Annotated in this window: 336 protein-coding genes, 7 tRNA genes and 1 pseudogene (1 of these 344 only partly in view); 234 read left to right on the forward strand and 110 right to left on the reverse strand. The window is 35.4% G+C overall.

Annotated features, from left to right (window positions below; all coding sequences use genetic code 11):
* Positions 1–102: the end of an ATP-dependent Clp protease ATP-binding subunit ClpX gene (gene clpX, locus FA048_RS14945; protein WP_136842542.1), read on the forward strand. It extends 1137 nt beyond the left edge of the window; the window shows 102 of its 1239 coding nt (coding positions 1138–1239); its start codon lies off the left edge, out of view; the stop codon is at positions 100–102.
* Between the two features lie 115 nt (positions 103–217).
* Positions 218–1081 (forward strand): AMP nucleosidase, encoded by an 864-nt coding sequence (locus FA048_RS14950; protein ID WP_205943503.1) that lies wholly within the window; start codon positions 218–220, stop codon positions 1079–1081.
* 264 nt (positions 1082–1345) lie between these two features.
* On the opposite strand, the gene FA048_RS14955 is transcribed toward FA048_RS14950, so the two are convergent.
* The 8 genes from FA048_RS14955 to FA048_RS14990 form a co-directional block, all read right to left on the reverse strand.
* Entirely contained in the window at positions 1346–1885 is a 540-nt protein-coding gene (locus tag FA048_RS14955) for a nucleotidyltransferase family protein (RefSeq protein ID WP_136842544.1), read from the reverse strand.
* Positions 1886–1941: 56 nt separating this feature from the next.
* Positions 1942–2295, reverse strand: a complete 354-nt coding sequence (locus FA048_RS14960) for a hypothetical protein (protein WP_136842546.1) — start codon at positions 2293–2295, stop codon at positions 1942–1944.
* 36 nt (positions 2296–2331) lie between these two features.
* Positions 2332–2832 (reverse strand): MepB family protein, encoded by a 501-nt coding sequence (locus FA048_RS14965; RefSeq protein ID WP_136842549.1) that lies wholly within the window; start codon positions 2830–2832, stop codon positions 2332–2334.
* Positions 2819–3172: a DHCW motif cupin fold protein gene (locus tag FA048_RS14970; protein ID WP_136842550.1), complete on the reverse strand. Its 354-nt coding sequence runs from the start codon at positions 3170–3172 to the stop codon at positions 2819–2821. The genes FA048_RS14965 and FA048_RS14970 overlap by 14 nt, the downstream gene beginning before the upstream one ends.
* A gap of 22 nt (positions 3173–3194) precedes the next feature.
* Positions 3195–3692 (reverse strand): SixA phosphatase family protein, encoded by a 498-nt coding sequence (locus FA048_RS14975; RefSeq protein ID WP_136842552.1) that lies wholly within the window; start codon positions 3690–3692, stop codon positions 3195–3197.
* Positions 3652–4716, reverse strand: coding sequence for a glycosyltransferase family 9 protein (locus tag FA048_RS14980; RefSeq protein ID WP_136842554.1), 1065 nt, complete (start codon positions 4714–4716; stop codon positions 3652–3654). The genes FA048_RS14975 and FA048_RS14980 overlap by 41 nt, the downstream gene beginning before the upstream one ends.
* Positions 4716–5321, reverse strand: coding sequence for a DUF4254 domain-containing protein (locus FA048_RS14985; RefSeq protein WP_136842556.1), 606 nt, complete (start codon positions 5319–5321; stop codon positions 4716–4718). The genes FA048_RS14980 and FA048_RS14985 overlap by 1 nt, the downstream gene beginning before the upstream one ends.
* A 106-nt stretch (positions 5322–5427) precedes the next feature.
* Positions 5428–7107 (reverse strand): DNA polymerase/3'-5' exonuclease PolX, encoded by a 1680-nt coding sequence (locus tag FA048_RS14990; protein WP_136842559.1) that lies wholly within the window; start codon positions 7105–7107, stop codon positions 5428–5430.
* 80 nt (positions 7108–7187) lie between these two features.
* On the opposite strand from FA048_RS14990, the gene FA048_RS14995 reads away from it, so the two are divergent.
* Positions 7188–7799, forward strand: coding sequence for a hypothetical protein (locus tag FA048_RS14995; RefSeq protein WP_136842561.1), 612 nt, complete (start codon positions 7188–7190; stop codon positions 7797–7799).
* Here FA048_RS14995 and sppA read toward each other — a convergent pair whose 3' ends face one another.
* Positions 7800–9569: a signal peptide peptidase SppA gene (gene sppA, locus FA048_RS15000; RefSeq protein ID WP_136842563.1), complete on the reverse strand. Its 1770-nt coding sequence runs from the start codon at positions 9567–9569 to the stop codon at positions 7800–7802.
* A gap of 128 nt (positions 9570–9697) precedes the next feature.
* Between sppA and folK the strand changes: the two genes are divergently transcribed.
* Both folK and FA048_RS15010 read left to right on the forward strand, forming a co-directional pair.
* Positions 9698–10192 carry a 2-amino-4-hydroxy-6-hydroxymethyldihydropteridine diphosphokinase gene (gene folK, locus FA048_RS15005; protein WP_136842565.1) on the forward strand — a complete coding sequence of 165 codons (495 nt, stop codon included), beginning with the start codon at positions 9698–9700 and terminating at the stop codon, positions 10190–10192.
* Between the two features lie 17 nt (positions 10193–10209).
* Positions 10210–10587, forward strand: coding sequence for an Hpt domain-containing protein (locus FA048_RS15010; protein ID WP_136842568.1), 378 nt, complete (start codon positions 10210–10212; stop codon positions 10585–10587).
* A 72-nt stretch (positions 10588–10659) separates the two neighbouring features.
* Here the strand turns inward: FA048_RS15010 and pssA are convergent, their stop codons facing one another.
* Both pssA and rho read right to left on the reverse strand, forming a co-directional pair.
* Complete coding sequence (pssA, locus tag FA048_RS15015) at positions 10660–11340, reverse strand: CDP-diacylglycerol--serine O-phosphatidyltransferase (RefSeq protein ID WP_136842570.1); 681 nt, start codon at positions 11338–11340, stop codon at positions 10660–10662.
* A gap of 77 nt (positions 11341–11417) precedes the next feature.
* Positions 11418–13226, reverse strand: a complete 1809-nt coding sequence (rho, locus tag FA048_RS15020; RefSeq protein ID WP_205943504.1) for a transcription termination factor Rho — start codon at positions 13224–13226, stop codon at positions 11418–11420.
* Between the two features lie 269 nt (positions 13227–13495).
* Between rho and pyrF the strand changes: the two genes are divergently transcribed.
* From pyrF to FA048_RS15045, 4 genes are all read left to right on the forward strand, one after another.
* On the forward strand, positions 13496–14326 hold the full coding sequence (gene pyrF / locus FA048_RS15030) for an orotidine-5'-phosphate decarboxylase (protein WP_136842572.1): 831 nt from the start codon (positions 13496–13498) through the stop codon (positions 14324–14326).
* On the forward strand, positions 14323–15228 hold the full coding sequence (locus FA048_RS15035) for a DMT family transporter (RefSeq protein WP_136842574.1): 906 nt from the start codon (positions 14323–14325) through the stop codon (positions 15226–15228). The genes pyrF and FA048_RS15035 overlap by 4 nt, the downstream gene beginning before the upstream one ends.
* Positions 15229–15517: 289 nt before the next feature.
* Entirely contained in the window at positions 15518–16798 is a 1281-nt protein-coding gene (locus tag FA048_RS15040; protein WP_136842576.1) for a DUF2851 family protein, read from the forward strand.
* A 4-nt stretch (positions 16799–16802) separates the two neighbouring features.
* Entirely contained in the window at positions 16803–17024 is a 222-nt protein-coding gene (locus tag FA048_RS15045; RefSeq protein ID WP_136842578.1) for a PspC domain-containing protein, read from the forward strand.
* Positions 17025–17083: 59 nt separating this feature from the next.
* Here the strand turns inward: FA048_RS15045 and FA048_RS15050 are convergent, their stop codons facing one another.
* Complete coding sequence (locus tag FA048_RS15050; protein ID WP_136842580.1) at positions 17084–17740, reverse strand: ankyrin repeat domain-containing protein; 657 nt, start codon at positions 17738–17740, stop codon at positions 17084–17086.
* A 460-nt stretch (positions 17741–18200) separates the two neighbouring features.
* On the opposite strand from FA048_RS15050, the gene FA048_RS15055 reads away from it, so the two are divergent.
* The 3 genes from FA048_RS15055 to FA048_RS15065 all read left to right on the forward strand — a co-directional run bounded on the left by FA048_RS15055 (position 18201) and on the right by FA048_RS15065 (position 22390).
* Entirely contained in the window at positions 18201–20771 is a 2571-nt protein-coding gene (locus FA048_RS15055; RefSeq protein ID WP_136842582.1) for an FtsK/SpoIIIE family DNA translocase, read from the forward strand.
* Between the two features lie 56 nt (positions 20772–20827).
* Positions 20828–21478, forward strand: a complete 651-nt coding sequence (locus FA048_RS15060) for a LolA family protein (RefSeq protein ID WP_136842584.1) — start codon at positions 20828–20830, stop codon at positions 21476–21478.
* Between the two features lie 147 nt (positions 21479–21625).
* Positions 21626–22390 (forward strand): MBL fold metallo-hydrolase, encoded by a 765-nt coding sequence (locus FA048_RS15065; RefSeq protein ID WP_136842587.1) that lies wholly within the window; start codon positions 21626–21628, stop codon positions 22388–22390.
* 301 nt (positions 22391–22691) lie between these two features.
* Here the strand turns inward: FA048_RS15065 and FA048_RS15070 are convergent, their stop codons facing one another.
* On the reverse strand, positions 22692–23069 hold the full coding sequence (locus FA048_RS15070; RefSeq protein ID WP_225872555.1) for a hypothetical protein: 378 nt from the start codon (positions 23067–23069) through the stop codon (positions 22692–22694).
* Between the two features lie 500 nt (positions 23070–23569).
* Here FA048_RS15070 and FA048_RS15075 point away from each other — a divergent pair, with 500 nt between their 5' ends.
* From FA048_RS15075 to FA048_RS15105, 7 genes are all read left to right on the forward strand, one after another.
* A complete protein-coding gene (locus FA048_RS15075; protein WP_136842589.1) occupies positions 23570–24430 on the forward strand; it encodes an AraC family transcriptional regulator in 861 nt (286 codons plus the stop codon).
* Between the two features lie 193 nt (positions 24431–24623).
* On the forward strand, positions 24624–25184 hold the full coding sequence (locus FA048_RS15080; RefSeq protein WP_169306883.1) for a nuclear transport factor 2 family protein: 561 nt from the start codon (positions 24624–24626) through the stop codon (positions 25182–25184).
* Positions 25185–25435: 251 nt separating this feature from the next.
* A complete protein-coding gene (locus tag FA048_RS15085) occupies positions 25436–26599 on the forward strand; it encodes an NADH-dependent flavin oxidoreductase (protein WP_136842595.1) in 1164 nt (387 codons plus the stop codon).
* A gap of 500 nt (positions 26600–27099) precedes the next feature.
* Positions 27100–27831: a class I SAM-dependent methyltransferase gene (locus FA048_RS15090; RefSeq protein WP_136842597.1), complete on the forward strand. Its 732-nt coding sequence runs from the start codon at positions 27100–27102 to the stop codon at positions 27829–27831.
* 71 nt (positions 27832–27902) lie between these two features.
* Complete coding sequence (locus tag FA048_RS15095; protein WP_136842599.1) at positions 27903–30098, forward strand: hypothetical protein; 2196 nt, start codon at positions 27903–27905, stop codon at positions 30096–30098.
* A 15-nt stretch (positions 30099–30113) separates the two neighbouring features.
* The gene (locus FA048_RS15100; RefSeq protein WP_136842601.1) at positions 30114–31412 is read left to right on the forward strand and encodes a hypothetical protein; all 1299 of its coding nucleotides are present in this window, start codon (positions 30114–30116) and stop codon (positions 31410–31412) included.
* A 28-nt stretch (positions 31413–31440) separates the two neighbouring features.
* Positions 31441–32004: a hypothetical protein gene (locus FA048_RS15105; protein WP_136842604.1), complete on the forward strand. Its 564-nt coding sequence runs from the start codon at positions 31441–31443 to the stop codon at positions 32002–32004.
* A 163-nt stretch (positions 32005–32167) separates the two neighbouring features.
* Here the strand turns inward: FA048_RS15105 and FA048_RS20125 are convergent, their stop codons facing one another.
* On the reverse strand, positions 32168–32383 hold the full coding sequence (locus FA048_RS20125) for a DUF932 domain-containing protein (RefSeq protein ID WP_136843202.1): 216 nt from the start codon (positions 32381–32383) through the stop codon (positions 32168–32170).
* A gap of 129 nt (positions 32384–32512) precedes the next feature.
* Between FA048_RS20125 and FA048_RS15115 the strand changes: the two genes are divergently transcribed.
* Positions 32513–32722 carry a hypothetical protein gene (locus FA048_RS15115; protein WP_136842606.1) on the forward strand — a complete coding sequence of 70 codons (210 nt, stop codon included), beginning with the start codon at positions 32513–32515 and terminating at the stop codon, positions 32720–32722.
* Positions 32723–32951: 229 nt separating this feature from the next.
* On the opposite strand, the gene FA048_RS15120 is transcribed toward FA048_RS15115, so the two are convergent.
* Positions 32952–33035, reverse strand: a tRNA-Leu gene (locus tag FA048_RS15120).
* A gap of 110 nt (positions 33036–33145) precedes the next feature.
* Entirely contained in the window at positions 33146–34123 is a 978-nt protein-coding gene (locus FA048_RS15125; protein WP_136842608.1) for a GlxA family transcriptional regulator, read from the reverse strand.
* Positions 34124–34255: 132 nt separating this feature from the next.
* On the opposite strand from FA048_RS15125, the gene FA048_RS15130 reads away from it, so the two are divergent.
* The 16 genes from FA048_RS15130 (at position 34256) to FA048_RS15205 (ending at position 48673) form a co-directional block, all read left to right on the forward strand.
* Positions 34256–34681 carry an SRPBCC family protein gene (locus FA048_RS15130; protein WP_136842610.1) on the forward strand — a complete coding sequence of 142 codons (426 nt, stop codon included), beginning with the start codon at positions 34256–34258 and terminating at the stop codon, positions 34679–34681.
* 18 nt (positions 34682–34699) lie between these two features.
* Positions 34700–35074: a DoxX family protein gene (locus tag FA048_RS15135; protein ID WP_136842612.1), complete on the forward strand. Its 375-nt coding sequence runs from the start codon at positions 34700–34702 to the stop codon at positions 35072–35074.
* Positions 35075–35109: 35 nt separating this feature from the next.
* Positions 35110–35556 carry an SRPBCC family protein gene (locus tag FA048_RS15140; RefSeq protein WP_136842614.1) on the forward strand — a complete coding sequence of 149 codons (447 nt, stop codon included), beginning with the start codon at positions 35110–35112 and terminating at the stop codon, positions 35554–35556.
* Between the two features lie 10 nt (positions 35557–35566).
* Complete coding sequence (locus tag FA048_RS15145; protein WP_136842616.1) at positions 35567–36046, forward strand: VOC family protein; 480 nt, start codon at positions 35567–35569, stop codon at positions 36044–36046.
* Between the two features lie 391 nt (positions 36047–36437).
* The gene (locus tag FA048_RS15150) at positions 36438–37064 is read left to right on the forward strand and encodes an RNA polymerase sigma-70 factor (RefSeq protein ID WP_136842618.1); all 627 of its coding nucleotides are present in this window, start codon (positions 36438–36440) and stop codon (positions 37062–37064) included.
* A gap of 51 nt (positions 37065–37115) precedes the next feature.
* Positions 37116–38150, forward strand: a complete 1035-nt coding sequence (locus tag FA048_RS15155) for a FecR family protein (protein ID WP_136842621.1) — start codon at positions 37116–37118, stop codon at positions 38148–38150.
* 77 nt (positions 38151–38227) lie between these two features.
* Positions 38228–40786 (forward strand): outer membrane beta-barrel protein, encoded by a 2559-nt coding sequence (locus FA048_RS15160; RefSeq protein WP_169306884.1) that lies wholly within the window; start codon positions 38228–38230, stop codon positions 40784–40786.
* 50 nt (positions 40787–40836) lie between these two features.
* The gene (locus FA048_RS15165; protein ID WP_136842625.1) at positions 40837–41568 is read left to right on the forward strand and encodes a DeoR/GlpR family DNA-binding transcription regulator; all 732 of its coding nucleotides are present in this window, start codon (positions 40837–40839) and stop codon (positions 41566–41568) included.
* A 164-nt stretch (positions 41569–41732) separates the two neighbouring features.
* Positions 41733–42476 (forward strand): AAA family ATPase, encoded by a 744-nt coding sequence (locus tag FA048_RS15170; protein ID WP_136842627.1) that lies wholly within the window; start codon positions 41733–41735, stop codon positions 42474–42476.
* Positions 42477–42977: 501 nt separating this feature from the next.
* Positions 42978–43793, forward strand: coding sequence for a TerC family protein (locus FA048_RS15175; RefSeq protein ID WP_136842628.1), 816 nt, complete (start codon positions 42978–42980; stop codon positions 43791–43793).
* A gap of 90 nt (positions 43794–43883) precedes the next feature.
* On the forward strand, positions 43884–44579 hold the full coding sequence (locus FA048_RS15180) for an HAD family hydrolase (RefSeq protein WP_136842630.1): 696 nt from the start codon (positions 43884–43886) through the stop codon (positions 44577–44579).
* Positions 44576–45412: a phosphoribosyltransferase family protein gene (locus tag FA048_RS15185; RefSeq protein WP_136842632.1), complete on the forward strand. Its 837-nt coding sequence runs from the start codon at positions 44576–44578 to the stop codon at positions 45410–45412. Before FA048_RS15180 ends, FA048_RS15185 begins: the two co-directional genes overlap by 4 nt.
* A 1-nt stretch (position 45413) precedes the next feature.
* On the forward strand, positions 45414–45968 hold the full coding sequence (locus tag FA048_RS15190) for a TerD family protein (protein WP_136842635.1): 555 nt from the start codon (positions 45414–45416) through the stop codon (positions 45966–45968).
* A gap of 3 nt (positions 45969–45971) precedes the next feature.
* Entirely contained in the window at positions 45972–46586 is a 615-nt protein-coding gene (locus FA048_RS15195) for a TerD family protein (protein ID WP_136842637.1), read from the forward strand.
* A gap of 20 nt (positions 46587–46606) precedes the next feature.
* Positions 46607–47704: a toxic anion resistance protein gene (locus tag FA048_RS15200; protein ID WP_136842639.1), complete on the forward strand. Its 1098-nt coding sequence runs from the start codon at positions 46607–46609 to the stop codon at positions 47702–47704.
* Between the two features lie 6 nt (positions 47705–47710).
* Complete coding sequence (locus tag FA048_RS15205) at positions 47711–48673, forward strand: hypothetical protein (protein ID WP_136842641.1); 963 nt, start codon at positions 47711–47713, stop codon at positions 48671–48673.
* A gap of 24 nt (positions 48674–48697) precedes the next feature.
* On the opposite strand, the gene FA048_RS15210 is transcribed toward FA048_RS15205, so the two are convergent.
* Positions 48698–48985, reverse strand: a complete 288-nt coding sequence (locus FA048_RS15210; protein WP_136842643.1) for a hypothetical protein — start codon at positions 48983–48985, stop codon at positions 48698–48700.
* A gap of 224 nt (positions 48986–49209) precedes the next feature.
* Positions 49210–50178, reverse strand: a complete 969-nt coding sequence (locus FA048_RS15215) for a GlxA family transcriptional regulator (RefSeq protein ID WP_136842645.1) — start codon at positions 50176–50178, stop codon at positions 49210–49212.
* A 126-nt stretch (positions 50179–50304) separates the two neighbouring features.
* Here FA048_RS15215 and FA048_RS15220 point away from each other — a divergent pair, with 126 nt between their 5' ends.
* The 11 genes from FA048_RS15220 to FA048_RS15270 all read left to right on the forward strand — a co-directional run bounded on the left by FA048_RS15220 (position 50305) and on the right by FA048_RS15270 (position 61068).
* Positions 50305–50799 carry a DinB family protein gene (locus tag FA048_RS15220; RefSeq protein WP_136842646.1) on the forward strand — a complete coding sequence of 165 codons (495 nt, stop codon included), beginning with the start codon at positions 50305–50307 and terminating at the stop codon, positions 50797–50799.
* A 2-nt stretch (positions 50800–50801) separates the two neighbouring features.
* On the forward strand, positions 50802–51317 hold the full coding sequence (locus tag FA048_RS15225; RefSeq protein ID WP_136842648.1) for a DinB family protein: 516 nt from the start codon (positions 50802–50804) through the stop codon (positions 51315–51317).
* 61 nt (positions 51318–51378) lie between these two features.
* Positions 51379–51912: an SRPBCC family protein gene (locus FA048_RS15230; protein ID WP_136842651.1), complete on the forward strand. Its 534-nt coding sequence runs from the start codon at positions 51379–51381 to the stop codon at positions 51910–51912.
* Positions 51913–51937: 25 nt separating this feature from the next.
* Positions 51938–52399: a VOC family protein gene (locus FA048_RS15235; protein ID WP_317130525.1), complete on the forward strand. Its 462-nt coding sequence runs from the start codon at positions 51938–51940 to the stop codon at positions 52397–52399.
* 105 nt (positions 52400–52504) lie between these two features.
* Positions 52505–52759: a hypothetical protein gene (locus tag FA048_RS15240; protein WP_136842654.1), complete on the forward strand. Its 255-nt coding sequence runs from the start codon at positions 52505–52507 to the stop codon at positions 52757–52759.
* Positions 52760–52860: 101 nt separating this feature from the next.
* Positions 52861–53295 carry a DUF2147 domain-containing protein gene (locus FA048_RS15245; RefSeq protein WP_136842657.1) on the forward strand — a complete coding sequence of 145 codons (435 nt, stop codon included), beginning with the start codon at positions 52861–52863 and terminating at the stop codon, positions 53293–53295.
* 43 nt (positions 53296–53338) lie between these two features.
* Positions 53339–54355: a WD40/YVTN/BNR-like repeat-containing protein gene (locus FA048_RS15250; RefSeq protein ID WP_169306885.1), complete on the forward strand. Its 1017-nt coding sequence runs from the start codon at positions 53339–53341 to the stop codon at positions 54353–54355.
* 296 nt (positions 54356–54651) lie between these two features.
* Positions 54652–55236, forward strand: a complete 585-nt coding sequence (locus FA048_RS15255; RefSeq protein ID WP_136842659.1) for a TetR/AcrR family transcriptional regulator — start codon at positions 54652–54654, stop codon at positions 55234–55236.
* Positions 55237–55271: 35 nt separating this feature from the next.
* Entirely contained in the window at positions 55272–56456 is a 1185-nt protein-coding gene (locus FA048_RS15260; protein WP_136842661.1) for an efflux RND transporter periplasmic adaptor subunit, read from the forward strand.
* 23 nt (positions 56457–56479) lie between these two features.
* Positions 56480–59653: an efflux RND transporter permease subunit gene (locus tag FA048_RS15265; RefSeq protein ID WP_136842663.1), complete on the forward strand. Its 3174-nt coding sequence runs from the start codon at positions 56480–56482 to the stop codon at positions 59651–59653.
* Positions 59654–59664: 11 nt separating this feature from the next.
* A complete protein-coding gene (locus FA048_RS15270) occupies positions 59665–61068 on the forward strand; it encodes an efflux transporter outer membrane subunit (protein WP_136842666.1) in 1404 nt (467 codons plus the stop codon).
* 67 nt (positions 61069–61135) lie between these two features.
* Here FA048_RS15270 and FA048_RS15275 read toward each other — a convergent pair whose 3' ends face one another.
* Together FA048_RS15275 and FA048_RS15280 are read right to left on the reverse strand one after the other, a co-directional pair.
* Complete coding sequence (locus tag FA048_RS15275; protein WP_136842668.1) at positions 61136–61864, reverse strand: LytR/AlgR family response regulator transcription factor; 729 nt, start codon at positions 61862–61864, stop codon at positions 61136–61138.
* Positions 61861–63360: a sensor histidine kinase gene (locus FA048_RS15280; RefSeq protein ID WP_136842670.1), complete on the reverse strand. Its 1500-nt coding sequence runs from the start codon at positions 63358–63360 to the stop codon at positions 61861–61863. Before FA048_RS15280 ends, FA048_RS15275 begins: the two co-directional genes overlap by 4 nt.
* Positions 63361–63679: 319 nt before the next feature.
* Between FA048_RS15280 and FA048_RS15285 the strand changes: the two genes are divergently transcribed.
* Together FA048_RS15285 and FA048_RS15290 are read left to right on the forward strand one after the other, a co-directional pair.
* The gene (locus FA048_RS15285; RefSeq protein ID WP_136842672.1) at positions 63680–64582 is read left to right on the forward strand and encodes an ABC transporter ATP-binding protein; all 903 of its coding nucleotides are present in this window, start codon (positions 63680–63682) and stop codon (positions 64580–64582) included.
* Between the two features lie 5 nt (positions 64583–64587).
* Positions 64588–68097 carry an ABC transporter permease/M1 family aminopeptidase gene (locus FA048_RS15290; RefSeq protein ID WP_169306886.1) on the forward strand — a complete coding sequence of 1170 codons (3510 nt, stop codon included), beginning with the start codon at positions 64588–64590 and terminating at the stop codon, positions 68095–68097.
* A 354-nt stretch (positions 68098–68451) separates the two neighbouring features.
* Here the strand turns inward: FA048_RS15290 and FA048_RS15295 are convergent, their stop codons facing one another.
* Both FA048_RS15295 and FA048_RS20025 read right to left on the reverse strand, forming a co-directional pair.
* Positions 68452–70566: a glycoside hydrolase family 97 protein gene (locus tag FA048_RS15295; RefSeq protein ID WP_136842677.1), complete on the reverse strand. Its 2115-nt coding sequence runs from the start codon at positions 70564–70566 to the stop codon at positions 68452–68454.
* 179 nt (positions 70567–70745) lie between these two features.
* Positions 70746–70874: a hypothetical protein gene (locus FA048_RS20025; RefSeq protein WP_262709723.1), complete on the reverse strand. Its 129-nt coding sequence runs from the start codon at positions 70872–70874 to the stop codon at positions 70746–70748.
* Between the two features lie 243 nt (positions 70875–71117).
* On the opposite strand from FA048_RS20025, the gene FA048_RS15300 reads away from it, so the two are divergent.
* Both FA048_RS15300 and FA048_RS15305 read left to right on the forward strand, forming a co-directional pair.
* Complete coding sequence (locus FA048_RS15300) at positions 71118–71846, forward strand: hypothetical protein (protein ID WP_136842678.1); 729 nt, start codon at positions 71118–71120, stop codon at positions 71844–71846.
* A 122-nt stretch (positions 71847–71968) separates the two neighbouring features.
* Positions 71969–72706 (forward strand): hypothetical protein, encoded by a 738-nt coding sequence (locus tag FA048_RS15305; protein ID WP_136842680.1) that lies wholly within the window; start codon positions 71969–71971, stop codon positions 72704–72706.
* 816 nt (positions 72707–73522) lie between these two features.
* Here the strand turns inward: FA048_RS15305 and FA048_RS15310 are convergent.
* The 4 genes from FA048_RS15310 to FA048_RS15325 all read right to left on the reverse strand — a co-directional run bounded on the left by FA048_RS15310 (position 73523) and on the right by FA048_RS15325 (position 74757).
* On the reverse strand, positions 73523–73777 hold the full coding sequence (locus FA048_RS15310) for a GIY-YIG nuclease family protein (protein ID WP_136842682.1): 255 nt from the start codon (positions 73775–73777) through the stop codon (positions 73523–73525).
* Positions 73778–73856: 79 nt separating this feature from the next.
* A tRNA-Leu gene (locus tag FA048_RS15315) sits at positions 73857–73941 on the reverse strand.
* A gap of 125 nt (positions 73942–74066) precedes the next feature.
* Positions 74067–74139: transfer RNA gene (locus FA048_RS15320), tRNA-Gly, on the reverse strand.
* A 126-nt stretch (positions 74140–74265) separates the two neighbouring features.
* Positions 74266–74757, reverse strand: coding sequence for a regulatory protein RecX (locus FA048_RS15325; protein ID WP_136842684.1), 492 nt, complete (start codon positions 74755–74757; stop codon positions 74266–74268).
* 57 nt (positions 74758–74814) lie between these two features.
* Here FA048_RS15325 and FA048_RS15330 point away from each other — a divergent pair, with 57 nt between their 5' ends.
* The 3 genes from FA048_RS15330 to FA048_RS15340 are packed head-to-tail and all read left to right on the forward strand — an operon-like array spanning position 74815 to position 79486.
* The gene (locus tag FA048_RS15330) at positions 74815–77274 is read left to right on the forward strand and encodes a bifunctional UDP-N-acetylmuramoyl-tripeptide:D-alanyl-D-alanine ligase/alanine racemase (protein WP_136842686.1); all 2460 of its coding nucleotides are present in this window, start codon (positions 74815–74817) and stop codon (positions 77272–77274) included.
* Between the two features lie 11 nt (positions 77275–77285).
* A complete protein-coding gene (locus FA048_RS15335) occupies positions 77286–78857 on the forward strand; it encodes a glycoside hydrolase (RefSeq protein ID WP_136842689.1) in 1572 nt (523 codons plus the stop codon).
* A gap of 38 nt (positions 78858–78895) precedes the next feature.
* Complete coding sequence (locus FA048_RS15340) at positions 78896–79486, forward strand: DUF502 domain-containing protein (protein WP_136842691.1); 591 nt, start codon at positions 78896–78898, stop codon at positions 79484–79486.
* Between the two features lie 2 nt (positions 79487–79488).
* Here FA048_RS15340 and FA048_RS15345 read toward each other — a convergent pair whose 3' ends face one another.
* The 3 genes from FA048_RS15345 to FA048_RS15355 all read right to left on the reverse strand — a co-directional run bounded on the left by FA048_RS15345 (position 79489) and on the right by FA048_RS15355 (position 82437).
* Positions 79489–79983, reverse strand: coding sequence for a hypothetical protein (locus FA048_RS15345; RefSeq protein ID WP_136842693.1), 495 nt, complete (start codon positions 79981–79983; stop codon positions 79489–79491).
* Between the two features lie 130 nt (positions 79984–80113).
* Positions 80114–80821: an LOG family protein gene (locus tag FA048_RS15350; protein WP_136842695.1), complete on the reverse strand. Its 708-nt coding sequence runs from the start codon at positions 80819–80821 to the stop codon at positions 80114–80116.
* A 107-nt stretch (positions 80822–80928) separates the two neighbouring features.
* Entirely contained in the window at positions 80929–82437 is a 1509-nt protein-coding gene (locus FA048_RS15355) for a sodium:solute symporter (protein WP_136842698.1), read from the reverse strand.
* Between the two features lie 214 nt (positions 82438–82651).
* Here FA048_RS15355 and recR point away from each other — a divergent pair, with 214 nt between their 5' ends.
* From recR to trpA, 8 genes are all read left to right on the forward strand, one after another.
* On the forward strand, positions 82652–83266 hold the full coding sequence (gene recR / locus FA048_RS15360; RefSeq protein WP_136842700.1) for a recombination mediator RecR: 615 nt from the start codon (positions 82652–82654) through the stop codon (positions 83264–83266).
* A 2-nt stretch (positions 83267–83268) separates the two neighbouring features.
* Entirely contained in the window at positions 83269–84036 is a 768-nt protein-coding gene (locus FA048_RS15365; protein ID WP_136842702.1) for a PI-PLC domain-containing protein, read from the forward strand.
* The gene (locus FA048_RS15370) at positions 84037–84852 is read left to right on the forward strand and encodes an SDR family oxidoreductase (RefSeq protein ID WP_136842704.1); all 816 of its coding nucleotides are present in this window, start codon (positions 84037–84039) and stop codon (positions 84850–84852) included.
* A 77-nt stretch (positions 84853–84929) separates the two neighbouring features.
* Entirely contained in the window at positions 84930–85751 is an 822-nt protein-coding gene (locus tag FA048_RS15375; RefSeq protein ID WP_225872556.1) for an alpha/beta hydrolase, read from the forward strand.
* Between the two features lie 307 nt (positions 85752–86058).
* A complete protein-coding gene (gene trpD, locus FA048_RS15380; RefSeq protein WP_136842708.1) occupies positions 86059–87048 on the forward strand; it encodes an anthranilate phosphoribosyltransferase in 990 nt (329 codons plus the stop codon).
* Positions 87049–87167: 119 nt separating this feature from the next.
* Positions 87168–87794: a phosphoribosylanthranilate isomerase gene (locus FA048_RS15385; RefSeq protein ID WP_205943505.1), complete on the forward strand. Its 627-nt coding sequence runs from the start codon at positions 87168–87170 to the stop codon at positions 87792–87794.
* Between the two features lie 107 nt (positions 87795–87901).
* Positions 87902–89083, forward strand: a complete 1182-nt coding sequence (gene trpB / locus FA048_RS15390) for a tryptophan synthase subunit beta (RefSeq protein WP_205943506.1) — start codon at positions 87902–87904, stop codon at positions 89081–89083.
* A 76-nt stretch (positions 89084–89159) separates the two neighbouring features.
* Entirely contained in the window at positions 89160–89933 is a 774-nt protein-coding gene (gene trpA, locus FA048_RS15395; RefSeq protein WP_136842714.1) for a tryptophan synthase subunit alpha, read from the forward strand.
* A gap of 166 nt (positions 89934–90099) precedes the next feature.
* Here the strand turns inward: trpA and FA048_RS15400 are convergent, their stop codons facing one another.
* From FA048_RS15400 to FA048_RS15420, 5 genes are all read right to left on the reverse strand, one after another.
* Entirely contained in the window at positions 90100–90483 is a 384-nt protein-coding gene (locus tag FA048_RS15400) for a nuclear transport factor 2 family protein (protein WP_136842716.1), read from the reverse strand.
* A gap of 21 nt (positions 90484–90504) precedes the next feature.
* Complete coding sequence (nhaA, locus tag FA048_RS15405; RefSeq protein ID WP_136842718.1) at positions 90505–91692, reverse strand: Na+/H+ antiporter NhaA; 1188 nt, start codon at positions 91690–91692, stop codon at positions 90505–90507.
* 342 nt (positions 91693–92034) lie between these two features.
* Complete coding sequence (locus FA048_RS15410; RefSeq protein WP_225872557.1) at positions 92035–92955, reverse strand: PorP/SprF family type IX secretion system membrane protein; 921 nt, start codon at positions 92953–92955, stop codon at positions 92035–92037.
* Between the two features lie 16 nt (positions 92956–92971).
* Positions 92972–97948 (reverse strand): T9SS type B sorting domain-containing protein, encoded by a 4977-nt coding sequence (locus FA048_RS15415; RefSeq protein WP_136842720.1) that lies wholly within the window; start codon positions 97946–97948, stop codon positions 92972–92974.
* A 170-nt stretch (positions 97949–98118) separates the two neighbouring features.
* Complete coding sequence (locus FA048_RS15420) at positions 98119–98739, reverse strand: L-threonylcarbamoyladenylate synthase (RefSeq protein ID WP_136842723.1); 621 nt, start codon at positions 98737–98739, stop codon at positions 98119–98121.
* A 137-nt stretch (positions 98740–98876) separates the two neighbouring features.
* Here FA048_RS15420 and FA048_RS15425 point away from each other — a divergent pair, with 137 nt between their 5' ends.
* Positions 98877–100514 carry an FMN-binding glutamate synthase family protein gene (locus FA048_RS15425; RefSeq protein ID WP_136842725.1) on the forward strand — a complete coding sequence of 546 codons (1638 nt, stop codon included), beginning with the start codon at positions 98877–98879 and terminating at the stop codon, positions 100512–100514.
* Positions 100515–101057: 543 nt separating this feature from the next.
* On the opposite strand, the gene asnS is transcribed toward FA048_RS15425, so the two are convergent.
* Entirely contained in the window at positions 101058–102494 is a 1437-nt protein-coding gene (gene asnS, locus FA048_RS15430; RefSeq protein WP_136842727.1) for an asparagine--tRNA ligase, read from the reverse strand.
* Positions 102495–102986: 492 nt separating this feature from the next.
* On the opposite strand from asnS, the gene FA048_RS15435 reads away from it, so the two are divergent.
* Complete coding sequence (locus tag FA048_RS15435) at positions 102987–103985, forward strand: sensor histidine kinase (protein ID WP_225872558.1); 999 nt, start codon at positions 102987–102989, stop codon at positions 103983–103985.
* Here FA048_RS15435 and FA048_RS15440 read toward each other — a convergent pair.
* The 6 genes from FA048_RS15440 to FA048_RS15465 all read right to left on the reverse strand — a co-directional run bounded on the left by FA048_RS15440 (position 103963) and on the right by FA048_RS15465 (position 110737).
* On the reverse strand, positions 103963–105162 hold the full coding sequence (locus tag FA048_RS15440; RefSeq protein ID WP_136842729.1) for a GAF domain-containing sensor histidine kinase: 1200 nt from the start codon (positions 105160–105162) through the stop codon (positions 103963–103965). The genes FA048_RS15435 and FA048_RS15440 overlap by 23 nt on opposite strands.
* A 665-nt stretch (positions 105163–105827) precedes the next feature.
* Positions 105828–107018, reverse strand: coding sequence for an ADP-forming succinate--CoA ligase subunit beta (sucC, locus tag FA048_RS15445; protein ID WP_136842731.1), 1191 nt, complete (start codon positions 107016–107018; stop codon positions 105828–105830).
* A gap of 311 nt (positions 107019–107329) precedes the next feature.
* Positions 107330–107878: a hypothetical protein gene (locus tag FA048_RS15450; protein WP_136842733.1), complete on the reverse strand. Its 549-nt coding sequence runs from the start codon at positions 107876–107878 to the stop codon at positions 107330–107332.
* Between the two features lie 197 nt (positions 107879–108075).
* On the reverse strand, positions 108076–109728 hold the full coding sequence (locus FA048_RS15455; RefSeq protein ID WP_136842735.1) for a DUF4153 domain-containing protein: 1653 nt from the start codon (positions 109726–109728) through the stop codon (positions 108076–108078).
* Between the two features lie 80 nt (positions 109729–109808).
* The gene (locus FA048_RS15460; RefSeq protein ID WP_136842737.1) at positions 109809–110105 is read right to left on the reverse strand and encodes a winged helix-turn-helix domain-containing protein; all 297 of its coding nucleotides are present in this window, start codon (positions 110103–110105) and stop codon (positions 109809–109811) included.
* On the reverse strand, positions 110105–110737 hold the full coding sequence (locus tag FA048_RS15465; RefSeq protein ID WP_136842740.1) for a hypothetical protein: 633 nt from the start codon (positions 110735–110737) through the stop codon (positions 110105–110107). The genes FA048_RS15460 and FA048_RS15465 overlap by 1 nt, the downstream gene beginning before the upstream one ends.
* A 165-nt stretch (positions 110738–110902) precedes the next feature.
* On the opposite strand from FA048_RS15465, the gene FA048_RS15470 reads away from it, so the two are divergent.
* The 5 genes from FA048_RS15470 (at position 110903) to FA048_RS15490 (ending at position 114714) form a co-directional block, all read left to right on the forward strand.
* Positions 110903–111553 (forward strand): ABC transporter ATP-binding protein, encoded by a 651-nt coding sequence (locus FA048_RS15470; RefSeq protein ID WP_136842742.1) that lies wholly within the window; start codon positions 110903–110905, stop codon positions 111551–111553.
* Positions 111554–111591: 38 nt separating this feature from the next.
* Complete coding sequence (locus FA048_RS15475; RefSeq protein ID WP_136842745.1) at positions 111592–112074, forward strand: hypothetical protein; 483 nt, start codon at positions 111592–111594, stop codon at positions 112072–112074.
* The gene (locus tag FA048_RS15480; protein ID WP_136842747.1) at positions 112075–112677 is read left to right on the forward strand and encodes an HAD family hydrolase; all 603 of its coding nucleotides are present in this window, start codon (positions 112075–112077) and stop codon (positions 112675–112677) included.
* A gap of 38 nt (positions 112678–112715) precedes the next feature.
* Positions 112716–114311, forward strand: a complete 1596-nt coding sequence (locus tag FA048_RS15485) for a S41 family peptidase (RefSeq protein ID WP_169306887.1) — start codon at positions 112716–112718, stop codon at positions 114309–114311.
* A 136-nt stretch (positions 114312–114447) separates the two neighbouring features.
* Positions 114448–114714 (forward strand): hypothetical protein, encoded by a 267-nt coding sequence (locus tag FA048_RS15490; RefSeq protein WP_136842751.1) that lies wholly within the window; start codon positions 114448–114450, stop codon positions 114712–114714.
* A gap of 50 nt (positions 114715–114764) precedes the next feature.
* On the opposite strand, the gene FA048_RS15495 is transcribed toward FA048_RS15490, so the two are convergent.
* Entirely contained in the window at positions 114765–115712 is a 948-nt protein-coding gene (locus tag FA048_RS15495) for a M28 family peptidase (RefSeq protein ID WP_136842753.1), read from the reverse strand.
* Positions 115713–115855: 143 nt separating this feature from the next.
* Here FA048_RS15495 and FA048_RS15500 point away from each other — a divergent pair, with 143 nt between their 5' ends.
* Entirely contained in the window at positions 115856–116839 is a 984-nt protein-coding gene (locus FA048_RS15500) for a potassium channel beta subunit family protein (protein WP_136842755.1), read from the forward strand.
* A 69-nt stretch (positions 116840–116908) separates the two neighbouring features.
* On the opposite strand, the gene FA048_RS15505 is transcribed toward FA048_RS15500, so the two are convergent.
* From FA048_RS15505 to FA048_RS15515, 3 genes are all read right to left on the reverse strand, one after another.
* On the reverse strand, positions 116909–117694 hold the full coding sequence (locus FA048_RS15505) for a PhzF family phenazine biosynthesis protein (RefSeq protein ID WP_136843212.1): 786 nt from the start codon (positions 117692–117694) through the stop codon (positions 116909–116911).
* A gap of 201 nt (positions 117695–117895) precedes the next feature.
* Positions 117896–119344: a glyceraldehyde-3-phosphate dehydrogenase gene (locus tag FA048_RS15510; protein WP_136842757.1), complete on the reverse strand. Its 1449-nt coding sequence runs from the start codon at positions 119342–119344 to the stop codon at positions 117896–117898.
* Positions 119345–119483: 139 nt separating this feature from the next.
* The gene (locus FA048_RS15515) at positions 119484–120344 is read right to left on the reverse strand and encodes a sigma-70 family RNA polymerase sigma factor (protein ID WP_136842759.1); all 861 of its coding nucleotides are present in this window, start codon (positions 120342–120344) and stop codon (positions 119484–119486) included.
* 288 nt (positions 120345–120632) lie between these two features.
* Between FA048_RS15515 and FA048_RS15520 the strand changes: the two genes are divergently transcribed.
* The gene (locus FA048_RS15520) at positions 120633–121244 is read left to right on the forward strand and encodes a hypothetical protein (protein ID WP_136842761.1); all 612 of its coding nucleotides are present in this window, start codon (positions 120633–120635) and stop codon (positions 121242–121244) included.
* 49 nt (positions 121245–121293) lie between these two features.
* The gene (locus FA048_RS15525) at positions 121294–121506 is read left to right on the forward strand and encodes a helix-turn-helix domain-containing protein (RefSeq protein WP_136842763.1); all 213 of its coding nucleotides are present in this window, start codon (positions 121294–121296) and stop codon (positions 121504–121506) included.
* On the opposite strand, the gene FA048_RS15530 is transcribed toward FA048_RS15525, so the two are convergent.
* The 5 genes from FA048_RS15530 to lpdA all read right to left on the reverse strand — a co-directional run bounded on the left by FA048_RS15530 (position 121503) and on the right by lpdA (position 126073).
* A complete protein-coding gene (locus tag FA048_RS15530) occupies positions 121503–122057 on the reverse strand; it encodes a GNAT family N-acetyltransferase (RefSeq protein WP_136842765.1) in 555 nt (184 codons plus the stop codon). The genes FA048_RS15525 and FA048_RS15530 overlap by 4 nt on opposite strands.
* Positions 122057–122647 carry a hypothetical protein gene (locus tag FA048_RS15535; RefSeq protein ID WP_136842767.1) on the reverse strand — a complete coding sequence of 197 codons (591 nt, stop codon included), beginning with the start codon at positions 122645–122647 and terminating at the stop codon, positions 122057–122059. Before FA048_RS15535 ends, FA048_RS15530 begins: the two co-directional genes overlap by 1 nt.
* Positions 122625–123428: a metallophosphoesterase family protein gene (locus tag FA048_RS15540; protein ID WP_136842769.1), complete on the reverse strand. Its 804-nt coding sequence runs from the start codon at positions 123426–123428 to the stop codon at positions 122625–122627. The genes FA048_RS15535 and FA048_RS15540 overlap by 23 nt, the downstream gene beginning before the upstream one ends.
* A 300-nt stretch (positions 123429–123728) precedes the next feature.
* The gene (locus FA048_RS15545) at positions 123729–124571 is read right to left on the reverse strand and encodes an MBL fold metallo-hydrolase (protein ID WP_136842771.1); all 843 of its coding nucleotides are present in this window, start codon (positions 124569–124571) and stop codon (positions 123729–123731) included.
* A 113-nt stretch (positions 124572–124684) separates the two neighbouring features.
* Positions 124685–126073 carry a dihydrolipoyl dehydrogenase gene (lpdA, locus tag FA048_RS15550; protein ID WP_136842773.1) on the reverse strand — a complete coding sequence of 463 codons (1389 nt, stop codon included), beginning with the start codon at positions 126071–126073 and terminating at the stop codon, positions 124685–124687.
* A 482-nt stretch (positions 126074–126555) separates the two neighbouring features.
* Between lpdA and FA048_RS15555 the strand changes: the two genes are divergently transcribed.
* The 3 genes from FA048_RS15555 (at position 126556) to FA048_RS15565 (ending at position 132605) form a co-directional block, all read left to right on the forward strand.
* The gene (locus FA048_RS15555; protein ID WP_136842776.1) at positions 126556–129879 is read left to right on the forward strand and encodes a TonB-dependent receptor; all 3324 of its coding nucleotides are present in this window, start codon (positions 126556–126558) and stop codon (positions 129877–129879) included.
* A 189-nt stretch (positions 129880–130068) separates the two neighbouring features.
* On the forward strand, positions 130069–131388 hold the full coding sequence (locus tag FA048_RS15560; protein ID WP_136842778.1) for a M57 family metalloprotease: 1320 nt from the start codon (positions 130069–130071) through the stop codon (positions 131386–131388).
* A gap of 365 nt (positions 131389–131753) precedes the next feature.
* Positions 131754–132605: a dienelactone hydrolase family protein gene (locus FA048_RS15565; RefSeq protein WP_136842780.1), complete on the forward strand. Its 852-nt coding sequence runs from the start codon at positions 131754–131756 to the stop codon at positions 132603–132605.
* 133 nt (positions 132606–132738) lie between these two features.
* On the opposite strand, the gene FA048_RS15570 is transcribed toward FA048_RS15565, so the two are convergent.
* The 3 genes from FA048_RS15570 to FA048_RS15580 all read right to left on the reverse strand — a co-directional run bounded on the left by FA048_RS15570 (position 132739) and on the right by FA048_RS15580 (position 137585).
* A complete protein-coding gene (locus tag FA048_RS15570; RefSeq protein ID WP_136842782.1) occupies positions 132739–133671 on the reverse strand; it encodes an NAD(P)-dependent oxidoreductase in 933 nt (310 codons plus the stop codon).
* 148 nt (positions 133672–133819) lie between these two features.
* Entirely contained in the window at positions 133820–135001 is a 1182-nt protein-coding gene (locus FA048_RS15575) for an AIR synthase related protein (RefSeq protein ID WP_136842783.1), read from the reverse strand.
* A 400-nt stretch (positions 135002–135401) separates the two neighbouring features.
* A complete protein-coding gene (locus tag FA048_RS15580) occupies positions 135402–137585 on the reverse strand; it encodes a glutamine synthetase III family protein (RefSeq protein WP_136842785.1) in 2184 nt (727 codons plus the stop codon).
* A gap of 230 nt (positions 137586–137815) precedes the next feature.
* On the opposite strand from FA048_RS15580, the gene FA048_RS15585 reads away from it, so the two are divergent.
* Positions 137816–138664: an energy transducer TonB gene (locus FA048_RS15585; RefSeq protein WP_136842787.1), complete on the forward strand. Its 849-nt coding sequence runs from the start codon at positions 137816–137818 to the stop codon at positions 138662–138664.
* Positions 138665–138728: 64 nt separating this feature from the next.
* Here the strand turns inward: FA048_RS15585 and asnB are convergent, their stop codons facing one another.
* Together asnB and purL are read right to left on the reverse strand one after the other, a co-directional pair.
* The gene (gene asnB, locus FA048_RS15590) at positions 138729–140576 is read right to left on the reverse strand and encodes an asparagine synthase (glutamine-hydrolyzing) (protein WP_136842789.1); all 1848 of its coding nucleotides are present in this window, start codon (positions 140574–140576) and stop codon (positions 138729–138731) included.
* Between the two features lie 235 nt (positions 140577–140811).
* Positions 140812–144471: a phosphoribosylformylglycinamidine synthase gene (gene purL, locus FA048_RS15595; RefSeq protein WP_136842791.1), complete on the reverse strand. Its 3660-nt coding sequence runs from the start codon at positions 144469–144471 to the stop codon at positions 140812–140814.
* A gap of 158 nt (positions 144472–144629) precedes the next feature.
* On the opposite strand from purL, the gene gloA2 reads away from it, so the two are divergent.
* The 6 genes from gloA2 (at position 144630) to FA048_RS15625 (ending at position 149984) form a co-directional block, all read left to right on the forward strand.
* Positions 144630–145013: an SMU1112c/YaeR family gloxylase I-like metalloprotein gene (gloA2, locus tag FA048_RS15600; RefSeq protein WP_205943507.1), complete on the forward strand. Its 384-nt coding sequence runs from the start codon at positions 144630–144632 to the stop codon at positions 145011–145013.
* Positions 145014–145126: 113 nt separating this feature from the next.
* Positions 145127–145828 (forward strand): tRNA1(Val) (adenine(37)-N6)-methyltransferase, encoded by a 702-nt coding sequence (locus FA048_RS15605; RefSeq protein ID WP_136842797.1) that lies wholly within the window; start codon positions 145127–145129, stop codon positions 145826–145828.
* A gap of 56 nt (positions 145829–145884) precedes the next feature.
* On the forward strand, positions 145885–147696 hold the full coding sequence (locus tag FA048_RS15610) for a serine hydrolase (RefSeq protein ID WP_136842799.1): 1812 nt from the start codon (positions 145885–145887) through the stop codon (positions 147694–147696).
* A gap of 4 nt (positions 147697–147700) precedes the next feature.
* Positions 147701–148192 carry a metallophosphoesterase family protein gene (locus tag FA048_RS15615; RefSeq protein WP_136842802.1) on the forward strand — a complete coding sequence of 164 codons (492 nt, stop codon included), beginning with the start codon at positions 147701–147703 and terminating at the stop codon, positions 148190–148192.
* Between the two features lie 23 nt (positions 148193–148215).
* Entirely contained in the window at positions 148216–149292 is a 1077-nt protein-coding gene (gene fbp, locus FA048_RS15620; RefSeq protein ID WP_136842804.1) for a class 1 fructose-bisphosphatase, read from the forward strand.
* A 107-nt stretch (positions 149293–149399) separates the two neighbouring features.
* Positions 149400–149984, forward strand: a complete 585-nt coding sequence (locus tag FA048_RS15625) for a hypothetical protein (RefSeq protein ID WP_136842807.1) — start codon at positions 149400–149402, stop codon at positions 149982–149984.
* Positions 149985–150128: 144 nt separating this feature from the next.
* On the opposite strand, the gene rnhA is transcribed toward FA048_RS15625, so the two are convergent.
* Positions 150129–150602 (reverse strand): ribonuclease HI, encoded by a 474-nt coding sequence (rnhA, locus tag FA048_RS15630; protein WP_136842809.1) that lies wholly within the window; start codon positions 150600–150602, stop codon positions 150129–150131.
* Positions 150603–150778: 176 nt separating this feature from the next.
* Here rnhA and FA048_RS15635 point away from each other — a divergent pair.
* From FA048_RS15635 to FA048_RS15675, 9 genes are all read left to right on the forward strand, one after another.
* Positions 150779–150852, forward strand: a tRNA-His gene (locus tag FA048_RS15635).
* A gap of 368 nt (positions 150853–151220) precedes the next feature.
* Positions 151221–151823 carry an RNA polymerase sigma factor gene (locus tag FA048_RS15640; RefSeq protein ID WP_136842812.1) on the forward strand — a complete coding sequence of 201 codons (603 nt, stop codon included), beginning with the start codon at positions 151221–151223 and terminating at the stop codon, positions 151821–151823.
* Positions 151824–151957: 134 nt separating this feature from the next.
* Positions 151958–153130: a FecR family protein gene (locus FA048_RS15645; RefSeq protein WP_136842814.1), complete on the forward strand. Its 1173-nt coding sequence runs from the start codon at positions 151958–151960 to the stop codon at positions 153128–153130.
* A 193-nt stretch (positions 153131–153323) separates the two neighbouring features.
* Entirely contained in the window at positions 153324–156710 is a 3387-nt protein-coding gene (locus FA048_RS15650) for a SusC/RagA family TonB-linked outer membrane protein (RefSeq protein ID WP_169306889.1), read from the forward strand.
* A 16-nt stretch (positions 156711–156726) separates the two neighbouring features.
* The gene (locus FA048_RS15655) at positions 156727–158145 is read left to right on the forward strand and encodes a RagB/SusD family nutrient uptake outer membrane protein (protein WP_136842817.1); all 1419 of its coding nucleotides are present in this window, start codon (positions 156727–156729) and stop codon (positions 158143–158145) included.
* A gap of 17 nt (positions 158146–158162) precedes the next feature.
* On the forward strand, positions 158163–158957 hold the full coding sequence (locus FA048_RS15660; RefSeq protein WP_136842819.1) for a DUF4843 domain-containing protein: 795 nt from the start codon (positions 158163–158165) through the stop codon (positions 158955–158957).
* 69 nt (positions 158958–159026) lie between these two features.
* Positions 159027–160478 (forward strand): PKD-like family lipoprotein, encoded by a 1452-nt coding sequence (locus FA048_RS15665; protein ID WP_169306890.1) that lies wholly within the window; start codon positions 159027–159029, stop codon positions 160476–160478.
* Between the two features lie 3 nt (positions 160479–160481).
* Positions 160482–161675 carry a TlpA disulfide reductase family protein gene (locus FA048_RS15670; RefSeq protein ID WP_136842823.1) on the forward strand — a complete coding sequence of 398 codons (1194 nt, stop codon included), beginning with the start codon at positions 160482–160484 and terminating at the stop codon, positions 161673–161675.
* A 216-nt stretch (positions 161676–161891) separates the two neighbouring features.
* A complete protein-coding gene (locus tag FA048_RS15675) occupies positions 161892–163010 on the forward strand; it encodes a Gfo/Idh/MocA family protein (protein WP_136842825.1) in 1119 nt (372 codons plus the stop codon).
* 171 nt (positions 163011–163181) lie between these two features.
* On the opposite strand, the gene FA048_RS15680 is transcribed toward FA048_RS15675, so the two are convergent.
* Positions 163182–163679, reverse strand: a complete 498-nt coding sequence (locus FA048_RS15680; protein WP_136842827.1) for a hypothetical protein — start codon at positions 163677–163679, stop codon at positions 163182–163184.
* Positions 163680–164071: 392 nt separating this feature from the next.
* Here FA048_RS15680 and FA048_RS15685 point away from each other — a divergent pair, with 392 nt between their 5' ends.
* The 4 genes from FA048_RS15685 to FA048_RS15700 all read left to right on the forward strand — a co-directional run bounded on the left by FA048_RS15685 (position 164072) and on the right by FA048_RS15700 (position 168633).
* A complete protein-coding gene (locus FA048_RS15685) occupies positions 164072–165553 on the forward strand; it encodes a serine hydrolase domain-containing protein (RefSeq protein WP_136842831.1) in 1482 nt (493 codons plus the stop codon).
* A gap of 142 nt (positions 165554–165695) precedes the next feature.
* Positions 165696–167318, forward strand: coding sequence for a glycoside hydrolase family 43 protein (locus FA048_RS15690; RefSeq protein ID WP_205943508.1), 1623 nt, complete (start codon positions 165696–165698; stop codon positions 167316–167318).
* Positions 167319–167805: 487 nt separating this feature from the next.
* On the forward strand, positions 167806–168318 hold the full coding sequence (locus tag FA048_RS15695) for a hypothetical protein (RefSeq protein ID WP_136842833.1): 513 nt from the start codon (positions 167806–167808) through the stop codon (positions 168316–168318).
* Positions 168319–168402: 84 nt separating this feature from the next.
* A complete protein-coding gene (locus FA048_RS15700; RefSeq protein WP_136842835.1) occupies positions 168403–168633 on the forward strand; it encodes a hypothetical protein in 231 nt (76 codons plus the stop codon).
* Between the two features lie 188 nt (positions 168634–168821).
* Here FA048_RS15700 and FA048_RS15705 read toward each other — a convergent pair whose 3' ends face one another.
* On the reverse strand, positions 168822–169655 hold the full coding sequence (locus FA048_RS15705; RefSeq protein WP_136842837.1) for an XAC2610-related protein: 834 nt from the start codon (positions 169653–169655) through the stop codon (positions 168822–168824).
* A gap of 114 nt (positions 169656–169769) precedes the next feature.
* On the opposite strand from FA048_RS15705, the gene FA048_RS15710 reads away from it, so the two are divergent.
* From FA048_RS15710 to FA048_RS15770, 13 genes are all read left to right on the forward strand, one after another.
* Positions 169770–170147, forward strand: a complete 378-nt coding sequence (locus FA048_RS15710) for a hypothetical protein (protein WP_136842840.1) — start codon at positions 169770–169772, stop codon at positions 170145–170147.
* A 226-nt stretch (positions 170148–170373) separates the two neighbouring features.
* Positions 170374–170928 (forward strand): hypothetical protein, encoded by a 555-nt coding sequence (locus FA048_RS15715; RefSeq protein WP_136842842.1) that lies wholly within the window; start codon positions 170374–170376, stop codon positions 170926–170928.
* A 199-nt stretch (positions 170929–171127) separates the two neighbouring features.
* Positions 171128–171769: a hypothetical protein gene (locus FA048_RS15720; protein ID WP_136842844.1), complete on the forward strand. Its 642-nt coding sequence runs from the start codon at positions 171128–171130 to the stop codon at positions 171767–171769.
* On the forward strand, positions 171769–172599 hold the full coding sequence (locus FA048_RS15725) for a VanW family protein (protein WP_136842846.1): 831 nt from the start codon (positions 171769–171771) through the stop codon (positions 172597–172599). The genes FA048_RS15720 and FA048_RS15725 overlap by 1 nt, the downstream gene beginning before the upstream one ends.
* Positions 172600–172795: 196 nt before the next feature.
* Positions 172796–173377 (forward strand): RNA polymerase sigma factor, encoded by a 582-nt coding sequence (locus tag FA048_RS15730; RefSeq protein WP_136842848.1) that lies wholly within the window; start codon positions 172796–172798, stop codon positions 173375–173377.
* Positions 173378–173589: 212 nt separating this feature from the next.
* On the forward strand, positions 173590–174828 hold the full coding sequence (locus tag FA048_RS15735) for a FecR family protein (RefSeq protein ID WP_225872559.1): 1239 nt from the start codon (positions 173590–173592) through the stop codon (positions 174826–174828).
* A gap of 120 nt (positions 174829–174948) precedes the next feature.
* The gene (locus FA048_RS15740; protein ID WP_136842850.1) at positions 174949–178383 is read left to right on the forward strand and encodes a TonB-dependent receptor; all 3435 of its coding nucleotides are present in this window, start codon (positions 174949–174951) and stop codon (positions 178381–178383) included.
* 22 nt (positions 178384–178405) lie between these two features.
* Complete coding sequence (locus FA048_RS15745; RefSeq protein WP_136842852.1) at positions 178406–179197, forward strand: hypothetical protein; 792 nt, start codon at positions 178406–178408, stop codon at positions 179195–179197.
* Positions 179198–179215: 18 nt separating this feature from the next.
* Positions 179216–179965 (forward strand): hypothetical protein, encoded by a 750-nt coding sequence (locus tag FA048_RS15750; protein ID WP_136842854.1) that lies wholly within the window; start codon positions 179216–179218, stop codon positions 179963–179965.
* 556 nt (positions 179966–180521) lie between these two features.
* Positions 180522–183167 (forward strand): hybrid sensor histidine kinase/response regulator, encoded by a 2646-nt coding sequence (locus tag FA048_RS15755; protein WP_136842855.1) that lies wholly within the window; start codon positions 180522–180524, stop codon positions 183165–183167.
* Positions 183168–183421: 254 nt separating this feature from the next.
* Complete coding sequence (locus FA048_RS15760; RefSeq protein ID WP_136842857.1) at positions 183422–184336, forward strand: helix-turn-helix domain-containing protein; 915 nt, start codon at positions 183422–183424, stop codon at positions 184334–184336.
* A 79-nt stretch (positions 184337–184415) separates the two neighbouring features.
* Positions 184416–185315 carry an alpha/beta hydrolase gene (locus tag FA048_RS15765; protein ID WP_136842859.1) on the forward strand — a complete coding sequence of 300 codons (900 nt, stop codon included), beginning with the start codon at positions 184416–184418 and terminating at the stop codon, positions 185313–185315.
* Positions 185316–185565: 250 nt separating this feature from the next.
* Entirely contained in the window at positions 185566–186648 is a 1083-nt protein-coding gene (locus FA048_RS15770; protein WP_136842861.1) for a serine protease family protein, read from the forward strand.
* 21 nt (positions 186649–186669) lie between these two features.
* Here FA048_RS15770 and FA048_RS15775 read toward each other — a convergent pair whose 3' ends face one another.
* The 3 genes from FA048_RS15775 to FA048_RS15785 all read right to left on the reverse strand — a co-directional run bounded on the left by FA048_RS15775 (position 186670) and on the right by FA048_RS15785 (position 188943).
* Positions 186670–187554 carry a helix-turn-helix transcriptional regulator gene (locus FA048_RS15775; RefSeq protein ID WP_136842863.1) on the reverse strand — a complete coding sequence of 295 codons (885 nt, stop codon included), beginning with the start codon at positions 187552–187554 and terminating at the stop codon, positions 186670–186672.
* Between the two features lie 6 nt (positions 187555–187560).
* Positions 187561–187935 carry a VOC family protein gene (locus FA048_RS15780; RefSeq protein ID WP_169306891.1) on the reverse strand — a complete coding sequence of 125 codons (375 nt, stop codon included), beginning with the start codon at positions 187933–187935 and terminating at the stop codon, positions 187561–187563.
* A gap of 198 nt (positions 187936–188133) precedes the next feature.
* Positions 188134–188943: a helix-turn-helix domain-containing protein gene (locus FA048_RS15785; RefSeq protein ID WP_136842867.1), complete on the reverse strand. Its 810-nt coding sequence runs from the start codon at positions 188941–188943 to the stop codon at positions 188134–188136.
* A gap of 367 nt (positions 188944–189310) precedes the next feature.
* Between FA048_RS15785 and FA048_RS15790 the strand changes: the two genes are divergently transcribed.
* Genes FA048_RS15790 through FA048_RS15800 form a run of 3 tightly spaced genes read left to right on the forward strand, consistent with a single transcriptional unit; the run spans position 189311 to position 195185 of the window.
* Positions 189311–192439: a SusC/RagA family TonB-linked outer membrane protein gene (locus FA048_RS15790; RefSeq protein WP_136842869.1), complete on the forward strand. Its 3129-nt coding sequence runs from the start codon at positions 189311–189313 to the stop codon at positions 192437–192439.
* Positions 192440–192451: 12 nt separating this feature from the next.
* Positions 192452–194134: a SusD/RagB family nutrient-binding outer membrane lipoprotein gene (locus tag FA048_RS15795; protein WP_169306892.1), complete on the forward strand. Its 1683-nt coding sequence runs from the start codon at positions 192452–192454 to the stop codon at positions 194132–194134.
* A 13-nt stretch (positions 194135–194147) separates the two neighbouring features.
* On the forward strand, positions 194148–195185 hold the full coding sequence (locus FA048_RS15800) for a DUF1735 domain-containing protein (RefSeq protein WP_136842873.1): 1038 nt from the start codon (positions 194148–194150) through the stop codon (positions 195183–195185).
* Positions 195186–195446: 261 nt separating this feature from the next.
* On the opposite strand, the gene FA048_RS15805 is transcribed toward FA048_RS15800, so the two are convergent.
* A complete protein-coding gene (locus FA048_RS15805) occupies positions 195447–196853 on the reverse strand; it encodes an alkaline phosphatase (RefSeq protein WP_136842875.1) in 1407 nt (468 codons plus the stop codon).
* Between the two features lie 1393 nt (positions 196854–198246).
* Complete coding sequence (locus FA048_RS15810; protein ID WP_136842877.1) at positions 198247–198798, reverse strand: dihydrofolate reductase family protein; 552 nt, start codon at positions 198796–198798, stop codon at positions 198247–198249.
* Positions 198799–199040: 242 nt separating this feature from the next.
* On the opposite strand from FA048_RS15810, the gene FA048_RS15815 reads away from it, so the two are divergent.
* From FA048_RS15815 to FA048_RS15825, 3 genes are all read left to right on the forward strand, one after another.
* Positions 199041–199310 carry a hypothetical protein gene (locus tag FA048_RS15815; RefSeq protein WP_205943509.1) on the forward strand — a complete coding sequence of 90 codons (270 nt, stop codon included), beginning with the start codon at positions 199041–199043 and terminating at the stop codon, positions 199308–199310.
* Between the two features lie 958 nt (positions 199311–200268).
* The gene (locus FA048_RS15820; protein ID WP_136842881.1) at positions 200269–200616 is read left to right on the forward strand and encodes a VOC family protein; all 348 of its coding nucleotides are present in this window, start codon (positions 200269–200271) and stop codon (positions 200614–200616) included.
* Positions 200617–200763: 147 nt separating this feature from the next.
* On the forward strand, positions 200764–201285 hold the full coding sequence (locus FA048_RS15825) for a GNAT family N-acetyltransferase (RefSeq protein WP_136842883.1): 522 nt from the start codon (positions 200764–200766) through the stop codon (positions 201283–201285).
* A gap of 121 nt (positions 201286–201406) precedes the next feature.
* Here FA048_RS15825 and FA048_RS15830 read toward each other — a convergent pair whose 3' ends face one another.
* Both FA048_RS15830 and FA048_RS20030 read right to left on the reverse strand, forming a co-directional pair.
* Positions 201407–202054 carry a hypothetical protein gene (locus FA048_RS15830; protein WP_136842885.1) on the reverse strand — a complete coding sequence of 216 codons (648 nt, stop codon included), beginning with the start codon at positions 202052–202054 and terminating at the stop codon, positions 201407–201409.
* A 364-nt stretch (positions 202055–202418) separates the two neighbouring features.
* Positions 202419–202553, reverse strand: coding sequence for a hypothetical protein (locus FA048_RS20030; RefSeq protein ID WP_262709724.1), 135 nt, complete (start codon positions 202551–202553; stop codon positions 202419–202421).
* Between FA048_RS20030 and FA048_RS20130 the strand changes: the two genes are divergently transcribed.
* The 5 genes from FA048_RS20130 (at position 202516) to FA048_RS15850 (ending at position 206717) form a co-directional block, all read left to right on the forward strand.
* On the forward strand, positions 202516–202659 hold the full coding sequence (locus tag FA048_RS20130) for a DUF5763 domain-containing protein (protein WP_225872568.1): 144 nt from the start codon (positions 202516–202518) through the stop codon (positions 202657–202659). The two genes, FA048_RS20030 and FA048_RS20130, sit on opposite strands and share 38 nt — an antisense overlap.
* Positions 202660–203084: 425 nt before the next feature.
* The gene (locus tag FA048_RS15835; protein ID WP_136842887.1) at positions 203085–203708 is read left to right on the forward strand and encodes a hypothetical protein; all 624 of its coding nucleotides are present in this window, start codon (positions 203085–203087) and stop codon (positions 203706–203708) included.
* A 185-nt stretch (positions 203709–203893) separates the two neighbouring features.
* Positions 203894–204454 carry a TIR domain-containing protein gene (locus FA048_RS15840; protein WP_136842889.1) on the forward strand — a complete coding sequence of 187 codons (561 nt, stop codon included), beginning with the start codon at positions 203894–203896 and terminating at the stop codon, positions 204452–204454.
* Positions 204455–204462: 8 nt separating this feature from the next.
* Positions 204463–205305, forward strand: a complete 843-nt coding sequence (locus tag FA048_RS15845) for a macro domain-containing protein (RefSeq protein WP_136842891.1) — start codon at positions 204463–204465, stop codon at positions 205303–205305.
* 98 nt (positions 205306–205403) lie between these two features.
* Entirely contained in the window at positions 205404–206717 is a 1314-nt protein-coding gene (locus FA048_RS15850) for a hypothetical protein (RefSeq protein WP_136842893.1), read from the forward strand.
* A gap of 91 nt (positions 206718–206808) precedes the next feature.
* On the opposite strand, the gene FA048_RS20135 is transcribed toward FA048_RS15850, so the two are convergent.
* Entirely contained in the window at positions 206809–207060 is a 252-nt protein-coding gene (locus tag FA048_RS20135) for a JAB domain-containing protein (RefSeq protein ID WP_225872560.1), read from the reverse strand.
* Positions 207053–208063 (reverse strand): LacI family DNA-binding transcriptional regulator, encoded by a 1011-nt coding sequence (locus tag FA048_RS15860; protein WP_136842895.1) that lies wholly within the window; start codon positions 208061–208063, stop codon positions 207053–207055. Before FA048_RS15860 ends, FA048_RS20135 begins: the two co-directional genes overlap by 8 nt.
* Positions 208064–208207: 144 nt before the next feature.
* Here FA048_RS15860 and FA048_RS15865 point away from each other — a divergent pair, with 144 nt between their 5' ends.
* The 4 genes from FA048_RS15865 (at position 208208) to FA048_RS15880 (ending at position 216115) form a co-directional block, all read left to right on the forward strand.
* Positions 208208–209098: an inositol oxygenase family protein gene (locus FA048_RS15865; protein ID WP_136842897.1), complete on the forward strand. Its 891-nt coding sequence runs from the start codon at positions 208208–208210 to the stop codon at positions 209096–209098.
* A gap of 118 nt (positions 209099–209216) precedes the next feature.
* Positions 209217–212231: a SusC/RagA family TonB-linked outer membrane protein gene (locus tag FA048_RS15870; RefSeq protein ID WP_136842900.1), complete on the forward strand. Its 3015-nt coding sequence runs from the start codon at positions 209217–209219 to the stop codon at positions 212229–212231.
* Between the two features lie 96 nt (positions 212232–212327).
* Positions 212328–214013: a RagB/SusD family nutrient uptake outer membrane protein gene (locus FA048_RS15875; RefSeq protein ID WP_136842902.1), complete on the forward strand. Its 1686-nt coding sequence runs from the start codon at positions 212328–212330 to the stop codon at positions 214011–214013.
* Between the two features lie 473 nt (positions 214014–214486).
* Entirely contained in the window at positions 214487–216115 is a 1629-nt protein-coding gene (locus FA048_RS15880; protein ID WP_136842905.1) for a sodium:solute symporter family transporter, read from the forward strand.
* 49 nt (positions 216116–216164) lie between these two features.
* Here FA048_RS15880 and FA048_RS15885 read toward each other — a convergent pair whose 3' ends face one another.
* Positions 216165–216914 (reverse strand): DeoR/GlpR family DNA-binding transcription regulator, encoded by a 750-nt coding sequence (locus FA048_RS15885; protein ID WP_136842908.1) that lies wholly within the window; start codon positions 216912–216914, stop codon positions 216165–216167.
* 426 nt (positions 216915–217340) lie between these two features.
* Here FA048_RS15885 and FA048_RS15890 point away from each other — a divergent pair, with 426 nt between their 5' ends.
* From FA048_RS15890 to FA048_RS15945, 12 genes are read left to right on the forward strand one after another with little or no spacing between them, the layout of a single operon-like run.
* Positions 217341–220451, forward strand: coding sequence for a SusC/RagA family TonB-linked outer membrane protein (locus FA048_RS15890; protein WP_225872561.1), 3111 nt, complete (start codon positions 217341–217343; stop codon positions 220449–220451).
* Between the two features lie 8 nt (positions 220452–220459).
* Positions 220460–222265, forward strand: coding sequence for a RagB/SusD family nutrient uptake outer membrane protein (locus FA048_RS15895; RefSeq protein ID WP_136842910.1), 1806 nt, complete (start codon positions 220460–220462; stop codon positions 222263–222265).
* A gap of 27 nt (positions 222266–222292) precedes the next feature.
* Complete coding sequence (locus tag FA048_RS15900; protein ID WP_136842912.1) at positions 222293–223492, forward strand: BT_3987 domain-containing protein; 1200 nt, start codon at positions 222293–222295, stop codon at positions 223490–223492.
* 1 nt (position 223493) lies between these two features.
* The gene (locus FA048_RS15905; RefSeq protein WP_136842914.1) at positions 223494–224588 is read left to right on the forward strand and encodes a family 43 glycosylhydrolase; all 1095 of its coding nucleotides are present in this window, start codon (positions 223494–223496) and stop codon (positions 224586–224588) included.
* Positions 224589–224626: 38 nt separating this feature from the next.
* Positions 224627–225445, forward strand: coding sequence for an N-acetylmuramic acid 6-phosphate etherase (locus FA048_RS15910; protein ID WP_136842916.1), 819 nt, complete (start codon positions 224627–224629; stop codon positions 225443–225445).
* A gap of 18 nt (positions 225446–225463) precedes the next feature.
* Complete coding sequence (locus FA048_RS15915; RefSeq protein WP_136842918.1) at positions 225464–227302, forward strand: beta-N-acetylhexosaminidase; 1839 nt, start codon at positions 225464–225466, stop codon at positions 227300–227302.
* Positions 227303–227348: 46 nt separating this feature from the next.
* Entirely contained in the window at positions 227349–229076 is a 1728-nt protein-coding gene (locus FA048_RS15920) for a hypothetical protein (RefSeq protein WP_136842920.1), read from the forward strand.
* A 6-nt stretch (positions 229077–229082) separates the two neighbouring features.
* Positions 229083–230351, forward strand: a complete 1269-nt coding sequence (locus tag FA048_RS15925; RefSeq protein ID WP_136842923.1) for a sugar MFS transporter — start codon at positions 229083–229085, stop codon at positions 230349–230351.
* Between the two features lie 3 nt (positions 230352–230354).
* Positions 230355–231215 (forward strand): N-acetylglucosamine kinase, encoded by an 861-nt coding sequence (locus tag FA048_RS15930; protein ID WP_136842925.1) that lies wholly within the window; start codon positions 230355–230357, stop codon positions 231213–231215.
* A 20-nt stretch (positions 231216–231235) separates the two neighbouring features.
* A complete protein-coding gene (locus FA048_RS15935) occupies positions 231236–233476 on the forward strand; it encodes an alpha-N-acetylglucosaminidase (RefSeq protein ID WP_225872562.1) in 2241 nt (746 codons plus the stop codon).
* A gap of 16 nt (positions 233477–233492) precedes the next feature.
* Positions 233493–234569 carry a glycoside hydrolase family 43 protein gene (locus FA048_RS15940; protein WP_136842927.1) on the forward strand — a complete coding sequence of 359 codons (1077 nt, stop codon included), beginning with the start codon at positions 233493–233495 and terminating at the stop codon, positions 234567–234569.
* A gap of 32 nt (positions 234570–234601) precedes the next feature.
* A complete protein-coding gene (locus FA048_RS15945) occupies positions 234602–235696 on the forward strand; it encodes a cellulase family glycosylhydrolase (RefSeq protein WP_205943510.1) in 1095 nt (364 codons plus the stop codon).
* Positions 235697–235703: 7 nt separating this feature from the next.
* On the opposite strand, the gene FA048_RS15950 is transcribed toward FA048_RS15945, so the two are convergent.
* Positions 235704–236078, reverse strand: coding sequence for a response regulator transcription factor (locus tag FA048_RS15950; protein ID WP_136842930.1), 375 nt, complete (start codon positions 236076–236078; stop codon positions 235704–235706).
* A 213-nt stretch (positions 236079–236291) separates the two neighbouring features.
* On the opposite strand from FA048_RS15950, the gene FA048_RS15955 reads away from it, so the two are divergent.
* From FA048_RS15955 to FA048_RS15960, 3 genes are all read left to right on the forward strand, one after another.
* Positions 236292–236699, forward strand: coding sequence for a hypothetical protein (locus tag FA048_RS15955; RefSeq protein ID WP_136842932.1), 408 nt, complete (start codon positions 236292–236294; stop codon positions 236697–236699).
* A 414-nt stretch (positions 236700–237113) separates the two neighbouring features.
* Entirely contained in the window at positions 237114–237284 is a 171-nt protein-coding gene (locus FA048_RS19765) for a hypothetical protein (RefSeq protein WP_169306895.1), read from the forward strand.
* A gap of 134 nt (positions 237285–237418) precedes the next feature.
* A complete protein-coding gene (locus tag FA048_RS15960; protein ID WP_136842934.1) occupies positions 237419–239392 on the forward strand; it encodes a sensor histidine kinase in 1974 nt (657 codons plus the stop codon).
* A 19-nt stretch (positions 239393–239411) separates the two neighbouring features.
* On the opposite strand, the gene FA048_RS15965 is transcribed toward FA048_RS15960, so the two are convergent.
* Together FA048_RS15965 and FA048_RS15970 are read right to left on the reverse strand one after the other, a co-directional pair.
* A complete protein-coding gene (locus tag FA048_RS15965; RefSeq protein ID WP_136842936.1) occupies positions 239412–240311 on the reverse strand; it encodes a helix-turn-helix domain-containing protein in 900 nt (299 codons plus the stop codon).
* Between the two features lie 17 nt (positions 240312–240328).
* Positions 240329–241174 (reverse strand): SDR family oxidoreductase, encoded by an 846-nt coding sequence (locus FA048_RS15970; protein WP_136842938.1) that lies wholly within the window; start codon positions 241172–241174, stop codon positions 240329–240331.
* A 216-nt stretch (positions 241175–241390) separates the two neighbouring features.
* On the opposite strand from FA048_RS15970, the gene FA048_RS15975 reads away from it, so the two are divergent.
* A complete protein-coding gene (locus tag FA048_RS15975; RefSeq protein ID WP_136842940.1) occupies positions 241391–241963 on the forward strand; it encodes a hypothetical protein in 573 nt (190 codons plus the stop codon).
* Between the two features lie 307 nt (positions 241964–242270).
* Positions 242271–245336 (forward strand): beta-L-arabinofuranosidase domain-containing protein, encoded by a 3066-nt coding sequence (locus FA048_RS15980; RefSeq protein ID WP_136842942.1) that lies wholly within the window; start codon positions 242271–242273, stop codon positions 245334–245336.
* Between the two features lie 60 nt (positions 245337–245396).
* On the opposite strand, the gene FA048_RS15985 is transcribed toward FA048_RS15980, so the two are convergent.
* The gene (locus FA048_RS15985; RefSeq protein ID WP_136842944.1) at positions 245397–245762 is read right to left on the reverse strand and encodes a DUF2200 domain-containing protein; all 366 of its coding nucleotides are present in this window, start codon (positions 245760–245762) and stop codon (positions 245397–245399) included.
* Positions 245763–245946: 184 nt separating this feature from the next.
* On the opposite strand from FA048_RS15985, the gene FA048_RS15990 reads away from it, so the two are divergent.
* A complete protein-coding gene (locus tag FA048_RS15990; protein WP_136842946.1) occupies positions 245947–246279 on the forward strand; it encodes a Dabb family protein in 333 nt (110 codons plus the stop codon).
* A 79-nt stretch (positions 246280–246358) separates the two neighbouring features.
* The gene (locus FA048_RS15995; RefSeq protein ID WP_136842948.1) at positions 246359–246655 is read left to right on the forward strand and encodes a hypothetical protein; all 297 of its coding nucleotides are present in this window, start codon (positions 246359–246361) and stop codon (positions 246653–246655) included.
* Positions 246656–246742: 87 nt separating this feature from the next.
* On the opposite strand, the gene FA048_RS16000 is transcribed toward FA048_RS15995, so the two are convergent.
* A complete protein-coding gene (locus FA048_RS16000; RefSeq protein WP_136842951.1) occupies positions 246743–247885 on the reverse strand; it encodes a hybrid sensor histidine kinase/response regulator in 1143 nt (380 codons plus the stop codon).
* A gap of 536 nt (positions 247886–248421) precedes the next feature.
* Here FA048_RS16000 and FA048_RS16005 point away from each other — a divergent pair.
* From FA048_RS16005 to FA048_RS16020, 4 genes are all read left to right on the forward strand, one after another.
* Positions 248422–248916 carry a YfiR family protein gene (locus tag FA048_RS16005; RefSeq protein ID WP_169306897.1) on the forward strand — a complete coding sequence of 165 codons (495 nt, stop codon included), beginning with the start codon at positions 248422–248424 and terminating at the stop codon, positions 248914–248916.
* A gap of 39 nt (positions 248917–248955) precedes the next feature.
* Positions 248956–250725 carry an ATP-binding protein gene (locus tag FA048_RS16010; protein WP_169306898.1) on the forward strand — a complete coding sequence of 590 codons (1770 nt, stop codon included), beginning with the start codon at positions 248956–248958 and terminating at the stop codon, positions 250723–250725.
* Between the two features lie 109 nt (positions 250726–250834).
* Entirely contained in the window at positions 250835–251266 is a 432-nt protein-coding gene (locus tag FA048_RS16015; RefSeq protein ID WP_136842957.1) for a response regulator, read from the forward strand.
* Between the two features lie 2 nt (positions 251267–251268).
* Positions 251269–253020 carry a PAS domain S-box protein gene (locus FA048_RS16020; protein WP_136842960.1) on the forward strand — a complete coding sequence of 584 codons (1752 nt, stop codon included), beginning with the start codon at positions 251269–251271 and terminating at the stop codon, positions 253018–253020.
* A 69-nt stretch (positions 253021–253089) separates the two neighbouring features.
* Here the strand turns inward: FA048_RS16020 and FA048_RS16025 are convergent, their stop codons facing one another.
* Together FA048_RS16025 and FA048_RS16030 are read right to left on the reverse strand one after the other, a co-directional pair.
* The gene (locus tag FA048_RS16025) at positions 253090–253704 is read right to left on the reverse strand and encodes a YceI family protein (RefSeq protein WP_136842961.1); all 615 of its coding nucleotides are present in this window, start codon (positions 253702–253704) and stop codon (positions 253090–253092) included.
* Between the two features lie 325 nt (positions 253705–254029).
* Positions 254030–255088 carry a response regulator gene (locus tag FA048_RS16030; protein WP_225872563.1) on the reverse strand — a complete coding sequence of 353 codons (1059 nt, stop codon included), beginning with the start codon at positions 255086–255088 and terminating at the stop codon, positions 254030–254032.
* 345 nt (positions 255089–255433) lie between these two features.
* Here FA048_RS16030 and FA048_RS16035 point away from each other — a divergent pair, with 345 nt between their 5' ends.
* Together FA048_RS16035 and FA048_RS16040 are read left to right on the forward strand one after the other, a co-directional pair.
* A complete protein-coding gene (locus tag FA048_RS16035) occupies positions 255434–255907 on the forward strand; it encodes a low affinity iron permease family protein (RefSeq protein WP_136842963.1) in 474 nt (157 codons plus the stop codon).
* Positions 255904–256173, forward strand: a complete 270-nt coding sequence (locus FA048_RS16040) for a SemiSWEET family sugar transporter (RefSeq protein ID WP_225872564.1) — start codon at positions 255904–255906, stop codon at positions 256171–256173. Before FA048_RS16035 ends, FA048_RS16040 begins: the two co-directional genes overlap by 4 nt.
* Before the next feature lie 248 nt (positions 256174–256421).
* Here the strand turns inward: FA048_RS16040 and FA048_RS16045 are convergent, their stop codons facing one another.
* From FA048_RS16045 to FA048_RS16080, 8 genes are all read right to left on the reverse strand, one after another.
* The gene (locus FA048_RS16045; RefSeq protein ID WP_136842965.1) at positions 256422–256727 is read right to left on the reverse strand and encodes a hypothetical protein; all 306 of its coding nucleotides are present in this window, start codon (positions 256725–256727) and stop codon (positions 256422–256424) included.
* 104 nt (positions 256728–256831) lie between these two features.
* Positions 256832–257314: a 4'-phosphopantetheinyl transferase family protein gene (locus FA048_RS16050; RefSeq protein ID WP_136842967.1), complete on the reverse strand. Its 483-nt coding sequence runs from the start codon at positions 257312–257314 to the stop codon at positions 256832–256834.
* Positions 257311–257565: an acyl carrier protein gene (locus FA048_RS16055; protein WP_205943511.1), complete on the reverse strand. Its 255-nt coding sequence runs from the start codon at positions 257563–257565 to the stop codon at positions 257311–257313. The genes FA048_RS16050 and FA048_RS16055 overlap by 4 nt, the downstream gene beginning before the upstream one ends.
* Positions 257562–258839, reverse strand: a complete 1278-nt coding sequence (locus FA048_RS16060; protein WP_136842972.1) for a beta-ketoacyl-[acyl-carrier-protein] synthase family protein — start codon at positions 258837–258839, stop codon at positions 257562–257564. Before FA048_RS16060 ends, FA048_RS16055 begins: the two co-directional genes overlap by 4 nt.
* Positions 258829–259275, reverse strand: a complete 447-nt coding sequence (locus tag FA048_RS16065) for a 3-hydroxyacyl-ACP dehydratase FabZ family protein (RefSeq protein ID WP_136842975.1) — start codon at positions 259273–259275, stop codon at positions 258829–258831. The genes FA048_RS16060 and FA048_RS16065 overlap by 11 nt, the downstream gene beginning before the upstream one ends.
* Positions 259275–260327: a type III polyketide synthase gene (locus tag FA048_RS16070; protein WP_136842978.1), complete on the reverse strand. Its 1053-nt coding sequence runs from the start codon at positions 260325–260327 to the stop codon at positions 259275–259277. Before FA048_RS16070 ends, FA048_RS16065 begins: the two co-directional genes overlap by 1 nt.
* Positions 260324–261037: a methyltransferase domain-containing protein gene (locus tag FA048_RS16075; RefSeq protein WP_136842980.1), complete on the reverse strand. Its 714-nt coding sequence runs from the start codon at positions 261035–261037 to the stop codon at positions 260324–260326. The genes FA048_RS16070 and FA048_RS16075 overlap by 4 nt, the downstream gene beginning before the upstream one ends.
* Before the next feature lie 5 nt (positions 261038–261042).
* Positions 261043–262167, reverse strand: coding sequence for an NAD(P)/FAD-dependent oxidoreductase (locus FA048_RS16080; protein WP_136842982.1), 1125 nt, complete (start codon positions 262165–262167; stop codon positions 261043–261045).
* A 220-nt stretch (positions 262168–262387) separates the two neighbouring features.
* Here FA048_RS16080 and FA048_RS16085 point away from each other — a divergent pair, with 220 nt between their 5' ends.
* The 8 genes and pseudogenes from FA048_RS16085 to FA048_RS16115 all read left to right on the forward strand — a co-directional run bounded on the left by FA048_RS16085 (position 262388) and on the right by FA048_RS16115 (position 267505).
* Positions 262388–262813, forward strand: a complete 426-nt coding sequence (locus tag FA048_RS16085) for a nuclear transport factor 2 family protein (protein ID WP_136842984.1) — start codon at positions 262388–262390, stop codon at positions 262811–262813.
* Between the two features lie 300 nt (positions 262814–263113).
* Positions 263114–264862, forward strand: a complete 1749-nt coding sequence (kaiC, locus tag FA048_RS16090) for a circadian clock protein KaiC (protein WP_136842986.1) — start codon at positions 263114–263116, stop codon at positions 264860–264862.
* Positions 264863–264864: 2 nt separating this feature from the next.
* Entirely contained in the window at positions 264865–265146 is a 282-nt protein-coding gene (gene kaiB, locus FA048_RS16095) for a circadian clock protein KaiB (protein ID WP_205943512.1), read from the forward strand.
* A gap of 1 nt (position 265147) precedes the next feature.
* Positions 265148–265462 (forward strand): circadian clock KaiB family protein, encoded by a 315-nt coding sequence (locus tag FA048_RS16100; RefSeq protein ID WP_136842990.1) that lies wholly within the window; start codon positions 265148–265150, stop codon positions 265460–265462.
* A gap of 11 nt (positions 265463–265473) precedes the next feature.
* Positions 265474–266529 (forward strand): PAS domain-containing protein, encoded by a 1056-nt coding sequence (locus FA048_RS16105; protein WP_136842992.1) that lies wholly within the window; start codon positions 265474–265476, stop codon positions 266527–266529.
* 12 nt (positions 266530–266541) lie between these two features.
* A pseudogene (locus FA048_RS20140) lies at positions 266542–266718 on the forward strand (histidine kinase dimerization/phospho-acceptor domain-containing protein); the annotation flags it as partial.
* An 18-nt stretch (positions 266719–266736) separates the two neighbouring features.
* A complete protein-coding gene (locus FA048_RS16110) occupies positions 266737–267207 on the forward strand; it encodes a sensor histidine kinase (protein ID WP_394347495.1) in 471 nt (156 codons plus the stop codon).
* A 67-nt stretch (positions 267208–267274) separates the two neighbouring features.
* Positions 267275–267505, forward strand: coding sequence for a hypothetical protein (locus FA048_RS16115; RefSeq protein ID WP_136842996.1), 231 nt, complete (start codon positions 267275–267277; stop codon positions 267503–267505).
* 3 nt (positions 267506–267508) lie between these two features.
* Here FA048_RS16115 and FA048_RS16120 read toward each other — a convergent pair whose 3' ends face one another.
* On the reverse strand, positions 267509–268525 hold the full coding sequence (locus tag FA048_RS16120) for a LacI family DNA-binding transcriptional regulator (protein ID WP_136842998.1): 1017 nt from the start codon (positions 268523–268525) through the stop codon (positions 267509–267511).
* 228 nt (positions 268526–268753) lie between these two features.
* Between FA048_RS16120 and FA048_RS16125 the strand changes: the two genes are divergently transcribed.
* The 24 genes from FA048_RS16125 (at position 268754) to FA048_RS16240 (ending at position 302108) form a co-directional block, all read left to right on the forward strand.
* Positions 268754–271990 (forward strand): SusC/RagA family TonB-linked outer membrane protein, encoded by a 3237-nt coding sequence (locus FA048_RS16125; RefSeq protein ID WP_136843000.1) that lies wholly within the window; start codon positions 268754–268756, stop codon positions 271988–271990.
* Between the two features lie 10 nt (positions 271991–272000).
* Positions 272001–273845 carry a RagB/SusD family nutrient uptake outer membrane protein gene (locus FA048_RS16130; protein WP_136843002.1) on the forward strand — a complete coding sequence of 615 codons (1845 nt, stop codon included), beginning with the start codon at positions 272001–272003 and terminating at the stop codon, positions 273843–273845.
* A gap of 16 nt (positions 273846–273861) precedes the next feature.
* Positions 273862–275523, forward strand: coding sequence for a DUF4957 domain-containing protein (locus tag FA048_RS16135; protein ID WP_136843004.1), 1662 nt, complete (start codon positions 273862–273864; stop codon positions 275521–275523).
* 106 nt (positions 275524–275629) lie between these two features.
* A complete protein-coding gene (locus FA048_RS16140; protein ID WP_225872565.1) occupies positions 275630–276325 on the forward strand; it encodes a rhamnogalacturonan acetylesterase in 696 nt (231 codons plus the stop codon).
* Between the two features lie 44 nt (positions 276326–276369).
* Positions 276370–277143 (forward strand): rhamnogalacturonan acetylesterase, encoded by a 774-nt coding sequence (locus FA048_RS16145; RefSeq protein WP_136843009.1) that lies wholly within the window; start codon positions 276370–276372, stop codon positions 277141–277143.
* 1 nt (position 277144) lies between these two features.
* The gene (locus FA048_RS16150) at positions 277145–278137 is read left to right on the forward strand and encodes a pectinesterase family protein (protein ID WP_136843012.1); all 993 of its coding nucleotides are present in this window, start codon (positions 277145–277147) and stop codon (positions 278135–278137) included.
* Between the two features lie 141 nt (positions 278138–278278).
* Entirely contained in the window at positions 278279–279229 is a 951-nt protein-coding gene (locus FA048_RS16155; protein WP_136843015.1) for a pectinesterase family protein, read from the forward strand.
* A gap of 100 nt (positions 279230–279329) precedes the next feature.
* Positions 279330–280946 (forward strand): glycoside hydrolase family 43 protein, encoded by a 1617-nt coding sequence (locus FA048_RS16160; RefSeq protein WP_136843018.1) that lies wholly within the window; start codon positions 279330–279332, stop codon positions 280944–280946.
* Between the two features lie 235 nt (positions 280947–281181).
* A complete protein-coding gene (locus FA048_RS16165) occupies positions 281182–282852 on the forward strand; it encodes a glycoside hydrolase family 28 protein (protein ID WP_136843020.1) in 1671 nt (556 codons plus the stop codon).
* Between the two features lies 1 nt (position 282853).
* On the forward strand, positions 282854–284779 hold the full coding sequence (locus tag FA048_RS16170; protein ID WP_136843024.1) for a glycoside hydrolase family 88 protein: 1926 nt from the start codon (positions 282854–282856) through the stop codon (positions 284777–284779).
* A gap of 99 nt (positions 284780–284878) precedes the next feature.
* A complete protein-coding gene (gene pelA / locus FA048_RS16175; RefSeq protein WP_136843026.1) occupies positions 284879–285916 on the forward strand; it encodes a pectate lyase in 1038 nt (345 codons plus the stop codon).
* A gap of 213 nt (positions 285917–286129) precedes the next feature.
* Positions 286130–287635 (forward strand): tagaturonate reductase, encoded by a 1506-nt coding sequence (locus FA048_RS16180; RefSeq protein WP_136843027.1) that lies wholly within the window; start codon positions 286130–286132, stop codon positions 287633–287635.
* Between the two features lie 33 nt (positions 287636–287668).
* On the forward strand, positions 287669–289312 hold the full coding sequence (locus FA048_RS16185) for a UxaA family hydrolase (protein ID WP_136843029.1): 1644 nt from the start codon (positions 287669–287671) through the stop codon (positions 289310–289312).
* 171 nt (positions 289313–289483) lie between these two features.
* A complete protein-coding gene (gene kduI, locus FA048_RS16190) occupies positions 289484–290314 on the forward strand; it encodes a 5-dehydro-4-deoxy-D-glucuronate isomerase (RefSeq protein ID WP_136843031.1) in 831 nt (276 codons plus the stop codon).
* Positions 290315–290371: 57 nt separating this feature from the next.
* A complete protein-coding gene (locus FA048_RS16195; RefSeq protein ID WP_136843033.1) occupies positions 290372–291187 on the forward strand; it encodes an SDR family oxidoreductase in 816 nt (271 codons plus the stop codon).
* 142 nt (positions 291188–291329) lie between these two features.
* Positions 291330–292730: a glucuronate isomerase gene (gene uxaC / locus FA048_RS16200; protein ID WP_136843035.1), complete on the forward strand. Its 1401-nt coding sequence runs from the start codon at positions 291330–291332 to the stop codon at positions 292728–292730.
* Positions 292731–292732: 2 nt separating this feature from the next.
* Positions 292733–293749, forward strand: a complete 1017-nt coding sequence (locus FA048_RS16205) for a sugar kinase (protein ID WP_136843037.1) — start codon at positions 292733–292735, stop codon at positions 293747–293749.
* Positions 293742–294407, forward strand: coding sequence for a bifunctional 4-hydroxy-2-oxoglutarate aldolase/2-dehydro-3-deoxy-phosphogluconate aldolase (locus FA048_RS16210; RefSeq protein ID WP_136843039.1), 666 nt, complete (start codon positions 293742–293744; stop codon positions 294405–294407). The genes FA048_RS16205 and FA048_RS16210 overlap by 8 nt, the downstream gene beginning before the upstream one ends.
* Positions 294408–294482: 75 nt before the next feature.
* On the forward strand, positions 294483–296057 hold the full coding sequence (locus tag FA048_RS16215) for an MFS transporter (RefSeq protein WP_136843041.1): 1575 nt from the start codon (positions 294483–294485) through the stop codon (positions 296055–296057).
* 3 nt (positions 296058–296060) lie between these two features.
* A complete protein-coding gene (locus FA048_RS16220) occupies positions 296061–297686 on the forward strand; it encodes an NADP-dependent glyceraldehyde-3-phosphate dehydrogenase (protein ID WP_136843044.1) in 1626 nt (541 codons plus the stop codon).
* Positions 297687–297952: 266 nt separating this feature from the next.
* Positions 297953–298522, forward strand: coding sequence for a UbiX family flavin prenyltransferase (locus tag FA048_RS16225; protein ID WP_136843046.1), 570 nt, complete (start codon positions 297953–297955; stop codon positions 298520–298522).
* Between the two features lie 95 nt (positions 298523–298617).
* Entirely contained in the window at positions 298618–299937 is a 1320-nt protein-coding gene (gene mtaB, locus FA048_RS16230) for a tRNA (N(6)-L-threonylcarbamoyladenosine(37)-C(2))-methylthiotransferase MtaB (RefSeq protein ID WP_136843048.1), read from the forward strand.
* A 226-nt stretch (positions 299938–300163) separates the two neighbouring features.
* Positions 300164–301318: a prolipoprotein diacylglyceryl transferase gene (locus FA048_RS16235; RefSeq protein ID WP_136843050.1), complete on the forward strand. Its 1155-nt coding sequence runs from the start codon at positions 300164–300166 to the stop codon at positions 301316–301318.
* Position 301319: 1 nt separating this feature from the next.
* Positions 301320–302108, forward strand: coding sequence for an inositol monophosphatase family protein (locus FA048_RS16240; RefSeq protein ID WP_136843052.1), 789 nt, complete (start codon positions 301320–301322; stop codon positions 302106–302108).
* A gap of 35 nt (positions 302109–302143) precedes the next feature.
* Here FA048_RS16240 and FA048_RS16245 read toward each other — a convergent pair whose 3' ends face one another.
* From FA048_RS16245 to FA048_RS16260, 4 genes are all read right to left on the reverse strand, one after another.
* The gene (locus FA048_RS16245) at positions 302144–303409 is read right to left on the reverse strand and encodes an Hsp70 family protein (RefSeq protein ID WP_136843054.1); all 1266 of its coding nucleotides are present in this window, start codon (positions 303407–303409) and stop codon (positions 302144–302146) included.
* Positions 303410–303590: 181 nt separating this feature from the next.
* On the reverse strand, positions 303591–304142 hold the full coding sequence (locus tag FA048_RS16250; RefSeq protein ID WP_136843056.1) for a NifU family protein: 552 nt from the start codon (positions 304140–304142) through the stop codon (positions 303591–303593).
* 135 nt (positions 304143–304277) lie between these two features.
* The gene (gene purB, locus FA048_RS16255; RefSeq protein ID WP_136843057.1) at positions 304278–305624 is read right to left on the reverse strand and encodes an adenylosuccinate lyase; all 1347 of its coding nucleotides are present in this window, start codon (positions 305622–305624) and stop codon (positions 304278–304280) included.
* A 135-nt stretch (positions 305625–305759) separates the two neighbouring features.
* Positions 305760–305951, reverse strand: coding sequence for a hypothetical protein (locus FA048_RS16260; protein ID WP_136843060.1), 192 nt, complete (start codon positions 305949–305951; stop codon positions 305760–305762).
* 649 nt (positions 305952–306600) lie between these two features.
* On the opposite strand from FA048_RS16260, the gene FA048_RS16270 reads away from it, so the two are divergent.
* From FA048_RS16270 to FA048_RS16290, 5 genes are all read left to right on the forward strand, one after another.
* A complete protein-coding gene (locus FA048_RS16270; protein ID WP_136843062.1) occupies positions 306601–307167 on the forward strand; it encodes an RNA polymerase sigma factor in 567 nt (188 codons plus the stop codon).
* Between the two features lies 1 nt (position 307168).
* On the forward strand, positions 307169–308260 hold the full coding sequence (locus FA048_RS16275; RefSeq protein WP_136843064.1) for a S1C family serine protease: 1092 nt from the start codon (positions 307169–307171) through the stop codon (positions 308258–308260).
* 75 nt (positions 308261–308335) lie between these two features.
* Positions 308336–309259, forward strand: a complete 924-nt coding sequence (locus FA048_RS16280) for a DUF72 domain-containing protein (RefSeq protein ID WP_136843066.1) — start codon at positions 308336–308338, stop codon at positions 309257–309259.
* 55 nt (positions 309260–309314) lie between these two features.
* Positions 309315–309950, forward strand: a complete 636-nt coding sequence (locus tag FA048_RS16285) for a peroxiredoxin (RefSeq protein ID WP_136843068.1) — start codon at positions 309315–309317, stop codon at positions 309948–309950.
* A gap of 89 nt (positions 309951–310039) precedes the next feature.
* The gene (locus FA048_RS16290; protein ID WP_136843070.1) at positions 310040–310237 is read left to right on the forward strand and encodes a cold-shock protein; all 198 of its coding nucleotides are present in this window, start codon (positions 310040–310042) and stop codon (positions 310235–310237) included.
* Positions 310238–310283: 46 nt separating this feature from the next.
* On the opposite strand, the gene FA048_RS16295 is transcribed toward FA048_RS16290, so the two are convergent.
* From FA048_RS16295 to FA048_RS16320, 6 genes are all read right to left on the reverse strand, one after another.
* Positions 310284–313295, reverse strand: a complete 3012-nt coding sequence (locus FA048_RS16295) for a glycosyltransferase family 117 protein (protein ID WP_136843072.1) — start codon at positions 313293–313295, stop codon at positions 310284–310286.
* 87 nt (positions 313296–313382) lie between these two features.
* Positions 313383–314561 carry a THUMP-like domain-containing protein gene (locus tag FA048_RS16300; protein WP_136843074.1) on the reverse strand — a complete coding sequence of 393 codons (1179 nt, stop codon included), beginning with the start codon at positions 314559–314561 and terminating at the stop codon, positions 313383–313385.
* Positions 314562–314667: 106 nt separating this feature from the next.
* Positions 314668–315939, reverse strand: coding sequence for an aspartate kinase (locus FA048_RS16305; protein ID WP_136843076.1), 1272 nt, complete (start codon positions 315937–315939; stop codon positions 314668–314670).
* Positions 315939–316745: a DUF3298 and DUF4163 domain-containing protein gene (locus FA048_RS16310; RefSeq protein WP_136843078.1), complete on the reverse strand. Its 807-nt coding sequence runs from the start codon at positions 316743–316745 to the stop codon at positions 315939–315941. The genes FA048_RS16305 and FA048_RS16310 overlap by 1 nt, the downstream gene beginning before the upstream one ends.
* The gene (locus FA048_RS16315) at positions 316742–317212 is read right to left on the reverse strand and encodes a GNAT family N-acetyltransferase (protein WP_136843080.1); all 471 of its coding nucleotides are present in this window, start codon (positions 317210–317212) and stop codon (positions 316742–316744) included. Before FA048_RS16315 ends, FA048_RS16310 begins: the two co-directional genes overlap by 4 nt.
* A gap of 163 nt (positions 317213–317375) precedes the next feature.
* Positions 317376–318071 carry a YggS family pyridoxal phosphate-dependent enzyme gene (locus FA048_RS16320; protein WP_136843082.1) on the reverse strand — a complete coding sequence of 232 codons (696 nt, stop codon included), beginning with the start codon at positions 318069–318071 and terminating at the stop codon, positions 317376–317378.
* A gap of 72 nt (positions 318072–318143) precedes the next feature.
* Here FA048_RS16320 and FA048_RS16325 point away from each other — a divergent pair, with 72 nt between their 5' ends.
* The 5 genes from FA048_RS16325 to FA048_RS16345 all read left to right on the forward strand — a co-directional run bounded on the left by FA048_RS16325 (position 318144) and on the right by FA048_RS16345 (position 323886).
* Complete coding sequence (locus FA048_RS16325) at positions 318144–318737, forward strand: DUF4296 domain-containing protein (RefSeq protein WP_136843084.1); 594 nt, start codon at positions 318144–318146, stop codon at positions 318735–318737.
* 4 nt (positions 318738–318741) lie between these two features.
* Positions 318742–321111: an endonuclease MutS2 gene (locus tag FA048_RS16330; RefSeq protein WP_136843086.1), complete on the forward strand. Its 2370-nt coding sequence runs from the start codon at positions 318742–318744 to the stop codon at positions 321109–321111.
* A 43-nt stretch (positions 321112–321154) separates the two neighbouring features.
* Positions 321155–322240, forward strand: coding sequence for a PQQ-dependent sugar dehydrogenase (locus tag FA048_RS16335; RefSeq protein ID WP_136843088.1), 1086 nt, complete (start codon positions 321155–321157; stop codon positions 322238–322240).
* Positions 322241–322395: 155 nt separating this feature from the next.
* Positions 322396–323100, forward strand: coding sequence for a CoA transferase subunit A (locus FA048_RS16340; protein ID WP_136843089.1), 705 nt, complete (start codon positions 322396–322398; stop codon positions 323098–323100).
* Between the two features lie 126 nt (positions 323101–323226).
* Complete coding sequence (locus tag FA048_RS16345) at positions 323227–323886, forward strand: 3-oxoacid CoA-transferase subunit B (RefSeq protein WP_136843091.1); 660 nt, start codon at positions 323227–323229, stop codon at positions 323884–323886.
* 135 nt (positions 323887–324021) lie between these two features.
* On the opposite strand, the gene FA048_RS16350 is transcribed toward FA048_RS16345, so the two are convergent.
* Together FA048_RS16350 and FA048_RS16355 are read right to left on the reverse strand one after the other, a co-directional pair.
* Positions 324022–324660: a uridine kinase family protein gene (locus FA048_RS16350; protein ID WP_136843093.1), complete on the reverse strand. Its 639-nt coding sequence runs from the start codon at positions 324658–324660 to the stop codon at positions 324022–324024.
* Positions 324647–325981 (reverse strand): LysM peptidoglycan-binding domain-containing protein, encoded by a 1335-nt coding sequence (locus FA048_RS16355; protein ID WP_136843095.1) that lies wholly within the window; start codon positions 325979–325981, stop codon positions 324647–324649. The genes FA048_RS16350 and FA048_RS16355 overlap by 14 nt, the downstream gene beginning before the upstream one ends.
* A gap of 172 nt (positions 325982–326153) precedes the next feature.
* On the opposite strand from FA048_RS16355, the gene FA048_RS16360 reads away from it, so the two are divergent.
* Both FA048_RS16360 and FA048_RS16365 read left to right on the forward strand, forming a co-directional pair.
* Positions 326154–326633: a Dps family protein gene (locus FA048_RS16360; RefSeq protein WP_136843097.1), complete on the forward strand. Its 480-nt coding sequence runs from the start codon at positions 326154–326156 to the stop codon at positions 326631–326633.
* A 100-nt stretch (positions 326634–326733) separates the two neighbouring features.
* Positions 326734–328569 (forward strand): UbiD family decarboxylase, encoded by a 1836-nt coding sequence (locus FA048_RS16365; protein WP_136843099.1) that lies wholly within the window; start codon positions 326734–326736, stop codon positions 328567–328569.
* A 54-nt stretch (positions 328570–328623) separates the two neighbouring features.
* Here the strand turns inward: FA048_RS16365 and FA048_RS16370 are convergent, their stop codons facing one another.
* Together FA048_RS16370 and FA048_RS16375 are read right to left on the reverse strand one after the other, a co-directional pair.
* Positions 328624–330135 (reverse strand): OmpP1/FadL family transporter, encoded by a 1512-nt coding sequence (locus tag FA048_RS16370; protein ID WP_136843101.1) that lies wholly within the window; start codon positions 330133–330135, stop codon positions 328624–328626.
* 20 nt (positions 330136–330155) lie between these two features.
* A complete protein-coding gene (locus FA048_RS16375) occupies positions 330156–331064 on the reverse strand; it encodes a hypothetical protein (protein ID WP_136843103.1) in 909 nt (302 codons plus the stop codon).
* Positions 331065–331169: 105 nt separating this feature from the next.
* On the opposite strand from FA048_RS16375, the gene proS reads away from it, so the two are divergent.
* From proS to FA048_RS16400, 5 genes are all read left to right on the forward strand, one after another.
* On the forward strand, positions 331170–332642 hold the full coding sequence (proS, locus tag FA048_RS16380; protein ID WP_136843105.1) for a proline--tRNA ligase: 1473 nt from the start codon (positions 331170–331172) through the stop codon (positions 332640–332642).
* A gap of 92 nt (positions 332643–332734) precedes the next feature.
* Positions 332735–333430 (forward strand): hypothetical protein, encoded by a 696-nt coding sequence (locus tag FA048_RS16385; RefSeq protein ID WP_136843107.1) that lies wholly within the window; start codon positions 332735–332737, stop codon positions 333428–333430.
* Positions 333431–333511: 81 nt separating this feature from the next.
* On the forward strand, positions 333512–334651 hold the full coding sequence (locus FA048_RS16390; RefSeq protein ID WP_136843109.1) for a cystathionine gamma-synthase: 1140 nt from the start codon (positions 333512–333514) through the stop codon (positions 334649–334651).
* A gap of 48 nt (positions 334652–334699) precedes the next feature.
* Complete coding sequence (locus tag FA048_RS16395) at positions 334700–335563, forward strand: TIGR02757 family protein (RefSeq protein ID WP_136843111.1); 864 nt, start codon at positions 334700–334702, stop codon at positions 335561–335563.
* An 89-nt stretch (positions 335564–335652) separates the two neighbouring features.
* Positions 335653–336168 carry a YdeI/OmpD-associated family protein gene (locus FA048_RS16400; protein WP_136843112.1) on the forward strand — a complete coding sequence of 172 codons (516 nt, stop codon included), beginning with the start codon at positions 335653–335655 and terminating at the stop codon, positions 336166–336168.
* On the opposite strand, the gene FA048_RS16405 is transcribed toward FA048_RS16400, so the two are convergent.
* From FA048_RS16405 to FA048_RS16440, 8 genes are all read right to left on the reverse strand, one after another.
* Positions 336165–336914 (reverse strand): polyprenol monophosphomannose synthase, encoded by a 750-nt coding sequence (locus FA048_RS16405; RefSeq protein WP_136843114.1) that lies wholly within the window; start codon positions 336912–336914, stop codon positions 336165–336167. The two genes, FA048_RS16400 and FA048_RS16405, sit on opposite strands and share 4 nt — an antisense overlap.
* Positions 336915–337030: 116 nt before the next feature.
* The gene (locus FA048_RS16410; RefSeq protein ID WP_136843116.1) at positions 337031–338620 is read right to left on the reverse strand and encodes a peptide MFS transporter; all 1590 of its coding nucleotides are present in this window, start codon (positions 338618–338620) and stop codon (positions 337031–337033) included.
* Between the two features lie 68 nt (positions 338621–338688).
* On the reverse strand, positions 338689–340350 hold the full coding sequence (locus FA048_RS16415) for a peptide MFS transporter (RefSeq protein WP_136843118.1): 1662 nt from the start codon (positions 340348–340350) through the stop codon (positions 338689–338691).
* A gap of 68 nt (positions 340351–340418) precedes the next feature.
* Positions 340419–341309, reverse strand: coding sequence for a hypothetical protein (locus tag FA048_RS16420; RefSeq protein WP_136843120.1), 891 nt, complete (start codon positions 341307–341309; stop codon positions 340419–340421).
* A gap of 56 nt (positions 341310–341365) precedes the next feature.
* Complete coding sequence (locus tag FA048_RS16425) at positions 341366–342544, reverse strand: acetyl-CoA C-acyltransferase (protein ID WP_136843122.1); 1179 nt, start codon at positions 342542–342544, stop codon at positions 341366–341368.
* Positions 342545–342747: 203 nt separating this feature from the next.
* On the reverse strand, positions 342748–342918 hold the full coding sequence (locus FA048_RS16430) for an Arc family DNA binding domain-containing protein (protein ID WP_136843124.1): 171 nt from the start codon (positions 342916–342918) through the stop codon (positions 342748–342750).
* Positions 342902–343438 (reverse strand): hypothetical protein, encoded by a 537-nt coding sequence (locus FA048_RS16435; RefSeq protein WP_136843126.1) that lies wholly within the window; start codon positions 343436–343438, stop codon positions 342902–342904. The genes FA048_RS16430 and FA048_RS16435 overlap by 17 nt, the downstream gene beginning before the upstream one ends.
* A complete protein-coding gene (locus FA048_RS16440; RefSeq protein ID WP_136843128.1) occupies positions 343438–344295 on the reverse strand; it encodes an SPFH domain-containing protein in 858 nt (285 codons plus the stop codon). Before FA048_RS16440 ends, FA048_RS16435 begins: the two co-directional genes overlap by 1 nt.
* A 129-nt stretch (positions 344296–344424) precedes the next feature.
* Between FA048_RS16440 and FA048_RS16445 the strand changes: the two genes are divergently transcribed.
* From FA048_RS16445 to FA048_RS19770, 16 genes are all read left to right on the forward strand, one after another.
* On the forward strand, positions 344425–346503 hold the full coding sequence (locus FA048_RS16445; protein ID WP_394347494.1) for an HD family phosphohydrolase: 2079 nt from the start codon (positions 344425–344427) through the stop codon (positions 346501–346503).
* A 65-nt stretch (positions 346504–346568) separates the two neighbouring features.
* A tRNA-Ser gene (locus tag FA048_RS16450) sits at positions 346569–346655 on the forward strand.
* A 91-nt stretch (positions 346656–346746) separates the two neighbouring features.
* Positions 346747–346820: transfer RNA gene (locus FA048_RS16455), tRNA-Pro, on the forward strand.
* Between the two features lie 49 nt (positions 346821–346869).
* Positions 346870–346943: transfer RNA gene (locus tag FA048_RS16460), tRNA-Pro, on the forward strand.
* Positions 346944–347776: 833 nt separating this feature from the next.
* Positions 347777–349882, forward strand: coding sequence for an anthrax toxin-like adenylyl cyclase domain-containing protein (locus FA048_RS16465; RefSeq protein WP_136843130.1), 2106 nt, complete (start codon positions 347777–347779; stop codon positions 349880–349882).
* Between the two features lie 5 nt (positions 349883–349887).
* A complete protein-coding gene (locus FA048_RS16470) occupies positions 349888–354768 on the forward strand; it encodes a DUF6603 domain-containing protein (protein ID WP_136843132.1) in 4881 nt (1626 codons plus the stop codon).
* 17 nt (positions 354769–354785) lie between these two features.
* Positions 354786–356093 (forward strand): hypothetical protein, encoded by a 1308-nt coding sequence (locus tag FA048_RS16475; protein WP_136843134.1) that lies wholly within the window; start codon positions 354786–354788, stop codon positions 356091–356093.
* A 14-nt stretch (positions 356094–356107) separates the two neighbouring features.
* The gene (locus FA048_RS16480; RefSeq protein WP_136843137.1) at positions 356108–356968 is read left to right on the forward strand and encodes a hypothetical protein; all 861 of its coding nucleotides are present in this window, start codon (positions 356108–356110) and stop codon (positions 356966–356968) included.
* Positions 356965–360456, forward strand: coding sequence for a hypothetical protein (locus tag FA048_RS16485; RefSeq protein WP_136843139.1), 3492 nt, complete (start codon positions 356965–356967; stop codon positions 360454–360456). The genes FA048_RS16480 and FA048_RS16485 overlap by 4 nt, the downstream gene beginning before the upstream one ends.
* On the forward strand, positions 360456–362168 hold the full coding sequence (locus FA048_RS16490; RefSeq protein ID WP_136843141.1) for a Kelch repeat-containing protein: 1713 nt from the start codon (positions 360456–360458) through the stop codon (positions 362166–362168). Before FA048_RS16485 ends, FA048_RS16490 begins: the two co-directional genes overlap by 1 nt.
* A 2-nt stretch (positions 362169–362170) precedes the next feature.
* Complete coding sequence (locus FA048_RS16495) at positions 362171–364030, forward strand: hypothetical protein (protein WP_136843143.1); 1860 nt, start codon at positions 362171–362173, stop codon at positions 364028–364030.
* 114 nt (positions 364031–364144) lie between these two features.
* Positions 364145–365680: a tail fiber domain-containing protein gene (locus tag FA048_RS16500; RefSeq protein WP_136843145.1), complete on the forward strand. Its 1536-nt coding sequence runs from the start codon at positions 364145–364147 to the stop codon at positions 365678–365680.
* A gap of 21 nt (positions 365681–365701) precedes the next feature.
* Positions 365702–367321 (forward strand): tail fiber domain-containing protein, encoded by a 1620-nt coding sequence (locus FA048_RS16505; RefSeq protein WP_136843147.1) that lies wholly within the window; start codon positions 365702–365704, stop codon positions 367319–367321.
* A gap of 19 nt (positions 367322–367340) precedes the next feature.
* Positions 367341–368963 (forward strand): tail fiber domain-containing protein, encoded by a 1623-nt coding sequence (locus FA048_RS16510; protein WP_136843149.1) that lies wholly within the window; start codon positions 367341–367343, stop codon positions 368961–368963.
* A gap of 6 nt (positions 368964–368969) precedes the next feature.
* Positions 368970–370544: a tail fiber domain-containing protein gene (locus FA048_RS16515; RefSeq protein WP_136843151.1), complete on the forward strand. Its 1575-nt coding sequence runs from the start codon at positions 368970–368972 to the stop codon at positions 370542–370544.
* 76 nt (positions 370545–370620) lie between these two features.
* Entirely contained in the window at positions 370621–370758 is a 138-nt protein-coding gene (locus FA048_RS19770; RefSeq protein WP_169306900.1) for a hypothetical protein, read from the forward strand.
* Positions 370759–370948: 190 nt separating this feature from the next.
* Here the strand turns inward: FA048_RS19770 and FA048_RS16520 are convergent, their stop codons facing one another.
* From FA048_RS16520 to FA048_RS16530, 3 genes are all read right to left on the reverse strand, one after another.
* On the reverse strand, positions 370949–371317 hold the full coding sequence (locus FA048_RS16520) for a hypothetical protein (RefSeq protein WP_169306901.1): 369 nt from the start codon (positions 371315–371317) through the stop codon (positions 370949–370951).
* A 129-nt stretch (positions 371318–371446) separates the two neighbouring features.
* On the reverse strand, positions 371447–371743 hold the full coding sequence (locus FA048_RS16525) for a hypothetical protein (protein ID WP_136843155.1): 297 nt from the start codon (positions 371741–371743) through the stop codon (positions 371447–371449).
* A 91-nt stretch (positions 371744–371834) separates the two neighbouring features.
* Complete coding sequence (locus FA048_RS16530) at positions 371835–372029, reverse strand: DUF4369 domain-containing protein (protein WP_136843157.1); 195 nt, start codon at positions 372027–372029, stop codon at positions 371835–371837.
* A gap of 138 nt (positions 372030–372167) precedes the next feature.
* On the opposite strand from FA048_RS16530, the gene FA048_RS16535 reads away from it, so the two are divergent.
* Positions 372168–372638 (forward strand): pyrophosphohydrolase domain-containing protein, encoded by a 471-nt coding sequence (locus FA048_RS16535; RefSeq protein WP_136843159.1) that lies wholly within the window; start codon positions 372168–372170, stop codon positions 372636–372638.
* Positions 372639–372673: 35 nt separating this feature from the next.
* Positions 372674–373132 (forward strand): MaoC family dehydratase, encoded by a 459-nt coding sequence (locus FA048_RS16540; RefSeq protein ID WP_136843162.1) that lies wholly within the window; start codon positions 372674–372676, stop codon positions 373130–373132.
* 12 nt (positions 373133–373144) lie between these two features.
* On the opposite strand, the gene FA048_RS16545 is transcribed toward FA048_RS16540, so the two are convergent.
* The gene (locus FA048_RS16545) at positions 373145–374320 is read right to left on the reverse strand and encodes a chondroitinase-B domain-containing protein (protein ID WP_136843163.1); all 1176 of its coding nucleotides are present in this window, start codon (positions 374318–374320) and stop codon (positions 373145–373147) included.
* A 160-nt stretch (positions 374321–374480) separates the two neighbouring features.
* On the opposite strand from FA048_RS16545, the gene FA048_RS16550 reads away from it, so the two are divergent.
* The 19 genes from FA048_RS16550 to FA048_RS16640 all read left to right on the forward strand — a co-directional run bounded on the left by FA048_RS16550 (position 374481) and on the right by FA048_RS16640 (position 409842).
* Positions 374481–376403: a 7TM diverse intracellular signaling domain-containing protein gene (locus FA048_RS16550; protein ID WP_136843165.1), complete on the forward strand. Its 1923-nt coding sequence runs from the start codon at positions 374481–374483 to the stop codon at positions 376401–376403.
* Positions 376404–377252: 849 nt separating this feature from the next.
* Positions 377253–380447 carry a SusC/RagA family TonB-linked outer membrane protein gene (locus FA048_RS16555; protein WP_136843167.1) on the forward strand — a complete coding sequence of 1065 codons (3195 nt, stop codon included), beginning with the start codon at positions 377253–377255 and terminating at the stop codon, positions 380445–380447.
* A 1-nt stretch (position 380448) separates the two neighbouring features.
* Positions 380449–382203 carry a RagB/SusD family nutrient uptake outer membrane protein gene (locus FA048_RS16560; RefSeq protein WP_205943513.1) on the forward strand — a complete coding sequence of 585 codons (1755 nt, stop codon included), beginning with the start codon at positions 380449–380451 and terminating at the stop codon, positions 382201–382203.
* Between the two features lie 35 nt (positions 382204–382238).
* Entirely contained in the window at positions 382239–385313 is a 3075-nt protein-coding gene (locus FA048_RS16565) for a SusC/RagA family TonB-linked outer membrane protein (protein ID WP_136843170.1), read from the forward strand.
* 11 nt (positions 385314–385324) lie between these two features.
* The gene (locus FA048_RS16570) at positions 385325–387091 is read left to right on the forward strand and encodes a RagB/SusD family nutrient uptake outer membrane protein (protein WP_205943514.1); all 1767 of its coding nucleotides are present in this window, start codon (positions 385325–385327) and stop codon (positions 387089–387091) included.
* A 102-nt stretch (positions 387092–387193) separates the two neighbouring features.
* On the forward strand, positions 387194–389104 hold the full coding sequence (locus FA048_RS16575) for a glycoside hydrolase family 2 protein (RefSeq protein ID WP_225872566.1): 1911 nt from the start codon (positions 387194–387196) through the stop codon (positions 389102–389104).
* 1 nt (position 389105) lies between these two features.
* A complete protein-coding gene (locus FA048_RS16580; RefSeq protein ID WP_136843172.1) occupies positions 389106–390527 on the forward strand; it encodes an agarase in 1422 nt (473 codons plus the stop codon).
* 14 nt (positions 390528–390541) lie between these two features.
* Positions 390542–391618, forward strand: coding sequence for an endo-1,4-beta-xylanase (locus FA048_RS16585; RefSeq protein ID WP_136843174.1), 1077 nt, complete (start codon positions 390542–390544; stop codon positions 391616–391618).
* 22 nt (positions 391619–391640) lie between these two features.
* Complete coding sequence (locus FA048_RS16590; RefSeq protein ID WP_136843176.1) at positions 391641–393881, forward strand: glycoside hydrolase family 3 N-terminal domain-containing protein; 2241 nt, start codon at positions 391641–391643, stop codon at positions 393879–393881.
* Positions 393882–393897: 16 nt separating this feature from the next.
* Complete coding sequence (locus FA048_RS16595; RefSeq protein WP_136843178.1) at positions 393898–396564, forward strand: glycoside hydrolase family 2 TIM barrel-domain containing protein; 2667 nt, start codon at positions 393898–393900, stop codon at positions 396562–396564.
* A gap of 10 nt (positions 396565–396574) precedes the next feature.
* A complete protein-coding gene (locus tag FA048_RS16600) occupies positions 396575–397339 on the forward strand; it encodes a ThuA domain-containing protein (RefSeq protein ID WP_136843180.1) in 765 nt (254 codons plus the stop codon).
* Positions 397340–397342: 3 nt separating this feature from the next.
* Entirely contained in the window at positions 397343–398518 is a 1176-nt protein-coding gene (locus FA048_RS16605; RefSeq protein WP_136843183.1) for a DUF5009 domain-containing protein, read from the forward strand.
* A gap of 64 nt (positions 398519–398582) precedes the next feature.
* Positions 398583–399719: a glycoside hydrolase family 18 protein gene (locus FA048_RS16610; RefSeq protein ID WP_225872567.1), complete on the forward strand. Its 1137-nt coding sequence runs from the start codon at positions 398583–398585 to the stop codon at positions 399717–399719.
* Between the two features lie 15 nt (positions 399720–399734).
* Positions 399735–402197, forward strand: coding sequence for a glycoside hydrolase family 2 protein (locus FA048_RS16615; protein WP_136843185.1), 2463 nt, complete (start codon positions 399735–399737; stop codon positions 402195–402197).
* Between the two features lie 2 nt (positions 402198–402199).
* The gene (locus FA048_RS16620; RefSeq protein ID WP_136843187.1) at positions 402200–403360 is read left to right on the forward strand and encodes an alginate lyase family protein; all 1161 of its coding nucleotides are present in this window, start codon (positions 402200–402202) and stop codon (positions 403358–403360) included.
* 1 nt (position 403361) lies between these two features.
* Positions 403362–404879, forward strand: coding sequence for a hypothetical protein (locus FA048_RS16625; RefSeq protein WP_136843188.1), 1518 nt, complete (start codon positions 403362–403364; stop codon positions 404877–404879).
* Positions 404876–406057, forward strand: coding sequence for a glycoside hydrolase family 88 protein (locus FA048_RS16630; protein WP_136843190.1), 1182 nt, complete (start codon positions 404876–404878; stop codon positions 406055–406057). Before FA048_RS16625 ends, FA048_RS16630 begins: the two co-directional genes overlap by 4 nt.
* A gap of 372 nt (positions 406058–406429) precedes the next feature.
* Positions 406430–407605 (forward strand): mannonate dehydratase, encoded by a 1176-nt coding sequence (gene uxuA / locus FA048_RS16635; protein ID WP_136843192.1) that lies wholly within the window; start codon positions 406430–406432, stop codon positions 407603–407605.
* Between the two features lie 203 nt (positions 407606–407808).
* Positions 407809–409842 (forward strand): caspase family protein, encoded by a 2034-nt coding sequence (locus tag FA048_RS16640; protein WP_136843194.1) that lies wholly within the window; start codon positions 407809–407811, stop codon positions 409840–409842.
* Positions 409843–411158: the final 1316 nt, after the last annotated feature.

Consider the following 411158-nt stretch of genomic DNA (forward strand, 5'->3'; position numbering starts at 1 on the left):
GACACACCATCAGATCAGACAATTAAGGAATTGCATATCACCCTAGATTATGCCATTGAGAAATTTGAAAAGGCAGACTTTAAGAAGTTAAAAGCAGCATAAAAAAATCCTTCCCGAAACCGGGAGGGATTTTTTTTAATACTTTAAATTAGAGCATGGACCATAGACTATGGACTATCGACTAAAATTAATACATTTATAAAAAGGAGTACAAAATATGAACGAAGAAAAAGAAGTAAAACAGGACGCAAAAATTGTAGCGAAAGCTAAAAAAGTAAAAGAAGTAGAAACTCCAGTAAAATCAGGCTTAAAATCTAAAGAAGATATTGTTAAAAATTGGTTGCCACGTTATACGGGTAGACCGTTAGAAGATTTTGGTAAATATATATTATTAACCAATTTTAGTAAATACCTAAGCATGTTTTCTGAATGGAATGATAATGCTCCAATTATGGGTTTAGATAAGCCAATGCAAAGTGTTACTGCAAATGGCATAACTATTATCAATTTTGGTATGGGCAGCCCTATGGCAGCAACAATGATGGATTTATTAACCGCAATTGCGCCAAAAGCAGTTTTGTTTTTAGGTAAATGTGGAGGCTTAAAAAAGAAGAACCAATTGGGTGACTTAATTTTGCCAATTGCAGCAATTAGGGGAGAAGGAACCTCAAATGATTATTTACCAGCCGAAGTTCCTGCATTGCCATCATTTGCTTTACAGAAAGCGATTTCAACAACCATTAGAGATCATTCTAGAGATTATTGGACAGGAACATGCTATACTACTAACCGCAGGGTTTGGGAGCATGACAAAGAATTTAAAAAATACCTAAAAACTTTACGTGCTATGGCTGTTGATATGGAAACTGCAACCATTTTTACCACAGGTTTTGCTAATAAAATTCCAACAGGAGCATTGTTATTAGTATCAGATCAACCAATGATACCTGAAGGTGTAAAAACAGCTGAAAGCGATAGTTCAGTAACTACAAATTATGTAGATAGCCACCTTAAAATAGGAATTGACTCTTTAAAGCAGTTAATTAATGGTGGTGCAACAGTAAAACACTTAAGGTTTTAGTAGTACTGTCATCCAGAGCGAGAGTAAAGTTCTTGAAGAGAAATTTAGAAATGAGTTTCTCTTTTTTGTTTTGAAAAGCAAAGGCAGTAAATATTTGGAAATTCCAGTCCTTTTTTTCGCTTTACTTCACCCAATAAAAATTGGGCTCGTGCTCGCTTCAATAAGGTTTATTGAACTTAAGATTGTAAAACTATTTAGGTTTTGGATGCAAAGGGACTCAACTTACAGATTATTGGTTTTTATCCAGATTTAAAAATTCTTTCTTTAATAGAATGTTAATTTATTCCACTTATCCTTCCATTTTTTATCTTCAATTCTATGGCGGTAAGTGTTCAAATTGAAATTGGGAGTAGGTTTAACTATTAAATTAAATAAATCATCTAATCCATAAGGAGCAATATATTGAAGTTGCCCTTCCTTATTTAATCTAACCCCAACTGCAGTAGCAGTTTCTGGCCAAAATGAAATTGCATGGTTACAATCATTATATGGCATATGGCCATTTCTTATGTGCATTAATGCCTGGTTTTTTACTGACCAATTAATGGTAAAATCTACCAATTTTAGCTTTTCTTCAATTATCAAATCCTCTTGTTTGTGTAATTTATTGCTATCAAAATAAATAACGTCTACATCATTAAGTGTCGTTCGTTCTATTTGATGTTTAACATCCCAAATTTTATTTCTTACAAACCCAGCACCTATCCAGCAATCATCTAATTCTAAATTCTTAACAGTATTTAAAATAGTCATCATCCACTTATCTGAAATTATAATCTCATTAAATTCCTTGCTAAAATTCATTATTATTAATTGTAATTAATTATCGGTTGTGAAACATCAGTGGCAGTATTATATTTTTATAGGATAGATTTCCCAATTCTCGGATCATTCTTTTTGATGAGTTCACACGCTTTAATCACATTTTCTTCAAAGTCTTCATCAGTCGATGATAATAATTGCCATTTAGTTTCATCAATCTTTCCCATAATTCCAGTTATTGATTTTAAAATAGGGAAGTCTTGTATTAAACTTTGATGGTGGTTTTTATTGGTAGCAATCCATACACCATTGTTTTCTGGGTTTTTATCCCTTTTTCTAAGGATGAGGACAAGTTTATCACCTACATATATAGCAAACATTCCAAACATTGGTTTTATCCTAATTTGAATTGGAAATAATTGATCTATCACAAAGTTGAATGGAATTTCCATATACCAAGGTAAAAAATAAAGATCAGCTTCATGAGTTTAAGCTAAACTCATCAACTGATTTATTCGATTGATATCAATTAAATGAGCAGAGGCATCAATAAAATAATTGAGCTGCCATAGCTGTGTTTTTTTTGCTTGTTTATTAGTGGTAATATCCCAAGATGGATAAACTCTAATCCCCCTTTTACCTTGTTTTTTAGGATTAGATACTATCCCTTTCTCCAATAAAATAGATTTAGGAAAAATAAATTGGCCAAATAAATCTCCATTTCTAGTGCTGATAATTATTAAATCAAAATCATCATTAACATGAAATGGTGTTGTTTCACCATTTTCATCTCTTTTCCAAATGGTAACAAACTGACCGGTTTTTGTGGGTGTAATTTTTGCCGTTCTATGTAGTACTGATTTGCTATTTAATTGAAATGTACAAGCATCATATTCGGCACTTTCTTCTTCTATTTTTAACTCAGAGAAGTTGAAGCCGCATTTATCATAAATTAAGTTTTTTGCAATAGCTAAGTTATTGATGTTCATTGTACTTTAAAAAATCCCCGTCAATAATTAACAATTTTACCCCATTTTTAGAAATAGAACGATGAGAACTCAAATCATCCGAAACGATGTAGCTCATCCCTTTAGTTAAAGAAAATGCTTCTCCATTTTTCAACTCACTCACAAATTCTCCTTCTAAGCAATAAACAATATGACCTTTTTGGCACCAATGATCAGCTAAATATCCTGCAGCATAGGTTACCAGCCTAATTCTAAGACCATCAAATTGGAGTGTTTGCCAAAACGAAGTTCCGGTTTCTCCTTTGTGTTCTGTTTTCTCAATTTTGCTCCAATCTATAGTTTGGAAAGGGATGTTAGACATATTATTTTAAGATTTTGTATAGCTAGTCTTCTCCACTTTTTGGATAATCGAATAATAAAACCTTTGCTGTGCCTTCACTAGCCATCGCCCAATCATCAAACGGAAATTTTAAAAGGACTACACTACAAGTTGGCATATTATTTAGATATCCACCAAAATAATTCACCAAGTCTGTTAAACCTGGATTATGGCCAAAAAGTGCAATCCTATCAAATTTATTATCTAGCTGATTAACAACTTCCAATAAAGATCTTACACTAGCCTCATAAATACTAGGCTCTTGTTGAATGTCAGCTAAGGGCATTTGCCAAGTGTCAGCAAAAAATTTTGCAGTGGTTAATGCTCTTAAAGCCGGACTACTCACTATCAGTTCTGGTACAATTTTTTGCTTAACTAACCTATGTGCCATTTCTGGAGCATTTGATTTTCCTCGGTTGTTTAGCGGTCTATCAAAATCACTTAATTCTGTGTTTTTCCAATCAGATTTTGCGTGTCTGATGATGATTAATTCTTTTGCCATTTACAATTTCAATTATCTTTTGTACTATAATACCTGGGTCTATACCATCTATACAAGATTGAACGCCGCAAATGCAAGGTTTGTTTCCATAAATGGAGTTTGGTCTACTAGGATGTTCAATTTGTAAGCAATCTCCGTAATTTTGTCCATAACCCAAAAAGCCAGCATAAGGGTGAGTAGGTCCCCAGATAGATACTACTCTAATACCCATTAATGAAGCCATATGCATTCCTGAAGAATCCATGCTTAGCATCAAGTCTAAATTTGAAATGATGTTGAGTTCTTCTGTTAAAGTGAATTTGCCAATTACATTTTTAACATGTATAAACTTGGAAGCCCAGTTATCTGCGTTATTTTTTTCATCATTTCCACCACCAAAGATTAAAATCTGAAAACCTAAGTCATTAAGTTTATCAATCACCCTCTCCATTTTTTCCAATGGATATACTTTATAAATATGTTGAGCGAATGGAGAAATACCTATTGTTATAGCCTCATTATCTTTGAATAATTCTCTAGCATTTTGAGGGATATCCTTTTGTACGCTTTGAAGTTTGTGACTTAATTTTAAATTAAAGTTCAGCGCTCTAAAAACAATTGCATACCGCTCTACAGTTAATGTTAGTTGTTTTAAAACCTTATTTTTAGGCCTTGTTAAGGCTCTTTTTTCAGCTCTGCCTTTATCAATTCGCTTAACTTTTACACCAGCTATGCGAAAGAACATTGAAAGAATTCTACTTCTTAAGTTGTCATGCAAATCTGCTATAGTTATAGGCTGATATTTTTTTAGCTCTTTATATAAGGAATATAAACCTTTAACCCCTTTATGGAGGGTTTTAGGATGTATGGCATGAAAAATTAGGTTATTGATATCTTTAAAAAAAGGTTCGAATGCTTGCCTGCTCACCATTACCAATTCTACATCTGGATTTTGTAATGAAAACTCTTTCAATACAGAGGCCACCATTGCAACATCGCCCATTGCAGAAAAGCGCAAAACAATTATTTTACCTTTTGCAGGCATTATTTTGTAGTGTTATATAGCACTGGATTTAAGCTTGGATCATTATACATTTTCATTTGTTTGTATACTTTCATGTATTTTTTTCCAGCCTCTATATCTGCTAAAAGTTCATCAATACTTAAAGATAGGTCATCACGCTGCGCTAAGAGTACATTTAACTTTGTTAAACATTGTAAGCGATGTTCTTCAGAAGCGGTTTCCCGTTCTGCTTCTTCTTGCATGTGGTATATTTTTAACGCTAAAATAGATAAGCGGTCTATCGCCCAAGCTGGACTTTCTGTATTTATTTTTGCATCAGCATTTGCTTGAATATGCTTATAAATATCTAAAAAGTAACTATCCACAAACTCAACCATATCAGTACGTACTTGGTTTTGTGTGTCGATGCGTCTTTTCCATTTCAAGCCTTCAACAGGATCTATTGTAGGGTTTCTAACAACATCCTCCATATGCCATTGGGCAGTATCTATCCAATTCTTTAGGTATAATAGATGCGTTAGACTATCCTTTTCATAAGGATTATTAACTGGCTGGTCTATATTATCAAACTGATGATAGTCTGTAATGGCTTGATTAAAAATTTTGTTGGCAAGTTCGCTTATCATGTAGCAAAGTTATATATAATTTGTTTTGTTGCCGCTGATTTGCAGATTTCATTGTTTAAGCTCAGCTTAATTAATAATTGTAAAATATTAATTTGCGGATCTATGGCTATCCTTTTTTAGCAACGAAATAGTTCATTATCTCACTCAAAGAAAAAGCATTTAAACATTTTTCTGCAATTAGACCACCTTTTCGGGCAACCATTGTGCCAAAACGCATGTCATGAAAACCTTCTTTTCGATGTGCATCTGGATTAATTGACAATAACACTCCTTTTTCTAATGCATAACGATGCCAACGCCAATCTAAATCTAAACGGAGTGGATTTGCATTAATTTCTATAACAACATGGTTTGCTGCGCAGGCATCAATTACTTTTTTGTAATCGATATCATAACCTTTGCGGCTCAATAATAACCTTCCGGTAGGATGACCTAGAATAGTTGTATATGGATTTTCAATAGCTTTAATTAATCTTGATGTGGCTTTTTCTTCATCCATTTTTAAATTGCTATGAACAGATGCCACTACAAAATCAAATGTTTTTAAAATCTCATCACTATAATCTAAAGAACCATCATATAAAATGTCGCTCTCAATTCCTTTAAAAATTTTAAATGGAGCAAGTTTTGCATTCAGTTCATCAATCTGTAAATGTTGAGCATATACCCTTTGTTCATTTAAACCTTTTGCATAAAATGCTGATTTTGAATGGTCGCAAATACCTAAATACTCAAGATTTAAGTTGTCTTTGCAATATAAAGCCATTTCCTCTAATGTATGCACACCATCACTCCAGTCAGAGTGGTTGTGTAAACTTCCTTTTAAGTCTTCAAAAGTGATAAGGTTAGGTAATTGATGCTTCGAGGCTAGTTCAATTTCATTTAAACCTTCACGCAATTCTGGTGCAGTAAAATCTAGTCCAGCTTTGCTGTAAATTTCTTCTTCTGAAATAAATGGGCCATTTCCAGCTAAGTTTAAAACTTCGTCAACATGTTTTTTACTTCCTGTCTGTTTAAAGTAATTAATGTAAAAATCAGTTTTAGGAACTACAAAAAGCCTAACATGTAAACCACTTTCGGTATGGGCGGCAAAAGTATTTTCATCAATATCCTTAAATTCAAGATCAATAAATGTTGAAATCTGATGAATTGTACTTTCCATTTGATCCGTTCCAATTATAAAAACTGCTTCTTCTACAATCTCATTCAAACGTCTAAAATCTCCAGCAACACCTAATAATGAGTGATCATCAACTTTGTTTAGCCAAAGTGACAAATCTGTATAAAGTTGGTTTATGGTTCCCTCCACATGGGCATAAAGAAACTTACCGTTTGCAGCCATTTTAAACTCAATAACCTTTTTAATTTCTTCTTGAGTTTTAAGGCCAAAGCCTTTGGCTTCTATTAATCGGTTTTCGTTACAGGCATAATAGAGTTCACCAACATTTTCTATTTGTAATTCATGCCAAATGGTAGCGATTTTTTTGGGCCCTATACCTTTTATGCTAAGCATTTCTACAATCCCTGGGGGGGTTCTTAATAAAATATCTTCTAGCTCCAAGATGGTTCCAGTTTCTAAAAGTTCGGTAATTTTAGCAGCAATACTTTTACCAATGCCATCAATTTTATCTATTTCTTCTTTTGGTTTTTGAGCAATAGGAAACGGAAGTTTATCTATTTTAAATGCAGCATTTGCAACAGATTTAATTTTAAAAGGATTTTCTTCATGCAGCTCCATTAACTGTGATAACAAGCGTAGCGTGCGTGATATTGGTTTATTTTCCATTAGTGTAAAATTATAAAATTATAGCATTACGAAAAGATAAAATTACAAACACAAAATGCCTTTTATCTTGTTTTCTAATAATGAAATTCAAGTATCTCCTAATTCCGCTTATTGCAATACTTTTTTCTTGCAATTCAGATTCTAACTCGATTAAATTAAATGCCGATAGTTTAAAAACGGATGATATTAAGGAGAAATTTTTAATTATACCAGGTAAATCAATCGGTAAAATCTACTTAGGACAGAATGTTACTGAATTAGATTCGCTTCTAGGAAAGCCTGATTTTAGTGATGCAGCAATGGGAAAAGCATGGAGCATTTGGTATCGTGGAGACACTTCCAAATTTAAGAAAAGAGAAATTGCCATTTATTCATCTTATGCTGATAGTACGATGAAGTGGAAAGATGTGAAACAAATTAGAGTAAACTCCAATAAGATAACAACAGTTACAGGTTTAAATAATGGAAATTTGCTATCTAGCTTTACTGCAAAATACAGCGATTTTAAAAAAGTATCTACCTACGTAAACAATAACCTCGGAGACACAATTTTGCTATATGATTCAAAATCAAATGGTATTGCAGTAGAATTTATAAGAGACATTAGTAGGGCAATTATTATACATAAAAAAGGTGAGCAGGTTAATGAAACCTATCTCACCCTTCATCCCGAATGGAAAATTATAAAGTAATTATTTTATCTTAATCTCATAATCCATTCTTGCTTGTATGCCAGAATTGGTTATTGCTTTTTGCATTTGTTTATAAATCAAATAGTTTTCGCCAAGCTCTTTTTTAGTATAGTAAACACTAATGTTATCTTTTGCATTTGATAGGAAAGCTTTAAATGGATCTATTTTTTCTGGATATTCTACAACTTGATAACCAGATAATTTTGCTTTTTTAGCAGCCGATTTTATGGCATCATTGAAGCTTCCAATACGATCTGCAAGTCCATTTTTAACAGCATCTGTTCCAATCCAAACATGGCCACCACCAATGCTGTCAACTTGTGCCTTTGTTTTCTTACGGCCATCTGCAACACGGCCAATAAATGTATCGTAAATTTGGTTGATATCATTTTGTATAATGAAGCGTTCGCCTGCTGTAAGAGGCCTATTAACGCTCATAATATCTGCATACTGTCCGGTTTTAACACCATCAAAAGTAATTCCTAGTTTGTTATTTAAAAGGTTTTGAAAGTTTGGAATAATACCGAATACACCAATTGAACCCGTAATGGTGTTTGGTTGAACAAAAATACTATCTGCAGCGCAACCAATATAATAGCCGCCAGATGCAGCTACATCTCCAAAAGAAGCAATAACAGGTTTTGCCTTTTTACTTAATATAATCTCCCTCCAAATAACATCAGATGCCAAAGCACTACCGCCACCAGAATTTACACGGAGAACAATTGCCTTAACGTCATCATCTAACCTTGCTTTTCTAATTGCTCTAGAAATACGTTCAGAACCAATTTGCTGATCTGACCCTTCACCACCTACAATATCGCCATTGGCATAAATTACGGCCACTTTATCACTACTCGTAGAAGTTTCTTTAGGTAAATTGGCAATATAATCGTTAATACTCACAGTATTTACTGTGCTTTTTTTGCTTTTACCTGTAATGTTTCTTAATTCATCTAAAACTTCGTCTTTATATTTTAAAGCATCTACCATTTTATACGCTAAAGCATCTTTTGGTTGCTGAATTTTATAACCATCAGCTATCATAAATAAGCTATCGGTACTAATTTTTCTTGTTTCTGAAATCTCTTTTAAAAATGTGTTATATAAGCCACCTACATAAGCAGTAATCTGTTTTCTATTATAGTCGCTCATTTTAGTATTGATGAATGGCTCTACAGCACTTTTGTAATTACCTACACGGATGATTTGTGCTTCAATGCCTAATTTATCCAATGCACCTTTAAAGAAAGTTAGTTCAGAACTAAAACCTTTAAATTCTAAAGCCCCTTGGGGGTTTAAATAAACTTTATTTGCGGCAGAAGCTAAGTAGTAAGCTCCTTGTGTATAAACTTCACTATAAGCAATTACAGGTTTTTTACTTTTCTTAAAATCGATAATCGCATTTCTAACCTCTAGCATTGTAGCCATACCAGCATTAGGAGAGCTTACATTAATGTAAACACATTCAATTTTATCATCTGTTTGAGCCTCTTTTAAAGCCTTAATTAAATCATTAAAACCGATGCTTTTTTCTTCTCCACCACCAATAATAGGTAGTCCTGCAAAAGAATTTTCTGGAGTACGTTCTGTAATTACTTGATCTAAGTCTAAATATAATACAGAGTTAGACTTAACAGCAACTGCTTTTTCTTCTCCTACAGAAGAAACAAGGCCAGCAATTATAGCCGCAAAAATGATAGCGATAACAAATGTAGAAATTACAATTCCTACTACAGTAGCTAAAACATATTTAAAAAATTCTTTCATGTGCTAGGTAAATATTTAATTTGTAAAGATATAAAACGGAATGGCATCTTATAGTAAATTTACGACGCCAAAGTTATTTTTATAAGCTTTATTTTTCTGTACAAAAAACTATAAATTAATCAATTAATATGGGTTTAGACCTCAAGAGAACGTATTTGTTACTAGGTAGTAATTTAGGGGAGCGTGAGCAATATTTAGCCAATGCATTAAAGGCAATTGAAGCGAATATTGGGATAGTTTTTGCTAAATCTGCTGTTTATGAAACTGAGGCATGGGGTAGGACAGATCAACCAGGATTTTTAAATTTAGCAATTGGTGTAGAAACCATCTTAACCCCATTTGAGCTATTAACTGGGGTATTAGAAATTGAAAAATCACTTGGCCGTGTAAGGCACGAAAAATGGGGCTCGAGATTGATAGATATTGATATTATATTTTATGAGCATGAAATAATCAATGAAGGTGAGGAACTCCAAATTCCACATCCGGAAATGCAAAACAGAAAATTTGTGTTGCAACCTTTGGCAGAAATTGCTCCAAACTTAATTCATCCAATCATCAAGAAATCTGTGTCAGAAATATTAGCAACTTTATCTGATTCTTTATCGGTAGCAAAAAGATAATTTCTTAGCTTTGGTTAATGATCGATGAAAAAAAAAATAATGAACCACTAGACTTAACTTATTTAAGCGATATGTCTGGTGACAGTGCCGAGTTTATGATAGAAATGTTAGATGCTTTTCAAAAACAAACACCAATATATATGGATGATTTGGAGAATGCCATTATAGCAGAGAATTGGAAAGCAACCTCAGAATTTGCACATAAAATGAAACCAACATTTTACTATGTGGGTAGAGAAGATGTTAGAGATCACATGCAAGAAATTGAGCGTAATGCTAGAGAACTGAAAAATATTGAAGAAATTCCTGCTGCCTTTGCTGAAGCAAAAAGTTTTGTTACTATTTTATATAGACAATTAGATGAGGCCAGAGCCCTTTTACAGCAAAAACTTTAAGCCTAAAGGAAATTTTTCACCGTTTATGCATTTTCACTTCTCTTACAACTGAACTTTAGGTAGTGTGGCCCCTTAGCGTTTTGGGGTTCTAAAATGAAGTATTGATAAACCAATATAGAATACCAAAATAAAAGGTATTGCAACAAACTTTAAAAATCCAATAAGAATTAAGGAAGCGATTAGAAATATAAACTTAAACTTATTATTTGCCCAACTCGTATCACTAAGCTTAAACGAGAAAATTTTAATCTCACTTACCAATAAATAACTTGTAATAGCAATAATTGCGATTAAAGCTATCGACGAGCCAATTATTTCAGGGTAATCCTTAGCAATAAAAGGTAAAGAGACAATAAACAGTGTGTTCATCGGTGTATTTAGTCCAATAAAATCTTCAGTTTGCCTCTCATCAATGTTAAATTTAGCTAAACGTAAAGCAGAAAATACGGTGATAATGAATGCCAAATAAGGTAGATACTCAGAACTGTAATCGCTAACTTTTAAAAGCTGATACATGACAACACCTGGCAAAAAGCCAAAACTTACCATGTCAGCCAATGAATCTAGTTGTTTACCAATTTCAGATTTTACATTGAGCAATCTGGCAACCATGCCGTCAAAAAAATCGAAAATTCCTGATAATAAAACCAAATAAGCGGCTATTTCTAGCTCACCTTTAAAAGCAAAAACTACTCCAATACAACCCGAAAATAGGTTAGCACAGGTTATAGCGTTAGGGATGTGTTTCTTCATTTGAGTTGTAAGTTATACGTTATGAGTTTTAAGTGGCAAGCAAGACATATAACTTACCACTTAAAACGTAAAACTTTCTATCCGTTCATTCCCATCAAAAATTCTTCATTGGTTTTAGTGCCTTTAATTTGGGCTTGTACCAATTCCATTGCTTCTTGAGAGTTCATGTCTGCCAAGTGGTTACGCAATACCCAAATGCGTTGTAGGTTTTCTCTATCTAACAATAAATCATCTCTACGTGTGCTCGAAGCTGTAATATCAATAGCAGGGAAGATACGTTTGTTAGATAATTTACGATCTAACTGTAGCTCCATGTTACCAGTACCTTTAAATTCTTCGAAGATCACCTCATCCATCTTAGAACCTGTATCTGTTAATGCGGTTGCTAAAATTGTTAATGAACCACCTTTTTCAATGTTACGTGCAGCACCAAAGAAACGTTTTGGTTTGTGTAATGCATTTGCATCAACACCACCAGATAATATTTTACCAGAAGCAGGTGCAGTTGTGTTGTAAGCTCTTGCTAAACGAGTAATTGAATCTAAAAGGATAACTACATCATGACCACATTCTACCAAACGTTTAGATTTCTCTAAAACTATGTTTGCAATTTTTACATGGCGTTCTGCTGGTTCATCAAAAGTAGAGGCAATAACTTCTGCTCTTACGCTACGAGCCATATCAGTAACCTCTTCCGGACGCTCATCAATTAATAAAATAATCAAATAAACTTCTGGATGGTTTTTAGCAATGGCGTTAGCAACTTCTTTTAATAAATTAGTTTTACCAGTTTTTGGTTGCGCAACAATTAAACCACGTTGACCTTTACCGATTGGGGTAAATAGATCCATGATACGGGTTGAGTAATTGCTGCTATCTGTAAATAAGTTTAATTTTTCTGTAGGGAAAAGAGGAGTTAAGTAGTCAAATGGAACGCGATCACGTACATCTGCAGGAATACGGCCATTAATGCTTACTACTTTTACCAATGGGAAATATTTTTCTCCTTCTTTTGGCGGACGAATACTTCCGTTAACCGTATCACCTGTTTTTAAGCCAAATAATTTAATTTGCGATTGTGATACATAAATATCATCTGGTGACGAAAGATAATTGTAATCGGCAGAACGTAAAAATCCATATCCATCAGGCATGATTTCTAAAACACCTTCATTGGTAATGGTATTATCAAAATCTAAGTTAGAGTAACTTGTTTCGTTTTGTTTATGATTTCCGCCGTTTTGGTTTGGATTGTTTTGGTTTTTTTGAGGACGATTGTTATTGTCTTCTCTTGGTGCTCTTTCTTCTCTAGCTGGCTTTTCTTCACCAACTGCCACTTCCTTTGGTTCTTTAACAGGTCTCGCCTCTCTTGGCAACCTGTCTTTTTTGTTTTGATTAGGGTTAGGCTGAACAGGTTTATTTGCTTGATTTTGCAATTTTTCAGCAATGGTTTCTAGCCTTTCAGGATCGTCTACAAAATCTGGAGGTAAAGTAACAACTGGAGGTTCAATTTCTTCAACTTCAGGTTGAGGTTCAAATTGAGTTTCAGGTTCTGACCTACGAGTTTGAGGCTCATCAAATAAAGTTACTCGCTCACGCTCTGGTTGTTGTGGCTGGGTATTTTTATCATCTTTAGAGATACGAGCCCTTTTTTTAGCAAGAGGCTTATCACTACTCTCTTTAACCAACTTTGGTTTAGCCTCTTTTACAGGAGTAGCAGTTTTTGGTGCAACTTCTGGAGTACTGCTTTTGTTGGTTTGTTGTTGTAGTATTTGTTCAATCAGGTCGGTTTTGCGCAAGTCATCTGCGTTCGTAACACCTTCATTTTTTGCTAACTCACGTAATTCTGCAGTAAGCTTTTCAGTTAATTCTGTTTTATTAAACATTTATATGTGTTTGTCGAGAAATTTTAATTTGAGTTTATCAGAAAATATAACGGAAAAATGCTTTTAAAAACATTCTATAAATAATTTTTGTTGAAATTTTTCTGGGATATTCAGATAAACATTCGGGAATTATGGCACAATTGTATGTATTTGAAAATTAATAAGCAACTAAAAATGAAAATTGTTTAAAAAAAAATCATTTTGTGCAAACATTAGCAATCAAAAAATCATCAAAATTTGGCATCTTTGTGCACCATTCCCCCATTAAAATGAACAAAGAACAACTTTTTGAGCAGATACAAAATAAAAAATCTTTTTTGTGCATCGGTCTTGATCCAGTACTAAATAAAATTCCAAAACACCTGTTAAAATATAACGATCCAATTTTAGAGTTTAATAAGCAGTTGATCGATGCTACTCACGATCTTTGCGTTGCTTACAAACCTAACACCGCATTTTACGAGAGCAGGGGAGTTAAAGGATGGGAAACTTTAGTTGAAACTTGGAAACACTTTCCTAAGGATGTTTTTACTATTGCCGATGCAAAACGTGGAGATATAGGGAACACCTCTGCAATGTATGCTGAAGCCTTTTTTAATGAAGAAAGTGCTGCAATGAGTTTCGATTCAATCACGATTGCACCTTATATGGGCGAGGATTCTGTTTCTCCGTTTCTAAATCATCCAAATAAATGGGTTATTCTTTTAGCTTTAACGTCAAATTCAGGTAGTCAAGATTTTCAGGTTAAACAGAGTGACGACCAGAAATTATACGAACAGGTAATTACAACTTCACAAAAATGGGCAACTAGCGACCAAATGATGTATGTTGTTGGTGCTACAAAAGCAGAGGAGTTTCAGCATATCCGCCAGTTGGCACCAGAACATTTTTTATTGGTTCCAGGGGTTGGTGCACAGGGTGGAAGCTTAAGGGCAGTTTGTCAATATGGTTTAAATTCGCAATGCGGATTATTGGTTAACGCTGCTAGAAGCATTATATATGCGAGTGATGGTTTAGATTTTGCCGAAAAGGCAAGAGAAGAAGCTTTGTTATTGCAACAAGAAATGGAGCAGATTTTGAAAGCCGCAAATCTATTATGAACTCCAAAACAAATTTTAAACTAATTGGAGCCTTACTTGCGGTTGCCATTGTTTGGGGAACAACTTATTTAGGTATCCGTGTTGCCGTTCATACCATACCGCCTTGGTTTGTTACTGCAATGCGTCAAACTATTGCGTCATTAATTTTACTGGTTTTCTTGCTAAAACAAAACCAATTGAAATGGATTGGCTGGCCAGCTTTAAGAAGACAAATTTTACTGTCTTCATTAATGATTATCATAGCTAATGGTCTTACAACTGTAGCAGAGCAAAGTATTCCAAGTGGATTAACATCTTTACTAAATGCTTTAAATCCGATAGTGGTCTTTATTGGTTGTGTTATTATCGGCCTTCAAAAACTAACTTTAAAAGGCGTTGTGGGTGTTGTTGTAGGCTTTTTAGGAGTTGCCTTTATATTTAGAGATGGCCTAAGCGACTTGCTCGACCCAAATTATAAAACAGGAATAATGTTTTTAGCGATAGCAATAACTGGTTGGGCAATTGGAACCATTTATACCAAAAAATATACGCAACAAACCTCAAATATATTTCTTGACTTATTTTACCAATTTGTGTTTTCTGCGGTTGTACAATTGATTTTTGCATTTGTATTTTCAGAAAAAATTGATCCAAGTAGTTGGAGTTTGGAAAGCCTTTTAGCTGTAGTTTATTTAGGGGTCTTTGGCTCTATAATTGGTTATTTCTGCTATAATTATGCGCTAAAAAAGGTATCAGCAACTAAAGTTTCCATACTTTCTTATTTCAATACCATCATTGCTATATTTTTAGGCTGGCTAATTTTAGATGAGGTTATTACTTACGATTTATTAATTGCTACTGCTTTAATTATTTTAGGGGTTTTTATTACAAACTACAAGGGAAAGCAAAAAGAGTTAGCTTAACTCAGATTGTTCGTCACGCTGAATTTATTTGGCTGTCATTTTTCCATAAGTATATAGTGAAGCAAATAAATTTATTGAAGTTGTTATTTGGTTCTCATACCCAACTTGATTGGGTATCGTAATGCGTTTGAAAGGGAAATTGAGCCTTAAGATTCCCGCTTTTACGGGAATGACGGCAAAAATGCATAGTCTTAAGGGACATATATTTCCTTGTAATTTAATTTTTATAACCGTAGGTTAAATTTTCAGCAATCCTTAAATTCTTCTATTTTATTGCATAATTTCAGCTATGAACTTTACTGAAGAATTTTTGCATTTCATTTGGCAATTTCGATTGTATGGTGCTCAAACATTGCGAACCACAGCAGGAGAAATTATTCAGGTATTGCACCAGGGTACTGTAAATAGAGATGCAGGTCCAGATTTTAGTAAGGCAAAATTAATTATTGGAGATACGACTTGGGTTGGAAATGTAGAGATTCATATTAAATCATCAGATTGGCTTTTGCACCATCATCAACAAGATAGCGCTTATGAAAATGTAATTCTTCATGTAGTTTATGAAGATGATACTTCAATTTATAGAAGAGATGGAACGGTAATTCCGGTATTAATATTAAAAGGCCTTTTCCCTTTACACTTATTAGATAATTATGAACAGCTGATTACCTCGGTGAATAATTTTCCATGCGAAAAGCAAATCCACTTAGTTGACGAATTTTTAATCAATAGCTTTTTGTCACGGGTTTTAGTAGAAAGATTAGCGCAAAAATCTAATGAAATTTATGATAAATTAAAAGAATTAAAGGGAGACTGGGATGAAACCTTTTATCATTTTATAGCTCGTAACTTTGGCTTTAAGGTAAATGCAATTCCTATGGAGATGCTTGCCCAGTCTTTGCCACAACAATTATTTGCCAAACACAAAGATAATCCATTGCAAATAGAAGCCTTAATTTTTGGACAAGCAGGTTTTTTAAATCAAAGTTTTGTGGATGAATATCCAAATCAATTGAAGAGAGAATATAAATTTCTACAAAAGAAATACGGCTTAAAATCAATAGATATCTCACTGTGGAAATTTATGCGAATGCGCCCACAGAATTTTCCTACTTTAAGATTAGCACAATTTGCAGCGCTAATCGTTAATTCTAATCATCTGTTTTCTAAAATTTTAGTGATGAGAGATTATCGAAACTCTCAAATACTGTTCGAGAATTTACCGGTAAATCCATTTTGGGAAACCCATTACCATTTTAATAAAGAGGCAGAAAATGTCAGTTTACAATTGGGTAAATCATCTATTCAAAATGTATTAATTAATACACTAAGTTTATTTTTATTCGCCTATGGAAAAGCATTAGACCAGCATAATTATGTAACAAGAAGTTTTTATTTGCTAGAGAATATATCAAGTGAAAACAATGCAATTATAAAACAATACGAGGATGCAGGCGTTCTTGTAAAAAATGCCTTTAACTCACAAGCATTATTGCAATTGAAAAAGAAGTATTGCAATGAAAAAAAATGCTTAACTTGTGGTATTGGTATTAAGCTATTAAAACAATAAAAAGATGTTTCAACGTATTGTTACCTTTTTCGAACAGCAAAGCTTTGGGGTTTCTACCTACTTAGCTAACAAGTTTAATATGAGTACAAACAAAGTCCGTTTGTTCTTTATTTACTCTTCTTTTTTAGCTGTTGGTTTTCCAATTCTGTTTTACCTTTTAGCTGCCGTAGTTTTAGACATCAGAAACTATGTGAAAAAAGTAAGGCTAAGGGTTTGGGATATTTGAGTTTAAAGTTGTAGGTTATAAGTTATAAGTGAAATCTCAAAAAACTTAAAACTTATCACTCAATCTTCAGGCATTAAAATCTCTGCAATTTCATTAAACCCCTTATCTGCAGCTAAGTCGGCTGGTAATTTACCACCTTCCATTCTTAAAGTTACCTCAGCACCGTGTTCTAATAATAAAATAATCAATTCTATATTGCCCAATTGAGCTGCAGAATGCAATGGTGCAACACCAGATTTTTGGCAAACATTAGGGTAAGCACCTGCATCTAATAACATTTTTGTAATGTTAAAGTTGTTGGCCGCGACAGCAGAGTGAATAGGAAAAACATTATATCCATTTTTACTGGCCACATTTACCTCAGCACCTTTAAGTACTAAAAAGCGAGCAATATCTTCGTGAGCAAAATAACAAGCCAATCCCAATGGTGTAAAACCATCTATAGAAAATGAATTAATGGTAGCAGGATTTTTAAAAATAAGCAAGGTAACATCATCAAACTTTCCAACGGCACAAGCATCGAATAAACTTAGTTCTGGTACAAATTCTGCAATTGCCTTAGCAATCTCTAACTTTTTATAATAACAGGCTAATAATACCGGAGAAATTTGATGCGAAGTAGTTTGACTAGCCAATTGTGGTTTTTGCGTAAGTAAGGCAACAACTTCCTCTAGTTGATCATTTTCAATAAGTGTTTCGAGATGCGTAATATCCATTTTAAAGGTTATTTTAAACTAACAGCTTAAATTAACAAAAATAAATTGAGAATTTTAAATGTTGACGATAGATTTAGCGGTTTTAAGCATTAAGGAATTAAGTAAAATGAAGGCTGTTCCGTATAATTGTTGTCATTCCGACTTTGGAGGAATCTATAAAAAGAGAATTAACTCAAAAGATTCTTCGCTACGCTGAATGACAAAAACTCTAATCGTTATAAAAGAAAAAATCCTGCTCAATATTATTAAGCAGGATTAACCTAAAACAAAACTATCTAAACAAAATTATTTATTCAGCTTTTAAGTAAGACTATCATTTATTAAGAAAGTTTAATCGCCATTAACTAAATGTTAAAAAACCCTTTTGGCAATTCGAAATAATTTCTTTAAATCGTATTCGTTTTATACATCACAAACAACTATATGTTTTATATTTGTTGATTAATAACATTTTCGAAAGATGCCGGTAAAGGGGAATTCATTCAAATCAAACTCATTTAAGCAAGAAGCTGAACCAACGAGAGCTGGCCAGAAGCAAACTACAACTAAAGCACCCCGGGCTAAGATAGATCTTTTACCCACTTTCGATTTACAAAATGGACGATTATTTAAAATAATTGGGCTTTTCTTTGTTATTATTTCTATTTATTTTTTAGTTGCCTTTACTTCCTATTTATTTACTTGGCAAGAAGACCAAAGTTATGTAATTGATGCAAATGGTGGCTGGAGCAATCTTTTTAAAGGAATTGAAGAATTAAAAAATAATGGTGTAGATGCGCCAGAGATTCAGAACTGGTTAGGTAAAATCGGTGCATTATTATCCCATCAGTTTATTTACGAGTGGTTTGGCATTGCCTCATTTTTATTTGTATTTGTATTCTTTGTAATTGGATATCGTTTACTTTTTAAAGTTAGAATATTTGGAGTTGAGAAAGTTTTAGGCTATAGCTTGTTCTTTTTACTTTTCTTGTCTTTAACATTTGGTTTTGCACATTCTTTCTTTTCAGATACTCCCCATTTTTTAGAGGGCGAAATAGGCTATTGGAGTAATAAATTATTAATTGCTCAAATTGGACAAGCGGGTGTAGGTGGGTTAATTATTTTCTTAGGACTAACGGTTTTAATTATTGCTTACAATATCGATTTTAAAATCCCACAGCGTGAAAAGGAAGTTTATCTAGATAATGAAGTTGCAGATTATGTAAGTGACATAAGAGAGGAAGTTGCGAAAAATAAGGAAAGTGAAGAGCCTTCTGGTCCGGTAGAATTTAGTATTAATGATAGATTTAAAAACGAACCTAAAAAAGAACAAAACATTGTTTTAACACCAAACCGCTTTGAAAACAAAGAGGAAAGTGTAGAAGATGTTATTGCTGGCCCTTTGGGTACAAATGTAATACTAACACCTACCGTTACCGCTGCAGCAACTCCATTAGAAGTAGCTCCAGAACCAGCCTTTACCATAGAAAAAAGTGAGGATGAAGTAAAAGCAAATGGCTTAGTAGAACAGTTTGGTAATTACGATGAAAAATTAGACTTATCTGGCTATCAATACCCGAATTTAGATTTATTAGAGAATTATGGTTCTAATAAAATTTCAGTTAATGCTGAAGAATTAGAAGCCAATAAAAATAAAATTGTAGAGACCTTAAATCACTACAACATAGAAATTGATAAGATTAAGGCTACCATTGGTCCAACAGTTACTTTATACGAGATTATTCCAGCACCTGGTGTAAGAATTTCTAAGATTAAAAACTTAGAAGATGATATTGCTTTAAGCTTAGCCGCTTTAGGTATTCGTATCATTGCACCAATGCCTGGTAAAGGAACAATTGGTATTGAGGTACCTAATCAACATCCAGAAATGGTGTCAATGAGAAGTATTTTGAATACAGAGAAATGGGCTACAAATACAATGGATTTACCTATTGCTTTGGGTAAAACGATTAGCAATGAAGTGTTTATTGCAGATTTGGCTAAAATGCCCCATTTATTGGTAGCAGGAGCAACTGGTCAGGGTAAATCTGTTGGTATCAATGCTATTTTGGTTTCCTTGCTTTATAAAAAACATCCAGCGCAACTGAAATTTGTATTGGTAGATCCCAAGAAAGTAGAGTTAACTTTATTTAATAGAATTGAACGTCATTTCTTAGCCAAATTACCTGGAGAAGCTGATGCCATTATCACAGATACCAAAAAAGTAGTAAATACATTAAACTCGTTGTGTATAGAAATGGATCAACGTTATGATTTGTTAAAGGATGCACAAGTAAGAAATTTAAAGGAATACAACGATAAATTTATCAAGCGTAAGCTGAACCCAAATAATGGTCACCGTTTTTTACCATTCATTGTTTTGGTAGTAGATGAGTTTGCCGATTTAATGATGACAGCAGGTAAAGAGGTGGAAGCACCAATTGCTCGTTTAGCACAATTAGCTCGTGCTATTGGTATTCACTTAGTTTTGGCGACACAACGCCCTTCTGTAAATATTATTACAGGTACAATTAAAGCGAATTTCCCGGCAAGGTTAGCTTTTAGGGTTTTATCTAAAATAGATTCGAGAACTATTTTAGACAGTGGTGGTGCAGATCAATTAATTGGTAGGGGAGATATGCTTTTATCTACAGGTAGCGACTTAATAAGGCTACAGTGTGCTTTTGTTGATACACCTGAAGTTGACCGTATTTCTGAATTTATTGGTAGCCAACGTGGTTATCCAGATGCTTACCAACTACCAGAATATATAGATGAAAATGCAGAATCTACCAAAGGTGATTTCGATCCTGATGATAGAGATCCTTTATTTGAAGATGCAGCACAGCTGATTGTAACACATCAACAAGGTTCTACATCCTTAATTCAACGTAAAATGAAATTGGGTTACAATAGGGCAGGTAGAATCATCGATCAATTAGAAGCTGCAGGAGTTGTTGGTCCGTTTGAAGGGAGCAAGGCTAGAGAAGTTTTATTGCCAGATCAATACGCTTTGGAACAGTTCTTGAATAACCTTAATAACAAAAAATAGATGTACGCTCTACTAACCTGAAATTGAAGCGTTGTTAGTAGATAAATTTAAAAAACATGAAAAAGATAATAGTAACATTATTTGTTCTAGGAACATTCGGATTTGTGGCATCGGCACAAACAGATGCAAAAGCTAAAGCAATTTTGGCAGAGGTAAGTAAAAAGTATCGTACTTACAATATTGTAAAAACAGACTTTACATTTACTTTAAACAATGCACAAGCTAAAGTTAAAGAAACCCAACAAGGTACTTTATACGTTAAAGCTAACGCGAATAAGTATAAAGTTGCAATGACCAATCAAGATTTAATTAGTGATGGTAAGGTACAGTGGACTTATCTTAAAAACGATAAAGAAGTACAAATCTCGAACGTAGACAATAGCAGCGATGCAATTAATCCGGCAAAGATTTTTACCATTTACGAAAAAGGATTTAAGTATATCTATACTGGTGAAAGTAAAGTTGGTGCAAAAACATATCAAATGATTGATTTGTCTCCGACAGATGCTAAGAAAACAATTTTTAAAGTTCGTTTAAGTATAGATAAAGCTACTAAGCAGATTGCTAATGTGGTTATCTTCGAGAAAAATGGAAATACTTATACTTATAACGTTAAAACATTTACCCCTAATGCTAAAGTTCCAGAAACAACTTTTGCTTTTGATGCCAAAAAATACCCTGGTGTTGAAGTGGTAGATTTAAGATAATTAATTAATCTCGATAATTATTGAGATACACGTTAAAAGGTTTGGGCAATTGCTCAAACCTTTTTTGTTTTAAGTGTTTTTTGAGTATTATTGCTCATAGTTCATTTGTCATGCTGAGCTTGTCGAAGCATCTTATAAAAACAAAGTTTGAAAATCACATTTTTAGGTACAGGTACTTCACAAGGCATTCCGGTAATTGGATGTAGCTGCGCTGTATGCCAATCTTCTGATAGTAGAGATAAAAGATTAAGGGTTTCGGTTTTAATTGAAATAGAAGGCACTACAATTGTAATTGATAGTGGTCCTGATTTTAGATACCAGATGCTTAGAGAAAAGGTAATGGATTTAGATGCTATTTTATATACGCATGAACATAAAGACCATGTTGCGGGCTTAGATGACATTAGGCCTTTCAATTACATCCTTAAAAAGCACATTGATATTTATGCAACACCAAGGGTGCAAGAAGCGCTAAAAAGAGAATTCTCTTATATTTTTTCGGATATTAAATACCATGGACTACCATTAATTAACTTATTTACTGTTGATGAAAGTCCTTTTGAGGTAAAAGGGAATTTAGTTATACCGATTGATGTGATGCATTATAAATTGCCGGTTAAAGGTTATCGGATTAATGATTTTACTTATGTTACCGATGCAAAAACAATTTCTGATGAATCATTAGCTAAAATTAAAGGAAGCAAGGTGTTGGTGATTAATGCTTTACAGAAAGAAGATCACATCTCTCACTTTACTTTAGATGAAGCCATAGCTTTTGCTAATAAAGCCGGAGCAGAAACTACCTATTTTACACACATGAGCCATAATTTAGGCCTACATGTTGATATTGAAAAAGAATTGCCTCCTCATATCAAATTGGCTTATGATCGTTTATCTTTTACTATAGCGTAATGCGTTGAGCTATTAAAAAAAACGCTTAAAATCATTCGATTGAACAATCTAACCGAAAAATTAATCAGTCTGGAGCGTTAGATGTGACCGGCTGTTGGGGAAATCCTTACGCTCAGCAAGTGAACGTAATCATTTAATTTAAAGTGACTCTGTTTCGCAGGAAAGAACAAAGGCTGGAATTAGACCTATAAAAAAGCGGGAAAAACCATTGGCCCTTCCCGCTCATCTAAATTAACGCTCTCGAATATTAAACACATTCTTTAGCAAAATGTTTTATCCGAAAAATAATATATTGATAGACCTAGCTCGCCTTTAGAATCAGAAATGCAATCAAGTGCTCTTCGAGCAGTTCGGCATTATAGGTTCCTTCGGATGTATGGTCCGAAAGCTCAAGGCTATCATCACTAACGATAATCGTGTAAGCATTGCCCTCGATGACTTCAGGAAAGCTGATATTTACAAAATCGGATACATGTGCAAATTCGACCGCCAGGTTGCTTCCAAGCCGCTCATTAACATACGAAGGAAACTCAGTCTTTAAAATATCGGTCAATTGCGTTGCGTCCAAGGGTTGGACATTGTTAATAGTAATCATATGTTTTCCCATAAGCTTCCAATAATGGTGCCCCGATTGAATGGCAACCACATTGCGCCAGGGAGCGATAATTCTTAGTGCCAATCAAATAGTGTCCGATTTCGACAACAATCAGCCATAAGATAATTAGGGTTTATTAAACTAACCTGCCAAAAACCATGAAAAGGAAATTTTTTTCAGTGCTTAAGCCTAGCGTAGTTGAAGTTAAATTCGTCCGATAAGCATTGAAACTAAAAAAACTTCCCATATAGGAAGTTTTTTTAAATCTATGATAAAAGTTAACGAATTTTAAGTCTTCTAAGGCCGTAGATACCTTTAGAAGATTAGCTTAGCACAAAAAAATTGGCAATATGCCTGTAAGTACCCTTGCATTTAAAAGCATATAATTTGAGAGGGAAAAATATATCTAAACAATTATTATCTCAATAAATAAGTTCGGCATGGACTATTTAGAATAAATATTTGACCTTAAAAGAACATCTACACGTTTAAAAGAGTTATACCTTTGTTTTAATCGATGCTATATAATTACGAATCAAGTACCGTCGATTGTTTAATGTCGTATTACATCAAAAAATAAGTAAATGAAAAAAATGATTAAAGTTCCAACTTCTTTAATTGGTTGTGATGCGCCGCAAAATGCTTTGATGTTGGATGGTTGCTCTGTAATTGAACAGTGCATACACAGTACGGAAGTTAAAGGAACAATGTACCTCGAACAGCATTTACTCCTCATCGTCCTAGAAGGTTCAGTAATTCTTACTTATGGAAAACAGGAATATAAGCTTTGTAAGAACGATATGATTTTACTTAAGAAAGCCACTGCTGTAAAATATCATAAATTCGGAAATCCTGAAAATGATAATATTTATGACAGTTTAATGTTCAGCATAAAAGATGATCTCCTGAAATCATTCTTATCTACCTCAGAAATTAAAATATCAAAACCTGAAGGAGAGATAAAAACAGGCGTTTATCCCATGAACGAATGTCTGGTTGCATTTGCTCAATCTTTAAAGCCATATTTTTTTGATGATTCTGTGGTTCATCCTGGACAGCTTCGTATAAAAATCATGGAATTATTGTATGATGTTGCGGAATGCAATCGAAATATGTTTTTACAGATCCTTCAGCTACATGAGCCTGTAAGGACTGATATCCGCAACGTGGTTGAACAACATTATGCATCTCCGGTATCGGTTTCAGAATTGGCATACCTCTCTGGCAGAAGTTTGTCAAGTTTTAAAAGAGATTTTCAAAATATCTACAATATTGCACCTGCAACATGGATAAGAGAAAAGAGATTAGAAAAAGCAAAAGAAATGCTGGAAACAACTATAATGTCTGTTTCTGATGTATGTTACTCCTTAGGATTTGAAAATGTATCCCACTTTTCAAGAATATACAAGGAATTTCACGGACAGGCACCAAGTGTCTCTCGTTAATAGGTAATCTAATAGCATCTTTCATCGTTCCTTTAAGCCATCAAAAAAGGACTAATTAGACAAAATCTTTGAGCTAATTAGAAAAGCCATCGAATTCTCGTCATTGTACCTTTGTTATAGAAAAGAGTTAATAATTCTGTCATTAATAAGCAGTGTATTAGTCTCATTAATAACAAATTAAAACAAGATGATTATGCAAAACAATCACGGCCAAAAAGGCGCTATCTCTCACTCTGCAGACGTAAAAATTAATGGATTACGAGAAAGTAGTAGAAATATAGCAAAAAAAGTGTTTCCCTCAGTACAAACGGTATTATTACTATCAGCCTTAACTTTTGGAAGCTTATTAATTTCATGTCAAAATAGTAATAATCAAAATAATAAAAAAGAAGTTATGCAAAACAATCAAGAACAAAAAGATGGCATCCTGAAAGCAATAGATTTATATGTTGAAGCAGGAAGAAAAGGCGACGGTAATATTGCAAAACCAGCATTTGCGTCAACTGCAACAATGTCATGGTCAGAAAATGGAGAATTGAAGAGTGTTCCTATCCAAGTACTAATCGATGGATTTTCGGCTTTAGAGCCAATGGAAGCGAGTTATAAACTCACTACTTTGGATGTAGAAGGTGATGCTGCAATAGTGAGAATTGAATCGCAATTTGGATCCGACAAATATGCCGATATGTTTACTTTGGTAAAAGATGGTAGCGATTGGAAAATCATTAGTAAAATTTATCAGGTAACAAAATAGAAATTTGGCTCAGCACCAAATATCAAAATACAAAACACCCACTATAGCAATTGTCCAAGTTGAAATGGGGGATGATGCTACAGATGAAGATTCCACCTATTTCCATTCATTGATCAAAATTAATGGAGAACGGAAAGTTGTTGCTGAACTTTTTCATCTGTACACTAAATAATCAAAAATCATTAGGTTGAAGTTTTTACTAGGAGCATAATATTGCTTCTAGTAGAGCTTTGCGTTTAAAAAACTTATAAATGAATAAATACAATAAGCTATTTACTCCCTTATCATTTGATAATGGGATTAGTTTAAAAAACAGAATTGTAATGTCGCCTATGACCACTTGGGCATCAAATGACGATTTTACTATATCAGATGAAGAAATCGAATATTATAAAAAAAGAGTAAATGGTGTAGGATTGGTTATCACAGGATGTACACATGTTACTGCAAATGGTATCGGTTTTACACATGAATTTGCAGGATACGATGATAAGTTTCTTCCAAGTCTTAAGAAGCTGGCAAATGCAACTAAAAGTGGTGGGGCGCCAGCAATATTACAGCTATTTCATGCAGGCAATAAAGCAATTCCAGGTCTTATTCCTAATGGCGAAGTGGTAAGTTCAAGCGCTGTTTTGAGTGGAACCATACTACTATCCGATAAAGAAAATCTTCCAAAAGAATTAAGCGAAAATGAAATTTTAGAAATGATCAAAGCATTTGGAGAAACTACGAGAAGAGCGATTGAAGCTGGTTTTGATGGAGTTGAAATTCATGGAGCCCATGGATTTTTGCTTCAAAATTTTATATCTCCCTTTTTTAATAAAAGAAATGATCAGTGGGGAGGTTCTCTTGAAAATCGCTTAAGACTTAGCCTCGAAATCGTAAAAGAGGTGAAAAAAGTAGTCTCTGAATATGCTAATACTCCATTTCTTATAGGCTATAGAATCTCACCTGAAGAAATGCCGCAACAAACCTATGGACTTCCAGACACGTTCACGCTAATAGACAAGTTGATTGCTGAGAAGATTGATTATTTACACTTTTCTTTGTTTGATGCTGTCAATCAAAAACCAATTGACTTACAACATTCAGAAGAGCCTATATCAGTTGTACTAAACAATTATGTTAACAACAGAGTTCCTGTTCTTGTTGCTGGAGGAATTACAACGCCACAGATGGCTAATCAGGTTTTAGAGTATGGTGTTTCTATGGTGGCAATAGGGAAAACTTTGATAATTAATCCTGATTGGGTAGAATTAATTCAAAATGGAGAAGAAGAAAAAATCACTTCAATTCTTAAACTTGATACAGTAGAAGACAAAAAAATTCCAGCGAAATTAATGACGATATTTGAAACACTAAAAGGCTGGTTACCAATGGAAGGCGAAGAGAACAGGATAGCCAAAGGTGCTTAGATTGCGATAAAAAATAGGTTAGACCAATGAAAATAGCATATATAATTTATAACGGAGCGCTTAAATATTCATCAGACTGCTGAGCGTTCAAAGCTAATCTTCTAATCCCCCTTTACCAGACTGAACCATTAGCAGGAATACTTTGAACAAGGCTGGAATAGCTTAGAACAGTGATTTTAAATAAAAAAACCGGACTTTTAAGAGTTCAAAGTCCGGTTGTACCGATCAGCAGGAATACTTTGAACATTTAAATCGCTTTTTATTGCTTATTGAGCCTATTATCGAAGATTTGGAGAGAAAAGGTTTCATATAAAATGCATGTTAAAATTTAACCGATTTTGATAAGGTATACCTTGACCAGATTATAATAGAACAAAAAATTTGCACATTTAATAGGACCCAGTTTTGTACTTTTTACTGGTAGGAATAGGTAGAAAAACATGGCGAAAATTGGATTCAGCACCAAGAATTTGTAATTTGATATTCGAAACTTAGACATTATGGATGTTCAGATGCGCCTATATTGGGAGTCTTATTCAGAAGACTTTACAACCGATGATTTAATTCGGACATTACATAATCCACTGAGGGATTATGAAAGCGATTTTGTCGATGGTGCTATTGTCGATATCGGTTGCGGCCAAACCACTTTTCTTTTTGAATATATCAATTCAGGCAGAAAGTTGATTGGTATCGATAATGACCAATATCAACTTGACTCTCTAAAAAACAGGATAAATAGTCTGGCCCACGAGGGTGTAAATATTGAATTGTACAACCTAACTTTGTTACGCAATAGTTTACCAAAAGAAACCTACTCGGTAGTTTTTCTGGCAAACATATTACACTTTTTCAATCTACAACAGTGCAATAAAATACTAGGCCAAGTGAAGGAAAATTTGGCAATAGGGTCATTCGTTTATGTTTGGACACATTCCGATAAATATTATATGAATAATCCGGGCAACTCTGAGAACAATGAGTACTTTAAGCATTATTTTACATTGGCCGACCTAGATAGTCTATTTATCCCATTAGGTTTTAAAAGACTTATGCATTCAGAAAAAGAACGTCTTTTTTCTGAAAAAGAAATGCAAACGCAAAAGAAGTGGCTAGAAAAGTACCTTGACCATCTCGAAATATTTGATAAGCAAGAACGGGCATCTATTATTAAAGAAAATTGGAAAAATAATCCAGAGGCGGATATAATGTGCATTTATAAGTTACCGTAATTTATAAGTTGATCAGTAGAAGTTTTTTTTGAATTCTAACTATCAAGAGGAGTAGATAAAACTCAACGAATATGGGAAATGACGAAAGTATTAAGAATGTTGACTTACAAAACGATTTGTCTAATGTGTGGCCGAAAAAAATTGAGGAACATTGGATAACATTAGAAAATGAGATACCCAAATTCAACACCTTTCAACTTTTAGCGAACATAACACATTACAATCATTTACATAAGGTTGATGATTATACAGATATTAGAGAGGATCGAATGCTTGTCATCCCCGAAATTGTTTCGTTATTCGCACTAAGAAGCAATTTCGTTAGAGATCGTCAATTAGACGAAAAAGATTATTTACAAGCTCTAAGAAATATTCAAGATGCTGCTACGGGCTATTTGATGCTGACAAGGGTAATTCAATTACATGAGAATAACAAAACATCACAGACTACATTAACTAAGATCACCAACAAATTGATGGAGGATGAAATGCTGGTTAGAAACCCAGGACATCCGGAGCATCACAAATTATTTGTTGGCAAACTTTATTCCTCCTTGTCGGATGATTTAAAAAAACACTTTGGATTTGATATTCAAGATAGCCTGATATTGAGGGACAAAATTGTACAACTTGTGAACGAGCGGTACATTAAAAAAGTGGAAGTTGCTAAGCTGCAGAAGGAGACCTTACGAGATGAAATAGTAAAATTTCGGAACACTAAACAGAGGAATGCAGAATCTACGCTTCTTAACGATCAAATATTATATTTCTCTTCTTTGAAATCCAAACAGCTCAACAAGGCACTAGACTATCACTTGCTAAATAAAATAACATACCAGCTAGAAGATATACATGTGTTTTCTCCAGAGGAACTTGCTGATTACTGTAATCTCACTATTGAGGTTACGAGCTCTTTTTTAGAACAATTTTCTGTTACATTCCCAACAGAAGGAATAAGTCAAATAGTAGCACCTGATAGTATTCTAAGAAGGAGACCTATTCTTCAGAATGAAGACAAATTTATGGTCGCATCCTTGTCATTATTGGGATGGTGTGTAGAACCTACTTTTGAAAACTATATTAACTCAATGCCTAAATTGGCTGCTAAGTACAAAGATAAGAAGCATGATTTTTTACTCGATGAGGGTATGTCAATGTTTTCTGGGTTGCTGGCTTCAGCGATAATACATCCAAAAAATTTATACTATACAACCGAAAATGGAGATGTTTGCGAAACTGATGGACTTATCACATACGACAGAACACTATTCATTATTGAAGCGAAGGGTCATCGTCTCAGTCAAAAAGCAAAAAATGGAAACTATGAGAGGACTGAGAAGCATCTTAAACAGTTAATCAGAGATTCTACTGAACAGGGCATTAGAACAAAGAAATTTATTGAAACATCTAGTATTGCAACTTTCCGGACATCAAACGGAGAAATTACCACAATAGATTCTAATGATTATGACGAATATATCATCGTGAGCTTGACTTTAGAGCCAATAGGACATCTTACACCCTTAGTAAAAGTTGGAAATGATCTTGGATATTTTGAGAAAGATGTATTTCCCTGGATCATTAGCATTTACGATTTAATAGTAATTAGAGATTTTATATCTCATCCAATACTTCTACTTCACTATTTGAAGCGGAGAAAAAGTTTTTTACTTCATGAAAGTATTCACATTTACGAGGAAACAGATATGCTTGCATATTTTTTATCTAATGGTCTTTATTTTGATAATACAATAAGCAAGATGGAAAAAGTAGGTTCAAATTGGCTAAGTTTCGAAAATAATACGGATATTTTTAATGACTATTACATGTATACTTTCGGCAAAAGTTCAAAGTTAAGGACTAAGCCAAAATTCTACCTACCTGATGAATTCATGGATTTGATCATGGCAATAGACTGCTCAAAAATTCAACATAAAAATATTATGCTGCTGGAAGCCTTGTCAATATCTCCATCGGCTTCAAGAACGCTAATGGATTATATCCGTAAAGTTCGAGAACAGTATTACAAAGATGGACAGATACATGATTGCAGTATTTTGACTAATGACGGCAAGCTTGGGATTACTTATATGGCTGGACCTGATCGTGGCGAATTGGATATGTCAATTTACACCTATTGTCGTTACAAATATGATAATATGAAACCCAATACTTGGATTGGTTTTGGTGATGTTTCACCTAGTGTGACTGGCTATAACATTATGTGTGCTATCATAATTAAAGATGAATTACCAAAACCTTATTGAAATAATTGAGAATATATGGCATTGAATATTATTATAGACAAATCTACTTTTCAGTCACTCTCATACAATGAGTTGTTAAGATTGACTTATTATTACAAACACAATATCACTCCAATATTGGTCATGGAAATTCTAGGCGACCTTAAAAAAGAAGCCAAAGATGGCAATCCACCATCTCAAAATAGAGTTATCGACTTCGCTACAAAACTTTTCCCTAGTAGTACAATTGTTAATGAGCCCTATTTCAATGCCATTACCTCAGAATTGAGTTTGGATAGGCCAATAGAAATGGATGGTCGACCTATGGTAAACATTGGTAAAGCAGTTCAAACCAAAGATGGGGCTAAAGGCTGGGTTGTTGGACAAACGCCAGAAGAAAATGCTGTTTACCAATGGCGAGATGGAAAATTTACCGAGGCAGACTTGGCGCTGTCCGAACTTTGGAGAAATACAACTACTCAAGAAGATATCCTGATCAATCTTAAAAAGCAACTTCAAGAAGTTGGCGAGAAAATCAAACTAAAAAATTTTGAGGAATTGGCCAATTATGTCCAAGATAGTATTGATGACCCTAAAAACCAGCAGTTATTGTTAATGGATTTATGTCGATCCTCAAAGATAAATGTGTTTACATCTATGAGACTTCTAAAATATTGGCAATCTAAAGGGCGACCCCTTATAAAAAACATCTTTCCTTACGCTTATCATATACTGAAAGTAAATACATTGTTCCACGTAGGACTTAAATGCGGCTTGATCAGCACTAGGCCTACAAATAAGGTTGATCTCGAGTATCTTTATTACCTTCCATTTTGCAATATTTTTACATCTAACGACCATTTGCATGTTAACTTGGCTCCATTGCTTTTAAGGGAGGATCAAGTATTTATAAAAGGTGTTGATTTGAAAGCTGATTTATCTACCATCAATGAAAAATTAGAAAAGTTAGGCGAAGAAGAAAAGGGAAAATACAAAAAAGCTCCTCCCATTGAGCCTAATTCCTTTACATTTAACATGTATAATAAGTTTTTTGACTATCCCGACGGTTTCCAATGGAGAATTCCATCCAAACCTTTACCAAAAGAAGAGCTTATTAGAAAAATGGAGGAATTTATCTCTGCGGCGGATGGGAAACCTATTGACCTGAAACATGGTGATGACGGTGAGTTTGTTGTTCGTAAATCCTACATAAGTAAAAAAGATCCTTGTATGTGCGGGAGTGGCAAATTAGTTATTGAATGTTGCATGACTGAACAACAATTCGATGATGCTGCTAGACAACAAGCAACAAAACGAACCGACAACGCCAATTAATAAATGATTTGGGATAATTTACAATAAAATGGAGAGAGTTTTAGAATTGAAATCAGTATTGCTTGACAATTACACTATAAATGAAGTAGAAAGATTTTTGTCATATCAACTGACTGTACAAGAGCGAAATTTAATTCTAGAGACGTTGGAAGCTGCTTTAATTAATGTCCCAAATAAAGCATTCGCTTGTACTCAAATTTCTGCTGCCTGGGCAGCAATGATCCAAGATCATTCAAGAATTCCAGTTGCAGTTGTATGTGGAGACTTGGCATATCGTGACACAAAATTATTTGTATGCCACTCACCTATACCAATTTTAACAACAGATGAAATCTTTATCCAAGAGTGGGATGGCCATTGTTGGTTAGAACTTGGTGGGATGATTGCGGATGCCTCAATCTTTAGAACAATCTATCAAGGACGGGTTTCTAAAACAATTAAGAATCAGATTATAGAGCAATTTGGAGAAGGCAAAGGCGCATTAATTGCCACTCCCGAGCAAATGTCAATCAATAATTTCACATATTCACCAAAATATACTTTGAATGATATTCAGATAAATGGAATTTTAAGGGGATTATTACAAGGTTAATCCACTTTATGCCCGCAAGGGCCGCCCGAAATTTTGGGCATAGCAAAGCACTAAGAACAACCTGCTCTTAGTGCCTAATTTGCATATTAAGACGCTTAATTCAGTACATTTACACCAATCCTCGCAAAATCATTGCACAAATCAAACGTAGCCTGTGCCCTACCTAGCGCACCACCCGACATGATTGAATTGAATTTGCTTCATCGGTCTTGTAGTTCTTCACGTTCTGAAAATAGCCCGTCACACTGTTGTACGTTCCGAACAAAGTGCCTTTGGTGGTTTCCATCTGCTGTGTCGGACTGCTTTCTGAATACTTTAAAACCTTATCCACTACATTATTGAATACACTAGAAAATTCATCTATTTCGCCCTCGATGATGTTTTCTAATGTTTCATTGTTGGTGCCATTGCATTTATTGTGCTTTAAAAGTGTTCAATTAACTTAAACTAAATATTTAACTAACACTATATCTCTAACTTCATTTATCATTAAAGCCAGGCTATTCAAATGAATCCTCCAAAAAGAAGAGCCAAAAGAATCCCAAATCACCCAGGAAATGAGGATATGATTGTTCATGAGGACGAGAAGCCTTTCTTAAATCTGGTCGCTCGACTTGCCGTGGAAGTCTTTTTTAAAGATGTGCTTGATATAGAAGAAGAGCAAATTACAACTACTAAAAATCGTCCGTCGACAAGTCGAAATAAAAATGTATTTTAGTAGGGACAAGCAGACGCTGTTTGAACAACTGAATATCAAGTAGTTACGCGTAAGACACTTAATATCAACAATTTACAAACTCAATTCTAGAACATTACAATATAAATAAATTTCTGATTATCAACTAATTACAAATATTATATTTTCGTGTTCAAAGATAAAATTTCATAAAAAAACGAATGCAAATACCTGATAATTAGATAGTTACATTCGTAAATTTTACATCCGGTACCCAAGAGGAGATTCGAACTCCCACACCCATACAGGCGCCAGCCCCTCAAGCTGGTGCGTCTACCAATTCCGCCACCTAGGTTTATGCTGCAAATATAAGGTTATGATTGAAATATAAAAGGTCAATGAGTTTAAATCAAACCAAATAATATTTTAAATTTTTGTATTCCCTAAACTTCATTTCATTAGGCATTATGCTTCATATGCTACCTTTGCAAACTTATTTCTGTACTCAATTGGGGTAAGTCCGGTAATCTTTTTAAAGATATCTCTAAAGGCTTTCGTATCCGTATAGCCAACATCGAACATTATTTCTGATATATTCTTTCTTGATGCCTCAAAGAATTTTTTGGCAGCCTCTATTCTTACTCTTTGTATATACTCTATAGATGTATTGTTGGTCGCCTCTTTAAATCTTCTTTCAAATGTTCTACGGCCCGTATTAATTAAATTTGCTAAACTTTCTATCGTTATTTTATCTTCATAATGTTTTTCAATATGATCCTGTACTTTCTGAATTTCTACATCAGCATGGTTTCTTTGACCTTTAAATATGGCAAATTGAGATTGGCTCTCTCTTCCAATATCTAAAGCAAAATATTTTGAAATCATTACGGCCGTTTCCCTATCAGCATACTTTTCAATTAGGTATAATATTAAATTCCATAAACTACTTGCACCGCCACTACTGTAAATATTATCGTGTTCTGTTATGATAGCTCCATCTTCTACTTCTACCTCAGGATACCTTTCCTTAAAGTCGCTAATATGAGCCCAATGTGTAGAGCATTTTTTACCATTAAGTAAACCTGTCTCTGCTAAAAGAAAGGCACCAATACATAAGCTGGCAAGACTTGAGCCGTTTTCATATAGTTTTTTAAAGTAGGGTATTGCTGCTGCATTGGCCTGTATTCCTTTGCTGGTATCGCCAAATGTTGGGGGTATAATCAATAAGTCTGTTTCAGTAACATCTTTCAGCAATCTATCGGTCTTAATGGTATATTCTCCATTGTTAGCCGGCACATACTCGTTTAAACCCACATACTCTACCTTAAAAATTGGTTTTTTACCAAAGGTGGTTAGAAACTCATTAGCAGTATGAAAGCTTCTATAAGGGGGTGTAACTGCTTCAATTACCCCATACTCAGGAACAAAAACTGAAATCCGCATATCAATTAAAGATTAAACTACTAAGCTAAAGATAGTTTGTCATAATTTACCCCTAAAGTTGTCATTTTCACAACAGACCTGATTTTATAGTCATCTATATCTTTGGATAACAAAACTTTAAAACAAATAACAATGGAACAAGCAACAAAAATTACGGTAGAAACAACAACACATGTTCCCGTAGCAAAAGTATGGAAAGCATGGAATACCCCAAGTGATATTATCCAATGGAATAGTGCAGACCCAAATTGGCATACTCCCAGTAGTGAAAACAATTTAACAGTGGGCGGAAAATTTAAACATAGAATGGAAGCTAAGGATGGCAGCTTTGGTTTCGACTTTGAAGGCACTTATGATAAAGTAGATTTACATAAGGAAATTACGTACACCATGGGTGATGGAAGAACAGCCACTACTTTGTTTGAAGAACAAAATGGCAAAACCAATATAGTTACCACATTTGATGCTGAAACACAGAACGATCCTGAATTTCAGAAACAAGGGTGGCAAGCTATCCTGAACAATTTTGTGAAATATATCGAATCAACCAATTCATAAACCCTTACTGATTTAATTATGAAAAAGAATAAAATAATCTTTTGGGTGTCAACTGTCATCATACTGCTTTGGGAAGGTTTAATGCCACTGGGTACCATGCTATTTGCACCAGAATATATAACTGTAGGAACCAGACCTCTCGGCTATCCAGATTATTTTGCCTATGCACTTGTAATTTGTAAGGTACTTGGTGTTTTTGCTATTTCTTACCCTAAAACGCCAAGTAAGCTAAAAGAATGGGCCTATTCAGGACTCACATTTAATTTAATCTTTGCCTTCATCAGCCATGCCTGTGTAGATAAAAACATAGGGTTTATGCTAATGCCTTTAGTGGTATTGGCTATCCTTGCCGTTTCTTATATTTATAAAAATAGAGTTCAGCAGAACAGCTAAAAACAAGATTAATCAACAAGTTAAATTCAATTAAAATGGCAAATACAGTTTCATTACATCGAGTAATTAAAGCAAATCCCGAAAAGGTATTTCGGGCATTTGCAGACCCTATAGCTCATTCAACTTGGCTACCACCTTATGGTTTTATATGTACGATAGAGGAAATGGATTTTAGGGTAGGGGGTAGTTTTAAAATGACTTTTATAAATTTTAGCACAGGAAATAAACATTCTTTTGGTGGTACATACCTTGAAATAAAACCCAATGAATTTATTAAGTATAGCGATAGATTTGACGATCCTAATTTACCAGGTGAAATCACTACAACCGTATGGTTAAATAAGGTTTTGTGTGGCACTGAACTTAAAGTGCTACAAGAAGGAATTCCTGAAGCAATACCAGCAGAAATGTGTTATCTAGGTTGGCAGGAATGTTTAGAGAAATTGATAAAACTTGTAGAACCTGATATTCCAGATGCTTAATTTATAAGAGATGATTGAGCATAATCATGATAAATTAATAAGTGCAATTTTCATCACATTTTCTGGAAATTGTAAAAAAGCACTCAGTTTTTACCAAACTTGTTTTGGGGGGCAATTACAGTTTGAAACCTTTGAAAAAGAGTTACAGGGTTACGAGGAAATACCTGTGATTAGTGGATCTCTAATTTCTGACAGGATAATTATTCATGGTTCAGACTTGGTGCACAATGAAGGAAGAAAAATCGGCAACTATATTTCTATTTTTTTACACTGTAAAAATACTGACGATAGACAAGAGCTTATTGAAGCTATCATGCACAATCCACTCGCAAACAGCAATGAATTTGCTCATGATAGCTTCAAAGCTGTTTATACTAATGAAAAACTAGAATTTGATAAAAAGAGTTTTTTTGCAAATAATGAGAATGAACAAAAATTAATTGAAGTAACTGATGCTTTTGATGTGAGGTGGGTATTGGGCATTCAGTAAGCTAATTAATGTAAGTTAAATGGTGCAACTCAATATCCAGAAGCTTTAATGATACTGTGTCTCAAAAGATAGGCGTGAAGAAGTTGTATAATTATTAATAGTGATTTTATAGTTCAATATTAAGCAGTACAAGAAAAACTTTTCTTTAGGAAGTTTTTTTAGTTTATTTTATGTGGAGAAAATTTCCGTACAATTCCCATAAACTCATCAGAACTTATTGAGACTTTGTTATAGACGATAGCTATCTCAACATCCGAACAGCTAACTTAAGCTATAGGTAGATGCAGTATTTAATATAATACTCCTAAATTTTATCCCAGAATAAGTATATATTCAAACTTTGGTGTCCTACCAGTGACACCAAAAACTTGGTTTACAAAAGTCGAAGTTGATGCCAGAAGAAAAAAGCAAGATCGTACAATTGTTCAGCGAAATCCAACATGGGAACAAAGCCGCGTTCGATGAACTTTTTGCCCTTTACTACGATAAACTTCTAGCCTTTGCAATACAATATATTAAACAAACCGAAAGTGCTGAAGAGATTACCTCTGAACTTTTTGTCCGAATATGGCTCAAACGAGATGGGCTGTCAAAGGTGCTCAACCCAGAAGTTTACCTTTATGTAGCTGTCAAAAACGCCTGCCTCAATCTGATCAGGTCCGATAAAAAAAGATACCTATTATTTGTAGAACAACCAAGCGGGCAACCATTTGAGCAGGTAGCAGATCACTACAGCACAGGAATAGAGGATAGGGAACTGGTAAAGTTACTTGACTTTGCAGTGGCCTCCCTTCCTGAGCAGCGTAAACTCATATTTAGGCTAGTTAAGGAGCAAGGGCTAAAAAATAGCACGGTTGCCCAAATACTAGGTATTTCCGTTAGGACTGTCGAAAACCAGCTGTATAAGGCGGTAAAGACGCTTGCTGATTCTATCAGCGGGTATCTGGGTTATCATCCGCAAACAAAAATATCCAGAAAGCAGACTTCTTCAAATTTGCTTATGCTATTTTTTTTATGAGGAAGTAAGTAGTTTTCCAAATCACCGTGTCCTTAGTATATAAGTCCCTAAATGATGAAAAGAGAAAAATTCCTAGAACTGCTGACCAGAAAACTCTCTGGAGAGATCTCTGATGAAGATAGCGAGCTGTTGGATAAGGTAATCGAGGGTAATGAAGAATATAGACTATTATCCATTGAGCTTGGTCGGTATTTCAATGGGAAGGAAAACCTCGGGTCTAGTGCCGGTAAGCTTGGCCGTACTTGGGAAACGATTACTGCTGCCAAAAACGAAGGTCTTGATGGAAGATTTGATTATTCAGCACCAAAACAAAATTCATTCTTTACTACGGCATTGTTTAAGATTGCTGCGATGTTGGTGCTGGTTATTGGTGCTGGTTTATTGGGCTACCATTTGCTAGAGCGAAGTCCTGAAGGAGATTTAGATAAGATAGCAGCAAGTGACCAAAAGGTCTTCAAGATACTTGATGACGGAACCAAGATCTGGTTGAACAAGAGAACTACCATTAGCTATAATAAGGATTTTGGAAAGCATAGACGTGAAATAACCCTAGAGGGTGAAGCTTATTTTGATGTAGCTAAAAACAGGAAAACCCCATTGTTCATTCATGCGGGAAATATAGATATCGAGGTAAAGGGCACGGCCTTTAATGTAAATGCCTATAAAGAAAATCCAGATATACAGGTTGCCTTAGTGAGGGGCCTGATCCAGGTGAGTGACAGGTTGGATGATAAAAATAGCGTGCAGCTGCATCCCAATGAGAAATTAATCTTTTCTAAATTAACCAGAGGAGACCAGCACGGCTTTCGGGTGCTCCCATTAACTCCGAACCTACTATTAACAGATACCAAATGGACTGTGGATACATTGGTGTTTCATAAGGAAAAACTCAAAGACCTTGCTCTTCGGATGGAGAAAAAGTATGGTCTTAAGATAGAAATCCAGGGCGAACACTTAAGGGAAAAGCGATTTAGTGGAACATTTACAGATGAGACCATACAACAGGCGTTGAGAGCACTCAAACTTTCCTATCCATTAACCTATACCATTGGCGATAAACTAGTGGTGATAAAAGACTGGAGATGAGGAAATTTGTGATGCTAGTACTGTTAATCTCTATCCATACTGTGCTTTTTGGGCAGGATCGAAAGTTGACATTAAACATGAACAAGCAGCCCATCAATGCTTTGTTCAAGCACATTAAAGATCAATGTAGGTACAATTTTATCTATAGCGATGAAGTGATCTCTGACACGATGCGGATATCTATTGACGTAACCAATATGCCCGTTAAGCAGGTGCTGGCAAAAGTATTGCCTGGAAACAACCTTATCTATCAGATGATATCAGATAGACTGATTGCCGTTGGGCGTAGTAGACCGGTGGTAATTACAGATGATCAGACATTAAATAAAACGATCAGTGGGATTATAGTTGACCAAAAGGGAAAAGGAATTCCCTTCGCTTCAGTCGGCCTTTTTGAATCAGGTGTACTATTAGCTGGTGTTGTAAGTGCAGAGAATGGTTATTACCAGTTTTCGCATCAATTTATCCCGAAGCGGCAGTATGCGCTAAAAATTTCTTCAGTTGGCTATCAATCTTTTGAACTAGGTTTTATATATCCAGACACAGGAATTATTACACGCATTGTAATCAGTGAAGATAGGCAAACTCTTAAAACGGTAAATGTTACTAGTGACAGGCCGTTGGTAGAAAGAAAAACGGATCGATACGTTATCAATGTAGATGGAAGTGTGCTGGGAATTGGCAACAATGGGTTAGAAGTACTTCAGAAATCTCCCGGAATATGGGTTGGTAACGATGGTTCCATCAAAATCAGAGGAAACCAATCGGTAATGGTAATGATCAATGATGTGGTGCAAAGGATGTCTGAAAGTGACCTTGCCGAATACCTGCGTACACTAAGATCGGAAGATATCAGCAAGATAGAGATCATTTCCAGTCCGCCATCAGAATTCGAAGCCGCAGGTTCAGGGGGCATTATTCATATCGTGCTTAAAAAATCGCGGAAAGATGGATTAGTCGGTTCATTGTCGGGCCAATATAGGCAACAGGAAAAGCGACCTGCCTACGGGGTGGGGGTAACGCTGAACTACAAGCTTAAAAGCCTATATCTTTCTGGAAGCATATCTGCAGGAAAGGATGAAAGTGACTATATAGCCAGTACCAAGATCAGTTATCCCAACCAGGATTTTTATTCCAGTACCACTAACAGGTACAATAACAACGGAAGATTAATGTACAGGATTGGGGCTGCTTATGATATTAGTGAAAATCAGGCCATTGGTATCCAGGCCATACAGACCAATAATAAAATGAACCAGTATTTTGATACTGACATCTTGTTTTCGGGCGCCCAATCCTTAACAGGAGATGCGAGATCCGAATGGTTCAGAAGACCCTCACTTAACGGAACAACATTAAATTATTCATTAAAAACCGATAGTTTAGGTTCGGGCCTAAAAGTGATTGCCGATTATGTAAATAGTAAACGGACAGAGCTAAACAATTTCCGCTCTGTATATACCCTGTCCCAAAAAAACTCAGACTACCGCAACAGTACGCCCAATAGTACCAATCTTTATAGCCTGCAGACTGATTATACCAAGGTATTTAAAAATACGGTTTCTTTTAAGACGGGGCTTAAGTTTGCTGCCACCAAAAGAGATAATGAGGTTGTTAATGAAAATTTTATCAATGGAAGCTGGCAATTGAACCCCAAGCTGAGTAATCGCTTTTTATATCGGGAAAATCTATCGATGGCCTACGCATCTTTAGAAAAAACATGGGGCAAACTAAGTGCGAAGGTTGGCTTAAGGGCTGAACATACTGATATGGACGGAAATTCGATCACTGGGAATGAACAGTTCAAAAGGGACTATCTTGGGTTTTTCCCTTCGGCTTTTATCTCCCAAAAACTTAACGAGCAAAGTGGGAGCGCGGTTTATTTGAACTATTCAAGAAGATTGCAACGGCCATCTTTCGCAGACCTTAATCCATATAGGTTGCAGTTTGATGATTATCTTACCCAGCTAGGAAACTCCGGTCTTACACCAGAATATACGCATAAGCTTGAACTTGGAGCAATTTTCTGGAAGGGATTTTCGGCTGACCTTTATTTTGCCCTTACGAATGATAAGATTGCTCAATTGGCGAATCCGGTAGCAGGAAATGTCATCGAATATCAACGAAGGAATTTTAATAGCAGTAATGAATATGGCTTCTCTTTTAATGCTCCGATAAAGATCATGAAAGGGTGGACCACAAACAATTCACTGGCAGGGTATAACCTCAGTTACGACTTGGATGGCTACCAGATTAGGCAAACTACATTTTATGCTAGGTCTCAGCACCAGATTGAGTTAAAAGGGGTGGTAGATTTGGATGCTGCGATAGATTACCGCTCTCCGCATGTGAGTGCGAATACTAAGATAGCCTATCAGCTTTATACAGACCTTGGAATGTCTAAAAGGTTTTTAGATAAGAGCCTGATGCTGCGTTTTTATGTATCAGACCTATTTAACACTGCAAGAGAAAAGGATCTGACGGAATTTTCGGGCACTAGGATAGATTTTTACCAGAAAAGGCCTACGCGGAATTTCAGCTTGTCGGTAAGTTATAATTTTAGCTCAGGCAAAAAGTTCAGTAATAAAAAAATCGAGCAGAGCAATGAAGACGAAAAACGCAGGATTGGAAATTAATCCTGCCCTTGGACTTGGAGGTTCAATAATGTATATAAAGCAATAACTATATGCTGAAGAAAGAACGCCACAATTTTATACTTAGCTATCTAGAGCTTAACGGAACGGTAATGGCATCAGCCCTTTGCGTATCTCTAAGCGCATCCCATGATACCATTAGGCGGGATCTGAGGGAACTTTCTGAAGATGGCAAGTTGATGAAAGTTCATGGTGGCGCAGTACTAATTAGAAGTGAAACTCAGCAATTACCCTCTACTGTAGCAAGTATTATTGCAGCAAAAACAGCCCCCTTACTTTGTAGTGATAGTTTTATTCTCACCTGTGGTGGCGAGGCGGTTATGGAAATGTACAGGTTTATTCCATCGTACTTTAATGCCACTCTTTTAACCGCAAGTATCCATACAGCAGCTAGGTATTGCGAACATCCAACTATGGAGGTTGTACAACTGGGCGATCGTATAGTCAAGACATCCAAGATTGCAGCAGGTGGTGAGGCTACAGCAAAGATCCGTCAGATTAGGGCAGATATGTGCATTCTCGATTCAACGGGCATCGACCCCCTTCGTGGCCTCACTGAAAGTAATTGGCAGATTGCCCAGGTTAAAAAAGCTATGGCTGAAAGCTCAGCAATCACCATTTGCTTGGCAGCGTCTTCAACAATAGGAAAAATAGCTGCCATGCAGGTATGTGCCCCTCAGAACCTGGCCTATCTGATCACAGAACTTGATCCTAGGGACACTATACTGGATGCCTATAGGGCAAGAGGAATCATTGTACTCTAGGTAAAGTTTGATCATTCTTTTGGTAGGGTTCATTAAAGAATTCATAAATGATTTGAAGACCAGTTCTCCAATTTAGCATGGGTTTCTTTGTGCCATGCAACCTGCTCATTTGGATAAGATTTTTTAGTTTCCAATTGATATCTTTATCGAATTAAGCATAAGATATGATTTCAAGTGGCGAGCTTCAGGAAATTCAGTTTCAGAGGGCAAATATTGTTTCTGATAAATATCCATTTAGCCTTCCTTTTTTAAAGGATTTAAATAAGCTGAAAATACATCCTCAAGTAACTTTCTTTGTTGGGGAAAATGGAATGGGTAAGTCTACATTAATAGAAGCAATTGCAGTAGCCTCTGGGTTTAATGCTGAGGGTGGAACAAAAAATTTCAATTTCAATACAAGACCATCACATTCAGATCTCCATCAGTACATTCGAACATCTAGGGGTACAAGACGTCATACAGATGGATTTTTCTTAAGAAGTGAAAGCTTCTTTAACCTAGCTACAGAGATTGAGCAATTAGATGAATCTGAAGGCGGTGATTTAATTATTAATTCATACGGGGGTAAATCTTTGCATGAGCAATCTCATGGTGAATCTTTTTGGGCCTTGTTTATGAACAGATTTCGAGGAAATGGATTTTATATTCTTGATGAACCTGAAGCTGCGCTTTCACCAACCAGACAGATGGCAATGCTCTGCAAAATGCATGAGTTGATAGATTCTGGCTCGCAGTTTATTATCGCTACACACTCTCCAATACTTATTGCCTATCCTGGGTCAATTGTTTATGAGTTTAGTCAAGATGGTATAGCCATCAAAAACTATAAAGAAACCGAGCTTTTTAGGTCATATGCTAATTTTATTCAAGACAGTGATAACCATGTGCGTTATTTACTGAGTGAATGATGAATTATTCATTCATCCCATATTTCTTTAAAATTCTCAATCAAATTGTATAAGTCTTAAAAAGTACAAACAGTTTCTATGTTAAAGAAACTTCCTTATCCTATTACTTCATTTTCTTCCTGAAACTGCTTCATCTCTGCTTCGTAAAGTAGCCGTAAAAGTTTAACTCTTAAAATGGCCTTAAGACGGGGTTAGTTCGGACTTGGTTCGGACCTGTGACAATTGTACCCGACTAAAGTGCGACTTTAATGTGAATTAAATTTAACGAGACAGATACGCTGTTAATATTCTTTTATTATCTTAGTATTAATCATCCCATAATCTTAAAAAATTATGGCAACATTCAACAACGGAATCAATGGTGGTCACTCCAGAAGTATTTTAATTAAGAAGTTTTACTATCTTTTATTGTAACGAAGTATCTTTTTTTTGTTCTAAATGACTAAACTGAATAAAAAAATATTTTCTTTGCTAAAATTTATATAAACTATTAATCAATCTATGGACTTATTGCACACCATTTTGGGTGATGACCCACAAGCAGGTATCTTAATTATTTTAAACCTTATCGTAATAGAAAGTCTTTTGTCGGTTGATAACGCTGCTGTTCTTGCTACAATGGTGATGGATTTGCCTAAACACCAAAGAGACAAGGCCCTAAAATATGGAATTATTGGTGCTTATGTTTTTAGAGGTATTTGTCTACTCTTAGCGGCTTGGTTAGTTACGATATGGTGGTTAAAACCTCTCGGTGGAATTTATTTACTGTATTTAGCATTTGATTATTTCAAAAAACGGAATGCGAAAAATAATAATGAAGAAGAAGTAGTTGATAAAAATAAAAGTTGGATTTATAGATCTACTGTAGGATTAATGGGCACTTTCTGGGCTACTGTGGCTTTAGTAGAAGTTATGGATCTTGCATTCTCAATAGATAATGTTTTTGCAGCTGTGGCTTTTACAGATAACATTTACCTTATTTACATTGGTGTTTTTATAGGTATTTTAGCAATGCGTTTTGTAGCCCAAGCCTTTGTGAAACTTATGGAAAAGTTTTCATTTTTAGAAACCGTTGCCTTTATTGTAATTGCTGTGCTCGGATTAAAATTAACTTCATCGATATTCACCCATTTTTATCCAACATCGCCAATTTCCGAAATAATTGAAGGAGAAAAAACGGATCTTTTTGTTTCTATCTTTACAGTTGTAATTTTTATTTTGCCAGTTATAACTTCAATATTATTTAACTACCCAAAGAAAAAAATACACGATACTATTATTGCTGATGAAGCCGAAGAAGTAGTTGATAAATTTTAGTTTATGCCATGATGTATATGAAATATTTCTAATTAATTCTTTCAGTTGTAAATAAAATTAATACTACATATTAGGATAATAACTAACTAAATGGCTTTTTATAAACACTATTCATTCGATCTTTGGTTAACATTGATTAAATCAAATCCAAAATTTAAGCAAGAACGAACGCTTTATTTTTATGAGCATTTTAATCTTCAAAATAAAAGTATTAATGAAGTTGCCACTATTTTTAGACAGGTAGATTTAATGATAAATGCTATTAATGAAAAGACAGGTAAAAATGTTGATGCTGATGAAATGTATTTAATGGTAATTAGTCTTATCAATGATTATCAGTTTCCATTACAAGAGGTTAATTTAGAAATTCTTTACCAACAAATGGAAGAACTGTTGCTAGCTAATATGCCAATATTATATTGTGAGGATTCTATAGACGTGTTATCAACATTAAAGAATCAAAATAAAAGCTCCATAAATATTTTAAGCAATACTGGTTTTATTAAAGGTAAAACATTGAGAAAAGTATTAGCCCATTTAAATATTGATCAGTATATTGACTTTCAATTGTACTCTGATGAAGTACGTATGTCTAAACCGAATAATAATTTTTTTCAGCTGATGCTAGATTCAATTGATAAGAATATACATCCAGAATTAAAGCTAAATGAAGTTATTCATGTTGGCGATAACCCTTTGGCAGATGTAGGTGGTGCAGAAGCAGTCGGAATTAAAAGTATGCTAATTAACTCTAACCATCTATCCATTTCACACTTGCTTTCATGATCCCATATACATATTCACTGCATAAAATAGACAATTCAACTAATTTTGGGTTTGATCCAAACGCTTATAGTCGTTTTAAGTTTGGAGATGATTTGGCCGCTAGACTATTCGGGACTTCCTTAGCCGATGGTTTTATTAAATACTACTTGTCAGAAAATATCATCAATGAACAGATTGTGGTAATTTCTAGCCCTTATAGTTTTATTCCAACGGCTACTTTTGCTATGAAAAACCATTTTGTAAGCCAATTAAATCGTTGGCTTGTAGAGCATGGACATCATTCTATTGAGGAAACAAAAGTGCACCGGACCATTACTTATAAGGAAGATTATGGCGAGCTTAGTGCAGAAGAGCGAATGAACTTGATAGGGAATGATTCATTCCACATTGATAAAGACTTTTTAAAGGGAAAAACATTACTATTTCTAGATGATATAAGAATTACAGGAAGTCATGAAAGGATGATCCTTAAAATGGCCAAGGAATACGGATTAGACAATGAAATTTACATGTTGTATTTTGCAGAACTCATCAATAAGAATATTCACCCGAGCATTGAGAACTTTTTGAACTATCATGAAGTAAAATCTATTTTTGATTTGGAGGAAATTATTGATAATGGTCATTTTTGCTTCAATACACGAATAGTAAAATACATCTTAAATACTGATTCAAATAGTTTTGTAATCTTTTTAGAGCGTAGAAATAATGAATTCATAAATAAACTTTACGATTTATCTTTAGGTAATAACTATCATACCATTGAAGCATACGTAGAAAACTTATATTTGATAAAAAATTATATTAAAAACAATAATTATAAATTAATTTAAAATGGCTATTAATTTACAAAAGGGACAAAGAGAAAATATCGACGCTCCAAAATTCACTATAGGTTTGGGATGGGATACGAATAGTTCTTCTACAGGTACAGCTTTCGATTTAGATGCTTCTATTTTCATTTTAAACGATCAAAAGAAATTAGTTTCAGATGAAAATTTTATATTCTACAACAACTTAATTTCTCCTGATGGGGCTGTTGAACATACTGGTGATAATTTAACTGGTGATGGTGATGGCGATGATGAGCAGATCAAGGTAGATCTAACTAAAGCAGACAGCAAAGTAAACGAAATCTGTGTGGTGGTTACCATCCATGATGCCGAAAATAGAAGACAAAACTTTGGTCAAGTAAGAAATTCTTTTGTGCGCATTTTTGATGCAGTAACAAATGAAGTAATTCTTAAGTATGAGTTAGAAGAAGACTTTTCTATTGAAACAGCTGTCGAGTTCGGAAGAATCTACAAACGTGATGGAAAATGGAAATTTGAAGCAGTAGGCATGGGTATGAAAGGCGGCTTACAAGATTATTTAAACAAATATCAATAAAATATGGCAATCAATCTTCAAAAAGGACAACGCATTAGTCTAGAAAAAAGCAATGGCAGTAAACTACAAAATATTTGTGTAGGTATTAACTGGGGCGCAATAGAAAAAAAGGGCTTATTCGGTTTTAGTAAATCTAAGGAAGCAGTAGATTTAGACGCTAGTTGTGCCTTATATACTGAAACAAAGCAGCTATCGGAAGTTATTTATTTCGGCAACCTAAAATCTAAAAATGGATCAGTAGCACACAGTGGTGATGATTTAACTGGAGATATGGGTGGAGATGATGGTTTGGACAATGAAATTATTACTCTTGATTTTTCTAAGCTTGATGCAAGTGTAAACTATGTTGCTTTTGTATTAAACAGTTTTAGAGGACATGATTTTGGCACTATCCCTTTTGCTTCTATACGTATTTATGAAGGAACTAATAAACGTGTAAATGAAGTTTTTGCAACTTATGATATCGCAAATGGATCTAATTTTGCTGGTCATGTTTCTATGGTAATGGGTGTTTTTTACAAGAAAAATGACGAATGGAAATTCAATGCTATTGGAGAACCAACAAAAGATAAAAAACTAGAAGATACTGTTAAAACTGTAACTCAACACTATTTATAACCAAATCGGTCACACTCAATATGGAAACTAACGCTACCGTTACACCAACTCTTACTCCTGTGAAATTGGATAAGGATGGTAACATCAATCTCGAAAATTTATCAACTGAAGAATCAGCAAAATACAAGGAAATTGGTAAATCTTTAGAGGTTTCTGATGTAAACTCCATTTTAAATTATGGAAGTGAAGCTCAGAATTCTATGGAGAAATACAGTAATGATTTTTTATCATCTGTAAGAACTTATAATAGTGGAGAGGTTGGTGGATTGATTAATGAACTTTTAACAGAGCTTAATTATATTGATGTATCTGAACTAGAACAGGGTTTTTTTAAAAGAATAATCTCTAGAATTCCATTATTGAATAAGTTAATTGTTGATGCCAAAAAACTTTTTCAAAAGTATGATGTGGTTGTTAATAATATTGATAAGATTACCAATAAGATAAAAGCTGGTCGGTTAAACTCCATTAAAGACAATAGCGCACTTCAAACTATGTTTGATAGCAATGTGAATTATATCCATCAGATGGAAGAATTAATTATTTCTGGTCAGATAAAATATAATGAGTTTCAGCTTAAATTGGCAGAAATGGAAGGAAGGCCAGCAGATTATCAAGATTATGAAATTGCAGATTTAAGAGATTTCACAAGCCGGTTAGATAAAAGATTGGCTGATATGAAAATTGTTCGTTTCATTATGTTACAATCTTTAGCACAAATTAGGGTAGTGCAAAACAACAATACCTCTATAGCAGAAAAAGCACAATCTATAGTTTCTACTACAATTCCGGTATGGAAAAACCAATTAACTATTGCAGTTGCGCTACAACGACAAAAAGCTAATGTAGAAATGCAGAAAAAGATTTCTGATACTACAAATACCATTCTTCAGAAAAATGCAGAGATGTTAAAACAAAATAGTATCGATGTGGCCAAGGAAAATGAAAAAACAGTGGTTTCTTTAGAAACTTTGAAATTAACTACATCTTCATTAATTGAAACACTAAATGAAGTGAAACAAATTCATGAAGCTGGGGCACAAAGCAGAAAAGTACTTGATGGAGAATTGAAAACTTTAGAAGCTGAGCTGAAAAAGAATGTGACCAGGACGAGTTAAAAACCCATGGATGAATACCGATTAAATATCATTAAAAAATCAAATGCAGAAATCAACCGTTTACAGTTGCTTTCTGCATTTTTTGATGATGAGGTGATCTATAAAATATATTTAAGAAGCCAGGTAATCCATCAACTTTTTGTAAACAATGAAGAACTAGAAATCGAAAAACTAGATCTTTTTCACCTACAGTTTACGGGCAGCGTAATCGAATTGCTTAAGAAAATTAAAAAAGGTAATGAGAAAAATTTCTCTCTTATTTATGATGAGATAGATTTGAATGAAGAACTGATTGACAGAATGTCTGGTTCGGTAATCAATAGCAAAAATTTTAATCTAGATAAAAAAAGACAATCCTTAAAAATCAACCTTTCTTTAAGAAACCTCTTCAATGTCTTTTCAGATTTAAACTCCGATTTCCCTTTTGCTAAAAATATAAATGCTTTTAGTGCAAAGTATGCGAAAGATTTCTATTTCGACCTAGCTACAAATCAACTGGCAACTTTAATCAATTACCAAAACAAGCAAGTTTATAATAATACTTATGCAACAATTGAAAGAAAGTTGATGGGTAAATTATGTAAATATGATTTTAGAACCGAATTTTATTCAGGCTTTAAATCTGGTGAATTAGTAATTGAAATTTATAAATTTTTAGACCGAGAGGACTATTTCCTATTTTTCCCAAGCAGAAATTTATTTCTTTTTTGTGATTTGAATTTGATGAAAGAAGTTGATATGTCTAATAACAGTTCAGAAAAAGAAAGAATTGTACAAGAACTACAATATAAAAATGACAGGTTAAAAAGTAATGCTGCGGTTTTAAAAACTGCAATAGCTCAAGAAATAATTGACTTACTGGAGGACAGTTATCAAAAAATTTCTGATATCAATTTTTTAAACCATTTGAATAATTTCGATGTACAATCTAACATTCTAAAAACAATGTTAAAGACAGATCTTTTTTAGTCGAATAAGCTGGAAGCTGAAAATCTAATTTTTTAATGATTTGTTATCAGAAAAGAAAACATCTAGTGTACCTATAAAATGGCTAACATGATTAATTTCTCTAACTTGATATTCATGTTGACTTAAATTAAATTTTTCAATGAAAACGCCACTTTTGGTATTGAATTTTAAATATCCTTCTTCAAAAAAGCGTTCTTCAATTGCATAAGAAGAATCTAAAAAATTTAATTTTAACGAAATAACCTGTTGCTGGTCTTTACTAATCTTCAACCAAACAAAATCATTCAATAAATTTGGTTCCTCCTTCTTCACCTCCAACAAAAAATGATCAGAATTTTCTAAGATATTTTTACACTTAAACAAGCTTGATAGGTGTAAATCAGATTTGGATGAAGGGCGTAAGTATAACATTTGATTGAACTAATTCGAAAGGTAAAACACAACAATATGCCTTTTGTTTTAAGATTAACATTAAATAGCATTCCTAAAAGAAGTTAAATAGGTTAATTAATTAAGGCGATAAGTTGTGTGGTAATTTACCTCACCTGAAATTTCTCCCTATACTGTGAAGGTGTCATTCCAACGCTCTTTTTAAAGATTTTTCTAAAAGCTTTAGGGTCGCTATAGCCAGAATGAAAAATTATCTCGCTCATTTGTTGAGCAGTTCTTTCCAATAGTTTTTTAGCGGCCTCAATGCGCGTTTGTTGCAAATATTCAATTGGAGTAATACCTGTAATCTGTTTAAATCGTCTCACAATGTTTCGTCTGCTGGATGGGATATCTTTAATCAGTTCCTCAATTGTAGCAGTATCATGGTAGTTACTTTCAATTTTTTCTTGTGCTATAGCTACTAAATCATCATTGTGGTTTCTAGAAGGTTGAAAAGTGCTAAAATAAGATTGTCTGTCTCTATCCATATCAATAGCAAAAACTTTAGCAGTTTTAATGGCCATTTCTTTTCCGCAAAACTCTTGTATCAAATGCAGTAATAAATGGAATGAAGATGTAGCGCCGCCACTTGTATATAGTCTGCCATCTTGTGTAACTGTTTTATCTGCTTTTAGTTTTACTTCGGGGAAAGCAATTGCAAAGCCACTGCTTGCATCAACATGTGTTGTGGCAATTTTTCCATTTAATAAACCACTAGCACCCAATAAAAAAGCACCAGTACAAAATGTGCCAATACTTGCACCTTGGTTATATTGTTTAATAAGATGAGGTATACAAGCCGAATTTGTTTGTATGGTTTGAGGCATATTTTCGGTAGTAAAAGCTGGAAGTAATATCAAATCCATTACTTCTGGAGTATTTATAGCAAGTAATGGATAGCCAAATGCCTCGTTATTTTTTGCTGCTTCTTCTGGCGATGCTAAAAGTTTAATTAGAAAGGGTTTTTCTTCATTGTTGGCTAAATGAAATTTATTTACAGTTTCAAAAACTTCTAATATAGCAGCAACACTTAATAATTTATAGTTTTTACTTAATAAAACAGCTATTTTTTTCATGTTAAAAACAGTTAGTTTTTAAAGATATAATTATTTGTCTTAAATGCCCCCTAATGTTGACTTTTATAGCAAGCAAGTTACATGCTAAGTTGTTTTAACTTAGTGTAACCAAAAATTAAAAAAAATATGGAAACGAAACCGGTAAGTAACAGAATGTATGCACTCTTAATATTGTTTGACATGCACACCAATTATTATTGCAATGCAATAGATGGTATTAGTGATGATGATGCTCAACAACGACTAAATACAAAGGCAAATCACATAGCTTGGCTTGCTGGAAGTTTGGTGCAAGAAAGATATGAACTGGCTAATATTTTCGGATTAACCTTAAAAGCAGAGGCAGATGACCTTTTTAAAGACCATAAAGGTATTCAGGATACAGCCAAATATCCTTCGTTGGCAGCATATGAGAAAGATTGGAAAAAGATCACACCAATCTTACGAGAGAAACTTGTAAATGCTACAGAAGAACAATTAGACAAGGTTTTAGAATATCCTGGAATGAGTTTTCCGGTATTTGAGATGGTTTCCTTTGATATTTATCGCGAAGCAAACTGCATTGGTCAAATTGCACTATGGCGTAGATTACTTGGATATGATGCAATTAAATACATGTAAATATGATCAATAAAGAAGAAGTTAAAAACGATTTTATCAAGGTGTTTTCTGCTTTCGAAAACTCAATTCATCTATTTGATGATCAGAATTTTAATACTGTTCCTTTTGCTGAGAGTTGGACACCTGGGCAAGTTGTAAGACATGTTGTTTTAGCTAGCGATGGATTTGAACATATTTTAAAAGGAGAGGTAAAAGATACCGAAAGGCCCTTTGATGAATTGAAGCCAAGAGTTAAAGCAGATTTTTTAAATTTTGGAATTAAGATGAAATCTCCAGATTTTATTTTACCCAAAATGAAAGACTATGATAAAGAACAGTTAACTACCAAAATAAGGAGCATAAAAGAAGCAATAGTTCATGAAATTGATGCGCTAGATTTAACAAAAACTTGCTTAGGTTTTGAAATACCAGGTTATGGTTTTTTTACAAGATATGAAGCTATTTATTTTGTGATTTATCATACACAAAGACATAATCATCAGCTAAATGAAATCTATAGATTTCTAAAAATAGCTTAAATCACCATTAGAAAACTAATTAATTACCAAATCGGCTCACCTTAATATTAACACATTTAAAATGACAGTACTTTTAACCATCCTTCTGGTATTTGCAATTCTTATTGCATTTCTATTATTTCTAGCGCTAATTACAAAAAAAGAATATGCTATTGAACGTGAAATTGTAATCAATAAATCCACCCAAGTAGTTTTTGATTATGTGAAATTGATAAAAAATCAAGAAAAGTATAATGTATGGGTAATGAAAGATCCTAATGTGAAAATTGATTACATGGGTATTGATGGTACTAAGGGTTTTGTAAGTGCTTGGGAAGGAAATAAACAAGCAGGAAAAGGTGAGCAAGAAATTAAGGAAATTAACAATGGGAAAGGTTTAAATATTGAAATCAGATTTGAAAAACCATTTGAAAACATAGGACAGACTTACTTTACTACAACCCCTGTTTCAGAAAATGAAACTAGTCTTAAATGGCAGATGATTGGAAAAAATAAATTCCCACTTAATCTGATGAATTTAATAATTGATGGATTATTAGGTAAAGACATGCAAAAAAGCTTAGTAAATGTAAAAGGAATCCTAGAAACTATTTAGTAATATCAATCAAAAAATAAAAATTATGTTAGTAAATCCGTATTTAAACTTTAATGGTAATACCGAAGAAGTTTTCAATTTTTACAAATCAGTTTTTGGTGGTGAGTTTATTGTCTTACAACGCTTTAAAGACATTCCAAGTGGGGAGAATAATAGTGAAGGATGCGTGGATGAAGTGCCAGAATCAGAAAGCAATAAAATTATGCATATCGCTTTAAACATTGGTTCTACCATGTTAATGGGAACAGATGTGCCATCAAATATGGAGCAAGTTAAAACAGGAACAAATTTATCGCTTTGCATAAGTACAGACAGTAGAGAAGATTCTGATAGAATTTTTAAAGGTTTAAGTGAAGGAGGGAAAGTGCAAATGCCTTTGCAGGATATGTTTTGGGGAGATTATTATGGCATGTTAACTGATAAATATGGAACGCAATGGATGATCAGTTATAATGCTGAATATGATGGTAAAAACAATAAATCTTAAAGCGGCTAAAAGGAAAACACAAAATCTTGTAACGATTTAACCTATTAACCATCTAAATAATGAACTTATCTAGCGGTTAATAGGCTTATTTAAACAATAAATAATATGGTCGAAGTTTTTAAAACAGATGTAAAAAACTGCGAAGATGCAAAAGCGCTAATTGTACAGATACAAGAAAATTTTGATGGTTATATTGCAAATTTCGATTTAGAGGATTGTGACCTTATTTTAAGGGTCGAATACCTGACAGGTTCGGTAATGGCTGAACCGATTATCTCACTGCTAAAGCAAAATGGATTTCATGCCGAAATTTTGGTTGATGATTTTCAACCTGTAGTTACTCCATTTATCAATAAGTAATTTTTTATTATAGAATAATGTCATTTTCTATTCATCTTAGGAATGAAATTTCTTTTTAGAAACGTAATTGTTAACTTTAGAAAACACATTAACCTATTGATATGTTAAAGAAATTAGTTTCCTTGTTTTTATTTATTGCGTTTACATCAACAGCGTTTGCACAAAAAAAAGATGATATTTTAGGAAAATGGCTTAATTCTACAGGCGAAGGCCAAATAGAAGTTTTTAAAAAAGGCGATAAATTCTATGGTAAATTAAGCTGGATTAAAGAGCCAAATGATGAAAAAGGAAAACCTAAAACTGACGTTAAGAACCCAAATGCTGGCTTAAGAGCTAAACCAATTATAGGTTTAGAGATTGTTAGAGATTTTGTTTTTGAGGATGGCAAATATGTTGATGGTAAAGTTTATGACCCTAAAACTGGTAAAATATATAGTGGTAACATAACCCTGGTAGGATTAAATCAATTGAACATGAGAGGCTATATCGGTATTTCGCTAATTGGTAGAACAGAGATTTGGAAGAGGGTAAAATAAACTTTCTTACGCCATGCTATTTACTAAAATAATATCCCCAACTATGAAAAAAAGCATCATCCTATCGCTACTACTTTTTCCAATCATCAGCTTTGCACAAAATTTTACACTAAAGCAATTAGCTACTGGTAAAAATATAAGTATGCGTGGTTTATCGGTTCTTTCAGACTCTGTTGCCTGGGTTAGTGGTAATAATGGGTATGTGGGTAAAACATTAGATGGAGGTAAAACATGGGAATGGATGCAACCCAAAGGTTACGAAAAACTAGATTTTAGAGACATTGAAGCATTTGATAAGCTAAAAGCAATTATAGTAAATGCAGGTTCGCCAGCTTATATTTTAACCACAAATGATGGGGGTAAGAACTGGTCGCAGGTATATAAAAATACCGATTCAGCAATATTTTTAGATGGAATGGCATTTTGGAATAATCAGGAAGGGATAATTTTTGGTGATCCTATTCATAATAAAATGCAACTTCTAAAAACATCAGATGGTGGCTTGAGTTGGCAAGATATTTCTTCAAAATTAAAGCAAGAGCTTAAAGTTGGAGAAGCTGGTTTTGCTGCAAGTGGAACAACCATAAGAACAGCTCCAGAGGGTAAAGTTTGGGTAGCAAGCGGAGGTTCTACATCAAATATTTATTATTCGAGTAATTATGGCAATAAATGGAAAGTTTATCCTTGCCCAATTATACAAGGAGAAAGTAGCACTGGTCCATTTTCTATAGCTTTTTATGATGCTAAAAATGGAATTGTTGTTGGTGGTAATTATTTAAAGGATAAAGAAAGTACCAACAATGTTTTAGTGACTAAAAATGGTGGCAAAACTTGGGAAAAACCATTGAAACCAGTATTGGGTTATCGCTCTGCGGTAGAATACTTTAGCGATAAAATTTGTTTTGCAACAGGTTCTTCAGGAACCGATTATTCGTTAGATGGAGGCAACACCTGGTCTAATATTTCAACGCAAAATTTTAATGCTTTACAAAAGGCAAAAAAAGGTAATCTTGTTTTACTCACAGGAAATAAAGGTAACATCTATCAATTAATTTGGTAGATTTTCTCTTTCGTTATCGCAAAAAAATAAATTTCTTGATTTGCAAGTCGGCTTGAAATATTTCTTGTACTTCTATTACTAGCTCATCATACCTAACTCGATTGGTTATTGTAATGCAAATCACAATTTCTATCGCTTTAAGATTCCCGCCTACGCGGGAATGACGTTGTGTGCCCACAAGTATGATCCTTTATCAACTTATTGTCATAAATCAGCTACATTTTCGATAGAATCTTTTTCAATTCAAACATATCTCTACTTTTGTCGTTTAACAAAAATGTTAAACATAATTGTAAATGGGGCAGAGAGATACAGGTACAGAACAGTTAATTAAAGATACGGCAAAACGCATCTTTTTTTCTGAGGGAAAATTACATGCAACAACTCAAGATATTGCCGATGCGGCAGGAGTAAATAGAACATTGCTAAACTATTATTTTAGATCTAGGGATATATTATTTGAACAAGTAGCAACCGAAGCAAGGGCAGAAATGTCGGCAGTAATGGATACTGTTTTTTCTGCAAAATTAGAATTTAAAGAAAAATTAGAACAATTGATCACCGTATTTATGGATCAGGCGATGAAATTCCCTTATCGAGAAATGTATGTGGTAACTGAATTAAATAGAGGTGATAAAGTTGTTCCGGAAGAAAAGAAAATAAGGGTGAAAGCTTTTTTAAAGGAAATAAGTGCAGAGATGGAAAAGGGAAAGATCAAGAAGATGGATCCTCGTCAGTTTTGCATGAATTTATTCGCCCTGATGGCTTATCCACTAATTACCAATTGTCTTAACAAATCAATATATAATGTTAACGATGCAGAGTATTTGAAATTAATGAAAGATAGAAAAAAACTAATCTTCGAAATGATATACCAATAATTAGCTATTAAACACAAAAGTAACCCCAACATAAAATGAAAACAACAATCCAATTATCCCTAATTTTATTTCTTGGAGCCCTACTAGCTTCTTGCGGTGGCAAGGATGAAAAGGCTGCACAAGCAGCTGCAATGGCAGCAATGCCACAACCATATCCGGTTTTTGCAGTAAGTACACAAGCTACCACACTTGATTCAGATTATCCTGCAGTTATACAAGGGATACAGAATGTAGATATTAGGCCAAAAGTTGATGGCTATATTGAAAGAATTCTTGTTGATGAAGGTGCGGTTGTTAAAAAAGGTCAATTGTTGTTTACAATTAATGCACCTCAATATGAGCAACAGGTTAGAACTGCTAGTGCTGCTATTAGTAGCGCAGAAGCTGATGTAAATGCAGCTCAATTACAAGTAAATAAAACTAAACCTCTTGTAGATAAAGATATCATTAGTAAATATGAATTAGAATCTGCTCAATTAACTTTACAGAGTAGAAGGGCGGCATTAGCACAGGCAAAAGCAGCTTTAGTTAATGCAAAAGTTAATTTAGGCTATACCAGAATTACAAGTCCAGTTGATGGAGTTGTAGGTAGTTTGCCTTTTAAAGCAGGAAGTTTGGTGAGTGGCACCAGTGCATTACCTTTAACTACAATTTCAAATACGGCTAAAGTTTATGCTTATTTCTCTTTAAATGAAAAACAGCTATTAGATTTTTCGAATACTTACAAGGGAAAAAATTTAGCTGAACAAATGAGAAACATTCCTGCTGTTAGTTTAATATTAGCCGATGGAAATGTATATGCTCAAAATGGGAAAATAGAATCAATTAACGGACAAATCAATACAAGTACTGGATCTGCAAGTTTGCGAGCAACCTTTCCTAATGCAAATTCTATATTAAAAAATGGTGCAAGTGCAATGGTTCGTATACCTCAACACATTAATGATGTAATCTTAATTCCTCAAAAATCTACTACAGATCTACAGGGAAAGAAATTTGTTTACGTTTTAGGAGATTCTGCTAAAGTGATGACTACACCAATTGAAGTAATGAGAGTTACGAAAGGGAAATTTTATGTAGTTACACAAGGGCTTAAGGCTGGCGATAAAGTGGTTCTAGAAGGTTTCCAATCTTTAAAAGATAAAACCAAAATTAAACCTCAAGAGTTAAACGCTGATTCAGTTTATGCTGAAATTAAAGTAAGCAATCGTAAATCGTAATTCTAAAATTGTAAATCAATTATATGTTTAAGAAATTTATAGATAGACCAGTTTTATCAACTGTAATATCAATTATCATAGTAATACTTGGTATACTGGGGCTTATTACATTGCCAGTTTCTCAGTATCCAGAAATAGCTCCGCCAACGGTACAGGTATCTGCCTCTTACCAAGGTGCAAATGCCGATGTGGTGATGAACAGTGTGGTTATACCGCTCGAAGAACAAATTAATGGGGTAGAAGACATGACTTATATGACTTCTAGCGCTAATAATGATGGATCTGCAACAATTACCGTAAATTTTAAATTAGGTACAAATGCAGATTTAGCGGCTGTAAATGTGCAAAACAGAGTGGCAAGGGCAAGTAGTTTATTACCAGCAGAAGTTACACGTTCTGGGGTAGTTACAGCTAAAAGACAAGCAAGTAATGTTTTAATTTTTGTTATCCATAGTGATAATCCTAGTTACGACCAAAAGTTTTTGCAGAACTATGCTAATATCAACATCATTCCACAAATAAAAAGGATTACTGGGGTTGGTGATGCAAGTTCATTCGGACAAATGGATTATAGCATGAGGATCTGGCTTAAGCCAGATGTAATGGCTACCTATGGCTTAATTCCAACCGATGTAAATGCAGCATTAGCAGAACAAAATGTAGAAGCTGCTCCTGGTCAGTTTGGTGAACAAGGAGATCAATCTTTTCAGTATACCATAAAATATACAGGAAGGCTAAAAAGCGAGGATGATTTTAGCAATATTATTATCAAAGCAGATGCAAACGGACAAATGCTCCGTTTAAAAGATATTGCCCGTATAGAACTGGGTGCATTAAGTTATGCAAGTACCTCAAAATATAATGGAAATTCTAGTATAGGTATTGCCATTAACCAAACCGCTGGTTCTAACGCAAAAGAAGTAATTGAAAACTCAATTAAAACCCTAGAAGAAGCTTCAAAATCCTTCCCTAAAGGAATTCATTATACCCCTTTAGTGAATGTGAATGATTTTTTAGATGCCTCTATTGAAAAAGTAATACATACATTAATAGAAGCCTTCATTTTGGTATTTATTGTAGTATTTATATTCCTTCAAGATTTTCGTTCTACATTAATCCCAGCAATTTCAGTTCCCGTAGCAATTATTGGTACATTTTTCTTCCTTAGCCTTTTTGGTTTTACCATTAACTTGTTAACCTTATTTGCATTGGTACTAGCTATCGGTATTGTGGTAGATGATGCTATTGTGGTCGTCGAGGCGGTACACGCCAAGTTAGATCATGGTTATAAATCGGCCAAAAAAGCAACAGTAGATGCGATGGAGGATATTACGGGAGCAATAATTTCTATTACTTTGGTTATGGCTGCAGTTTTTATTCCGGTAAGTTTTATCCAGGGTTCTTCAGGGGTGTTTTATAAACAGTTTGGTTTAACGTTGGCTATCGCAATTATTCTATCAGCCATTAATGCATTAACGTTAAGTCCGGCCTTATGTGCATTATTATTAAAACCTCATAAAGAAGATCATGAAAAGCCGAAGAATTTTTTACAACGTTTTTATGTAGGTTTTAACACCTCATTTGATTTAATGACCAACCGTTATAAGAAATCGGTTTCGTTCTTATCTCATAAAAAATGGGTTGCTGGGCTGGGTATTTTAATATTTACAGGTATTTTAATCTGGACGATGAATACCACCCCAAAAGGTTTTGTGCCAAATGAAGATTTGGGTGTAATTATGTCTGATATCTCCTTACCAGCAGGAACTTCGCAAGAAGAAACCAATGTAATTATTACCAAAATAGATAAAATTGTAAGGGATATTCCGGAAGTTAATAGCGCCTTAAGAATTGTAGGAAGAAGTATGATAAGTGGCTCGGGTAGTTCTTATGGTATGGTAATTTCTCGTTTAAAACCATGGAATGAACGAGAAAGAGATGTTAAAGCTATTATTGGAGAGTTATTTGCTAAAACTGCAGGTATTAAAGGAGCTAAAATTATTTTCTTTGCACCACCTACTATTCAAGGTTTTGGTACAAGTGGAGGTTTTGAATTCCAATTGCAAGACAAAACTGGAGGTGATATTAATACTTTTAATCAAGTAGGAAATGCTTTTTTGGCTGCACTATCAAAACGTCCAGAAATTCAATATGCATCAACCTCATTTAATCCTAATTTTCCTCAATATCAAATAGATGTAAATGTGGCTAAAATTAAACAAGCTGGTTTAACAGTTACTGATGTTTTAAGTGTATTACAAGGTTATTATGGTGGAGTTTATGCTTCTAACTTTAATAAATTTGGCAAGCAGTTTAGGGTAATGTATCAGGCAGATGCACAATATCGTGCTAACCAAGAAGGTTTAAATAGCATATTTGTTCGTAATGCTAAGGGAGTTATGGCTCCAGTAAGCGAATTTATTAACCTAGAAAAAGTTTATGGTCCGCAAGCAATCTCGCGTTTTAACTTATATACTTCTATAGCCGTAACTGGTGCACCAAAACCAGGTTTTAGTTCTGGTGATGCTTTAAAAGCAGTGCAAGAAGAAGCTGCATTACATTTACCAGCAGGCTATGGCTATGAATTCTCAGGTTTATCACGTGAAGAAATGGCAGGCGGTAATCAGACTATTTTTATCTTTTTACTCTGTGTAATTTTTGTTTATTTCTTACTTGCTGCACAGTATGAAAGTTATATTTTGCCATTAGCAGTGTTAATCTCTTTACCGATCGGATTAGCTGGTGTTTTTATTTTCGACAAAATATTTGGAGTTGATAATAACATTTATACACAAATCACTTTGATTATGCTCGTTGGTTTGCTGGCTAAGAATGCAATTTTAATTGTAGAATTTGCTATAGATAGAAGGAAAAAGGGGATGACGATTGTTAATGCCGCAATAGAGGGTGCAACAGCTCGTTTACGTCCTATTTTAATGACTTCATTTGCATTTATATTGGGCTTATTGCCATTAATGCTTTCAACAGGAGTTGGTGCTGCGGGAAATAAATCCATTGGTACAGGTGCTGTAGGAGGAATGTTTATTGGTACAATTTTCGGAATTTTTGTAATTCCTGCGCTGTTTATCATTTTTCAAACCTTACAAGAGAAAATAAGTAATAAATCTCCTTTTGATGAACGTGTAGATTTAGAACCAACATTAGAATTTCCGGAAGTTGATAACCGCGAACATTAATAATTAAACACATGAAATTAATATATAAACATTCACTTTTTATAATCGGCTTTGCTGTATTAACTTTAAGTGCTTGCGTAACTCAAAAATACGAACGCCCAAAGGTTACAGCTGAGAATTTATACCGTGATCAGCAAACAACAGATAGTACAACAATTGCAGATTTACCCTGGAAAAATTTGTTCACAGATGCCAAGTTGCAAACTATAATACAACAGGGCTTAAATGAAAATTTAGATTTAAAACAGGCAATTGAGCGTATTAAAATTGCACAAGCAACTTTACAACAAAGCAAATCGGCATTATTGCCGAGCTTACAAGGCGATTTATCGGTAACGGATGCAAAACAATCTAAGGCAGCATTAAACTTTCCTGCCGGTGTAAATATTAATCTCGAAACACAAACGTATAGAGCACAATTGAGCACAAGTTGGGAGGCTGATATTTGGGGAAAATTAAGCAGTGCAAAACGTTCTGCTTATGCAAGTTTGCTACAAACTGATGCTGCAAAAAGAGCAGTTCAAACCCAGTTAATCGCTAACATTGCGAATACTTATTACAATCTATTGGCCTTAGATAAGCAGTTGGCAATTACTTTGCAAACCATAAAAAGCAGAACCAATAATGTAGAAACCATGAAAGCCCTAAAAGAAGGGGCTAAAGTTAATGGAGCTGCTGTGGTACAAAGTGAAGCAAATTTATATGCTGCAGAAGTTACCATACCTGATTTGAAAAGAAGCATTAGAGAAACTGAAAATGCCTTAAACATTTTATTAGCTAGAACACCAGGAAGTATTCTTCGTTCTGATTTAGACAGTCAATCTGCCTATAGCAATTTACAAACTGGAGTTTCTGCTCAATTATTGCAAAATAGACCAGACGTACAAGCTGCTGAATTTAGTTTTAGAGCTGCTTTTGAAAATACAAATGTAGCTAAAACCTATTTTTATCCTGCTTTAACATTAACGGCGAGTGGTGGTCTATCTTCTCTGCAATTGAAAGATTTCTTTAGCAATTCTGTATTTTATAACCTAGTTGGGGGTCTAACCCAACCAATTTTTGCGAAAGGACAAAATAAAGCTCGTTTAACAACTGCACAAGCACAACAGCAACAGGCATTTTACACTTTTCAACAAACGCTTTTAACCAGTGGTCAAGAAGTTTCTAATGCTTTATACGCTTACCAAACTGCAACAGAAAAAGAAACTACAAGAGCTAAACAAATTGCTTCTTTAACCAAAGCAGTTGATTTTACGCAAGAATTATTACGTTACAGTTCTGCCACAAATTATACTGATGTGTTAACATCTGAGCAAAGCTTACTAGCGGCTCAATTAAGCAGCGTAAGCGATAAATTACAAAAATTACAAGCTGTAGTTAATTTATATCGTGCCTTAGGTGGTGGTTGGAAGTAATCTTTTAAGGATTTAAGTTTGATTGATGCAATTAGGCCCTTATTCGAAAGAATAAGGGCTTAGTTGTTTACTCTTCAATGTCTAGCAACTGCTTGATAAAAGGCCTGTAATTTTTTCCAATTGGTACTTGCTGACCATTTTTTAGGAAAATCATATTACCTTCTATATAGCGCAGATATTTTTTATTTAAGATAAAAGATTTATGAACTCGGATAAATAAAGCATTAGAAAGTTGTTCCTCAAAACTGCTCAATGTTCTAGGTGTAAGTAAAAAGCTATTGTCTTGCCAAACTTTTACGTAATTACCCAAACTTTCTAAAAAGTATATTTCGTTTACATTGATTAAAATATGCTTTTTATCAGCTTTGATGGTAATTTGCTCTTCTTCAACAATCAGGTTTTGCAATCCATTTGTAGGTTTTTCATTTGGATTTTTCAAATTGTGAATTTCTAATGCCCTATTCACCGCTTTTAGAAATCTATCGAACCTAAAAGGCTTTAATAAATAATCACAAACAGCTAAATCAAAGCTTTCTAGCGCATATTCCTCAAAGGCTGAGGTAATAATTACAATCGGTTTATGTTGCAGGGTTCTTAAAAAATCTAAGCCACTTAACTTCGGCATCCTAATGTCTAAAAAGATCAGGTCAATTTCATGGTTGCTCAAAAAATCAAGAGCCTCTGTTGCACGATAGCAATGACCAATATTTATTAAAAAGGGTACATCTTTAATGTATTCTACTATTACATCATGTGCTAAAGGTTCGTCATCAATAATTAAACAGCGTAGGCTCATGCTAATTCGAGGTTTAATTCTCCTTTAAAAATATTGTTAACCGAAGTGAACTTCAAAGTATGTTTATTGGGATATAACAAATCTAATCTTTTCTTTAAATTATCTATTCCGATGCCTTTGGTTTCACTAATTTCTTCAGCATCAAAAGAATTCTCGCAGCTAAAGTAAAGTTCTTTATCATTACTAATGATTGATAAATTTAAATAGGCAGAGTCCTCAGCTAGCTCAATTCCATGTTTAAAAGCATTTTCTATAAATACAATCAATAAAAGAGGAGCAATATTTACATTTGGATTGGTAATTTGTTGCTCAAACTTAAAACTTAAAGGTTTTTTTAAACGGATTTGTTGCAGCTGAATGTAATCTTCTAAATATTTTAGTTCTTGAGTTAATGGAACGGTTTTTTCTTGCCCCTTGTAAATGGTGTAACGCATCAACTCTGATAATTGCAGGATACTTTCTGAGGTTTTTTCAGATTTCTGTAAACTCAATGCATAAAGATTATTCAGCGTATTGAAAAAGAAATGTGGATTGAGTTGTTGTTTCAATAAGTCTAATTCGCTTTGTGATTTTTCTTTTTCTAAAGATAAGATCTGATTGTTTTGTTTGCCCCATTGTAAGGCCAAAACAATAGGTAAACTGATTAGCATAATGGCTATTGCGCCTACTGCATTTTCTGTGTCGAAAGGGTTTTCTCCAAAAATATCTCTCCCAAACACATTATTAATGGGCAATGAGATTAAGAACTGAGCCAGTAATGGATATAAAATTGCTATAGTAGTGGCAAGACTTAAAAGGTAAATTAAAAGCCCCTTTTCCTTTAATATTTTAGAAACCAAAAAACGATTATTAATCAAAAAAAGTAAGTATCCACATAAATACATCACTAGAAATTGGATGAAAAACCCTATAAACAACCCGAAATTTTCTCCCAATTTTTCAGGGCTCAGTTCAAAACCTATCAATAAATTGTCTTTTTTATCGTATGCTGGATTGTTTAAACTAGAAACCGCCATAACGGAGATGGTAATTGAAAGCAGTACAATTGTAATGAGAACGGAGTTTTCTAACCCGATCTTTTTGATCCATTTAATATGCTGAACTTTTTTTCGATAATAATGATTAGCACCAAGCAATATTTCTAACAAGAAAGCACATATTGCTGCAGAAATAAATATAAAAGAGTCAAAATTGCCCAATTCAAAATAAGCACAAACAAATGTGAATACTGGTAATAAGAGTAAAAAGCAAAGTAGCCAATAAAGTAAGTATTTGTCTTTACTTAATTTGGTTTTCAACTGTACTTTATAAAATGAAAAAACAAGGACTGGCAATAAACAAATAGCTATTGAAACGATTGATGAGATATAAACAGTCCAAATTTGACCACCAATTTCTAATACATTGTAAATTGAAAACCAGAGTATTAAACCAATGGTAATCAAGAAATCTTGATGTTTGAATAAAAAATTTAGATTGATTTTTTTGCTTAACATAATTTAAATAAATAAAACAGAATCAATTATTATCCGGAGTGTGTTGAAAGATTTGCACATGGGGTCTTCGACAAGCTCAGACTGACATATAATAATTTGTAACTCTATTAAACAAGCTCTAAAAGAACAACAAATTATCTACAACCAAAAATCTTAATGATGAAAGTAGAGTTTTTAGTGATGAAAGGCATAGAATAGCGTTTTGCGCATTAGGTAATGCATATTATGATCTTTCGTCACTAGTTTGTACCCTTTCGTCACATTAATTTATTCAGCTAAAAGAACTGAACTATTATTGCCCCATCTTATTTAAAATGATATGGGAAGACTTAAAATACAAAACCTTAGTAAGTGTTATCAAAATGGTGTAAAAGCACTAGATAATGTTTCTTTAACAATATCGAATGGGATGTTTGGCTTGCTTGGTCCAAACGGTGCAGGTAAATCTTCATTGATGCGTACGCTTGCCACTTTACAATTACCAGATAGTGGAAGTGTGGAATTTGATGGAAATGATATCATTAAAAATCCACAAGAAATGCGCACCCAATTGGGGTATTTACCTCAAGATTTTGGTGTTTACCCTAAAATATCAGCAACTGAATTATTGAATCACATTGCCATTTTAAAGGGACTACAAAATAAAGATGAACGTAAAGAACAGGTGAGTTCTTTATTGCAACAAACTAATCTATATGAAGTTAGAAAGAGATCGGTAAGCACATTTTCTGGCGGAATGAGGCAACGATTTGGAATTGCACAAGCTTTATTGGGCAATCCACAATTAATTATTGTTGATGAACCTACAGCAGGATTAGACCCAAAAGAGCGAAATCGTTTTCATGATTTGCTTAATGAAATAGGTGAACAAAGAGTAGTGATGCTTTCTACACATATTGTTGAAGATGTAAATGACCTTTGTCCAGAAATGGCTGTATTGGCAAATGGTAAACTTATTCTGCAAGGCAGACCATCGGATTTAACGGAAAAATTAAATGGAAAAATTTGGTGTAAAGAAATACAGAAATCCAACCTAGCTAAATATTCCTCAGTATATCATGTAATTTCTACCCGCATAGTTGCAGGTAAAACTCAACTATTTATATTGGCAGATGTTAATCCTGAGGAAGGATTTAAGCCATTTTACCCTAGCTTAGAAGAAGTCTATTTCTCTGCTTTATTTGGCGAACAAAATAGACAAAAGGAGGGAGTGTCATGCTAGGCGCTATGTTTAAGTTTGAACTTAGGTATCATTTCACCCAGCTTTCTTTTATAATCGCTGCTACCTTATTTCTAATTTTGGGTTGCTTTTCTGCAGTTAATGGTGGTTTCGGTGGGAGTGAGGTTCATAGAGATTCCCCATATGTAATTACCAATATTATAGCACTGTTCTCTTTGTTAACCATTTTTGCCGGTACACTATGCTGTGCTAATGTAGTATTAAGAGATACCATTTATAAAATGGATTCGGTATTGTATACCACTTCAATTACCAAGAAAGCTTATTTTTTTGTAAGATTTTTAGGTTTATTGCTCACTGTTTTTACTTTATTGGTTTGTGCCATTCTAGGCATATATATTGGAACTTTATTTGTTGATGGCAGTGAACTAGGAACATTCAATCTCCTTAATTATCTACATCCATTGTTAGTTTTTGGTTTACCTAACGTATTGTTTGCTTGTAGTTTAATTTTTTGCACAGCTGTGTTAACCAAAAATGTAAGAGCAATTTATGTTGCTGGGGTATCACTTTATATTTTATACATGGCGGCTTCCATTCTTGGTAATTCGCCACTATTGGCAACCTCGGTAAAAGTTAACGACCCAGGTATTTTACCATTTTTAATTGACCCATTTGGTTTGGCTTCTTTTTTTAGTGAAACACGCAGCTGGACGGATTTACAAAGAAACCAACACCTTTTTCCAGTTAAAGGTATATTTTTATTTAATCGTTTACTTTGGTTGGGATTTAGTGCGCTAATTATCACCATAAGTTATAGATTTTTCAATTTTAGGCTACAGAGTCAAAGTCAACAGAAACAGAAAAAACAAGCTAAAATTTCAGCTAAGCTTATTCCGTTTAGGCATTTTAATGTTTTTCCAAAAGGATTGGCTTATGCTTTCTCTTCGTTTAAATCTCAGTTTAAATTAGAAGTTATTTCCTTATTTAAACATATTCCTTTTATGGTAATGATGTTGTTATGGATATTCATTTTTGCCATAGAACTAAAAGATACTATTCTTTACGGTGCATATGGGATTAAGTTTTATCCTACAACAGGTGCAATTATAGAAGAAATGAGAGCTATGAAATTCGCATTGATCTTGCTTGTTTTTTATGCTGCGGAGTTAATTAACAGAGAACGAACGTCAAATATTCAATCTTTAATTTACAGTACACCAGTTAACACCACAGTTTTATGGGGAGCAAAGTGTTTAACATTAGCTGTACTGGTAATTTCATTAGTGAGCGCAAATATTTTAATAGGTATTAGCCTGCAAATATTTAATGGTTATTTTGAGATTGAAATAGCTAAATATCTTTCACTTTATTATTACAGTGCATTTGCACTGTTGTTATTTATTGTACTTATTGTTTTTATCCAAAATTTAGTCACTAACAAATACTTAGGGATGCTGTTAAGTATGGTTGTTGTTTTTGCATGCGCTTTCTCAACTAGACTAGGTATAGAACATTTTTTATTAAGATTTGCATCGGTGCCAGATCTTCAATTTTCATACTTTAATGGTTTTGGGCACTATGCAAAAGCTTTTAATTGGTATATGTTGTACTGGTCTGGCTTTGCGGTTGTACTTTCTGTTTTAACAATAGGAATGTGGCAAGGCAGTTTACAGTTAACGTTTTTAGATCGTTTAAAATCATTACCAAGGTCTGTTTATAAACTAAAGTTTATTGCATTAGTTGGGGTTGTAATTTGGATATCATGTGCTGCATTTATCTATCAACAAACTAATGTAATTGGTAATTATAAAAGCAAGCAAGAAGCATTAGATTGGAATATTAACTATGAAAAGAAGTATAAAGCATTTGATAAACTGCCCCAGCCTATTATAAAATCTATTAAAACTACAGTTGATTTGTTTACAGATGAAAACAGGTATGAAGTAAAAGGAACTTATCAATTGAAGAATGAAACCAATAAGCCAATTGCTAAATTATGGGTCACCTTACATCAAGCGGTTAATAGTTTCGAAATTAGAATTCCAAATGCTACAGCACATCCAATAGATAAGACTTTTAATCAACAGTTTATTGATTTAAAGACACCACTAAAACCTGTTGAAGAGCTGAAAATGGATTTCTCTCTGAGCGTAATTAGATCTGGTTTTGTACCATTTGATACTGAAAACTCGGTTGTATCTAATGGAGCATATATTGAATTAGAGAAATTTGTTCCACATTTTGGTTATAATCCAAACTTAGAAATTGATGATAATAAATTGAGGAAAAAAGAGGGTTTGCCTTCGTATCAAATTTCAAAAGAAATAGATTTAAAATACCATTTAATTGATTTAGAAACCACTATTTCTACAGCATCAGATCAGCAAGTTGTTACTGTTGGAACGTTGCAAAAATCATGGAAAGCGAATGATAGAAGCTATTTCAAATATAAAACTACAGTCCCCATCAATTTTATGTTTGCTTTGAGTTCTGCAAAATATCAACTCAAAAAGGAAAATTATAAAGGTTTAACCTTAAGTGTTTATTATCAGTTAGGTCATGAATACAATGTTAAAACTATGTTTAAGGCTATAAAGGATGCTTTAGATTATGGGAATACCAATTTTAGTGCTTATCCATTAAAACAGTTTACGCTTGCAGAAATACCTCATTATAAAGGTGCAGCAACTGCTTATCCTGGCGTAGTATTTAATGCAGAAAGAATTAATTACCTCACTGATTTCAGAGATGAACATAAGGTAAATCAGAGTTATGCAATTACTACTCATGAAATAGCACACCAATGGTGGGCAAATAGTTTAGCTCCGGCTGATGCAATGGGTTATGCTATGCTTACTGAATCATTAGCCAAATACACAGAGGCTATGCTTTTAGAAAAGAATTTTGGTAAAATGTACCTGAGTGATTATTTAAAAGACGACAATAACCTTTATTTTGCTTATCGCAATCCCAATGAAAAAGAGCTGCCTTTGGCAAAAACTTATGGGCAAAATCATGTTCATTACCAAAAAGGTGGATTAGTGATGTATGGGGTTAAAGAGGCCTTAGGAGAAGAGGTAGTGAATGGAGCATTAAGTAAACTAATAGCAACCCATGCAAATCCACACCAAAGAGCAGTTACACAGGATTTAATAGGAACCATACTTAATCTGGCACCAGAGAAGGATAAAAAGTTTATAGATGAAAGTTTTAATGAAGTTGTAGATTATGACCTTAAGCTTAAAGTTTTAGCATGTAAACGTTTAGTGAATGGAAAATTTAGTATCGATTTACAAATCAATGGGGGTAAGCATAAACAAGGTGATAAAACATTGCTTACACCAGATATGGACATTGATATTGCCTTTTTTAGTAAAGCGCAATTAGAATTGAATAGATATGCTAAACCAACTTACTTTCAAAAACATCGAATTAATAAATTGCAAACTAAACTGAATATAGTTGTAGATCAAAAACCAAAAACCATTGCACTTGATCCTTATGCTTATTTATTAGATGCGAATTTGAAAGATAATATGCAGGAGTTGAAATGATGTGTTGTTACTTTGTCATCATGACTTGTCAAATACTTACTAGGGCGTTTTGACAGGCTCAACGTGACATTATTAATTATAAGTTGTCATCCTGAGCTTGTCGAAGGATAGTTGTTAAAGGCGTTTCGACAGGCTCAACGTGACAATGTGGTATGATGTACTACTAAGAAATATAGATATAATATATCCTTTATAAGATTTGTCATCCTGAGCTTGTCGAAGGACTTTTAATACTTACTAAGTCGTTTCGACAGGCTCAACGTCACAAGGTGATTTGATCGTCCTTGCTGCTTTTACTTTTTTAAAAACAAAAAGGAGATTGCTTCGTTCCTCGCAATGCCGATGAGCATAAAACTATTTATTTTCTATAAAACTAATTGCATAACCTCCGCCAGGTGCACAGAATGTTGACAATTTGGTTTTATTAGTTACCACTACTTTCCGAATGTTATAAGCTTGAGGATTTGTTTTATAATGTGCATCTTTTGCATCAGCATAAATAGTTGCTGTGTATTTTTTGCTCGTTTCTAAAAAATCAAGCACAATGTTAGAGTTGCGTTGGGTTTCTCCATTTACACTTCCTAAAAACCATTTACCTGTGCCTTTTGCTTTACGAGCAACTGTAACATATTGACCAGGCTCAGCTTCGATATATTTACTATCATCCCAATCAATCGCTACATCTTTAATAAACTGAAATGCATCAGCAAATCTGTTATAGTTTTCTGGCAAATCTGCTGCCATTTGCAAAGGACTATACATGGTTAAATACAAAGCCAATTGATTAGCTAAAGTGCTATTCACATGAGAATTATTGCCAGGGTTAAGCTTACTAATATCCATTTCGAAAATACCTGGAGTATAATCCATTGGTCCGCCTTGCAAACGAGTGAAAGGTAAGATAGTAACATGATTAGCTTTAGACCCGCCAAATGCCTGATATTCTGTTCCTCTAGCAGATTCGTTTCCAATTAAGTTAGGGTAAGTACGGGCAATACCTGTTGGCCTAACAGCTTCGTGGGCATTAACCATAATTTTATATTTAACAGCCTCTTCCAATGCGTATTGATAATGGTTAACAATCCATTGACTATAATGATTTTCACCTCTTGGCAAAATATTACCCACATAACCACTTTTAACAGCATCATAACCATTTGCCTTCATAAATTTATAGGCAGTATCTAAATGACGTTCATAATTTCTTACAGAAGAAGAAGTTTCATGATGCATAATCATTTTGATGCCTTTAGCTTTCGCATAATCTCTAATATCTTGTACATTGAAATCTGGATAGGGAGTTACAAAATCAAAAACATAATCTTTGGAGTTGCCATACCAATCTTCCCAACCAATATTCCAACCTTCTACCAATACAGCATCAAAACCATTCTGAGCTGCAAAATCAATGTATTTTTTTACGTTTGCTGTATTAGCTCCGTGTTTGCCATTTGGTTTTGCTTTGGTATAATCAGTTATACCTAACTCTACAGAAGGATAATCATCTGTATAAGCCCAAGAACTTTTTCCGGTAATCATTTCCCACCATACACCAACGTATTTTACAGGTTTAATCCATGAGGTATCTTTAATTTTATTTGGCTCATTTAAGTTGTAAGTCATTTTGGATGCTAAAATCTCACGGGCATCGTCGCTTACCATAATGGTTCGCCAAGGGGTAGTGCTTGGTGCTTGCATGTAACCTTTATCACCTTTCATATCTGGTGTTAACCAAGATTCGAAAATCATATTTTTATCATCCAAGTTCAAGTGCATAGCCGGATAATTGATCAGAGCAGCTTCATGTAAATTGATGTACAAACCATTGTCAGTTTTCATCATTAAAGAGGTTTGCACTCCTGTTGGAGAAAAAGAAGTTTGGGATAAATTAGCGGTGATTGCCTTTGCATTTAAACCTCTGATCTCTGATAATTTAGAAGTTGTAAAGTCATATTCTTGCGTGTCATAGTCGCCAGCAATCCAATAGGCCGTATGATCTCCAGCCATAGTGAACTGAGTTTTCTCTTCTTTAATTACAAAATAGGTTAGGTTTTTTTGTGCAGGGAATTCATATCTAAATCCTAAACCTTCGTCAAACAGTCTGAAACGAATAATTACTTGTCTGTTTGTTGTTGCTTGACTTAAAGTAACCGCCAATTCATTGTAATGGTTACGTATTGTTTTTACCTCTCCCCAAACTGGTGTCCAGTTTTCATCAAAAGATGCTGTTTTAGTATCTATAATGCTAAAATTATTCAATAAAGAGTTTTTATCATTTTTTAACTCCAAACCAAGCTTGCTGCTTTTAATTACCTCTTTGTTTTTATAAGCTAATTTATAATTGGGAGTGCCATCGTTTGATAAAGAAAATGTCATTGTTAAATTGCCATTTGGCGATTTAAGTTGTTGAGCATTAACAATATTTGAAAGGAATAGCGATAGAAATGCAATGATGAAAATTTTCTTCATGGAATGATTGGTTAGAATTTGAACTTATAGGTAAATCAAAAATACAGAAAAGGGAAGCTGTTTAGGGAAGGAAAATTTAAAAGTATGCCTGCTATTAGACATACTTTTATGTTATAATATCGATGTTAACATCGATAAGTTGGATTCTGTAGTTTGATTAAGGCACAAAGGCCTTAAATTTAGTGTTTTTTATCGCTAGTATCTGTTTTTCTAAAAAATGTAAAAGAAAATGCAGTGATTAAAATAACAACACAAACTGAAGCTAATATTAATAAGGTTTGTAAGCCTTCTGGTGATTGAGGTCCCATAGTTTTGAATTTTGATAAAGTTAGAAAAATTATTTTTTGTTTACTAAAGAGAATTAAGAATTGTACACCAATAAGGTTCGAACCATTGCGTAAATTACGAGTAAAACATTAACTAAAATAAATTATATTTGATAATCAACAACGCCTGCGAAGCTCAAAACCAAGTCATAGCTCTTAGTTTACTGAATGTGAAGAGCTATTTGACTATTAAAGTTTCACCTGAATATAAGTTAGAATTACCTAATGGATCATGTAGCACATAGTAAACTCACAGACACTTGGGATAGGTACAACCAAGTAAGAATAGCTGGTGATAAACGTACAGCTAATAAAATTTTAGTAGATTATATTGCCTTATTAAAACAACAGGACGAACAAGAAATCAAAATATTTGTTGACCACATCTGTAGCCTGACTTTAGAGATTGACGACAAGATAATTGCTAATAACGGAACAGAAGTGTCTGACAGAGATACAAGAATTCAACACCCGCTTTTTAAAGAGATTATTCTGCCAGTACTTAAAAAACAATATCAAAAAGGAAGTCCGAAACATATAAAATGGATCGGACAACTTGAGCAGTTTTTCTATTCAGACAATACAACCACAAATACTTTTTTAAAAGAATTGAACATTTCAGAATACTTTGAGGCAAGATATTTTTTTGAAAAATCATTTGCTCTTGATAATAGTCAAAAGACACTTTCATTATTGCTGAATAGGATTGCTAAGGATATAAATTATTACGTCCACGAGCTTCCAACAGTCGTTCTTGCAGAACCTGAATTTTTAGAAAAAGAGTTAGAAATTTTCCGACTATACTTGCAACAATTTGACAACAAGAATATTTGGGAAGTTTCTTTGAGTGAATGGGAATTAATTGCAAAGCATTGGAAGCTTCATGTTGCAGCTAAGGATGAATATGGTGACTTCGAAGATTATTTGAAAGCGAATGGAATTAAATTTTTCTGAAGATACAGATGAAGATTTATTCTCCAGGGGATAAGAATTTTGTGAAACATTAATAAAGTATGAGATACCTTTTGTTAATCTGCGTATATCTTTTTTCACTAGGCTGTACGGTAAAGAAAGACATGGAAAGCAAAATTACCATTGTAGAATTCAATTCACATGGTCAAGCTTTCTCTTTAGATACTAAGTCAATTTATAATATTGGGAATTCATTTGAAATAATTTTCCAACAAGACTGTAAGCTATATATTGTGCCACAAATTGAGCAATATACTAAACCAGCCTTTGATGTTAATGGAAAAATAATTGATGTGAAAATAGTTAAAATAGATACATCATATATGGTATTTGCTACAAAAGATAACAATAATATCGGATTGCAATATACTCTAAATAAATTCCGAACAGAAAAGGGTATTTCCTTTCCAGTTGACTCTCTTTTAAATGATTTGCTGATAGGGCCTAATAACTTGAAATATTTTGATTATGAATTAGGAAGACCTGCAACAGTTGTGAGAAAAAATAAAATTAGGATTGAAAAATATCCAATTACTAAAATTTCTCCTGCAGATTCAGATACCATCTGTAGGTATTATGACAAAAGTCTTATGGAAATTGACTTCTCATTTTCAAAAAAATTGGATGCAAAGACTAATAGCAAATTGTATAAAAAAAGTTTTATTTGTAATGCCATTCCCAAAGGAGTATTATATCCTGATATAGAGGTGCCCAGAAGAGAATTATACAATGAAATTATTAGAGTTAAAGAAAAAAACCTTGATGTATATAAAGAGATTTTTTTGAAGTTTAAAAAAGATGCTACTGCATTAAAGATTTATAATTTTACGCAGTTTTTTTAAATTATTACAATTTTTATAAGAATAAAGATTAATTCAAACTAAGTGCCCCTTGTTAATATCAGGAGCATTTAGTTTGGATTTTTTTAGAACAATTACCTTCATAGGTTGCGGAGAGGATATGTTAGTAAAGATTCGCAAGAATAATTTAGGTAAATGGGAAGTAAGATCTGACAGCAGTCGCAACACCCTTTCTATTTCTTGGACGCAAAATACTTATACTATTAATACAAATTATAATATTATTAAAGTAGATTTATATGGAACTAGAAACTAGAACATTATTATTGAGAGTATCGGCACTATCTATAAACAGGGTGTACATTACAGAATGAATATCGATAATTTAACAGGAACAGCAGTATCGCTAGCGAAAATAAAAGATTAAAATATGGATTTATTTGTGCCTGAGATTGGCGTTGCGATATGGCAAATAGTATGCTATATATTATTAATTATTGTTTTTTATTTAATAGGCAAGTATATGTTGAGAAAGAAAAGAAGGGATTGATAGCTCATATTTTTAGCCTTAGAATCCAAAATTCATAATTATGGCCTTTACATTAGGGTTGGTGTTATCACCAATCCACTCAATATCTAGTTGATACCTTACCCAATTTATGTTGTTTTCTTTTAGGAATTCAAATGGTAAGGTTATAACACAGACCATACTAACAAATATGTGCCGAGAGGAGATTCGGATGCATAAAAAAGCCATCAGAAATGATGGCTTTTTTATTTCGATTTGTTTTGTACTCGGAGCCCCGTTGTGCGAGGCACGCCTGTTAAGTGCATCCCAGACCTTAGATCGGGACGTGTCTAGGATCCATCTAAATTTCTGATTAAATTCTGGACGTAGGTTCTGCTTTTCTTGGATTTAATTTCCAATTCACGGCGATTAGCCTGAATTTTTGTTTCGAATTGTTCGATGTGTACAACTTTCCACGGGCCTTTGTTTTTTGTAGCAGCAACCATTCCATTGTTATGTCTAAATAATCGCTTTGAGATATCTTCTGTGTGGCCGATATAAAACCTGCCACTTTTCTCTGATTGAAGAATATAAGTTATATACATGAGTTAATGATTTAATAACTCAATAGGGATAAAAATAAAAAACCTTCCAAGTGGAAGGTTTTTATTCGATTTTGTTTTGTACTCGGAGCGGGAATCGAACCCGCACGCCTGTTGAGGGCACAGGATTTTAAGTCCTGCGTGTCTACCAGTTCCACCATCCGAGCATAGATTTGAAAAACTTTGTTGATGGCATCCCGATTTAATCGGGACGTATCTACCAGCTTCTTAACCTGAGCTTAAAAGCATAAAGCTTTTAAAATTAAATGCCTCCTGGTAGGAAGGCATTTAGAGCGAAAGACGAGATTCGAACTCGCGACCCCGACCTTGGCAAGGTCGTGCTCTACCAACTGAGCTACTTTCGCATTGGTAACATCATCCGATGTTTTCCCTTTTACAGTAGAAAATTTTTAAAGACCCTCTTTCCGTTTGGGAATGCAAATATAAACAGATTTATATTCCTGTCAAGAAATATTTTATAATAATTTTCACTATACAGTTAAGTTATTGGCTTTCAGTACATCAAAAATTAAATCATTTTCAAAACCTTTGCTTTGGAGGTACGTAATGAGCTTAAATTTCCTTTTTATGGGCTCGTTCTCACTCAAAACTTTCAATTTTTTCTCGGCAGTTGCCAATAAATTGGCCAAATATTTATCACCATCAATACTATTTAGTGCTTTTTGAATGAGTTTATCTGGAACTTTTTTAAGTTTTAAGCCCTGTTTAATTTTTATTTTACCCCATTTTTTGATGTTAACCTTGCCAGAAACATAAGCCATGGCAAACCTTTCTTCATTTAAAAAGTTGGTCACAATCAATTCTGTAATCACTTCCTCTACCTCATTTTGATGTAAGCCATATTCATATAACTTATCTCTAGTCTCTTGTTGAGAGCGCTCTTGGTAAGCACACCAGCTTTCTGCTTTGAGTAAAGCAGTTTTTTTATCTAAAATGAGTGGCTTATCTTTATGGCTATTCATAATTAATTGCTGAAATTCGTAAAAAATAACAGCAATCAAGCATTTATCTTTTAATTGATGACCAAAGAACTATATTCGATCTCACACATTGCCAAAATATTAAAAGCGCAATCTTTTTTACCTCATCCCGATAATGTAATTAGAAAGCTTTTAACTGATAGTAGAACGGTAATTGATCCAGAAGGCTCTTTGTTTTTTGCGGTTAAGGCGCAGCGTGATGGTCATTCTTTTATACACCATGCCTACCAAAATGGTATCCGGAATTTTGTTGTTTCTGATTTAGGCTATGCCGAAAAGTATGCTGATGCCAACTTTTTATTGGTAAATAATGTGTTGCAGGCCTTACAAGACTTGGCAGCTTACAATAGAAATGCAAATGATTTAAAAGTAATTGGCATTACTGGTAGTAATGGTAAAACAATTGTTAAAGAGTGGCTTTATCAATTATTAGCAGCAGATTTTAATATTGTTCGTAGCCCAAAGAGTTTTAATTCGCAAATCGGTGTACCACTATCTGTTTGGCAAATTTTGCCAGAACATACATTGGCTATATTTGAAGCCGGTATTTCTAGGAAAGAAGAAATGGGTAGTTTGGCAGAAGTTATTCAGCCAACAATAGGTATTTTAACAAATATTGGCGAGGCACATGCAGAAGGTTTTGAGAATAAAGAAGAGAAACTAGCCGAAAAACTAAAGCTTTTTAAACAGACAGAATTGTTTATTTATGCCCCAGAATATGTTGCTGGAATAAATATTTCGGACTTACCCGGAGAAAAGAAATTCTCTTGGAGTATGACTTTGCCGGCTGATTTGAAAATTTCTTTTATCGAACCTATTGAAGGTAGAAGTTACATCAGGGCAATTTATCAGGAAAAAGAAATAGAGTGTTTAATTCCGTTTATTGACAAAGCTGCGGTTGAGAATGGGATTATTTGTTGGGCTACTTTATTGGCACTTGGGTATTCGCCCGAAGAAGCTGATTTGCGTTTAGAAAAATTGACGCAAGTAAGTATGCGTTTAGAATTGATTAACGGAATAGAGAATTGCTCCATTATTGATGATTCTTACAGTGCAGATATTTCTTCCCTGGCCATTGCCTTAGATTTTTTAAATTCTCAAAATCAGCACCCTAAAAAGACATTAATCTTGTCAGATATTTATGAAACTGGTAAAAAGAATGAAGTTTTATATGCAGAAATTGCAGCTTTATTAGCTCAGAAAAACTTAAATAGATTAATTGGTATTGGCCCAAATATTTCAGCATTTGCCGATCTATTTAGTATGGAAGCTTCTTTTTATGAAAGTACCCAATCATTTGTAGAAAATTTACCAGCCATTCATTTCAGTAATGAAACGATTTTAGTTAAAGGTGCTCGCCGTTTTGAATTTGAAAAAATTAGCAAATTATTAACGCTGAAAATTCATGATACTGTTTTAGAGATTAATTTAAATGCTTTGGCAGCTAACTTACAATTTTATCGTTCTAAGTTAAAAGCTGGCGTAAAAGTGATGGCTATGGTTAAAGCTTTTTCTTATGGAAGTGGAAGTTTTGAAATTGCCAACTTGTTACAATACCACAAAGTGGATTATTTGGCCGTTGCTTATGCAGATGAAGGCATCGCCCTGCGTAAAGCTGGAATAAGTTTGCCAATTATGGTAATGAGTCCGGAACCCTCAGCTTTTGAAGCAATGGTTAAACATCAATTAGAGCCAGAAATTTATAACAGTAATATTCTAAAAAGCTTCCTTAACTTTTTACCCGCTTACGAAAAGAATTTTCCGATTCATTTAAAATTAGATACTGGCATGCATAGGTTAGGTTTTGAGCGAACTGACTTGCCAGCATTATTAAAAATACTAAAAGATAACAATCAGTTAAAAGTAGTTTCAATTTTTACACATTTAGTGGCAAGCGCTGATACAGAACACGATGAATTTACAACACATCAGCTCAATGAATTTGCCTATTTATATAAGGAGCTGGAGCACCAATTAGGGTATCAGCCAATGAGGCATGCTTTAAACACCTCTGGGGTTACAAGATGGCAAAATGCCCAAATGGATATGGTTCGGGTAGGTATTGGCTTATATGGCTTTGATAGTGCATTAGATCACAACAAAGGATTACAAACCGTAGCTGTTTTAAAAACAACTGTAACACAGGTGAAAGAATTGAAAGCTGGAGAAACTGTGGGATACAGCAGAAAAGGGATAATGTCAAACGGTGGAAAAATTGCTACTGTAAAAATTGGTTATGCAGATGGTTACAATCGTACTTTCGGTAATGGAGTAGGAAAAATGTTGATACACGGCAAATTAGTACCCACAATTGGTTCTATATGTATGGATATGTGTATGTTGGATATAACGGGGATGCATGTTAAAACAGGGGATGAAGTTATCGTATTTAATGAACAGCATACAATTGTAGATTTGGCGGAACAGATTGGCACCATCCCTTATGAAATTTTAACTAATGTTTCTCAAAGAGTGAAAAGAGTTTATTTTTACGAATAAATTAAATTTCAATGTATAGGGCCATTATTTTAGTTGTGTTGTTAAATCTATATTGCACTAATATAAAAGCGCAACAAAGTAATCCTGTTGTAAAGCTTAAATTAGATTTAACAAAAAGCGCCCAGGTAATTGAGAACTTTGGATCATCAGGCTGCTGGTATTCCGAAAGCGTGGGTAACTTTTGGCCAAGTGATAAAAAGAATAAAATTGCAGAATTGCTTTTCAGCCAAAAAATTAATGACAATGGGAGCTTGGCAGGTATTGGTTTATCGGCTTGGCGTTTTAACGTTGGAGCAGGTACACTTGAACAAGGTAACAACAGTGGTATTAAGGATTTCAATAGAAGAACAGATTCCTTTTTAAATCCAGATGGGACTTATGATTGGAACAAGCAAGTAGGCCAACGTTTTTTTCTTCAAAAAGCAAAAGATTACGATGTAGGAACACTAATTGCCTTTTCTAATTCGCCACCAGTACAATTTACTAAAAACGGTTTAGGCTTTAAAACAGAAAAAGACTTTACAACTAATCTTAGGGATGATAGCTATGAAGATTATGCTAAGTTTTTAACAAATGTGATGAAGCACTTTGATCAGCAAAAAATTCATTTCAACTACATATCTCCTGTAAATGAACCGCAATGGGATTGGTCTAGAAAACCTGGAGAAGCAGACCAAGAAGGAACACCTTGGACAAATAAAGAAATTTTTGAAGTTGCCAAAACCTTAAATAACGCACTTGAAAAAGAAAAGCTAACCGGCAAGATTTTAGTGCCGGAAGCTGCTATGCTCAATTATCTGTATGCTGGATCAGGAAAAGCAACACGCCAAATCCAAAGTTTTTTTGATGTGAAAAGTGCGTTATACATTGGTAATTTATCCCATGTCCCAAAAATTATTGCTGGCCATAGCTATTTTACAGAATCAAATAATAAAGTGCTTTTAGAAACAAGAAAGCAATTAGCTGATACCATAAAAAAATACAAACTAAACTTTTGGCAATCTGAATATTCTATGCTGGCGGATGGCTTTAGAGAAGGTCAACAGGGAGATAGAAGCCCTATGGATTGTGCGTTGTTTTTGGCAAAAGTTATACATTCTGATTTAACTGTAGGCAATGCAACTGCTTGGCAATTTTGGAATGCCTACGAGCCTGGAAGCGCAAAGCGAAATACAAGGTATTACTTAATTGCGCTACAGCCCAAACCCGATTTTAAAAATGGCGAATTTACTGTTACTAAAAATTTGTGGGCTTTAGGACATTACAGTAGGTTTGTTAGGCCAGGAATGAGAAGGGTTTTAACAGAAACTATTGCTGAAAAAGAAAGTGAGGCACAAAAAGATCTACTTGTTTCTGCTTTTAAGAACGAAAATAATCAATTAGTGTTAGTTGTAATTAATTATGGGAAGATTGATATTGATGTGGAACTAGCAATTAAGAATGCAAAAAGAAATTATACTACAACCACTACTTATACAACCAGTGCAGAAGAAAAGGTTGATATGAGATTACAAAGCAAAAAGAAATCATCAGATGTGATGAAAATTCAGGCAAGATCTATTCAAACTATCTTGGTAGATTAAACCAAACAACTCCATAATATTTTCGCTATTTTTGCACTATGAATAGGATAGGAAGAGCGCTTTTAAATTACTTGATCAAAGGATTATTAATTGTAGTGCCAATTGCCCTAAGCATTTTTATTGTAGTTGGGGCAGTAACAACTGTTGATAGTTGGTTAAATATCAATAATATTTTTGGTGTAAACCCTTTAACTGGCGAGAATAGAAATATACCTGGTTTAGGTTTAGGCTTGGTTATCACCATCATTTTATTAGCTGGGATTTTTGTAACTAACTTCGTTACGGAGCCAATGTACAATTGGTTTCAACGGATCATTAATAAGCTACCCTTACTCAACTTTATTTTTTCTTCTATAAAAGATTTAACAGAAGCTTTTGTTGGCGATGAGAAGAAATTTAATAATCCTGTGCTGGTAGAAGTTGAGGGTGGGATGAAACGTATCGGGTTTTTAACGCAAAATGACTTATCTAAGCTTGACTTGCCAGGAGATGTAATTGTATATTTTCCGTTTTCATATTCTTTTGCCGGGCAGGTTTATGTGGTAAGCAAAGACAAGATCAAGCCATTAAAAATGAGTGCGGCTGATGCAATGAAACTTGTGGTTAGTGGTGGTGTTAGTCATTTTTAAGCTTAGAAACTTCTAGTAATTATTGGTACTAATACTATAAAAAGAATAAAAGCTATCAATATCCTTGTAAAAAATTCTTTAATAAATATCCCTGCTAATAGCATTACTTCATCATCGGTATTGGTAATAATAAACCCGCTTGATGAACTGGCCTGATATGAAATTTGTTTTTCTTTAGAGTCGGTAATGGCCCATCTAGAATACCAATTATTAATAAAACTCCAAGTATACTGCTCTCCAGATTTCATTTCTAGCATAGCCTTGGTATGCCAAATATCATAAGTAATAGTACCAATTACCTCATTTTTATTGTTCAATATTTTTGAAGTAGGGTTTAAGAAATTTTCAGTCTTAAAAAGATAAGAATTTTGTAAGCCCATTCCTCTTGCTTCATTTTTAAGTGAAGCAAAAAATAAACTACCCTTTATATTCCCATTAGAAAATAGCTGATAATTGCTATCAAAAATGCCTTTGTTCCAAGTTAAATGATTTTCCATAGGATTGGATATTTAATAACTTATAGACTAATAAGGTGTGATTTAGTTACAGTTACAATTTTGTTAATCCTAATTTTTGGTCAAAAAAATAGCCAACTTTAGGTTGGCTATACTATTGTGTGATCCGCAATTAAAAATTCGGTTTCAATACATATTTATTGTAGAATCTAAAGATATGTTCTGCGGCCTCTTCTGCAGTATCAACCAATCTAAATAGATTTAAATCTTCAGCATGTATGTTATGTTCTTTTTCTAACATGTGGCTTTTAATCCAATCTACTAAACCGCCCCAATAATCCTTGCCTACCAATACAATAGGGAAACGTGCAATTTTACCTGTTTGAATTAAAGTAATTGCCTCAAATAATTCATCCATTGTGCCCATTCCGCCAGGCAACACCACAAACCCTTGCGAATATTTCATAAACATTACTTTTCTAATAAAAAAGTAATCGAATTCTAACAGTTTATTGTGGTCAATGTATTTGTTATGGAATTGTTCAAAAGGTAAATCGATATTTAAACCTACAGACTTACCACCATTCATGTGGGCTCCTTTGTTACCGGCTTCCATAATACCTGGGCCACCACCTGTAATTACACCGTAGCCACGATCTGTTAGTAAACGACCACATTCTACCGCAATTTGATAATATGGATTAGTTTCTGCAGTACGAGCAGAACCAAAAATACTTACACATGGACCAATTTTAGCCAACTTCTCAAATCCGTCTACAAATTCTGCCATAATTTTAAAAATCTGCCAGCTATCTGTAACTTTTATTTCTTGCCAATCTTTATTTGCAAAAGCACTTCTTATCTTTTCTTCACTTGTCATTTTCTTAGCTATTTATCATTAGTTCAATGGTCTCATTGGTTCATTAGGCGTAATGATGGATTATCAGTGCGCCCTACACAAATTAACGAATGAAAAATTGAACTGTTTTAAAACTTAGTTTGTTGATCTGTTTTCTTACTGATCAGTAATAAGCCTACAAAGGTAATCAATCCGTTCACTAATATCAGTTCAACACTGAAAACATATCCACCAAGTAACTCTTTAGAGTTTGAAGCAACTAGATAACATAGTATTGGAGCTATAATACAAACGATTGGGACTAACTTGTCGTGTAACCCTCTTTTTTTAACGAATAATCCAAATGAATAAAGACCTAATAATGGGCCATATGTATAAGAAGCTATTTGAAAAATTAAACTAACAACAGAAGAGCTATTTACCGCGTTTATAACCAATATCACTAAAAACATCAAAATAGAAAAGCCAATATGTACCATGTGTCTTTTTTTAACTGCGTCTTTCTTTTCTAGATTTTCTTTTTTATTCATGCCTAAAAAATCTACGCAAAATGATGTTGTTAATGCTGTTAAAGCACTATCAGTTGTTGCAAATGTGGCTGCAGTTAAACCTAGCATAAACACTATTGCCGGTATAGTAGTTAAGTGATTTAAGGCTATTTCTGGGAACAAAAAGTCGGTACGAGGCTTATTTGTAATGTGGTCTAAAGGAATATCTATTCCATTTTTTGTAGCAAAAACATACAATAAAGCACCTACACTTAAAAAGAAAATATTTAAAATAACAAATATCCCTGTAAACGTAAACATGTTCTTTTTCGCTTCGCCAATAGTTTTCATGCTTAGGTTTTTTTGCATCAAATCTTGATCTAAGCCCGTCATGGCAATAGTTACAAAAATACCTCCAATGAATTGTTTACTGAGGTAAAATTTATTTGCTAAGAAATCATCCAAAAAGAAAATTTTAGAATAACTGCTATTCTTTATAGTCTCAAAAGCTTGTGGTATATTTAAATCTAAGCTGCTACAAACAAAATAAATAGTTAAAAACACAGATAACACTAAGAAAAACGTTTGTAAAGTATCGGTTATAATGATAGTTTTTAAACCTCCTTTAAAAGTGTAAGACCAAATTAGGCCTAACGAAATTAAAACAGTTGCCCAAAATGGAACACCATAACTGTCGAATATAAATCGTTGTAATACAATTACTACAAGATATAGCCTGGTAGCTGAACCCAAAGTACGACTCAATAAGAATATAGATGCGGCAGTTTTATAGCTATAATGACCAAGTCTTTGCTCTATATAACCATAAATGGATGTTAAATTCATTCTGTAGTACAGCGGTAGTAGTACAGTAGCGATAATAATAAAGCCAACAGCATTTCCTAAAACAAATTGAAAATACTGAAATTGATTCCCACTCGGCGCTCCAACTTCTCCTGGAACAGAAATAAAAGTTACTCCAGATAAGGCAGTTCCAATCATTCCAAACGCAACTAAATACCATTTGGAATTTTTATTGGCAATAAAAAAAGTTGAGTTATCAGAAGATTTTCTTGATGTCGCAAAAGCGATAATGATTAAAAGGGCAAAATAGCCAATTAAAAAACACAGTAGTATGGTTGGACTCATAATTTATATTTAGCTGTTAAATGTAAGAATTTACAATTTCAAATCAATTGCTAGGTTAAAAATAAATAAAGGTTGATAGTTTACGGTCAATAGTTAATGGTTTTGGTGTGCAATGAGCAAAACGATATTTTTAATGCATCTTGGCTATCAACTATTAACTATAATCCATTAACCATCTGCAAAAATACCATACTTTTTTTATTAAATTTGTAAGATGAATTTTTCTTCTAAACTGCTCGAAGATGCTGTAAATGAATTTTCTAAACTACCTGGTGTAGGGCAAAAAACTGCCTTGCGTTTGGTATTGCATTTATTAAATAAAGAGCAGGAAGAAGTTTCGCATTTTGGCAATACCTTAATTAGGCTAAAAGAAGAAATTAAGCATTGTAATATTTGTCATAACATCTCAGACAGTAATACTTGTAGCATTTGTTCTGCTGTTAAAAGAGAAAAGGAAACAATTTGTGTGGTAGAAGATACACGTGATGTAATGGCGATCGAAAATACCAATCAGTTTTTTGGGGTTTACCATGTATTGGGAGGTTTAATTTCACCAATGGATGGTATTGGCCCATCAGATTTATACATTGATAGTTTAGTACAACGCGTAGCTACAACGCCAGTAAAAGAAATCATTTTGGCTTTAAGTGCCAATATGGAAGGAGATACTACGCTATTTTATTTGCATAAACGCTTAAAAGATTTTCAAATTCCAATTACAACCATTGCCAGAGGTATTGCCTTTGGCGGCGAATTAGAATATGCTGATGAAATTACTTTAGGTCGTTCTATTATTACTAGGGTCCCATACGAAGGTTCATTTAAATAATTATGAGAAATCTTATACTTTTAATATTATTATTCATTGTTTCTCCGAAACTCAACGTTGCACAAACAAAAATTCATTCGCATAACGATTACGAACAGAAGAGACCTTTTTTAGAAGCTTATGAATTTAAAGTAGACCAACTAGAGGCAGATGTTTTTTTGGTTGGTGATTCATTAATTGTTGCCCATACTAAAAAACAGATTAATTCTGCCAATACATTAAATAAAATCTATTTAGATCCAATAGCAGTATTTTTTAAGCAATATAAAAATAGGGTTAGCATAGAGAAAAAGTATACTTTTAATTTAATGATTGATGTGAAAGAGAACTGGAACTTAGTGTTTCCGGTACTAAAAAAAGAGATTGAGAAATATGGTGAGGTATTTAATAGCAGCAAGAGTAAATATGCCATAAAAATTGTAATTAGTGGCAATAGACCTGTAGATTCACTATATCACACTTTTCCTAGTTGGGTTTATTTTGATGGCTTACCGAATATCAGCTATGCGCCGGAAGATTTTAAACGAGTAACTATGATTAGCGATAATTTTGCCAATTATTCTAAATGGAAAGGGGTAGGCGAAATACCTGTAGCTGATAAAGAAAAATTACTATCTGCGGTAAAGCAAGCAAATGCCCAACACAGATATTTTCGTTTTTGGGGTGCTCCAGACACTAAAGATAGTTGGAAACAATTAAACGAACTAGGCAGAGTAATTATAAATACGGATAAAATTAGTGAGAGTAAAACTTACTTCAATAATAAATAAATGAGTTTTAAAGATAAAGTAATCGTCATTACTGGTGCCTCTTCTGGTATTGGTAAAGCATTGGCAGAAGAATTAGCTAAACGCGGAGCGCATGTAGTATTAGGTGCTCGCCAATACGTAACACTTTGTGAAATTACAGCATCATTAGAAACAAAATATGGTATTAAAGCGCTAGCCGTTCAAGCTGATGTGAGTAAGGAAGAAGATTGCGCACAGTTAATTAAACAGGCACTAAGCACATTTGGTAAAATAGATGTTTTGATAAATAATGCAGGGCTTTCTATGCGTGCTTTATTTAATGATGTTGATTTAGCTGTATTAAAAAACCTAATGGATGTGAATTTCTGGGGTACAGTTTATTGTACAAAATATGCATTGCCAGAAATTTTAAAAACCAAAGGTAGCATAGTTGGAATATCTTCCATTGCAGGTTATAGAGGTTTACCAGGTAGAACGGGTTATTCCTCATCAAAATTTGCGATGAATGGATTTCTAGAATCCTTAAGGACAGAAATGCTTAAAACCGGAGTACATGTGATGGTTGCTTGTCCAGGTTTTACCACCTCAAATATTCGTGTGGCTGCTTTATCAAAAGATGGCGCTGCACATGGCGAAACGAGTATGGAAGAAGGTAAAATGATGACATCTGAAGCAGTTGCCGAAATAATTAGTGATGGCATTGCAAATAGAAAAAGAACACTAATTATGACTGGGCAAGGTAAACTTGCAGTTTGGATGAATAAATTATTTCCAAAATTTACCGACAAAAAAGTCTTTGAGTTGTTCGCTAAAGAAAAAAATCCGCTAATAAAATAGAACCAAGATTTGAACCTAGCCTATTCATTGCTCTTTGTTCTTTCATCAAAAAAAACATGCATCTAAGAACAATAGTTATGATTTTCGCTTTCCTTGGTCAGATTTTTACTGGCTCTGCCCAAATACGTGTAGCAAAAAATATCAATTATGCTGGTAATACTAATGAAGCTAACACATTAAATATTTATCAAAAAAAAGGAGATACTCAAAATCAAGATGTTATTGTTTTTATTCACGGAGGTTCATGGAGCAGTGGAAAAAAAGAGACTTATTGGTGGCTGGGAAGAAATCTGGCGAAAAATAATATTGTCACAGCGGTAATTAATTATCCTTTGGCACCAAGTGTAACCTATAAAGAAATGGCTGCCGCTGGTGCACAAGCAGTTAAATGGTTGCAAGATAGTATTGCAACTTATGGCGGAAACCCTAAACGGATCTTTGTAATGGGTCACTCTGCTGGAGGGCATTTGGCAGAATTAATCAATTCAGACCCTCAATATTTTAAAGAATTAGGCATCGCTAATCCAATAAAAGGTGTCATTTTAAATGATGCATTTGGCTTAGATATGGAAGAGTATTTAACCAAAGCCGAAAAAGATAGCTATTATACAGATTTCATTAGAACTTTTAGTAGTGAATCAAAAACATGGCAGATTGCTTCACCTTTATTTTATGTGAAAAATATCAGCAATCCACATTTACTGTTTTATGGGACTAAAACTTATCCAGCTATACAAATACAAACTGAGTACATGTATAAAATATTACAAGCTCAAAAAGTACCAGTAAAGCTAGAAGTTATTGAAGGTAAAAAACATGTTGGTATGATCAGTCAAATGATTTGGGGAAGAAATAGACTCTATCAAAGTATCTTTAAATTTCTAAGAGAGATTAATTAATCATTTCTAAATCTTACATTTTAAAACTGTTTATTTAGATGGAATCATGAATGGGTATTGTCATTTTAGCTCTTAAATACTTTGTATTTTGTATTAAAAATGACAGAATTTAAAAATATTTTAAGAAAGATTTTGCAAATAGTAAAAACTATTCCATATTTGTCACAGAATGATACAAGTAAACGTAAATAAAAATTGGTGGTGGCATAACGCAACAGCGTGATGTAATCCTATTTATACGTTTATTTTTTTATAAAAATATTTTGAGGGTTGCTTGTAAAAAGGCAACCTTTTTTGTTTTAAACCCATGAAGAAAATACTAAACCATTTATTTGAGAATAAAACCTTTAGCAGAGCTGAGGCACAGAAAATATTAACTTCTATTGCTTTGGGCGAGTTTAATAGTTCGCAAATTGCAGCTTTTATTACTGCATATGGAATGCGGAATATTACAGTTGATGAGTTACAAGGTTTCCGAGACGCCATGTTAGATTTATGTTTAAAAATAGATCTTTCTAACTATGAATTGGTTGATCTTTGTGGTACTGGTGGAGATGGAAAGGACACCTTTAATATTTCAACATTAGCCTCTTTTGTAGTGGCAGGTGCGGGTCATAAGGTAGCAAAACATGGTAATTATGGAGTTTCTTCTGGTTGCGGTTCATCTAATGTAATGGAATATTTAGGTTACACTTTCACCAACGACGAAGACAAGTTGAAACGTAGTTTAGACCAAGCAGGAATATGCTTTTTACATGCCCCATTGTTTAACCCAGCGATGAAAACGGTTGCGCCAATAAGAAAAGAGCTGGGTGTTAAAACCTTCTTTAACATGTTAGGTCCAATGGTAAATCCGGCACAACCTAAAAACCAAATTGTGGGAGTGTTTAGTTTAGAATTAGCTCGATTGTACGCTTATCTATATCAACAAACTGATAAAAATTATATCATAATCCATGCAGTTGATGGTTTTGATGAAGTATCAATGACTTGTGATTTTAAAACCTTTAGTAAAAAGGGAGAAGCATTAAATAAGATTTCTGATTTAGGTTTTGAAGAAATTAGTGAGGCAGCTATTCAGGGAGGTGATACTGTAGAATCATCTGCGGCTATTTTTACGGATATTTTAAATGGAACTGGTACAGATGCACAAATAAATGTGGTATTATGCAACGCAGCTCTAGCCATTCAAACAATTAAACAAGATGCAACATTTGCCGATTGTTACTATGAAGCTGAACAATCTCTAGTGACTAAAAAAGCTTTAGAGAGTTTTAAAAAATTAATAACTGTTTAATAAAATCGTCATGCTGAACTTGTTTCAGTATCTGGCTAGTAGGAAATTAAACATTAAGAAACAGGAGACCTTAATTACCTTAACTTCTTAATGTTTATAATATGAATGTTAAAAATAAGATGAAGTTGAAAATCAAAGTATGTGGAATGAAACAAGCGAGTAACATCGCCGCTGTGGCAGAATTGCAACCTGATTACTTAGGTTTTATATTCTATCATAAATCGCCACGTTTAATAAGTGATGTTTCAGCCGAGTTGATTAAATATGTGCCACCAACAATTAAAACAACAGGTGTTTTTGTAGATGAGGAGCTAGAAATAGTAAAACAAAATATTATTAAGTACAATTTAAAAGCAGTGCAATTACATGGCCAAGAAAGTGTAGCTTATTGTACAGCATTACGATCTAGCGGTGCAGAAATAATTAAAGCTTTTGGTGTAAATGAAGATTTTAATTTTGCACAATTAGCAGCATATTTAAACTCAGTTGATTATTTTCTGTTCGATACACAAACTCCTGCACATGGAGGTTCTGGTAAAGTATTCGACTGGAATTTACTACAGAATTACGCGCTAGATAAACCTTACTTTTTAAGTGGGGGAATTGATTTAACACATACGACAACAATAAAAAATATAAATGATGCGAGACTTTATGCCTTAGATGTAAACAGCAAATTTGAGCTAGAACCAGGACTAAAGGATGTAGAAAAGTTAAGAGAATTTTTTAAGGAGATGAAAAAATAAATCGTCATATAGAACGAGGTACGAGGAGGTATCTGTTGTAAAAAAGCATAGAACCAACAGATTTCTCGTCGCTGCTCACTCGAAATGACGGTTATAACAATAAAATTATGAGCTATTTTGTAAACGAGAGAGGTTATTACGGAGATTTTGGAGGAGCGTACATCCCTGAAATGCTATACCCAAATGTAGAAGAGTTAAGGCAACAATACTTAAACATCATTCATGATGAAAGCTTTCAGCATGAATTTAAAGCTTTATTGAAAGATTATGTTGGTCGCCCTTCGCCGTTGTATTTGGCGAAACGTTTATCGCAAAAGTATGGCGCAAATATTTTCTTAAAACGAGAAGATTTAAACCATACCGGAGCACATAAAATTAACAATACCATTGGTCAGATTTTATTGGCAGAACGATTAGGAAAAAAACGCATCATTGCCGAAACAGGTGCTGGTCAGCATGGTGTAGCAACAGCAACTGTATGTGCTTTACGAGGTTTAGAATGTGTGGTTTACATGGGTGAGGTAGATATTAAGCGTCAGGCACCAAACGTAGCCCGTATGAAAATGTTGGGAGCAAAAGTTGTTCCTGCAACTTCAGGTAGTAAAACCTTAAAGGATGCTACCAATGAGGCAATGAGAGATTGGATTAACAACCCTATTGATACCCATTACATTATTGGTTCTGTAGTTGGCCCACATCCTTATCCAGATATGGTTTCTATTTTTCAGTCTGTAATTTCTGAAGAGACTAAGAAACAACTATTAGAACAAACAGGTAAAGACCAACCAGATTATGTAATGGCCTGTGTAGGTGGTGGAAGTAACGCTGCAGGTATGTTCTATCATTTTATAGATGATGAAAATGTTAAGCTAATAGCCGTTGAAGCTGCTGGTAAAGGTGTAAATTCTGGTTTTTCTGCAGCAACAACTCTGCTAGGTAAAGAAGGTGTTTTACATGGTAGTAGAAGTATTTTAATGCAAACTCCAGATGGACAAGTAGTAGAACCTCATTCGGTTTCTGCAGGACTAGATTATCCTGGTATTGGGCCACAACACGCACATTTATTTAAAACAGGTCGTGGAAAATATGTATCTATTACAGATGATGAATCATTGAATGCAGGTTTATTGTTAACCCAATTAGAAGGAATCATTCCGGCAATTGAAAGTGCGCATGCCCTAGCTTACCTCGAATACATGGATCTAAAAGCCGACGAAAACGTGGTAGTTTGTTTATCCGGTAGGGGAGACAAAGACATGGAAACTTATATGAAACACTTTAATTTATAACCCCTAAATCCCCTAAAGGGGACTTTTGAGGCCGATTTTTTAACTATTTAATAAAGCCCCTTTAGGGGTATGGGCTATGAACAGATTACAACAACTCTTCAAAAATAAAAAGAAAAATATTTTATCTATCTATTATACAGCGGGTTATCCGAACCTGAACGATACCTTACAAATTGCTGAGGCCCTAGAAAAGTCTGGTGCAGATTTTTTAGAAATAGGTTTTCCATATTCAGATCCTGTTGCTGATGGACCAACAATTCAAGCCAGTAGTAAACAATCCTTAGATCAGGGGATGACATTACAAGTGTTGTTTGACCAATTGAAGGATTTGCGTAAAACAGTTACCATTCCAATCTTATTGATGGGTTATGTTAATCCAGTTTTGCAATATGGTGTAGAAAATTTCTGTAAAGCTTGTGCAGAGACGGGAATAGATGGTTGTATCATTCCAGATTTACCAATGTATGAATACGAAGAAATGTATCACACTTGTTTTGAGGAACATGGTGTAAGTAACATCTTTTTGGTAACACCCCAAACTTCCGAAGAACGCATTCGTAAAATAGATGGTTTAAGTAATGCTTTTATTTATTTGTTGTCTTCTGCTGCAACTACCGGAAAGAATTTGGATGTTTCTGCTGATGCTAGAGCTTATTTTTCGCGTATTAAAGCAATGGAATTAAATAATCCCTTAATGATTGGATTTGGTATTTCAGATAAGAAGACATTCGATTCTGCAAATGAATATGCCAGTGGTGCTATTATTGGTAGTGCGTTTGTAAAAGTTTTAGCCGCTAATGGTGATATAGAAGAAAATATAAAAGGCTTTATGAAGGAGTTTATGGGTTAGTTTATTGGTTTAATAGTTATTACTTGTTTACACGTTATTGCGAGGAGGATGATATCAAAGCTCCATAGACCAATTATTGCATAGGGCATAGATTTATTTTCACTTGCCATGTAGAGAAAGCATTTTAATTAGAATATAAAAAATTGCTAGCAGAATTTGAATTCAACTAGCTCATGTCAACCAACTTAGTAATTAAGCCATCATGAAACTGAAAAACAGATTTCCCTTTCAATTCTATTTGATCTCCATCTTTTAACCCATTTGGCAACGCTATGGCTACAATTCCAGTATAATGAATGTCAACCTCTACATGATTGTCTCCGTAAAAAATTGAAGTAATTTCTTGATGCCTTACTTTAAATATTGCAGCAGCTTGCTCAGCTTGGGTTCTAAATGCAGAAAGCCCATTTAAAGTAAGATTGGGTTCGCCCTTATCAATATTAATAAACTCAATGTCTGGATGTAAGTATGCACACATCCCTTCAAAATCAAAACTGTTGTAAGCAGAGATGTAGTTTTTAATGATTTCTTCTTTGTTATGCGGTGTCATTTGAAATAAATTAATCTAAAATTAGTTATTGGCTTGAGATTTTGGTTTTACTTTTAAAGATTTAAGATAGATAAAGCCTAAAATACCTGCCATAATAGAGGTACATAAAATAGCAAATTTAGCTTCTACCACATATTCTGCATTACTAAAAGAAAGTAGTGATATAAAAATTGACATAGTAAAACCGATACCCGCCAACATCCCTACACCAATAATGTGTTTCCAGTTGGCGCCAGAAGGAAGTTTAGCAAGTTTTATTTTAACTGCAAACCAAGAAAATAAAGTAACTCCGATGGTCTTGCCAAAGAATAAACCAGCTATAATTCCAAATCCTAATGGAGAAACTAAACCATCTATCATCTGTTTTTGAAAAGTAATATTGGTATTGGCCAAGGCAAAAATCGGCATGATCAAAAAGTTAACAGGAACAGTTAAAAAATGCTCTAATTTTTCCAGAGGCGATTCTATAGCCGTTTCATTTGTTGGAATAGTAAAGGCTAATAAAACCCCAGCTATGGTTGCATGTATCCCAGAATGATGTACAAAATACCACAAAAATAGGCCAGGAATTAAATAAAACCACAGAGATTTAACCTTGAAATAATTAAAGGCCAATAAGAGCACAAAAATTCCTCCAGCCATTAAAAGGTAATTCCAGTGTATTTGTGCGGTATAGAAAATGGCGATTACCAAAATTGCCCCTAAATCATCAGCAATTGCCAAAGCAGCTAAAAAGATCTTTAAAGATGCCGGTACATTTTTGCCTAACATGGCAATGATAGCTAAAGCAAAAGCAATATCTGTTGCCATAGGGATTCCCCAGCCAGAAGCAGTTTGTTCTCCCTTGTTAAAGAAAAAATAAATCAATGCAGGAACAACCATGCCCCCCAATGCAGCTAAAACTGGTAACGAAGCTTTTTTAACTGAAGACAATTCTCCTTCAATTAATTCTCGTTTAATTTCTAAGCCAACTAAAAGGAAAAATATAGCCATTAAGCCATCATTTATCCAAGCAGATATGCTATACTTGATTTCAACTGAACCTAAATTAAACCCTAAATTTTGAGCTAAAAAATTTGTAAAACCTGTAGCGGCTTCAGAATTGGCAATAATTAAAGAGATAATTACACAAATCAATAGGATAATTCCACCTACTTTTCCAGAATGGAAAAACTTTTTAAATAGAGATAAATTAATCTTTTTTGCCATTGCTAAAAATAAGCATTTTGTTATGTTGACGAAGAAGAATTTCTCTTTTGTTTCAGTTAACAAAATTCACACCCACTATCTGTGTCCCACTTTGAGAGGGATTTTAATAATTTTCAATCGCTCAATGCTATGTAGCTTCCTATCTGAATCCGGTATGTCCCCCTCTGAAGAGTTTATCCCGATTCATCGGGAGGGAAGGGGGAGGAACTTACGTCAAATGAATAGTTTAATTTGAGATTTGAAAGATTCCACCCGCCAGCAGGGACACATAAAACCATCTTAATAAAAAAAAGTCACTCCAATAATGAAGTGACTTTAAAATCTAATTCTTTAATAAGATGATTATTTAAATAGCGTAGCTTTTAAACTAACTTCGAACGTTCCATTAGCAGAGCCTTGTAATGCTGAAGTTTCAGTAGTATAGTAACCCATAAAAGACAATGAATTTTTGTAATTGATCCCAGCTCCAAAAGAAGCACTGTTAGAGCTATGATACATGCCCATAATAAAAACCTTGTTTGCAAAAGTTAGATTTGCGCCTGCATCAAAAATGTTATCGTAACCCTTAATGCCACGAAAAGCAACTTTTGGCTCAATTAACATGGTATTTGTACCAGTGCCAGTATTAATTTTATAGCTTACTGCTGCATAAAACTGAGCACGATCAACATTATTGTCATCTTCCTGTTTAATAAAACTCCTAATATTTGGAATTGCACCTTCAATATTTAAGGTATTACTTGTATAGGCTACTCCAAAATCTCCATCAAAAAGCGAACCTTTATTGTTAAACTGACTAATGCTTGGATCAGTAATATCACCATTTATACTGCTATAATCTACACGTTCATCCATAATACCAACAGAGGCCCCAAAATTTAATTTTTGATTTTTATCGTTCAATGGCAAATGATAAGCATATGTTAACATTGCTTTTGTGCGTTGTAATGAACCTGCTTTCTCATTATAAACATTGATACCTAAACCAACTTTATTCATTTTATAATCGGCTGTGATATTTTGTGTACTTGGTGCACCAGGGATATTACTCCATTGCTTGCGGTAATTCAAATTTATATTTAAACCATCATCAAATCCTGCATAAGCTGGATTAGCTTGATATTGGTTAAAAAAATATTGAGAACTTAAAGGGTTTAATTGTGCTTTCACTTTGTTTGTAGAAAAGGAAAGAATAGTGGTTGTTAGCAATAATAACCAAATCGTACTGCTAAGCATTTGATATTTTTTATAATTAATCGTCATGATCTGTAATACAATTTTAGTTTCTAATTAATGTGATAAAACCTTTAAATTGAGAAATATTAGTCCCAAAATCTAAGATGTAATAATAAGTGTCTGAAACAAGTGGACTTCCATTTAAAGTGCCATCCCATTCATTTGCATAGCCTTTTTTGGTGTAAACCGTTCTTCCAGATCTATCAAAAATCTTAAGTGTATTATTAGGATAATAATCGATGTTTTCAATTACAAATTTGTCATTCTTACCATCACCATTAGGTGTTAAAATGTTCAATGGTTTTATTTTATAATCGTCTTCTACCTGTATAGTAATAGATTGACTGTTAGTACAACCAGAGGCATTGGTAACAGTTACAACATAGTTTGTAGTTTGTTTTGGTCTAACAGTAAGCGTTGCTGTACCTTGGCCTGCAACCACATCTGTACTAGGAGACCAATTATAGGCTACGCCACCAGACGCAGAGAGTATTACATTTGTTCCTTTCGAAATTAAGGCAATGCTGTTGCTTATAAGGGTGATTGTTGGTAAAGCATTTATGGTTACTGTTGCTGATCCTGCTATCGTTTGGCTTGTGTTTGCATCTGAAATACTTACCAAATTATAAACAAATGAGCCTATAACATTTGTTGGTGCTGCAACGCTTACAGGAGTATTTAATGCATTAACAACAACTGTTTTATTTGCACCCCCATTAATGTTGTATGTAAAAGTGAAAGGTGCAGTACCAACTGTAGCTGTAAAAGTGATATTTGGTGTCACTGAGTTTATACAAACTGCAGTTGTTCCACCTATAATACCAACAGGTTTTGGTATAATTTTAAAAATAGCTGGTGTAAAATTAATTTGATAATTGCTATTGATAGCTAAAGTTCCTTGACCAATGGTGTAATCGCCAGGAGTTTCTCCTGCAGTACGAGCAATATTTCCCGTAAATACATCACTACCCAATAAAGCTGGTGTAGATGTATAAGTTAAAACCGGATCAACTGCTCCTTGAATTTTTGTTTTAGCAGCTGCACTAACTGCAATTTGCTTTGGTGCAATAGTTAAAACTTGTGTTTTTGGAGTTGCCGCATTATAAAATGCATTACCATCTTGGTTAGCAGTAATAGTTACAGTTCCAGCTTTTAAAATATGAATATCATTATTACTGATTGTTGCAATATTAGTATCACTGCTAGTATAAGTTAAATTAATTTCAGTATTATCACTTGTTGCACCTATAGGAAAGTCAGGGTCTCCATAAGTAACTGTTTTAGTTGGTGCTAATGAAATTGTCTGATTTTTCTTCACATAAGTATCATCTCTGGTGTACCAAATAGGAGAAGTGATAATTCGGCTACCATCGCTTTCTACAAGATCAGCATAATAGTAACCTGTTGCTAAATTAGCCAAGCCAGCATGAGTATAAGTTAATGTGCCTGTTGTACTGCTTGTAATTTCTACAGGATTAACACCACTTCCTGGAGTTCCATACATCAATTTAATGCTAGTAACTGGGCTAGTAGTTTTTGATGTAATTGATATTTCTGGTCCAGCTGCATTGGTAAATATACTTCCAACTGGCTGTTTATTAATAGTATAGATTATTTTAGCAGCAGAGTCTTGTGAGGCATAGAAACGCATCTTTTTAATCGCGTCTAATAAATCATTTTCCGTTAGGGCAGGGGCTAAAACTACAAGTCTAGCTCTAGTGTGTCTGCCAAACGTGAAGTTGTGGTTGTCATGGTCAATTGAGGCACCCAGATGATATCCTTTTCCAAGCATTCTGTTATAATAGCTTAAATAACTCATTGAGCTTGCTGGATCTGAATAAGTAACATTTGTAGAAAATGCAGGGCCGCTTTCTAATGCAGTACCAACTATAGCACTGTCAGCACCTAAATCATAAGTAGCAGAAATATTGTTATAATCTGTTGTGTTAGGGTGAGCTAAGGTTGCTATAGCATTTAATCCATGACGGTTAATGATCCTGAATAAACCCGTTGTACCAGTATAAACACTCTTAGGTACATAGATTTGGTTTTCACCCGGTTCCCATCCAATTAATGAATCGATACCGTAAACAATAACATGACCACCACCACTAATCACACCCCACTCCATACCGTGTAAAGCCACAAAACTAGAGGTTGTTGCATTTTTAGCTGCAATAATTCCAGGCTGCCAGTTTGCAAGAGACATGCCAGCTTGTGTGTGGTTATGTTCAGATAAACCTAAAAAATCCAGATTCATTGAGTTCTTAGCAAACGCATAATCATCTTCAGGTTTCTTAGTCAGGTCGTCTTTATTTCCATCAGAATAACTACTATGACTGTGTAGGTTTCCAAAGTAAAAATTAAGTTTATTAACGTCTAAAATTCCAGTTTTAAAATTTCCTGTTAGTGGATTTGTAGTAAGATAAAGTGGGCCACCGCTACAAGCACTGTTTAAGGAGTAAATAAAGAAGTAGTATGTTGTGTTTTGTGATAATCCATTTCTTATAAATGTATTACCAGTACCTCTTTTTACCACTGTTCCACCACCAATTTGATCTCCAACATTATAAACTGTTTGGTTAAGTGGAGATGCACTTAATGTATTTGTTGTACTCATTACCACAAGGTATTCATCAGCTGTACTAGCTGTAAAAGCTCCTTGAACAAAATTGTAATTTGAAGCCGTAACATTAAAGTTCGTTGGCTGAGCGGTTGGTGCAGCACAAGGTAATAATGCTTTAGTAGTTTGATTAGCAGTTAATACATTTGTTGTTAAATATTTTGGACCGCCAGTACATGATAAATTATTTAATGGAAAAATGAAATAGTAGTATTTTGTTGAGCTAGTTAAATTGTTGTCTGTAAAAGTGTTATTTACAATTTTATTAGCTACAATACCTCCGCCAAAAGAAGATCCAATTACATAAGATGTTCCATCAACAGGGGCTGAAGATAAGGTGCTATTTAAACTACGGATAATTAAATATTCGTTAGCATCTGTAGATTTAGTGAAAGTTCCAGTAATGCTTCCAGTGGTAACATTACTAAACACTAAACTAGTTGCTGAAACAGTTGGGCTAGCACACACTGGTAAATTTGGAGGGAAATGCACACCTAATTGATCAACATCATCACCATCAATAGCATTTTGAACAACAGCTAGCGTTACTCTTTCCCAATCATCCACAACAAAAGTAGGACTTGGTGCTGTTACACTAATGCTTCGTACATAAGAAACATCCTTTGCGTTTACGCCTGTTCCAAATGCATCTATAATGTTTCCGTTAGCATCTAATAAAGCAATCCCATCATTTCCATTAAAATTGATAACTGAGTTGCTGTTTTGCACCGCACTAGTCGCTGTTAAATAAGGTACTTCGTTTCCATTTCCACTATTTCCAAAAATTACAGTAGCTCTTGCAGGTATGGTAACTGTTAGGTTAAATGTTTGAGAAGGTGCTCCAGTTATATTTATATTCCCAGCATCGCCAGATATATTATACAAAGCAAGTTTTAACTGTAAAGAAGCTGTATTTATTGGTGCATTACTTAAATTGGTAAGTTCAATCCATTTGTTAACCGAAGCACCTTCATAATATTGACTAATAATAATAGGCGCACTAATTAAAGGTACGTTGGCTGTAGTAGCAGTTAATGTGGTAATAGTGGTTTGTAAGTTCGGAACATTATCTTCAGCTACAATATAAATATTATAAGCTGTTGCACCTGTTAAACCAGTAATGTTTGCAGTTGCATCTGTATTGGCCGCATTAGTTAAAGCGCCAGATTTAAAAGCTGCAACCCCGTTTCCATCTTGCCCAGCTTTAACTTGTGCTGTAGTTGTTGGTGCGGTTGCGCCAGTTGCAGGAATAATTACATAATATGATTTCCCGGCCTCTGTTATATTGGTAACTAAATCTAATGAGTTAATAGCAACGTTATTTACTTTTGGGAAAGTTGCTGTATTTATTGGTGGAGTTACATCACCAGCAACACCTGTTCCGGTTAAAGCAACATTTACCGAAGTAGCTCCAGTACTTGCATTTAAAATATTAGTGCTTGATGCCCCCACTGCAGTAGGAGTATAACGCACATAAACTGTTGGTGATGCACTGGCTTCGGCAACTGTGTAATTAATTGCACCACCAAAAGTTGAATTATCTTTTGATACCGCAAAAGGGGAAGCTACTGTAACATCAACACCTGCTGTTAAATTTGTACCTGTGATTGTATATGTCTGTGAAGTAGAGCTTACCCCAACAGTTTGATTGTTGAATGCCAATGATGTAGGGTTGGCAACAAGTGTTGGAGTACTTGCACCACCTCCTTTAAAGGTAATACTAAAATTATCTATGGCATAAATTCCATCATTTCCAGTATCATCTTTATCAGTCCATCTGATATATATAGTACTGCCATTAGTTAATGAAATTGATGAAATGCTTCCAGATATTGTGGTTTGGTTAATAGCTAAATTGCCATCTACACCTGTACTCACGATAGTTGAGGTCAGCTTTTCTACTAAATCCATAGCTGTTAATGGCGTCCATGTTGCAGTTGCATCCCCAATGCTTGTCGCATTTAAGCTGTATTCAAATGGTAAGGTTTCTACTATCGCATTACTTCCACTTCTCCATTGCTCCATTACACCGCTTAAATCAATAGCCGTTACGGTAGAACCGGTATTGTTGGTGTAAGCGGCTCCGAATCTAGGGACTAATGATCCAGAAGCTAAACTGCCAATTGCTCGATCGGTAGCTGTGGGTGTACCTGTATTGTAGGCAGCGCCAGCATTTGCAGAAGTTACATAAACTACAAGTGGAATTGTTGCGCCCACTGTTGTTGCATTTGAACCAGCTGCCTTAACTGCAAACCAGCCAGAAACTGGTGTAGTTGCTGTAGGAGCCATTCCGTCAAAGTTTTCTGTTTTAGCAGTATTTAACGCCGTGATAGAAATCTGTGAATAAGATTGAAATGAAATGGCAAGAAGAAATAAGAGGAGTAAAAGTTTTCTCATATACAATTTGTTTGAACAAACAAATGTATGCCTAAAACAGAACGTTAGTATTAACTTCTTGTTAAATAATTTCCATTGTGGAAAAATAAATTAACTAATATTACGTTGTAACCGATTCGAAATGAAGAGATAAATCAGCAATTATTGCAAAAGGAGATTTCTACAAGCTCTTATAAGAAGTCCTCAATAATGCCCTTTCCTTCACGAATAACCTCAAAATCTCCAGAAGTACAGTCTACAACTGTTGATGGTTCATTGTCTCCGTAACCGCCATCAATTACAATATCAACTAACTCTTGGTATTTCTCTTCAATTAATTCCGGATCAGTAGAATATTCTATTAACTCATCATCATCTTTTATTGATGTCGATAAAATTGGATTTCCTAATGCTTCAACAATTGATCTTGCTATATCATTATCTGGGACACGTATACCTACTGTTTTTTTGTTGGAGCTTAATAGTTTTGGAACGTTATTGTTGGCGTTAAAAATAAAGGTAAAAGGACCAGGTAATGCTTTTTTCAAAACTCTAAAAACAGTAGTGTCTATAGGTTTAATGAAATCAGAAATATGCCTTAAATCTGAACAAATGAAAGAAAAATTTGCTTTTTCTGGTTTAATACCTCGAATACGACAAATTCTTTCAATCGCTTTTTGATTAGTAATGTCACAACCTAAGCCATAAACAGTGTCTGTTGGATAAATAATGATGCCACCTTTTTTTAAAACCTCCACAACTTGTTCAATGGCTTTGGAGTTTGGGTTTTCGGGATAAATCTTAATCAGCATACTCAAAAATAACAAAATACAACTCTAGTTGTTTAATTTCATTAGATTATAATTACAATTAATAGCTGTCATTAATCGCATATAGATAGGCTTTTGCTTATTTTTGGGTTACTTAAATCCATTTTAAATAAATTGATATGAGAAAAGCATTCGTAGCTATAGCAGCATTTCTAGTTGCTTTAACAATTATGTTGGGTTTATACCATCCATTTTTATGGTGGACATTTATATTTACTGGCCCGTTTGTAATATTGGGTATATATGATTTATACCAACCTAAACATAGTATAGTAAGAAATTACCCGGTTTTTGGGCGCTTACGTTACTTTATGGAAGAGCTTAGACCAAAAGTTTATCAATATTTTGTAGAGAGTGATACCAATGGTAAGCCCTTTAGCCGTCTAAATAGATCGTTAATTTACCAAAGAGCTAAAAAAGAAAATGATACTATTCCGTTTGGTACACAGCTAGATGTTTACGAAAATGGTTACGAATGGTTAAGCCATAGCATTGCTGCAATTAGTCACCATGAATTAGATCCGAACCCTCGTGTAATGATAGGAGGGCCAGATTGTAAACAACCTTATTCTGCTAGTATATACAATATATCTGCAATGAGTTTTGGTTCATTAAGTCAGAATGCAATTTTAGCCTTAAACGGTGGGGCCAAAATGGGCGGCTTTGCACACAATACTGGCGAGGGTGGTATTAGCGATTACCATAATGGACCTGGGGGCGATTTAATTTGGCAAATTGGAACTGGGTATTTCGGTTGTCGTAATCATGATGGTACCTTTAATTACGATGCTTTTGCAGAGCGTTCACAGACCGAAAATGTAAAAATGATTGAGATAAAATTATCTCAAGGTGCAAAACCTGGTCATGGCGGGATGTTGCCAGCAAAAAAAGTAACTCCAGAAGTTGCTAGAATTCGTTTAGTAAAAGAAGGTTTTGATGTAAATTCTCCACCCGCACATTCTGCTTTTTCTACACCATTAGAAATGATCAACTTTGTAAAGAGGTTAAGAGAACTATCCGGTGGTAAACCAGTAGGCTTTAAATTGTGCATAGGTAGAAGAAGTGAATTTTTTGCCATTTGTAAAGCAATGGTAGAAACTGGTATTTATGTAGATTTTATTACAGTGGATGGGGGTGAAGGTGGAACAGGGGCAGCACCACAAGAGTTTTCTAATGCAGTTGGTATGCCATTGAGAGAAGGTGTAGCATTTGTATATGATATCTTAAGCGGTTTTGGGTTAAAAAAACACATTAAAATTATTGCATCTGGTAAGGTGTCATCAGGATTTGATTTAGTGAAAAATATAGCGCTTGGTGCAGATTTATGTAATTCGGCAAGGGGAATGATGTTTGCATTGGGATGTATCCAAGCATTAGAATGTAACAGCAATACCTGTCCAACAGGTGTAGCTACACAAGATGCAAGTTTAATGAAAGGTTTGGTGGTAGAAGATAAAACGGTGCGTGTGTTTAACTTCCATCGTTTAACCGTTCAAAGTGCGGTAGAGTTGTTGGGCGCTGCGGGTTTACGTCATACCTACCAATTAACTAGGGCCTACATCAACAGAAGAATTGGGCAGAACGTGATGCAGTCTTACATGGAAACTTTCCCATACATTCCAGAAGGAAGTTTGGTTCAAACACCGTATCCCTCACAACACGAATTGGGAATGGCATTAAGTACTTCGGCTAGTTTTGCGCCAACAGATTATAAAGTTTCTGCAGTTGATTATCAAGCTGCAAGTTCTAATAATTAGGTGTCAATATTTTGTCATCCTGAGCCTGTCGAAGGGCTTTAATTGTTATAGTCTTCGGCAAGCTCAGACTGACATATCTACCAATAAGAAGTCACTCATATGTTTATTGTTTGAAAAGCTAATAACTGCAATTATTAAAGTAAATCCCGCTATCCATTACAATCTTTTTAAATTGTCCTTCGACTACGCTCAGGATGACAATTTAAAAAGTATTTTCATTCCTATCGGGTTTAAAAAGTAGGGATTGTGCTACTATTTAGGTTTGCACCTAGCAGATGCCAAGAACTATCAACTTTGTTAATTAAACCTGATTGAAGCGATAGCTCTTGAGCTGAAAGCGAAAAGACTAAAGCTGAAAGCAGGGCTGAATTTGCGATAGAAAGCTGATTTTCATTTTCAAAAAGATCTTAACAAAAAATAATGTAGTTGCATCAGCTTATTGAATTAGAACAATAAAAAAGTCGCTTAACATTTCTGCTAAGCGACTTTTTCTAAGCAACTGTATCTTCCCGACTTTCGGACTTCCTGTCTTTTCCGACTCTTTTAAAACTCAGCGCTTTTAGGGAACCTTGGGAAAGCGATTACATCTCTAATGTTGGTCATTCCGGTTACAAATAAAACTAAACGCTCAAAGCCTAAACCGAAACCAGCATGTGGTGCAGAACCAAAACGACGAGTATCTAAATACCACCACATCTCTTCCTTTGGAATGTCCATTTCTTCCATGCGTTGTGTTAGTTTATCTAAACGTTCTTCACGTTGTGAACCACCAATCATTTCACCAATGCCAGGAAATAATATGTCCATTGCAGCAACCGTTTTATTGTCATCGTTCATGCGCATATAAAACGATTTGATGTCTTTAGGGTAATCCGTTAAAATAACAGGCTTTTTAAAGTGTTTTTCTACCAAATAACGCTCGTGTTCAGACTGTAAATCAGCTCCCCATTCGTCAATTAAGTATTTAAACTGCTTTTTCTGATTAGGTTTAGAGTGTTTTAAAATCTGTATCGCTTCTGTATAGGTTAATCTTTCAAATTCATTGTCTAAACAGAAATTCAATTTATCAATCAAAGATAATTCACTTCTTTCTTGCTGCGGTTTAGATTTTTCTTCTTCCAACAAACGATCGTTTAGAAATGCAATTTCGTCTTTGCAATTGGTTAATGCATAACTTATTACATACTTCATCATATCTTCAGCCAATTCCATGTTGTTTTCTAAATCAGCAAAAGCAACTTCAGGTTCAATCATCCAGAACTCGGCTAAATGACGAGTGGTATTTGAATTTTCAGCTCTAAAGGTTGGTCCGAAGGTGTAAATCTGACCAAAAGCCATTGCAGCTAATTCACCTTCAAGCTGCCCAGAAACAGTCAAGTTGGTTGCTTTTCCGAAAAAATCTTCAGAAAAATCTACCTTTCCATCATCAGTACGAGGTGTTTTATCAAAATCTAAAGTGGTTACTTTAAACATTTCACCAGCACCTTCTGCATCACTTGCCGTAATAACAGGTGTGTGCATATAAACAAAACCACGTTCATTATAAAATTGGTGGATAGCAAATGCTAGTGCATGACGAACTTTAAATACTGCATTAAATGTGTTGGTGCGAAAACGCAGGTGTGCTTTTTCTCTTAAAAATTCTAAGCTATGTTTTTTAGGTTGCAATGGATATTCATCAGCATTACTATCTCCAAGAATCTCGATAGATTTTGCCTTAACATCAACTTTTTGACCTTTACCTAATGATTCTACCAAAGTACCTTCAACAGCAATCGCTGCTCCAGTAGTAATTCTTTTTAATAATTCTTCAGGTGTATTTGTGAAATCTACTACAATTTGAATATTGCCCATACAAGAGCCATCATTCAATGCTATAAATTGGTTATTGCGAAAGGTACGAACCCAACCCATTACTTTAACTTCTGTATCAAATGCTGTAGAATCCAGCAGGTCTTTAATTTTTTCTCTCTTTATCATTGCGCTATAGCTCTATAAGGGCGTCAAAAATAAGGATTTAAACCTAAAATATCCTATTTGTTTAGAGTAAGTTTTTTAAAATTCGTATTTTCTTTATGGTTTAATATCGTTAAGTTTGTTTACCCTAAAACCCTATTGTTGATTGTGTTAGTTCTCGGAAAACAACTGAACGGTAAAAGACTGGTCGGTGCTCCCAAATTATTTTCTTTAGAAGAAAGAATATTTAATACTTTTTGTATTATCGCTTTTATAACCATGTGCTTTGAGGTGCCATTTAATTTGCTTATTGGATTAATGGTTCCTGCTGGTCTTTGTTTTTTTGGAGTAATCGTATCTGGAGTTTTATATTATTTTTCTCGTTTTAAAAGAAAATCCTCGTTATGTATTAAATTATTTGCCATAGTATGTAACCTATCTTTTGCGGTTAATTATTTTTTTAACTCTGGTATCTTTGGACCTAATTTGTTATTGTTTTCGTTAGCTTTTTTACTCGTGATTGCGATAATCCCAAAGGAAGAATTTAAAATATGGATACCAATTAACATTATTTTGGTTATATCCATTTTAATTGTAGAATATTTCAATCCTCAGCTCACAACAATTGCATATAATGGAGAGTTAAGCAAAGCATTGGATTTTGCTGTTACCTATTTAGTGGTGGTTGTCATCACTTATTTTGCAATAAGTTATATTCGAAAAAATTATGATGATGAGCATTCATCTGTAATGGATAAAAATATTGCAATTAAACAGCAAAACGAAAGAATTTTAGCGCAAAAGGAGGAATTAGAAAAACTGAACTCAGAAAAAGATAAACTCTTTTCAATTGTTGCCCATGATATCAGGATGCCCCTAAATTCTATTCAGGGATACTTGGAGGTTTTAGCAGAAACTGATTTAGAACCAGCTGAGAGCCAAATGTTAAAGAAACAATTGCTTCAAATAACCAAAGACACTTCTAATATGTTAACAAATGTGCTTTCATGGTCTAAAACCCAGATGGAAGGCTCATATACAGATTTAAAACCATTACCTGTCTCAACATCTTTAGTAAATGGTTTGAGTATTGAGAAAATTATAGCTGAAAAAAAAGGAGTGCAACTGTTCGTCAGTTCTGAAGATGATTTGGTGATAATGGCAGATCACAATATGTTTCAGTTGATAATTAGAAACTTAGTGAATAATGCTATTAAGTTTACTCCAGTAGGGGGTGAGGTAAAGGTGCTAGCTTCTAAAATAAATGATGATTGTATTATTAAGGTTGAGGATGATGGCTTGGGTATAGATCCTAAGCAGCAAGCCAAATTGTTTAAGTTAAAAGCAACTTCAACTTTTGGTACAAATAATGAAAGAGGAATTGGACTTGGGTTGTTGCTTTGTAAAGAATTTACAGATTTACAAGGGGGCAAAATATGGTTCGAAAGTAATCCTGGCAAAGGTTCTACTTTTTACCTTTCATTTACACTAACTAATGAATTGGTAGTGCAATAAAAAAAGAAGTGCCTTTGTTTTTTCCTTCGCTCTCTGCCCAAACCTTTCCGTGATGCAACTCTATAAGCATTTTAACTATAGATAAGCCCAGTCCATTAGAATGCTCTTTGCCTGTAGGGATGGCACTTAACCTCGCGAATTTTGTAAACAGCTTGCTTTTATCTTCTTCTAATAATCCTTGCCCTTGATCCTTAAATTCTATAATAATCTGCCCATCTACGGCACTTACATAAATAGAAACCTCTGTGTTTGGATTAGAATATTTCAGCGCATTGCTAAGTAGGTTTTCAAAAGCTTCTTGTATTCTAATCGCATCAACTAAAATTATAGCATTGCAATCACAAGTAATAGTAATGGTTTGTTGTTTCTGATAGGCAATAAGCTCAAAGTTTCTTTTCGCAGTTTCAAGAATACTAACAATATCAACTTCTTCGGCGCTTAACCTAAAACTAGCATTTTCGCTTTGAGATAGATCTAATAAGTTATTTAAGCTATTTAAAACGCTAGTTGCTGATCTTTTAATTCTATCTGCAAAATCTGCCACTATCTTAGGATCATCTGCCTTCTTTTTAATAAGTTCTGCAGAAAGAGAGATTGTTGTGTTTGGGTTTTTTAGGTCATGCACAATCCTGTTCATCATATCCGTTTGCGTGCGCATTGCTTTACGTGTTGCCAATCTTAGCTCTAACTCGTCCATTACAATGGCAGATAAAGTTTCAAGCATTTTAAGTTGTTGTGCCGTAACTTCTCTGGGTTCAATATCTAATACGCAAACAGTGCCAAGTTGTAGGCCTTCTGTTGTTTTTAATGGTGCGCCGGCATAAAATCTAACTCCATTATCCATTAATACAAAAGGATTGTTTGCTAATTCCGGAACTTCAAGTATATTTTCAAATAGCGTTACATCACTATTTAAAATGGCAATTGAACAAAAACTATCTTTTCTGTCTATCTCAATTGCTTTTAAAGGGCTTAAGTTAGTTTTAAAGAATACCCGTTTCTCGTCTACAAAAGTTACTTGAGCAATAGGAGTATTAAATATTTGCGCAGCTAATACTGCTATCTTATTAAATGTATCCTCTTCAGGGGTATCTAAAATATCATAAGCATGGAGTTTCCTAATTCGCTCTGCGTCATTGTCTGGAATTAGTGTTGCTGGAATTTTAAAATTATTCATTGATTAAGGATGTTTGAAAATCAAATATAGCTTAATCAAATGGATTTTTATTTTGAACTAATTTTGAGTAAAAATTAAGTTTTCATCAATAAAAGCTGTTATTTATAATTTTTAATCTTAAAATTTAGGTGTTTTGTTTATTTGTTTAAGTAAACACTGGATTTTTTACTTGTTTTTTCTGTGTTTTATTATTTTTTATTAAAAATATAACATTTTAATACCTTTAAAATTGATAAAAAACTATAATATTTTGAATTTTAACTTAAATAAATGGTTTTTTAGTTAAAAAAAATAAAAAATATTTCATTTTCGTATAGAATATATTAAAAATATACTTATATTTGTTCTGTTCATACAAAAAAGTACATTTATATTTGGTTTGATTAAAGCTCTGGTTGGATGGCCAGAGCTTTTTCATTTAACTTAAAGCAATTTAAAAACTCTCCAATTAGGAGTGTAGACATAAAACTTAAAAAAGAACTAACAACCAACCTAAACTATAGTAAAAGACCAGCTCGATTTTTCGGCTGGTCTTTTCAATTAAGGAAGAACGAAATATCAAGTATATTCCAATTAATGTTAAATAAAAAAAGACCAGTTCGAATACGACTGGTCTTTTTTAATGATATATCTTTCCGACTAGCGGATTATGAATTTCTTGAATATTATGCTAATACTTTAGTCACTAAATCAGCAGCTTCTTTTAAAGCAATTGCAGAGTAAACTTTCAAGCCTGAATCGTCAATTAGTTTTTTAGCTTCAACAGCATTGGTTCCTTGTAAGCGGCAAATGATTGGAACTGGAACATTACCAATTTCTTTATAAGCATCAATTACACCTTGTGCAACTCTATCGCAACGTACAATACCACCAAAAATGTTAATGAAGATTGCTTTTACATTAGGATCCTTTAAAATAATATTAAAGCCAGCTTTAACAGTAGTTGCATTTGCAGTTCCACCAACGTCTAAGAAGTTAGCAGGCTCGCCGCCAGCAATTTTAATAATATCCATTGTAGCCATTGCTAAACCAGCACCGTTAACCATACAGCCAACATTTCCATCTAATTTAACATAATTCAAGTTACTTTCACTAGCTTCAACGTCAGTTGGATCTTCTTCCAGCTTGTCACGCAATGCTGCATAATCTGGGTGACGGAACAATGCGTTTTCATCTAAATCAACCTTAGCATCAACAGCTATAATTTTATCGTCACTAGTTTTTAAAACTGGATTGATTTCAAACATGGCAGAATCGGTAGAATCATAAGCTTTATAAAGAGCAGTAATGAATTTAACCATTTCTTTATGGGCACCACCAGTTAAACCTAGGTTAAAAGCAATTTTACGAGCTTGGAAACCTTGTAGACCAACTTTAGGATCAATCTCTTCTTTAAAAATTAAATGAGGAGTATGTTCTGCAACTTCTTCAATGTCCATACCACCTTCAGTACTATACATGATAATGTTAGTTCCGTTAGCACGGTTTAACAAAACAGAGACATAAAATTCTTTAGTTTCAGAAGCACCTGGATAATAAACATCTTGAGCAACTAAAATTTTGTTAACTTTTTTGCCTTCTGGGCCAGTTTGTGGTGTAACCAATTGCATTCCCAAAATATCGGTAGCTCTTTGTTTAACCTCATCTAAGTTTTTAGCTAGCTTAACGCCTCCGCCTTTTCCTCTACCACCCGCATGAATTTGTGCTTTAATCACAACCCAGTCAGAGTTATAGTCAGTTTTCATTTTCTTAGCTGCTTCTACAGCCTGATCTACAGTTTCAGCAACAATGCCTTCTTGTACGGCAACGCCAAAACTCTTTAAAATTTGTTTACCTTGATATTCGTGGATATTCATTTGCTCAAAAATTTGCTCAAATCTACAATTTCAAAAGCTTTATACAAAGCTTAAATCCATTAAAAATGAAAGTATTTTATATATTAAGTAAACACACAAAATTTCAACTTAAAATTTAACAGTCTTTATTAGAAAAGCATGGGCAGAAGTCCATTTTAAAGGTAGCCCCGTCTTTCGCTTTACTCGCCTCGTGCCTCAGTTTCGTGCTCGCTACAACCGGGTTTAGAAATAAAGGTTTGTGTAAAATAGGAGTGGTTGCATAGCGGTAAAGGGTGTTACTAACCTAAGTAATGGGTATTGTAAAACAAGAGTTAAAAATTAACCACATTAATAATTACCGTTTTCTTATCATTTAAGAAGCTAATAGAATAATGAGAAAGTTCTCTGCCTGTGACCTTTCTTGTGAAGGTATGTTTAATTAACTTCTCGTGTTCACCTGCAACCTCTGTGAATTCTGCTGAGCCAACTAATTCTCCTAGTATGTTAACTTGCTTATCCTTAACTAAATTATTGTATAAGTTTAAATAATCTGACTGTGATAACTTAATCATTGATACAGAAATGTAATCTCCTTGAAAATCTGGGTATGATGCAGATTTTCTGACAATTATTGCAGATTTTGGGGCCTCTTTTAGTGTTACCACTTTAAATTCTTGATAAAAGAATTCGTCTGCTGGATAAGTTGCACTATAAAGTGTATGGATTGTAAATAATGGAGCTATTATCAAGCAAATTATGCCAATATATTTGTATTTAGTTTTTCTAATTAATCTGAAAATAAAATATGCAATTAATGTTGGTATAGAAAGCAACGCTGAAATAAAAATGATGACAAGAATTAAAAACAATAAATTTTCCATGTGTTATATTATTTATTTTGTGATTAAATATTTATTCATTTTTTAACTCCACAACCTTAAATAGTTGCAATGCCTTTGTTAAATAAACGGGATAGGAGTGAAAATCCTTTTGACCAAGTCCCCTTTAGGGGATTTAGGGGTGAAAGATTGAAACGAATAGCCCGACTGCAGCTAATCGTTTCACTGTCCTTGCTTTTCTAATCTTTCATATTAGGTATAAAATATTTCCTCGTTTGCCAATCTCTATAATTCCAAGAAAGCCAAGATGTTTGTGCGTACTGCTCATTAAATCTTTCAATTCTCCCATTTAGGTCATCATCAAAATTTTTAAGTTGCCTTTTCTTATTTTCGATATTTAGCTGAACAGTATCTATAGGTGTTTCCAGCTGAGCTACTGCAGCTGTATCTGCAACAACTTCTTCGTAATCATACCCTCTTGTTGCATAGCTAGATTGGTGTACATATTTTTTAAGCAATGCTCTGTTTTTATCTAACAGAGGTAATGTTTTATCAGACATATCTAACAGATGATCTAAATCTAAGACGATGTTATTTCTATTGTTGATGTTGTAGTTAACTATAAAAACATCCCAGTTTACAAAGCCAAAAACCAGTAAAAGTAGATACCAAACTAATCCATTTATCTTGCACAAGTAAAAGAATGTTTTTTGTTTTGCAACTTTAATATATACTGTTAGCAAACCGATGGTACATAGCAATAAAAATATGATTACGCCTATGCGTTTATAGGTTAAGCCGTGCATATCTATATAATTATAATCTCTTAAAAATACCGAAGAAACTAAAAATGCATTTTGTATAATCCAGATATAGGCTAATAATCGAATTGTTTTATTCTTGCTAAAAAAGTTGATGTTTCCACTAAAGAAATATAAAATAACCATCATTGCCATTACAATACTAAAAATTAGGGCATTTGTACCTTCATGTAGTTCGGCAGAATAATTAGTGTTTGCTGAGCCTAACCAAAGCGTAGAAATATCTATTCCATTTAAGAATAGCAGCAACAGATTTAAAGCGGTAAAAGAAATAATTCCGATAATATTTTCCGTTTTAAGCCCCATTTTTTTATTGACTAAACTACCAGAGAAAATACCTTTAAGTTCGCTACCAAATGATGGGAGCATCTTATTTCTTCGTTTGCGAATTAATTTTTCTGTTAAGGTTAACTCAGCATTTTGCAAACTTTTATTCTTAAAGCTGATCAAAATTCCAGCGGTAAATAATATCCCTAAAATTATATGCAGAAAACGAGCAATGCTTAAGTCGCCGAAAAAGAAGGTGAATATGTCAAATATAAAATTGCCAATGCTTGTTGTAAACATTTCTAAGTAATTCGAGAATACGGGATTTGCAATGCTATACACTATGCTAAATAAGACAATTACTATGATTGGTATAATAATGTATTTTATCTTTTTTAATAGTGGTTCAATAGAAAAATTTCCAATTTTAATAGTCGCTAATCTTTTAATTAGGTTAACTGGCGATGATACAATTTGTAGAAATGCAGCAAGTAATGCTGTAAATACACTTCTTATTAATTGCGCATGAGCAAAACCTACAAATACAACCAAAGAAATATAATAGGTAATTACGGTTAGTGCAGATTGATTGTAAACAACTAATAAAGCGGCTAATAAATGTGAAAAACCATAGAGGAACAGTTTTTTGCTCTTCTCAATTTCTCCATTAACTAAAAACATAATGATAATAAATACGGAATAGAGCAGAAGGTTCAGCGCTAATTGCTCCAGCCAAAAAAGATAATTGAAAAGTAAGCCTCCTATTAAAGTGGCTATAATTTGTAGGTCTATCTGTTTTTTCATTTTTTAATTTGATTTAAGTTATTTTTTGTGTTTATATTTTTAAAAGCACTTTGTATTTCAAAGTAAATGAGTAAAAAAAATTAAATTCCTTTTATCATTTTTTCTAAAGCATCTAAATGTGCTTTAAACGAAAGTTTCCCTAAGTCGGTAATGATATATGTTGTATTTGTTTTTTTACCAATAAACGCTTTTTGAACTTTTAAATATTCTGCCTGTTCTAATGTATTTAAGTGCGAGGCTAAATTACCATCCGTTAACTCTAGCAATTGTTTTAGCTCATTAAAACTTACACTGTCATTTACAATTAAAATGGACATTACCCCAAGTCTTATTCGACTATCGAATATCTTGTTAAGAGCTTCTATAGGATTGTTCATTATTTAGCCCTTTCATATTTAAAGTACATGATCAATCCATAAAATACATGGAGTATACCAAACCCAAATGCCCAGAAATATAATCCGTAGCCAATATAAAACATGGCTATCAAACCTAAAATCACCTCACAAATTCCAAGAAAACGAATGTCTGAATAGGTGTACTTACTGGCATTAATTAAGGCCAAGCCATAAAATAATAAGCAAGAGGGTGCTATTAAACCAAATGAGTTTGGGTGATTAACTAATAGGAATATGATGAAAAAACCACCAGCTGCAAGCGGAATAGCTAGGTTAACCAATAAATTTTTTGCTGTTTTATCCCAAAATCGAATATTTTTCTTTTTGCTTTGTCTTAAGGTAAAAAGAAAGCCACCTGCTATTGCAATTAAAAGAACGCAGATGCCAAGTTTAAACAAATTTGCTTCAATTTCTACATCAGCATCAACGCCATAACCATATTCACCTTTAATGTATTTCTTTAATTCTCCATGAGCTATATAAGCGCCAATCAAAGCTGTTAAGCCAGCGAAAATGCCAGACAAACCACTTAAGGAAATAAATCTTGATGAGCGATCCATCATATTTCTAATGTCGCTCAATGCATTCAGTTGTTCTTCTTGATTACCCATGTTTAAAAGCACTTTGTTTTTCAAAGTTAGTTAAGAAAGTTAAATATGCAAATATTTTTTAAAAATATTGTACAATTGTTAGATTACTCCTTGTCTTTGCCCTATTGTAGAAACAATTTAACAATTTAGCAATGTTGCAATTTAACAATTGCGTAACTTTACAAAATGCTAAGAGCCATAGGAATAAAGAAAGCTTACGGAAGTTTACCTATTTTAAAAGGAGTAGATTTTGAGGTTGCAAAAGGAGAGATAGTGAGTATTATAGGTGCTTCTGGTGCCGGTAAAAGTACATTACTGCATATTCTAGGGAGTTTAGATAAGCCAGATCAAGGAACGGTAGAATTAAAAGGGGTTAAGTTAAATAATCTTTCTGGTGACTTGTTAAGCATTTTTAGAAATAAAAACATCGGATTTATCTTTCAATTTCATCATTTATTACCTGAATTTACTGCATTAGAAAACATTTGTATTCCGGCTTTTATTGCAAATACTAATAAAAAAGAAGCTGAAAAAAGAGCTTATGAATTATTAGATTTATTCGGATTAAGAGATAGGGCAGAACATAAGCCAAATGAACTTTCTGGAGGTGAACAACAAAGAGTTGCAGTTGCAAGAGCACTTATTAATAATCCAGCCATTGTGTTGGCTGATGAACCTTCTGGAAATTTGGATTCTTCAAATGCTAAGGCTTTACACGAATTATTTATTCACTTACGGGATAACTTTCAGCAAACTTTTGTAATCGTTACCCATAATGAAGATCTAGCTAAAATTAGTGATAGGGTAGTAACCATGAAAGACGGTTTGGTAGTTTAGAAGCATAAAATAATCAAATCAATTATTCAAATTATAAATTGAAGATATTAATAACAGGTGGCACATCTGCTACCGCACTTAAATTGTTAAAAGCGTTTAAAGACCATCAAGTAATCTTAGCCGATTATGGCGATGTTCCATCCTTTTCTTCATCAGCATATACCCTAATTAGTTTAGGTGTAAGAAATGACGACACTTTAGCACACACTTTATTAAATAATTGCCTTGATCAATCTGTTGACGCGATTTTACCGATTCAAAATTTTGAGATAGAAGCTGTAGTAAAATCTGAGGTGTTGTTTAATGAATTTAACATTGATCTTTTGCTGCCTAAACGTGAATATTTGGATGACTATTTTAAACTAAATAGCGAGATATCAATTGATTTTGTGGTTTTTGAGCATGGAGAAGTCACTTTTAGCACAGGCGAGAATGAATTAATCATTGCTCAAGGCAGAGAGAGAAACCTTAGTGGGGCATATTACTTCAATTCTACAGAATTGAGTTTAATTACAATTTAAATGACTATTGAAGAATATATTAAAGATAAAGATGCTTTTATTTTAGGTTTTGACAATGTATTATATCCCGAAAAGGATTATCTGCTACAGGTTTATTATTTGTTTGCTGAGTTTATAACCTATACAGAACTAATGGATTCTGCTCAAATTATTGCTTTTATGCAAAATGAATTTACTTTAAATGGAAGTGAAAATATTTTTGAGAAAACTGCGGCTAAATTTAACATTCCGTTAAAATATAAAGACAACTTCTTATTGCTCCACCAAAATGCCCGTTTACCTCTTAAGTTGTTGCTTTATCAGCAAATGCTAGGTCTTTTGCAAGAATTGGTTGTAGAAAGAAAAGAAATTTACCTATTAATAGATGGAGATCCGGCAGAACAACTCAATAAAATAAAACAAATGGAGTGGCATGGGCTGGAAAAATACCTTAAAGTCTATTTTTCTGCTGAGTTTGGTTCAAGTAAAAAAAGCATCGAATTCATTATAAAAGAACATAACTTAAACATTAAGAAAAGTTTGTTGGTAGGTGTAAGTGATAAGGATCAAGAAAGTGCGGTAGTTACTGGGATAGAATATTTTACAGTAACAAAACTATTGTAGAATTTTTTCCGTTAATTAGTATTCTTTAATCTATGAAAATGAAATTTAGAAAAATATTAATGCTTTCAGCAATTGTAATTGGTACAATTACAAGCTGTAAAAAAACTAAAGTGGTACCTGATGTTGTTACACCACCACCAGTTACACCACCAACCACAACCACTGCAACAAGAGCAGAACTGACAAAAGATTCTATTTTTTTGTATGCAAAGGAACTTTATTTATGGAATGATAAATTGCCAACATACGAAGTCTTTAATCCTAGAAAATTTACAACCTACCCAGCCAGTTTAGATAACTATGAGGAAGAATTGTTTGAAATTACTAAATACTCAAATCCTTATGAGTATAAACCGGGCAGTACATCCTCTAAATTTTCATATATCGCAGATAAGGCTGATGAAAACCCGAAGGCTATTGTAAAATCTGCATCAGTTGATCTAGATGGCAATGGAAATGATTTTGGGATTAGATTTGGGTTTTATGGTACAACTGCAAATTATACCATTTATGTCACAGCTGTTTACGAAAATTCTCCAGCAGAAAAAGCAGGCTTTGTTCGGGGAGATAAAATTACAAAAATGAATGGTGCAACTTTTGGAGTTAATTTTGATGCACAGTATAGTGCAATTCTAACAGCTTTGAATGGAACTACGATTAAGTTGGAGGGTATAAAAAGTAATGGAAATAATTTTGACCTCACGCTAGCAAAAACTGTATTTGCAAGCAAGCCAATTTATAAATCAAGAGTGATAGATGCAGGTGCAAAAAAGATCGGATATTTAGCTTATGCTAGATTTTCTTCTATGACAAATTCTCAGGCAGGTTTTGATGCTGCATTTGCTTCATTTTCTACAGCTGGTGTTACAGATCTAATTATAGATTTAAGATACAATGGTGGTGGATATATTGAAACCGCAGAATATTTGATTAATTTAATTGCACCTAATAGTGTTTCTGGTACTGTTATGTTTTCTGAGCATTACAATACCACTATGCAAAATAATCAAGCAACCATCCTTAAAAATCAACCATTATTGGATAGAAATGACAAGGTTCAATATGCTAATGGAAAGATAGTAACATATTATGATTATATAGCTAATCCATATTCTGTTGCTAATAACACTTCAAGATTTGCTAAAAAAGGACCTTTAAATAATTTAACAAATGTTGTATTTATCGTTTCTGGTAATACTGCATCTGCAAGCGAACTGGTAATCAATAGTTTAAAGCCGCACATGAATGTGAAATTAGTTGGCCTTACTACTTATGGAAAACCTGTTGGTTTCTTCCCAATTACATTAGAAAACAAGTATGATGTTTACTACTCAATGTTTGAAACGAAAAATTCATTGGGGCAAGGTGGGTATTATGATGGATTTGTTCCTGATTATTCCCTTTCAGAAGTGCCAGCAAATACGATTATGTATGATTTTGGAAATGTGAATGATAATTATTTGAAAAAAGCAATTGATGTAATAGCTCCAGGGATAGTAGTTACTAGTCAGGCTAAAACAATGTCAGCAAGAGAAAAAAGCCTTGCTGTCCAGTCTTCAAGCGTTATCAATTCTGACCTTAGTGATAGGGAATTCAAAGGAATGGTTGAAAATCGACATAAAAGGAAAAACTAAATGAATAAATAAAAAGACCGCTTATTGTGGTCTTTTTTTATATCTACTTTTTTACATTTAATTAAGAAAAAACAGATTGGCATTTTTGTTGCATTAACATAAAGTGATTAACTTGTTTAAACAAAATAAGAATACCATGACTGCAGAACTAATAGAAAAAGAAGCGATAGATGTTACAAAAATAATACCTGCCGATACCAAACTTTCAGAAGAATTAATTAATAGGTTGGCATCTGCCCCGCGTTTAGGGAATGAATTTAAAGCTAAAGCAACAATAGAGTTTAATACTACCGAAGGACCCAAAAGAGTATATACAACGGTTTGGTCTGTAACAGAGAAATACATTCAACTCAAAAACAATATCCACATTCCAATTAAATGTGTAATAGACATAGAGTTCTAATAAGAAAGCCCGATTTATTCATTTAAATCGGGCTTTCTTATTTAGATAGTTTATTGCTTTTTCATTTGCAATTTCTCTCTAAAAATTGATTGTATATCTCTTTGTTTATCAATATTCACAATTACTTCTTGAATGGCATTTGCCGCATCAATAAAAAAGGTTTTGTTAATGTTTTGATATTCATCTGTTGCTTTATGGTAATCTTTATGATCTTCTACTCCGAAGTAGATAAAAGGAATATTCTTTGCATTAAAAGCTCCTTGATCACTTTGGTTTGTCCAATCATCTTGGCCTAATTTAGGATCATCATGACCTAACAAGAGCTTTAAATTTCCATTAGTAGTTATTAAGTAGGACTTTAATTCTGGATATTTAAATGTTCCTGCTGCATATAATTCCTGTTTATCATTGTGGCTGATCATATCCATATTAACGTTCAACTTGATTTTTTCTAATGCTACTGGTGGATTAGCTACAAATGCTTTTGCACCTTGTAATCCCATTTCTTCACCATCAAAAATGGCAAATATTAAAGTGTTGTTTGGTTTATTTTGTGAAAAGTACTTCGCAAATTGTAATAACCCTGCAACGCCTGATGCATTGTCATCTGCACCATTATAGATTTCGTTTTTAATGATACCAATGTGATCGTAGTGAGCAGAAATCACAATTACATTTTCACTTTTTCCTGGAACATAGGCAATTAAATTTTTCCCTTGAATTGCAGCAGCACCATTTCTTCCTTTGATTTCAAATGTTTGCTCATAACTTGTTTGTCCAGGATAAGGTTTTAAGCCTATTTCCTTTAACCTACCTGTTAAATAGGTTCTAGCCATTTCTGCGCCTTTGGTTCCAGTTTTACGACCTTCGTAAATATCAGACGCTAATACCTCTACATCTTTAAGTAATTGATCTCCGACTTGGGTGTTATTTTGAGTTGTTTTAACTGTGCCACAGCTGATTAACAATGCTAATGGAAACAGGAATAATCTTTTCATCAATATGTGATTTTTATGTACAAAATAAAGGTAAAGATATTGTCTGACAAAAAGAGCGTTCGCGTTTTGTAAAAACTTAATGCATTGGCTCAATGTTATATTTTAAATCTTAATTTGGGTTATAATTTATAAATAATACAAGAATGGAATATAGACGTTTAGGAAAATCTGGATTGCAGTTGAGCGCACTTTCATTTGGAAGCTGGTTAACTTTCGGCAACCAGATAAGCGATAAAGTTGCTGATGAATTAATGGGGATAGCTTATGATGCTGGAGTTAATTTCTTTGATAATGCAGAAGGCTATGCAGAAGGTAAATCGGAAACTGTAATGGGTAAAATTTTAAAAGCTCAAAAATGGGATAGAGACACTTTTGTGGTATCAAGTAAAGTATTTTTTGGAGCACAAAATAAAGGCCCAAATCAAATGGGTTTATCACGTAAGCACATAGTTGAGGCTTGTAACGCCGCACTTAAACGTTTGCAAGTAGATTATTTAGATCTTTATTTTTGCCATAGACCAGATAAAAATACCCCCATTGAGGAAACTGTTTGGGCAATGAATACCTTACTTCAACAAGGTAAAATTTTATATTGGGGAACATCAGAGTGGAGTGCTTCAGAAATTATGGAAGCAATAAGTGTAGCTAAACAATATAACTTGATTGGCCCTACAATGGAACAACCTCAATACAATTTGATAGAACGAAATAAATTAGAAAACGAATATTTGCATTTGTTTAAAACGCATGGTCTTGGGACTACAATTTGGTCGCCATTAGCATCAGGTTTACTGTCAGGGAAATATACATCAGGTAATACCAAAAATACCCGTCTTGAACTTAAGGGAATGGACTGGTTAAAAGATAGGGTAATGGCAGAAGAGAAAATGAAAAAGGTTATTGAACTTCAGAAACTAGCAGATAAAATGAATATACCATTGGCTAAATTATCGTTGGCTTGGTGTTTGAAAAATCCAAATGTAAGTACAGTAATTTTAGGAGCATCAAAGGTTGATCAATTGAAAGAAAACCTTACAGTTTTAGCGATCGTGCCTTTGCTTACTGACAAAGTAATGGCTGATATTGATAAAATAATGGGTACCAAACCAGAGTTGTCAGCTTTTTAAATATTGTCATTCTGGGCCAGCGAGGAATCTATTAATGAGATTCCTCGTTGTTCAGAATGATATTATAGATTAAATATAAATCTCTCCTATTAAATAGGTTACAGCTTTTCCAGACATTAAAACTCTATCTCCCTTTAGTTCGCACCATAATTCTCCTCTGCGTGCCGAAACCTGAAAAGCATGTAAATTATTCTTGCCTAATTTTTCTGCCCAATAGGGGATAAGGTTACAATGGGCAGAACCAGTAACAGGATCTTCGTTTATACCTGCCGCTGGAATAAAAAATCTAGAAACAAAATCACTTTTATCTCCTTTTGCAGTAACGATAACGCCCATCATATCTATTTTTGCTAAAGCTGCAAAATCAGGCTTTAATGCTAAAACATCTGCCTCTGTTTCATAAACAAGCATGTGGTCTCTTGAACTTAAAATTTCTATAGGCATTTTTCCGCCTATGGCTTCAATTAGACCTTGTGGTATGGCACAACTAATAGCTGGCCTAGACGGGAAATCTAAAGTATATAAATCACCATTTCTTGTTACTGATAAAGTGCCAGCTTTTAAAGTGTGAAAATGAATCACATCTTTATCATAATTTAATGCTGTGAAAAGAATATGTGCGGTTGCTAAAGTGGCATGGCCACATAAATCGATCTCCAGTTCTGGTGTAAACCATCTTAATTCAAAATGATCACCTTGGGGAATAAAAAAAGCAGTTTCGGCTAAATTATTTTCTACAGCAATTTTTTGCATTTGTGGTGCAGACAACCATTCTTTTAAGGGTACTATGGCTGCAGGATTGCCGCCAAAAAGTTGGTCAGTAAAAGCATCGACTTGATAAATAGGGAGTTTCATAATGTATAATTTATTCAAATCTACAAGTTTTTACTAAAATAAGGTCATTTCAACAGCGTGAAGCGACAAAAAATCTCTTTATTGCTTTTATAGATTCAGGTCAAAATAAAATGTCATACTGAGCCTGTCGAAGGAATTTTAGTTTTGACGATTTATCAAACGTTATCTTCAACAAGCTCAGGCTAACAGCTATATCAAGCATTAATAATAAGTTAACCTTACTACACCAGCTAATTTTTTCGCTAGGCGTATTACTTGTCTCGTGTAACCATATTCATTGTCATACCAAGCATACAATACAATTGATTGGTTATCATTTGCAATGATTGTAGCAGGCCCATCAATAATTGCAGCATGGCTATTACCTATTAAATCGCTACTTACCAATTCATTAGATATAGAATATTCTAATTGCTCAGATAAATCGCCAAACAAAGAAGCTTGTTTTAAAATAGCAGCTACCTCATCTTTTGAAGTGATTTTGGATAACGATAAATTTAAAATTGCTAAAGAAACATTTGGAGTTGGTACACGAACTGCATTTCCAGTTAATTTTCCGCCTAAATGTGGGATAACTTTAGCCACAGCTTTATCTGCACCAGTTTCTGTAATTACCAAATTTAAAGCTGCAGAACGGCCTCTACGGTATTTTTTATGGTAGTTATCTAATAAATTCTGGTCATTGGTATAAGAGTGAACAGTTTCTATATGACCTTTTTCTATTCCAAAAGCGGTATCAATTATTTTTAAAACCGGAACTATGGCATTTGTAGTACAAGATGCATTAGAAAATATAGTTTCTGTTTCATAGTCGAAATCTGCATCGTTTATACCAGTAACTATATTAGGGATATCGCCTTTGGCAGGAGCAGTTAGTAAAACTTTGCTAATGCCCTTTGCTTTTAAATGTCTACCTAAACCTTCTCTATCACGAAAAGCTCCAGTATTGTCAATTAATAATGCATCTTCAATTCCATAAGCAGTATAATCTGCATCTTCTGGGTTTTTGGCAACGATTAAATAAATGGTTTGCCCATTTATGATTAAAGCTTTGTTTTCAAAATCTTCTATAATCGTGCCGTTAAATGGTCCATGGATAGAATCTGTTCTTAAAAGTTCAGCTCTTTTAATTAATTCTTCATCGCTGTAGGTACGAGATACAATAGCTCTTAATCTAAGTTGTTCGCCTTTTCCGGCCTGTACTATTAATTCTCTAGCAGCAATTCTTCCAATTCTCCCAAAACCAAATAGAACCACATCTTTAGGCTTTAAGCTAATTTTGTCTTTGCCGATGTGCATACTCAACTTACTAACAACGAAGTTGTGCATTGTAGAATGTGTATTGCTCTCGTCAAGCCATTCAGCAGCCAGACGGCCAACGTCAATGCGTGAAGGGGCCAAGTTACATTTGGCAATTGTAGCTGCAAGTTCTAATGTTTCATAAATAGAAATATCCTTTCCACTTACTTCTTTAGCATATTGGTGATAAGCCAATATTTCACTACTGCCAACATCGAATAGGGGTTTACGAAAAAGGACAAGTTCAATAGATCGGTCAAACCATAGTTTGCCTACAACACTGATCAGCTCAAGGGCTTTTTTTTCCTTTTCAATCCAGTTTTGAAACTCTGATTGATATTTGTTTAACATACAAGAAAATTAATTTGATTAGAATTGGCACAAAAGTAAAAAAGATCGGGCGAGTACCCAATCTTTTCTAGTTTATTTTGAAGTAAATATATGTGTTACAAGGTGTTTAAAACACACTAAGTAGCTATTTATTTAATGATTATCCTAAGTAAGATTTTAGGATTTTACTACGTGATGTATGACGTAAACGTTGCAATGCTTTGTCTTTAATCTGACGAACACGCTCACGAGTTAAGTTAAATTTCTCGCCAATTTCTTCTAATGAAAGTGGGTGATTTGTACTTAAACCGAAGAATAACACTATGATTTCACGTTCGCGTTCAGTTAAAGTAGACAATGAACGTCTAATTTCTTCAGAAAGAGATTCGTTAATTAAGTTGCTATCTGTATTAGGTTCGTGATTTTCAAGTACATCTAATAATGTATTTTCTTCACCCTGTACAAATGGAGCATCCATAGATACGTGACGACCAGAGTTACTTAACGTGTCAGATATTTTATCAACAGTTGTTTCTAAAATGTCTGCCAACTCTTCTGGAGACGGCTCACGCTCATATTCTTGCTCTAATTTAGAGAAGGCTTTGCTGATTTTACTTAATGAACCTACTTGGTTAAGAGGTAAACGTACAATACGACTTTGTTCTGCAATTGCTTGCAAAATTGACTGACGAATCCACCAAACGGCGTAAGAAATGAATTTAAAACCTTTAGTTTCATCAAAACGTTTAGCAGCTTTAATTAAACCTAAGTTACCTTCGTTAATTAAATCGCCTAATGTTAAACCTTGATTTTGATATTGTTTAGCCACTGATACAACAAAACGTAAGTTGGTTTTGGTTAAACGCTCTAATGCTGCTTGATCACCTTCACGAATTTTACGAGCTAATATTACTTCTTCTTCTGCGGTAATTAAATCTACTTTTCCAATCTCGTGTAAGTATTTGTCTAATGATTGACTTTCGCGGTTGGTGATGGATTGGGTTATTTTGAGTTGTCTCATTTATATTTTTTGGTCCTCTTAAAAAAATCGATGCTGCAAAAGTATGAAAAAATGTACAGTTTCGAATTGTAAATCGCTGAAAATGTAAGGGTTTATGTCACATTTTTTAACAAATACTTAATAACAAAAATCATTCCAAATTTTATTTGGCACAACTTGTCATGTTTAGTTGATTTAGGGCATATATTTATTGTAAATCAATAAATAAGTTTTGATTATTAATATATTTTGTTTTATGTTTGCTATGTAAATTATTTTATTTGCTTGTAAATACTTATAGATTAAAATATGAGAAATGCTCCCTCTTTAAAACAAATTAAACGAATACCATATTTATTTTTAGCATTTATTTTGAGTATTGTGATTTTAATTGTCTGTGCTTGCATCGGCTCAATCAATCAAACTGAAATATTAAATGTAAACACTAAAAACTTAAAAGCGAAAACTTATCGTAACATTGAAATTGAGGAAAACGAATTCCAAACCGGTACTGAGGGAAGGTTATATTGGAAAGTGAAGAACATAAAAGAAGCCTTTTTAGTTATTGCTGCTGATAGAGATGGCACAACCAATATTTATGATTTATTTTATTTGCTGATTTTGGATATTGCTTTATTCGTAATGATGTTTAAGATGAAAGAAGATACTGTTTTTTCGGACCAAGTAGGTATGGGCCTTAAGGCAATAGCGTTTGCAGTTATATTATACCCAGGAATTATTTTGATAGCCTATCGTTTTTCAAGTGTATGTATAGAAGAACTTACAGCTGGAAAATTTACCGCACAGTTTAGGAGTTTAAACATTCCGAAATATTTAATTATTGGATATCTGATTTTTTTTATGATTCCATTCGTCAAAAAAGGAAAAAGTTTACAGCAAGAACAAGAGTTAACGATTTAAAACTTCACTTTTGTCTTAATTCTCATATCTCACTACCCAATACTGACAAATGCCAATTATAGTAAATCTTGATGTAATGCTAGCTAAACGCAAAATGTCACTAACTCAACTTAGTGAGCGGGTGGGGATTACCATGTCTAATTTATCCATTTTAAAAACTGGTAAGGCTAAAGCGGTTAGATTAGAAACGCTAGAGGCAATTTGTAGAGTTTTAGAATGCCAGCCTGGAGATATATTAGAATTTAGGGTATTCGCGATTTAATTGATGTGATAAACTAAATGTTCGTGAGTGTTTCCTAATAAATTTCTAGAACCCACTTTAGTGAACCCTATTTTTTCGTAAAGTCTTTTCGCATCTGGATTTGATACCAGTAAGCCCACTTTTTTAAACCCTAAATCTTTGGCATAATTAATAATTTCAAGAATTAAGTTTTTGCCAATTCCCTTCCCTTGATGCCTTGGGTCTACTGCCACAGTATCAATATAAAACTCGCCACTTTCACTTTCTAGTTCCATTTCAAAGCCGCCTTTATGAAAATTCTTGCAGATGTAGTCGAAAAAAGGTTTACGTAGTCTTTCGATCTCACCTCCATCGTAAGCATTTATAGCGCCAACCACTTTTTGATCTTGTTCGTCAACAAAAATATTGCTAAGACTATATTGATTTCCGGTTTGGGTAACAAATCTTTTAAGCAGCGCAGTTGCGATTACCTTATCTTTGGTTGCGACGAATTTGTATGGTAAATCGCCCATGGCTAACATTATCAATTCTACAATGGCATCCGCATCATGTACTGTTGCTTTCCTTACCATTAAAAGTGCATTTTTACTCCATAGCCTAATCTAAATATTCTATAAAATGGAGTACTTGTTCTATTTTGAAACCAACTTAAGGCATAAAGATCATTTGTATTTGCCTCTGCATATAAGCTTAGGGCTTTAATTTTTGCATCAGGCCTACTTAAAACTTTTACTTCTGTACTAGCGCCTAAATGGACCCGTAATGCTGATGACCAAAAATAATATCCTTCCCTATATTTTGGTTTTTCAAACTTAAAATCAAAGTTTTGGCCTAAAGTATAGGATGGAAAAAATACAGGGTTAAATGGCTCAATAATAAATTTATCCCCAATAGGTATTTTAAAAGGTCTATAATGAAATTTTACAGCAATTATAGTTAATTCGCCACCTAAATCTTCTGGTACATAACCAACATGTAAACTAAGTCCTGCCTTTTCGTTAAATAGATCATAACCTGCCCCTACACTTAAAAATCCAATACTTCCAGCATATTGTAAATTGACTTGGTCGGGTTCGAGCTTTTTCCAAAATTTGCTTTGAGCAAAGGTTGTGTTGCTTAATAATAAAGCGAATAGGACACTAAAAGTTAATTTCTTGAGCATTAATTTGTCCATTAGTAATTTCTATGATAGTATAAGCACGCTTAACAATTGCATTTGTAACAATAAAAGGCACACCAGTATTTCCATTTTGATAATAAGTGGCAAGTTTGGCATGTCTGTGAGAATGCAGTGAGGCAATTAATCCTGGTGTTTGATTAAATAAAGTTTGATAGGGCTGTCTCAAGTCTGGATCAAAATCATCATCAATAGGCGGTACATGAGAAACTGCCACTAGACTTGTAATTCCATTGCCTAGGGTAAGATTGCTTTTTAACCAACCGACATTGGGGGTAGATTTATCAAAATTGTATTCCCTGCCATTTGTATCATGGCAAACAAATTTTACAGGTCCGAAGTTGAAGGTGAAATTCAAGGCGCCAAACATTCGCTCGTAAACTGCTCTTCCATTTGCCACTAAATCATGATTGCCAATTACGCTGATAAAAGGGACATCTAGTCTTTTATAAATATCATATATTCCTTCAAATTCGGCTAGGAGACCAAAATCAGAAATATCTCCATCCAAGATCACAAAGTCGATGTCATTTCTTGCATTCACTTCATCAACAAATAATGCTGTTTCTGCATAACTCCGTTGTGTATCTCCAGAGAAAGCAATTCTTATTGTATTTGATGCAGTTTTTTGGTTTAGTAATGCAATTTGCGTTGCATTTACATTAGAAGGTGACTTTCTATTAAAAACCTGATTTGGGCTGTATTCATCAGAGTTACAACCAAAGCCTAGCAAAATGATTATGGTATATAGTATAATTTTTTTCATTGATAATTTTAAACAAAAATAGGGCTAAAAAGTTTAGTGAATGTTTTCAGTATGTCTTTTTAGCGATAGCAGCTTTAATTATTATAGCTTGAAAATTGATGGGCTACCAATCGTGATGCAGTCAAAAAAACCTACCCTTTAACGTCGGTATAGGCTCGGTATACCGTCGGTTCATCGTCGATATGGGCTTTTCGACGGTCGATCGACACAGGTTTGACGGTGAAGCGACGGTGAAAAAGCAATGTTTTTATGCATATTTGAAAATATAGCGATACACACAAGATGTTACTCTGTCATATTTTACAATATATCAGCTAATTTGAAAGTATCCTTCAATCTAATTCCTTTATCTGTTTGCTGTAGGGTACAACATTCGTTAACTGGATCATGTTCTAGGTAAAGAATGTAATCGTTAGCTGCAGCTTCTTCTAAAAACTCTTTTTTCTCTTTTAGAGTTTGTAAGGGAAACATATCATAAGCCATTACATAAGGTAGGGGGATGTGACCAACAGAAGGTAATAGATCTGCCATATAAACAATGGTTTTATCTTTGTATTGTAATTGAGGTAACATCATGGCATCGGTATGCCCAAACGCAAGGCGGATTTTTATGCCTTCATGAAAAACAACTCCATTTTGAGAAGGAATAAACCTCAGTTGACCGCTTTCTTGTATCGGAACAATGTTTTCTTTTAAGAACGATGCTTTCTCTCTGGCATTAGGATTTATGGCCCAGTCCCAATGTTGTTGATTTGTCCAATATATTGCATTTTTAAACGCAGGGCGAAGTTTATCGCCATACCTTTCAATAGATCCCCCGCAATGGTCGAAATGTAAGTGAGTTAGAAATACATCTGTTATGTCATCTCGGTTAAATCCAGCAGCAGCTAAAGATTTGTCTAGCGTATCATCTCCGTGCAAAAAGTAATGTCCTAAAAATTTCTCATCTTGCTTGTTGCCGATACCGTTATCTACCAAAATTAAACGGCTGCCATCTTCAATTAATAAACACCGCATTGCCCAGGTACACATGTTATTAGCATCTGCAGGATTACTTTTTTGCCAAATAGATTTTGGTACAACGCCAAACATGGCGCCTCCGTCTAGTTTAAATAAGCCTGTGTTAATAGTATAGAGTTTCATAAGGATTTACAATTTACGATTTACAATTTACGATTTTATAGTTAGACTATAAAAAAATTGGTTAACTGCTCATCACAATTAACCAACTTTACAATTTCAACAATTAACCTTTTTTACAAATGTATCACCTCGCCGTAAGCATCAGCAGCAGCTTCCATAATCGCCTCACTCATGGTTGGGTGAGGGTGTACAGATTTAATCATTTCATGACCAGTTGTTTCTAATTTACGAGCTACAACAATTTCTGCAATCATTTCAGTTACGTTAGCACCTATCATGTGGGCACCTAATAATTCTCCGTATTTAGCATCGAAAATTAATTTCACAAAACCATCTTTAGCTCCAGCAGCACTTGCTTTTCCTGAAGCTGAGAATGGGAATTTTCCGATTTTCAATTCATATCCAGCTGCTTTAGCTGCTTTTTCTGTATAACCAACTGATGCAATTTCTGGAGAGCAATAAGTACATCCAGGAATGTTGTTGTAATCTAATGGTTCAACATGTTGACCAGCAATTTTTTCTACACAAATGATTCCTTCTGCAGATGCTACGTGAGCTAAAGATTGACCGCCAACAACATCGCCAATTGCATAAAAACCTTTTACGCTGGTATTGTAAAATTCATCAACAACAATTTTGCCTTTTTCAGTTTTTATTCCAGTTTCTTCTAAACCAATATTTTCTATGTTTGCAACAACACCAGCAGCCGAAAGTACAATATCGCACTCAATAGTCTGCATGCCAGTAGCTGTTTTTACTTGAACTTTACATCCAGCACCGCTCGTATCAACAGATTCTACGCTAGCAGAAGTCATGATATCGATGCCAGTTTTCTTTAAGCTACGTAACAATTGTTTAGAAACATCTTCATCCTCTACAGGAACAACATTTTCCATAAACTCAACTATGGTAACTTTAGTTCCCATTGTAGCATAGAAATAAGCGAATTCTACACCAATTGCTCCAGAACCTACAACAACCATAGATTTTGGTTGTTCAGGTAAAACCATAGCTTGGCGATAACCGATTACTTTTTTACCATCTTGTTTTAAGTTAGGTAACTCTCTAGAGCGAGCACCTGTAGCGATTACTATATTTTTTGCACCTAATTCTTGCTTAGTTCCATCAGTGGCTAAAATTTCTACCTTGTTACCTGCTTTTACTTTAGCAGTGCCCATGATTACGTCAATTTTATTCTTTTTCATTAAAAATTGAACGCCTTTGCTCATACCATCAGCAACACCACGACTACGTTTAACTACAGCAGCAAAATCTGCAGATGCCTCAGGAGCATTAATACCATAATCTGCTGCATGATTAATGTATTCGAAAACTTGTGCACTTTTTAATAGGGCTTTAGTAGGGATACATCCCCAATTCAGGCAAATGCCACCTAAAGATTCGCGTTCTATAATTGCAGTTTTTAAACCCAATTGAGAAGCTCTTATTGCAGTTACATATCCACCAGGACCGCTGCCTATTACAATTAAATCGTAGTTCATCTATTTGTTTTTTGTTTTTTCAGTAGTTTACATTGCTTTTCTTGTCATCAAGCTGCCATAGGCGGTTTAATTGTTAGCTGGAGCCTTAGATGATAAAGCTATTATAACTCGATGAGTATAATAATTAGCTTAACCATGTCGGGTTCATATCTTTTAGAAAAGGAAAATTAGCTTAATTACGATGTCAAAATTAAAAAAAATGTTGGTTAAAATAAGTTTAATGATTGCACATCATCTAGTTTTGACAAAAAGACTTTATTTAACTGTTGCGTTGAAGTTAATACGATTAAAAGCCATAATACAACAAGATGTTGATAAACTGATAGTTAGATAAATAACCCTTATGTTAAATGTTGATAAGTTTCGATATAATTAATAATTATTTAACATTGGAAATTCACATCACACTAAAATAAATATTTACATTTGCAGCGATATTTTAACATATCTTAACAAAACAAAACAAATTAATTAAAATGAGTATGAATAAATCTTTACTATTAAAAATTGTAGTAATTGTTCTTGCCTTTGTTGGATTTATCTCTGCAGCTAATGCACAGATCACTACATCGTCATTAACAGGTACCATCAGAGACTCGAAAGAGACCATGCCTGGTGCTAGTGTTAAAGCTACACACACGCCAACCGGAACGGTTTATGGCGTTATTACAAACGCTGATGGGCGTTACACAATCGGCAACATGCGTGTTGGTGGTCCTTACACTATCGAAGTGAGTTTTGTAGGTTATAAACCACAAAAATTTGAAGATGTAACCTTAAAATTAGGTGAACCTTTTGTATTGAATGTAACTTTAGCTGACAATAGCTCTACTTTAGCTACAGTTAATATTACTAGCTCGGCCCCTAACTCAATCATGAACTCTAATAAGAGTGGTGCAAACACAGTGGTTAGCAGACAACAAATTCAAGCTTTGCCTACTATTTCTCGTAGTGTAAATGACATTACTCGTTTAACTCCACAAGCGAATGGTACAAGTGTTGGTGGTGGTAACTATCGTTCTAACAACTTCACAGTAGATGGTGCGAACTACAACAATCAATTTGGTATTGGTGCAAATATTCCTGCAAATGGTTCGCCGATTTCTATCGATGCATTGGAGCAGATCTCTATCAACATAACACCTTATGATGTTCGTCAAACAGGTTTTACCGGTGCTGCAGTAAATGCAGTAACTCGTTCAGGTACCAACAAATTCTTTGGAAATATTTTTTACACCATGCGTGGTGATGACCAACAAGGTCGTAAAATTGGAGATGTTACACTTCAAAATTTACAAAAACTAGATGAGAAAAACTACGGTGCTAGTTTAGGTGGTCCAATCATTAAGGATAAATTATTCTTTTTTGTAAATGCTGAATTCAAATTAACCAAATCACCTGGTTCTAACAGAATTGCTTCTACAGCTTCACTTCCATTTGTTGGTTCTCCTAGTTTCGTTGCGCGTGCTAGTGATGTATTTCTAAATCAAGTTAAATCCTATCTGATAAGTACTTACGGCTATGATCCTGGAACCTACCAAAATTATGAGAATGTAAGTAATAACGATAAATTATTCGCTCGTTTAGACTGGAACATTTCAAAAGACCATCGCTTTAGTATCCGTTACAATCAGGTAGAAAGCCAAAATCCTAGCCCAGCAAGTACTTCAACTTCAGGCTCTTCTATTGGTACAGCTCCATTTACTTATTTAAATACAAGATCGGGTACAAATAAAGAAGCTGGTCTTCCTTTTTCTAACTCAAATTATTATCAAGCCCAAAATTTATACTCTGCAACTGCAGAGTTGAACTCTTCTTTTGGTAGTAAATTCACGAACACTTTACGTGCAGCTTACTCACACCAAAATGACCCTCGTACTTCTGATAGTTCACCATTTCCAATGGTTGATATTATGGATGGTACAGGTGGTACTACTAGCCTTGGTAATGTATTAACTACTTTTGGTTACGAAGCCTTTACATATGGTAATTTAAGAGATGTAACTACTTATACGTATAGTGATGATTTCGGTATGGCTTTAGGCAAGCATAATATTACTTTAGGTTTACAAGCAGAATTTAGTACCACTAAAAATGGTTTCCAACGTTTTGGTACAGGTTTTTATACTTTTAGAACATGGGCTGATTTTGTAAATGGTGCTAGACCAGCTCAATATACTGTAACTTATCCTTTAACTCCAGACGGATCACAGGCATTTCCTAGTTTTAAATTCGCTCAATACTCAGCTTATATCCAAGATGAGTTTACAGTTTCAGACCGTTTAAAATTAACTGCTGGTTTAAGAGCTGAAAGAGCTTCTTATCCAGGTGTTGATGAAATCAGAACACATCCATTGGTTGCTGCTTTAACATTTGCTAAAGGGGAAAAAGTTAATACAGGTACACTGCCTAAAAATAGAATTTTATATTCTCCACGTTTTGGTTTCAACTGGGATGTAAATGGAGATCGTTCTTTACAGGTGAGAGGTGGTACAGGTATATTTACAGGTAGGGTTCCATTTGTATGGTTGGTAGCTCAATCTGGTGATGCTGGTTTATTGCAGTATACTCAAACATATTCTGGAGCAAACACACCATTCTTTAAACCAAGTATCGCACCTAACTTAACTACTCCTGCACCTCCTGCTGGAACTTCGATTCCAAATCCGATCAGTGCAATGTCTCCAGATTTAAGATTTCCTCAGACTTGGAAATCAAGCTTAGCTGTTGATGCTAAATTGCCATGGGGTATTATTGGTACAATTGAAGGTGTATATGGTAAAGATTTATATGCTGCAGTTGCAAAGAATGTGAATTTAATTGATCCAAATATTGTGGTTACTGGTTACGCAGATACTAGACCATTTTATCCATCAGCTAGTGCTGCCAAATACATTAACCCATCTTTTAATACAATTGTAATGAGTAATGCAAAAGGTGGTTACAATTGGATGATAACTGGCCAATTAAGTAAACAATTTAATCAAGGTTTAGGCTTGATGGTTGCTTATACCAAATCAGATCAGCGTAACTACGGTGATGGAGCAGGTGATCAGTTATTAAACTTATGGTCAATACCTCCAACTTCAAACAATCCGAATATACCTTCATTAAGCTATTCGCAGAATTTAAATCCTGATCGCGTTATTGCTTCTGTATCTTACAGAAAAGAATATTTCAAAAACTTGGCAACTTCAATCTCGTTGTTCTATGAAGGCTCTCAACAAGGTAGATTCTCGTATGTTTATTCTGGAGATTTTAACCGTGACGGACAATCAGGTAACGATTTATTGTATGTGCCAAAGGATGCATCTGAGATTACATTTAGTGGTAACGTAGTTATTCCTGCTACTTCATCTTCTCCTGCTGTAACTTATACACCACAACAGCAAAGTGATTTATTCTTTGCATACGTTGAGCAAGACGACTATTTAAAAACACGTAAAGGTCAATATGCTGAACGTAATGGTGCTAAATCTCCATGGAGAAATCAAGTAGATTTTAGATTGACCCAAGAGATTTTCAAAAATGTTGGTGCTACTAAAAATACAATTCAGTTTACAATGGATATCTTTAATGTAGGTAACATGTTGAATAAAGATTGGGGTGCATTTAATTTTGTGAATAGCTCACAAATTTTAGTTCCTCAAAATGTTACTGGGACTACTCCAATTAGCGCTACAACCAAACCAACATTCAGATTGGCTACTGCTAATGGTGATATATTGAGAGAAACTTTTGGGACTACTCAAACTATCTCATCTACATTCTACATGCAGTTTGGATTACGTTATAACTTTAATTAATAAATAATTAGTATACAGTTTTAAATCCTCCTAGGCTACTAGGGGGATTTTTTTTGCATTATTGTTAATATAGAAAATAACCCTATCTGTCCTGAAAATGTACCTGTTCGTCCTTAAAATTTATATTTAATAAAAAATTTAAGGAATTTAATAATAGATAAGAAATAATCAATTTAAACTTAACCTATTATGAGAATTAGAAGCGCAATAAATTTAAAATCAAGAAAATGGTTTATGAAATTAGAATTAAAAATTATTAAGAGATCATATGCTCTGGTAATTATTCTAGGGCTATTTTTAACTATTTATTCAGGTTGTAAAAAGTCTGATCAATTCCAACAACCATCGATTGACAATGAAACGTTAATAAAATCTAAGCTTATAGCAGCAGGATTTGATCTTTCGCAAGGGTTTAGTAAATATGGTGATAAATATATTGTTGAAAATGATATTTTGTTATCTGTAGAAGAAATAAATAATTTAAGTAAGGAACAAAACGTAATTGATTTATTTAAGAGTGGTATTAATGAAAAATTGAACAATAATGTCACGGGATCCAAAGATAAAACAAGTCATTATGTTGGTAATAATTTACTGAGTATAAGTTCAAGCATAAGAACTATATATATTTATATGCCAACTTCTTTTGGTACTTATATACAAAATTCTTTGGATAGTGCTATTAATAGGTATAATGCGTTAGATTTAGGTTTAGTTTTTAGTAGAACAACGAGCTCAAGTTCTGCAGATATATCAATTAATGCAACTTACATTGATCCTTATGTTGACCCTGATAATGCTTACTTGATGTTAGCTGGTTTCCCTTCTGGTGGTAATCCATATAACCAAATTTCAATTAATACTTATTTTTATAATAGCTCATATAATAGAAATGATGCAATTACAAGCTTAGCACATGAAATGGGGCATACTATAGGATTTAGACATACTGATTATATGAATAGGGCATTTAGTTGCGGGGTTGTAAAATCTAATAATAATGAAGGGTCAGGGTCTGGGGCTAACCATGTAATAGGGACTCCAGGTGTTCCAGACATATACACCCCCGGTTCTTTTAATTCATGGATGCTTGCCTGTTCAAATGGTTCCGATAGGCCTTTCACAGAAGCTGATATAGTTTCATTAAAGGAGGTGTATGGCTATAGAAAGAATATTTATGTAAAACCAGTATATACATTTATAAGCGATGAATCAGGTTCTTCGGGTTATAATGATCATGAGAAGACAACTTGGAATACGAATGTGGAATTTTATCAAGATGCAGCCTTGACAATACCTTATACTACGGCTAATTATCTTATGCTTAGCGTGTGGTATGGTCCTCAGAACGCTTATTTAGAGAGTAGGATTTTAATACCAAATGGTGTCACTTCATATAATTTGGGTGATTATACAATCGATCTATATTACACTTATGGGACTTTAACAGCAGATGATAGTACAGGAAACCGATTAAAAAATGGAGGGGGCTATTATGGTCCATATTGATTCTTTACATTAATAATGAAACTGTATCAAAAATAAAATCGATTCTGGAAAACAGAATTAGATTTATAATCTTAATACAGTGATGTATTAAAATGCGAAAGAGCGACGATTTTATTTTAAAGCTGTCGCTCTTTCTGTCATTTACTTTTTAGACGATTTAAATTATAAAAGATTAAACTGCTTAGGTTTGTGGAGAAACGAACTAAGGTGTAAATCTGTAGTATGTGTCCACCTGTAAAGCTGGAAAGTCATTTTTAAACAGTTCCTTAGTGTAAAATTTAATTTTAGGATTTTTTGCAATAGTGATTTTTGAGTTACCTGTTTTTACACTTATATTTATAAATTAAATTATTATCTCCTAAATTATGGATCAGAAAATTATAAACCTTTACGAATCCTATACCCATAGCCAATTGAGCAGGAAAGAGTTCATGAAAAAATTGGCCATACTAACAGGTAGCACAGCTATGGCTTTAACGGTTTTACCCATGTTAGAGAATAATTATGTTGCAGCTGCAATTTTAAATTATGATGATGTGGAGACAGAAACCATTACTTATCCAGGTGTGGAAGGTGATATGAAAGCATTTTTAGCCAAACCAAAAGGCAAGAAAAACTTTGGCTGTGTTTTAGTGATTCATGAAAATAGGGGCCTAAATCCTCATATTATTGAAGTAACTAAAAGAGTAGCTGCTGAGGGATTTTTAGCATTAGGAGTTGATGCGCTATCTCCATTAGGCGGTACACCAACTGATGAAGATAAAGGTAGAGAATTGATAGGTAAATTAGATCCTGAAAAAAACCTGCAAAACTATTTAAAAGGTTTAGCCTTTTTAAGAAGCCATAAAGATGGAAATGGCAAAACTGCCTGTGTTGGCTTTTGTTGGGGAGGGGCAATGGCAAATAAATTAGCTGTTAATGATCCTAAATTAAATGCTGCTGTTGCTTATTATGGTGCACAGGCAAAAGCTGAAGATGTACCTAAAATTAAAGCAAGCTTAATGCTACATTATGGTGGCTTAGATGAGCGAATTAATGCAGGTATCCAAGTTTATGAGGCAGCTTTAAAAGAAAGTAAAATTGATTACAAATTATTTATTTACGATGGCGTTAACCATGCCTTTAACAATGATACTTCGCCAACAAGATATAATGAAACTGCTGCAAAACTAGCGTGGAAAAGAACAATTGATTTATTTAAAGCTAAATTAAGTTAGTGTTTTTCATTCCGGGTTTCAGGGACTCTATTTAATGGATTCTTCGCTTCGCTCTGAATGACAAACTAGCTTTGAAATTATCGTTAATTGAGAAGCAACTAAGATTTAAAATGTTGTTAATCGAATACCCAGTTTAATAACCTCTCTTAAGCGCTATCAAATCTTCTGGTTGTTGACCACTTTGAAATTTATTTACATTTTTTATAAAATGATTTACTTTTCCTTGAACTTCATTTTCATCACCTCCGCCAGAATGTTGGGTTAATATGACTTGGTCCATATCCCATAATTTGCTATGGCTAGGCAAGGGTTCTATTTCGGTTACATCTAATATAGCCCCAGCAATTTTGCCACTGGTTAATGCACTTATTAGCGCACCTTCGTCTGTTGTATTCCCTCTTCCCACATTGGCATATATACTGCCCTTTTTCATAGCATTTATAAATGTTTCATTTACATAGTTCTCTGCCGAACCTGGTAGCGTATTTATTACTGCATCTGTTTGAGGCAAAATTTTTAACAAATCATTAAAGCTATGGATAGTTGCATTCGGATTTTTGCGAGCAACAAGTGTAATGGTACAACCAAAGCCGTTTAACATTTCTTTAGCGGCCAAAGCTATAGCTCCAGCACCTAGAATCACTATTTTTTTATCGGATATGGATTGTATTTCTTGTCTAATTTTGCCGCCAATCCATTTTTTTTCCACTTGTAATCTTATCAAGGTATGTATCCCTCTATAAAATGCAATTACACCACCTACAATAGTCTCAGCGCACCTTTGAGCATAAAATGTACCCATATTTGCCACAGGTATATTTAAATCGATGGTTTGATATTGGTCAAAACCTGCAGAGTCTAATTGCCAAAATTTTAATTGAGGAAGAGGATTAGATAAGTGTTTTATGGGTAAGTTTCCTAAGATGACATCTGCTTCAAGCAAGATTTCTATTAATGCATCTTCAGTTAAATCGTTCTTAAAAAAGAACTCATTGTTTTGCTTAATCCCATTCTTAAGTTGATCTCTTTCTGCTTTACCAAGTGTGGTGAATACCAGTATTTTCATATCATGCAATTTACCTTTTTATCAAATAACCTGCATTTATGATTTTCTTTTGGAAGCTGATAGATAAAAAAAATCACATGTCAGTCTGAACCTGTCAAAGACCAAGTGATTTTTTGAATGAAATAAAATAATTCCTGAATAAAATCAGTTATTGATAAACGAACGTTCCAAATTCGCTATTGATAGTAACTTGTTTTTGAGTTCCAGTTTCTACATGGCCAATAATTTGTGCATCAATATTAAAGCTTTTAGAAATAGCAATAATTTCTTCAGCAATAGCAGATGGCACATATAATTCCATTCTATGGCCCATATTAAACACCTTATACATTTCTTCCCAAGTTGTACCAGACTGTTCTTGTATCAATGCAAATAAAGGCGGAACTGGGAATAAGTTGTTTTTAATTACATGAACATCATTATTAATGAAATGCAAAACTTTAGTTTGCGCACCACCACTACAATGAACTAAGCCATGAATATCTTTTCTATATTGATCTAAGATCTTTTTGATCACAGGTGCATAGGTACGGGTAGGAGAAAGGACAAGTTTACCTGCTGTTATACTTGTATTTTCATCAATTTTAACTTCATCTGTAAGTTTTTTACCACCAGAAAACACCAAGTCTAAAGGTACAGCTGGGTCAAAGCTTTCAGGATAAGAATGAGCAACTGATTTTTCGAAAACATCATGCCTTGCAGAGGTTAATCCATTAGAGCCCATGCCGCCATTGTATTCGGTTTCATATGTGGCTTGCCCATAAGAAGCCAGGCCAACAATTACATCGCCTGCCTGTATGGTATGGTTGCTAATAACTTCCTCTCTTTTAAGGCGACAAGTAACAGTAGAATCTACAATAATAGTTCTTACTAAATCGCCAACATCTGCAGTTTCACCACCAGTACTAAAAATAGAAATACCAAGTTCTCTTAGTTCAGCTAAAATTTCTTCTGTTCCGTTAATAATTGCAGCGATAACTTCGCCAGGTATTAAATTTTTATTGCGACCAATAGTTGAGGATAACAAGATGTTTTCAGTAGCACCAACACAAATCAAATCATCTAAATTCATGATGATTGCATCTTGTGCAATACCTTTCCAAACAGAAATATCTCCAGTTTCTTTCCAATAGGTATAAGCTAATGAAGATTTGGTGCCAGCACCATCAGCATGCATAATATTGCAGTAGTTTTCATCATTGCCTAAAATATCCGGAATGATTTTACAAAATGCCTGTGGGAAGATGCCTTTATCAATATTTTTAATTGCAGCATGCACATCTTCTTTTGATGCAGAAACGCCACGTTGGTTATACCTGTTATCGCTCATATTGTTGCAAAGATAGCTTTTTAAGCTGAAAGACTAAAGCTGAAAAACTAAAGATTAGATGACAGCAGAAGATTATTTCAGAACATTTGAAAAGCAAATGCAGTAACATTTTTTAAGATTAGTCGGGCTTTTTATTTCAAGTCCGCGGCTCTTTCGATAGCTTCCTATCGTATGGACACAAATCTGAAAATCTGACGTCATTCCCGTGCAAACGGAATCCCGAAGGGCTAATCGTAAAACGTTATGTATGTCTATTCGGCCTTCTATAGCATTAAGATTGCCAGTCGAGCTGGCAATGACGCCATAAACAAAGTCAAATAAAGATGTGAGTCCGTTTAATTTAAATAAAAAAGGCCTCCAAATTATTTGGAGGCCTCAACCTTATGGCAAAATGAAAAGCCTATTTTAAAAAGAGTAATTCACGGAATTTTGGTAATGGCCAAACGCTATCATCAACAATTTGCTCTAATTTATCAACGTGATAACGAATGGTGTCAAAGTAAACTTTAACTTTTTCGTCATAACTAATTGCTTTATCACGACTGTCTTCAATTGCATTTGTTTTTTTGCGTTCTTCTAACATCGCATCGATATTAGTTTTAACAATGCCAATATGCTCAGAAAGTGTATTGATAATTGCCAATGGAGTTGCAATTGCTTCTTTGCTTAAGCCTAAGTCTTTTAAACCTTTTGCATTCTCAATCAAAATGTTTTGATAAGCAATTGCAGCTGGTAAAATTTGGCTATTGGTCACGTCGCCCATTACACGAGCTTCGATTTGTAATTTTCTGAAGAAACTTTCTAATAAAATCTCATGACGAGCGTGTAACTCACGTTTGCTGAAGATATTAGTTTTAGTAAATAATTCAGTTGATTTATCGCTTACATAAGCATCTAAAGCTTTTGGAGTAGTTTTGATGTTTGATAAACCACGTTTAGCAGCTTCATCAGCCCACTCTTGGCTATAACCATTTCCTTCAAAACGGATATCTTTAGATTCTTTAATGTATCTTTTGATAACTGTTAATAAAGCAACATCTTTTTTATCGCCTTTTTTAATCAATTTATCTACGTCTACTTTAAATTTAGTTAACTGATCTGCAACGATTGCGTTTAAAACAGTCATTGGAGCAGAAGAGTTAGCAGAAGAACCTACCGCTCTTAATTCGAATTTGTTACCAGTAAAGGCAAAAGGAGAAGTACGGTTACGATCTGTATTGTCTAAAGTGATTTGAGGGATTTTAGGAATACCTAACCACAAACCATTATCTTCTTTAGTTTTTTTGCTGATACGAGAATGCTCGATTTCATCTAAAATCTCATCTAATTGTTGACCTAAGAAGATAGAGATAATTGCTGGTGGAGCTTCGTTAGCACCTAAACGGTGATCGTTGCTTACTGAAGTAATACTTGCTCTTAATAAATCTGCATGCTCATAAACAGCTTTAACTGTATTTACGAAGAATGTTAAGAACATTAAGTTGTTTTTAGGCGTTTTTCCAGGAGCTAATAGGTTTTTACCAGTGTCTGTAATTAACGACCAGTTGTTGTGCTTACCAGAACCATTAATGCCTGCGTACGGTTTTTCGTGTAATAATACTTTGAAGTTATGACGACGAGCAACTTTTTCCATTAAATCCATCAATAATTGATTGTGATCAATAGCTAAGTTGATTTCTTCGTAAATAGGCGCACACTCAAATTGAGAAGGAGCTACCTCGTTGTGACGAGTTTTTAAAGGAATACCTAATTTTAAAGCTTCGTTTTCGAAATCTACCATATAAGCAAATACACGCTCAGGAATAGAACCGAAATAGTGATCTTCTAATTGTTGTCCTTTAGCAGACATGTGTCCGAATAAAGTACGACCAGTCATTACTAAATCTGGACGAGCATTAAATAATGCAAGATCTACCAAGAAATATTCTTGCTCAATACCCAATGAGGCATTTACTTTAGTGATGCTTTTATCGAAATATTGACAAACATCTACTGCAGCTTTATCCATTGCAGCTAATGCTTTTAATAAAGGTGCTTTATAGTCTAAAGATTCTCCTGTATATGAAATAAATACAGTTGGGATACAAAGTGTTTTACCAGCTTTGCTTTCCATGATAAATGCTGGAGAAGAAGGGTCCCAAGCTGTGTAACCACGAGCTTCGAAAGTATTACGGATACCACCGTTAGGGAAACTAGAAGCATCTGGTTCTTGTTGAACTAACGCACTTCCAGCAAATCTTTCAATTGCTCCGTCGCCACTAGGCTCAAAAAACGAATCATGTTTTTCTGCAGTAGAACCAGTTAAAGGTTGAAACCAGTGCGTATAGTGAGTAGCACCTTTAGCCATTGCCCAAGTTTTCATAGCTGATGCGATTTGGTTAGCATCGTCAGCATTAATTAATTCACCTTGGCCTATAGTAGAGATTAATTTTTCGTAAACTTCTTTAGACAAGAAGTCTCTCATCTTTTTCTTATCAAAAACATTCGAACCGTAAAAATCAGAAATTTTTGATGAGGGTGCCTGAACTTCTGGAGAAATTCTATTTTGCGCCTCTTTTAGAGCAATTGTTCTTAGACTTTTCATTGATTTGTTTAAATTTTATTCAAAAATAGAAATTTTTATCAAATTTTTCAATGAAAATTCAAATTTTTAGTAAGTTTTTAATGTTTTTTCTTAAAAATGGCGTAAAAATGGTAAAAATGTTCAAAAATTTAAAAATGTGTAAAAAATCAATATTTACTCTTTTAAAATATTTTTGAAATTCTTTATGGAATTGTGAAACAACTAACATCATAGTTAAAAAAACTAAAGCTATGTTTAACAACTCATCAAGTTTATACAACAGCGAGTGGCTTGCTCTTGTATTCAGTAACAGAAACAAAAACTACGGTGCTTATGTGCTAAGAACCGAATCTTCGAACATTATGGTAAGGGCTTTATTAATTGTAGTGCCGGTGTTCGTAATGCTATTTGTTGGGCCTATGATTTATGCACAGCTCAAACCTGCAACGGATACGGCTATTCAGGTTACCATAGATACTCAAGATCCAAACATTATTCATGATATGGAAAAAATTGAGCCGAAGAAAGAAGAAGCAAAAAAAGAATTGCCTAAAGCGAAACCAATTATAGAGCAGGCAAAGTCAATTAATATGAGCGCTAACCTTGTAGTTACAGATAAGCCAGTAGCTGTAGAACCACCAACTACGGCTGAAGTTGAAACTGCTGTTATTGCTAGTGTAACAACTGAAGGAGTAGAAGGTAAAGGTAATTCGCAACCCACTGAATCGACTACAGGTGGTGGAGGCGGTAACGGAACTGCAGAAGTTGCTGACAATATTATATATACTGTAGATGGCTTAGAAAAATTTCCAGAGTTTCCAGGTGGAATGGCGGCCTGGTCTAAGTTTATACAGAAAAATCTTCGTTATCCATATATGGCTCAAGAAACTGGAGTACAGGGTAAAGTATACATCAGTTTTGTTGTAGAAAAAGATGGTTCTGTATCTAATGTTTCATTAATGAGAGGTATTGGTGCAGGCTGTGACGAGGAAGCGATTAGGGTAATTAAAAAATCTCCAAAGTGGATACCTGGTATACAAAATAAATCTTCGGTAAGGGTACGTTATAATATGCCTATCAATTATACAATATCCCAATAGAAAGAAAATAAGTTAGGGTTAAGGGGAAGCGGTGAACAAATTGTTCATCGCTTTTTTTAATGGGTTAGTCTTGAGAAAACCATTTCTCATACCACATTTGGAATTGTAGTATTAGCCAAACTTTTTGAGCATTATAAGTGCTGCTGTTGCTATAAAAAGCAGCTTTTATTTTTTGTACTTCACTAACATTTAATAGGTTATGTTCTTTAAGCCTTGCTGGAGCTAGGTAAGTTTCAACCAATGGTTTAAATGATGTTTTTAACCATGATGCAAGTGGGATCACAAATCCTTTTTTTGGATCATGCATTAAGCTTTCGGGAATATATTTGTAGGTAATTTTTTTTAGCAAATACTTCTGCTGCCCATTTTTTAGAAATAACTCAGGATCTAGGGTTGATAAATAATCAATTAAATCTGTTTTTAGCAGAGCGTCTCTATTTTCTACACCATAATACCTAAAACACTTATCGTTTCTAACTAAAATATTATTAGGCAAATAATGATGTAGGTCGTAAATTAATAGGTCTTTTATGCTACTGGCTTGCTTTTTTGGTTTTTTTTCGAAATTATAATCACTATTTAAAAGTACATTGATTTGATTTGTAGTGAAACAGGCATTTATAGCTAGGTATTTATTTAGTAAACTATCTGCCTCAATTGCCTCTTTCATTTGAGGTTGGGTGTATTTCAAGAAACCGAGAATAGTTTGCTTAATGATTTTTGGAAGGTTTGTATTTAATAGGCCATTTAGCTTTAAGGCTTTTGCATAAGTTCTGTAGCCTCCAAACATCTCATCTCCACCTTCAGAGCCTAATAATACCTTAACCTCAGCACGAACTTCATTGGCAATAAAAGCTAGTGGAATAGCACTGCTATCGCCAATAGGTTCATCAAAAATAGAAGAGAGGTTTTTTACAATGGTAAGTGCCTTTTCTTTATCTAAATAAAACTCCTTATGATTTGTTTTTAAATACGCGGCTATGTTTTTTGCCCTTGATGCTTCATCAAGTTTACTGTCTTTAAAACCTATGGTATAAGTTTTTATTCTTTTGCTCTGGTTTTTTTGAAGAATAGCTGCAACGGTAGAGCTGTCATAACCACCACTTAACAAAACTGCTATTGGTACTTTGCCCACATTTCTTTTTAGAATTGATTCTGTTAAAAGTTCTTCAATTCTTGCCAAAACCTGCTCTTCAGTTTCTGTACTATTATTATCAGGTTTTAATTTGAATTTTACGAGTGGACTATCGTAACTATTGCCACTATGTAAATCTATTGTAGTTAAATTTCCTTTTTTAAACCTGTAAATATCTTTGTAAATGGTTTCTTCTTCTATGAAATAACCGTACCTGAAAAAGGTAGACATTGCATTTTTATTAATACTTTTATGAACAGGGGGCAAAGCCAATAATGCCCTAATTTCTGAGGAATAGGCATAAAAACCTTTTTGTTTAATATAATAAAGTGGTTTGGCGCCTAAATCATCTCTCGCTATCAATAACAAGCTCAGTTTTCTATCTACTAATGCAAATGAGTAGGAGCCATCTAATAATTCAAAGGCTTTGTTTCCCCATTTTTTATAACACTCTAAAACAACTTCAGTATCTGATAGGGTAGAAAATATAACCCCATATTTAATTAAGCTTTCCCTAAGCTCTAGGTAATTATAAATTGTTCCATTTATGGTAATGGTATAATTGCCACAGTTTGAGGTTAATGGTTGTGCGGCTTTTTCACTTAAATCTATTGTTGGTTGCCTTGCATTTGCTAAACCTAGTGTATAATGGTCTTTTTGGTCAAAAATAATCCCTGTTCCGTAATCACCTAGATGTGTTAATGTAGCAGATGCATTTTTAAGGTCAGTTTCACTAATGCTATGGTTGTGATCAATAAATCCAGTTATTCCACACATAAGGATGTTCGCTTGTTACAGGCTTGGTTTTGGATGAGCTATTTGGTTATTAAAATCTATAAACAATATATTGTTTGGAGTAGATCCTATATTTTCAAACATACAAATATTTACCTAAAATACTGTACTATGGTGTTGTGCGAAATGATTTTTTATGGAAATAATTTAGGCTTACTTGCTAAATATGATTAAATAAAAAAAGCCATCTTTTCAAGATGGCTTTTTTTCAGATTGACTATTTGTTTTCAATCCATTTTCTTGCGTTTACAAATGCTTCCATCCAAGGAGAAACTTCGTCTTTTCTTCCTTTTGGATAATTTGCCCAATGCCATTGAAATAATGAACGTTCAATATGTGGCATCATTACCAAATGGCGACCTGTGTGGTCACACATCATTGCGGTATTATAATCTGAACCATTTGGAGCGGCAGGATAAGTTTCGTAAGCATATTTTGCTACAATATCATACTGATCTTCTGCATAAGGTAAGCTAAATCTTCCTTCGCCGTGTGATACCCAAACACCTAAAGTGCTACCCGCTAAGGTTGATAGCATCACCGAATTGTTTTTAGCTATAGTTAAAGAAGTAAAAATACTTTCGTGCTTGCCACTTTTGTTATGTAGCATTTTCGGCTTTTCTGCATGGTCTTTGTTAATTAAGCCAAGCTCTACAAAAAGCTGACAGCCATTACATACACCAACAGACAGTGTATCTTCTCTACTAAAGAAGTTTTCTAAGGCTAAACGTGCCTTATCGTTGTACATAAATGCACCTGCCCAACCTTTTGCCGAACCTAAAACATCAGAATTAGAGAAGCCACCGACAGCGCCAATAAATTTAATATCTGCTAATGTTTCTCTGCCCGAAATTAAATCTGTCATGTGCACATCTTTCACATCAAAACCAGCTAAGTACATTGCATTAGCCAACTCACGTTCAGAATTACTTCCTTTTTCGCGAATAATTGCCGCTTTTGGTCTTGGTTTAGTATAATCAATTATTGGTTTTTTACCATCAAATTGAGCTGGGAAGCTATACTTTAAAACATGGTTTTTGTAATTGCTGTAACGTTCTTTAGCTAAACCATTTCCTGTTTGTTTGTTATCTAATAAGTAAGAAGTTTTAAACCAAACATCACGTAAATGGTCAATGTCAAAACTGAAATTATCATCAGCATTTTTAACTGCTAATGTAGCTGCTGAAGTAACCTTCCCAATTTTATGGAAGTTGATATGATTTGCTGAAAGGATAGTTTCTACGCTTGAATCAGCTTGAAAAACGATACCGATATTTTCTGAAAATAATAATTTGATACTATCTGCTTCACCCAAAGCAGATAAATCTAATTCGGCACCTAAATCACGGTCTGCAAAACATAATTCTAATAAGGTAGTGATTAAGCCACCGCTACCAATATCATGACCTGCTTGAATTTTTTCGTCCTTAATTAATTGTTGTAGGGTGTTAAAAGCAGTTTTAAATTGACCCGCATCCTTCACATCAGGAGTTATATTTCCGATTCTATTTAAGATTTGGGCAAATGATGAACCACCTAATTGATAAGCGTCATTAGAAAGATTAATATAATAAATTGAACCACCTTCTTTTTGTAAAACCGGTTCAACTACCTTCGTAATATCATCGCAATTAGCACCTGCCGAAATAATTACGGTTCCAGGAGCAATAACATCACCATCTTTGTATTTCTGTTTCATAGAAAGTGAATCTTTTCCAGTTGGAATATTGATTCCCAATTCAATAGCAAAATCAGAACAAGCTTTTACCGCTTCATATAATCTTGCGTCTTCACCTTCGTTTTTACAGGCCCACATCCAGTTGGCAGAAAGCGAAACAGATTTTAATCCTTCTTTTAACGGAGCCCAAACCAAGTTTGAAAGTGATTCGGCAATGGCTATTCTACTCCCGGCACCGGCATCTATTAAAGCAGATAGGGGAGCATGGCCAACTGAAGTGGCAATACCCTCTTTGCCTTGAAAATCTAATGCCATTACCCCACAATTGTTTAAAGGTAGTTGTAATGGTCCAGCACATTGTTGTTTTGCAACCCTGCCTCCAACACATCTATCAACTTTGTTGGTTAACCAATCTTTACTGGCAACGGCTTCTAATTGTAAAACCTGTTCTAAATAAGTATTAAGTTGTGTTTTGTCATAATCAATAGACTGGTATTTCCTATCTATTTTTTGATCATCCATTACCACCTTAGGAGAACTGCCAAACATGTCTGCAAGTTCTAAATCCATTGGTTTTACGCCAGTAGTAGCAGATTCGAAAGTAAAACGATGATTGCCTGTTACTTTTCCAACGGTATACATTGGAGAGCGCTCACGATCAGCAATTTTTTGTAATGTTTCAATATGTTCATTGCCAATAACTAGTCCCATTCTTTCTTGAGATTCGTTACCGATAATTTCTTTAGCAGAAAGTGTTGGATCACCCACTGGAAGCTTATCTAAATTAATCTTTCCGCCTGTTTCTTCTACTAATTCAGAAAGACAGTTTAAGTGGCCGCCTGCACCATGATCGTGGATTGAAATAATAGTATTATGGTCGCTTTCTACCATACCACGAACTGCATTTGCCGCACGTTTTTGCATTTCTGGATTTGAACGTTGAATGGCATTTAATTCAATTCCTGTTCCATGTTCGCCAGTATCTGCAGAAGAAACTGCAGCACCACCCATTCCAATTCTATAATTTTCGCCACCAAGAATAACAATGTTATCTCCTTCTTGGGGTTTTTTCTTTTGTGCCTGACTAGCCTTACCATATCCAACACCACCTGCCAACATAATTACTTTATCGTAACCTAATTTACGTGAATGCTCTACATGTTCGAAAGTTAAAACAGATCCAGTAATTAGGGGTTGTCCGAATTTATTACCAAAATCCGTAGCACCGTTAGATGCTTTGATTAAAATATCCATTGGTGTTTGGTACAACCACTTTCTTTCTTCTACACCTTTTTCCCAAGGGCGATTGTCTTCCAAACGAGATAAAGCCGTCATATAAACAGCTGTTCCGGCTAAAGGTAATGAACCTTGTCCGCCAGCTAAACGATCTCTAATTTCGCCTCCAGAACCAGTAGCTGCACCGTTAAAAGGTTCAACAGTAGTAGGGAAGTTGTGTGTTTCTGCTTTTAAAGAAATTACAGATTCAAAATCACTTGTGGTATAATAATCAGGTTCATCTGCACGCTTTGGGGCAAATTGCTGTACAACTGGACCTTTAATAAATGCCACATTGTCTTTATAAGCAGATACAATGTCGTTAGGGTTTGCTTCTGAAGTTTTACGGATTAATTTGAACAATGAAGAAGGTTGTTCTACACCATCAATTACAAATTTGCCATTAAAAATTTTATGTCTACAGTGTTCGGAGTTAACTTGAGAAAAGCCAAAAACCTCAGAGTCTGTTAAAGCTCTACCTAGTTTTTTAGCTAATGAATTTAAATATTCTACTTCTTCATCACTTAAAGATAAGCCTTCTTGCTTATTGTAAGCGGCAATGTCGGTAATTTCAAGAATTGGCTCTGGCTTAATGTTAATGGTAAAAACATCTTGACCAATGTTTTCATATTTTTGAGAAAGCATAGGGTCGTAGCCAGAAAAATCTTCAGCTACCTTTTCAAATTCTTCAATTCTGATGATAGCTTGGATGTCCATGTTTTGGGTAATTTCTACCGCATTGGTACTCCAAGGTGTAATCATAGCTGCTCTAGGGCCAACAAAAAAACCGCTTAATGTAGTCTCAGTTTGTAATCTGGCACCGCCGAATAACCATTCTAATTTTGTAATGTTTGCAGTGGATAAGGATTTTTCTGTTTGTAAAACAAAAACTGCATTGGATTGGCTTAAGAAGAAGTGAATCATGCCCGCAAATTTAAGGTTAAAATTTTAAAAATGGGAGATTAATGCTAATATTATTACATGATTTTGGTTTTTTTAGCCGCAGATTTGCAGATTAGGTTTAGCCTGTTTGTTCTGCGTATCAGCGCCTATTAATCGTATAGTTTTTATTACTTTTGGGCATGTTAAATCGCATCCATCATATAGCTATAATTTGTACTAATTATTCAGTTTCTAAAGATTTTTATGTTAACAAACTTGGTTTTAAAATTCTAGCTGAGGTTTATAGAGAAGAGAGAAAATCTTACAAGTTAGATTTGGCTATAAACGGAGTGTATCAGATTGAATTGTTCTCCTTTGAAAACCCAGCTCAGCGCCCATCTAGACCAGAAGCTGCTGGTTTAAGGCACTTGGCTTTCGAAGTTGATGATGTTGAAAGTGTAATTGAAGAATTAAATGCAAAAGGAATTGAGACAGAGCCTATTCGCATTGATGAATTTACTGGTAAGCGATTTACTTTTTTTACTGATCCAGATGGTTTGCCCTTGGAGCTTTATCAAAGTTAATTCGTACTGTCATTCCGAATTGGAGGAATCTATTAAGAGGAGTTCGATTAAATAGATTCTTCGCTTCGCTCTGAATGACAAAACAAATAGAAATAAAGATTGGAAATTTCCTAATGAGTATATTCAAATTCAAACAATTCGAAGTAGATCAAACTGATTGTGCCATGAAGATCAATACCGATGGGGTATTGTTGGCAGCAATTGCAGAAAGCATTGATCCAAAACAAATTTTAGATATTGGAACAGGTACTGGAGTTATCGCCTTAATGCTTGCCCAACGTTTTCCTGAAGCACTAATTGAAGCTGTTGAAATTGATGAACAAGCATCGGCAACTGCAAAAAGAAACTTTCAATCTTCTGTTTTTAGTAATCGATTAATCGTTAACCATACAGCAATAGAACAATACAATAATGCTAAGCAATTTGACTTAATCATCTCGAACCCTCCGTTTTTTGTGAACGATTTAAGAAATTCTGAAGAAAAGAAAGGCATCGCTAGGCATACCAATGAAGTCTTTTTTCAAGATTTAATTACTAAAGTGGCATCGCTTTTAAATACTAATGGAAGCTTTTGGTTTATTTTGCCAGTAAAACAAGCTGAACTCTTAATAGAAAAAGCTAAAGACTTTAGGTTTTCAGCTGCAAAAATAATTCAATTACATTCTGATGTTTCAAAACCTGTGTTTAGGTATATTGTTAACTTAGCTAAGAGTAAAGTTGACACAAAAATTGAACACTTTTACATTTACGAAAGTGAGAAAGTTTATACCCAAGCCTATAAAAAGCTATTAAAAGACTTCTTTTTGGGATATTGATTTGCTAGCTGCACGATATTTAGTAGTTTAGAGAAGTTAATATAAACATCCCAAAAATGAAATTTCCTTTACTCTGTCTGCTAAGTTTTTCGATATCAATCGCATCATTTGCACAAGCTAAAAAAGCTGAAACAACCGACCAACTCGCTGGCCTCGATTCGCTGCTAAATAAGGTGTTAAATGATCAACATGCTGCTGGTTTTGCAGTTGCGGTAGTAAAAGGCAATGAGGTAATTTATAGCAAAGGTTTTGGCTATCGCGATGTAGAACATAAAAAACCCGTTACGCCGAACACGCTTTTTGCTATTGGTTCAAGTACCAAAGCATTTACAGCTTCTTTACTCGGCTTGTTAGAAAAGAATGGTAAACTGAAATTAGACGATAAAGCCACTAATCATCTGCCAGCATTGCGTTTTAATAACGATGAAATGAATAATCAAATTACTATACGTGATTTAATGGCGCATAGAACCGGGCTTACCAGGTACGATTATTCGTGGGTATTGTTCAATACTGCTAACAGAGATAGCATTATTTCTCGAGTTAAATATATGGCCCCTAGTGCGGGAGTTCGCCAAAAATGGTTCTATAATAATTTTATGTATTTGGCACAGGGGATGATTGTAGAAAAGATAAGTGGTAAAACTTGGGAACAAAACATTAAAGAAAAGTTTTTTGATCCACTAGAAATGACCCGTTCAAATACTGATCTCAAAGCTTTTCAAAATGACAGCGATGCAGCTTTGCCCTATGTAACTGTACAAGATAGTGTGATTAAAAAGATAGATTATTACAATATCAATGGCATGGGGCCTGCAGGGAGCATAAACAGCAGTGTAAATGACATGGCTAATTGGTTAAAGGTGTGGGTTAGTGGTGGATATTATAATAAAAAAGAAATTTTACCTAGTAGCTATGTTGCAGAAGCTGCAAGTGCTCAAATGGTAATGAGCGGTGGCTTGCCAAATCAACATAAGGATGTTTTTTTCTCTAATTATGGCTTAGGATGGATGCTTAGTTCTTACCGTGGACATTATTTAGTGGAGCATGGTGGTAATATCAATGGTTTTTCTGCTAATGTTGCGTTTTTTCCAACAGATGGAATTGGGATTGTAGTGTTAACTAACCAGAACGTTTCGCAAGTGCCAGATGTGGTGACTAACTCAATTGCCGATAGAATTTTAAAGTTAAAACCCATCGATTGGAATGGTGAAGCAAGCGCTCGGGCAAAAACAGCGAGTATAAATGAAAAACAAATAAAAAAGAATACCAAGAAGGAGTTGATTTTAAATACTAACCCTTCACATCCCTTAAATAATTATACAGGATCGTTTGAGAATCCAGCCTATGGTTTAGTTAAATTAACGGTAGAAAAGAACGTGGTTTATGCCGTTGCAGGTGATAATAAGTTACTACTTAAACACCTGCATTATGATGTTTTCGAGCCACGCTCAGTAGATAAAAATGGGGTTGTTGATACTACATCAAATAAAATGCTATTTAATTTTGTGAGTAATAATGAAGGTAAAATCAGTGGTTTAACCATTCAGCTCGACACAGATAGAGAGCCAGTTTTATTTAATTTTAAGCCAGAGGTTAAAAAATTAAACCTAAAGGAGCTAGAAGATCTAACGGGAGAATATTCTTTAGGGCAGGTTATAGTTAAAGTTTCTCTAAAAGGAAATACTTTGTTCGTATTTGTTCCTGGTCAGCCAGAATATGAAACCGAAAATGTTAATGGAGATACGTTTAACTTAAAAACCTTAAATGGGTATAGTGTTAAATTTGAGCTTGTACCCAATAAAAAAGCACCTTCTTTAACATTTATTCAGCCCAACGGTACCTTTAAAGCTTTAAGAAAAAATTAACTGCGTGAAAAAAATAGGTTTACTTTCAGATACTCATGGTTACTTAGATGATGCTGTGTTCAAATATTTTGATGACTGTGATGAAATTTGGCATGCAGGAGATTTTGGGGCAGGGGTTGCAGAGCCCTTGGCAAAGTTTAAACCCTTGCGTGGCGTGTATGGCAACATAGATGGAAAAGAGATCAGGGCTGCATACCCAGAACATTTAAAATTTAACTGCGAAAATGTAGCGGTTTGGATGACCCATATTGGTGGTTATCCAAATCATTACGCCCCTCAAGTAAAAGCAGAGATTTACACTAAGCCACCAATGCTATTTATAAGTGGTCACTCACATATTTTAAAAGTAATTTACGACGATAAAATTAAATGCTTGCACATTAACCCCGGTGCTGCGGGAAAACATGGTTGGCATAAAGTAAGAACTTTGATTCGTTTTTGCATTTCAGAAGAAAAAATACATACCTTAGAGGCCATAGAATTAGGGAATAGATAACGTATAAAATACACTAAGTACATATGGCTGGAATAAAAACACTGGGTCAATTCATTATTGAGAAACAATTAGATTTTCCTTATGCTAAGGGCGAACTTTCAAGGCTTTTGAGAGACATTGGCATTGCTTCTAAAATTGTAAACCGTGAAGTAAATAAAGCAGGCTTAGTTGATATTTTGGGAGATGCTGGCACCACAAACATACAAGGAGAAGAGCAGAAAAAGCTTGATATGTATGCAAATGAACAATTTATTGCTGCTTTAACCAGTGGTGGCGAATGTTGTATTGTGGCAACTGAAGAAGAAGATGAGTTTGTACCCATTGATTCCCCAGTTTCTAAAAACGCGAAATATATTGTGTGTATAGATCCCTTAGACGGTTCATCCAATATTGATGTAAATGTAGCTGTTGGTACTATTTTCTCTATTTACAGACGTAAATCTGTAGATGGTGATGCCACATTAGCCGATGTTTTACAAAAAGGTACAGACCAGGTTGCTGCCGGATATGTGATTTATGGCTCATCAACCATGTTGGTATATACTACTGGAAAAGGAGTGAATGGCTTTACCTTAGATCCATCTATAGGTGAATTTTGTCTCTCTCATCCTAATATGAAAATACCTGAAGATGGCATTATCTATTCTATTAACGAAGGTAATTACGTACATTTTCCTGATGGGGTTAAAAAGTATCTAAAATATGCACAAGTAGAGGATTTAGCTACAAGAAGGCCTTATACTTCGAGATATATTGGCTCAATGGTAGCAGATATTCACCGAAATTTAATTAAAGGCGGAATTTATATCTACCCTACAACTGCGGCTTCACCTAATGGTAAATTAAGGCTTTTGTATGAGTGTAATCCAATGGCATTTATTATTGAACAAGCTGGCGGAGTGGCTTCTGATGGTTTCAATAGGATTTTAGATATCGAACCCATAGAGTTACATCAACGTACTTCCATCTTTATTGGCTCCCCTAAAATGGTTAAAATGGCCGAAAACCTAATGGCAGAATTCTCTCCAGTTCTTCATACCATTAAATTAAATACTGATGAGAAGTTAGAAGAGCTTGGTATAGTAGGGGGGATAGATTAGACCAGTTTACTTATCAATTTTCAATTAACTTTTACAACTTAGTTTGTTCACCTAAGTAACTAGGAAAACGGATTGGATGCCTTATCTTTGCAAAAAAAAATAATTGGATGAAAAAAACAGAAGAATTTCCAGCTTTAGCCTATGTTGTTACGACTTTAACGAAAGCAATAGCAGATTCGAAAGTAGAGCAAGGATCAGCAAATGAATATACAATTAAGGATGGAAATGATGAGATACATCTAAAACAAGCATCAAGTCTCAATGATAATTCAATATTGATCACAGATAAAAGGAACATTATTTTCAGTGAAGACTTATTAGAAACCTTAAAGCACATTCACAATAGTGTAAAAGGAGATGATATCCTAAAAGCTTCTTTAAAAAACACAACTATTATCATCAACGGATTGGATATTGAGACTGAATTGGTATTTCAAGCAGTTAAAGATTTTTTAGATCAATTAAGTAATAGCTACCAATTTATGCAAACTGTTGAAAGTAGTGTCACTAAAATTGGCACAGGGTTTAAGTTTGGTAAACATATTTTTAGGTTAAACATTACGAATGAACCACAGAAAGTTATAATAGAACCAAGATTTGTTGAATCTTTTGATGCCACTATCCAAAAAACTATTTCTGAAGATATGATTAAAGTTCAGCTGGCTGTAAATAAGATGTTTAAAGTAAATTAAACATCAGTAATGCATTTAAGTCAAAGTCTTATGTCGTAAGCAATTATGATATAAGACTTTGTCTTTTAAGGCTAATGGATGAATGTTTTAGCCCCATTTTAACAATGAAGAATAGCTACCCGTTTGATTGTTATTAGATCAGTTTTATAGCAGGTTGTTCTGTTTCTTTTCAGCTTCAAAAAAAGTATCGATAGCCAATTGACTTTTATTTTGCGAGGCGGCTACAGCCAACCTGTCGCATCTTTCATTTTCTGGATGGTCATTGTGTCCTTTGATCCATACAAATTTAATTTGATGGAGTTTATGTTGAGCAAGATATTGTATCCATAGGTCTTTGTTCTTTTTGTCTTTAAAAGCCTTTTTAACCCATCCAAATACCCATCCTTTTTCTACAGAATCTACAACATATTTAGAATCTGAGTAAATGGTAACCTGTTGTCCGGGATTTTTTAAGGCTTTTAATCCTTCAATTACAGCCAATAATTCCATTCGGTTATTGGTAGTTAACCTAAAACCACCACTCAATTCTTTTTCGTGGATGCCAGAACGTAAAATAACACCATAACCGCCTGGCCCTGGGTTACCGCTTGCTGCGCCATCTGTATAAATTTGTATCATAAACTAAGCAAAGCTAGCTTTTTACATCGTAATTTGAGCTTGGAAGGTTAAAATCAATAAAAATTTAAAATTCAATCTATTGGTTTTTAATCAATTAAAATATTGTGTGTTGAAATTTTTAAAAAAATTTGATTAGCTTATTAAAAGTCGTACTTTTGTAACTCTGAAAAAACACGGTGGTTGTAGCTCAGTTGGTTAGAGTATTGGTTTGTGGTGCCGAGGGTCGTGGGTTCGAGCCCCATCAGCCACCCCTAGTTTTAAAGCAGTTCTGAAAAGAGCTGCTTTTTTTGTTTACAGCGTTTATTTTTAATTAATTATACATGAAAACTTCTACTTAAAGATGGTTCGGTATTTTGAAGTAAAAAATATTTATTTTTTCAAAAGTGCGTTTTTAAGCAGTTGAAGACTATTTTTCTGGTTCGAGCCCTCGACATTTAGTTCGCCTATAAGCTGTTTTTATGCTAAGTTTAAGTTTTTTAAATATGTTAGTAATGATAAAATCAAATGTCAAAAAAATAATTTGCTTGGATTAAGATTATTCCATTGCCCCTACATCATCTATAATTAGTAAATTGGCCTCCTTTTTTGTATTTTTGAAGGAATTAGGATTGTAAGAAAATGACAGTGAATCCTCTTTTGGATGAAGTAGAAATCCTGGTTAAAATAGCGGGAGGGGATCAGCGTGCCTTTACCATTCTATTTAAGCATTACCAGCGTTTTGTGTTCAGTTTTAGTAAAAAGATCACTCATTCAGAAGAAAGTGCGGATGAGGTCGTACAGGACATCTTTCTGAAGATCTGGCTGGCACGGGAAAATTTACCGCAGGTGAAGAATTTTGGCGCTTACCTGAATCGAATAGTGCGTAACCATTCGCTGAATGTGGTGCGCCAACATTTGCAACAGACGAAGTCAGCCGGAGAGTTTAGTAAGACCTTTTCCGAAGCCGATGAATCGACCATCTTGCAGCTTAATTACAATGAGACCAACAACCTGTTGAACCAGGCCATAGCGGAACTGTCCCCACAACAGCGAATGGTGTACCGGTTATGCCATCAGCAGGGGCTGAAATACGATGAGGCTGCCGCCCAGATGAATATCTCTTCCCAAACGGTTAATGCTTATATGAAAGATGCGCTAAAGAAAATCCGCATCTACTTTAAAAAGCATGCAGTTGTTTATCCGCTTTTAATCCTGAGCCTCTTCGATAAGCATCACTTTTAGGCCAGGTATAAAAATTATTGTTCTGATTTAAAATGAGTTGTGATTAATTTTGTTCCTCACTACCCTATAAGCTGAGACAGCAGGTGTCAATATTATTAAATGGTTAATTTATTATTAACCAAAGGATATTGACTATGGAAAATAATATCAGACTTCAGTTATTGATCAGCAAATACTTGGATAGGTCTCTTTCGGGGGCGGAAAAGAATGAACTACTAGGCTACTTTGATGACCCTGTATTTCTAGTGGAGATTGAGGAGCGCTTTGGAATGGAATATGAACAGGAACTTGGCGCGGATGAAATAAACGATATTCGTCAGATGCAACTGTTGCAGTACGTATTCCAATATGAGACGCCAGATCAAGAAGAACAAATCCGGAAAGTTAAGCTGTGGCCACAAATTGGCATCGCAGCTGCGGTTGCCACAATCATTATATCGGTAGGTATATGGTTCTACAAAAATCAGAATAGTGTTGCTACCGATCAGCTTGCCTGGGTGAATGACGTTGCCCCTGGTAAAAATGGTGCAACCCTGACCTTGGCAAACGGTCAAAAGATCCTGATCAAGGATGCCTTAACAGGAAATATTGCTACGCAATCCGGAGTAAAAATATCAAAGACAGCCGATGGGCAGATCATTTATGAGATTATAGAAGGCAACAATGGTGAAATAACATACAACACCCTGACTACTACTCGTGGGGAACAGACACAGGTGCGTTTACCTGATGGAACACTCGTGTTTCTAAATGCCGGGTCTTCACTTAAATACCCTACAAGTTTTGCGAAAATCGGTAGAAGGCAGGTTTTTTTAACGGGAGAAGGGTATTTTGAAGTGGCGAAGGATAAAGTCCATCCTTTCATTGTAAAAACCGACCAACAGGAAGTGGAAGTTTTGGGTACCCATTTTAATATCAGCAGTTACGACGATGAGCCTGCAACTAGAACAACCTTAGCGGAAGGTTCCGTAAATATCATTGCAAATGGCATTAACAAGACCCTAAAGTCAGGTGAGCAAGCGGTTTTGGTAAATAATAATTTAAGTGTAATTAATATCAATCCTGAAGATGTTGTTGCTTGGAAAAATGGCCTCTTTGTTTTCAATGATGAAAGCCTGGAAAGTATCATGCGTAAGGTGTCAAGATGGTACGATGTAGAAGTTTATTATCAGGACAAGCTCCCCGCTACCTCGTATCTTGCGTCATTATCGCGCTCAAAAAATCTATCAACCTTAATCAACATACTTGAAAAATCAGGAGACGTTCACTTCAAAATACAGGGAAGGAGGGTTGTCGTGATGAAATAGACCTCTACTTTCAAAATGACAATCAAAAGAAGCCGGTTTTCGACAGCCATCGAAAACCGGTAAACATTGGATTGTCCCATTAAATAATGTGCAAACAAGATTCAACAAAACCCAACTAAACAAATGTATGAAATTTTACTATCTATATAGGCCGAAATACGGTAGCTATATAAACAACCAATTATTGCGTATTATGAAATTAACCGTACTCATAATTTCCTTATTCTTACTTCAGGTAAGTGCCGCTACCAATGCACAAACCATTACCCTGAATGAAAAAGCTGCATCTCTTGAAAAGATTCTTAAAGCAATCAGGGATCAGACAGGATATGATTTCATTGGCAATACCAAACTCATCAGATCGGCCGACCCTGTTACCATTCGTGTAAACAAAGCCTCTATCAACGAAGTACTGAGAATATGCTTTGGAAATCAACAGCTTACTTATATTGTTAAGGATAAAACAATCATTTTAAAGAGTATTGTGCAAAGTACAGAAATTGTTGCACAGCGCACTTCGGTAATAAATGGAACTGTAGTTTCAGATGATGGTGAGATTCCTTTAGCCAATGCCACTATTCTGGCTGTAGGTACCGATATCAAAGCTTATACAGATCAGAATGGAAAATTTTCCATCACCGTGCCTGAATCGGTTAAGATATTGAGAGTCACTTATATTGGGTACGACCCCAAGGATTATAAAATAGACATAAAGTCTAAACAGGTCGTTATACGACTTATGCTTCAAAATAATTCTCTAGATGAGGTTGTGGTAAGGACTGGGATATACAAAAGACCAGTAGAGAACTTCACCGGTTCAGCAAAAACAATTACGGCTGAAGAGTTAAAAAGAGTTGCTCCCAGCAATATCCTTGCTGCCATAGGTATACTCGATCCTGCCTTTAGACTTCCAGAAGACATTAATCTGGGTGCAGATCCTAACAGGTTGCCCGACATAGAGCTTAGGGGACAAAATAATTTTCCTGTTCAGGCCGATGCTTCTGGTGCTACCAGTAGTGCTTCGTTACGAAATGTATATGGAGATAAGCCAAACGCACCGTTATTTGTACTCGATGGTTTTCAGGTAAATCTGCAAAGGATCTTTGATCTGGATATGAACAGGGTTGAACGGATCACGATCTTGAAGGATGCCGCGGCAACTTCTATCTATGGTTCAAGAGCGAGTAATGGTGTAGTGGTTATAGATACACGCCAGCCTAAAGAAGGCTCGGTGAGGATTTCTTACAGAGGTGGTATTACTGTAACCGCACCTGATCTGAGTAGTTATGACCTGTTAAATGCTTCTGAAAAGCTGGCGTTTGAAAAGGAAGTTGGTTTTTATAAGGACAGCGGTACATGGCCGTATCTGCAGACCGTAAGGGATGCAGAATATAATGAGCGATTGAAAGCGGTGACTAGCGGAGTAGATACCTACTGGTTGTCTCAACCCCTGCAGACTGGCTACGGAAACAATCACTCACTTTATCTGGAAGGAGGTGATCAGGTAGTGAGATATGGTATCAACCTAAGCAACCAGAATGATGTGGCGGTTATGAAAGGTTCGGGCCGAGACCGTATGAACGGAGGTGTAACACTTACCTATCGCAATTCAAAACTTTTATTTTCAAACGATTTGAGCATCAACAATGTAAAAGCTACAAATAGTCCATATGGCAGTTTTGGTGATTATACCAAACTGAATCAATACTGGTCGCCCTATGATGAAAATGGACAATTTGCTAGATTCCTTGGTGAGCCAAGAAGAAACAGTACAGGCGTACTTTATGCGAACTATGGAAATCCGCTTTACAATGCAGTATTGCCGAGCAAGGATTTCAACGAACAGCTGGGCTTTACTAACAACTTCAGATTTGAATGGTCGGTATTGAACTGGTTACGCATCATGGGTGGTGTTGGTTATACCCACAACAATACCTCTTCAGATTATTATTTATCAGCCAGAAATACCTCATTTGAATCATTACCCATCACCGAACGGGGGAGATACAACAAAGGGACGGGCAAAACTGACCTGATAGATGCAAACCTAGGCTTTGACATCCGCAAAACCTGGAAGAAAAATCTGATATTCGTGACCGGTAGTATGAATGCTAATCAGGGTAAAGAACAGACTTTCAATACCTCAGTAATTGGCTTTCCAAATGAAAAAGTGGCTGAACTGATCTTTGCCAGTAAGTACGATCCTACTACAACAAAACCGTCGGGAACCCAAGGAATCAGCCGCCTGATCAGTGGAAGAATGAATGCCAACTATGCCTACGATAACAAATACCTGTTTGATTTCTCCGTCAGCCTTGATGCTTCTTCACAGTTTGGCAAGGACAGAAGTGTGGCACCTTTCTGGTCAGCAGGTTTAGGCTGGAACGTCCACAGGGAGAAATTTATGGAAACTGTCAAGTTTGTTAGTTTCCTTAAGATCCGTGGTTCTGTGGGTACTACCGGCGACCAGAACTTTCCTCCTTACATGGCTTTGAGTACTTACAACTATTATTCTGACCAGTTTTACCTGAACCAATTGAGCGCATACCTTGTTGGATATGGAAATTCGACATTGGGCTGGCAAAAAAGCTTAAAACGTGGTGCCGGGGTTGATGCAACTTTATGGAACAACAGGATCAGTTTATCTGGAGACTTCTATTACAACACCACTAACGACCTGATTCTTGATATTACTACTCCTCCTTCTTTGGGCATCAGCAGCTATAAAGAAAATGCGGGTGCATTGCGGAATATCGGATGGCAGGGTAATGTAAACGTAAACATCATTCAAAGACCTAAAGATACCTTCTACTGGAGAGCGGGGCTATCGGTTTACGGAAATACAAATACCATCACCAAAATCTCAAACTCTCTGAAAAAACTGAATGATGCTGCCAACGCAATTGATCAGAACATAAATGATCCCAACAGGAAAAAACCTAAGAATTATTACCAGGAAGGGCAGTCGCTGACATCCTTATATGTGGTAAGGAGTCTTGGTATTGATCCGGCAAACGGACAGGAGATCTATCTTGACAGAAACGGCAATTCGACCTATGTTTGGAGTTCCAATGATAAAGTTCCAGTAGGCGATACTAGGGCGAGAGTTTCGGGTACATTGAGCACGGGAGTTGATTATAAAGGTTTCGGATTTAACATTTACATGTCCTACCGTCTGGGTGCAGATCTGTACAACCAGACTTTGGTAGATCGTATAGAAAATGCAGACATCACTTTTAACGTCGATCGAAGAGTATCAAGCGACAGGTGGAAAAAACCTGGTGACCATAAGTTCTTTAAAGGCATCATCGGTAGTGCAGATGGTAAGGCTGTAGTAGAAAGCACACTTGCAACCTCCAGATTTGTGCAAAAGGAATACATGCTGGAAGCTTCAAGGGTATCATTTACTTACCAGTTCCCAGAAAGTCTGAAATGGCTGAAACAGGCACGCCTTTCCAACACAAGGCTTGAACTATATATTGCCAATCCTTTCCAGATTTCTACCATTAAAAGAGAGCGTGGACTGGATTATCCGTTCGCACACAGTTTCACGTTCAACATATCCACAAGTATATTCTAACTAAAACTATAGCTTTATGAAAAAGCCTTTATATATTTTATTGATTTGCCTTCTAACAGCAGGACTCACTTCCTGCAAGAAATGGCTTGATGTGAAGCCGGGAACCCAGGTATTGCAGGACGAGATGTTCAGTACTGAAGCCGGTTTCAACCAGGCAATGTTGGGTTCTTATCTACAGATGGGTACAGGACTTTATGCGGATAACCTAACCATGACTACAATTAGTGCGATGGGTCAGAATTATCAAACCACCTCTACCGGACATCCCCTGTTGGAACACGCCAAATACAACTACGCGGCACCCGCTGTAAAATCTGCCATCGCGACAATATGGAGCAATATGTATAAAGCCATTGGCGGTGTAAACAATATCCTTGATCATGTTGATCAGGTTAAAGGTGTATTCTTGGGCAAACATTACAACCTAGTAAAAGGAGAAGCACTTGGGTTAAGGGCGTATATGCATTTCGATCTGCTTCGCATGTTTGGTCCTATGCCGGCAAATGGCGGCTTGGTAAATGCAATTCCCTACATCAAGACCTTTGGCAAACAAGTAACTCCACTGAGCAATACTACTCAGGTGATAGAACTTTGCCTAAAAGACCTTGATGAGGCCGAGCAACTCCTTTCCGTATATCAGAATATCATACACAACTCAGGAGAGGGTGTAGATGAATTTACAAACTATACGCGCAACCACTTTAACTATTGGGCAGTAAAGGCATTGAAAGCGCGTATTTACTTATATGCCGGTAATAAGGTAAAAGCACTTCAGTATGCTAAGGAGGTCATCAATTCAGGGAAGTTTCCTTTTGTAGATCGTAGTACCTTTAACCTGACGGCCAACCAAGACCGCACCTTTTCTACCGAACATGTCTTTGCCTTAAACTTACCTTTAACGAAGGCGCTTGTTGACGTACGATTCCGCCTGGACGGAAATACAACTTTCCAGGCACAAACTTTTTACCTGACCAGTGCGACCATGAATACCTTGTTTGATGTGGCTACAGGAGGATCTACCGATTACCGCTACCTCTATAACATCAAAACCTCTAATGGATATTCCTACAGCAGCAAGTTCTGGCAAGACGGTATCACCAACCTGCAGCTCAGCAATCAGATACCATTAATCAGACTTTCAGAAATGTATTACATCGCTGCTGAGGCGACGCCAGACCTTACTGAAGCGAGAACATTAATTAATGAAGTCAGGGTAAAACGTGGGTTAGCAGTGCTGACTTCTACATTTGACGAGAACATCAGGATGCAGGAAATTGCTAAAGAGTACATTAAAGAATTTTACGCAGAAGGACAATTGTTCTTCTACTACAAACGTTTGGGAACACTTCCTGTTCCGAGATCAGCAGTGACCATGACCGCTCAAACCTACGTGTTTCCTCTGCCTGACACTGAAATTGAATTTGGTAACAGATAAACCTTAAAGCAAAAAAAATGAAAACTATATTTCACAATCATAGAATCAAATTCCTCTCACTCATTGCCCTGCTCATTATGGCTACCTGCAAAAAGGATGAACTCAAGTATGAAGATAAACCGGGGATTTATATTGACAAAGAAAAATTTGTTGGGGTGAGAGATAGCACCAGTTATTCATTTGCAGAAAAGGCAAACACCCTGATGCTGGATACCATTTACATTCCTGTAAAGATTTCAGGTAATATGTCGACAGTAGATCGAGCCGTACCGTTGAAAGCGGACGAGAGCCTAACTACAGCCATTTCCGGTACGCACTACCAGGTACTAGAAACTAAAATAAAAGCAAACGAGATCATCGCAAGGGTGCCTATTCTCATCAAAAGAACTACTGACCTCAAAACGAAACAGGTAAGGCTATTTCTAAAAATTGAAACCAGCGCAGAGTTCCCACTTAAAATCATCAATACCAAAACAAATAGTACGTTCAATGGAGAACCATCAAATACCTATACACCTGGCTATCTGATCAAGTTTAGCGATCAGCTATTAAAACCGGATACCTGGGATGCTTCAGGAAGTTGGTTTAAGTTTTTTTTCGGGGTGTATAGTGCTGTGAAATACAAATTTGTAATTGATGTAACCGGCAGAACAGTTTGGGGCCCGAGAGCCCGGGATGGTGCTGAAGCGCCTACCTCCACACAGATGTACATCTATTACGCCAAACTTGTTTCAGCGCTTTATGAATATGAAAAATTAAATGGCCCAATGATAGATGAAACTGGTAACCAAGTGACATTTCCTAAACTTTAACAGATGAAAAAGAATATATTATCATTACTATACGGCTTTGCACTCATTTCCCTCCTCACTGTGGGATGTATGAAAGACAAAGGCAATTATGATTTAAAGATAATCAATGAAATTGAGGTTGGAGCATTGAGCACCACCGCCAATATAGATATCTTGCTGAATGACACACTTCGTATCACGCCCACGGTGACCCAAAACAATGTTACCAATGGTAAGTATACCTATAGCTGGTATATATTCAGCGATGCTTTTGGGCCTAAAATTGAGCTTTCTGATAAGAAAGACCTGAAAGTTGCTATTAATGCGCCACTGGGTGGCTACACACTGATGTATGTGGTAAAAGATATTAATACTAATATTACCTCGACAGTTCAAACCCACCTTAACATAATATCGCGGTTTGGAAGCGGCATTGTTGTTCTGGAAGAAAAGGCTCAGGGTGGGGATATCAGTCACATCGGTTTAGATGGCCAGATTTACAGAAACCTTTACACTACGGGTAACCAAGGTAACTATATTCCAAAACCGATAGGCGAACTGGTTGGTTTCTATCATAAACGCGGAGAACAGATACAAAAACCTTACAACCTGTTTATATCTGCACCTGAGAGAAGTACCATTCAGTTAGATGCCGAAAATTACCAACAAGCCGGGCTTTTTTCTGCGATGCTCGCAATACCTCCGGCAGCGCCAGTTCACTTGTCTGCTATACAGGGGTATTGGAGTGGAAATTCAATTTTTGCAGCGGTTAACGGCAAGATACATTTTGGGACGCAGGATGTCGCTGTCCCATTGTTCGAAGGTTCCCTGATTGGCGATTATGAGGTAGCGCCCTTTATCATTACTGCTACAAGTGCCGGCCGCCAAAATACACCAGCTATTACTACAAACTTCATCTGCTATGATCAAAAAAACCGTCGTTTTTTATGGTTTTCTGGTTTCGCGACAGGACAACTAAATACCTACGCAACAGACATGTCCAGCCCTGGTGCCTTTAACCCTAATAATGTTGGCAAAACCTGTGTTTATGCCTGCTATTCGAATGAGTATGCATACTACAATTGGTTGATGAAGGATGATGCTGGCAAAATGTATTTTTACCAAATTTATCCAATCTCCACCCAAAAAGCAGCGGCCGCCTATGCTGAAATTCCTGCTTCAGCAGGAATGAATAATGCAGCAATTTTTGCTGGCTCTACTGAACTTCCTCATATTTACTATGTATCTGGGAACAACATCATGCTTTACGACTACAAATCAAACACAGCCAAATTGGTATATACCCCATCAGCAGGGGAACAAATTACCGACTTAAAATTTTCGGTGAGTAGGGTAGCCGAGTTCAATACTTTTTACCGGATCATTAGAACCACAGGAAAAATTTACATCGCAACCTACAATGGCACTGAAGGGAAAGTTCAAGAATTTGATGTTTCAGCCACTGGAGATTTAGGAAGCCCAGTAAAAAAATATGGTGGCTTTGGTAAAATCACAAGTATGTTCTATAAAGAAAAAAGATAACTTATGAAAAACAGAAATATGCTGTCCATTGCACTTGTGCTTGCTCCTCTATTAGGGGCAGCACAGGCAGGCAATCCTTTTACAATAATGGGAAAGGTTGCCGATTACCAGCGTGTGGTAGACAATACTATCTACCTTAAATTTAAACAAAACGGCAAAGAAACTAAAGACAGCGTGAAATTGATAAATGGCACCTATACTTTTAAAGGCAAGGTCTCCTATCCCGTTAAAGCAGTTATTCAACTGAAAGTTGCAGATAGCGTAGAAAAATATCATGCAAGTACCCGCACTCTGAAAGATTATGCTCATGACTTCTACATCGATAAAGGACAGCTCATGGCACATGCTCCTGAGAAATTAAACAGTACTGTGATTAAAGGTTCTAAAGCGGATGATGACAGACAGGAACTGAAAGCCAAGCTGGACCCATATTATGCTGCAAGCAACAAGATTTACAAAGAAGAGGGGTCTGCGGCCTATAAAAGCAAGGATAGTGTAGCAATAGCAAACTATACGAAGAAGAGTTATAGAATCCAGGACCAGATAGATTCTGTGAAAAAAGCATATTTGTTTAGTCACGTACAATCAGGAACCGTATTGGATTTACTTCAGGAATATACCAGAACAATATTGGAACCCTCCGAAATCCAGCCTTTTTTTAATAAAATACAGCCTTCCATAAAAGCTTCAGCGGAAGGCCAGGCCTATTCAAAGCGCATTGAGCAATCCAAGGTAACAGCCCTTGGCGCAGCAGCACCAGATTTTATATTAAAAGACAAGAATGGAAAGGAAATCAGCCTCTCCTCCATGAAAGGGAAATTAATACTTCTGGATTTCTGGGGAAGCTGGTGTGGTCCCTGCAGGGATACTCACCCTCATTTGAAAAAATTATATGCAGCGTATAAGTCTAAAGGATTCGAAATTTTTGGAGTTTCCAATGAACTGAGCAATAACCAGGAAGAAAATTATAACAAATGGGTTAAAGCAATGGATGAAGACAAAATGGAGTGGGTAAATGTGCTGAACGATAAAAGCAAAGGTGATAAAGCTAACGGTGTACTGAGCAAGTATAGCGTAACTGCATTTCCTACAAAAATTCTGATCGACAAAGATGGCAGAATCATTAGGCGCCTTGTAGGGAGCGGAGTGAAAAGCCAGGAAGAGCTCGTGAAATTATTGCAGGATAAACTACATTAGTAATATTAATCAAAAAGGCTGTATTGGTTAATGAGGTTGCAATTTATAACTTGATACAATAGTTTGTTCAAAATATTATTTCTTCATAACATTCTAAAAACCGCCTATTTCAATCAATTCGTCCATAAAAGGCTTGCTTCCTTTGGAGTTACTTAACCAAAACAATATTTCCCATCTAGGGTTTATCATGAGGGCATATTAGCGCCGGCAAAGCTTATGAAGATTTACAGATTGGGTATTATCGGTTATGGGGGCTTCGGCAGGTTCCTTCACCAGTGGTGGGGAAAGCTCGAGAATATCCAAGTCATGGCAATCGCGGATTCCAAGGCGGAATGTGACGAGGTGGACGGCTGCAGGATCTACCGCCACTGGGAGGAACTGCTCTTGGACGCGGACATCGATATCGTAAGCATCGTGACCCCGCCTTCGGTACATGCCGAGATCGCAGTGGCAGCCATGAGGGCGGGAAAGCATGTGATGCTGGAAAAACCTGTTGCCGTTTCCCTTGTGCAGGTCCGGGATATTCTGCATGCCAAAAGGGAGACAGGAATGTCGATCATGGTCAACCACATGCTGCGCTATACCCCGGTAATGAAGGAAATGGTGGCCATTGCAAAAAGTGGCTGCCTTGGAGAGCTAAGGCATGCCCAGGTTGCCAACTATGCGCAGGACGGATCCCTTCCGGTAGACCACTGGTTTTGGAACAGGGATCTTTCGGGGGGGATACTTGTTGAGCATGGGGTGCATTTTTTCGATCTTATCAATTCGCTGACCACTCAGGGGTCTGACGTCATATCCGGGGAATCCAGTTGGCGCAACTCTCAGCAGCAGGACAGGGTATCGGCAACGGTCGGCTATGACAGGGGGCTCATCGCCCAGCACTACCATGCATTTTCGGGGCCTGGTTTCTTTGAACAGACCACCATCAGGCTGGCCTTTGACCTGGCAAGGATAGAAATCCGGGGCTGGATCCCGATGTCGGGAACGGTCAGTGCGCTGACCTGCGAAAAAAGCAGGGATGCGCTGGCCAGGCTTCCCGGATGGAAGGCTGGGGACTCGGGTCCCATACCGGGCGGCAGAGACACCTTCTCAGGGGAACTGAACGGACAGGAGTTACAGGTGTCGGTATACGTATCTGGCATACAATATTTCCCAGACCAGGACGTGACGGGCAGCTTTTCGACCCCAGGCACTAAGGCGGAAATATATGGAGGCTGCGTGCAGGAGATTCTTGGAGAGCTGATCAGTTGTATCGAAGATCCGGGCTACCGGCCAAGGGTTAGTATCGAGGATGCGGTGGCAGCCCTGGAGACTGCACTAGCCGCATCTGGCTAGATTTTTTACAAGGCCTGTTTTTGGGTCTGCCCGATCTGCAGGTAACCTATTGTTACACATTCTTTAGGGAACGTATAAGGAATATCCCGGTCAATGCCATTCGCATTAGGGGCAGATCTCTGTTTATTGAGTGATCTGTTAGTCTCATCCAAGATTGTAGATTAATTTTATCTATTGGACTGAAAAGGCAAACATGAAGTCCTTTGTTCCGAAAAAATATTCACCATTTGCTAAGTTCCTTACGGTTAGATGATAATATCCATCTTTGATTTTGCTCACTTCGTAGGCAATTTTTTCAACTGAATTTGTTGTACTGGTCGACTTTGCGATTGTGGTGATGAATACTCTTTGATTACCCCGAACTGTAAATTTTGCCAAATCAAAAACCGAAGTTGGATCTGTGTTTGGACTTACCTTAACGATAAATTTTAGCTCTTTTTGGGCTTCAATCTTTACGGGAGAGGATATGCCATTTAATACAAATCCTCCTTCGGCTTTGAAAAGTCCTTTTGCCTTTGCCATGGTATTGTACTGAGATTTCTCAAGCTCAATCAGTTTGCCTGATTTATTGTCGTAATACGCAGGTTTCTCGTTAAACTCTGGTAAAGTCTGGGCCCTTGTGACCAAAACGCTAAATAGTAAGAATAAAAAGCTGAACAAATTTTTCATATCATGCTTTAAAAATATGGAAATTAAAAACAATTACAGGACCGCTTGCAGATACGCCGGTTGACGGATTAGCAACTAATTCTTGGGTTTTTCATCTATTAACCTGGTACAATTAAGGTTTGGTTCAACTTAGATGACCCTATTGTCGGTTCGTTGGTGCAAACCTAATGCTATACTGATTGCCGTAATATGCGAATATCACTTTTTTCTGATCTTAGCGTTCAACAAAAAACAGTTCTGAAAAGAGCTGCTTTTTTTGTTTAAGGGCTTTATTTGCAGTCAAAGCCATTATTTACAAAGTTTACATTTTTATTTACAACTTTTTACACTGTACCAATCGGCATAAGGTATAAGTTTGCTCCGATCAATATCAAACCTTTTAAAATGTTTTAATGATGAAATACCTATACACTTTGTTCCTCATTTTCCTTTGTCAAGGATTATTCATAAAACTTTATGCTCAGGAAAAGAAATATGCTCATGAAATAGAACTAAAAATAAAAGCAGTAGAAAATAACCTTGGCCTTCAAGTCCGCATTGAAGGTGAGCCTAACCATACCCTGAAGGGAAGAATGAATTTTTATCATGTAAATGGTGTCAGTATTGCAATGATTAAAGACTATAAAATAGAATGGGCAAGAAGTTATGGCTGGGCTGATAGTGTTGAGCAACGTCGTGTTACCATGGGCACCTTATTTCAGGCAGGCTCAATCAGTAAATCCTTGAATGGTGTTGGTGTTTTAAAAATGGTGCAGGATAAGAGACTAAATCTCTATACTGATGTTAATGATTATTTAACAACATGGAAATTTCCATATGATTCATTAGCTAAAAGCAAGAAAATAACCCTTGCAAACCTGCTTAGCCATACAGCAGGTTTAAGTGTGCATGGTTTTCCTGGATATGAAAAAGGAGACACCATTCCTATGCTGGTGCAAATACTTAATGGCGAAAGACCCGCTAATACAGCTGCTGTCCGTTCTGCATTTGAACCTGGATTGAAATATCAATACTCAGGTGGAGGAACTACAATTTCTCAACTGATAGTACAAGACATTACCAAAAAACCTTATGATGAATTCATGTGGGAAAATGTATTAAAACCCATGGGTATGAAAAATAGTTTTTATACCCAGCCTCCGCCAGGAGATAAACAAAAACTTTTGGCATCTGGATATTATAATGATGGAAAAGCTGTAAAGGGGAAATATCATATTTATCCAGAACAAGCTGCTGCAGGATTATGGACGAACCCAACAGATCTGGCTTATTATATCATAGAAACGCAGTTGGCATTACAGGGGAAATCTAACAAAGTGCTTTCACAAGAAATGACCAAACTAAGGCTTACACCGTATGTTCACAATTCTGCAGCTTTGGGTGTATTCATTATTAAAAGAGGTGAGCAAACTTACTTCCAGCACACTGGGGCTGATGAAGGATTTGTTAGTCAATATTATGGCAGTATGGAAGGTGGTAATGGCGTAGTTGTGATGGTAAATAGTGATAATGGAGCTATTACAGAAGAAATAATAAATAGTGTTGCAACCGTTTATGGATGGAAAGGTTTTTACAATCCACTACAAAGGCCAAAGATCATTACTGTTCCACAAAATATCTTAGAAAACTATGTGGGTGAATATAAACGTAAGGCCGATGATAAATTTTACATCAAAATTAGCCTAGTGAATGGGCGGTTTTTTTATTCAGAGCCGGGTTGGGACGGATTTGAATTGTATGCCGGTGCTGAAAATGATTTCTTTTCGAGAGAATTCCCTGTTGGTATTACATTTATAAAGGATGCAGTGGGTAAAGTTATTGAATTGGAATATCATCGCGGTTCTAGGAATGAAAAATTTAAAAAAACTAAGTAGTTAAGTTCGTCTACTAATTAAGGCTCCAATTTCATAACTAATAAAATACAGCATAGGGCAGGATGCAAATCAAATATTAATTTTAGATATTAGTATGCTAACCAAATAAATTGTCTTATCAGATTGAGCATCACTGCTAAATATGGAAAGAATACAAGTATTTTTAATGAAATTTATATATCTACTATGTTTATTATTCTTTCTAAGTGAAAATTGCTCAGCTCAAAACAAAATCAAATGGGGCGACTGGCACAAGTGGGGAGATCAAAATGATGGGACTTATCAAAATCCAATACTTCCTGCTGATTATAGTGATTTAGACTGTATAAGGGTTGGTAATGATTATTATGCCGTATCATCTACATTCCAATATTCGCCGGGATTTGTGATCTTAAAGTCTAAAGATCTTGTGAATTGGAAAATCATTAGCCATGCGGTAAAAGATATTTCAAAAATTTCACCAGAAATGAATTGGGATAAAATGAATGCTTATGGCAGAGGGATCTGGGCAGGTGCTATTCGATATCATAACCATAAATTTTGGATATACTTTGGTGATCCAGATCACGGTTATTTCATGACAACTGCACTTAAAGCTGAAGGACCATGGGAACCTGTTCATCAAATTTTGGATGCAAAAGGGTGGGATGATGGATGCCCTTTTTGGGATACTGATGGGCAGGGTTATTTCATTGGAACTAATTTCTCAGACAACTATAAAATTCACTTGTTTAAAATGACCGCTGATGGAAAAACTTTAATCAAAGATTCAGACAGGGTTATTTATCAATCTAAAGGAAGTGAAGCGAATAAGCTCTTTAAAATTAAGGATACTTACTATCACTTCTTCTCCGAGGTTAAAGCAGGCGGTAGGGTAGTGATGATGGAGCGAGCTAAAAACATATATGGCCCTTACGAAGGACCAAAGCAGTTGAGTTATGCTCAAAAAGAATATCATGAACCTAACCAAGGTGGCATCGTTCAAACTCAAAAAGGAGATTGGTATTTTTTAACTCATCACGGCTCTTCGGGGGACTGGGCAGGAAGGGTGATGAGTTTATTGCCAATTGAATGGATTGAGGGCTGGCCAATTTTGGGAAAGCCCGATTTAGATAAAATTGGGTCAATGGTTTGGAGTGGTCGTAAACCTATTCAGGGACAAAAGAAAGTAATTCCTCAAACTAGCGATGATTTTAGCGCAAAAGCATTAGCAGCGCAATGGGAATGGAATTACCAGCCCAGAGCAGAAAAGTGGAACTTAAATGAGAGGAGAGGTTGGTTGAGGCTAAAAGCTTTTAAGCCCATTGAAAAAAATAATCTATTAAAAGCAGGAAATACAATTACACAACGCTCATTTAGGTCAGCATTTAACGAAGTAATTATTAAAATGGATTTAAGAGGGATGACGAAAGGCCAAAAGTCTGGTTTAACACATTTTGGTTCTCCAAATTATGCATCAATAAGTGTGGTGTTTGATGGCAGCGCAAGAAGAATAGCGTATGATGTTAGAGGCAATACTGTTTTAGGTGATTCAATTTCATCACATCAATTATGGCTAAGATCTACTTGGGGATTAGATGGCTTAAGCCAGTTTTATTATAGCAATGATGGTGTAAAGTATATTTCATTTGGAAAGCCATATCAACTTATGTGGGGCGCATATCGCGGCGATAGAATTGGTATTTACACGTATAACAATGAGGCTGATGAGGGTTATTTAGACGTAGATTATTTTAGTTACCGATTAAATAAATCACAAAAATAAATTAAATGAAATTATCGAGAATTTCTGTAGTAGAAAGAACTCCCCAATTTTAAAAGTGGTTAGAATAACGTACCGTTACTGACCCAGAGTTTAGATAGGTTCATTTCGCAAGATTTGAACCTTTTTTATTTACATAGTTGTCTGGTTGGTAATCACACCAACAGAATGTGAATTTTGTCATTCAGAGCAAAGCGAAGGAACAATTTATCATTCTAATCTTAGCAGGAATTTCTAATTAAAGTGTTGCGAATCTAACTAAGCACAAGTCACACTTCGTTTAAGACTTGCGTTAGGTGGGTTTTTACCTTAGCATATGTCCAAACTCGATTTTAGATTGTTCAGTTTAAAGGGAGGACTTCATAGTTTAAGATCAAATTTATTGACTGTAATATTATAACTTTATATCTTAATAAAAGTTTTTCCCGTTTTCTGTGTATGATGATGATAGTTTTAAAAATGAAATGACAATTAAGAAAAGTACCTAAATATGAAAACATCTATTCGATTAGCCAACTCTACTATTTTGATCTTGGGGAGAATGGCAAAAATATGTTTTTTCATGGTTCTACTAGTAAGTTGTAAAAACAATGAGCCGGCATTTGTTGTGATGGGGGATAAAATGGTTACAAAGGATGTAAAGGTAAATATTGGGATGCTTAAAGATGATGGTACAACGATGACCACTATGTACTATAACGGTAAAAGCTACCAGATCAAGAACCATGGTACGCTTCGCTATGCAATTTATGTGTCCTATAAAGACAGTCTGTTCTATAGGTGTGAAATGGACAATCTGCACGGGGAGTTGAAAGGTGAATCGATAAACGAAATAATTGTTAAAAAAAGTGAAGATGGTGCAATTTTGGCATCTTACAGGGGCCTGAAAGAAAGTTCTGATACGGCTGGCATAGCTTTAAGGCCTTGGAACAATTTTGTTGCCGAGCTACTTCTTCCATCTGTTGAAAAAGTGAATTTTACAGCTTTTTATGAGACCAGATAATATGGTAAATATGAAAAAGAATAGTGCCTTAGAACATTTTCATATCCTCAGCATTTTTGAGACTCAACTTGCGTTAGAGGAATTATGAAGCTAGCTTACTTTATTTTTTTTGGAATTTTTATTGGATTTGCCTTTGCACTGATTGATACAATAGTAGGGAATGCGGAAATATCCGCTATCGAGGCGGGGGATAGTGATTTGCTGAAAAACTTAAGCGTGTCAAAATTGGCCATCTATTCGGCTATTGGCGCTATCACAGGGGCTGCTTTTTATGCCGTCGTTACAAAAGCAGTCAAAAAGAAAACAAAAACATAGTATTGCCACAAACATTACGTTCATTGGTTTTATTATTTAGCTGGTTAGCCACAATTATTTTCATTACAATTGCCCGCTGATGTTTGTTATCGTATTTCAGATCAGGCTGAAAAAGGAAATCGATATTCTTTAATGCATGCATTATTGAACAACCTGCGGCATATTACTTGCCCTTTAGGCTCGTAGATTTATTTGGTTGATGCTTTTGCCGAACTTACCCATATCAAGTTGTTGTTATGGGAAAACTTGTAAACATCTTTCCACCAGGTTGCCGCTCCCCTGCAGGCAGTAATGAACAGCTTATTTTTTTTATCCAATGTTACATCACAAAAACCCGTACATTTCGCTTTAGGAGCATTTGGTTCTGCAAGGATCTGGAATTGCTTTGATGTCCGGTTATAAAGATAAATGCTGTAGGTTCTGTATACACCCATGCCCCCGTCTGGGATGGAAAATGCAACGTCGTCATAACCATCGAAATTGTAATCGGCAATGGTGCCCTTTCTCTGGGGATCGGGGTGGTCAAAGCTCGGAAGTTGGCTGGTTTTTGTGCTGCCGTCTGGATAGCTGAAGATGAGCAGATTGTCTGTAGTGTAACGAAAGGAGATCAGTACGCCATGTAGAAGGTACTTGCCAATTCGTTCATAACCCTGTTGATCTGGTGCGTGCTCCAGCTTAAATCGTTTTCCATCCCTGTTCCTTTTATACCATATGCCTGATACTTTTTCCGACTCCTGGGTCAGGCCATATGTTCCGGTCACTTTCCCGCCAACAACCTCTTCCCACAAGTAGGTTACCTTTGATTGTCCTGTTTTATCTTGTACGGTCCGGCTTTTTAGCTGTAATGGTATGATGCCCTGCTGGCCACGATATTGAACAACTGCCCCCTTGCCTTCGGTACCAAAGTAAATTTCCAGTTGGAAAGGCTTGGCCTCACCAGTGGATCTAAGGGAAAAGGGTTGGGCAACTGCCTGGGAAAATAACAATACCAGCACGATCATAGGTGGCAACTTCTTAAGCATAGTTTCTAGTTTTAGTATCCTTTGGCATTTATTGTGCCGTTTATTTCCTCAAACAATTTATCTTAAGGAAAGGTTCCTTAAATAAAGATAAATTTGGCTATAAAGAATATCCCTATGAAATACCTGATGATAATTATAATATGTTTCCTCATTGCTTTGGCTGTCGATGTCATGGGGGTATTTATTTTGCAGTCCCTAGATCAGATTGGTACGGCTGATACAGATATGAAGAACCTGCCCTACGGTATTGCCATAGGCTTCAACCTTTTGCTGGCTTTGGGCACTTTACCCATATTCCTGAATCTAAGGCCTTGGTTCAAAGATAATTTGATACGGAGCGCATTGAGTTTTTTTCTGCTTCCGCTTGTCATCATGATATATCTCGCCTTTTCGCTGGAAGAGGAAGCATTAGTCGGAGTAGGATTCTGCACCCCTTATTTTATTGCGCTATTGGTGCTTTTTATACGTTTTCGCAATCAAACATTTGTTTAATTGAGCTGTTATTAAAAAAGCGTTATGTACAGGTTCAAAAATCTATTCATATCAATGGCAATACTAAGTTTCCTATACAGCTGCCAAAGATGGCTTGGTCATTTGTGATCTTCCCGGCGGCAGGCCTATATTTGAAAATACGGACGGGACTTTTCTGCCCCTTACGGTGACCGAGGTTAAGGGCGAGTGAACGGATATATACTAATCGATATTATAGAAAGGACCTATGAATAAACAGGGTAAAAGAATGAATAGAGTTAGCGCAGAAGCGTTTGGTACACGCCTAATCATTTTAGCCTTGGGGTTATTCTCAGGGTGTACAAATAGCAATAGTGACCCGCAGGTTCTTAAGAACGATACGGTTGTAGCCATTAGAGATTCAGGGCTACGGCAAGTTGCAGATTCGCAGTCCATCAAAAAAAAGCACAGATATGTTCCTCCCCAAATCAATCAGGAGGCCATTCAGAGAGCTGTAATCTCTAAGCACGACAGTAGTTTTCATGTGTACAACAACATCATGACAGATTATCGGATCATAGGTTATGAAGCCCCCGATACCACTTCAAGGAAGATGGTGTTGTTTTCCATTTTTACTTCCGATGTAAAGGACAATCCGTTTCACTGCCCCTATGGATCTTATTATTATACGGGGTACCCGGTTGAGCTGGTCATCAAATATACCGGGGAGCAGGAATCCTTTATTAAAGCTCATATAAGTGGGGAATCGAAGAAACCTGCAACGGTTTATTTCGAAAAGAAATGGGTGGAGTTTGATGAATGATATGCTGCGATGAAGAGATCAAAGTTGTGGTCAGTTATATGGTGGAGCTTTTGTCCAGAAGTGCTGGAATAAGAATTCGTCCATTGCAATTGATCTTCAAAATTTAGATGTTATATTTAAACAAATTAGCTTATTGAGCTAAAAAAAAGCAAGAATACTTTGTGTCGAAATTTTAAACAAGCCCTATCCCATTAAAAACATGCAAAAATTAATCATTTCTTTATTGTTGCTCATTTCTATTTTTGCCTGTACCGATACAAAAAAAAGAAGCAATGCCAATAACGCTGATCAAGTCGCAGCCGGAGAAAGCAGGTCAGTAATGACCGCTCCGAAAGTTAGGTTGGATAAAGGCACAAAGAAGATTTACGAGGATGGCCCAAATGGTTCCAATGAAAACAGCGGTGACAGCATTGCTTTTGGAAAATACGCTGTAGAAATTGATCGGGTGAAAGAAAAGGCGCAGCTTGATTTTAATAGCAATCCAGATGCCATTCATTTTAAAAGTCGTATCACCGACGGCTATAAAACTAGTGACATCAATTTCGCAGGCCATTATATCGCGATAGCTTTCGGCTGTGGCGGAGGCTGTATAATGGGCTTTATCGTTAATGCAAAAGATGGAAAAATCTATTACGCCCCGTTGGGAGAAGAAAATATGTGCGTTTGGACTGTAGAGATGAACACCTATAAACCAGGAAGCAGGTTGTATATTTCATCTGTTTGTAAGGATCAGTCTGATAGTAAGGATGTTTTTTATAAAGCCTATGTCTGGAATGAAAAAGAAAAAGTCTTTAAAAAAGAAGACAGTAGGAACTTTATAGCAGTTAAAGCAAACCACTAATGCCAACCTTGAAAAAACGAAAATTATTAAGCCAGCGGCACCCGATACTTTATTTCGTTGCAGTTTGGGCGAGGCGTCTCAAACGGATGGCCGAGTGGCATCTAGACGATAAGAAATATGCGGCCAAAAGAACTACAGATAAACTTTCAAACCGGATAAAAAAGCATCAGTCAGTTCTGCTCAAAAAACTTGGGGAAAACAACGAACAGCTTCAGCTTAACAAAGTGACAAACCTCAAGATTGCAGTTAGCAATCTTGATGGAATTCTGATACGGCCTGGTGAAACCTTTTCATTCTGCAGGCTTGTGGGGCTTCCTACCAAAAGAAAAGGTTACCTTCTCGGTATGGAGCTTTCCTTTGGCGAGGCAAGGGCTGGGATTGGCGGGGGAATTTGCCAGATTTCAAACCTAATTCACTGGTTGGTTATCCATAGCAAGCTTACGGTCTGCGAACGTTATCACCATTCTTTTGACCCTTTTCCCGATGATGGCCGGATTTTGCCCTTCGGTAGCGGTGCGACTGTTTTTTACAATTACAGAGATTACCAGTTCACAAACAATACAGAACACATTTTTCAGATCAACCTCTGGTTTTCCGACAAATGCCTTGAGGGAGAGCTTCGTGTCAATGCAGAGCTTGACTACGCCTATCATGTAAAAGAGAAAGAGCATCAGTTCCTGAAAATCAATGGACAATTCTACCGAAGAAACGAAATTTGGCGCGACAAGATCCTCAAGTTTGAAAGCGGAAAAGTTGTGGCGACGGAATTGCTAACTAGAAATTTTGCAAGGGTAACTTATAAGCCTGAATTTTATATAGAAGAATGTTGATCGCTCGGAAATAAAAGTAAACGAAATAGCTTAAGTGTAAGTTGGAAAAGGGATACGAGACTATCTTACAACAGCAAAAGATAATAGAAAACCTCAAGAATTAAGTCGTCACATTTCTAAAGAATTTCTTAACAAAAAGATAATCTATGAGCCCTTTCCCTTTGGCTAATTTTGTCCTGTTCTTATCCTCAGCGCAATGGCGAAAAAAGAGATCAGTGTTTTTATCCAGCAATGGCTGGCGGGTGATGAGCCGTCATTTGGAGAAATCCTGGAATTCTATTATCCCCGGCTCTTGGCATCGTCGCTTCGAATGGTTCCCATCAGGGAGGATGCAGAGGAACTGGTGATGAACGCTATGCTAAAGATCTGGCAGTACAGGCATCGAATGTCAGAGGTACGCCAGTTCGACAATTATCTTTTTGGGATATTGAGGCAACAGGTCGTTACGCTATCACGAAAAAGGGTAATGTTGATACAGAACATTGAAGAATTGCCCCTTGCCGATCTCGGTACAGTGGCGCATCCCGAGTTTGCCCTTGCTGAAGTACTTTCTAGGTACCGGGCAGCATTAGATAAACTTAGCCCAAAACAACGGGAAGTATTCCTGGCCCTGCGTGAGCATGACCAGAGCCGCAAAGAGACCGCTGAACGCACAGGTATGTCCATCCATACGGTCAACAGCCATATGAATACCGCTCTCAAAATACTTCGCCAAGAGATGAAGGAATACCCAGAAGCATTGGTGGGCATACTGGTCGGCAGTTCCTTTTTCCAATAACAACATCTACAGCAAATACCAACGATCTTTTCACCCGATAGGATGCCTTTGCCTTGTTGCCAAGGCTTTATGGACACTTCCAAATAAACGGCATGAATTTTTTGATGTTACCCCAGTGTTAATGAAATCCATATAGTATTAACAAATCATTAATTCGCACTTTACCACTCATTATAAAGTTTGTTTTCAGCATTCTTTATAGTGAGGGCAGTATGCCCGGTGAAAAAATGGATATGGACCGACCATCAGAAAACACCCTGATCAGATATTTTAGGGGACAATGCTTGCCGCACGAGATCGAACTGATAGAACTTTACCTGTCAATGGACATAGACCATGTGCATGTAGCTGACAGCATCAAAACTGCTTGGCTCAATGGCCAGAAAAATTCCCACTTGCACATAAGCGATGCAGACGTAGAAGATTTTAGTAAACGATTCTATGCCCTTCAGGCAAAGCTTAATCAGCTCCCTCCTTTAAAAGACCAGCAGCCTGTCAGCAGATCGGTACTTCGATTTCCTGTCTGGATGAAAGTAGCAGCAGCCGTATTGATCCTAGCCGGTACCACACTACTACTTTACCATTACCACTACCAAACTAAAGGGAGCGAACTAGCCCAAAATGTCGAAGATGTTCTTCCGGGGGGCAATAAGGCGATGTTGACGTTGGCCGATGGTTCAGTAGTCTCTCTATCGGACGAGCCTAATGGTAAACTCGCGCTCCAAGATGGACTTGAGGTAGCGAAAACTAAAGAAGGTGAAATTACATACAGCTCAGCTAAAAAAAACTCAGGATCATCTTATGCCATCAACACTATTGCTACCCCAAGAGGTGGTCAATACCGGGTAATCCTGCCAGATGGCACCAAAGCATGGCTCAACGCCGCATCCACGCTTAGCTATCCGCTCAGGTTCCAGAAAGAAGGAAGAAAAGTGAAAATGACGGGCGAAGTCTACTTCGAAGTGGCTAAGGCCATCAATTCCGGTACTGGCAGACGCATCCCTTTTTTGGTTGAGACCAGTAAGCAACGGGTGCAGGTACTGGGCACGCATTTTAATGTGAAGGCCTATCCGGACGAGCCCGATGTAAGGACTACATTGCTGGAGGGAAGCGTAAAGATAGTTTCAGGCAACGGCCAAGCAGCGCTCCTGCACCCAGGCCAGCTTGCTGTGCTGACCGGGCACATCGAGGTAGCTTCAGCTGATATCGATCGGGAACTGGCCTGGAAGAACGGGGACTTCATATTCAGGGGCGAGACACTGGAAAGTGCCCTGCGCCAAGTGGCAAGATGGTACAATGTAGAAGTAGAATGTCCAGAAAAACTTGGCAGGCTGCGTTTCAACGGAATGATTTCCCGTAAACAGCCCCTCTCCACAATTGTGGATATGATACAATTAACAAAACTGGCAAAAGTGACAATCAAAGGAAGGAGGCTCATCGTGACGGACTGATACCATACCGCATGAGGCCAAAAAAAACCAAGGGTGGTGGAACACCCCTGGCCGTAAGTTAAACCTCGTCAAATACCTTGTAGCAACAATAGCATCAACTCATTTAACATTAACAAAAATATGAATTTTTATCAATGCATGCGTGTTATGAAAATCACCATGATATTATTAACCTGTGTACTGGTACAGGTGAGTGCGGCCAGTTATGCCCAGCTCGTTTCCATAAACAGGCAAAATACCACTATACATACCATACTGGAAGAGATCAGAAAACAGACAAAATATGATTTCTTTTACGATACCAACCTTTTCAATAAGGAAAAGCAGGTCAGTATTTACGTAAAGGATGCTTCAATAGAAGAGGTGCTCAACACCTGCCTTAAGGGCAAACCTTACCAATATGTGATTAAAAAAAATATGGTCGTGATCACTGCGACAGATAAGCCTACAAAAACGCCAATAGCTAATCAGTTGCCACAGCAACAGCTCGGACGTATAGCCGGCAAAGTCATCGATGAGCGTGGTGAACCTCTTCCCGGTGCTGGAATAAAGGTGTTGCAAACAGATAAATTGCTGCAGAGCAACGCCGATGGTAGTTATAACCTAAGCATTGCCGAAGGAATATATACGCTGGAAGTTAGCTATATCTCCTTCCAAACTAAGCGTGTAACCGATGTAATCGTAAAGGCTGGACAATTGACTGCACTCGATATCGTATTAAATGCTGCAACCAATAAATTAAGCCAGGTGGTAGTAACCGGAACATTCAAGAACGAAAGTATCAATGCGCTCTATGTCCGCCAAAAGAACGATGCAGCTATTTCCAATGGCATTAGCCGGGAACAGATGGCCGCATTGCCCGACAAGAACATTGGGGAAACACTCAAGCGGATCTCTGGGGTAAGCACAACCGATAACCGTAGGGTAGTGGTACGTGGCATTGCCGAACGCTATAATGTAGCCATGATGGACGGTGCCACCTTGCCCAGCACCGATGTACAGACGCGTGATTTTGAGTTTGATATCATTCCCAGTAACCTGGTAGATAATGTTATTGTCTCCAAAACTGCTACGCCAGATATGGGCTTTGGATTTGGTGGCGGGCTGGTCCAGGTGAATACGATGGCCATTCCCAGCCAGGATTTCATTTCATTCAGCATAGGGAGCAAATATATCAATGGAAGCACTGGGAAGGATTTTTTGGGCTACGGGCGTGGTAAGAGCGATTACTTGGGCTTTGACGATGGCAAGAGGGATCATTTTCCAAAGGATCTTCTTTATATAACCTCGGGCAACTATAATCCTACCAATCCATCTGGTACCATACCCGCTCCAGGGAATGAAAAGGTTACTCCCGAGATGATCACTGCACAGAATAAGAAGATTGGAGGATTGGAACGATTGGGTACACGGATTTATCAAACAGCTCCTGGCCAAAACTACCAGTTCAGCCTGGGTAGAAGCTACGGACTGAAAAACAGCCGTTTCGGGTTTGTAGGTTCGCTGAGTTATCGTAACGAGCAGGCCATTGATGATATTGCAAGTTTCGAGCGCGGTGCATTTAATAAGCTCAATAATAATACCTACGATCCCATCACCAATGAGGAATTAAAGAAAACTGCCGCTACGCAATATAATTTTACCACCAGTCTTGGTGCATTGGTCAACCTTGGCTGGAGCACTAAGAACCACAAGGTTACGCTGCGTAATTTTTATTCAAGGGCATTTGCCAATCAGTTCTTCCGCATTTCCGGCTGGGGCGAGGATCTGGGCTTTGGTGATAATCCAGCGGTCAGAGAATATGACCGGCCGAAATTTATCGATCTCTTGCAGAACAAGATCAGTGGCGAGCATACCGTTGGCAAGCTGAGGCTTGACTGGGGCGTTGCCCGCAATCGGGTTAACAATCATGAGCAGGATGCGGTAGATGCCAATCTTTCACATACGACTTCCTTAAATGGCACCAGCTATAATTACATACCTGGTGGAACTGCTGGTGGTACTACTAATCCAGGCCCGCTAAGTCGTTCTTCCTATAAATACGTTGAAACGAATTGGATGGCCGATGCTGCACTGAGTTACAAGTTCAATATCCGCAAGTCGGTACAGACATTCAAAACGGGTTACCAGTATATGGATAAAAAGGGTGGGTTTGACTGGAGCGTGCTGCCTATTGGGACGGCAAGTAGCTTTGATAATGGATATAAACCGGTTCAGCAATGGGACATTGATTTTAAAGACCCCCTGCATGATATCTACTATTTCCCTGCACAATTCAACAATAATAGTTATGTAGGTAAAAACAATAACCAGGCCCTTTATGGGATGATGGATAACCATGTTGGTAGCTGGCTCCGACTGGTATGGGGAATGAGGGCAGAATATTATAAATACGAAAAGGTATTGGATGGAGCTTCAGATAAGGTTTCACAGGCCGACCTTGACAATGCGGATAAGGTCCGTTATGTAGACCCAGAAACAGGCAACCTGGTTCATCGTACCTATGACGCCAGTGCCGAGGAAAAGAAATGGCTGTACATGCCTTCTGCAAATCTTACCCTTACCCCGTTCGCTAATTTCAACGTGCGTGCTTCGTATGCCAAGTCGGCAGTTAGACCTGCTCTCATCGAGAATTCGAGCTTCTCGCGTTTCAACTATCTGTACGGCCGCATCCAGCGAAATACGGGTGTGATCTCTACCATTATTTCCCATTATGATCTGAGGATGGAATGGTATCCCTCTGCTGGCGAAGTCCTCTCTGCGGGCTACTTCAAAAAACGCTTCAACAATCCCGTAGAGATGTATCTTGACATCACTAATACCAGTGGTGCTATCGACCTGCTTACGGCCAATTCCGACTATGCCAACGTTCACGGATGGGAGCTGGACCTGCGTAAGAACCTTGGGTTTATCAACAAGGGCTGGAAATTTTTAGCTAATATGTACTTCAGTGGTAACCTTACCCTTCAAAATTCAGAAGTACAGGCAAGTGCCTTTCGCTATACATCAATGGGGGCATCAGATGATGTAGACGGCAAGTCTTATCAGTATCGTAGCAAAACTTACCTCAGGGAAAAACGGCCACTATATGGCCAGGTTCCGGTACTGTATAATGCAGCACTACAATATGCAGGGGAGCGGTTGAGTGCCAATGTCGCCTTTAACCACTCTGGCTATAAAGTTTTCACCGTGGGTATGCTGCCTCAATATTCGGAAATGGAAAGGCCACGGAACCAGTTGGATGCACAGTTGGGCTTCAAGTTCCTGAAAAGCAAAAAATTGGAAACCAGGCTAAACATGTCAAACCTGCTCAACAGTCCTTACCGTTTTTTTATCAATGGCAAGGAAACCTATAAAATAAAGCCCGGTGGTGATAACATGACCATGAAAGAATGGTCTGACGTATACGAATGGAAGTACGGATTTTCGGATAAATATGAAGAAGGCTATTTTGAAACATCCGAGGATGGAATTGTTAGGCGTATAGGAGATACGAATTCCCTCGTCCGTAAAATTGGCACATCGTTCAGCTTAAGCCTTACTTACAATCTTTAATTTCTTTTTAAACCTTAAAAATATGAAAATTAATAAAATATATCTAGGCTGCCTAAGTATGATGTTGCTTGCATTGGCGTCCTGTAAAAAAGGGGATCAGAATTTCTTCTACAAGGGAGACCTGTTACCCATTACCCTTACGGGATTTAATGGAAGTAGTGAAGAACTCAACGTGAAAGTGGATACTTTTAAATTCGCTGTTCCGCTACAGCCCAATTCTAGTTTTGTACAAAGCAACTCCTACGAATTTAGAGGAACTGAAGATCGGGTCAAACTCCTTGTTAGCGAAAAAAAGACCGGAAAAGTTGTAATGGAGAGAGAACTTAAAAAGGAAGATGGCCCAGTGAAAATAAATTTTCTTTATATGGACGGCAAAGCTATTGCAATGCCGGCTAAGCCAGCTATCGAAGACGGTAAGATCAGCCTTATCTATATGTTCCAGCCCACAGTTACCAAATACACCGAGCCAGTCGATTTTGTAGTGGGAAAATATTATGTAACGCCTCAGGTTTTCGAGGAAATTGTTAGGGCCAAAAACGTAAAGCCGAACGAGTTCAGCACACCTGTCACGTTACCCACATTTTCTGTTGCCAGACAGGATTACAATGGGGTAATGACTTCCGTTTCGTTCGTGGTCCGCATCTGTAAGGCTGGTACGAATACGCTTTATACCGATGGCACAACATATACATGGAATGCGCTGTCTTCTACCGCACCAAAGCCTGCCGCATCCGTTGCATCATCTAAACTGTATATATTCAGCGAACTTCCATCTGGGAATAGTATGAGATTTGCTACCCGTTTAGAACAATAAAACCAAACCATGAAACAAATGATCATCAACATCAAAAAAATGAGTTTCCTTATGCTATTGCTCTCAGGGCTTTTAGCCTGCAATAAGGAAGAAGGGCTAACTAAGGCAGTCAGCATCCGGATTGCCGGTTATAACATCGGAAACAGTGAATTGGAAGTTTCGATAGACGAGGTGGCGTACGATAAGTTCAGAACCCCGGCGAACCGGAGGCTCGAATTTGCAAAAGTCTATACCTATCCTTCGGGCAAAAGCCAGGCATCCCTAAGAATAAAGGATGTCTCCAATGGAAAGGAAGTATTTCAGCAGCAGCTGCAATTTAGTAGTAGCGATATGGATCTTTTTTTTCCATATGTTATCATTAATGGAAGTTCATTAGAGATAAAGCCTCCCGTACCTGACCCATCTACCAACAAGCTGGCCTTCTATATCCACTATCCGCAAAGCAGTGATGCGATAGATATTTTTTTTAAAAACGATGCGGGACAGATTTCCTACCTCGCTAAGAACGTAATGCCCTCCAAATGGACATATGTAGACTATATGACCGCCAAAGAATTTAAGGACCAAACTAAGATCTCCAATTTATATTTTACCAAAACGGGTACAACTACCCAATGGGCATTTCAGAATAGCGAACAGATGAGCAAAAGCCCATCAGGATCGCTACTTCTCCCAAATTTCGAAGAGAAGGGCCTCTCCCGTACCTTCTTTGTAACCCCTGGAACCAATCAGTTAGAAGTGGTTAACTTATTCAAAAGGCCCAACTAGGATAAACGAATATTAAAAAAGATAAAATTTCGGAAAGTTTAAAAGGCAGCCTGCAAAGGCTGCCTTTTTTTGCTAATACTTTATCAGATAAAATGAGAATAAAAAAAGCAGCATTACCCTAAATTATTTCGTCAATCTTTGAAATTCAAAAGCACGCAGCTCCAGTAGGCAGGATCCAATCTTAGTGGAGAATATTGCATTTACATGTCTGGAAATATTGCCAATGACCTATCGAATAGCTATCTAATATGCGTTCTGCCAAAAATTAGCCAGTGGTGCGGAGATCGGCCTAAAATCAATTACAGGGGCTATTGGTATGCTGCAATGTTGTATCGTTTACTTTAACCATTAGAGCCGTAGCTGTTGAGCTGGAATATACGAAACTTAATATTCCCTTAACAATACATACAGCAACCCTTGCGTAATATTGCACGTGCGTTTTTTTGATCTTTTGAAATCTTTCAGGTCTAGGCTTCTTTTAAGCTTTTTCTGTTTTATACTCGTAATCCTTGGTTGGGCCGCAGTCTATTTAAACATCAGTGGCCACCAAAGGCAAGTGCAGCTATTTGTTGCCCGGCTTGCCGCTGTTCAGGTCCGCTATCTGGAAAGCTCTGGACATTTGCAGCAGTTTATGCTGAAAGGCTTTCATGAGCCAGGCTTTTACGCTACGGGAAAACAGAGGGACATCGATCTTTTTCTGGGCTTGCAAAGCCAGATTAGTAAAGAATTGGTGTTGTTAAAAGGTTTAGGTAGGCAACGCCAGATCAATGTAACCCATTCGCTAGACAGTCTTTTAGAGGTCAACGCTCAGGCGATTGCTCTGGGAAGGGAACTGAAGACGCTTTATTACAAACGCGGTTTCCAGGACCAAGCGCTTGAGGGCGAAATGCGCAGCTACGCACATTTTTTAGAAGATTCAACCGCTATTAGTAAGATAGACCTACTGCAGCTCAGGCGCCATGAAAAAGATTATATGCTCCGAGGTAATTTGGCGTTTGCGGAGTCCTTTTCCATGCAGATGAACCGCACCCTGAAGACAGTAGCAGCTGGCAGCATAGGCTATCGGGCGTTGATCAATTATCGGAACTGCTTTAATCGCCTGGTCTCGATTTCCGAAGTTCTTGGTGTTCAAAAAGATACTGGTGTACTGCCTGAGACCCTATCCAATATCAAGCGGTTCGGGATGGTCTATGCACAGTTACTCCATGTAGCAGATAAGGAGATCACCGAGGCTGAGGACAATTTTAATTTCATGGTGCTGCTTTCGACCGGTATTTCGCTGCTGCTAACATTGTTATTGAGCTGGTTCCTTTCTAAGTACCTCACCAGGGACATCAAAGAGCTGAATTCCCGCATGTCGGGCTTCATCCAGTCGGGTTTTAAAGACCTGCCAAAGTTAGAGGCCGATAAAAAATTCATTCCCAATAGCAGGGAAATCGATCAGCTGAACCGGGATTTCTCCCTGTTAAAGGTGCTGTTAAGGGATTACCTTTCTAAAATAAATGACCACAACGAGCAACTGCAAGTACAGTCAGAGGAGCTGCAGGAATTGAACGAGGAGTTGCAGGTGCAGTCCGAGGAACTCAGGCTGCAGTCCGAAGAGCTGCTGAAACAACAGCAACAGGAATATGCTGCAAGGCAAGAGGCCGAGCAGGCCAACCAGGCGAAAAGTGTTTTCCTGGCAACCATGAGCCACGAGATCCGCACCCCTATGAACGGGGTGTTGGGTATGGCGACGCTTTTGCATGAGACACCTTTGAATACCGAACAGGCCGAGTATGTGGAGACGATTCGCAACAGCGGGGAAACACTGATGAGTGTGATTAACGATGTTTTGGATTTTTCTAAGATTGAGTCCGGTAAATTGGAACTTGATCCGCATGATTTCGATCTGCGCTATTGTATAGAAGAAGTAATGGATCTGTTTGCAGGAAAAGCTGCCCTGAATGGTATTGACCTGATATACCAGATTGCAAATGATGTTCCCATGCACCTGCTGGCAGATAGCACGCGGTTAAAGCAGGTGCTGATCAATTTAATTGGCAACGCACTTAAATTCACGCATCAGGGTGAGATTTTTTTGAATGTAAGCGTAAACCATGATTACCGCAACAGTCATTTGATGGAACTGGCCTTTGAAGTGACCGATACAGGGATCGGGATACCGGAGGAGAAACTAAATGGACTGTTCAATGCTTTTACGCAGGTCGATTCTTCTACGACACGCAAGTATGGGGGAACCGGGCTGGGATTGGCTATCAGTGCTAGGCTGGTTGAGCTGATGGGCGGAAGCATCGTTGTGAAAAGTACTTTGGGCAAGGGTGCCTGCTTTTATTTCAGCATGCACGCTGCCATTAGTGAACAGCAGATTCGTCATCAGGCGCATTGCATGATGACAGGATTGGGTCAGAAGCGGGTGCTGGTAGTCGATGACAATCTAACGAACAGAAAAATCCTGCAAGTGCAGCTCGAGCAGTGGAAACTTTTGCCTGTGATGGCTGCTTCTGCCGGGGAGGCTCTTGTTTTATTAGCGCAAAGAGGCTTTGATCTGGTTATCACAGATATGCAGATGCCTGAGATGGATGGCGTGCAGCTGGCAACGAGGGTCAGGGAGATGAATGCATTGTTACCCTGCATTCTGCTGAGCTCTGTTGGTGATGAAACTAGGAGTAGGTATCCGCATCTTTTTACTGCTGTACTAACAAAACCGGTTAAACAGCAACAGTTATGCAAGGTAGTTCAGATGGCTCTTCAGCAGGTTTCTGAAGTGCTGCAGACCGAGCCTAATAAAACCGCTTTGCTCGACCCTGGATTTGCAACCGAGCACCCGTTGCGCATTCTTGTGGCCGAGGACAATCAAATCAATCAGAAATTGATCATCAGAATATTGAACAAACTTGGTTATGGACCAATGGTTGCCCAAAATGGGGTTGAGGTGCTTTCAATGATGGAAAGCGATACATTTGACCTCATTTTAATGGATGTGCAGATGCCGGAAATGGACGGGCTGGAAGCGACCAGAATCATCCGTTTAACGCCTATCCATCAACCTGTTATAATTGCTATGACTGCTAATGCGATGCTGGAAGACAAGGAGATGTGCCTAGCAGCAGGGATGGATGATTATTTATCGAAGCCGTTGCATATTGAACTTCTGCTCGGCGCACTTTCTGCAATACGGGTACACCCGGGTTTGTATTAAGGCTGGCACTTGCATGCAGAAGAGGACTTGTAAACACTTGGCCGAACGTTATAAACAACTAATACCCAATGTTGATATAAGATTATTTCATGAAAATATTGGCCACTGGCCTCAAGTTGAAACCACAACATACATTTAATACTTACAATCAATTTTTAAAAAGAATACAGACTTGAGTTTAGTATAGATAACTTAACTTTATTTTGTAATTGAAGATTGCTATCTTGTTATCATCTTAAGAATAATTAAAATCTATGTATTTCACTTCCTTACCAGATCATTCACAGGTTAATTTTGATGAGGAAATGCACTTCAGTCGTTTCAAAAAACACAACATCATTTTTAATACGGTGAGCGATTACAGTTATTGTGATGATCATGTGGGTTGCCTTTCTTTTAAAACCATTTTAAGTGGTGAGGAATGGTATGTTGTGAACAACAGAAGAATTGCGGTTAGACCTGGTCAGTTTCTGATTCTAAATGATGAACAAAATTATTCATGTAGTATTGATCAAGAGAAAGTAAAGGGCTTTTCTGTGTTTTTTAAGAAAGAATTTGCCACAGAGGTATTTAGGGATGAAATGAGCAATGAAGAAACGATACTCGACAATCCTTTCAATGTCGCCGAAAAATCACCAGAGTTTTTCCAAACCTTAAAATACATTACACCTGATTTACAATTGCAATTAACAACACTCATTTCTGCACTTGAAAATGACGACTTTCATGCAATGACAGATGAAAAATTGGTTTTCTTATTGGAGCACTTAATTCGTTCGCACCAATCAGATACAAAACGCATTGATCGAGTTGCTGCGATTAAGTTAAGTTCAAAAATAGAAATTTATAAACGCTTGTGCATAGCCAAAGATTTACTACACTCTACATTTATGGATAGTTTGGATTTGCATACGCTGAGTATTACAGCCTGTTTGTCAGTCCCCCAACTCATTAGGCAATTTAAATCTGTTTTTCAGGTTACACCCCATCAATACCTTATAGCGCTTAGACTAAAGCGAGCTGTGGAACTACTGAAATTTAGCCATAAACCAATTAATGAGATTACTTGGGAGTGTGGATTTGAAAATGTGAGCGCTTTTTGCAGAGCTTTTAAAACTGCTTATGGTGCTCAGCCTTTGAACTATAGAAAAACCAGCTCTTTAAATTGAGAATTTCTGCACATGTTTAAAAATAGTCGTTTGCTAATTTTGGCCAATTGTTTTACAGGCCATCTTAAATCGAAGCAAATTGAAACACCTATTTATACTGTGGTTACTTATTTTTAGTAGCCAAATTAACTATGCCCAAGATCAAATTATTCCACTATACGAGAAAACTATTCCCAATTCAAAAAAGACACCTTTAAATTATGTAGAGGAAACCGATAGCAATGGACTAACCAGAAATGTAAGCATCCCAACGATGGCCGCTTATTTTCCTGCAAAAAATATTGCAAATGGTACAGCAGTAATCATTTTTGCAGGTGGAGGCTATTTTGTTCTGGCTCAAACTACCTGCGTTGAAATTGCCAAAGCCTTCAATAAAGCGGGTGTTACTGCCTTTGTTCTTAAATATCGCTTACCCAATGATGTAATCATGATAGATAAGAGCATTGGTCCTTTACAAGATGCACAAAGGGCTATTCAATTGGTTCGTGAACGAGCCATAGAATGGAATATCAATCCTGCAAAAATAGGTATGGTAGGACTTTCTGCTGGGGGTCATTTGGTATCAACTGAAGGTACACAGCTTGATCGGATAGTAATTGATAACAAAGCAAATATTTCTCTTCGACCTAATTTTATGGTATTACTTTACCCAGTGATTATTTATGATCCTGCTATTCCAAGAACTCGCGAAAATCTAATTGGTAAAACACCTGATGCAAAAGCTCTTTATTTATATGGAACTGAAAATCATGTGAGTTCAAATACACCGCCAACATTTCTGGTTCATGCGCTAGATGATGATGTGATCCCTGTAAAAAATAGCTTGCTATTTTTTAATGCGTTGCTTAAGGCTAAGGTAAAAGCAGAGATGCACATTGTACAAGATGGTGGACATGGATTTGGTTTGTACGATCCTGAAAACAAGGATAAATGGTTTACATGGTGCATAGATTGGATGAAAAAAAATGGTTTTTATTAGTTATGATATTGCCTCTGTTGATTTCATTTGAAATAATCTTTTAATTTTTACGATCAAGAAATTATGTTGGAGATGACCAGAAAGGTAAATGAGTTACTTCAATGCAAAAGCAAAGATGCCCACAGAGTTTCTGCTTGGTTATCACACCAACCGAAGGTGAGCTGAGCTGCAGTGTCGGTTTTTTACTATTTACAAAAAAAACGTTAAACTATTTTTGAAGTATAAAAAAAACACGCCTAAAATATTTAGAATGAAAACCACTTTTCCTTGGGCTCTTTTTCACGATAGCAGTACTGGCCTAAAAGTAGATACCTTACTTAGGCTCTGCAATTATGCAAAAGCATTACTTTGGGTATCAGTACTTACTTTTGCAATGGCATACCTGTCTTGTAAAAATGACCGCCCCAATATTATAAAAGATGAGCTTAAGGTACCCAGGATGGAAGATGTGCTAAATGGCAATAATCCAGCCCTTGTTACCCTGGTTAACAAAGTAAGAGGTAGTGTGGGGAGAAGAGGTCCGGGCTCAAAAACAATTTGGAGCAGGAAAAATGTACATGGCCTAGGTCTGTACATCAGCGCTAATCACGTCTATGGCCTAGGCTGGAGCTCCAGAAATGCTCAGGTGTTTGATTTACATGCTGAAAATATGGGTATTTTTGAGACGTCTCAAATACCTCCTGTGAATGGAGATCTTGCTTTAGGTAAAACCTTAATCGCTGATTTTCCGCTTATGCATTTTGATATCTCTGCAAGTGCAACCAATACGAGCTTATTACCATCGCAAGACTTTTACTTAGGTATTATAGATAATCAACGGGTAGAGCAGGGGCCGCTGAGCAAACATCCAGAAATGGTTAAAACTAATGTGCCCCTGCAAATGCATGACCCCGTTAACCGTACGAATGCTAGTCAAACCTGGGCTGTAGCTATTGCTGGTGAACAGGCTGTGGGGGTTGGGTATCCTCAGGATAGAAGCAACTATCCAAATGGAGCGGTTGCCTATGGAAAAATACTATCTGATACAGAAGCCGCAAATGTAATGTTGGCTTTAAAAGCTGCTGGAGATATAGAGGGAACTGTTGCTTATGATCCAAACGTAGAATTTATCCTTGAAGCTCAGGGAATTGCAGGTATGAGCGGAGGCGGTGTATTCAATTCAGAAGGGCAGCTATTGGGTATCATGGTAAGGGCTAGCGACCAGCAGAAAGCGCCTAAAATAATAAGAGTGGTAAAAATGAGCTACATCCGATTTAAGATGTTGGAACTTTATAACCAATTGCCTCAAACCCCTAAAGACAAAGTAGAGCGATTTATTAGTGGTGAATTATAGTACCAGCGGGGAGTAGTCAGCCTAATTTTTTTCATAATAGTTGGCTTTTCTAAATTTGGCAGGGGTACAATTAAAGTAAGATCTGTATAACCTGATAAATGAACTAGCACACTCAAATCCTACTGCAGGTACAATTTCATTGATGGGGAATGCGGTATTCTTGATTAGGTAATTGGCTCTTTTCAATCTTATTTTAGTTAGGAACTGATGAGGCGTTTCTTCGAAAGCCTGCTTAAAAGTCCGCAATAAATGGTTTACAGATAAAAAGCTATTTTCTGCTATTTCTTTTAGTCCAATCTGCTGATTATAATTGCAGTAGATAAAATCCTTAGCTAAGTTTAGTCTTTTGATAACTTCTTCCCTAGTATGTTGTTTTAGCGACTCTAAACGTTCTTCTGCCAAGAGCACATCATGATTAAAAATTTCTAAATAGTTGATATAAGTATGATGTAGGTATTCTTCCAATAAATGGTCATCATCTACTCTGTTTTTTACAAATCTCCTAATGTGATGAAGGTTGAAAAGAAGATTGCTTTTTAGTGGCAACAGTGTTTCTGGAAAATGGAAATCCGGGGTGTGATCATCAACTGGATGCTCTAAAAGATAGTTAGTGGAATTTTGCAAAGTTCTATTGATATCATGTATGAACTTTGGATCAAAGGAAATTGATAGCGACTGTACATAATCTTGAGAATGGATCTTACTTTCGAAATCAGTACCCTTGTTGATCATCAAAAAACAATCGGGATGAACCATAAGCTCCTTTTTGTTCATTATATAATTTTGAACGCCCGAAAAAACAAATTTAAGGGTAAGGTCATGATTCTGATACCCTACATGGCTATATTTTTTTGTTTCTTGATAAAGACTGTTGTTGTTGTTAAGACGTTTGAAATAGGTTTCCATTTTGCTTTAAATTTGTGGATCATTGTATGCTCGCTCCTCTATCACAACAATCTTATTTCCTGCAGGATCGTAGAAATAAAAGCTCATCCCAAGAGTAGAGTATAATGGGGTTGACAATTGTCTGAACCCATTATCCTTGAGCCTGCAGTATTCTAAAATGCAATCATTGGTATTTAGAATCAAAGTACTTCGGTCGGGGTTTTCTTCTTCGTTCCAGATCAGGATCAAGCTTATTTCCTGCTGTTCTTTTTTTTTCAATATCCACCACTGTTCATAATCGCCAAACATCACATTTTTAAATACTGTAAAATCCAAATGTTGGGTATAAAAGGAAATGGACTCTTTTTTATCATCAATATACAGGGATGCGTATCTAATCATTTTACTCATTATCAAATTCAGGCCAGTACCTAACAATCATGTTTAGGTGGTTGAGACTTTCCTAAGTTGATGTATCGGCTACTATTTACTTCCTTTGTCAAAACTAGGTTAGAGGATCTAAACGAAATAGTAAAAAACCGACATAATTGCGAAATTTTACGCTAGTATATTAGCTACAATCAGATGGCAAACCTTGGGTTAAATTTTGGTAATGAACGCTGAACTTTCTGAAAGCATGAAATTGTTCTTTTGGAACTGGACGGGGGTAATATTTGTAAAGGTTTTAAAATCTTTGATGAAATGAGATTGATCTGTATAGTTAAGGATATGGCCTACAGTTGCAGAATTGCTATAAGAGGGGTCTTTAAGAAGTGATAATGTTTTTTCGAAACGAACCAGGCGTTGGAAGGTTTTTGGAGATATTCCCATAGCGCTTTTGAATAACCTTTCCAATGTTCGTTCGGTAATCTTGTACTTCTTTTGTAGTTTAAATAGATCCGTTTGTTCAGCAAGTTCATTTTCGAGTACAATCTGGATAAGGTTGGTATTTACAAATAACTTGTGACTGAGCTGTTCTTCTATGAACCTGCACATAATTTCAATCCGCTGCACATGAGATTTTGCGTCTGAGAGTTTACGGATAAGATCTGCGTAGCCCAAATCATGTAGATCTATTATTTTATTGACCATCAACTCGTCAGCCGTCTTGAATATCTCAGTGAGTGCAAATGAATTGAAACTCACACCAAAATGAGAAAAAGCTGCCTGGATAGACATTGATGATGGGGATGTTTCAATTCCACAAACGTAGGCCTTGGGAACATATTTATCCTCACTGTTTTTTAGCCCATATCCATCATCTACCTGAAATACTAGTCTAGGGTATCTATCGGCATAATTATCAAAATAGATTATTTTTTCAGATTGGTGATCTAACAGGTCACAACTCCAGTAATACCTAACAAATTTCTTTAAATGGGTTGGTGGTTGATAGAAAATGATGTTCATCTATTAGGCAGTTTTAGACAAATGTTATTAGCTAGGTTTTTGTACACATAGTTGATGGCTAATAGCCGAATCTCTTGATTTAAAATTACGTCTAGTAAAGTAAAAATTTCACCATAGTAAAAATACACAAGGAAAAAATTCAACATACCAACAGTTTGATTGGTGTTCCCAGTATCAAATATCAAAAGAAGCTAAAAGTCTTCATAAAAGGATGAGATCTGTTAAAAAGGTGATTTTCGCATATTTCTAAAAACCCATACCGCCTAGATTTATAATTCACTAAACTAAACTTAACATGGAAAGAGCCCCACCCGAGAGATTATTTTTTTTATTAAACAAACAATTTTATTCATTCAATCATAACTATATGAAAATAAAAATACCAATTATAATATTATTTTTGATTACTGGTTTAGCCTTTGGGTCAAATGCACAAGAGCGTACAGTTACTGGTACTGTAAAAGCAAGTGAAGACGGATTGCCAATCCCAGGCGTATCTATAAAGGTAAAAGAAGCTTCTGCAGTTGGCACTACAACAGGAGTTGATGGCAAGTTTGCCTTAAAAGTTCCAGCTACGGCTAAAACTTTACAAATTTCTTATTTAGGATATACTACTAAAGAAGTTGCTATAACTGATGCAGCTATTAATGTGTCTTTAGATTTAGATTCTAAAGTTTTAGATCAAGTTGTAATCACAGCTGGTGGTGTTTCAATTAAACGTCGTGAGCAAGGTAACCAATCTACTACTATTAAAGCCCAAGAATTAACACAAGCTAAAGCATTTAACGTTGCCAGTGCCCTTACAGGTAAAGTGGCAGGTTTACAGGTTAATGCTGTAAGTTCTGGTGTTAACCCTACCATTAGATTGGTTTTACGTGGTAACCGTTCGTTATTGGGTAATAACCAGGCATTGGTTGTTGTAGACAACGTAATTGTTCCCAACTCTGTTTTAGGCAACTTAAACCCAGAAGATATTGAGGATATCCAAGTATTGAACGGTGCAGGTGCAGCTTCACTTTATGGTTCTGATGCTTCTAACGGTGCGTTAATTATTACTACCAAAACTGGTAAACGTGGTGTAACTGCTATTAATGTAAGTAATACTACTACTGTAGAGCAGGTTAGTTTCTTGCCAGAATTACAGGAAGAATATGGGTCAGGTACTGGACCAGATGATATTCCTACATATACTGAATATGAAAACCAACAGTATGGACCAAGATTTGATGGTTCGATGAGAATTATTGGTAAACCATTGGCTGATGGCTCAATCCAAACTGTGCCTTATGCTTGGAACGATTCAGAAGGTAAGCAGAATTTTTGGGATACAGGTATTTCTAACCAAACAGATTTCAGTATCTCATCAGGTGACGACAAAGGGTCTTACTATTTGTCTAGCCAGTATTTTGATCAAAAAAGCACTGTTCCAGGTGACAAATACAACCGTTTTACTATCAGGGTAAATGGTAAAAAAGACTTGGGTAATAATGTTGTTTTCCAATTCAATACCAACTATGTACAAAATAGATTTAACACCAGTACTGCAGGCGGGGCAGCTTTTACCAACGTATTAATGTCTCCAGGTCAAATTCCATTGACCCGTTACAGCGATTGGGAAAACGATAAATTTGCTAATCCAAATGGTTACTATAATGAATATTTTGCTAACCCTTATTTCAGTTTAGCTAATAATCGTGGTTTAACTAGAAATGATTATTTAACAGGTTTAGCTTCCATTAAATGGAACCCAATTAAATCCTTATCTCTATTATTTAGAACAAGTATCAACACGCGTAACTTCTCAAACAAGTCTTATACCAACAAATTTACTTATTCTGCCTACAGAAGAGGGATTAGTGGCGCTAACGTTGGTGATGTATTAGGTGCTGTAAATGATGGTTCTGGTTATACTACACAGATCAGTCCAGAGTTTCAGGCACAATACATCGAGCGTTTATCTAAAGATATTTCATTGAATGCCATTTTAGGCGCAAGCATGAGAAGCAATACTGCTAAAACTGTAAACGTAAGTGCTACAAATTTAATCCAGGCTGATCTTTTTAACATTGGAAACAGTTTATTAAACCCTGGGGCTGGTGAAAACAATTCTACAGAGCGTCAACAAGGTGTTTATGGAGATGTACGTTTAGGTTTCAAAGATTATTTATACCTGCACGTTTCTGGTAGAAATGATTGGCGTTCGGTACTGGCTCCAGAAAACAGATCATTCTTCTATCCTGCAGCAGATATTTCATTTATTGCTTCTGATGCAATTCCATTCATCAAGAACATTAAAGCCATCAACTCTTTAAAATTAAGAGGGGGTATCTCTAGGGTAGGTAACGTAAATATTGGTGCTTATTCATTAGTATCTACATTTGGTCAACAATTTGGATTTCCTTTTTCTGGAGCTCCTGGTTTTGGTTTAGGAAATAGAATTATTGCCGCTTCGTTAAAGCCAGAATTAACTGATCAGATTGAGGGTGGTGTAGATTTTGAATTGTATAATTCAAGAATAACCGGTGCTGTAACTTATTATAGCTCAAAAACAACTGATCAAACCGTTCCGGTTGGCTTACCAAGTGCAACTGGTTTTACTTCATTCTTAACTAATACAGGTGAAGTAACTGGTAAAGGCTGGGAAACTTCCCTAAGAGTTATAGCTGTACAGAACAAAACTACAGGTTTAGAAGTAAGTGTTGGTGCAAACTATACCTATAACAATAATAAAGTTATTTCAATCAGTGATGATTTGCCTCAATTGAACATAGTAACTAGTGGTAATGCAATTATTAGCGCTGTACCGGGTAAAAATTTCCCTTTTATCAAAGGTACAACTTACCAGAAAGATCCTCAAGGAAGGATTATTGTAGATAGAATTACAGGATTTCCTTCGGTAACAACCACAAACTCTGATCTTGGTAACACAGATGCTAAACACCGTTTAGGTTTAGATGCTGCTATGTCTTACAAAGGATTTAGATTAGCAGGCTTATTTGAATACAGAGGTAGCTTTGTGATGTACAACGCTGGTTCTGTCGCTTTTGATTTTTCTGGAGCAGGGATAAGAAACACCTACTTTAACCGTGAGCGTTTTGTAGTACCCAACTCTTCTTATTTTGATCCAGTTACTAATACTTATGTAGCTAACACAAATATTACTACTAGAACGGGTGGTGTAGATTTCTGGACTAACGGTCCTTCTCAAACTGCAGTTGTATCCAACTACCTGCACTCGGCTGCATTCTGGAAATTACGTGAGCTTTCTTTGAGTTATGACTTACCTCAATCAGCGTTAGGAAACATCAAATATATTAAAGGTGCTCGTATTAGTGTTCAGGGTAGAAATTTATTTATCTGGACTCCTAAAACTAATATTTATACGGATCCTGAATATAGTGCCGCTGGTGCAGACAGCAATGGGATTGGTATTACCAATATCAACCAAACTCCTCCAGCTAGATTTTACGGCGCTACTCTTACATTAACTTTATAATTGAAGATGAAAATGAAAAAGATATTAAATTGTATATTAATTTGTGCTGTAGTGATGGGCATCTCATCTTGCAAGAAGTTTTTGGATGTAAATGACAATCCAAATAATGCAACAGAATCAAATGCAGATTTAGTTTTACCACAAGCCATCGTTGCAACAGCGGCACATACAAGTGGTTTCAACCAAAGTATGAACGTTCCCGGTGGGTTTTTTGCAGGTGTTGCAGGCGTTGGTGGGTATGGTGCTACGTATACTTGGGCATATACTACCAATAGTTTTACCGCAATGTGGACGAACACTTATGATAACGCAAACGATTATCAATATGTAATTACTACAAATGCAGGCGATCCTCAATTGGTATTTACTACCTCTATTGCTAGGATCATGAAAGCCTTTGCCTTTGCTCGTTTGGTAGATCAATATAATGATGTGCCGTATAGCGATGCTTTAAAAGGTGTTGGTTCTTTAGCTCCAAAATATGACAAGGCAGAGGACATCTATAAAGATTTGATCAAAGAACTGACTGAATCTATTGCTGCCATTAGTACAGGACAGGCTGCTCCAGTGAGTGCAGGTGTTAAAGCTGTAGCAACTCCAATAGATCCTTTATTTAAAGGTAGTGGTGCTTTCGCAACCGGTTTTTCTGGCATGGACAAATGGAAACGATTTGCCAATACTGTTAGGTTACGTTTACTGGTTAAAATGGCTGGCGTACCAGCTTTAAATAGCTATGCAACACCATTGTTTGCAACTACTGCTTCGGTAGGTTATATCCAAGAAGATGCTTTATGTAATCCGGGTTATACTAAAGAAGCGGGCAGACAAAGTCCACAATGGAATAACTATGGTGCTAGTGTTTCTGATTTAGCAACCATTACTCAAAATGTTCCAACTAAATGGATTTTATCATTTTACAATGGTGTAAAATTAAACGACCAAGTAAGAGGTAGAGTTAGTTTTAGAAGTTTCCCCAATACAAATGTAAATCAATTAGGGGATGAAACTTCAGCTTCTGTAGCGGCTGTTGCTCCACCTTATAATGCATGGTATTCTGCTGCAACTTGGGCAGATGCTGCTGCAGGAAATGCTTATGGCATTGCAAAGGGGCCTAGTCAAGGGCAGCCAATATTTATGTTTTCTGAACTTAACTTTTTAATTGCCGAATGTCAGGTAAGAGGGTATTTGCCTGTTGGAGATGGAGGAGCTTCGGCTTTTAAAGCGGGAATTACTGCATCATTTGATTATTTGTATAGAAATCAAAATGGCATACTTAACCCTACTAAAGTTGCTCCAAGTGCATCATGCCCAACATGTTCAACAATAGCTACCGATGTTGATGCTTACATTACTTCGAATGCAGGTGCTGCAAAACCTTACTTGGTTAATTATGCTTTAGCACTTACAACAAATGAGAAAATTGAGGCCATAAGTACACAAAAGTATATTGCACTGGCAAACATAATGAACGATGAAGCCTTCAATGAATATAAGCGTACAGGATATCCTGCTGTTATTACCAATGGCCCAGCACCTGCAACTGATACTTTTGCTTCAAAACAATCGGTAGCAACAAGCCCAGATAAAATTATTACAAGATTCTTGTATCCTCAAGAAGAATATAACTTAAATGCAGGTAATGCTAAACCTGGCATCAGCTTATATACTTCTAAAATATTCTGGGACGTAAATTAATTTTAAAGAAATTATGAGAAAATATATTTATAAATCAATTGGGCTTGTATTAGCCATTACCACTTTTTCATCTTGTTTAAAAGATGATAGTTTGGTACTAGATCCTGATAAAGGGGTTAACGTTATTGAGTTTGTTAATCCAACAGATATAGCTGTACATGGTAGCACAACTGCTCTTTATACATTAGCATATGAAATTTTGCCAACAGCAACTGTACAAACTATAGCTGTAAGTTATTCTGGCCCAGAAAAAGTTGCTCCTCAGGATATTGAAGTTAACTTTGGGTTAGGTACTCAATCGGTTATTGATCAGTACAATACTGAGCAAGGAAAAACGGGTGCAGTTGGTACAGCAAATGCTCCATATAGCTTTTTGCCAAGTAATGTATATACATTAAGTGCCACAAAAGTTGTTATTCCTAAGGGGCAAAGCAAAGCTTCTTTTACTATTGCATTTAAAACTAATTTATTGGTGGTAGGTGTTCCTTACGCACTTCCTTTAAAAATTACTAGTGTTTCTTATGGAACAATTAGCGGTAACTTTAGTAATATCTTATTAAATGTAGTTCCTAAAAATAAATATGATGGTGTATATAATGTTAAAGGAACAATGGTTGATGTAACTAATCCTGCATTTTCTCATTATACTGTTGGTTTAGGAAGTACTGTATACCAAATGCAATTAAGAACAGTTACTGCAACAAGCTGTGTAGTTTACGACCCTAAATATTTTAATGGTGGAGGTTATTTTGTGCCTTTTTATACGGGTTCTGCAACAAGTTCATTTGGCTCATTTTGTCCTATCATAGAATTCGGTAGCGATGGTAAAGTTGTAGGCGTAACCAACCATTATGGCGTTGATGTATCATCCAATGTTCGTAATGCGGTTTTAGTTCCAGATGCTGCTGGTAATCAGTATACTGCTGCAACTAAGACGATGAAGATTAAATATGCATTAACACAAAAAGCAGGAATAAACCCACCGCTAGCAGCACCTTTTTATAGAGCTGTTTTTGATGAAACCTGGGTCTTTAATGGTCAAAGACCATAAAAGGAATATTTTGTAAATAAAAAGGGGTTGTATTTACAACCCCTTTTTATTTTAGTGAAATTATTATTTATGTAGCTTATTAGCTAAACCCATTAACCGATTTTTTTCCCAAAAAAAAGTAGTCGGGTACCTAATCCGACTACCAATTAACTATTAACTAACTAAATTAGAATTTATGAAAAAATTCTTTTGATTAGTAAACTCAAATCTAACTGGATCTTTTAAGAGGGAATATGCAAAAATCACTTTTTTCAATGCGTATTAGATCTTAGTTCCTGTTGCATTTAACATCAAGTTGTGCAGTTCTGTATTGCGAACAAAGGGTTTCATTAAGCTACTACCCGGACCATAGGCTGCCAGTTCCACATAATCTGCCGAATGCTCCATAGATGCCCATCCAATAGCGGTATATTTTTCTTGTAACTGTCCGAATAATTCAAATGGTAATTTCCGATTGTTATAAATGCCACCACCATCTAATTTTTCATAATGAACCAGTAAACTTTTAGCTTCATCATTGGTAATTGTATAACCCTGTGCTGCGGCTATCATATCTATCAAAGAGCTTGCGCTGAAACCTGGCTTAATCGAATTTAGAATCCAATCATTGCTATGTTTGAAATTTTGTAACAAATCAAATTTTTTGTTGCTGTCTGTATCACCAAAAAGCCCAGGATTACCATTGCCGTGGTCTGTTGTAATAATTACTAGTGTATTTTTATCAGCTTCAGCAAATGCAATTGCTTTTTCAATAGCTAGGTCAAAAGCGATCTGATCGTAAAGTAGTCCTGGTGCATCATTTGAATGTGCAGCCCAATCTACTTTTCCACCTTCAACTTGTAATACAAAGCCATTAGCATTGTCTTTCATCAGCTCAATGGCCTTAACTGTCATCTCTGCCAAGGTTGGTACGCGATCTTGAAGTGCAGGATCATTTGCATGGTCAACAGTAAAAGGAAGTGCATCATCATCAAATGCCCCAAGAATTGGTTTTTTATTATTTAGCTTAAGCATTTCTGCTTTAGTACGCACAATTTGATAACCTGCCTCTTCAAATTTGGCATATACGTTAGCTTTATCTTTTCTTTTCGAAGGATTGAAATATTGATTGCCACCACCCATCATTACATCAAACTGCAATGGTAAATATTGAAGGGCTATTTCGCTTTGGTCTCCACGAGAATTATTGGTAATACAGAAGCCAGCTGGCGTAGCATGGGTAATTGGAACTGTGGTAACGCAACCTACTTTTTTACCAGCATTTTTAAATTTCTGTAAAATAGGGGTATTGAAACTACCATCAGCATTGGCATTAATCTTACCGTTATTTACCCTTACACCACCTCCCCAAGCAGAACTTGAAGCTGCTGAGTCGGTTACTAGGGCATCTGCAGAAGCGGTATCCATAAAAGATCTTACTACTTTGTTTTCCCTGTACAAGGAAATCCATTTGCTTTCACGGCCTTCTTTTCTTTCTAAAAGTAAGTTTGCCATATTCAAGGTGCCCGTGCTCATGCCATCGCTTACCATGAAAATAATGTTTTTGGCACTGCCCCATGCTTTTTCTTCTGTTGGAGAAAGTATAGCTGCAGCCGAACTTAAAGGGCTAAATAAGGAAGTACCTAATACTGCCAATGTACCGTTCTTGAAAAAATCTCTTCTGATCATGGTTCCAAAATTAGCTTAGCGATATGAAGTGCATGTTAATTATAATCGTAGTTCATGTTAAATTTTGTCTAATTTTTTTGCTCCCTGCTTCTTGAACTCTGCTTATCCCCCTCTGGAGAGTTTGTCCCGATTCATCGGGAGGGTTGGGGGAGGAACATTTTGTCATTCTGAGCTTCGCGAAGAATCTACTCAATTAATTTCCCTGCTTTAAATATGCCTCCCTCCAGCCTTGCCTCGGCTCACCGCCGCCGATTGGCTCTTACCTTTCCCTTGATGGAAAGGTAACCAAAGATCAAGGCTGTAAATGCCTCGTCGGATTAGTACGTCAATTGTTTTTATACCGCAAGCTGAGCCGTTCGGCGAAAAGCCTCCACTTCTCCACCTTGCTGATCTTTCGCTAGAGAGAAAAACATTGCTTTAAACAATTAACTACTACTCCTTTCTATGCATTTAAGGCCAATCCTCGTTCTTAGGAAAGGCACGGAAAGGCTAAGGGGTATATATCTCTAGCGCACCCAGCTTGTCATTCCGACTTCGGAGGAATCTATGAATCGAATCCATTTTTCACACTTGTCATCATTGCGAGTCTCTATTCTCAGGGCTTGGTAATCTTTTACACTTGCTTTTCTTGAACTATGCTGTCCCCCTCTGGAGGGGGTTGGGGGAGGAATGGATCTGATTCCTCCCTACAGCCTTGCCTCGGTTCACCGCCACCGAAGGGCTCTTTCTTTTTCCTTGATGAAAAAGAAACAAAAAATCAAGGCTGGGAATGCCATGTCGGAATAATACGTCAATTGTTTTTGGATCGCAAAATGAGCCATTCCGGTGAAGAACCTCCAGTTTTTCGGATGTTGTAGTTTTGTTTTTGCCCTCAAGATTGCTTCACAATTCTCCATTTTGCTGATCTATCGCTCGAGGAAGTTAACTCTTTAAACAATTAACTATTCTTCCTTTCCTTGCATTCAAGGCCATCCTCTTGCTTGGGAAAGAGTTGTGGGGTTTATGAGGGGTTGCAAGATATATAATACACCAAGTTTGTCATTCCGACTTCGGAGGAATCTATGAGCCGAATCCATTTTAGCGTTTTTTAAACACCCTGCTTCTTGAACTATGCTGTCCCCCTCTGGAGGGGGTTGGGGGAGGAATGAGATTCATTAAACACCCTGCTTCTTGAACTATACTGTCCCCCTCTGGAGAGTTTATCCCGATTCATCGGGAGGGTAAGGGGGAGGAACTGTTATTAATAGATTCCACCCCCTTTGATTCCCCCGCCAGCGGGGGACACTGGGTGCATACCTATCAAGCGTTAAAATATTTGCCTTAGCTATGCGCCTCTCTATAGCCTCTTGAAGATTTATCATTCTGAGCTTCGCGAAGAATCTATTTAATCAATTTACACCTTCAAATAATGCAAGCCTACACATCCCGATTTAAAAATCTTAGCATCAACCAGCTTTAGGTTTATATTTTCTTTAAGCACAACATCTTCTAACAAACGTTTCCCTTCTCCGGCAATGATTGGATGAACCACAAAATAATATTCATCAATTAACCCCAGCGCCATTAATTGTGAACGCAAGCTTACCCCACCAATCGAAATCTTTTTGCCGGGTTCTTGTTTCAGTTTCAATAGCTCTGTCTCTAAATCATTGCGGATAATCCTTGTATTTCCATCAGCGCTCGCTAATGTTTTTGAAAAAACAACCTTGTCGATAGCATTGTGTCTTTCTGCAAATTCATTTACTGCTTTTGTGCCCGACTGTGCTTTTTCTACATCTGGCCAATAAGGTATCATCAATTCGTATGTTTTACGACCATAAACAATCAAGTCAACATCATCCATTTGGTGGGTAAAATAGTCATAAAGCTCCTCATCAGGCGTAGAATTGGTATGGTCACAATTGCCATCAATACTGATATTCATCCCGTAAATTACATTTCTCATAGCTTGTTTTTATTTGCTAAGCAATAATCAAATATAAAATACTATAGCTATTACCGTAAGGCTAATCTGCGACAAAAAAAGAGGCGTTCAAGACAAATTGTTTGGATGAGCAATTTAGTACGTTTGACCACAAGCTTGAACTAACAAAATATTAATCATCAAAACTTTTTCAACAGTTTAGTACTTATTATAATAGTTGTAGGGCTAGCCTCAAAAATGTTTTGATCATTAAAATTTAAGTGATGTTAAAAATCTTAGGTATAAATCTGTTAGTGTTTGCGATTTACGGCTTGCTCATCATCCTAAATACCTCTATGTCAAATATGGGATTTAGTATAGCAATAGGTATGGGCTTATGTATCTTTATACAAGTTATGCTAAACGTGGTTGCAGCTATTGTATTTTTAATTATGGGTAGGCGAGAGTTGGTTAAGTCCTTTTTTATTAGTGCAGCTGTGTTGGTGCCAGTAGGTTTCTTTACTTGGCTAATCTTACTTAGCATTTATGGTTAGTTCAATAATTTTAGGCGATCTGTGTAAGGTGGAGGAATTAGATTTCCATATCCCATGCTCAAGGCTTGCCTCGGTTCGTCGCCACCGAGGGGCTCCTTCTTTTCTCTTGATAGAAAAGAAGCAAAAGATCAAGGCTGCACCAGCTTCGCTAAAAATCAAAGATCAAAACCTAAAATAAAAGAACTCGCTGCGCTCAAACAGCTTTTATTTCTTACGGTTGCTCTCATTGATTTTTAACGCGAATCCGCTGAGGCCATTATCGTACATGGTAAAGGGTTATGGGATTTTGAGGGGTTGCAAAGTTCATATACGCTAATACACCAAGTTTGTCATTCCGACTTCGGAGGAATCTATAAGCCGAATCCATTTTCAAACTTGTCGTCATTGTGAGAGCCTGCTCCGATTTATCGGAGGTCGGTTCTTCACCGCCCGAAGCAATCTCCTTTTTAGCGTTTTTAAACACCCTGCTTTTCTTGAACTATGCTATCCCCCTCTGGAGGGGGTTGGGGGAGGAATGAGCCGAATCCATTTTCAAACTTGCCGTCATTGCAATTTTTTTTCACAGGACGAAGCAATCTCCTTTTTAGCGTTTTTTAAACACCCTGCTTTTCTTGAACTATTGAGGAAGAAGCACATCTCGAAATAGGAGTTTCCTTTACTGACTTTTTAGAACGCTTAGCAAATGGAAAAGAATGGTTTAACTAACAAAAACGCCAGCTGCTAAGATGGGTTTTGCAATTGGAAAATCTTAACTATACATCAACTACGCATTATCTATGCTTTAGGTATACTTCAGGTATGCATATGCTATGCTTCAGGAATATTCCTTTAATAGATATTTGGGAATCGGTATTTATGAATGCATTTTGAATATTTGCCATCTGAAAAACTTGTGTATATTTAAATGTTACCTGCAAGCGAAGCGTATACTCTACAAACTTAAAAGTAATAGTAACAAATGGACATTCGATTATTAGTTTTAAGGACAGGCGACACCAAACGACTTGCAGACTTTTATAGCTTGTTCGGACTGACTTTTGACTATCACAAACACGGAAATTCACCATTTCATTATTCAGCAGCAATCGGACAGTCAGTTTTGGAAATTTATCCATTGACAAAAAGCCAAGCCGAAGCTGACAAAAATCTGCGGTTAGGTTTTAGCATAGACAACTTTGACCAAATGGTTGTGGCTTTAAAAGAATTACAAATTCCGTTTTCATTAGAGCCAACACAAACTGACTTTGGCTTTATGGCAATTATTTCTGACCCAGACGAACGAAAAATTGAACTTTATAAAAAATGAATGCAATAGGGGTGTGTAAAAAAGAAGACTAGCGCATATGTCTTGTGCAAAAATTGGCTTTAATTTTGGCACAAACGGGATCTTGGGACCATAGTAAACATTGTAAGGTAAAAGCTAATTACTTATTTTTGCTACTCAATCAATCAAATGAAAATAACCCAAGCTAACCTTGCCGACGTTAAGGAACTGGACAAACTGGTGAACTCTGCCTACCGGGGCGAGGACTCAAAAAAGGGCTGGACAACAGAGGCAGAAATACTTGATGGCATTCGGATAGATGAGGAGGCATTGGAGCTAATGATAGCCAAGCCAGCAATAACGATCTTAAAGATCACCGATGAGAACGATAAGATCTTAGGTACGGTTTGTTTGGAGGTAGAATTAAACGAGTTGCACCTTGGTATGTTTGCCGTATCACCCCTTTCCCAAGGCAATGGTATAGGTAAGTCGCTTTTAATTGCAGCTGAGCAGCATGCCCTCGAAAATAATTGCGCTAGGATTGTCATTTCTGTGATCAGCACCCGAGTTGAACTGATCAACTGGTACAGCCGCCATGGCTATGTGCCCACTGGAGGTTCCATTGCATTTGATGAGATAGAGGGCAGGTTCGGCGACCCAAAGGTATCGGCCATTAGCCTTATCGAGATGGAAAAGGTGATTAATACCTAATAGGATAAAATGTTTGCTGAACTTTTTGTTTAAGCTATTGGTTAACTGTTTTGTGTCTCGTCCTGAAATTGGTTTTAATTTTAGGTACAAACGACACGCTTGCGCCAGCAGGGGGAAGAGATTAATCAAACTTCATATTGTTGACTAAAAAAGACTTTGCTTGTTCGCGTGTGTAGTTTTTTAGAAATGCGTTATGTGCCTTATCTCCATTTTTCTGAATCTTTACATCCGCCTCCTCTATTAATAATTGCAATAACTCTATTAGCGATTTAAGGTCACGCACTCTCGGACTCGCTAATTTCCTTGCAATAATTATATTTTCCGTATCGCCATCCAACATATGCCCAGTTTTGGAGACCTTTATGAAAACCATTGCTTGTTCATTTACTGTGTCATCTCGATGCGCAATATAAGAATGTCTTAAATGCATTAAATGATCATGTACTTCTTGGTACTTCTTATCATACTTCTCAAATAGGGATTTCTCAAGTTTTGACATTCCTGCCTTGTTGTCCGTAAAACATTTTCCGTAGGTGATGATAATTGATTGCCAAAGTGCAAATTCTATTATGTCGTTGGGATTATGCGATTCCTTTAAAGAGATTAGCTGTTCAGTAACTTGTGTAACAAAAGATAAATCTTCCCTAATAAGCATGAATGACTTTAGTTTCTTAGTTAATTGTTCAGGCATAACATATAATATGCTATTAGGATATTTATCCTTTAACATCTTATAAATATCTGCTGTAGCTTTCTCTTTTTCTGTCATAATAGTAAACCTATTTGTAATTATTCACTTCCTTGAACAAATTAATTGATTGTATTCGATTTGCATAAAAAAGCTATCAAATAAAATGTTCATTCTTTTTACATCTCAAAACCCAAAAAGCCTGTTCCCTCATTGCAAACAGTATTTCTCATAAAAACACAATAACAACTAAAAGTTTTAATTGCTGTAAACCAATAAATTATAACTAAATTTAAACTTAACTATTTCAATTAATAGTTAACAAATTAACCCTCACAACCAAATATTTATTGAAAACGCTCCTCCTCTTTATCATTAGTAGCTTGCTATTGTTTACTGTTCCACCACGCAAAACTGTACCCTTTCGCGGACCAGTAGCTACCTGTTATGGCAAAACACCATGTAATGCCTGCTCCAACTGTTCGGGTTGTAAATATTGCAACAATGGCGGAAGCTGTGGAATTTGTGCCAAACCAAAAACAATAACTACCAACAACTTAACATCAAATACAACCACCAATAAAACCAATGTTTATGTTGGGCAATGTAAAGCGCTCACCAAAAAAGGGGCGAGGTGTAAAAGAAGTGCTAGCAGTAACGGTTATTGTTGGCAACATGGGAAGTAGCCTAGAATTAGGGGGATTACAAATCCCAATTATAGGAGGATCAAGGTGTAAAAGAAGCGCTAGCGGCAATGGCTATTGTTGGCAACATGGGAAGTACTAGAATTAGGGGGATTACAAATCCCAATTATAGGAGGATAAAGGTGTAAAAGAAGCGCTAGCAGTTATGGTTATAGTTGGCAGCATGGGAAATATTGATACCTGTTAAAAAATCAATGGTTACGGGAAACCATAAAAGTTTGAAAAAGATAAATGGTAGTTTGGCATATTCAAATTAAGATGCAATAAGTAATTAATAAACAGATTTAAACGGTTATACTCGTTATAAATAACTAAACTCGGATAAGTTGCACCAAGCCGTGAGTTGGCGGTAATTTTAAATACACGAACACTAACAAATAGACAAGAATATGGATTGGACCAAAATAATGACTGAGATAGGAATAGTCGGAATAATTTCAGGACTAATAGTTTGGTTAATTAAACAACTGGGACAGATGTTTATTGACAAAAATATTTCTTTGTATAAACAAGAACTCCAAAACAAATCTGACCAATATAAATCTGAATTGAATCAAGTATTTGAAAAGTATAAATCAGAGCTCGCATTTCACTCACAAAAAGCTTTTAAACTTCACGACAGACGACTTGAAAAAATTGATGAATTATATTCATTGCTATCCGACTTTTATAATGATATGTTCACATTAACAACTTGGAAAATTGTGACAGGAATGAAAGATGAAGAAGTTAAAAAACAAGAGTATGACAACACAATGAAAGCGGGAGAAAGTGGTAATAAATTTTTAATTTATTACGACAAAAACAAACTTTATTTTAATTCAGAAACTTGTAAATTAATTGACGAAATAATTCAACTGTTAAAGGGAAGCCATTCTGACTTCTCTTTTAAGTATATTTTCGGGCAAGTTTCACCCCAAATGGAGATCGAAAATATTAAACAAGCGACTGAAAAAATTAGAAATAAGGTTCCAGAAGTAAAGACGAAACTTGAAAACAATTTTAGAGAAATAATCGGAGTTGAAAACTAAAAAACTACCGCCAACATCGGTTTGGCAAAATGGCGGGTTCAGTGCTAAATTCAACAGCAGTTCTTCGATTTGTGCAAACCTGAACATTTATGCTTCGATTTCCGCCACTTCGCCAAGCTGCAAACCGTTATTGGCAATGGCATCAACAAAACCTAAATTTAATAACCAATTATGAAAAATAAATTATGAGTAAAATTTACAATTATTGTGCGTTCTATGTTGCTGAACCATTCAATGAATCTTCTTTAGGTGCACATGCCACCAAAGATTTTTGTTACTACGGTATGTTAAAGGCTTGGAAAGGTCTTGACAGTGCTTTTCCATTTAATAATTCACATGATACAACCTATAATGTGCGTGATAGTAGCGATTGGGAATTAACTCTAAAACCAAGACTTAGGGAGCGCCTAAAAAACTCTGATAATATTGTATTTTTTTTGAGTGATTCAACTATCAGCTCAAAAGCATTAGTTGAAGAAATTGATTATGGTTTAAACACTTTGGGTTTACCAGTTATAGTAATTTATCCGGATTTGAAAACAAAGGATGAATTATTAACTGAATCAAAAATTGGGTTTAATAATAAAGTAAAAGCCTTGTGGGACAAGTTATCAATCTTCAAAAATTCAAAATCAAAGGTTCCTATCTTGCATGTTCCAATGAATAAAGAATTGATAAAAAATGCTTTACAAAATTCGGATTTTAGAAAGGGATCGAATAAGAAAGCCAGTGATTATCATTATTAATTATATCTATGAAAGTCAAATTGTTTGAAAAGAATATTAGGAATAGATTTTGGAAAATATTTTCAATAATATCAGGCATCATCTCATTTGCATTTTTATTTATAGATATACCAACAAATATTAAAGAATATCTAGCATATATTGGTGTTTTAGTGCTTATTATCCTAGTGGTTATTTATTTTTTAATCTGGCTTTATGCTAATACCTTACGGAACATTGATGTTGATATTGATGGTAGTAATGTAAATATTAAATGTGGTGATATTTTCGAACAAGATGGATTAAAGGTTATAACTTTCAACGAGTATTTCGATACTATTGTGGATGATAAAATAATTTCAAATTCATCTTTGAATGGAATTTTTATAAAAAAATTCTTTCAGAACAACGTGAACGATTTAGATGAATTTATTAGGAGCAATTCTGTTAATGAAGATATAACTGAACTTGATGTCGTGCGCCATCTTGGAGGCAAAAATGTTAAATATAAATTAAGTACGTCACTTGTTTATGAAACCTTTGTTCTCACCGCATTTACAAGATTTGACAATCAAAACAGAGCAGTTTTGACAATGCCAGAGTATATTGAATTTTTAATCAATTTTTGGGATCGAATTAATAGGGTGTACGCTCAGAGGACAGTTTCAGTTCCAGTTTTTGGTTCAGGGATTACAAGAATTAAAGAACATAAAAACATCAGCGACGAGGAATTGCTAAAAATTATGCTTTGGACTTTTAAATTAAGCGAAATGAAATTTAAACATCCAGCTAGATTGTCTATTATTATCCATGAAGATAAAATTGGTCAAATTGACTTATTTAATTTAAAATCAATCGAGCTTAGTATTTAATTTGTTTAAAACATTAAGGCCTTGTTAAAAAGGGTTAGATAAGCAGCTAAAACCGAAAAAACTTATAAAAGATATTATTATACATAACCAGCTCTCAAATGAAACCAGCATCAATAATAACTATTGAAAATTTATTGTTCGATACCTCAGATTTAACAAAAACCTTAAAGGAACGTGGTTATACTTTAGATCAACAATTGGGGAGTGAAAGTGAATACACACTTAAGGGACTAATCGAGGGTATAAAAAGTATACTTTCAGATATTAACTTTTTAGTAAATCATCAAAATCTCTTTATAAGGTTGTCGACTAGCGTAGAAAGAAGTGCCATTTCTACTAATCTTCAAAATTTAAAAACTTACCTAGATGCTTCAAATTTCAATTCAGTGATTGGATATTTAGAAGCAATAAAAGTCATTATTAGACAATATAATTTACGGGTAAACAAAGAATATTTTTCAGAATTTCATAAACAATATGACATCTTAAAAATCAGAAATTCTGAGATGGAAGAACTTATAAATGATATCAAGGCTAAAACAGATTTGGCAGAGGCTTTAAAAAATGACATTGACGAATCAAAAAAATCATTTGATGAAAGTTTAGAACAATATGAAAAAAATATAATAGTTTTTGATACAAAAATAACGGAAATAGAGAAAACAATTACTGCTGCAGATGCCACACTAGAAAATATAGAGGAAATTGAAGGGAAATCTCTTACGAGTGTTAATTTAATTGAGAGTCATAAAACAACGATATTGGATTTCCTAAATAAAATTACAATTAGGGAAAAAGAACTAGAAAAACAGAATTTGTTGTCAAAAGATTTCGAAGCAACTATAAAAATATATAGAGATGAGCAAAGCAAAATAATTAAAGAATCCCAAAACCTTATTGAATCTGCAAAAAAGGCTTTGGAATATAAAACTGCTGAAGGAATGAGCGCTGCTTTTCAAGAAAAGCATACTAAAGCCGTAGATGGGAATGTTTTGTCTTGGTGGGCAAGTGGAGCAATTTGTTTTGTTGTTGCAGCATTGGTTATCGGAATTTGTTTTCTTGTTGTTAAAGAACACGATTTATATTCTCTCATTGGTAGAATAAGTTTAATGTCGCTCTGTGTTATTGCCGCAACTTTTTGTGCAACTCAATACAATAAACAAAAAAACTTAATTGAAGATTACGCTTACAAAACTGTTCTGAGCAAATCTTTCATTGCTTTTGCAGAAGAGCTAAAGAAACACGATGAAGCAGATTATGGATCAATGGTTCAAAATATATTAAAGGAGATTTTGCAAGATCCATTAAGGCAACGTGAAAAGACAAGAGAATTAAATCTTTCAAGCATTAATTCAAAAGATTTAGAATCACTGGCAAATGCAATCTCTAAAATAACAGGTGGAGGAAAATAATTATTTCAAATAAATAAAATTAATAGTTGTTTTTCAATCCCCCTCTAGCACAGCCAATTCTAGCCAGAGGGGGAAAAGAATAACCTCAATATTAGTTTAACAGCTCCTCATTTATAAAACTATAATAACTGCCTGCGTGGCAAAGTAAGTAATCAATAATATTTACCTCCGCCTTTTCGCAAGCAGCAAACAAGCTCACTACCAAAAGACGATCGAAACTATCAAACCTTGTTTTTTTACTATCACGACATTGTGCCAAAACAACGTTTGTAGCATTGCAGGCTATGGCTAAACCTACAATTTGCTGCTTACACAAAAACAGATCGGTAGGAGACTTACCCACTCGAATCCCTCACCACCAACGCACTCTGTATCATAAAATCTTCCTTCACTAAACTAAAGTTTCTATTTTCTAAAGCTTTAAATAGGAGGGTTGCCGCCATTTTGCCCATTTCGAAAGCAGGTTGGGTAATGGTAGTGAGCGAAGGATTAAGGATAGTGGCTATTTCTAGGTTAGAGAAACAAACAATTTTAAGCTCTTCAGGTACTTTCATTTCTAAATCTTTACAGGCAGTGTAAATAGGAGTAGTTAATTTTTCTACCGAGGCTATAATGCCATTGGGTTTGTTTTTTTGTTGCAGTAGTTTTTTAATTAGTAGGTAATTTTGTTCAGCGTCATTGCTGCAGTCAATGATGTATTTTTGGTCAGCTTTAATGTCATGATCTTCCAAGGCTTTGAGGTAGCCTTCTAGTCTTTTATTGCTGATGGACAGACTTTTTGAAATGCTTAAAAAAGCAATGCGATCAGCTTTTTGTTGGATGAGGTGTGTGGTAGCTTTATAAGCACTTTCAAAATCATCAGTCGTAATTTTTGCGGTTTCTACCTCATCGCAGGCACGGTCAAAAAACACAAGGGGTAAACCATTAGCAATTAAATCGTTGATATGGTCGCATTGTGTAGTTTCTGTAGAAACCGATAAGAGCACGCCATCCACTCTTCCGCCTTGAAATTCCTTTAAAATGGTTCTTTCATTTTCAAAACTCTCATGCGTTAAACAAATCAATACATGGTAACCTTTTGTTTTGGCTACCGATTCGATGCCGTTAATGGCTAGTGAAAAAAAGCTATCGGCTACTTCGGGAATCACCACGCCAATGTTCTTGCTTTTTCTGCCCCTTAAACTGCTGGCATAAGGGTTGGGCACATAGTTGAGCCTAGCTGCTGTTTCCAGTACACGGTTTTTGGTTTCTTCGCTTATTTCGTAACTGTCATTTAAAGCCTTTGAAACGGTAGAAACTGAAAGATTCAGCTCAAGCGCAAGGTCTTTAATGTTGATATGCTTCATTTAACGAGTTTGGTGTTACAACTTACAAAATTTCTTGGTCATTTTAAGCAATTACGAAAACGGTTTCGTAAATAAATGGCCATCATTATGCTATAACTAAACTAAAAAAACTTCAAATTAGAGATAACCAAATGTAAATAAGTTATGGATGCAGCTCCAAACAATTTCAGCGCTAAAGAAGTGAATCCCTTAGCCAATCTTGATGAATGGGATGATGATTTATTGCAACGCTACCCTGATCCGGATAGCATTGCCACTGCAAAAAAAACAGAAGAGTACCGTACTTATGATGAGCATACCAAAGATCATGTACGCGAATTTTACCGCATTAACCACACCTACCAAACCTATGCATTTGTACAAGAAAAGCGAAATAACTATTTAAAGTTTGATAAAAAAGAAATGCCCATTTGGGATGCCTTTCAATTTTTAAATCAGCTGGTTGATGATTCGGATCCTGATACAGATTTAGATCAGTTTCAGCACCTGCTGCAAACTTCTGAAGCCATCCGCAGAGATGGCCACCCAGATTGGATGGTGTTAGTGGGGCTCATGCACGACATGGGCAAGGTGCTTTGTTTGTTCGATGAGCCACAATGGGCAGTTGTAGGAGATACTTTTCCGGTAGGCTGTGCATTTTCAGACAAAATTGTGTATTCAGAATTCTTTAAAAACAATCCAGATTTTTCTAATCCGGCTTACAATACCCAATTAGGCATTTATGAGAAAGGTTGTGGCCTGCGCAATGTAACTATGTCTTGGGGCCATGATGAATATGTTTACCACATGCTAAAAGGCCGCATTCCAGAAGGGGGGCTGTACATGCTCAGGTACCATTCTTTTTATTCGTGGCACCGTGAAGGTGAGTATGATTACCTGTTAGATGACCATGACAGGGAAATGCTAAAATGGGTAGAATTGTTTAACCCTTACGATCTGTATTCTAAAAACCCGGAAGTACCAGATTGGAATAAGTTAAAACCCTATTATGAAGCGCTGGTTGCCAAATATCTGCCAGCAACACTTAAGTTTTAATTAACCAAAAGTTAATATTGATAGTACATTATAGATGGCGTTGAAGTATAAATTTGCACCATCTAAAACCTTTTATGTATACAATTTATTCTCAAACATTAAACCCAAACAAAACTACATGAGCAAAATTTACTTTTATTATTTAAAGCGCTGTTTAAAGTTATTTGCTGCGGCGCTACTGATCAGCTGTTGCTTTTTCTCTCCAGAAAAGGCATTTGCAATAAACAGCACAGCGAGTATCATCAAATTAAAAACCATTACCGGAACTGTTTTGGATGCCCAAGATGGAAACCCCTTGCCAGGCGCAGGTATTATGGTTAAAGGCAGTACTCAAAGTACAACTACCGATGGAAATGGAGCTTACACTATAACCGTTCCAGACGACAATGCCATTTTAGTAATTAAGTATGTGGGTTACGTAACCCAAGAGATTTTGGTAGGTAACAGAACCAAAATTGATGTTTCGCTAAAAGCAAACGCTACAGATTTATCTCAAGTTGTGGTGGTAGGTTACGGAACGCAGAACAAAAAAGATGTAACTGGTGCTGTAAAATCTTTAAAAAGTGAAGATTTTAACAAAGGGATCATCAATTCTCCGCAGCAATTGCTACAAGGAAAAGTTTCTGGTGTAAACGTAACGTCTGCTAGTGGCGAACCCGGATCTGTTACAGGTGTGATTATAAGAGGATCTGGTGGTGTAAGATCAGGAAGTAGTCCGCTGTATGTAATTGATGGTTTACCTTTAGATAACTCTAACACAGGAAGTGGCGATCCACTTACTTTTATCAATCCACAGGATATCGAATCAATTGATGTATTGAAGGATGCATCAGCGACTGCAATTTACGGATCTCGTGGTGCGAATGGGGTAATTATAGTTACTACCAAAAGAGGTAAAGCAGGTACATCAACATTGAATGTTGCCACAAGCTTAGGTGTTTCAACATTAGCCAGGGCATTGCCACTTTTAACAGCAGATGAATTTCGTGTAGAGGTGCCAAAAACTGGTGCTACTTTAGATGACAAAGGAGGGAATACCGATTGGCAAAAAGAGGCCATGAGAACTGCCTTAACACAGAATTACAACATAAATTTAGGGGGAGGCGCTGATAAACTGGCGTATTTCGCTTCTATCGGTGCCCAAAAACAAGAAGGTATTATCAAGAAAAACGATTTGAACAGGTATTCTGGAAGATTTAATGTAACTCAGAAATTCTTAGAAGATCGATTAATCTTAGACATGAACCTGAATGTGGCGAATACCAAGCAAACACGTCCACCAATTAGCACTATTTTAGCAAACATTGTAACTAATAATCCCACCTATCCTGCTAGCGATGCTAATGGTAATCCAATTGCTAGCCTAATTGCTCCCAATCCAGCCTTTTATTTTGATCTTGAAAAAGAAACCACGATTACGAATCGCTTAATCGGCAACGTTTCTCCCTCTTTGAGGATCATAAAGGGTCTTGTTTATAAGGCAAATTTAGGTATTGATAATTCAACAGCTACACGTGACTGGCTGAACATGCCAAACCCTATCACAACTCGTGAGAGTAGATTAGAAACTTTCAACAACATCAACAAGAATACATTGATAGAAAATTACCTCACCTACAACTGGGCTAATACTAAGCATAACGTTTCTGCCTTGGCTGGACATTCTTATCAAAGAATTTTCGTGCAACAAAGAAATACAAGTATCAATAGATTTTTAGCAGGAGGAATTGATCCTATTTATAACCCAGGTGTTGGACAAGATTTAACATTGGCCAATAACAGGCCAGGTGGCTTTGCTTTCATCAACGAATTACAATCGTTCTTCGGTAGGGTAACTTATCAATTTAATAATAAATACTTATTTACAGCTAATTTCAGGGCTGATGGGTCATCTAAGTTTGGTGCGAATAACAAGTATGGTTATTTCCCTTCTTTCTCGGCTGGATGGAAAATTTCTGAAGAAGAATTCATGAAGAACTCGATATTTAGCAATTTGAAATTAAGAGCAGGATATGGTGTAACGGGTAATCAGGAAATTCCACCTAAAATTACACAAGCGCTATTTAGTTCATTAGCAGCTTCTGGTTATCCACTTTATCCTACGGGTGCTTATCCGGCAGGTACCACTTATACAAGATTGGCTAATCCGGATATTCAGTGGGAAACTTCAAAACAAACAGATATAGGTCTTGATTTCGGCTTGTTCAAAGGAGCGTTGACTGGTACAATTGATGTATTTAGAAAAGTATCAGATAACATTTTATTACAAGTAATTCCTGCAGACCCGATTCAACCAGCTACAGAAGTTTGGGGCAATGTTAAGGACATGACGGTAACCAACAAGGGTATAGAATTCGAATTAGACTACAGACATCAAGCAGACAATGGTTTTACTTACAATATTGGCGGTAACATTACCTATTCTAAAAACAAAGTAGAAAACTCACCATATACAGTAATCTCTGCAGGGTCTGTAGGCGGAGCTGGTCTTACCGGACAAACAATTAATGGTTATGTCAACAATCAACCAATCGGAACGTTCTTTATGAGAGAGTACCTTGGCATTGATGCCAAAGGTTTAAGTATTTATCGTGACCTAGATGGCGATAATTTGAGTACTGACAAGGATAGGATTTCTGCAGGATCTGCACTGCCAACTACGGTTTATAGCTTCTACGCTAGTGCTGCCTATAAAGGCTTTGACTTAAGTGTTAATTTTAATGGTGTTGCAGGGAATAAAGTTTATGATTACACACATAATCAGAGTTTCTCTAAATTGAATTTATCAAGAAATGCCAATACAACGAGAGAGGCTATCGCAGATGCAGCAGAATCAATCAACAATAATAATTTCGTTAGCACAAGGTATCTTAAAAGTGGTGCTTTCTTAAGGTTAAACAACGTTGCCTTAGGTTATAGTTTAAACACCAAGGATTTAGGAATTAATAAATGGTTCTCTAGTATTCGTTTATCGGTTACTGCACAGAATCTTTTTGTGATCACTGATTATCCTGGTTACGATCCCGAAGTAAATATAGATAGGTCAATTGGTGGCGTATCGTCTTACGGCATTGATTACCTAAGTTATCCGAAAGCGAAATCTTTCATTTTTGGTCTTAACTTCTCATTTTAATAATTACAGACATGACACCATCATGATTTTACCAACAATACAGTAAAAAACTAAATCATGATAGCTTCATTACCTTTAAAAATAAATCACAAAACGATGAAAACGAAAATATTAATGGTGTTACTGGCTTTCCTAAGCTTAACAGTAACCTATAGTTGTTCAAAACTAGAAGAAAATGTACTTGATGAAGCTTCGGTTGTAGGCCTTACAGACAAACAACAAGCAGAAGGAATTATTGCCCCTGTGTATGCAAAATTAGAAGATGTCTTTCTTCATACCAATTATTTTGCCTTGCAAGAAATCTCAACTGATGAAGCAATTTTACCTTATCGTGGAGGTACTGATTGGGGTGACAATGGAATTTATTTGCAACTTCACCAACATGCAAACATTAGTTCTGATGCGAACGTGAGAAATACCTGGAATAATATTGTAACTGGAATTTCGAGAAGTGTGACTGCAATTAATTCTTTGCCTACCAATCCAGATCCTAGTGCTAAATTGTTTTTGGCCGAAGCTAGAGGTATGAGAGCTTATTACAATTTATTGATGTTAGATCTTTTCGGATTGGTCTTTGTTAAGGAGGATGCGAGTGAAACTTCAAAAATTTTAAGAGGGGAAGCTGCTATTGGTTATATTAAATCTGAATTGTTAGCTATTGAGCCTGTATTAGATAATACAACAGGTCCAGGTAGAATTACCAAAGCTGCTGTATGGGGTTTATTGGCACGTTTGCACATGAATGCAGCAGTTTATAGAGATGTTTATGCTACATCATTTAACTTCAAAACTGAAGATATGGATGCTGCCATAGATTATTGTAATAAAATCATTAGTTCTGGTAGCTACAATTTAGCTGCCGATTATTTCTCTCTTTTTAATGATAATAACCATAACAATAAGGAAATCATATTTGCAGTAGATCAACGTGCAGACTTAAATGGTCATAACCGTATGGCCTATTTCTCTATTTCTGGTGACCAATTTCCATTGCCAGCTTATACTGGCTCAAATGGAACTGACGGGCCATCTATTACGTCAGATTTTTACCGCACTTGGGTAAACGCTTATGCGCCAGTTGATCCAGCAGCTGTTGATCCACGTTTTTACAAACAAAACTTGCCACAGGTTACAAGTTGCGTTGATGCAGCTGCTTTCAATATGAATCGCGGTATACTTAGGGGCCCACAATATGGATTGAAAAGAGTTACAACTAATGGTGTTGTTTCTTTTGTTAAGTGTCCTGATGGAAAAATGCAGGTAGATAAATTATTCTATGATACACGTAGCAGACCCACTTTACCAGTTGATTTTACAGAGCAGGTAGATTTTACAATTGCCGGAAGTAATTACAATACCGGATACCGAGTGCTTAAATATGAGTTCAGTAAAACCTCTGTAAGTGGAAGAAACTTTGGTGAGCATGATATTATCATCTTGCGTTTAGCAGACATCTATTTAATGCGTGCTGAAGCAAAATTGAGAAAGGGTGATGCAACAGCATTGGCTGATGTGAATACCGTAAGAGCTGCAAGAACAGCTTCTACACCTGCGCCAGCACTTCCAGCTATTACACTTGATTTGTTGTTCCGCGAAAGAGGATTTGAGTTCTATTGGGAGATGGTTAGACGTACTGACATGATCCGTTTTGGAAAATATGAAGGTACATGGACAGAAAAAACAAATACTGATGTAAGAAAAAGACTTTTTCCTATTCCTCAAACAGCAATGGATGGAGCTTCTAACTTGCCTGGCTATTTAGTACAGAATGCAAGTTATTAAGGATATATGATTATAAAGAGGCCGTCTGAAAGGACGGCCTTTTTATGTGATTAGTTGTTGATTTATGAGACACTAACTAAGGGGTTAAATAACCACCCCCAACCCCCGCCAGCGGGGGACACAGGGAGCATACCTGTATGTTGGAAATACTAAAGTGCTATATGGCGAATTGTAGGTAGGCGACTTTACTGTCCCCCTCATTGAGGGGGTAAGGGGGAGGAAAGCACATACGACATCTAATTATTGGTTGGTGAGCCACCCACCAAGGATGAGCAATCCTACCACGTAAGCAAAGCGACATAACCAATCGCTTTAAGATTGCTTCGTTCCTCGCAATGACGACCCAGCTATAAAAAGGTAATAACGTAAGTTATTATAAAACAATAGCTCAATAATGTAATGAACTACTATGATGGAATTTCCATCATACAAAATTTGTACATTTAATAACTAACCAAAAAACTAACCAAATAATGAACCATTTACAAACGGCAGACTATATTGTCTTTTTTATCTATTTTATTGCCATCTCATCCTATGGCTATTACATTTATCACAAAAAGAAGTCAAAAGATATAAGCTCCAAAGACTTTTTCCTGGCGGAAGGATCGCTTACCTGGTGGGCAATTGGTGCCTCCCTAATCGCCTCCAACATTTCTGCAGAACATTTTATCGGTATGTCTGGCTCGGGTTTCGCTCTAGGCCTGGCCATTGCTTCATATGAATGGATGGCAGCGGCTACACTGATTATTGTGGCTGTTTTTATTATACCGGTATATCTTAAAAATAAGATTTTTACCATGCCCCAGTTTCTCGCCAAGCGATATAATGATAAGGTGAGTACAGTAATGGCGGTTTTTTGGTTATTGGTTTATGTATTTGTAAACCTTACCTCTATTATATATTTGGGTGCATTGGCCATTTCCTCTATCTCTAACATTAGTTTCGAATGGTGCATTGTAGGCCTGAGTATTTTCTCTATGATTGTAACCCTAGGGGGGATGAAGGTAATCGGTTATACAGATGTAATCCAAGTGCTGGTATTGATTATTGGCGGTCTGGTTACCACCTATCTGGCACTTTCCCTGCTTTCTAATGAGTATGGTTTTGGCAATGATATTTTTGCAGGCCTCTCTGTGCTCCGCAAGGAAGCGCCGACCCACTTCCACATGATCTTTAATTCGTCTGATAAATATTATGACAAATTACCGGGTCTATCTATACTTATAGGCGGTATGCTCATAAACAACCTGGCTTATTGGGGCTGCAACCAGTACATTGTACAACGTGCCCTGGGTGCCGATCTGAATACAGCTCGTAAAGGGATTTTATTTGCCGCATTTTTAAAGTTGCTTGTGCCGGTTATCGCCGTGCTGCCAGGTATTGTTATGTTTGTACTACACAATAAAGGTTTGTTCCAGACAGAGATGGCAAGTGATGGGGTAATTAAGCCAGACCATGCGTATCCTACCTTAATGAACCTATTGCCTCCTGGACTAAAGGGAGTTGCCTTTGCTGCACTTACCGCTGCCATAGTGGCTTCATTGGCAGGTAAGGCAAACAGTATCTCAACAATTTTTTCGTTAGATATTTATAAGAAATTCTTTAACAAAGATGCCTCAGACCGCAAAATGGTTAAGGTTGGCCGTTGGGCGGTTGCCATTTCAATGACCATAGCTGCCATTGTAACCCCTGCACTAAAATCATTAGATCAGGCCTATCAGTTTATCCAGGAATATGTAGGCTTTATTTCGCCAGGGGTACTAGCTATTTTCTTGTTGGGCTTCTTTTGGAAACGTACAACGGCTGCCGCTGCAATGGTAGGTGCATTGATTACCATTCCGCTCTCTACGGTGCTAAAGTTTTTACCGGTGTGGACAAATGGTGCCTTCCCAGATTTGCCATTTTTTAATAGAATGGAAATAGACTTTGTGGTAATTGTGTTGTTAATGGTTGGTATTAGTTTAATGAAACCACAGACCTTAACAAATGAACAGGCCATTGAGGTTGATACGTCTATGTTTAAAATCAGTACTAGTTTTGCCATTGGCGCTATCATCATTATGGGTATCCTGACCGCTTTATATACCATTTTTTGGTAAATAGTAGTTTTCGGGCACCCTTAATTGACTTTAGCTCGAGTGGCTGACTTTAAAGCAGGATTAAGTTGTCATTTCTGTAATTGGTCAGGAGAGGGCTATCAGGTGGTAATTCTGTAATGAGGTAGTTGATTTGGTTTGGGCCACAAATTCTTATTCTTTGTGCGCTGTTTAGTTTTTCGGAAATACTTAATACTGCCGTTTTTTTTGAAGAACGGATGATGGCCTTTTTAACCTGAACAATGTCCCAATCCATATCGGTAAGTCCTTCTTCTGAAGAAAAAGCATTTGCGCCTAACAGACAAAGGTCTACTTTAATATCTACCAGTTGATTAATTACACTGGCGCCAACATGAAGATTTGCATTTTTATTCAATTTGCCACCAATAGTAATTACTTCAAGGTTACTATGGTCTGATAAAGTGATTGATACTTGTGGGCTAATAGTGAAAAATGTAACTCGCAAATTTTCAGGGATCATCCTGGCTAGTTCAAGTATGGTTGTTCCGCCTTCAGTAAGGATAACCATTTCATTTTTGATAAGCTTTAATGTTTTTTCCGCTATTTTCTTTTTCTCGTTTAACGCATAAACTTCATTCTGTGCATTAAATGGCGAAACAAACGACTTGCTAGCGGCTCCGCCATGCACTTTTAGAAGCATTCCTGTTTCAGCAAGTTCTTTAAGGTCACGCCTTACCGTGTCATCCGAAATGTTTAATAAAGTACTTAAATCAGTAGATAAAACCTTGTTGTGCAGGTTTATTTCTCTCATGATCAATTTATGTCTTTCTTCTTTTCGCATGTTTCTGAGTCGATAATTAGATTGTAAGAATATTCAAATATAAGGATTGGTTTATTGTTTTGCGGTTTTAAGGTCTGCATAATAAATTTGCTAGCTTAAAATTAGTTTTTTTGCACTTTATTTGCAACCCTAACTACAAATGATAGTAATCGATGCATTTTTAATGCGGTTTTTTATATTCTATTTTTTATAGCCAAGCTTTGCTTGAATTTGGAATTAATTTACTTCAAATACTTCATATATGAGCATTTTAAGCGAAAAAGTATATTTTTTGTTAAAAAAATTTGGATGCTATTTTATTGCGTTTATATTTGTATTATAAAACGCATAAAAAACGCAAATAACCAATGCGTAGCAATTTGTGGGATTTAAAAGACTTTAATTGCATGTTTGCGTTTTTACTAAGTAACCTATTCAACAAACTATATGTACAGAATTCTACAACTAATGTTTTTGCTGTTGTTTATAACAGAGGCAAGAGCAGGTGACCATCCCTCTTATTCAGATATAGGGGGGAAATCAACAATGGCATACCGAACTGAAAGCATGTTTTTTCAGGAGCCGAATCGGGGAATAGTAAATGGTAAAGTTGTTGACGAAAAAAATTACCCAATGCCGGGTGTCTCGGTAAAGGTTAAGGGGAGTCAGCTTGGCACAATCACTAATTCCAATGGAGAATTTTCTTTGACAACCAAAAGTGAAACAGACTCCATTCAGTTTTTCTTCATCGGTTACAAATCTCAAATGATCAGTGCTAATGTAAAAGACTTTATTACTATTCAGCTTTTGCCAGATGATGAAAAGAAATTGAATGAGGTGGCAATTATCGGGTACGGAACTCAAAAGAAAATATCTGTTACCGCCTCATTATCTACAATTTCTGTTAAGGAGTTGGAGCGTGTTTCTACACCTTCATTAACAAATGCCATTGCCGGTAAGCTGCCAGGGATTATTACCAGACAGGCAAGTGGTGAGCCAGGTGGCGATGCGGCCCAAGTATATATTAGAGGCTTGTCTACTTTTGGTAGTAATGGTCCTTTGGTGCTTATTGATGGGGTAGAGCGGGACATGAATGTAATCAATGCGCAAGAAATTGAAAGTTTCACCATTTTGAAAGATGCTTCTGCAACTGCAATTTATGGAGTTCGGGGTGCCAATGGCGTTATACTGATCAATACTAAACGGGGCGAATTGGGTAAACCTTCGGTAACCTACCGATCTGAAGTAGCTACTTTAAGGGCTCTGCGACTGCCAGAATATATCAATGGCGGTCAATACGCATCGTTAATGAATGAAGCATTGGTGAATGCAAAGCAGTCTCCAAGATGGAGCGACCAAGAAATAAAGAAATTTTATGATGGCTCTGATCCATATCTATACCCAAATTCAAATTGGACTGAAGCGGTTTTGAAGGAAAATACCTGGCAAACCATCCAAAATCTAAGTGTAACAGGTGGTACAGAGATCATTAAATATTATACAAACGTAGGATTTACCTTACAAGATGGATTGTATAAACAAGATGAGACAAACAAGTTTAATACCAATGCCAATATCAAACGTTACAATTTCAGGAGTAACATTGATCTCAACCTGTCTAAGAGTTTGACAATGAATTTGAGCTTAGGTGGAATTATCCAAAATGGGAATTATCCCGGATTTGGTGTAGGAGATATATTTCAATCTTTAAAGGTTGTATCGCCTATCGCGTTTCCCGTAACCAACCCTGATGGCAGCCCTGGTGGCGCACAAACCTATATCGGCTGGAATCCATGGGGAAGGTCTACTCAATCTGGTTACCTCACACAAGATCGAAGTACTTTGCAGGGAACTTTTGGCGCAACTTGGGATCTTTCTTCTTTTATTACAAAAGGTTTATCGCTTAGGGCATTGTTTTCTTATGATCGCATTGCACAAACAAACAACGGGAGAGCTAAACAATTTGAAGTTAAAAGATATTTGGGCAAGGACCCTGTTTCTGGTGAGGATTTATACAGCACTTCCTTTAGAGAGGAGCAGCCTTTGGCCTATTCATACTCCAATGCTGCTGACAGGGCTATTTACAATGAAATGCAATTGAATTACAGCCGTAGTTTCGGACGTCATGATGTTTCTTCGATGTTGTTATTTAACCAACGTGATTATGTAAGTCTTACTGCAAGTTCTTCAATCCTGAATATTCCTTATCGCAGACAGGGCCTTGCCGGACGGACAACTTATGGTTTCGACAATCGTTATTTCGCTGAAATTAATTTTGGCTATAACGGTTCTGAGAATTTTCCAGCGGGAAAAAGATATGGTTTCTTTCCATCATTTTCAGCGGGCTGGGTAGTATCTAACGAACATTTTTGGAAAGTGCCTGCAATTTCTACTTTAAAATTCAGGGCGTCTCATGGCAGAGTGGGTAATGACCAAATTAGCCAGCGATTTTTATTCCTAAGCACCATTAAAACACAAGGCCAATCGTATGCCTTTGGGCCTGGTCAGGAAGTGCTGCATGGGATGGAGGAAAATGCGATTGGGAATGAAAATGTAACCTGGGAAACTGCGCAGAAAAGTAACATTGGGATGGACCTAGGTTTCTTTAACAATCAGTTAACCCTTCAGGTGGATGTTTTTAGTGAGAAACGCCAAGATATTCTACTTCAAAGAAATACGGTTCCTGCTGTAGCTGGATTCTTTCCTTGGTCAATTCCTTATGCCAATTTAGGCAAGGTTAATAATAAAGGTATTGATGCTTTACTAGAAGTTAAACATACTACACCAGGAGGTTTATTTTATGCTTTTAGAGGGAATTTTACCTTCGCCAGAAATAAGGTAATAGAAAATGATGAACCAGCTAAAAAATATCCTTACCTAACCGGAAAAGGTTTGAGATTAGGTCAGTCTTTTGCATTCGTGGCCGACGGATTTTTTCAGAGCGAGGAAGAAATAGCAACAAGTCCAGCACAAACCTTCTCCAAAGTTCGTGTTGGTGATGTGAAATATAAAGACATCAACGGCGATGGTGTTATCGACTCATTTGACCAAATTCCGGTAGGATATCCAAGATTGCCCGAAATGTCATTTGGATTTGGTGGTACCATATCTTTTAAAGGTTTCGACGCAAGTGTTTATTTCACGGGGGCGGCCCGTACCAGTGTTTTCTTGAGTGGTTTTTCAATGTGGCCATTTTATGATGGGCTAGGAGTTAATAATGTTTTAACTGAATATTATGATAACAGATGGACACCCTCAAATCCAAATGCCCGCTATCCAGCAATAGATGTTGGTAATAATCCTAATAACTACGTAAACTCAACGCTGTGGATGCGTAACGGGAATTACCTGAGGTTAAGAAATGCTGAAATTGGTTACACTTTGCCAAAAAGAGTAACAAATAGAATTGGCATTAGTAATCTCCGAGTTTTTGTTAATGGAGTTAACCTAGTTACCTGGGACTATATTAAGATCATCGATCCTGAATCGAATGATGGTACTGGTGGTTATCCTTTGCAACGATCTCTGAATGCTGGTTTACAGATTAATTTTAAATAGAACTGAACATGAAAAAACTAAAATATATCATCTGCAGCCTAATGGTAATGCAATTAGTTTTAATTAGTGCCTGCCAAAAAGATTTTTTGGATAAAGGTCCTGATGAAGATATTACTATAGAAGAGGCATTTAAACAGCGTAAATATGCCGAGGCTTTTTTGGTTGATATTTATGCTGGTCTCCCTAATGAAATTTATTTTACAGATCTGGCTGATGTAAACCCGTTCATTATTGCCTCAGACGAAATGAATATTCCATGGCCTGAGAAATTTCCTAAACTGATGAACAAAGGTGCATGGAACTCTTTTAATGTAGCTGGGCAGATTTACAAGAACATGTACGAGGGGATCAGAAAGTCTAATATCTTTTTAGAACATATCAACATTACCCCTTTATCTACTGAATTTACACAAACCACAAAAGACCGTTGGATTGGTGAGGCTGTCTTTCTTCGTGCATTTTATCACTTTCAATTAATGAGAATTTATGGACCTGTACCTATTATGGATTACAGTGCAGATGTGGCAGATGATTTTACCAAGATTCGTCGTAAGCCTTTAGATATCTGTGTGAAATTTGTTGTAGATGAATGCAATAAGGCAATTACACTCTTGCCTATGAATGTAGTGGAAAGCCGTGATTTGGGAAGACCAACTGCAGCTGCGGCATTGGCACTTAAAGCGAGAGTGCTGCTCTATAATGCCAGTCCTTTATGGAACGGAAACCCCGACTACAAATCGTTTGCCGACAATGAGGGAAGCAAATTATTCTCCCAACAATATGACGAAAGCAAGTGGACACTTGCAGCGCAAGCAGCTCAAGAGTGCATAACCAAATGCGAAGCTGCAGGTTATCACCTGTTTAGGAATTATGCAGATCCTGTTAAAAATTACCAGCAATTATTTATCGAGAACAATAATCCCGAAGTGTTATTTGCTAGAAACTCGGGTAGGGATGCCTGGATGGAGAAATGTGCTTTCCCTGGTAGTTTGGGAGGTTGGAATGGTTGGAACCCTACACAAGGACAGATAGATGCATATGAGATGGATAATGGTATGGCCCCAATTACAGGTTACAACACTGATGACTCACCTATTGTAAATCCAGCATCAGGTTATCAAGAAGCGGGTTATGCTGTTGGTAATGAGCCAACTGGCAGATGGCTTGACGGTACCAGAAATATGTATGTTCGTCGTGACCCACGCTTTTATGCAACTATTAATTTTAACGGTGCATTTTTTATAGACAGAAGAGTGCAGTTTTGGCAAACAGGAGCAGATGGTAGGGGTAATGCTGGTCGCGATTACAATACTACAGGTTATCTACTTAAAAAATTTATAGACCCTGGGGTAAGCCTCACCCAACAACGCTACTCACTTAAAACATGGATATTTTTCCGCCTTGGCGAAATGTACCTGAATTATGCAGAGGCATTAAATGAAGCTCAAGGTCCAGTAAACGGCGTTTATACTGCGATAAATGCAATTCGCAATAGGGCAGGTATGCCATCATTACCCACTTCTTTAACTAAAGAGACTATGCGTGCACGCATTAGAAATGAACGCAGGGTTGAATTGGCCTTTGAAACCCATCGATATTTCGATTGCCACAGATGGAAGATTGCGGAGCAGACTGATAAAGCGAGGGTTTACGGTATGAATATTTCTGCCGGTACTAACCTTAAAGACGATAATTTCTATCATCGTACCTTAATTGAAACTAGGATTTTTCAAGCTCCGAAACATTATTTGTTTCCCATTCCACAGGATGAGATAGATAAAAACGCAAGTATGGTGCAAAACCCTGGATGGTAATTGAATTATAATATTAAAAAACAAATCATGAAAAAGATATTACAGATTTCGTCCTTGATTTTCTGTGTCTTGTTGGCAGGATGCAGTAAAAAGGTTGATGTTGATTTAAACATTCAGGGTGCTGAGAATTATTCAAAGCTTTATATGCCCCAGGCTGTTGCTAATCCAATAGTCAATAGCATTAGTATTACCCCCTCAGTATATACGCTAAAATATAGTGCCTACCTTGGCGGGAGCTTAGACAATAACAACAATATCAATGTAAAATTCGGGGTTATTGAAGCATTGGTGAATGAATTTAACTTAAAAAATGGGACTAGCTATAAACCAATGCCTGCTGGCAGTTATACACTGGTAAATCCAGAAGCAAGAATAAATGAGGGAAGCAAGAGCACGGGTATTTTAAGTCTAACCATTAAAACCCAGGGTTTTATCCAACCATTCCAATCTTATTTACTCCCGGTTAGCATTACAGCTGCAGATGCCAAGGTGAACTCAGACCTAAGCACCACTTATTTCCTCATCACGGGCTCTTACGCCCCAGGAGAAGTGCCTCGCGAGAAAGCTTATGCTTTCGGGGCTAATGCGGGTGCCATGTTCTTCGATTTTAATGGGGATATCATCGGTAGAAGTCCCAATGGACCCCTGATGCTTTACCCTGCTAACACCAATGGAACATTTAGTACACCACGTCAAATTGGAGCAGGCTGGAATATATTTAATACTATTTTTTACTATGGAGGTAACCGTCTAATCGGAAGGTTTGCTGCTGGTGGAGGCGATATTGCCCAGTACATGATAGATAAGAATGGCAATTTCGGAGCGAGCAAGACCATTGGCTTTGGCTGGGGAATTTTTACAAAAATCATTCCCTATAAAGGTTTATTGCTTGGAATTGATGGCGCAGGAAGTATGGCGATGTATCCATTAGATGCTGCTGGTAATTTTGATTTCGGTAGAATCAAAACTATTGGTAGTGGATGGGGAGCTTTCACCCAAGTTATACCCTATGAAAACTCCTTACTTGCCATTGAGGCTAATGGTGATATGTATCAATTTCCCTTAGCGGATGATGGTACGTTTGGGAACAAGCTCAAAGTTGGTAGTGGCTGGGACATGTATACTTTAGTGTTTTCGGCAGGCAAAGATCTACTTGCCCTAGATGCTGCAGGTGATCTTTGGAGATATAAATTTAACCCAATTGGCTTTTGGCCATTAAAAAAATAAGATGACAATTAAGCAATTTCAAACTTTATGGAAAGGTGCGATACGCTACGCCTTGCTATTCCTCTTGTTCACGGCTTGTAGTAAAAGCAATGCACCCGGCAATAAGGAGGAAGAGAAACCATTGCCAACTCAGCCAACACAGTTTAACAACCCAGTTTTTGAACCTGTATTAGCCGATCCTGCTATCATTAAAGCAGCAGATGGATGGTTCTACGGATACGGAACAGAAGACAATTGGGGAGATGGACAGGGCAATAGGTTAGTTCCAGTGATTAGGTCTTTGGACTTGGTTAAATGGACTGTAGTGGGCAATGCATTTACCATAAAGCCGCAATGGAAAACAGATGGAGGTATTTGGGCTCCAGATGTAGTGCTTGTTAATAACAAGTATTACCTATATTATTCCTATTCTGTTTGGGGCGATACCAATCCTGGAATAGGAGTAGCGGTAGCAGGTAATCCTGCTGGACCATTTGTTGATAAGGGAAAGCTTTTTCTCAGTAATGAGGTAGGTGTGCCCAACACTATTGACCCTTTTTACTTCGCCGAAGATGATAAGAAATATCTCTTCTTTGGTAGCTACAGCACCGCTTTAAATCAGGGGACTTATGTTGTGGAATTAGGGGAAGATGGCTTTTTGGTAAAGAATTTAGCCAGCAAAGTGAAAATCGCAGCGGGTGATTTTGAGGCAGTCATGATTCACAAAAGAAACAATTATTATTATTTCTTCGGCTCAAAGGGAAGCTGCTGCAATGGTTCTGCTAGTACCTATCAGGTAAGAGTGGCGAGGTCTACCTCACTGCTTGGACCATATCTTGATAAGGATGGCCGCAACATTACGGAGAGAGGTAACGGAACCTTACTCATTGCTGGTAACGATAAATATGCTGGTCCAGGACATAACTCAAGAATTATGACAGACAAGAACGGAACCGATTGGCTTTTGTATCATGCTATTCTTAAATCAAATCCAATAGTTCCGGGTGGTGCTAGTCGCCGCACACTAATGCTCGATAAAATTAACTGGATTGGCGACTGGCCAGTTATCGAAAATGAAATTCCAGGCGATATGCTTAGAAAAGCACCTGAATTTTAAATCCCAATAAATATACTTTGACAATTAAAATAACACATATGACACGAATTACAGAACAACCATCCTTGTACGATCATTTAGAAACCAAGTCGGTAGAAGAATTAACAAGGTACATTAATCAAGAAGATGCTAAAGTGGCCAAAGTTATAGAAGGAGAGCTTCCAAGTATAAATAAGCTGATTTCAGCTATAGTTGATAAATTGAATGCTGGTGGAAGAATGTTTTACCTCGGCGCAGGTAGCGGTGGCCGTTTATCAGTATTGGATGTAATTGAACTTCCAACCACCTATGGTTTGCCTAATGGTATCTATAATGCTATTCTTGCAGGTGGAATAGAGCGAATGGCAGATGCGCTTGAAGAAAAAGAAGATGAGTTAGAAGAAGGTTGGAATGCCTTAGTAGATGCGGGAGTAAATACTGGCGATATCGTAGTTGGTATTTCAGCCAGTGGAACTACACCATTTGTGCTGGAAGGCCTAAAAAGATGTAGGTCATTAAATGTCACCACTGGATGTATTGTGAGTAATCCATCATCACCGATCGCCGACCAGGCAGATTATCCAGTTGAAGTGGTTACAGGGCCGGAGTTTATTACAGGAAGTACAAGAATGAAATGCGGAACAGCCCAGAAAATGTTGTTCGATATGATATCAACTACGGTAATGACCAGAATTGGACGAATTGAAGGGAATAATATGGTAAATGTTAAACTCATCAATGATAAAATCTTAGATCGTGGGGTTAAAATGCTCATGCAAAAAGCGGAGATTAAAAATTATGAAGAGGCAAAATCTATCCTACTAGCTCATGGAACCGTGAAAGAGGCAATGGAAAATATAATGAAAAAGCATATTTAATTTACTCAAACAACTATTTTGAAATATATACTGATCTGTTTTCTACTTTGCTCGGTTAGGGCATTGTCTCAGACTACGGCTGCCGATTTGGGAATTATTCCGTCACCTGCGAACGTAACCTTAAAGAAGGGTAATTTTGTAATTGGAGCGAAGACACAGCTTGTTTACGCAGACGATAAATCGAAAAAGACAGCCATTATTTTGCGGGATTACCTTTTGAAAATGTACGGATTGAAATTGGCTGTACTAAATGAGGTTAAAAATAAGCAAGCAACTGTGATTGCTTTCATTTACCAAGGTAAATCCGCAAAAGAGGCTTATCGATTAAATTCTGGAAGTTCACGTTTACAAATATCAGGAGACGAGGCTGGGTTGTTTTATGGGTTACAAACCCTGATGCAGTTAATTAAAAAAGAAGGATATAAGTTAGAGGTGCCTTGTGTAGAAATTAATGATAAGCCAAGATATGCCTATCGGGGTATTATGCAAGATGTTGGTTATCATATTTATCCAGTATCATTCATTAAAAGCCAGATAGAAATGCTGGCCAAATATAAAATGAATGTTTATCACTGGCACCTTACCGAAGATCATGGGTGGCGTATTGAAATTAAAAAGTATCCTAAACTCACGTCTATTGGTGCCTATAGGGCGAGTACACAAATCAGTCATTATGCAGATTCACTTGGTGGACAAGACCATATCCCTTATGGAGGCTTTTACACCCAAGAAGAAATTAAAGAAGTTGTTGCCTTTGCCGCAGAAAGGCAGGTAACAGTAATTCCGGAAATTGAATTGCCAGGTCATTCTGTTGCCGCACTAGCTGCCTATCCCGAGTTGGCCTGTGGAGATAATCCTGGGCCATTTAAAGTAGCTGAGAACTGGGGGATATTTGAGGATGTTTATTGCGCAGGAAAGGAAAACACATTTAAGTTTTTAGAAGATGTTCTTACCGAGGTAATGGCACTGTTTCCTTCGCCCTACATCCACATTGGTGGAGATGAATGTCCGAAAAAACGTTGGGAAGGATGTAAATATTGCCAAAAGCGGATTAAAGATCAAAATCTTAAAAACGAAGATGAACTGCAGAGCTACTTTGTAAAAAGGATCGAAAAATTTGTGAACTCCAAAGGCCGAAAAATTATTGGTTGGGATGAGATACTAGAAGGTGGCCTCGCACCCAATGCAACTGTAATGGCCTGGCGTAATATAGATGAGGGGATCAAAGCTGCACAACAGAACCATGATGTGGTCATGTCGCCCATGTCGCATGTTTACTTTGACTTTATTCAGGGCAAAAGAGCGCTAGAGCCATTGGCTATTGCCTGGGGTTATAATAGTTTGGAAAGGGTATATGCTTATGATCCAACTCCAAAAGTATTATCACAAGCACAACAAAAACATATTATTGGTGTAGAAGCAGCCATTTGGACAGAACATATGGATACTTACCGCAAGGTAGAATATATGCTTTATCCACGCCTAATGGCATTGGCAGAGATTGCCTGGACTAATCCTGAACAAAAGGACTCTGTGAGTTTTTTTGAATATCGCTTACCGAAACACCTACTTGAGTTGGATAAAACAGATAAAATATACCGAGTGCCAGGCCCTATTGGTGTTGCTGATACTACTTTAAAAGGTTCATCATTTAAAATCAAACTTAAACCACCAGTAGAAGGAGCCAAAATTTACTATAATTTCGAAGGGCAAGATGCAAGAGAAACCGATTACCTGTATGAAAAGCCAATTGATATTATACTTCACCCCGGTGAAAAAAGAGAGCTGAAATCTGTAGTGATAACTCCGTCCGGGAAACGAAGTGTAACTACAACTACTTTATTTATTCATCCATAAATAATAGCCATTGCCCATGAAATTTCAATGCCAGCTTCTTATAATCATGCTATATTTTGTCGGTCTTTTCACTAGTCCGATCAAAGCGCAGCAAGTCTATCTTTCTGCGACAGCGAAAGCAAGTATCGAACCGAAGGCCTATCCATTTTCCGTTGCCCTGGCAGGGTATGGCTATCCCAGAGGAGGGCGTTTTAGCCTAGATTGGATAAAGACAAATATGAAGGTAGAAAAGGTATTTCCACCAGCACGGAAGCAACACTTGAAATGGAAAAAATGGATTGGTAATGCCATTGCCTTTACCATATTTAAGAAAATAATTTATACAGCTGATCGAAATGGAACAATTATTTACACTGCCTTAGAGGACAGGGCGCCTGTATGGAAAAAGCTCCCGGCAGTGCAAGGGATAACCAGTCTTAGCGCTTATAAGGGGAGATTGTTTGCACTTACCTCCGATGATGAACTGTTACAGCTGGAATTGGGTGGTAAAAACAGAACTTGGGTCAGAATTGCACGATTTAACGGCTTAACGTACGACATCCATCTGAAGGCCATTACTACCTTGGATGGAAAATTGTATGGGCTGGACCAAAATAACGTTGTTTTTGAAGGTCACCATAAAACTGAGGGCAATCTTTCTGTAAGCGCTGTAGCTATCTCGGCAGCAAAAGAAACGGTGCTTCTGGTAGGTGCAGATGTCTGCGGATTTAACAATGATTTCATTGCCGAAGTTAAAGGAGAAATCCTTAAAAAACACCACATCTTACCATCAGCCATATTGATCAATGCTTCACATACCCATTTTGCACCCTCAACTCAAGACTGGACTACATGGGGCGCTCATCAGCTACCTGATTCTGTTTACTTAAATCAAGTTGTTAAACCCGCCTTGATAAACGTAATCCACACCGCTATCAAAAACAGAAAGCCTTCAATACTGTCATTTGGTAGGGCAAAAACAACCATTGGCAAGAACCGTAGTCTAGAAGGCACGGCAGCTTCTTATGATGATGATGTAGATGTGCTCACAATTGAGCGTAAAAAAGACCATAAAAAAACGGCTATCTTCTTAACAGGTTGCCATCCCGTATTTAAAAATGAAGGGATCGGGGGCTATACCCTTAGTGCCAATTATCCTGGTATTACCAGAAATATTTTGGAAAAAGAAGCTGGTATAACAGATGCCCTATTCATGCAGGGCTGCGGGGGCGATATCAATCCTGTGAGTGTAGACTATAAAAAAACGGGTAATGAGCTGGCTACAGTTGTAAAAGGTATTCTAAATGCACCTATGCAACAGTTAACGGGTAACATTACCTTTTACCTAGACTCCCTTAACTTCCCGGTAAAAAAATGGAGTGACGAACGTATCCAAGCTTTTAAAACAGTGAATGATAACGGCAAGGGCGATGTGGAGGCCGAAAAAGATGTGCGCTGGGCAGACCTGATGCTTGGGCTCAGTAAAAACAATAAAGTACCAGTAAATATGCCGGTCTACATCCAAACCATTAATATTGGTAACTGGAAACTAGTAGGCCTTTCTAGAGAGGCCGTTACAGATTATAGTATAGGAATTAAACAATTATGGCCCGGAGAACTGGTCAGCGTAGCAGGATATTGCAATGATGTATCCAGTTATCTGCCTACATCCAAACACATACAATCGGCTACCTATGAAGGGCTAGGCTCTTTTTTCTGGTATGGACAGCCATCGGTATTTCCCTTAGATGTTTATGAAAAGATAATCTCAACAATTAAAACTAAAAATCATTAAATCATTATGTCTAACAAAGCGGTGTTAAATCCCCTGATCATCATAGGGATATTATTTTTTATTTTTGGTTTTGTAACTTGGCTCAGCGCAGTACTTATCCCTTATCTGCAGTTGGCCTGTGAACTCAACAATTTTCAATCTTACCTAGTCGCATTCGCATTTTATATCTCTTATTTTTTAATGGGGATTCCGTCGGGGTGGCTATTAAAGTTAACAGGATTTAAAAACGGTTTGTCTATTGGCCTTTTCTTGGTTGCAATTGGCTCCCTATTGTTTATTCCAGCTGCCCTAAACAGATATTATCCTCTGTTTTTATTGGGCTTATTTGTACAGGGAGCAGGACTTACCGTTTTGCAGACCGCGTCCAATCCTTATGTAACCATACTTGGTCCAAAAGAAAGTGCAGCAAGGAGGATAAGTTTTATGGGAATCTGCAATGGTATTGCCGGTGCCCTAGCACCTATTATCTTAGGTGCAGTAATTTTAACTGATGCAGATGCTGTTAAAAAAAAGCTGAGTGTACTGGATCCAGCTCAAAAGATAGTAGAGTTAAATGCACTGGCCGCCAAAGTGATTGTGCCTTATCTTGTAATTACAGTGGTGCTGGTTGCATTGGCTATTGCTATTCGTTTTTCTGCTCTCCCTGAAGTTAATGAAGAAGAAATAGATGAGGAAGGCGAACTTACCGAACAACATGTTAGAACTTCCATTTTGCAATTCCCTCATCTGTTACTTGGCGTACTGATGCTCTTTTTATACACAGGTGTGGAAGTAATTGCAGGAAATAGCATTATTGGTTATGGGTCATTTCAGGGAATTCCACTCACGGTTTCAAAATTCTTTACTTCCTTTACTTTGATCAGCATGCTTGTAGGCTACCTCATCGGTATTGTTTGCATCCCAAAGTTTTTCAGTCAGGAAACTGCACTTAAAATTTCAGCCATGCTCGGTGTACTGTTTGCAACTGCAGCAATTTTTACAAGTGGTGTAGTGTCTGTAGTATTTGTAGCCTTGCTAGGTTTAGCCAATTCATTGATGTGGCCTTCTATTTGGCCATTGGCAATTGCTGGATTAGGAAAATTTACCAAAATAGGCTCTTCCTTACTGGTAATGGCCATTTCGGGTGCAGCATTACTTCCACTATTGTATGGTTACATCACCGATCAAACGAATCCTCAACAGGCGTATTGGATTGTAATTCCCTGTTACATGGCAATAGGATACTATGCGGTATCTGGACATAAGCTTGGTAAACAAAAACAAATAAATAACTGATCTATGATTTTAATTGCAGATAGCGGCTCAACTAAAACAGATTGGTGCCTTCTTGATTTAGATGGAAAAAGAAATTATTTCGTAACTGAAGGCTATAATCCTCATTTTGCGAGTGCAGAATACATTATCAAGTCCATAACACACAACCTTCTTCCTAAAATCAACAAACAGGAAGTTTATGAAATCCATTTTTATGGTGCTGGCTGTGAAGACGATAAGGTTATGGTGATGGAAGAAATTCTTAGGTCGGTATTTATCAATTGCGAACAGATTAAGACAGAAGTAGATCTTCTTGCTGCGGCAAGGGGCTTGCTTGGAAATGAACCCGGTTTTGCGGCAATCCTAGGTACTGGCACCAATACTTGCATCTATGATGGGAAAAAAATAATTAATAATATCGATTCATTGGGTTTTATTTTAGGAGATGAGGGAAGTGGTGCTGCAATCGGAAAAAAGATTTTAAGTGATTATTTGCGTAATAAGATGCCATCATCCGTTAAAAAGGCATTTGATGGTATTTATGGACTTAGCCCGACTGCCATTATACACCAAATTTATGGAGCACCAATGGCAAACCGATTCTGTGCAAGTTTCACCAAATTTTTAAATCATCCAGAAGTTGACAGCGATTATGTTTACCAATTGGTGAAAATGTCGTTTACCGAGTTCTTTCAACAATTAGTGTCCTGCTATCCCGCTTACAACAGCTATGCTTTTAATTGCATCGGCTCGGTGAGCTTTCATTTTAAACCCATTTTGGAAGAAGTACTCTACGAGTTCCAGATGCAACTAGGCAAGATTTTGCCCTCACTCATTGCTGAGCTTGTTAGTTATCATACACATCCTGAAAATAGTTATACCTAAAAACACATCAAAGAAAATATATGAAACATACACAGAAACTAAGGCATTATTGTTTAGGATTGGTAATGCTGTTGATGGCAACCCATGTTGTTGCGAACCAACCAGATCAAAATTCAACAACTAGTTTGAATAAAGAAGCGAGTTATGCTTTAATCAAACGCATCCTTCCGAAATTTCATGATCGTTTTTTAATCGAGTACATAGTGAAAGAAAATGATAAAGATGTTTTTGAATTAGAAAGTAAAAATGGAAAAATTATTTTAAGGGGAAATCATGGCATTTCAGTCGCCAGTGCATTAAATTATTACCTGAAAAATTATGCACATTGTGATATCAGTTGGAATGGAAATAACCTGAATTTACTAAAGGAACTACCGGTAGTTCCCTCAAAGATGCATCAAACTACGCCTTACAAGTATAGGCATTATTTTAACTACTGTACTTTCAATTATACTGCTGCTTGGTGGGACTGGGAACGATGGCAACAAGAAATAGATTTTATGGCTTTGAATGGAATCAATATGCCATTGGCAATGACTGGCCAGAATGCCCTTTGGTACCGTGTGTATAAAAACATGGGCTTTACCGATAAAGATATGGATGCCTTTTTCTCTGGACCGGCTTATTTCATGTGGTTTTGGGCCGGAAACTTGGATGGTTGGGGTGGACCCTTGCCAAAGTCTTGGATGAAAAGCCATGAAGAGCTGCAGAAAAAGATTTTGGCACGTGAACGTGAACTGGGGATGACACCAATTCTTCCAGCTTTTACCGGTCATGTACCTCCTGCATTTAAAGACCGTTTCCCACAAGCAAAACTGCAAAAAACGAATTGGGAAGGAAGGTTTGCAGACACCTATATTTTAGATCCAAAAGATCCAATGTTCCAAGAAATAGGGATTAAGTTTATTGAAGAACAAACAAAGACCTTTGGAACAGATCATTTGTATGGTGCCGATACTTTTAATGAGATGTATCCTCCAAGTAAAGACCCTGCTTATCTGGCCGAATCTAGCAATGCCGTATATAAATCAATGGCTACAGCAGATCCTAAGGCGGTGTGGGTGATGCAAGGGTGGACTTTCTGGGATAAAAGAGATTTCTGGAAGCCTGAACAACTGAAAAGCTATTTGAATGCAGTGCCAACAGATAAACTAATCGTTTTAGACTTATGGAGCGAAGTACAGCCCATTTGGGACAAGACCGATGCTTATTATGGCAAACAATGGATCTGGTGTATGCTACATAATTTCGGGGGCAAAATCAACATGTTTGGCGACATGGATAAAGTATCGATAGCACCTTCAGCAACTTTTCACAATCCTAAAGCAGGTAACATGATTGGAATAGGGGTTGTTCCAGAAGGTATTGAACAAAATCCGGCCATATATGCGTTAATGTTGGATCATGTTTGGAGAGATCAGGTTATTGATGCTGATGACTGGGTTAAAGATTACGTACTGCGTCGATATGGAAAAAAAGATGTTAATGTAGAAAAGGCATGGAATATATTACATTATACAGTATACAGTGCCGATGGTGGACATGAAAGTATTGTAACCGGTAGGCCAACTTTTAAAAAGAGTACCGATTGGACCGATACGGAAATGCCATATAAATTAATAGATTTGGTTCCAGCCTGGGATCATCTAATTAAAGCATCGCCAAATTTTAAAGATGTGGATGGATTTCAGTATGATCTGGTTGATTTAAGCCGTCAAATTATGGCTGATTATGCCAGTATTTTACAACAAGACATTGCCATGGCACACCAAAATAAAAACATGAAGGCATTCCAGTTGAAAAGCAACCAGTTTTTGGAACTGATCAAAGATATGGATAAACTGTTAGCTACCAGAAAAGATTTCTTGTTGGGCAAGTGGTTAAATGATGCTAAAAGATGGGGTACAAATGATGCCGAGAAAGCACTATATGAGAAAAATGCACGAAACTTAATTACCTTGTGGGGAGATAAAGATGCCTCATTGCATGAATATGCGAACAAGCAATGGTCGGGTTTGCTGAATGGTTTTTACTTACCTAGATGGCAGCAGTTTTTTAAAGAGGTAAAAACTAAAATGAGCAGTAACCAGAAATTTAATGAGAACGCTTTTAAGGAAAAGATTAAGGTGTGGGAATGGAACTGGGTTAATGGAAAAGAACTGTATAGTGAAACGCCAAAAGGAGATCCTATAACTGTTTCAAAAATGATGTACCAGAAATATGCGACGGCCATTAAAATAGCATCCAAAAAACAAAAATAGAATTGAACATTACCAAATGAAAATAATCCAACATGTAGCAAAAAAAACGACCAAACGCCTCCTATGGTGCTTGGTCTTCTTTACCATCTATGGTTCCGGTACCGCTCAGGTAAAAACCAAGCCTGCAACATTTACCAATCCTATTGGTAATGGTGCAGATCCATGGGTAATCAGGCATAATGGTTATTATTATGTCTGCCAAAGCAATGGCAATATTGATAGTAGGGGGATTTCTGTTCGTAAATCGAAAAAATTAAGCCAATTGGGGAAACCTGTTACAATTTGGAAAGCTCCGAGTAAAGGTTGGAATAGTAGCCAAATCTGGGCACCTGAATTGCACTATTTCAACAATAAATGGTATATCTATTATGCGGCTGGGAAAGCTGGCCCTCCTTATATCCATCAACGCTCTGGCGTGCTAGAATCTGTTACTAATGATCCACAAGGGGAATATATAGACAAAGGAATTTTAAATACCGGTGTAGATAAACAAGATGAAACAGGTACCATTTGGGCAATAGATGTAAATGTTGGCACCATTGGTGGAAAACTGTATGCCGTATGGTCTGGTTGGGAAAAGAATGCAACAACTGATAAAACTTCCCAACATCTTTATATTGCCAAAATGAGTAATCCATGGACAATTAGTTCCACTCGGGTAAAAATATCGAGTCCAGAACAACCTTGGGAAACAGGGGGGGCGCTAAATTTAAACGAAGGCCCGCAATTTCTAATAAGAAACAATCAAGTCTTTATCATTTATTCAACCAGGGAATCATGGATGCCAGAGTACCGCTTGGGGCAGTTAAAATTAAAGGATACCTCTAAATCTCCGCTTGATGCTACAAATTGGGAGAAGAGTGGTCCAGTTTTTCAGGGTACATCAGCGGTCTTAGGAACAGGACATGCTAGTTTTACCCAATCACCAGATGGAAAAGAATGGTGGATATTTTACCATACCAAGAAAAATACAACTCCGGGATGGGCAAGGGACTTCCGTTTGCAGCAGTTTACTTGGAGAGCAGATGGAAGCCCTAATTTTGGCAATCCAATCCCAGCAGGTGTTCCAATAAGAGTTCCTTCGGGAGAGTAATATTCGTAGCTTTAAGAACCGATAACCTATAAATGATGAACCTCAAAAAGACTTTAGTACTCCTTTTAATTCTTGCAGGAATAGGAAAGGGGAATGCACAGCAATCAAAAACCGATGTTGCCTCTGGTAAGAAATGGACAGCTGCACAAGCAAATATTTGGTATGCACAGCAGCAATGGATAGTAGGTGCCAACTTTCTTCCCAGCACAGCCATAAATCAGCTAGAAATGTGGCAGGCAGACACCTTTGATCCCCAAACCATAGCGCAGGAGTTGGGATGGGCCTCAAAAATTGGCCTAAATACCATGAGGGTCTACCTGCACAGCTTAGCATGGAAGCAAGATCCCGAAGGATTTAAAAAACGAATGGATGAATACCTGCGTATTGCCGATAAACAAGGTATTAAGACCATTTTTGTATTTTTTGATGATTGCTGGAATAAAGAGGGAAAACCAGGAAAACAGCCTGCACCAAAGCCGGGTATTCACAATTCGGGCTGGGTACAGGACCCAGGGCAACCAATGTCTGGTGATTCTAAGTTTTTTCCTGAGCTTGAAAAATACGTGAAAGATGTGATGGTCCGTTTTGGCAAGGATAAACGCATTTTACTATGGGATCTTTACAATGAACCCGGTAACTCTAACAAGGGAAATGAGTCGCTTCCACTGCTAAAGCATGTATTTTCTTGGGCAAGGGCTGCAAACCCCGAACAACCCATTAGCTCTGGAATTTGGAAATGGGATTTGCAAGAACTAAATGCCTTTCAGATCGAAAACTCTGATGTGATTACTTATCATGATTATGAAGAGCCAGCATGGCATTTGAGAGTAATTCAAATGCTAAAAACACATGGACGACCTTTAATATGCACAGAATACATGGCCAGGGCACGTAACAGCAGATTTTCTAATATCTTACCGATGCTCAAAAAAGAAAATGTCGCTGCAATTAACTGGGGCTTGGTTGCCGGAAAATCCAATACCATTTATGCTTGGGACACCCCAATACCTACAGGAAAGCAGCCTATAGAATGGTTTCATGATATTTTTAAAGCAGATGGAACACCGTACCGTCAAGATGAAGTTGACCTCATTAAAGATTTAACCTCAGTAAATAACAAAAAATAGCATAAAGTTATATTACACGATCCTGTTGCAAACAGCTTTTTACTTTTTCGATCAGTTCTTCTGTGGCAAAAGGTTTCTCAAGGAAATCATCAAAACAACCAATCAGTTTTTCGTCTGAAAGTATGTTGTACTGGGTAGATATCAATATAATCTTAATATCGCTATGGTCAGGAGAATTTTTAAGTCTAAAGCAAAGTGCTGAGCCATCACTGTTTTTGAGTGGAATGCTCATGATCAATAGGTCAGGCGCATACGCTATGATTTTTTGATCAAGTTGTTCTATCTTATACACTGCCAAAGCCTTCATGTCTTCGAAGTCGAGTACCTCTTTAATGGCATCCGCATTGTCTGGATCATTATCCATAATCAATATCTTTTTCATAAGGTTAGCTTTAGGTAATTGGCAAGCTAGTCATTAATAACCATCAAATTTCGATTTAATTAAGTTATTAATAATGATAGGCAATCGAGATTGTAAACCATGATTTAGCTGATAGCCTTGGCTATTGGCCTAAATGACCTTGATGTAACAATTTAGAAGGAATAATTATATTAAATTTAAGTATTTTTGTAAAAAAAAAGCCTATATTAAGCAATGAGGTTAGCTGGAATTATTTGTTTGTTTACTTTTTTATTGTTCCCATTTAACCTAAGGGCCAATTACGGGTGCAATATAGGTAGCTACATCTATCCAAATGCGACAGGGGGGCTAAATCCTTCTGGAGATCCCTATTATCATAACAACAGCCCTATTACTATCAGAACCTGGGATGGCGATACAAGATGTGGTATTCGCAACAATAAAATTTATCCAAGAAGTAGTGGAGATGACAATTGCCAAGTAGTTGGTGGAAATTGGGGTGTTATTTACTACTTCAATCCCAAGGATAACAATTGTGTGCCCCTTCCATTAGATGATTATGCATGGGTATTGATTTTGGCTGTTGGAGGAATGGGATATTTTATGCTTAGGAAAAAGTTAATCCTAAATTCTACAGGGTAGTTTTCTACACCGAAAGCATTAGTATCCTTGATTTCATTTGGAAATTATTTGAGGTTTTTAAGCTAGATAACGATCTTCTGAGGCAATTAATCTAGGCTTCATGCTATTAATTAAAGGATGAATATAACGTTAAAGTTGTGCGGTAGCCTTTCCCTTATGATCCCAATGGTCCTTTATCGTATTTCCGTCTTTGTCAAATAACAGACGCCGAGCATAGCGCTAGCCCTTAATTTTTCCATTTTCATCTTTTTCTCCGAGAAAGAGCAGGGTAGGGCGACCTTTATCGTCGGCGTTTGGTTTTAAGAGTTTCACCCAAGGGTAGCATAGGCTAAAGTTTTTTGGTTATCTGAAACAAATCATGCCCTTGCAGGTTAATAGTTTAGTTAATGAAAGTAAAAGCTAACAGCATTTGTTATGGAAAATGAAAATAAAAATAGCCAGAATGGATCTGCACAGCCTTCAGAAGGATCGAGTGTACCAAAAGGCCAACCACAAGGTGAAAAGAATGAAGTAAAAGAGGGTAATCCTGCTCAGCAGCGGCCTAAGTATGGCGCTGATGGTGGCCCAAAATACTTCAACTCGTGAGGATCAGTTACCTTCGCTCGACGTAGAATAAAGCACTTGGTATTACAGAATTACCATGATATAAAACTTCATAAATAAAGAAGAATTAATTAGATGTACTGGGAAAATTGTGCATCTTTTGTTAGCTTAGGCACATGCGTATTTGCAACGTGCTCAAACTAATACTGATTTTCTTTTCGACTACAGTCTTTGCTGCTGATCCTGTGATGATATCAGTACCACATGCCTATGAAAATATCGGAAAACATGTTAGTATACTGAAAGATCAGCACAACTCATTTACATTGGAACAGGTAATCCGAATGGGAGATGCTGGAAAATTTGTACGTTCTACTGAATCGATATTAAACCTTGGTAATTCAACTTCTGCCTTCTGGATCAAAATCAGGTATCAAAATTCGAGCAAGCAAAACGCCTACCTTATAGTAGATGTACCGAATATCGATTATATTGATTTTTACACCACAGATGATAAGGGTAAACTAATTCATCAGCATACAGGAACGCTATCTGCGCCAAATCTCAATGTTGTGGCAACGAATCAATATATATTTGATCTACCTCAAACTGGTGCCACAGACCAAGGAAGAGACGTTTACCTGAAAGTACGTACTGATAATATTATGTTGTTGGCTTTGAAAATTGCTGATGCTAAATCCCTTATTTCATCTGGTAATTATAAAGTAGGTTTTGAGTCGGTTTACTCGGGTATTTTAATCATGCTTTTTGTTTTTAATATCTTTCTCTTCATTAGTGTAAAAGATAGAACATACTTATATTATTCGATATATATAGCCGCCCTATTTATTTATGTGGTACTGTACATACGAGGTCATGGTTACATTCTTGGGCCTGATTTTCGAAAATTTCTTAACATGTATCCACATGTGTTTGCCAGTTTAGCAACACTCGCGGCATATTTCTTCTCTTGGCAGTTCTTAGGGATTAAAGAGCGTGTGCCAAAACTAATTTTGGTTTATAAAGTGATGATAATTTTATGGATTATTTTATTCATCATTGCAATTTTTGGTGGTAAATCCATTTTGGCAGTACTAGTAAATTACCTTTCGTTTATAAGTTGTATAGTGGCTTGGTATGCCGGATTGTGTGCCTATCGTAAGGGCTTGAAACCCGCTTTATACTACCTAATTGCGTGGTTTGCAGTAGGGATTTCCTTTATTATTGCATTGCTGGGTCTTACCGGCGTTATTCCCTATTATGATCTATCCTATGAGGTAGGGCCTATTGGGACGACCATAGAAATGTTATTTCTATCATTTGCGCTTGGTGATCGGTTTAACCACATTAGGCAAGAGAAGAAACGAGTTGAAAAAGAAAATTTGAAACTGATTCTGTTGCATAATGAAAGATTGGAGTTTGTTGTAGAGGAGCGCACCCAGAAACTATCAAAAGCAAATGCAGAGAAGGATAAGTTGTTTTCTATCGTTGCCCATGATCTGCGTAGTCCCTTCAATAGTTTGGTTAGCATATTAGAGCTGAATGACAACGATATGCTAGATTTTGAAGAGCTAAAGATGTTGCTTCAAGAAACGCGGAAAAATGTTGATCAGATTCATCTTACCCTTAATAATTTACTTTATTGGGCGAAAGGACAGATGGAAATGCCGGGTTCAAATCCTGAAAACTTTGATTTGGGTGCTATGGCAGAAAAGCTGATATTGGTATACCAACCTCTATCAATAAGCAAGAAGGTTAAGCTAGTAACGGATATCTCTGGTACCTGCAATGTTTTTGCTGATGTAAATGAAATAAACTTGGTTCTTCGTAACCTGATTGACAATGCCCTAAAATTTAGTCCGCAGAACAGCGTAATCAATATTATGATGAAACAGCAGGCTGGAGAAGTGCAGGTGAGTGTGGGCAATGTTACACAAGAAGATATCACCAATAAACTTGAAGCACTGGACTCTCAGGAATTTTTTAGCACTCCAGGAACAAATAATGAACAAGGCATTGGTTTGGGTCTGCATCTTTGCCGTGAATATATCCATTTAAACGGAGGAGATATGCGAGTTGTTGTAAAAGACCATCAGATAACCATTTCGTTTTCTTTGCCTGCTTTTGGTGATATGAAAACGATGAGCTAGTCCCTTGATTGATGAAGTATTAAAGCCTGTAAGCTTTTGGTGTTAAGCTGGTTTGTTTTTTAAAAAAGTGATTAAAATGTGAGGGTTCTTCAAACCCTAAACTATAGCTTATCTCTGAGATATTCCAGTTTGTATGTTTTAACAAGGCTATCGCCTCTGTTGTAACTCTTTCTGCAATATGCGATGTTGTTGTTTTACCTGTAGCAGTTTTAATGGCCCTGTTTAGGTGATTGGTATGCACATTTAACTTTTCTGCAAAGTCTTTAGCTGAGCGTAAAAAGAATTGCTGATCGCGAGATTCAATTGGGAATTGCCGCTCTAGTAATTCTGTAAAAACGGCAGTGATGCGGGCATTTGCATCTGCATGTTTATAAAGTGTTTCTGAAGGTTGCAGTTTCAAAGCACCATGAATCAGCTCTAGGATATAATTTCGGATAAGGTCGTACTTGAATACGTAATTAGAGTCTAACTCCTGGAGCATTTTCTTGAAAATCAGTTCAAAGGCTTCATCTTGCTGTTGGGTTAGTACATAAGCAGGTTTTCCATGTACAGCATACATTGGTAGGTCTTTAAGACTGCCGCGAATGTGCTCTGCAAAAAAAGCTTCTTTGAAGATACAAAAATATCCACCATCATCTTCTGTTAACCGCTCAAAGGTATATGGCACCTGTGGATTGAAAAAAATCAACGTACTTCCATTTACTTCAAGGGTTTTATCTCCATAATGATAAAGGTGCCGTCCACGCATTAATGTTATTTTATAGAAGTCCCGGCGACTGTACTGTATAGGCGGTCGTCCGGGCAGATAACACTCTTCCATCTTAAAAACATTGAAGTGACCAAGGTCGTTGTTTACCCCATCGTATTTAAGATTGAATTTATTCATGTAAAAATCTTCTAGTGTTTCTGTTGCTTCCATATTGTAAATTTAAAACATTAACTGTCAAATCCTGTAGCCGTTGCAGTTTGCCTGTAAGTTTCCATGTCTTTTTTTATCAATGCTATTTTATTGTCGGCAATTTGATAGGCATCAGCCCCTAAAAATAAATGTACAGCAGGATCTTTTTCCTGTGCTACAGCGATCATCACATCTGCTGCCTTTTCGGGATCTCCTGGTTGGTTTGCATTAATTTCTTGCTGATGTGCAGTTTGCATTTCCCTTACATTAACATAGGCATCAATTTCATTTTTAGGCGTTACGATAGAAACTGAATCTAGGAAGTTAGTCCTGAAATATCCTGGCATCACCAACGATACGTTGATTCCGAAAGGCTTAACCTCATGGGATAATGACTCTGTAAATCCATGAACTGCAAATTTTGTAGCACAATAGATCCCGAATGCCGGGAAGCCACCTGAAAAACCCCCGATAGAAGAAATGTTAAAGATATGCCCATTTTGTTGTGACCTTAAATGAGGGAGTGCTTTGCGAATTACATTTAGTGAACCAAATACATTTACGTCGAAATTTGCTCTCGCTTCTTTATCAGATAGTTCTTCTAAGCCGCCCATTAGTCCGTATCCAGCATTATTTACAACAACATCAATGCTTCCAAAATGAGCAATGGCCTGATCAATTGCTTTTTGCACATCAGTTTCATCTACGATATTCATACTTAAGGGCAAAAAGTTTGACGTTTCATTTGCCACTGCTGTTTTCAATGCATCGATTGTTCTAGAAGTAGCGGCAACGTTATAACCTTGAGCTAATAATTTTTTTGCTAGTGTGAGTCCCAATCCTTTTGAAGCTCCTGTAATAAACCATGTTTTTCTTGTGTTCATAATTGATAAGTTTTATAATACAAATGTGATGGTAATTGAGGGGGCAGTGTTAGTGAGCTTCAAACAGATAATTGCAAAATTCAAACAACATAAGCGCAAAAAGTATTTATTCTTAATGTATTTCTTGTGAGCAACATTTAAATAGAGGCTTCATTAAATTTTACTATTTTTAAAATGTTATTTTTTACTCCATATCTCTCTTTAGCCGACCTTGAAATGAAAAAATGCTGTATCCTAATTTTTCTATCACTTTGCTGTATTAGCTCATTTAATTATGCTCAGCAAGATTTAGCTAAAAATACAAACACCAAATCTTTACACGATGTAGCGTTTAATCATCGACAAATTTATAACAGCTCTTGTATACCCATGTCTATTGAAATGGTGCTGAAATTTAATAAGCGTATTCCTTCTGATGATTACAGACTTCAAACCAATTGGAAAGAGAAAACCGATGGAACTTTTGGAAACTTTGACGGCAAAATCATTTCAGGTTTAAAATTCAAACATCAGTTTAATATCAAAAGAGGTGATGGTTTTCCGTTTGAGAGGTTATTCAAAACCATTGATGCTGAATTGGCTGCTGGCAGAAAAGTAATTATCTCGCTTCCTTCTGGCTTTAACTTTTGGCATATGTACGTAATAGACAAGAAAGTAGATAAAGATTACTTGGCCTATAGTCGCTTTAATAACGATAAAAACCTCGTTATTAAAAAAGATATAAAAAGCTGGATTTTTGGCTGTAAAGGAACTGATATCTTAACTTATCAAGTTGCCGCTGGAAAATAAAAATTAAGGCAGACAAATTTTAATAGACTAAATATTTTCTATCAAACCAAACTGTTTCTCAGCCATCAGGACCTAGCAATGGTTGAACAATGTATGTTCTTAGTTTTGGATAGCATACCTGTTAATATCATGTGATTATTAGCTAAAATAGACTTAAAGAAACAGGTGCACTTTTCATAATTTTATAAAGAATTATCTATTTAAATGAATTGGGATATAGAAGTCTAATCTTTATGTTCAATTCTGCTAAGTTTATCATTTGTTACCCAGATTAGTTTATAATAAGGTTATTGCTCAAAGATTTAATATGAAAATGTACAAAGTATTCTTCCATTTCATCCTGTTTGTTGCTGTTTTGTCTCAGGGCATTAATACCGTTCAGGCGCAAAATGGAGATCAGATATTAGATGGGATCGGTGAAACGGGAATGATTGCACGTTATGTATTTAACGGAGATGTAAAAGACTGGTCTCGGAATAATTTGCATGCCAAATATCAGGGTTCCGAAATCAAATTTGTGAAAGACGATAGGTTTGGAAAGGTTTTGTTGCTCACTGGGGATAACAATACTTTTGTTACCATCCCAGGAGAAGCGTTAACAGATGTAGAATCACTAAGCATATCTGGATGGATCTATTTACGGTCAAAGCAAGTTGGTCAACATTTTTTTGATTTTGGAAAGGATGCTACCAAACACTTTTTTGCTGCGCCTGTGGGCACAAAGTCCCAAAATGGCTACCAAGTATCAATAACAACAGAAAAAGATAATAAAAATGGACTGGTTTCTCCGGCCATAGAAATAAATAAATGGGTTCATCTTACCGTAGTGATAGATATACCTTCAAAATCTATGACTGCTTATGTTGATGGTAAGCCAGTGGGTGAGGTTAAGGATATTCCATCGGAGCTAACCGCTGTATTCGGCCTTCAACCAAAAGAAAAGCTCTTATATATTGGGAAATCATTATTACCTGGAGATCCATATCTGAATGCTATGATTCACGATTTTCGAATTTATCGCATTCCCCTCAGTAAAAGACAAGTTGCTGGGATTTACAACAACTCTCAAAAAGGCACCAACCAAGGTGTGGTAAATACCACTGCCAAGCGTGAGGATGATCTTCCTTATTTTTCTCCAAACGAAGCACAGCTTTATAATAGATATTTGGTGCAAGTGGCTAACGTAGAAGTAGAAACAGCAGTAGGAAATTTGCCTCGATTGCCAAGTTATATACAGGGAATTTATCAAAATACAAGGAAAGGCCCAAAAGTACGTGTAATATGGCCTTCTGCTACTGATAATAATGCTGTTCTTAAACCCGGAAGTTATACCATTACAGGACGTGTGGCAGGTACGAATTTTCAACCAAAGGCATTTATCACAGTAAAACCATCCAATAAATCAACTCTACCGGTTGCAAAGCTAATGGCGTTTAATTTGGATCAAGTTTTTCTGAAAACCGATGCTCATGGCCACGAAACTAAATTTATCGAGAATAGAGATAAGTTTATTAGCACATTAGCTAAAACCGATCCTAACTCCTTTCTTTATATGTTTCGCCATGCTTTTGGTCAAAAACAACCTGAAGGAGCAAAGCCTTTAGGAGTGTGGGACAGTCAGGAAACCAAATTACGAGGGCATGCTACAGGTCATTACCTTACGGCAATAGCGCAAGCTTATGCGGGCACTGGTTATGACAAAGCATTACAAGCCAATTTCTCCAAAAAAATGGAGCAAATGGTAAATACACTTTACGAATTGTCTCAATTATCCGGAAAGGCTAAAGAAGCAGGTGCCATGCATGTTTCTGATCCTACAGCTGTGCCTTATGGTCCTGGGAAATCCAGTTATGATTCAGATCTTACTGATGGAGGCATTCGTACCGATTATTGGAACTGGGGAAAAGGATTCATCAGCGCCTATCCTCCAGATCAATTTATCATGTTAGAAAACGGGGCCAAGTATGGGGGACAAAAGAGCCAGATTTGGGCACCATATTATACATTGCATAAGATTTTAGCAGGCTTAATTGATGTATATGAAGTAAGTGGCAATAAAAAAGCGCTCGAAACAGCCACTGGTATGAGCGATTGGGTGTATGCCCGCTTAAGTAAATTGCCAACGGAGACGCTTATAAAGATGTGGAATACCTACATTGCAGGTGAGTTTGGAGGTATGAATGAGGCAATGGCCCGTCTTTACCAAATTACGGGTAAACCTAATGCACTCAAAACAGCGCAATTATTTGATAATATCAAAGTGTTTTATGGCGATACCAAACATTCACATGGACTGGCTAAAAATGTAGATATTTTTCGCGGGTTGCATGCTAATCAGCATATTCCTCAAATTGTAGGGAGTATCGAAATGTATCGTGCCTCTAATAATCCGGAATATTACAAAGTGGCCGATAACTTCTGGTATAAAATCGTTAATGATTATATGTATAGCATTGGAGGAGTTGCTGGTGCACGTAATCCTGCAAATGCAGAATGTTTCATTAGTCAGCCAGGAACATTGTATGAAAATGGTTTCTCTTCTGATGGACAGAACGAAACCTGCGCTACTTACAATATGCTAAAATTAACCAGTGACCTGTTTTTGTTCGATCAACGGGCAGAGTTAATGGACTATTACGAGCGTGGATTGTACAACCATATCCTTGCTTCTGTAGCAGAAAATAGCGCTGCCAATACTTATCATGTACCGCTTAGACCAGGATCTATTAAACAATTTGGCAATCCGGATATGACAGGCTTTACGTGTTGCAATGGTACAGCAATAGAGAGTAGTACCAAGCTGCAAAATTCAATTTACTTTAAAAGTAAAAATAACCAAGCGCTTTATGTTAACCTATATATACCCTCGACACTAGAATGGACAGAACGCAAAGTAAGGATAGAGCAGACAACAAATTTTCCAAAGGAAGATAATACTCGTTTAACTATTAAAGGTAGTGGAGAATTCGAGCTCAATGTGCGTGTACCTGGTTGGGCTACCAAAGGGTTCTTTGTAAAGATAAACGGTGTAACACAAAAACTTCAAGCTAAGCCAGGCACTTACCTAAAAATAAGCCGCAAATGGAAAGATGGAGATGTTATAGAATTGAAAATGCCATTCCAATTTCACTTGGATCCCGTTATGGATCAGCAGAACATAGCCAGTCTGTTTTATGGGCCGATATTGCTTGCAGCCCAGGAACCAGAAGCAAGAAAGGAGTGGCGTAAAGTAACCTTAGATGTCGGAGATATAAGTAAAACAATTCAAGGTGACCCTAAAGCTTTACAATTTACAATTGGTGATGTAGTTTTTAAACCATTTTATGAAACATACGGGCGTCATTCTGTTTACCTAGATGTTACGTTAAAATAATGGCTAAGGTTATACATTAAATTGACAGCTTGCATTTACATTACATGGTGCTAATTCTGCTTACGAACCTCGCAATATTTTTTCCATTTTCCTTCCTTTTGCTAATTCATCCACTAACTTGTCCAGATATCGAACCTGTTGGGTTAGAGGGTTTTCAATTTCCTCAATACGATACCCACAGATTATTCCTGTGATAAGGTTTGCATTTGGATTTAGTGAGGCCAGTTGAAAGAATGTTTCAAAAGTTGCTTTTTTTTCAATTAGGTCTTTTAGCCTCTCATTATCGAAGCCAGTTAGCCATGTTATTACCTGATGCAACTCTTCTTTTGTTCTGCCTTTCTTCTCCACTTTTGTGAGATACATAGGATAAACTGAGGCAAAAGTCATTTTTGCAATACGCTCATTGTGTATGTTGGTGGTATTCATATCTATGTTAAATGACTAGGTTAAGATTCAAATTATATCAAAAATATCCATAAAAATATAGATGACCAAATAAACAGAACCAAAGGCAAAAAAGAAGAAATGGTTACGCCAAACTTCTTTAAGAATGTATATTTACATTATTGTTGTATAACAAGTTTAACCCCTCGCTCTTAAAAAATCAAATATGGAAAGAAATAGTTTTGTTGATGAAGAAGTTACGCACTATGTTTTATTCTGGCTTAAGAAAGATTTAAGCGAGCAGGAGATTAATGAATTTGCGGCTTTTTTTGAGCTATTGAAAACCATACCAATTGTTAAATCGTTGCGATATGGAAGGTCAGCGAATACCAATCAAAGGGATGTAGTAGATAATTCATTTACCTACAACCTAATTGCAACTTTCAAGAACCTTAATGATATTGGCATTTACGAGAACCATCCCACACACCTAGATGCGATTAAACAATATCAACATTTTTGGGAAAAAGTAATCGTATATGATTCTCGGGTTGGATAAACAATCTCATTTAATGTGTTTTTTTAGGCTGATAAACAAATTAGGAATACTTTTGTTATTAGAGTTTAACCCAGTCATCATGAATGCCTTCAATATCTTGATCAGCAGAAATAATCGACTAATTAACCTAAACATCCGTCCAGTTGGGGATATTGGTTTTATGGTGCTTTTCAAGGGTGCATTGGTGGGTGAGCTTTTTTTGGATGAACAGGGTAGTGCATGGGGGGCAATCTCTGCAAGGGAGCTCTTCAAATATGGCAACATCGATTATCCCTGTGACGAATCTGCCGACTGTAGGGGGTTAATATTCGATAAGGAACTGATTAGTAGAATTGGGAGGGAAATATCAAATGTACGCTATTTGTCTAATCACTAGTTTAATCTATTAAATACCTTCATGTAATAGGTTCAAATTATCGGTCAAATGAAAAAGAGGCAACATAGGTTAAACCAGAATTGACACTTATTTATTTTTAAATAACATTGTAAAAGTAGTGCCTACATTTTCTGTGCTTTTACAGTCTAGCTCGCCATTCATTAAGTTTACATACCGAAGAACAATGTTGAGACCTAGACCAGTTCCTGGGATAGTACCCGTATTGGATGCCCTAAAAAAAGCACCAAACAACTGCTCTTGATCTTCTTGTGGTATTCCGATACCATTGTCTGTTACCGTTACTTTATAATGTTCTTCGTTAATTTCTGTTATTAATTCAATAATTGAATTTTCGCCAGAGTATTTAATAGCATTAGAAAGAAGGTTAATTAAACAATTCCTTAAAAGATGCTGATCTAAAAAAACATCGTATGCATTACCAATATGCCTATAGTTGAGTATTTGATTATTTTTAGCCAACATTTGCATTTCTTCTTTAATTTCTTGGGCCAAAGCCACCAAGTCAAAATTTTTAAGCTGTACACCTACTTTCCCTGCCTCTATGCCTTCTAATGAAAGAAACTCATTTAAAATGGTGTTGAGATTATGAACGTCAGCCTTAACCATATTTACGTGCTTTAAAATATTCTCCTTATCGGAAAGCTGTAGATATTTGTCAATAAGTATTGCTGAAAGTTGTATAGAACTTAATGGTGTACGAAATTCATGAGAAGCCATTGATAAAAAACTACTTTTCAATTGACTTAATTCCTTTTCCTTTGCTAAAGAAAAGCTTACCTCGGCCTTGGCAATTTCAGTTTCGTTAAGTTTAATTGCAGTTTTCTTTCGTTCAACCGCGTAGATGATACTTTTATAAAGCATGCTGGCATCTAATTGATCTTTGATCAAATAATCGGAAATTCCCTGAGAAATAGATCTAATACTGAAATCAATATCTCCGTGTCCTGTTAAGATGATAATTGGACACTGTGAACTAAGCTCAAGCATCTCAGTTACTAATGCCTGTCCACTTTTATCAGGGAGGGAAAGATCTAATAAGGCTACATCAAAATCTGCATTTTGGTTGGACAATGCCTCTACAGCCTGATTAAAATTTTCTGCATAAACGAGGGTAGGATTTAAAATCTGCTCATTTAAAAATATTTCGATTAATGCAACATCTCCAGGGTTGTCTTCAATGACCAAAATTTTAAAGTGCTTTTTATCCATAATGCTTTACAAAAAAAAACTCTTATTAGAGTTTTAATCAATAGCGTAAGATATAAAAATTATCTATTTTCTGGAAGTGCGCTCTTTTTTGTATAAAAAATCGCTTGTATTAATTCAATTTCTTTTTTAAATTTAATATGCTTAACCAAATATAATATTATTTATGGGTCCCAAAAATGCTAAGATTAGGCTTGTTGCTTTAGTTCTTCCATTTCTTTTATTGGGCCTTATACAAAATGCAGTGGCCCAAACTTTATATATTTAAATTCTTTAAATTTAACCATACATTATTGGTAAGTTGCCTACCTATATCTTTTTGACCTATTAAGGATTGATTACCTTAGCATCAACTTTATGAGAATTAAAAATATGGAATTATTATGCCAACCCAGATCGATTAAAACAACAACACGTAGAATTTGGCAATTAAAACAAAATATACAAAGGCAATGAGGATAGTTAGACTATTTATCCAGCTTAAGAAGCTAACAATTAAAATTTGGTGCTCGGTACTGGTTTTGTTTCTTTTGAGCGGAATGAAGAATCCTGATATAGAAGATACTCCTAACGAATATCAGTTAAAGGCGGTTTTTCTTTATAATTTTACGCAATTTGTTGCTTGGCCAAATAAATCCTTTAAAAATGAAAAGGATCCTTTCATTATCGGTATATTAGGTGAAAACCCTTTTGGAAGTTTTTTAGAAGAAACTATTCGGGATGAGTCTGTAAAAGGACATCCGATTATTGTTCGCCACTTTGATAGTGTAAAGGATATTAAAACCTGCCATATTTTGTACATTAATCTTAAAAACCAAAATGAGATGGAAGAAGTACTGATAAGGCTTAAAAACCAGAATATCCTTACTGTTGGTGATGCGTCTAAGTTTATACAGTTAGGAGGAATCATTGGCTTTGTTCTTTCGGACAATAAAGTTGGCTTTAAGATTAATGTTGATGCAGCTAACCTCACAGATCTCTCTATAAGTTCAAAGCTATTAAGGCTAGCTACAGTTACTAAAGTAAAAAATTAATCTATGTTCGGAAAAAATGTTTCGATTAAAAGAAAATTGATGACAGCGATATTGGTCAATAGCGCATCTGTTTTGCTTTTGGCCTGTATTGCATTTTTTTCTTACGAATATTATTCTTTTCGCAAATCTTCTTTAAGTAGGCTTTCTACGATTGGAAAAATTGTTGCTATAAATAGTACAGCCTCTTTAGCTTTTAAAGATCATAAGGATGCCACAGAAATTTTACTTGCTTTAAAATCAGAACCCCGGATTCTAGTTGCTGCTCTTTATGATAAAGAAAACCATTTATTTGCCCAATATCCAATAAATGCCCCTGCTGATGCTTTTCCAAAAAAAGTAGGAAGTAATGGGTCTCAATATCAAAACAATTTTATTACACTTTTCCAGCCAATTGTACAATACAATAAACAATTAGGCACACTTTATATAAAGTATGACATGAAAACGCTTTATGAACGATTTAAAGTTTACACTGCGGTAGTAATCCTAATTATTATACTTATCTCTTGTTGGGCTTATTTTCTTTCATTAAAGCTTCAGCAACGCATTGCAGGCCCAATTTTAGAATTAGCTGAAACTGCAAGAGCAATTTCCGATGATAAAGATTACTCTGTTCGTGCAGTAGAGGTGGGATCTGATGAACTAGGGCGGTTAACAGAGTCGTTCAATTACATGATTATGCAGATTGAAAAGCAGAATATTTCTATCGTTTCCATTAATCATCAATTGGAGCAAAGCAGTGCTGAACTTCAGGATATTATGGATTATTCTGTAGACGTAATTTGTACGCTGGATAGAAAAGGCAATTTCGTGAAAATTAGTGCAGCAGCGAAAACATTGTGGGACTACGAACCTTTTGAACTGATTGGCTGTAATCTAAAAAACTTGGTACACCAAGATGATATAGCAGGTATTGACCCAGTTATTGAACTAATTATTAACGGAGAGCAGAGTACCAATTTTGAAAACAGATTTATTAGAAAAGATGGCAAAGAAGTCTCGATGATCTGGTCTGCGAGATGGAAAGAAAAGGAAAAACTAATATATTGTATCGCCAGAGATGCCACAGCGATTAAGAATGCAGAATATAAACTTCAAAAAAGGGCAAAAGAACTAGCTTATTCGAATGAAGAATTAGAGCAGTTCGCCTATATTGCCTCTCACGATCTACAGGAGCCACTTAGGATGGTAAGCAGTTTTTTAACGCAACTTGAGAAAAAATATAAAGATCAGCTTGATGACAAAGCTAAGCAATACATAAATTTTGCAGTAGATGGTGCTGTGCGGATGAGACGTATTATTTTAGATCTATTGGAATATTCTAGAATTGGAAAAAAGAAGGAACACTTAGAGTTGGTTGATCTAAATGAAGTTGTTAACCAAGTGGTTCAATTCTGCAAAACAACTATTGAAGAAAAAGGAGCTCAGGTTATAGCGGAGAACCTGCCAACGGTGAGAGCTATAAGAATGCCTGTGCAGCAAATGCTACAAAATCTGATTGGTAATGCGCTAAAATATCAAAAGGAAAATGTGAAACCCATAGTTAAAATCATTGCAGAGGAAGAGGAAACGTATTGGAAAATTTCCGTAATTGACAATGGTATCGGTATTGACCCTCAATTTTTCGACAAAATATTTTTAGCTTTTCAAAGATTACATAATAATACCGAATATTCTGGTTCAGGAATTGGATTGGCTATCTGTAAAAAAATTGCCGAAAAATATGACATTCAACTTTGGGTAGAATCTGAGCTGGACAAAGGCTCAATTTTTACTTTTACAATTACTAAGAATAATGATAAACAATAGTCACATCATTAATATAAAGGATTTGCTTAACTTAAAAAATTAGCTTACCTTTTTAAAAAAAAATATATAGATTCAATTAAAAGATTTTTGTACTACAACCCACTAGAAAATGACCGAACCAGCTTTAATCTTGTTAGTTGAAGACAGCGAAGGAGACATCCTATTAACAACCGAAGCCTTAGTGGAAGGGCGGATTAACAGTAAACTTTTTGTTGTTAAAGATGGTTGGGAGGCCATCCAATATTTAGAAAAAAAAGGGAAATATAGCAACTCTATAACTCCAGATCTGGTGTTGTTAGACGTAAACCTTCCAAAGATAAATGGACATGAAGTACTTAAATTTATCAAATCAAAAGAAAATCTGAAACATATACCAGTGGTTATGCTAACAACTTCTTCTTCTGAGAAAGATATCATGAATTCTTATCAGAATAATGTAAACTGTTACATTACAAAGCCTGTAGATTCAGAAGAATTTATAAGAGCAATTGCTTCAATTAAAGACTTTTGGATAAGTGTAGTTCAATTACCTAAAGTTTAAGAATGTCTGAGTCTTCAAAATTACGTATACTAGTGATAGAAGATAATGCAGGAGATTTTCTGCTTATAGAAGACTATTTAACCGAGATTTTTGATGAGCCAGATGTTCTAAATGCTACAACGCTTTCTCAAGCAAAACACATGATCACTAGTGAAGCTGCACTCAGTGTGATTTTACTTGACCTTTCCTTGCCTGATGCCTTAGGTGGTACTTTAGTAACAGATATTGTTGAAATTGCTAAAGGTGTACCCATTATTGTATTAACAGGTTATAATGACAAGCATTATGGTGTAAAGACGCTTTATTTAGGTGTTTCAGATTATTTATTAAAGGATGAACTCACGCTTACCAACCTACATAAAAGCATTGTGTATAGTATTGAGCGTGAAATAATTAATCAGAAGCTAAACCAATCCGAAGAAAGTTACCGTAAGTTATTTAATCTTAGTCCTTTACCACAATGGGTATACGATATTGAGACTTTGCAGTTTATGGATGTAAATAATGCAGCAATTGAACATTACGGATATAGTAGGGAAGAATTTCTTACAATGACACTTCGGGATATAAGGAATGAAGAAGATTTTGAGATTTTAAAGGAAACGATAAACCAGATTAAACACGATAAACAGATAGAAAGGAAGACCTGGCGACATATTAAAAAAAATGGAGAAGTTATTTATGTAAACATTCAGAGCAACTCGATACTTTTTAATCATAAACAGGCAAGGCTAACCCTAATTGTTGATATTACCAATAACCTTAATGCCGAAGCTGCATTAAAAGCGAGCGAACTACGATTTAAAGCATTGGTGCAAGAGGGAGCAGATCTTATCGCAGTTATGGATAAAACTGGAAATTACCTGTATGTGAGTCCCTCAACAAAATCTATATGGGGTTTATCTCCTGAAGTTTATATTGGGAGAAATGTATTCGATTTTGTGCATAAAGATGATGTTGGTAAGATTATAGTACAATTTAAATCTTTAAGTGAACATAAACGAATAGAGGTAGCACCATTTAGGTTTAAAGGCAAAGGCGACGAATACAGGTGGATTGAGACCATTCTTACTGACCTAACAGACGACCCAGCAGTTGGAGGAATAATTTCAAACTCAAGGGATATTACACATAGGGTAGAGATCGAAAAAGAAATTGAAGAAAGTATTAAACGCTATGATACTGTTTCAAAAGCTACAAGTGATGCCATTTATGAATGGGACTTTGCAAGTAATATGGTGATATGGAACCGAGGGCTTAAAGGAATATTTGGTCACAATGTGAATCTGGAAACTACTATAGATTTTTGGCGAGAACATGTACATCCAGCTGATATAGATATGGTGATGTCTAATCTCAATGAACGCATTAAAAAGAAAGAATTTAGAATGCAAGACAATTACCGGTTCAGATGTGAGGATGGCTCTTATAAAGATGTATTTGATAGAGGATTTATCATTTATAAACAGGACGAACCCATAAAGATGATTGGCGCCATGCAGGATATTACTGATCAGACCAATTACATTAACCAGATAGAAGAACAGAACAAAAAATTAAATGAAATTTCATGGATGCAGTCTCATGTGGTAAGGGCTCCATTATGTAATATTATGAGCTTGTCAGAATTACTTGATTTTGAAACAAAAGAAATAGAGGCAAATCAAGAAATTGTGAAAAGACTCGTTGATTCTGCCATAGAATTAGATGAGATCATTAAAGTTATTCAGAAAAAAGCAGATGGATTATTATAACTATTTTAGTTAAATGAAGGCTTGGATAAAGATAACAACGCTAGATTTTAATAAATAGGTTGATGTAATTTAAGATTTAGCATCTAGGTTAAGTGCTAACGTGAAAGTTAACAGGTCATTACATTTCAATGCTTTTAACTTAGCTTTATTTGCCGAAGTAATAAGGTTGCTTAGTAAAATTGTGTTTGTACCGTTAAATTTTACATTTTTATTTTGATCTACTTCATAGTCTAGGTATAGACTTACTGAATGCGTTTCTCCTGCAAATGTGAAATCTCCTACAAGGTGTACTTTTTTCATAATTGGCAATACCATTTGTCTTGTAAGTTTGAATGAGATTTTTTGAGCTTCTCCATTGGTTAATAAAGTATATAGCTCTGAGTCTAATTCTTCACCCTCATTTGTTACTATATTTGTTAATATATCGAATTTAAGCTCACTTATTCTATCTAGCTCTCCATCTTTTATAATAAAGCTTCCTTCACTATTCAAACTCTTAAAGCCCATAGTCCAGTTATTTAATTTTGAATAACCAGATAATTTCATTTTTGATTCAGCGTTGCTTTTGTACATTAATGCTGTACCTGTACTGTTGGTAAAAGCAGAAAAGAAAAATAATAGTGCACAAAGGCTAAGGGTGCGGAGTGCTAAAGTATAGATACTTTTTGTGTTGAAATTTTCCATGCCTATAAGATTTATGCTGTGAATAGTATCACAAACATATACTAAGCACCCCTCATTAAAAATGATTGTAAATTTGAGAAAACGTGATTAAGATCACATTTTTGGATTACAGGCCTTAAAGGTCAAAGAAGAAGGTTTTTTGTTAAATATTTAATAAAAAGATAACATCGTACTATCCTAATTTGTGTTATCTATCATAATTGTTGCAAACTATGAAAATTAAGGCGCCTTTACATTGAAAAGAAGCTTACAATTTTTAGTTCATAACTATTTAGTGCTATGTAGACTAACGTTAGATTATGCTTCAAACCAATAAGATGAAGTGTTAGTTCTTTATGTTTTGTAGTTTTGTTTCATCAATTAAATGAATTTGGCTTCCAGTTTTCTCAATTAAGCCCTGATCTTTAAAATCACTCAACACCCTGCTTACTGTTTCGGTAGCCATTCCTGCCATCGAAGCCAAATCATCTCTGGAGATTTTGATAATGTTACTGTCGTTGGCTTTGTTACTTGAATTTAGTCGAAGCAAAATTTGGGCAATTCTCCTTTTCACGGAGTTATAAGCTAATTGCAATAGCTGTTCCTCTTTATCTAATATGCTATTTGATAATAGTTTAATGAAATTTAGTGCAACAGCTGGATATTTGTTTAATAGCTTATCTATCATTTCACTCGGTAATAGGCATACTGAGCTATCTTCCATCGCTTCTGCAGATTCTTGATATGCTTGACCTGAAAGAAAAGAAGGTACGCCAAAATACTGTTCTTTATGATAGATGCCAGTCAAAAGCTCTCTACCATCCATTGCCAACCTGAAAGTTTTTATGCGCCCACTTACTACAAGATATATCCCATTTACACTATCATCTTCATAATATACCGTTTGTTTTTTGTGAATACGTCTAATTTTGCGTTCGGCAATTAAATCTCGAAGTTCTTCAAATCCTTTTTGGTGTAATAGCGTGTCAATTTGTTCTAACGAATGACTGTAAAAATCCTTCTCTTTATTTTTCTTATTTAACCTAGTCTCTATGGCATTCATCAATTCCATATCATTAAAAGGTTTTGCAAGGTAATCATCGGCGCCCATTTCCATGCCTTTGCGGTAATCTAGCCTTTCAGATTTTGCAGTAATAAAGATGAAGGGGATAGCTGATGTTTCTGGGGTTTTATGCAGCATATGCAATACACCATATCCATCTAATTCTGGCATAGTAATATCACAAAGAATAATATCAGGAAGCAGTTTTACAGCGAAATCTACTCCTTGCTTTCCATCTTTTGCCTTAAACACTTCATAATTAGCCAAACCTAAAAGTTCTGCCGTGCTTTCTCTAATATGATCGTTATCTTCTATAATTAAAACACTTGTTTTTTTTATCATTATAAAAAAATGTTTAAGTTATTCATAGTTAAGCTCTTGGTGAAACTGTTGAATCTTTGTACCTACAGTATGTTTTTTATTTTGCTTAATTAACGTTCAAAACCTCCAAGAGAACATAACAAATTAGCAAAAAGTTTCTGCATTTTTTCAATGATATAGAAAAGTAGTAATAAATTATAGGATTAAGACTTGGTAAAAGATGGATTGTTATTACTTAAGGTTATCAAATAATCAAGGTGTCGCATGGTACAGGAAACAAAGTTTGCCTAACGGTTGTTTAGCTTGGGAATATGACCAAATATCCCTGTTTTGGGTAGGATATCTAGAAATAAAAACAAAAGAGAAATGAAAAAAAGCAAAAAGAAAAATGGTAATTTTTTTGACAGGGCTGCAACAGCTATTACTTCTTGGACTGGGAGTTCATCAGCATTTATTACTGCTTTTGGCATTGTGCTATTTTGGGGGATATCTGGCCCTGTGTTCTATTTTTCCGATACATGGCAATTGGTAATTAACACCGGTACAACGATTGTTACTTTTCTAATGGTATTTCTAATCCAGAAATCACAGAACAAGGATGGTAAGGCAATTCAACTAAAGCTTAATGAACTAATCGCAGCTAGTAGACATGCCAGTAACCGCATGGTAGATATTGAGGATTTGACCGAAGAAGAGCTAGACGTGCTACATCAGTACTATCAGCTGCTCTCTGATAAAGCAGAAAAGGATGAGGACATCCATACTTCTCATTCGATTGATGCGGCAAAGCAGGTTCAGGAAGAGAAAAGAAAAATCCAGATTAAAGAAGGAAAAGTATGATGGAGATCAAGACTATTATCGGGATTAGTGCTGGGGTATTAACTGCAGTTTCTTCTCTTCCACAGATTATAAAAGTGTTAAAGGATAAAAAAGCGCAAGCTGTTTCACCAGTGATGTATTTCGTTCTGCTGGTAGGTAATGCACTTTGGTGTTATTATGGGATTCTGTTAGATGAACTGCCCATTACTATCACTAATGCATTTTCAGTAGTTTGCGATATTATAATGATCGTGCTTAACTATAGATTTTCAAAAAAGACAAAATAAAAGTCTACATATTAGTTGTAGCTGGTTTTACATACGTTTAACTCGCTTAGACCATTCTAGTTTCAATGTTTGATCACCCTGTAAGCTAAATTCAGTGTGTCCTTCTTTTAATTTTGTCCCAGAAATCTCCTCATTGCGAGTAGTTCGCTTAAAAATTAGGTTATTGTCTTTTTCGCCAGGAATTATGCGTAAACGACAGGTAATATGGCTATCTCCCTGTAACTGAAAGCTCAGTGCGCTTTCGGTGGTTAGACTACCTGCTTAATAAAATCTTCAATGGCATTTGAGAGTAGCGTTGATATTTTCCAAGTCAAGCGCCTATCAAGGGGATGTTGTGCAGAGTTGTACTTTTCGATAAAAGTTCCTGTAGTTTGATTGAATTTGAGGTACCCCTCATTAAAAAAGCGTTCTTCAATTTCTCCAGCAGAATCCATCGAGCTAAATGTAAGCTGTGTAATGTTTAAGGTTTCTTTGTCTATTCTAAGCCAATTGAATACAGATGAAGCCTCTGAATCACTTGGTAAATCTGTTCTTTTAATTTCTAAGATGAACATATTAAAGTTTTCAAGAAAGTAAAGACAGTCATATCTAATCATAAATATATATCGGTTTAAACAACTAAAATAGTCATTTACCAGGTAGTATAATTATAATCTTTTCAACATTTTCCTTGATTTGCAAAGTATACCAATGCTAAGTAATTACCATGATGACTAATGCAGGCAGGTTTTGATAACCTGTAATCACTTGGGTAAGGAATTTCATAAATTGATGTAGAAATATAGGCAAGTTGAGTTTGCTCTTGCGCCGCAATGGTATGGATATAATTAAGATTGATTTCACTACTAGTATAATATTTCTCTCCACCACTAGAAACCGATCCCATTATTCCGTTTCTTAGATAATCGATTTTACAAATGAGTTTTGATGGTGCAAAATTTCTAAGCTTAGTTTTACGGTTGTGAATTTTATAAGCTGCTTCTTTCATGCTCCATAATAACCATACCGTAGCATTGGCGTCCTTCGAGTTTTGAATAATATGTTGTTCTTCAGTTGTAAAAATCTTTGCTAAATAGCCTTTTCTCTTCCAATTACTTTCTATACTAGCTTGTAAGAGATCAACTACATCATTTCCTATCATTTTTCATTTAATTTGTCGCTAATCACATCTATTGCAGCTTTAACGGTTAACATTTTTTCCATAGATTGATTATCTATAGTAATGTCAAATTTTTCTTCTACATCTAATACTATGTCTACTAAATTAGCAGAATTGATTTTAAGGTCGGTAATGAAGTCACTTTCTTCATTAATATGATCTAACGCTGCTGAAGGTGGTGCATAGGTAATAACAATAGGCTTTAAGAGTGCGATAATTTCTTCTCTATTCATGATTTATGGTATTTTTTAAAAACAATGCAAGCATTTATATCTCCAAAACCAAAACTTGCTTTTACTAAGGTATTTATTTGTTTCGACACCATTTGCTGCGGGATTTTATTTTCATTGATTAAATCTGTAATTGCTGGGTTGAGGTCTTCACAATTCACATTTGGGAAAATGAAATTATGCTTTATTTGCAAAACAGCAGCAACACACTCTATACTTCCTGAGGCAGCTAGGCAATGTCCAACCATTCCCTTTAGCGAATTGATTAAAGGAAAGTTTTCACCTTTTCTATTTAGTGCTTTGGCCCAGTTATCTATTTCTAGTGCATCCATGGCAGTAGCTGTTAAATGCCCATTAATAACATCAACCTCATTAGCATCAATTTGGGCATTTGTTAATGCATTTTGAATGCACTTCTGAACCGCAATTGGGCTAGGCGCAGTCATGGTCCCTGTGCCTCGTTGACCACCAGAGTTTACATTGCCACCTAAAATCTCTGCATATATTTTAGCACCTCTGGCCAAGGCATGTGTTAATGATTCTACAACAAAAGCACCAGCACCACTTCCTGGGACAAAACCACTTGCGGTATTACTCATAGGTCTAGAACCATGCTTTGGGCTTTCATTATGCTTATAGGTACAAACCTTCATGGCATCAAAACCTCCCCAAACATAGGGCCCGCTATCACTAGTTGAGCCAGCTAACATTATAACTGCATGGCCATATTTTACACGCTCAAAGGCCAAAATCAAACTTTCTGTACCAGTACAACAGGCGGATGAATTAGTACTTACCTGATTGCCTAATCCTAATTTACCGCCTAAATATGCACTAATGCCACTATTCATGGTTTGGGCAACAACTGTGCTGCCTAATTTTTTAACATTCTGTTCATCAATTTTATAGATAGATTCATGAAACTTAGCAATGCCTGAAGTGCAAGCTCCAAAAATTGTCCCGTAATCCCAATTTGGTTCATTACTACCATTAATGGCTAATCCAGCATCTGCCCAAGCTTCCATCCCAGCAATAACGCCATATAAAATCCCTGTGCTATTAAAGTTTCTTAATTCTAGTGGACTAAAACAAGTTGAGATCTGCTCTTCTTTTAGTTTTGGTTTTGCGGCAATCTGACAAGAAAATTGTAAATCTGCTAATTGTTGATCGAATTCAATACCCGAAACACCGTTTTTAATGGCATCTATAAAATCATTAAGGCCAATTGCATTTGGTGCAACAACACCCATGCCTGTAATTACAACTCTATGTTCCATTATTTTCTACTAACATGCCTGCCAGTGTACCTTCACACACAATTTCTCCTTTATTATTTTTCATTTCAACGTAACACTGTAATTTATTAAATCTAAAGTATTTTTTTAATGAAGTTACAGTTACTTTTTCTCCCGGATAAACTGGTTTGAGGTAAGCTACATTTGCTGAAGTCATCCATATTTGACCATTGCCATTTTCTTTTTCTAAGGATAATAAATAAATACCTAAACAAACTAAGCCAATTTGTGCCATTGTTTCGGTTAATATTACACCTGGTGTAATGGGATTTTCTTTAAAATGCCCTTTGTAAAAATCTAAATCAGGGTGATAAGTGTAATTTCCTGTTACGCTATTTTCATCAATTTTTTCTAATTCATCAACAAAGAGAAAAGGATGGGTGTAGGGGAGTTTGTTTAAAATATCTACTGCTTTCATTACCATTCTAATAAAATCTTTTGAGCAGAAAAACCAGGTCCAAAACTTAGCATTAAACCTTTCTCACCCTTTTTTGGTTTCGCATCCATAAATCGTTCTAAAACATACAGTACGGTTGCACTAGACATATTTCCATATAAACGCAAAACCTCTTTAGTATCATCTATGTTTTTACCTAATGTACCGAATAAAGTTTCTACAATTTGAATAATTTTCTTTCCTCCAGGATGAAAAATTAGGTGATTTATATCTTCAATATTTAACTTTTGTTTAGTTAGAAAAGGATGGATTATTTCTGAGAAATGTTTCTCAATGGTATTCGGAACTTCAACATCTAACACCATTTGTAAGCCAGAGTTAGTTAGTTTAAATCCCATCATTTGTGTTGCATTGTAAAAATGATACATTTCTTCGGCAATAATTTCTGGTCCTTCATCCTCCTCATGAGAAGAAAGTAAAACGCAAGCAGCACCATCTCCAAAAATGGCGGCACTTACAATGTTAGCCATCGAAAAATCATTCAATTGAAAAGTTGCAGTAGGAGATTCTACAGCTACAACTGCTGCTCTCTTACCAGGATTAGCTTTTAGAAAATTCTTGGCGTAAATCATTCCAGATACGCCAGCAGCACAACCCATTTCTGTAACAGGTAGGCGAACAATATCTTGCTTTAACTCCAATTCATTAATTAAGTAAGCATCCAAAGAAGGAATCATAATACCGGTACAACTTACCGTAATTAAAAAATCTATTGTCTGAGGTTCCCATTCTGCTTTAGTTAAAGCATTTTTTAAACATTCAATGCCTAGTTTTATGCCTTCTCTAATGTAAATTTCATTACGCTCTTCGAAACTGGTATGGCTAAATACTTCTTCTGGTGACATGAAAGAGTAGCGTTGATCTACACCCGCTCCTTCAAATAGCTTTTTAACTTTTTTTACAAATCGCTCATCTTGTTCATAAAGCCAGTTGTCTAAAAATGGAATAATTTGGGCAGTAGACCTTGTATAACGAGGTAGGGCTTTGCTAACGGCTTTAATTTTTACGCTCATGTTGATCTAATAATCCATTGATATCTGAATGCCCACTTCCACCGGATAGTGAAATTTTTAATATGGAGTTGATTTGCATAGTTTAAGATGTCTTGTTTTTTAAAACCTCTTAAAATAGAAACTAAGCCATCCTCTCTTGACATTGTATTTAAACCAAAAACAAAACACAAGGCTTTAAATAAATAGTAAGCCATTTTGTTGCGGTGCAAATCGTTAATGATTATGCCCATCGTAGCCCTTTTACTAAATGAGCTTATTAAGGTTAAAATCTCATTGTCTTTAAAGTGATGTAAGGTTAGGGTACATAATATGATATCGTATTGTTGCTCCTTCACCTTATCGTCAAATATATCTTCGCACAGATAATTAATGTTTGCATATGCCTCTGATAGTTTTTGAGCATAATTTACAGTATATTGATTTGCATCAATGCCTGTTAATTTAAAATTTATGTTGTTGTGCATACCATAATCAGCAATTATCCTTAGCATGTCTCCATTGCCACAGCCAACATCTAATACACTAATAGTTTGCTTTTTTTTAGTATTGAACGTTAATTCTTTAACACCTTGAATGGTTACTTTGTTTCCACCTAACAGTTGATTAATGCTGGCAATTTTATCTAGTGCATCTCTAAGTATTTCACCTTCTAATGCAAAATCATCCATTATTTCTTCGGCATTACTTCTATATGTTGTATCAATTAACATGTTTTCTAGTTTGTTAGCGGTTTGCCGTGCGTTTTTTTAATAATTATAGGTAGTAATGATGGAAATTTAATCAATCCTTTCATTAATAAATCGCCTAATTTTTCGTTTTTTAAAATACTTGCCAATAACCTCCCAAAAAACAACCTGTTGCTAAAGGTTTTTTTCCATACCCTTATATACTGCTGCTCTAATGCCGCTCTAGTAGTAATTTCATTGTTAAGATAACTTAAAAGTAGGGTAGCAGCTATTTTTGCACTATGTATGGCCATGCTCATTCCGTTTCCACAAAGTGGATGTATTAAACCGGCTGTATCTCCAATCATGATTACATGATTTTTCACCTGCTCTTTGTTTTCGAAAGCAATTTGACTAATAGTTAATGGTGCCTCAAACTGTATGGTACTATTTACTAATATTTCTTTTAGATGGATGTTTTGAAACAATATATTTTCGCGATGTGTGGTGATGTCTTTATGTTTTTTGAAAGTTTCATAACTAACCAAATAACAAATATTAAGTGTATCATTCTCTACTTTTGATATACCACAATAGCCCCCTTTAAAATTATGTAATGCCACTAAATCTGAAGGAAATTGCCCTTTGTAATGTGCTTTAATCGCTAACCAATTCGATTTATGGTTAATAAAGCTACGGTTTAATTTATGGTCTAATGTTGCTCTTTTGCCATAAGCTCCTAAAACAATTTTTGCTGTATAATGCTGGGTTAATGTACTAACATCAAAGAAATCGGCTTTATATTTAACATCAACTACAGTATCATTTATAATGGTGCAACCATTTTGTTTGGCTTTTTGGAAAAGAAATTCATCAAAAGCATACCTGCTAATTCCAAAACCTCCAAGGGGTAGTTGTGCATTTATTGATTTCCCATTGATAGTTGTGAGCTGAAATTTAGTTATGTGTGTTGGCTTTAAGAGTTCAATGTCTAGTTCAAGCCATTTGAGATAGTGCATTACTTCATTAGAAATATATTCGCCACATACTTTGTGATGCGGATATTGATTTTTTTCAATTAATAAAACTTTGTGCCCTAATTTGCCAAGATGGATAGCGCATGTAAGCCCTGCTAAGCCACCACCAATAATTAAAACATTTGCATCAAGTTTCATTTATGCAATCTAGTTTGTTTTTAATAAATCAACGAGATTAAATTCATGAGCTCAACAAGTTTAGCAGGAGAATGTTTGATTACTAGAATTCTTAAACCAAACTCTCAAATATTTCAAAACCCCTAAGTATGGGGCTTTGATTTTTAATGGTTTATGTAAATTACACAGACGCTTAAAATCATCAAATTTATCGTAGCTTTATTTCACAAATAAAATCGTTATGAAAAAAATTATTGTATTCTTATTATTAGGTGTAAGTATTATGGTTAAAGCTCAATCTAAAGACGAAACAAAACTTTTAGCTGCGGTAGAAAATATGCGTTTGGCGTTAATTAGTGGTGAAAGAACTGCTTTAGAAAATGTTGCAGCAACAGATTTAAGCTATGGTCATTCTAGTGGTAAGATACAAGATAAAGCTGCTTTTGTTGAAGCAATTGCAAACGGTTCTTCTGATTTTGTAAGCATTGAATATAAAAATCAAACGGTAAAAGTTACTGGTAAAACAGCGTTAGTTCGCCATGAACTTCATGCTAAAACCAATGATGGTGGCAAGCCCGGTGAAGTGCATTTGGGTATTCTATTGGTATGGCAAAAGCAAGGCTCGGCATGGAGATTACTAGGTAGACAAGCTTATAAATTGCCTTAATATATAATTTTTTTAGCGTAAATTTTGTGTGTAATTCAATTTGCACCTCCTTTTTTACCTCATCTTAATTTTGACTTAAATTTACATTACTTCTTATAGGTTATTCTTTTGAATCTCTTAGAATTTAGGTTATTCACAACATATAAATTTTGCTTAGGAAACTTTTTATGTAGTTTGATTGTTATTTTGATTATTTGAAAATTTAGTTATCAAATCTATCCTTAAAATGCGCTGCATTTAATAAACAGAAATTTAGATAACTAAGTTATTTCGTTTGTTTAATGATTGAAATAAAATTTTATGTCAAAATATACAGCTCTCAAAAAAGAAGCAAATAAATTAACAACGCTGCCTAAAACCCCAACCGGAATTAACGGTTTAGATGAGATTACATTGGGCGGCTTTCCGAAAGGAAGACCAACTTTAATTTGTGGCGGTGCGGGGTGTGGTAAAACGTTGTTCTCTTTAGAATTTATTGTAAAAGGTGTTACAGATTATAATGAGCCAGGGGTATTTATTGCTTTTGAAGAAAAAGCTCATGAACTGGCCATGAATGTTACTTCTTTAGGGTTTGATTTAGAAAAGCTCCAAAAAGATAAAAAAATTAAAATTGATTATATCCATGTAGATAAAAGCGAAATTGAAGAAACTGGTGAATATGATTTGTCTGGTTTGTTTATTCGTTTAGGTCATGCTATTGATAGCATTGGAGCGAAAAGAGTAGTGTTAGATACCATTGAAAACCTATTTAGTGGTTTAGACAATGAAGGGATTTTAAGAGCAGAGCTGCGTCGCTTATTTCAATTTTTAAAAGATAAAGGTGTTACGGCAATTATTACTGGTGAAAAAGGTGAAAAAACTTTAACTAGAAAAGGTTTAGAAGAATACGTGTCTGACTGTGTAATATTTTTAGACCATAGGGTAATCAATCAAATATCTACAAGGCGATTAAGGATCATTAAATATCGTGGTTCACTGCATGGCACAAATGAATATCCATTTTTAATTGATGAAGAAGGTATTTCTGTATTACCTGTAACTTCACTTAAATTAGATAAACCAGTAGCTACTTCTATCATTAAATCGGGAATACCCTCGTTAGATCAGATGTTTTCGCTTGGAGGTTTTTATAAGGGCAGTAGCATTTTAGTATCTGGAACAGCAGGAACTGGTAAAACCAGCATCGCCGCAAGCTTTGTAAATGCTGCATGTTCAAGAAAAGAGAAAAGTTTATATTTTGCTTTTGAAGAGTCTCCATCGCAAATTATTAGAAATATGAGCTCTGTTGGTTTGGATTTGCAAAAACATGTGGATAAAGGTTTATTAAAGTTTTATGCAGCAAGACCAACATTGTATGGATTAGAAATGCATTTGGTGGCAATACACAAAGCAATACAAAAATTTAAACCAGACGTTATAGTATTAGACCCTATTACAAATTTAATAACCGTAGGAAGCTTTAGCGATGTAAAGTCTATGTTAGTTAGACTAATTGATTTTTTGCAAGAAAGCCAGATTACTGTAATGTTTACTGCTTTAACTTTAAATAGCATTATCAATGAACAAACAGATGATGGAGTTTCTTCTTTAGTTGATTCGTGGTTATGTATTAAGGATATCGAGTTTAATGGCGAAAGAAATAGAGGATTATATGTAATGAAAACTAGAGGGATGAAACACTCTAACCAAGTAAGAGAGTTTGTAATCACCAATAAAGGCCTCGATTTAATTGACGTTTATATTGGTCCAGAAGGTGTTTTAACTGGCTCGGCAAGAGAAGCACAGGTGCTATTAGAAGAAACTGGTATGGTTTTGCATAGTAATGCACTAGGCCGTAAAGACAGGGAGCTTTTACGTAAGCGTAAAGTACTAGAGGCAAAGATAGAAAGTTTAAAAACAGAGTTCGAGTCTACTGAAGAAGAGTTGAATAAGGTGTATATAGAAGAAGATATTAAGCGTGAGGTGATAACTAAGACACGTAAGCAAATGACGCAATTTAGATCTGGTAATTATCAAAAACCAGATCAGGCAAACCCTAAAGAGGAGTAATTTTGAGTAAAAAATATGAATTAAGACTGTATGTGGCAGGAAAGACATTAAAGTCTACTACTGCACTGAGTAATTTGAAAAAATATTGTGAAGAACATTTGAAAGGCCAATACGTTATTGAGGTAATTGATTTGTTAGAACATCCACAATTGGCAGAAGGGGATCAAATTTTAGCCATTCCTACTTTAGTTAAAAAAGTACCTGAGCCAGTTCGTAAAATTATTGGTGACCTTTCTAATAAAGAAAAAGTATTGGTGGGTTTAGACATAAGAACAAAAGATTAATATGGAAATAGAGGGCAGCTCACCGCAAGATTGGACTATTGCAGTTGATGAAAAATACAGCCTTCGTTTATTCGTTGCTGGTGCATCATCTATGTCTGTTAAGGCAATAAAAAATCTACAAGTTATTTTAGAAAATAATTTAAAGGGTAAGTACGAACTTGAAATTATTGATATCCACCAACAGCCCCTTCTATTGCAAAAAGAAGATATTTTTGCTGTTCCATTACTCATCAAAAAATATCCAGCGCCTATTCGTAGGTTGGTAGGAGATATGTCTGATGTAAACAAAGTGCTTAAAGGTTTAGGATTGAATTAAATTTTTTTCTGATGGCTGAAAATGATAAATCATATCAACAACTAAAGGAGGAATTGGAAGAAATCCAATACCAACTAGAAGAGGCTAGAGATACTATTGATGCCATAAGATCTGGTGAAATTGATGCTTTGGTAATTAATGGTGATGATGGGCATCAGATTTACACCCTAAAAAGTGCAGATCAAACTTACCGTATATTTATAGAGCAAATGACACAAGGTGCTATTACAATTGATGAAAATGGCAAAATACTATATAGTAATTCTCAATTCGCTCTACTCATTAACCAACCCTTAGAGAAGGTAATTGGGCAATCTTTTTATAATTACATTGCTAAAGATAATTTGCCTGTATGCATAGAGTTAATTGATAGTGCTTGGGAAAATATATTAACAAAAGGTGAGCTAAAATTAGCCTCTAGTTTACACGACATACCTGTTCTCTTGTCTTTAAAAACACTCGATTTAGATGAAGGAATTTCGCTGAGTATCATTTTAACAGATTTAACAGAACAAAAAAATAATCAACAGCTTTTAGAGGAGAAAAACAGGCAATTACAAGAAGCAGAGCAAGTTGCAAGGAGGTTAAATGTAAACTTAGAAGAAACTGTAAAATTAAGAACGCTTGATTTAGAGCAGGTGATAACAGCTAAGGTTAAGATTACAGAAGATCTTTATGAGAGTGAGCAGCGATTGTCTAAGATTTTAGGAACAATGGCCGAGGGGGTTTGGATAGTTGACATAAATAATGAATTAGTTTATGCCAATAACATGGCTAAACAATTGTTAGGTGTTAGCGAAGATTTGCAAAACCCAGGAAAATATAATAATCCAAAGTGGGATAGGTTAAAGCTGGATGGTACCTTATTGAAACCTGAAGAAAATCCAATTTATTTAGCCATGCAAACCGGAAAACCAATTTTTGATTATGAAATTGCTATCCAAGTTCCAGGAAAAGAATTATTATATATCGCCGTTAATGCTGTATCCATATATGATGAAAATGAAAAACTATCTGGTGGCTTAGGAACATTTATTGATGTGACACAGCGGAGAAAAGCAATTTAGCAAAAGGATGATTTTATTAGTGTTGCCAGTCATGAGCTAAAAACTCCGATTACAAGTTTAAAGGCTTCCTTGCAATTGTTAAACCGATTAAAAGATAATCCAAATGGACATTTGCCCATTCTTATTGATCAGGCAAATAAAAGCATGACTAAAGTGAGTAACTTAATTGAAGAGCTTTTAAATGCAAGTAAGATTACCTATGGACAAATGCACCTTAAACCTATTGATTTTAAATTGATTAGTGTTGTAGAAGATTGTATACAGAACATTGAGCCCAGAGATCGCGTAAAAATTAAATTAGTAGGAGATTTGCAGGCACATGTTTATGGAGATCCCGTAAGAATTGAGCAAGTAGTGGTTAATTTTATTAATAATGCCTTTAAATACGCTCCGGCGTCTGAAAATATTGAAGTTGCAATTGTACAGGGTGTAGAGTCAGTAAAACTATCAGTTGTTGATAGTGGTCCTGGCATCAATGCCGAGAAACTACCTCATCTTTTTGATAGGTATTATAGAATTGATGAGGGAGGTTTTCAATATTCTGGTTTGGGTTTAGGCCTATATATCTGCGCTGAGATTATTAAAAAGAACAATGGTGAAATTGGTGTGCATAGTGAAATAGGCAAAGGGAGTGAATTTTGGTTCAGGTTGCCAATGGTAAAGCAGAATTCAATGTAAAGTTAATGTTAACAAAAAATAACATTAACTTCATACTTACTTAACATTGGCCTTATACTTTTAATGTATGAATTATCCAGTGTTTATATTCCATGAATTAGTACTTAGGTTTTCGGATATCAACCGAGGAATTGGAAAGTATATATCTGCCACAATAGATAATGGTGAGTGTTTAATTAATACAACCAACGGACATTTCAAAGTTGCATTATCTATGTTAGACAAGCAATACAACAATCCCAAGCTCATATCTGAAGAGGAACTGCAGCAATTGGCTACTGGTTTTGAAATGGAGTAATATTTAGCTATTTCTTACAAATAAATCGGTTTCTAAAACCTTTTTCTCGAATTCTTCTACCGGATATTTAGCTTCAATAAGTTGTAGCAACATTTGGGTAGCTAATTTACCTATTTCGAATGCTGGCTGACGAACCGAAGTTAAAGATGGGTTAAACAAGTCTAACACATCAGAATTGCTAAAACCAGCAATTGCCATGTCATTTGGAACCGAAATTTTTAAGTTCTTAAATACGCTTAAACATCCTGTGCTTAACCTATCACCAGCTACAAAAATGGCATCTGGTTTTTCTGGTAAAGACATTAATTCTTTTATAGCATCTTCCATTTCCTGATAAATCATTCCACCATGTGGGCAATGTTTAATGTAAGCAGAATTTGGCTCAATGTTATTGGCTTTTAAAGCCCCTTCATATCCTTTTAAACGTTCTATACTAATTGATAATTGTGTTGAGCTTGTTAAATGCGCAATACGTTTATAACCAGATTTAATTAAATGAGATGTGGCATCAAATGCACCTTTTTCATTATTGGCAACCACTTTGTGTGTGTTTATTTCATCCGCTACGCGATCAAAAAAAACAATAGGCAAACCTCTTTCATGTAAGGAGGTGAGGTGAGAAATATCTTCTGTTTGAGAGGATAAAGAAACCAATAATCCATCAACAGACCTAGAAGCCAAATGTTGTACGTTAATCACTTCACGATCATATGATTCATGGGTTTGCGAAAGGATAACATGGTATCCTCTGTCGTAAGCAATTGACTCTATTCCATTTATGGCTTGTGAGAAATAACTGTTTGCTACTTCACTTACCACTACCCCAATAGATTTACTTCTACGCTCTTTTAAGCTTAAGGCAATAGGATTAGGTTGGTAATTGATTTCTTTGGCATAGGCAAGTACGATTTTTTTAGTGGCTGCACTTATTTCATGCGTATCTCTTAACGCTCTTGAAACGGTAGAGGTAGATAAGCCTAAAGCCTTTGCGATATCTTTTATGGTTACGGGCTCAAACATAGTTAAAGCAATATTCAGCTAATATTTTAGTAGTAAAAATCAATTTATAATAATACGATTTTTTTCGTTTGGTTGCTTATAAATTTTCTGGGGTGCTTTTGGCAACGTTGTCGGGAACGATTGCACAGATTTAGTGTCCTGTACTGTCATGGTTTATAAAAAAAACAATGTAGACTTGTTATTGTAAGCCTTTCCAAAAGGCCCAACAAAACCAAATATATTTAATGTATGAAAAAAATTTTACTGCTCCTTTGGGTGTTTGCTATTGGGATAAATTTAGCCAATGCACAAACTAGACAAATTACGGGAAAGGTAACCGAAAAAGGTACCGGCGTTGTGCTGCCAGGCGTAGGCGTTATGATAAAGGGAACTAAAATTGCTGTAAGCACCGATGACAAAGGGACTTATAAAATTGGTATCCCCACCACAGGAACAACCGTTCTCGTTTTCAAATCAATAGGTTTTAATGATTATGAAATAGAAGTTGGTACTAAAACGCAAATAAATGCTGTTTTAGAAGAAAATTCGACCACACTTAACGAAGTTAATATTGTTAACATAGGTTATGGCACAGTTCGTAAAGAAGCTTTAACTGGTTCTGTTTCTTCTATTAGTGCAAAAGATTTAGCAGATTTTCCGGTAGGAACAGCAGCAGAAGCACTAGCTGGTAAATTAGCTGGGGTAACTGCTACGACTACTGAAGGTACCCCAGGAGCCGAAATACAGATTAGAGTTAGGGGTGGAAGCTCATTAACAGGAGATAACTCACCTTTGTATATTGTAGATGGGATCCAGGTAGAGAATGCATTGTCTATTCTGTCTCCAAATGAAATTCAAACCATAGATGTTTTAAAAGATGTAGCATCAACATCTATTTACGGTAGTCGTGGTGCAAATGGTGTGGTTATTATCACTACCAAAAGTGGTAGAGATGGCAAAACAATTGTGTCTTTTGATGCCTATGCAGGAGTAAGACAAATTGTAAATAAGCTTGATGTGATGAACCCCTTTGAGTTTGTAAGTTACCAATATGAATTGTATAACAACAATACAGCACAAGATGTAAAGGATGCATTTACCAAAAAATATGGAACTTTTGAAGATTTAGAAATTTATAAAAACATACCGAACATAGATTGGCAAGATAAAGTATTTGGCCGTAAAGCATTTTCAAATACACAGGTTTTAAGTTTATCTGGTGGTACGAAAACTACAACTTATAATTTTACCGTAAACAATACCAATGAAGATGGTATTATGTTAGAATCTGGCTATCGCCGTACTTTTGCATCTTTTCGTTTTGACCATAAAATTTCTGATAAAATTAGAACCGGTGTAAACGTGCGTTATAGTCGCCAAAGAATAGAGGGGGTTGGTACCACAAGCACTGGTTCTCAAGGTACTAACCGTTTAAGAAACTCTGTACGTTATCAACCATATTCTGGTGGTGATGATGCAGGAGATCTATTCGATGCAGATTTTTTAGCCACTCAGTTATCTAATCCAATTTCTTTGGCTCAGCAAGAACTTAAATACGATTATCGTAACGATTTAATTAGTAGTGGATATTTAAGCTATCAAATTTTAAAGAACTTAAGTATTAGATCAACAATAGGGTTAACTTTTGCCGATAGAAAAACTAATGGATTTAATGGACCGCTAAGTGGCTTAGCAAGAAATAGTTCTGGTTTGCCGGTTGTTGTTTTAGACAATTCTAATGGAACAACATTAATTAATACCAACGTGATTAATTATAAACCAAACATTGGACAAGATCATAGCTTGGATTTATTGGTAGGACAAGAATTAAATAAACTGGATGTTAAATCTAATAGCAGTACAATTAGATGGTTTCCTTTAAACATTACTGCCGAAGAAGCTTTTGCTGGCATTCAAAAAGCAGAACCACCTACGGCGGGTTCTGTTCAGGATAAGCCTACCTCTTTTCAATCAGGTTCTCGTCAGTTGTCATTTTTTGCAAGAGCATCTTATGGCTACAAAAGCAAATATTTAGCTACATTAAATTATCGTAGAGACGGTTCGTCATTCTTCGCTGCTGGTAAAAGATGGGGAAATTTTCCATCTGCGCAAATAGCTTGGAGATTATCTGAGGAAGATTTCTTTAAAGACATGAAGTTAGATTGGTTGAGCTCATTTAAAATCAGAGCAAGTTATGGTTTAGCAGGTAACAATAGAATTCCACAAGACTTGTTCAGAACCTTATTTTCAGCGAACTCTACACAAGGTGGATATGCCGCTACAGATGGTTCTGTTACCACTGGTTTAATAGCAGGTAATGTTTTAGCAAATAATAACATTACTTGGGAAAAGAATATATCTGCAAATTTAGGTTTTGACATAGAATTACTTAAAAATAGAGTGTCATTGGCATTAGATTTATATGATAACCGTACTAAAGATTTATTGTTAAATGCAAATATTCCTCCAATTAATGGTTACAATACACAGCAACAAAATGTTGGTAAAACTCAAAATAGAGGGATAGAAATACAATTAAATGCAGCAGTAGTTAAATCTAAAGATTTCACTTATAATGCTGGTGTGAATTTCTCTTTCAACAAAAACAAAATACTTGAATTACAAAGTGGCGTTCAATCTTATGTAGTTCAATCTGGATGGGTAAATAGTTTAGCTGATTTTAAAGTTGAAGTTGGAAAACCTGTAGGACAATTTTATGGTTTCGTGTCTGATGGAAGATATACTGTAAATGATTTTAATTACACCCAAAATACAACAACTGGAGTTTATACGTATGTACTTAAGCCAGATGTTGCAAATAGCCGGGTTTTAATTGGTAATAGAGAGCCACAACCTGGAGATATGAAGATTAAAAAATTATCAAACTCTAGTAGCATGTTGATTGGAGATGATGACAAAACAGTTTTAGGGACTTCTCAACCTAAGTTTACTGGTGGTTTTAACAATCAGTTTGCTTACAAAAACTTTGATTTAAGCATATTTATGAATTTCTCTGTTGGAAATGAGGTTTACAATGCCAATACGATAGAATTCTCTTCTCAGTTTAACGTGAGAGATAATAACCTTTTATCAACCATGAATAACAGATGGAAAAATTTTGATGCAAACGGGGTTAAAGTTACCGATCCTGTTGCGTTAACAGCAATGAATGTCAATACTACTTTATGGACACCATCTCCTGGTAATTATACTTTAACATCTTATGCTGTTGAAGATGGTTCTTTTTTACGTATAAACAACATCACTTTAGGTTATTCTTTACCAACACAATTTGTTAAACAAAGTAAGTTCATCTCTAAACTGAGGGTATATGTAACTGTAAATAATCTGCATAGTTTCACTGGTTATTCAGGTTATGATCCAGAAGCAAATACACGTAGGTCAAATCCGTTAACACCGGGCATAGATTACGCAGCCTACCCACGTAGTAGATATGTATTGGCAGGTTTAAACATGACATTTTAATCATAATAATATGAAAAATAGAATTATAAATTACACCGTTGTAGTTTTAGCTGTAATGGCAATAATGATCAACCCATCTTGTAAAAAGTTCTTGGATTTCGAATCTCCATCAACATCTTCAGAAGAAGTCGTTTTTGAAACCACATCAACAACTAATACTGCCTTAATAGGTGTATACAATAGGTTAATAGGGGATAATGGTTATGGGAGCCGTATCTCAACTTTGTTTGGCATAACAGCTGATGATTTTAAAACTTCCGGAAGTTATAGTCCTTCTGATAGACGCGGAATTAGCATGTATGGAGCTAGTTCAGATAATACAGATTTGATACAGCCATTTGCACAGTTATATTCTGGTATCGAAAGAGCAAACTTATGTATAAAATTCATCCCTCTTTCTAAATTATACACCAGTGGTACACCTGCCGAGCAAGCATTAATGAAACGTTACCATGGTGAAGCTTTAGCACTAAGGGCACAGTTTTATTATGAATTAATTCGTAACTGGGGAGACGTTCCACAACGATTTGTACCTGCTGCAGACGCAGAAACTCTTTTTCCTGCTAATGCAGATAGAGACCAAACTTATGATCAAATCATTGAAGATCTAAAAGTAGCATCTGAGCTAGTTCCATGGAGAATAGAAATTCCTGAGTATGGAAGTTTTAGGTTTACAAAAGGTGCAATTAAGGGTTTAAGAGCTAGAATTGCTTTAGCAAGAGGTGGTTATTCACTGAGGTCAAAAACTAATCTGATGGAAAGAAGTTCAGACTACCTTAAATATTACCAAATTGCTAAAGATGAATGTAAAGCAATAATGGACAATAATTCGCATGGATTAAACCCTATTTATGAAAATATTTTTAAGAGTTTGCATGGTGCAAGATTAGATAATGAAAATGAGTTGATGTTTGAAGTTGCTGCTTTTGGTACAAATGCAAATACAGATAGTAAATTAGGTTATTACAATGGTGTTCGCTTCAATGCATCGTCAACTTATGGAACTGGGGGTGGAGGCATGAATGCCATTGCAACTTATTTTTATGAGTTTGATCCTAGTAAAGATTGTCGTAGAGACGTAACCTTAGGTGTTTTTGAAATCACTGCAACTTCAAAAAAGATAATTAATACTTTAAATAATTTTACTGATGCGAAATTTCGCAAATCTTGGACAAACTTCGATGGTAAATCGTCTTCTCAACAGTTTGCTGTAAACTGGCCTATTTTACGTTTTTCAGATATTTTATTGATGTATGCAGAGGCAGATAATGAAATTGGCAATGGTCCGTCTGCTGTGGCAATTAAGGCCTTAAGAGACGTTCAAGAAAGAGCTTTTATAGGGTTTAAATCAGACATACCTGTAACGCCAACTACAAAATCAGGCTTCTTTGACGCTATTGTTAAAGAAAGATTGTTAGAATTTGGAGGGGAAGCAATTAGAAAATTTGATTTAATCCGTTGGAATTTGATCAATAGTAAGTTTATAGAAACACGTGTTAAACTACAACAATTAATAGATGGAACTGGTCCGTACGTAAACGTGCCTAACTATGTTTATGCTAAAGAATCTAACTATAATTTAACACCAAGCGTAACAGAAGTAGCGAGCTTAGATTTATATGGCGGTGCTCCTAACGTTGTTTTATTCTCACCGGGTTTAAATTCATCTACTGCACCTGCTGGATCTGGATACACAGTTAAAAACTGGAGAAAAGCATTAACTACTGATAATCAAATTACAAGTATTTCTACAGGTTTTGCCCTTTATTTCGAACCAAATAAAAAAGAATTACTTCCATATCCAAAAACAGCCCTGAACGAGAACACGAACATGGTACAAAACTTTGGTTATTAATTTTAAAATATTAGATATGAAATCGATTATTAACAAATCAAGCAAAAAAATCCTGTTATTATTTGCAGCAGTATTGCTAATTACAGCTTGTAAAAAAGAAAAGGAAGAAACATTAGACCCTGCTCGTTTATTTAAGGCAAGTAATATTTCAATTACAGCTGGTCAAACTTCTGCTGATATTAAATGGGCTGTTCCCTTATTTTCTTCTGGTAAAGCATTAACTTATACGGTTGATTTTTCTAAAGATGCAGCCTTTACAACTGTTGATTTTACTAAAGTTGTAGATACGGCTGGCATTAAGGTAACTGATGAAAATTTAACTATCAGAATTCCATATTATATCCGAATTAAGGCTAATGCATTTGAAAACCAGCCAGAATCGAAATATATTGTAAGTACCTCAACCGTGACCATTACCGGAACACAAATGTTTACACAAATTCGTGAAACAGAATTAAGAGAAACATCTGTAGGTCTTCGTTTTATCAGTGATCCAGCCTTAAGTAGCATTAAATTAACACCAGCAACAGGAGCGCCAATAACAGTTGCATTAACAGCTTCAGATTTAACTGCTGGTGGTGTTGTAGCGGGGATAACCTATGGTTTAAAAACAATTACTGGTTTAACTGGAAATGTGAAATATACTGCTCAAATTTTTGCAGGAACAAAAGATAAAGGCTTGCTAGAATTTACAACATTACCGGTAACCACTTATACCTTAATTATTTCTCCTACAGATAACTTAGCAACAACAATTTCTGCTGCGACTAATGGTGCAGTAATTGGCTTAAATCCAGGTGTATATAACTTGCCTGCTACGGTATTTATTACTCAAAAAACAATTACATTAAAATCAACTTCAGGTTCACCATCAGATACAAAAGTTAATTTTAAAGAGATTGATATAGAAGGTACGGGTGCAGGTATTACGCTTTCTGGAATTGATTTAGATGGGACAAATTATGCATCTCTTTATTTTCTTAATTTTATTGGTTCACAGGCAAGTGTTGGATCAGCAGCAACTTTTACAAATATTTTAGTCGATAATTGCATTGTACACGGTGTGGCTACTTCATTCTTAAGAGCTGATAGAGGATCTTATAAAATTGGAAGTATAACAGTTAACAATTCAATTGTTCATACAGTTGGACTCGACGGTGCTTCTTCTTACTTTACTTTCCACTTGAATAAATTGGATTTTGCTTCATTAAATATCACTAAATCTACATTTTCTAATTTTGGCCCTGGTTTAGTGACAGCAAATGCGGCAGTTACTTTTACAACAAATCCATCAATTAACATCAGTTACTCTACTTTTAATAGCTTTGGTGGGGGTGGTACAAGCAAATATGTACTATTTGATGCTAATGCTCAGCCAGTTAAGTTCACACTTACGAATAGCATCATTGCTAATACTCCAAAATCTACATCTGCGCCTAATACAGCTGCAATTAGGGCAAGTGTTGCAGCAATCACTTTGTCTTATAATAATGTTTTTAACTTATATACTACTAATCCTGGTACAACACCATTAACCTTACCAGTGCAATCAAATAGTTTAGCAATTGACTTAGGATGGACACACGCTACTCCGACATTTGAATTACCTACTGGCTCACCTCTAAGAACTGCAAGTAATACAGGTACAGCTATTGGGGATCCGAGATGGACTTATTAATATACTAATAAAAAAGATGAAGCAAAGCTTCATCTTTTTTATTGTTAATTTTATGCTGATGCGAAGAAGAATTATTTACTTATTTTCAATCTCAATATTTACCCTAATGTCTTTCACTGTTTGGGAGAAAGATAGTATCACTTTATATATCATTGGTGATTCTACAGCGGCAAATAAAGCAAAAGATAAATTTCCAGAGACTGGATGGGGAATGGAATTGCAACCATTTTTTGATACCGAAGTTAAGATAGATAATAGGGCCTTAAATGGGAGAAGTACCAAGTCTTTTATCAATGAAAAAAGATGGGAAGCTATACTAACTACATTAAAAGAAGGTGATTTTGTACTGATAGAATTTGGTCATAATGATGAGAAGATTGAAAATCCAAAAGTTGGAACTTCATTAGATGAATTTAAAGCTAATCTGATCAAATACATCCAAGAGACCCAAGCTAAAAAAGCATATCCAATTTTATTGACACCAATTGTTCGTCGTAATTTTCAGAATGGCATATTGGTAGATACGCACAAAGGTTATCCTGATGTGGTAAGAAAACTTGCTGATTCATTACATATTCCATTAATTGATATGCAGCGTAAAACTGAAAAATTTGTTAGTTCTTTAGGAGATGAACCTTCTAAAAAGATATACAATCATGTTGATTCTGGTCATGTAAATTATCCAAAAGGGCTTACAGACAATACTCATTTAAATGTAGAGGGCGCAAAAGCTTTTGCAAGCTTAGTGGCTGAAGGGATTAAGGAAACGAAAACAAGGTTAGCAAAACATTTAATTAAATAATTGTTGTCCAGAGTAAAATCTCAGTTGTAAATTGATTATCATTAATGAAGTTATATTTTAAAATATTAATTATCTGCGTTGTCACCCTATTGGCATTTCGCCCTGTTAAAAAACCTGTTCAGATTTTTTTAATTGGCGATTCTACAGTGGCTGATTATACTTTAGATTCTGGCTATATGGAAAAGAAGTTTCCACTAAATGGCTGGGGGCAAGTTTTTCAACCTTTCTTTAAAAAAGACAGCTTAGCATTGGTAAAGAATTTAATTAAAAGCGATAGTGTTTTAATTGTAGATAAAGCCAGAGGTGGTAGGAGTACACGAACTTTTTTTGAAGAAGGCAGATGGGCTGAAGTCTATAAAGCATTAAAAACGGATGATATTGTAATGATGCAATTTGGACACAATGATGCAGCGGTTGATAAACCAGAACGTTATGTGAACATTAATGGTTATAAAGAGTTTTTAAGGTTGTATGTAAACCAAACGAGAGAAAAAGGTGCAATCCCAATATTAATTACTCCAGTGAATAGAAATTATCCTTGGAAGGATGGTAAGCTGGCCAATGTGCATGGTGAATACCCTAATGCAGTAAAAGAAGTTGCTAAAGAGTTAAATGTAAAACTGATAGATTTAACACAGCTTTCTATTGATGCATTTACAAGCAAAGGACAGGCTGATGTAACAACAAAATACTTTATGAATTTTGATAAAGGACTATATCAAGGATATCCAAATGGACAAAAAGATAACACTCACTTTCAAAAAGAAGGAGCTATTGCCGTAGCACAACTGGTTTTTAATGCAATGAAGAAATTATAATATGAAGTTTTTAAGAGGATTGTTTTATTGTTGGGTTGTTATATTGTTGAATGGCATTTTTGCTAGTGCAAAGCCCAATACGCAATTCTCAATTCTCAATACAAAATATGATTATATAGTTGCTCAAGATGGTTCTGGTAATTTTAAAACCGTTCAGGAAGCAATTAATGCAGTACCAGATTTTAGAAAAACACCAACTACTATTTATATTAAAAATGGAATTTATAAAGAAAAATTAAATCTTTCTGCCTCCAAAAAGTTGGTGAAAATGATTGGTGAAAATGTAGAAAAAACCATTTTAACTTTTGATGATTGGGCTCAAAAAAAGAATGCTTTTGGCGAGGAGAAAGGTACATCTGGTTCATCAAGCTTTTATATTTATGGAGAAAGTTTTTCTGCAGAAAATATTACTTTCCAAAATAGCGCCGGACCAGTAGGACAGGCGGTGGCTTTGTTTGTAGCAGGAGATAAAGCCAAGTTTACCAATTGCAGAATGTTAGGCTTTCAAGATACTTTATACACTTATGGTTATGGAAGTCGCCAGTATTATTATAAGTGCTATATAGAAGGTACAGTAGATTTTATTTTTGGTTCCTCAACCGCTGTATTTGATGATTGTGAGATTTTCTGCAAAAAAGGTGGCTATATAACTGCCTCTTCTTCTCCTGATACTTCAAAATACGGTTATGTTTTTATCAATAGTAAAATTACGGGCGATGCTCCAGATCATTCCTTTTTTTTGGGTAGACCTTGGCGGCCGTATGCAAAAGCTGTTTTTATCAATTGTAACTTAGGTAAGGTTATTAAAACTGAAGGATGGAACAATTGGGGTAAAGAGAGCAATGAAAAAACTGTCTTTTATGCTGAGTATAAAAGTACAGGAGTAGGTGCAAACCCAAAAGGTCGCGTAAGTTGGTCGCATCAATTAGATGAAACTACAATAAAAGAATATAGCCTAGACAAGGTTTTAAATGGCTGGAACCCTAAAGAATAGATAGAGAATGGAGTGTTGTTATTGAGAGACGGCGAAGAAACACGATTGCTCAGCAAGCTAATCTCCTATTAAACTAAGGCTCCAAAATATAAAAATAATTGATTCTATTGCTTCTTCCTTCACAGAATGATAAACTTAAAAATGAAAACAATACTAACAAGCCTTTTTCTTTTCGTCACTTTATCTGCTGTTGCGCAAGTACAAACATTTCCTAAATCTTTTACTGTTGCAAAAGATGGAAGTGGAGATTTTAAGACTATTCAAGAAGCGGTTTATGCAGTAAGAGACTGGTCTGAAGTACAGGTGCCTATTTATATTAAAAAGGGAATTTATAAAGAAAAACTGGTTATTCCTGCCCAAAAAACTAGAATATCTTTAATTGGTGAAAGCGCCATGGAAACCATTATCACTTATGATGATTATTCTGGTAAAAATGGATTAAGTACTTATACTTCATATACTGTGTTGGTACAAGGCAATGGGTTTACAGCAGAAAATTTAACCTTTGAGAATTCTGCTGGAACAGTTGGACAAGCAGTTGCTTTACATGTAGAAGCTGATAAAGTAATCATTAAGAAATGTAGAATTTTAGGTAATCAAGACACTTTATTTCCATCAACAGATACAAGCAGACAGTATTATGTAGATTGTTACATTGAAGGAACTACCGATTTTATTTTTGGTGCTGCCACGGTTGTTTTTAAAAATTGTCATATTCACAGTAAAAAGAATTCTTATATCACTGCAGCATCAACTTCTCAAAGTAAAGCCTATGGATTTGTATTTTTAGATTGTAAGCTAACGGCAGATTCAAATGCAAATAAGGTTTATTTAGGTCGCCCTTGGCGTTCTTATGCAAAAACGGTTTTTATTAATACCGAAATGGGCAAACATATTTTGCCAGAGGGATGGCATGTTTGGAATAATAATGAAAACCATAAAACTACATTATATGCAGAATACGGTTCAAAAGGACCTGGTTTTGTAAAAGAAAGTAGGGTGGCTTGGTCTGAGCAGCTCACTAAAAAAGAAGCTAAACTTTATACTTTAAAAAACATTTTTACAGGTGCTACAAATTGGTTGCCTGAGTAAAACAGAATGATAACTAACGTCATGCTGAACTTGTTTCAGCATCTGCCTACTAGGAAGACCCTGAACTAATTAAGGGTGATGATAATAAATAAAAAGCATTATGAAATTACCGATCCTTATTTTTTTACTTTTATTTTCCATTTCAGCCTCTGCTCAAAAAGACATTTCTAAAGTTTGGGTTCCAGATTTAGGGAATGGAAAATATAAAAATCCAGTTATTGATGCAGATTACTCAGATCCAGATGTAGTTAGAGTTGGCGATGATTTTTATTTAACTGCGTCGAGCTTTGATGCCATCCCCGGTTTACCAATTCTTCATTCAAAAGATTTAGTGAATTGGACAATCATCGGCCATGCCTTAAAGAGACAACCACCATTTGAGCATTTTTCTAAAACCCAACACGGAAATGGGGTTTGGGCACCGGCTATTCGTTTTCACAATGGCGAGTTTTATATCTATTACCCAGATCCAGATTTTGGTATCTATTTAACCAAAGCTAAAAATCCAGCCGGTCCTTGGACTGATCCTGTATTGGTTGAAGGAGGAAAAGGTTTGATAGACCCTTGTCCGCTTTGGGATGAAGATGGTAAGGTATACCTCGCTCATGCCTATGCGGGTAGTAGGGCTGGAATTAAAAGCATAATTGTAGTTAAAAAGATGAATGCCACAGGCGATAAAGTAATTGATGAAGGGAAGTTGGTTTACGATGGTCATGAGCTAGATCCAACAATAGAAGGACCAAAATTTTATAAAAGAAATGGTTATTACTACATTTTTGCACCAGGTGGAGGTGTTTCAACGGGATGGCAAACCATTTTAAGATCTAAAAATATTTATGGCCCTTATGAGCGTAAAGTTGCACTAGATCAGGGTAAATCCCCAATAAATGGCCCTCATCAAGGTGCTTGGGTCAATACACCAACGGGCGAAGATTGGTTTTTGCACTTTCAGGATAAAAATGCTTATGGTAGAGTGGTTCATTTACAACCTATGAAATGGATAAACAATTGGCCAGTAATTGGAGTAGATGCCGACGGTGATGGAATTGGCGAGCCAGTTTTAGTTTATAAAAAACCTGCCACAGCAAAACCAGTTACCATAACAACCCCTGCTGAAAGTGATGAATTTAATGGAATAAATTTAGGTTTACAATGGCAGTGGCAAGCGAATCCATCGGCTACTTGGTCGTTTTTAAATCCTACAAAAGGGATGTTGAGGCTATATTCTGTAAAAGTGCCAGATAGCGCCAAAAATTATTGGGAAGTGCCAAATATTTTAATGCAGAAATTTCCAACAGAGAAATTTACTACAGTTACTAAATTAACCTTTACACCAAACACCAAATTAGAAAATGAAAAAACGGGTTTAATTATAGCTGGATTAAGTTATGCCAACCTAGCTGTTAAAAGTAAAAAAGATGGAAACTATTTGGTTTATACCACTTGCAAAGCAGCAGATAAAGGCAAGGTCGAAAGGGAAGAAACATTAATTAAATTAAATTCTCCAACCATTTTTTTGAGTGTAACCGTAAGTGAAGGAGCAAAATGTCAATTCAGTTATAGTTTAGATGGAGATAAGTTTACAAAAGTAAATGATGTTTTTCAGGCAGAACCAGGAAAATGGATAGGTGCTAAAGTAGGCCTGTTTTGCGTTAGAGAACAACAAACTAATGATGCTGGCTATGCCGATTTTGATTTTTTTAGAATAGAGAAGTAAGTTATGAAGTAATACGCTCTGATATACCAACCTAAAACTTACAACTCTAGATTGGTAACGATTGCACAGTTATTTTCTGCCATTTTGTTTCATTAGTCCATTAAACTGTGTAGACTTGTTATTGACAATGTGTTAAAGGTTAAATGTTATGAGTTACAGGCTGGAATTAAATTTAAGCCCAAATACGTAACCTAACCCGTAACTGAACTAAAACCAATATAAATTGTATTCCTGGATGAAAAAAATAGTCACAACTATCTTTACACTAATATTTTTCGCTTCGTTAGTTGCCAATGCACAAACAAAAGCAAAGCAACCTTATTCTTGGAGCAACCTCCCTGTTATTGCCAAAACTTCTTTCAAAACAGATACCTTCAATATTGTTAAATTTGGCGCTAAAAATGATGGAATTACGCTAAACACCAAAGCAATCAATGATGCAATTATTGCCTGCAACAAAAAAGGTGGTGGTGTAGTTGTAGTGCCAAAAGGAATGTGGCTTACTGGACCAATAGAGTTAAAAAGCAATGTAAACCTACATTTACAAAAGAATTCACTCCTTCAATTTACGAGAGATTTTGATCAATATCCTTTGGTAGCTAGTAATTGGGAGGGTTTAGCTCAAATGCGCAATCAATCTCCATTATGGGCAACCAATCAAACCAATATAGCCGTAACAGGTTACGGTATTATAGATGGTGCGGGTGATGCTTGGCGAATGGTTAAAAAAGACAAATTAAATGAAAGTCAATGGTCAAAATTGGTAGCTTCTGGCGGTGTAGTTACTGAGGATAAAAAAACATGGTATCCCTCAGAGCAATCTTTAAAAGCAGCTAAATTAAAAAATCCAGGAGAGATTACTCCAGCTAAAACACCAGAGTTCTTTAAATCAGTTAAAGACTTTTTAAGACCAAATTTATTGGTTTTTACATCTTGTAAAAAGATTTTATTAGAGGGGGTAACCTTTCAAAATTCACCAGCTTGGAATATTCATCCATTAATGTGTGAAGATTTAACAGTTAGAAATGTGTATGCAAAAAATGCTTGGTATGCTCAGAATGGCGATGGTATCGATATCGAATCTTGCAAAAATGTATTAATTGAGGGCAGTACGTTTGATGTGGGTGATGATGGGATTTGCATTAAATCTGGTCGTGATGCTGCAGGCAGAAAACGCGGAATGCCAACAGAGAATGTAATTATTCGCAACAGTACGGTTTATCATGCACATGGTGGATTTGTAATTGGAAGTGAAATGTCTGGCGGGGCTAAAAATATCTTTGTATCTGATTGTTCATTTATTGGCACTGATATTGGTCTTCGATTTAAAACAACACGTGGTAGGGGCGGTGTAGTTGAAAATATTTTCGTGAAAAATATTAACATGACAGGTATTGTAGGTGAAGCTATTTTGTTTGATATGTATTATGCAGCTGTAGATCCAGTTCCATTAAAAGGTGAAAAAAGAGATGCGCCGAAAGTTGAATTATTACCCGTAACAGAAGAAACACCTATTTTTAGAGATTTCCACATTACAGATGTGGTATGTGATGGCGCTTCTAAAGCTGTATTTATAAGAGGTTTGCCAGAAATGAGTATTAGTAACATTACTTTAGATAATATGACAATAAAGGCTAAGGAAGGTATTGATATTCAGGAAGCAAAAAACATAAAATTAACTAATGTAAATTTAATTACCAGTGACACAGATCCATTGATAAATATTCAGAATGGAAATGTGATTGAGTTTAAAAATATTAATTATAACTCTGCACAGCTACTTTTCCGTATTAGCGGAGATAGAAATAGTGCCATTAAATCTTCAGGATTAGATGCTACTAAAGCAAAAGCTAAAAGTGAATTTTTGGCTGGTGCAGATGAAAAAACATTGCAGATTAATAAATAGTATGAACAGATCCCTTAAGTATTTTGCACTCGCAACTTTAACAAGTTTAGCTTTTCATGTTGGTGCTCAAGTAAAACCATTATCTCAACAAATGGCAGACCAAGTGCTGGCCTTGTCTAAGGATTCAACTAACACAAATTCTAATAATTTTAGACCAGTAAAATGGTCTTATGATCAAGGTGTGATTTTAGAAGGCATTGATGGCGTTTGGAAAAGAACGGCTAACAATGAATATTTTAAATACATGCAAGCTTGTATGGATGCGTATGTTACTAAAGATGGCGACATCAAAATGTACAAAATAGAAGACCATAATATAGATAATGTAAAGAATGGACGTACTTTATTAACGCTATACAAAGTAACTGGACAGGCAAAATATTTTAAAGCGGCAACTGTATTATGGAATCAGTTAAAAGAGCAACCTAGAACTAAGGAAGGTGGCTTTTGGCATAAAAAAATCTATCCAAACCAGATGTGGTTAGATGGATTGTACATGGGCGAACCATTTTATGCAGAGTACGCAGCTTTAATTAAAGATGAGAAAGCTTTTGATGATATCGCTAACCAATTCATTTGGATGGAGAAAAATTCAAGAGAGGCAAAAACAGGTTTGTTATATCACGGTTGGGATGAATCTAAAAAAGAGCAATGGGCTGATAAAACTACAGGCAAATCTCCTAATTTTTGGGCAAGAGCAATGGGTTGGTATGGCATGGCTCTGGTTGATGTTTTAGATAACTTTCCTCAAAATCATCCGAAACGTGCAGCATTATTAGCTATTTTAAATCGTTTTGCAGTAGCAACGAAAAAAGTTCAAGATACTAAATCTGGTTTGTGGTATGATATTTTAGATAAACCACAAGGCAAAGGCAATTATTTCGAATCATCTGCTTCAAGTATGTTTGTTTACACGTTTGCTAAAGCAGTTAGAATGGGCTGGTTGCCAACTTCTTATTTCGCAGTAGCGGATAAAGGTTATAAAGGGATTCAAAAAGAGTTTATAGAGAAAGTAGGAACGGATAAAGTTAATTTAAAAGGAACTGTTGCTGTTTCTGGCCTTGGCGGAAAACCTTATCGTGATGGAAGTTACGCTTATTATATGAGCGAAAAAGTAATTACTAACGATGCAAAAGGGGTAGGTGCATTTTTATGCGCAGCTAATGAAATGGAAATTGCTGCATTACCAAAACCAGGCTTAGGTAAAACCGTAATGCTCGACTCTTATTTTAACAATGAAGTTAAAAAGGATCAAAGCAATAATGACCTTTCTTGGCATTATAAGTGGGATGCCAGAGATAATAACGGCTTCACCTTCTTAGGTGAGGTATTTGAAAGGTCTGGGTTTAAAAACAAAACTTTGTACCAGGCACCTACTTTAGAAAATTTAAAAGGATCATCAGTTTATATTATTGTCGATCCAGATAGTGAAAAAGAATCAACCAAACCTAATTTCATTCAAGAAAAAGACATTGCAAATATTGCTAATTGGGTAAATGCAGGTGGCGTTTTGGTATTAATGGGTAATGATGGTCCAAATGTAGAACTGGAACATTTCAATAAATTAGCCAACAAATTTGGTTTTCATTTTAATGGAGAAACCAAAGGAAGAGTTCCAGTTGCTGGGGTATTCGAAACAGCTAAAGTTGTAGTTCCAGCAGGAAATGAAATTTTTAAAAACGCAAAAGACCTTTTCATTAAAGAATATAGTAGTTTAAAGCTTTCAGGTAATGCAAGACCAATTTTAAAAGACAAAGACGGAGACAATGTAATTGCTGTAACTAAATACGGGAAAGGAACTGTTTTTGTAATTGGTGATCCATGGTTGTATAATGAATATGTTGATGCAAGAAAATTACCAGCTAGCTATGACAATTTTAAAGCGGCAAATGATCTAGTAAACTGGTTAACAAAACAAGTAAAATAGTTGAGAAGTCAGTGAAGTCCGAAAGTCGGGAAGATATAAGGACATATAGAACCATAGTCTTTGCGCTCTTCGTGTCTTTGCGGTTAAATAAAAATATACATGAAAAACATAACTAAATTATTTCTATTGTTAATTTGCCTGAGTTTTTACGCTTGTGCATCTGCTCAAAACGCAGCTCAAACTGCTCCAAAAACTGATGAATTAGCAGAAAAAATGTTGGTTTACCAGTTAAGTAATGGTGCGTGGCCAAAACAGTTAGATGGAGGTTTTGTGGTTAAATATGAAATGCCTTTGGATGAAGCATTGCTTGCGAAAATAAAAGCAACCACCTATAAACATGCAACAATAGACAACAAAGCCACTACAAGAGAAGTTAGTGCTTTAGTTAAAGCTTATAAAACAACCAATAATAAAAAGTATTTGGAGGCTGCTGAAAAAGGCCTAGACTATCTTTTTAAAGCACAGTATGTAAATGGAGGTTGGCCCCAATACTATCCTGATCAGAGTAGTTACAGAGCAGAAATTACGTATAACGATGATGCAATGATTAATGTGATGAATATTATGCTCAACATTGTAACACAAACCAATGATTTCGATGTTGTTAATAAAGCTTACATCAGCAAAGCCGAGGATGCACTTAAAAGGGGTACAGATTGCATCTTAAAAACTCAAATAGTACAAAATGATAAACTTACCATTTGGGCCGCACAATACGATCAAAATACACTGAAACCTGCAAAGGCAAGAAGTTTTGAACCAGCTTCTTTTAGCACCTCAGAATCAGTTGGTATAGTTAAGTTCTTAATGCGTTTAAAAAATCCTTCTATAGCCGTTAAAAATTCAATTTCAAGTGCAGTTGCTTGGTTTGAAACTACCAAAATTTCTGGTTATAAGTTCGCTAAGTTTCCAGATGGCAAAGATATGGGTTTAATCGCTGATCCTGCTTCAACTATATGGGCAAGGTTCTATGATTTTAATACAAGTAAACCTATTTTTGGAGATAGAGATAATTCAATTAAAAGCAATGTTGCCGATATTAGTTTCGAAAGAAGAAATGGTTATGGTTGGTACGGAGTATGGCCATTAAATCTAATTGCCAAAGATTATCCGAAGTGGCAAAAGACTAATCAGTAATCAGTTTCAAGTTTTCAATTTTCAAAGCGGCAAGTTGCCAACTGTCAGCTAAAAACTGCTAACTGAATTCGGGAACGATTGCGCAAATATTTGCGCTTAAATCGGGTTTTTACCAGTGAAATTTAGGTATAATTGTTTTAACCAAATGTTGGTAGGGGATACTATTGTCTTTTTACCAACGAAATTTTTAATTGAAAAGCAGTATATAAAAAAATGATTTTATCTAAAGCAAATCTAAACCTTATCAATAAGGGAAATGTGATTGTGCCACAAGACAGCGCTTTTGAACTTCCAGAAAAAGTGTTACAGTTTGGAACGGGTGTTTTACTTCGCGGTCTTCCAGATTATTTTATCGATAAAGCAAACCGCGAAGGTGTGTTTAATGGTAGGGTGGTAGTTGTGAAATCAACTAGTGGAGCCACAGCAGAATTTGACGAGCAAGATAGTTTATATACGCTTTGCATCCGAGGCATTGCCAATGGACAACCAGTATCACAAAATATTATTTCTTCGGCTATTAGTAGAGTAATTTCTGCAAATGAAGATTGGAATGCCATATTAGAAATTGCTCAATCCCCAGATTTAAAAATCATTGTGTCTAATACTACTGAAGTTGGTATTCAATTGGTTAGCGAAAGTATTGATCAAAATCCTCCAGTTTCTTTTCCAGCTAAAGTATTGGCTGTTTTATACAAAAGGTTTAAAACTTTAGGCGCAACAGCTAGCGGATTGGTAATTATAGCAACAGAGTTAATTCCTGATAATGGAAAAAAATTGGGCGCTATCGTTTTAGAATTAGCAAAATATAATAAACTAGAGGCAGAATTTATTTTATGGTTACAAGAAGAAAATAAATTCTGTAATTCTTTGGTAGATCGAATTGTGCCGGGCAAACCTGAGGCTGCAACACTTGCTAAATTGCAAGATGAGTTGGGTTATACAGATAATTTATTGTCAATGAGTGAGCCATATAGCTTATGGGCCATTGAGGGTGATGAAAAAGTAGCGGAAGTTTTAACGTTTGCTAAAGTTGATGAAGGCGTAGTTATTGCCCAAGACATCGAAATCTACAGAGAATTAAAAGTGCGCTTGCTTAATGGAACACATACGTTAACTTCTGGAATTGCATTTTTATCAGGTATAGACTTGGTTAAAAATGCAATGACTAATGAGCAAATTAAAAATTATATCGACACGGTAATGGCTACTGAAATTGCACCAGCCATACCCTATCAAGTAACAGAAGCACAAACAACTGCTTTTGCGAGTACGGTTAAAGATCGCTTTGCAAATCCATCTATAGCGCATTTATGGCTCAATATCACTTTTCAGTACACCATGAAAATGAAGATCCGCATTTTGCCTTTGTTGACCAATCACTATAAAATTTTCAATAGTATTCCAGAACACATTGCCTTTGGTTTCGCTGCTTATTTAACTTTCATGAAAGTTGTGAGTGAAAAAGATGGCAAATATTATGGCTCATACAATGGTATCGATTATTTAATTACAGATGATAGTGCGGGTTATTTCAACGATATATTATCTTCAAATAGTGCGAACTATCCATCAGCTGTATTAGGAGATGCTGATTTCTGGAAAGTAGACTTGAATTTACTGCCTGGTTTTACTCAAGCTGTAAATGAAAAATATGAGGCAATTGCTCAAAATGGCATTGCAGAGGCTTTAGTGGAGTTGAATACTTCTAAAGTAATTTAACTAACTTAATCCTTTCAAAAAGAAAGATAAACTATGAAACAACAGGTTCTAAAAGTTCATCCACAAGATAATGTGCTTGTCGCTTTAACCGATTTAAAAGCTGGTCAAACCGTAACTTATCAAGGAGTTGATTATACGCTAGTTGATGATATCGATGCAAAGCATAAGTTTTATATGACCAATATGAATGCTGGTGATGAAGTAAGTATGTATGGTACCTTAGTTGGTAAAGTGCAATTTACCTTAAGGGCTGGCTCTGTAATGAATACTGATAATTTAAAACACGCTGCTGCTCCATACGAGTATCGTCCATATCATTACAGTTGGGAAGCTCCTGATGTTTCGAAATTTGAAGGCAGAACGTTTAATGGTTACCACCGCTCGGATGGTAAAGTTGGGACAGCTAATTATTGGTTATTTATTCCTACTGTTTTCTGTGAAAATCGTAATCTGGATGTTATTCGTGAAGCATTGCACAATGAGTTAGGTTATGCAGTAACGGCAAAATATAAGTCTTATACCCATCAGTTAGTAGAGGCTTTTCAAAACGGAGTTGATATTTCAACTTTAGAAGCTCCTCTTTCTTTTGAAGGCATTAGAAACAAAAGACCATTTAAAAACATTGATGGGATTAAGTTTTTAAACCATCAAGGTGGGTGTGGCGGAATTAGACAAGATGCGGCAGTTTTAAGCAAACTTTTAGCTGCCTACGCAGATCATCCAAATGTTGCTGGAGTAACAGTATTAAGCTTAGGGTGCCAAAACTTACAAGTTCAGGATTTTACAAAGGATTTAAAGGATAGAAATCCAAATTTCGATAAACCACTCTTCATTTTCGAACAACAACAATCGCAGAGTGAAGAAAGTATGATTGCTTTGGCCATTAAAAAGACCTTTGAAGGTTTAATTGAGGCAAATAAAATTGAACGTACACCAGCTCCATTAAGTAAAATGAATGTGGGTGTTAAATGTGGTGGTAGCGATGGTTTTAGTGGTATTTCTGCTAATCCAGCTGTTGGTTATTGCTCAGATCTGTTAGTCGCATTAGGTGCTACAGTTTTATTGGCCGAATTCCCAGAGTTGTGTGGGGCTGAGCAAAATATAATTGACCGTACTAAAGATGAAGCTGCAGCACGAAAATTTATCAGCTTAATGGGTGCTTATAGCCAAGCTGCAGAAAATGCTGGTTCTGGTTTCCACATGAATCCATCTCCAGGTAATATTAAAGATGGTTTAATTACTGATGCAATAAAAAGTAATGGAGCAGCGAAAAAAGGAGGAACATCACCTATTGAGGATGTTTTAGATTATACTGAACCAGCTACTAAACATGGCTTAAATTTAGTTTGTACACCTGGCAATGATGTAGAAGCTACAACTGGCAAAGCAGCGAGTGGAGCAACATTAATTTTATTTACAACTGGTTTAGGAACTCCGACAGGAAATCCGATTAGTCCGGTAATAAAAGTTTCTACTAACAACGCACTAACCCAAAGAATGGGAGATATCATCGATATCAATACAGGACCGGTAATTGAAGGTGAAAAAACCATTGAAGAAATGGGCGAAGATATTTTAGAATATTGTATTAAAGTTGCAAGCGGAGAAGTTATTCCTAAATCAGTTTTACTAAATCAAGATGATTTTATTCCTTGGAAAAGAGGGGTATCTTTATAAAAAACAAACCGTCATATCGAACGCAGCGAGGAGATATCTGGTTTGACAATGCACAGAACCAAAGAGATTTCTCCCGATGAATTATCGGTTCGAAAAGACGAATAATATAAAATAACAACCAATGAAACCTGCGCAGCAAGCTTCATAACCAATAAAAAGCAATAAAAAGTAATGAAAATTATACAACACGTACACTCAGAAGATTTTAAAACCTATGGAACTGAAAAAATCAGAGAAAGGTTTTTGTTAGACGGATTGAAAGAGAAGAACAAAGCTAATTTTGTTTATGCTCATTATGATAGAATGGTTACTGGCTTAATTACGCCAACTACAGAAGTTGTGCCCTTAGGTACTTATGATATTTTGCGTGCTGAATTTTTCTTAGAAAGAAGAGAGATGGGCGTAATTAATGTTGGTGGTGCAGGAACTATTGTAGCTGATGGTACAACATACGATTTAGCAAAGCTAGATTGTTTATATATAGGTAAAGGTGTAAAAGATGTAAAGTTCAGTAGTAAAAATGCCAATGAACCTGCAGTGTTTTATATTTTATCTGCTCCGGCTCACGCAACATATCCAACTACTTATTTGCAAAATGCAGATGCTTTTTCTGCTCAACTAGGAAGTGTTGAAACGGCTAATGAGCGCAAAATTATGCGTTACATCCATAAAGATGGTATTCAAAGTTGCCAATTGGTAATGGGGTTAACCATTCTTTCTACTGGTAGTGTTTGGAATACCATTCCACCTCATACACATGATCGTAGAATGGAAGTTTATTTCTATTTTGATGTTGATGAAGAACACAGAGTTTTCCATTATATGGGCGAACCACAAGAAACTCGTCACATCATTGTAGCTAACCACGAAGCAGTTTTATCTCCAACTTGGAGCATTCACGCGGGTAGCGGAACAAAAAATTATAGTTTTATTTGGGGTATGGCAGGTGAAAATCTTGACTATGCTGATATGGATACATTTGGAGTAAAAGAACTTAAATAAAAAAAGATTAGGTGACTTGGTCTTTATTCCTTGCTCCTTAATCCTTAATCAAAAATAATGGAACAATCATTTTCTTTAGAAGGTAAAGTAATCGTAGTAACTGGCGGAACGGGAATTTTAGGTAATTCATTTGTAAATGCAATTGTAGAAGCTGGGGGAGCTGTTGGTATTTTAGGTAGAAATGCTGAAATAGCTAATGAAAGAGCAGATGCAATTAATAAAAACGGTGGAAAAGCCATTGCCTTAATTGCAGATGCAATGGATGAAGAGCAATTAATTGCTGCAAGAGAAAAAATAATAGCTGCTTTTGGCAAAATTGATGGTTTAGTTAATGCTGCTGGTGGTAACATGCCAGATGGGGTTTTACAACCAGAAGAAAGTATTTTCAAAATGAAAATGGATGGCATGAAAAAGGTGCTTGATTTGAATTTATGGGGAACGCTAATTCCAACCCAAATTTTTGGCGAAGCAATTGCAGCGACTGGAAAAGGGAGTATTGTAAATATTTCTTCAATGAACTCTAAAAAAGCAGTAACCAAAGTATTAGGTTATAATATGGGTAAAGCTGCGGTAGATTGTTATACGCAATGGTTCGCGGTAGAATTAGCCAATCGTTATGGGGATAAAATCAGAATGAATGCTTTAGCACCAGGTTTTTTCTTAACTGAGCAGAACAGAAATTTATTAACAACGCCAGATGGTGGATTTACACCTCGAGGCCAATCGGTAATTAAACAAACTCCTTTTAAACGTTTCGGTGATCCAGATGAATTAAAAGGCGCCTTAGTTTGGTTATTGAGTGATGCCTCACAATTTGTAACAGGAGCAATGATTTGTGTAGATGGGGGCTTCTCGATTTTTAGTGGAGTATAATAAGTTGATGGTCAATAGCCGATAGTCAATGGCTATGGTCTATTAACCATCAACCATTAACAAAAAAAACAATCTGCTAATCTGGAATTGATACAGGATTAAAACTAGAACAAAGAACATAACTTTAAAATATTATCGCCAAGTGAAAAACTTTTTAGACGAGAACTTTTTATTGCAAACAGAAACAGCGAAAACGTTGTATCACGAGTTTGCAAAACAAATGCCGGTAATTGATTACCACAATCATTTAATGCCAGATCAAATTGCGCAAGACAAAAACTTTGATAATATTACCCAGGTTTGGCTCTATGGTGATCATTACAAGTGGAGAGCGATGCGTGCAAACGGTGTTGATGAATATTACATCACTGGTGCTGCAAGTGACTGGGAAAAATTCGAGAAATGGGCAGAAACAGTTCCGTATACATTAAGAAATCCACTTTATCATTGGACACATTTGGAATTGCAACGTTATTTCGACATTTACGAAGTTTTATCTTTGGCCAATGCGAAAAAAATATATGATGAATGTAATGCTAAATTACAAACCAAAGAATATAGTGTACAGGGTTTATTGCGTAAAATGAACGTTAAAACTTTATGTACAACAGATGATCCTTTAGATAATTTGGAATATCATCAACAAATTGCATCTAGTAATGCTGAAGTAGTTGTTTTGCCTGCGTTTAGACCAGACAAAGCAATGAATGCAGACGATGTGGAAGGCTTAAATGTTTATATCGACAAATTAGCAACCCTATCAGGTACAACAATTGCAGATTACGATTCTTATTTATCAGCTTTAAAAGCTCGTCATGATTATTTTGCGGCAAATGGTGCATCAGTTTCTGATCATGGTTTAGAGCAAGTGTATGCTGAAGATTATACAGAATCAGAAGTAAGGGATATTTTCCTAAAGATTAGAAAAAAAGAAGCGATTAGCTTAGAAGAGAACTTGAAATTCAAATCAGCTATGCTTTTCACTTTTGCTTTATGGGATCACGAAAAGGGCTGGGTGCAACAATTTCACTTAGGTGCAATTCGCAATAACAACGATCGTTTATTAGCATCTTTAGGTCCAGATACTGGATTTGATTCGATTGGAGATTTTCCTCAAGGTAAGTCCTTATCTAAGTTTTTAAATAAGTTAGATCTGAATAATAAATTAGCAAAAACCATTTTATATAATTTAAATCCAGCAGATAACGAATTAATGGCGACTATGATTGGCAATTACCAAGATGGAACCGTTGCTGGAAAAGTGCAATGGGGCTCTGGATGGTGGTTTTTAGATCAAAAACAAGGAATGATCAATCAAATTAACGCCTTATCTAACTTAGGTTTATTGAGCCAATTTGTAGGTATGTTAACAGATTCTAGAAGTTTCTTATCTTACCCTCGCCACGAATATTTTAGACGAATTTTATGTGATTTATTTGGTACAGATGTAGAAAATGGGGAATTACCTTACGATAAAGAATGGTTAGGAAAAGTAATCCAGAACATCTGTTATAACAATGCTAAAACCTATTTTAATTTCTAATTATGGGTAAGGTTTTAAGTTTTGGGGAGCTTTTATTACGTATTTGTCCGGATGGGGATGGAGAATGGTTAGCGGAAAATAAATTGCCGTTTTATATTGGTGGTGCAGAATTAAATGTAGCAACAGCATTGGCATTGTGGGATATTCCTTCAGCTTATTTTACTGCTTTACCAGAGAATTTTATGTCAGAACAAATCATCACTTATATGGATGATTGTAAAATTGACACTTCTAAAATTCATCATGGAGGAGATAGGATAGGTTTATATTACTTGCCGAAAGGAAAAGACTTAAAAAATGCCGGTGTAATTTACGATAGAGCAAATTCTGCTTTTGCAATGCTACAAACTGGCACTATAGATTGGGATAAAGTATTAGATGGGGTAACTTGGTTTCACTTTAGTGCAATTTGCCCTGCATTAAATCAGGCAGCTGCTGATGTTTGCTTGGAAGCAGTAAAAGCTGCTAGTGCAAAAGGAATTACAATTTCAATCGATTTAAATTTCCGTGCCAAATTATGGCAATATGGTAAACAATCATCAGATATTATACCTCAATTAGCGCAATATTGCGATTTAATTATGGGTAATATTTGGGCAGCAGAGAAGATGTTAAGCATTAGTTTGCCAGAATTTATACACGAAACAAGTGACAAAGACACTTATCTTGAGCAAGCAAAAAATACATCTGAAGCAATTGTTAAAAAATATCCTAAATGTAAATGGGTGGCAAATACTTTCCGCTTTGACTACAAACAAGGAATAAAATATTATACCGCACTTTATACTAATAATGAACTATTAGTTTCAAAGGAATATGTTTCAGAAAAGATTTTAGATAAAGTAGGTAGTGGCGATTGTTTTATGGCGGGTTTAATTTATGGATTTTATCAAGGTAATGGTTCATTAGAAACTTTAAATTTTGCTACGGCAGCAGCTTACAATAAATTATATATACCAAGTGATTGTACAACAGCAACAGTCGCAGACGTTAAAAAAACACTAGCAGAAAATGACTAAGAATAAGGAAACTACAATAGCGGCAATCAAAAATCAGGGAATGTTGCCCCTTTTTTATTATGAAGATCCACAAGTAAGTTTAGAGATCGTTCGTGCTTTATACAAAGGAGGGGTTCGTGTTTTCGAATATACAAATAGAGGTAAAGCTGCACTAACAAACTTTAAGTTCCTAAAAGAAGCCTTAAAAACTGAAATGCAAGATTTGTTTTTGGGAATTGGGACAATTAAAAACACCACAGAATTAAACGATTTTTTAACAGCTGGTGCTGATTTTATTGTTTGCCCAGTTGTAGATTTAGAAGTTGGGAAATTAACCCATGAAGCCGGCTTATTATGGATTCCAGGTTGCATGACACCAACAGAAATAAATGTTGCTCATCAAATGGGTGCAGGAATCATTAAATTATTCCCAGCCAATATTTTAGGGCCTGAATATCTGTCCTCAATAAAAGAACTCTTTCAAGGTCAGTTATTTGTGCCAACAGGCGGAGTAGAGATTGATGAAACTAACATTGATAACTGGTTTAAAGCTGGCGTTTGTGCAGTTGGAATGGGAAGTAAATTAGTAAGTAAAAAAATATTAGAAAATAAAGCTTATGATGAATTGTATTCGCTAACCACGAAAGCATTTGAAATCATTAATAAAGTAAAACCTTAAACTAGAACACAAATCAACCAAATATTAAAATGAACCAAAATTCCTATCAAGGAATATGGGGTTAAACTTAAAATTATGAACCAAACTAAAATTGGCAATTACAGATGGACAATATGCGCCCTTTTGTTTTTTGCAACTACAGTAAACTATCTTGATAGGCAAGTACTTAGTTTGCTGAAACCCACTTTAGAAGAGCAATTTGGCTGGTCTAACAGTGACTACGCTGACATTGCAGCCATTTTTCAATTTACCTATGCCATATCAATGCTGTTTGCAGGACGTTTTGTAGATAAATTGGGCACTAAATGGGGCTACGGAATTGCTATTGTTATATGGTCTATAGGTGCTATTATACATGCTTATTCTATTTCAATTGGTACAGGAATAGCTTCAGTTTTAACAACTTTTGGTATCGCAGCATTACCCGTGTCTATTTTAGGTTTTATGTTCTCAAGAGCAGTTTTGGCAATTGGTGAATCTGGAAATTTTCCTGCCGCTATAAAGGCTACAGCAGAGTATCATCCAAAAAAGGAGCGTTCATTTGCAACTGGTATATTTAATTCTGGTGCTAACGTAGGGGCTATTTTAGCACCAATAACCGTTCCTTGGATTGCAGAACACTGGGGTTGGGAAAGGGCATTTGAATTAGTTGGAGCGATTGGTTTTTTATGGTTATTCTTTTGGTTGTTTTTCTATGAATCTCCAGAAAAACAAAAGAGATTATCTGCTGCAGAATTGGCTTACATTAATAGTGATGAAGATGAGGTTGCCGATAAAGCAAATGTTGATAAAGTATCATGGTTTAAACTATTAAGCTATAGACAAACTTGGGCTTTTACTTTTGGTAAGTTTATGACTGATGGTGTTTGGTGGTTTTTCTTATTCTGGTTACCAGGTTACTTAAAAGACCAATACGGTATGACTGGTTCAGATATTATGCTTCCATTAACGGTATTGTATAGTATGACAATGATAGGAAGTATTGGTGGAGGCTGGTTGCCTAAATACTTCGCAGACAAAGGTTATGCTGTTTATGATGGTAGAATGAAAGCTATGTTTTTAATTGCACTGTTCCCACTAGTAGTATTGTTGGCTCAGCCTTTAGGTCATTACTCATTCTGGATTCCTGTAGTTTTAATAGGCGTTGGAGCATCTGCTCACCAAGCCTGGTCTGCAAATATCTTTACAACGGTTTCAGATATGTTCCCTAAAAGAGCAATTGGTTCTGTGGTAGGTATTGGTGGCATGGCCGGTGGTATAGGTGGTGTTTTGGTTACTAAAGTTGGTGGATGGATTTTCGATAATTATGCGAACAAAGGGATTTCAGAATCCTTTGCAAAATTCAATGAATTAGGAAACAGTAGTTTTATCAATCAAATTACCTCAATGGATTTAGCTAGTAAGTACGGTGATAAGGTAAATTTAAACATAATGGCATTGAGTAAGTTACCAGTTGAAGTGGCCGATAAATTAAAAGCCATAGATGCAAATATGTTTACTCAATTGCTAGAAATTCAAAAACCATTGGTCCAATCAAATATGACGGTTGCTTACACAATTATGTTCGCATTTTGTGCTGTCGCCTATTTAATTGCTTGGTCTGTGATGAAGTTATTGGTTCCAAAATATAAAAAGATTACTGATCTATAAATTATGAGTTTTCAAGATGAATTAAATGAACTCTTTTTAACAGAAGAGCAGATTCCTACTGCCTTTAAATTGGCAGCAGAAGTTAACCAACGCGAATATTTATCCAACGGAGAAATGTTGCCTTGGAGTGGTGATGTGCATACAGTTTTATCACCAATTTGTATCAAAACTGATAAGGGCTTAGAACGAAAGATCATCGGTACTTATCCGCTTTGCGATGCAAAAGAAGCAACCGCTGCGCTTGATGCTGCTGTAGCTGCCTACAATAATGGTAGGGGAGAATGGCCAACAATGAGCGTGGCTAAGAGAATTGAGTGTGTAGAGAAGTTTACCCATGCAATTATTGAAAAGAAGCAGGAAGTAGTTAAATTGATCATGTGGGAAATTGGTAAAACCTTTGCCGATTCTACTAAAGAGTTTGATCGTACGATAGAATATATCCAAGCTACTATTGATGCATTGAAAGATTTAGACCGTCAGTCTTCTGGTTTCACAATGGAGCAGGGAATTGTAGCTCAAGTTCGCCGCTCTCCTTTAGGTGTTGTTTTGTGTATGGGGCCATTTAATTATCCATTAAATGAGACTTTTACTACTTTAATCCCAGCTTTAATAATGGGCAATACCATTTTATTTAAACCACCAAAACATGGTACATTATTGTTCTATCCTTTATTAGAAGCATTTAAGAACAGTTTCCCTAAAGGTGTGGTTAACACGATTTATGGTCGCGGCAATAAAATTATTCCCGGGCTAATGGAATCTGGAAAGATTAATGTGCTTACATTAATTGGATCAAGTAAAGTTGCCAATGAATTGAAGAAAATGCACCCTAAGGTTAATCGTTTACGTGCCATTTTAGGTTTAGATGCTAAAAATGCAGCTATTATAACTTCAAAGGCAGATTTGAAATTAGCTGTACAAGAAACCGTATTAGGTTCACTATCATTTAACGGACAAAGATGTACTGCACTAAAAATCATTTTTGTACACCGTAGCTTAGCAGATGAATTTTTGAAACAACTTTCCGAATCTGTTAACAAACTAAAATTTGGTATGCCTTGGGTTGATGGCGTTTCTTTAACCCCTCTCCCAGAACCTCATAAGCCTGCATATTTGAAAGAATGTATTGATGATGCAATTTCAAAAGGAGCGAAGATAATGAATGAAAATGGTGGTGCTACCAATGAATCTTTTGTATATCCAGCGGTTGTTTATCCAGTTAATGCCCAAATGAAATTATATACAGAAGAACAATTTGGACCCGTTGTGCCAGTAGTTCCTTTTGATGATTTAGAAGAAACAATTCAATATTTAATTGATTCAACACATGGGCAGCAAGTAAGTATTTTTAGCAATGATAACCAAGAAGTTGCCGCTTTGATTGATCCATTGGTAAATCAGGTTAGCCGTGTAAACATCAATTGCCAGTGTCAACGTGGACCAGATGTTTTCCCGTTCACAGGTAGAAAAGATAGTGCAGAAGGTACTTTATCCGTTGTTGATGCCTTGCGTTCCTTCTCTATTCGCTCATTAGTTGCAACAAAATTAAATGAAAACAATAAGCACTTACTTAACGAAATAATTGATAGCAATAGCTCTAATTTTTTAAGTACAAAGTATTTGTTTTAGAACGACAGGATGAGTTTCTAGCTCATATTTAAAATTATATTGTGTCACAATTACACTATATTAAAAAAAAGAATGTTTAAACTTTTGTTTGTTTATAAAATTAGTTACATTTGAGCTTACCCTTTCGGGGGTATGTTTTTCATAGGTAGATGTAGGGTCTGGAACTTGTTCCAGGCCCTTTTTTGTTTTTTAGCCATTTAAATGCCTTTAAAGGCTATATCTCTATCATCCAATATGCATTAACTATCGTATATTTGTTTGTTATTATGGTAAAAAAGAAAAAAATTATTGTTTCTATTACAGGCGCAAGTGGTGCTATTTATGCTAAGGTTCTGCTAGATACTCTATTGAACCTTTCTTCGCAGATTGAAAAAGTAGGTGTAGTAATGTCTGATAATGCCAAAGAAGTATGGCGTTTTGAATTGGGCAACGAAGAATATGATAATTATCCTTTTACTTTTTATCAAAAAATGGATTTCAATGCCCCATTTGCATCAGGTTCTGCAAAGTACGATACCATGATCATCATTCCCTGCTCTATGGGTACATTAGGTCGTATCGCTCATGGCATATCAAATGATTTAATTTCTCGTGCAGCAGATGTAATTCTAAAAGAAAGAAGAAAATTAATTGCAGTAGTGAGAGATACACCATTTAGCTTAATTCATATCAATAATATGAAAGCAGTTACAGAAGCCGGAGGAATTATCTGTCCTGCAAACCCATCATTTTATAGTATTCCAAAAACCATTGAAGAAGTAGCACAAACCGTGGTTAGTCGTGTAATAGATTTAGCTGGTTTAGAATCTGAAAGCTATAGATGGAATGAAGAATAAGTTGTTCATTGGTTCAATCGTTCATTTGTCATTTCTCGAAGCTCGCAACTCATAACCCTTAACTCATAACTAATTTTATTATCTTTGCAACCTCAATGAAAAAAGTTGCATTTTATACACTTGGTTGTAAGCTAAATTTCTCAGAAACCTCAACAATTGGTCGTTTATTTACCGATGCAGGTTATGCAGTAGTTGAATTTACTGATGGTGCAGATGTATATGTTATTAATACTTGCTCTGTAACAGAACATGCAGATAAAAAATGCCGCAAAGTAGTTAAAGAAGCCTTAAAGTATTCTCCTAATGCTTATGTTACTATTGTTGGCTGTTATGCACAACTAAAACCAACAGAAATAGCAGAAATTGAAGGGGTTGATATGGTATTGGGCGCTGCTGAAAAATTCAGGATTGTTGAGTTTATTTCAGATTTAACTAAAAATCCTAAAGCTGTTGTTCATCAACAAAATATAGAGAAAGTAAACCATAATTTCATTGCAGCTTACTCTATTGGAGATAGAACCCGTACCTTTTTAAAGGTTCAGGATGGTTGCGATTACCCTTGCACTTACTGCACAATTCCTTTGGCACGTGGTGGAAGTAGAAGTGACACCATTGAAAATGTGGTTAATCGTGCTACGCAAATAGCTGCAAGTGGCGTAAAAGAAATTGTATTAACAGGCGTAAATCTTGGTGATTTTGGCATTAGAGAGGGACAAAGAGAAGATAAATTCTTCGATCTAGTTAAAGCACTTGATGAAGTTGAAGGAATTGAACGTATTCGTATTTCTTCTATCGAACCAAACCTGTTAAGCAATGAAATTATTGAATTTGTAGCCACGTCAAAACGATTTGTTCCACATTTCCATATCCCTTTACAATCTGGTTCTAATAAGATTTTAGGATTGATGAAAAGACGCTACCAACGTGAATTATATACAGAGCGTGTGGCGAAAATTAAAGCAGTAATGCCAAATTGCTGTATTGGAGTTGATGTAATTGTTGGTTTTCCTGGAGAAACGCATGATGATTTTTTAGATACTTATCAATTCCTAAACGAATTGGAAATTTCTTATTTGCATGTATTTACTTATTCTGAGCGTGAGCAAACTGAAGCAGCAATAATGAAAGGTAAAGTTACAGGAAGTACTCGCTTTGATAGAAATAAAATGTTGCATATTCTTTCTGATAAAAAAAGAAGAGCTTTTTACCAATCTCAAATTGGTGCCACAGCACAAGTGCTTTTTGAAGACGATCAGAAAAATGGCTTTATGCATGGATTTACAAAAAACTATGTGAAAGTTAAGGCCAAGTATGATCCTGTTATGGTTAATGAACTTAAAAATGTAAAACTTGTAGAATTATTGGCAGACGGCGAAGTAGAAGTTGCCGAAATCCAAGAAGTTTTAGTGCATTAAATCTATAAATACCATCTTCATAAAAATACCTTATGAAAAATTCAGACAAAAGAAAATAGTATGTTTCTTCTGCTAGCTCATTTTTTGTATGGCGAATGGCGATAAGAAAGTCCGAAAGCTGTTAGCCGGGAAGTCCGAAAGATATTTTCTTTTAAAGCCTGACTTTCGGACCTCGGACTTTCGGTCTTTGATTTTCTTTCCTATCTTCGCTTAAACTAATTTTTGTATGTTTCCTACCGTTTCGCATTTCCTTAATTACCTTTTTGGCATTAATGTGCCGCTTCCATTTAATACATTTGGTGTTTTTGTAGCATTAGCATTTGTAGCAGGTTATTGGGCTTTTACTAAAGAATTGAAACGTAAAGAAGCTTTAGGTATTCTACATCCAACAAAAAAGTTGATTACCATAGGCGAACCTGTCACAGCGTTAGAATTAGCTTCCAATGCTTTTTTCGGTTTCATTATTGGCTATAAATTAATTTATGCATTGCTAAATTACAAGCTATTTGTAAGTGATGCACAAACCGTGTTACTTTCATTGAAAGGTAATTTATTAGGGGGTATCGCGCTAGCAGCATTATTTACCTATTGGGATTATAGGGAAAAAGAAAAAGCAAAATTGCCAAAACCTAAAACAGTAGAAGTTACAGTTCATCCTTATGAGTTAATGAGTAACTTGATTGTTTGGGCAGCTGTTTGGGGGTTTTTAGGCGCTAAAATATTCGATAATCTAGAGCATTGGGATTCGTTTATTAAAGATCCAATAGGTGGCCTGCTTTCGTTTAGTGGTCTAACATTTTACGGCGGTTTAATTTGCGGTGGTGCTGCAGTATTAATTATTGCAAATAGAAATGGTATAAAGCCATTACACATGCTTGATGTTGGTGGTCCGGGTATGATGCTTGCTTACAGTGTTGGTCGTATTGGTTGCCATTTATCTGGCGATGGAGACTGGGGTATTCCTAATTTAAATCCTAAACCATTTACATGGTTACCAGATTGGTTATGGGCTTATACCTATCCAAATAATGTTGCAATGGAAGGTAACCCCATGAAAGATTGCATTGATAAGTATTGCATGGAATTGGCACACCCTGTTTATCCAACACCTATTTACGAAGTATTTTTGGCATTCATTATTTTCTTAATTCTATGGAAAATTCGTAAACGAATTAAACTGCCAGGAATGATGTTCGGTATTTATTTAATGTTTAATGGACTAGAACGCTTCTTCATCGAACTTATTCGCGTTAACTCAAAATATACAGTAGCAGGAATTCCATTTACACAAGCAGAGCTGATCTCAACTTTATTGTTTATAAGTGGATGTTTATTAGTTGCTTATTCTATTAAAAACAAAGAGAAATTAGCAAATTACTAATATGAATTACGAATTGTTGTGCTCAAAAGTTATTGCAGTAACTCGTTTAACAGGTAATTTTATTCGTAAGGAAGCGATGGCTTTCGATGCCAATGCAATAGAATATAAGGGTTTAAATGATTTGGTTTCTTATGTTGATAAGAATGCAGAGAAACAACTGGTTAGAAATTTAAGCAAGCTATTACCCGAATCTGGATTTATCACAGAAGAAGATACAGTAAACACTTTAGGTAAAACTTATACTTGGATTATTGACCCTCTAGATGGTACTACAAATTTTATTCATGGTGTGCCAACTTATGCCATCAGCATTGCTTTATATGAGGAAAATCAACCTGTAATAGGAGTGGTTTATGAAATAAATAGAGGAGAAATGTTCTTTTCTTTTAAAGGTGGAGCGGCTTATTTAAACAATAAAGAAATTCATGTATCTAAAAATGCTAATCTTTCTCAAAGCTTATTAGCCACTGGTTTTCCATATTATCAATTTGATAAACAACCTCAATACATGCAGTTATTTACCGAAATGATGCAAAAATGCCATGGGTTAAGACGTATTGGGTCTGCAGCAGTTGATTTAGCATATGTTGCTTGTGGTAGATTTGATGCTTTTTTTGAGTATAACTTAAATTCTTATGATGTAGCAGCTGGGGCATATCTAGTACAGCAAGCTGGTGGTAAAGTAATGAATTTTTCTGGCGGAGATGAATTCTTAGAAGCTAGAGAAATGTTGGCTACAAATGGTAATGTTACTGATCAAATTTTAGCTACAATTAAAAAGTATTTTTAGTTATTATCATCCTATAACAATTGATAATCAAATTATTAATCTTCAAATAAATAACCACTATAAGCCAATCCCTTTGCTACGCTTTTAAAATTATCTCCAGAATTGATCTTCAAATGCGGAAATCTAGTTTTGAAAAGATTTTGAATTGCAGTTACCATAGATGTTCCTCCTGTTAAAAAAAGACTATCAATGTTATTTGGATTAAGATTGTTGTTGGCAAGAAATTCATCTAAATAATTACTAATGCGGTTGATATCTTTTTGGATAATACTACTGTAAGTTGCAATTGCTATTTCCTCATTAATTTTAATACCCATTTTATTATAGTGAAAATTAGTTTTATCAAAATTTGATAGGGCAATTTTTGTCTTTTCTATAGATTGAAATATCGAGTACCCTAGGTTATTATCAATTAAGGTAATTAGGTTTTTGAATTGAGGATCATTACCAGAATAGTAATAATAATCTTCAATGTCTTTTTTAATTCTTATACCATTAAAAAAGTTCATTTTATCCCATGAGCAGATATTTGCAAATAAAGATTTTGGCACCAATAAAGGTTTGCCAGGTGTAGTTTCGTAAATGGTGTTTTTCCCAAAATATGGAGTTCCTTTCTCCCACATAAATGCCGAATCAAAGCTATCTCCGCCAACATAAATACCTCCATTAGCCATCATATCTTCTTTTCTATCCTTACTTGAAACTTTAGTAGGGTCTAAAATTAAATAAGTAAAGTCTGTTGTTCCACCTCCTAAATCGGCAACCAATACACTTTCTCTTTTTTGGATGGTTTTTTCGTAAGCAAAAGCGGCACCAATAGGCTCAAATTGAAAGCGCACTTCAGTAAAGCCAGCATTTTGTGCAGCTTTATTTAACCTTGTTTGTGCCAAAGTATCTTTCATGGTATTGTCGTCGTCAAAAAATACCGGGCGACCAATAACCGCTTTTTTACAATCGTACCCAATAATTTTATCGGCTCTTTCTTTCAGCTCTTTTAAAATTAATGCAACTAAATCTGAAGCATTATATCTTTTATTTTGAATACGGGTTTCAATAAAACTGCTTCGAGATAAAATCTGTTTAATAGATTTGATGAATCTTCCTTGCATATTGTCACTTAAATAAGATGAAATTGCATTTTCTCCAATCACATATTTCTCTTGATTAGGACTAGATACTGAAGGGAAATAAATAAGTGAAGGAATTATGATCGTATCAACGATTTCATTTTTTTCTTCATCTAATATAGCTAGCGCAGAGTTGGTTGTTCCAAAATCTATTCCGTATAGATACTTCTTCATCTTAGGTAAGGGCTATTAAAGGATTATTGTTTAGTGGGGGCGCGAAAGTATGAAAAATACTAAATATACGGGCATAGTAAATGAAATTTGTCTTTTACATCCAGAATTTAGGCATAAAAAAAGAGTCTCAATTCAAATTGAGACTCTTTTTTACGATTATATGCCCCTTTAGGGGATTTGGTTATAAAGCTTCAGAAACAACTTCTTTAACTTCTGGAACCATTCTTTGTAGTAAATTCTGTATACCAGATTTTAAAGTAATTGTAGATGATGGACAGCCGCTGCAAGAACCTCTTAATTCTACAGTTACCACACCTTCATCAAATGATTTGTAGGAGATTGCGCCACCATCTTGCTCAACAGCAGGACGCACGTAATCGTGTAATATTTGTTGAATTTTAATTTCCAATTCACTTCCTTCAAATGCAGGAGCTTCTTCGGCAGTACTTTCTTTTATTTTAAGTTCAGATTCTACTGCCCCTTTAACAAATTCTTTTAAAATAGCTTCTATATCAGACCAGTCTGCATCTTCAGTTTTGGTAATCGTTACAAAATTACTAGCAAAAAATACACCGTTAACAAAGTTGAATTTGAATAATTCTTTAGCAAAAGGAGATTGCTCAGCACTTTCTCTTGTCGCAAAATCTTCACTGCCATTAATTAAAAGTTTATTAACCATAAACTTCATGGTAGCAGGATTTGGCGTTTGCTCTGTATATACGTTAATAGTCATGTCTTTAAATATTATGCTACAAAAATAATTAATTCTAATTCTAAATAGTAGATTGTAGATGTCTATTTTAGGTCATTTGTTAATTGAACTTAGTTAACAGCAGAAAGATTAAAGCTTATAGCCTGTAACTCGCAACTAAAATATTCCTGTATAATTAAAAGGTGTAATCTGTTTTAATTCAGCTCTAATCTCAGCGCTCACCTCTAACTCGTCAATAAAGGCAGCCATGGTATGTGCTGTAATCTTTTGATTGGTGCGTGTTAAAGCCTTTAAAGCTTCGTAGGGGTTTGGATATGCTTCTCTCCTTAACACTGTTTGTATAGCCTCTGCAACAACAGCCCAGTTATTTTCTAAATCTGCATTAATGGCATCTTCATTTAAAATAATTTTGTTTAACCCTTTTAATGTAGAAGTAATTGCAATTAAAGTATGCGCCATTGGTACACCAACATTACGTAAAACAGTGGAATCTGTCAAGTCTCTTTGCAAACGAGAAATAGGTAGTTTAGCTGCGAAAAATTCGAATAAAGCATTTGCCAAACCCGCATTTCCTTCAGCATTTTCAAAATCAATAGGATTAACCTTATGTGGCATTGCTGATGATCCAACTTCACCTTCCTTAATTTTTTGTTTAAAGTAATTTTTAGAAATGTAAGCCCAAATATCTCTATCTAAATCTATAATAATGTTGTTAATGCGTTTTAAAGCATCACATTGTGCAGCAAACTGATCGTAATGTTCTATTTGCGTAGTATATTGTGCACGATTTAAGCCTAATATATTATTTACAAAATTGTTAGAAAAATCTACCCAATTTGTTTTAGGATAGGCAATGTGGTGTGCATTAAAGTTGCCCGTTGCTCCTCCAAATTTTGCACTATTTGGAATATTTTGAAGGTTTGCCAACTGTATAGTTAAGCGTTCCGCAAAAACCATAAATTCTTTACCTAGCTTGGTGGGTGAAGCAGGTTGCCCATGTGTATGTGCTAGCAAAGGTACATCTGCCCATTCTGTAGCATGCGCTTTAATTTTATTGATCAATTCAGCAATTGCGGGATAATAAACCTCCGTTAAGCCTAGCTTAAATGTATAAGGAATGGCTGTGTTATTGATGTCTTGAGAAGTTAAGCCAAAATGGATAAACTCTTTGTATGGCTGTAAGCCTAATTCATCAAATTTAGTTTTGATAAAATATTCAACTGCTTTAACATCATGATTGGTAATGCTTTCTGTATCCTTTACAGTTTGCGCATCAATATCAGTAAAGTTTTGGTAAATGGATTTTAGTTTTGGATAAAGATTGGTATCGAAACTTTCAAGCCCCAGTATTTTTGCTTCACAAAGTGCGATGAAATACTCAATTTCTACAAAAATTCTGTATTTAATAAGAGCTGATTCAGAAAAGTATTCGGCAAGTTTAGCGGTTGTTTTCCTGTAACGACCATCTACTGGAGAAATGGCCTGGAGCGGAGATAAATTCATTTGATTGAAAAAATTGATTCAGCCGCAAAGTTAACATTTATAAGGTATTTTGGAGAATGGAAGTGCTACAAAATATGCTAGAATCAAAAAAGGCTTCAGCAATTGCTGAAGCCTTTTTTATGTTTTTACTATTGACTAGTGTTTAACAGTTGAATCAACAACAGTAGTATCAGTAGTTACAACTGTATCTTTTACAGTAGTATCAGAAGTTACAGTAGTATCAGAACCTACAGTATCAGTTGATTCACCTTTTTTCTCAGAGTTACAAGCTGCTACTGATAAAGATAATGCTAAAGCTAAAAAGCCAAATTTGAATAAGTTTTTCATTTTAATTTTCTGTTTAAATAATTAATTAATTTACATGTTAATACTGCAAAGTTAAAAAGGTAACCCGCAAATGTGAAAAAAAGTTAATTAATTTTTATTTAGTGCTTATTCTTTATAGAATCGACATTTATTTTATTAGAATCTAACAGATTAGAATCGATTTTAGAGGTATCTATCTTAGATGTGTCTATTTTGTACTATCAACAGCGGGTGTTTTTGGCTTTGATGAAAAAAAATCACAAGCTGTTAAGGATGTAGCAATTGCGAAGGCTAGGAAGCCAAATTTGAATAAGTTTTTCATGTTTCTTTTTTAATTTTAGGTTATTAAATTGATTTACACTTAATGCATTAAAAATGAAAAGGTGACCTTGAGAAACGGAAAATATATTTTTTATTTTTTGGGGTTACCATTCCTGGTTTTTGGGTATTAACGTGTGATATTTTTGTAGAGGTTTAGGTTAAATAAACCCGATTAAAGTGGAATTTTCTTTTTTGAAAATTTTAAACGTAAAGCGGGACTAACCTTAAAAAAGGCTACTGTATTTGCTTTTCAAATGAGTAATTAACTCTATTGAAAGTCATAATTACAGCAAAAAATATTTTTTTTGTCTATCATTGGGTTACCATTCACGTTTAAATGTATTAATTGGTGAGTATTAAGTTAAGCAGTTCAGTTCCAACAGATAGAGAGGTAGTATTAGGTATACTTAACAACTCAGAAGAAGCACTAAATAAGTTGTATTTGGGATATTACCCGATGGTTTTGCAATTTATTTTAAATAATAATGGCGACGAAGATGATGCAAAAGATGTGTATCAAGAAGCAATTATTGTTTTATATAACAAAATTAAGAGTGGCAATTTTGAGCTCAGTAGTAAGTTAAAAACTTATTTGTATTCGGTAAGCCGACGCATTTGGTTAAAAAAACTTACTCAAATGAGTAAAAAAACTCAAAATATAGCTGATTTTGAAGATGTTTTGGTGGTTGATGAAGATATAGAAACGCATGAACAAAAAGACATGCAATTTGATAAGATGAAAGTGGCGCTTCAAAGTTTAGGCGAACCTTGTAAAACGATTATTGAAGATTTTTATATCCATAACCTATCAATGCATGATATATGTGAAAAGTTTGGATACACTAATACGGATAATGCCAAAACACAGAAGTATAAATGTTTACAAAGACTAAAAAAGTTATTTTTTCAATCATAAAATGAGGAACGAGATAGAATTAGAAGCGATTATTGAGGATTACTTAAAAGGTAAACTAACTGCTGATGAGCAAAAAGCTTTTGAGCAATTGCGTGCTAACGACCCTGTGGTAGATCATAAAGTTGTTGCCCACAAAGTTTTTTTAGAATCAATGCAGCAATATGCTGATATCCTATTACTAAAAGAACAAATGGATGCTGCTCATCAGCATATAGATGTAGCTGCATTAAGTGCTCAAGTAAAACCTCATCCATCTAGAATTGTAAGGATTTGGAGAAACAACAAATCTGCAATTGCAGTTGCTGCTTCGTTTTTGATATTGGCGATGATCATGCTGTATTCTATTCAAAGCCAGAAAAAACAAGTGGGGGATATGCAACTTTTAGCTGGCAAAGTTTCAGATATTAAAGGCTCACAAGATATTATCGTTAGGACAATTAATGGCGATAATAGAAGAAAATCTACAGATGCAACTCCAGCAAAATTTGGAGGTACAGGTTTTGCAATTTCTAGCAATGGCTATATATTAACTAGTTACCACGTAATTAATGGAAAAGGATCTATATATGTGCAAAACAGCAAAGGTGTTACCTACAAAGTTGTGCGTTACTATACAGATCCAGTTAATGATATTGCTATTTTAAAAATTAGTGATGATGCTTTTACAAATTTAGGATCGTTACCTTATAGTATTAAAAAGGGTGTTGCTCGTATTGGCGATGCAGTTTATACATTAGGCTATCCTAAAGATGATGTTGTTTTGGGAGATGGTTATGTAAGTTCAAGAACAGGTTTAAATGGCGATACAATTGCTTATCAAGTTGCTATTCCAGTAAATCCAGGTAATAGTGGTGGTCCGTTATTGGATAATAATGGAAATATTGTTGGTGTTATTAATGGTAAAGAAAACAAAACTGAAGGTGCGGCTTTCGCTGTAAAATCTAAATATATTATGGAAGCTTTGAATGCAATTCCCCAAGATTCTCTTAGTAAAAGAGTTGCTTATGGCAAAAGAAGTTCACTTCAAGGTTTAAAGCGTAATCAACAAGTGCAGAAAATGCAAGATTATGTTTTTAACATTAAAGTTTATTAACCTATAAAAATATTAAATTTACAAACCCCGAACTTTTAACGAGTTTCGGGGTTTTTTCTTTATAAATAATTTGATATGGAATTTGGAAGAGTTGCACCTGAAGAAATAAGTTCGATTGATTTTACCTTGCCTGCTGATGGTGAGCAAACGGCTTTACTATTAAAAGACCGAAAACCGTTTCCAAAGCCCCTATATTATGTTGGTTGTGCCAAATGGGGGAGAAAGGAATGGAAAGAACTTATCTATCCTAAAAAGACTAAAGAAGCAGATTTTTTAGGTGAATATGTAAAGCATTTTAATTCAATAGAATTGAATGCTGTTTTTTACAGTATCCCAAAAGAAGAACAAATTTTAAAATGGAGGGAACAAGTCGCTGCTAATACCAAAGGTGAGTTTTTATTCTGTCCGAAATTTTCTAGAACGATAACACATATAAAAAGGTTAAAAGACACTGATTTTTTAACTGATGAATACATTAAAGCAATTTCTGCTTTTGGGCCATATTTAGGACCATGCTTTTTGCAGGTGAGCGATAATTTTGGTCCAAATAATATTGAAATATTAGAAAATTATCTAAATAAGCTACCACAAGATTTAAAGGTTTTTGTAGAGGTAAGACACAAAGATTGGTTTATAGGCGATGCCAAAAAACAATTATTTAGTATGCTAGCCAAATTAGGCAAAGGGGCTGCTATCACCGATGCCAGCGGAAGAAGAGATTGTTTACATATGGAATTACCAACTCCTGAAGCTTTTATTAGGTTTGTTGGTAATGGTGGTCAATTTTTAGATTCAGACAAAGCTAGGGTAGATGAATGGATAGTTAGAATTAAACATTGGCTTAGCCATGGTTTAGAAAAGGTATATTTCTTTTTGCACCAGCATGATGAGGCTGATACTCCATTGATTGCAGATTATACAATAAGGGAATTTAATAAACATTTTGGAAGTGATTTGCCTCCGATTAAATTTATTACAGAAAGTAAACTACTATTTTAATAGACTTTTTGTAACTTCAACTTTTTATAAATATTAATCATAAAAATAATTTACTATGAGTTTAAGAATTGGAGATACAGCGCCTAATTTTAAGGCAAAAACGTCTATTGGCGATATCGATTTTTACGAGTACTTAGGAGATAGTTGGGGAGTTTTATTTTCGCATCCGGCAGACTATACACCTGTATGCACTACGGAATTAGGAAAAACAGCTTCTTTAAAACCCGAATTTGATAAAAGAAATGTGAAGGTTTTAGCTTTAAGTGTAGATTCTACTGAATCTCATAACGGTTGGATCAAAGACATCAATGAAACTCAAAATACAAATGTTGAATTCCCAATTATTGCAGATCAGGATAAGAAAATTGCTGATTTGTATGATATGATTCATCCTAATGCTAGCGAAACAATGACGGTTAGATCCTTATTCGTGGTTTCTCCTGATAAAAAAGTGAAACTCATGATTACATATCCGGCATCTACAGGAAGAAATTTTGTAGAAGTTTTAAGAGTAATAGATTCATTACAATTAACTGCAAATTATAGTGTGGCAACTCCCGCCGATTGGAAAGATGGAGAAGATGTAATAGTAATGAATAGTATTAAAACTGAAGATATTCCTGCTAAATTCCCTAAAGGGCACAAAGAGATTAAACCTTATTTGAGAACTACTCCGCAACCAAATAAATAATTTTTAAATCTATTTATTGATTTTAACGTTTTATAATTAACTTTAGTTAACTAAAAATTAAATTTTAATATCAATACAATTGCAATTTTATGAATACCGGAAAAGTTAAGTGGTTTAATACCCAAAAAGGATACGGATTTATTGCTTATGATGGCAATAAAGAAATTTTTGTTCACTTTAAAGATGTTAATGGAGGAATTGATGCGATTAAAGAGAATGATGAAGTAGAATTTGAAACTGCTGAAGGGAAAAAAGGGTTGCAGGCGGTGAATGTTCAGAAAATATAAATGATATAAGTAGATAAAAGCCCCAATTTGTATTGGGGCTTTTATTTTATCCCAGATTAGTAGTAAACTTAGTTTCGTAATTTTTTATTTGCTCTTTTAAAGTTTTACTCAAAACATTTTGTTTGTACAACTCTGCTAATTGCGATAAGCTTTGCATTACATACAAGCCTCTTCTAATATCATTTATAAATAAACGTTGTTCTTCTTGCTTTAAAGATAGGATATATTCAAATTCTTGTCCTATATATTTAGAAGTTTCATTTGTGATTAAGTTTGCGGTGGGATTGGTTTTTAAGAAGTATAGATTTTGAACCAGCGAAATTTTATTAAGTGTATCAACAATAGAGGAGTTATTTAGCGGCAATTTTTTTATGCTTTTGTTCACTACATTTCGAGCCATGCTAATTTGATTGGCCTGAATTAGGTTTGTAGTTAAAGTATTGGCATAAGTCCAAGTTCCCTGTAAAACTCTTCTGCTTTCAGGGTCTAAATATTTCGCATTTTTAAAGCCATTTAACTCAAAATTTTGATAGTGTTTATAAGCTAAAGCATTATTAGTTTGGCTACTTTTATCAAAATTTTCATCTGTTTTAGGTTTTAGGGGGAGTAATCTATATGCATAACCTTCTAAATACAGGTATTTATCAAGCCCAATATAGGTATCGTCAGAAACTGAGCTGGCAAAATAAATAGGTCTTTTCCAATTGTTGTGGACAATGATATCAAACATAGCCAAATCAACTTTGCCCACATATTTCTTCTTGAACTCCCATTCCAACTGGCTAGTTATTTTATCTTTTTCTGTTTTGCTTACAGTGTTTGTTGATATAATATGTTGTGGGTCAATGCTGATTTTTAATTTTCGAGTAGGCATAAAGTTTTCGTAAGTACCATCTTGCATTTGAACTTTATCTTCTTTGTTGTCTGAGGTAAGTACTCCAAATAAATCACCCAATTCTACGCTATCTTTTAACCCATAATCAACATATGGTAAATAATCTCTAACCCCTTCTTTATATTGATGATGTTGCATTGTTATAGGTAATGCTTCAGATTTATATTGTTGTTTCTTCATTTGGTCTATATAAGAATCTGAAGAAAGAAACTGTAGATTAACCACCCTAACGTCAGTCCTAATGCCTTCAACTTCTTGAGCATACCAAAGCGGATATGTATCGTTGTCTGCATTTGTAAATAAAATAGCGTTGGGCTCACAGCTGTTTAAATAATTCTTTGCCATATCTAAGGCTGTAGTTTTTCCACTTCTATTATGATCGTCCCAGCCTTGTACAGCCATTAAAACAGGTGCAATTAATAAACATGTTAAAGTTGCTATCGCTAAGCTTAACTTGCTTGATGTTAAACGAGCTAACATATCTTTTAATGGAAGTACTCCAATACCTATTAAAATCGCGAAAGCATAAAATGAGCCGACATAAGCGTAATCTCGTTCTCTAACCTGTAAAGGATCTTGGTTGATATATAAAATTATGGCAATACCGGTACAGAAGAAGAGCGTAGCAATAATTAAACTATCCTTTTTATTTTTTCTATATAAATAACCCAAACCTAAAATCCCTAATATTAAAGGTAGTCCATAAAATAAGTTGTTTCCAGCATTATTGGTAATGCTTTGAGGGAGTTTGTCTTGATTGCCTAACCGTAGTGCATCAATAGGTTTTATACCACTTACCCAGTTGCCTTCGGTTATACTGCCTTGTCCCTGCTCATCATTTTGGCGACCTACAAAATTCCATGAAAAATATCGCCAATACATAAAACCAAGCTGATAGCTGTTGAAGAAACTTAAATTTTGCCAAAAAGTTGGTGTTTCATCATTGTTCAATCCCATCCAGTTTTGATAGAAATTAATATGCTCAGGTTTACTACTAAAGGTTCTAGGGAAAAATGTGTTTTTATCATAAATACTCTTGTAAGTTTTTCCACTCACTTCATATTTATTTTCATCTTTTCGATAAGTTAGTCCGGTTTCTTCTGCATCAATAGCACTAGAATTATAGAACTGACCATATATTAAAGGTTTATCTTCATATTGTTGCCTGCTCAAATATCCGAATAAGGACATTGGTGTATCTGGATTAGATAGGTTAATATTAGGTTTTGCATTTGCTCTAATGATAATCATAAAGTAAGAGCTAAAACCAAAAAGAACAAATACCAAACTTAATAAGCTTAAATTTAATTTATAGTATTTTTTTTTAACACTGTAAAAGATAGCATAGCCCAAAGCTGCAGCAATTGATAAAATAAAAATAAGTGCACCAAAACCAAAACTCATCCCGAATGTGTTAACTGAAAGTAAATCAGCTTTTGCTGCAAACAATACAACATATTGGATAATGCCAAATTGAATTATACCTAGTAAAAAGCAACCTATTAAAAAAGCCTTAATTGTTCCCCAAGTAGTTGTTTTTTGACTTTTTCTAAAATAGTATACCAATGTAATTGCTGGTATTGCAAGTAAACTTAACAGGTGCATACCAATAGAAATACCAATCACGAAAGCAATAAATAATAACCATTTATCATTTAAATCATTTTCCCACTTTAAAATTGCCCAAAATACGATAGCCGTACATAAAGTCGATATGGCATAAACTTCAGCTTCTACAGCAGAAAACCAAAAAGTATCAGAAAATGTATAAGCTAAAGCACCTACAGCACCAGCAGATATTATGCTTAAAGCATCAATAGTTGATAGCTTTTCGACTGATTTTCTAAATATTTTGAGTGCAATGGCATTAATACTCCAAAATAAAAACATTACGGTTGCTGCACTAGAGATAACAGAAACAAAATTTACCCAATAGGCAATTTTACCAGTATTGTTACCCGCTAAAAGTGAAAATAATTTCCCAATCATTAAAAATAATGGTGCACCAGGTTGATGGCCAACTTCCATTTTGTAAGCCGCTGCAATAAACTCACCACAATCCCAGAAACTTAGGGTAGGTTCCATGCACAACCAATAAACAGTTAGCGCAATAGCAAAGATAACAAAGCCAGAAATGGAGTTAATTAGGTTGAATTTTTTCATTTGATTAGTTTTAGGGTCTAATCAAAAGTACCTCATTAGCTATCTGTTAGCTGTTAAAAATTGTTAAATAGTGTTAAATGTTCAGCATTAATAATGCTGAATGATTTTAGTTTTGATTGCTAAATATCCATTATTGGTTTGTGTGAAAATGATAAAATCATCATGATTTGAACTGATTTTATATTTTTTGACTAAGTTTTCGGCTCTTTCTGGGAAATTTCTAACAATTACATTTCCCTTTAGTGATTTTTCTTTCTTTAACTCATTTAGGCTCATTAAGGATTCGATTTGGAAAATCCTCCCCAAAAAATCTGATTTAATCTTGGTACTAAAATAAAGTTGACTTTGTTGATGAATCTTTTGCAATCTAAATTTTTCTGCAATTAAATTAAATGCGCCACTTTTTAATAGAGCAACATCTGGTTCATATAAATAACCTGTTGGCTCGGTGGTTGCAATTTTCGGTTTTACTTGTAAATCACTTATTGGAAAAGAAAATGTTTTGTCGGTTTCATTTAGGGTTACACAAACTATTTTAATCTCACCAACAAAGTTTTTGTCAATTACCCAAAGCAATTCTTTGCACTCATTTTTTACACTAACAATATGAATTTCACTTACATTTTTTAGCTCGCTTAAACCTGCAGAAATATCTAATAGGGGGGCTGTTTTTATAATGATGCGTTGAGCTTTCTCTAAAAATAAATCTAAGTGTGCTGTAACATCTGGAGTGCAATCTTTAAGCTTAAAAACTTTATTACTATGGCTTCTTCTTGCTGGGTCTATATAAATGGTGCCAAAATGTGCTTTAGCGGTTTTTAAATATTCAACCCCATCGGTGGCTAATACCTCAATGTTATTGCTGCTTAAAATTTTTGCATTGTGATTAGATAATGCTGCTAATTCTTCATTGATTTCGCAACTGTAAACTTTATCAATTTTATTGGAAAAGAAAAAACTATCTACTCCAAAGCCTGCTGTTAAATCAATTAAAAGACTGCCAATTGCTAAATTGGCTTTATATTTTGCAGTTATTTCAGAAGAACATTGCTCAATTGATAATAAAGGGGGATAATAAATATTTTTAGATTTAAACCAAGTAGGAAGCTTATTTGTCGATTTCTTTTTAGCTGCAATTTGCCCTGCTAATTCTGCAGAACTAATATTTTTAAACAGGGGTTTTGCTAATGCAATTTTATTAACATCAGCATTAATATGCTTGTTGATGTATTCTTGAACCTCATTGTTTAAAATATTTACGTTCATGTTAATATAGTTTTACCACAGCTGCACATACTTGCCTCCGGTAGGCAGGAATAAACACAAATTATAGTTGGATATTTGTATTTGTATACGCTTTTAGGTATGGTCTTTAACTTTTCACTTTGTCTTTCATCACAATTTGACAGGTATGTCTGCTTTTAACTTCCAATAAAACATCTTTATTAACTATTACTCTGTCTATTGTTTGCTGATTGTAATAACGAATGGTTACCAATTCTAGTCCATCGTTATATTTAACCTTAAAAGTTTTACTTAAATCTGTAATTAGTTGTTTAATCTTCACTTCATCATTGTCAACACTTACAGAAAAACTAATGGCAGAGTTGAGCATTGTATTCACCTTAACCTTGTTTTTATGTAAAATATTAAAAATGTGACTTAAGTTTTCTTCAATGATAAAAGAGAAATCTTTAGGAAAAATAGAAATTAATACCTGATTTACCTTAAAAATGAAAGAGGGGATAGGCAAACGAGATTCAATACTTGTTATAGCAGTACCCTTAGCATCTGGCTGTAAGAAAGAGCGTACATATAATGGTATTCCTTTGTTTTGAATAGGTTTTATTGTTTTTGGATGTATTACTGTTGCTCCATAGTAGGTAAGCTCAATTGCGTCATGGTAAGACAAATGCTCAATTTTTTCAGTTTCATCAAACCATTTTGGGTCTGCATTTAAAACTCCAGGTACATCTTTCCAAATGGTCATTGATTCTGCATTTAAGCAAGCACAAAAAATTGCAGCAGAATAATCTGAACCTTCTCTTCCTAATGTGCTGGTAAAGTTTTCACTTGTTCCGCCAATAAAACCCTGTGTTACTACAATTCCTTTGTCTAAAAAGGTAGTTAAATGTTTTTGAACCTCTTGCTCCGTTTTATCCCAAATTACATTAGCTTCTCTATAAGTGTTATCTGTTTTAATATAATTTCTAGCATCTGCCCAAATGGCAAAAACTCCACTCAAATTTAAATAAGCTGCAACAATTTTTGTAGACACTAATTCTCCAATAGAAACTATTTGATCATATAAATAATCAGCACTATCACTAGCCTCTTCTTCTAAAAGCCACTCAATTTCTACAAATGTATTAGCTACATCATCATATATTGGGTTTTTGTGATCTTGAAATAATTCATTTATAATGTTAAAATGATAAGCTTTCACCTCTTCGAAAAGTTGATGTGCTTTTTCTTCACCTTTTACATAGGCCCAAGTTAATTCTTCTAATTTATTGGTCATTTTGCCCATTGCAGAGATTACAATCAATAAATTATTAGCTGGATAGCCTTGAACTATTTTAACTAAATTTTTAACACCTTCTGCGTCTTTAACAGATGCGCCTCCGAACTTAAATACTTGCATTAATTTGTAGCGGTTAAAATGGTATTTGGTTTAGCTATGCTTTTTACAGCATCGAATGGAATAATTAATTCGGTTGTGCCGGCAGCATAAGGTTTAATTTCATAAGGATTATAAAGAAAAACTAAACCTTTATCACTCACGTAAAAACTTTCAGGTAAAGAAAAAATTCCTTTTTCAAAAAAATACTTTTCAACCAATGGTTCTGTTGGTGTTAGTTTTTCATTTTTACGAAAAATTGCCTCAGCGATGTTTAATAACTTAGATATCTGACTAACATCAATTAATGAATCCAAAGTTACTGCTTGATTAGTTTTAGGATTATAGTTGAGATAGGAGATGTTTGTATTGCCATGTGCTCCACCAGCATAATCAGCATGTATATATTGCAGTGCAATATAATTAGCAGTTTGCTTTAATACTTTAATCTCTATAATTAAAAACCAAGATTGGTAAGTGTCTTTATTTTCTGCAAAGAAGCTATCATAGCCTTTAATAAAACTATTGGTAATATCCTGGTAAGAAATAATTGCTGGATCTTCTTTAGAGAAATAATCCAACACCTGTCTATGAATGTATTTATTTAGCCCTTGATTTTCAAAAACTGGATATTTTATACTTGCTTTAGCTGTATCTTTTGAGGATTCAGAAGATTTAGCAATATTTTTGCTATAAACCTTTACTGAATCATACTTATAAGTTAAGGTATCAGCTTTAACTGTAGCGTCTTCTACATGGTCTTTTGGTTTTTCGTTTCTACAAGAGGCAAAAAGGGTAGCAGCTATTATAAAACAGAATATTTTTTTCATACCAATTGATGTGTTTGCTCTTTGGAGAACGATGCATTTAACCAACCACTTTCTATATCAGCTCTATATTTATTGTAAAAGTTTAAAGCTGGTTCATTCCAGTCTAAAACTTGCCAAACCATACCGTTATAATTTCCATTTTTTGCCTCTTCAATCACTTTGTCAAAAAGAAGCTTTCCAACACCCTTACCTCGGCAATCTTCAGTTACAATAAAATCTTCTAAGTATAAGCGGCAGCCTTTCCAGGTTGAATATCTTGTGTAAAATAAGGCAAAGCCAACAATGTTATTATTGTCTTCGGCTACAAATGCCTTCCAAACAGGAGTTTCACCAAAACCAGCATCAATAAATTCTGCTAACGTTACCGTAACTTCTTCAGGTGCCTTTTCGTAAACTGCTAACTCATTAATTAATTCTAATAATCTTTTGCAATCTTCTTTAACCGCAACTCTTATGTTTATGTTCATTAACTGCTATTTAAATTTAAAATTTGTCATTATGAGTATTTTGTCGTTCAGAGCGAAGCGAAATCTAATTATTTAAACCTGTTAAATAGATTCCTTCAAAGTCGGAATGACAAACATTTAAGAAATAATACACTTAGCTTACGAAATTAAGCGTACTTGTTCTTTACTCTTTCTCAGTTTTCCAGTGTTTAATTACTCTTTTTCCGAAAATATTACTTCCAATTCTAACCATCGTGCTACCTTCTGCAATTGCTAATTTGTAATCAGAAGACATTCCCATAGATATTTCTTTAAAACTATCTTCTTTTCTAAAGAAACTTAATTTAATTCCATCAAATAAAACTTTTAATTCTTGAAATTCTGCTTTTGTCTGCCCTTCGAGTGCAGTATTAGTTGCAATTCCCATAAGACCTAAAATTCTAACATTTTTAAATGTTGCAAATTCTTCAGATCTCAAAAGCTCGATTGCTTCATCAAATGCCAAACCAAATTTAGTGTCTTCATCAGCGATGTAAATTTGTAATAAACAATCTATCACTCTGTTGTTTTTAATGGCTTGTTTATTAATCTCTTTTAACAATTTAAGACTATCAACAGATTCAATTAATTTTATAAAAGGAGCAATGTATTTTACTTTATTGCTTTGTAAATGTCCTATTAAGTGCCATTCTATATCTTTTGGTAATTGCTCCTGTTTTTCTACCATTTCTTGCACTAAATTTTCGCCAAAAATACGTTGCCCTGCATTGTACGCTTCTAATGCGGCATCTGCCGGATGGTTTTTAGAAACAGCTACTAACTTTACGCCAGCTAAGTCTAATTCATTTTTATATTTTAATAAGTTATCTGCAATGCTCATTTATCAGTATTTTTGGTAAAATTAACAACCTTAGCGCAATTTGGCTAAGAAATAAGAAAGGTTTTATAAATAATGAAAAGATTTTTTTTTCTCATCATAGTTTGTGTATCATTTTATGCTTGTAAACCGGGCATTCCTAAAGAGCTTATACAGCCAGATAAAATGGAGCAAGTGTTGCTTGATATACATATTGTGGATGGTTACATATCTGGATTACCAAGTCTTGATACCTCAAAAAAGGTAGCTTCGGCATACTATAAGGGAGTTTATAAAAAATTTGAGATTGATTCTGCACTTTATAGCCAGAGCATGAATTATTACTATAAACATCCAGATTTAATGAAGAAGATGTATGATAGTATAACAGTTAAACTTTCTAAATTAAAAGAAGAGAATACACTTATCGTAAGTGATCCGCCAGAAAGTATTTATTTTAAAGGAATTTTTGCAAAAGTTTCTGGTGATGATATATTTTTAGATCACAATTTAAATCTCAATTATAATTCTAGAGCATTAAAAAATAATGTGTTTTCAACTCTAACTAATTCACAATCTTTAGAATTAAATGGAATTCCTAAAGCTCAACCAAGTCTTACAAACCCAAATACGCAAATTGGGCAGCCTGTAACCATAACAGAACCAGTTCAAGTACCTAAAGCACAGTAATAAGATGTTATATCCAGAAAATTGCCAAGAAAGATTAGGCTTTAATGAGGTGCGGCAAATGGTTCATCAACATTGTTTAAGTACAATGGGGCAAGCATTGGTTAGTAAAATGCAAGTAATGACCAAGTATGACCAGATCAATAAGTTTCTTCGTCAAACAAGTGAGTTTAAAAGTATTTTAGAAAATCAAGAACCTTTACAAATCAGTACATTTTTTGATATAAAAGTACTGGCAGATAAAATTAGGGTAGAGGGTACATATTTGATGGAAGATGAACTCTCTCAAATTTATGCCTCTTTGCAAACTGTATTTTCAGTACTTCGTTTTTTCGATGAGCGGAAAGAAATCTATCCAAATTTAGAAGCCCTGTTTGAGCATTTACCAATAGAAAAAGACATTCTTAAAAAAATAGAAAAAGTTTTAGATCCAAAAGGTAAGATGAAACCCAATGCATCTGCAGAGCTGCAAGAAATAACTTCAGCAATTGCTAAAGGTGAGCAAGAGGTTAGGAAAAGAATGGATTCTATTTACAAAATGGCAGTTGGTAAAAACTGGGTTGCAGATGGTAGTTTAACCATTCGTGATGGAAGAATGTGTATTCCAATTTTGGCAGAGAATAAAAGAAAGTTAAAAGGTTTTATTCATGATGAATCTGCAAGTGGTCAAACTGTTTATCTTGAACCTGAGGAAGTTTTTACCTTAAATAATAAACTCCGTGATTTAGAATTTGATAGAAGAAGAGAAATTATAAAGATATTAATTGCTTTAACAACAGAATTAAGGCCTTATACTCCTTTATTGTTGTCTTACCATGGGTTTTTAACTAAGTTAGACTTTGTAAGAGCAAAAGCATTGTTCGCAATTGATATTCAGGCTAATATGCCAGTTTTGCTTAAAGACGCAAAAACAAAATTAATCAATGCAAAGCACCCATTATTGTTGTTGTCTTTTGCAACAGAAAAGAAAACGGTTGTCCCTTTAAATATTCATATCAATGAGAATTTAAGGATTGTTTTGGTTTCTGGTCCCAATGCTGGTGGTAAATCGGTTTGTATGAAAACAGTTGGTTTATTACAAATGATGTTGCAAACAGGGCTCTTAGTTCCGGTAGACGAAGCAAGTGAAATGGGGATATTTGACCAGATATTTGCAGACATTGGTGATGATCAGTCAATAGAATCTGATTTAAGTACCTATAGTGCACACTTAACCAAAATGAAGTATTTTGTAGAACATGCATCACCAAAGACTTTGGTTTTAATAGATGAGTTTGGTACAGGAACTGACCCACAATTTGGTGGACCTATGGCCGAAGCTGTTTTAGAGGTGTTAAATAATAAGAAAGTTAGAGGCGTGATTACTACACATTATTCTAATTTAAAGCTTTTTGCTGGTAACACAAGTGGTTTAGAAAATGCATCTATGCTATTTGATAATAGCAAAATGAAACCATTATATGTGTTAGATTTAGGTAAGCCCGGAAGTTCATATGCTTTTGAAATTGCTCAGAATATAGGTTTACAGAAAGAAGTTTTAAACTTGGCAAGGCAAAAAACAGGTACAAATCAAAATAGTATTGATAGTTTGCTGGTAGATCTGGAAAAGGAAAAACGACAAATTCACGAAACTAAAATTAATTTGTTTAACCAGCAGAATAAGGTTAAAAATTTGGTTGCTGAGAATGAAAAGCTAAAATTATTTCTTGAAGAGAATAAAAAAGTACTCATTAAAGAAGCTAAACTTGAAGCCCAAAACATCATTAGAGATGCCAACAAGCTTGTTGAAAATACTATTGCCGAGATTAAAGAAAAGCAAGCTGATAAAGTTGTAACCAAAGAATTAAGGCAGAATTTGCAGAAGAGCTTAGCTAAAAATGAGGTTAAGGAAGAAAAAAAACCTATTGTAAAATTTGATGATTCTACAATTATTGTGGGCGATTGGGTTCAGTTGGTAAATACAGAAACCAGCGGACAGGTTTTAGAAATTAATAGAGATAACTTGGTTTTAGCACTTGGTGATTTACGTTCTGTTGTAAAACGAAATAGAGTTCAGAAAATTAGCAATCGCCAAGCTAAAAAAGTGGTGCAGAGCAATTCATTTTCTGGTCGGATATCTGAAGCTATTACAAATTTCAAACCTGAATTAGACTTAAGAGGCATGCGAGGTGAAAATGCATTGCAAGAAGTAGAAAATTACTTGGATAAAGCCATAATGTTAGGTTTCCCCTCAATTAAACTAATTCATGGTAAGGGTGATGGTATTTTAAGAAAGTTAATTAGAGAATATTTAAAAAAATATAGAGAAGTAAAGAGGGTAGAAGATGAACACGCAGATAGAGGTGGAGATGGGATCACTTATGTTTATTTAAGTTAAAACTATCTATAAGTAACGTTGTTATTATTAAAACGTTACAGTTATGAAAGCATTTTTAAGTTGCATTATTCTTGTGTTGTTTTTCGCAAGTTGCAAAAAGAATTCTGATAAAAAAGATACAGATGATCTTTCGGATGTAGTATTGAAATCTAGAGTTGTGGTTTCAAATCTTTCAAACCCATGGGAGATTATTTATGGTCCTGACAATTTTATTTGGGTTACTGAAAAAGCTGGAAAAATTAGCAGAATTAATCCAGAAAATGGTCAGACTACACTATTGCTAACTATAGGCGATGTTAGGGTAAATGGTGAAGGTGGATTACTCGGTATGGTATTACATCCTGATTTTGGAAATAGTCCATTTGTGTATGTTGTTTATGATTATGGAACGAGTTATAAAGCTAAGGTGGTAAGGTATAGCTATAATAATGGTTCATTAATTAATCCCCAAATACTAATCGATCAAATTCCGGCAGCATCAATTCATAATGGTTCGAGGTTGGTCATTAATTCTAATAAAATATATATTTCTACAGGTGATGCTGCGGATACAACTACTCCACAAAATGTAAATTCTCTTTCGGGCAAAATTTTAAGATTAAACCTCGATGGAACTATTCCAGCAGATAATCCCTATCCAAATAACCCATTATGGTCTTATGGTCATCGCAATGCGCAAGGTTTAGTATTCGTTGGAAGTAAATTATTTTCTTCAGAACATGGTCCAGATTCTGATGATGAAATTAATATCATTGAAAAAGGAAGAAATTATGGTTGGCCAAACATCAAAGGCTTTTGTAATGAAACTGCTGAACAAGCATTTTGTACCATCAATAATGTTGTTGAACCTTTGATTGCCTGGACGCCAACAATAGCTCCAAGTGGACTTACTTATTACAATTCAAATTATATTCCTCAATTTAAAAACTCACTTTTATTAGCACTCTTAAAAGATTCGAAACTAATGCAATTGAAATTAAATGAGAGTCAGACTAAAATAGAATCAACAAAGAATTTTTATGTTAATGAATTTGGAAGATTGAGAGCAGTATGCCAATCTCCTGAAGGAAAACTATATATCTGTACGAGCAATGGCAGTAATGATAAAATTATAGAGATAGCAAAATAAATTTATTGAAAAGCTATTTCAAAGCAAAAGCAGCTTGATTTAAAAATTAAGCTGCTTTTTCATTCTACTTAGTGTAGTATTTACATCAAAAATATCATCTTATCTATTTGCATAGCCATTAATATCTTTCTAATTTAGACCGAAAACAGTATAGAATGATTAATAAAGTTGTAGCCGGAGCAGATGAAGCAATTAAAGATATTAATGATGGAAGCACATTAATGCTTGGAGGATTTGGACTATGCGGAATTCCCGAAAATTGTATCGCTGCACTCGTAAAAAAGGGAGTTAAAAATTTAACCTGTATTGCTAATAATGCTGGGGTTGATGATTTTGGTATTGGATTGATGCTGCAAACTAGACAAGTTAAAAAAATGATTTCATCTTATGTTGGTGAAAATGCCGAATTTGAACGCCAATTGTTAAGTGGAGAGCTTGAAGTTGAGCTCATTCCACAAGGTACTTTAGCTACAAGATGTTTAGCTGCTGGATATGGCATGCCTGCAATTTTTACACCTGCTGGTGTAGGTACTGAAGTAGCAGAAGGCAAAGAAGTTAGAAATTTTAATGGCAAAGATTACTTGATGGAATATGCTTTTGATGCAGATTTTGCCCTTGTTAAGGCATGGAAAGGTGATACTGCTGGAAATTTAATATTTCGTTCTACAAGTAGGAATTTTAATCCTGTTATGGCAATGGCAGGAAAAACTACCATTGCAGAAGTTGAAGAACTGGTAGAAGCGGGCCAACTTGATCCAGACCATATTCACACACCCGGAGTTTATGTACATCGAATTTTTCAAGGTAAAGATTACGAGAAAAGAATTGAACAACGAACGGTGAGGAAGAGGATTGATTAATTTGTAAAATCCTTCGACTACGCTCAGGATGACAATCATTGATTTATTTGAAATTTAATTATCTCCTAAAATAATTTTCAAAACTCACTTTGTGCCCTTTGTGCCTCTGTGGTTAAAAAAGAGAATATGCTTGACAAAAACGGAATTGCTAAACGTATAGCAAAAGAAATAAAAGACGGTTATTATGTTAACTTGGGTATTGGCATTCCAACCTTAGTTGCAAATTATATCCCAACAGGAATAAATGTTGTTTTGCAATCTGAAAATGGGTTATTAGGCATGGGGCCATTTCCATTTGAAGGTGAAGAAGATCCAGATTTAATTAATGCGGGCAAGCAAACAATTACCACATTACCGGGATCGTCTATTTTCGATTCTGCTATGAGTTTTGGAATGATTAGAGCCCAAAAGATTGATTTAACAATTTTAGGAGCTATGGAAGTTTCAGAAAATGGAGATATTGCGAATTGGAAAATCCCTGGTAAGATGGTTAAAGGGATGGGTGGGGCAATGGATTTGGTAGCCTCTGCTAAAAATATAATCGTGGCAATGCAACATATAAATAAAGCTGGAGAAAGCAAATTATTACCCAATTGTACTTTGCCTTTAACTGGTGTAAAATGCATTAAAAAAATAGTTACTGAACTAGCAGTGCTAGATATTTTGCCTGAAGGTGGGTTTAAATTATTGGAACGGGCACCAGGTGTTAGTGTTGATTTTATCAGACAAGCTACTTTAGGAAAACTTTATGCTGATGATAATGTGCCCGAAATGATTCTGGATTAAGAGAAATACGTCATTTCGATACGGAGTTTTTCACGCAGTGAGGAATCTCTAACTTACTGGAGCAATGAATTTGGTCAGTGGTTCTTTGTGAACAGATTTCTCGTCGCTGCGCTCTGTCGAAATGACGGAAAACTCTTACTTACAATATTTCGTCTTCAGCTCGTCAGAAATTTCTTCTGTAATTCTAATGATATCGTCTGGAGTGTCATTATTGTTGATTATAATTTTGTTGCAATCATCTCTATAAGGCAATAGAAATTCTTTGTAAGCTGGTACAACATGATTTTCCCATTTATAAAGTACGTCATCTTCAGGATAACCTCTTTCCATGCCATCTCTTTTAATACGACGTTGTAGCGCAACATCTTCATCTGCTTCAATAAAAATTCGCAAACTTAATAGTTCAGAAATCTTTTGAAAATGTAAAATAAATAGCCCCTCAACTATTAAAATAGGGGCAGGATTAATTTCTAAAATTTTAACTACAGCAAGTGGATTATTGAAATTGTATTCCTTTTTGTAAACAACATCACCTTTAATTAGCTTTTTAATGTCAATTAGAAATTGTTCATCATCAATAGTAGAAGGTAAATCAAAGTTGTAAAGTTTGTTTTCTTCTTGTGTCATTTCACCCGCTGGGATGTAATAATCATCTTGAGATAAAAGTGTTACCTCATCATTTTTAAAATGATGTAAAAAGCTATTTAAGAAAAAAGTTTTACCAGATCCGCTTCCTCCCGCAATCCCGATTATTAGAGGTTTATTGTTGTTCATTCTCTTGAGCGCCGTAATTTATATTACAAAAAAATCGTTTGTCTAAAGCACCAACAGCATCTGCTACTGCTTTTGTCATTACAATGATAACATCTTTTGTCGATTCATTCTCTGTAAATTTACCAACAACCTTTGCAAAGGCAGAACGGTTGGTCATAGGATTAGTCACTTTGATGATTGTTCCAACCGGAGCACTACGGTGTAAAACCAACATTTTATTTGGATCTAAATCTTGATCTGCAATCCAAATGGCAGTTCCTTTTTCTTCTACCTGGGTAATGCCGTATTTGCTTGCTGGATATTTTAAATTAGGATCTTTTATAGTATTTGGATTGGTTGTTGGACTATCATCTTCTGTACCAGCATCTGTGCCCTCCAAGGTTTTTGCATCTTTTATAATTAACTTTTGACCAGTAACAACTTCATTTGCACTTAAATTGTTTGCTGTTTTAAGCTGATAAGTAGTTAAGCCGTATTTTTTTGCAATGGAATAAATTGTCTCACCCACAATTACGGTATGTTCAAACCCTCCACTATTATTTACGTTCGTTTGGACTGGTTGTTCTTTATTAGCTTTAAGGCTGGGTTTTACACTTGGTAATACAACAACATTTTCAGGAGCTGTACCTAAAGAAACTGGATTTGTAGAAGATATTTTTAATACCTGCCCGATTCTTAAATTATTAGAAGAAAGACCGTTTATCCTTTTAATCTCCTCTACAGTTGTACCATACTTTTCTGCTATTAAATTTAAATTCTCTTTAGCCTTAATGGTATGCTCAACATTTGCTATAGCTTCGTTTGTGGTTGTTTTATTGTCAATAACAATTTTTTCAGAAGGAGGGGTTTTAGCTTCAGCTATTGGAATGGCAACATTTTCATTTGTAGGAATTTTTAAAACCTGACCAATCTGTAAGTTGATAGATCTAAGTCCATTTACCCTTTTAATTTCATCAACTGTAGTTCCATATCTTTCAGCAAGCATATTTAGGTTATCCTTTGCTTTAATTGTATAATCGATAACAGCGGCAGAATTTGTTGGTGCAGGTGAAGAAATAGCAGTAAAGGAAATCTCTGTTGGAACTTTTATAACAATTCCAACCTGAAGTAATTTACTTTCATTAAAAGTCATTACATCTTTATAACCTACCCTATATTTTTTCGCTATAGAGTAATATGTTTCTTTCGCTTCAACTTTATGAATGATCAATTTTTTGCCTTTATTATTCTCAACTCCAATTGAATCAATTGTGTTGCTGGCATAAACCACAGAAATGTTTGCTAAAAGACCCGCCAATAATAGTGTATATATTTTATGCATTAAATTCTTGAAATATTTGGAACGACAATTATACGAAAATAAATTTTTAGGTTAACCGCGATTATAAAACGTTAATATGACACATCTATTGTACGAATTTTCCATTTTTGGTAAACTATTCGCTACAACTATTTGTTGTATTAGAAATTAGAAACCATCAAAATTAAATACCATGGACGCAAAAGAAATAAGCTTAAGCGAGAAAAAAGTAAAACCAGTAGTTGATATGTTAAATGATTATTTAGCAAATTACCATATTCATTATCAGAAATTAAGAGGTTGCCACTGGAATATTAAAGGCCAAAACTTTTTCACCCTTCATGTGAAGTTCGAAGAATTATATACAAATGCACAATTAACAATTGACGAAATAGCCGAACGCGTTTTAACTTTAGGGAAACCACCTCATAGTCGCTTTGCAGATTATATTAAAGAATCTACAATTAAAGAAGTTGATACCATTGGAATGCAAGATTTGAAAATGGTTGATGAAGTTTTAGAAGATATGGCAAAATTGATCCAGATTGAACGAGATTTATTAGATGCATCTGATTCTGCAGGCGATGACGGTACAAATGATATGGTAAACCGCTTTATGCAATTTAAAGAAAAAACAACTTGGATGTTACGCTCTTTTGCTGGCAAAAAATAAAAGATAAATTTTAATTGGCCGTAGATTAGCAGATTGATATAAAAATCTGTTAATCTATGGCTTTTTTGTTTTAGAGCATACTAAATATTTATCTTTGAAGATGGGTTACAAAAATTTAGCCGAATGTGTTGCAGACCTAGAAAGAAATGGTCATTTAATCCGAATTAAAGAAGAAGTAGATCCTTACTTAGAAATGGCAGCTATCCATTTGAGGGTTTATGAGAACGGAGGTCCCGCATTATTATTTGAAAACGTAAAAGGAAGTAAGTTTCCGGCAGTTTCTAACTTATTTGGAACACTAGAACGGTCTAAATTTATGTTTCGGGATAGCTTGGACAAAGTTGAACAACTCGTTTCTTTACGTTCTGATCCAATTAAAGCTTTAAAAAATCCATTTAAATATACTGGTTCAGCATTAACTGCATTATCGGCTTTGCCTTTGAAACAATCTTTATTTAAAAGTAATTTTCAAAAGACGTCCATTAGCAGCTTACCTCAAATTGTAAATTGGCCCATGGATGGTGGTCCTTTTATTACAATGCCACAGGTTTTTACAGAAGATATTGATAAACCAGGTGTGATGAATGGTAATTTAGGAATGTACCGAATTCAATTAGCTGGCAACGATTATGCAACTGATAAGGAAATCGGATTGCACTATCAAATTCATAGAGGTATAGGTGTGCATCAAACTAAGGCTAACGCTAAAGGAGAGCCTTTAAAAGTGAGCATATTTGTAGGTGGACCACCATCACATCCCCTAGCTGCGGTTATGCCATTACCTGAAGGATTATCTGAACTTACTTTTGCGGGCGCTTTAGGAAACAGACGATTTAGATATTTTTACGATGACGAAGGTTTTTGCATTTCAGCTGATGCTGATTTTGTAATTACAGGAACTGTTTATCCACACGAAAATAAACCAGAAGGCCCTTTTGGAGACCATTTAGGCTATTATAGCCTTACACATCCATTTCCTTTAATGAAAGTGCATAATGTGTATCATAAAAAAGATGCAATATGGTCTTTCACAGTGGTAGGCAGACCTCCACAGGAGGATACTAGCTTTGGAGCCTTGATTCATGAAATTACTGGATCGGCAATCCCACAAGAGATACCGGGTTTAAAAGAAGTAAATGCTGTAGATGCTGCTGGAGTTCATCCGCTTTTGTTCGCAATTGGTAGTGAGCGGTATACACCTTATTTAAAAGATAGAAAACCTCAAGAAATATTAACCATTGCCAATCATATTTTAGGTAAAAACCAACTTAGTCTTGCTAAATATTTATTTATCTCTGCCAGAGAAGATAATGAAGCGCTAAGCACAAATAATATTAAAGATTTTCTTCAGCACATGCTGGAAAGAATTGACCTAACAAAAGACTTGCATTTTTATACTAATACTACAATTGATACTTTAGATTACTCTGGTGAGGGTTTAAATGCAGGTTCTAAAATTGTATTTGCAGCTGCAGGAGAGAAGAGGAGAGACTTGATGAGAAACCTTCCGAGTGATTTTAGTTTACCAGAAGGATTTGGAAAATTTGCCATAGCAATTCCGGGTGTTTTAGCTATACAAGCGAACCCTTATACAGATTATAAATTGGCTAAAAATGATATAGACAGGTTAAAAGAAAATTTAAAAAATACAGACCTTTCTAATCTACCAATGATTATTGTTTGTGATGATGCTGAATTTACTGCAGCAACAATTAATAATTTAGTGTGGGTTACTTTTACAAGAAGCAATCCTGCAGTAGATATTGATGGAGTTGATGACTTTACCATTAATAAACATTGGGGTTGCAATGGTCCATTAATTATCGATGCTCGTAAAAAACCACATCATGCACCAGAATTAATTAAAGATCCAGAAACTGAGAAGAGAATAAATAGATTTGCCGAAAAGGGAGGTTCCTTATTTGGAATTATCTAATAAAAAAACCATTTGGGTGTCCAAATGGTTTTTTTTATTAATATAATAGTACTATTAAAATCTTAGTCCTAAGGTTAAGAATACATTGTTTCTTGTGTTTTTAACATCCGCAGTTGGTTCAGTACCAGTACTTAAATTGTAAGGGCTAAAAGTATTATTTGTTTCAACTCTTTGATATGCTAAATCTACATAGTAGTTATTTACTCTGTATCCCAAGCCACCACTGTACATTTTAGTGTCAAAGAAACCATCTTCATCAGTTTTATAAGGACTTCCATTTAAGCCGTAACCTGCTCTTAAACTTAAGTTGTTAATTTTATACTCACCACCAACTCTATAGTTAACTGCACTTTTGTAATTATTTCTAATGTCAGCATTATTTCTTCTAAACAAATCATTATCTCCATTGCCAGAATTAGAAGAAAGTCTTGTGCTTGCATAGTCTATAAAATCAACATCTGCAGAAATAATAGCTTGACTACCTATTACATAACTTGCACCTAAAGATCCTTTTAAAGGAGTTCTTAAGTTATAAGTAAAATCATAAGTTTCGGTATTAGTAGTTCCTCTTATTGTTCCGCGGTTATCAAGCCCCTCAGTATAACTGTCATCAATAACGAACCAAGTAGGTGTTTGTAAGGTTGCGCCCAACCTAAGCCCCTCTGCTGCACGCACTATTACTCCAATTCTACCGTTTACACCTGATCCTTTAGTGATTTGACTTTGGTTAAATAATAGTTTATAGTTGATGTTTGCACCAGTTAAAGCGCCAGTGCCGTCATATTCCCTAGCTTTACCAGCTTCTTCATATTGTGCATCAGTTGTATATCTTAAATCAACTAAACCAAGACTTGCGCCAATATAAATTTGGTTTGAAATGTTTGCAGCTGCAGAAAAATTAAACTCAGATACTGATCCAGATTTAACTTCATTTTTTCGCTGTGCATTACTTTGGGTTGCATCAGCAAATGTTTCAGGAAAATAATTGCCAGCTACATTGTCATAACTTATCAAATAATTATCATAAGCCATTCTTTCTAAACTTCCTTCTGCTAAATTACTAGGCAAAGTTGAGCCAGCTATTTCAGCAAAATAATCAGCAATGGAGTTTTTATTATTATTTCCACCATAATTAATCTCCGTATTGTAGTCGTTATTTCTACTATAACCAATACCAAAAACTGCACTTATCAATCCTTTTTTAGTGTCTTGTCCTTTTTGTTTATACATAGGGGCATAAAAAACTGCACCTAATTGATTGATGTTAAGTTGACTTTTGTTTGTATTTGTATTTTGGTTTAAATAAGTTGCATCCATGCTACCTTGATTAAATTCTGGGGTTAAGCTAAATTCAGATTTAGTAAATAAACCTAAACCAGCAGGATTTCCACCCAATGAGCTCATGTCTCCTCCAACACCAATTTGTGCATTTCCCATAGCTTTAAAACGAGAAGTGCTACCATAATTAGTTTGAGAAAAACGTAATGCATCGCTCGCATATTGAGCGTAAGTATTGCTTGTGGTAGCTACTATAGCTACCACAAACATTAATATAATTTTTTTCATGTGTGTTGTGTTAATTTAGATTATCTACCACCTCTTGTTGGTCGGCCACCACCGCCGCCTCCGCTACTGCCACCAGAGCTTTCGCCTCTACTACCGCCACTTGAAGGAGGTGGAGAGCTTTGTTGAGGAGGTGGGCTATACGTTGGAGCTGGTCTAGAAGGAGCTTCACTTCTAGTTGGTCTAGATTCTGTTGTAGTTGATCGTGTCGGCCTATCGTTACTTGTACCTGTTGGACGAGAAGAGCTTCCATTTGAAGGATTATAGCTTTCTGCTCTACTTCTGCTTACACTACCATTATTAGGTGAACCATAAGTGTTCGATCTAGAAGGTGTTCCTAACGCTGATCCAGCACCATAATTTGATCTTCCACCTCTGTTAAATCCATTTTCGCCACCTCTGTCAGGTCTTGAACCGTAGTTTGGATTATATGTGTTTCTGCCAGCATAATAGCCGCCACCTCCATAATAACCTCCGCCATAGTAACCACCACCATATGGATTATATGAATAATAACCCCAATTGTAAGGATATCCTAAGCCATAATAGTTATAGCCTAAAAAGCCCCAATTAGTATAAGGATAGTAACCCCAATTATTATAACCTAAGCCATAATATGAATTATAACCATAATAATTGTAGTAAGGATCATAATAGCCTCTCCACTGATTGCCATAATAAAATCTATCTATGCGAGAATAATAATCCATGTCGTATCTAGGATCTGTTTTCCCATAGTAGTCAGAATTTGAATCATCTGTGGTTTGTGTGTTTTGAACAGGTGTTGCAGGCTTGTATTCTTTAGCTTGTGCAGTTGTGTTGTACACATCATCCTGAATTGCACTGTTTTGTGCTAATTTAGGAGTTGAGCAGGAGGTAACAATCAAGGCTGTTACCACCAGCATTCCGGTTAATAATTGGTTAGGTTTCATTTTATGTGTGTTTTGTTTGTGTGCTAAATTAAATTGTAGCTATAAATTTATAGCTTTGTAAACAACTTTACAAGAAATTTAACACAAAAAACGTTCCAAATAGTTATGAGCAAAGGTATTACGAGTAAAAATGACGATTATTCTCAATGGTATAACGATATTGTTATAAAGGCAGATCTTGCAGAGCATTCTTCTGTAAAAGGTTGTATGGTAATTAAGCCATACGGCTACTCAATTTGGGAGAAAATGCAGGCAGTTTTAGATCATAAATTTAAAGAAACTGGTCATAGTAATGCTTACTTCCCCTTGTTTATTCCTAAGTCTTATTTTTCTAAGGAAGCAGCTCACGTTGAGGGCTTTGCAACTGAATGCGCAGTTGTTACACATTATCGTTTAAAAAATGACGGTAATGGAAATATTGTGGTTGATGAAACTGCAAAACTGGAAGAAGAATTGATCGTACGTCCAACATCAGAAACCATTATTTGGAATACCTACAGAGGTTGGATAGAATCTTATAGAGATTTACCTTTATTAATCAATCAATGGGCAAATGTAGTTCGTTGGGAAATGAGAACACGCTTGTTTTTGCGTACTACTGAATTTTTATGGCAAGAAGGCCATACCGCCCATGCAACCTCTCAAGAAGCAGTTGAAGAAACAGAAAGAATGTTAGATGTTTATGCAGATTTTGCAGAAAATTTCATGGCTGTTCCAGTTGTTAAAGGAAAAAAAACACCAACAGAGCGTTTCGCAGGTGCGTTAGACACTTATTGTATTGAAGCTTTAATGCAAGATGGAAAAGCTTTGCAAGCAGGAACATCTCACTTTTTAGGACAGAATTTTGCAAAAGCATTTGATGTAAAATTTACCAGTAAAGAAGGAAAACTAGAGCATGTTTGGGCTACATCTTGGGGTGTATCTACCCGCTTAATAGGTGCTTTAATTATGGCACATAGTGATGATGCAGGTTTGGTATTACCTCCAAAATTAGCTCCAATCCAAGTGGTAATTGTTCCAATATATAAGGGAGAGGAAGATCTTGCTAAAATCTCAACTTTTGTTGATGTATTAATGTTGAAATTAAAGGCAATGGGTATCTCTGTAAAATATGACAGTAGAGATAGCCAGCGTCCAGGGTTTAAATTTGCAGAATATGAATTAAAAGGGGTTCCGATTCGATTGGCTATTGGTGGCAGAGATATGGAAAATAAAACAGTAGAATTGGCAAGGAGAGATACTAGAGAAAAATTCACTGTTCCACAAGAAGGACTAGATATTTATATTGCAAATTTATTAAATGAGATACAAGAGAATATCTATAATAAAGCATATCAATTTAGAGAAGAACATATTACCGAAGCTAACTCTTACGAAGAATTTAAAGCATTGTTAGATGATAAAACTGGCTTTATTTCTGCCCATTGGGATGGTACTGCTGAAACAGAAAAACAGATTAAAGAAGAAACAAAGGCAACGATTAGATGTATTCCTCTTAACAATAAACAAGAAGATGGTGTTTGCATAAAAACAGGAAAACCATCAACTCAAAGGGTATTGTTCGCGAGAGCCTATTAATAGAATTGAGATATGCGTATTGCATATAGAGATGTAGAACTAATTTAATAGCTCGAATTTCTCACTACGCAATATTTAATACGTCATACGAAATGGAAGATAACTATAAAGAAATATTGAACAAATTAGAAAGCAAAGCTTCCTTAAAGCAGGCTATTTATCGCAGCACAGCTGAAGTATTTAGCCTGTCAAAAGTTATACTTTCTAAAATAGCTTCGAAATTGCATCAAGATTATACTGCAAAAGATCCTTCTGTGGAGGTTATTTATAAGGAGAACAACCAGTTTGAAGCTCAGTTGAAGTTTTCTGGTGATATGCTGATGTTATCTATGCATAGCAATGTGTTCAATTTTGATGAAGGGCATTCTATTTTTCAAACTAGCTATGTTAAAACCGATGTAAGTTTAAGCTATTGCGGTGCAATCTATATCCACAACTTCTTAGCCGATTCGATAAAGTACAATCGTCTTGCAGATGAGGGTTCTTTAATAGCAAGAATTTTAGTAAATAAAGAGAATCACTTTATGGTAGAAGGTGATGGAACTTTGGGGTTTTTATATGAGAACTTTGAAGAAAACATCATCACAGAAGAAAAGATAACTGATATTTTAGAAAAGTCAATTCTGTTTTGTTTAAGTAATGATTTGATTCTTCCACCGTATGCCCAAATAAAAGATGTAACATTACATCAAAAACAATCGTTAATATCAGCAGCTAGTGGTCATCCAACGGGTAAACGTTTAGGTTATTTATTTAGTTCAGAAATACAGCAAAATAATAATATATAGTATCAAGCCGGCATGAATAATTATCCATTAGAAGATATTTTATTCAAAGGTTTCATGTAGCAATAAAAAATAAAAAACGAGATGAAATTTGCAACAAAAGCAATCCATGCTGGTCAAGAACCAGATCCAACTACTGGAGCAGTTATGACTCCAATTTATCAGACTTCTACGTATTGGCAAAAATCGCCGGGAGAACATAAAGGTTATGAATATTCTCGTGGTACAAATCCTACTCGTAAAGCTTTAGAAGATTGTTTAGCCGCATTAGAAAACTGTAAATTTGGTTTAGCTTTTAGTAGCGGAATGGGAGCGACAGACTGTGTTTTAAGATTGTTAAAGCCTGGTGATGAAGTGATTACTGGCGATGATTTGTATGGTGGTTCTTATCGTATTTTTACCAAGGTTTATGCCAAGTACGGTATTAAATTTCATTTTATTGATTTATCAAAACCAGAAAATATTATTCCTTATATCAATGAAAATACCAAGTTAGTTTGGATAGAAACTCCTACTAATCCAACAATGCGTATCATAGATATTGAAGGTGTTGCTAAGATTACTAAAGAGAAGAAAGTTCTTTTAACAGTCGATAATACTTTTGCTTCTCCATATTTACAAAACCCAGCAGATTTAGGAGCTGATATTGTAATGCATTCTGTTACTAAATATATTGGGGGTCACTCTGATGTAGTAATGGGTGCATTATTAACAAATGATGAACAGTTGTATAAAGATTTGTTTTTTATATACAATGCTTGTGGAGCAACTCCAGGGCCACAAGATTCATTTTTGGTTTTAAGAGGGATTAAAACCTTGCATTTACGCATGAAAGCACATTGCGAAAATGGGGCAAAAGTGGCTCATTATTTAAAGAAACATCCAAAAATTGATAAAATTTATTGGCCAGGTTTTGAAGATCACCCAAATCATGATATAGCCAAAAAACAGATGCGAGATTTTGGTGGTATGGTTTCTATTACCTTAAAAGATGCAGATTTAAAAGAAACATTTAGGATAGCCTCTCGCTTTAAGGTTTTTTCATTGGCAGAATCGTTGGGTGGAGTAGAGTCTTTAGTAAATCACCCTACTACGATGACGCATGGCTCTATTCCAAAGGAAGAACGTGAAAAAGTTGGAGTAACCGAAAATTTATTACGTTTAAGCGTAGGAGTTGAAGATATTGAAGATTTATTGGCAGATTTGGAGCAGGCTCTTTCTTAGTATTGAGTATTGAGATGTGAGTATTGAGACTGGATTCAAAAACTATATATGGAATTTAATGAGCTTAAGGATTTTCTAGATTTTAAAGTTGAGCAATACAATAAGCCCAATTTTATTACAAATGATCCAATCTGTATCCCACACCAATATACTATTAAACAAGACATTGAAATTGCTGCATTTTTTGCGGCAATTTTAGCTTGGGGCCAGCGTAAAACCATAATTAATAAGTGCAATGAGCTTTTTTTAAGGATGGACAATCAACCTTATCAGTTTATGCTTAACCATGGTGATGATGATTTAAAGAAGTTGCTAGGTTTCAAACATCGAACATTTAATGATACAGATTTACTTTATTTTGTTTCATTTTTTAAGCATCATTATCTGCAATCTGATACATTGGAAACTGCCTTTTTGCCACAAAAACAATCCTTTAATCCAGATTATCTACCAGAAAAATATAACGATGAAAATTATATTGAAATAACTTCTTCGCCTTGCTCATTAAATGATTTTATACCAGAAGATTTCACAGCCGAAAAAGCTTTAAACCATTTCAGATCTTACTTTTTTAGCTTGCCGGATTTCCCTAAAAGAACCATCAAACACATTTCATCACCATTGCAAAAATCTACATGCAAGCGTTTAAATATGTTCTTGAGATGGATGGTTCGAAAAGATGAGTGTGGAGTAGATTTTGGGATTTGGAATACAATTCCTATGTCGGAATTAATTTGCCCTTGTGATGTGCACGTAGATCGAGTAGCTAGAAAACTAGGCTTAATTAATAGAAAACAAACTGATTGGTTAACAGCTGTAGAACTTACAGCTAAGCTAAAAGTATTTGATGCTACTGATCCAGTTAAATATGATTTTGCACTTTTTGGTTTAGGAGTGGAGGAGAAGTTTTGATGTTTTTAACATTAAGAAATTAAGGTTATGAAGAAATGTAGCTTAATTTTCTTAATGCCTTAATGTTAAATTGTGTTTAAATTAGCAACATGGTTATTTTAAAAGCAGAGATAGAAAGGTTCTCAACAAATGGTGAGAAAACCGGATGGAGCTTCGTGTTTATTCCTCAAGAAATTGCTGATCAAATCAAGCCAAATTCTAGAATTGGTTTTAGAGTTAGAGGCTTTATAGACCAGGTAATTGTGAATGGAATGAGCTTAATGCCAGTTAAGGAAGAGGGTTTTATTTTGCCTTTAAATAAACCATTAAGAAAATCATTAAAGAAAGAGGCTGGTTCGGTTATTGAATTAAGGTTGGAATTTGATGCTGATTTCAAAATTGAAATGCCAGATGACCTAGAGATTTGCTTGGCTGATGAAGAAGATTTATTGAAACAGTTTTTGTCTATTCCTAAATCTCATCAAAACTATTATATCAATTGGTTAAATAGCGCCAAAACAGAACCTACAAGAACAAAAAGATTGGTAATGATTGTTGATGCAATGGCGAAAAAATATGATTTTGGAACAATGATTCGTACTAACCAAGCAAAAAATAAAAGTTAGCGATTGTAATTACGGAACCAACTATTAACTTTCATTTGTATTACTCCTAAAAATGCTTCTCTAAAAATACGGGTACTCATTTTCGAAGTACCTTCTGTTCTGTCAGTAAATATAATAGGCACTTCTACTACATTAAAGCCATATTTAATTGCGGTAAATTTCATTTCAATTTGAAAAGCATACCCAACAAATTTAATTTTATCCATTGGGATGGTTTCTAATACCTTTCTGCGGTAACATTTAAACCCTGCAGTTGCATCTTGAATGTTAATTCTAGTTACCAAACGAACGTACATAGAAGCGAAATAAGACATTAACACACGTCCCATAGGCCAATTTACCACGTTGACACCTTTAACGTATCTGGAGCCAATTGCTAAATCTGCTGCCTTTACATCAATTTGATCGCTTGGCAAACATGCTTCACGTAACCTGATTAGATCTTTAGGGTTGTGAGAAAAATCAGCATCCATTTCAAAAATGAATTCATAATTTCTTTGTAGTGCCCATTTAAAACCGTGGATGTAAGCAGTGCCTAAACCCAATTTTCCGCTGCGTTCTTCTAAATGTAACTGAAATGGGAATTCCACCTGTAGTCTTTTTACAATACTTGCAGTACCATCCGGAGAACCATCATCTATAATTAAAAGTTCGAATGCATACGATAAGGAAAAAACTTTACGAATAATTTTTTCAATATTTTCTTTCTCGTTATAAGTTGGAATGATGACTAAGCTATCGGACACAGGTAGATTTACGGTTGTTGATTTATGATTATAATTTGATTTGGCGAAATTAGCTATTAAAAATCAAAAGCCCGAAATTTCTTTGCGGGCTTTTGGTTAAATGATGTTAAATATGATTAATGAACTCCGTGCATCCATTTACGTAATAGTGGACTCATGACTAATAAAATCAACGCAGCAATTATTGGAATGAAGGTAAATATTAAGAAAAACGTTGAAATTGAATATTCAGCATTAATTTTATCAATTAATCCTCCTGTAACACCAGCTAGCTTATTACCTAGGCCAGTACAAAAGTACCAAACCCCAAACATTAAGCCTATAAATTTAGCAGGTGCAAGTTTACTTACATACGATAGGCCAACAGGAGAAACGCATAATTCACCTATGGTATGAAAGAAATAGGCAAAGATTAACCAGAACATACTTACTTGTGCCACAGCAGCTCCTTTTGGAATAGCCATGCCTCCATAAGCTAATCCAGCAAAGCCTAGGCCTACAAAAATTAATCCTATGGCAAACTTAACTGGCCCAGTTGGGTTAAACTTTGTTTCCCATAATTTAGAGAAAAATGGTGCTAATGCAACTATAAAAAATGAATTAAGGATACCAAACCAAGAAGCTGGAACTTCTGTAGTAACTGCAGAAAATTCTTTTTCAACTTTCCAAATGGCTAATCCCCATAAGATTATAAAGCTTAATGCAGTGAAAAATATAGTAGCTGGGTATTTTTTTGCAGCTTTTGATGCAAGTCCGATTAATACTGCACTAACAGCAATCAAAGGAAAAATAGTCAGGATAGCATCTACCCATTTAAAAATAGTGCCTGATTGTCCAGATAGAATTCTTTGGGTATAATCTTTTGCAAAGATCGTCATTGATCCCCCTGCTTGTTCAAACACTAACCAGAAGAAGATAGTGAAAATAGAAAGTACACCAATCACCATCATTCGTTGTGTAACTACTTTTGGTGGAAGGGCTTCCTCTTGTTCTTTTACAATACTTTCTTTTTTATCATTTGCATTGCCAATTACGCCAAATATTTTCTGTCCAAAGTAAAATTGAAGCATGCCAAAAAACATAAAAATTCCAGCTAGTCCAAAACCCCAATGCCATCCAATTTTTTCACCTACATATCCACACATTAAGATACCTAAAAAGGCACCAGAATTAATACCCATATAAAAAATGGTATAGGCAGCATCTTTCTTTTGGTCATTTCCTGTTGGATACAACTTACCTACGATAGAAACAATATTTGGTTTAAACAACCCATTCCCAATAATTAATAAAAGGAGCCCAAGGTAAAAGAAATCTTTGTTTACTCCTTCCATTGCCATTGCGGCGTGGCCAAGAGTCATTACTAATGCCCCTAAAATTACAGCCTTACGATACCCAGTTAACTTATCGGCAATATAACCACCTATAATAGGAGAACAAAATACAGCAAAAGTATACCATCCATAAAGTTCAAGGGCTTCTGGCCTAGTCCAATTCCATCCTCCATCTTTTATTTCGCTAATTAAAAAGAGCGTTAATAATGCTCTCATGCCATAATAACTAAATCTTTCCCACATTTCTGTGAAGAAAAGCACGAAGAGTCCAATTGGATGACTTAAGAGTTTTTGGGTTGCTACACCATTTTTCTCTAAGTGTAGATCAAGTGCCTGATCTTGGTTTAGGCTGGAAGATGTTTCTATTGCCATAGTTTTAGTAAAGTTTGTGTGTTAGTTTAAAATGCAAATTAAGTAAGTTTATTGGTATTTTGGTGTAACTATTTTATCCCATATTCTTTCATAATATTGTTTAGCCATCTCAATAGCATAAAACCTATGATTGCAGAACCCATCAAAAGCGAAAAATTTACCCAGAAGAAATTGGCTTTATCTTCATAAGTATCCCATAATGTAGCTAAAACACCAGAAAGCTTATTGCCAATAGAGGTAGAAACAAACCAACCACCCATCATTAAAGAAGTAATTCTAACTGGACTTAATTTTGAGACAAGGGATAATCCCATTGGACTTAAAAATAGCTCACCAATGGTTATAATTCCGTAAGTTCCCATTAGCCAGAGTACAGATACTTTTTCGGAACCATTGTTGCCAATGTAAACAGCTGCAATCATTACTAAAACAGATATTGCAGAAATAAAAACTCCAAAAATAATTTTAGTTGCTGTGCTTGGTTCTTTGTTTTTTCTCCTTAACCAGGTGAAAAATGCCACAATTAATGGTGTTAAAAAAATAACCCATGCCGGATTAATTGATAGTGTGAGGTTTGTAGCCCACAATTCAACTGTATCATTCTCTTTTGGTAATTCTGCCGCGGGGATATTCTTAAAATAAGTTGGATAATTGTACTCTTGTAAAACTACTCCATTCTCTTTTTGCAGTCTGAAAGCCTTGTCGTAAAGCGCAATACTATCTTTTTTATAAGTTAAGTTTTGAGATAGGTTCAAAGCTGAAAAGGTATTCTTAGCCGTTGTATTAGTTAATTCTCTATCTGTATAACGATCTGCCCAAGTTGTTAAAGCAGTTCCGTTTTGTTTAAAAACTGCCCAAAATAAAATTACAACCACAAATATTGTAAGTAAAGCAGCTACTGGTCTTTTTTCTTCTTTACTTGCTTTAAAAAATAGGGTGCTATAAAAATAAATAACTGGTAAACAGGCAAATATAAATGCATCTGTACTAGTAGAGCCTACTAAGGGATGCCCCAATAATCTAGTAGGCAGCACCCAACCAATAATGCCTGCAACTACAGAAGGTAAAAGGATAAGCAAGCTAATTTTAAGAAAAGACATGTCTCCTTCAACTAAGCCTTTTTTAACATCAAATTCACGATAGTGTTTAAGGCCGGTTATAAATACAACAACTCCTACAAACATTCCAACTCCAGCAGCAAAAAAGGCATATTCCCAACCCAACATAATGTATAAAGCTGCACCAAAGAAGTTGCAAATGAAAGCACCAACATTAATACCCATGTAGAAGATATTATAACCATCGTCTTTTTTATCTTGGTATTCTGGTGTTGAATAAATATTACCTAAGAGGGTAGAGATATTTGGTTTAAAAAAACCGTTTCCGAAAATCACCAAGGTCATTGCCAAATATAACATTGGAAGGTTATGAACGCCCATTAAACAATAGCCAATACCCATCATTATACCTCCAATAATGATGGATTTAGTATAACCTAAGTATCTATCGGCAATAAGCCCCCCTAAAAAAGGAGTTAAAAATACCAAAGCGATAAATGTTCCATATAAATCGGCAGATTCGGCTTCTGTCATTGCAAAACCTGCTTTTACATCTTTAAGATAGAGTGTGAAAATCCCTATCATTAAATAGTAGCCAAAGCGTTCCCACATTTCTGATAGGAAAAGAAATTTTAAACCTTTTGGATGTTTGGTAGAAACAGTTTTAGACATATTTTTAAGATTTTGCAATGTGCAATATAAGCACATCGATGTAGAGTAACAAATTCAAATACAAGGTGTTAATGAATTGATTTTGTAATTATAGTAGATGCTTTTACGGGTTTTCCATAAAAATCATCGTTAGGGGAAGGATCGTTTTTTAATTCTATGTCTTCAACTAGAGAAAGTTTACCCCAAGTTAAACGGTAACCATCAAAACTTAAGTCAGAGCCATAATATTCGTAATTACCAACCATTTTTGGGTCATAAGGGGCTAGGTGGTCAAAAACAATCATATTAACTTTATTGTCAACCTTTAAAGTCATTGCGTTGTGCTTGCTATATTCAAATACAACCCTGTTTTTTAAAGCCTCGTTCTTTTTGGTTTCGAAAATATTCTTACCAAAGATTGGTTCTCCTTTTTCAAAAGAAAGGACTTCGATAACTTTTTTAGTTGTTTTTAGATTATTTCCTTTCCAACCCAGTAAAATGTAATAAGGTGGTTTACCATTTACCAAAACAGGAATCATTTCATAATAACGAGTCCCAAACCAGTTTTTATTACTTGTTAGTGCATTAGCATCAGTATAATTTGTATTGTCTGTTAATGGAAACAATTTTAAACTCCCATTGGTAGTTCCCATTTGGATAGTTCCGTAATAACGATAAGTGCCATCATTGTTAAGCAAAAACCAAGTAATAATGCGAAAAGTATTGTCTGGTGATTTAATAATAGAAACTCTTTTTAGAGAGTCGAAGCCATAATTAAAAGATCCATTTGTTTTTAATGCACTGATGAATTTTTTAATGAACAATGCATTTTTCTCTAAACGTTCTGTATCATCTTTTGATGCAAAAGTTTCCTCACTTAAACTTATAAGAGAATCTTGATATGCATTAAGTTGAGCTTTGTTATCTATTTGGTAAGTATGTTGTGCGCTTAATTTGGTAAACGCACAACTAATAATCATATATAAAATTAAATGGATTTTAATCTTCACAAACATCTAAATTCTATTAAAACAGATTAACGAAGATTTTCAATAACTATTGCACTGGCTCCACCACCGCCATTGCAAATGCCAGCCACGCCAATTTTACCATTATTTTGTGCTAAAACAGCTAATAATGTAACAACAATTCTAGCTCCAGACGCACCAAGCGGATGACCTATGGCAACTGCACCACCATTAACATTTACTTGATTTTCTTTTAAACCTAGTTCTTGGTTGTTGGCTAATGATACCACAGAGAATGCTTCATTAATTTCGAAGAAATCAACATCAGATGTGGTAAGATTTGCTTTGCTTAATGCAAGTGGAATTGCCTTTGATGGGGCAGTAGTAAACCATTCTGGTGCTAGTTGTGCATCAGCATAGGCTAAAATCTTAGCCAACGGTTTAATGCCAAGTTCTTTGGCTTTATCAGCGCTCATTAAAACTAAAGCGGCGGCTCCGTCATTTAAGGTTGATGCATTTGCAGCAGTTACTGTCCCATCTTTTTTAAATACAGGTTTTAAACTCGGAATTTTATCAAATTTTACTGCATTAGGTTCTTCGTCTACACTAAAAAAAGTAATGTGTCCCTTGCGATCTTTAATTTCTATAGGGATAATTTCATCAGTGAATTTGCCTGCAGTTTGGGCTGCTTGGGCTCTTTTGTAAGATTCTATTGCGAAATTGTCTTGAGCTTCACGGGTAATATTGCAAATTTCTGCACATAATTCTGCTGCAGAACCCATGTGGTAATCATTGTAAACGTCCCATAGTCCATCTTTCACCAATCCATCTGTAATTTGGCCATGTCCTAAACGGTATCCATTACGTGCTTTATCTAAATAATAGGGAACATTACTCATGCTTTCCATTCCGCCGGCCACAACGATTTCATTTTGGCCTAGGGCGATGCTTTGTGCGGCCAGCATTATTGCTTTTGTGCCTGAAGCGCAAACCTTATTGATAGTTGTTGCTGGTAAATCTGGTAAACCAGCAAATTTTGCTGCCTGTGTAGCTGGTGCTTGCCCTAAATTTGCAGACAATACATTTCCCATGTACACTTCTTGAATATTTTCTGGTTTTAAACCAGCTTTTTCTACAGCAGCTTTAATAGCAAATCCACCAAGTTGTGTGGCAGAAAATCCAGCTAATGAGCCTCCAAAACTGCCAACAGGCGTTCTCACGGCAGCAACAATTACTACGTCTTTCATAGGATATTTTTTATAATATTTGGTTGCGCAATTTAGGCATTTAGCAAGATATTATTGCATAAATGTTGCTTTATGACTAATAATTGTAGTTTTACGCTATAGGGTAGTTGTCGCTTTATTTAAGGATTAGCAAAGGTGGTCTTGGTATATGATAAGCTATCAGTATGTTGTGAAATAAAATCCATCGTATTTGCCAATGGAAATTATTCTTCATCTTTTTTACTCTTTCTTTTTTTGGCTTTGATAGCTTCATGTAATAAGTATTCAATCTGGCCATTGGTACTTCTAAATTCATTTGTCGCCCATTGCTCAATTTCTTTAAGCAAAGCTTGATTTATTCTTAACACGAAAGCTTTTTTATCTTTCTCTGACATCGGTTTCTATAGCTCCTATGTTATTTATTCGTTTTAAATTAATAAGAAAAAGTGTAAGTTCTTCTAGTTTAGAAGTGCTGAAAAGAACTTTCTTGTTGTCGCTAAGTTCTAATTGTAAGCCTAAGTTATTGTCATTGAATATATAGGCCTTGTCTCTAAATTTAAACCAAAGTCTGGTACGCATTCCCCATCCACCATATTCTCCCAACGCATCGTATTTACGGAAGTAAAGTTTATCTACTTGTGTCCAAGAGATATTCTTGTTTTTTGCAAATGGCCAATAACTATAATTAATTCCGCTTTGGTTAATTTTTAAAGTCATTGTGTTTTTAGTCAACACATATACAATAGCGTATGGAATCAGAATGGCAAAAATCGGCAAAAAATAAGCTTCCTTTAAATCTTGCCAACTCATTCCGCCTTTATCTAAAAAAATGATACTACAAACTATGATGGTTTCTACACCTAGTAGAATATATAGCCACCATAGTTTAATATGTTGTTTTTCTTCGAATTCCATTAGTTGTAAAGTGTGCCGGTGTTTACTACTGGTTGTACGTGCCTATCGCCACAAAGTACCACTAAAAGATTGCTTACCATAGCGGCTTTACGCTCTTCATCTAATTCTACAATGCCTTTCTGAGATAATTTTTCTAAAGCCATCTCAACCATTCCAACTGCACCCTCTACAATTAATCTACGTGCAGCTATAACAGCTGTGGCCTGCTGACGTTGTAACATAGCGCTTGCAATTTCTTGAGCATAAGCTAAATGAGAAATACGAGCTTCAATTACATCTATTCCAGCTCTAGATAAACGTTCGTTTAATTCTTCTTCCAATAAAACACTAACTTTTTCTGCTCCATCTTTTAGCGTAATTTCAGCACTTTCATCTTCCATGTTATCGTAAGCAAAACTATTTGCTAAATGCCTAACGGCTGCCTCGCTCTGTATATTTACATATTGAAGGTAGTTTTCTACAGCAAATGTAGCCTTGGCAGTTTCATTAACTTGCCATACAATTACAGCAGCAATTTCAATAGGATTACCCATTTTATCATTCACTTTTAATTGCTGACCGTTTAAGTTACGAGCTCTTAAAGAAAGTTTTCTTTTTACAGTAAGGGGATTGACCCAGAAAAAACCATCAGATTTAACTGTGCCAACATACTTGCCAAATAAGGTTAATACCTTCGATTCGTTAGGATTTACGATAATTAGCCCAGGTAAGACTAATATAAAGTTTATGGCCAGAATAATTCCGCCAGTTAAAAAACTTTCTATTGAGAGCGCATAAATGCCACCAGCTAACAATATTAAAAACAAGACCAAGGTTAAATAACCTGAAGGTGGTTTAATAATTTTTTCTGTATACATAATGATATTAATTTGATATCACAAATTGAAATATAAATATTGATATTACAAAATAACTAGGCATAAATATTTAGGTGTAGACCAAATGAAAAAATAATCTTAATTTTGAATTAATCAAATCGTACAATTTTGGCTAAAATCAAGAAGAATTCTCATAAAGTACTTTATCGAAAATATTCATCTAACATCAAATACGTAATGATGGTAGTTTGTGTATTGGCTATTACACTTTACTTACCCAAACAGCCTAGGTTTAGGTATGAGTTTGAAAAAGGCAAAACATGGCAGGGTAAAGATTTGGTATCTCCATTTAGCTTTGCAATTCTAAAAACCAATCCGCAGGTTACTACAGATAAAATAGAAGCACTCAATAATGTACTGCCTATTTATACGTATGATCAAGATGTGTTTAAAGGTCAAACTGAAGCCTTCTTAAATGAGTTTGATGTGAAATGGAAGGCTAATAATTTTTCTGAATCTCAAAAGGAGGCAAATAAGCAAGAGGCCTTAAAAATGTTGCAGTACATTTATAAAAAAGGAATTATAGGGCTTACGGCAAAACATCAAAAAGATGGAAAATATTATGATTTTTCATTGGTGGATAATAACATTTCAACTAATACTAGTTCTCAGGATGTTTTTACAACTGAAACGGCCTTAAACTATTTCAAAAATAATTTTAAAACAATTGATCTAAGGTTTAAGGATTTGATGATTAATATGGTTGAAAGCCATCTTAAGCCTAATATACTTTTTGATGAGACCTTAACGGAAACCGTTAAAAGCAGTACTATTAATAGCTTATCAACTACTAAGGGAATGGTTCAAAAAGGTGAATTAATAGTAGCGAAGGGTAACTTTGTAGATGATGAGATTTATCAGAAATTAGTTTCGTTTAAAGATGCTTATGAAGCACAAAGCAAAACAATAGGCGATAATAAATTAATTTACCTTGGTCAAATTTTATTAGTGGGTTTTATAATAACCCTATTAATGGTCTTTCTTTATCTGTTTAGGAAGGATATTTTTGCTGATAATCGTCAACTTTCGCTCTTATTGATAGTTATAACTTCAATGCTATTGGCGTTGACTTGGGCCATTAAGTTAAATTTAAATAGCCTTTACTATATTCCATTTTGTATTGTTCCTATAATCATCAGGATTTTATTTGATACTCGTTTAGCATTGAATCTACATTTGCTTGTTATTCTTGTTGCGGGATTTTTTGTGCCAAATAGCTTCGAGTTTGTGTTTTACCAAACTACAGCAGGTATGGTAGCTATTTACAGTATTAAAAATTTACTAAAAAGAGAGCAGTTGTTAATTTCTGCTTCATTTATTTTAGCTGCATATTTTGTTTCCTTTGTAGGTATTTCTCTTTTGCGAGAAGGAGATTTTAAACAAATAGAGTGGGGGCAATTTTTACCATTTATATTTAGTGTCTTGTTATCTTTACTTGCTTATCCATTAATTTATGCATTTGAGAGAGTATTTGGGATCACTTCTGATGTGGCCTTAATTGAACTTACCAATACTAACAACAAACTACTTCGAGAACTAGCTTTTAAAGCCCCAGGTACGTTTCAACATTCGTTGCAAGTAGCAAACCTTGCTGAGGCGGCAATATTTAAAATAGGGGGTAATTCTTTGCTCGTTAGAGCAGGAGCCTTGTACCATGATATTGGTAAAATGGAAAATCCTCAATACTTTATCGAAAACCAAAATACAGCAGTTAGTCCACATGATAAATTACCTTATGAACAAAGTGCACAGATTATTATTAAACACGTTCATAAAGGAATAGAAATAACCCGTAAGTATAAATTACCTGAAACTGTAATAGATTTTATTAGAACTCATCATGGAAATACAAGGGTAGATTATTTTTATCAATCGTTCTTGAAAAACTCACCAGAGAAATTTGTTGATGAGAATATTTTTAGGTATCCCGGACCAATTCCTTTTTCAAAAGAAACCGGTGTTTTAATGTTGGCAGATTCGGTAGAAGCAGCCTCAAGAAGTCTAAAAAATCCGGACGCTCAAAGTATAAATGACCTAGTTGAGCGGATCATTAACTATAAATTAGAGCAAAATCAATTAGATGACTGCGATTTAACATTAAAAGATTTAGAAACTATAAAGCTGATATTCAAGACAATGCTAATGAGTATCTATCATGTTAGGATAGATTATTTACAAACTGTGTGATTTTTTTTTGTAAACATAGATGAATTGCTATATTTGCAACCTCAAAACGGATATTTTGAGAAATCGGAGGGATGCCTGAGTGGCCGAAAGGAACAGTTTGCTAAACTGTCGTACTGGCAACGGTACCGAGGGTTCGAATCCCTCTTCCTCCGCATAAATTTAAACAGCAATTAAATGGTTTTTGTGAATTAAAAATCGTTTCTTTGCAATCCCTTCGAAAAAGGGTAAAGGTGATACCAAGTTCGGGATGTAGCGTAGCCCGGTATCGCGCCTGCTTTGGGAGCAGGAGGTCGTAGGTTCGAATCCTGCCATCCCGACAAAAGTTAGTTCCACTTTAAAAAAAGGATCAAAAGGTGATACCAAGTTCGGGATGTAGCGTAGCCCGGTATCGCGCCTGCTTTGGGAGCAGGAGGTCGTAGGTTCGAATCCTGCCATCCCGACAAACGATAGCCTTTCTTGCATAGCAAGAAAGGCTATTTTGTTTTCAATACGCCCTAAGCTGCAGGTTTTAAGGGAGGCGAGAAAGCAAAATAGCAAGCTTGGACGAAGGAGAAGCGGTGGCTTGAGTTTTAATTCACCCCCTCTACAGGATCACCGTAGCACAGCGAAGGTAATCCTGCCACCCTGACGACATAGCATGCAAATGCTATTTTCGTTTTAATCATATCAAGATAGGGTAACCAAAAGCAAGGAAAATTTGCCCTATTTAACACTCTGTTATTTCTTCCTATACTTGTCGATAGAATTGAATTAATACGTTGTTTTTCAATTGTTTACATTCAATTTAACACCTTTTGTTCTTTTCTAATATCAACTCTGGGGGTCAAATTTATTGGTATTTCCACTATATAAAAAGCCTTAATTTCCTAATTATCCAGAACGTTTGACGCTACAAATTTCACACCCCCGTTACTTTGTCCTGTTTTACAAAACGCTACAAATTTGCAGCCTAATAATTCGATGTACAACTGATAGTTGGTTACCTTAGATACATGCTCTATTCAAATAAATATTTCAAAAAAATTCATTTATTAGAAATATAGTTTACATAATCAATTTTTAGTTAAATAGTGTTTCAAAATACTTTATGTTATAAAGTATTTTATATAGCCATTTTTTATATCAGCGATTTTCTGAAGAAGAAAAAAATGCTTTATAAAATGGCATTATTAATAAAAAGCATTAGTAGGCCTAAGAAGATAGTGAAGGGCGATGTGTGTAGGTACTATTAAAAAATATAAATTTTAACAATCTAAACTATCAAATTATCGCCATGCCAAAAGATCCAAAAGAATACCTCGATTTTGCTAATAGTGAAGTGACCTCTAGATTAAGCGACGGTATTAAAAAAGAGCTGATAGAAGAAGGCTTTCCAAGCTATATGTGCTACTCTTTCATCGAAACTGCCAAAGAAACAAATAGTGTTATTTTAAGTAGGTTACCTGGTGGGGTTGGAACAGATTTGATAGAGCAAGGTTATGATTTAAAGGGTTTTCATATTAAGGCAAAATCTTGCAATTGGGGTCCAATGGCTGGGTTTATCTGTCAACTACCGTTATTCAACAAGTTGGGGATTGATAAAGTAAGCTATAATACTGAAAATATTGGACATTACTTAAAACATCTAGATCATTTCAATGGTAATAAAACTAATATTGCAGCTTATGAATTGCAAAGAGCTGGTGAAAGGGCAATAGTTGAGGCCCGAAAAAAGGCTGATACAGATAGACAAGTCTCAATTCAAGAAATTAATAAATATTATATTCCGGAAGTAACTAGGATTAATAAGTTTTATGATGAGGAAATTTTAAAGATTCTAACTACTGCTCGAACAGAAGAGCAAACATCAGGAGAGTGGTCCGGAGAAAATGCCATAAAAGCAGGTAACCCATTTATTCCTTTAAGAAGAAAGCTCACACATGGAGATGTACTTGATATGCGTGGTGTTGATGATGTGCTGATACTAAGCCCAAGACTAATTTATGGGACCGCAAAAAATGTAACTAATGAGAAAGAGCCAAGTAAAAACAAACCCACCATAATTACTGAATTTTTATTGGTGAAGGCAGATGATGACATTTGGGACATTTATCATGGAAGGATTTTGTATAAGAAAAGAGATAGTGATACAGCATTTAATAATTCCTTTGACGGCAAGGTGATAACCGATAAAGTAGAGGAGAAGGTGAGAACAAAATACCAAAAATTTATTGGGCAAATATTCGAAATCTATAAAGAGAATCCTTATAAAATAGAGGCAGTTTTTGAAGGCGAGGGATACATCGCCCGGATTAACGCCGAGCTTGCCAAGACTAATATATTTGGGAGAATAGTTGGAGATGCAACTTTTTATAAAGTACGTGGTTTTGTAAATCCTTTCCCACCATTTGAGCTTGGTCCAAAATATTATAAGAACGCTGTTTCTGGAGATTATGACTTATTTGGCATTTGGCCATCTATGAATCTTACCCAAGATGAACTCATCCGCCAATCTGAATTGGTGACAGGGAAATACACTCGGATGGGTGGTAAAATGTTTACAACATACTTCGGTAATAAAGGCAATTTTGCTATTGAATTTATTCCTGGCTTTAAAGAGTTAAATCCAGATGGCAGTATCCCTATTTTAAAAGAAAGTGCCGAGTTTGGCAATATGCACAGCTGGGGGCATTTAGTGTCTGGTTTGCTAAATAGTTTTGGAGCAAGTTTTATCGAAGCTTTTGCTGATGGAACAAGGTCTACCGCAAATAAAGGTTTTCATAGTGATGAGGGTGGGAGGCCGGGCATTATGGAGGTTGAGTTTCCAATTGCAGTTTTCATGCCTAAGAAAATGGTAAGCAAAGCGCTAAATAATAAGTATGATAAAGAGCTTAAAGTAAAAACAATTGCTGCCAGAACAACTACGGTAAGCACATACGGAGGTTTAATCAAATCACCAGAAGAGCTCCTTCTTTTTATGTTGGAATGTATGAATAACGATTATCGAATATTGGTTCATTACAGATGGCTGATTCATTTATTGTACAATACTCTCCCAATAATAGATGTTAAAAGAGAATTTAGAAAAGCATTAGACAATAATATAGCGAATGTCAGAAAATATGCGAAGGATGGTTTTGATATTAACAACCCAGATATGAAGGAATTTGATGCGATTGATAATAATCAAGATATTATTGATGCGATGATGGCACCTAATCATGCATCTTATCTTGCAGATCTAAAAAAGATACTTGGTTGTGAAAATGATACCAGTGAATTTTTTGAAAGATTTAGAAGTTTAATGTTTAGTTATGCTTTTTTAAGCGAGCAACCTTCAATGGGAAAAAGATTTGAAGTAGAACAACTAATGTTTAATTATCCAATTAAACAAGCTTAAAAGCGATGGCAACTATAAAGATCAAAGACATTAGCGCCGATTTTGCAAATGCATTAGATGGCCACTTTAAAACTTATGTGGGAAAACCCAATGAGAAAATAATTAATGGAGATTATACAGAATCTACCACCGGAACTTATAAAATTGAAGTAGACAGCATTGAGTTCTTAAATACTCAAGGTAAAGCAGATGCTTATATTACTAGGGACGAAGAAACAATCTTATTTTGCATTAAGCCAAAAATAGAAAAACGAAAGTTTGCAGACTATTTTCCTCAAATGGTGCCAAAAGATCCTTGGATTACAACAGACAACGCTGAACTCGCATTTCCAAACTTTGCAAACAGGGAAATTACCAAGATAGAATGGATTTATGTTTTTGCATATTCTACTAAAGAAAACATTATAATTAGTGCTGAGCTTGCTAAAAAGTTCTATACAGTTCTTGGTAAAGATGAAAGATTCATTCCACTATTACAATCAATATCCAAGGGCGACTCATTGAATCGAGCAGAAACTGGATGGAAGGGAGGTCTGTTTTATTTTGGTACACTTCCAGAATTACCTGCTAGTAATATGATTCCGGGGCCTATTAAAGATCTTTGGGAAATGGTGTTAGACAAAATAGATATGCAAGGTTGTGTTTATCATAAAGGAATAATACCACACCTTAAATTATTGATTCCCATTGTAAGATTAACAAAGCCATTTGGTGATGTAGTAAGGAACTTAGAAATTGTAACAATATTTAGTTCACCACTAAATGCTATCGAGCAAACACAGCCCATAGAGATAATTGAAGGCAAAAAAATTAAACTTGCTCAAAAACGTGAAGTTGGCATTGATGGTTTCATCAATTTTGGAAGCCAGAACATTGCTATAATTGGCGTTTTTCCCTTAGATGAAGACTTGATTCTGATTGAAGTTAAAAGTAGTTTAGCTGATTTGACTAGTTATTTGGATCAATCCTCACCATTAAATAGCCTTATTCCTGAAAAAATTGAACCTAGCTTAAAGTTTAAGGTTTCAAAACAAAATAAGAAAATCGAATCAATAAATTTTGATTTTAATATTGAGAATTGGAAGCTTATTGAAAATGTTTTTGAGCTTAAAGCAGTGAATTTTAATTGCACAATCTTCTATCCTGGTAAAATTAACCAGATGAGTGCAAAATTTACTTCGGATGTTAAAATAGGAAGTGTATATGTTCTTGGCGAAGGAAATTTTCCAAATGGTGAAGTAAAATTATATTTAAATCCAACAAAACCACCAATATTACTAAATGATATTGTAAATGTTTTTAGTAAAAACACAAACTTTTTTGGCAATAAGGCGATCAATGAATTAGAAGGAAGCTATGATTTAGAAAACAAGTATTTTTCATTTACGATAGGAATAGGCAATACCTCTTGGAAAGCTGCAGATGATTTAGATTTTACACTAGATAATTTGCGATTGAGTGTATTTGGAAAAGGTAATTATACATTTAAACTGGTTGCTAAATTTAATTATACTATAAATCATAAACCAATTACCTTTATTGGTACCGCAGATTATGATGAAACTTGGCAGTTTAGAGGGGATTGTTTCGCGGCAAATTTATCAATGGGAGACCTTGTAGAAGGTTTTGGAATAGCAAAAGATGATGTGCCTAATCAATTAAGCAAATTCCAGTTTAAAGCGCTTACTTTCGCTTTTGCTGCTAAAGAGAAACTTAAATATTTTGGAGGCAGATTTAAAATTAATTTATTTAAACAAGATATTGACTTAGATCTACAGGTTAAAAAATTAGATACCATAACATATTTTACAGGTGACTTTAGCACTAAGATAAACGATAAAGATGCCAAGTTCAAAGTTGAGTTTGAGAAACAACCTAATGGTCATAAAATTGGCCTACAAATGTTGTTTAACTTGGCTGGAGTTGATATTTATTTAGCAGCTAAAAGTGAGACATCTGGTAAAGGTGAGGAGAAAATCTCTGAAAAATATTTCGAAGGCGGTACTAATGGTTTAAGCATTTCGCTAACTAAATTGCTAGAGCAATTGTTAGATGGTGCTTTTGGGGTTAATTTCCCAGCTGTGTTTTTACCAGAGCTATCATTAAATGATGTCTATATCACTTATAATGGAGCTAACGCAGCAACTAATATCATCGCTTTTGCAAACATTAGTGGTAAAAAAGTAAGATTTTATCTTCAATCGCAAAGCGTGGCAGATAAAAAAGCCACTAATTATGTTTTCGGTATTGATACGGATGTAGATAGCTTGAGTAAATTGCCATTAGTTGGTGAGGAAATGAAAGAGGTAAATCTAAATGGTGTTGGTTTTATCTATACAACTGTTGAAGGAGAATACCAATTACCAAAATTATCGGCACCAAACGCTAATGGGATATGTACGATTAAATTTGCAGATAAGGCTACTTATAAAAAAGGAGTTACGTTATTGGGTCATATTAACTTGCCAAATGATGAAAGCCCTATCAGCTTAACACTGCCAATTTCAAGGTCTAGTAGAAGTTTAGCTCTAAAAAGTAGTAAACAAAATATTGCGCTAAGAGGTGCCTCAGATTCATTCGAACCTGCGGTAAAATGGATCAATATCAATAAAAAAATAGGACCTGTAGCTGTTAATAGAGTGGGCTTCAATTTTGCCGATGGTCAACTTTCACTTTTAATTAGCGGTGCTTTAATGTTGGCCGACTTAGCCATTAATGTAGAAGGATTAGGGCTTTCGTTTTCGCCAACCAAATTGATTAAGGGAGAAAATGTAGAGCCAGCATTTAAACTTTCAGGCTTAGGTTTGGCATTTGACAGGAAGCCATTAGAAATAAGTGGCATGCTGATGCGGACAACGCCAAAAGATAATGAATCCATTTCTTTTTATGGTGCAGCACAAATCTCGACAGCTAATTTCAACATCAAAGGAATTGGTGCTTATGCAAAGCTAAATGATGTTGCTAAAACAGACTCTTTATTTATTTATGGAGTTTATAATGGCCCGATAGGTGGACCAGCTGTGTTTTTTATCACAGGCATAGCAGCAGGCTTTGGTTACAATAGAACCATACGCATTCCTAAATTGGAAGAGGTTAAAGATTTTCCACTAGTATCTATGGTTTTGAGCGGTAAACCAAAAACGGATAGGGAAATCTTAGCCGAACTGATCGACAATAACTGGATTCCTGCATCTGCAGGCGATTACTGGATGGCGGTTGGTGTAAAATTCACTTCCTTCAAAATTATTGAATCTTTTGTACTGCTTACCATTAAGTTTGGTGGTAAGGTAGAGTTTGCAATTATAGGTTTATCCTTATTAAAATGGCCTAGTGAAGGCACAGCTATAGTATATATAGAGCTAGCACTGTTAGCTAGGTTTGGCCCAGACAGCGATGTAATTGCCGTTACCGGTATGTTAACACCTAACTCTTACATTTTAGATAAAAACTGTAAGCTTACTGGTGGCTTTGCATTCTACACCTGGATTTCTGGTGAACATGAAGGTGATTTCGTGATCACACTGGGTGGGTATAAAACAAACTATAAAATTCCTGCCCATTATCCAGTAGTGGATCGATTAGCGTTAAATTGGAAAATTAGCGATGCCCTATCAATTAAGGGTGAAATGTATTACGCACTAACGCCAAGAGAAATTATGGCCGGCGGTAGATGGGAAATTGCTTATAATTTATCCTTTTTATCAGCTAGAGTAACTATGTGGGCTGATATGATTATAGCTTGGGCGCCTTTCCATTATGAATTCTCTGCAGGTATTATTGTTAGAATAGAAGCCAATATTAAAGTTCTATTCGTGCATATTCACTTTAAGTTACAAATGGGTTGTGAAGTGCAAATTTGGGGACCACCGTTTGCAGGACAAATATATGTTGATTGGTCTATCTTGTCCTTTACCATTCCATTTGGTGATGGAGGAAGGCCAAAAGAAATCCCAATGGTATGGGGTAATACGACACTCAAAAGTGCTGGTAAATTAAATGACGAAAAAGTTGTTGGATTTAAGGAATCATTTGTGCCTGCGCAAATACTAGATGCAAGAATAGTGAGTGGTGCAATAAACCAGCCCCCAGGTGAAGAAAAAGGCAAGCTACAAGGTAAGGATAAACCAGCAGTTTTAGAAGTTAACGCTTACAACCTTGTAATCGCTGTAGATTCTTTCTTCCCGGTAACAACACTCCATTCGCCTCGCAAAGAAGTACTTTCTAAAGGATTACATACCAATGATTCGCCTTGTAAACCGGTTTCAACTTCTACATTGATGGATGTTGCGGGTTTAAATGTGCCTAAAACAGTAGCAGACAGTGAAAAAGAATTTGGTATTAAGCCATTAAATATTGATAACTTAGATACAGAGTTGCATGCTTGGTTAGAATTAGAAAATGGTAATGGCACAAATACACCGATAGAAGAAAATGTGACCATAATTGGTACTGCTAAAGGTATAAATAGTGCATTGTGGCAAGCTGTACCACCAACAAATAAGAAAGGGAAGCTTAAGGAGATTAGTAAAGAAGAAAAGCCAGTAATTAAAAACGTATTAACTGGATTGCAGCTTCATGTAGTTGAAAAAAATGCTAAACTTACCTCAGTAGACCTTTCCAACCGTTTCACCCTTCTTGATCCAAAAGCTACGGTTTCTTTTTTTAGAGGAGCAGATTCTGCAGTACAAGACGGCGGTCCTAAAAAAATGATCAAGGCTTCTTTAGCAGCCAACAAATCTAAATCTTCAGTTGACGAATTAATATCACTTGGTTTTACAGAACTATTTAAAGATTCTAAAGCTTTGCTTTACAGCGAAGTATTAAATAGCGATCCAGTGTATATCGTCTCAATTGGACAATTATTACCAATAAACCCAATTGCTTAAATAATAATAAAGAATTTATGTTAAGTAAAAACGATAGAAATGAAGAGAAGGTCTTAAAACTGCAAAGTTTTGCGAGGCCACCTTTACCAGGAGGTACTTATGTACTCAAAACAAAACTGTTTACTGATGCTGGTAAAGATGGTTTAAAAGGAATGCCTTCTAAATTTGAAGCAAAAGAAATTAAATTTCAGATTACTGCACCACGTTTCGGGATAAGCACGGAATTGATACATAGTGTTTATCCATTGCCAGGGTCTACAGGCGACTATCAAAATACATTACCTCATATTGTGTTGAAACGTAAAACATTTTGTTGGGAAAGAGTTATTGATGGAAACAAAACGAATTTTGATAAACCCTGGGTTTGTTTGTTAGTATTTACTGAAGAAGAGGTAAAGCTTGAACAAATTAAGGAAATGACAACGGAAACATTTCTGAAAGAAGATGCAGATGTCAAAGTGCCAATACTTACTTTAAACGAGGATGAAAAAATAGCAAAGACAAAGTTAAAAGCACTGGAGCTTGACATGAATCTTTTTAAACGAGTGGCTCCAAAACTGGATGAAATTAATTTTTTAGCACATAATAGGCAGGTAAATACCAATAACAAAGGGAACAATGATACCAACGGAGATAAAGGATGGTACACTACAGTTGTAGCCAATAGACTACCCATAAAAGGGATAACAAATTATGCTTTTTTAGTTTCAATAGAAGGTTGTACAACCTATATGGAAGAACCTATGATAGCCAACGATTCGCGTAAACTTCGTTTATGCCTTCTGCATCAATGGCAATTTATAGATATGGATGAGAAATTAGAGGATGTAGTTAAAAACTTAAATAATAATGTGAAACCTTTAACTATTGAGCTTAAAGAAGGTGCAAACCCAACTGAACATATCAAAAGATGTCTTGATTTTGGATACGCACCTATTAACCATATCAGAAGAAACGATGAAAAATCAGTTTCATGGTATCGAGGACCATTTGTACCACTAAATGCTGAACATCATGCTATAAAAACTTATAAAAATGCAGATCAAGCGCTTCGTTTTGATGCCAATACGAATATGTTCGATATTTCTTATGCATCTGCCTGGCAATTAGGAAGGTTATTGGCACTACAGGATTCAAGTTTCTCTATTGCTTTAAGTAATTGGAAAAATGCTTATAAACGTGATAGACCAATAAAAATAGCTAAAGATTTGCTGCTTAAACAAAACGTTAATCAAGAGCTGCTATCCTCTTTCATAAATGATGCAGAATCTGATGAGGTTTTAACGGATTACCTGATTGAGTTGTGGAATAAAAATACGAAATAAATTAAAAGAGAACCATGTCATATAACTTATTTACCGAAGTTTCCAAAGTATTAAAAGGCAAAGATAAAGCAATTAACATGCCTCCCGTTCCTAAACAAGTGAGCGATTTCTTAGGTAAGCTAGGAGCGCTAGAAGAAGTACCCATGCATAATTTGATAATTGATAATAAATACTTGCCACTGGGGAGAGAGAACAATGCCGAAAAAGGATGCATTAAACTATTTGCATTAGATCCTGAATGGATAGAGTGCCTGATAAATGGTGCTTTGAGCTTAGCCGATGAGAATGATCAACTTATTTTAGGCGAAGCAATGACCGGTAAATATACAGCCGAGTTTTACTATAACGAAGCAACTGAGAAAGTTAAAAAACAAATTATTGGTCAATATCTTCCTGAAAAATTTGAAGAAGAACTTAAAAATAGACTTGAAAACAATGGGGTTAAATATGAAGATAAGACACCAACTGCAAATCAAAGCAATTGGAAATATACTGGTTTCTTTATCCGCTCATCAATTGTATCGACATGGAAAGGGGTAGAAATTATTGCTTATGGTAAATCTGATACGACTGAGAAGATTGATAAAAAATTGCAAGTTGTTAAACTTGAACAAATATCGTACGATATCATTTATTGTATTTGTGAAGGCCTAATAGAAAAAATAGAAATTATTCAACCAGCAGAAACAATTCATTTCGATACCAGTAGAATTGATATTGTGAAAAGATCTGGAAACGACGGTGTGTTAAATATTAGTGAAATCGCTAAAAAAAATGGTTTTAAAGATTCAGCTATGTTAGCTGAAAAACTATTGGCAATTCCTTATAAAACAGAATTAACAATTGATCGTAAAATCGTAAAAACATGGAAATGACAACACTAAAATTACTTGTACCCATTAACCTTGATGTTTTAGTGGTAAATAATAACACAACTACTTTGTGGAAAGACATTTCGTTAACAATAGACAATTTAAAAGAAACAGAGTATTCAAATTATCGAGGTTTAGGAACCTATTTAGAAAAAAGAATCCAAACTCCAGGGTTAAAAAATGATATCGGTAAGGTAATAGAAGATGGAATTCATTTGCATTGGACCTTGCCAAATTCATTCAGAAAAGGGACATATCAAGAAGATGGTTCTCTTGATTTTCCAAAAGCACCAAATAGATGGTTGATCATTAGAATGGACCAAGATCAAAATTGTAAATCGTGGATAGTTGAGAGTGATAAGATCAATAAAGTTAAAAACGCAAAATGTAACTGGATTGGTGAAAATAAAAAAGATAAAGGACTTGTACCATTAAGCATTGGTAATAGCTCATCTTTTATTGAATGGAATGAGAATGCTGAAGAACCTGCAATTGATTTAACAATCATGGCGCCAGGTAATCCAGATTTTGCAGCATCATACATGCATTGTAAAAATGTGTTCGGGTTTTATGACGATATGAAAGATGAGACAGAAAAACCTTTAACTTTAGGTACCGATTATACCTACCAAGTTTATGGCTGGTTTTCTAATCAAAAAAAAGATCCATTGAATGAATGTAATGATCTAGAAAAGCTAAAGGAAACCTTAGGTAAACTATCCTTTTCCATAGAAAATGTAAAGGAAATTACAAAAAACAATAATATTGATGGCTTAGTGTGCCACGCTATGATTAATACCGTGCCCTGGCTTAAGAAATCAACTGATATCATCCCGAGTACTGTGAGTATTGGCATTGGTAATTCTACCTCCGAAGCAATGGCCTCCCTATTATTGGCTAACTCCAAATCTAGTGAAAAAGCAATGCCGGATAAGCTTTTAGGGGCCTATCAATATAAAGCAATGGAAGAAAACGGTATTGAAGGAGATGGTTTAAACCTGTTGAGAAAACAGGTGCACGCAAGAAGTTTTCAGCCAGTAAACGGCGGAACATTATGGGTTGTGGAAGCTAAAGACAAAAAGAAGGGACCAGAACAAAAGGATGAGAATGATTTTGGTATTATTCCTTTCCCGCCTGAGGTTTCAGAGGCATTGAAAGAACTAAACGAACTACAGCATACTTATGATAATTGTGCCAATAAATTAACTTCTAATCAAGCTGAGTTGTATGCACTCAAATACAAAAAAGCATACATGAAATCTATTGATAGTCAAACTGATGGTTTAGATACCAAAACATTAACCAAGGCAATAAATGATGGCATAATAGAAATCAAAACAAACATTAACCTATTAAATACTGACTTAAAAAAATTAAAAGAAAAAAGTAAAGCACTCGATGATAAAGGTAAGGCTATTTACACAGGTGATATTGTAAACAAATTTAAGAAATTACAAAATTTGTTGCCAGAACATGATGTAAAAGAAGTGCCAATGCCTAAGTTTTATGAACCTGCAGATCCTGCTGTAGTTATAGCGGGCCTTAAACCGGCAATTAAATATATAAATACTAACGAAGTTATACAATGTAGAGTTAGGACGCAACTGGCTAATCAATTTATTTTTGGAATAGGGTACATTACAACTGATGATCTAGCTACTGCAGCAACCAGAAAAATTATGGACAAGGTAGCAAGTACTTCAGTACCTAATGATATTAAAGAATTGATATTAGAGTCGTTTTTATTAAATCCCCTTACTGCAGGTTTTGTTGCAAAAGCTTTGAGAGCTGACATCTCTGCTGTAAAAGATGTAATTAATCAGTTTGAGGAAAATGCTTCGAGTTATGCAAGACAAGATAAACAACCTTGTTACCTCCCAAAATTTGCCGAAAAGAAATGGAAACAACCTTGGAATCCACTTTATTTAGAATGGGGCGTGAAATGGGAAAGCAGCTACCAAAAAAATCATGTTAATGCATTAAAAGGATGGAAGTTTGGCGATGCTAAAAATGCGATAGATTTTAAATACGATGTAAAACTAAAAAGTACAAATGCACCGATAACTGAATATAATGGAAGAGTATTGCTTTCAAATCAATTAGTTAACAAAGTAAAGGAACTAAATGATAAGTTGAAACTGGAGCTTTTCAATGATTTTAGTCCTATGTCGCAGACATTAAGTGGTTTTGGTTCACAACTCTTAATGCGCTATCATGGCTTACAATTGCCAATTGTAAATAACGATTTAAAAATTGATTTAGAAGATTACCAAATCATTAATGATCAAAATCCATGGAGCCCAATGATGATGGGGTATTCATTTTATCCAGTCCGAAGCGGGCTATTAAAAGTAGCCATGCTCCGGGTTATTGATTCATTTGGTCAAGTTTTAGAAGTTTTTCCTGGAAAAAAATCATTATTGAGCTCAGGTAAAGAACTCATGAAAAGTTCGGCTGGGATGCTAAAAACAGAAGAAAGTATAGAGTTTAAACTGGGTCCCAGAATTATACAGCCAACGCGGTTAAGATTTGAATGGATAAATAAAAACTCTTTCAATCCACGAGTTACTGATTCAGATCCAGCTACAAGTCCGCTATGCGGATGGTTTTTATACAACAAGCTCGACGATAATATATCTGTATATAATGCCAGGGGTGTAGAGTTAGGGATTTTAGTAGATAAGGGAGATAAAACAGTAGATCTTGTGAAAGCACCCGGCTGCAATCAATTAGGGCATTTTACCGATAATGCTTTGCGTAATACAGTTTTATTTATGCGAGAAAATTCTACCAATTACAATAAAGTAAAAGAACGATTAATCTCTGTAACCGAAAAAATGCAATCTGTTGCATCCAGACAACAATTGACAATGGCATTACCAATTGGTTTTCCGATTGCTGTTGCTACTGCACGATTTGTTGTAGAACTAAAAGATTTACCTGCGCATGATCAGTCATTTAGTGCTGTAATTTCTAAAACTAAATTCGATCCAATTAAATATACATTGAATATTGGAAACGACTTAAACAAAGCGGATGGTTTGAGTGGCTATTTCTTAAATGAAAACTACAATGAGTTTAAGAAGCCAGTTGATGAAAATAGTGGAGCCCCAACTGTAGAATTTGAAACGGGTATGGTACAGCAACTTACACTGCTTCTTGATCCTCGAGCAATGGTATCACTTTCTTCAGGAATATTGCCCATGGCTACTTACACTTTACCTCCTCATGCATTTACTCGGGAGCTTAAAAATTTAAATCTTAGGTTTTTAGCTACTCCAGTAATCTCCCCTGTTGCAAATCTAAAGATACCATTGCTTCAACGTAATGATATTAGCTGGGATTTTATTAGAAATACAACTACTGATGAAGATATTATTGGCGATACAGGTAAAAGTCAACTGAGATTTGATTCTGTATACGCCATTGAAGGATGGTTAAAAATGACGCAAAAAGAAACTGAAGACGTAGATCAGAAAAGCCAAAGCTAATGACAAAACCAGAAATTAAAGTATCAGTAAATTTTCCAGTAGCTGCTGATGGTTGGAAAGATACTGCAACACTATATAGCGGACGAACTCAAGAATTATATTTTGAAATTACCGTAAGCGGAGGTGGAGAGTTTAAAATTGAATTTCCAGTTGCTGATACCTTGGCATCAGAAACCGCACTAGTCTCTGTTGAAGGTTGGAAAGGTAATTTTGACATGTCTGTCTGCTCACCAGATCAGGGAATTACTTGTAAAAAGCTAGTCACGGCAAATAGATATTATATCAATATAGCCATTCCTAAAGATCCAAAAGAAGTCGTTTTTAATTTAAAATTAAAGTTAAACACGATAAGTGCCAAAAATGGTATGGCTGTTAGCAAAGTAAAATATTTTGATGATGACGATGATCAAATTGAGTTTAAAGCATTTACAGTTATTCTCGAAAAAAAAATCGAACAACCTAAAATTAAAAGCTTCACCATCAATAAGGCTATTTTACTCCCTCAAGATACCTATGATTTAGAATGGGATATTGAAGAGGCGGAAGTGGTAACGTTAACAACACCTACGGGAATTGAAACTGTTAAATTAAAGGATAGTAAAAGAAAATTAGAGATTTCGGCAGATTTTCTACATAGGATTACGGCAAAAAATGGAGATTTTATTGTAACTAAAGATATTTTAGTTAAATATCATGATAGAACAGAGGTATGCTTTATCAAGAATTTTAACGACCAGATAAAAGCTGAAATAGCTGATTTGTTAACTGTTAATTTGATGAACCTGGTTAAAATTGGTGATAAATTATATGCATTGCTACTCATCAAAACAAAAGAAAATACAGACGCTTATTTTTTTGACACTAAAGATGGTATCAATTGGTATAAAAGTGCAATTGGCTCCTTCAATCATAATGACGGCGTAAATGTACCTTTACTATTTGCAGGTAGTCCAATTGTTTATCTTGGAACTAAGATTTACCTAATAGGAGGAAGTAAGTTCGATCCTAATTTTAGGAGTAATGATGTATACAGTTATGATTTAAAGAAAGAAGGCACTGGGTGGCAGAAAGAAACTTCAAAACCTACTTTTAGTGAACGGATGGGCCATGCTGTAGTCGTATATGATAACGAAATATGGTTACTGGGCGGAATTGGCGATGAAAGAACCTTTAAAGATATCCATACCTATTCTCCAATAAGCTCAAGTTGGAAAAAATTAGATGAAAAAAAAGAAATGGATCATGCACTATGTATGCATACTGCTGTAGTGGAAGGTAATATTTTAACTGTTTATGGAGGTTGCGCACGGATGATTAGTGAGTTTGACCAACGATTGATAGATTCAATGAGTAAGAATTTAGCGAGCACAAATCCGGACGAAAAATGGAAGCCAGAATGGGTTGCGAATCCAAAAAAACGAGATGATATAATTGAATCGGAGTTAGTTAGCTGTGTATTTGGCGCTACTTTAAACGAACGGTTTATTTTTACTGTATTTGAACGTACTGAGCTTGGAAGAATGGCTTTTGAAATTAAAAATAAAAGCTTAGATAAACTATCTCCAAAAAATGGTTTTTTGTTAACTAACACATTTACTGGTTCGCAAACGGTATCATTTAATAATGTGATTTTCTTTTGCAGTAACTCAGATGATGGCACTTTAGAAACCACGCTGCCCAGCTATTTTATTTACCATTCAATAACCCATTAAAAATGAAAACAATTAGCCATTATATTTTAAGATGTTGTTGCCTAGTTTTTACGCTATTAAATTTAGGTAATGCTGTATTAGCTCAAAAAAAAATAATCCGAACAGTTATACCAGCCACCTCAAGTAGATCTCCTTCTATAAGAATTGATCAGGGGCTTACCGCTACTGTTAGCTTTGATTTGAGCGTTCTTCCAAAAGATTGTATAATTGAGTCCAGCTCGTTACAGTTTGCAACTAGGAATGTTCTAGTAAATACCGCTGTTGTTTTAGAAGTGTATAAATCCGATGCAGAAAGGATTACTTTTCAGAGTGTGAAGACAAGTGATACAGCTAAAACATTAATAGCAATAGATATTAAAAATAAAATGTATTGGCCTAAATCAAATTCATCAACTTATGCGGTCACTTTAAAAACCACTAAAAATGCAGGAGACTTGCTTGAATTATATGGATCGCCTGATGATGCTGTCTTCGAACAGGGATTTGCTCCTAAATTGATCATTAATTATACAGAAGCCATCGTAAATAAAGTTGATTGGGGTATATCTAATGCAAATGCTCAGCATTCTTCACAATCATTTATGGGAATTAAAGGTGCAATTCCTTCTGGCTATACTGTGAAATCTGTAGAAGCTGATGGAGAGATTAAATTAAATCTGCTACTATTTAAAGATAATATATACTTATATAGTAATTCTGGAATAGCTAAGGTAAATGTTAGGGACCTAAAGATGACTAAAATAAAAACTGGTCTTGTGGCTGCAACAGAGACATCGATACCAGCAATTGATAACTTAGGTAGATTTTACTATCCGAATACTGAGAACGTTTCTGTTATCGAATTAGGAAACAATAATAATTATAGTGACAAAATTAAGCAAAATGGGAAACTCGTAAATGCAATTACATTGGGAGCAGATGGAAGTGTTTATTTACCCACTATTAATTCAATTAGCGCTTACATGCCCTTTCCCCGTAATAGATTGATTTGGTCATATCCATTTTCAGGGAAAAAGAGCACGATAACTTTGAATGAGGAGGGGACCATTGCCTATGTAGCAGTGAGTAGTAATAATGCAACAGGGATCCTTGCCTTGGATGCTACCAATGGTAGACTGATTTCTTTTAAATCTTTAGCCTTAAAAGCTGAAGGATCTGCAAATCTTGCTATTCCGGTACTTGATAAACAAGGCGATGTGTACATCGCAGATAAATTAAGAGGAGCAGATAGTTTGTATGTATTTAAATCAAACTTAAGTAAGTTGGATAAGACAATAACTGGAGCAAATATTTCTATACCTACAGCTGGTATTGAAAAAGGGGTTTTATTTATAAAGAATGGTTTCTTAATGAAATATATTGATGGTAACGAAGTTAAATTCGCTAACATGGGGTATAATGGAGAAGTGGTTTCTTTAATTTCAGATCAAGCGAACAATATTTTTTGCTTAGGTGCCGATAAAAAGCTTTATCTATTATTTAATAAAGAAAGTCAATTTAAAAAAGTTGAAAACGTAAATGGTGGCATGGCACTTATTATGGGAGTTGACGGCACATTGTATACTGCAAGTAATAATAATTTAACTGCTATAAAGCCAAGTGCTTATACAGATGATTACACTTTAGTTCAAGCTGATTTTAACGATGATGATTTAACGTTTAGAGGAAAAAAAGTAATCACTAGTAAAGGTTTCGTAATCAGTAGAAATAGAGTCATCACTGCTAAGGAGGAGGTGATATTAGGTACTGATGTACAAGTCAGTAATGCGACCTTAATGATTAAATCTGCTGGTAAAATATCTTTTGGAAAAGGTTTTTTAATTAAAAAAGGATCAGAAGTCGTGGTTCGAACAGAAAATTAAGTTCTCATGCAAATTTTACTAAGATAAAAAGAGATGTTAGTACTCAATCCACATGATCAGCCAATAAACCAATAAAAGTATTCACATCAAAAAAAATAAAGTAACCTCATCAATATGAAAATTATCTCAAATAACCATAAAGCTTTGTTAAGAGGTATGAAACTACACTTAATAATGCTTACCATCCTTTTTTTGTTAGGTGTTAATTTAGTGAATGCACAAACTAGTACGGTAGATAGTGCCTTATATATCGATCAAAATGGGAATACCAATTTGGGAGCAAATCTCAAATTAAGAGGAGACCTATTTACATTCGGTAACAATAAAAATCTGACTTGGTTAAAGGCAGGTAATAATGGTTTTACCATTGGTAATAATAACACAAAGTATGTGCTTAATCTTAATGATCTAGGCATTAATACTGATAACCAAGATCTGAATTTATCGATTTCTGGTAAAGGTAATATGTATTTTAGCACCAATGGTAATACGGCCATAACTATTAATCAAGCAGGAAATATTGCTATAAGTAAAACAGCTAAAATCAATAAGTTAGAAATAGATGGCAACTTGCATATGGATGGTAATGCAATTTATTTACGTAAAAATACAGGTAGTTTAAGTGATTACATACAGTGGACTGGCATGGATAATTCGCAACAAAGAAATGAAAAGATTAGGATTAGTGGTTGGTTAGGTACCATTTTGGGCTCAACAAATAACAATACGGTAGCATTAAAAACTAATGACTTGGGTTTTGTAGGAATTGGTGATGATGATGCTGAATTTCCCTTACATGTGTCTAGAAAACAAGGAAGAAGCAATTATTCATATGTTGAAGGCAATCTTAAAGCTGTAGGTTTACGTCAAAGTGTAAATGTGTTTAGTCCTGTAGGAGGGAAATATAGTAGCTGTAGTATTTTTGCCCTAGGAGATATTGTAACTAAGGAAGCAATAATTTCTAGCGGGTCAACAGCTTATTCCGACATCAGGCTTAAAAAGGACATTAATGCTAGCTCATCACAACAGGATCTTGAAAAACTAAAGCAAATTGAAATTGTAAACTACAAAATGATTGATACGATAGCTGATCATAAATCTTATAAAAAGGTAATTGCTCAGCAGGTACAAAAAGTTTATCCTTTAGCGACAAATGTTAGTTTTAGAACTTTGCCAAACGTATTTCAAACAGCTATCAGTACTAAAAAGATACAAGACAGCTTGTATGTAATTACAATTGAAAAAACACCATTACTCAATATTGGAGATGAACTGGAATTAAAAAGCCAATCTGCAGAAGAGATCGTAGTTAAGATTATGGCCGTGAATAAAAATAATATCACAGTAAAATCCGCAGTTGCGTTAAACGAACAACCGTCAATTTTTGTATATGGTACAAAAGCTAAAGATGTGCTTACGGTTGATTACGATGCGATTGGCATGCTTAATGTTTCGGCAACTCAAGAGTTGGCAAAAATTATTGCACAACAACAACTGCTGATTGTTGAATTAAATAAACAAAATGCAGCACTAAAGAATGAACAAGCTACAACTAAGAATACCCTAGATCAAATATTGGCACGTTTAGCGCCATTAGAGGATTCTAAAAATAAGGCCACTGTTGCAATTCATTCATCATCTCTTAAATAAATTTGAAATCAAACTTTTTTTATGAAAATCTTACACTGGTTATCTGCCTACAAATCTGTTAATAACAATTTTAAATTATGGATAGCACTTATATTAACATTAAGTAGCAACTCGATATTTGCTCAAGCACAGCCAGATAGTTCATTATATATAGATCGGAGTGGCAATACTATTTTAGGCGCTAATTTGAGCTTAAAAGGCGATCTGATTTCATTTGGTAAAAACGGAGTTAATCCAATTTGGTTTAAAGCAAATAATGATGGCTTTACTATAGGGCATAGCGGCACAAGTAATAGACTTAGTTTTAATAGCCATGCTGTTTATACCGAAAATCAGGATTTAAACCTAGCCGTAATCGGTACAGGCAATATGCACTTTAAAACCAATGGTAACTATGCTATGATGATTAATCAGGCAGGAAATGTGAGCATAGGCAATAAAGGTCGAAACCCCATTCATAAAGTAGAGATAGATGGCGCGTTGCACATGGATGGCAACCCAATTTATTTGCGTCAAGATCCTAATAATTTGAATGATTATATTAAATGGACAGGTCTGTCAAATTCATCAGGAAATACTAACGATAAAGTAAGGGTTAGCGGTTGGCGAGGTGTAATATTAGGCTCAACTTACCTGAATACAACCGCTTTAAGTACAAACTCAGATGGTTTTGTAGGGATAGGCACTGATAATGCTCAAAAGCCATTTCAGGTAGATATTAAGAATGTAGGCATGTCGCTGATGGTTAGTTCTGCAGGTTTTACAGGTATTGGCACCAGTGATTCACAATTCCCTCTGCATGTGGCTACAACGCAAGGCGGAGCTAACATCTCTTACAGAGCCAATGGATCACCAGGAGTTGCAATGGGTTGGGGTTCTGGTGTGCATGATGCCAGTAGCCGAAATTATAAGAACTGTAGTATTTTTGCTTATGGTGATATTGTGACTAAAAATGCCATTGTATCAAGCGGTACAGCAGCATATTCAGACATTAGGCTTAAAAAGGATTTTAAATTAAGCTCATCAAAGCAGGATCTAGAAAAGCTAAAGCAAATAGAAATTGTTAACTATAAGATGATCGATACCATAGCCGATCAAAAAAGCTATAAGAAAGTAATCGCACAGCAAGTGCAAAAGGTTTTTCCTATGGCAACTAATGTAAGCTTTAGTACTTTGCCAAATGTATTTCAAACCGCTGTGAGTATTAAAAAACTACAAGACAGTCTTTACCTCATTACACTTGCAAAGCCACAATCATTGAAAGTTGGAGATCAATTGGAATTAAAATGCCAACCTGCTAATGATGTTTTAGTGCAAGTTACAGCAGTAAATAAAAATACCATTACCATAAAATCGGCCATAGAATTAAATCAGCAAGAATCTGTTTTTGTTTACGGTACAAAGGCTACTGATGTGCTAACGGTTGATTATGATGCCATTAGTATGCTCAATGTATCAGCTACGCAAGAACTATCAAAAATTATTGATCGCCAACAAAAGAAAATAGAAGATTTAACACAAGAAGTTGAACGCTTAAAAAAAGAACAAACAAATACCAATCAACAAATACTAGCTCGTTTAACGCAGTTAGAAGAAAGTAAAACTACGCCGATCCAAAAAACTACCTCTCCACAAAAATAATTCAGCTAACCAAAAAGATATGAAGACATTTTCAAAAACTCAAGATATTTTATTAAAGAACTTATTGTTTAAGTTAACTGTGTTGATCCTTTTGTTAGGTAATGGAATAGTAAAGGCTCAAAGTGCTGCAGATAGTTCTTTATATATTGATAAAAGTGGCAATACATGGTTAAAAGGCAGGTTTAACCTCATGGCAACACCCCGAACAAAAGTTCATCCAACTAGCCCTTTTGCAATGTATGTTACTGGCGATATTACAGCTAGAGATAAAAGTATTCAATTCCGTGAGTCGAGCGGAGATCAAGGTATTGGTTTTACCATGAATGCCATTTATACTGCGGGATCGAGTACTAGTCAAGATTTAAATCTGGAAGTTACCGGTGAGGGTAGCTTAATTTTTAAGACCATGGATAAACCTCAAATGATTTTAGATAAAAATGGGAAACTTAATATTTCGAACGATCTTTATATTGAAAAAGTATTAACGGCAAATGGTGACACGAAAGTTAATGGCGAATTGCAAATTTATAAGTCATTGAAACTTGCTGGAAAAGTTCATTGGGATGATTATCGTAGTATTAACATTATAAATCAGCCTAATGGTAGCTATATGGAATTTAAAAATACAATGACATCTGGAACAGGGAATGCTAATGGAGGTTTTAGATTTACAGATTTTTCGGGAACGGATCCAACTTTAAGAATTCGAAATAATTTCGTTGGCATAGGTACAGATGATCCCCAATTTCCATTGCATGTAGGTAAATCGCAAAACAGAGATGCTGATCGATATACAAAAAATGATCAAAGTAATTCAATTTCATTAGGTTATGGGCCTGCAATAATACGGTCGCCTGATGATTTTGGTAGGCTGTTTAGCTCATGTAGTATTTTTTCCAGCGGCGATATCGTAACAAAAAATGCATTCATATCTACCAGTTCAAGCTTATATTCTGATGTTAGGCTTAAAAAGAATCTTAAATTAAGTTCTTCAGTTCAGGACTTGGAAAAGCTAAAGCAAATAGAAATTGTTAACTATAAAATGATCGATACCATTGCCGACGATAAAGCATATAAGAAAGTAATTGCCCAGCAGGTACAAAAAGTTTATCCAATAGCCACAAATGTTAGTTTTGGTACCTTACCTAATGTGTTTGAAACCGCTTCAGCTATCACCGCACAAAAAGATAGCCTATACACTATCACAATTACTAAAACACAAAATCTAAAAGTAGGTGATCAAGTAGAATTGAAATGCAATCCCGCTAAAGATGTTAACGTTGAAGTTGTAGTTGTAAACAAGAATAGTATTACTGTTAAATCTGCCATCCCATTAAATAAACAACAGGTTGTATTTGTATACGGTACAGTTGCAAAAGATGTGCTTACGGTTGATTATGATGCTATTGCTATGCTCAATGTATCCGCTACGCAAGAACTGGCAAGAATTATTGAACAACAGCAAAAGATGATCCTGCAACTTAACAAGCAAAATGCCGAGATGAAGAATGAAAATACAAAATTAAGAGACGAGCAAGCTGCTACTAAAGTTACATTAGACCAAATACTAGCTCGCTTAACGCCATTAGAAGAAAGCAAAGCCAAAACAACGCTAACCATTGCTAATACTGCACAAAAATAACTCATTATGAAAACGCTAGCCAGCTCATGTATTATCTTATTGCTACTAAGCAGTTACCAACTATTAGCACAACAGCCCGATAGTGCTTTATACATAGATCGAAGTGGGAATACGGTATTGGGCGCTAACTTGATTTTAAAAGGAGGCCAAGTTTTGTTAAAAAATGGCAGCAATGCTTGGTTAAAAGCTGGTAATGATAATATTATCTTCGGCACTAATCAGCTCACCTTTGGTAATGGTAATAATGTAACATGGCTTAAAGCAAGCAATAACGGCTTTACTTTAGGTAACAACCAAACAGGTTTTAAGCTTAATTTTAATGACATTGGTATGTATACCACTAACCAAGATTTAAATTTTACGATAACAGGACCTGGCAATATGTACTTTAAAACAAATGGTAATTTTGCGATGAATATTAATGCAGACGGGAATGTGGGCATCAATAGAAAGGGCACAAATCCTGTAAATAGGTTAGAGATCGGTGGGGCATTGCATATGGATGGAAACCCAATTTATTTTCGTCAAGGTACAACAGACCAAAGTGATTATATTAAATGGACTGGTGTGAACCCAGCAGATGAATATGCTTATGATAAAATTAGAATTAGTGGGTGGAATGGTGTAGAACTAGGCGTAACGAGTAGCAATTCAACTGCATTGTCTGTGAGCAGAGCTGGTTTTGTAGGCATTGGCGTTAACGCCCAATTTCCATTGCATGTGACTAATATTAAAGGTGGATCTACTCAGGGCTATACCCAAAATGCCGAAGCATTTGCCTTGGGTTATCGTGTACTTACCCACTATCCAACAGCTAGAAATTTTTCAACCTGTAGTATTTTTGCTGAGGGAGATGTCGTATCTAGAAATGCTTTTGTATCAACATCTTCTTCAATTTATTCAGATATTAGACTTAAAAAGGATATTATATTAAGCTCTTCAGCAGAAGATCTTGAGAAGATTAAACAAATTGAAATTGTAAACTATAAAATGATTGATACCATTGCCGATCATAAAATTTACAAAAAGGTAATTGCTCAACAGGTAGAAAAGGTTTATCCAAGAGCAGTTGGTGTTGGTTTTAGTACACTACCAAATGTATTTGAATTAGCTACAGCTATTGTTGCTCAAAAGGATAGTTTATTTACCATATCTATTACCAAGACTAAAGATTTAAAAATAGGAGACAAGGTAGAGCTTAAGTGTGAACCTGCTCAAGATGTGAATGTAGAAGTGATTGCAATAGCGAAATATAACATCACAGTTAAATCAGCTACAGCCTTAAATGAGCAAAAATCTGTATTTGTATACGGTACTATAGCCAGTAATGTACTTACGGTTGATTATGATGCAATCAGCATGCTCAATGTATCGGCTACACAAGAATTAGCTAAAATGGTAGCTGCATTACAAAAACAAGTTGTTCAGCTTAAAACACAAAATGTTGCAATGGCAATTGAAAATGAAAAGCTTAAAAAAGAACAGGCAAATACAAATGGAAATATTTTGGCTCGTTTAGCTCAGCTAGAAGGAAGCAAAAATAAAACTAGTCAACAAGTGATGTTGGCTGTTAAGAAATAATTAGAATTGCTATCAGACGAAAAATAAAACAAAGTCTTAATCCACCTGTTATTTTATTATATATGAATTACAGGTTATGGAAGATAAGATACCATTCACAATTAAAGAAAGCACTATTAAAAGTGAAGAGATTATTTTTGATCTCATCATTAAATATAAATTAGCACACGTAATTGTAATTAAAGATGGTCAACATTATCATATCAACTTATAAGGGCGTTAAAATGAGATGTACCAAAAAATAAAACGAGATGTACCATTTTCTAAAAAGTTAACTATTTGATTATGAGTTTTATGGTTGGTTTTAAAAAAAAAGCTTTTAGATCGTAGATTTAAAGGCTTTTTAATACATATACTATAACAATTATAACTATCGAGGGAATATCATTTTTTTATTCCCAGGATTATTTTGTCTTTTTGTAGATCGCAATTCTTAGGTAACGCAATCTTGACTCACTAAAGCTGTTTACAAAGTGATCATGAACTACTTTCATATCCTCAGCGAATTTTTGTAAAGCCGGCAATTTTACTTTCTTCTTCAATACAGATAATACCCATTTAGAATAATAGGCGTTCAATGAAATCATGTATTGATGCAGTATCGGCTCAAAATCAAAAAAGGTTTCTTTTTCATCTAAGAAATTCATGAGGTCAAGCAGTTCACTTAGGAGCTCACCTTCTCTTTTTGAAATGCTTGCTGGGTCGGCTCTTAATTTATCATGTATTTTCACGCCTTTCTTGTTCACAAACGCTGCAAAGCCCGATTTGTCCATGGCTTGATAAAATTTTGGTGCATGATCTATTTTATATTCATTCCTGGTGACAAGATTGAAGGCATCATTGTGCACTAAATAGTTTCTTAGTTCCCTAAAAAATATGGAGTATATCTTATCGTGAACCGCTTAGTTAAAATGATGGGTATGCTGTAAATGGTCGAGGAAATTCTGCCCTGAGGATAGCGCATTATGCAAATCCTTTACGATCTTTCGCTGCAACTTCCATCTTTTGTCGATATCCAGTTGTCCGAGCGGAATAGCATTCAGGTGTCTTATCGAATCACGAACGGTCTTACTGTTATCCAGGAAAATCAGGTAGGATGATCGGCCTTGTAGGAATGCTTTCCATAAGCCCATCATGTCTGATTGATACACTTCGTTTCTTACCTTGTTTGCTTCTATTATTTTGGTGTATTTTTCCATTTGTTAGGAAAGATAGGGTTACATTAGTAGTAATTTGATATGTATCTGATATGCTCTCTACTAAATTAAAGATAATATATATAGCAGGGCACTAGTGAGTCACCAAATAAACCTCAATGCCATTTTTCACTTTTGCTGTATCAGCATGTTTTATACTATTCGCCTCATAGGCTAAAATAGCTATAGCAGCATTGTTAAAACCAACTTTTCCAGAAATATTAAAACTTTCTTGCCCAAATGATAGCAGAGGATAAAGTAACGCTAGACTTAAGATGATTTTCTTCATAGTGATGTACCAGATAAATTAAATATTGGATTGTAATATCTGTAATTAATTTATATTGTGGAAACTAAATATGATGTTGATAAGAAAATTTGCCTCTAAGCATAAATTATTTAACCTTCGTGCTTTAAACAAATATAAATGGAAGATTTAAGCGCATTAAGCCAAGTTGCAGAATTTCATAAAACCTTTAAGCATCCTATTTTAGAACAGGCAACCATACCAGCAAAAGAAAGATGCCAATTAAGAATAGATTTAATTGCAGAGGAGTTAAAAGAGTTACAAGAAGCTGTTAATGATAACAATATGATAGAAGTTGCAGATGCACTCTGCGATCTACAATATGTTTTAGCTGGGGCTGTACTCGAATTTGGACTAGGTGATAGATTTAAAGCTCTATTTGATGAAGTTCATCGTTCTAATATGAGCAAAGCTTGTAAAACTATTGAAGAGGCAAATGATACCATAGCGCATTATAAAACAAACGGTAATGTTGATGCCTATCATAAGGAAATTGATGGCTTGTTTTTAGTTTATAGAAATAACGATCACAAAACCCTAAAGTCAATTAATTATTCTCCAGCAGATTTAAAAGGATTGTTAAAACAATAATGCTATTTTAGCATTTATAAGAAGAAAAATTTAATATGGTAGTTGTTAATAGTTACGCAGAGTTTGAAGCCTACTTAGGTAAAGAAATTGGATTGTCGCAATGGCATACAATTGATCAAGATCAGATTAATAAATTTGCTGATGCTACATTAGATCATCAATGGATACATGTTGATGAAGAAAAAGCTAAAAATGAAGGTCCGTTTAAAGCAACCATAGCCCATGGTTACCTTACCTTATCGCTAATTCCATATTTATGGAAACAAATAGCTGATATACGTAATATTAAAATGGAAATAAACTATGGTATTGAGAGCTTTAAGTTTGGTCAGGCTGTGGTAGTTAATAGCGAAGTTCAATTAAAAGCAAAACTTAAATCTATCGCTAACCTAAGGGGAATAACTAAGGTAATCATTGAAGCGAATTTAGTTATTAAAGATCAGCCAAAGCCTGCTTACACGGGCGATGTAATGTTCTTGTATCATTTTAACTAAAATACATAAAGGCTATTGAACTACTTCAGTGGCCTTTACTTTTTTAAAGGTGTTGGCAGATATCTTATTATTATAGGGTGCAATGTTCTGCATAACTGGAGAAGGATATCTAGTGGTATCAAATTTTCCAGTCCAATCTACATCTTTACTGTCACCTACTAAAATTCCTATTGTTGCATTGGTTATTTTATTGTTTGAAACTACACAATCGCTCGCCGCAATATAGAATCCTGTTTCGTTTTTCCCTTTCGTCATGCCATACATTAACCTTATTGCAGTTTTAATATTGGATATTTTATTATTGTTAATTGTATGACCTGTTCCATTCACTCGAATTCCTCCTGTTCCACCATTGAAAGTATTTTCTTCAATTATGCAGTCGTGTCCACCACGCATTACTAATTCACCATCATTGCTTTCGAAATAATTTTTCAGGTATTTATTTTTACTGCTTTTATTGCTAATAATCTCGTTTTCTCCATTGCAATTGTAGAATTTATTTTTGCTAACGGTAGCATTAGCTTCTTTGTTCCCTAATAGAATAGGATCTTGACCAATTTGTATACATTCACCACCATTTCCATTTCCCCAACTTACTTTATCTTTTTGCATAAATGTATTGTATTCAATCAGGGTAAATTGCGGGCAGCTTTCTTTAGTAATTTTTACTTGTAAATCTTGACTGTCTATATTACCCATAAATAAACATTTATTAACCTTGTTATAGTTTCCGTTACCAGAAACAATTACCAATGGTGAATATTGAATTTTAGCTATGTTTTTTGTAAAAATGCAATCTGTTATGCTACAGTAGGTCGAATTATTTAAATCTATCAATATACCAGTACTACCATTGTTTTTTATTAAAATACATTCATTAAATTTAATTCCGCTTAAGGTAAGATGAGCGCCAGTTAATTTAAAGATAGTTCGTGTTGTTTCTCCAGAAAAAATAACTTCTCCTTTCTTTTCTGCGCTAATTTTAATTGGTTTTTCAGTTGTTCCTTGGCTTGGAATTTCTATTGACCAATTTTCATAATTACCGTTTGCAATAATAACCTCATCTCCAGCAACTAATTTTGGAATGATCTTTTTAAATGCATCTTCAGAATCAACTCTATATGTTGCCGCACTAACTGTTTGGTTTAACATAAAGAAAAGGGAAAGATAAAAACCTAATTTTTTCATAAAATTGAAATAGGGAAAGAGTAAGAATATCAATGGAATATTAATTATTTGTTAATATATTTAATCTTTATAAGGACCAGATAAAATTATTTTTTGTACACTGCAATATGATAAAGATTTTAATTATAGTTGCTAATTTTAATCAGCTAATTAGTTAATTATGTTAAAAACATTACTTAAAGCCATTGTTTTTTTTATAGTATTAGTTAGCACTGTTTCATTACATGCACAGAAAACAGTTGCGTTAAACGAAACTTCAAAAGAACACTTTTTTGTAAATAAGGAGATTGTTTGTTTAGAAGATCCTAGTAATAAGCTTACTATTAATGAAATTAAAAGTAGCAACTATGCTAATAAATTTATAGCTAATAAAGATTACTATCCTAAAAATTATAACCGTTCCTCAGCTTATTGGTACCGGGTTAAAGTTACATTTACGAAAGATCTTGGTCATTCTGCCATAATTGAATTCTTTGATCAGATTACAGATCATATTGAAGCATATTTGCCAAATGAAAATGGAGATTATGTGAAAAGCTTGGCAGGAGCAGATTTAAACTTTTCAGATCGATCTTTCCATCACAAGAACTTTGAGTTTTTAATTAATAATGTAAAAAAAGGAGAATATTATTATTATTTCAGGGTAAAGTCTAAAGATAAAGTTAACGTAATTATCGTTTTTAGAACAGTAGAAAGATTTATAGGATATGCCCTTAGTGAGTATATCATGTTTGGGTTTTTCTATGGAATGATCGTGATTTTTAGCTTTCACAATCTATTGATGTTTCTGGCCGTAAAAAGACGGCAATATCTATTTTATATCCTTTATATTTTAAGTGTAGGCTTGTATGAAATGGCCACAGATGGGGTTGCCTTTCAATATTTATGGCCCAATCATCCCATATGGAATGAGTATGCTTATGGGGTTTCCCTCTTCTTTTTAAGTTCTTTTGGTTTAATCTTTACTAAGGAACTTTTACACGTTAAAATTAAGGCTCCAACTATAAATATAATTATTAATGTTTTATTGGTTATTCGGCTTTTATTCTTCTTAACCTGTTTATTTTATAATAATGATTGGTTTAAATACAAGTATCTAGAGTTTATTCCATTGTCATTGTGTTTTTTTACCGGCATTTACATTTGGTGGAAGAAGAAATATGGTCCAGCACGTTTCTTTGTTTTGGGGTACTTTTTCTTATTTACTGGTTTTATCATCAAAATTGTTCATATTCTAGGTTGGTCTAGGTTGTTTATTGGCAATGTTGTTGGCTATTATAGTTTAAGTTTTGGATTTCTTTTAGAAATGGTATTTCTATCCTTTGCTATTGGAGATCAGGTAAGGATTTTAAAACGAAAAAAGGAGAATGCAAGAAAACAGATCATTAAACAAATGCAAGTTAATGCAGAGTTAAAAGATAATATCAATAAAGATCTAGAAATAAAAGTTGAGGAGAGAACGAAAGAAGTACAACAAAAATCTAAGGAGTTATTGCAAAAGAATGTAACTATTGAGCATCAGAATGAAGAATTACTGTCTAAAAATACTTTACTAGAACAACAGGCTGAAGAGATCTCTAGAATGAATATTCTTTTAGAAAAAGATAACATAAACCTTAAAACTAATATAGAAAAAGTAACTGATGCTCGTGTTAATGCAACCGAGTTGGATTTTGATGAGTTTAGTTTGAAATATCCCGACAGAGATACTTGTTATAAATTCCTGTCAGAGTTAAAATGGGAAAATGGATATGCCTGTATTAAATGTGCTAATACCTCTTATTGTAATGGTAAAGTTCCATTTAATAGAAGGTGCACAAAGTGTGCATATGAGGAATCAGTTTTGCATCAAACCATTTTCGAAAATAATCGTATTCCTATCAACAAAGCCTTTTATCTCGTTTATCTAATGTATAACCATAAAGGTGCAATTTCTTCTCATAAATTATCAGAAAAGCTAGGCATTAGACAAAGCACCTGCTGGACCTATGCTTCTAAAATTAAAAAGGTAATGGAAGAACGCAAGAAGGATTTAAAAGGGGTGGGGAAATCTGGTTGGAGAAAGTTGGTGTTAGATAAATAAATTGTAAAATATGCTTTCACTTTCGTTTAAATTGGCTCTAAAGGACTCAACGCATCTACTCGTAAAGTGTTTGCATATTTATTCGGTCTTTTCCAAACATTAAGATTGCCAGTCGAGCTGGCAATGACGCCATATGAGATTGGTCTATATTTTTAATACCCTCATCAAATTTATACTATCCATTGGTAGGTATTGGGTCTGTAGTTCGACCTCGCTGTGGGTTCGCCATTGGTTGTGTGCTAGTTCCTACCATCAAGCAAATGTTCCAATAATAAGTCAAAAACATTTTTATAAATAATCCAAGTTTTTATTAAAATACTTGGACACATACTGGACTTATGTTGGACTCATATTGGACTCATTACTTATTTTATACGACTCAGATATGATCTAAAGGTGTTGACGGTTCAAATATATTAAGTGATTTGATGCCCTTAGTAGCAAGGATTCTATTTGTAATTTTACTTTGCGGTTCTTTAGATTGAGGCATCACTAGCAAACCTAAAAGGTGTAGAAAAATCTGGCTGTGGAAAGCTCGTGCTTGACAAATAATTACCATTAACGCAATCATCGTACTGTTTTAACTACTTTGTAAGTAAATCCTTTAAATTTTATTCGAATTTTTTTAATGCGATTAAAGCGTATAATCGTTTTTAAATCTATTTTATGTATATGTCATAAAATCAGTTGTTTATGTAATTAACCTTATGCGCATAAAGCGTATCAAAATCATTATAACTTGCTAAAAATCAGTATTTTATGAAATATTTTATTTGCAATTATAAAGGCTAATCGCATATATTTACCTCACCAAATTTTTTGGAATACTAACAAACCAAATTAAACTGTATGAGGAAAATTCTATTAAAAAGAATTTTGCGGAAAATTTCTATAACACTACTCTGGTGTTTACTTCTGCAAATTAATGCTTCAGCTTTTACTGCAAAAGGTAGTATTAAGCTAAATTATCTAAAAACATTAAAAAACGCTTCATTAAAAACTGGCATTAAAAACACAAAAAATCGTTGGATTGATGTAACAGGTGTTGTAAAAGACGCAAGTGGGCCACTTCCAGGTGTGGGTGTAAAAGTGAAAGGAACCAGCAATGCCATTTCAACGGATGGTGATGGTAGATTTTTACTGAAAAATGTTCCAAGTGATGCAGTACTTGTTTTTTCTAGCATTGGCTACAAAAATCAAGAAGTTCCCTTAAATGGTAAAACAGTACTTAACATTACTATGGAAGAAGATGCTCAAGGTCTAAACGAAATTATTGTGGTGGGTTATGGAACTCAAAAGAAAGCGAGTGTAACTGCAGCAATTTCTCAAATTGGGGCTGAAGAGATCATGAAATCGCCAACGCCAAATCCAACCAATAGTTTAATTGGTAGGTTGCCAGGTTTAATCGCGGTACAAACAAGTGGGCAACCAGGGGCTGACGCTGCAACCATTAGAATACGTGGTATAGCAACCCTAAACTCAGCAAGTGCATCTGCTATTGTTGTAGTAGATGGTATCGAGCGACCAAGTTTTGCAGATGTTGACCCGAATGAAATTGAAACGGTGTCTATTTTAAAGGATGCGGCTTCTACTGCTATTTATGGATTAAAAGGTGCAAATGGTGTAATTGTAATTACTACCAAAGTTGGTAAAATTGGAAAGCCAAGAGTTACCTACACTGGTAATTATGCAGCGCAAACTTATACAGGTTTAGCAGTTGGTTTACCAGCACTAGAAAATGCTCAGCTTTTAAACCAATCTTATCTTAACGACGGCAAACCAGCACCATTTTCAGATGATGCTATTCAAAAATTTGCAGATAAGTCTGATCCAATTGGTTATCCAGACGTGCAATGGTTTGATTATTTAACTAAAAAATATTACTCTCAAACTCAACACAACATTAATATTAATGGGGGTACTAAAATAGCCAAGTATTTTGTATCAGCGGGTTATTCGTTTCAGGATGGTATTTTCAAAAAATTCCCATCACCTTATGGCATTAATACTGTACCTAATTATAACAGATACAATTTCCGTTCAAACGTAGATTTAACTTTAAATAAAGACTTAACGGTTGGTATTAAATTAGGTGGACGCTTTGCAACACGTTACCAACCTTCTGGTTTATTATCATCTTCTGCTTTTTCTTATGATACAATTGAAGGGATGATTTCTCGTATCTTACAAGTTCCAGCGTATGCTTATCCGGTTACTTTACCAGATGGAAGAATAACAGCAAATCCAAACGTAGGTACAAATATTTGGAACCCTTATGCAATTTTAACTCGTTACGGTACGCGTAATGATGATATCAATACAATTGAAAGTACTTTTAATGTTGATTATAAGCTAGATTTTATAACTAAAGGTTTGTCTTTTAAAGGGAATTTTGGTTATGATTCTTATTATAACAATGTGGAGAGAAGAAATGCAAACTGGGCAGCTTATGTGTACAACCCTATTACAAAAGAAGCTACACTTTCTACAGATACACGCAACCGTGATGAGCCTCTTGGTGCAGTACAAGATGGTGGCGTAACTTCTGGAAGCACAAACATGAACTTACAAACGGGTTTTTATTACGAACGCGAATTCGGTAAAAACAGGGTTACAGGTACGTTACTAGGTACACGTCAATTAATTCGTACAACAGGCGGTACTGCATTTACTGCCCCACCAAGAGCAGCACAAGGTTTAGCAGGTCGTTTGTTTTATAATTATGATGAAAGATATACAGTTGAGGTTAATGGAACTTACAATGGTTCAGAAAACTTTGCACCTGGTTTAAGATATGGTTTCTTCCCTTCTGTTTCTGCTGGATGGACGTTAACTAATGAACCTTTTTGGAAAAAGAATAACATTTTAAGTTATTTAAAACTAAGAGGCAGTTATGGTTTGGTAGGTAATGATAGGGTATCCGACAATCGTTTCTTGTATCTAACCACTTTCTCTGGAAATACTTCGGTACCATTCGGAAATCCTTTGTCAATTACGAATTTCCCAACTTTATTTATTGGTGATAATGCATTAGGGAACGATGTGGTTACTTGGGAAACAGGTTACAAAAGAAACATCGGTTTAGAAACTAGGTTCTTAAGAGACAGGCTAAAGTTAAATATCGATGTTTTTGATGAAACCCGTAAGGATATCTTAACCTCATCTTTAAGTGGTTCATTACTTTTTGGACATAACTATCCTCAATTTAATAGGGGAGAAGTTTATAACAAAGGCTATGAGGTAGAGCTAGATTACCAAAATCAAATTGGCCAGGTATCTTTTGGTTTAAATGCCCAAGTTGGTTATGCTAAAAATAGAATTGTAGAAAATGACGAACCAGATGGCACACCAGATTTTCAAGCTAGAAAAGGTAAAAGTGTAGGCCAGTTTATAGGTTATGTTAACGATGGTTTTTATACATCGGCAGCAGATATCGCCTCATCAGTTAAACAACAAGGTTTTACACCAATACCAGGAGATTTAAAGTTTAAGGATTTAGATGGTGATGGTTTGATTACAACATTAGATCAAACTTCTATTGGTTACACTAGCAATCCTGAATATGTTTACAGTTTTACACCTCGTATTTCTTATAATGGCATTACTTTATCTGTAATGTTTCAAGGTGTTGCAAACGTAAGTTCTAATGTAATTTTAAGTGAGCAAAACAACGGTCAGCAAATGTATCCTTTCATGTTAAATGCATGGACTCCAGCCAATGCTGCAACTGCAACTTGGCCAGCCTTGCACTCTAGAGGAACCGCGTCATTAAATTATGCATTAAATGACTATACCTTACAAAATGGTGCTTACTTAAAAATAAGAAATGTAGAGTTAGCTTATACTTTACCTAAAGCATGGTCAAGTGCTTTAAAGCTAAGCAACATCAGGGTGTTCTTGAATGGGCAGAATTTATACACATGGACTAAATTTAAGATGTATGTAGATCCAGAAAACTTAAATGTTGTTAATCAGACATTTCCATTGCAAGCGCTATATCCAACTTCTAAAGTTTACAACTTTGGTTTAAACATTAATTTTTAAGATGATGAGAAATTATAAAATATATACAGTTATTTTCTTGTTAACGCTCTGCTTTATTTCTTGCAAGAAAGATTTCTTGGAAAGAACACCTGGAGTGGCGTTAACTGAAGATGAGATTTTTGCAGATCCTGCACAAGCAGCTCGATTTGCAGATAATGCCTATAATTATTTAATTACAAAGTATGTTCGTTTAAACGATCACAGGGGAGCTGTTTCTCAGGCATCTGATGAAGCGGTTTCTGGAAATTCAGAAGGAACGGTAACTTCTTTAAATCGTGGTTTATATCACGAGCACTCTACCCAAGCATCTTTAAATGACATTGGTGATGTATGGAGATTAATGTACAAGGGAATAGCTATCCACGTTAAAATGTTAGATAGAATAGCTTCAGTGCCGCCATCTCCTAATGCTACGGTGCCAATTTTTGATCATAAACGAGTAGAGGGCGAAATGAGATTTTTACGTGCCTTATCTTATTTTGAGCTAACCAAAAGATTTGGTGGTGTACCTATTATAGATAAGGTTTATGGCCCACTTGATGAGCTTAACCTACCTCGTAGCTCTTATGATCAAGTTACAAAACACATTTTAGATGATCTAGAGATTGCCATTACCAAATTAGGTACAGATACAGAATATGGTACATCTAATTATGGTAGACCAACTATTGGTGCAGCTTTAGCACTAAAGGCTCGTGTTTTATTATATGCAGCAAGTCCGTTAAATAATCCAACAAATGATAAAGCAAAATGGAAATTAGCAGCAGATGCAGCAGCCGAAGTAATGAAAGGTGATGTTGGACTTGCTCGCCAAACTTATGCTTTGCAAGCCACTTATGGTGACATATTAAACCTTCCTAATTCACCAGAATATATCATGATCAGGATTAAAGGTAATACACCTTTAGCTGGCGAAATGATGCAAGATTTTTCTATGTCTCCAGGTTCTGGTGGTGCACAAGGCCAGATGAACCCAACGCAAAATCATGTGGATATGTATGAGATGGCAAATGGTAAAGCGATTACAGATCCAACTTCTGGTTATAATCCTGCTACTCCATATGTTGGTAGAGAACCTCGTTTCTACAACAACATTATTTATAACGATTTGCCTTGGCAAGGTAGAAGAATACAAGTTTATTCTACTATCACCAATGTAAATGGAGTTCCAACAACTACTTATGGCTTAGACTGGAACCCTGGTAACATTACCTATACCGCAACACGTTATTATAGCAAAAAATACTGGCCAGAGGTTTACAGAACGGTGGGCGGTAGTACAACCTTACTTAATTATATCTATTTCCGCTATGCTGAGATATTATTAAATTATGCAGAAGCACAGAATGAGTTTTTAGGTGCGCCTGATGCTAGCGTTTATGATGCTATTGTTAAAATTCGTGCAAGAGCAGGAATTACGAAAGGTGCTGGTGTATATGGTTACGGCTTAAAAGACGCAATGACAACAGCCGAAATGCGTGAAGTGATTAGACATGAGCGTGCTATTGAACTATCTTTTGAAGATCACCGCTGGTACGATATTATGCGTTGGAAAATTGGAGCAACAACTATTGCTGTGCCGATGAAAGGTATGGATGTATTTAGAAATGCAAATGGCACTTTCACTTACAATGTGATCACATTGGGCAGTGGTTTCCAAAAAGTTTGGAATGAAAGACAAAACCTTTATCCAATCCCTAGAACAGAGATTTACAAAAGTAAAGGAGTGTTAACTCAAAATCCAGGCTGGGAGTAATCAGTTAATTTATAACGCTAAGATTTTATTCAATTATGAGATTATCAAAATCAAAATATATAGTATGTCTGCTGTTTTTATGGACGACAGTACTAAACGTTTATGGGCAAAAGCCTGATGAACAATTAACTGTAAAGGGAAGGGTAGTAGATCAAGATAAAAAACCTTTACCTGGAGTTGCTATCTCCATACAGGAAGATAAAAAGAACACAACTTTTAATACCGATGGCAATGGTAATTTTACCATTGAAGCATCTACCAGTGATGTATTGGTGTTTAAAATGGTTGGTTATGGAACGATACTGAAACCTGCTGGAGAATTAAACATGGGTGATATTGTTTTAACCAAATCTTTAGTAGATGCAGGTGATAATGATTTAGTTTACATCCCGTTTGGGGTAAGAAAAAAGAGAGAAGTTACAGCAACGATCAGTACCATCTCAGCAACTAATCTTCCTCAAATACCTTCCTCTTCATTAACCAATGTATTTACAGGCAGGTTACCAGGGTTATCGATCTATCCAAGTGGTTCTCAACAGCCTGGTTATGATGTTTCTAGCTTTTTAGTTCGCGGCCGTTCATCTTATAACAGTAACCAGGAGCCCTTAATTTTAGTAGATGGAATTGAGCGTAATTTCGCTGCAATGGATTTGGGCGAGATAGAAAGTGTGAGTGTATTAAAAGATGCAGCAACTTTGGCATGGTATGGTATGTATGCTGCTAATGGTGTAATTTATGTAAAAACCAGACGTGGGAGTGCTACTTCAACCAAGGTAACTTTTGATGCTCAAGCCGGTTTACAAGCACCATTACAAATTGCTCGTCCGTTAGATTCTTATAGTTATGCAACTTTATATAACGAAGCATCTATTAATAGTGGAGGAGCAGCAGTTTATAGTCCGGCAGCATTACAAGCTTATCAGGATGGTTCTGATCCAATTAAATATCCAAACAATAATTTTGTAAAGGATTTTACTAAAAGTGTAGCACCAACACAACGTTATGTGGCTACGGTAACTGGTGGTAATGCTTATTTAAAGTATTACACTTTGTTAAGCGCCTATCAACAAGGTGGCTTTTATAAAGGTGGTTATAACGAAACTTATGATGCCAATACCAATTTCACTAGGTATAATTTGAGAACAAATATAGACCTGCATGTTAATAAAAACTTAGATGTGGCTTTAGATATTGGTGGAAGGATTACAAATTTAACTTTCCCTAACCAAGGTACAGCTGCCTTTTTAAATGCGGTTTATTCTACACCAGCAAATGCATTTCCTGTAATCAATCCGAATGGATCTTATGGTGGAACTTCAATTTTTCCTACAAGCAATCCGCAAGCTATGTTAGAGGCAAGAGGTGCAAGTACAGATTTAGTACGTAATATGATAGCCACTATTAGCGCCAGACAAAAAATGGATGGCATTCTAAAAGGCTTATCGGCAGAAGTATTTTATGCCTATGATATTGCAGGTGCTTATCGTTCTGGTTTTACACAAACTTATGCTACTTCAGAATTGCTTCCAACAGGTTTGTATCAAACTTATGGAACAGCATCCAAGGTAGATTATTTGGGCAATTCCTTCTCGGGCAACGTCAAAAAAAGTGAGTTTTGGGCTGGTTTAGATTACGATAGAACTTTCGGGCAAAGTGATATTAAATTCAGTTCGAGGGTTTCGAGACAAATTTATTCTGTATTTGGTAATCTTGACACTAAACGTGAAGGTATCTCCAATCGTTTAACCTATGGGTTTAAACAACGTTATTTTGTTGATTTAACTGCAGGTTATTCTAGTTCAGAAAATTTTGCAGTTGGACAGAGGTTTGGATTTTTTCCTGCAGCATCAGTAGGCTGGATCATCTCTGATGAAAACTTCATGAAAGGTACAAGCTCATTTCTTGATTTCTTAAAAATTAGAGGCTCTTATGGTTTAGTAGGTAACGATGCTATTGGAAGTGCGAGAAGATTTGCATTTAACGATTTCTTCTCAAGAAGCACAACTGGTTATACTTTTGGTACTGGTTATACTGCTAATGGTGGTACAGCTCAATTGGCATTGGGTAATCCTTACTTAACATGGGAAAAAGCTTACAAAACAAGTGTTGGTTTTGATGCCAAAATGTTAAAGCAATCACTATCTATTAGTGCTGATTATTTCTATGAAATTAGAAAAGATTTAGCAACTGGCTCTCAATTACCTAGTACATTGGGTCAGACTTTAGTTTATGTAAATGAGGGAGAAGCCTCTTACAGGGGATTTGAAACTGGTATTAGTTACAACAAGAAAATTGGAAGTGTTAATTTAAACGTTTTCGGTAATTATACGTATCAAACCAGTAAAATCTTAAAAATTAACGAAGCAGCTAATTTGCCATGGTATCAAAAATCTGTTGGTCACCCAATTACAAGTGTAATCAGCCCGGCTGCAACTGCTAACTCTGGCGCAGGTTACATCAGTAGCATGTATAAAGCCATGGGTATTTTCCAAACTCAAGCAGAAATAGATGCAGCTCCAAAACAATTATTAGCTAAGGATGTAAAACCTGGCGACATTAGATATGTAGATCAAAATGGTGATGGTATCATTAATGGTTTAGATATCGTTAAAACAGATTACAATTTTGTACCTAACTCAGTTTTTGGTTTTGGTGCTACGGTTGCTGTTAAAGGTTTTGATTTGAATTTCTTGTTGCAAGGAACGGTAGGTAGTTCAGTTACCATCAACCAGTTGGTAAATGCAGGAAACACAAACAATGGCTTCTTAAATCAATTTAGTGTTGATAGATGGACACCTACAAATACATCAGCCCCTTACCCAAGATTATTAATTGCTGAGCGTGGTAACAATACGGTTAACTCTGACTTCTGGATTCGCTCAAGTGATTACGTGAGATTGAAAAACTTAGAACTGGGTTATTCATTAAATGACAGGTTCGTTAAAAGACTGAAATTATCACAATTGAGATTTTATGTAAGTGGCTTAAACCTATTAACGTTTAGTAAATTAAACGATTTAAACATTGATCCTGAGTTGCCAGAGTCTGGTTTTAACTCCTCATATCCGTATATGAAGATCTATTCATTCGGTGTTAACTTGAAATTTTAATTATGATGAAGATGAAAAAAAATATATGCTATATCTTCCTTGCGGTGATGTTAATCTCACAAGGATGTGAAAAAGATAGCTTTCTTCAAGATGGGTCGTTTAGTGGTGGTAATGATGTTACCGAGGCTCAACTTTGGGCTAACCCAGATTATGCTAGAAACTTTTTAAATAATGTTTATGCCTCACTACAAGAAAGATATAATGTAGATGGCGATGGAGGCATATTGGCATCAGGGTCTGATGAGGCAGTAAACTCTAATCCAAATGGTGGAATAACTATTTTAAATAATGGTACTTGGGGCCCAGTAAGAACATTTGATGATGTTTACAGCAATATGTATGCTGGTATTCGTAAAGCAAATACGTTTATCGAAAAAGCACCAACCAGTCCTTTTATTGTTTTAGATGAGTTGTTACCTGCTAACGTTGCAGCAAACCAAACTTACGAGTTACAACTGGCTCGTTTAGTTGGGCAAGCTTATTTCTTAAAAGCATTTTTCGAATTTGAATTATTGAAACGTTATGGCAGTTTTGTAATTGTAAATAAAACTTTAACTGTTAATGATGAATTAGATGTGCCTCGTAATACATTTGATGAATGTGTGGCCCAAATATCTAAAGATTGTGAGGATGCAATATCAAGATTGCCATTATCTCCTTCTGAGTGGAATGCTGCAAATAGAGGTAGGGCAACTGGCACAGCGGCGATGGCATTAAAAGCAAGATTGTTATTATATGCGGCTAGTCCACAATACAATCCAACTAATGATGTAACTAAGTGGCAGGCAGCTGCTGATGCAGCTAAAAGAATAATGGATACTGGTAAACACGGCATTTATACTTCTTATCCAAATATTTGGTTGTGGAATACTGCTGGAGCATTTAATACTGAAGTTATTTTTGCAACATCTGCTACTGCTACAGTTGCTATTGAGCAAAACAATGCACCTGTAAGTTATGATGCAGCTAATGGACGTACAAATCCAACACAAGAAATGGTTGATGCATATGAAATGAAAACTACAGGTAAACCAATTACTGATGGTACTTCTGGTTATAGTGCAAATGCACCTTATGTTGGTAGAGATCCGAGATTTGGATTTTCAGTTTTGTATAACTCCCCTTCAATACAACCTGCTGTTTCAACTAATCCTCTTTATGTATTAACGTTATTTAAAACCAAACCTGTTGAAACTTTTGTTGGCGGTAAAGATGGCTTAGGCTTAAATGTTAATGCTACAAAAACAGGTTATTACATGCGTAAATTTTTAAGTGAAAGTGCTTCTTGGGCTGGTACAACAACTACCATTCGTCGTCCATGGATTTATTTTAGATATGCAGAGGTACTGTTAAACTATGCAGAAGCATTAAACGAAGCCCAGGGTACGGCAGCAATGACACAAGTATTGGCAGCAGTAAATTTGGTACGTGCTAGATCTGGTGTTGCTATGCCTGCACTACAAACTACAAATCCGACTGGTAATGGTTATGTAGCCCCAAATCAAATAGAAATTCGTAAACGTATTCGTAACGAGCGTAGGGTAGAATTAGCTTTTGAAGAACATCGTTTCTTTGATGTTCGCCGTTGGAAAGAAGGAGAAACTACTTTTAACGGACCAGTAAGCGGAATGAGAATTGTTCCAACTTCTGCAACAACATTTACTTATACCAGATTCACTGTTGAAAACAGGTCTTTTGTTGCTAGAAACTATTTATATCCCATTTCTCAGAATGAATTGAACAGGGCAACTAAACTTGGTCAAAATACTGGATATTAATTTTAAAATTAAAATCTGAAGATTCGTCATTCCCACGCAGGTGGGAATCTTAAAGCGTAAAAAAAATAACACAGCGCATTACGATACCCAATCAAGTTGGGTATGACGGATTTTCAAAATATTTCTGCTAAAAATACATTGAAATACTTTGTTACAACTTCATTCAAAGATAAAAACCAAACCATGTTAAAGTTAAAATATAGACTACTTATAATTTGCCTCTCTTTATTTTCAGTTAGCACTTACGCCCAAGTTAGCTCTATACAAAATATCCAATCTCGTAAAATTCTAAGCCTAAATGGCAAATGGAATTATATTGTAGATCCTTATGAAAATGGGTTTTATGATTATAGGCATGATCCTTTTGATCAATCTAAATCTGGCTCTGGTGGTTTTTATGACGATAGAGTTCAAAAGGACAAAACAGAGTTAATTGAATATAATTTCGATCTTTCACCACAAATGAACGTTCCCGGCGACTGGAATTCTCAATCTGAAAAGCTAGAATTGTATGAAGGAACAGTTTGGTTAAGACGTAAGTTTAATGCACAGCCAGAAACAGACAAAAGGTATTTTGTTTATTTCGGTGCGGTAAATTATGAAGCCCACGTTTACCTTAATGGTAAAAAATTAGGTATCCACAAAGGTGGATTTACCCCTTTTCAATTTGAAGTTACTGGAAAGTTAAAGGCCGGAGAAAACTCATTAGTTGTTAAAGCAGATAATACTAGGAAACCAGATGAAATACCCACTATAAATACAGATTGGTGGAATTATGGGGGTATTACTAGAGATGTGTTTTTGGCAGAATTGCCAGCGCATTACATTAATGATTATAAATTACAATTAATTAAAGGCAGTAACAATACCTTAAATTTTGTTGTAAAATTAGCAGACGCAACCGCCGGACAAGAAATTACAGTTGCCATCCCAGAATTAAAGTTAGAAAAAACTTTTACTACAGATGCTGAAGGCAAAATCAATCAGCAATTTCAATGGAACAAAATTAACCTTTGGTCTCCAGAAAAACCTAAACTTTATGCAGTAACTATTAAGTCTGCAAATGAAAATATTCAAGATAAAATTGGTTTCAGAACCATAGAAACTAGTGGAAATAATATTTTACTAAATGGCAAATCAATTTTTTTAAGAGGAATTTCCATTCATGATGAAAACCCATTGTTAGCAGGGCGATTACGTTCTGAGGGCGACATGAGAATGATGTTGCAATGGGCAAAAGAAATGAATTGTAATTATGTGCGTTTGGCCCATTATCCGCATAACGAAGAGATGGTTCGCTTAGCTGATGAAATGGGATTGTTGGTATGGGCGGAAGTGCCTGTATATTGGACCATTAGCTGGGAAAATCCGGCAACTTATGCAAATGCGAAACAACAGTTAACAGATTTAATTGTAAGGGATAAAAACCGTGCAAGTGTTATTGTGTGGTCTATTGGTAATGAAACGCCATTAAGTAGTCCACGTTTAAGTTTCATGAGCAATTTAGCAGAAACGGCAAGAAGCTTGGATGATACACGTTTGGTAGCTGCTGCTTTAGAAGTGCACAGAGAAGGCAATACTATTATTTTAAATGATCCACTGGGAGAAAAAATTGATTTGGTAAGCTTTAATGAATATGCTGGTTGGTATTGGGGTGGAACACCAAGCGAAATCACTCGTTATAGTTTCAATATCAAATACAATAAACCAGTAGTGATTACAGAATTTGGGGGTGATGCACTAGGAGGCTTCCATGCCGATGAGAATACCCGTTGGAGTGAAGAATACCAAGAGGCTTTGTATAAAAATCAAATTACCATGCTAAGCAAAATTGATGCACTAAGAGGTATGACCCCATGGATTTTAACTGATTTTAGATCTCCGCGTAGACAACATCCTGTGTATCAGAATTTTTGGAACCGTAAAGGCTTAATTAGTGAAACTGGTAAAAAGAAAAAGGCATTCTTTGTGCTCCAAGATTTTTATAACCAAATGCAAGTTAAATACAAATAGCATGAAAAAGGTTTTAGGTGTTTTTGCAAGCTTAGTTTATTTTGTGGTTAGCACCGCTGTTGCCCAAGATAGTTTAGATTTTAAGCAAAGAGTAGCTGTTCGTAAAGTATTGAACAATTCTTCTGATAAGAGCTCCTTTACACCTTATAGAGAATTTGCTACAAGAACATTGGCTAGCTTAACTGGGTTTAAAAAGAAAGCGATAAAAAAGGATGTGTATGGAGGTAGATTAGATAGAAAAGAATCGGCTACCGGATTTTACTACACCAAAAAAATTGGAAATAGATGGTGGGCAATTGATCCTAACGGATACTTATTCTTGCATAATGCAGTAAATGCAGTAAGCATGGGCTCATCAGATAGGAATAAAAGTGCTTTTGAAAAAGAGTTTGTAACAGAAAACCAATGGATAACCAAAACCCAAGAATTATTAATTGCAAATGGATTTAATGGGGTTGGAGCTTGGTCAAATACAAAAGTGATTGCCAATTCGCCTCTACAAAAAACAAAACCTTTAGCTTATACCATCAACCTTGATTTTATGAGTGCTTATGGCGATAAAAGAGGAGGGACATACATTGTTCCAGGTCATAAAGGCTATCCAAACAATGTAATTTTCGTTTTTGATCCTCAGTTTGAAGAGTTCTGTGATCAATATGCAAAGCGAATAACGGCTAATCAACATGATCCTAACCTTTTTGGCTATTTCTCTGATAACGAAATGCCTCTAGGAATTAAAAATTTGGATGGTTATCTGACCTTGAAAAATCAGGAAGATCCTGGTTACCTCGTTGCGAAAAAATGGATTGATGAAAAGGGAATTTCAGTAGATAAAATCACTGATGCTCATCGCCTTGCATTTTTAGAAATTGTAGCTGACAAGTACTTTTCCATTGTTTCAAAAGCAATCAAAAAGTACGATCCTAACCACATGTACTTAGGTTGCAGGTTTCATGGTCAACAATCCAAATGGGAGCCTTTATGGAAATCTGCTGGTAAATATACCGATGCAATTTCTATGAATTATTATAACGCTTGGACCCCAAACCAAGCTGAAATGGCTAACTGGGCAAATTGGTCTGGCAAACCTTTTTTAATTACCGAGTGGTATGTTAAAGCAGATGATTCTGGATTAGGCAATACAGCAGGAGCAGGTTGGGTTGTTAAAACCCAGCAAGATAGAGGCTTATTTTATCAAAACTTTACCCTTGGATTAATAGAATCTAAGAATTGTATAGGCTGGCATTGGTTTAAATATTTAGATAATGATCCTGAACAAAAAGGAGCAGAACCATCAAATACAAATGCCAATAAAGGGATAGTAAATAATGATTATCAACTCTATTCACCTTTGGTTGATAAAATGAGAGAATTAAATGCTCAAATGTATCAGCTCACAGATTTTTTTGATAAAAAGAAATAAACATTTAAACCAGTATGAAAAAATATTTAAGCCTCATTTTAACTCTCTTCATTTCGTTTGTAGCATGTTCTAAAAAATCACAAACTACAATAGCTCCAGAAATTTCTCCAGAAATTGTAGTGATTGGAACTGGCTCTTTAAAAGAGAAATTACCTTTTCCGGTTGGCGCTGCGTTAAATGTTGGTTCGTTAAAAAACAATACCAATTATCGCAATTTGGTAATTAAAGAATTCAATAGCGTAACCGCAGAAAATGCAATGAAGATGAATGCATTACACCCGTCAATAGACACCTACAATTGGACAGATGCAGATTACTTGGTAGATTTTGCAAAAACAAATGGCAAGCGGGTTCATGGCCATACTTTAAACTGGTATAAATCGCTTCCAACTTGGGTAAATAACTTTAATGGTACTACTGCACAATGGGAAGATTTATTAAAAACCCATATAGAAACTGTGGTTGGTCATTTTAAAGGCAAAGTAGCTTCATGGGATGTGGTTAACGAAGCATTAGAAGATGATGGAACCTATCGCAATAGCATTTGGGTACAAAAACTTGGAGTAGGATATATTGCAAGAGCTTTTCAATATGCCAGAAATGCAGATCCAGATGCACTGTTGTTTTACAATGATTACGGGCATGAGTACAGTGCCACAAAGCGGGCTGCAATAATTAAACTGGTTACAGATTTAAAAGCTAGTGGTGTGCCTATAGATGGCATTGGTTTACAAATGCATACCCGTTACAATCAAACCGACGCTAATCTTACGGCAGCCATTACAACTGCGGCTGCAACAGGTTTAAAAGTTCATATCTCTGAGCTAGATATTGCATTGAATCCAGATAATAGCCCAACACTAACCTATACAACTGAACTAGCAGATTTGCAAGCTGCTAAATACAAGTTTATTGTTAAAACTTATAACAGTATTCCTAAAAGTCAGCAGTATGGTTTAACTACCTGGAATGTAACAGATGCAGATAGTTGGATACCACCAACATATAACCGTCCGGATTGGCCTTTACCATTTGATCATTTATATCAAAGAAAAGCTGCTTATCAAGGCATTTTAGACGGAGTTAAATAATTAAGAAGATAATAAGTATATAATGATAAAAAACAAATTAGCAGCAGCCCTAATTTTGGGAGTTGTTTTTCAAGTAAATCCACTTTTTGCACAGCAAAAAAACATTGATAAAATTGATAGGAAGGTAGATTCTGTTTTAAGGTTAATGACGTTAGAAGAGAAAATCGGTCAGCTCAATCAGTATACAGGAGATAGGGATGCAACTGGTCCAATTACAACCAGTCCTAATAAGTTAAAAGATATAAAAGATGGAAAATTAGGTTCTATGCTTAATATCCGTGGTGCCAAAGAAACTCGAGAAGTTCAGGAAATGGCAATGCAATCTAGAATGAAAATCCCATTGATTTTTGGGCTTGACGTCATCCATGGTTACCGTGTTACTTTCCCAATTCCTTTGGCAGAAGCTGCGAGTTGGGATTTAGCAGAGCTAGAAAATGCGGCGAGAGTTGCAGGTAGAGAATCGGCAGCGTCTGGTATTCACTGGACATTTGCGCCGATGGTTGATATTGGTCGTGATCCGCGTTGGGGCAGGGTAATGGAAGGTGCTGGAGAAGATACTTATCTAGGTTCTAAAATTGCTTATGCCCGAGTTAAAGGCTTTCAGGGTAAAGGATTAGGGAATTTAGATGCAATAATGGCTTGTGTTAAGCATTTTGCCGCTTACGGTGCCGCAATTGCAGGAAGAGATTATGCTGCGGTTGATATGAGCGATCATTCCTTATGGGAATATTATTTGCCTCCATTTAAAGCAGCACTTGATGCTGGAGCGGCAACTTTCATGAACTCTTTTAATACCTTAAATGGAATTCCGGCAACTGGTAACACTTATTTACAACGTGATATTTTAAAAGGGAAATGGGGTTTTAAAGGTTTTATGGTGAGCGATTGGGGCTCGATAGGAGAAATGGTTCCTCACGGTTATGCAAAAGACAAAAAACAAGCTGCAGAATTGGCGATTAAAGCTGGTAGCGATATGGATATGGAAAGCAGAAGCTACTTGCCAAATTTAGGGCAGTTGGTAAAAGAAAATAAGGTATCTATTGCATTAATTGACGATGCGGTTAGAAGAGTTTTGCGCAAGAAATTTGAATTGGGTTTATTTGATGACCCTTATCGTTTTAGCAATGCAACACGCCAAGAAAAAGAATTGAATTCTGCCGAAAACAAAAAAGCTTCTTTAAAAATGGCCGAAAAGAGCATCGTACTGTTAAAGAATAATAATCAGACTTTACCATTGTCAAAAAGTTTAAAGAAAATAGCAGTTATTGGACCATTGGCAAAATCTGAGAAAGATATGCAAGGATTTTGGTCTGTTTCTTGGCAAAACGACAAACTTGTTTCTTTGTATGAAGGTTTGCAAAACAAAATTGGTAACCAAACAGAACTACTTTACGCAAAAGGTTGTGAAATTTCAGATACCTCCAAAGCGGGTTTTGCGGCAGCAATAGAAGTCGCTAAACAAGCAGATGTTGTAGTTATGGCTGTTGGCGAAGCTTATGATATGAGTGGTGAGGCAAAAAGCAAAGCGAATATTCAAATCCCTGGCGTACAAGAAGATTTAATTAAGGCAATTCAGGCTACTGGAAAACCAGTAGTGGTATTAATTATGGCTGGTAGACCATTGGTTTTTAACTGGACAGCTGATAATGTTAATGCCATTATGTACACTTGGTGGCTAGGTAGCGAAGCTGGTAATGCCATTGCCAATGTGTTATATGGAGATTATAATCCAGCTGGAAAATTACCAATGACTTTTCCACGTGATGAAGGTCAAATTCCTATATATTATAACTATTTAAGCACAGGTCGCCCGTCTCAAAATGATAAAGACACCCGTTATCGTTCTGCTTATTTAGATATTCAAAATAGCCCGAAATACACATTTGGATATGGGTTAAGCTATACCACATTTGATTATTCTAATTTAAAATTAAGTAAAACTGCAATGGCGATGAATGATAAGATCAACATTAGCTTTACCCTTAAAAATACAGGTAAGTTTGATGGAGAAGAAGTTGTTCAGGTCTATTTGCAAGACATGTTTGCTTCGGTTGTTAGACCAGTTAAAGAGCTAAAAGATTTTCAAAAAGTGATGCTTAAAGCTGGAGAAAGTAAAGCCATCAACTTCGTAATTGACAAAGAAAAGCTTTCGTTTTTTAATCAAAAGCTACAATGGGCTGCAGAACCTGGCGATTTTAAATTGATGATTGGAACAGCTTCTGACAATATCAAACTAGAAAGCAATTTTGCTTTAACGAATTAATAAGCATTCGCCAAATATGAAATCTTCACTATCAACAGGTAAATCTTTGTTTTTACTTTTGCTATCATCGCTTTTGGTATTGAATGCATTTGCACAAGATTCAAGAAAAATAATCAACCTAAATAAGGATTGGAGTTTTCAAAAAGGTACAAATTCAACTGTAGAAAGGATAAATCTTCCCCATACATGGAATGCATTTGATGTAATGGATGATACTCCGGGCTATTATCGAGGTATCGGAACTTATAAAAAGAAACTGGTGCTTAAACCAGAATGGAAAAACAAAAAACTCTATCTCTATTTCGAAGGTGCAAATCAGGTGACTGAAGTTTTTGTAAACGGTAAAAAATTAGGTAGCCACATTGGTGGATATACTGGATTTCGTATTCCATTATCGGGTTTAAAATTCAATGGTACCGATGAAGTTTCAGTTAAAGTAGATAATAGCTATAATGAAAATATTGCGCCTTTAACTGCAGATTTTACTTTTTTTGGAGGATTGTATCGCAATGTATCATTAATGGTTTTGGCGACAGCTCATTTTGATGACAATCAGTATGGAAGTAAGGGTGTTTTTGTTAGGGGAGAAAATGTAAGCCAAACAAATGCTGAAGTACTTGTAAATGGAAATTTAGTAAATCATGGGGTTGCAAAAAAAATCATCGTAACCTCGGTATTAACTAATGCAAATGGAAAAAAGATCAATGAAGTAAAGTTTTTAACGTCTGCTAAAGCAAATCAGACCATAGCTTTTCAATTGCCAAAAATTCAGGTTGTAAATCCCATTTTATGGTCACCAGATCATCCATATCTCTATCAAACTACCACAAAGTTAATAGATTATCAAACTGGTAAAGTTGTAGATGAAGTTAAAACAACGGTTGGATTAAGGTTTTTTAGTTTCGACGTTGCAAAAGGATTTTTCTTGAATAGCAAGCCATGCAAGTTGATAGGCGCTAGTAGACACCAAGATTTTGCAGGCATGGGCAATGCAGTACCAGTAGATTTGCAGGTAAAAGATGTTGAACTTTTAAAAGACATGGGGGGTAATTTTTTACGTGTTGCTCATTATCCGCAAGATCAAGCGATTTTAGATGCTTGTGATCGATTGGGAATTTTGGCATCTGTAGAAATTCCAATTGTGAATGAAATTACAGAGAGTGTTGCTTTTACAGCTAATTGCAAAGTTATGCAGTTAGAAATGATTAAACAAAACTACAACCATCCAAGCGTAATTATTTGGGCTTACATGAATGAGGTTTTGCTGAGAATGAGACATGCGGATAATGCTGAAAGAAAACAGCAATACTTAAATAATATTGAAAAACTAGCGCAAGAACTAGAAGATTTAACTCGTAAAACAGACCCAACTCGTTATACTTTAATGTCTAATCATGGAGATGTAAATGGTTACATTAAAGCAGGGTTGGTAAAAATACCGATGTTGGTTGGCTGGAATTTATACCAAGGGTGGTATGGTGGTAAATCAGAAGATTTTGGTCCGAATTTGGATAAAATACATCAACAAATTCCTGATAAACCAATTTTGGTTACTGAATTTGGAGCAGATGTAGATCCAAGAATACATGCTTTTGCTCCTGTTCGATTTGATAAAAGTTTGGAATACGGAATGTTATATCATCAAATCTATATCAAGGATATCCTGAAAAGGCCTTTTATAGTTGGTGCAGCGGTTTGGAATTTAGCTGATTTTAATTCTGAAACCCGCGAAGAAACAATGCCCCATGTAAATAACAAAGGTCTGCTAACTTTAGATAGGGAACCAAAAAACACCTTTTTCCTTTATAAAGCTAGCTTACAAACTAAACCATTTTTGAAAATAGGAGATGGCAGCTGGAAGTTGAGAAGTGGTGTGGCTAATGTAAATGAGAACAAGGTTATTCAATTGGTGCAAGTAATTAGCAATACAGATACGGTAGAACTTTTTGCAAATGGACAAAGTTTAGGGAGAAAAGCGGTTGTTGAAAGCACTAGCAATTGGAATTTCCCATTTAAAGATGGAGTAAATCAAATTAAAGCTGTTGCTATCTCCAAAGGGATAAAAATTGAAGACAATGCGATTATCAATTTTGTTGTACAACCTTTTAATTTTAAAGATGGACAGGAGTTTAAACAGCTAAATATCCTTTTAGGAAGCCAGAGACAATTCATAGATCAGCAAAAACAAGAAGTTTGGTTGCCAAATAAAACTTATGAAAATGGGTCGTGGGGTAGCATTGGCGGTGAAATTTTTAAGCCTAAAGGCAATAGTCGCCAAAGTTATGGATCTGATAAAAACATAAAAGGAACAACAAATGATCCAATTTATCAAACGCAATTGATAGGATTGGATGCCTATCAGTTAGCTGTGCCCAAAGGGAAATATGAAGTTACACTGCATTTCTCAGAATTAGTAGGAACTGGAGCATCAAACTTGCCCTATAATTTAGATAGCTTAATTGCTACAAACAAAGAAGTTCCTGAACAAAGAATTTTTGATGTTTTTTTAAATGACAAACAAGTTATCGAAGGTTTAAACCTATCAGCAACTTATGGCGTGGCAAACGCTGTGCAAAAGAAATTTGAATGTGTGGTAACCGATGATAAAGGGATAAAATTAGTTTTCAAAAACATCAAAGGTAAGGCTGTATTAAATGCTTTGCAGATTAAACAAATTAAATAAAGCACAGCTGATGAAATTATCAATCCGTATTTCAATCTTCATTTTATGCTTGATGCCTATTTTCTCTTTTGCGCAAAAAGCAGCAAGATTTAAGGTTATTGCGCTTTATGAGAACGGAGGTAACCATACCAAATATTCAGCTAAAGCTAAAGAATGGTTAAACCAATTGGCGTTAGATAGTAATTTCACTATCGATTATATTCAAAATACAGACAAAATAAATACGGAGTATTTAAAACAGTATCAGTTATTTATTCAGTTAGATTATCCGCCCTTTGCGTGGAGTGATGTCGCTAAAGCTGCTTTCGAAAAATATATGATGCAAAAGGCAGGTGCCAGTTGGATTGGTTTCCATCATGCTACTTTATTAGGTGAATTTGAAGGCTACAAACTCTGGAAATGGTTTGCTGATTTTATGGGTGGGATTACTTTTAAAAATTATATCCCTGGCTTTGCTGCTGCAAAAGTGAATATCGAATTGCCTAAACATCCGATTATGAATGGTGTTGCAAGTCCTTTTGTCATTCAAAAAGAAGAATGGTACACTTATAATCAAAGCCCTAGACCAAATGTTGAAGTAATTGCTACTGTTGACGAATCGAGTTACGAGCCTGATACAAAGATTAAAATGGGTGATCACCCAGTAATCTGGTCGAACCAAAAGATGAGAGCCAAAAACGTGTATATTTTTATGGGCCATGGTGCTGATTTATTCGATAATGAATCTTATAAGCTGATTTTTAAAAACGCCATATTTTGGGCGGCCAAGAAATAATTTATGAAAACACTACCCAAAAGGATTTTATCTATCGATGTTTTAAGAGCCATTACCATGTTCTTAATGATTTTCGTAAATGATGTAGCTGGGGTAAGTAAAATACCAAAATGGATTGAACATACAGCAGCCGATTTTGATGGCATGGGATTTTCGGATGTGATTTTTCCTGCATTTCTGTTTATTGTGGGCTTGTCTTTGCCATTTGCTATTCAAGCAAGAATTAAAAAAGGTGATTCGTTTTTTTCAGTGGCTACTTACATTGTACTGCGCTCCTTAGCCTTAATTGTAATGGGCTTTTTTCATGTAAACATGGAGAATTATAATTATGATCAGGCAGTTTTAAGCTATCCTATATTTATGATTGTCTTAACTATTGGTTTTTTCTTGATTTGGCTTGATTATCCTGAGAAGCTATCAAAGCCCCTAAAATATGGACTAATTGCGCTAGGATTAATTATCGTGGCCACAATGGTCTATTTATATAGAGGTGGCAATACAGAAAGCCCTGAGGGCTTAAAATCACATTGGTGGGGTATTTTAGGTTTAATTGGCTGGGCGTATTTGTTTGCCGCCTTTACCTATTTACTTACCAAGGAGAAAATAGTTTTCCTGTTAACAGCATTCATTGTCTTTGCATTAATTAATGTTACAAGCCACATGGATTTACTACATGTAAATTTATGGCAAATAGGAGATGCATCTTCTATTACTTTAATGCTTGGCGGTGCAGTTATTTCTACTGCTTATACTTTGCTCATTGCAAAAGGAAAAGATAAAAATCTTTGGATTTTATTAGCAAGTGCCGGAATTTCATCTATTCTGTTTGGCTTTTTGATAAGACCTTTTTCTGGTGGAATTTCTAAGATTTATTCAACTCCAGCATGGGTTTTCATTTGCATGGGCATTACCATTTTGGTATTCATGTTAATGATTTACATTGTAGATTATAAAGATAAAAAGAACTGGTTTAACCTTATAAAACCAGCAGGTACAAGTACTTTAACTTGTTACTTGGTTCCATATATTTTGTATTCACTATTTAGTTTAATTGATTTTAATTATCTCCACTATTTTAATTACGGTGTTGGAGGAATAATGAGGTCATTCCTCATTGCATTTTTTGTAATAAGGATAGTGGCGTTTTTAGAAAAAAGGAGTTTACGTTTAAAAGTATAGATAAATTAACCACATAAGGACATAACCTAAATCTATGTGTCTATGTGGTAAAAAAAATATAATTATGATAGCATTTATAAACAACAGGATCAATTTGATTTTCCTTTTTTTGTTAATTACTACTTTACTATATGCCATGAAAACAGCTGATAAAAAGCCTGTTGTGATTGGTTATGTAACTGGGTATAGTGGTTTGGTAAACCAAGATCAAATTGCGGCAGATAAGCTAACGCATATTAATTACGCTTTTGTGAACGTGAAAAACAACCAAGCTTATCTTGATAATTATAAAAGAGATTCGACAAATTTTGTGCGCTTAAATAGCTTAAAACGTAAAAACTCCAATCTTCAAATTTTAATCTCCATTGGAGGTTGGTCTTGGAGTGAGAATTTTTCTGATGCTGTTTTAACTGATTCATTACGGAAAGGTTTTGCAAAAAGTTCAGTAGATATCATTAGAAAACACAAGCTAGATGGTGTAGATATCGATTGGGAATATCCAGGGATGCCAGGTGAAGAAGGAAATGTATATCGGCCAGAAGACAAGCAGAACTTTACGTTAATGTTCGAAGCTATTCGGAAAGAGTTAGATATTTTAGAAAAAGAAACAGGGAAAAAGAAATTATTAACCACAGCAACAGGTGGATTTCCTTCTTTTCTAGATAAAACTGAAATGGGGAAGGCCGCAAAATATTTAGATTATATTAATCTCATGACCTATGATTATTATTCATCTAAGCAAGCAGGTCATCATACCAATTTATATGATAGTAAAACTTACCCATCAGATAATTCTGCAGATAAAGCAATTAAAGCTTACATGGCTGCTGGCGTACCTGCATCTAAAATTGTAATGGGTATTGCTTTTTACGGAAGAAACTTAAAGTTAAGCACTACTGCCCAAAAGGGGCTAGGAGATACCATTGCATCAACAGCTAATAGTTATGGCAAAGGCTATACTTTCTTAAAAGATAGTGTAGTTAATAAAAAAGGATTTATCGAATATAAAGATGAGGATGCAAAAGCACCATATTTATTCAATACAGAAACAAAACAATACATCTCCTATGATAATGAATGGTCTGTAGCCAACAAATGTGATTATGTTTTAAAGCATAAATTAGGTGGTGTAATGTTTTGGGAGTATAGTTCAGATAAAAATGGTTATTTATTAAATCAGATCACTAAAAGTTTTAAATAATCGATATAATCAATTATGTTAAAGAAAGTTAAATATATTCTTATATGTTATTTGTCGTTTGCAAATTTATTTTTGCAGGCACAAACTACTCAGCGTTTAAATACAGGATGGGAGTTTGTGAAACAAGATTTAGGTGGAGCTTGGGAAGCAGTAAGACCTGTAAAAGCTGGCAATCCTGAAGAACTTCCATTTTGGCAAAAAGTAAACTTACCACATTGTTTCAATGCTACAGATGCTGTGGATCCAGATGTTAATTATTACCAGGGCCCTGGTTGGTATCGCACCAATATAGAAGTTGATAATCCTTATGCAAATGGCAGAACAGTATTGCATTTTGAGGGTGCTGGTCAAAAAACATCAGTTTACATTTACAATATTAAGGTCGCAGAACATGTAGGCGGTTATGATGAATGGACTGCAGATATTACGGCTGCTGTGGCAGAATTTAAGAAAAATCCAGTTTATAAAACCCAGTTTAAGGGAAAAATCCCTGTGGTAATTCGCTGTGATAATTCTAGGGATTTAGAAATGATACCTTCTAGCTTGTCAGACTTTAATGTATACGGTGGCATTTATAGATACCTGAATTTGGTTTATAGTCCCCAGCTTTCGTTTGATAAATTATTTGCAAAAGCATCGATAAGTGAAGTTGGTGGATATGGTAAGCTAGCCATTAGTGCTCGTTTAATCAATCCTGATTTGTTAAAAAATGCTAAAGTAAATATTTATGTTAAAGATCCTAATGGGTTAAATATTTTGAGTTTAAGTAGAAATATAAAAACCTTTGCAGGTGATTCTTTGCTCTTAGACTGGAGCTTAAGGGCTCCTAAATTGTGGTCTACCGATAATCCACAACTATACACAGTATCAGTAGATATTATCTCCAATGGACAAAGCGCTAGTATCTCAGAAAAAGTAGGTTTCAGAAAATTTGAGTTCGTTAAAAAAGGTCCATTCATGCTCAATGGTAAGAGATTGCTGTTGCGTGGTACACACAGACATGAAGATCATGCAGGTGTTGGGGCTGCAATGACAGAAGAAATGATTGTAACTGAAATGAAAATGATGAAAGAGATGGGTGTAAATTTCATCCGCCTAGGTCATTACCAACAATCCAGAATAGTATTGAATGCTTGTGATAGTTTAGGAATTTTAGTTTGGGAAGAAATTCCTTGGTGTAGAGGTGGTTTAGGAGGTCCGGTTTATCAAGAGCAGGCTAAAAGAATGCTCACCAATATGATTGAACAGCATTACAACCATCCTTCAATTATCATTTGGGGCTTAGGGAATGAAAACGATTGGCCAGGGGATTTCACTGAATTTGATCAACAGAAAATCAGAACTTTTATGAAGGAGTTGAATGATTTATCACACAAATTAGACCCAACAAGAAGTACAGCAATTAGACGATGTGATTTCTGTAGAGATATTGTTGATGTGTATTCTCCTTCAATTTGGGCAGGTTGGTACAGAGGTGATTATACGGAATACAAAGATGTGTCTTTAGCAGAATTTAATAAATCAGACCGCTTTCTGCATGTAGAATGGGGTGGAGATAGTCATGCTCGTAGACATTCTGAAAACCCTGATAATGCCTTAAGCAAAATTAAAAAAGGTGGTGGTGCTGATGAAAGAGCTGGAGATGCTTCTTTATACGGAGGTGCGGCAAGAGTGAGTAAGGATGGCGATTGGAGCGAAAGTTATATTGCTAATTTAATTGACTGGCATTTAAAAGAACACGAAACCATGCCTTGGCTAAGTGGAACAGCCTATTGGCCTTTTAAGGATTTTTCTACACCAATTCGCCCAGAAAATCCAGTGCCTTATGTTAACCAAAAAGGGGTAATAGAAAGAGATTTTACTAAAAAAGAAGCATTTTATATTTTCCAATCTTATTGGACAAACTTACCAATGGCTCATATTTATGGACACTCTTGGCCAGTACGTTGGGGTGATGAAGGTGAAGAAAAAATGGTGAAAGTTTACTCCAATTGTGATGAGGCTGAACTGTTTGTGAATGGAAAAAGTTATGGAGTTAGAAAAAGAAACAGTCAGGATTTTCCTGCGGCTGGTTTACGTTGGCAAGTACCACTGCGCAAGGGGAAATACAACTTTAAAGTCGTTGCTAAAAAAGGAAAGGTGACTGTTACTGATGAAATTACTCAAGAATATCAAACTGAAAAGTGGGGCAAACCTGCCAAAATAACTTTGACTAAAATTGAAGAAAAAGATGGCATTGCTGTATTAGAAGCTAAAATATACGATGATAAAGGTGTTTTGTGCTTAGATGCCATCAACCTTGTTTCGTTTAGCTTAATTGGCGATGGTGAATTGATTAAAGATCAAGGTACCTCAACAGGCGCTGCTAAAGTTCAACTGTATAATGGTAGGGCAATAATCAAAATGAAAACCAACAACGCAAAAAGTGTTATTTCTGTTCAGTCAAAAGGAATTCCAACAGTGTTTTTAAATCAATAGCTATGAAAAAAATAAGTCTTATTTGTGTTTTTGTATTAACTGCAGTTGTTGCTTTTACACAAGAGCGTATTAAGTTACAAGCAACAAATGTGTTAAAGAAACAAGTTTTAGCAGATGCCGATTGGGCGATGAAACAAAAGCCAGTTACAGTGACAGCTGAAAGTTCGCCTAGAAGTGCAGGTGGTAAACATGATTTTTTCTCAGAAGCCGACTATTTCTGGCCAAATCCAGCAAATCCAGACGGACCTTATATCAACAAAGATGGGCAAAGCAATCCAGCTAATTTTGTAGCACACCGCAAGGCGATGATTAGGTTTAGCGAAATTATTGGTGCCTTAGCTTCAGCCTATAAAATTACAGGTGATGAAAAATATGTAAAACAAGCTGTAGTTCATTTAAAAGCCTGGTTTGTAGATTCAGAAACTTTAATGAATCCAAATTTATTGTTTGCACAAGCAGTTAAAGGAGTAACTACTGGTAGGAGTTGGGGTATTATAGATACCATCCATTTTATGGAAGTGGCACAAGGAATAATTGTAATGGAAAAAGCTAAATCATTTGATAAAGCTACATTAGCTACCATTAAAAAGTGGTTTGCAGACTATATATTTTGGTTAAATAACAGTAAACCTGGGGTAACAGAAAAACTAGCTAAAAATAACCATAGTGCATGTTGGGTAATGCAAGTGGCCTCTTTCGCTAAGTTATGCAATGACAAAGTAATGTTAGATTCATTGAGATGGAGATATAAAAATGTTTCATTGCCCAACCAAATGGCAACAGATGGTAGTTTTCCTTTAGAATTAGCCCGAACCAAGCCTTATGGCTATTCTATCTTTAATTTGGATGCTTTTACAATGATTTGCCAAATCTTATCTACACCAGAAGATAACTTATGGAAATATGAAACTGCAGATGGCAAGTCGATTTACAAGGGCATTAATTATCTTTATCCATTCGTTGCCGATAAAAGTAAATGGACTTTAAAACCAGATGTGATGTATTGGAACAATTGGCCAGTTGCACAACCATTTTTGATATTCGGTGCAAACAATTTCCAAAATCAAAATTGGTTTAATACCTGGAAAAGCCTTGATTTAAAGCCAACTGTAGAAGAAGTAATTAGAAATGTACCTGTTAGACATCCATTAATTTGGTTATAGTATGAATGTAATAACTAAAAAAATTGTGCTGTTTATTTTCACCATACTCTTCATGCAAACGATTTCTGCTCAGCAGTTTTGGGAATCGCAATATGTTAAAGTTAAGGGTGATGGTAAATTGATTTATCAACCAGATGAGCAGGGAAATATTATTCCTGATTTCAGTAGCGTAGGTTATCATCAAAATTTAAAACCGATACCAAATGTTCCGGTTAAGTTTACACTTTTTGCCACAGGTGATAATGATCAGCAAAAAATCCAACAGGCAATTGATGAACTTTCTAAAGTTCCGACCGATGCAAGTGGCATTCGTGGTGCGATTTTATTGAAAAAAGGAGAATATAAAATCCCAGGTAGTATTCGTATAACTGCGAGTGGTATTGTTTTACGAGGCGAAGGAGAAGAAACCTTATTGATAGCCACTGGAAAAGGCCAAAGAAAAACAATCATTGTTACGGGTACAGGGAAAGTAAATGAAGTACCTAATTCAAGAATAAAAATTACTGATCAATATGTCCCAGTCGGGCGTAAAAGTTTTAATGTTGCCTCAAGTAAAGGTTTAAAAATTGGAGATAAAATAGTGGTTTTTAGGCCTGGAACTACAAAATGGATTCAGGATTTGAAAATGGATCAAATTGCAGAAAAATCAGGGCTCGTACAATGGAAAGCTGAAGATTACAATTTAGAGTTTGAAAGGGTAATAACCGCAATAAAAGGTAACACGATTACGATTGATAATCCTATTGTAATGGCAATGGAAACCCAATATGGTGGTGGCGAGATTTACCGGTATACATTTGAAGGAAGAATTGCTGAAGTTGGCATAGAGAACCTCTCGCTCCAATCAGAATACAACGGAGACACAGATGAAAACCATGGTTGGGATGCCATTTATTTTAACAGAATTGAGAACAGTTGGATTAGTGGAGTTACCAGTAAATACTTCGGTTATTCATGTGTAAATTTAGGTGGTTTAAGCAAGCAGATTACTGTAAAAGACAGCAAATGTTTAGCGCCGAAATCTCAAATTATTGGTGGCAGAAGATATTCTTTTAATAATGATGGACAGTTGAACTTGTTTATGAACTGTTTTGCATCAGAAGGTAGGCATGATTATGTTACAGGGGCAAAAGTTGCCGGACCTAATGTTTTTTACAATTGTAAATCAGAAAATGCAAAAGCAGATATAGGGCCGCATCATCGTTGGGCTGTTGGCACTTTGTTCGATAATGTAGTTACAGATGGAGAAATTAACATTCAAGATAGAGGCGATTGGGGTACTGGGCACGGCTGGGCAGGAGTGAACCAAGTTTTATGGAACTGCACTGCAAATAAAGTAGCCATTCAAAACCCTTACGTAAGTGGCAAAAATTATGCAATTGGACTAAAGGCTACCTTATACGATGGAAGATTGAAAGGTAGGCCTCTAGGCGTGGTTGAAGGACAAAATAAAAACGGCTTAAATCCATCATCATTATATTTAAAACAAGTAGAAGAAAGTAAAAAAGATAAATTATGAAATTGAAAATCAAACTAGCCAGCTTAATGTTGTTGTCTTATACCTTTGTACATGCACAAAAGGTTGATGTTAAAAAATCTATGCAATCTGCAACTACACAAACAGATGTGTTGATTAAAAATGTTGATTCTGCCAGAAAAATCAAACCCAAACAAGTTTCACCAAGAACAGTTGAAAATGGCCAGTTTAAGATGGTTGTATCTAGAGATTGGACAAGCGGTTTTTTTCCTGCGCAATTGTGGTTCTATTATGCCTATACAAAAGATAAAAAGTACCTAGATTTAGCTAGAAAATATACTGAGGACATTAAAGTTGAGCAATTTAACAAAGGAACTCATGATTTGGGTTTCATGATCTATTGTCCATTTGGTAATGGATATAAACTTACAAAAGATACTGCCTACAAAGCTGTAATTATTCAGGCTGCTAAATCTCTTTCTACAAGATTTAATGCAAAATCTGGTGTAATTAAATCATGGGATCACAACGGCGATAAATGGAAATTCCCAGTAATTATAGATAACATGATGAATTTGGAGTTGTTATTTGAGGCTACCAAATTTACCGGCGATTCATCTTTCTATAAAATCGCTATTTCTCATGCAGACAAAACTATGAAAAACCACTACAGACCAGACTTTAGCTCCTATCACGTAATTGATTATGATACTGTTTCTGGTAATGTGCGTAACAAATTAACAGCCCAAGGCTATGCTAACGAATCATCATGGGCAAGGGGACAAGCATGGGGATTATATGGTTATACTTTATGCTACCGTTACACCAAAAGTGCTGCATATTTAGCACAAGCTGATGCTATTGCAAACTTTATCTTAAGTAGTAAAATAACTCCAGCGGATGGTATTCCTTATTGGGATTATAACGATCCCCAAATACCAAATGTTTCTAGAGATGCCTCTGCGGCAGCAATTACAGCATCTGCACTTTATGAATTAGCCAAGTATAGTAAAGAACGTAAAAAATATAAAGCAGCGGCTGATAAAATTTTATTATCGCTAAGTACAAAATATACCAGTGCACCAAGTGCAAATTATGGGTTTCTTTTAGAACACAGTACTGGTCATCGCCCTGCGAAATCTGAAATAGATGTACCCATTAATTACGCAGATTATTATTACATCGAAGCCTTATTGAGAAATAAAAACAAAGGATATTAGAGTAAACGTAATAATTATTTCACGTCAGTCTGAGCTTGTCTAAGACTTTTTACAGTTCCTTTGCCAAGCTCAGGATGACAAACTATTTGACCATTGAACCAATGGCTAATGAACTTTATAATCATCCTGTCAGCCTGAACTTGTAGAAGACTTTTTTCAGCCCCTTCGACTACGCTCAGTATGACAAACTGTTTGACTAATGACCAATGAACTAATGAACCAATTTACGCTAACGTTTCCGTAACTATTTTACGTAGTTTTTAACCGCAGATTTTATTTTTCAACTATCTTGGTAAAAAAATTAAATTTCTTATGGCTTGTTGGAGGTTCTAATCTCAATACGCTATACGCGAATCTCAATACTAAATATAAATGAGCACTATAAAACACAAACTACAACAAACTTGGCGTTGGTATGGTCCGGTAGATCCGGTGAGCCTACAAGATGTTAAACAGGCAGGGGCAACAGGAATTGTTTCCGCATTGCATCATATTCCACATGGTGAAGTTTGGCCTTTAGCAGATATCAAAGAAAGAAAAGCAATCATTGAGGCAGCTGGTTTAACTTGGGCAGTAGTAGAAAGTGTACCAGTTCATGAGGCGATTAAAACGCGTAGGCCTGATGCAGATAAATACCTTGCTAACTATAATCAATCGCTTAAAAACTTAGCAGAATGCGGCATTAAAACGGTATGTTACAATTTTATGCCTGTTTTAGATTGGACCCGTACGCAGTTAGATTTAACCATGACTGATGGTTCTAAAGCCCTGTATTTCAATTGGACAGACTTAGCCATTTTCGATTTATATATTTTCGATAGAGTAGGCGCAGCGGCAGATTATGATGAAAATATCTTAGCAAAAGCAAAAGCCAAACATGCTAATATGACTGCAGTAGAGCTAGATGAATTGCGTATTAATGTTTTGATGGGTATCCCGAATGAAAAGGAGATCGAGATTGAAGCATTAAGAGCAAGTATAGATGAATACAAAGTAATTGGTAGAGAAGGGTTAAAAAAGAACTTAGCTTGGTTTTTAGAAGGCATAGCTCAAACTTGCAATGAAACAGGAATCAAGATGACCATTCACCCAGATGATCCCCCATATTCAATTTTAGGTTTGCCACGTATTGCCAGCACAAAAGAAGATCTAGTAGACATTTTAAGAAGTGTAGACCAAGAATTTAATGGAATTTGTTATTGCACAGGTTCATTAGGTGCAGGTATGAGCAATAACCTGGTTGATATTTTTGAAGCCGTAAAGGAAAGGGTTTATTTCTTACACTTACGTAATGTTACCAAAGATGAAGAAGGTAATTTTTATGAAGCAGACCATTTAGGTGGTGATGTGAATATGTACGACGTGATGAAAGTTGTAACTGCAGAAAATGCAAAAAGAGCTACACCAATACCATTCAGGCCTGATCATGGTCACCAAATGTTAGATGATTTAAATAAGGTAACCAATCCGGGTTATTCTGCAATTGGTCGTTTACGCGGCTTAGCAGAGCTTCGTGGCTTAGAAGTAGGTGTAACGGGCAATTATTAAATATTCCGAAAGCCGGAAAGTTCTAGATCAAGAAAGTCTATAGGTGATGCACTTATAGGCTTTTTTATGCATTATATCTTCGGACTTTCTGACTTAACAACTTTCGGACTCGAATAAAAATATACCCATTTCTAGGTATTTTTTAGGAGTGATTTTAAATCTAATTTTAAGGGATTTTAACATTGTCTTAATTAAATCCCATCATGAGAACTAAATTCAGGCTCAGTTTGTTAGCCTTGCTATTTACAGTAAGTTTAGCCAATGCTCAACAAAAACATGCTTTAATTTTTGCTATTGGCGAATATCCAGAAGAAGGTGGCTGGAGCAAAATATCTAGCGCTCAAGATGTAGCTTATATTAAAAATACTTTATTAAAACAGGGTTTTAAAGAAACAGGTATAAAAACTGTTTCAGATTCAGTTGCCACTAAAGCAGGGATAGAAAATGCATTAAAAAATCTAATCGCTACAGTAAATCCAAAAGACGTAGTAGTGATCCATTTTTCTTCACATGGTGAACAAGTTGCGGATAACAACGGGGATGAGGCTGATGGCTATGACGAAACCATTGTTTCTTACGATGCTAAGCTTTCTGCAGATAAAGAAGCTGTGGCGAGAGGTAGTGTAAGTAAAACCGAATATGAGAAATTGCAAGCCAATTATTTTAGAGATGATGAGTTTGGAAAATACATACAGGAATTAAGGACAAAATTAGGTAAAGAGGGCGATGTAATGGTGGTAATGGACAATTGCCACTCTGGTACCGGAACTCGTGGCTCTGCTAAAGTTAGAGGGGGTAAGGGTGCCTTAAAGCCAGATGGTTACAATCCAGCATCTAAAAAACAAACTGGTGACGAGGTTTTTCAAGAAAATGCTGGAGCGAGAGGTACAGAAACAGATTTGGCAACTTATGTAGTGATATCTGCGGCCTTAGCATCAGAATTAAATTACGAAACCACAGGTGATGATGCAGTAAGTATGGGTTCCTTAACCTATGCATTTAGCAAAGTTTTCGAGAATTTACCTGCCGGAACAACTTATCGCACTTTGTTTGCTAAAATTCAAGCCATCATGAACGAAAAAGTTCCTGGTCAGCATCCAGTATTAGAGGGCAATGGTTTAGATAGAAGCTTGTTTGGCGGTAACTTTGTTAATCAAAAACCTTATTTTACAGTAGAAAAAATTACTACACCACTAGATATTGTTGTGAAGGCAGGTACGTTTGCCGGCTTAAATGTTGGGGCAAAAGTAAATGTTTATCCAGCAGGTACAGCAGATCCAAGCAAAGCAACCCCATTAGCAAAAGGCGTGGTTACAAAAGCTAGCAATTACCAATCGACAATAAAATTAGATAAAAGTACTAAGGTAGCACAGCCAAGTTTATTATTTGTATTTGTTTCAGAACCAGTTTTTAATGTAAAGCCAATAGTGGTGGCTATTGCTACTTCTCGAGGAAATAACAATTACTCTGCAACAGAAACCGATAACATTTCGGCCGCATTAAAAAAATTGAAATTGGTGACCATGGTAGGTACGCCAGATTTGCTAATTGAAAAAGGAAATGGAGACGATACCATTAAAGTTGCCTCAAATGGATTTCCTTTTGCCAACATAACCAACGCTGCAGATACTGCAGAATTAAGGAAAGTCATTAACAGGTATGCACAATACCAATTGCTTCAAAAATTGGTGGTTAAAGATTCTACTGTTACCGCACAAGTGAAATTGGTAAAAGTAACCAACGGCAAACCTGATGAGAAATTTATGGCGGCAAAATTTCAAGATATTCCGTATGAATTTAACGAGGGTGATACCATTATGTTATGGGTAAAAAATCCTAGTAAAAAAGATATTTATGTAAATATATTAGATATACAACCTAACGGACAGATCAACCCAATGCTGCCTAACACTTCGATAGAAAAGCCAATTGTTGCTTCAGAGTTGAAAATTCCTGCTGGCCAAACCAGAACATTTCCAGAATATATTATCCTATTGGCACCACCACTAGGAACCGAAATTTTTAAGGTATTTGTAACCACAAAAGAGATCAATATTGAAGGTTTAGCTACACCAGAATCAGAACAAGTAAAAACTAGGGGTGACCTAAATCTTAGTCAATTTGAAAGCTTAATGATAAATTCAAATAACACCGCTACCCGTGGGGCACAAGTTTCTGTTAAACCAACTGATGGAAGTGTATTTAATATATTATTTAGAATTAAAGAGAAACAATAATCAAACAAACAACAAACAAAACAATAGTTTAGGGGGAAGGAGAAGGCTGCATCATATTTGGTGTAGCCTTTCTTTTTGGTACCTGATCTTTTTCAAGGTTGAGATGACGGCAAGGGAGTACGGATTCGTAAATCAAAAGCACCCACTCCTTACTATTCCCCACTGCCCCAAGAGCGCTGGGATGAAGGAACGGCGGGCCATGTGTAGGCCTGTGGGTGGAAGCATCGTTCTTTCTTGATCTTTTGTTTCTTTTCTATCAAGAGAAAAGAAAGAGCCTCTCGGCGGCGGCGAGCCGAGGCAAGGCTTGTGCAGTGGCCTTAATAAAAAGTGCTTCGACAGGCTCAGCATGACAAATGAATAATTGATCTGTTATAATTCTCTACGCTCTTTGCCGCGAGGCAACCTGTTTTTCACGTTCTTATATTTTAGGGGTGTTCAAGAATGCCTTGCATTTTGAGGGGCAAAGAAGGCAAACCCTTTTGGCTTCTCCTAGGCAACCTTGCGCTCTAGCCCTCTCACAAAACTTGCAAACACAGGCTACGGTTTTGCTGAAGGGCAAAACAGCTATGCCTTTTCCCGCCCTCAAAGCCATCATTTGCCAGTTTTTTCTCCGTTGCTGGATAAGCCCTGCGTGCTATCAATGTTGGAAAGAAGGAAGAGTTGCTACAATAAACAGCAGGCTACAGGTTGAACCCACAGTTCATTGCAGGAGCCGTATGGTCCGTAAACTAAAGTACCAATTATCCTATTCCCCACTGCCCCAAGAGCGTTGGGCTGAAAGAACGGCGGGCCATGTGTAGGCCTGTGGGTGGAAGCATCGTTCTTTCTTGATCTTTTGTTTCTTTTCTATCAAGAGAAAAGAAAGAGCCTCTCGGCGGCGGCGAGCCGAGGCAAGGCTTGTGCAATGGCCTTAATAAAAGTGCTTCGACAGGCTCAGCATGACAACTAAATAACAAGTCTAAACGCTCTTTGCCGCGAGGCAACATACTTTTGAAGCATCAAAAGTATGCAAAAATGCTTCGGCTTCTCCTAGGCAACCTTGCGCTCTAGCCCTCTCACAAAACTGGCAAACACAGGCTACGGTTTTGCTGAAGGGCAAAACAGCTATGCCTTTTCCTGCCCTCAAAGCCTTCATTTGCCAGTTTTTCTTCCGTTGCTGGATAAGCCTTGCGTGCTATCAATGTTAGAAGAAGGGAGGAGTTGCTACATTAAACAGCAGACTACAGGTTGAACCCACAGTTCATTGCAGGAGCCGTATGGTCCGTAAACTAAAGTACCAATTATCCTATTCCCCACTGCCCCAAGAGCGTTGGATG

The organism is Pedobacter polaris (assembly GCF_005116505.1).
GTDB classification, from domain to species: Bacteria; Bacteroidota; Bacteroidia; order Sphingobacteriales; family Sphingobacteriaceae; genus Pedobacter; species Pedobacter polaris.

Coding starts and splice junctions, on each gene's coding strand:
- FA048_RS16415 (WP_136843118.1), bottom strand. CDS start 340,350: ATGTCTAAAACTGTTTCTACCAAACATCCAAAAGGTTTAAAATTTCTT.
- FA048_RS16180 (WP_136843027.1), top strand. CDS start 286,130: ATGATTTTATCTAAAGCAAATCTAAACCTTATCAATAAGGGAAATGTG.
- FA048_RS15355 (WP_136842698.1), bottom strand. CDS start 82,437: ATGAGTCCAACCATACTACTGTGTTTTTTAATTGGCTATTTTGCCCTT.
- FA048_RS14970 (WP_136842550.1), bottom strand. CDS start 3,172: ATGTCTAACATCCCTTTCCAAACTATAGATTGGAGCAAAATTGAGAAA.
- FA048_RS16120 (WP_136842998.1), bottom strand. CDS start 268,525: ATGTTTGAGCCCGTAACCATAAAAGATATCGCAAAGGCTTTAGGCTTA.
- FA048_RS15850 (WP_136842893.1), top strand. CDS start 205,404: ATGAAACCAGCATCAATAATAACTATTGAAAATTTATTGTTCGATACC.
- purB (WP_136843057.1), bottom strand. CDS start 305,624: ATGAATTTATCTCCGCTCCAGGCCATTTCTCCAGTAGATGGTCGTTAC.
- FA048_RS15575 (WP_136842783.1), bottom strand. CDS start 135,001: ATGAGCGATAACAGGTATAACCAACGTGGCGTTTCTGCATCAAAAGAA.
- FA048_RS16515 (WP_136843151.1), top strand. CDS start 368,970: ATGAAAACGCTAGCCAGCTCATGTATTATCTTATTGCTACTAAGCAGT.
- FA048_RS15495 (WP_136842753.1), bottom strand. CDS start 115,712: ATGAAAAGATTATTCCTGTTTCCATTAGCATTGTTAATCAGCTGTGGC.
- FA048_RS16360 (WP_136843097.1), top strand. CDS start 326,154: ATGGACGCAAAAGAAATAAGCTTAAGCGAGAAAAAAGTAAAACCAGTA.
- FA048_RS16340 (WP_136843089.1), top strand. CDS start 322,396: ATGATTAATAAAGTTGTAGCCGGAGCAGATGAAGCAATTAAAGATATT.
- FA048_RS16240 (WP_136843052.1), top strand. CDS start 301,320: ATGAATTACGAATTGTTGTGCTCAAAAGTTATTGCAGTAACTCGTTTA.
- FA048_RS15520 (WP_136842761.1), top strand. CDS start 120,633: ATGAGAAATGCTCCCTCTTTAAAACAAATTAAACGAATACCATATTTA.
- FA048_RS16215 (WP_136843041.1), top strand. CDS start 294,483: ATGAACCAAACTAAAATTGGCAATTACAGATGGACAATATGCGCCCTT.
- FA048_RS16490 (WP_136843141.1), top strand. CDS start 360,456: ATGACAAAACCAGAAATTAAAGTATCAGTAAATTTTCCAGTAGCTGCT.
- FA048_RS15250 (WP_169306885.1), top strand. CDS start 53,339: ATGAAAAAAAGCATCATCCTATCGCTACTACTTTTTCCAATCATCAGC.
- FA048_RS16055 (WP_205943511.1), bottom strand. CDS start 257,565: ATGAATAGAGAAGAAATTATCGCACTCTTAAAGCCTATTGTTATTACC.
- FA048_RS15200 (WP_136842639.1), top strand. CDS start 46,607: ATGGAAACTAACGCTACCGTTACACCAACTCTTACTCCTGTGAAATTG.
- FA048_RS15700 (WP_136842835.1), top strand. CDS start 168,403: ATGAAGCTAGCTTACTTTATTTTTTTTGGAATTTTTATTGGATTTGCC.
- FA048_RS15345 (WP_136842693.1), bottom strand. CDS start 79,983: ATGGAAAATCATTTAACTTGGAACAAAGGCATTTTTGATAGCAATTAT.
- FA048_RS15655 (WP_136842817.1), top strand. CDS start 156,727: ATGAAAAAGCCTTTATATATTTTATTGATTTGCCTTCTAACAGCAGGA.
- FA048_RS15205 (WP_136842641.1), top strand. CDS start 47,711: ATGGATGAATACCGATTAAATATCATTAAAAAATCAAATGCAGAAATC.
- FA048_RS16385 (WP_136843107.1), top strand. CDS start 332,735: ATGGAAGATAACTATAAAGAAATATTGAACAAATTAGAAAGCAAAGCT.
- FA048_RS15045 (WP_136842578.1), top strand. CDS start 16,803: ATGTTTCAACGTATTGTTACCTTTTTCGAACAGCAAAGCTTTGGGGTT.
- FA048_RS15930 (WP_136842925.1), top strand. CDS start 230,355: ATGATTTTAATTGCAGATAGCGGCTCAACTAAAACAGATTGGTGCCTT.
- FA048_RS15725 (WP_136842846.1), top strand. CDS start 171,769: ATGCCAACCTTGAAAAAACGAAAATTATTAAGCCAGCGGCACCCGATA.
- FA048_RS16355 (WP_136843095.1), bottom strand. CDS start 325,981: ATGCATAAAATATATACACTATTATTGGCGGGTCTTTTAGCAAACATT.
- FA048_RS16275 (WP_136843064.1), top strand. CDS start 307,169: ATGAGGAACGAGATAGAATTAGAAGCGATTATTGAGGATTACTTAAAA.
- FA048_RS15230 (WP_136842651.1), top strand. CDS start 51,379: ATGACAGTACTTTTAACCATCCTTCTGGTATTTGCAATTCTTATTGCA.
- FA048_RS15880 (WP_136842905.1), top strand. CDS start 214,487: ATGAACCATTTACAAACGGCAGACTATATTGTCTTTTTTATCTATTTT.
- FA048_RS15185 (WP_136842632.1), top strand. CDS start 44,576: ATGATCCCATATACATATTCACTGCATAAAATAGACAATTCAACTAAT.
- FA048_RS15940 (WP_136842927.1), top strand. CDS start 233,493: ATGAAAATAATCCAACATGTAGCAAAAAAAACGACCAAACGCCTCCTA.
- FA048_RS16395 (WP_136843111.1), top strand. CDS start 334,700: ATGGAATTTAATGAGCTTAAGGATTTTCTAGATTTTAAAGTTGAGCAA.
- FA048_RS15280 (WP_136842670.1), bottom strand. CDS start 63,360: ATGTTAAGCAAAAAAATCAATCTAAATTTTTTATTCAAACATCAAGAT.
- FA048_RS15440 (WP_136842729.1), bottom strand. CDS start 105,162: ATGAATAATTTTAAAATTCCAGCAACACTAATTCCAGACAATGACGCA.
- pelA (WP_136843026.1), top strand. CDS start 284,879: ATGAAAAACATAACTAAATTATTTCTATTGTTAATTTGCCTGAGTTTT.
- FA048_RS16555 (WP_136843167.1), top strand. CDS start 377,253: ATGAGGAAAATTCTATTAAAAAGAATTTTGCGGAAAATTTCTATAACA.
- FA048_RS16205 (WP_136843037.1), top strand. CDS start 292,733: ATGGGTAAGGTTTTAAGTTTTGGGGAGCTTTTATTACGTATTTGTCCG.
- FA048_RS15610 (WP_136842799.1), top strand. CDS start 145,885: ATGAAATTTCCTTTACTCTGTCTGCTAAGTTTTTCGATATCAATCGCA.
- FA048_RS15865 (WP_136842897.1), top strand. CDS start 208,208: ATGGATGCAGCTCCAAACAATTTCAGCGCTAAAGAAGTGAATCCCTTA.
- gloA2 (WP_205943507.1), top strand. CDS start 144,630: ATGTTAAATCGCATCCATCATATAGCTATAATTTGTACTAATTATTCA.
- FA048_RS16425 (WP_136843122.1), bottom strand. CDS start 342,544: ATGAAAGACGTAGTAATTGTTGCTGCCGTGAGAACGCCTGTTGGCAGT.
- FA048_RS15795 (WP_169306892.1), top strand. CDS start 192,452: ATGAAAAAGATATTAAATTGTATATTAATTTGTGCTGTAGTGATGGGC.
- FA048_RS16155 (WP_136843015.1), top strand. CDS start 278,279: ATGAAAACAATACTAACAAGCCTTTTTCTTTTCGTCACTTTATCTGCT.
- FA048_RS16325 (WP_136843084.1), top strand. CDS start 318,144: ATGAAAAGATTTTTTTTTCTCATCATAGTTTGTGTATCATTTTATGCT.
- FA048_RS15460 (WP_136842737.1), bottom strand. CDS start 110,105: ATGAACAATCCTATAGAAGCTCTTAACAAGATATTCGATAGTCGAATA.
- FA048_RS14975 (WP_136842552.1), bottom strand. CDS start 3,692: ATGGCAAAAGAATTAATCATCATCAGACACGCAAAATCTGATTGGAAA.
- FA048_RS16585 (WP_136843174.1), top strand. CDS start 390,542: ATGAAAAAATATTTAAGCCTCATTTTAACTCTCTTCATTTCGTTTGTA.
- FA048_RS15745 (WP_136842852.1), top strand. CDS start 178,406: ATGAAAATTAATAAAATATATCTAGGCTGCCTAAGTATGATGTTGCTT.
- FA048_RS15775 (WP_136842863.1), bottom strand. CDS start 187,554: ATGGAAACCTATTTCAAACGTCTTAACAACAACAACAGTCTTTATCAA.
- FA048_RS15305 (WP_136842680.1), top strand. CDS start 71,969: ATGGAAAGCAAAATTACCATTGTAGAATTCAATTCACATGGTCAAGCT.
- FA048_RS15180 (WP_136842630.1), top strand. CDS start 43,884: ATGGCTTTTTATAAACACTATTCATTCGATCTTTGGTTAACATTGATT.
- FA048_RS16185 (WP_136843029.1), top strand. CDS start 287,669: ATGAAACAACAGGTTCTAAAAGTTCATCCACAAGATAATGTGCTTGTC.
- FA048_RS15805 (WP_136842875.1), bottom strand. CDS start 196,853: ATGATCAGAAGAGATTTTTTCAAGAACGGTACATTGGCAGTATTAGGT.
- FA048_RS16465 (WP_136843130.1), top strand. CDS start 347,777: ATGCCAAAAGATCCAAAAGAATACCTCGATTTTGCTAATAGTGAAGTG.
- FA048_RS15300 (WP_136842678.1), top strand. CDS start 71,118: ATGGATCATGTAGCACATAGTAAACTCACAGACACTTGGGATAGGTAC.
- FA048_RS15010 (WP_136842568.1), top strand. CDS start 10,210: ATGATCGATGAAAAAAAAAATAATGAACCACTAGACTTAACTTATTTA.
- FA048_RS15140 (WP_136842614.1), top strand. CDS start 35,110: ATGGCAAATACAGTTTCATTACATCGAGTAATTAAAGCAAATCCCGAA.
- FA048_RS16540 (WP_136843162.1), top strand. CDS start 372,674: ATGGTAGTTGTTAATAGTTACGCAGAGTTTGAAGCCTACTTAGGTAAA.
- FA048_RS15035 (WP_136842574.1), top strand. CDS start 14,323: ATGAACTCCAAAACAAATTTTAAACTAATTGGAGCCTTACTTGCGGTT.
- FA048_RS15945 (WP_205943510.1), top strand. CDS start 234,602: ATGATGAACCTCAAAAAGACTTTAGTACTCCTTTTAATTCTTGCAGGA.
- FA048_RS15525 (WP_136842763.1), top strand. CDS start 121,294: ATGCCAATTATAGTAAATCTTGATGTAATGCTAGCTAAACGCAAAATG.
- FA048_RS15160 (WP_169306884.1), top strand. CDS start 38,228: ATGAACAAGCAGCCCATCAATGCTTTGTTCAAGCACATTAAAGATCAA.
- FA048_RS15465 (WP_136842740.1), bottom strand. CDS start 110,737: ATGGGTAATCAAGAAGAACAACTGAATGCATTGAGCGACATTAGAAAT.
- FA048_RS15090 (WP_136842597.1), top strand. CDS start 27,100: ATGGATGTTCAGATGCGCCTATATTGGGAGTCTTATTCAGAAGACTTT.
- lpdA (WP_136842773.1), bottom strand. CDS start 126,073: ATGAACTACGATTTAATTGTAATAGGCAGCGGTCCTGGTGGATATGTA.
- FA048_RS15680 (WP_136842827.1), bottom strand. CDS start 163,679: ATGAAAAATTTGTTCAGCTTTTTATTCTTACTATTTAGCGTTTTGGTC.
- FA048_RS16000 (WP_136842951.1), bottom strand. CDS start 247,885: ATGGATAAAAAGCACTTTAAAATTTTGGTCATTGAAGACAACCCTGGA.
- FA048_RS15150 (WP_136842618.1), top strand. CDS start 36,438: ATGCCAGAAGAAAAAAGCAAGATCGTACAATTGTTCAGCGAAATCCAA.
- FA048_RS16500 (WP_136843145.1), top strand. CDS start 364,145: ATGAAAATTATCTCAAATAACCATAAAGCTTTGTTAAGAGGTATGAAA.
- FA048_RS16125 (WP_136843000.1), top strand. CDS start 268,754: ATGAAAAAAATTTTACTGCTCCTTTGGGTGTTTGCTATTGGGATAAAT.
- FA048_RS15585 (WP_136842787.1), top strand. CDS start 137,816: ATGTTTAACAACTCATCAAGTTTATACAACAGCGAGTGGCTTGCTCTT.
- FA048_RS16575 (WP_225872566.1), top strand. CDS start 387,194: ATGACGGATTTTCAAAATATTTCTGCTAAAAATACATTGAAATACTTT.
- FA048_RS15385 (WP_205943505.1), top strand. CDS start 87,168: ATGAAGTTGAAAATCAAAGTATGTGGAATGAAACAAGCGAGTAACATC.
- FA048_RS16030 (WP_225872563.1), bottom strand. CDS start 255,088: ATGATAAAAAAAACAAGTGTTTTAATTATAGAAGATAACGATCATATT.
- FA048_RS15925 (WP_136842923.1), top strand. CDS start 229,083: ATGTCTAACAAAGCGGTGTTAAATCCCCTGATCATCATAGGGATATTA.
- FA048_RS16370 (WP_136843101.1), bottom strand. CDS start 330,135: ATGAAAAAAATTATATTAATGTTTGTGGTAGCTATAGTAGCTACCACA.
- FA048_RS15165 (WP_136842625.1), top strand. CDS start 40,837: ATGCTGAAGAAAGAACGCCACAATTTTATACTTAGCTATCTAGAGCTT.
- FA048_RS15890 (WP_225872561.1), top strand. CDS start 217,341: ATGTACAGAATTCTACAACTAATGTTTTTGCTGTTGTTTATAACAGAG.
- FA048_RS15995 (WP_136842948.1), top strand. CDS start 246,359: ATGAATGCCTTCAATATCTTGATCAGCAGAAATAATCGACTAATTAAC.
- FA048_RS16020 (WP_136842960.1), top strand. CDS start 251,269: ATGTCTGAGTCTTCAAAATTACGTATACTAGTGATAGAAGATAATGCA.
- FA048_RS15370 (WP_136842704.1), top strand. CDS start 84,037: ATGAGTTTTAAAGATAAAGTAATCGTCATTACTGGTGCCTCTTCTGGT.
- FA048_RS15060 (WP_136842584.1), top strand. CDS start 20,828: ATGAAAAAGATAATAGTAACATTATTTGTTCTAGGAACATTCGGATTT.
- FA048_RS16620 (WP_136843187.1), top strand. CDS start 402,200: ATGAAAAAAATAAGTCTTATTTGTGTTTTTGTATTAACTGCAGTTGTT.
- FA048_RS16560 (WP_205943513.1), top strand. CDS start 380,449: ATGATGAGAAATTATAAAATATATACAGTTATTTTCTTGTTAACGCTC.
- FA048_RS15470 (WP_136842742.1), top strand. CDS start 110,903: ATGCTAAGAGCCATAGGAATAAAGAAAGCTTACGGAAGTTTACCTATT.
- FA048_RS16475 (WP_136843134.1), top strand. CDS start 354,786: ATGTTAAGTAAAAACGATAGAAATGAAGAGAAGGTCTTAAAACTGCAA.
- mtaB (WP_136843048.1), top strand. CDS start 298,618: ATGAAAAAAGTTGCATTTTATACACTTGGTTGTAAGCTAAATTTCTCA.
- FA048_RS14955 (WP_136842544.1), bottom strand. CDS start 1,885: ATGAATTTTAGCAAGGAATTTAATGAGATTATAATTTCAGATAAGTGG.
- FA048_RS15580 (WP_136842785.1), bottom strand. CDS start 137,585: ATGAAAAGTCTAAGAACAATTGCTCTAAAAGAGGCGCAAAATAGAATT.
- FA048_RS16470 (WP_136843132.1), top strand. CDS start 349,888: ATGGCAACTATAAAGATCAAAGACATTAGCGCCGATTTTGCAAATGCA.
- FA048_RS20025 (WP_262709723.1), bottom strand. CDS start 70,874: ATGGGACCTCAATCACCAGAAGGCTTACAAACCTTATTAATATTAGCT.
- FA048_RS15220 (WP_136842646.1), top strand. CDS start 50,305: ATGGAAACGAAACCGGTAAGTAACAGAATGTATGCACTCTTAATATTG.
- FA048_RS15770 (WP_136842861.1), top strand. CDS start 185,566: ATGAAAACCACTTTTCCTTGGGCTCTTTTTCACGATAGCAGTACTGGC.
- FA048_RS15705 (WP_136842837.1), bottom strand. CDS start 169,655: ATGCTTAAGAAGTTGCCACCTATGATCGTGCTGGTATTGTTATTTTCC.
- pyrF (WP_136842572.1), top strand. CDS start 13,496: ATGAACAAAGAACAACTTTTTGAGCAGATACAAAATAAAAAATCTTTT.
- FA048_RS15145 (WP_136842616.1), top strand. CDS start 35,567: ATGATTGAGCATAATCATGATAAATTAATAAGTGCAATTTTCATCACA.
- FA048_RS16565 (WP_136843170.1), top strand. CDS start 382,239: ATGAGATTATCAAAATCAAAATATATAGTATGTCTGCTGTTTTTATGG.
- FA048_RS15340 (WP_136842691.1), top strand. CDS start 78,896: ATGAATAGGATAGGAAGAGCGCTTTTAAATTACTTGATCAAAGGATTA.
- kduI (WP_136843031.1), top strand. CDS start 289,484: ATGAAAATTATACAACACGTACACTCAGAAGATTTTAAAACCTATGGA.
- FA048_RS15420 (WP_136842723.1), bottom strand. CDS start 98,739: ATGCTGATTAAGATTTATCCCGAAAACCCAAACTCCAAAGCCATTGAA.
- FA048_RS16390 (WP_136843109.1), top strand. CDS start 333,512: ATGAAATTTGCAACAAAAGCAATCCATGCTGGTCAAGAACCAGATCCA.
- FA048_RS16335 (WP_136843088.1), top strand. CDS start 321,155: ATGAAAGCATTTTTAAGTTGCATTATTCTTGTGTTGTTTTTCGCAAGT.
- FA048_RS16605 (WP_136843183.1), top strand. CDS start 397,343: ATGAAAACACTACCCAAAAGGATTTTATCTATCGATGTTTTAAGAGCC.
- proS (WP_136843105.1), top strand. CDS start 331,170: ATGAGCAAAGGTATTACGAGTAAAAATGACGATTATTCTCAATGGTAT.
- FA048_RS16535 (WP_136843159.1), top strand. CDS start 372,168: ATGGAAGATTTAAGCGCATTAAGCCAAGTTGCAGAATTTCATAAAACC.
- FA048_RS16400 (WP_136843112.1), top strand. CDS start 335,653: ATGGTTATTTTAAAAGCAGAGATAGAAAGGTTCTCAACAAATGGTGAG.
- FA048_RS15455 (WP_136842735.1), bottom strand. CDS start 109,728: ATGAAAAAACAGATAGACCTACAAATTATAGCCACTTTAATAGGAGGC.
- FA048_RS15640 (WP_136842812.1), top strand. CDS start 151,221: ATGACAGTGAATCCTCTTTTGGATGAAGTAGAAATCCTGGTTAAAATA.
- FA048_RS16235 (WP_136843050.1), top strand. CDS start 300,164: ATGTTTCCTACCGTTTCGCATTTCCTTAATTACCTTTTTGGCATTAAT.
- FA048_RS16525 (WP_136843155.1), bottom strand. CDS start 371,743: ATGGAAAAATACACCAAAATAATAGAAGCAAACAAGGTAAGAAACGAA.
- trpA (WP_136842714.1), top strand. CDS start 89,160: ATGAACAGATTACAACAACTCTTCAAAAATAAAAAGAAAAATATTTTA.
- FA048_RS15075 (WP_136842589.1), top strand. CDS start 23,570: ATGAAAAAAATGATTAAAGTTCCAACTTCTTTAATTGGTTGTGATGCG.
- FA048_RS16485 (WP_136843139.1), top strand. CDS start 356,965: ATGACAACACTAAAATTACTTGTACCCATTAACCTTGATGTTTTAGTG.
- FA048_RS16135 (WP_136843004.1), top strand. CDS start 273,862: ATGAAATCGATTATTAACAAATCAAGCAAAAAAATCCTGTTATTATTT.
- FA048_RS16410 (WP_136843116.1), bottom strand. CDS start 338,620: ATGGCAATAGAAACATCTTCCAGCCTAAACCAAGATCAGGCACTTGAT.
- FA048_RS15625 (WP_136842807.1), top strand. CDS start 149,400: ATGAAAAAAACAGAAGAATTTCCAGCTTTAGCCTATGTTGTTACGACT.
- FA048_RS16115 (WP_136842996.1), top strand. CDS start 267,275: ATGAATTATCCAGTGTTTATATTCCATGAATTAGTACTTAGGTTTTCG.
- FA048_RS15715 (WP_136842842.1), top strand. CDS start 170,374: ATGAATAAACAGGGTAAAAGAATGAATAGAGTTAGCGCAGAAGCGTTT.
- FA048_RS15645 (WP_136842814.1), top strand. CDS start 151,958: ATGGAAAATAATATCAGACTTCAGTTATTGATCAGCAAATACTTGGAT.
- FA048_RS15285 (WP_136842672.1), top strand. CDS start 63,680: ATGGGAAGACTTAAAATACAAAACCTTAGTAAGTGTTATCAAAATGGT.
- FA048_RS16015 (WP_136842957.1), top strand. CDS start 250,835: ATGACCGAACCAGCTTTAATCTTGTTAGTTGAAGACAGCGAAGGAGAC.
- FA048_RS15130 (WP_136842610.1), top strand. CDS start 34,256: ATGGAACAAGCAACAAAAATTACGGTAGAAACAACAACACATGTTCCC.
- rho (WP_205943504.1), bottom strand. CDS start 13,226: ATGTTTAATAAAACAGAATTAACTGAAAAGCTTACTGCAGAATTACGT.
- FA048_RS15950 (WP_136842930.1), bottom strand. CDS start 236,078: ATGAAAAAGATATTGATTATGGATAATGATCCAGACAATGCGGATGCC.
- FA048_RS15510 (WP_136842757.1), bottom strand. CDS start 119,344: ATGTTAAACAAATATCAATCAGAGTTTCAAAACTGGATTGAAAAGGAA.
- FA048_RS16130 (WP_136843002.1), top strand. CDS start 272,001: ATGAAAAATAGAATTATAAATTACACCGTTGTAGTTTTAGCTGTAATG.
- FA048_RS15115 (WP_136842606.1), top strand. CDS start 32,513: ATGAATCCTCCAAAAAGAAGAGCCAAAAGAATCCCAAATCACCCAGGA.
- FA048_RS14980 (WP_136842554.1), bottom strand. CDS start 4,716: ATGCCTGCAAAAGGTAAAATAATTGTTTTGCGCTTTTCTGCAATGGGC.
- FA048_RS16220 (WP_136843044.1), top strand. CDS start 296,061: ATGAGTTTTCAAGATGAATTAAATGAACTCTTTTTAACAGAAGAGCAG.
- FA048_RS16480 (WP_136843137.1), top strand. CDS start 356,108: ATGTCATATAACTTATTTACCGAAGTTTCCAAAGTATTAAAAGGCAAA.
- FA048_RS15155 (WP_136842621.1), top strand. CDS start 37,116: ATGATGAAAAGAGAAAAATTCCTAGAACTGCTGACCAGAAAACTCTCT.
- FA048_RS15415 (WP_136842720.1), bottom strand. CDS start 97,948: ATGAGAAAACTTTTACTCCTCTTATTTCTTCTTGCCATTTCATTTCAA.
- FA048_RS15485 (WP_169306887.1), top strand. CDS start 112,716: ATGAAATTTAGAAAAATATTAATGCTTTCAGCAATTGTAATTGGTACA.
- FA048_RS15310 (WP_136842682.1), bottom strand. CDS start 73,777: ATGTATATAACTTATATTCTTCAATCAGAGAAAAGTGGCAGGTTTTAT.
- FA048_RS15660 (WP_136842819.1), top strand. CDS start 158,163: ATGAAAACTATATTTCACAATCATAGAATCAAATTCCTCTCACTCATT.
- recR (WP_136842700.1), top strand. CDS start 82,652: ATGAATTTTTCTTCTAAACTGCTCGAAGATGCTGTAAATGAATTTTCT.
- FA048_RS16310 (WP_136843078.1), bottom strand. CDS start 316,745: ATGAAAAAAATATTCTGTTTTATAATAGCTGCTACCCTTTTTGCCTCT.
- FA048_RS16210 (WP_136843039.1), top strand. CDS start 293,742: ATGACTAAGAATAAGGAAACTACAATAGCGGCAATCAAAAATCAGGGA.
- FA048_RS16060 (WP_136842972.1), bottom strand. CDS start 258,839: ATGGAACATAGAGTTGTAATTACAGGCATGGGTGTTGTTGCACCAAAT.
- FA048_RS15720 (WP_136842844.1), top strand. CDS start 171,128: ATGCAAAAATTAATCATTTCTTTATTGTTGCTCATTTCTATTTTTGCC.
- FA048_RS14965 (WP_136842549.1), bottom strand. CDS start 2,832: ATGAACATCAATAACTTAGCTATTGCAAAAAACTTAATTTATGATAAA.
- trpD (WP_136842708.1), top strand. CDS start 86,059: ATGAAGAAAATACTAAACCATTTATTTGAGAATAAAACCTTTAGCAGA.
- FA048_RS16050 (WP_136842967.1), bottom strand. CDS start 257,314: ATGATAGGAAATGATGTAGTTGATCTCTTACAAGCTAGTATAGAAAGT.
- fbp (WP_136842804.1), top strand. CDS start 148,216: ATGGCTGGAATAAAAACACTGGGTCAATTCATTATTGAGAAACAATTA.
- FA048_RS15245 (WP_136842657.1), top strand. CDS start 52,861: ATGTTAAAGAAATTAGTTTCCTTGTTTTTATTTATTGCGTTTACATCA.
- FA048_RS16640 (WP_136843194.1), top strand. CDS start 407,809: ATGAGAACTAAATTCAGGCTCAGTTTGTTAGCCTTGCTATTTACAGTA.
- FA048_RS15375 (WP_225872556.1), top strand. CDS start 84,930: ATGATTTTCGCTTTCCTTGGTCAGATTTTTACTGGCTCTGCCCAAATA.
- FA048_RS15845 (WP_136842891.1), top strand. CDS start 204,463: ATGAAAGTCAAATTGTTTGAAAAGAATATTAGGAATAGATTTTGGAAA.
- FA048_RS16225 (WP_136843046.1), top strand. CDS start 297,953: ATGGTAAAAAAGAAAAAAATTATTGTTTCTATTACAGGCGCAAGTGGT.
- FA048_RS15255 (WP_136842659.1), top strand. CDS start 54,652: ATGGGGCAGAGAGATACAGGTACAGAACAGTTAATTAAAGATACGGCA.
- FA048_RS15265 (WP_136842663.1), top strand. CDS start 56,480: ATGTTTAAGAAATTTATAGATAGACCAGTTTTATCAACTGTAATATCA.
- FA048_RS15935 (WP_225872562.1), top strand. CDS start 231,236: ATGAAACATACACAGAAACTAAGGCATTATTGTTTAGGATTGGTAATG.
- FA048_RS15215 (WP_136842645.1), bottom strand. CDS start 50,178: ATGAAAAAAATAGCTGTTTTATTAAGTAAAAACTATAAATTATTAAGT.
- FA048_RS16085 (WP_136842984.1), top strand. CDS start 262,388: ATGAAAAAAATTATTGTATTCTTATTATTAGGTGTAAGTATTATGGTT.
- FA048_RS15800 (WP_136842873.1), top strand. CDS start 194,148: ATGAGAAAATATATTTATAAATCAATTGGGCTTGTATTAGCCATTACC.
- FA048_RS16550 (WP_136843165.1), top strand. CDS start 374,481: ATGTTAAAAACATTACTTAAAGCCATTGTTTTTTTTATAGTATTAGTT.
- FA048_RS15665 (WP_169306890.1), top strand. CDS start 159,027: ATGAAAGACAAAGGCAATTATGATTTAAAGATAATCAATGAAATTGAG.
- pssA (WP_136842570.1), bottom strand. CDS start 11,340: ATGAAGAAACACATCCCTAACGCTATAACCTGTGCTAACCTATTTTCG.
- FA048_RS15535 (WP_136842767.1), bottom strand. CDS start 122,647: ATGCTCAAGAAATTAACTTTTAGTGTCCTATTCGCTTTATTATTAAGC.
- FA048_RS15540 (WP_136842769.1), bottom strand. CDS start 123,428: ATGAAAAAAATTATACTATATACCATAATCATTTTGCTAGGCTTTGGT.
- FA048_RS16010 (WP_169306898.1), top strand. CDS start 248,956: ATGACAGCGATATTGGTCAATAGCGCATCTGTTTTGCTTTTGGCCTGT.
- FA048_RS16375 (WP_136843103.1), bottom strand. CDS start 331,064: ATGAAACCTAACCAATTATTAACCGGAATGCTGGTGGTAACAGCCTTG.
- purL (WP_136842791.1), bottom strand. CDS start 144,471: ATGATTCACTTCTTCTTAAGCCAATCCAATGCAGTTTTTGTTTTACAA.
- FA048_RS16435 (WP_136843126.1), bottom strand. CDS start 343,438: ATGGAATTCGAAGAAAAACAACATATTAAACTATGGTGGCTATATATT.
- FA048_RS16145 (WP_136843009.1), top strand. CDS start 276,370: ATGAAGTTATATTTTAAAATATTAATTATCTGCGTTGTCACCCTATTG.
- FA048_RS16080 (WP_136842982.1), bottom strand. CDS start 262,167: ATGAAACTTGATGCAAATGTTTTAATTATTGGTGGTGGCTTAGCAGGG.
- FA048_RS19770 (WP_169306900.1), top strand. CDS start 370,621: ATGGAAGATAAGATACCATTCACAATTAAAGAAAGCACTATTAAAAGT.
- FA048_RS15690 (WP_205943508.1), top strand. CDS start 165,696: ATGGAAAGAATACAAGTATTTTTAATGAAATTTATATATCTACTATGT.
- FA048_RS15860 (WP_136842895.1), bottom strand. CDS start 208,063: ATGAAGCATATCAACATTAAAGACCTTGCGCTTGAGCTGAATCTTTCA.
- FA048_RS15760 (WP_136842857.1), top strand. CDS start 183,422: ATGTATTTCACTTCCTTACCAGATCATTCACAGGTTAATTTTGATGAG.
- FA048_RS15410 (WP_225872557.1), bottom strand. CDS start 92,955: ATGACGATTAATTATAAAAAATATCAAATGCTTAGCAGTACGATTTGG.
- FA048_RS16100 (WP_136842990.1), top strand. CDS start 265,148: ATGGAAATAGAGGGCAGCTCACCGCAAGATTGGACTATTGCAGTTGAT.
- FA048_RS15270 (WP_136842666.1), top strand. CDS start 59,665: ATGAAATTAATATATAAACATTCACTTTTTATAATCGGCTTTGCTGTA.
- FA048_RS15985 (WP_136842944.1), bottom strand. CDS start 245,762: ATGAATACCACCAACATACACAATGAGCGTATTGCAAAAATGACTTTT.
- FA048_RS15825 (WP_136842883.1), top strand. CDS start 200,764: ATGAAAATAACCCAAGCTAACCTTGCCGACGTTAAGGAACTGGACAAA.
- FA048_RS16140 (WP_225872565.1), top strand. CDS start 275,630: ATGTCTTTCACTGTTTGGGAGAAAGATAGTATCACTTTATATATCATT.
- FA048_RS16545 (WP_136843163.1), bottom strand. CDS start 374,320: ATGAAAAAATTAGGTTTTTATCTTTCCCTTTTCTTTATGTTAAACCAA.
- FA048_RS15965 (WP_136842936.1), bottom strand. CDS start 240,311: ATGGAAGCAACAGAAACACTAGAAGATTTTTACATGAATAAATTCAAT.
- FA048_RS16495 (WP_136843143.1), top strand. CDS start 362,171: ATGAAAACAATTAGCCATTATATTTTAAGATGTTGTTGCCTAGTTTTT.
- asnS (WP_136842727.1), bottom strand. CDS start 102,494: ATGATAAAGAGAGAAAAAATTAAAGACCTGCTGGATTCTACAGCATTT.
- FA048_RS14995 (WP_136842561.1), top strand. CDS start 7,188: ATGAAATTCAAGTATCTCCTAATTCCGCTTATTGCAATACTTTTTTCT.
- FA048_RS16250 (WP_136843056.1), bottom strand. CDS start 304,142: ATGACTATTAACGTATATACAGAGCAAACGCCAAATCCTGCTACCATG.
- FA048_RS15830 (WP_136842885.1), bottom strand. CDS start 202,054: ATGACAGAAAAAGAGAAAGCTACAGCAGATATTTATAAGATGTTAAAG.
- FA048_RS15875 (WP_136842902.1), top strand. CDS start 212,328: ATGAAAACGAAAATATTAATGGTGTTACTGGCTTTCCTAAGCTTAACA.
- FA048_RS15955 (WP_136842932.1), top strand. CDS start 236,292: ATGAGGTTAGCTGGAATTATTTGTTTGTTTACTTTTTTATTGTTCCCA.
- FA048_RS16305 (WP_136843076.1), bottom strand. CDS start 315,939: ATGCAAGTATTTAAGTTCGGAGGCGCATCTGTTAAAGACGCAGAAGGT.
- FA048_RS15790 (WP_136842869.1), top strand. CDS start 189,311: ATGAAAATAAAAATACCAATTATAATATTATTTTTGATTACTGGTTTA.
- FA048_RS15125 (WP_136842608.1), bottom strand. CDS start 34,123: ATGCGGATTTCAGTTTTTGTTCCTGAGTATGGGGTAATTGAAGCAGTT.
- FA048_RS16160 (WP_136843018.1), top strand. CDS start 279,330: ATGAAATTACCGATCCTTATTTTTTTACTTTTATTTTCCATTTCAGCC.
- FA048_RS15740 (WP_136842850.1), top strand. CDS start 174,949: ATGAATTTTTATCAATGCATGCGTGTTATGAAAATCACCATGATATTA.
- FA048_RS15565 (WP_136842780.1), top strand. CDS start 131,754: ATGGATCAGAAAATTATAAACCTTTACGAATCCTATACCCATAGCCAA.
- FA048_RS16440 (WP_136843128.1), bottom strand. CDS start 344,295: ATGTATACAGAAAAAATTATTAAACCACCTTCAGGTTATTTAACCTTG.
- FA048_RS15235 (WP_317130525.1), top strand. CDS start 51,938: ATGTTAGTAAATCCGTATTTAAACTTTAATGGTAATACCGAAGAAGTT.
- FA048_RS16070 (WP_136842978.1), bottom strand. CDS start 260,327: ATGAGCGTAAAAATTAAAGCCGTTAGCAAAGCCCTACCTCGTTATACA.
- asnB (WP_136842789.1), bottom strand. CDS start 140,576: ATGTGTGGAATAACTGGATTTATTGATCACAACCATAGCATTAGTGAA.
- FA048_RS15820 (WP_136842881.1), top strand. CDS start 200,269: ATGGACATTCGATTATTAGTTTTAAGGACAGGCGACACCAAACGACTT.
- FA048_RS15710 (WP_136842840.1), top strand. CDS start 169,770: ATGAAATACCTGATGATAATTATAATATGTTTCCTCATTGCTTTGGCT.
- FA048_RS16420 (WP_136843120.1), bottom strand. CDS start 341,309: ATGATTATTAGTTGTGCGTTTACCAAATTAAGCGCACAACATACTTAC.
- rnhA (WP_136842809.1), bottom strand. CDS start 150,602: ATGATACAAATTTATACAGATGGCGCAGCAAGCGGTAACCCAGGGCCA.
- FA048_RS15530 (WP_136842765.1), bottom strand. CDS start 122,057: ATGGTAAGGAAAGCAACAGTACATGATGCGGATGCCATTGTAGAATTG.
- FA048_RS15275 (WP_136842668.1), bottom strand. CDS start 61,864: ATGAGCCTACGCTGTTTAATTATTGATGACGAACCTTTAGCACATGAT.
- sucC (WP_136842731.1), bottom strand. CDS start 107,018: ATGAATATCCACGAATATCAAGGTAAACAAATTTTAAAGAGTTTTGGC.
- FA048_RS15105 (WP_136842604.1), top strand. CDS start 31,441: ATGGAGAGAGTTTTAGAATTGAAATCAGTATTGCTTGACAATTACACT.
- FA048_RS16040 (WP_225872564.1), top strand. CDS start 255,904: ATGATGGAGATCAAGACTATTATCGGGATTAGTGCTGGGGTATTAACT.
- FA048_RS15885 (WP_136842908.1), bottom strand. CDS start 216,914: ATGCGAAAAGAAGAAAGACATAAATTGATCATGAGAGAAATAAACCTG.
- uxuA (WP_136843192.1), top strand. CDS start 406,430: ATGAGCACTATAAAACACAAACTACAACAAACTTGGCGTTGGTATGGT.
- FA048_RS16075 (WP_136842980.1), bottom strand. CDS start 261,037: ATGTTAATTGATACAACATATAGAAGTAATGCCGAAGAAATAATGGAT.
- FA048_RS15670 (WP_136842823.1), top strand. CDS start 160,482: ATGAAAAACAGAAATATGCTGTCCATTGCACTTGTGCTTGCTCCTCTA.
- FA048_RS15450 (WP_136842733.1), bottom strand. CDS start 107,878: ATGGAAAATTTATTGTTTTTAATTCTTGTCATCATTTTTATTTCAGCG.
- FA048_RS15350 (WP_136842695.1), bottom strand. CDS start 80,821: ATGACAAGTGAAGAAAAGATAAGAAGTGCTTTTGCAAATAAAGATTGG.
- FA048_RS15195 (WP_136842637.1), top strand. CDS start 45,972: ATGGCAATCAATCTTCAAAAAGGACAACGCATTAGTCTAGAAAAAAGC.
- FA048_RS16510 (WP_136843149.1), top strand. CDS start 367,341: ATGAAGACATTTTCAAAAACTCAAGATATTTTATTAAAGAACTTATTG.
- FA048_RS15750 (WP_136842854.1), top strand. CDS start 179,216: ATGATCATCAACATCAAAAAAATGAGTTTCCTTATGCTATTGCTCTCA.
- FA048_RS15605 (WP_136842797.1), top strand. CDS start 145,127: ATGAGTATATTCAAATTCAAACAATTCGAAGTAGATCAAACTGATTGT.
- FA048_RS16260 (WP_136843060.1), bottom strand. CDS start 305,951: ATGAAAAACTTATTCAAATTTGGCTTTTTAGCTTTAGCATTATCTTTA.
- FA048_RS16165 (WP_136843020.1), top strand. CDS start 281,182: ATGAAAAAAATAGTCACAACTATCTTTACACTAATATTTTTCGCTTCG.
- FA048_RS15545 (WP_136842771.1), bottom strand. CDS start 124,571: ATGAAACTCTATACTATTAACACAGGCTTATTTAAACTAGACGGAGGC.
- FA048_RS15055 (WP_136842582.1), top strand. CDS start 18,201: ATGCCGGTAAAGGGGAATTCATTCAAATCAAACTCATTTAAGCAAGAA.
- FA048_RS15835 (WP_136842887.1), top strand. CDS start 203,085: ATGACTGAGATAGGAATAGTCGGAATAATTTCAGGACTAATAGTTTGG.
- FA048_RS16320 (WP_136843082.1), bottom strand. CDS start 318,071: ATGAGCATTGCAGATAACTTATTAAAATATAAAAATGAATTAGACTTA.
- FA048_RS14985 (WP_136842556.1), bottom strand. CDS start 5,321: ATGATAAGCGAACTTGCCAACAAAATTTTTAATCAAGCCATTACAGAC.
- sppA (WP_136842563.1), bottom strand. CDS start 9,569: ATGAAAGAATTTTTTAAATATGTTTTAGCTACTGTAGTAGGAATTGTA.
- FA048_RS15100 (WP_136842601.1), top strand. CDS start 30,114: ATGGCATTGAATATTATTATAGACAAATCTACTTTTCAGTCACTCTCA.
- FA048_RS15505 (WP_136843212.1), bottom strand. CDS start 117,694: ATGAAACTCCCTATTTATCAAGTCGATGCTTTTACTGACCAACTTTTT.
- FA048_RS16065 (WP_136842975.1), bottom strand. CDS start 259,275: ATGAAAGCAGTAGATATTTTAAACAAACTCCCCTACACCCATCCTTTT.
- FA048_RS16285 (WP_136843068.1), top strand. CDS start 309,315: ATGAGTTTAAGAATTGGAGATACAGCGCCTAATTTTAAGGCAAAAACG.
- FA048_RS14960 (WP_136842546.1), bottom strand. CDS start 2,295: ATGGAAATTCCATTCAACTTTGTGATAGATCAATTATTTCCAATTCAA.
- FA048_RS15260 (WP_136842661.1), top strand. CDS start 55,272: ATGAAAACAACAATCCAATTATCCCTAATTTTATTTCTTGGAGCCCTA.
- FA048_RS16600 (WP_136843180.1), top strand. CDS start 396,575: ATGAAATTATCAATCCGTATTTCAATCTTCATTTTATGCTTGATGCCT.
- FA048_RS15980 (WP_136842942.1), top strand. CDS start 242,271: ATGAAAATGTACAAAGTATTCTTCCATTTCATCCTGTTTGTTGCTGTT.
- FA048_RS19765 (WP_169306895.1), top strand. CDS start 237,114: ATGGAAAATGAAAATAAAAATAGCCAGAATGGATCTGCACAGCCTTCA.
- FA048_RS16630 (WP_136843190.1), top strand. CDS start 404,876: ATGAAATTGAAAATCAAACTAGCCAGCTTAATGTTGTTGTCTTATACC.
- FA048_RS15330 (WP_136842686.1), top strand. CDS start 74,815: ATGACCAAAGAACTATATTCGATCTCACACATTGCCAAAATATTAAAA.
- FA048_RS15050 (WP_136842580.1), bottom strand. CDS start 17,740: ATGGATATTACGCATCTCGAAACACTTATTGAAAATGATCAACTAGAG.
- FA048_RS14990 (WP_136842559.1), bottom strand. CDS start 7,107: ATGGAAAATAAACCAATATCACGCACGCTACGCTTGTTATCACAGTTA.
- FA048_RS16505 (WP_136843147.1), top strand. CDS start 365,702: ATGAAAATCTTACACTGGTTATCTGCCTACAAATCTGTTAATAACAAT.
- FA048_RS15910 (WP_136842916.1), top strand. CDS start 224,627: ATGACACGAATTACAGAACAACCATCCTTGTACGATCATTTAGAAACC.
- FA048_RS15040 (WP_136842576.1), top strand. CDS start 15,518: ATGAACTTTACTGAAGAATTTTTGCATTTCATTTGGCAATTTCGATTG.
- FA048_RS16570 (WP_205943514.1), top strand. CDS start 385,325: ATGAAAAAAAATATATGCTATATCTTCCTTGCGGTGATGTTAATCTCA.
- FA048_RS15780 (WP_169306891.1), bottom strand. CDS start 187,935: ATGATTAGATACGCATCCCTGTATATTGATGATAAAAAAGAGTCCATT.
- trpB (WP_205943506.1), top strand. CDS start 87,902: ATGAGCTATTTTGTAAACGAGAGAGGTTATTACGGAGATTTTGGAGGA.
- FA048_RS15810 (WP_136842877.1), bottom strand. CDS start 198,798: ATGAGAAATGTAATTTACGGGATGAATATCAGTATTGATGGCAATTGT.
- FA048_RS16295 (WP_136843072.1), bottom strand. CDS start 313,295: ATGAAAAAATTCAACCTAATTAACTCCATTTCTGGCTTTGTTATCTTT.
- FA048_RS15735 (WP_225872559.1), top strand. CDS start 173,590: ATGCCCGGTGAAAAAATGGATATGGACCGACCATCAGAAAACACCCTG.
- FA048_RS15080 (WP_169306883.1), top strand. CDS start 24,624: ATGCAAAACAATCACGGCCAAAAAGGCGCTATCTCTCACTCTGCAGAC.
- folK (WP_136842565.1), top strand. CDS start 9,698: ATGGGTTTAGACCTCAAGAGAACGTATTTGTTACTAGGTAGTAATTTA.
- FA048_RS15975 (WP_136842940.1), top strand. CDS start 241,391: ATGAAAAAATGCTGTATCCTAATTTTTCTATCACTTTGCTGTATTAGC.
- FA048_RS15920 (WP_136842920.1), top strand. CDS start 227,349: ATGCTATATTTTGTCGGTCTTTTCACTAGTCCGATCAAAGCGCAGCAA.
- FA048_RS15290 (WP_169306886.1), top strand. CDS start 64,588: ATGTTTAAGTTTGAACTTAGGTATCATTTCACCCAGCTTTCTTTTATA.
- FA048_RS16245 (WP_136843054.1), bottom strand. CDS start 303,409: ATGAAGAAGTATCTATACGGAATAGATTTTGGAACAACCAACTCTGCG.
- FA048_RS15240 (WP_136842654.1), top strand. CDS start 52,505: ATGGTCGAAGTTTTTAAAACAGATGTAAAAAACTGCGAAGATGCAAAA.
- FA048_RS15295 (WP_136842677.1), bottom strand. CDS start 70,566: ATGAAGAAAATTTTCATCATTGCATTTCTATCGCTATTCCTTTCAAAT.
- FA048_RS16150 (WP_136843012.1), top strand. CDS start 277,145: ATGAAGTTTTTAAGAGGATTGTTTTATTGTTGGGTTGTTATATTGTTG.
- FA048_RS16610 (WP_225872567.1), top strand. CDS start 398,583: ATGATAGCATTTATAAACAACAGGATCAATTTGATTTTCCTTTTTTTG.
- FA048_RS16110 (WP_394347495.1), top strand. CDS start 266,737: ATGCACCTTAAACCTATTGATTTTAAATTGATTAGTGTTGTAGAAGAT.
- FA048_RS15990 (WP_136842946.1), top strand. CDS start 245,947: ATGGAAAGAAATAGTTTTGTTGATGAAGAAGTTACGCACTATGTTTTA.
- FA048_RS16045 (WP_136842965.1), bottom strand. CDS start 256,727: ATGTTCATCTTAGAAATTAAAAGAACAGATTTACCAAGTGATTCAGAG.
- FA048_RS15135 (WP_136842612.1), top strand. CDS start 34,700: ATGAAAAAGAATAAAATAATCTTTTGGGTGTCAACTGTCATCATACTG.
- FA048_RS16290 (WP_136843070.1), top strand. CDS start 310,040: ATGAATACCGGAAAAGTTAAGTGGTTTAATACCCAAAAAGGATACGGA.
- FA048_RS16025 (WP_136842961.1), bottom strand. CDS start 253,704: ATGGAAAATTTCAACACAAAAAGTATCTATACTTTAGCACTCCGCACC.
- FA048_RS16330 (WP_136843086.1), top strand. CDS start 318,742: ATGTTATATCCAGAAAATTGCCAAGAAAGATTAGGCTTTAATGAGGTG.
- FA048_RS16105 (WP_136842992.1), top strand. CDS start 265,474: ATGGCTGAAAATGATAAATCATATCAACAACTAAAGGAGGAATTGGAA.
- FA048_RS15815 (WP_205943509.1), top strand. CDS start 199,041: ATGTTAAAAATCTTAGGTATAAATCTGTTAGTGTTTGCGATTTACGGC.
- FA048_RS15335 (WP_136842689.1), top strand. CDS start 77,286: ATGTATAGGGCCATTATTTTAGTTGTGTTGTTAAATCTATATTGCACT.
- FA048_RS15675 (WP_136842825.1), top strand. CDS start 161,892: ATGAAGATTTACAGATTGGGTATTATCGGTTATGGGGGCTTCGGCAGG.
- FA048_RS15870 (WP_136842900.1), top strand. CDS start 209,217: ATGAGCAAAATTTACTTTTATTATTTAAAGCGCTGTTTAAAGTTATTT.
- FA048_RS16365 (WP_136843099.1), top strand. CDS start 326,734: ATGGGTTACAAAAATTTAGCCGAATGTGTTGCAGACCTAGAAAGAAAT.
- FA048_RS16035 (WP_136842963.1), top strand. CDS start 255,434: ATGAAAAAAAGCAAAAAGAAAAATGGTAATTTTTTTGACAGGGCTGCA.
- FA048_RS16170 (WP_136843024.1), top strand. CDS start 282,854: ATGAACAGATCCCTTAAGTATTTTGCACTCGCAACTTTAACAAGTTTA.
- FA048_RS15480 (WP_136842747.1), top strand. CDS start 112,075: ATGACTATTGAAGAATATATTAAAGATAAAGATGCTTTTATTTTAGGT.
- FA048_RS15170 (WP_136842627.1), top strand. CDS start 41,733: ATGATTTCAAGTGGCGAGCTTCAGGAAATTCAGTTTCAGAGGGCAAAT.
- FA048_RS15960 (WP_136842934.1), top strand. CDS start 237,419: ATGCGTATTTGCAACGTGCTCAAACTAATACTGATTTTCTTTTCGACT.
- FA048_RS16280 (WP_136843066.1), top strand. CDS start 308,336: ATGGAATTTGGAAGAGTTGCACCTGAAGAAATAAGTTCGATTGATTTT.
- FA048_RS15555 (WP_136842776.1), top strand. CDS start 126,556: ATGAATAAATCTTTACTATTAAAAATTGTAGTAATTGTTCTTGCCTTT.
- FA048_RS15225 (WP_136842648.1), top strand. CDS start 50,802: ATGATCAATAAAGAAGAAGTTAAAAACGATTTTATCAAGGTGTTTTCT.
- nhaA (WP_136842718.1), bottom strand. CDS start 91,692: ATGGCAAAAAAGATTAATTTATCTCTATTTAAAAAGTTTTTCCATTCT.
- FA048_RS15515 (WP_136842759.1), bottom strand. CDS start 120,344: ATGAGACAACTCAAAATAACCCAATCCATCACCAACCGCGAAAGTCAA.
- FA048_RS15895 (WP_136842910.1), top strand. CDS start 220,460: ATGAAAAAACTAAAATATATCATCTGCAGCCTAATGGTAATGCAATTA.
- FA048_RS16315 (WP_136843080.1), bottom strand. CDS start 317,212: ATGAACATAAACATAAGAGTTGCGGTTAAAGAAGATTGCAAAAGATTA.
- FA048_RS15695 (WP_136842833.1), top strand. CDS start 167,806: ATGAAAACATCTATTCGATTAGCCAACTCTACTATTTTGATCTTGGGG.
- FA048_RS15650 (WP_169306889.1), top strand. CDS start 153,324: ATGAAATTAACCGTACTCATAATTTCCTTATTCTTACTTCAGGTAAGT.
- FA048_RS16615 (WP_136843185.1), top strand. CDS start 399,735: ATGTTAAAGAAAGTTAAATATATTCTTATATGTTATTTGTCGTTTGCA.
- FA048_RS16300 (WP_136843074.1), bottom strand. CDS start 314,561: ATGAACGTAAATATTTTAAACAATGAGGTTCAAGAATACATCAACAAG.
- FA048_RS16350 (WP_136843093.1), bottom strand. CDS start 324,660: ATGAACAACAATAAACCTCTAATAATCGGGATTGCGGGAGGAAGCGGA.
- FA048_RS15325 (WP_136842684.1), bottom strand. CDS start 74,757: ATGAATAGCCATAAAGATAAGCCACTCATTTTAGATAAAAAAACTGCT.
- FA048_RS15490 (WP_136842751.1), top strand. CDS start 114,448: ATGACTGCAGAACTAATAGAAAAAGAAGCGATAGATGTTACAAAAATA.
- FA048_RS15840 (WP_136842889.1), top strand. CDS start 203,894: ATGAGTAAAATTTACAATTATTGTGCGTTCTATGTTGCTGAACCATTC.
- FA048_RS15785 (WP_136842867.1), bottom strand. CDS start 188,943: ATGAACATCATTTTCTATCAACCACCAACCCATTTAAAGAAATTTGTT.
- FA048_RS15500 (WP_136842755.1), top strand. CDS start 115,856: ATGGAATATAGACGTTTAGGAAAATCTGGATTGCAGTTGAGCGCACTT.
- FA048_RS16530 (WP_136843157.1), bottom strand. CDS start 372,029: ATGAAGAAAATCATCTTAAGTCTAGCGTTACTTTATCCTCTGCTATCA.
- FA048_RS16005 (WP_169306897.1), top strand. CDS start 248,422: ATGAAGAATCCTGATATAGAAGATACTCCTAACGAATATCAGTTAAAG.
- FA048_RS16520 (WP_169306901.1), bottom strand. CDS start 371,317: ATGGACAAATCGGGCTTTGCAGCGTTTGTGAACAAGAAAGGCGTGAAA.
- FA048_RS15685 (WP_136842831.1), top strand. CDS start 164,072: ATGATGAAATACCTATACACTTTGTTCCTCATTTTCCTTTGTCAAGGA.
- FA048_RS16430 (WP_136843124.1), bottom strand. CDS start 342,918: ATGTCAGAGAAAGATAAAAAAGCTTTCGTGTTAAGAATAAATCAAGCT.
- FA048_RS16195 (WP_136843033.1), top strand. CDS start 290,372: ATGGAACAATCATTTTCTTTAGAAGGTAAAGTAATCGTAGTAACTGGC.
- FA048_RS15425 (WP_136842725.1), top strand. CDS start 98,877: ATGAGAAAAGCATTCGTAGCTATAGCAGCATTTCTAGTTGCTTTAACA.
- FA048_RS15900 (WP_136842912.1), top strand. CDS start 222,293: ATGAAAAAGATATTACAGATTTCGTCCTTGATTTTCTGTGTCTTGTTG.
- kaiC (WP_136842986.1), top strand. CDS start 263,114: ATGTCAAAATATACAGCTCTCAAAAAAGAAGCAAATAAATTAACAACG.
- FA048_RS15905 (WP_136842914.1), top strand. CDS start 223,494: ATGACAATTAAGCAATTTCAAACTTTATGGAAAGGTGCGATACGCTAC.
- FA048_RS15560 (WP_136842778.1), top strand. CDS start 130,069: ATGAGAATTAGAAGCGCAATAAATTTAAAATCAAGAAAATGGTTTATG.
- FA048_RS15190 (WP_136842635.1), top strand. CDS start 45,414: ATGGCTATTAATTTACAAAAGGGACAAAGAGAAAATATCGACGCTCCA.
- FA048_RS16345 (WP_136843091.1), top strand. CDS start 323,227: ATGCTTGACAAAAACGGAATTGCTAAACGTATAGCAAAAGAAATAAAA.
- FA048_RS15085 (WP_136842595.1), top strand. CDS start 25,436: ATGAATAAATACAATAAGCTATTTACTCCCTTATCATTTGATAATGGG.
- FA048_RS15970 (WP_136842938.1), bottom strand. CDS start 241,174: ATGAACACAAGAAAAACATGGTTTATTACAGGAGCTTCAAAAGGATTG.
- FA048_RS15570 (WP_136842782.1), bottom strand. CDS start 133,671: ATGAAAATACTGGTATTCACCACACTTGGTAAAGCAGAAAGAGATCAA.
- FA048_RS16590 (WP_136843176.1), top strand. CDS start 391,641: ATGATAAAAAACAAATTAGCAGCAGCCCTAATTTTGGGAGTTGTTTTT.
- FA048_RS16625 (WP_136843188.1), top strand. CDS start 403,362: ATGAATGTAATAACTAAAAAAATTGTGCTGTTTATTTTCACCATACTC.
- FA048_RS15365 (WP_136842702.1), top strand. CDS start 83,269: ATGAGAAATCTTATACTTTTAATATTATTATTCATTGTTTCTCCGAAA.
- FA048_RS16580 (WP_136843172.1), top strand. CDS start 389,106: ATGAAAAAGGTTTTAGGTGTTTTTGCAAGCTTAGTTTATTTTGTGGTT.
- FA048_RS15400 (WP_136842716.1), bottom strand. CDS start 90,483: ATGACACCGCATAACAAAGAAGAAATCATTAAAAACTACATCTCTGCT.
- FA048_RS14950 (WP_205943503.1), top strand. CDS start 218: ATGAACGAAGAAAAAGAAGTAAAACAGGACGCAAAAATTGTAGCGAAA.
- FA048_RS15730 (WP_136842848.1), top strand. CDS start 172,796: ATGGCGAAAAAAGAGATCAGTGTTTTTATCCAGCAATGGCTGGCGGGT.
- FA048_RS15095 (WP_136842599.1), top strand. CDS start 27,903: ATGGGAAATGACGAAAGTATTAAGAATGTTGACTTACAAAACGATTTG.
- FA048_RS15175 (WP_136842628.1), top strand. CDS start 42,978: ATGGACTTATTGCACACCATTTTGGGTGATGACCCACAAGCAGGTATC.
- FA048_RS16595 (WP_136843178.1), top strand. CDS start 393,898: ATGAAATCTTCACTATCAACAGGTAAATCTTTGTTTTTACTTTTGCTA.